At 66.7% G+C, this 448,939-nt stretch carries 422 protein-coding genes, 3 tRNA genes, 2 pseudogenes and 2 riboswitches (2 of these 429 cut by a window edge); of the genes and pseudogenes, 231 read left to right on the top strand and 196 right to left on the bottom strand.

The features are described 5' to 3' along the window. Both AC3DET_RS06165 and AC3DET_RS06160 read left to right on the top strand, forming a co-directional pair. Nucleotides 1-910: the 3' portion of a TonB-dependent receptor plug domain-containing protein gene (locus AC3DET_RS06165; protein WP_488391034.1), read on the top strand. 1,985 nt of this gene lie to the left of the window's left edge; the window shows 910 of its 2,895 coding nt (coding positions 1,986-2,895); its start codon lies off the left edge, out of view; its stop codon occupies nt 908-910. Between the two features lie 149 nt (nt 911-1,059). Beyond that, the gene (locus AC3DET_RS06160) at nt 1,060-2,910 is read left to right on the top strand and encodes a sulfotransferase (RefSeq protein ID WP_488391033.1); all 1,851 of its coding nucleotides are present in this window, start codon (nt 1,060-1,062) and stop codon (nt 2,908-2,910) included. Between the two features lie 61 nt (nt 2,911-2,971). Here the strand turns inward: AC3DET_RS06160 and ppa are convergent, their stop codons facing one another. Then, nucleotides 2,972-3,526, bottom strand: a complete 555-nt coding sequence (ppa, locus tag AC3DET_RS06155) for an inorganic diphosphatase (protein ID WP_488391032.1) — start codon at nt 3,524-3,526, stop codon at nt 2,972-2,974. 153 nt (nt 3,527-3,679) lie between these two features. Here ppa and AC3DET_RS06150 point away from each other — a divergent pair, with 153 nt between their 5' ends. The 3 genes from AC3DET_RS06150 (at nt 3,680) to AC3DET_RS06140 (ending at nt 5,595) form a co-directional block, all read left to right on the top strand. Beyond that, a complete protein-coding gene (locus AC3DET_RS06150) occupies nt 3,680-4,465 on the top strand; it encodes a lytic transglycosylase domain-containing protein (protein WP_337730719.1) in 786 nt (261 codons plus the stop codon). A 125-nt stretch (nt 4,466-4,590) separates the two neighbouring features. Next, on the top strand, nt 4,591-5,094 hold the full coding sequence (locus AC3DET_RS06145; RefSeq protein ID WP_142123285.1) for a hypothetical protein: 504 nt from the start codon (nt 4,591-4,593) through the stop codon (nt 5,092-5,094). A 51-nt stretch (nt 5,095-5,145) separates the two neighbouring features. After that, nucleotides 5,146-5,595 carry a DUF4920 domain-containing protein gene (locus AC3DET_RS06140; RefSeq protein ID WP_488391031.1) on the top strand — a complete coding sequence of 150 codons (450 nt, stop codon included), beginning with the start codon at nt 5,146-5,148 and terminating at the stop codon, nt 5,593-5,595. Nucleotides 5,596-5,605: 10 nt separating this feature from the next. Here the strand turns inward: AC3DET_RS06140 and AC3DET_RS06135 are convergent, their stop codons facing one another. After that, nucleotides 5,606-6,241, bottom strand: coding sequence for a Rossmann-fold NAD(P)-binding domain-containing protein (locus AC3DET_RS06135; RefSeq protein ID WP_488391030.1), 636 nt, complete (start codon nt 6,239-6,241; stop codon nt 5,606-5,608). Nucleotides 6,242-6,409: 168 nt separating this feature from the next. On the opposite strand from AC3DET_RS06135, the gene AC3DET_RS06130 reads away from it, so the two are divergent. From AC3DET_RS06130 to AC3DET_RS06105, 6 genes are all read left to right on the top strand, one after another. Then, entirely contained in the window at nt 6,410-6,769 is a 360-nt protein-coding gene (locus tag AC3DET_RS06130; protein WP_488391029.1) for a hypothetical protein, read from the top strand. A 240-nt stretch (nt 6,770-7,009) separates the two neighbouring features. Beyond that, nucleotides 7,010-7,384 carry an EF-hand domain-containing protein gene (locus tag AC3DET_RS06125; protein ID WP_192200086.1) on the top strand — a complete coding sequence of 125 codons (375 nt, stop codon included), beginning with the start codon at nt 7,010-7,012 and terminating at the stop codon, nt 7,382-7,384. Between the two features lie 131 nt (nt 7,385-7,515). Continuing rightward, nucleotides 7,516-7,830: a hypothetical protein gene (locus AC3DET_RS06120; RefSeq protein ID WP_488391028.1), complete on the top strand. Its 315-nt coding sequence runs from the start codon at nt 7,516-7,518 to the stop codon at nt 7,828-7,830. A 48-nt stretch (nt 7,831-7,878) separates the two neighbouring features. Continuing rightward, a complete protein-coding gene (locus AC3DET_RS06115) occupies nt 7,879-8,169 on the top strand; it encodes a hypothetical protein (RefSeq protein ID WP_488391027.1) in 291 nt (96 codons plus the stop codon). A gap of 107 nt (nt 8,170-8,276) precedes the next feature. Further along, nucleotides 8,277-9,017, top strand: a complete 741-nt coding sequence (locus tag AC3DET_RS06110; protein ID WP_337730712.1) for an HAD family hydrolase — start codon at nt 8,277-8,279, stop codon at nt 9,015-9,017. Continuing rightward, a complete protein-coding gene (locus tag AC3DET_RS06105; protein ID WP_488391026.1) occupies nt 9,018-9,527 on the top strand; it encodes a hypothetical protein in 510 nt (169 codons plus the stop codon). It abuts the gene before it with no gap. A gap of 60 nt (nt 9,528-9,587) precedes the next feature. Here the strand turns inward: AC3DET_RS06105 and AC3DET_RS06100 are convergent, their stop codons facing one another. From AC3DET_RS06100 to AC3DET_RS06055, 10 genes are all read right to left on the bottom strand, one after another. Next, nucleotides 9,588-10,712 (bottom strand): GDSL-type esterase/lipase family protein, encoded by a 1,125-nt coding sequence (locus AC3DET_RS06100; protein WP_488391025.1) that lies wholly within the window; start codon nt 10,710-10,712, stop codon nt 9,588-9,590. 217 nt (nt 10,713-10,929) lie between these two features. Next, a complete protein-coding gene (kduD, locus tag AC3DET_RS06095; RefSeq protein ID WP_192200090.1) occupies nt 10,930-11,688 on the bottom strand; it encodes a 2-dehydro-3-deoxy-D-gluconate 5-dehydrogenase KduD in 759 nt (252 codons plus the stop codon). A gap of 122 nt (nt 11,689-11,810) precedes the next feature. Then, nucleotides 11,811-12,659 (bottom strand): 5-dehydro-4-deoxy-D-glucuronate isomerase, encoded by an 849-nt coding sequence (gene kduI / locus AC3DET_RS06090; RefSeq protein ID WP_488391024.1) that lies wholly within the window; start codon nt 12,657-12,659, stop codon nt 11,811-11,813. Nucleotides 12,660-12,798: 139 nt separating this feature from the next. Then, a complete protein-coding gene (locus tag AC3DET_RS06085) occupies nt 12,799-13,854 on the bottom strand; it encodes a LacI family DNA-binding transcriptional regulator (protein ID WP_488391023.1) in 1,056 nt (351 codons plus the stop codon). A gap of 51 nt (nt 13,855-13,905) precedes the next feature. Beyond that, nucleotides 13,906-15,495 (bottom strand): family 43 glycosylhydrolase, encoded by a 1,590-nt coding sequence (locus tag AC3DET_RS06080; RefSeq protein ID WP_488391022.1) that lies wholly within the window; start codon nt 15,493-15,495, stop codon nt 13,906-13,908. Between the two features lie 10 nt (nt 15,496-15,505). Further along, entirely contained in the window at nt 15,506-16,651 is a 1,146-nt protein-coding gene (gene pelA / locus AC3DET_RS06075; protein WP_488391021.1) for a pectate lyase, read from the bottom strand. Continuing rightward, the gene (locus tag AC3DET_RS06070; protein ID WP_337730705.1) at nt 16,648-17,928 is read right to left on the bottom strand and encodes a TRAP transporter large permease; all 1,281 of its coding nucleotides are present in this window, start codon (nt 17,926-17,928) and stop codon (nt 16,648-16,650) included. Before AC3DET_RS06070 ends, pelA begins: the two co-directional genes overlap by 4 nt. 3 nt (nt 17,929-17,931) lie before the next feature. Continuing rightward, entirely contained in the window at nt 17,932-18,450 is a 519-nt protein-coding gene (locus AC3DET_RS06065) for a TRAP transporter small permease (protein ID WP_337730704.1), read from the bottom strand. A gap of 11 nt (nt 18,451-18,461) precedes the next feature. Further along, nucleotides 18,462-19,457, bottom strand: a complete 996-nt coding sequence (locus AC3DET_RS06060) for a TRAP transporter substrate-binding protein (protein WP_488391020.1) — start codon at nt 19,455-19,457, stop codon at nt 18,462-18,464. After that, nucleotides 19,454-20,311 (bottom strand): 2-keto-4-pentenoate hydratase, encoded by an 858-nt coding sequence (locus tag AC3DET_RS06055; RefSeq protein WP_488391019.1) that lies wholly within the window; start codon nt 20,309-20,311, stop codon nt 19,454-19,456. Before AC3DET_RS06055 ends, AC3DET_RS06060 begins: the two co-directional genes overlap by 4 nt. Before the next feature lie 151 nt (nt 20,312-20,462). On the opposite strand from AC3DET_RS06055, the gene AC3DET_RS06050 reads away from it, so the two are divergent. After that, nucleotides 20,463-21,809 carry a pectate lyase family protein gene (locus AC3DET_RS06050; RefSeq protein WP_488391018.1) on the top strand — a complete coding sequence of 449 codons (1,347 nt, stop codon included), beginning with the start codon at nt 20,463-20,465 and terminating at the stop codon, nt 21,807-21,809. A 268-nt stretch (nt 21,810-22,077) separates the two neighbouring features. On the opposite strand, the gene AC3DET_RS06045 is transcribed toward AC3DET_RS06050, so the two are convergent. Then, nucleotides 22,078-24,993 (bottom strand): TonB-dependent receptor, encoded by a 2,916-nt coding sequence (locus tag AC3DET_RS06045; protein ID WP_488391017.1) that lies wholly within the window; start codon nt 24,991-24,993, stop codon nt 22,078-22,080. A 307-nt stretch (nt 24,994-25,300) separates the two neighbouring features. Next, nucleotides 25,301-28,108 carry a TonB-dependent receptor gene (locus tag AC3DET_RS06040; protein ID WP_488391016.1) on the bottom strand — a complete coding sequence of 936 codons (2,808 nt, stop codon included), beginning with the start codon at nt 28,106-28,108 and terminating at the stop codon, nt 25,301-25,303. Between the two features lie 241 nt (nt 28,109-28,349). Here AC3DET_RS06040 and AC3DET_RS06035 point away from each other — a divergent pair, with 241 nt between their 5' ends. The 14 genes from AC3DET_RS06035 to kdpC all read left to right on the top strand — a co-directional run bounded on the left by AC3DET_RS06035 (nt 28,350) and on the right by kdpC (nt 49,182). Next, the gene (locus tag AC3DET_RS06035; RefSeq protein ID WP_488391015.1) at nt 28,350-29,366 is read left to right on the top strand and encodes a sugar kinase; all 1,017 of its coding nucleotides are present in this window, start codon (nt 28,350-28,352) and stop codon (nt 29,364-29,366) included. 133 nt (nt 29,367-29,499) lie between these two features. Then, nucleotides 29,500-30,351 (top strand): HpcH/HpaI aldolase/citrate lyase family protein, encoded by an 852-nt coding sequence (locus AC3DET_RS06030; protein ID WP_488391014.1) that lies wholly within the window; start codon nt 29,500-29,502, stop codon nt 30,349-30,351. Then, nucleotides 30,348-32,789 carry a sodium:solute symporter family protein gene (locus AC3DET_RS06025; RefSeq protein WP_488391013.1) on the top strand — a complete coding sequence of 814 codons (2,442 nt, stop codon included), beginning with the start codon at nt 30,348-30,350 and terminating at the stop codon, nt 32,787-32,789. The genes AC3DET_RS06030 and AC3DET_RS06025 overlap by 4 nt, the downstream gene beginning before the upstream one ends. Before the next feature lie 73 nt (nt 32,790-32,862). Then, nucleotides 32,863-33,738 (top strand): LysR substrate-binding domain-containing protein, encoded by an 876-nt coding sequence (locus tag AC3DET_RS06020; protein ID WP_192200105.1) that lies wholly within the window; start codon nt 32,863-32,865, stop codon nt 33,736-33,738. A 236-nt stretch (nt 33,739-33,974) separates the two neighbouring features. Further along, the gene (locus AC3DET_RS06015) at nt 33,975-36,218 is read left to right on the top strand and encodes a TonB-dependent receptor (protein ID WP_446537860.1); all 2,244 of its coding nucleotides are present in this window, start codon (nt 33,975-33,977) and stop codon (nt 36,216-36,218) included. Between the two features lie 2 nt (nt 36,219-36,220). Next, on the top strand, nt 36,221-37,528 hold the full coding sequence (locus AC3DET_RS06010; protein ID WP_488391012.1) for a serine hydrolase domain-containing protein: 1,308 nt from the start codon (nt 36,221-36,223) through the stop codon (nt 37,526-37,528). After that, the gene (locus AC3DET_RS06005; protein ID WP_446537858.1) at nt 37,525-38,469 is read left to right on the top strand and encodes a ribokinase; all 945 of its coding nucleotides are present in this window, start codon (nt 37,525-37,527) and stop codon (nt 38,467-38,469) included. The genes AC3DET_RS06010 and AC3DET_RS06005 overlap by 4 nt, the downstream gene beginning before the upstream one ends. A gap of 12 nt (nt 38,470-38,481) precedes the next feature. Next, nucleotides 38,482-40,674 (top strand): formylglycine-generating enzyme family protein, encoded by a 2,193-nt coding sequence (locus AC3DET_RS06000; RefSeq protein ID WP_488391011.1) that lies wholly within the window; start codon nt 38,482-38,484, stop codon nt 40,672-40,674. Beyond that, nucleotides 40,671-42,536 (top strand): glycoside hydrolase family 127 protein, encoded by a 1,866-nt coding sequence (locus tag AC3DET_RS05995; RefSeq protein WP_488391010.1) that lies wholly within the window; start codon nt 40,671-40,673, stop codon nt 42,534-42,536. Before AC3DET_RS06000 ends, AC3DET_RS05995 begins: the two co-directional genes overlap by 4 nt. 121 nt (nt 42,537-42,657) lie before the next feature. Continuing rightward, nucleotides 42,658-43,842 (top strand): CaiB/BaiF CoA transferase family protein, encoded by a 1,185-nt coding sequence (locus AC3DET_RS05990; RefSeq protein ID WP_337730690.1) that lies wholly within the window; start codon nt 42,658-42,660, stop codon nt 43,840-43,842. Nucleotides 43,843-43,966: 124 nt separating this feature from the next. Continuing rightward, nucleotides 43,967-44,686: a TorF family putative porin gene (locus AC3DET_RS05985; RefSeq protein ID WP_446537855.1), complete on the top strand. Its 720-nt coding sequence runs from the start codon at nt 43,967-43,969 to the stop codon at nt 44,684-44,686. A 120-nt stretch (nt 44,687-44,806) separates the two neighbouring features. Next, nucleotides 44,807-46,510 carry a potassium-transporting ATPase subunit KdpA gene (kdpA, locus tag AC3DET_RS05980; protein ID WP_488391009.1) on the top strand — a complete coding sequence of 568 codons (1,704 nt, stop codon included), beginning with the start codon at nt 44,807-44,809 and terminating at the stop codon, nt 46,508-46,510. Between the two features lie 11 nt (nt 46,511-46,521). Beyond that, on the top strand, nt 46,522-48,582 hold the full coding sequence (gene kdpB, locus AC3DET_RS05975) for a potassium-transporting ATPase subunit KdpB (protein WP_488391008.1): 2,061 nt from the start codon (nt 46,522-46,524) through the stop codon (nt 48,580-48,582). Between the two features lie 9 nt (nt 48,583-48,591). Then, nucleotides 48,592-49,182, top strand: a complete 591-nt coding sequence (gene kdpC, locus AC3DET_RS05970) for a potassium-transporting ATPase subunit KdpC (RefSeq protein WP_488391007.1) — start codon at nt 48,592-48,594, stop codon at nt 49,180-49,182. Between the two features lie 755 nt (nt 49,183-49,937). Here the strand turns inward: kdpC and AC3DET_RS05965 are convergent. Beyond that, a complete protein-coding gene (locus AC3DET_RS05965) occupies nt 49,938-50,261 on the bottom strand; it encodes a hypothetical protein (protein ID WP_488391006.1) in 324 nt (107 codons plus the stop codon). 263 nt (nt 50,262-50,524) lie between these two features. Between AC3DET_RS05965 and AC3DET_RS05960 the strand changes: the two genes are divergently transcribed. The 7 genes from AC3DET_RS05960 to AC3DET_RS05930 all read left to right on the top strand — a co-directional run bounded on the left by AC3DET_RS05960 (nt 50,525) and on the right by AC3DET_RS05930 (nt 58,652). Continuing rightward, nucleotides 50,525-53,182: an ATP-binding protein gene (locus AC3DET_RS05960; protein WP_488391005.1), complete on the top strand. Its 2,658-nt coding sequence runs from the start codon at nt 50,525-50,527 to the stop codon at nt 53,180-53,182. 17 nt (nt 53,183-53,199) lie between these two features. Further along, entirely contained in the window at nt 53,200-53,904 is a 705-nt protein-coding gene (locus AC3DET_RS05955) for a response regulator (RefSeq protein ID WP_488391004.1), read from the top strand. 31 nt (nt 53,905-53,935) lie between these two features. Next, nucleotides 53,936-54,934, top strand: a complete 999-nt coding sequence (gene dusA / locus AC3DET_RS05950; RefSeq protein ID WP_488391003.1) for a tRNA dihydrouridine(20/20a) synthase DusA — start codon at nt 53,936-53,938, stop codon at nt 54,932-54,934. A gap of 4 nt (nt 54,935-54,938) precedes the next feature. Then, a complete protein-coding gene (locus AC3DET_RS05945) occupies nt 54,939-55,865 on the top strand; it encodes an arginine deiminase-related protein (RefSeq protein ID WP_488391002.1) in 927 nt (308 codons plus the stop codon). A gap of 147 nt (nt 55,866-56,012) precedes the next feature. Then, nucleotides 56,013-56,408: a PepSY domain-containing protein gene (locus AC3DET_RS05940; protein WP_337730679.1), complete on the top strand. Its 396-nt coding sequence runs from the start codon at nt 56,013-56,015 to the stop codon at nt 56,406-56,408. Between the two features lie 77 nt (nt 56,409-56,485). Continuing rightward, entirely contained in the window at nt 56,486-57,172 is a 687-nt protein-coding gene (locus tag AC3DET_RS05935; protein WP_142123336.1) for a response regulator transcription factor, read from the top strand. A gap of 28 nt (nt 57,173-57,200) precedes the next feature. Then, nucleotides 57,201-58,652 (top strand): ATP-binding protein, encoded by a 1,452-nt coding sequence (locus AC3DET_RS05930; RefSeq protein ID WP_488391001.1) that lies wholly within the window; start codon nt 57,201-57,203, stop codon nt 58,650-58,652. Between the two features lie 3 nt (nt 58,653-58,655). Here the strand turns inward: AC3DET_RS05930 and AC3DET_RS05925 are convergent. Both AC3DET_RS05925 and AC3DET_RS05920 read right to left on the bottom strand, forming a co-directional pair. Beyond that, nucleotides 58,656-59,463: pseudogene (locus tag AC3DET_RS05925) on the bottom strand (M90 family metallopeptidase). Beyond that, a complete protein-coding gene (locus AC3DET_RS05920) occupies nt 59,430-59,750 on the bottom strand; it encodes a hypothetical protein (protein WP_192200123.1) in 321 nt (106 codons plus the stop codon). The pseudogene AC3DET_RS05925 and the gene AC3DET_RS05920 overlap by 34 nt, the downstream one beginning before the upstream one ends. Nucleotides 59,751-59,948: 198 nt before the next feature. Between AC3DET_RS05920 and AC3DET_RS05915 the strand changes: the two genes are divergently transcribed. The 10 genes from AC3DET_RS05915 (at nt 59,949) to AC3DET_RS05870 (ending at nt 67,044) form a co-directional block, all read left to right on the top strand. Then, nucleotides 59,949-61,760, top strand: a complete 1,812-nt coding sequence (locus AC3DET_RS05915) for a DegV family protein (protein ID WP_488391000.1) — start codon at nt 59,949-59,951, stop codon at nt 61,758-61,760. A 30-nt stretch (nt 61,761-61,790) separates the two neighbouring features. Then, complete coding sequence (gene plsY / locus AC3DET_RS05910) at nt 61,791-62,417, top strand: glycerol-3-phosphate 1-O-acyltransferase PlsY (protein WP_488390999.1); 627 nt, start codon at nt 61,791-61,793, stop codon at nt 62,415-62,417. Next, nucleotides 62,414-63,379, top strand: coding sequence for a bifunctional biotin--[acetyl-CoA-carboxylase] ligase/biotin operon repressor BirA (gene birA, locus AC3DET_RS05905; protein ID WP_488390998.1), 966 nt, complete (start codon nt 62,414-62,416; stop codon nt 63,377-63,379). Before plsY ends, birA begins: the two co-directional genes overlap by 4 nt. Then, a complete protein-coding gene (locus tag AC3DET_RS05900; RefSeq protein ID WP_488390997.1) occupies nt 63,376-64,122 on the top strand; it encodes a type III pantothenate kinase in 747 nt (248 codons plus the stop codon). The genes birA and AC3DET_RS05900 overlap by 4 nt, the downstream gene beginning before the upstream one ends. A 19-nt stretch (nt 64,123-64,141) precedes the next feature. Further along, complete coding sequence (locus AC3DET_RS05895; protein WP_488390996.1) at nt 64,142-64,804, top strand: SPOR domain-containing protein; 663 nt, start codon at nt 64,142-64,144, stop codon at nt 64,802-64,804. Nucleotides 64,805-64,817: 13 nt separating this feature from the next. Beyond that, nucleotides 64,818-64,893, top strand: a tRNA-Thr gene (locus tag AC3DET_RS05890). A gap of 98 nt (nt 64,894-64,991) precedes the next feature. Next, complete coding sequence (rocF, locus tag AC3DET_RS05885; RefSeq protein WP_488390995.1) at nt 64,992-65,915, top strand: arginase; 924 nt, start codon at nt 64,992-64,994, stop codon at nt 65,913-65,915. A 148-nt stretch (nt 65,916-66,063) separates the two neighbouring features. Further along, the gene (locus tag AC3DET_RS05880; RefSeq protein WP_192200130.1) at nt 66,064-66,216 is read left to right on the top strand and encodes an entericidin A/B family lipoprotein; all 153 of its coding nucleotides are present in this window, start codon (nt 66,064-66,066) and stop codon (nt 66,214-66,216) included. Nucleotides 66,217-66,416: 200 nt separating this feature from the next. Further along, complete coding sequence (locus AC3DET_RS05875) at nt 66,417-66,551, top strand: entericidin A/B family lipoprotein (RefSeq protein WP_337730671.1); 135 nt, start codon at nt 66,417-66,419, stop codon at nt 66,549-66,551. Between the two features lie 271 nt (nt 66,552-66,822). Further along, nucleotides 66,823-67,044, top strand: a complete 222-nt coding sequence (locus AC3DET_RS05870) for a CsbD family protein (protein WP_337730670.1) — start codon at nt 66,823-66,825, stop codon at nt 67,042-67,044. Between the two features lie 69 nt (nt 67,045-67,113). On the opposite strand, the gene AC3DET_RS05865 is transcribed toward AC3DET_RS05870, so the two are convergent. Further along, the gene (locus AC3DET_RS05865) at nt 67,114-67,914 is read right to left on the bottom strand and encodes a hypothetical protein (RefSeq protein WP_488391174.1); all 801 of its coding nucleotides are present in this window, start codon (nt 67,912-67,914) and stop codon (nt 67,114-67,116) included. 195 nt (nt 67,915-68,109) lie between these two features. On the opposite strand from AC3DET_RS05865, the gene AC3DET_RS05860 reads away from it, so the two are divergent. The 5 genes from AC3DET_RS05860 (at nt 68,110) to AC3DET_RS05840 (ending at nt 73,083) form a co-directional block, all read left to right on the top strand. After that, on the top strand, nt 68,110-69,402 hold the full coding sequence (locus tag AC3DET_RS05860) for a tryptophan--tRNA ligase (RefSeq protein WP_488390994.1): 1,293 nt from the start codon (nt 68,110-68,112) through the stop codon (nt 69,400-69,402). A 3-nt stretch (nt 69,403-69,405) separates the two neighbouring features. Beyond that, nucleotides 69,406-69,705, top strand: a complete 300-nt coding sequence (locus tag AC3DET_RS05855; RefSeq protein ID WP_192200135.1) for a hypothetical protein — start codon at nt 69,406-69,408, stop codon at nt 69,703-69,705. Nucleotides 69,706-69,800: 95 nt separating this feature from the next. Further along, nucleotides 69,801-70,730: an MBL fold metallo-hydrolase gene (locus AC3DET_RS05850; RefSeq protein ID WP_488390993.1), complete on the top strand. Its 930-nt coding sequence runs from the start codon at nt 69,801-69,803 to the stop codon at nt 70,728-70,730. Between the two features lie 197 nt (nt 70,731-70,927). Beyond that, on the top strand, nt 70,928-72,574 hold the full coding sequence (locus tag AC3DET_RS05845; RefSeq protein WP_488390992.1) for a M28 family metallopeptidase: 1,647 nt from the start codon (nt 70,928-70,930) through the stop codon (nt 72,572-72,574). Nucleotides 72,575-72,648: 74 nt separating this feature from the next. Next, nucleotides 72,649-73,083: a BLUF domain-containing protein gene (locus tag AC3DET_RS05840; RefSeq protein ID WP_337730665.1), complete on the top strand. Its 435-nt coding sequence runs from the start codon at nt 72,649-72,651 to the stop codon at nt 73,081-73,083. Between the two features lie 10 nt (nt 73,084-73,093). Here AC3DET_RS05840 and AC3DET_RS05835 read toward each other — a convergent pair whose 3' ends face one another. The 7 genes from AC3DET_RS05835 to AC3DET_RS05805 all read right to left on the bottom strand — a co-directional run bounded on the left by AC3DET_RS05835 (nt 73,094) and on the right by AC3DET_RS05805 (nt 81,294). Further along, nucleotides 73,094-73,480 carry a VOC family protein gene (locus AC3DET_RS05835; protein WP_337730664.1) on the bottom strand — a complete coding sequence of 129 codons (387 nt, stop codon included), beginning with the start codon at nt 73,478-73,480 and terminating at the stop codon, nt 73,094-73,096. Nucleotides 73,481-73,527: 47 nt separating this feature from the next. Continuing rightward, nucleotides 73,528-73,875 (bottom strand): VOC family protein, encoded by a 348-nt coding sequence (locus AC3DET_RS05830; protein ID WP_488390991.1) that lies wholly within the window; start codon nt 73,873-73,875, stop codon nt 73,528-73,530. A 20-nt stretch (nt 73,876-73,895) separates the two neighbouring features. Beyond that, nucleotides 73,896-75,272: a dihydrolipoamide acetyltransferase family protein gene (locus tag AC3DET_RS05825; protein ID WP_337730662.1), complete on the bottom strand. Its 1,377-nt coding sequence runs from the start codon at nt 75,270-75,272 to the stop codon at nt 73,896-73,898. Further along, nucleotides 75,269-75,637 carry an SH3 domain-containing protein gene (locus tag AC3DET_RS05820; protein WP_142123355.1) on the bottom strand — a complete coding sequence of 123 codons (369 nt, stop codon included), beginning with the start codon at nt 75,635-75,637 and terminating at the stop codon, nt 75,269-75,271. Before AC3DET_RS05820 ends, AC3DET_RS05825 begins: the two co-directional genes overlap by 4 nt. Then, nucleotides 75,637-76,680 carry an alpha-ketoacid dehydrogenase subunit beta gene (locus AC3DET_RS05815; RefSeq protein WP_488390990.1) on the bottom strand — a complete coding sequence of 348 codons (1,044 nt, stop codon included), beginning with the start codon at nt 76,678-76,680 and terminating at the stop codon, nt 75,637-75,639. The genes AC3DET_RS05820 and AC3DET_RS05815 overlap by 1 nt, the downstream gene beginning before the upstream one ends. 8 nt (nt 76,681-76,688) lie before the next feature. Then, nucleotides 76,689-77,774, bottom strand: a complete 1,086-nt coding sequence (gene pdhA / locus AC3DET_RS05810) for a pyruvate dehydrogenase (acetyl-transferring) E1 component subunit alpha (RefSeq protein WP_192200142.1) — start codon at nt 77,772-77,774, stop codon at nt 76,689-76,691. Between the two features lie 274 nt (nt 77,775-78,048). Further along, on the bottom strand, nt 78,049-81,294 hold the full coding sequence (locus AC3DET_RS05805) for a lamin tail domain-containing protein (RefSeq protein ID WP_488390989.1): 3,246 nt from the start codon (nt 81,292-81,294) through the stop codon (nt 78,049-78,051). 212 nt (nt 81,295-81,506) lie between these two features. On the opposite strand from AC3DET_RS05805, the gene AC3DET_RS05800 reads away from it, so the two are divergent. Then, nucleotides 81,507-82,367 (top strand): tryptophan 2,3-dioxygenase, encoded by an 861-nt coding sequence (locus AC3DET_RS05800; protein ID WP_488390988.1) that lies wholly within the window; start codon nt 81,507-81,509, stop codon nt 82,365-82,367. Nucleotides 82,368-82,565: 198 nt separating this feature from the next. Next, the gene (locus tag AC3DET_RS05795; RefSeq protein WP_488390987.1) at nt 82,566-84,098 is read left to right on the top strand and encodes a peptide MFS transporter; all 1,533 of its coding nucleotides are present in this window, start codon (nt 82,566-82,568) and stop codon (nt 84,096-84,098) included. Nucleotides 84,099-84,182: 84 nt separating this feature from the next. On the opposite strand, the gene AC3DET_RS05790 is transcribed toward AC3DET_RS05795, so the two are convergent. After that, nucleotides 84,183-84,656 carry a MarR family winged helix-turn-helix transcriptional regulator gene (locus AC3DET_RS05790; protein ID WP_192200146.1) on the bottom strand — a complete coding sequence of 158 codons (474 nt, stop codon included), beginning with the start codon at nt 84,654-84,656 and terminating at the stop codon, nt 84,183-84,185. Nucleotides 84,657-84,698: 42 nt separating this feature from the next. Here AC3DET_RS05790 and hppD point away from each other — a divergent pair, with 42 nt between their 5' ends. The 3 genes from hppD to hmgA all read left to right on the top strand — a co-directional run bounded on the left by hppD (nt 84,699) and on the right by hmgA (nt 87,641). Further along, the gene (hppD, locus tag AC3DET_RS05785; protein ID WP_488390986.1) at nt 84,699-85,832 is read left to right on the top strand and encodes a 4-hydroxyphenylpyruvate dioxygenase; all 1,134 of its coding nucleotides are present in this window, start codon (nt 84,699-84,701) and stop codon (nt 85,830-85,832) included. 109 nt (nt 85,833-85,941) lie between these two features. Beyond that, nucleotides 85,942-86,346 carry an endonuclease domain-containing protein gene (locus AC3DET_RS05780; RefSeq protein WP_488390985.1) on the top strand — a complete coding sequence of 135 codons (405 nt, stop codon included), beginning with the start codon at nt 85,942-85,944 and terminating at the stop codon, nt 86,344-86,346. Beyond that, on the top strand, nt 86,346-87,641 hold the full coding sequence (gene hmgA, locus AC3DET_RS05775; protein WP_488390984.1) for a homogentisate 1,2-dioxygenase: 1,296 nt from the start codon (nt 86,346-86,348) through the stop codon (nt 87,639-87,641). Before AC3DET_RS05780 ends, hmgA begins: the two co-directional genes overlap by 1 nt. A gap of 15 nt (nt 87,642-87,656) precedes the next feature. Here the strand turns inward: hmgA and AC3DET_RS05770 are convergent, their stop codons facing one another. Then, nucleotides 87,657-88,196: a hypothetical protein gene (locus AC3DET_RS05770; RefSeq protein ID WP_488390983.1), complete on the bottom strand. Its 540-nt coding sequence runs from the start codon at nt 88,194-88,196 to the stop codon at nt 87,657-87,659. A 125-nt stretch (nt 88,197-88,321) separates the two neighbouring features. Between AC3DET_RS05770 and AC3DET_RS05765 the strand changes: the two genes are divergently transcribed. From AC3DET_RS05765 to AC3DET_RS05725, 9 genes are all read left to right on the top strand, one after another. After that, the gene (locus tag AC3DET_RS05765) at nt 88,322-88,942 is read left to right on the top strand and encodes a lectin (protein ID WP_337730652.1); all 621 of its coding nucleotides are present in this window, start codon (nt 88,322-88,324) and stop codon (nt 88,940-88,942) included. A 91-nt stretch (nt 88,943-89,033) separates the two neighbouring features. Then, nucleotides 89,034-89,984 carry a calcium/sodium antiporter gene (locus tag AC3DET_RS05760; protein WP_446537821.1) on the top strand — a complete coding sequence of 317 codons (951 nt, stop codon included), beginning with the start codon at nt 89,034-89,036 and terminating at the stop codon, nt 89,982-89,984. A 91-nt stretch (nt 89,985-90,075) separates the two neighbouring features. Continuing rightward, the gene (locus AC3DET_RS05755) at nt 90,076-92,907 is read left to right on the top strand and encodes a monovalent cation/H+ antiporter subunit A (protein ID WP_488390982.1); all 2,832 of its coding nucleotides are present in this window, start codon (nt 90,076-90,078) and stop codon (nt 92,905-92,907) included. Nucleotides 92,908-92,923: 16 nt separating this feature from the next. Next, nucleotides 92,924-93,346: a Na+/H+ antiporter subunit C gene (locus AC3DET_RS05750; protein ID WP_337730649.1), complete on the top strand. Its 423-nt coding sequence runs from the start codon at nt 92,924-92,926 to the stop codon at nt 93,344-93,346. Then, entirely contained in the window at nt 93,343-94,908 is a 1,566-nt protein-coding gene (locus AC3DET_RS05745) for a monovalent cation/H+ antiporter subunit D (RefSeq protein ID WP_488390981.1), read from the top strand. Before AC3DET_RS05750 ends, AC3DET_RS05745 begins: the two co-directional genes overlap by 4 nt. Before the next feature lie 2 nt (nt 94,909-94,910). Beyond that, nucleotides 94,911-95,411: a Na+/H+ antiporter subunit E gene (locus tag AC3DET_RS05740; protein WP_488390980.1), complete on the top strand. Its 501-nt coding sequence runs from the start codon at nt 94,911-94,913 to the stop codon at nt 95,409-95,411. Beyond that, nucleotides 95,408-95,692 (top strand): K+/H+ antiporter subunit F, encoded by a 285-nt coding sequence (locus AC3DET_RS05735; RefSeq protein WP_488390979.1) that lies wholly within the window; start codon nt 95,408-95,410, stop codon nt 95,690-95,692. The genes AC3DET_RS05740 and AC3DET_RS05735 overlap by 4 nt, the downstream gene beginning before the upstream one ends. Beyond that, nucleotides 95,689-96,060 carry a Na+/H+ antiporter subunit G gene (locus AC3DET_RS05730; protein WP_337730645.1) on the top strand — a complete coding sequence of 124 codons (372 nt, stop codon included), beginning with the start codon at nt 95,689-95,691 and terminating at the stop codon, nt 96,058-96,060. Before AC3DET_RS05735 ends, AC3DET_RS05730 begins: the two co-directional genes overlap by 4 nt. Nucleotide 96,061: 1 nt before the next feature. After that, the gene (locus AC3DET_RS05725) at nt 96,062-96,925 is read left to right on the top strand and encodes an NAD-dependent epimerase/dehydratase family protein (RefSeq protein WP_488390978.1); all 864 of its coding nucleotides are present in this window, start codon (nt 96,062-96,064) and stop codon (nt 96,923-96,925) included. Between the two features lie 81 nt (nt 96,926-97,006). Here AC3DET_RS05725 and AC3DET_RS05720 read toward each other — a convergent pair whose 3' ends face one another. From AC3DET_RS05720 to AC3DET_RS05710, 3 genes are all read right to left on the bottom strand, one after another. Next, nucleotides 97,007-97,486 carry an Mpo1 family 2-hydroxy fatty acid dioxygenase gene (locus AC3DET_RS05720; protein ID WP_337730643.1) on the bottom strand — a complete coding sequence of 160 codons (480 nt, stop codon included), beginning with the start codon at nt 97,484-97,486 and terminating at the stop codon, nt 97,007-97,009. A gap of 90 nt (nt 97,487-97,576) precedes the next feature. Beyond that, nucleotides 97,577-97,978: a DMT family transporter gene (locus AC3DET_RS05715; protein ID WP_488390977.1), complete on the bottom strand. Its 402-nt coding sequence runs from the start codon at nt 97,976-97,978 to the stop codon at nt 97,577-97,579. Nucleotides 97,979-98,005: 27 nt separating this feature from the next. Next, on the bottom strand, nt 98,006-98,932 hold the full coding sequence (locus tag AC3DET_RS05710) for a phosphoribosylaminoimidazolesuccinocarboxamide synthase (RefSeq protein ID WP_488390976.1): 927 nt from the start codon (nt 98,930-98,932) through the stop codon (nt 98,006-98,008). A 198-nt stretch (nt 98,933-99,130) separates the two neighbouring features. On the opposite strand from AC3DET_RS05710, the gene AC3DET_RS05705 reads away from it, so the two are divergent. From AC3DET_RS05705 to AC3DET_RS05660, 10 genes are all read left to right on the top strand, one after another. Then, nucleotides 99,131-99,460, top strand: coding sequence for a J domain-containing protein (locus tag AC3DET_RS05705; protein ID WP_142124091.1), 330 nt, complete (start codon nt 99,131-99,133; stop codon nt 99,458-99,460). 8 nt (nt 99,461-99,468) lie between these two features. Continuing rightward, complete coding sequence (gene rpe, locus AC3DET_RS05700) at nt 99,469-100,143, top strand: ribulose-phosphate 3-epimerase (RefSeq protein ID WP_337730640.1); 675 nt, start codon at nt 99,469-99,471, stop codon at nt 100,141-100,143. Between the two features lie 364 nt (nt 100,144-100,507). Continuing rightward, the gene (gene yegS, locus AC3DET_RS05695) at nt 100,508-101,446 is read left to right on the top strand and encodes a lipid kinase YegS (RefSeq protein ID WP_488390975.1); all 939 of its coding nucleotides are present in this window, start codon (nt 100,508-100,510) and stop codon (nt 101,444-101,446) included. A gap of 145 nt (nt 101,447-101,591) precedes the next feature. Further along, the gene (gene trpE, locus AC3DET_RS05690) at nt 101,592-103,079 is read left to right on the top strand and encodes an anthranilate synthase component I (protein ID WP_488390974.1); all 1,488 of its coding nucleotides are present in this window, start codon (nt 101,592-101,594) and stop codon (nt 103,077-103,079) included. Nucleotides 103,080-103,170: 91 nt separating this feature from the next. Beyond that, nucleotides 103,171-103,938, top strand: a complete 768-nt coding sequence (locus AC3DET_RS05685) for an SIMPL domain-containing protein (RefSeq protein WP_337730637.1) — start codon at nt 103,171-103,173, stop codon at nt 103,936-103,938. Nucleotides 103,939-103,941: 3 nt separating this feature from the next. Then, nucleotides 103,942-104,520, top strand: a complete 579-nt coding sequence (locus tag AC3DET_RS05680; RefSeq protein WP_488390973.1) for an anthranilate synthase component II — start codon at nt 103,942-103,944, stop codon at nt 104,518-104,520. Nucleotides 104,521-104,585: 65 nt separating this feature from the next. Further along, entirely contained in the window at nt 104,586-105,632 is a 1,047-nt protein-coding gene (trpD, locus tag AC3DET_RS05675; RefSeq protein ID WP_488390972.1) for an anthranilate phosphoribosyltransferase, read from the top strand. Between the two features lies 1 nt (nt 105,633). After that, nucleotides 105,634-105,984 (top strand): antibiotic biosynthesis monooxygenase family protein, encoded by a 351-nt coding sequence (locus AC3DET_RS05670; RefSeq protein WP_337730634.1) that lies wholly within the window; start codon nt 105,634-105,636, stop codon nt 105,982-105,984. Nucleotides 105,985-106,143: 159 nt separating this feature from the next. Next, a complete protein-coding gene (gene trpC / locus AC3DET_RS05665) occupies nt 106,144-106,938 on the top strand; it encodes an indole-3-glycerol phosphate synthase TrpC (protein WP_488390971.1) in 795 nt (264 codons plus the stop codon). Continuing rightward, complete coding sequence (locus AC3DET_RS05660; protein ID WP_337730632.1) at nt 106,935-107,651, top strand: haloacid dehalogenase-like hydrolase; 717 nt, start codon at nt 106,935-106,937, stop codon at nt 107,649-107,651. The genes trpC and AC3DET_RS05660 overlap by 4 nt, the downstream gene beginning before the upstream one ends. A gap of 15 nt (nt 107,652-107,666) precedes the next feature. On the opposite strand, the gene AC3DET_RS05655 is transcribed toward AC3DET_RS05660, so the two are convergent. The 3 genes from AC3DET_RS05655 to AC3DET_RS05645 form a co-directional block, all read right to left on the bottom strand. Next, complete coding sequence (locus tag AC3DET_RS05655; RefSeq protein WP_192200171.1) at nt 107,667-108,041, bottom strand: zf-TFIIB domain-containing protein; 375 nt, start codon at nt 108,039-108,041, stop codon at nt 107,667-107,669. Nucleotides 108,042-108,112: 71 nt separating this feature from the next. Then, nucleotides 108,113-109,783 carry a type IV secretory system conjugative DNA transfer family protein gene (locus AC3DET_RS05650; RefSeq protein WP_488390970.1) on the bottom strand — a complete coding sequence of 557 codons (1,671 nt, stop codon included), beginning with the start codon at nt 109,781-109,783 and terminating at the stop codon, nt 108,113-108,115. Between the two features lie 62 nt (nt 109,784-109,845). Further along, entirely contained in the window at nt 109,846-110,535 is a 690-nt protein-coding gene (locus AC3DET_RS05645) for a hypothetical protein (RefSeq protein WP_488390969.1), read from the bottom strand. Nucleotides 110,536-111,078: 543 nt separating this feature from the next. Between AC3DET_RS05645 and AC3DET_RS05640 the strand changes: the two genes are divergently transcribed. The 17 genes from AC3DET_RS05640 (at nt 111,079) to AC3DET_RS05560 (ending at nt 127,816) form a co-directional block, all read left to right on the top strand. Further along, on the top strand, nt 111,079-111,528 hold the full coding sequence (locus tag AC3DET_RS05640; protein ID WP_488390968.1) for a hypothetical protein: 450 nt from the start codon (nt 111,079-111,081) through the stop codon (nt 111,526-111,528). 16 nt (nt 111,529-111,544) lie between these two features. Further along, complete coding sequence (locus AC3DET_RS05635; RefSeq protein WP_488390967.1) at nt 111,545-112,471, top strand: VirB8 family type IV secretion system protein; 927 nt, start codon at nt 111,545-111,547, stop codon at nt 112,469-112,471. Next, nucleotides 112,468-113,229, top strand: coding sequence for a TrbG/VirB9 family P-type conjugative transfer protein (locus AC3DET_RS05630; RefSeq protein WP_488390966.1), 762 nt, complete (start codon nt 112,468-112,470; stop codon nt 113,227-113,229). Before AC3DET_RS05635 ends, AC3DET_RS05630 begins: the two co-directional genes overlap by 4 nt. Beyond that, on the top strand, nt 113,226-114,425 hold the full coding sequence (locus AC3DET_RS05625; RefSeq protein ID WP_446537804.1) for a TrbI/VirB10 family protein: 1,200 nt from the start codon (nt 113,226-113,228) through the stop codon (nt 114,423-114,425). The genes AC3DET_RS05630 and AC3DET_RS05625 overlap by 4 nt, the downstream gene beginning before the upstream one ends. Nucleotides 114,426-114,436: 11 nt before the next feature. Beyond that, a complete protein-coding gene (gene virB11, locus AC3DET_RS05620) occupies nt 114,437-115,477 on the top strand; it encodes a P-type DNA transfer ATPase VirB11 (RefSeq protein WP_488390965.1) in 1,041 nt (346 codons plus the stop codon). A gap of 116 nt (nt 115,478-115,593) precedes the next feature. Then, a complete protein-coding gene (locus AC3DET_RS05615) occupies nt 115,594-116,373 on the top strand; it encodes a lytic transglycosylase domain-containing protein (RefSeq protein WP_488391173.1) in 780 nt (259 codons plus the stop codon). A gap of 83 nt (nt 116,374-116,456) precedes the next feature. After that, the gene (locus AC3DET_RS05610; RefSeq protein WP_225590780.1) at nt 116,457-116,822 is read left to right on the top strand and encodes a TrbC/VirB2 family protein; all 366 of its coding nucleotides are present in this window, start codon (nt 116,457-116,459) and stop codon (nt 116,820-116,822) included. Continuing rightward, nucleotides 116,815-117,129: a VirB3 family type IV secretion system protein gene (locus AC3DET_RS05605; protein WP_142123391.1), complete on the top strand. Its 315-nt coding sequence runs from the start codon at nt 116,815-116,817 to the stop codon at nt 117,127-117,129. Before AC3DET_RS05610 ends, AC3DET_RS05605 begins: the two co-directional genes overlap by 8 nt. 3 nt (nt 117,130-117,132) lie before the next feature. Beyond that, a complete protein-coding gene (locus AC3DET_RS05600) occupies nt 117,133-119,646 on the top strand; it encodes a VirB4 family type IV secretion/conjugal transfer ATPase (RefSeq protein ID WP_446537801.1) in 2,514 nt (837 codons plus the stop codon). A gap of 22 nt (nt 119,647-119,668) precedes the next feature. Next, complete coding sequence (locus AC3DET_RS05595) at nt 119,669-120,460, top strand: hypothetical protein (protein WP_488390964.1); 792 nt, start codon at nt 119,669-119,671, stop codon at nt 120,458-120,460. Between the two features lie 57 nt (nt 120,461-120,517). After that, nucleotides 120,518-121,603, top strand: a complete 1,086-nt coding sequence (locus AC3DET_RS05590) for a TrbL/VirB6 family protein (protein WP_488390963.1) — start codon at nt 120,518-120,520, stop codon at nt 121,601-121,603. A 30-nt stretch (nt 121,604-121,633) separates the two neighbouring features. Then, nucleotides 121,634-122,143: a DUF4189 domain-containing protein gene (locus AC3DET_RS05585; protein WP_488391172.1), complete on the top strand. Its 510-nt coding sequence runs from the start codon at nt 121,634-121,636 to the stop codon at nt 122,141-122,143. A gap of 509 nt (nt 122,144-122,652) precedes the next feature. After that, nucleotides 122,653-123,294 (top strand): hypothetical protein, encoded by a 642-nt coding sequence (locus AC3DET_RS05580; protein ID WP_488390962.1) that lies wholly within the window; start codon nt 122,653-122,655, stop codon nt 123,292-123,294. Between the two features lie 2 nt (nt 123,295-123,296). Further along, on the top strand, nt 123,297-124,532 hold the full coding sequence (locus AC3DET_RS05575) for a Tle-like phospholipase domain-containing protein (RefSeq protein WP_488390961.1): 1,236 nt from the start codon (nt 123,297-123,299) through the stop codon (nt 124,530-124,532). A gap of 54 nt (nt 124,533-124,586) precedes the next feature. After that, on the top strand, nt 124,587-124,943 hold the full coding sequence (locus AC3DET_RS05570) for a hypothetical protein (protein ID WP_488390960.1): 357 nt from the start codon (nt 124,587-124,589) through the stop codon (nt 124,941-124,943). A gap of 193 nt (nt 124,944-125,136) precedes the next feature. Then, a complete protein-coding gene (locus AC3DET_RS05565) occupies nt 125,137-125,877 on the top strand; it encodes a hypothetical protein (protein WP_488390959.1) in 741 nt (246 codons plus the stop codon). Nucleotides 125,878-125,974: 97 nt separating this feature from the next. After that, a complete protein-coding gene (locus AC3DET_RS05560) occupies nt 125,975-127,816 on the top strand; it encodes a peptidoglycan-binding protein (RefSeq protein ID WP_488390958.1) in 1,842 nt (613 codons plus the stop codon). A gap of 611 nt (nt 127,817-128,427) precedes the next feature. On the opposite strand, the gene crp is transcribed toward AC3DET_RS05560, so the two are convergent. Next, nucleotides 128,428-129,114 carry a cAMP-activated global transcriptional regulator CRP gene (gene crp / locus AC3DET_RS05555; RefSeq protein WP_225590783.1) on the bottom strand — a complete coding sequence of 229 codons (687 nt, stop codon included), beginning with the start codon at nt 129,112-129,114 and terminating at the stop codon, nt 128,428-128,430. A 186-nt stretch (nt 129,115-129,300) separates the two neighbouring features. Here crp and speD point away from each other — a divergent pair, with 186 nt between their 5' ends. Beyond that, nucleotides 129,301-130,095, top strand: a complete 795-nt coding sequence (speD, locus tag AC3DET_RS05550; protein WP_310161971.1) for an adenosylmethionine decarboxylase — start codon at nt 129,301-129,303, stop codon at nt 130,093-130,095. A 181-nt stretch (nt 130,096-130,276) separates the two neighbouring features. Beyond that, a complete protein-coding gene (sugE, locus tag AC3DET_RS05545) occupies nt 130,277-130,597 on the top strand; it encodes a quaternary ammonium compound efflux SMR transporter SugE (protein ID WP_192200188.1) in 321 nt (106 codons plus the stop codon). 121 nt (nt 130,598-130,718) lie between these two features. Here sugE and coq7 read toward each other — a convergent pair whose 3' ends face one another. Next, the gene (gene coq7, locus AC3DET_RS05540) at nt 130,719-131,360 is read right to left on the bottom strand and encodes a 2-polyprenyl-3-methyl-6-methoxy-1,4-benzoquinone monooxygenase (protein ID WP_488390957.1); all 642 of its coding nucleotides are present in this window, start codon (nt 131,358-131,360) and stop codon (nt 130,719-130,721) included. 191 nt (nt 131,361-131,551) lie between these two features. On the opposite strand from coq7, the gene rplM reads away from it, so the two are divergent. From rplM to maiA, 6 genes are all read left to right on the top strand, one after another. Then, the gene (gene rplM, locus AC3DET_RS05535; RefSeq protein WP_055936916.1) at nt 131,552-131,980 is read left to right on the top strand and encodes a 50S ribosomal protein L13; all 429 of its coding nucleotides are present in this window, start codon (nt 131,552-131,554) and stop codon (nt 131,978-131,980) included. A gap of 2 nt (nt 131,981-131,982) precedes the next feature. After that, nucleotides 131,983-132,375, top strand: coding sequence for a 30S ribosomal protein S9 (rpsI, locus tag AC3DET_RS05530; protein WP_192200190.1), 393 nt, complete (start codon nt 131,983-131,985; stop codon nt 132,373-132,375). 33 nt (nt 132,376-132,408) lie between these two features. Beyond that, nucleotides 132,409-132,483 (top strand) — tRNA-Gln (locus AC3DET_RS05525). Between the two features lie 68 nt (nt 132,484-132,551). Then, nucleotides 132,552-133,301 (top strand): 2OG-Fe dioxygenase family protein, encoded by a 750-nt coding sequence (locus AC3DET_RS05520; RefSeq protein ID WP_488390956.1) that lies wholly within the window; start codon nt 132,552-132,554, stop codon nt 133,299-133,301. Between the two features lie 64 nt (nt 133,302-133,365). Continuing rightward, nucleotides 133,366-134,355 (top strand): fumarylacetoacetate hydrolase family protein, encoded by a 990-nt coding sequence (locus AC3DET_RS05515; RefSeq protein ID WP_192200191.1) that lies wholly within the window; start codon nt 133,366-133,368, stop codon nt 134,353-134,355. Nucleotides 134,356-134,453: 98 nt separating this feature from the next. Beyond that, nucleotides 134,454-135,113, top strand: a complete 660-nt coding sequence (gene maiA / locus AC3DET_RS05510; protein WP_192200192.1) for a maleylacetoacetate isomerase — start codon at nt 134,454-134,456, stop codon at nt 135,111-135,113. Nucleotides 135,114-135,171: 58 nt separating this feature from the next. Here maiA and AC3DET_RS05505 read toward each other — a convergent pair whose 3' ends face one another. Beyond that, nucleotides 135,172-136,308, bottom strand: coding sequence for a PilT/PilU family type 4a pilus ATPase (locus tag AC3DET_RS05505; protein ID WP_192200193.1), 1,137 nt, complete (start codon nt 136,306-136,308; stop codon nt 135,172-135,174). A 94-nt stretch (nt 136,309-136,402) separates the two neighbouring features. On the opposite strand from AC3DET_RS05505, the gene AC3DET_RS05500 reads away from it, so the two are divergent. The 15 genes from AC3DET_RS05500 (at nt 136,403) to AC3DET_RS05430 (ending at nt 154,182) form a co-directional block, all read left to right on the top strand. After that, nucleotides 136,403-136,798: a DUF4398 domain-containing protein gene (locus AC3DET_RS05500; RefSeq protein WP_337730619.1), complete on the top strand. Its 396-nt coding sequence runs from the start codon at nt 136,403-136,405 to the stop codon at nt 136,796-136,798. Then, on the top strand, nt 136,795-137,691 hold the full coding sequence (locus AC3DET_RS05495) for an OmpA family protein (RefSeq protein WP_488390955.1): 897 nt from the start codon (nt 136,795-136,797) through the stop codon (nt 137,689-137,691). Before AC3DET_RS05500 ends, AC3DET_RS05495 begins: the two co-directional genes overlap by 4 nt. 355 nt (nt 137,692-138,046) lie before the next feature. Then, nucleotides 138,047-138,265: an HP1242/YdcH family protein gene (locus AC3DET_RS05490; RefSeq protein ID WP_142123411.1), complete on the top strand. Its 219-nt coding sequence runs from the start codon at nt 138,047-138,049 to the stop codon at nt 138,263-138,265. A 116-nt stretch (nt 138,266-138,381) separates the two neighbouring features. After that, entirely contained in the window at nt 138,382-139,752 is a 1,371-nt protein-coding gene (locus tag AC3DET_RS05485) for a pyridoxal-phosphate dependent enzyme (protein ID WP_488390954.1), read from the top strand. A gap of 99 nt (nt 139,753-139,851) precedes the next feature. After that, on the top strand, nt 139,852-141,033 hold the full coding sequence (locus AC3DET_RS05480; protein ID WP_488390953.1) for a cystathionine gamma-synthase: 1,182 nt from the start codon (nt 139,852-139,854) through the stop codon (nt 141,031-141,033). Between the two features lie 11 nt (nt 141,034-141,044). Next, complete coding sequence (locus AC3DET_RS05475; RefSeq protein WP_488390952.1) at nt 141,045-141,857, top strand: ABC transporter permease; 813 nt, start codon at nt 141,045-141,047, stop codon at nt 141,855-141,857. Then, complete coding sequence (locus tag AC3DET_RS05470) at nt 141,847-143,196, top strand: ABC transporter ATP-binding protein (protein WP_488390951.1); 1,350 nt, start codon at nt 141,847-141,849, stop codon at nt 143,194-143,196. Before AC3DET_RS05475 ends, AC3DET_RS05470 begins: the two co-directional genes overlap by 11 nt. Next, entirely contained in the window at nt 143,196-146,975 is a 3,780-nt protein-coding gene (locus AC3DET_RS05465; protein WP_488390950.1) for a methyltransferase domain-containing protein, read from the top strand. Before AC3DET_RS05470 ends, AC3DET_RS05465 begins: the two co-directional genes overlap by 1 nt. Further along, nucleotides 146,972-148,003 carry a GHMP family kinase ATP-binding protein gene (locus tag AC3DET_RS05460; protein ID WP_488390949.1) on the top strand — a complete coding sequence of 344 codons (1,032 nt, stop codon included), beginning with the start codon at nt 146,972-146,974 and terminating at the stop codon, nt 148,001-148,003. Before AC3DET_RS05465 ends, AC3DET_RS05460 begins: the two co-directional genes overlap by 4 nt. Continuing rightward, entirely contained in the window at nt 147,988-148,587 is a 600-nt protein-coding gene (locus tag AC3DET_RS05455; RefSeq protein WP_488390948.1) for a D-sedoheptulose-7-phosphate isomerase, read from the top strand. Before AC3DET_RS05460 ends, AC3DET_RS05455 begins: the two co-directional genes overlap by 16 nt. Then, nucleotides 148,577-149,272 (top strand): nucleotidyltransferase family protein, encoded by a 696-nt coding sequence (locus tag AC3DET_RS05450; RefSeq protein ID WP_192200203.1) that lies wholly within the window; start codon nt 148,577-148,579, stop codon nt 149,270-149,272. The genes AC3DET_RS05455 and AC3DET_RS05450 overlap by 11 nt, the downstream gene beginning before the upstream one ends. Then, on the top strand, nt 149,269-149,874 hold the full coding sequence (locus AC3DET_RS05445) for a D-glycero-alpha-D-manno-heptose-1,7-bisphosphate 7-phosphatase (protein ID WP_488390947.1): 606 nt from the start codon (nt 149,269-149,271) through the stop codon (nt 149,872-149,874). The genes AC3DET_RS05450 and AC3DET_RS05445 overlap by 4 nt, the downstream gene beginning before the upstream one ends. Nucleotides 149,875-149,965: 91 nt before the next feature. Further along, complete coding sequence (locus AC3DET_RS05440) at nt 149,966-150,769, top strand: methyltransferase domain-containing protein (protein WP_488390946.1); 804 nt, start codon at nt 149,966-149,968, stop codon at nt 150,767-150,769. Nucleotides 150,770-150,813: 44 nt separating this feature from the next. After that, nucleotides 150,814-151,713 carry a class I SAM-dependent methyltransferase gene (locus tag AC3DET_RS05435; RefSeq protein WP_488390945.1) on the top strand — a complete coding sequence of 300 codons (900 nt, stop codon included), beginning with the start codon at nt 150,814-150,816 and terminating at the stop codon, nt 151,711-151,713. A 15-nt stretch (nt 151,714-151,728) separates the two neighbouring features. After that, nucleotides 151,729-154,182: a hypothetical protein gene (locus tag AC3DET_RS05430; protein ID WP_488390944.1), complete on the top strand. Its 2,454-nt coding sequence runs from the start codon at nt 151,729-151,731 to the stop codon at nt 154,180-154,182. Between the two features lie 18 nt (nt 154,183-154,200). Here AC3DET_RS05430 and AC3DET_RS05425 read toward each other — a convergent pair whose 3' ends face one another. The 7 genes from AC3DET_RS05425 to AC3DET_RS05395 form a co-directional block, all read right to left on the bottom strand. Beyond that, on the bottom strand, nt 154,201-154,620 hold the full coding sequence (locus tag AC3DET_RS05425) for a GtrA family protein (protein WP_488390943.1): 420 nt from the start codon (nt 154,618-154,620) through the stop codon (nt 154,201-154,203). After that, a complete protein-coding gene (locus tag AC3DET_RS05420) occupies nt 154,601-155,578 on the bottom strand; it encodes a glycosyltransferase family 2 protein (protein ID WP_488390942.1) in 978 nt (325 codons plus the stop codon). The genes AC3DET_RS05425 and AC3DET_RS05420 overlap by 20 nt, the downstream gene beginning before the upstream one ends. Beyond that, the gene (locus AC3DET_RS05415) at nt 155,565-156,236 is read right to left on the bottom strand and encodes an NAD-dependent epimerase/dehydratase family protein (RefSeq protein WP_488390941.1); all 672 of its coding nucleotides are present in this window, start codon (nt 156,234-156,236) and stop codon (nt 155,565-155,567) included. The genes AC3DET_RS05420 and AC3DET_RS05415 overlap by 14 nt, the downstream gene beginning before the upstream one ends. Nucleotides 156,237-156,501: 265 nt before the next feature. After that, nucleotides 156,502-156,945, bottom strand: coding sequence for a hypothetical protein (locus AC3DET_RS05410; protein WP_488390940.1), 444 nt, complete (start codon nt 156,943-156,945; stop codon nt 156,502-156,504). Between the two features lie 61 nt (nt 156,946-157,006). Further along, nucleotides 157,007-157,948 carry an electron transfer flavoprotein subunit alpha/FixB family protein gene (locus tag AC3DET_RS05405; RefSeq protein WP_488390939.1) on the bottom strand — a complete coding sequence of 314 codons (942 nt, stop codon included), beginning with the start codon at nt 157,946-157,948 and terminating at the stop codon, nt 157,007-157,009. Further along, nucleotides 157,948-158,694 carry an electron transfer flavoprotein subunit beta/FixA family protein gene (locus tag AC3DET_RS05400; RefSeq protein WP_337730609.1) on the bottom strand — a complete coding sequence of 249 codons (747 nt, stop codon included), beginning with the start codon at nt 158,692-158,694 and terminating at the stop codon, nt 157,948-157,950. Before AC3DET_RS05400 ends, AC3DET_RS05405 begins: the two co-directional genes overlap by 1 nt. A 76-nt stretch (nt 158,695-158,770) precedes the next feature. Continuing rightward, complete coding sequence (locus AC3DET_RS05395; RefSeq protein WP_488390938.1) at nt 158,771-159,703, bottom strand: ATP-grasp domain-containing protein; 933 nt, start codon at nt 159,701-159,703, stop codon at nt 158,771-158,773. Between the two features lie 112 nt (nt 159,704-159,815). Between AC3DET_RS05395 and AC3DET_RS05390 the strand changes: the two genes are divergently transcribed. From AC3DET_RS05390 to AC3DET_RS05380, 3 genes are all read left to right on the top strand, one after another. Then, nucleotides 159,816-160,547 carry a CoA transferase subunit A gene (locus tag AC3DET_RS05390; protein WP_337730607.1) on the top strand — a complete coding sequence of 244 codons (732 nt, stop codon included), beginning with the start codon at nt 159,816-159,818 and terminating at the stop codon, nt 160,545-160,547. Continuing rightward, the gene (locus AC3DET_RS05385; protein ID WP_488390937.1) at nt 160,547-161,182 is read left to right on the top strand and encodes a CoA transferase subunit B; all 636 of its coding nucleotides are present in this window, start codon (nt 160,547-160,549) and stop codon (nt 161,180-161,182) included. Before AC3DET_RS05390 ends, AC3DET_RS05385 begins: the two co-directional genes overlap by 1 nt. A gap of 179 nt (nt 161,183-161,361) precedes the next feature. Then, entirely contained in the window at nt 161,362-163,764 is a 2,403-nt protein-coding gene (locus AC3DET_RS05380) for a reprolysin-like metallopeptidase (RefSeq protein WP_488390936.1), read from the top strand. A 58-nt stretch (nt 163,765-163,822) separates the two neighbouring features. Here the strand turns inward: AC3DET_RS05380 and AC3DET_RS05375 are convergent, their stop codons facing one another. Beyond that, entirely contained in the window at nt 163,823-165,433 is a 1,611-nt protein-coding gene (locus tag AC3DET_RS05375) for an electron transfer flavoprotein-ubiquinone oxidoreductase (RefSeq protein WP_488390935.1), read from the bottom strand. An 83-nt stretch (nt 165,434-165,516) separates the two neighbouring features. Between AC3DET_RS05375 and AC3DET_RS05370 the strand changes: the two genes are divergently transcribed. Then, nucleotides 165,517-166,140: an alpha-ketoglutarate-dependent dioxygenase AlkB family protein gene (locus AC3DET_RS05370; protein ID WP_488390934.1), complete on the top strand. Its 624-nt coding sequence runs from the start codon at nt 165,517-165,519 to the stop codon at nt 166,138-166,140. Between the two features lie 24 nt (nt 166,141-166,164). Here AC3DET_RS05370 and AC3DET_RS05365 read toward each other — a convergent pair whose 3' ends face one another. The 5 genes from AC3DET_RS05365 to AC3DET_RS05345 are packed head-to-tail and all read right to left on the bottom strand — an operon-like array spanning nt 166,165 to nt 170,539. After that, the gene (locus tag AC3DET_RS05365; protein WP_488390933.1) at nt 166,165-166,794 is read right to left on the bottom strand and encodes an ABC-type transport auxiliary lipoprotein family protein; all 630 of its coding nucleotides are present in this window, start codon (nt 166,792-166,794) and stop codon (nt 166,165-166,167) included. Beyond that, the gene (locus AC3DET_RS05360; protein ID WP_192200220.1) at nt 166,791-167,717 is read right to left on the bottom strand and encodes an MlaD family protein; all 927 of its coding nucleotides are present in this window, start codon (nt 167,715-167,717) and stop codon (nt 166,791-166,793) included. The genes AC3DET_RS05365 and AC3DET_RS05360 overlap by 4 nt, the downstream gene beginning before the upstream one ends. A 3-nt stretch (nt 167,718-167,720) precedes the next feature. Then, on the bottom strand, nt 167,721-168,530 hold the full coding sequence (locus AC3DET_RS05355; RefSeq protein WP_337730600.1) for an ABC transporter ATP-binding protein: 810 nt from the start codon (nt 168,528-168,530) through the stop codon (nt 167,721-167,723). A gap of 6 nt (nt 168,531-168,536) precedes the next feature. Further along, the gene (locus AC3DET_RS05350; RefSeq protein ID WP_488390932.1) at nt 168,537-169,652 is read right to left on the bottom strand and encodes an MlaE family lipid ABC transporter permease subunit; all 1,116 of its coding nucleotides are present in this window, start codon (nt 169,650-169,652) and stop codon (nt 168,537-168,539) included. Then, on the bottom strand, nt 169,649-170,539 hold the full coding sequence (locus tag AC3DET_RS05345; RefSeq protein WP_488390931.1) for a DMT family transporter: 891 nt from the start codon (nt 170,537-170,539) through the stop codon (nt 169,649-169,651). The genes AC3DET_RS05350 and AC3DET_RS05345 overlap by 4 nt, the downstream gene beginning before the upstream one ends. 84 nt (nt 170,540-170,623) lie before the next feature. On the opposite strand from AC3DET_RS05345, the gene AC3DET_RS05340 reads away from it, so the two are divergent. Then, complete coding sequence (locus AC3DET_RS05340; protein WP_192201227.1) at nt 170,624-171,871, top strand: threonine/serine exporter family protein; 1,248 nt, start codon at nt 170,624-170,626, stop codon at nt 171,869-171,871. Nucleotides 171,872-171,976: 105 nt separating this feature from the next. On the opposite strand, the pseudogene AC3DET_RS05335 reads toward AC3DET_RS05340, so the two are convergent. From AC3DET_RS05335 to AC3DET_RS05320, 4 genes and pseudogenes are all read right to left on the bottom strand, one after another. Next, nucleotides 171,977-172,339: pseudogene (locus tag AC3DET_RS05335) on the bottom strand (H-NS histone family protein); the annotation flags it as partial. Nucleotides 172,340-172,467: 128 nt separating this feature from the next. Next, nucleotides 172,468-174,162 (bottom strand): proline--tRNA ligase, encoded by a 1,695-nt coding sequence (locus tag AC3DET_RS05330; protein WP_337730887.1) that lies wholly within the window; start codon nt 174,160-174,162, stop codon nt 172,468-172,470. 70 nt (nt 174,163-174,232) lie between these two features. Beyond that, entirely contained in the window at nt 174,233-174,520 is a 288-nt protein-coding gene (locus tag AC3DET_RS05325; RefSeq protein ID WP_488390930.1) for a DUF4124 domain-containing protein, read from the bottom strand. Nucleotides 174,521-174,528: 8 nt separating this feature from the next. Then, complete coding sequence (locus AC3DET_RS05320; protein WP_337730596.1) at nt 174,529-174,924, bottom strand: DUF4124 domain-containing protein; 396 nt, start codon at nt 174,922-174,924, stop codon at nt 174,529-174,531. Between the two features lie 92 nt (nt 174,925-175,016). Between AC3DET_RS05320 and pssA the strand changes: the two genes are divergently transcribed. Genes pssA through rimI form a run of 3 tightly spaced genes read left to right on the top strand, consistent with a single transcriptional unit; the run spans nt 175,017 to nt 176,736 of the window. Further along, complete coding sequence (gene pssA / locus AC3DET_RS05315) at nt 175,017-175,796, top strand: CDP-diacylglycerol--serine O-phosphatidyltransferase (protein WP_192200227.1); 780 nt, start codon at nt 175,017-175,019, stop codon at nt 175,794-175,796. Continuing rightward, nucleotides 175,793-176,230 (top strand): alanine acetyltransferase, encoded by a 438-nt coding sequence (locus AC3DET_RS05310; RefSeq protein WP_337730595.1) that lies wholly within the window; start codon nt 175,793-175,795, stop codon nt 176,228-176,230. Before pssA ends, AC3DET_RS05310 begins: the two co-directional genes overlap by 4 nt. Before the next feature lie 50 nt (nt 176,231-176,280). Next, nucleotides 176,281-176,736: a ribosomal protein S18-alanine N-acetyltransferase gene (rimI, locus tag AC3DET_RS05305; RefSeq protein WP_488391171.1), complete on the top strand. Its 456-nt coding sequence runs from the start codon at nt 176,281-176,283 to the stop codon at nt 176,734-176,736. 263 nt (nt 176,737-176,999) lie between these two features. On the opposite strand, the gene AC3DET_RS05300 is transcribed toward rimI, so the two are convergent. The 3 genes from AC3DET_RS05300 to AC3DET_RS05290 form a co-directional block, all read right to left on the bottom strand. After that, nucleotides 177,000-179,954 carry a valine--tRNA ligase gene (locus AC3DET_RS05300; protein ID WP_488390929.1) on the bottom strand — a complete coding sequence of 985 codons (2,955 nt, stop codon included), beginning with the start codon at nt 179,952-179,954 and terminating at the stop codon, nt 177,000-177,002. A 136-nt stretch (nt 179,955-180,090) separates the two neighbouring features. After that, nucleotides 180,091-180,513: a DNA polymerase III subunit chi gene (locus tag AC3DET_RS05295; RefSeq protein WP_488390928.1), complete on the bottom strand. Its 423-nt coding sequence runs from the start codon at nt 180,511-180,513 to the stop codon at nt 180,091-180,093. 22 nt (nt 180,514-180,535) lie between these two features. Beyond that, a complete protein-coding gene (locus AC3DET_RS05290) occupies nt 180,536-182,008 on the bottom strand; it encodes a leucyl aminopeptidase (protein ID WP_488390927.1) in 1,473 nt (490 codons plus the stop codon). A gap of 129 nt (nt 182,009-182,137) precedes the next feature. Here AC3DET_RS05290 and lptF point away from each other — a divergent pair, with 129 nt between their 5' ends. Next, nucleotides 182,138-183,217, top strand: a complete 1,080-nt coding sequence (gene lptF / locus AC3DET_RS05285; RefSeq protein WP_192200232.1) for an LPS export ABC transporter permease LptF — start codon at nt 182,138-182,140, stop codon at nt 183,215-183,217. Continuing rightward, nucleotides 183,214-184,317: an LPS export ABC transporter permease LptG gene (lptG, locus tag AC3DET_RS05280; protein ID WP_446537758.1), complete on the top strand. Its 1,104-nt coding sequence runs from the start codon at nt 183,214-183,216 to the stop codon at nt 184,315-184,317. Before lptF ends, lptG begins: the two co-directional genes overlap by 4 nt. A 7-nt stretch (nt 184,318-184,324) precedes the next feature. Here the strand turns inward: lptG and AC3DET_RS05275 are convergent, their stop codons facing one another. Next, nucleotides 184,325-184,795 carry an RDD family protein gene (locus AC3DET_RS05275; RefSeq protein ID WP_488390926.1) on the bottom strand — a complete coding sequence of 157 codons (471 nt, stop codon included), beginning with the start codon at nt 184,793-184,795 and terminating at the stop codon, nt 184,325-184,327. Between the two features lie 345 nt (nt 184,796-185,140). Between AC3DET_RS05275 and xerD the strand changes: the two genes are divergently transcribed. The 5 genes from xerD to AC3DET_RS05250 all read left to right on the top strand — a co-directional run bounded on the left by xerD (nt 185,141) and on the right by AC3DET_RS05250 (nt 193,269). Then, nucleotides 185,141-186,094 (top strand): site-specific tyrosine recombinase XerD, encoded by a 954-nt coding sequence (gene xerD / locus AC3DET_RS05270; RefSeq protein ID WP_488390925.1) that lies wholly within the window; start codon nt 185,141-185,143, stop codon nt 186,092-186,094. Nucleotides 186,095-186,201: 107 nt separating this feature from the next. Then, nucleotides 186,202-187,044, top strand: a complete 843-nt coding sequence (locus AC3DET_RS05265) for a disulfide isomerase DsbC N-terminal domain-containing protein (protein WP_488390924.1) — start codon at nt 186,202-186,204, stop codon at nt 187,042-187,044. A gap of 80 nt (nt 187,045-187,124) precedes the next feature. Next, on the top strand, nt 187,125-191,021 hold the full coding sequence (purL, locus tag AC3DET_RS05260) for a phosphoribosylformylglycinamidine synthase (RefSeq protein ID WP_488390923.1): 3,897 nt from the start codon (nt 187,125-187,127) through the stop codon (nt 191,019-191,021). Between the two features lie 81 nt (nt 191,022-191,102). Beyond that, nucleotides 191,103-192,815: a type II secretion system ATPase GspE gene (gene gspE, locus AC3DET_RS05255; RefSeq protein WP_488390922.1), complete on the top strand. Its 1,713-nt coding sequence runs from the start codon at nt 191,103-191,105 to the stop codon at nt 192,813-192,815. A gap of 4 nt (nt 192,816-192,819) precedes the next feature. Continuing rightward, entirely contained in the window at nt 192,820-193,269 is a 450-nt protein-coding gene (locus AC3DET_RS05250) for a hypothetical protein (RefSeq protein ID WP_488390921.1), read from the top strand. 67 nt (nt 193,270-193,336) lie between these two features. Here AC3DET_RS05250 and AC3DET_RS05245 read toward each other — a convergent pair whose 3' ends face one another. Next, nucleotides 193,337-199,126: an ESPR-type extended signal peptide-containing protein gene (locus AC3DET_RS05245; RefSeq protein WP_488390920.1), complete on the bottom strand. Its 5,790-nt coding sequence runs from the start codon at nt 199,124-199,126 to the stop codon at nt 193,337-193,339. A gap of 591 nt (nt 199,127-199,717) precedes the next feature. Here AC3DET_RS05245 and AC3DET_RS05240 point away from each other — a divergent pair. The 13 genes from AC3DET_RS05240 (at nt 199,718) to AC3DET_RS05180 (ending at nt 212,263) form a co-directional block, all read left to right on the top strand. Next, on the top strand, nt 199,718-201,517 hold the full coding sequence (locus tag AC3DET_RS05240) for a S8 family peptidase (protein WP_488390919.1): 1,800 nt from the start codon (nt 199,718-199,720) through the stop codon (nt 201,515-201,517). Nucleotides 201,518-201,644: 127 nt separating this feature from the next. Continuing rightward, nucleotides 201,645-202,859 carry a type II secretion system protein XpsF gene (gene xpsF / locus AC3DET_RS05235; protein WP_337730578.1) on the top strand — a complete coding sequence of 405 codons (1,215 nt, stop codon included), beginning with the start codon at nt 201,645-201,647 and terminating at the stop codon, nt 202,857-202,859. 31 nt (nt 202,860-202,890) lie between these two features. After that, the gene (gene gspG, locus AC3DET_RS05230; RefSeq protein WP_225590914.1) at nt 202,891-203,316 is read left to right on the top strand and encodes a type II secretion system major pseudopilin GspG; all 426 of its coding nucleotides are present in this window, start codon (nt 202,891-202,893) and stop codon (nt 203,314-203,316) included. Between the two features lie 81 nt (nt 203,317-203,397). Then, nucleotides 203,398-203,844: a type II secretion system protein XpsH gene (xpsH, locus tag AC3DET_RS05225; RefSeq protein ID WP_488390918.1), complete on the top strand. Its 447-nt coding sequence runs from the start codon at nt 203,398-203,400 to the stop codon at nt 203,842-203,844. Then, nucleotides 203,841-204,272, top strand: a complete 432-nt coding sequence (xpsI, locus tag AC3DET_RS05220; protein ID WP_192200245.1) for a type II secretion system protein XpsI — start codon at nt 203,841-203,843, stop codon at nt 204,270-204,272. Before xpsH ends, xpsI begins: the two co-directional genes overlap by 4 nt. Continuing rightward, nucleotides 204,269-204,937 carry a prepilin-type N-terminal cleavage/methylation domain-containing protein gene (locus tag AC3DET_RS05215; protein ID WP_446537749.1) on the top strand — a complete coding sequence of 223 codons (669 nt, stop codon included), beginning with the start codon at nt 204,269-204,271 and terminating at the stop codon, nt 204,935-204,937. The genes xpsI and AC3DET_RS05215 overlap by 4 nt, the downstream gene beginning before the upstream one ends. Continuing rightward, nucleotides 204,934-205,785, top strand: a complete 852-nt coding sequence (locus AC3DET_RS05210; RefSeq protein WP_488390917.1) for a type II secretion system minor pseudopilin — start codon at nt 204,934-204,936, stop codon at nt 205,783-205,785. Before AC3DET_RS05215 ends, AC3DET_RS05210 begins: the two co-directional genes overlap by 4 nt. Next, nucleotides 205,782-206,924, top strand: a complete 1,143-nt coding sequence (locus tag AC3DET_RS05205) for a PilN domain-containing protein (RefSeq protein ID WP_192200248.1) — start codon at nt 205,782-205,784, stop codon at nt 206,922-206,924. The genes AC3DET_RS05210 and AC3DET_RS05205 overlap by 4 nt, the downstream gene beginning before the upstream one ends. Then, on the top strand, nt 206,905-207,525 hold the full coding sequence (gene gspM / locus AC3DET_RS05200; RefSeq protein ID WP_488390916.1) for a type II secretion system protein GspM: 621 nt from the start codon (nt 206,905-206,907) through the stop codon (nt 207,523-207,525). Before AC3DET_RS05205 ends, gspM begins: the two co-directional genes overlap by 20 nt. After that, complete coding sequence (locus AC3DET_RS05195) at nt 207,515-208,360, top strand: hypothetical protein (RefSeq protein ID WP_337730572.1); 846 nt, start codon at nt 207,515-207,517, stop codon at nt 208,358-208,360. The genes gspM and AC3DET_RS05195 overlap by 11 nt, the downstream gene beginning before the upstream one ends. A 9-nt stretch (nt 208,361-208,369) precedes the next feature. Continuing rightward, nucleotides 208,370-210,577: a type II secretion system secretin GspD gene (gene gspD, locus AC3DET_RS05190; RefSeq protein ID WP_488390915.1), complete on the top strand. Its 2,208-nt coding sequence runs from the start codon at nt 208,370-208,372 to the stop codon at nt 210,575-210,577. Continuing rightward, the gene (locus AC3DET_RS05185) at nt 210,574-211,422 is read left to right on the top strand and encodes a glycosyltransferase family 2 protein (RefSeq protein WP_488390914.1); all 849 of its coding nucleotides are present in this window, start codon (nt 210,574-210,576) and stop codon (nt 211,420-211,422) included. Before gspD ends, AC3DET_RS05185 begins: the two co-directional genes overlap by 4 nt. After that, complete coding sequence (locus AC3DET_RS05180) at nt 211,406-212,263, top strand: glycosyltransferase family 2 protein (RefSeq protein WP_488390913.1); 858 nt, start codon at nt 211,406-211,408, stop codon at nt 212,261-212,263. Before AC3DET_RS05185 ends, AC3DET_RS05180 begins: the two co-directional genes overlap by 17 nt. A gap of 15 nt (nt 212,264-212,278) precedes the next feature. On the opposite strand, the gene AC3DET_RS05175 is transcribed toward AC3DET_RS05180, so the two are convergent. Genes AC3DET_RS05175 through thiS form a run of 5 tightly spaced genes read right to left on the bottom strand, consistent with a single transcriptional unit; the run spans nt 212,279 to nt 216,355 of the window. Next, nucleotides 212,279-212,662 carry an ACT domain-containing protein gene (locus tag AC3DET_RS05175; RefSeq protein ID WP_488390912.1) on the bottom strand — a complete coding sequence of 128 codons (384 nt, stop codon included), beginning with the start codon at nt 212,660-212,662 and terminating at the stop codon, nt 212,279-212,281. Beyond that, on the bottom strand, nt 212,659-214,527 hold the full coding sequence (locus tag AC3DET_RS05170) for an SLC13 family permease (protein WP_446537741.1): 1,869 nt from the start codon (nt 214,525-214,527) through the stop codon (nt 212,659-212,661). The genes AC3DET_RS05175 and AC3DET_RS05170 overlap by 4 nt, the downstream gene beginning before the upstream one ends. A 33-nt stretch (nt 214,528-214,560) precedes the next feature. After that, on the bottom strand, nt 214,561-215,295 hold the full coding sequence (gene trmB / locus AC3DET_RS05165; RefSeq protein WP_337730566.1) for a tRNA (guanosine(46)-N7)-methyltransferase TrmB: 735 nt from the start codon (nt 215,293-215,295) through the stop codon (nt 214,561-214,563). Nucleotides 215,296-215,299: 4 nt separating this feature from the next. Then, the gene (locus tag AC3DET_RS05160; protein ID WP_192200256.1) at nt 215,300-216,094 is read right to left on the bottom strand and encodes a thiazole synthase; all 795 of its coding nucleotides are present in this window, start codon (nt 216,092-216,094) and stop codon (nt 215,300-215,302) included. A 60-nt stretch (nt 216,095-216,154) separates the two neighbouring features. Next, nucleotides 216,155-216,355, bottom strand: coding sequence for a sulfur carrier protein ThiS (gene thiS, locus AC3DET_RS05155; RefSeq protein ID WP_446537739.1), 201 nt, complete (start codon nt 216,353-216,355; stop codon nt 216,155-216,157). A 172-nt stretch (nt 216,356-216,527) separates the two neighbouring features. On the opposite strand from thiS, the gene AC3DET_RS05150 reads away from it, so the two are divergent. From AC3DET_RS05150 to AC3DET_RS05120, 7 genes are all read left to right on the top strand, one after another. Continuing rightward, entirely contained in the window at nt 216,528-218,327 is a 1,800-nt protein-coding gene (locus AC3DET_RS05150) for an autotransporter domain-containing protein (protein WP_488391170.1), read from the top strand. A gap of 79 nt (nt 218,328-218,406) precedes the next feature. Then, a tRNA-Gly gene (locus tag AC3DET_RS05145) sits at nt 218,407-218,480 on the top strand. A gap of 84 nt (nt 218,481-218,564) precedes the next feature. Then, the gene (gene rimK / locus AC3DET_RS05140) at nt 218,565-219,440 is read left to right on the top strand and encodes a 30S ribosomal protein S6--L-glutamate ligase (RefSeq protein ID WP_192200258.1); all 876 of its coding nucleotides are present in this window, start codon (nt 218,565-218,567) and stop codon (nt 219,438-219,440) included. A gap of 316 nt (nt 219,441-219,756) precedes the next feature. After that, nucleotides 219,757-220,206 (top strand): hypothetical protein, encoded by a 450-nt coding sequence (locus AC3DET_RS05135; protein WP_225590789.1) that lies wholly within the window; start codon nt 219,757-219,759, stop codon nt 220,204-220,206. Nucleotides 220,207-220,320: 114 nt separating this feature from the next. Further along, entirely contained in the window at nt 220,321-220,815 is a 495-nt protein-coding gene (locus AC3DET_RS05130) for a hypothetical protein (RefSeq protein ID WP_446537738.1), read from the top strand. A 2-nt stretch (nt 220,816-220,817) separates the two neighbouring features. After that, the gene (locus AC3DET_RS05125; RefSeq protein ID WP_055936695.1) at nt 220,818-221,501 is read left to right on the top strand and encodes a response regulator transcription factor; all 684 of its coding nucleotides are present in this window, start codon (nt 220,818-220,820) and stop codon (nt 221,499-221,501) included. Continuing rightward, nucleotides 221,488-222,861 carry a sensor histidine kinase gene (locus AC3DET_RS05120; RefSeq protein WP_337730563.1) on the top strand — a complete coding sequence of 458 codons (1,374 nt, stop codon included), beginning with the start codon at nt 221,488-221,490 and terminating at the stop codon, nt 222,859-222,861. Before AC3DET_RS05125 ends, AC3DET_RS05120 begins: the two co-directional genes overlap by 14 nt. A gap of 14 nt (nt 222,862-222,875) precedes the next feature. Here the strand turns inward: AC3DET_RS05120 and AC3DET_RS05115 are convergent, their stop codons facing one another. Together AC3DET_RS05115 and metF are read right to left on the bottom strand one after the other, a co-directional pair. After that, nucleotides 222,876-223,469 (bottom strand): hypothetical protein, encoded by a 594-nt coding sequence (locus AC3DET_RS05115; RefSeq protein ID WP_446537736.1) that lies wholly within the window; start codon nt 223,467-223,469, stop codon nt 222,876-222,878. A gap of 98 nt (nt 223,470-223,567) precedes the next feature. Further along, the gene (gene metF / locus AC3DET_RS05110) at nt 223,568-224,401 is read right to left on the bottom strand and encodes a methylenetetrahydrofolate reductase [NAD(P)H] (RefSeq protein ID WP_337730561.1); all 834 of its coding nucleotides are present in this window, start codon (nt 224,399-224,401) and stop codon (nt 223,568-223,570) included. 133 nt (nt 224,402-224,534) lie between these two features. Between metF and AC3DET_RS05105 the strand changes: the two genes are divergently transcribed. Continuing rightward, nucleotides 224,535-225,092: a DUF3228 family protein gene (locus AC3DET_RS05105; protein ID WP_337730560.1), complete on the top strand. Its 558-nt coding sequence runs from the start codon at nt 224,535-224,537 to the stop codon at nt 225,090-225,092. Between the two features lie 56 nt (nt 225,093-225,148). On the opposite strand, the gene AC3DET_RS05100 is transcribed toward AC3DET_RS05105, so the two are convergent. The 4 genes from AC3DET_RS05100 to ahcY form a co-directional block, all read right to left on the bottom strand. Continuing rightward, nucleotides 225,149-225,652 (bottom strand): gluconokinase, encoded by a 504-nt coding sequence (locus tag AC3DET_RS05100; protein WP_488390911.1) that lies wholly within the window; start codon nt 225,650-225,652, stop codon nt 225,149-225,151. Further along, nucleotides 225,649-228,021 (bottom strand): GH36-type glycosyl hydrolase domain-containing protein, encoded by a 2,373-nt coding sequence (locus tag AC3DET_RS05095; RefSeq protein ID WP_488390910.1) that lies wholly within the window; start codon nt 228,019-228,021, stop codon nt 225,649-225,651. The genes AC3DET_RS05100 and AC3DET_RS05095 overlap by 4 nt, the downstream gene beginning before the upstream one ends. After that, the gene (locus AC3DET_RS05090) at nt 228,018-229,418 is read right to left on the bottom strand and encodes an MFS transporter (RefSeq protein ID WP_488390909.1); all 1,401 of its coding nucleotides are present in this window, start codon (nt 229,416-229,418) and stop codon (nt 228,018-228,020) included. Before AC3DET_RS05090 ends, AC3DET_RS05095 begins: the two co-directional genes overlap by 4 nt. A 210-nt stretch (nt 229,419-229,628) precedes the next feature. After that, entirely contained in the window at nt 229,629-231,068 is a 1,440-nt protein-coding gene (gene ahcY / locus AC3DET_RS05085; RefSeq protein ID WP_192200266.1) for an adenosylhomocysteinase, read from the bottom strand. A 35-nt stretch (nt 231,069-231,103) separates the two neighbouring features. Beyond that, a riboswitch (S-adenosyl-L-homocysteine riboswitch) is annotated at nt 231,104-231,183 on the bottom strand. A gap of 152 nt (nt 231,184-231,335) precedes the next feature. On the opposite strand from ahcY, the gene ppc reads away from it, so the two are divergent. Continuing rightward, nucleotides 231,336-234,059: a phosphoenolpyruvate carboxylase gene (gene ppc / locus AC3DET_RS05080; protein WP_488390908.1), complete on the top strand. Its 2,724-nt coding sequence runs from the start codon at nt 231,336-231,338 to the stop codon at nt 234,057-234,059. Between the two features lie 169 nt (nt 234,060-234,228). On the opposite strand, the gene AC3DET_RS05075 is transcribed toward ppc, so the two are convergent. The 3 genes from AC3DET_RS05075 to metK form a co-directional block, all read right to left on the bottom strand. Then, on the bottom strand, nt 234,229-236,088 hold the full coding sequence (locus AC3DET_RS05075) for an ATP-binding cassette domain-containing protein (protein ID WP_488390907.1): 1,860 nt from the start codon (nt 236,086-236,088) through the stop codon (nt 234,229-234,231). Between the two features lie 40 nt (nt 236,089-236,128). After that, a complete protein-coding gene (locus AC3DET_RS05070) occupies nt 236,129-236,626 on the bottom strand; it encodes an acyl-CoA thioesterase (protein WP_337730554.1) in 498 nt (165 codons plus the stop codon). A gap of 126 nt (nt 236,627-236,752) precedes the next feature. Continuing rightward, nucleotides 236,753-237,964, bottom strand: coding sequence for a methionine adenosyltransferase (metK, locus tag AC3DET_RS05065; protein ID WP_192200270.1), 1,212 nt, complete (start codon nt 237,962-237,964; stop codon nt 236,753-236,755). A 212-nt stretch (nt 237,965-238,176) separates the two neighbouring features. Here metK and olsF point away from each other — a divergent pair, with 212 nt between their 5' ends. From olsF to AC3DET_RS05050, 3 genes are read left to right on the top strand one after another with little or no spacing between them, the layout of a single operon-like run. After that, a complete protein-coding gene (olsF, locus tag AC3DET_RS05060; protein WP_488390906.1) occupies nt 238,177-239,904 on the top strand; it encodes a bifunctional ornithine lipid synthase OlsF in 1,728 nt (575 codons plus the stop codon). Further along, nucleotides 239,901-240,719 carry a UDP-2,3-diacylglucosamine diphosphatase gene (locus tag AC3DET_RS05055; protein WP_488390905.1) on the top strand — a complete coding sequence of 273 codons (819 nt, stop codon included), beginning with the start codon at nt 239,901-239,903 and terminating at the stop codon, nt 240,717-240,719. Before olsF ends, AC3DET_RS05055 begins: the two co-directional genes overlap by 4 nt. A gap of 32 nt (nt 240,720-240,751) precedes the next feature. Next, nucleotides 240,752-241,804: a metal-dependent hydrolase gene (locus AC3DET_RS05050; protein WP_488390904.1), complete on the top strand. Its 1,053-nt coding sequence runs from the start codon at nt 240,752-240,754 to the stop codon at nt 241,802-241,804. 46 nt (nt 241,805-241,850) lie between these two features. On the opposite strand, the gene AC3DET_RS05045 is transcribed toward AC3DET_RS05050, so the two are convergent. The 8 genes from AC3DET_RS05045 to AC3DET_RS05010 form a co-directional block, all read right to left on the bottom strand. Continuing rightward, on the bottom strand, nt 241,851-242,201 hold the full coding sequence (locus tag AC3DET_RS05045; RefSeq protein WP_488390903.1) for a hypothetical protein: 351 nt from the start codon (nt 242,199-242,201) through the stop codon (nt 241,851-241,853). A gap of 155 nt (nt 242,202-242,356) precedes the next feature. Beyond that, the gene (locus AC3DET_RS05040; RefSeq protein ID WP_337730549.1) at nt 242,357-243,184 is read right to left on the bottom strand and encodes a class I SAM-dependent methyltransferase; all 828 of its coding nucleotides are present in this window, start codon (nt 243,182-243,184) and stop codon (nt 242,357-242,359) included. A gap of 11 nt (nt 243,185-243,195) precedes the next feature. Then, complete coding sequence (gene dusB / locus AC3DET_RS05035; RefSeq protein ID WP_488390902.1) at nt 243,196-244,194, bottom strand: tRNA dihydrouridine synthase DusB; 999 nt, start codon at nt 244,192-244,194, stop codon at nt 243,196-243,198. 29 nt (nt 244,195-244,223) lie between these two features. Then, nucleotides 244,224-245,273: a PepSY-associated TM helix domain-containing protein gene (locus AC3DET_RS05030; RefSeq protein WP_488390901.1), complete on the bottom strand. Its 1,050-nt coding sequence runs from the start codon at nt 245,271-245,273 to the stop codon at nt 244,224-244,226. A 72-nt stretch (nt 245,274-245,345) separates the two neighbouring features. Continuing rightward, on the bottom strand, nt 245,346-247,499 hold the full coding sequence (locus tag AC3DET_RS05025; RefSeq protein WP_488390900.1) for a TonB-dependent receptor: 2,154 nt from the start codon (nt 247,497-247,499) through the stop codon (nt 245,346-245,348). A 110-nt stretch (nt 247,500-247,609) separates the two neighbouring features. Beyond that, nucleotides 247,610-248,605, bottom strand: coding sequence for a ribokinase (locus AC3DET_RS05020; RefSeq protein ID WP_488390899.1), 996 nt, complete (start codon nt 248,603-248,605; stop codon nt 247,610-247,612). A 97-nt stretch (nt 248,606-248,702) separates the two neighbouring features. Further along, nucleotides 248,703-250,001 carry a NupC/NupG family nucleoside CNT transporter gene (locus AC3DET_RS05015; RefSeq protein WP_337730546.1) on the bottom strand — a complete coding sequence of 433 codons (1,299 nt, stop codon included), beginning with the start codon at nt 249,999-250,001 and terminating at the stop codon, nt 248,703-248,705. A 67-nt stretch (nt 250,002-250,068) separates the two neighbouring features. After that, nucleotides 250,069-250,641, bottom strand: a complete 573-nt coding sequence (locus AC3DET_RS05010) for a TMEM165/GDT1 family protein (protein ID WP_488390898.1) — start codon at nt 250,639-250,641, stop codon at nt 250,069-250,071. Between the two features lie 314 nt (nt 250,642-250,955). Between AC3DET_RS05010 and AC3DET_RS05005 the strand changes: the two genes are divergently transcribed. The 5 genes from AC3DET_RS05005 to AC3DET_RS04985 all read left to right on the top strand — a co-directional run bounded on the left by AC3DET_RS05005 (nt 250,956) and on the right by AC3DET_RS04985 (nt 256,258). After that, nucleotides 250,956-251,927 (top strand): aldo/keto reductase, encoded by a 972-nt coding sequence (locus AC3DET_RS05005; protein WP_488390897.1) that lies wholly within the window; start codon nt 250,956-250,958, stop codon nt 251,925-251,927. Between the two features lie 82 nt (nt 251,928-252,009). Continuing rightward, the gene (gene hemP, locus AC3DET_RS05000) at nt 252,010-252,216 is read left to right on the top strand and encodes a hemin uptake protein HemP (RefSeq protein ID WP_337730543.1); all 207 of its coding nucleotides are present in this window, start codon (nt 252,010-252,012) and stop codon (nt 252,214-252,216) included. Between the two features lie 147 nt (nt 252,217-252,363). Beyond that, the gene (locus tag AC3DET_RS04995) at nt 252,364-254,658 is read left to right on the top strand and encodes a TonB-dependent hemoglobin/transferrin/lactoferrin family receptor (protein ID WP_488390896.1); all 2,295 of its coding nucleotides are present in this window, start codon (nt 252,364-252,366) and stop codon (nt 254,656-254,658) included. Nucleotides 254,659-254,663: 5 nt separating this feature from the next. Then, nucleotides 254,664-255,290, top strand: a complete 627-nt coding sequence (locus AC3DET_RS04990; RefSeq protein WP_488390895.1) for a Hemin transport protein — start codon at nt 254,664-254,666, stop codon at nt 255,288-255,290. 11 nt (nt 255,291-255,301) lie between these two features. Continuing rightward, on the top strand, nt 255,302-256,258 hold the full coding sequence (locus AC3DET_RS04985; protein ID WP_488390894.1) for a DUF6607 family protein: 957 nt from the start codon (nt 255,302-255,304) through the stop codon (nt 256,256-256,258). A gap of 98 nt (nt 256,259-256,356) precedes the next feature. On the opposite strand, the gene AC3DET_RS04980 is transcribed toward AC3DET_RS04985, so the two are convergent. Genes AC3DET_RS04980 through AC3DET_RS04970 form a run of 3 tightly spaced genes read right to left on the bottom strand, consistent with a single transcriptional unit; the run spans nt 256,357 to nt 258,861 of the window. Beyond that, the gene (locus AC3DET_RS04980) at nt 256,357-257,520 is read right to left on the bottom strand and encodes a PDZ domain-containing protein (RefSeq protein ID WP_488390893.1); all 1,164 of its coding nucleotides are present in this window, start codon (nt 257,518-257,520) and stop codon (nt 256,357-256,359) included. Between the two features lie 29 nt (nt 257,521-257,549). Continuing rightward, a complete protein-coding gene (locus AC3DET_RS04975; RefSeq protein WP_488390892.1) occupies nt 257,550-258,305 on the bottom strand; it encodes a hypothetical protein in 756 nt (251 codons plus the stop codon). Next, nucleotides 258,298-258,861 (bottom strand): RNA polymerase sigma factor, encoded by a 564-nt coding sequence (locus AC3DET_RS04970; RefSeq protein ID WP_337730538.1) that lies wholly within the window; start codon nt 258,859-258,861, stop codon nt 258,298-258,300. Before AC3DET_RS04970 ends, AC3DET_RS04975 begins: the two co-directional genes overlap by 8 nt. Before the next feature lie 159 nt (nt 258,862-259,020). Between AC3DET_RS04970 and AC3DET_RS04965 the strand changes: the two genes are divergently transcribed. The 5 genes from AC3DET_RS04965 to gcvH all read left to right on the top strand — a co-directional run bounded on the left by AC3DET_RS04965 (nt 259,021) and on the right by gcvH (nt 262,593). Then, nucleotides 259,021-259,977: an SPFH domain-containing protein gene (locus tag AC3DET_RS04965; RefSeq protein ID WP_192200289.1), complete on the top strand. Its 957-nt coding sequence runs from the start codon at nt 259,021-259,023 to the stop codon at nt 259,975-259,977. A 3-nt stretch (nt 259,978-259,980) separates the two neighbouring features. Further along, the gene (locus AC3DET_RS04960; protein WP_446537712.1) at nt 259,981-260,412 is read left to right on the top strand and encodes an NfeD family protein; all 432 of its coding nucleotides are present in this window, start codon (nt 259,981-259,983) and stop codon (nt 260,410-260,412) included. After that, a complete protein-coding gene (locus AC3DET_RS04955) occupies nt 260,413-260,928 on the top strand; it encodes a hypothetical protein (protein WP_446537711.1) in 516 nt (171 codons plus the stop codon). Between the two features lie 63 nt (nt 260,929-260,991). Then, nucleotides 260,992-262,113: a glycine cleavage system aminomethyltransferase GcvT gene (gene gcvT / locus AC3DET_RS04950; protein WP_337730535.1), complete on the top strand. Its 1,122-nt coding sequence runs from the start codon at nt 260,992-260,994 to the stop codon at nt 262,111-262,113. Nucleotides 262,114-262,197: 84 nt separating this feature from the next. Beyond that, on the top strand, nt 262,198-262,593 hold the full coding sequence (gcvH, locus tag AC3DET_RS04945) for a glycine cleavage system protein GcvH (protein ID WP_277728816.1): 396 nt from the start codon (nt 262,198-262,200) through the stop codon (nt 262,591-262,593). A 421-nt stretch (nt 262,594-263,014) separates the two neighbouring features. Here the strand turns inward: gcvH and AC3DET_RS04940 are convergent, their stop codons facing one another. Then, nucleotides 263,015-263,137, bottom strand: a complete 123-nt coding sequence (locus AC3DET_RS04940; RefSeq protein WP_446537708.1) for a hypothetical protein — start codon at nt 263,135-263,137, stop codon at nt 263,015-263,017. 502 nt (nt 263,138-263,639) lie between these two features. On the opposite strand from AC3DET_RS04940, the gene AC3DET_RS04935 reads away from it, so the two are divergent. Further along, nucleotides 263,640-264,086 carry a histone gene (locus AC3DET_RS04935; RefSeq protein WP_142123522.1) on the top strand — a complete coding sequence of 149 codons (447 nt, stop codon included), beginning with the start codon at nt 263,640-263,642 and terminating at the stop codon, nt 264,084-264,086. A gap of 114 nt (nt 264,087-264,200) precedes the next feature. Next, nucleotides 264,201-264,734 (top strand): SRPBCC family protein, encoded by a 534-nt coding sequence (locus AC3DET_RS04930; RefSeq protein WP_337730533.1) that lies wholly within the window; start codon nt 264,201-264,203, stop codon nt 264,732-264,734. 43 nt (nt 264,735-264,777) lie between these two features. On the opposite strand, the gene AC3DET_RS04925 is transcribed toward AC3DET_RS04930, so the two are convergent. Then, nucleotides 264,778-266,205, bottom strand: coding sequence for a serine hydrolase domain-containing protein (locus AC3DET_RS04925; protein WP_488390891.1), 1,428 nt, complete (start codon nt 266,203-266,205; stop codon nt 264,778-264,780). Between the two features lie 173 nt (nt 266,206-266,378). On the opposite strand from AC3DET_RS04925, the gene AC3DET_RS04920 reads away from it, so the two are divergent. Next, nucleotides 266,379-266,609 (top strand): hypothetical protein, encoded by a 231-nt coding sequence (locus AC3DET_RS04920; RefSeq protein ID WP_488390890.1) that lies wholly within the window; start codon nt 266,379-266,381, stop codon nt 266,607-266,609. 29 nt (nt 266,610-266,638) lie between these two features. On the opposite strand, the gene AC3DET_RS04915 is transcribed toward AC3DET_RS04920, so the two are convergent. Then, nucleotides 266,639-268,285, bottom strand: coding sequence for a GMC family oxidoreductase (locus tag AC3DET_RS04915; protein ID WP_488390889.1), 1,647 nt, complete (start codon nt 268,283-268,285; stop codon nt 266,639-266,641). Between the two features lie 215 nt (nt 268,286-268,500). On the opposite strand from AC3DET_RS04915, the gene AC3DET_RS04910 reads away from it, so the two are divergent. Together AC3DET_RS04910 and AC3DET_RS04905 are read left to right on the top strand one after the other, a co-directional pair. Beyond that, nucleotides 268,501-269,868, top strand: coding sequence for an NTP/NDP exchange transporter (locus AC3DET_RS04910; protein ID WP_488390888.1), 1,368 nt, complete (start codon nt 268,501-268,503; stop codon nt 269,866-269,868). Nucleotides 269,869-269,918: 50 nt separating this feature from the next. Beyond that, nucleotides 269,919-270,269, top strand: coding sequence for a DUF1304 domain-containing protein (locus AC3DET_RS04905; protein ID WP_488390887.1), 351 nt, complete (start codon nt 269,919-269,921; stop codon nt 270,267-270,269). A gap of 117 nt (nt 270,270-270,386) precedes the next feature. Here the strand turns inward: AC3DET_RS04905 and AC3DET_RS04900 are convergent, their stop codons facing one another. The 3 genes from AC3DET_RS04900 to AC3DET_RS04890 form a co-directional block, all read right to left on the bottom strand. Further along, nucleotides 270,387-270,860 (bottom strand): hotdog fold domain-containing protein, encoded by a 474-nt coding sequence (locus AC3DET_RS04900; protein WP_446537703.1) that lies wholly within the window; start codon nt 270,858-270,860, stop codon nt 270,387-270,389. Between the two features lie 194 nt (nt 270,861-271,054). Further along, a complete protein-coding gene (locus tag AC3DET_RS04895; RefSeq protein WP_446537702.1) occupies nt 271,055-273,532 on the bottom strand; it encodes an acyl-CoA dehydrogenase in 2,478 nt (825 codons plus the stop codon). Next, complete coding sequence (locus tag AC3DET_RS04890; RefSeq protein ID WP_488390886.1) at nt 273,529-274,422, bottom strand: alpha/beta fold hydrolase; 894 nt, start codon at nt 274,420-274,422, stop codon at nt 273,529-273,531. The genes AC3DET_RS04895 and AC3DET_RS04890 overlap by 4 nt, the downstream gene beginning before the upstream one ends. Before the next feature lie 211 nt (nt 274,423-274,633). Between AC3DET_RS04890 and AC3DET_RS04885 the strand changes: the two genes are divergently transcribed. Beyond that, nucleotides 274,634-275,233 carry a TetR/AcrR family transcriptional regulator gene (locus tag AC3DET_RS04885; protein ID WP_337730525.1) on the top strand — a complete coding sequence of 200 codons (600 nt, stop codon included), beginning with the start codon at nt 274,634-274,636 and terminating at the stop codon, nt 275,231-275,233. 113 nt (nt 275,234-275,346) lie between these two features. Here AC3DET_RS04885 and AC3DET_RS04880 read toward each other — a convergent pair whose 3' ends face one another. The 3 genes from AC3DET_RS04880 to AC3DET_RS04870 form a co-directional block, all read right to left on the bottom strand. Continuing rightward, nucleotides 275,347-275,793, bottom strand: coding sequence for a hypothetical protein (locus AC3DET_RS04880; RefSeq protein WP_488390885.1), 447 nt, complete (start codon nt 275,791-275,793; stop codon nt 275,347-275,349). A 165-nt stretch (nt 275,794-275,958) separates the two neighbouring features. Further along, nucleotides 275,959-276,774, bottom strand: a complete 816-nt coding sequence (locus tag AC3DET_RS04875) for a DUF2145 domain-containing protein (protein WP_488390884.1) — start codon at nt 276,772-276,774, stop codon at nt 275,959-275,961. 7 nt (nt 276,775-276,781) lie between these two features. Then, entirely contained in the window at nt 276,782-277,228 is a 447-nt protein-coding gene (locus tag AC3DET_RS04870; protein ID WP_488390883.1) for a hypothetical protein, read from the bottom strand. Nucleotides 277,229-277,336: 108 nt separating this feature from the next. Here AC3DET_RS04870 and AC3DET_RS04865 point away from each other — a divergent pair, with 108 nt between their 5' ends. From AC3DET_RS04865 to AC3DET_RS04840, 6 genes are all read left to right on the top strand, one after another. Then, nucleotides 277,337-278,080, top strand: coding sequence for a helix-turn-helix domain-containing protein (locus AC3DET_RS04865; protein ID WP_185741978.1), 744 nt, complete (start codon nt 277,337-277,339; stop codon nt 278,078-278,080). A 558-nt stretch (nt 278,081-278,638) separates the two neighbouring features. After that, nucleotides 278,639-280,429, top strand: coding sequence for a phosphoenolpyruvate carboxykinase (GTP) (locus tag AC3DET_RS04860; protein ID WP_488390882.1), 1,791 nt, complete (start codon nt 278,639-278,641; stop codon nt 280,427-280,429). 219 nt (nt 280,430-280,648) lie between these two features. Further along, a complete protein-coding gene (locus AC3DET_RS04855; protein ID WP_337730519.1) occupies nt 280,649-281,239 on the top strand; it encodes an RNA polymerase sigma factor in 591 nt (196 codons plus the stop codon). Next, a complete protein-coding gene (locus AC3DET_RS04850) occupies nt 281,236-281,715 on the top strand; it encodes a hypothetical protein (protein WP_337730518.1) in 480 nt (159 codons plus the stop codon). The genes AC3DET_RS04855 and AC3DET_RS04850 overlap by 4 nt, the downstream gene beginning before the upstream one ends. A gap of 10 nt (nt 281,716-281,725) precedes the next feature. Continuing rightward, nucleotides 281,726-282,625: a DUF4097 family beta strand repeat-containing protein gene (locus AC3DET_RS04845; protein WP_192200310.1), complete on the top strand. Its 900-nt coding sequence runs from the start codon at nt 281,726-281,728 to the stop codon at nt 282,623-282,625. A gap of 70 nt (nt 282,626-282,695) precedes the next feature. Beyond that, complete coding sequence (locus tag AC3DET_RS04840; RefSeq protein WP_337730516.1) at nt 282,696-283,991, top strand: aspartyl/asparaginyl beta-hydroxylase domain-containing protein; 1,296 nt, start codon at nt 282,696-282,698, stop codon at nt 283,989-283,991. Nucleotides 283,992-283,999: 8 nt separating this feature from the next. On the opposite strand, the gene AC3DET_RS04835 is transcribed toward AC3DET_RS04840, so the two are convergent. The 10 genes from AC3DET_RS04835 to hslO all read right to left on the bottom strand — a co-directional run bounded on the left by AC3DET_RS04835 (nt 284,000) and on the right by hslO (nt 299,606). Next, nucleotides 284,000-284,593 (bottom strand): 2OG-Fe(II) oxygenase, encoded by a 594-nt coding sequence (locus tag AC3DET_RS04835; protein ID WP_446537694.1) that lies wholly within the window; start codon nt 284,591-284,593, stop codon nt 284,000-284,002. A gap of 4 nt (nt 284,594-284,597) precedes the next feature. Then, complete coding sequence (locus AC3DET_RS04830; protein ID WP_446537693.1) at nt 284,598-286,424, bottom strand: tetratricopeptide repeat-containing sulfotransferase family protein; 1,827 nt, start codon at nt 286,422-286,424, stop codon at nt 284,598-284,600. An 81-nt stretch (nt 286,425-286,505) separates the two neighbouring features. Next, entirely contained in the window at nt 286,506-289,376 is a 2,871-nt protein-coding gene (locus AC3DET_RS04825; RefSeq protein ID WP_192200314.1) for a TonB-dependent receptor domain-containing protein, read from the bottom strand. A 213-nt stretch (nt 289,377-289,589) separates the two neighbouring features. Beyond that, the gene (locus AC3DET_RS04820) at nt 289,590-290,978 is read right to left on the bottom strand and encodes a putative 2OG-Fe(II) oxygenase (protein WP_488390881.1); all 1,389 of its coding nucleotides are present in this window, start codon (nt 290,976-290,978) and stop codon (nt 289,590-289,592) included. A 45-nt stretch (nt 290,979-291,023) separates the two neighbouring features. Then, nucleotides 291,024-292,970, bottom strand: coding sequence for an O-linked N-acetylglucosamine transferase, SPINDLY family protein (locus AC3DET_RS04815; RefSeq protein ID WP_488390880.1), 1,947 nt, complete (start codon nt 292,968-292,970; stop codon nt 291,024-291,026). Next, nucleotides 292,967-293,977: a class I SAM-dependent methyltransferase gene (locus AC3DET_RS04810; protein ID WP_488390879.1), complete on the bottom strand. Its 1,011-nt coding sequence runs from the start codon at nt 293,975-293,977 to the stop codon at nt 292,967-292,969. Before AC3DET_RS04810 ends, AC3DET_RS04815 begins: the two co-directional genes overlap by 4 nt. Continuing rightward, a complete protein-coding gene (locus tag AC3DET_RS04805) occupies nt 293,947-294,621 on the bottom strand; it encodes a TIGR02466 family protein (RefSeq protein ID WP_488390878.1) in 675 nt (224 codons plus the stop codon). The genes AC3DET_RS04810 and AC3DET_RS04805 overlap by 31 nt, the downstream gene beginning before the upstream one ends. A gap of 141 nt (nt 294,622-294,762) precedes the next feature. Beyond that, nucleotides 294,763-297,435, bottom strand: coding sequence for a TonB-dependent receptor plug domain-containing protein (locus AC3DET_RS04800; RefSeq protein ID WP_488390877.1), 2,673 nt, complete (start codon nt 297,433-297,435; stop codon nt 294,763-294,765). Nucleotides 297,436-297,728: 293 nt separating this feature from the next. Continuing rightward, a complete protein-coding gene (locus tag AC3DET_RS04795) occupies nt 297,729-298,598 on the bottom strand; it encodes an XOO1806 family protein (protein WP_488390876.1) in 870 nt (289 codons plus the stop codon). Nucleotides 298,599-298,709: 111 nt separating this feature from the next. Then, nucleotides 298,710-299,606: an Hsp33 family molecular chaperone HslO gene (gene hslO, locus AC3DET_RS04790; RefSeq protein WP_488390875.1), complete on the bottom strand. Its 897-nt coding sequence runs from the start codon at nt 299,604-299,606 to the stop codon at nt 298,710-298,712. A gap of 124 nt (nt 299,607-299,730) precedes the next feature. Here hslO and mtgA point away from each other — a divergent pair, with 124 nt between their 5' ends. The 3 genes from mtgA to AC3DET_RS04775 are packed head-to-tail and all read left to right on the top strand — an operon-like array spanning nt 299,731 to nt 301,929. Further along, complete coding sequence (gene mtgA / locus AC3DET_RS04785; RefSeq protein ID WP_488390874.1) at nt 299,731-300,504, top strand: monofunctional biosynthetic peptidoglycan transglycosylase; 774 nt, start codon at nt 299,731-299,733, stop codon at nt 300,502-300,504. A 5-nt stretch (nt 300,505-300,509) separates the two neighbouring features. After that, the gene (locus AC3DET_RS04780; RefSeq protein ID WP_446537685.1) at nt 300,510-301,541 is read left to right on the top strand and encodes a glycosyltransferase family 2 protein; all 1,032 of its coding nucleotides are present in this window, start codon (nt 300,510-300,512) and stop codon (nt 301,539-301,541) included. After that, a complete protein-coding gene (locus AC3DET_RS04775) occupies nt 301,501-301,929 on the top strand; it encodes a CBS domain-containing protein (protein WP_192200322.1) in 429 nt (142 codons plus the stop codon). The genes AC3DET_RS04780 and AC3DET_RS04775 overlap by 41 nt, the downstream gene beginning before the upstream one ends. 11 nt (nt 301,930-301,940) lie before the next feature. Here AC3DET_RS04775 and AC3DET_RS04770 read toward each other — a convergent pair whose 3' ends face one another. The 5 genes from AC3DET_RS04770 to AC3DET_RS04750 all read right to left on the bottom strand — a co-directional run bounded on the left by AC3DET_RS04770 (nt 301,941) and on the right by AC3DET_RS04750 (nt 308,512). Beyond that, nucleotides 301,941-303,890, bottom strand: coding sequence for an AsmA family protein (locus AC3DET_RS04770; protein ID WP_488390873.1), 1,950 nt, complete (start codon nt 303,888-303,890; stop codon nt 301,941-301,943). An 87-nt stretch (nt 303,891-303,977) separates the two neighbouring features. Next, entirely contained in the window at nt 303,978-304,673 is a 696-nt protein-coding gene (trhA, locus tag AC3DET_RS04765) for a PAQR family membrane homeostasis protein TrhA (RefSeq protein WP_337730503.1), read from the bottom strand. 123 nt (nt 304,674-304,796) lie between these two features. Next, entirely contained in the window at nt 304,797-306,413 is a 1,617-nt protein-coding gene (locus tag AC3DET_RS04760; RefSeq protein WP_446537683.1) for a peptide chain release factor 3, read from the bottom strand. An 84-nt stretch (nt 306,414-306,497) separates the two neighbouring features. Then, nucleotides 306,498-307,424, bottom strand: coding sequence for a peptidoglycan DD-metalloendopeptidase family protein (locus tag AC3DET_RS04755; RefSeq protein WP_446537682.1), 927 nt, complete (start codon nt 307,422-307,424; stop codon nt 306,498-306,500). Further along, on the bottom strand, nt 307,421-308,512 hold the full coding sequence (locus AC3DET_RS04750; RefSeq protein ID WP_488390872.1) for a phytase: 1,092 nt from the start codon (nt 308,510-308,512) through the stop codon (nt 307,421-307,423). Before AC3DET_RS04750 ends, AC3DET_RS04755 begins: the two co-directional genes overlap by 4 nt. A gap of 113 nt (nt 308,513-308,625) precedes the next feature. Continuing rightward, nucleotides 308,626-308,742, top strand: a riboswitch (SAM riboswitch). Between the two features lie 91 nt (nt 308,743-308,833). Here AC3DET_RS04750 and metX point away from each other — a divergent pair. From metX to AC3DET_RS04735, 3 genes are read left to right on the top strand one after another with little or no spacing between them, the layout of a single operon-like run. Beyond that, nucleotides 308,834-309,880, top strand: a complete 1,047-nt coding sequence (gene metX, locus AC3DET_RS04745; RefSeq protein ID WP_488390871.1) for a homoserine O-succinyltransferase MetX — start codon at nt 308,834-308,836, stop codon at nt 309,878-309,880. Further along, complete coding sequence (locus AC3DET_RS04740; RefSeq protein WP_488390870.1) at nt 309,877-311,100, top strand: O-succinylhomoserine (thiol)-lyase; 1,224 nt, start codon at nt 309,877-309,879, stop codon at nt 311,098-311,100. The genes metX and AC3DET_RS04740 overlap by 4 nt, the downstream gene beginning before the upstream one ends. Then, nucleotides 311,097-312,173, top strand: a complete 1,077-nt coding sequence (locus tag AC3DET_RS04735) for a homoserine dehydrogenase family protein (RefSeq protein WP_488390869.1) — start codon at nt 311,097-311,099, stop codon at nt 312,171-312,173. The genes AC3DET_RS04740 and AC3DET_RS04735 overlap by 4 nt, the downstream gene beginning before the upstream one ends. A gap of 18 nt (nt 312,174-312,191) precedes the next feature. On the opposite strand, the gene AC3DET_RS04730 is transcribed toward AC3DET_RS04735, so the two are convergent. Together AC3DET_RS04730 and AC3DET_RS04725 are read right to left on the bottom strand one after the other, a co-directional pair. Then, complete coding sequence (locus AC3DET_RS04730; RefSeq protein ID WP_488391169.1) at nt 312,192-313,163, bottom strand: alpha/beta fold hydrolase; 972 nt, start codon at nt 313,161-313,163, stop codon at nt 312,192-312,194. A 91-nt stretch (nt 313,164-313,254) separates the two neighbouring features. Continuing rightward, nucleotides 313,255-316,293 carry a two-component regulator propeller domain-containing protein gene (locus tag AC3DET_RS04725; protein WP_488390868.1) on the bottom strand — a complete coding sequence of 1,013 codons (3,039 nt, stop codon included), beginning with the start codon at nt 316,291-316,293 and terminating at the stop codon, nt 313,255-313,257. A gap of 269 nt (nt 316,294-316,562) precedes the next feature. Between AC3DET_RS04725 and AC3DET_RS04720 the strand changes: the two genes are divergently transcribed. Continuing rightward, nucleotides 316,563-316,979: a helix-turn-helix transcriptional regulator gene (locus AC3DET_RS04720; protein WP_488390867.1), complete on the top strand. Its 417-nt coding sequence runs from the start codon at nt 316,563-316,565 to the stop codon at nt 316,977-316,979. Between the two features lie 281 nt (nt 316,980-317,260). Here AC3DET_RS04720 and AC3DET_RS04715 read toward each other — a convergent pair whose 3' ends face one another. Together AC3DET_RS04715 and AC3DET_RS04710 are read right to left on the bottom strand one after the other, a co-directional pair. Then, nucleotides 317,261-317,602, bottom strand: coding sequence for a nucleoside triphosphate pyrophosphohydrolase family protein (locus tag AC3DET_RS04715; RefSeq protein WP_446537676.1), 342 nt, complete (start codon nt 317,600-317,602; stop codon nt 317,261-317,263). Between the two features lie 10 nt (nt 317,603-317,612). Next, nucleotides 317,613-318,995 carry an L-serine ammonia-lyase gene (locus tag AC3DET_RS04710; protein ID WP_488390866.1) on the bottom strand — a complete coding sequence of 461 codons (1,383 nt, stop codon included), beginning with the start codon at nt 318,993-318,995 and terminating at the stop codon, nt 317,613-317,615. A 72-nt stretch (nt 318,996-319,067) separates the two neighbouring features. Here AC3DET_RS04710 and AC3DET_RS04705 point away from each other — a divergent pair, with 72 nt between their 5' ends. After that, a complete protein-coding gene (locus AC3DET_RS04705) occupies nt 319,068-319,292 on the top strand; it encodes a glutaredoxin family protein (protein WP_298125639.1) in 225 nt (74 codons plus the stop codon). Continuing rightward, entirely contained in the window at nt 319,289-319,762 is a 474-nt protein-coding gene (locus AC3DET_RS04700) for a hypothetical protein (protein WP_488390865.1), read from the top strand. The genes AC3DET_RS04705 and AC3DET_RS04700 overlap by 4 nt, the downstream gene beginning before the upstream one ends. Nucleotides 319,763-319,774: 12 nt before the next feature. On the opposite strand, the gene AC3DET_RS04695 is transcribed toward AC3DET_RS04700, so the two are convergent. Genes AC3DET_RS04695 through AC3DET_RS04685 form a run of 3 tightly spaced genes read right to left on the bottom strand, consistent with a single transcriptional unit; the run spans nt 319,775 to nt 321,613 of the window. Beyond that, entirely contained in the window at nt 319,775-320,335 is a 561-nt protein-coding gene (locus AC3DET_RS04695) for a YceI family protein (protein WP_488390864.1), read from the bottom strand. Continuing rightward, nucleotides 320,322-320,954: a cytochrome b gene (locus AC3DET_RS04690; RefSeq protein WP_488390863.1), complete on the bottom strand. Its 633-nt coding sequence runs from the start codon at nt 320,952-320,954 to the stop codon at nt 320,322-320,324. The genes AC3DET_RS04695 and AC3DET_RS04690 overlap by 14 nt, the downstream gene beginning before the upstream one ends. Beyond that, nucleotides 320,951-321,613, bottom strand: a complete 663-nt coding sequence (locus AC3DET_RS04685) for a YceI family protein (RefSeq protein ID WP_488390862.1) — start codon at nt 321,611-321,613, stop codon at nt 320,951-320,953. Before AC3DET_RS04685 ends, AC3DET_RS04690 begins: the two co-directional genes overlap by 4 nt. Before the next feature lie 111 nt (nt 321,614-321,724). On the opposite strand from AC3DET_RS04685, the gene AC3DET_RS04680 reads away from it, so the two are divergent. Together AC3DET_RS04680 and AC3DET_RS04675 are read left to right on the top strand one after the other, a co-directional pair. Beyond that, nucleotides 321,725-325,291: an ATP-binding protein gene (locus AC3DET_RS04680; RefSeq protein ID WP_488390861.1), complete on the top strand. Its 3,567-nt coding sequence runs from the start codon at nt 321,725-321,727 to the stop codon at nt 325,289-325,291. Continuing rightward, nucleotides 325,288-326,256 carry a hypothetical protein gene (locus tag AC3DET_RS04675; protein WP_488390860.1) on the top strand — a complete coding sequence of 323 codons (969 nt, stop codon included), beginning with the start codon at nt 325,288-325,290 and terminating at the stop codon, nt 326,254-326,256. The genes AC3DET_RS04680 and AC3DET_RS04675 overlap by 4 nt, the downstream gene beginning before the upstream one ends. Nucleotides 326,257-326,266: 10 nt before the next feature. Here the strand turns inward: AC3DET_RS04675 and AC3DET_RS04670 are convergent, their stop codons facing one another. From AC3DET_RS04670 to AC3DET_RS04645, 6 genes are read right to left on the bottom strand one after another with little or no spacing between them, the layout of a single operon-like run. Then, entirely contained in the window at nt 326,267-326,752 is a 486-nt protein-coding gene (locus AC3DET_RS04670; RefSeq protein ID WP_488390859.1) for a hypothetical protein, read from the bottom strand. Between the two features lie 4 nt (nt 326,753-326,756). After that, nucleotides 326,757-327,392 (bottom strand): hypothetical protein, encoded by a 636-nt coding sequence (locus AC3DET_RS04665; RefSeq protein WP_488390858.1) that lies wholly within the window; start codon nt 327,390-327,392, stop codon nt 326,757-326,759. A gap of 29 nt (nt 327,393-327,421) precedes the next feature. Further along, nucleotides 327,422-328,492, bottom strand: coding sequence for a uroporphyrinogen decarboxylase (gene hemE / locus AC3DET_RS04660; RefSeq protein ID WP_488390857.1), 1,071 nt, complete (start codon nt 328,490-328,492; stop codon nt 327,422-327,424). 20 nt (nt 328,493-328,512) lie between these two features. Further along, nucleotides 328,513-328,767 carry a WGR domain-containing protein gene (locus AC3DET_RS04655; RefSeq protein WP_093300856.1) on the bottom strand — a complete coding sequence of 85 codons (255 nt, stop codon included), beginning with the start codon at nt 328,765-328,767 and terminating at the stop codon, nt 328,513-328,515. Between the two features lie 9 nt (nt 328,768-328,776). Then, nucleotides 328,777-329,880 carry a 3-dehydroquinate synthase gene (aroB, locus tag AC3DET_RS04650; protein WP_488390856.1) on the bottom strand — a complete coding sequence of 368 codons (1,104 nt, stop codon included), beginning with the start codon at nt 329,878-329,880 and terminating at the stop codon, nt 328,777-328,779. Then, nucleotides 329,877-330,419: a shikimate kinase gene (locus AC3DET_RS04645; RefSeq protein WP_446537663.1), complete on the bottom strand. Its 543-nt coding sequence runs from the start codon at nt 330,417-330,419 to the stop codon at nt 329,877-329,879. The genes aroB and AC3DET_RS04645 overlap by 4 nt, the downstream gene beginning before the upstream one ends. Before the next feature lie 105 nt (nt 330,420-330,524). Here AC3DET_RS04645 and AC3DET_RS04640 point away from each other — a divergent pair, with 105 nt between their 5' ends. Continuing rightward, a complete protein-coding gene (locus AC3DET_RS04640) occupies nt 330,525-330,728 on the top strand; it encodes a dodecin family protein (RefSeq protein WP_142123577.1) in 204 nt (67 codons plus the stop codon). Between the two features lie 147 nt (nt 330,729-330,875). Here AC3DET_RS04640 and AC3DET_RS04635 read toward each other — a convergent pair whose 3' ends face one another. Continuing rightward, on the bottom strand, nt 330,876-331,706 hold the full coding sequence (locus tag AC3DET_RS04635; RefSeq protein WP_488390855.1) for a kinase: 831 nt from the start codon (nt 331,704-331,706) through the stop codon (nt 330,876-330,878). A gap of 32 nt (nt 331,707-331,738) precedes the next feature. On the opposite strand from AC3DET_RS04635, the gene pdxH reads away from it, so the two are divergent. The 3 genes from pdxH to AC3DET_RS04620 are packed head-to-tail and all read left to right on the top strand — an operon-like array spanning nt 331,739 to nt 333,588. Beyond that, a complete protein-coding gene (pdxH, locus tag AC3DET_RS04630; protein ID WP_446537661.1) occupies nt 331,739-332,341 on the top strand; it encodes a pyridoxamine 5'-phosphate oxidase in 603 nt (200 codons plus the stop codon). After that, nucleotides 332,296-332,790, top strand: coding sequence for an aminoglycoside 6'-N-acetyltransferase (gene aac(6') / locus AC3DET_RS04625; protein ID WP_488390854.1), 495 nt, complete (start codon nt 332,296-332,298; stop codon nt 332,788-332,790). The genes pdxH and aac(6') overlap by 46 nt, the downstream gene beginning before the upstream one ends. A 3-nt stretch (nt 332,791-332,793) precedes the next feature. Beyond that, nucleotides 332,794-333,588 carry a cobalamin-binding protein gene (locus AC3DET_RS04620; protein WP_488390853.1) on the top strand — a complete coding sequence of 265 codons (795 nt, stop codon included), beginning with the start codon at nt 332,794-332,796 and terminating at the stop codon, nt 333,586-333,588. 158 nt (nt 333,589-333,746) lie between these two features. Here the strand turns inward: AC3DET_RS04620 and AC3DET_RS04615 are convergent, their stop codons facing one another. From AC3DET_RS04615 to AC3DET_RS04605, 3 genes are read right to left on the bottom strand one after another with little or no spacing between them, the layout of a single operon-like run. Further along, on the bottom strand, nt 333,747-334,199 hold the full coding sequence (locus AC3DET_RS04615; RefSeq protein WP_488390852.1) for a DUF4426 domain-containing protein: 453 nt from the start codon (nt 334,197-334,199) through the stop codon (nt 333,747-333,749). A 59-nt stretch (nt 334,200-334,258) separates the two neighbouring features. After that, nucleotides 334,259-335,104: a pyrroline-5-carboxylate reductase gene (gene proC / locus AC3DET_RS04610; RefSeq protein WP_488390851.1), complete on the bottom strand. Its 846-nt coding sequence runs from the start codon at nt 335,102-335,104 to the stop codon at nt 334,259-334,261. Between the two features lie 40 nt (nt 335,105-335,144). Beyond that, on the bottom strand, nt 335,145-335,828 hold the full coding sequence (locus AC3DET_RS04605; protein WP_488390850.1) for a YggS family pyridoxal phosphate-dependent enzyme: 684 nt from the start codon (nt 335,826-335,828) through the stop codon (nt 335,145-335,147). A gap of 93 nt (nt 335,829-335,921) precedes the next feature. Here AC3DET_RS04605 and AC3DET_RS04600 point away from each other — a divergent pair, with 93 nt between their 5' ends. From AC3DET_RS04600 to AC3DET_RS04590, 3 genes are all read left to right on the top strand, one after another. After that, entirely contained in the window at nt 335,922-336,959 is a 1,038-nt protein-coding gene (locus AC3DET_RS04600; RefSeq protein ID WP_192200351.1) for a type IV pilus twitching motility protein PilT, read from the top strand. Nucleotides 336,960-337,056: 97 nt separating this feature from the next. After that, a complete protein-coding gene (locus AC3DET_RS04595) occupies nt 337,057-338,187 on the top strand; it encodes a PilT/PilU family type 4a pilus ATPase (protein WP_142123584.1) in 1,131 nt (376 codons plus the stop codon). A 137-nt stretch (nt 338,188-338,324) separates the two neighbouring features. Continuing rightward, the gene (locus AC3DET_RS04590; RefSeq protein ID WP_488390849.1) at nt 338,325-338,879 is read left to right on the top strand and encodes a DUF6622 family protein; all 555 of its coding nucleotides are present in this window, start codon (nt 338,325-338,327) and stop codon (nt 338,877-338,879) included. A gap of 107 nt (nt 338,880-338,986) precedes the next feature. On the opposite strand, the gene scpC is transcribed toward AC3DET_RS04590, so the two are convergent. Together scpC and AC3DET_RS04580 are read right to left on the bottom strand one after the other, a co-directional pair. After that, the gene (gene scpC, locus AC3DET_RS04585) at nt 338,987-340,504 is read right to left on the bottom strand and encodes a succinyl-CoA:acetate CoA-transferase ScpC (RefSeq protein ID WP_488390848.1); all 1,518 of its coding nucleotides are present in this window, start codon (nt 340,502-340,504) and stop codon (nt 338,987-338,989) included. Between the two features lie 94 nt (nt 340,505-340,598). Continuing rightward, complete coding sequence (locus AC3DET_RS04580) at nt 340,599-341,144, bottom strand: DNA-3-methyladenine glycosylase I (RefSeq protein WP_337730473.1); 546 nt, start codon at nt 341,142-341,144, stop codon at nt 340,599-340,601. Between the two features lie 87 nt (nt 341,145-341,231). Between AC3DET_RS04580 and AC3DET_RS04575 the strand changes: the two genes are divergently transcribed. From AC3DET_RS04575 to AC3DET_RS04565, 3 genes are all read left to right on the top strand, one after another. Continuing rightward, a complete protein-coding gene (locus tag AC3DET_RS04575; RefSeq protein ID WP_192200356.1) occupies nt 341,232-341,798 on the top strand; it encodes a YqgE/AlgH family protein in 567 nt (188 codons plus the stop codon). Between the two features lie 82 nt (nt 341,799-341,880). Further along, a complete protein-coding gene (gene ruvX, locus AC3DET_RS04570) occupies nt 341,881-342,330 on the top strand; it encodes a Holliday junction resolvase RuvX (protein WP_142123588.1) in 450 nt (149 codons plus the stop codon). Between the two features lie 20 nt (nt 342,331-342,350). Further along, on the top strand, nt 342,351-343,295 hold the full coding sequence (locus tag AC3DET_RS04565) for an aspartate carbamoyltransferase catalytic subunit (RefSeq protein WP_337730471.1): 945 nt from the start codon (nt 342,351-342,353) through the stop codon (nt 343,293-343,295). Nucleotides 343,296-343,376: 81 nt separating this feature from the next. Here AC3DET_RS04565 and AC3DET_RS04560 read toward each other — a convergent pair whose 3' ends face one another. The 18 genes from AC3DET_RS04560 to AC3DET_RS04475 form a co-directional block, all read right to left on the bottom strand. Next, complete coding sequence (locus tag AC3DET_RS04560; protein WP_488390847.1) at nt 343,377-344,936, bottom strand: GGDEF domain-containing protein; 1,560 nt, start codon at nt 344,934-344,936, stop codon at nt 343,377-343,379. 152 nt (nt 344,937-345,088) lie between these two features. After that, nucleotides 345,089-345,367, bottom strand: a complete 279-nt coding sequence (locus tag AC3DET_RS04555) for a hypothetical protein (protein WP_337730469.1) — start codon at nt 345,365-345,367, stop codon at nt 345,089-345,091. Nucleotides 345,368-345,370: 3 nt separating this feature from the next. Beyond that, complete coding sequence (locus tag AC3DET_RS04550) at nt 345,371-346,174, bottom strand: carboxylesterase family protein (protein WP_337730468.1); 804 nt, start codon at nt 346,172-346,174, stop codon at nt 345,371-345,373. A gap of 76 nt (nt 346,175-346,250) precedes the next feature. Beyond that, nucleotides 346,251-347,102, bottom strand: coding sequence for a DNA ligase (locus AC3DET_RS04545; RefSeq protein ID WP_446537651.1), 852 nt, complete (start codon nt 347,100-347,102; stop codon nt 346,251-346,253). A 168-nt stretch (nt 347,103-347,270) separates the two neighbouring features. Then, entirely contained in the window at nt 347,271-347,885 is a 615-nt protein-coding gene (locus AC3DET_RS04540) for a DUF1294 domain-containing protein (RefSeq protein WP_488390846.1), read from the bottom strand. Between the two features lie 13 nt (nt 347,886-347,898). Beyond that, entirely contained in the window at nt 347,899-349,260 is a 1,362-nt protein-coding gene (gene mgtE, locus AC3DET_RS04535) for a magnesium transporter (protein WP_446537649.1), read from the bottom strand. A 202-nt stretch (nt 349,261-349,462) separates the two neighbouring features. Further along, nucleotides 349,463-351,184: a phosphoenolpyruvate--protein phosphotransferase gene (gene ptsP / locus AC3DET_RS04530; protein ID WP_488390845.1), complete on the bottom strand. Its 1,722-nt coding sequence runs from the start codon at nt 351,182-351,184 to the stop codon at nt 349,463-349,465. Continuing rightward, nucleotides 351,184-351,453, bottom strand: a complete 270-nt coding sequence (locus AC3DET_RS04525; protein WP_337730463.1) for an HPr family phosphocarrier protein — start codon at nt 351,451-351,453, stop codon at nt 351,184-351,186. The genes ptsP and AC3DET_RS04525 overlap by 1 nt, the downstream gene beginning before the upstream one ends. Further along, nucleotides 351,446-351,838 carry a PTS sugar transporter subunit IIA gene (locus tag AC3DET_RS04520; RefSeq protein WP_142123597.1) on the bottom strand — a complete coding sequence of 131 codons (393 nt, stop codon included), beginning with the start codon at nt 351,836-351,838 and terminating at the stop codon, nt 351,446-351,448. The genes AC3DET_RS04525 and AC3DET_RS04520 overlap by 8 nt, the downstream gene beginning before the upstream one ends. A gap of 233 nt (nt 351,839-352,071) precedes the next feature. After that, on the bottom strand, nt 352,072-352,995 hold the full coding sequence (gene rapZ / locus AC3DET_RS04515; protein WP_192200365.1) for an RNase adapter RapZ: 924 nt from the start codon (nt 352,993-352,995) through the stop codon (nt 352,072-352,074). Further along, the gene (gene hprK, locus AC3DET_RS04510; RefSeq protein WP_142123599.1) at nt 352,992-353,942 is read right to left on the bottom strand and encodes an HPr(Ser) kinase/phosphatase; all 951 of its coding nucleotides are present in this window, start codon (nt 353,940-353,942) and stop codon (nt 352,992-352,994) included. Before hprK ends, rapZ begins: the two co-directional genes overlap by 4 nt. A 229-nt stretch (nt 353,943-354,171) precedes the next feature. After that, nucleotides 354,172-354,492 carry a ribosome hibernation-promoting factor, HPF/YfiA family gene (gene hpf / locus AC3DET_RS04505; RefSeq protein ID WP_142123600.1) on the bottom strand — a complete coding sequence of 107 codons (321 nt, stop codon included), beginning with the start codon at nt 354,490-354,492 and terminating at the stop codon, nt 354,172-354,174. A 261-nt stretch (nt 354,493-354,753) separates the two neighbouring features. Then, nucleotides 354,754-356,145: an RNA polymerase factor sigma-54 gene (locus AC3DET_RS04500; protein ID WP_488391168.1), complete on the bottom strand. Its 1,392-nt coding sequence runs from the start codon at nt 356,143-356,145 to the stop codon at nt 354,754-354,756. A gap of 87 nt (nt 356,146-356,232) precedes the next feature. Continuing rightward, on the bottom strand, nt 356,233-356,952 hold the full coding sequence (gene lptB / locus AC3DET_RS04495; RefSeq protein WP_488390844.1) for an LPS export ABC transporter ATP-binding protein: 720 nt from the start codon (nt 356,950-356,952) through the stop codon (nt 356,233-356,235). Then, nucleotides 356,952-357,461 (bottom strand): lipopolysaccharide transport periplasmic protein LptA, encoded by a 510-nt coding sequence (gene lptA, locus AC3DET_RS04490; protein ID WP_337730459.1) that lies wholly within the window; start codon nt 357,459-357,461, stop codon nt 356,952-356,954. Before lptA ends, lptB begins: the two co-directional genes overlap by 1 nt. Then, entirely contained in the window at nt 357,439-358,002 is a 564-nt protein-coding gene (gene lptC / locus AC3DET_RS04485) for an LPS export ABC transporter periplasmic protein LptC (RefSeq protein WP_488390843.1), read from the bottom strand. The genes lptA and lptC overlap by 23 nt, the downstream gene beginning before the upstream one ends. Next, nucleotides 357,999-358,544, bottom strand: a complete 546-nt coding sequence (locus tag AC3DET_RS04480) for a KdsC family phosphatase (protein ID WP_192200369.1) — start codon at nt 358,542-358,544, stop codon at nt 357,999-358,001. The genes lptC and AC3DET_RS04480 overlap by 4 nt, the downstream gene beginning before the upstream one ends. A gap of 62 nt (nt 358,545-358,606) precedes the next feature. Further along, nucleotides 358,607-359,611 carry a KpsF/GutQ family sugar-phosphate isomerase gene (locus tag AC3DET_RS04475; RefSeq protein WP_488390842.1) on the bottom strand — a complete coding sequence of 335 codons (1,005 nt, stop codon included), beginning with the start codon at nt 359,609-359,611 and terminating at the stop codon, nt 358,607-358,609. Nucleotides 359,612-359,664: 53 nt separating this feature from the next. On the opposite strand from AC3DET_RS04475, the gene AC3DET_RS04470 reads away from it, so the two are divergent. The 3 genes from AC3DET_RS04470 (at nt 359,665) to AC3DET_RS04460 (ending at nt 361,575) form a co-directional block, all read left to right on the top strand. Further along, nucleotides 359,665-359,904 carry a BolA family protein gene (locus tag AC3DET_RS04470; RefSeq protein WP_192200371.1) on the top strand — a complete coding sequence of 80 codons (240 nt, stop codon included), beginning with the start codon at nt 359,665-359,667 and terminating at the stop codon, nt 359,902-359,904. A gap of 64 nt (nt 359,905-359,968) precedes the next feature. Further along, on the top strand, nt 359,969-361,240 hold the full coding sequence (gene murA, locus AC3DET_RS04465) for a UDP-N-acetylglucosamine 1-carboxyvinyltransferase (RefSeq protein ID WP_192200372.1): 1,272 nt from the start codon (nt 359,969-359,971) through the stop codon (nt 361,238-361,240). After that, nucleotides 361,237-361,575 (top strand): EF-hand domain-containing protein, encoded by a 339-nt coding sequence (locus AC3DET_RS04460; protein WP_337730454.1) that lies wholly within the window; start codon nt 361,237-361,239, stop codon nt 361,573-361,575. The genes murA and AC3DET_RS04460 overlap by 4 nt, the downstream gene beginning before the upstream one ends. Before the next feature lie 44 nt (nt 361,576-361,619). Here the strand turns inward: AC3DET_RS04460 and AC3DET_RS04455 are convergent, their stop codons facing one another. From AC3DET_RS04455 to purM, 6 genes are read right to left on the bottom strand one after another with little or no spacing between them, the layout of a single operon-like run. After that, nucleotides 361,620-362,291, bottom strand: a complete 672-nt coding sequence (locus tag AC3DET_RS04455) for a DUF3108 domain-containing protein (protein ID WP_488390841.1) — start codon at nt 362,289-362,291, stop codon at nt 361,620-361,622. 30 nt (nt 362,292-362,321) lie between these two features. Beyond that, a complete protein-coding gene (locus tag AC3DET_RS04450; RefSeq protein ID WP_337730881.1) occupies nt 362,322-363,008 on the bottom strand; it encodes a DUF3108 domain-containing protein in 687 nt (228 codons plus the stop codon). Nucleotides 363,009-363,013: 5 nt separating this feature from the next. After that, nucleotides 363,014-363,730 (bottom strand): DUF3108 domain-containing protein, encoded by a 717-nt coding sequence (locus AC3DET_RS04445; protein WP_488390840.1) that lies wholly within the window; start codon nt 363,728-363,730, stop codon nt 363,014-363,016. A 13-nt stretch (nt 363,731-363,743) separates the two neighbouring features. Next, entirely contained in the window at nt 363,744-364,397 is a 654-nt protein-coding gene (gene purN / locus AC3DET_RS04440) for a phosphoribosylglycinamide formyltransferase (RefSeq protein WP_488390839.1), read from the bottom strand. Further along, entirely contained in the window at nt 364,394-365,014 is a 621-nt protein-coding gene (locus tag AC3DET_RS04435) for a DUF2238 domain-containing protein (protein ID WP_488390838.1), read from the bottom strand. The genes purN and AC3DET_RS04435 overlap by 4 nt, the downstream gene beginning before the upstream one ends. Nucleotides 365,015-365,021: 7 nt before the next feature. Next, a complete protein-coding gene (gene purM / locus AC3DET_RS04430) occupies nt 365,022-366,071 on the bottom strand; it encodes a phosphoribosylformylglycinamidine cyclo-ligase (protein WP_488390837.1) in 1,050 nt (349 codons plus the stop codon). A gap of 137 nt (nt 366,072-366,208) precedes the next feature. Between purM and AC3DET_RS04425 the strand changes: the two genes are divergently transcribed. From AC3DET_RS04425 to hda, 3 genes are read left to right on the top strand one after another with little or no spacing between them, the layout of a single operon-like run. Then, nucleotides 366,209-367,294, top strand: a complete 1,086-nt coding sequence (locus AC3DET_RS04425) for a DUF2066 domain-containing protein (RefSeq protein WP_488390836.1) — start codon at nt 366,209-366,211, stop codon at nt 367,292-367,294. Between the two features lie 15 nt (nt 367,295-367,309). Then, a complete protein-coding gene (locus tag AC3DET_RS04420) occupies nt 367,310-368,473 on the top strand; it encodes an AI-2E family transporter (protein ID WP_488390835.1) in 1,164 nt (387 codons plus the stop codon). Nucleotides 368,474-368,481: 8 nt separating this feature from the next. Beyond that, the gene (gene hda, locus AC3DET_RS04415; protein ID WP_488390834.1) at nt 368,482-369,180 is read left to right on the top strand and encodes a DnaA regulatory inactivator Hda; all 699 of its coding nucleotides are present in this window, start codon (nt 368,482-368,484) and stop codon (nt 369,178-369,180) included. Nucleotides 369,181-369,234: 54 nt separating this feature from the next. On the opposite strand, the gene murU is transcribed toward hda, so the two are convergent. After that, the gene (gene murU, locus AC3DET_RS04410) at nt 369,235-369,939 is read right to left on the bottom strand and encodes an N-acetylmuramate alpha-1-phosphate uridylyltransferase MurU (RefSeq protein ID WP_488390833.1); all 705 of its coding nucleotides are present in this window, start codon (nt 369,937-369,939) and stop codon (nt 369,235-369,237) included. Further along, nucleotides 369,936-370,952, bottom strand: coding sequence for an aminoglycoside phosphotransferase family protein (locus AC3DET_RS04405; protein WP_488390832.1), 1,017 nt, complete (start codon nt 370,950-370,952; stop codon nt 369,936-369,938). Before AC3DET_RS04405 ends, murU begins: the two co-directional genes overlap by 4 nt. Before the next feature lie 72 nt (nt 370,953-371,024). Here AC3DET_RS04405 and AC3DET_RS04400 point away from each other — a divergent pair, with 72 nt between their 5' ends. Further along, entirely contained in the window at nt 371,025-372,431 is a 1,407-nt protein-coding gene (locus tag AC3DET_RS04400) for a mannose-1-phosphate guanylyltransferase/mannose-6-phosphate isomerase (RefSeq protein WP_337730444.1), read from the top strand. A 4-nt stretch (nt 372,432-372,435) separates the two neighbouring features. Continuing rightward, on the top strand, nt 372,436-374,025 hold the full coding sequence (locus AC3DET_RS04395; RefSeq protein WP_488390831.1) for a winged helix-turn-helix domain-containing protein: 1,590 nt from the start codon (nt 372,436-372,438) through the stop codon (nt 374,023-374,025). Here AC3DET_RS04395 and AC3DET_RS04390 read toward each other — a convergent pair. The 3 genes from AC3DET_RS04390 to AC3DET_RS04380 all read right to left on the bottom strand — a co-directional run bounded on the left by AC3DET_RS04390 (nt 374,009) and on the right by AC3DET_RS04380 (nt 377,148). Next, nucleotides 374,009-375,151: a serine hydrolase domain-containing protein gene (locus AC3DET_RS04390; RefSeq protein WP_488390830.1), complete on the bottom strand. Its 1,143-nt coding sequence runs from the start codon at nt 375,149-375,151 to the stop codon at nt 374,009-374,011. The genes AC3DET_RS04395 and AC3DET_RS04390 overlap by 17 nt on opposite strands. Before the next feature lie 168 nt (nt 375,152-375,319). Continuing rightward, nucleotides 375,320-375,586, bottom strand: coding sequence for a GlsB/YeaQ/YmgE family stress response membrane protein (locus AC3DET_RS04385; RefSeq protein WP_192200384.1), 267 nt, complete (start codon nt 375,584-375,586; stop codon nt 375,320-375,322). A gap of 71 nt (nt 375,587-375,657) precedes the next feature. Next, nucleotides 375,658-377,148: a M20 family metallopeptidase gene (locus AC3DET_RS04380; protein WP_488390829.1), complete on the bottom strand. Its 1,491-nt coding sequence runs from the start codon at nt 377,146-377,148 to the stop codon at nt 375,658-375,660. Between the two features lie 243 nt (nt 377,149-377,391). Between AC3DET_RS04380 and AC3DET_RS04375 the strand changes: the two genes are divergently transcribed. After that, the gene (locus tag AC3DET_RS04375) at nt 377,392-377,727 is read left to right on the top strand and encodes a ComEA family DNA-binding protein (RefSeq protein WP_337730439.1); all 336 of its coding nucleotides are present in this window, start codon (nt 377,392-377,394) and stop codon (nt 377,725-377,727) included. Nucleotides 377,728-378,014: 287 nt separating this feature from the next. Beyond that, the gene (locus tag AC3DET_RS04370; protein WP_488390828.1) at nt 378,015-378,617 is read left to right on the top strand and encodes a HutD/Ves family protein; all 603 of its coding nucleotides are present in this window, start codon (nt 378,015-378,017) and stop codon (nt 378,615-378,617) included. 10 nt (nt 378,618-378,627) lie between these two features. Here the strand turns inward: AC3DET_RS04370 and AC3DET_RS04365 are convergent, their stop codons facing one another. From AC3DET_RS04365 to AC3DET_RS04285, 17 genes are all read right to left on the bottom strand, one after another. Further along, on the bottom strand, nt 378,628-380,271 hold the full coding sequence (locus AC3DET_RS04365) for a sulfite reductase subunit alpha (RefSeq protein ID WP_488390827.1): 1,644 nt from the start codon (nt 380,269-380,271) through the stop codon (nt 378,628-378,630). Continuing rightward, nucleotides 380,268-381,260 carry an FAD:protein FMN transferase gene (locus tag AC3DET_RS04360; RefSeq protein ID WP_488390826.1) on the bottom strand — a complete coding sequence of 331 codons (993 nt, stop codon included), beginning with the start codon at nt 381,258-381,260 and terminating at the stop codon, nt 380,268-380,270. The genes AC3DET_RS04365 and AC3DET_RS04360 overlap by 4 nt, the downstream gene beginning before the upstream one ends. A 45-nt stretch (nt 381,261-381,305) precedes the next feature. Next, entirely contained in the window at nt 381,306-382,124 is an 819-nt protein-coding gene (locus AC3DET_RS04355) for a DUF4198 domain-containing protein (protein WP_488390825.1), read from the bottom strand. A gap of 32 nt (nt 382,125-382,156) precedes the next feature. Continuing rightward, nucleotides 382,157-382,690: a DUF2271 domain-containing protein gene (locus AC3DET_RS04350; protein ID WP_488390824.1), complete on the bottom strand. Its 534-nt coding sequence runs from the start codon at nt 382,688-382,690 to the stop codon at nt 382,157-382,159. 29 nt (nt 382,691-382,719) lie between these two features. Beyond that, entirely contained in the window at nt 382,720-383,361 is a 642-nt protein-coding gene (locus tag AC3DET_RS04345) for a PepSY-associated TM helix domain-containing protein (protein ID WP_488391167.1), read from the bottom strand. A 105-nt stretch (nt 383,362-383,466) separates the two neighbouring features. Continuing rightward, on the bottom strand, nt 383,467-385,830 hold the full coding sequence (locus AC3DET_RS04340; RefSeq protein ID WP_488390823.1) for a TonB-dependent receptor domain-containing protein: 2,364 nt from the start codon (nt 385,828-385,830) through the stop codon (nt 383,467-383,469). A 103-nt stretch (nt 385,831-385,933) separates the two neighbouring features. Beyond that, entirely contained in the window at nt 385,934-386,311 is a 378-nt protein-coding gene (locus tag AC3DET_RS04335; RefSeq protein WP_488390822.1) for a hypothetical protein, read from the bottom strand. Between the two features lie 188 nt (nt 386,312-386,499). Continuing rightward, nucleotides 386,500-387,186, bottom strand: coding sequence for a Fe2+-dependent dioxygenase (locus tag AC3DET_RS04330; protein WP_488390821.1), 687 nt, complete (start codon nt 387,184-387,186; stop codon nt 386,500-386,502). Nucleotides 387,187-387,261: 75 nt separating this feature from the next. After that, nucleotides 387,262-389,595 carry a TonB-dependent receptor gene (locus AC3DET_RS04325; RefSeq protein ID WP_488390820.1) on the bottom strand — a complete coding sequence of 778 codons (2,334 nt, stop codon included), beginning with the start codon at nt 389,593-389,595 and terminating at the stop codon, nt 387,262-387,264. Nucleotides 389,596-389,742: 147 nt separating this feature from the next. Then, nucleotides 389,743-390,114, bottom strand: a complete 372-nt coding sequence (locus AC3DET_RS04320) for a hypothetical protein (protein WP_488390819.1) — start codon at nt 390,112-390,114, stop codon at nt 389,743-389,745. A 99-nt stretch (nt 390,115-390,213) separates the two neighbouring features. Then, a complete protein-coding gene (locus AC3DET_RS04315) occupies nt 390,214-390,546 on the bottom strand; it encodes a non-heme iron oxygenase ferredoxin subunit (protein WP_488390818.1) in 333 nt (110 codons plus the stop codon). Continuing rightward, nucleotides 390,543-391,082 (bottom strand): GNAT family N-acetyltransferase, encoded by a 540-nt coding sequence (locus AC3DET_RS04310; protein WP_488390817.1) that lies wholly within the window; start codon nt 391,080-391,082, stop codon nt 390,543-390,545. Before AC3DET_RS04310 ends, AC3DET_RS04315 begins: the two co-directional genes overlap by 4 nt. A 134-nt stretch (nt 391,083-391,216) precedes the next feature. Continuing rightward, nucleotides 391,217-392,470 (bottom strand): cysteine desulfurase, encoded by a 1,254-nt coding sequence (locus AC3DET_RS04305; protein WP_488390816.1) that lies wholly within the window; start codon nt 392,468-392,470, stop codon nt 391,217-391,219. After that, on the bottom strand, nt 392,467-393,729 hold the full coding sequence (gene sufD, locus AC3DET_RS04300; protein WP_488390815.1) for a Fe-S cluster assembly protein SufD: 1,263 nt from the start codon (nt 393,727-393,729) through the stop codon (nt 392,467-392,469). Before sufD ends, AC3DET_RS04305 begins: the two co-directional genes overlap by 4 nt. Beyond that, nucleotides 393,729-394,493 (bottom strand): Fe-S cluster assembly ATPase SufC, encoded by a 765-nt coding sequence (gene sufC / locus AC3DET_RS04295; protein ID WP_446537619.1) that lies wholly within the window; start codon nt 394,491-394,493, stop codon nt 393,729-393,731. Before sufC ends, sufD begins: the two co-directional genes overlap by 1 nt. 157 nt (nt 394,494-394,650) lie before the next feature. Further along, entirely contained in the window at nt 394,651-396,090 is a 1,440-nt protein-coding gene (sufB, locus tag AC3DET_RS04290) for a Fe-S cluster assembly protein SufB (RefSeq protein ID WP_488390814.1), read from the bottom strand. 15 nt (nt 396,091-396,105) lie between these two features. Beyond that, nucleotides 396,106-396,567: an SUF system Fe-S cluster assembly regulator gene (locus tag AC3DET_RS04285; RefSeq protein WP_488390813.1), complete on the bottom strand. Its 462-nt coding sequence runs from the start codon at nt 396,565-396,567 to the stop codon at nt 396,106-396,108. 208 nt (nt 396,568-396,775) lie between these two features. Between AC3DET_RS04285 and AC3DET_RS04280 the strand changes: the two genes are divergently transcribed. Then, nucleotides 396,776-396,979 carry a hypothetical protein gene (locus AC3DET_RS04280; RefSeq protein WP_488390812.1) on the top strand — a complete coding sequence of 68 codons (204 nt, stop codon included), beginning with the start codon at nt 396,776-396,778 and terminating at the stop codon, nt 396,977-396,979. Nucleotides 396,980-397,025: 46 nt separating this feature from the next. On the opposite strand, the gene AC3DET_RS04275 is transcribed toward AC3DET_RS04280, so the two are convergent. Beyond that, complete coding sequence (locus AC3DET_RS04275) at nt 397,026-397,568, bottom strand: cytochrome C (protein WP_488390811.1); 543 nt, start codon at nt 397,566-397,568, stop codon at nt 397,026-397,028. Between the two features lie 156 nt (nt 397,569-397,724). Here AC3DET_RS04275 and AC3DET_RS04270 point away from each other — a divergent pair, with 156 nt between their 5' ends. Together AC3DET_RS04270 and AC3DET_RS04265 are read left to right on the top strand one after the other, a co-directional pair. Next, nucleotides 397,725-398,198 (top strand): SET domain-containing protein, encoded by a 474-nt coding sequence (locus AC3DET_RS04270; protein ID WP_192200407.1) that lies wholly within the window; start codon nt 397,725-397,727, stop codon nt 398,196-398,198. Nucleotides 398,199-398,311: 113 nt separating this feature from the next. Next, complete coding sequence (locus AC3DET_RS04265; protein WP_488390810.1) at nt 398,312-400,522, top strand: DUF5916 domain-containing protein; 2,211 nt, start codon at nt 398,312-398,314, stop codon at nt 400,520-400,522. A gap of 81 nt (nt 400,523-400,603) precedes the next feature. Here AC3DET_RS04265 and AC3DET_RS04260 read toward each other — a convergent pair whose 3' ends face one another. From AC3DET_RS04260 to fusA, 8 genes are all read right to left on the bottom strand, one after another. Then, a complete protein-coding gene (locus AC3DET_RS04260; RefSeq protein WP_488390809.1) occupies nt 400,604-401,164 on the bottom strand; it encodes a YceB family lipoprotein in 561 nt (186 codons plus the stop codon). 9 nt (nt 401,165-401,173) lie between these two features. After that, on the bottom strand, nt 401,174-401,743 hold the full coding sequence (locus AC3DET_RS04255) for a DUF1439 domain-containing protein (RefSeq protein WP_488390808.1): 570 nt from the start codon (nt 401,741-401,743) through the stop codon (nt 401,174-401,176). A gap of 53 nt (nt 401,744-401,796) precedes the next feature. Further along, nucleotides 401,797-402,096, bottom strand: coding sequence for a helix-hairpin-helix domain-containing protein (locus AC3DET_RS04250; protein ID WP_488390807.1), 300 nt, complete (start codon nt 402,094-402,096; stop codon nt 401,797-401,799). Between the two features lie 31 nt (nt 402,097-402,127). Beyond that, complete coding sequence (locus AC3DET_RS04245; RefSeq protein WP_192200412.1) at nt 402,128-402,439, bottom strand: DUF3861 domain-containing protein; 312 nt, start codon at nt 402,437-402,439, stop codon at nt 402,128-402,130. Nucleotides 402,440-402,550: 111 nt separating this feature from the next. Continuing rightward, a complete protein-coding gene (locus tag AC3DET_RS04240; protein ID WP_488390806.1) occupies nt 402,551-403,117 on the bottom strand; it encodes a M23 family metallopeptidase in 567 nt (188 codons plus the stop codon). Between the two features lie 8 nt (nt 403,118-403,125). Beyond that, entirely contained in the window at nt 403,126-403,764 is a 639-nt protein-coding gene (locus tag AC3DET_RS04235) for a tellurite resistance TerB family protein (protein WP_446537611.1), read from the bottom strand. A 171-nt stretch (nt 403,765-403,935) separates the two neighbouring features. Then, nucleotides 403,936-404,334 carry an HU family DNA-binding protein gene (locus tag AC3DET_RS04230; RefSeq protein ID WP_142123653.1) on the bottom strand — a complete coding sequence of 133 codons (399 nt, stop codon included), beginning with the start codon at nt 404,332-404,334 and terminating at the stop codon, nt 403,936-403,938. Between the two features lie 262 nt (nt 404,335-404,596). Beyond that, nucleotides 404,597-406,642 (bottom strand): elongation factor G, encoded by a 2,046-nt coding sequence (fusA, locus tag AC3DET_RS04225; RefSeq protein WP_488390805.1) that lies wholly within the window; start codon nt 406,640-406,642, stop codon nt 404,597-404,599. Between the two features lie 205 nt (nt 406,643-406,847). Between fusA and AC3DET_RS04220 the strand changes: the two genes are divergently transcribed. The 4 genes from AC3DET_RS04220 to AC3DET_RS04205 all read left to right on the top strand — a co-directional run bounded on the left by AC3DET_RS04220 (nt 406,848) and on the right by AC3DET_RS04205 (nt 410,544). Further along, a complete protein-coding gene (locus AC3DET_RS04220; RefSeq protein ID WP_185741982.1) occupies nt 406,848-407,282 on the top strand; it encodes an OsmC family protein in 435 nt (144 codons plus the stop codon). Between the two features lie 5 nt (nt 407,283-407,287). Then, the gene (locus AC3DET_RS04215) at nt 407,288-407,974 is read left to right on the top strand and encodes an alpha/beta fold hydrolase (RefSeq protein ID WP_488390804.1); all 687 of its coding nucleotides are present in this window, start codon (nt 407,288-407,290) and stop codon (nt 407,972-407,974) included. Nucleotides 407,975-408,043: 69 nt separating this feature from the next. Continuing rightward, a complete protein-coding gene (locus AC3DET_RS04210; RefSeq protein WP_488390803.1) occupies nt 408,044-408,727 on the top strand; it encodes a glycine zipper 2TM domain-containing protein in 684 nt (227 codons plus the stop codon). 152 nt (nt 408,728-408,879) lie between these two features. Continuing rightward, nucleotides 408,880-410,544, top strand: a complete 1,665-nt coding sequence (locus tag AC3DET_RS04205) for an amidohydrolase (protein WP_488390802.1) — start codon at nt 408,880-408,882, stop codon at nt 410,542-410,544. Between the two features lie 155 nt (nt 410,545-410,699). Here AC3DET_RS04205 and AC3DET_RS04200 read toward each other — a convergent pair whose 3' ends face one another. Continuing rightward, the gene (locus tag AC3DET_RS04200) at nt 410,700-411,578 is read right to left on the bottom strand and encodes a PhzF family phenazine biosynthesis protein (protein ID WP_488390801.1); all 879 of its coding nucleotides are present in this window, start codon (nt 411,576-411,578) and stop codon (nt 410,700-410,702) included. 29 nt (nt 411,579-411,607) lie between these two features. Then, on the bottom strand, nt 411,608-412,483 hold the full coding sequence (locus AC3DET_RS04195; protein ID WP_488390800.1) for a PhzF family phenazine biosynthesis protein: 876 nt from the start codon (nt 412,481-412,483) through the stop codon (nt 411,608-411,610). An 87-nt stretch (nt 412,484-412,570) separates the two neighbouring features. On the opposite strand from AC3DET_RS04195, the gene AC3DET_RS04190 reads away from it, so the two are divergent. From AC3DET_RS04190 to AC3DET_RS04170, 5 genes are all read left to right on the top strand, one after another. Beyond that, entirely contained in the window at nt 412,571-415,201 is a 2,631-nt protein-coding gene (locus tag AC3DET_RS04190) for a bifunctional aspartate kinase/diaminopimelate decarboxylase (RefSeq protein ID WP_488390799.1), read from the top strand. Beyond that, complete coding sequence (locus AC3DET_RS04185) at nt 415,185-415,667, top strand: hypothetical protein (RefSeq protein WP_488390798.1); 483 nt, start codon at nt 415,185-415,187, stop codon at nt 415,665-415,667. Before AC3DET_RS04190 ends, AC3DET_RS04185 begins: the two co-directional genes overlap by 17 nt. Beyond that, complete coding sequence (gene murL / locus AC3DET_RS04180) at nt 415,664-417,019, top strand: UDP-N-acetyl-alpha-D-muramoyl-L-alanyl-L-glutamate epimerase (RefSeq protein ID WP_488390797.1); 1,356 nt, start codon at nt 415,664-415,666, stop codon at nt 417,017-417,019. The genes AC3DET_RS04185 and murL overlap by 4 nt, the downstream gene beginning before the upstream one ends. Beyond that, nucleotides 417,000-418,403 carry a UDP-N-acetylmuramoyl-L-alanine--D-glutamate ligase gene (gene murD, locus AC3DET_RS04175; protein WP_488390796.1) on the top strand — a complete coding sequence of 468 codons (1,404 nt, stop codon included), beginning with the start codon at nt 417,000-417,002 and terminating at the stop codon, nt 418,401-418,403. The genes murL and murD overlap by 20 nt, the downstream gene beginning before the upstream one ends. 79 nt (nt 418,404-418,482) lie before the next feature. After that, nucleotides 418,483-419,265: a dienelactone hydrolase family protein gene (locus AC3DET_RS04170; RefSeq protein WP_488390795.1), complete on the top strand. Its 783-nt coding sequence runs from the start codon at nt 418,483-418,485 to the stop codon at nt 419,263-419,265. Between the two features lie 13 nt (nt 419,266-419,278). On the opposite strand, the gene AC3DET_RS04165 is transcribed toward AC3DET_RS04170, so the two are convergent. After that, entirely contained in the window at nt 419,279-420,277 is a 999-nt protein-coding gene (locus AC3DET_RS04165; protein ID WP_337730402.1) for a polyprenyl synthetase family protein, read from the bottom strand. Between the two features lie 153 nt (nt 420,278-420,430). Between AC3DET_RS04165 and AC3DET_RS04160 the strand changes: the two genes are divergently transcribed. The 6 genes from AC3DET_RS04160 (at nt 420,431) to AC3DET_RS04135 (ending at nt 426,481) form a co-directional block, all read left to right on the top strand. Continuing rightward, a complete protein-coding gene (locus AC3DET_RS04160) occupies nt 420,431-420,919 on the top strand; it encodes a single-stranded DNA-binding protein (RefSeq protein WP_192200427.1) in 489 nt (162 codons plus the stop codon). Between the two features lie 59 nt (nt 420,920-420,978). Further along, nucleotides 420,979-422,034, top strand: coding sequence for a dTDP-glucose 4,6-dehydratase (rfbB, locus tag AC3DET_RS04155; protein ID WP_488390794.1), 1,056 nt, complete (start codon nt 420,979-420,981; stop codon nt 422,032-422,034). A gap of 16 nt (nt 422,035-422,050) precedes the next feature. Then, on the top strand, nt 422,051-422,938 hold the full coding sequence (rfbA, locus tag AC3DET_RS04150; protein WP_488390793.1) for a glucose-1-phosphate thymidylyltransferase RfbA: 888 nt from the start codon (nt 422,051-422,053) through the stop codon (nt 422,936-422,938). Next, nucleotides 422,935-423,492 (top strand): dTDP-4-dehydrorhamnose 3,5-epimerase, encoded by a 558-nt coding sequence (rfbC, locus tag AC3DET_RS04145; protein WP_488390792.1) that lies wholly within the window; start codon nt 422,935-422,937, stop codon nt 423,490-423,492. The genes rfbA and rfbC overlap by 4 nt, the downstream gene beginning before the upstream one ends. Next, nucleotides 423,489-424,376, top strand: coding sequence for a dTDP-4-dehydrorhamnose reductase (rfbD, locus tag AC3DET_RS04140; protein ID WP_488390791.1), 888 nt, complete (start codon nt 423,489-423,491; stop codon nt 424,374-424,376). The genes rfbC and rfbD overlap by 4 nt, the downstream gene beginning before the upstream one ends. Nucleotides 424,377-424,477: 101 nt before the next feature. Further along, nucleotides 424,478-426,481 carry an alpha/beta hydrolase family protein gene (locus AC3DET_RS04135; protein ID WP_488390790.1) on the top strand — a complete coding sequence of 668 codons (2,004 nt, stop codon included), beginning with the start codon at nt 424,478-424,480 and terminating at the stop codon, nt 426,479-426,481. 49 nt (nt 426,482-426,530) lie between these two features. On the opposite strand, the gene AC3DET_RS04130 is transcribed toward AC3DET_RS04135, so the two are convergent. Continuing rightward, nucleotides 426,531-428,339 (bottom strand): peptide MFS transporter, encoded by a 1,809-nt coding sequence (locus AC3DET_RS04130; RefSeq protein ID WP_488390789.1) that lies wholly within the window; start codon nt 428,337-428,339, stop codon nt 426,531-426,533. Between the two features lie 117 nt (nt 428,340-428,456). Between AC3DET_RS04130 and AC3DET_RS04125 the strand changes: the two genes are divergently transcribed. The 3 genes from AC3DET_RS04125 (at nt 428,457) to AC3DET_RS04115 (ending at nt 433,930) form a co-directional block, all read left to right on the top strand. Then, the gene (locus tag AC3DET_RS04125) at nt 428,457-430,445 is read left to right on the top strand and encodes an OPT family oligopeptide transporter (protein ID WP_488390788.1); all 1,989 of its coding nucleotides are present in this window, start codon (nt 428,457-428,459) and stop codon (nt 430,443-430,445) included. 93 nt (nt 430,446-430,538) lie between these two features. Further along, the gene (locus AC3DET_RS04120) at nt 430,539-432,605 is read left to right on the top strand and encodes a S9 family peptidase (protein ID WP_488390787.1); all 2,067 of its coding nucleotides are present in this window, start codon (nt 430,539-430,541) and stop codon (nt 432,603-432,605) included. Between the two features lie 62 nt (nt 432,606-432,667). After that, nucleotides 432,668-433,930: a DUF819 family protein gene (locus tag AC3DET_RS04115; RefSeq protein WP_337730393.1), complete on the top strand. Its 1,263-nt coding sequence runs from the start codon at nt 432,668-432,670 to the stop codon at nt 433,928-433,930. Nucleotides 433,931-434,072: 142 nt separating this feature from the next. Here AC3DET_RS04115 and AC3DET_RS04110 read toward each other — a convergent pair whose 3' ends face one another. The 10 genes from AC3DET_RS04110 to AC3DET_RS04065 all read right to left on the bottom strand — a co-directional run bounded on the left by AC3DET_RS04110 (nt 434,073) and on the right by AC3DET_RS04065 (nt 444,359). Next, on the bottom strand, nt 434,073-434,297 hold the full coding sequence (locus AC3DET_RS04110; RefSeq protein ID WP_488390786.1) for a YbdD/YjiX family protein: 225 nt from the start codon (nt 434,295-434,297) through the stop codon (nt 434,073-434,075). 3 nt (nt 434,298-434,300) lie between these two features. After that, the gene (locus tag AC3DET_RS04105; RefSeq protein WP_488390785.1) at nt 434,301-436,388 is read right to left on the bottom strand and encodes a carbon starvation CstA family protein; all 2,088 of its coding nucleotides are present in this window, start codon (nt 436,386-436,388) and stop codon (nt 434,301-434,303) included. A gap of 112 nt (nt 436,389-436,500) precedes the next feature. Continuing rightward, nucleotides 436,501-437,514, bottom strand: coding sequence for a magnesium and cobalt transport protein CorA (locus AC3DET_RS04100; protein WP_337730391.1), 1,014 nt, complete (start codon nt 437,512-437,514; stop codon nt 436,501-436,503). Nucleotides 437,515-437,734: 220 nt separating this feature from the next. Next, nucleotides 437,735-439,762, bottom strand: coding sequence for a glycoside hydrolase family 97 protein (locus tag AC3DET_RS04095; protein ID WP_488390784.1), 2,028 nt, complete (start codon nt 439,760-439,762; stop codon nt 437,735-437,737). Between the two features lie 45 nt (nt 439,763-439,807). Beyond that, nucleotides 439,808-440,986, bottom strand: coding sequence for a lipoprotein N-acyltransferase Lnb domain-containing protein (locus AC3DET_RS04090; protein ID WP_488390783.1), 1,179 nt, complete (start codon nt 440,984-440,986; stop codon nt 439,808-439,810). After that, nucleotides 440,979-441,854: a CorC family transporter gene (locus AC3DET_RS04085; RefSeq protein WP_337730388.1), complete on the bottom strand. Its 876-nt coding sequence runs from the start codon at nt 441,852-441,854 to the stop codon at nt 440,979-440,981. The genes AC3DET_RS04090 and AC3DET_RS04085 overlap by 8 nt, the downstream gene beginning before the upstream one ends. A 38-nt stretch (nt 441,855-441,892) precedes the next feature. Continuing rightward, nucleotides 441,893-442,483 carry a hypothetical protein gene (locus AC3DET_RS04080; protein ID WP_446537589.1) on the bottom strand — a complete coding sequence of 197 codons (591 nt, stop codon included), beginning with the start codon at nt 442,481-442,483 and terminating at the stop codon, nt 441,893-441,895. A 4-nt stretch (nt 442,484-442,487) separates the two neighbouring features. Beyond that, nucleotides 442,488-442,976 carry an rRNA maturation RNase YbeY gene (gene ybeY / locus AC3DET_RS04075; protein ID WP_192200446.1) on the bottom strand — a complete coding sequence of 163 codons (489 nt, stop codon included), beginning with the start codon at nt 442,974-442,976 and terminating at the stop codon, nt 442,488-442,490. A gap of 24 nt (nt 442,977-443,000) precedes the next feature. Beyond that, complete coding sequence (locus tag AC3DET_RS04070; protein ID WP_488390782.1) at nt 443,001-443,984, bottom strand: PhoH family protein; 984 nt, start codon at nt 443,982-443,984, stop codon at nt 443,001-443,003. A gap of 30 nt (nt 443,985-444,014) precedes the next feature. Beyond that, on the bottom strand, nt 444,015-444,359 hold the full coding sequence (locus AC3DET_RS04065; RefSeq protein WP_446537588.1) for a hypothetical protein: 345 nt from the start codon (nt 444,357-444,359) through the stop codon (nt 444,015-444,017). A 100-nt stretch (nt 444,360-444,459) separates the two neighbouring features. Between AC3DET_RS04065 and AC3DET_RS04060 the strand changes: the two genes are divergently transcribed. From AC3DET_RS04060 to AC3DET_RS04040, 5 genes are all read left to right on the top strand, one after another. Continuing rightward, on the top strand, nt 444,460-445,179 hold the full coding sequence (locus tag AC3DET_RS04060) for a TetR/AcrR family transcriptional regulator (RefSeq protein WP_488390781.1): 720 nt from the start codon (nt 444,460-444,462) through the stop codon (nt 445,177-445,179). Next, the gene (locus tag AC3DET_RS04055; protein ID WP_488390780.1) at nt 445,169-446,128 is read left to right on the top strand and encodes an HlyD family secretion protein; all 960 of its coding nucleotides are present in this window, start codon (nt 445,169-445,171) and stop codon (nt 446,126-446,128) included. The genes AC3DET_RS04060 and AC3DET_RS04055 overlap by 11 nt, the downstream gene beginning before the upstream one ends. A 106-nt stretch (nt 446,129-446,234) precedes the next feature. Then, complete coding sequence (locus tag AC3DET_RS04050) at nt 446,235-447,161, top strand: ABC transporter ATP-binding protein (RefSeq protein WP_488391166.1); 927 nt, start codon at nt 446,235-446,237, stop codon at nt 447,159-447,161. After that, nucleotides 447,158-448,246, top strand: coding sequence for an ABC transporter permease (locus tag AC3DET_RS04045; RefSeq protein ID WP_488390779.1), 1,089 nt, complete (start codon nt 447,158-447,160; stop codon nt 448,244-448,246). The genes AC3DET_RS04050 and AC3DET_RS04045 overlap by 4 nt, the downstream gene beginning before the upstream one ends. A gap of 36 nt (nt 448,247-448,282) precedes the next feature. Beyond that, complete coding sequence (locus AC3DET_RS04040; RefSeq protein WP_488390778.1) at nt 448,283-448,714, top strand: nuclear transport factor 2 family protein; 432 nt, start codon at nt 448,283-448,285, stop codon at nt 448,712-448,714. Between the two features lie 9 nt (nt 448,715-448,723). Here AC3DET_RS04040 and miaB read toward each other — a convergent pair whose 3' ends face one another. Beyond that, nucleotides 448,724-448,939 carry the 3' end of a tRNA (N6-isopentenyl adenosine(37)-C2)-methylthiotransferase MiaB gene (gene miaB, locus AC3DET_RS04035; protein WP_446537584.1) on the bottom strand. It continues 1,221 nt past the right edge of the window, so the window shows 216 of its 1,437 coding nt (coding positions 1,222-1,437); its start codon lies beyond the right edge, outside the window; it ends in the stop codon at nt 448,724-448,726.

Raw genomic sequence — 448,939 nt, 5'->3', positions numbered from 1 at the left:
CAACGGCAACGCGGCCTGCACCGGCGCGGGCGTTCCGCTCGGCTACGTGCAGCTGGGCCAGGGCCTGGTGCCCTGCACGACCTATCCGTGCGCCACCCCGGACCAGTTCATCACCGGCTCCAACCCCACGCTGGTCCCGGAAACGTCCAAGAGCAAGACCATGGGCCTGGTGTGGTCGCCGCGCTGGGTGGAAGGTCTGGACATCTCGCTGGACTGGTATCGCTACGAACTGAAGAACATGATCATCGAGGATAGCGTGGACCGCATCCTGCGTGACTGCTATGTGCTGGGCAACAGTGCCCGCTGCGAAGGTATCGTGCGTGCCAGCGACGGCCACATCACCGATCTGTTCTACGGCCTGGCCAACCTCGGCGCGATGGAGACCGAAGGCTTCGACCTGGGCGTGAAGTACGCGCTCCCGGAGCAGTCGTTCGGCAAGATCGCGTTCGACTGGACCTCGTCCTACACCAGCGTCTACGACGAGGAAGCCGAGAACTCGGCCGGCGAGAAGATCATCGTGGGCAACGTGGGAAATTCCGGCATCTTCCGTGTGCGCTCGAACCTGGGCGTGGACTGGTCGCTGGGTGCGTTCGCAGTCAACTGGACGGCCCGTTACTACTCGGGCATGAAGGAAAGCTGCGTGCCGAACCGTCCCTGCACCGAGCCGGACCACATCGCCAATGGTGAAGAGGATGCGATCCGCCGCGTCGGTTCCAACACGTTCCATGACCTGCAGGTCAGCTACAAGGCGCCGTGGGATGCCACGATCGCGATCGGCGCCAACAACGTGTTCGACCACAAGGGTCCGCTGATGTTCTCGAACTCCGAGTACCGCCACAGCGACTTCGCGTACTACGGTGGCTTCGACTTCGATCGTTACCTGTACGTCAAGTACACCCAGCGCTTCTGATCTCCGGATCGACGCGCATGCTGCACCACGACGGCCCCGCAAGGGGCCGTCGTTCTTTGTGGGCACGGCGGCGTGGCGGCGGTTGGTATCATCCGGCGTACCGATACACCGTCCCGTCCCCGGGGCTTTGCCGAGATCCGCACGACCCCATGAAGCTGCCCGCCCCCTTCATCCAGCTGCCCGTTGCCTTCGACGCCGAGGCATTGGCGCGCGAGGTGCGGACGATCGACGAGGCATGCTGGCGATCCCATCCGGGCGGAATCCCCGGCAACAGCGCGCTCGCGCTGATCACCACGGAAGGCGATCCCGACAGCGACCAGGTCACGGGACGGATGCGGCCTACGCCTTCGCTGGAGCGGCTGCCGTACCTCATGCAGGTGCTGGAATCCCTCGGCGCCACGTGGGGGCGTTCCCGCCTGATGCGTCTCTCGGGACAGTCCGAAGTCACGGGGCATGTCGACATCAATTACTACTGGCGTGACCATATGCGGGTTCACGTGCCGATCATCACCACGCCCTCGGTGCGCTTCCAGTGCGGCGACAGCGAAGTGAACATGGCGGCGGGCGAGTGCTGGATCTTCGACACCTGGCGCCACCACCGGGTCCTGAACGAAGGCAGCGAAACGCGCATCCACCTGGTGGCCGATACGGTGGGCGGCGTCGCGTTCTGGGATCTGCTGGAGCAGGGCAGGACCCCGGAGCGGCGCGAGCCGGGTTGGGCGCCACGACGGATCGCGCCGATGCAGGGCCACCGGGCGACGCTGGACTACGAATCGTTCAATGCGTCCGACGTGATGACGCCGTGGGAGCTGCGCGAATGCATCGCCTTCCTGATCAACGACGCCGAACGGACCCCGCAGCTGCCCGCGATCCATGCGTTGCTGACGCGTTTTGCGCGCCACTGGCACGGCGTGTGGGCCTGCCATGGCAACCAGGCGTCGGGACTGCCGCATTTCAGGACGCTGCTGAAGGACACCCAGGAAAAACTCGCGCAGGCGGGCGTCGCGCAGGTCCGTCTGCAGAACGGACTCGGCCTGCTGGCAGCATTGAAGGCGCACATCTTCAGCATGGCCCTGGCCGCCGACGTGGATGAGTCCGCGCGCCGCGATCCGCATGGCGCCAGGCCAGCCAGCCCCGGGGGGCAGGCGCGCACGGGTGTCGCAGCAAAAGTCCCCGCTTGGAAGCAGCCCGTCTTCATCGTCAGTCCGCCGCGTTCGGGCTCCACGTTGTTGTTCGAGACGCTGTCCGGTGCGCCTGGCGTGCACACGATCGGCGATGAAAGCCATCAGCTGATCGAGGGCGTCGAGGGCCTTGCCCCGGCCCAGCGCGCGTTCCACTCCAACCAGTTGGGGCTTGCCGATGCCACGCCGGCCGTCGTGCAGGCGCTGCGCTCCCGGTTCTTCGATGCGCTGCGTGATCGCGAGGGCAATCCACCCGACGCGGATGCGACGCTCCGCATGCTGGAGAAGACGCCAAAGAACGCGTTGCGCATTCCGTTCCTGAAGGCGGTGTTCCCCGATGCGAAGTTCATCTACCTGCATCGCGATCCCCGTCAGGTCTGGGGCAGCATGATCGACGGGTGGCAGTCCGGCCGGTTCCGCATGTACAACCTGCCCGGCTGGCAGGGACCGACGTGGTCGTTCCTGCTGACGCCGGGTTGGCAGGCGTTGAACGGGAAGGACCTCGGGGAGATCGTGGCGAGCCAGTGGGAAACCGCCACGCGCCTCATGCTGGACGATCTGGATGCGTTGTCGCCTGCCGACCGGGTATCGGTCGACTACGGACGCTTCGTGCAGGACCCTCAAGGGGAGGCACGGCGCCTGAGCGAATGGGCAGGGTGGTCCTGGGACCGCGAACTAGGTGGGCAGCTTCCCCTGTCGCGCTACACCCTGTCGAAGCCCGATCCCGACAAGTGGCGGCGGCATGCGGCCGACATCGAGCCGCGTCTCGTGCAGTGGAAAGCCACGATCGAACGCGCGGCACGCGCCGCGGGTCTCTGATCGCAGGAAGAAAAAAGGCCGCCCTGCGGGCGGCCTTTCCGGTTGATGCGCGGGGGCGCAATCAGAACTTGTGCTTCTCGCTGTCCGGTTGCGCGGCCTGGCGGGCGATGGCGTCCACCAACACGGCCTTGGCTTCGGCGGCATTGCCCCAGCCATCCAGCTTGACCCACTTGCCCTTCTCCAGGTCCTTGTAGTGCTCGAAGAAGTGGCCGATGCGCTCCAGCCAGTGCGGGCTGACCTGGTCGATGTCGTTGATGTGGCTGTAACCGGCGAACACCTTGTCCACCGGCACGGCCAGCAGCTTCTCGTCGCTGCCGGCTTCGTCGCTCATGCGCAGCACGCCGACCGGGCGGCAGCGGATCACCGAGCCGGGGATCAGCGGCAGCGGCAGGACCACCAGCACGTCGGCCGGGTCGCCGTCGCCGCACAGCGTGTGCGGCACGTAGCCGTAGTTGCAGGGGTAGCGCATGGGCGTGGAGAGGATGCGGTCGACGAAGATCGCGCCGCTGGCCTTGTCCACCTCGTACTTCACCGGCTCGGCGTCCTTGGGGATCTCGATGATGACGTTGATTTCGTCCGGCGGGTTCTTGCCGGCGCTGACCAGATCCAGGCCCATTGCGTGCTCCGAGGGGGTGCGGTGAAAGAGGCCGGCATTTTACGCGCTTGGCTGCTGCGGCGCAGCAGGGACCGGGCCAGACTGGCCGGCCGTCGGCGCGGGAAGCGTGATTCAGGTTGCCCTTCAGCTTGCCGGGCCTAGAATCCGCCGCCCATGCACCCTCTCCGACGCGCCGCCGGCTTACTGCTGACAGTGCTGGCCCTGGCCAGCACCGAAGCGGGCGCGCGTACGGTGTACCGGTGCGTGCAGGCCGGCACCGTCAGCCTGGCCACGGCGCCGGAACCCGGATCCAAGTGCGCGGCCAGGGAGATCGACGACAACGCCGTCAGCACGCCGAACCTGTGGGGCTCGATGGGCGTATTCAGCGGCACGCTGTACGAGCGCGAGCAGGACGGGCAGAAGGTGTATTCCACCCGCAACCTGCCGGGTTCCACCCCCTACCTGAAATTCACCGTGCAGACCCCGCCGGGTGAGCCCGCCCATCCGGGTCTGGGCAGGGTGGGTAAACCACGACTGGACCGCTACCCCGCCGAGTTCAAGGCGGCCGCGCGCCAGACCGGCGTCGACGACGCCTGGCTGCGTGCCGTCGCGCATGCCGAGAGCGACTTCGATGCGAAGGCGCTGTCGCCGAAGGGCGCGATGGGCGTGATGCAGCTGATGCCGGACGTGGCGAAGGAGTACGGCGTCGCCGACCCGTATTCCTCCACCGAATCGATCAACGCAGGAGCGCGCCACCTGCGTGGGCTGATGCGCCGTTACAAGGGCGACCTGACGCTGGTCGCGGCCGCCTACAACGCCGGCATCGGCACCGTGTCGCGCTACGGCGGCGTGCCGCCCTACGCGGAAACGCAGGAATACGTATCCAAGGTCACCGCGTTGTACGAGCTTTATCTGCGCGCGCTGGGACGCAAGCAGGCACCGGAGCGTCCCGCGCTCTGAACTTCTCGCGTGCCCACCGTGTGTCGGCGCGTCAGCCACGGTTGGATTTTTTCACTCGCTGCTTCCCCATCGCGGTCTAGCGTGGTCCTTACGGTCGGCCCTCCCGCGTCGGCCTGGAGATCGCCATGAAGACGCGACGCGTGTTCAGCGCCCCCGACATCGACACCGCCGAGGCGGCCCTGCATGTGGCATTGCATCTGGGCATCCGCCCCGATCATGCGTCCCTTGTCGGGCGTCCGGACATCGAGATGACGCAGATGCCCGATGCCGACAAGGAAGGCTCCCCCACCGACTTCATGCCGGCGGCGGCGCGCGGGTTGGTGGGCGGCGGTGTCGTCGGTCTGGTCATCGGCCTGCTCGCCATGGCCATCCCTGCGGTGGGCATCCCGTGGGCGGCGGTGCTGCTTTGCACGGTGGTTGGCGCGACGGTCGGTGGCTGGGCGGCGGCGCTGGCCGGTTCCTCCGTGCCCAGCGAAGTGCGCCGCGACTATCGCACCGAGATCGCCGCAGGCAAGGTGCTGGTGGTGATCGATGAGGAGGACGAACGCCTGCTCGAACGCGCCAGCCAGGCCATCACCGCGACGGGTACACAACGCCTGCAGCTCGTGCACCACGGCCTCCTGCACTGAACTGTGGACCGGGGCACAGGTAAGATGCCGCCATTCCCCGGAGGCAAGGCCATGCAACGTTGGTTGGCGATGATGTGTTCTGTGGTGGTCGCAGCGCCCGTGATGGCGTCCGACACTGCCTGGGACAAGTACGGTGCCGACATCCCCGCCGGTGCGGTGGTGCCGTTGGCACAGGCGCTCGCGCAACCGGCAGCGTATGAAGGCCAGGCACGCGTCTTCAGCGGACGCGTCGTCGATGTCTGCCAGAAGAAGGGCTGCTGGGTGATGCTCGAGGACGACGGACATGGCGCGCGCGTGCTGCTGGGCGATCACGATTTCTACGTGCCCAAGGACGTGAGGGGACATGCGCAGGTGCATGGCGTGCTGTCGCGGGTGACATTGTCGCCGGCGGCGCGCGACCACACTGCGGAGGAAACCAGTGCGGGAACCGCGGTAGCCGAGGCCGAGTACCGCATCGTCGCCGACGGCGTGCAGGTACGCGTGGACGAGCCTGACGCATGACCCGAGGGCATCAGCCCAGCAAATGCTCCGATGGAATGACGTGCCGCCCCGGCACCGCATCCATGGCCGCATCCAGCAACGCCTGCGCCACGCGTTCCGCAGGCACGATCCTGTAGCGCTTCGGCAATACCGGATCCAGCGCACCCAGCACGCGCAGCGCCCAACGTTCGCCACCCCGGTGCTGCATGCGTTCGCCGCCCAGCAGGCCCGGGCGCAGCAAGGTGAGCGATGTGAAGCCGATCGCGGCGAGTGCGTTTTCGACCTCGCCCTTCGTGCGCGAATAGAAGATCCGCGAATCTGCATCGGCGCCCATCGCCGACACCAGCGCGAAGGCCTGCGTGCCGTGTGCATGGGCGTGGCGTGCGATCGCAAGCGGATAGTCGTGGTCCACGCGCCGGAATGCGTCCTGCGAACCTGCATCGCGGATCGTCGTGCCCAGTGCGCAGGCCACGGCATCCACTCGCCACCACTCCGCATCGGGGGGCAGTGCCTCGAAATCCACGACCGGGTTCAGCAGTTTGGGATGGGGGGCGAGGGGTTTGCGCGTGGGCGCGACCACCTGGCGCACCCGTGCGGATGCCAGTGCGCGCCGCAGCGTCGCCTGTCCTACCAGACCGGTCGCGCCGGCCAGCAAAAGACGACTCATGCGATGCTCCCGTTGCGGCAATGGCGCCATCATGCCAGCACCGCACGGGGGCGGGATCGCATCGGTTAACCTGTGGCGTCAGGCGCGGTCCCGCGCCGGGGAATGCCTGTCCATGCACCGCTACACGAATCCACACACCGCAGCGTGCGTCCTGGAAGGGTGCGCGCGATGAACCTGCCCCTGCACTACGGCGTGCTCGGCGCCATCGAAGCGGGCCTGATCGCTTTCGTGCTGGGCGTGCTCTGCTTCCTGTTCTGGAACTGGGTGAGCGCCAGGATGCGCTGGTCGATGGGGCATGCCGTCGGTTGGGCCTGCGTCTCGGCCGTGATCTTCGGTGCCGGGGTGGACACCTGGAACATGTTCTACCTGGGCATTTCGAAACTGGAATCTCCGCTGTATGCGCGGCTGGCATTGCAGGGTATCCACGATCCCGATTCGCTCGGCTCGCGCGTGGTGCTGGAAATCGCCGGCGCGTTGAGCGGCGTCGCCCTTGGTTGGCAATGGTTCAGCAAGAAAACGCCGGATTGAGTGCCGTCGAAAAGCGGGCAGGAAACGAATACCTAACGGCAAACAATGCGCGGCATCACGCATTCCACGCGCGCCTGACGACACGCTCACGACGCCCTAACACGGGGCTAGCCGATGCGAATCCGCTTGTGGTTAAGCGTGCGTGCACGTTCATTTCAGCGCGCCAGTTTCGTTCAGAAGCGACGTTGCAAGGTGGGGCCGTGCGCAATCGGACGCACTCCCACAGAACGGAGCACTGACATGACGAAGAACAACCGCAAGCCGCTGATCGCCCTGGTCGCCCTGAGCGCCGCGCTGGCCATGCCGCTGGCGTTCGCGCAGGAAAAGACCGAAGACGCGGCGACGCAGCAGAGCCAGACCGAGCCGACGGCCGAACAGGCGACCGGCGCGGCGACCCAGGATCCCACCCAGAGCACGCAGTCCGCGACGCAGGCCAAGCAGGGTTGGGCTGACGTGGATACCGATGGCGATGGCGCCATCAGCAAGCAGGAAGCCTCCGCCAACGCCGGCCTCAGCCAGGTCTTCGACCAGGCCGACGCCGACACCGATGGCAAGCTCACCGCCGACGAATACAAGGCCTTCGTGAGCAAGAACTACGGTGACCAGCAGAAGTAATCCGGAGTAATCCGGCCCATCGCACCGGGTCGATCGCGGCGCCATGACGCCAGCGCGTGACCCGCCGGAAAGGGCGGCCTGTCTGCCGCCCTTTCTCTTCCGGAGGGAACTCGATGACTGAGGAGGGATCCATGAACACGAAGACGCTGTCCTGCCTGGGTGCGCTGGCCACTGTCATCGCACTCACCACTGCGCCGCTGGCCCATGCGCAGGAGGTGCCGCAGCGCGGCGAGGAACAACCGTCGCCGCAGACGAGCCCACCCCCCACGACCCCCGTACCGCGCCCGTTCCAGGACCTGGACCAGAATGCAGATGGCGCGATCAGCAAGGACGAAGCGGCTGTCGACCCGCCACTGGCGCAGGTATTCGGCACGCTCGACAAGGATGCCGACGGTCGCCTGACACCGGAGGAGTACGCGGTGCATGCGCGGCAGGACAACCCCTGAAGTCACTGCACATCCATTCCCAATGAACCATGCTGCATGGAGGAACCGATGAAGAATCCCACCCGTACCTTGAAGCTGGGCCTCGGTCTTGCGCTGCTCAGCGCGGGCTTGATGACGGCGTGCGGTCCCAAGCCGGAAGACACTCCGCCGCCGAGTGCACCGGAGCCGGTGGAAACTGCGCCGCCCACCGACAACGTGGTGCCGCCATCACCCACCCCGACGGATCCGGCCGTACCGCCGACCGATCCGAACCTCCCGCCGCCGGCCAATCCCAACGCGCCGGAAACCACGCCGCCGGCCACCGACGGCAGCACACCGCCGCCCAGCAGCGGGGGTTAGCGCATGACGCAGAGGCATCCCGCAATGCCATCACGGCCGCCATGTCGATGGCGGCCGTTTTCATTGACGGCTGGGCTGGCTGCTATCCTTCGCGGCCTTCTTGAAGAATGCAGGGCAGGGATCAGATGGCGCGCATCCGATGGGTCGGCTTCGACGGCGACGACACGCTCTGGAAGAGCGAGGATTACTACCGCCAGGCCGAGGCCGACTTCGAGGCCATCCTCGGCACTTACGTGGACCTCGCCGACGCGCGCACGCACCAGCACCTGCTGGATGTCGAGCGCCGCAACCTGAAAATCTTCGGCTACGGCGTGAAGGGCATGACGCTGTCGATGCTGGAGACCGCCATCCAGCTGACCGACGAGCGCATCAGCGCGCGCGACCTGCATCGGGTGATCGAGATCGGGCGCACCACGCTGCTGCATCCGGTGGATCTGCTGCCGGGCATCCGCGAGGCCGTCGAGCGCATCGCCGCCGACCACGAGATCGTGCTGATCACCAAGGGCGACCTGTTCCACCAGGAGGCCAAGATCGCGCAATCCGGCCTGGCCGATCTCTTCCACCGCATCGAGGTGGTGTCCGAGAAGGACGAGCCCACCTATGCGCGCGTGCTGCGCGAACTCGAGGTCGAGCCGTCACGGTTCGCGATGGTCGGCAACTCGCTGCGGTCGGACATCGAACCCGTCCTGGGTCTCGGCGGCTGGGGCATCCACATGCCATACCACGTGACGTGGGCGCTCGAGGCCGAGCATGGCGTGGCCCACGATGCGCCGCGCCTGCGGGTGGTGGAGAACGCAGGGCAGCTGTCGGATGCGCTTGCGACGATCGAATCCGTACCGGATGCCTGAATGCACCCAGCGAAGGCGATGGCCGTGGGGCACAATGGCGCCGTGAAGCGCGCGCTGCCCACCTTTGCCTTGCTGGCCTGCCTGTCGGCCGCGCTGTGCGCGCCCGTCGCCGCGCAGGACGCCACGGCGGCGTATGCGCCCGCCACCGGCGACGCTTCGGTGGATCGCCACCTGGCGGACATCAACGACTACGCAAGCCGCTACCCCGCGTCCTTCGCCGACGAGATGGCGCGCTACTACACCGTGCCGCGTGCCTACGTGGAAGCGATGCAGCAGCAACCGGACTGGACCGCCGGCGATATCTTCATGGCGTGCGCGCTGGCGCAGATCGTGGGACAGCCGTGCCGCGCCGTCGTGCGCGAGTGGTCGCGTGACCACAAAGGCGGGTGGAAGGCAGTCGCCGGTCGCCTGCAGGCCGAACCCGGCACCGCGCAGTACCGGCGTCTGCGCAGTGCGCTGGAAGCCACCTATCGCCGCTGGGATCGCCCCGCGCCTGCGCTGGAGAAATAAGGGGAGTGGCGTGGGGAGTGAGCCAAGGCGCTCTTCCCCTCACGTGTCAGTCCTTCCGGCTCACTCCTGCTTCTTCCCGTACATGATCAGCAGCACCAGGTCCGCGTCGCCATGCTGGCGGATCGCATGCGTGCTGCCGGGGCGTGTCAGCATCGCGTCGCCGGCGCGGACCTCGCGCGCCACGCCGTCCAGTTCGTAGATGCCGCTTCCACCCAGCACGTAGTAGATCTCGTCCTTGTGGTGCTGGTGCAGGCCGATGCCGGCACCCCGGCGCAACACGCGCTTGCGGAACTCGAAGCCGAGCGCGGGTGCGTCGCGGAAGAACGGATGGGCAACGGTGACGCCAGCGCCACCGTGCGGCCCAGGCTGCTCCACCGCGATGTCGCGCTCGTTCACGATCAGGGACGGATTCGCCTGGGCCTTGCGATCCGCGAGTGCAGTCGCGGGTGCGCCGCAGTCCGTGTCGCGTTTCACGTGGGCCGCAAGCGAGGGGTCGAGCCGTTTCCAGCCCGCCACCACCAGGCAGGCCACCATCACCGCGCCACGCTGCTGGAAATGGGTGTCGTCCCGCTGGTCCTGTTCCGGCACGTGCATGTAATAGGCCTTGCTGGCCTCGTCGCCGGCTGCGCGCAGCCAGTCCATGCTGGCAGCCGACAGGTCGATCAGGCCCACGTTCTCCCGCGACGCAAGATCGCGCACCGCCTGCGCGTACAGTCCGTGCGTGTCGAGCAGTTGCCCATGGTCGAACTTGCGGCGCGCGACCGGCGTCACCAGGATCGGCGTGGCACCCTTCTGTCGCGCCAACGCCAGGTAGCGCCCCAGCCATTCGGGGAATGCCTGCCGGGGTTCGTTGTAGCGTGTGGGGTCTTCGATCTTCTCGTCGTTGTGGCCGAACTGGACCAGCAGCACGTCGCCGGCATGCATGTCCTTCGCCATGCCATCGAACCAGCCTTCGGCGATGAAGCTGCGCGAACTCCGCCCGCTCTGCGCGTGGTTGCGGACCACATAGGTGTCATCCAGGAACCCCTGCAACTGCTGCCCCCATCCTTCGCGCGGTGCGCGTTCCGGCCCGTAGTGACTGGCAGTGGAGTCGCCGGCGATGAAGACCTGGCGGGGGGGCTGCACCTGCGCGCTGGCCTGCGCAGCGCAGGCACAGAGCGCGATCATCAGAAAAGAGCGAAGCATTGCCAGTCTCCGGTATTCGCCAGCACGCGTGCAGAAGCCCCTGTAGGAGCGACGTAAGTCGCGACCGCCAAGCCGGAAGACGTTCCGGCAAGGATCGAAGCCGCTCCAGGCGAAGGCGCCGTCCGCCTTTTTCCGTATCGATCCGCGTCCACTGCCTGCCTGGTTCTGCGGTCGCGACTTACGTCGCTCCTACAGAGAGGCACAGCAAGTGCGCGCGTCAGCGCGCCAGCCAGCCACCGTCGACGGGGATGATGGCGCCGTTGATGTAGTCCGACGCGCGCGAGGACAGGAACACGGCCGCTCCGCCCAGGTCCGACGGCTCACCCCAGCGACCGGCCGGGATGCGGTCCAGGATCGCTTTGTTGCGGTCTTCGTCCGCACGCAGTTGCGCGGTGTTGTCGGTGGCCATGTAGCCGGGCGCGATGGCGTTGATGTTGACGCCCTTGTTGCCCCACTCGTTGGCCAGCAGGCGGGTGATGCCGGCGATGCCGGACTTGCTGGCCGTGTACGACGGCACGCGGATGCCGCCCTGGAACGACAGCATCGACGCGATGTTGATGATCTTGCCGCTGCCCTGTGCGATGAAATGACGTCCAGCCGCCTGCGACATGAAGAACGCCGACTTGATGTTGACGTTCATCACGTCGTCCCAGTCCTTCTCGCTGAAATCCACCGCATCGGCGCGACGGATCAGGCCGGCGTTGTTGACCAGGATGTCCAGCCCGCCGAGACCCTCGACGGTCTCTTTCACCAAGCGCTCGACCGGCTCGATGCTGATCAGGTTCGCGTCCAGGTTGAGGAAGCGGCGGCCCAGGGCGCGCACCTTCTCTCCTGTTTCGGTGGCTTCGACGATGCCGGCGGCGGCGATGTCGGCACCGGCTTCGGCGAGCGCCAGCGCGACGCCCTGGCCCAGGCCGGTGTTGGCGCCGGTCACCAGCGCGACCTTGCCTTCGAGACTGAACGGATTGCTTGCCATCGGGATGCCCCTCGATATGTGCTGCTGCAGGTTGGATGGAGCGGAGCTTGCTCCGCTGCGTTCTTGATCGCGTGCTTCGGTCCGTCGTGCAGCCGAGCAAGCTCGGCTCTACGTGCGAAGGGTCATTTCAGCTGGCAGATGTCCAGCACATGCATGTCGGTGTAGTCCAGGTTTTCGCCGCCCATCGCCCAGATGAAGGCGTAGTTGCTGGTGCCCGAGCCCATGTGGATCGACCACGGCGGCGACACCACGGCTTCGTCGTTCTGCACGACGATGTGGCGCTGCGCTTCCGGTTCGCCCATGAAGTGGTAGACGCGGCCGTTCTCGGCCAGGTCGAAGTAGAAATACACCTCGCTGCGGCGGTCGTGCAGGTGCGGCGGCATGGTGTTCCACACGCTGCCGGTCTTCAGCACGGTCAGGCCCAGCAACAGCTGCGAAGACTGGCAGGTGGCCGGCACGATGAACTGATAGATCGTGCGCTCGTTGCTCGTTTCCAGCGCGCCGCGCTCCAGCGCGACGGCATCCTTGATCGAGAGCTGCTTGGTTTCGAAGCGCGCGTGCGCCGGCGTAGAGGTGAGGTAGAACTTGGCGGGGTTCGACGCGTCATCGGATTCGAATGCCACGTCGGCGCTGCCCATGGCCACGTACAGGCCATCCTTCGGCCCGAGCGCGTACGTCGTGCCGTCGACGGTGACCTTGCCGGCGCCGCCGCCGACATTGATCACGCCCAGTTCGCGACGCTCGAGGAAGGGCTTGCCCGCGGCCGAAGCGGGTTCGGTCTGCCGCGGCAGGTCGACCTTCTTCGACACCGGCGCGGCACCGCCGATCACGAAGCGCTCGTTGTGCGAGTAGTTCAGTTGCACCGTGTCCGCAGCGAACAGGTTGCCGATCAGGTAGCGGTCGCGTAGTTGGTCGTTGCTGGCCCCGTCCATCATGTCCGGATGGGTGGCGTGGTAGGTCTTGCAGAACATGGGCGGGGCTCCGTGGATGCGGACGCCCGTGGAGCGGGGCGTCGGGTTAGGTCGTGGGGCGATTCTACGGGCTTTGGTAACCGGTGTCATTTTGCGATGCGGCACCGGGCGGGCATGCTGCGCCTGGTGTCGACACGTGTTACTCGGGTGGCTGCGAGGAGTCGCGGATGATCAGGTGCGGGCGGATGCTGGCCGCGGCCAGCACAGGCGTGCCTTCCGGCTGGATCAGCATGGCGGCCGCGGTGCGGCCCGTGTCGCGGGTGTTGCGGCGGACCGAGGTCAGCGAGGGCCACAGGCGCGAGGCGAGCGGGCTGTCGTCGAACCCGACCACCGACAGTTGGCGCGGGATGTTGATGCCGGCGCGCATGGCGACCTTGTAGACACCCGCCGCCATTTCGTCGTTGCCGGTGAAGATGGCGGTGGGCCGGTTCTTGCCGGACAGCAGCTTCTCGGCCGCGACCACGCCGGATTCGAAGGTGTAGCCGGCTTCGATGATGCGCGACTTCGGCAGTTCCAGCCCGCGTTTGGCCAACGCCTGCAGGAAACCGTCGGTGCGCTCGATCGACGACCGGTACGCCGCGGGGCCGGTGATCAGCGCGATATCGGTGTGGCCGAGCGAGAGCAGGTACTCGGCGGCTTCGGCAGCGCCGTCGCGGTCGTGCGTGACCACCATCCGCGCGGGCGTGTCCATCGACACCGAGGCGATGCGCGAATAGCGGCAGCCGATCTCGGCCAGCATGTCGGCCAGCGCCTGGTCTTCCGAGGCGCGTGGTACCAGCATCACGCCGTGCAGTTTCTGCTGCTGCACGAAGCGGCGCACGCCGTCGATGTAGCCCGGGCTGCGGCTGTCGCACGGATGCACCACCAGTTCGAAGCCCGAATCGCGCAACGCGTCCAGCGCGCCGTATTGCATGTTCACGATGTACTGCGCGGTCGGGTTGTCGTAGACCATGCCGATCAGGAACGACCGCCGGAACGCCAGGCCGCGCGCCATCGGATCGGGCACGTAACCGACTTCCCGCATCAAGGTCTCCACTTTCTCGCGGGTGTCCTTACGGACCAGGGGAGAGTGGTTGATGATGCGCGAGACGGTCTTCTTCGAGACGCCGGAAAGCCGCGCGATGTCGTTGATGGTCGCGGCCTTGCCGCCGATGGGCAGGGAGGCGGGGCTTTCGGGCTTCTTGCGCGCGGGCATGGAGTGGGTACGGGTCCGTTCGTCTGTCTGAGGGATTCTAGCGGTTGGGGGTCAGTCCAGCGCGCGGTAGCGGAAATTACGGAAGTGCACCTTGCCCTGGCCGGCGGCGTACAGCGAGGGCTTCAGCGCCAGGAAGCCGCCCGCCACGTTGTGGTGGTAGCCCGAGACTTCCATCTGCACCGGATACTTGGTCCAGGTCTTGCCGTCGGTGCTGGTATGGATCGTGACGATGTGGCGGTTGTGCGTGACCCGCAGCCAGAGCTTCCCCCCTTTGGCGCTGGGGGCCAGCCTGCCTGGGCGCTCCAGGCCGTAGCGGTGCATGACGAACTGCTCGCCGTTGCTGCCCACGCCGGCATACAGGCGGTCGTTGTAGAACAGCACCGCACCGCCCTGGGCGCCGGGTTCCACCTCCATTTCGACCTCGAACTGGTAGGCCAGGTCGCCGGCGATGATGCCCAGGGGCGAGCTGTCGCGCGGCGAAGTGCCCTTGCCCTGCAGCGTCATCACCCCGTCGCCGAAACCGAGGCGGGCGAATTCGCCCGGCGCGGGGTCGTAGAACGCCCATTGCGGCCCCAGCTTCCCGCTTCGGAAATCATCCGACAGCGCCATTCCATGCGATGCCAGCGCCGTGCCCGCCGGCTTGCGCAACGGCGTGCTCAGGTCGCCGCCCTTGGCGACGAACCAGCCGTCGTCGGTCCATTCGATCGGGTCCAGCAGCGCCTGCCGCCCCAGCGTCCAGAAGTCGCGCTCGTAACCGTGGTAGATCATCCACCACTGTCCACCGGCATCCTCTACCAGCGTGGCGTGGCCGCGCGACCACCAGTACTGCTCGCGCGAGGTGGTGCGTACCACTGGATTGTTGGGCGCGTTCTGCCACGGTCCATGGATGGAGCGCGCGCGCGCGACGATCACCATGTGCCCGGTCGGCGGGCCGGCGGTGCCACCGACGGCAGTGATCATGTAGTACCAGCCATTGCGGAAAGTGATCTTCGGGCCTTCCTGCGCGTAGCCCTCCACGTCCCACGATTCCGGATAGCGCCAGCCGTCGTAGACGTGCTTCACCTCGCCCACGGTGCTCAGGCCATCGTCGGCGAGCTGGACGTAGTCGCCCGCACTGAGGAACAGGTAGCGCTTGCCGTCTTCGCCCACGGCATGGCCGGGGTCGATGTGGCCCGGCAGCCCGATGTCGATGGGCTCGCTCCAGGGGCCGCGGATGTCGTCGGCCCACACGACGAAGTTGCTGCGTCGCGGCGACTCGGTACCGCCGACGCGCGCGGGGAAATAGATGTAGTAGCGGCCCTTGTGCTTGATCAGGTCCGGTGCCCAGATCGAGCCGACGTTCTTCGTGATCGCATGGCCGACCGGCTGCCAGTTGATCAGATCGCGTGAATGCCACAGTGGCAGACCGGGGTAGGCGGTGAAGGACGACAGGGTGAGGTAGTAGTCCTCGCCATCCTTCAGTACCGACGGGTCGGGGCGGTCGCCCGCGAGCACGGGATTGAGGAACGTGCCGTCGCCCAGGTCCGCCTGGCGCTGGTGTTCGATGCCGCGCTTCCACGCCGGTTCGCGGTGGCCATCACCCGCCAGCGCTGCCAGCGGTGCGAACAGGCACAGGGCGATCATCCACGACTTCATTGCCATCAGGAGTCCTCTACTTCGACGACGTGTGCTGCGATTTCCACTGCGGGTATTCCTTCGACAGCAGCCGCTTCGGCCAGCTGCCGTACCACTCGTAGCCCGTGCGGCGCTCGCGCGGAATGTCTTCGTAGCGTGCGACCCGCTGGCTGTCGCGTGTCGCGAGCACCACGCTGTTGTCCTTCACGTCGTAGAAGCGCGCCCACAGGCCCGTGGCCGACGGATCGGCGACCAGGCGACGGTCCTTGGCGCTGCTGTGGTACTGGAACTGCTCGGCCGGCGCCTCGAAGGTCTCGATGCGCCAACCGGTGATCTCCACCCTGCGCAGCCAGTCCACCGCTCCGTCCACGGCCGCCACGACGGCGGGCGAGGGGTCGGGGATCGACATCAGGTAGCGGACCACGCCGACGGTTTCCTGTCCCGCGATGGACGGCAGTTCGAACTTGCGCCCCTGTGCGGGCAGCAACGTCCGCGCGTCGTACTGGCCTGCCCAGCCGGCCAGCGTACGGCCCTGCCGTACCTGCAACGTCAGCAGGCAGGCATCGCCCTTGTCGATGGCGGACTGCACGCGTGCGCGCAACGCGGCATCGACGAAGGCATAACGGCGCGTGTCCGAGACGACCTTGCGCAACGTGCCCAGCACGCCCGCGGTGACGTCGTCGGCGATGGTGATGTGCGGATGGTAGGTCTGCGTGGCCGGCACCGTGTGCGGCCAGCCGCCGCATCCGGGAATCTGTTGTTCCAGCGTGAATGCGAGGCCCTTCAGGCTGCCGTCGCGGTAGCGCGCATCGCCGGTGATGGCGTAGGCCGTGGCCAGATAGTCCAGCTGGGTGTAGATGTTGCGGTTGTCGAAGCTGCCCCCGGACTTGCGCGCCTCGGCATCGAAGCGCGCCTTCTCTGCGTCATCGAGGATCCGTGCCGGATCCTGGTTCTCGATCCAGCCGCCATCCATGCGTTGATAGCGCAGGATGTTGTCGGCGATCTGCGCGACCTGCTCCGGCGCATGGCGCGGATACGTGTCGCCGTGCACGTTGCGCCAGTGATGGATGGCGTCCTCGAAGCCCGCCAGCGAGGGCGTTTCGGTCCCTTGTTGCGCGCACGCAGGCATGACGGCGCCCAGCAGAAGCCCGTAGAACAACAGCGTGCGGCGCGCCGCCCTCACTTGATCGCCCTGGGCAGCCAAAGGGAGAGTTCGGGGAACAGTGCCACGATCAGCAGCACGGCCAGGCCGGCCAGCCAGAAGGGCCAGATCGTACGCATGCTCTGCGCGATGGTGATCTTGCCGATGGCCGTACCGATGAAAAGCACGGACCCTACGGGGGGCGTCACCAGGCCGATGCCGCCCGTCAACACGAGCACCAGTCCGAAGTGGATCGGGTCGATGCCATAGGCCTTCGCTACCGGCAGGAAGATCGGCGTGCAGATCAGGATCATCGGTGCCAGGTCCATGAAGGTGCCCAGCAACAGCAGCACCAGCACGATCAGCAGCAACACCGTGTACTTGCTGTGCGCGATCGACTGCAGCGCGTCGACCGCAGCGGCAGGCACCTGCAGGTAGGCCAGCAGCCAGCCGAACACCGCCGCCGTGGCGATCACGAACAGGATCACGCCGGTGGTGCGCGCCGCATGCGTCACCGTGGCGAAGAACTCCTTCAGCGACAACTGGCGGTACAGCACACTGGTCACCAGCAGTGCGTACACGACCGCGATGGCGGCGCTCTCCACCGCAGTGAAGATGCCCGCGCGGATGCCGAAGAAGATCAGGCCCACCAGGCCCAGCCCCGGCAGCGCGGCAACCAGCCGCAACAGCACCGCACGCATGCCGGGGAACGGTTCGGTACCGTAGCCTCGCTTGCACGCCACCGCCCATCCCGTGAACATCAGCACCACCGTCATCAGCAGCGCGGGCACGATGCCGGCGGCGAAAAGATCGGCGATGGACAGTCCGCCACCGGCTGCTGCGGAAAACAGGATGAGGTTGTGCGACGGCGGTACCAGCAGCGCCACCAGCGCGGCGGTGATGCTGACGTTGACGGCGAAATCACGGTCGTAGCCACGCTTGACCATCTGCGGGATCATCGTGCCACCGACGGCCGAGACGTCGGCGATGGCCGAGCCCGACACGCCGCCGAAGAACAGCGACGACAGGATGCTGACCTGGCCCAGGCCGCCGCGCAGGCGGCCCACCAGCGAAGCGGCCAGGCTGATCAGGCGCTCGGAGATGCCACCCCGCAGCATGATCTCGCCGGCGAAGATGAAAAGCGGGATCGCGATCAGCGATGCCGAGCCGGTGCCCGAGGAAATCTGCTGCACCAGCACGATGCTGGGCAGATCCAGGTAGAGCAGGGTTGCCAGCGAGGCGGCCGCAAGCGCATAGGCGACCGGCACGCCGATCAGCAGCAGGATCGCGAAGATCGAGAACAGCAGGGTGATCGCCATGGGTCAGCGGGCCTCGTCGGTCAGCGGCGCGCGCAGCACCAGGAGCAGTCGATTCAGGGCGAACACCGCCATCAGCAGGCCGCCCAGCGAGAGCGGCAGGTATCCGATGCTCTGCGGCATCGGTGCGCCGGCGATGCGGATGTCCAGTCCGTCGAACAGCAGCACTGCGCCCCAGTAGGCCATCACCGCGCCGATCGCGGCGATCATCAACGGGGATACGGCGTGCAGCAGCTTCTTCAGTCGAGGACCCACTGCATCGGCCAACAGGAAGAAGCCGAAGTGGCGGTTCGTATGGACGCCTGCCGCGGCCCCCAGGCTCATGGCGGTGGTCAGCAGCAATACGGTGACCGGCTCGGTCCAGCTGGGCGAATCATTGATGACGTAGCGGGCGATCACCTGCCAACCCTGTACGACTACCAGTCCGAGCAGGGCAACGACCGCCACGGCGATGGCAGCGTTCGACAGCAGGTCCATGCCGCGTTGCAGCGGCGTGGCGGGAGACGGTGTGGTTTCTTCGGACATCGCGTTTGTTCTCAGGCCAGGTCACGGATGCGGCGGTACAGGGCGTCCATGGCGGCGTCGCGCCGGTATTCGGACAGCAGCGGTGCCGACGCGCGCGCGAACGCCACCAGGTCGGCATCGTTGTGCTTCACCCCGGCCGCGAACACGGCATCGCGTGCCTTCGCTTCGGATGCGTCCCAGAGCGTGCGCATCACGCCCACGGACTGGCGCGCCGTCTCCACCAGCAACTCGCGGTCGCGGGGCTGCAGTTGATCCAGCGTGCGCTGCGAGACCAGCAGCACGTCCGGTGCGTAGGAATGGTTGGTTTGCGACCAGTACTGCGCCGCCTCGAAGTGACGACTGGAGTGGAAACTGCGGATATTGTTCTCCGCCCCGTCGATCATGTGCGTCTCGAGGCCGGAGAACACTTCGCCCAGCGAAAGCGGGGTGGGATTGGCACCGAACAGCCGCAGCATCCGGATGAAGATGTCCGACACCGGCACACGGATCTTCATGCCATGCAGGTCCCCGGGTTTCTCGATGGCGCGGCGTGCGTTGTAGAAGCAGCGCGCACCGGAGTCGTAGATCGCCAGGCCGACCAGCCCGCGGCGGGAGAAGCCTTCCAGCACTGTCTTGCCCACGCCTTCATCCATCGCGCGGCGCATGTGCGCCACCGAATCGAATACATACGGGAGACACAACGCCTGGGTCAGCGGGAAGGCATTGTTCAGCGCACCGGCATACACGCGGGTCATGTCGATGGCGCCGAAGCGCGCCATGTCGATCGCTTCCGACTCGCGACCGAGTTGGCCGGAGTGGTACTGGCGCAGGGTCACGCGGCCCCCGGTCTCGCGCGCCATCGTCTCGCCGATCCAGCGCACGGCTTCGACCGTGGGGTAGTCCTTGACGTGCACGTCGGTGGCGGTCAGCACGTGCCGGCCGTCGTCGGCCAACGCGCGGGTGCCGGCCAATGGCAGCGCAGCAGCGACGCCGAGGCCCGTGCCCAGGAAACGCCGACGGTTCATCATGCGCGCCAGTCTCCTTCGTCCTTCGGGGTTGCGGCGACCGCGAGGCATTCGATGGTGCCATGGCCGGCGAAGTCGATGCGTGCCCGCTGGCCCGGCAGGATGTCGTGGATGCCGGTGGCGTTACCCGTGGCGATCAGGTCGCCCGCCTTGAGCGGCCGGCCACGCCGGGCCGAGCGTGCGAGCGCGAAGGCGAAAGCCGCGCGCAGGCCGCCAGGCAGCGTTGTCGCGCCCCCCTGACCGACCTGCTGACCCTCGATCCAGGTCGTGCACGTCAGCGACGCATCGCTGCGGTCGGCCCAGCCGGGAATCTCGGCACCCATCACGAGTCCGTTGTTGTTGCCGAAGTCGGATACGACGACACGCGGACCCAACTGGTTGATCGTGGCCAACGGGCTGCTGGCCACTTCCATGCCGATGAACAGCGTGGAGGCGACGGTGGCGGCCTCTTCCGGTGTCCAGTGGGTCTTCTCGGCAGGGGCATCCGCGTCCAGGCGCAATACGTACTCCGCTTCCACCGCGCCGAAGCCGCCGGCGAACACGTCGAAGCTTTCCTGACCACCGGTGGTCAACTTGAGCTGACGGGCGAAGATCGGTCCCAGCAGGCGCTCATCGCCGGACCCGTCGCGTCGCTCGGGCGCGATGAAGCCGACCTTCCACCCGGCGACCCGGTCCGGCCACTGCGCGATCGCAAGATCCTGCACGCGGTATGCCGTGACCAGATCATCCGGGATATCTCCGGGGAAGTCGGGCAATGCGCGTCCCTGACGCCGCGCGCTGACGAAGCTGTCCGCGATGGCGGCCAGTTCTGGGGCTTCCGTGCGACCGTCGGACGGCGCGCTGTGGTCAGTACTCAAGAGGGTTCTCCCCGCTGCGTTTTGTTGCACTGCCGAGTGACAGTGCAGGTTGATGGCCTGTATATGGTAAACCGGTGTCATTGACAATGTGCACTGCCGCAAAACCCATCCCGATGCCACGATGCGTCGATCCACTCCTGGGAGGGAGCCAATGCTTCATATCCGTTTTCCCGCGCGGGCCCGCGGACTGACCTGCGGCCTGGCCGCCCTGCTGATGGCGCTCGCGATGACGCCGGTCCTCGCCGCCGATGCGCCCGTGCTTGCATTCCCCGGCGCGCAGGGCGCGGCCGCGCACACGCCCGGCGGGCGTGGCGGCAAGATCATCCGCGTCACCAGCCTGGCCGCAGACGGTCCCGGCTCGTTCAAGGAAGCGGTGACGGGCAAGGGCCCGCGCATCGTGGTGTTCGAAGTCGGGGGCGTGATCGACCTCGGCATGAAGGAACTGCGCATCACCGAGCCGTTCCTGACCATCGCCGGCCAGACCGCCCCGCACCCTGGCGTGACCATCATCAAGGGCGGCCTGACCATCGCCACCCACGATGTGGTCATCCGCCACATCCGCATCCGGCCCGGCGATGGCGGGTTGCCCAAGCGTTCGGGCGACATCGATGCCATCACCACCGTGCGCGGCGCGCATGACGTCATCGTCGACCACTGCTCGCTTACCTGGGCGACGGATGAAAACCTCAGCGCATCCAGCACGCGCTTCCATGGCGAGAACGAAGCCGAGTGGATGGCCAACGCGTCGCGCCGCATCACCTACAGCAACAACATCGTTGGTGAGGGACTGGCGAATTCGATCCATGCCAAGGGCGAACATTCCAAGGGCTCGCTGATCCACGACCACGTCAACGAGGTCCTGATCGTCGGCAACCTGTATGCGCATAACTACGAGCGCAGCCCGCTGTTCAAGGGCGGCGCGCGCGGCCAGGTGATCAACAACCTGATCTACAACCCCGGCCAGCGCGCCATCCACTACAACCTGATCGCAGAGGAGTGGATGGGCCATCCGTACTCGCGTGGCGAGATGATCGTGCGCGGCAATGTCATGCGTGCGGGCCGGTCCACCGAGCCGCTGGCGTTCATGATGATCGGCGGCTCCGGCGATCTCGACCTGTACGCGCAGGACAACCTCATCGTCGATCGCGTGGGCAACAAGAGCATCCAGGAGACCGGCAGCTACACGACCGCGCCGGTGAAGCTCAACCGCGTCAAGCAGGCGCCCGCGTTGCCCTTCGGCGTCACCCTCCGGGGCTCCGGTGAAGTCCAGGATGCCGTCATAGAGACTGCGGGCGCGACGCCCTGGAACCGCGACCTGGTCGACCGCCGCATCGTCGCCGACGTCATCGAAGGCCGTGGTGAAATCATCGACAGCCAGGAGCAGGTGGGTGGCTACCCGCAGTACAAGGAAGCCCGCAAGCCGTTCATCGAAAGCGAATGGAATCTCGACGTGATGGAGCCCATCAGTGGTTACCCGAAGGGCGAACCGTTGCGCTGAGGCGCCGCGCCGCCGCTGTACCGCGCGCGCAAGGTAACGAAGATGACCCGCCGGAAGGGGGGTCTTCCATGTGCACGGCTCGCCACGCGCGCGCGCCCGCCGGACCATGCGCGCCGGGCTTTCAAACTGTGGATTTCCTGTGCCTTCAAGCATCAACCGAACACCCGTCGGTCACGGGGCATCAGTGCCGCGGGGATCATGCCGGCGCCCGTGACGTTGCAGCAGAAGGGAAGGCGGGCGCCCGTGCTGGCGCGCCCGCCCGCAGCGGTCAGAAGTTGAACCGCGCGCCGACGTAGTACTGGCGTCCCGTATGGTGGTACACGGAGGCGCGATCGCCGACCGAATCCACGTACTGGTCGTTGAACTCGTCTGTCAGGTTGATCCCCTCGAAGGTGAGGGTGAAGTGCTTGTCCCACTTGTACGACATGGAGAAGTCCACGCTGCGTGCACTGCGCTTTCCTTCCACGTCGTTGTTGTTCTGTCCCGGGACGCGCTGCAGATAGTCGTCGCGGAACGACGTGGAGATACGTGCGCTGAACTTGTTGTTGTCGTAGTAGAGCGTGGCGTTGTAGGACTTCGGCGACAGGTTGACCAGCTCATCGGCGATGTAGGTCACGGGGAAGCTGCCCGGCACCGCATAGTCGATATCCGATTTCACGTGCGTGTAGTTGAGCAGCACGCCGAAATGACGGAAACCGCCTGGCAGGAACGAGAACGGCTGCTGGTAGTTCAGCTCGAAACCCTTCAGCGGACCGCCGGGAGTGTTGATGGGCGTGCGGACATCGAACGGCACGTCCCAGAACGTGGAGGGCACCCACTCCAGCGGAAGGCCGGTGTCGCGGTAGGCGATGTTCTCGCGCAGTTCCTGGATGTAGGTCTCGATGTCCTTGTAGAACAGCGCCAGCGACAGCACCGAGTCTTCGGCGAAGTACCATTCCGCACTGAAATCATAGGTCTTGGCACGGAACGGATCGAGATACGGGTTGCCCACGCGGATGTTGGGCGACCCGGTGGTGGTGATGCCGGCACCGGGCGACAGGTTGCCCAGTTGCGGCCTTGCCATGACCTTGGCGGCACCGAAGCGCAGCACCAGGTCGTCGGTGACGTCCCATGCGAGGTTCAACGACGGCAGCCAGTCCTTGTAGTCGTTGCTGACCGTGACCGGGCTGCCGCCACCGACCGACGTATAGCCGCTGGCATCGACATCGGTGGTCGCGTAGCGGACGCCCACATTGCCGCGCATCGGGCGGCCCGCCAGATCCGCGTTGAAATCCAGTTGCAGGTAGCCGCCCCAATCCTCTTCGCTGATGCTGCGGTTGTTGCCGCGCGCATTGCCGTTGGTGATGCTGCTCAAGGTGAAGTCGCCGCCGGGCACGCCGGTGTTGCAATTGCAGTAGATGTTGAAGAGGCTGGCGATCGCATCGAGGTCCGGGATCAGCCATGAGCCGGGCGCCCGCCCGTCCAGGCCGCGGCCGAAGCCGGTGACCAGCGAGGACAGGTCGCCGAGCGTCGTGCCGGTGGGCAGGGCGGGGACCGCCGTTTCGCTGCTGCGGCGGAACTCCCACGTGTCCATGCCGAACTTCTTGTACGACATCCCCCCGCGCAGAGTGAATGTCTCGTTGATGACGAAATCCAGGTCCAGCTTGCCGGTGTCGAAGGTGTTGTCGACGCCCTGCGGGCGGATGCGGATCTCGGAGCCGGTGGTGTTCGCCGCCGGGCTGCTGATCCAGCGCCAGGACGACGGGCTGTTCACATCGAGGCTGCCGTAGGTGATCACCGGCAGGCGGCTGTTGCCGCGATAGTCCCAGCTGTAGCCGTCGAGGTTCTGGATGTCGAACGTCACCGTGGTCTGCACGGGATTCTTGAACTCCGACGTGGACGTGCCGACCATCGCGTTGAGCTTCAGGCGATCGGTGATGTCCTGCTCCAGGCTCAGGCTGTACTGGCTGAACTCCGTGGACAGCTCGTCGAAACGGGATTCCGAACGCACGTCGACATTGTCGAACACGCCGTAGACCAGGTTGCCGCGATCATCCACTTCAGCCTGGAGCACATGCGTCTCGTACTTGCCGCCCTGCGTGTTCGAGCGGCTGAAGGAGATCGTCTCCAGGAAATCCTCCTGGCGGGTCGCATCCAGCTTCGAGTACATCGCATCGAAACTCAGCAGCGTGCGGTCGCTGGGCTTGAACTGCAGCGCGGCGGTCACGCCCAGCCGTTCCTGTTCGTGGGTCAGGCGGCCGTAGCGCGGCAGGCGCGGATGGAAGGTGGTGGTGGCCGATGCCAGGCGGTATGCATCGTTGTTGGCCTGGGTGTTGGCGGGGCGCGGATTGCCAGTGGAGCAGTTCAGCGCGGTGGTGCCGCGCCCGCCGTTGTTGGCGTTGTTCTGCGGTGTGTAGCCGACCGGACTGCAGAAGCCGTTGGAGGAGGGACCGTTGTCCCAGCGCACCGCGCTGTAGCCTTCCTCCAGCAGGTTCCGCTCGCTGTAGGCCGCCGACAGCAACGCCCCGAACTTGCCGTCCGCCCAGGTATTGCTGATCAACGCGGAGAAGCGCGGATCCCATTGCTTCGACAGGTCGTTGTAGCCCATCTGGCTGGTCACCGTGCTGGTGAAACCGTCGTAATCGAAAGGACGCGCCGCGCGCAGATCGACGGTGGCGCCGAGCGAGCCTTCGTCGATCTGGGCCGATTGTGTCTTGCGCACCGTCAGCTTGCTGAAGAGCTCTGCGGCAAACACGTTGAAGTCGAAGCCACGTCCCCGGTTCGCACCGCCCGAGCTGTCCGTGCCGCCCGTCGTGGCCAGCGCTTCCAGTCCGTTGATGCGTACGCGGGTGAAGTCCTGTCCCAGGCCGCGGACGGTGATCGAGCGGCCTTCGCCGGCATCGCGATCGATCGCCACGCCAGGAATGCGCTGGAGCGCTTCGGCAAGATTGAGATCAGGAAACTTGCCGATGTCCTCCGCAACGACGGCGTCGATCTGTTCGGCGCTGTAGCGTTTCTCTTCCAGCGCCTTCTCGAGGCTTGCACGGAACGTGCCGACCACCTCGACACGATCAAGGTCCGTGGCGACGGGCGGCGTTGGTGAAGTCTCCTGCGATTGCGCGAAAGCCGGCGCGTGCAGTGCGACGGCGATCGAGAATGCGAGTGCGGTAACCGGTGTCTTCCGATTCTTCAGATTGCGCTTCATGACATCCCCCTCCCAAGGGCGGCCAACCGTTTTTGTGTGTCAGCGAGCGCCGACGACGACGTGATTTCCCCAATGGATCGTTCGCGATGTAGTCGTGATGACACCGCTGGTCAAAGACGCTATCAGAGTGTGCGGTGCAGCAACAACTGATTGATTCGAAACAGAAAATGTCCCATGGACAGCGAGGCGCGATGTAATCGCTTTCCCGGCCGGGACGCTGGTCGCGGGAGATAAAAAAAGCCCGGCCGGGAGAGTCGGCCGGGCTTCGGGTGCACCTCCACCAAGGAGGTGCGGGACGGTCAACGCATCAGAACTTGTAGCGCAGGCCCAGCAGGTACTGACGGCCGGTCTCGCTGTAGTCCAGCGGCAGGGTGACGCTGGGGTTCGACACCCAGGATTCCTGCGGTTCGTCGGTGAGGTTGATGCCCTCCAGGCTCAGCTCGAGCTTGTCGTTGATCTTCCAGCGCACCGAGGCATCGACCGTCGTGGTGCCGGTCTGGCCATGCACGCCGTCCAGGTTGAACCCTTGTTCCGCACCCGGTGCCTGGATGAGGTAGTCGTCGCGATTGGTGGCCGAGACACGGCCGGAGAAGCGCTCGCCTTCATAGAACAGCGTGGCGTTCCAGGCGGTCTTGGACAGGCCAAGCAGGTCAGTCTTCAGCACATTGGTGCCGCCGCTGTTGACGTACTGGATCTTCGAATCGACATACGTGTAGTTCAACTGCACGCCGAGGTTCGCCCACTTGCCTGGCAGGAAGGTGAACGGCTGGACGTAGTTCGCCTCGAAACCCGTCAGCTCACCACCCGGCGTATTGAGCGGAACGGTGAAGGTGAAGTCATCGGTGACCGAAGCGCCCGTGCCTTCCAGCAGGCTGGCCGGCAGTCCGCTTGACTCGTAGCTGCGGATCTCGCGCGTGGTCTGCACGAAGCTGTCGATGTCCTTGTAGAACAGGCCAACGCCGAGCATCGCGCCTTCGTTGAAGTACCACTCCAGGCCCAGGTCGACGGTCTTGGCGCGGATGGGGTCGAGGTTGGGGTTACCACCCGACACCGTGCGCGCGCCACCGGCGACGGCAACGGTAACACCGGGCGTCAGTGAACCCAGGCCCGGTCGCGACATCACCTTGGCGGCGCCGAGGCGCAGCAGCAGGTCGGGGCTGAGTTCCGCCACAAGGTTCATCGACGGCAGGGTGTCGCTGTACTCGCGCGTTACGGTCGCCGCGACCGGCGTGCCACTGGTGGTGGCAATGCCGGTCGACGTCTGCTTGGTCCGTACATAGCGCACGCCGACGTTGCCCGACAGCGGGATCGGGCCGAGGTCCGTGGAGAACTCGCCCATCAGGTAGACGCCGCGGTCTTCCTCTTCCACGCTGCGCGTGTTGACCGCGCGCTCGGTCACCGCGAAGGTGCCGCTGTTGCTGTAGATGTCGAACAGGTCGGCCACGGCCTGGTAATCGGGGATGACCCAGGTGCCCGGCGACCCGCTCACGCCACTCAGACGGGCCAGTTCGGTCAGGTCGGCCGGCACGATGCGTGTTCCACCCGTGAAGGTCGGTACCGAAAGCTCGTTGCCGCGACGCAGTTCACGCGTATCGAACGAGTAGTCCTTCGCCTGCACGCCGCCCTTCAGGCGGAAGCCCGGGCTTATGTTCCAGTTGAAATCAAGCTGTGCATTGTCGAACTTGTTGGTCACATACTGCGGGCGGATGCGGATCTCGGCCAGCGTCCAGCCATTGGGGTCCGTCGGGTCGATGCCGTAGTTCAGCACCGGCTTGTACCAGTCGCCGCGGTAGTCGTAGCTGTAGTTGTCGACGTTGTACTTGTCCATGATGATCGTCGTCTGGATCGGATTCTCATGCTCCGACTTGGACGTGCCGATCTTGCCGCTGATCTTGAAGTTGTCGGTGAACTCGTGCTCACCCTCGAAGTTCAGCTGGGTGTAGACCGTGTTCCATTCGTCGTGACGGCTCTCCGAGCGGATATCCACATCGTCGAAGAGGCCATAGACAAGGGCGCCGTCCTGGATCACGCCATCGCGCACGATCGTATGCGGCTTGCCCGACAAGGGATTGGTCGTCGGATTCGGATTGGCGACGTTGCGACTGAATGAAATCGCCTCGATGTACTTCTCGTCCCGTGTAGCATCGATCTTCGAATAAAGCGCATCCAGCGCGAACTGGGTGCGGTCGCTGGGCTTGAACTGGAACGACGCGGTCACGCCGGTGCGCTTCTGGTCGTGTTCCATCAGCGTGTAACGCGGGAAGCGCGGATGGTAGACGTCGGCGGCGCGCGCTGCCGCGAACGGCGACGTTGCGCTGAATCCGCCATTGCTGGGGCCGTTCGCCCAACGTCCGCTGCCGCTACCTTCTTCCAGCAACTGGCGCTCGGAATAGGCGACGGACAGAAGGGCGCCGAACGTGCCATCGGCCCAGGTGTTGGCGATCAGCGCGGCCACGCGTGGATCGGTTTCGCTGGCCATGTCGTTGTGGCTGAGCTGGCCGCTGGCGACGAAGGTAAAGCCGTCGTAATCGAACGGGCGTGCCGTGCGCAGGTCGACGGTGGCGCCCAGCGAGCCTTCTTCCACGTCAGCCTGCGCGGTCTTGCGCACGATCAGCTGCGAGAACAGATCCGACGCGAACACGTTGAAGTCGAAGCCACGGCCACGGTTGGAGCCACCTGACTGGTCGGTGGCGCCCACCGTGGTCAGCGCTTCCATGCCGTTGATGCGCACGCGGGTGAAGTCAGGGCCCAGGCCACGCACCGAGATGTTGCGGCCTTCGCCGGCATCACGCGTGATCACCACGCCCGGGATGCGTTGCAGGGATTCGGCCAGGTTGAGGTCCGGGAACTTGCCGATGTCCTCGGCCACGATGGCATCGACCACGCCGGCTTCGCCGCGCTTGATGTCGAGCGCCTTTTCCACGCTGGCGCGGTAGCCGGTGACACTGACGGTATCCAGGGTGGAGACATCAGCCTGCGCCGGCGCGGCCTCACTCGATTCGGTGGATTGCGCTGCTTCCTGGGCGTGTGCGGCTGCACTCATCTGCAGCGCCAGGCCGATCGAGACAGCAAGCAAGGTAACCGGTGTCTTCCGGCTGTTGTGACTGACTGGCATGTTCTCCCCTCCTCAAGGGACCATGGCCGCGTGTAGCGACTGTTTTGATCGAAAATAAAGCGGTTTATTCCCTTACAGATCCTGCCAGCTGGTAAAATGACACCGCTGGTCAAAACGAACGCTAACAGAGTGTGCGCTGCAACAACAACTGGTGACTGACCCGGATTATCTTGTCCCGAGGACAAGCCGGAACAGGCTGTCGATGAGGTGACACGTGTCGTCGCAACGGGAGGAAAGGGTGATGGGGAAGATCGTCTGTTTCGGAGAATTGCTGTTGCGGCTGGGCGCGCCGGGTCGCCAGGTATTGCTGCAATCGCCTGTGCTCGACGTGCATGTCGGTGGCGCGGAGGCGAACGTGGCCGTGTCGCTGGCGAGGTTCGGGCATGACGCGGCGATGGTGGGGCTGGTCGCCGACAATGCGCTCGGCGAAGCCGCATTGGGCGAACTGCGCAGGCACCGCGTCGATACCTCCGCCGTGCAGCGGGCACCGGGCCGGATGGGCCTGTACTTCCTGACCTCCGGCGCCATCCATCGGCCGAGCGAGGTGCTCTATGACAGGGCCGACTCGGCGTTCGCGCGCGCCGGCGGTGGCCGGCACGACTGGACGACACTGCTTGATGGTGCGGACTGGCTGCATGTGTCGGGCGTGACGCCGGCCCTCGGCCAGCAGGCCGCCGATGGCGTCCTCGAGGCAGTGAAGGCAGCACGTGCGGCGGGCGTGAGGGTCTCGTTCGACGGCAACTTCAGGCCGAAGCTGTGGGAAGCGTGGGGCGGTGATGCGCCGACGATCCTGCGTGGACTGATGGCCGAAGCGGACATCCTGTTCGCCAGCCATCGCGACCTGCAGGTCGTGCTGGGCCTGGATTTCCCGCAGGCGACGCCGCAGGAACGCTTCGCGGCCGGCGCCGCTGCCGCGTTCAAGGCGTTCCCTCATCTTGGCCAGATGGCCGCGACGGTCCGCGTCCAGCGCAGTGTCGACCACCACGCGCTGTCGGCCATCACCGCGTTGCGCGATGGCGCGTTGCATACCACGCCGGCCTACGAGGTCTCGCCGATCGTGGATCGCATCGGGACCGGCGATGCATTCGCTGCCGGCGTGCTCCATGGCGGTCTGGCCGGCTTGACCAGCGCCGATGCGTTGCATTTCGGCGTGGCGGCGGCCTGCCTGAAACACTCGTTGCCGGGCGACTTCAATCTTGTGGGCGCCGCCGATGTACAGGCGTTCCTTGGCGAGAACAGTCTCGACGTGAAGCGTTGAGTGTCTGACAGCACCAGGGAATGTTGCGTTGCGACATTCCCGGACGCAGGAAAATCTATCGTTTGAAGATGCTGGCGCGGGCTTTGCCTCTCGCCTGTTTCCCGCAGACTGCGCGCCATGATGAGCGCCGTCCATGCGTAGCAAACTGTTCGTCCCGGGAAGCCGTCCCGCCCTGTTCGCCAAGGCGTTGGCGAGCGATGCCGACATGCTGTCGCTCGACCTCGAAGACGCGGTGGCCGAGGCCGACAAGCAGGCAGCGCGTGCGCAGGTGGCGGCGCTGCTCAGCGGTGCGCCGCATCGCGCGGCGGGAAAGCAGATGGTGGTCCGCGTGAATGCGTGGAGCACGGCGGCGTGGGAAGCCGACCTGCGCGCGATCCTGCCGCTGGACATCGATCTGCTCAATCTTCCGAAAATCGAGTCGGCGGAACAGCTCAGGCAGGCGGTCGCCGAGATCGAAGCGATCGAGGTGCGCCTGCCTTCGCGCAGGGCGATCGGGCTGCTGGTCAATATCGAGACGCCGCGCGCGCTCCGGCATGCGGTCGCCATCGCGAAGGCGCATCCGCGCGTGCGCGGCCTGCAGCTGGGGCTGGGCGATCTGTTCGAGCCCCACGGCATCCGCCGCGATGACCTGCGCAACGTGCACGCCACCCAGTATGCGCTGCGCCTCGCCGCCGCAGAGGCGGGCGTGTTCGCCTACGACGCCGCTTTCCCGGGATTGGACGACGAGGCAGGCTTCCGTACCGAGGCGGAGTCCGCGCGGGCGCTTGGTTATCTGGGCAAGAGTTGCGTGCATCCGCGCCAGGTGGCGTGGGCCAACGCCGTATTCGCCCCGTCCGAAGGCGAAATCGAAGCAGCCCAACGCACGGTCGACGCCGCGGAGCGCTCGGGCGAAGGCGCCTTCGCCGTCGACGGTCGCATGGTCGATGCGCCCTTCCTGGCGCGCGCGCGCGCGGTCCTTGCCCTCGCCGAAAGGGGGCGGGCGTGACGCGCGCCACCGGTGCCTGCGTGGCTGCGCTGCTGCGTCGCATGGGCAGGCTCGTGGTTCTGCTCCCGCTGTTCCTCCTCAGCACCGCGCTGTTGCCAGCGCAGGCGGAAAGCCTGGCCGGCGTGAATCAGTCTTCGGTGCCGGCACCGCCGGTCGAGGTGCGCGCGCTGCATACGGTGGGGCCGCATCTTGTCGCATTCGCGGATGCCGGCGCGTGGCAGTGGGTACCTGCGGAAAAGCAGTGGCGCGCCGTGGCGTTGCCGTCGAATGCCGATGCCGATGGCTGGAAGAACGCGGCCATCGGGCGGCTTTACCACGTACGCCCGTCGCCGGATGAGTCCGGCGCGATCGCGATCGCGGAGGCGACCCTTGTGGACGGTCGGCTGGCATTGCGTGATCTACCGCAGTTCCCGCTTCCGTTGGCAAGGCTGCGCGTGGCGGAAGGCGCCGGTGTGCTGCATGTCGTGGGGCAGGACGAACTGGGCGTCAATCACGTGCTCCGGCGAAGGCTGGACGCTGCAGCGGGCACGGACTGGCAATCCATGCCGGCCTGGGGCGGCGCCGGTGCCGCGGACACACTGGTCGCGCAGCGCGGTGAACTGGTCGTCACCATTGCCGGCGAGAGCGGTGACGCCTTGTGGCGGTGGTCGCCGGACCACGGTTGGCAGGCATTGCCGCCCGTGCCCGGCCGGGTGCTGGCAGCGGATGGCGCGCGCGCGGTTGGGCAGGCGCACGTGCTGTATCTGCTGCAGCCCGATGCAGCCGGTATCCGGACACCGCGCCTTGCCACCTTCCACACGGTCACGCGCGCGTGGGCGGATCTGCCTGCGCTGGCCGACACGATGCCTGCGCCGGTCACCGCGTGGGGCGCAGGCTTCGCCGGTGCGGACGCATCGGCAGGCGCGATCCGGATGGTGGAGGTCACTGCGCGCAGCCACCTGCTGAAGTGGCTGGACTGGCTGGTGATCGTGGTCTATCTGGCGGCGATGGTCGGCATCGGCATGTATTTCTACCTGCAGGAGAAACGTGCCTCCACCGCGGATTTCTTCGTGGGTGGCCGCAGCATTCCGTTCTGGGCGGCGGGGGTGAGCCTGTACGCCACCAACACCAGTTCGATCAGCTTCATCGCCATTCCGGCCAAGGCATTCGAGACGAACTGGCAGTACCTCACCAACAACCTTATCGCCGTGCTGGGCCTGATGTTCGTCGCGGTCTGGATCGTGCCGCTGCTGCGCCGGCTGGATCTGATGTCGGTGTTCTCCTATCTGGAGAAGCGCTTCCACCCCGCCATCCGCATGCTGGCCAGCGCGCTCTGCATCGCCATGCAGATCGGCAGCCGCATGAGCGTGATCCTGTTCCTGCCGGCGCTGGCCATCGCGACCATCACCGGCGTGGACGTGGTGTGGAGCATCCTGATCATGGGGGTGTTCACCATCCTGTACACCACGCTGGGCGGCATGAAGGCGGTCATCTGGACCGACTTCGTGCAGGTCTTCGTGATGTTCGGCGGCGCGATCTTCGCCATCGGCTTTATCATCTACCACCTCAATGGAGGCGTGCCTGAGCTCCTGCACGTCGCCATGGCGGAAGACAAGACGCGCCTGTTCGATTTCAGCTTCGACCTCACCAAGGCCACCGTCTGGGGCTTCATCTTCCTCGTCCTGTTCGACGTGGTGCTGACCTTCCCCAAGGACCAGGTGCTGATGCAGCGCGTACTGTCCACCAAGTCGGACAAGGAAGCGGGGCGTTCCATCTGGACTTTCGCGGCGATCATGGTGCCCGGTGGGTTCTTCTTCTACGCCATCGGCACGGCACTGTACGTCTACTACCAGTCGCACCCGGAGCGGATGAATCCATTGCTCCCCCTCGATGCCACTTTCCCCTTGTTCATCGCCGCCGAGCTCCCGATGGGCGTGACCGGCCTGATCATCGCCGGCATCTTCGCCGCCGCGATGTCCACGTTGTCCAGCATCATCAACAGCGTCTCGACCCTGGCATCGGTCGACTTCTACGAGAAGCTGGCGAAGCATCCCACGCCCAAGAAGAGCGTCCTGTTCGCGGAAGTCATGGGCGTGCTGGTCGGGCTTGCCGGCATCGGCATTGCGCTGGTGCTCTCGCGCTACGACATCCATTCGCTGTTCGACGTGTCCATCGAACTGGCCGGCTTGCTGGGCGGCGGGTTCGCGGGCGCGTACACGCTGGGCATGTTCACCCGCCGGGCGAACGCGCAAGGCGTGGCGATCGGCATCGGCGGCAGCATCGCGCTGACGCTGGTGGTGTGGTCGATGGACCTCGTGCATCCCTACTTCTATCTCGGCATCTCGATCCTGCTCTGTATCGTCATCGGCTATGCCGCCAGCTGGCTGTTCCCCCCGCCGGCGCAGTCGCTGAGCGGACTGACCATCCATCGCCAGGATGCGGTAGGCGCGACGCGCTGATGGCGCATGGGCCATATGTCCCATCGTCGTGCGGTCTGCCCTCGTGTAGCCTGAGGGCGACAAGGGGAGGCGCGTGGACACCCAGTTCCTGAATACGTTCGTGGTGGTGGCCGACCGCGGCTCGATGGCCGCGGCGGCACGCGTGCTCAACATCACGCCGGCGGCCGTGGCGCAGCAGATCCGCACCCTCGAACGCGAACTCGGCGCGCCGCTCATCGCGCGTGCCGGCCGTACCGTCAGCCTGACCGAAGAGGGTTCGCGCATCCTGCAGCGGGCGCGCGACCTGCTGCGTGACGTGGCCGACATGCGCAGCGTCGCCAACGACAGCGAAGTCTCCGGCGAATTGCGCCTGGGCGCGTGCCCCACCGCGCTCGCGGGGATGTTGCCGGACATCCTGGCGCGGATGGTCGACAAGTTCCCGCAGATCAACGTCTACATCCGCCCCGGCTATTCGGCCGAGCTGTACCGCGCGGTGGAAACCGGCGAACTCGATGCGGCGCTGGTGCTGCAGGCGCCGTACAACCTGCCCAAGACCTGTGATTGGCAGCTGTTGCGCGAAGAGCCGCTGGTGATGATCGCGCCTGCGCGCATGGCCGGCCGGGATCCGCACGACCTGCTGCGCGAGGAACCGTTGATCCGCTACGACCGCAACCAGTGGGGTGGGCGGGTTGCCGACGACTACCTGCGCCGCGCAGGCATCGTGCCGCGCGAGCGCTTCGAACTGAACGGCCTGAATGCCATCGCCGTGATGGTGGACCGCGGCCTGGGCGTGTCGCTGGTGCCGGACTGGGCACGTCCGTGGCCGGAGGGCCTGGACCTGCTTCGCATCCCCCTGCCGCTGGCGAGCGAACCCCGACGGATCGGCATGGTGTGGTCGCGTTCCACGGTGCGTATCCGCCTGGTCACCGTGCTGCTGCAGGAGAGCCGCGTCGCCACCGGGCAGGCCTGATCGCCGTGCGATGTTGCAGTGCACGCTACAAAAACTAGCCTGTGAACATATCCGCGGACGATTCTTCCGTGACGGCCGTCCACCTAGGCTTTGAGCATCGTCGGGTTCAAGCGTCTGGGAGGAACGCTGGGCACGCCGGCCGTCCCTTGCGGCCTTTCTTGCACGCACATCCCTGTCACGGAACGGTCGCCTGCTGTGCCGCCGTGCCGTCCACCGAAGCATTCCGAGAACTGACCATGAAACAGGTACCCGCCGCGTTCGGCGTTTTCCTGCTGGCTGCCGCCGTCAGCGCCAGCGTCCAGGCCCAACAGAACACCCCGCTGCCGCAGGACGCGGCAGCCGAAGAAGAACGGGCGAAGGATGCCGTCGACCTGGACCAGGTGATCGTGACGGGTGTGCGTACACCGAAGGCCGTGGACAAGATTCCGGGCGCCATCACCCTGGTATCGCGTGAAGAGATCCAGCACACCCTGCTGGTGACCGAGGATGCCACCGCCGTGCTCGCGCGCACGGTTCCCGGATACGCGGAATCGTCGCAGGCGATGAGCAATACCGGCGAGACGCTGCGTGGCCGCATCGCGCTGCGCCTGTTCGATGGCGTGCCGCAGGGTTCGCCGCTGCGCGAGGGTGGACGCAACGCGACGTTCACCGACATGGGCATGGTCGGCCGCATCGAGGTCATCAACGGGCCGTCGGCGTCCGAAGGCATCGGCGCCGCTGGCGGCATCATCAACTACCTCTCCAAGGTGCCGGAGAAGGAAGGCCACGAGACCACGGTGGTGTCGCGATATTCCAGCCAGTTCGGCGACGACAGCGCAGGCTGGAAGCTGGGCGTCAACCACGCCTACAAGCAGGACAACGTGGATTTCCTGGGCGGCGCATCGGTCATCGACCGCGGCATTTCGTACGACGGCAATGGTCGCCGCATCGGCATGAACACCAGCGGTTCGGTGTCCGATTCCGAGGCAAAGAACCTGTTCCTGAAGGGAGGCATCAACTTCGGCGAAAGCGGCGAGCAGCGCCTGCAGGCGACCCTGAGCCACTTCAAGATCGAGGGCAAGGGCAACTACGTCCAGGTTGAGGGTTGCCGCTATGTTGACGAAGACTGCCCGGTGCCGGTCACCAATACGTCCGAACGCGGACAGATCTTCGGCCAGAAGGCCGAGTTCAACGACTTCAAGCAGTACGCATTGAAGTACACGCACGGCAACTTCCTCGGCGGCACGCTGGGCGTGGATGCCTACTACGCCGACCAGGCGATGCGCTACCTGCCCGAGAACGGCGACGACAAGCAGCTCGTGAAGGTGGACGACGACTTCGACGAAGCCGACCGCATCTTCGACCAGTCCGAGATCGTCACCGAGAAGAAGGGTTTCCGCATCGGCTGGACGCGTCCGGAACTGTTCAACGTATCCGGGCTGGAACTGCGGACCGGCATCGACCTGGTGAAGGACACCGCGGAGCAGCGCCTTGCGCTGACCAACCGCCTGTGGGTGCCGCCGATGGAATACGAAAGCAAGGCGCCGTACGCACAGTTGACCTGGGACATCGGGCCGGTGACGTTGAGTGGCGGCTACCGTCGCGAAGATGGCGACCTGCACGTGGACAGCTACACCACCACCGCCTACCGCAACAGCGTGGACGTGCAGGGCGGCGGCGTGCAGTACAAGGAGAACCTGGTCAACTACGGCGCGATCTGGCGCATCACCGACGAGTGGTCGGTGTTCGGCTCGTATGGCGAGGGGTTTGGCCTGCCGAACATCGGCATTCCGCTGCGCAACATCAGCGTGCCGGGACAGTCGGTTGACCGTATCGCGGACATCGCGGCCATCGTGGTGGAAAACACGGAGTTCGGCGTCAACTGGCGCGGGCAGCACGGCTCGTTCAGCGCGTCGCACTATGACTCGGAGACGCCGTTCGGCACATCGCTCGCCATCGATCCCAACAACAACGATTTCATCCTCACCCGTGCCCCCACCCGCATCAAAGGCATCGAGGTAAGTGGCGACTGGCGTTTCAACGAGCAATGGAAGGTCAGTGCGTTGTACTCGCGGATCCGCGGCAAGACCGCGTTCTGGGCCGCAGCGCCAAACGGCGACTACGGTGCCGGCGGGTTGAACAAGCCGATGGGCGTGCTGGACATCAATCCGGACAAGATCTCGGCGTCGGTGACATGGAATTTCCTGCCCAACGGCAACGTGACGCTGGGCGCGACGCGACTGGCGGACCGTCATCTTTCGGGAAGCGACGTTCGGGATTTCGACGGGCGGGAATTCGAGTATGAAGAGAACACCTACGGCTACACTCTGTTCGACCTGGGTGTGAACTACGAGACCGAACGCTTCGGCAAGTTCTCGCTCGGCATCGAAAACCTGACCGACAAGCAGTACATCCTCAGCTGGTCGCAGCTGGAGGGCTTCCAGAACTACTGGGCGGGCCGTGGCAGGATGGTGTCCATCACCCACACCATCACGTTCTGATCTTGGATCCTTCGCTGTCCCCACGGCAGATGCTGGCCAACCGTGTCGCCTCCGCGCCACCTGCACACGCAGGTGGCCGTCGGCGACCGTCGTGGTGGGGTCTTGTGCTGCTCACGCTGCCGTGGTTCGCCGCGGCGCAGCCGGCGGCATCCCTCGATCGCCTGGACGAATACCTCCAGCGGACGACGGACGAAGCGGGATACCTGGGCGTGGTGGCCGACGTCTGGCAGAAGGATGCGCAGGTCTATCACCGGGCCATGGGCGAGGCCGACCTGCAAGGCACGCCCCTGCGCGAAGATGCGATCTTCCGCATCTATTCCATGACCAAGCCGATCACCTCGGTGGCGGCGTTGATGCTGGTGGAGGAGGGCAGGTTGCGGCTGGATGATCCGGTCGCGCGCTATCTGCCCGGGTTCACGGGGTTGCAGCGCGTGGCTGGCGGCGACGAGGCGGAGCCGCAGCTCATGGCGGTGCATCGTCCCCTGACCGTGCGCCATCTGTTGACCCACACGGCGGGCTTTGCCACTGGCGGCGACGATATCCGGGTGGCGTCGGCATTGTTTCAGCAGCAGGCGCCGGAAGACGCGGAAGATCTGGCGGACTACGCACGCCGTGTCGCACGCGCGCCGTTGGCCGATGAACCCGGTACCCGGTTCCGGTACGACGGCGTCAACAGCGAGGTACTGGCGCGGGTCGTCGAGGTGGCCGGTGGGACGCCGTTCGATGTGTTCCTGCAGTCGCGGATCTTCGCGCCCCTCGGCATGCGCGACACCGGCTTCCAGGTGCCGGCATCGCAGCGCGGGCGGATCATGGCGCTGACCACGCGCAACGCCGAGGGCCATCGCGTGCCGGCGGATACGCCTTCCGCGCGTGAGCCGGGCATTCCGCTGCGTGCCTACCGCAGCGGCGCGGGCGGACTGTACTCGACGGCTGCCGATTACCTGCGTTTTGCGCGCATGCTCGCCAACGGCGGGGAACTGGATGGCATCCGCCTGCTCCAGCCATCGACCGTCGACCAGATGATGCAGGACCAGCTCGTGCGTTTCGATCCGCCGGTCGCCTACCCGGAGGCGGGCGAAGGTTTTGGCCTGGGCGGCTACGTGGTCACCGATACCGCGAAGACCACGCGACCTGGCTCGCAGGGGCAGTTCGGCTGGTCCGGCGCTGCGTCCACGTGGTTCACCATCGACCGTGGCCGCAGGCTGGTGATCGTGCTCATGTCGCAGCACCTGCCGACGGACGGCGCCCCTGCGCTGCCGAAGATCGCGGCGCCGTTCTACCGGCAGGTCTATTCAACGGTGTCGCCATGAAGGCGCCGGTACTGGTGGCCGGTTCGGCCAACCTGGATTTCGTTGTCCGCGCGCCGCATGTGCCCGCGCCGGGCGAAACCGTGCTCGGTCGCGACTTCGCCACCTTCCCCGGCGGCAAGGGCGCCAATCAGGCCGTGGCCTGCGCGCGCGCGGGTGGCGTGGCGACGCGCATGCTGCTGGCACTCGGCGATGATCCCTACGCCACGGTGCTGGAAGCCGCACTGGTAGATGCCGGCGTGGCGACGCACATCGTCCGCGCGCCCGATGTCGCCAGCGGTACCGCCTTCATCTGCCTGTCCGACGACGCGGAAAATGCGATCACCGTGGCGCCGGGCGCAAATGCTGCCCTGCGCCCGCACCACCTGCCTTCCCTATTCGGTGTCACCCACCTGCTGCTCCAACTTGAAACGCCACTGGATGCCGTGGCGAGCTTCGCACACGTGGCACACGCCGCCGGCGTGCACGTGCTGCTGAACGCCGCGCCCGCCACCGCGCTTCCGCCCTTGTTGCTGCAGGACGTCGACCTGCTGGTGGTCAACGAAGGCGAACTTGCCGCGCTCGCCGGTCCCGGCACGCTGGTCGCGCAGATGTCGCGCCTCCCGGTGCCGTGCGTGGTCGCCACACTGGGCGCCCGCGGCTGTGTCGCCAGGCGCGGGGGCGAACTGTTCCTGCAGCCGGCGTTCCGCATCGATGCCGTGGATACCACGGCTGCGGGCGATACGTTCTGCGGTGCGCTCGCCGCCCGGCTGGCGCAGCATGCACCGCTTGCGGACGCGTTACGCTTCGCCAGTGCGGCATCGGCCCTGGCATGCACGCGCCTGGGTGCACAGGCCAGCATCCCGGCGCGCGACGAGGTCGATGCATGGCTGGCCGCGCAGGTCGAAGCGCCCGACCACAAGGCTGCCCTCGCCGCGTACTGCGGTATCACCGGTTCCGATTGAAAGACCCATCCCATGAATTCCCCCACGCCCCCCGATCCTTCCGACACACCGGACGCCACCGACGCGCTGCCATCGCCGGTGAAGACCGAATACAAGTTCTCCCACGTCACCACCCAGCGCTACCTGCCCACGCCGGGCAAGGCGCCGGGCTGGCCGTTCGCCGACATCGGCCAGTGGAAGATCGATGCCAACGCCTCGGCCGACGACTGGGTCGCGGAACTGAAGGACTGGCGTCGCGAGCACCTGACCCGCATCGGCTACGACGACGCCAACTACCGCCGGCCGGAACTGCAATGGGCGCAGCGCAACTTCGTGCATGCGCAGGTGATGGTCGAGGACCGGTACCTCTACGATCCCGTCGCCGGCCGATATACGGTCGATCGCTACCTCGATGACCTGGAAGCGCGCTTCGGCGGCCTCGACAGCGTGCTGCTGTGGTGCGTGTATCCCAACATCGGCGTGGATGATCGCAACCAGTTCGACCTGGCGCGCAGCCTGCCGGGCGGACTGGACGCCCTGCGCGGTGCCGTCGACGACTTCCATCGCCGCGGCGTGCGCGTCTTCCTCACCACGATGCCGTGGGACAACGGCACCCGCGACGAAGGCGAGCCGGACTGGCAGGCCATCGCGAAGATCGTCAAGGCGGTGGGTGCGGACGGCATCAACGGCGACACCTACAACGGCGTGCCGCGTGCGTTCTTCGACGCCTGCGATGCGCTGGGCCATCCGGTGGTGGTGCAGCCGGAATCCACGATCAGCGCCGAGGAGCACCTGATCTGGAACGTGCAGAGCTGGGGCAAGAAGGCGCCGAACGAAGTCGTGCCGCCGGTGGCGAAGTTCAAGTGGCTGGAACCGCGCCACATGATCAACTACGAGAACCGCTGGGGCCGCGACCGCAACCACGACCTGCAGTACATCTTCTTCAATGGCGTGGGCTACAACGCGTGGGAAAATGTCTGGGGCCTGTGGAACCAGCTGACCCCGCGCGATGCCGAATCGCTGCGCCGCATCGCCACCCTCTACCGCCGCTTCGCGCCGCTGCTGGTCAGCCTGGACTGGCGCCCGTACGAGCGCACGCTGCAGGCCGGCATCTTCGCCAGCCGCTTCCCGGGCGAGGGCCGCACGTTGTGGACGCTGGTCAACCGCCACGAATATCCGATTGAAGGTGAACAGCTCGCCGTGCCGCATGCGGACGGCACGCGTTATTTCGACCTGTGGAACGGTACCGCGCTGTCGCCGCGCATCATCGACGGCCAGGCGATCCTGGAGACGACGCTGGAAGGCCGGGGTTTCGGCGCGCTGCTGGCGCTGCGCGATGGCGTGCAGGAAGAAGGCCTCGGCACGTTCCTGGCCCGGATGGCCGAACGCGCCGCTACGCCGCTGGCATCGCTGTCCGCGCACTGGACCGCGTTGCCGCAGGTGCTGCAGCCGACCGCGCCGACCGCACCGCAGGCCGCGGCGCCGGACGGCATGGTGACGATCCCGTCCGGCGAGTTCCTGTTCGCCGTGCAGGGTATCGAGATCGAGGGGCAGGTGTGGGAAGGCGTGGACGTGCAGTTTCCGTGGGAGCCGACCGCGCGCAGGCACCACCGCCGCCGCATGCAGATGAAGGCTTTCCACATCGACCGCCACCCGGTGACCAACGCGCAGTACAAAGCCTTCATGGACGCGACCGGCTACGCGCCGCAGGACGCGCAGCACTTCCTGCGCGACTGGCGCGAGGGTGCGCCGCAGCCCGGGTGGGAGAACAAGCCTGTCACCTGGGTGTCGCTGGAGGATGCGCGCGCCTATGCCGCCTGGGCGGGCAAGCGTCTGCCGCATGGGTGGGAATGGCAGTACGCCGCGCAGGGCACGGATGGTCGGCTGTATCCATGGGGCGATACGTGGCGCGACGACAAGGCGCCGCCGGTGTTCCGCGGCCGCACGTTGCCGCCGCCGGCCGATGTAGGCAGGTACCCCGCCGGGGCCAGCCCGTTCGGTGTGCAGGACCTGGTGGGGCACGTCTGGCAATGGACGGACGAGTTCCACGACGAGCACACCCGCGCGGCCATCGTGCGCGGTGGCAGCGACTACGAGCCGCGCACGTCGCACTGGTACTTCCCGCAGGCCAAGCGGCTGGACCAGCACGGAAAGCTCCTGCTGATGGCACCGGGCAAGGACCGCTCCGGCCGCATCGGCTTCCGTTGCGTGGTGGACGCAGGATGACCGCGACAATGCCCGACGAGGGGCTGCAGCTGCCGTCACCCGCGCAGGTCACGCTGGGCGGCGTGCTTGGCGCGGCGCTGGACGCGAACCGCGCCGGGCGCCTCCACCATTTCATCGTGGATGAGCACAGTCCCGCGATCGCCCTGTTCGCGCCGCAGCATGTCGACCACAACGAAGAGGGCGACTGGTACGGCGAACACGCCGGCAAATGGCTGGTCGCCGCTGCGCGCGCCGCCGCGCGCGACGGTGATGCCGGCCTGCAGGCGAACGTGCGCCGTGTCGCCGATTACCTGGTCTCGCGGCAGCAGCCCGACGGCTATCTGGGCAACTACGCGCCTGCGCGCCGTTTCATGCACCCGCAGCCCCCGAAGCCGCTGACGTGGGATGGCGCGCCCGCGCTGCGCACCTGGGACATCTGGACGCACAGCTACCTGATCCTCGGCCTGCTGGAAGTGCATCGCCACTTCCCGGACGCGGCCTACCTGGAGGCCGCACGCCGGATCGGCGACCTGTGCTGGCAGGTGCTGACGGAAGGCGGCATCGACATCACCACGCTGGGCAACCATCACGGCATGTCGGCGACCGTGTTGATGGATCCGGCGATGGAGCTGTACTTCGCCACGGGCGAAGCGCGCTACCTGCAGCTGGCCGAACACGTGCTGGCGCAGGCCGACGCCCACGCACCGCTGGCGCTGCTGACGCGCGCGCTGGCCGGTGCGGATGCGGCGGAGATCGCCACCGGCAAGGCCTATCAGCTGGCCTGGAACCTGGTCGGACTGGCCAAGCTGGCGCGCGCCACCGGTGAGGCGCGCTATCGCGAGGCCGTGGATCGCGTGTGGCAGAGCATCCGCGAGCGCCATCTCACCCTCGGCGGTGGCCCGTGGGGGGGCGTGGCGCATCGCTCGCGCGAAGTGTTCAATGCGCCCGGCAGCTTCAGCCCCAACGCGTACGTGGAAACCTGTTCGCTGCTGGCCTGGATCCAGCTCAACCGCGAGCTGCTGCGCTTGACCGGCGAAGCGCGCTACGCAGAGGAAATCGAGCGTACGGCCTACAACGATCTGCTCGGTGCCCACGCGCCCAATGGCGAGGACTGGTGCTACTACTCGTTCCCGAATGGCCGTCGCGTGCACACCACGTATTGGCGCTGCTGCAAGTCCAGCGGCGCGATGGCGCTGGAGGAGCTGCCCTCCATCGCGTACACGCAGGCTGGCAACGCCGTGGCCATCAATGTGTACGGACTCGGGGAAGCACGCCTGGTGCATCCCCGCGCGGGCGCATTGCGGTTGCGCCAGCACACCACGTACCCGTTCGACGGTACCGTGTCGCTGCAGGTCGAGCCGGAGCACGACGCCAGCTTCGAAGTACGCCTGCGCGTGCCCTCATGGGCGCACGGTGCCACCGTCAGCGTGAATGGCGAGGCGGTGGACGCGGACGTGGTGCCCGGCACCTTCGCCCGCGTGACGCGACGCTGGAGCGCGGGCGATCTGCTGACCATCGTGTTCCCGCTACGGCCCGTCCTGCACCACCACGCGCTGCGCAATGTGCAGGAGTCGCGCGCGCCCGACGGTGGCGACGTCAGGCAGCAGGTGCTGGACCTGCGCTACGTCGGCCTGACCCGCGGCCCCCTGGTCTACGCCACCGAACTGATCGATGGCTTCAAGACCGAAGAGACCATCCGGCTGCCGGATGGCCCGCAGGACGATTGGCTGCAGGTGCTGCCCGTCAGCGACGGCGAAGAAGGCGCGGGCATCGCCATGCAACTGGGCTATCGCGCGCCCCTGCTGTTCTGGCCGTACTACCGCGCGGGTGGCCGCGTGGATGGCGCCTGGCGCCTCACCTGGCTGTCGTTGCCGCCGGCATGAAGGCATCGGCGCTCGCAAGAATTTGTGGCAGAAGAAAGTACGGCGGCTGGCTGTATCCGGTCCGCCGCGTGGCACAGACTTGCCATCGCCGTCGTGGCGGCGGCTGAAGGAGGCTTCTCCCATGGACAACGCGTCTCCCTTCCGTTCGCGCCTGCGCCAGGGCGCTGCGGGCCCGCTCAGCGGCGTGAAGGTGCTCGACCTGAGCGCCTATATCGCCGGCCCCTACGGCTGCACGCTGCTGGCCGACCAGGGCGCGGACGTCATCAAGGTCGAGCCGCCGGACGGTGACAACCTTCGCCAGTATCCGTCCACGCTGGAAAAGGAGAGCCGCGCGTTTCTCGGGGTGAACCGCAGCAAGCAGGGCGTAGTGCTGGACCTGAAGCAGCCGGCCGACCACGCCGCGCTGCTGCGGCTGGTGCGCGAGGCCGACGTGCTGGTGCACAACTTCCGCCCCAGCGTGCCGAAGCGTCTCGGCATCGACTTCGACAGCCTGTCGGTGATCAATCCGCGCCTGATCTACTGCGCCGTCACCGGCTATGGCGAGCATGGGCCGATGAAGGACAAGGCCGGCTACGACCAGGTGCTGCAGACCATGACCGGCATGTGCACGCTGCAGGGCAAGCGCGGCGGTGCCCCCGAGATCATCTACGGCTCGGTGGTGGACTACTACGCGGCGGCGCTGCTCGCGGCCGGCGTCTCATCGGCGCTGTATGAGCGTGAACGCAGCGGGCTTGGCCAGTTCGTCGGCGTGTCGCTGCTGCGCAGTGCGTTGACCATGCAATCCGCGCGCATGATCTGGGCCGAAGGCGAGGCGCTGGACATCGGTCGCGACATGCGGTCGGGCGGCGTCACCGGCATCCATCCCGCGCGTGAGGGCTACCTGTACCTGTCCGCGAACACGCAGCGCTTCTGGAAGGCGCTGTGCCGGCTGACCGGGCTGGATGCGCTGGCAGACGATCCGCGCTACGACACCGTGCGCAAGCGGGCCCAGCACGCCGCCGACATCGTGCCGCGCCTGCACGAGGCGCTGCGCAACCGCGATGCGCTGGAATGGGAGGCGCACTTCGGCGACGAAGTGCCCTGTGCGGCGGCGCGGCGGGTGGAGGACATGTTCGAGCATCCGCAGGTGCTGGCCGAGGACATGGTGGCGGAGATCGCGCATCCGGTGATCGGCAGCTATCGCGGCGTCACCCGCCCGATCGCGTTCGGCCGCACCGTGGGGCCCGATCCGTTCGCAGCGCCCACCTTCGACCAGGATGCGGATCATGTGCTCGGCCGCAGCGGCAGGACGCGCGCGTCGGGCTGACCGCGGTTGGCCGGAGAGGTTTACGCAGACTTTACGGCGCAGCGAACAGCGTAAATAGCGCCTTTACGCGCGCGGAGAACAGACTTTCCGGGTCGGCGGACCACCCTCCGCCTGGAACCCGGACATGTCACCCGCACTCCCCCGTACCGGCAGGCGAACGCCTGCCTTGCGCGCCGCCGCAGCGCTCTCCCTCGCACTCGTCATCACCGCGCCGGCATACGCCGCCACCGGCGGCGGCTCGGCAGCGCTGACCACCGACTACGTGTGGCGCGGCACCACCCAGACACAAGGCGATCCTGCGGTGCAGGCCGGCTTCAAGGCGTCGGCCGACAACGGCCTCTACGGCGCCGTGTGGGGCTCGAACGTCGAGTTCGCGCCGGAGACCCGGGCCAGCAGTGAACTCGATGTCACCCTCGGCTGGAGCGGCAACGTCGCCGAAGACTGGGCGCTCGATGTCAACCTGACCCACTACCGCTATCCGTCCACCACCGTCGACCTCAACTGGACCGAGGCGATCGGCACGCTGACCTGGAAGCAGAACTACTGGGCGCAGCTGGGCTACTCCACAGAGGCGCTGGCCACCGACGAAGCCGGCATCTATGCACAGGTCGGCGCGAAGTTGCCGTTGAACGAGCAGGTCCGCCTGGAAGCCGCCGCCGGTTACTACTGGCTGGACGACGCCTACGACGACAGTTACGCGCATGCGCAGCTCGGCGCGGTGTGGGCATTCAAAGCGCCGTTCGAACTGCGCGTGACGGCGCACGCCACCGACAGCAGCGCCAGGGACCTGTTTCCGGGTCTGGCCGGCTCGCGCGTCGAAGCGGCGCTGCAAGCCGCGTTCTGACCGCCGCCATGGCCACCGACTTCCTCCACCTGGTGTTGGCGCTCGCGGGCGTGCTCGCCGGCGCCGGCCTCCTGTTCCTGCTGATCACGCGGCGTGCGCGCATGCCGATGGACGATACCCATGACTGAATTCCTCCTTGTCTTCGCGCTTGCGATCGCACTGGGCTGGCCGCTGGGCCGGTACCTGGCCGCGGTGATGCGCGGTGCGCCGATGCGCGGCGATGCGCTGTTCGGCTGGATCGAGCGTCCGCTGTACCGGCTGCTCGGCATTGATCCGGCGCAGGGCATGGACTGGAAGGCCTATGCGAAGGCTTTCCTGCTGAGCAACCTGGTGCTGGGCCTGCTGGCCTGGCTCGTCTTCATGACCCAGGCCTGGCTGCCGCTCAATCCCAACGACGCCCCGAACATGCGCTGGGACCTGGCGCTGCACACGATGGTGTCGTTCCTCACCAACACCAACCAGCAGCACTACTCCGGCCAGGCGCAGCTCTCGCACCTGGCGCAGATGACCGGCATCGTCGGGTTGCAGGTGGTCACGCCGATGATGGGCCTGGCGCTGGTCGTGGCGACGTTGCGCGGTTTCTTCGGTGGACGACGGAAAAATACGACGGAGGCGCAGGGCAACGGTGACGCCGATGTCGGCAATTACTGGGCCGATGTCATCCGCCCGGCCGTGCGCGTGATGCTGCCGCTGTGCCTGCTGTGGTCGGTGCTGCTGACCTGGCAGGGCGTGCCGTCCACGCTGCAGGGCGGTCCGGTGGCGACGCCCGTCGATGCCGCCGCGCAGATGGGCGAGCAGAAAATCGCGGTCGGCCCGGTCGCGCCGATGGTTGCGGCCAAGCAACTGGGCAGCAACGGCGGCGGCTGGTATGGCCCCAACAGCACCGTGCCGCTGGAGAACCCGACCCCGTTCGCCAACTTCCTGGAGACGCTGGCCATCCTGCTGATCCCGGTCGGCGTGGCTTTCATGGTCAGCGCGTTCACAGGACGGCGCAAGTTCACCGCGCTGGTGGTCGGCACAATGATGACGATGTGGATGGCGACATCGGCGCTGGCGATCTGGTCTGAAGGGCATTCGTCCACCACTCAGGACATCGCGCTGATGGAAGGCAAGGAAGTCCGCATCGGTGCCGATGCCTCAGCGTTGTGGGCTGCCACTACCACCGGCGTCAACAACGGCTCCGTCAACATGATGCTCGACTCCGCCGCGCCGCTGACCGGCCTGGTGGCTACGGGCAACATGCTGATCAACGCGGTCTGGGGGGGTGTCGGCTGCGGCCTGCAGCAGTTCCTCGTCTATCTGCTGCTCAGCGTGTTCCTGGCTGGGCTGATGACAGGCCGCACGCCGGAACTGTTCGGCCGCAAGATCGAGGCGCACGAGGTGAGGCTGCTCGCCGTGCTGGTGCTGCTGCAGCCGCTGGCGTTGCTGACGTTCACTGCGATCACCCTGGCGATTCCGTCGATTACCGGCAACTCCAATCCGTCGTTTCACGGCATCAGCCAGGTGTTCTACGAGTACACCTCCGCGTTCGCCAACAATGGTTCTGGTTTCGAGGGCCTGGGCGACGCCACGTACTGGTGGAACCTCAGCGCTTCGCTGATGCTGGCACTGGGCAGATACCCCGCTCTGATCATTCCGCTGGCCATCGCCGCCTCGCTCGCGCGCAAGCGCGCCGCACCCGAAGGCCCCGGCACGCTGCAGATCGAAACCCCCACCTTCGCACTGACGCTGATCGCGGTGGTCGTCATCCTGACCCTGCTGCAGTTCATGCCTGTGCTGGTGCTCGGCCCCGTGGCCGACCACCTCGCGCTGATCGCGTCCTGAGGACTGTTGCCATGACCGACTCCCTGCTTTCTTCCCCCCGCCGTCCCACCGCGCTGCTCGACAGCGCAGGCGTGCGTACCGCCATCGTTGCTTCTTTCATCAAGCTGGCCCCACAGCACGCCTTCAGGAACCCGGTGATGGCCGTGGTCTGGCTGGGTACGCTGCTCACGGCTGTGCTCACGCTGGCCGGCAAGGCGACACCCGGCATCGGCTGGGCGGTGACCGCCCTGTTGCTGGTCACCGTGCTGTTCGCCAACTTCGCCGAAGCCGTCGCCGAAGCGCGCGGTCGCGGCCAGGCTGCCTCGCTGCGGCGTGCCCGCAAGGATCTCGTCGCACGCCGCGTGGACACGCCACTGGGCGGCACCGAGCGGCGCATGCCGGCGGCCAACCTGAAGCCCGGCGACTACGTCATCGTGTCCGCAGGCGAGCAGATCCCCGCCGACGGCGAGATCGTCAAGGGCCTGGCCACCATCAACGAGTCTGCCGTCACCGGCGAATCCGCACCGGTGCTGCGCGAAGCCGGTACCGACCGCAGCGGCGTGATCGGCGGCACCAAGGTGCTGTCCGACGAGATCGTGGTGAAGATCACCGCCGAACCCGGCCACAGCTTCCTCGACCGCATGATCGCCCTGGTCGAGGGCGCCAACCGGCAGAAGACGCCGAACGAGATCGCGCTCGGCCTGCTGTTGGTGACGATGACGCTGACCTTCCTGATCGTCGTGGTCACGCTGCCCTTCATCGCCGGCTTCGTCGGCGCGAAGCTCGACCCGCTGCTGCTCGTCGCGCTGCTGGTCTGCCTCATCCCGACCACCATCGGCGGACTGCTGCCGGCCATCGGCATCGCTGGCATGAACCGCGCGCTGGCCGCCAACGTGCTGGCCAAGTCCGGCAAAGCGGTGGAAGTAGCCGGCGACGTCGATGTGCTGCTGCTCGACAAGACCGGCACCATCACCCACGGCGATCGCCAGGCCACGCTGTTCCACCCGCTGGCCGGCATCGATCACGCGCAGCTGCGCGATGCCGCCATGCTGTCCTCGCTCGCCGACCCCACGCCGGAAGGCAAATCCATCGTGCGCCTGGCGCGCGAGCAGGGCGCCACGCTGGTGGAACCGGCGCAGGCGCAGTTCGTCGCCTTCACCGCGCAGACGCGCATGTCCGGTGTGGACCTGGCCGGTGACGGCCCCGGTCGCGCACGCCGCATCCGCAAGGGCGCCGCCGACGCCATCCTGCAGCACGTGCAGGCGTTGGGTGGCAGTGCGCCGGCCGAACTCGCCGCGCGCGTCGAACAGGTCGCGCGCAATGGCGCCACCCCGCTGGTGGTCAGCGATGGCCAGCACGTGCTCGGCGTGGTGGAACTCTCCGACGTGGTCAAGCACGGCATCAAGGAGAAGTTCGCCCACATGCGGGCGATGGGCATCCGCACGGTGATGATCACCGGCGACAACCCGCTGACCGCCGCCGCCATCGCCGCCGAGGCCGGCGTGGATGACTACATCGCCGAGGCGCGCCCGGAGGACAAGCTGGCGCGCATCCGCCAGGAACAGGCCGGCGGCCGCCTGGTCGCGATGGTCGGCGACGGCACCAACGATGCGCCCGCGCTGGCGCAGGCCGACGTGGGCCTGGCGATGAACTCCGGCACGCAGGCGGCGAAGGAGGCGGGCAACATGGTCGACCTGGACTCCGACCCGGCCAAGCTGCTGGAGGTCGTGGAAGTCGGCAAGCAGCAGCTGATCACCCGCGGCGCGCTGACCACGTTCTCGCTGGCCAACGATGTGTCGAAGTACTTTGCCATCCTGCCGGCGCTGTTCGCGGCCGCCATCCCTTCGATGAGCGCGCTCGACGTGATGCACCTGTCCAGCCCAACGAACGCGGTACTGGCTGCGCTGATCTTCAACGCCATCATCATTCCGCTGCTGATCCCCCTGGCGCTGCGCGGCGTGCGCTTCCGCCCGGCCGGCGCCACCGCGCTGCTGCGCCGGAACATGCTGGTCTACGGCGTCGGCGGCGTGCTGCTGCCGTTCGCCGCCATCAAGCTCATCGACCTGTTGCTGGCCGCCCTCACCGGCGCCTGAGGAATTGCCATGAATGCTGCTTCCACTCCTGCCCCTGCCCGCAGCGCGCTGCGCCCGTCACTCATGCTGGCCGCCGTTTCGCTGCTCGGCTTCGGCCTGTTGTATTCGCTGGCGGGCACCGGCCTGGGTCGCGTGCTGTTCCCGCACCAGGCCACCGGCAGTCTGGTCGAACGTGACGCTCGCGTGATCGGTTCGGCACTGGTCGCGCAGCCGTTCGCCGACGACCGCTATTTCCAGTCGCGTCCTTCTGCGGCCGGGTATGACGTGATGGCGTTGGCCGGCAGCAACCAGGCGCGTACCAACCCGGACCTGCGCACGCGCATCGACGAGGCGCGCGCTGCCGTCGCCGCGCGCGAAGGCGTGGCGCCAGCCGACGTGCCCAGCGACCTCGTCACCCAGTCCGGCGGCGGCATCGACCCGCACCTGTCGCCGGCCGCGGTGCGCATCCAGATCGCCCGCGTTGCACGTGCGCGCGGCATCGAGGCGGCGGAAGTCGAACGCCTCGTCACCGCGCATACCGAGGCCCCGCAGTTCGGCGTCCTCGGCACGCCGCGGATCAACGTGCTGGAGCTGAACCTGGCGCTGGATGAGGAGAAGTAACTCCTCCTCGCCCCGCGCGCAGAGATGGAGGTAGGCAAGCGATGTGGATCGAACGTTCCCTCTCCCCGTAAACGGGGAGAAGGGTATTTCCTGGTGATGTGGAACGGCAGTACCCCTCTCCCCGCCTGCGGGGAGAGGGTGCCGAAGGCGGGTGAGGGGCCGACGGAGCCGCGGTCGCTGGCATTGCAAGGCGGATCGAGTGTTGCGAAACAACGCGCACGCATGTGGAGATGTTTCGTGACCGGACAGTGCCCAGCCTCCGCTCGCCCCTCATCCGCCCGCTGGGCACCTTCTCCCCGTAAACGGAGAGAAGGGTATTTCCTGGTGATGTGGAACGACAGTACCCCTCTCCCCGCCTGCGGGGAGAGGGTGCCGAAGGCGGGTGAGGGGCCGACGGAGCCGCAGTCGCTGGCATTGCAAGGCGGATCGAGTGTCGCGAAACGACACGTGCGCACGGGGGAGATGTTCCGTGGTCGGACAGTGCCCAGCGTCCGCTCGCCCCTCATCCGCCCGCTGGGCACCTTCTCCCCGTAAACGGGGAGAAGGGTATTTCCTGGCGATGTGGAACGGCAGTACCCCTCTCCCCGCCTGCGGGGAGAGGGTGCCGAAGGCGGGTGAGGGGCGACGAAGCCGCTGCGTGTCACGGCTGCACAATGCCTTCGAAGCCGGCGTAGCCCGGATAAGGCCAGCGGCCGCATCCGGGGAACGGGGTGCCGACAGGTCGCGGTGCCCCGGGTGCGCTGCGCTTACCCGGGCTACGCGGCTCCCCACAGGCGGGGAGAAGGCATGGGTGTGCTCGCCATGCGCAAGGGTGATGCGACGAGGAGAATCTCCCTGCTTGCGAGCTTCTCTGGTGAGACGACAAAGGGAGACCCTTCGCATGCGAACCAGAAAAGTGCGGCATCAAGCCAGATAGGTGAGGTGACGAAGCAGATTTCCTCAGCGCCAATGCTCAAAGGTTCGGCGACGAGGAAAATTTCCTCGCTCTCGAACCAGAAAGGCGCGGCATCGAGGCGGACAAGTGAGAAGACGAGGAAAAATTCTTCCCGCGCAACGCTTTCAGGTGAGCTGACAAGCAAAAAAGAATCCCGTACCCGAACCAGAAAGGTGCGACGCCGAGGCAGATGGCCGAGACGACACAGCACGCATGGTCTACATGGAACAGAAAAGCCTTGCTGCCAAGGAAAATTGCCTTGAGGTCGAGGAACATTTCCTTGAAGGCGATTTCCCGGGGCCAAGGCGCGAGGGTCCTGATGTCGCGGGTGGCTCGTACGCCGCGACGGACGTCGCTCCTCCACCTGCGATTCCGTCGTCACGCAACAGTTGAGAGCACACTATGTCCATGACCGACCCCCGCCACCGCCAGGCCGATGCCCTGATCGATCACCTGCAACGCGAGCAGAGTGGGCGGTTGACGATCTTCCTGGGCGCGGCGCCCGGTGTGGGCAAGACGTACACCATGCTGTCCCGCGCCAGCGAACTGCGCCGGCAGGGCAGGGACGTGGTGGTGGGCATCGTGGAGACCCACGGGCGCGCGGAGACCGCCGCGCTGACCGAGGGGCTGGAGATCCTGCCGCGCAGGCGCGTGGCCTACCAGGGCCGGTGGCTGGAAGAAATGGATCTGGATGCGCTGCTGGCACGGCGTCCGCAGATCGCGCTGGTGGACGAACTGGCCCACCGCAATGCGCCCGGCAGTCGCCACGAACGGCGCTGGCAGGACGTGATCGAACTGCTGGACGCCGGCATCGACGTGCACACCACGATCAACATCCAGCACCTGGAAAGCCTCAACGATGTCGTCCACCGGATCACCGGCGTGCGCGTCAGCGAGACGGTGCCGGATGCCGTGTTCGACCGCCTGCGCGATATCGTGCTGGTGGACCTGCCGCCGCGCGAGCTGATCGAACGCCTGCACCAGGGCAAGGTCTACCTGCCGGAACAGGCATCGCAGGCGCTGCAGGCGTTCTTCTCGCCGTCCAACCTGATCGCCCTGCGCGAACTGGCCATGCAGACGGCGGCCGACCGCGTGGACAGCGACCTGCGCGAGGAACAGACCGCGCGCGGCCTGCCCGGCATGCCGGTGCGGCGCCGCGTGCTGGTGGCCATCGACGGCATGGGCCAGTCCGACTACCTGGTGCGGGTGGCGCGACGGTTGGCCGAGCGGCGTGATGCGCCGTGGACCGTGGTGACGGTACAGGCGCGGCAAGCGCTGGATGAAGCCAGGCAATCGGAGATCGATCACGCCTTCGCGCTGGCCCGCAAGCTGGGAGCCGACACCATACTGCTGCATGGCGCGAGCATCGCCGATACGCTGCTGGACCACGCCTCGCAGAGCGGCGTCTCCACCCTGGTACTGGGACGCACGCGCGAGCGGCCGGTGGCGCGCATGTTCAACCGCACCCTGACGCAACAGCTGCTGCAACGTGCGGCCCACTACGAGCTCGTCATCGTCAACACCCCCGAGGCGCGTGCGCGTGCGCGTGCACGGCGCAGCGGCCGGCCGGCGGGCGGACTGCTGGCGCGCCATGACCTGGCGTTCGCCGTCGTGGCCTCGATGCTCGCGGTGGCGGTGGGGTGGCTGGCCGAACGCTGGATCGGCATCGACGACCTGTCGATGGTGTTCATCGTGGCGGTGGTGCTGGTGGCTTCGCGCACGCGCATGGCGGCTGCGGTGGTGGCGGCGCTGCTGGGCTTCCTCGCGTACAACTTCTTCTTCATCGAACCCCGTTTCACCTTCCATATCGGCGCGCGCCAGGGCGTGACCACGGTGTTCCTGTTCCTGATCGCGGCGCTGGTGGCCGGCAGGCTGGCATCGCGGCTGCGCATGCAGGTGCTGGCACTGCGCGCGGCCAATGCACACGCTACCGCCCTGCAGGCACTGGGACGGCACCTGGCGGGCGCTGCCGACCTGGGGCAGGTGCTGGTGGCGGGGCGCAAGGCGCTGGAGGACGCGCTGGGCGTGGCGGCGTGGTTGCGCGTTGACACCACCGTGACCGACGCAGGCGCCGCGCCGGACGCGGAGATAGATCGCAGCGCGGCGGACTGGGCGCAGAAGCATGGGCAGCCCACCGGCCGCTTCACCGACACGCTGGCCGGTGCGCACTGGTGGTTCCTGCCGCTGCGCAACGACCGCGGCACGTTGGGGGTGGTGGGCCTGCGCGTCCCGCAGGACACGCCGCGCTTGAACGTCGAGCAGCGGCGCCTGGCCGAAGCCATGGTGGACGACATCGGCCAGGCGGCGTTGCGCACGCGGCTGGTCGCCGACCTGGAAAGCGCGCGCGTCGGCAGCGAGACCGAGCGGTTGCGCTCCGCGCTGCTTTCCTCGGTGTCGCACGACCTGCGCTCGCCGCTGGCATCGATGATCGGCTCCGCCAGCAGCCTGGCGAGCTACTGGGGTGCGATGGGCGAGGAGGATCGGCGCAGCCTGCTGGATACCATCCAGCATGAAGGCGAGCGCCTGGACCGTTACATCCAGAACCTGCTGGACATGACCCGGCTGGGCCACACCGGGCTGACCCTCAACCGCGACTGGATCGGCGTGGACGAACTGATCGGTTCCGCGGTGGGACGGCTGCAGCGCTATCAACCGGAAGTCCGTGTCGTCACCACGGTGGCGGCCGACGTGCCGCCGATCTGGGTGCATCCGGCGCTGGTGGAACAGGCCCTGTTCAACGTGCTGGAAAACGCGGCGAAGTTCTCGCCATCGCACGAGGCCGTGGAGGTGGATGCGCGCCTGGTTGACGGCGCGCTGCGGATCGATGTGCGCGACCGCGGCCCGGGTATTCCCGAAGACGAGCGGGCGCGCATCTTCGACATGTTCTACAGCGTGGAGCGCGGCGACCGTGGTCGCCAGGGTACCGGACTGGGCCTGGCGATCTGCCAGGGCATGGTCGGCGCGCATGGTGGCAGCGTGGAAGCGCTGCCGGGCCGGGATGGGCGCGGCACCACGCTGCGGATTACCCTGCCCCTGCTGACCCCCGCGCCGCAGGCCGACCCGTGACCTCCACCGAATCCCCCGTGACCGTTTCCGCGCCGCCGGCACGCGTGCTGGTCATCGATGACGAGCCGCAGATCCGCCGGTTCCTCGACATCAGCCTGCGCGCGCAGGGTTACGTGGTGGCGCTGGCCGAGAGCGGGCATGCCGGACTGGCCGCCCTGGCCGCGCATGGCGCGGACCTGGTGGTGCTGGACATCGGCCTGCCGGACCTGGATGGCCACGAGGTATTGCGCGAACTGCGGCAATGGTCGCAGGTGCCGGTGATCATGCTGACCGTGCGCAGCGGGGAGGGCGAAAAGGTCGCCGCGCTGGATGGGGGGGCGAACGACTACGTCACCAAACCGTTCGGCGTGCAGGAACTGATGGCCCGCATCCGCAGCCTGCTGCGGACACGCGTGGTCGCGGCGGAGGCGGCGCTGCCGCGTTTCGACGACGGCCACCTGCACATAGACCTGGTCCGCCGCGAAGTGACGCTGGATGGCCAGCCGGTAGTGCTGACCCGCAAGGAGTTCGCCCTGCTGGCGCTGCTGCTGCAGCATGCCGGCCGCGTGGTGACGCAACCGCAGATCCTGCGCGACCTGTGGGGTCCCACCCACCAGCACGACACCCATTACCTGCGCATCCTGGTGGGCAAGCTGCGCCAGAAGCTGCACGACGACGCTACCGCGCCGCGCTACATCGCTACCGAGCCGGGGGTGGGGTTGCGCTTCGTTCCCGCGCCCTGAGCCATCCGGGACCGCACGTTACAATGGCGGCATGACGTCGCCCCCCATTCCGCATACCGCCCTGCGTCTGTCCGTCGCGCCGATGATGGACTGGACGGATACGCATTGCCGCGTGTTCCATCGCCTGCTTGCGCCCGAGGCGCGCCTGTACACCGAGATGGTGCACGCGCAGGCGGTGATCCATGGCGACCGCGATCGCTTGTTGGGATTCGATGCCGTCGAGCATCCGGTGGCGGTGCAGCTGGGTGGCAGCGAGCCGGCGCACCTGGCGCAGGCTGCGCGCATCGCGCAGGACTGGGGCTATGACGAGGTGAACCTCAACGTCGGCTGCCCGTCCGACCGTGTGCAGGCGGGTCGCTTCGGTGCGTGTCTGATGAAGGAGCCCACCCTGGTCGCCGACTGCGTGGTGGCGATGATCGCGGCGGTGGACATTCCCGTGACGGTGAAATGCCGTCTTGGCGTGGACGAACAGGAGGACTACGACCTGTTCCGCGCCTTCATCGACACGGTGGCGGACACCGGTTGCCGGGTCTTCTTCGTGCATGCGCGCAAGGCGTGGCTGCAGGGGCTTTCGCCGAAGGAAAACCGCGAGATCCCGCCGCTGCGCTACGACTGGGCGTACCGGCTCAAGCGCGAGCGCCCCGAACTGACGGTAGCGCTCAACGGCGGCATCACCACCACGGCGCAGGTGCATGAGCACCTGCAGCACAGCGATGGCGTGATGATCGGCCGCGCGGCGTACCACGAGCCCTACGTGCTGCACGAGATGCAGGCGGCGCTGAACGGCGGCGGGACGATGTCGCGCATCGAGCTGCTGCGCGCATGGCGGCCGTATGTGGAGCAGCAGCTGGCGAAGGGCGTGGCCTTGAAGCACCTGACCCGACACGTGCTGGGGCTGTTCCATGCACAGACCGGTGGAAGGGCGTTCCGCCAGATCCTGAGCGAAGGCGCGCACCGGCCGGGTGCGGACTGGTCGCTGGTGGAGCAGGCGATGGCGGCGACCACGCGCGAGCTGCGCCCGGCGGCGTGAGCACATGATCACGCGCGACATCGCCGCCTTTGCCGCGCACGTGCGAACGCTGGCGCCGGATGTCGGGCCGGCCACGGCGCGCGCGGCGTTCCTGGTGTCGCCGGACGGATTCATGCGTGCGGAACAGTCCGCGCAGGACAACCGCTATATGGCCGGCGCCGAGGCGTTCGATGCCGGCGCCGCACTGCGCGAACACCATGCGCTGCATCGTGCGCTGTCGGAGGACGTGCCGGTGTTCTGCTTCCCCGGCTGCGAGGCGACGCCGGATGCGGTGTTCCCCAACAATGTGTTCGCCACCGCGCGGGTGGGTGGGGAGCCGCGACTGGTCATCGGCCGCATGCGCCATCCGGTGCGGCAGCGTGAAGCGGAACGGCCCGACATCCGGGGTTTCTTCCGCGACACGCTGGGATATGCGGAAGTCGATCTGTCGACCCAGCCGCATCCCTGCGAACTCACGGGGGCACTGGTCATCGACCGCGCCCGCGGCATCGGCTTCTGTGGGCTGTCCGAGCGCTGTGACGAGACCGGCGCGAAGCGCATGCACGAGGCGTTCGGCCTGCGCGCGACGTTGATGTTCGACCTCGCCGCTGGCGAGTACCACACCAACGTGCTGCTGGCGGTACTGGCCGGCCGTGCCGCCGTGGTCTGTCCCGACCGGTTGCTGGCGCCGGGCCTGGTGGATGCGCTGAGGGCGATCTACGGGCCGCACGTGGTGGTGCTGTCCGCTGCCGAACAGGCGGCGTTCGCCGGCAACGCGATCGCACTGACCGGTAACGCCGTCTGGATGAGCCGGCGTGCGAGCGCGTCGCTCAGCGGCGCCAGCCGCAGGCAGCTCGAAACCGGCGCGGGTTTCGCGGTCCGGAGCGTGGGGCTGGATGCCATCGAGGCGGGTGGCGGCTCGCTAAGGTGTTGTGTGGCCGAGGTTTTCTGATCGTTCATCTGTCTGAATGCGGGGCGCGACCCTGTGGATAAATTCAGAACGGATTCACCGCTGCGGGCCAAGACTTCGCTTCCAATCAAAAGAGGCGGTTTCGGGTTCCGTTCAGTTTCGCGACCCCAGTTCCGTTACGATTCCGTTATGCGCTTTCGTACCCCCACTCTGGCTGCCATCACCCTGGCGGTATTCGTCGCCCTAACGGGCACCCACGGGGTGCGCGCGCAGGACGAACGCGGCCGTGACGACCCGCCGCCAGCGCGCGAGCGCGGCGCATTGCGGGCGGAAAACATGGGGCACCGCTCGTCGATGTCCGATTCGGTACGCCGCGTGCGCAACGAAACCGGTGGACAGGTACTGAGCGTGGAGCGCATGCAGTACGAGGGACGCGAGATCAATCGCGTGAAGTATGTCGACGACCGCGGCCGGGTACGCACGATGGATGATGCGGGCACGTCCCGTCGCGGCATGGACGCACCGGTGCGGCCCCGGCGTGAGATGACGCAGCCTCCACGCGGTGATAACCCCCCGCGCCCGTAGTCTTACGTAGAATCACGGCTCATCACGAGCACGCCCGCGCGGTCACTGAAGCCGCGCCGCATTCCCAAGGAGAGTCCATGCGTATCCTGCTGGTCGAAGACGAAGCCCCCCTGCGTGAAACCCTCGCCGCGCGCCTGAAGCGCGAAGGCTTTGCGGTGGACGCGGCCCAGGACGGCGAGGAAGGCCTGTACATGGGTCGCGAGGTGCCGTTCGACGTGGGCATCATCGATCTCGGTCTGCCCAAGATGTCCGGCATGGAACTGATCAAGGCGCTGCGCGACGAAGGCAAGAAATTCCCGGTGCTGATCCTGACCGCGCGTTCCAGCTGGCAGGACAAGGTGGAAGGCCTGAAGCAGGGCGCCGACGACTACCTGGTCAAGCCTTTCCACGTGGAAGAGCTGCTGGCCCGCGTCAATGCGCTGCTGCGCCGCGCGGCCGGCTGGAGCAAGCCCACGCTGGAGTGTGGTCCGGTCGCACTGGACCTGGCCGCGCAGACGGTCAGCGTCAATGGCAGCAACGTCGACCTGACCAGTTACGAGTACAAGGTGCTCGAATACCTGATGATGCACGCGGGCGAACTGGTCTCGAAGGCCGACCTGACCGAGCACATCTACCAGCAGGATTTCGACCGTGACTCCAACGTACTGGAAGTCTTCATCGGTCGCCTGCGCAAGAAGCTGGACCCCGAAGGCGAGCTGAAGCCGATCGAGACCGTGCGCGGCCGCGGCTACCGCTTCGCCATCCCGCGTACCGGCGAAGGCTGATGGACCGCGCCGGCATCGCCAGCGTTTGATGCCTGCGCAACCTTCCGGCGCCGTGCCGCCCGCCCACGTCGGTCGCGACCGGTTCGACGGCTGGCGTCCGCGCTCGTTGCGCGCGCGCCAGCTGCTCGCGGCCAGTCTCGCGCTGCTCGCCTTCCTCGCGCTCGCCGGTTACGCGCTGGACCGCGCGTTCGTCGACACCGCCGAAGACAACCTGCGCCAGCGGCTGAAGAGTTATGCCCTGTACTACACCGACAAGGTCGAGTTCGGTCGCAACGGCACGCTGATCCCGCCTTACAACACACCCGATCCCCGCTTCGACATGCCCGACAGCGGCATGTATGCGCAGGTGGTGTTGCAGAACGTGCCGCCCTGGGGCTCCAACTCGACGCTGGGTCCGGAACTGCCGGTGCCCAGGCGACTGGGCGCGCTGGAAGAGACGTTCGAGGGCCCGCTGCCGATACGCCGCGCCGACGGGAGTGAGGGCGAGGCTTATCGCTACGGCGTTGGCTATGCCTGGCCGGCAACCCACCAGCACGCCGAGATTCCCTACAGCATCTACATCCTGGAGGACGCGCAGGCGCTGAGCACGCAGATCCGCGTGTTCCGGGGCTCGCTGTGGGTCTATCTGGGCGGTGCCGGCGTGATCCTGTTGCTGCTGCAGATGCTGGTGCTGCGCTGGAGCCTGCGTCCGTTGCGGCGGGTGATCTTCGAACTCAGCCGCGTACAGCGCGGTGAGCTGTCGGGCATGACGGAGAGCCATCCGCGCGAACTCGAGCCGCTGACCGACAGCATCAATGCCTTCATCGAAAGCGAGCGCGAGAACCTGGAGCGTCAGCGCAACACGCTGGCCGATCTGGCGCACAGCCTGAAAACGCCCATCGCGGTATTGCGCACGCAGCTCGACGACAACGGCGATCCGCAGTCGCTGCGCGAGGAACTGGACGTGCAGCTCAAGCGCATGAACAACCTCGTGTCCTACCAGCTTGCGCGTGCGGCTTCGAGCGGCCACAAGCTGTTCTCGGCCGCCATCGCCATCGAGCCCAACGCCGAAGAGATCGTGCGGGGACTGGAAAAGGTCTACGCATCGAAGGGCGTCATCTGCGAATTCGAGATCGATCCGCGCGCGCGCTTTCATGGCGAGACGGGCGACCTGCAGGAATTGATGGGCAACCTGCTTGAGAACGCGTTCAAGTGGGCGCGTTCGCGCGTGCTGCTGACGGTGAAGGTGGGAGCGACCGCACCGCAGCGCAGGCCCGGACTGTTCCTGGCCGTGGATGACGATGGCCCGGGCATCGCCGAGGAGGACGTGTCCAAGGTGCTGCAGCGGGGCGTGCGCGGCGATGAGCGCGTGCAGGGGCACGGTATCGGGCTGTCGATCGTGCAGGACCTGATCCGCGACTATCGCGGCGAACTGCAGGTGCTGCGATCGGAGGAACTGGGCGGCGCGCGCTTCGAGGTGCGGTTGCCGCCGGGCCTGTAACCGTTACGTCGTCGCGAACGGCGATGGACCGTAGAATCGCCGCAAGTGCCTGCCCACCTCCGGCATCGCGTCGGCCAGCACGTCCGGCGCGGAGAAGTGGTATTCGGTGACGACGGCGAAAAACTCTTCCGGTGCCTCGGCGGCATACGGGTCGATCACGGTCTCGCGGCCCAGGTCGACCTGCATGCAGAAGTCATCGTACGCGCGCTGGAAGTCGCGCGCCCAGTGGCCATGCCACTCGCCCGGCAGGGGCGGTGTGCCGTCCAGCTCGCCATCCAGCGCATCCAGCTTGTGCGCCATCTCGTGCACGGCGACGCAGAAGCCGGCATCGGGTTCGGCCAGGTCGGCTTGCACGTCGGCCCATGACAGGATCAGCGGACCCTGGTCCCAGGCTTCGCCGGCCAGATCGTCTTCCCACTCGTGCAATATGCCGGCCGCATCGGTATGCGTGCGTTGCACGCGGAACGCGTCCGGATAGACGATCAGCTGCGACCAGCCGCGCAAGCCGCTTTCGCCGAACTCCAGGAGTGGCAGGCAGCACAGCGCCGCCAGTTGCACGCGTTGCGCATCGTCCAGGCTCAGGCCGGCGAGCGGCGTGATGGTCTTCTGGTGCAGGAAGCGAGCCGCCAACCCGCGCAGCCTGTCCGAACGCACGTCATCCAGTGCCGACACCCAAGGAGTGTCAGTGGTTACGGTCCGCCAGAGTTCGTCCTGGATGGACGGGGAGGGGCGCCGCAGGCGGCGCAACAGTCCAATCACCGGGTGATGCCGTCCGCGTCAGCGGAACATGCCCGGCAGGAAACTGTGCCACTTGGAGCCGCGGCTGCGTGGCAACGGGGTGTCGTCGTCGTCGCCGCCACCCCGCGAGGTGGAGGGCGTCAATGCGGCGGGTGCGGCGTACTTGCTGCGCACGGCGGTGGCGCGCGCACGGCGTGCGTCCGGAGTGGTCGGCACGGCATCACCCGGGCGGTCGGCGACGGCGCGGTCCGCGACGTCCTGGCAGGTGGTGGCATTGCCGTTGGCGATGCTGCGCCCGTTCTGGGCGAGTACCGCCGCAGAGGCGCCGAGAAGCAGCAGGGCAAGGCTGGCGCGTAACATCGGAGAGACTCCTGTCGGTCGGGGTACAGCGGCCAGATGACGCCGCCGACTATAGCGGGAATGGCCCGGCCCGGCATGAATGCGGCGGGCCTTGCGACGAAACGCCCCTGCGCGGCGATGGATCGAGGAAAACCGGCTGCGGCCTGTTGCGTCGCAACAGGGGTAGTGAGGGGCTTGCGTCAGACTGCGGCGATGTCCGTGCCCGACGCCCGCCCGCTGACCGCCCCCGCCCTGCGCCTGGCACTGATTGCCGGAGCACGCCGGGTCATCGCCGCGCGGGATGGATTGAACCGCATCAATGTGTTTCCGGTTGCCGACGGCGATACCGGCAACAATCTTGCATCGACGCTCGGCAGCGTGCTGCATGGCGCGCTCAGTCAGCCCAGCCAGCATGTCGGCGATCTGCTGAGCCGCGTAGGCAACGACGCGATCGATGGCGCGCGTGGCAATTCCGGCGCCATCCTCGCGCAGTTCCTGCATGGCGTGGCCGAGCGCGTGCGCAACCTGCCGGAACTGGACGCCCGTTCGCTGGCCGCAGCCGTCCGTCAGGGCGCGCAGAGCGCACGCCAGGCCCTGGCGCAGCCGGTGGAAGGGACGATCCTGAGCGTGATTGCCGCATTCGCCGAGGAACTGGATGCCGCAGCGGGGGAGGGCAACCAGGCCGACGCACGCAGTGGCTTCGTCCGCGCGCTCGTCCGTGCGCGTCGCGCGCTCGCCGACACGCCGCGCCAGATGGCCTTGCTGCAGCGTGCCGGCGTGGTCGATGCCGGCGCGCAGGGGTTTGTCGACCTGCTGGAAGGCATCGCCGAGTTCGTCGAGGGCGGACCACGTGCGGTGCGCGTGCGCGCCGGCGCGCCGGGTGCAGCCAACGATGCCGCCGGTCCGACGGTCCACGACCATGCCATCGATCCGACGCGCCGCTGGTGCACCGAATGCCTGCTGCTGGGCGAGGCGCTGGACCGCGATCGCCTGCGTGCCGCGCTGGAGGCCGGCGGTGCGGATTCCATCGTCATCGCCGGTGGCGCGTCCCGCCTGCGCGTGCACGCGCACACCGGATCGCCGCAGGCGCTTTTCGATGCGTGCGCGGCGCAGGGCCACGTCGAAGGCATGAAGGCGGACGACATGATCCGCCAGCAGGCGGTGGCTGCCGCCACGCAATCGCTGGTGGTGGTCACCGACAGTGCCGCCGACCTGCCGGACGACATTGCCGAGCGCCATGCCATCGGCGTGGTGCCGGCGCGGGTGGACCTGGATGGCCGCGACTACCTGGACAAGGTGGGCCTGTCGACGGGCGAGTTCTACCGGCGCATGGCGGTCTCGCGCCAGTTGCCGCGCACCAGCCAGCCGCCGCCGGGCGACTTCCGCCGGCAGTTCGAGCTGTCGCTGGCCCACCATGCGCGGGTGCTCTATGTCGGCCTGTCGCGGGCGCTGTCGGGCACGCTGCAGTCGGGTGAGCATGCCGCCGCGCGTGATCCCTCCGGACGCGTAAGGGTGTTCGATACGGTCAATGCCGCCTGCGGCCAGGCGCTGCTTGTGTGGCGTGCCTCCGAACTCGCGGCGGAAGGCCGCAGTGAAATGGACGTGGTGGCCGAGCTGGAGCGCCTGCGCCCGCTGACGCGGATGTGGGCCATCGCGCCCGACATCTCCCATGCCGTGCGCGGCGGTCGCATACCGCGCTGGGCCGCGCCCATCGCGCGGCTGAGCGCGTTGACCCCGATGGCGAAGATGAGCGCGGATGGGCGCATGACGGTCGCCGGCATCCTGCTGACGCGCGCGCATGCGCCGGAAGCCTTCGCGCGGCGGGTCGCACGCCAGCTGGAATCCGGGCCGCGCTGGCGGGTGATCGTGGGGCATTGCGATGCGCGTCCGCAGGGCGAGCGATTGCTCGCCGCGCTGCGCGCGCGGCTGACGATCAGCGAGGACCGGCTGGTCGAAACCGGGGCGGCCATCGGCGCGCATGCCGGCCAAGGCGCCCTGATCGTGGCCGTACAGCCGGCACCTGATGCCTGAGCGGGGAGGGGCGTGGCCCATAATGGCGCCATGCTGATCGTCTGCATCTTGTTGCTGCTGGCCTACCTGCTCGGTTCCGTGTCGGGCAGCCTCACGCTGGGCCGGCTGCGGGGCGTGGACATCCGCACGCAGGGCAGTGGAAACGCGGGCGGCACCAACGCCTTCCGCACGCAGGGCGCGAAGTTCGCACTCGGTGTAGTGCTGGTGGACATCGGCAAGGGTGCACTGGCCGCATGGCTGGCACTGCGTTTCGCGCCGATGGAGGGCCCTCTGTCGCCACGCGCGCTAGGTTTTCTGGCGACGCTGGCTGCGGCGTCGGGGCATGTGTGGCCGATCTGGCACGGGTTCCGCGGCGGCAAGGGCGTGGGCACCCTGCTGGGGGGCGTCGCCGTGCTCTGGCCGTTGGCGTTGCTGCCGCTGTTCCTGGTCTGGCTGGGCGTCCTGGTCGCGACCGGTTACGTGGGGCTGGCGTCGATCATCGCCACCGCGTGCCTCGTGCCACTGGCATGGTGGATGCACGCGGATCGTCCCGCGCAGATGTTCGCTGCCGCCGCCGCGGCGCTGGTGTTTTTCACCCATCGCGCCAACATGCAGCGATTGCGTGCCGGCACCGAGTCGCGCTTCGAACGCGTGCGCGTCTGGCGCCGCCGCGCATGACCGGCGAACGCGAACTGCTGCAGCGCCTGATCGAAGGCCCCGTTTCCGGCGACTTGCTCGCCCGCGACGCCAACGTCACCCGCGCCGCCATGTGGAAGCGGATCGAAGCACTGCGTGCGGGCGGCCTGCGGATCGATGCACAGCCGGGCCGCGGGTATTCGCTGGAAGCGCCGGTCGAGTTGCTGGACGCGGACCTGATCCGCGCCCCGTTGCGGGCCGCCGCCGCGCAGCTGGCGTCGCTGGAGGTGGCATGGTCGCTGGATTCGACGAACAGCGAGTTGCTCCGCCGCAAGGCGCCCGAGCATGGGGCTGCGGTGTTGCTGGCGGAACAGCAGACCGGCGGGCGTGGCCGGCGCGGGCGGCAGTGGGCGTCCCCGATTGCAGCGAATCTGTATCTGTCGTTGTCGCGCCAGTTCTCCGGCGGGCTCGCGCGCCTCGGCGGCCTGAGCCTCGTGGTCGGCGTGGCCGCCGCGGAAGCCCTGCAGCAGGCCGGCTATGCCCCGGTCGGCGTGAAGTGGCCCAACGATCTGCTGGCGCACGGGCGGAAGCTGGGCGGCATCCTGGTGGAGGGCGGCGGCGAGCATGGTGGCCCGGTGCGCGCGGTGATCGGGATCGGTGTGAACGTGCACATGCCGGCGACTGCGGCGACGGCGATCAGCCAGGCATGGACGGACCTGGCCACGCTGGGCGGTGGTCAACCTTCGCGGAACAGGGTCGCGTCCCACCTGCTGGATACCTTGTTGCCCGCGCTCGAACAGTTCGATCGCGAAGGCTTGTCGCCGTTCCTTGCGAGATACGCTGCACTGGACGTGCTGATGGGCCGCGAGGTCGTCGTGCATGGTCCGCAGGGTGACGAGCATGGCGTGGCCGAAGGCATCGGCGATGACGGTGCGTTGCGGGTGCGCGTGGGCGAGGTGCAACGACAGGTGCATGCTGGAGACGTCAGCGTGAGGGCGACATGACGCAGTGGGTATTCGATCTGGGCAATTCGCGCGTGAAAGGCGCGCCGTTGAGGGCGGACGGGACACTGGGCGAGGTGCTGGCGACCGGATACGACGGTGAGTTCATCGCCGCGCTGGAGGCTGCCGTTCCGGCGATCGACATGCAGGGATCGTCCGCCGTGCTCGCCAGCGTCGCATCACCTGCACGTACCGCTGCGGTGGTGGACTGGTTGACCACCCGTTTCGGGTGCATCTCGATCGCGCGTACGCAGCCGGCGCTGGCCGGTGTGCGCATTGCCTATGCCGACCCCGGACGGCTTGGCGTGGATCGCTTCCTGGCCTTGCTGGCGGCCCGCGCGCGCGCCGCGCGGCCGTGGCTGCTGGTGGGCATAGGCACGGCGGTGACCGTCGATCTGCTGGATGCGGACGGGCGGCATCGCGGCGGACGCATAGCGCCCTCGCCCCGCCTGATGCGTGAAGCACTCCAGCAAGCGGTGGCGCAGTTGCCATCGCAAGGCGGCGGGTACGTCGAGTTCGCCACCGACACCCTCGATGCGCTGGCATCCGGTTGTGGCGGCGCCGCCCTGGGATTGATCGAGCGCAGCCTGCAACACGCTCATGATCTCCTGGGCGAGCGCCCTGCCTTGCTGCTGCATGGCGGGGGTGCGGCCGAGCTGGCGCCCGCGCTGCGCGATGGCGAACTGGCGCCAGCGCTGGTGCTCGAAGGGCTGGCTGTGTGGGCGCGGCTCGGTACCGCCGCCTGAGCACCGCTAGAATCCCTGCATGCTGATCCGTGCCCTGATCGTCCTGCTGATCGTCCTGAACGTGGGCGCCGCCGCGTGGTGGCTCACCCGTCCCGCCGTCGTGCCGCCGCCACCGCCTCCATTGCCAGCCGGCGTGGCGCGCCTGCAACTCGTCGACGAGTTGCAGGCGGCCACCACAAGTCCGTCGGCCGTGGACGCCCGTGCGACGCCGGAAATTCCGGCGGCCTGTTTCAGCCTTGGGCCCTTCACCAGCCAGGCTGCCGCGACCCTGGCGCAGGATGCCGTCAAGGGCCAGCTCCTGCGGGCGCATCTGCGGGAAGTGCCCGGCCTCAGCGCCAGTGGTTACCAGGTGGTCATGCCGCCCGCGCCGTCGCTGGAAGAGGCGCAGGCGATCGCCGGCCGCATCGGGGCGGCGGGATTCAACGACTTCCTCGTCGTGCGCCAGGGCGAACAAGCCAACGGGATCGCACTGGGCCGGTATCGCAGCCGGGAGGCCGCCGAGCGCCGCCTATCGCAGTTGCAGGCTGCGGGGTTCACCGCACAGATGCAGCCCGTCGGCCGCACGGGCCCAAGCCTGTGGTGGCTGGATGCCGGCGTCGCGGAGGGTGTCGACCCCGTCGTGCTTGCCCGTGCCGCGTCCAGCGGTACGCCGCAATCGCTCGAATGCACGGCGCTGCGCTAGAATTGCCGCCCACGCCGCTTTAGCTCAGCTGGTAGAGCAACCGCCTTGTAAGCGGTAGGTCATCCGTTCGATTCGGATAAGCGGCACCATTTCCTGTCGGCGCATTGCCCACTCGCGTGCTGCGATGCCACAGGCCCGTCATCGCCGACGGCATAGACTGTGCGTCTGTTTTTCGCAGGACGTACCCATGAGTCGAACTTTCCCTCCCGTTTCCCTGATCGGCGTGCCCACCGATGTCGGCGCAGGCCATCGTGGCGCGCGCATGGGGCCTGATGCGCTGCGCATCGCCGGCCTTGCCGAAGCACTCACGGCACGGGGCGTGGAAGTGATCGACACCGGCAACGTGCAGGGTCCTGCCAATCCCTGGACCGGTCCCGTCCAGGGTTACCGGCACCTCGATGAAGTGGTCGCATGGAACCGCGCGGTGATGGACGCCACCGCTGCCGAACTGGCGCAGCAACGGCTGCCCATCATGCTTGGCGGCGACCACTGCCTCGCCATGGGCTCCATCACCGCCGTCGCGCAGCATTGCCGGCGGGTCGGCAAGAAGCTCCGGGTGCTGTGGCTGGACGCGCACTCGGATTTCAACACCAGCGAGGTCACGCCTTCCGGCAACATCCACGGCATGCCGGTGGCCTGCCTGTGCGGCATCGGTCCGGACGCGCTGACCAGGCTCGGGGGCGAGGCGCCCGCGATCACGCCGTCGATGGTCCGGCAGATAGGCATCCGTTCGGTCGATCCCGAAGAGAAGAAACTGATCAAGGACCACAAGGTCGACGTGTACGACATGCGCTACATCGACGAAGTGGGCATGAAGCGCACGATGGAGGCTGCGCTGGAAGGTCTGGATGCCGACACCCACCTGCATGTCAGCTTCGACGTGGATTTCCTGGACCCGAGCATCGCGCCCGGTGTGGGCACCACGGTGCCCGGCGGTCCCAACTATCGCGAAGCGCAGCTGGTGATGGAGATGATCGCTGACACCCGGCTGATGGGTTCGCTGGACATCGTCGAGCTCAATCCCGTGCTGGACCGTCGCAATCGCACGGCAAAGCTCACGGTGGACCTGGTGGAGAGCCTGTTCGGCAAGTCGACATTGATGCGGGACTAGGCTCACGGGGGATGAGGGGAAACTGGGACTGAACGGAGCTGGTGCTGTTTCACGCGCCCTATACGTCGCGACCTCGAAGGTGTCCGCACACGCCGCCGCAACGTGGGACGCACCTGCGGCAGCACCCAATCCACCCAGGAGAAGACACATGAAGCGTGCGATGACCCTGCTGATGATGGCCATGTTCTCGATGGCGGTACTGTCCGGCTGCAACACCATGGCCGGCGCCGGCAAGGACGTGCAGAAGGTCGGCGAGAAGGTCGAGGACAAGGCCCAGGACTGCAAGGACGGCAAGTGCTGATGCGCGCTGTCGGCTGACCGCATCCGCCGGATGCGAACCGAAGGAAGGGCCGGGAAACCGGCCCTTCCGCGTTGCCGGCCAGGGTTTGGTCAGCCGCCAGCCAGCGTGCTTAAATCAGACTGCACGGGTGGGGCGGCATGGCCGGCGTATGCCGGACGATGCGCGCCCCAGGCCGTGAATACCGTCCACAGGAGTCGCTTATGAAGCGTATCGTCGCGTTGTTGCTGTTGTCCCTGTTCTCCGTCGCCGTGCTGTCCGGCTGCAACACCGTCAAGGGGTTCGGCAAGGACGTGCAGAAGGTGGGCGAGAAGGTCGAGGATTCCTCGGGCAAATAAGCCCGTGGATTCTGAAGACTCGGAAGCGGGCCGCGTATCGCGGCCCGTTTTTTTTGCCGGTATCTGCGGTGCGTCAGCCGCGACGATGGGCCACGAAGATCGGGAATGCGTGTCGCTGCACGCATTCATCCGTGCGAACGTGTCCTCATGCGACTGAACTGTTCAGTCAATCCTAATGGCGCGTTGACGCGCAGTTGATCGGATGGGAACACGCGGCCTGCGATGCTGTTTCCGCGGCGCCCCCTGCCGCTCAATCAAGCGAGGAAACACCATGAATCAGGACATCATCGCCGGCAACTGGAAGCAGCTGAAAGGCAAGATCCAGGCGAAATGGGGCGATCTGACCGATGACGATTTCAAGGTCGCGCAGGGTAATGCGGAGTACCTTGAAGGCAGGCTGCAGGAGCGCTATGGCTACGATCGGGATCGGGCCCATACCGAAGTCGAGGACTTCAGCCGCAGCCTGCGCGACGACAAGTCGATGCGGCACTGACCTCCTGAAATCCGCGCCAATGCCGAGCAGGAAACGGGCCGCCTATGCGGCCCGTTTCTCGTGTGAGGTTCAGCGCGGGTAGGGCGGATCCGCGACGAAGCCGTTGGGGAACGCGCGCGGCGACTCGTCTCGCCAGAGCGGACGTGACGGCCGGGGGACGATGCCCAAGGCGACCAGTCGGCGACGCTCGTCGTAACGCAGTTCGCTGACCTGTTCCGGCTGGCGGGTCGCGCGCTCGAAGCCGGTGCGCGAGGTCGGCGCCCATTCACGTCCACCGTGGCCGGTACCGATGCTCTGCCGGTGGGATGCTTCGTCGGCGACGATGGCGCGTGCCGATGCGGTGGGTGCGGATGCTTCTGCTTCCGTGCGCTTTTCCATCGCGCCACGGGCGATCGGCGGCGGCGTGTACTGCGGATAGCGGTAGGCGCGCGCTTCGCGGAAGGCGGCGATGCCGATCACGCCCACGTTGCGCGGCCGGCCGGTACGGGCGGCATAGCTGTCGCCGAGGTCGGTGAACACGAACTGCGCCACGTCGTCCATCGACTTGCGCCAGCCGCTGATCTCGGTGACCTGCCACGGCTCCAGCACGTAACCTGCCTGTGACGGATCCGCGGTCTGGCCGGTGATGGCGTTGACGCCGTCCACCGACAGCACGACCAGTACGCGCTCGCCCGTCGTGTTGGCCAGGCGCACGCTGTAACGGTGGCCGGGGGTGCCGGCGACCCAGAGATCGCCGCGATGCGGGTACCTCGCGAGCGATTCGCCGGTATCGCGGTCGACGAGGCTGACATCGACCAGGGGGCGGGCATGGACGGGAGCGCACGCGGCGAACAGCGCGAGCGTGGTGAGGAACGCGAGGATGCGGTGCAACATGTCCGTTCTCCAGGTGGGGACGATGCTGGGAACGGGTCGCCGGAAGGAGTGGGGTTGTCCGACCAGGCGATGCCGTTGCCGGTTAAGCCGCCAGCGGGTCTGGCCTGCGACGCCGTGTCGCAGGCGGGCCGGCCGCATCACCCGGTCCCAGCCGGTAAACTGGCCGCTTTCCCGCATTCCCCCGCTTCGCACATGACCACCCGCGTCCTTACCGGCATCACCACCTCGGGCACGCCGCACCTGGGCAACTACGTCGGCGCCGTGCGCCCGGCCGTCGCTGCCAGCCGTGCCGCGGACACGGAGAGCTTCTACTTCCTGGCCGACCTGCACAGCCTGATCAAGGCACAGGATCCCGCCCGCACCCAGCGCTCCACGCTGGAGATCGCGGCCACGTGGCTGGCTTGCGGCTTGGAGCCGGACAAGGTGTGGTTCTACCGCCAGAGCGATGTGCCGGAGATCACCGAGCTGACCTGGTTCCTGACCTGCGTGGCGGGCAAGGGCATCCTCAACCGCGCGCACGCCTACAAGGCCGCGGTGGACAAGAACAACGCCGAGGGCGAAGACCCGGATGCAGGCGTCAGCGCGGGCCTCTTCATGTATCCGGTGCTGATGGCCGCCGACATCCTGATCTTCAACGCGCACCAGGTGCCGGTGGGCCGCGACCAGATCCAGCACATCGAGATGGCGCGCGACTTCGGTCAGCGCTTCAACCACGTTTACGGCAAGGAGTACTTCACCCTGCCGGAAGCGCTGATCGACGACAACGTGGCCACGCTGCCCGGGCTCGACGGGCGCAAGATGAGCAAGAGCTACAACAACACCATCCCGCTGTTCGCACCGCGCGAGGAGCTGAAGAAGCTGGTGTTCTCGATCCTGACCGACTCCCGCGGCCCCGGCGAGCCGAAGGACACCGAGGGTTCGGCGCTGTTCCAGCTGTACCAGGCCTTCGGCAGCGCGGAGGAAACGCGCGCGTTCGCGCAGACGTTCGCCGACGGCATCAGCTGGGGCGACGCCAAGCAGCAGCTGTTCGAGCGCATCGATGCGGAAATCGCCCCGCTGCGCGAGAAGTACGAAGCGCTGATGGCGAAGCCGGCCGACATCGAGGCCATCCTGCGCGATGGCGCGCGCCGCCTGCGCGAGCGCTATGCCACGCCGTTGCTGGCGGAGCTTCGCCATGCCGTGGGCCTGCGTGATCTGTCGCAGCAGCCGGTGGCGGAAACCAGGGCCGCCGCGAAGGCCGCGTTGCCGGTGTTCAAGCAGTACCGCGACACCGACAGCCGCTTCTACTTCAAGCTGGTCGATGCCGAAGGCAACGTGCTGGTGCAGAGCAACGGGTTCGATTCGCCGAAGGATGCCGGCAGGCTGATCGGCGTGCTGAAGCGGGCCGAGCAGGCGGACGCGATGGAGACGCCGGAAATCGTGCTGCAGGTGCCGGCGGCGGACGTGCTGGCCGCACTGGCCGCGCTGCGCGATGCGGAGGCCTGAACCATGCCGTATCTGGCGGTGATCCTGTTCCTTCCGTGGTTCCTGCTGCTGGGTTCGCTGTTCTGGCTGTTCCCGCGCCAGCCACGCAATGCGCGCCGCAAAGGCTTCGACCTGGCGGTGCTGGCCGTCGCCTTCGTGCTGAGTTTCATCGGCATGCAGTGGGGCTATGCGCTGGGTGCGGCCGACGTGGGCACGGGGGCGATCTGGAAACAGGTACTGGCTACCCTGGTGGCCTACGGCGCCTTCCTGTTCGTGCTGACCGTGGCGGTGCCCGTGCGTGGCTGGTGGTTGTCGCGCGGGTGATCGCCCGCAGGAGCGGGTTGTTCCACCAAAGGCGGGTCGTGCGCTCACGCGACGGGGACTAGAATCCGGTCATCCGTTCCCACACAGGCCCGCGGATGAGCCTCCACGGCATCCACACCATCGACACCGCGTTCCAGCGCGACCACTTCGACGCCGCCTACCTGATCGTGGAGGCCGGCCGGGGGGCCTTCATCGACTGCGGCACCAACCATTCCGTGCCGCGCCTGCTGGACGCGCTGCAATCCGCCGGACTGGAACCCGACGAAGTGGACTTCCTCATCGTCACCCACGTGCACCTGGATCACGCCGGCGGCGCGGGGCTGCTGATGCAGCAGCTGCCGAATGCCACGCTTGTCGCGCATCCCCGTGCAGCGCCGCATCTGATCGATCCGGCGAAGCTGATCGCGGGTGCGACGGCGGTCTATGGCGAAGAAGAAATGCAGCGCAGCTACGGCACCCTCGTGCCGGTGTCCGAAGCGCGGGTACGCGTGGTGGAGGATGGCGAGACGGTGACGCTGTCGGGACGCCCATTGCAGTCCATCGACACGCCTGGCCATGCCCGCCACCATCATTGCATCTGGGACGCGCGCAGCCGCAGCTGGTTCACCGGCGACACGTTCGGACTGTCGTATCGCGAACTGGACGGCCCGCACGGTGCCTTCATCCTGCCGACGACCACACCGGTCCAGTTCGAACCCGTGGCGTTGAAGGCGAGCATCGCGCGGATGGCCGCGTATGCACCGGATGCGATGTACCTGACCCATTACGGCCGCATCGGCGACGTGCCGCGCCTGGCGCAGGCGCTGTACGAGCAGGTCGACGCGATGGTCGCCATCGCCAACGCCTGCGACGGCCGCGCCGACCGTCATCGTTGCCTCGTGGCCGGTCTCTCGGCGCTGTATCTGGAGCGCGCGCACGCATTGCGGGTGCCGCTGGCCGACGAGGAAGTAGAACGCGTTCTCGCGATGGATATCGAATTGAATGCGCAGGGCCTGGGCGTGTGGCTGGATCGTGGGCGCCCATGACGGGCCGCCGTTTCCTGTAGGAGCGACGTCAGTCGCGACCGCATGCCTGAAGTCCACGTGATCTCCGACGATGGACGGGCGTGTCGCACGTGCTCCGGGGATGCGCGGGTCCGCATGGCTTGCGGTCGCGCTGACGTCACTCCTGCGGCAAACATGGATCGACTAGACTGCCGATGTGTCCATTTCCGGCAGTCCCCATGAAGCACTTCCTCCCCGCGCTGCTGTTGTCGCTTGGCGCGACGCCCGCACTCGCCGCCAATGTTCCCGGCGGCGGCATCAGCGCGGACAACCTCTCGCGTCATGTCCGCGTCCTCGCATCGGACGAGTTCGAAGGTCGCGCACCTGCGACGCAGGGCGAAACGAAGACGATTGCCTACGTCGTGGATGAACTCCGGAAGGCAGGCGTGCAGCCGGGAGGTGAGCGTGGTGGTTGGACCCAGGACGTGCCACTGGTACGCGCACGGGTGGACGGGGCGGTGGACGCGGGGTTGAGGATCGGTGGCGTCACGCAGACCCTCGTCAATGGCGACGATGTCGTCATGCAGAGCCTGAGTCCGGTCGAGCGCGTGCATGTTGTCGACGCGCCCCTGGTGTTCGTCGGCTACGGCGTGAGCGCGCCCGAGCGGAACTGGGATGACTACAAGGGCGCGGACCTGCGCGGGAAGGTCGCGGTGGTGCTGATCAACGATCCGGACTACGAGACGGCGCAGCCCGGTGCGTTCGACGGACCGGCGGTCACCTACTACGGACGCTGGACCTACAAGTACGAAGAGCTCGCGCGGCAGGGTGCCGTGGGCGTATTGATCGTCCATGAGACCGCGCCGGCGGCCTACGGCTGGAGCACGGTCCGTGCTTCGGGTCTTTCGCCGGTGTTCGACATTCCGCGTGCGGACGCGGCGCGGTACCACACGTTGTTCCGTGGCTGGATGCAGCGCGATCTTGCGGTGTCGCTGTTCCAGCGTGCGGGCCTGGATTTCTCCGCGGAGAAGCGGCGCGCGCAGACGGCCGGCTTCACGCCGGTGGCGCTGGGCGGGGCCACGCTGTCGGCCGACTTCAAGGTGGCGCGTGATCAGGTGATCACGCGCAACGTCATCGGCCGGCTGGAAGGCGCCGAGCGCCCCGACGAAACCGTGGTCTATTCGGCGCACTGGGACGCCTACGGCATCGGCGAGCCCGATGCCGACGGTGATGCGATCCGGCATGGTGCCGTCGACAATGCCACGGGGGTGGCGGCCGTGATCGAGCTGGCGCGCGTGTTCGCCGCCGGCCCGCGACCGCAGCGCAGCCTGCTGTTCATGGCGTTGACGGCGGAGGAAAAGGGCCTGCAAGGCGCGATGTTCTATGCGGCCAACCCGGTGGCGTCGCTGGAGAAGACCGCCGCCGTGCTCAATATCGAGATGCTCAGCCCCGACGGTCCGAACCGCGACATCGCCTCCTGGGGCAACGGGCGCGTTTCGCTGGAAGACGATCTGAAACGCGTGGCCGAAGCGCACGGGCGTATCTACTCGCCGGACCCGAACCTCGAAGCGGGCTTCTTCTACCGCGCCGACCACTTCGCGTTCGCCCGCGCGGGCGTGCCGGCGATCACGATCGGCGCCGGACTGGATCACGTGGATGGCGGTGTTTCCCGTGGCAAGGCGCTGCGCGATGCGTATTTCGCGAAGTGCTACCACCAGCCCTGCGATGCATGGACGTCGACCTGGAATGCAGTGGGGCAGGCGCAGGATGTCGAACTGCTGTACGCGATGGGGCGCGGGATCGCCGACAGCGAAGCGTGGCCCCACTGGCGGGAGGGTTCGGAGTTCAAGGCCACGCGCGAACGTTCGGAGACTGAACGCAAATAGCGGCGCCTGCGCACGTCGGGCGGAGCGGGTGGCGCGGTATGCTCCATGTCCTTTCCGCGCCGCCCGAGCATCAGATGGCCTCACTGCATGCGCTGGTCTACCAGAGCCAGGCCACGCGCCCGCTGGAGACCGCCGACCTCGATGCCCTGCTGCTCGATGCACGCGTCAACAACCAGTTGGCCAACGTCACCGGCACCCTGATCTACGGCGGGCAACGCTTCGTGCAGTACCTGGAAGGCGCCCGCGCCGATGTCGAGCATGTCTACGCACGGATCGCCCGCGCGCGGCAGCATCGCGAACTGGAGATCCTCGAGCAGGGCAGCCTTGATGCGCGTCGCCTGCAGCGCTGGCACATGGGGTTCGCGGAAGCGCCGCAGAGCCTGGTCCAGCAGCTCAGTCAGGCGCAATGGCAGCGCGACCTGCCGTGGCTGGAGGACGAGACTGCATCGTCTCCCGGCCTGAAACACCTGCTGTCCTTCTGGAACGACCACGTTGTCGTGATGCGGTGAGCTGCTGCTCTCAGGGCCAGCGGTTCGGCGCGCCACGCGTGCTGTCTTCGTCCATCGGCACCACGCAGAAGCGATGGCCGGTGGGCGCTTCCATCACCCACCAGCGGTTGCGCACGTGCTGCACGCGCTTGGCGCCGAGCGCTTCCAGTCGTGCGACTTCTGCGTCGATATCGTCGGTCTCGATGTCCAGGTGCACGCGGGCTTCGTGCTTTACCTTCTGCACTTCGATGTGCAGGCCACCGGGACCGGGTTCGAACTTGTCGTAGATGCCCAGGTCGCCATCATCGGGATGGGTGACTTCCAGTCCCAGCGCCGAGCTCCAGAATGCGGATGCGGCGGGCAGGTCGTCGACCTGGCTGTCGATGATGAAACCGGCGAGACGGCTGCGGTGTGCCATGGCGGATTTCCGGGTGGATGTGCGCGACATCCTGCCACCGTTCGCGGTCAGGTGTCGTCCGCGACCGGGGTGCCGAACTGCAGCAGGTAGCCGTTGTTGTCGTAGACGGCGAATTCGCGCATGCCGTAGGCGAACGTCTCGGGCGTGTAGCAGATGCGGGCATGGTCGCGCACGGCGTCCCACAGCGTGTCGACGTCGGCGACTTCCAGGTACAGCGAGCCGGTGAATCCCGGGACCGTATCGCCCTCGTGGTCGTTCATGCCGGACAGCATCAACTCGGCACCGTCGCGGCGCAGCGCCAGCCAGCCCTGCTCCAGCGCGCCGGACGCGAGTCCGAAGCCCAGCACGTCGCGGTAGAACGCGAGTGTGCCGGGCAGGTCCGGCGTGCGCAGCATCGGCATGAGCCGACGGAAGGTCACGCCGGCAGGGCCAGGTCGTCGATCAATGCCTTGAGGAAGCGTGCTGCCTCACCGCCGGTGCAGGCGCGGTGGTCGAACGTCACCGACAAGGGGATGACCTTGTGCGATTCGAAGCCACCCATCACCGGCGTGACCTGGTGGCGCGCGCGGCCGGCGGCGACGATGGCGACGCACGGCGGCACCACCACCGGGGTGGCATAGCGGCCGGCGAACATGCCGAAGTTGCTCAGCGAGATCGTGTAGCCAGTCAGTTCCGACGGCGGGATGCTGCGGTCTTCCACCTGCGCGCGCAGGCGGTTGATGCTCTCGCGCACGCCGCCGGCTTCCAGCAGGTCGGCGTTGCGCAGCGCCGGCACGAACAGGCCGTCGTCGGTGTCCACGGCAATGCCGATGTCGACGTGTGGATGCAGCGTGCGGGTGAGTTTCTCGCCGTCGAACCACGCATTCATCGCCGGCACCGTCTTGCAGGCACGCACGATGGCGCGGACGAGGCGGCCGGTCATGTCGTTGCCGGGTACCCACGCATGCACGTCGGCATCGTCGCTCAGCGTGGTCGGCACGACTTTGGCATGGGCATCGGCCATCACGCGTGCCATGTTCCGGCGCACGCCCTTGAGCTGCTCGGGCTGGCCGCTGACCGACACGCCGGGCGGCTGCGTGCGCATGGGCTTGCCGCTGGCCGACAGTGCGGTGCGCTGCACGGTAGGCGCCGCTGTAGGAGGGGCTTCAGCCCCGACCGCACGGTGGGAAAGCGTCGGGGCTGAAGCCCCTCCTACGGCGGCGGTGCCATCGGCGGCCGCCTGCTTCACATCCTGCATGGTGACCGCGCCATCGGCGCCGGTCGGGCGCACGCGCGCCAGGTCCACGCCGAGCTTCTTTGCCATCGCGCGCACGGCCGGCATCGCCTTGACCCCGCCGACGGCGATCGCCTGCTCGGTGTGCACGGCGTTGGACGATTGCATGGCACCGACCACGGTGCCGGCATCCGCTTCGACGGGAGCGGCGTCAGTCGCGACGGGCGATGGGTCGGCCGTGGCGTTCGCGACTGACGTCGCTCCCACGACAGCGGACGTGGGCGGGCCATGGTGGTGGCCGGTATCCTGGCCTTCCGCGCGCTGCGGCAGGCTGGCATCGGGCTCGAACACGGCCAGCATGCTGCCGGTGATGACGACATCGCCCGCCGCGCCGGCCAGCTTCATCACCTTGCCGGACACGGGCGAGGGAACCTCGACCACGGCCTTCGCCGTTTCCATCGACACCAGCGGTTCGTCCAGCCGGATCACGTCGCCTTCCTTGACGAACCATTCGACGATGGTGGCGTCCGGGAGGCCTTCGCCCAGGTCGGGAAGGTGGAAGGTCTTGCTCTCGCTCATGCGGATATCTCGTTGGAAGTCGTTTCGTTGATCGGTTGCAGATCGCGCGCCGGCACCCAGCCGCTGCGGCCGTCCGTGTGCGTGCACCACCACCAGTCGCCCAGTTCGTGCAGCAGGGCGACGGTGTCGCCGGCCCGCACGTCGAGTTCCTGCGCGGAATAGTCGTGCAATGCGACGGCGTGACCGTCGTCGCGCGGCTGCAGCCAGTCCACTGGCGCCCAGCCGGCATTGCCGTCGGCGGTGGTGGTCCAGGCGAAGGCCGGCCACTCGGTGTCGCGTGCGCCGAGCGCGACCACGTCGCCGCGCGCGAACCGGATCGGGTTCGCGTACTGCGTGCGGTAGTCGCGGACGGCGCGGGCGTGCATCAGCCGTTCGCCATCGCCCGCTTTGCCGCGGCGACGATCTTCTCGACGCTGGGCAGGTACTTCATTTCCAGGCGGAACAGCGGGATGTGGGTGTCGTAGCCGGTGACGCGCTCGACCGGGGCCAGCAGGTCGTACATCGACTGCTCGGCCAGGCGCGCGCCGATCTCCGCGCCGAAGCCGGCGGTGCGCGGCGCTTCGTGCACGATCACGCAGCGGCCGGTCTTGGCGACGGATTCGGCGATGGTGTCGAAGTCGAGCGGACGCAGCGTGGCGACGTCGATGACTTCCGCGCTGATGCCTTCGCCGGCGAGCTTGTCGGCGGCTTCCAGCGCTTCCTTCACCTGCGCGCCCCAGGTCACCAGGGTCACGTCGGTCCCGTCGCGCAGCACGAAGCACACGTCCAGCGGCAGCGCTTCACCGTCGTCGGCGACCACTTCCTTGTACTGGCGGTAGATGCGCTTCGGCTCCATGTAGATGACCGGGTCCGGATCGCGGATCGCGGCCAGCAGCAGGCCGTAGGCGCGCTGCGGCGAGGACGGCATCACCACGCGCAGGCCGGGCACGTTGGTGAAGATCGCCTCATTGGCTTCGCTGTGGTGCTCCGGCGCGCGGATGCCGCCGCCCCACGGTACGCGCAGCACCATCGGGCAGTGCAGGCGGCCGCGCGTACGGGTGCGCAGGCGGGCAGCGTGGCAGATCAGATGGTCGACCATCGGGTAGACGAAGCCATCGAACTGCGCTTCGGCGACCGGCTTCATGCCCTGCGCGGCCAGGCCGACGGTGAGGCCTGCGATGGTGGTTTCATCCAGCGGCGTGTCGAGCACGCGTTCGGGGCCGAATTTCTGCTGCAGGCCGGCGGTGGCGCGGAACACGCCGCCATTCACGCCCACGTCCTCGCCCAGCACCAGCACCGATTCGTCGTGCGCGATCTCCCAGGCCAGCGCCTGGGTGATCGCTTCGATGAGCGTGATCGCCGTCGGGGTCGCCGCGGCATCCGATTTCGCGACTGACGTCGCTCCCACAGTCTTGTTTTCAGGTTTCATCACGGTGCTCACGGGCGGTTCTCCGCGGCGATCGCGGCGGCACGTTGCTGCAGCAGTTCCGGCGGCGGATCGGCATACAGGTAGTCGAACATCGCCTCGACCGGCTGCACCGGCGTGTTGAGATAGGCGTTGACCTCTTCGTCCACGCGCACGCCGCATTCCTCCTTCCACGCGGCCTCGTCCGCTTCGCTCCAGACGCCCTGCGCGGTCAGCCACGTGCGCAGGCGGGTGATCGGCTCGCGCTCCCAGCCGGCCTTCACTTCGGCGTCGTCGCGGTAGCGGCGCGCGTCATCGGCGGTGGTGTGGTCGGACAGGCGGTAGGTGACGAACTCGATCACCGTGCCACCTTGTCCCTTGCGGGCGCGCTCGCTGGCGCGGCGCATGCCCTCGAGCACGGCGATCAGGTCGTTGCCGTCCACCTGCAGGCAGTGCAGGCCGCCGGCCAGGCCCTTCTGGGCAAGCGTCTGCGCGCCGGTCTGCGCGCTGCGCGGCACGGAGATCGCCCAGCCGTTGTTGATCACGCCCAGCACCAGCGGCAGTTCGTAAGCACCCGCAGAGTTCAGTGCGGCGTAGAAGTCGGTCTTCGACGAACCACCATCGCCGCAGGTGCTCACCGCGATATGCGGCTGCTTGCGCAGCTTGAACGACAGCGCCGCGCCGGCCGCATGCAGGCACTGGGTGGAGATGGGCACGCAGAAGGGGAAGTCGTTGCGTGCATCGCTGTCGCGATCGTAGTCGCTGCCGCGCTCGTCGCCTCCCCAGTACATCAGCACGTCGCGCGGCTTCACCCCGCGCATGAACATGGCGCCGTATTCGCGATAGCTCGGCGCATAGACGTCGCCGGTGCGCATCGACGCGCCGATGCCGACGTGGGTGGCCTCGTGGCCCAGACAGCTGGCGTACGTGCCCAGCTTGCCGGTGCGCTGCAGGGCGATGGCCTTGGTGTCGAAGGTACGCACGAACAGCATCTGCTTGAACAGCTCGCGCAGGCGGGCGATGTCGCGGCCGGCCTCGGGCAGGTCGTTGCGTACCAGGGTCCCGTCGGGACCCAGGTACTGGAGGTATTCGATTTCGAAGCTTGCGGCGATGGTCATCTGGACGGTGTTCTCGTCGGCCGGCGGAAATGGTTTCAAATGTAATTTTAGGAGCTGTGTGCCGGGCGGCTGTCGTGCAATGCAGCAAGACGGGGTTGAATGGCGCGCGCCTCTTCGAAGAAACCGGTGCGGAAACAGGGGCTTGCCCGACTGTCGTTCGGTGTCAGTCCGCCTGCGGTCGGCGTGGTTCGGACGTGATGCGCGTCGCGTGCTGCGCAAACGACAAGGGGCGCGGTTGCCCGCGCCCCTGTCGACCCCACGATGGCCGGAAAGTTCAGCGGATGCGCTGGACCAGGCGATCGTGATTGTTGCCGGGGTTCGGGTCCGTCGTCGTGCTGCTGACGGTGGCTTCGAACTCCAGTTCGGTGCCGCGCTTCGGCTTGCCGGGGACCACCAGGGCGAAGGCCAGCGTCTGCACGCCGCGCGGCATGGCGCCACGACGGGTGCAGTCGGCGGCAGCACCGTCGGTGGTGTCCGCCACGCGCGTGCAGCTCCAGCCGCTGGGGGCGGCCACGGCGGCGTAGCGGGCCTCCACGTTGCTGGTCAGGCGCACGGTGACCTGCTCGGCCGCATCCGGACCGGCGTTGCGCACCGGCACCAGCAGCGTGGCGATGGTGCCGCGACGCAGCGGCAGGGCGGCACCGAGCAGCTGCACCGACAGGTCGGCGCGGGTCTGCGGCAGTGCGGCCACGGCCACCGAGACGGCGGCGGTGTTGTCGCCGTTGGCGGGGTCAAGCACGGTCGAGTTGGCCGACACGCCCAGGCCCAGCGTGGTGGCTGCGGCGCTGGCCGGGACGATGGCGTCGATCGCGAACGTCGCTTCGCCACCGGCCGCCAGCGATGGCACGGTGCAGGCCACGCGGGTGGTGCCGGCGGTTACCTCGGCGGCTGCGCAGCTCCAGCCGGCCGGCAGCGTGGCCAGCGAAGGCGACAGTTCGGCCGAGAACACGAAGGCGAACGCTGCCGGCGATGCGGCACCCGGGCCGGCGTTGCGGACGGTGGCCGTGTAGCGCACGGTCTCTCCGACGTTGGCGGTGGCACGGTCGGCCGACACCGTGGCCGACAGGTCGGCGCGGGCGAAGGACGGCACGCGGATGCTCAGACGGACCGGATCGTGATCGGAGGAGCGCACCGCCAGTGTGGCATCACCGAAGTTGTCCACGCCGAAGTCGGCGTTGATGCGCGCATGGTCCACGCGCAGCGCGGCGTCCATCACCAGCGACTCGTTGACCAGCACGTGGTCCAGCGTCTGCGCATTGCCCTCGAACACGTACGAGTACCGGTGCGCGGGATCGGCGATCAGCTGCGAACCGTCCACCAGCGGCGTCGTCAGCGGGCTGGGCATCCAGGTCAGCACCTGGTCTTCCGGCGCGGCTTCGCCCTTGATGATGCCGAGCACGTCGACGTAGCCATCGTTGAACTCGCACGCGTTGAAGTCGCCGACCAGCACGATCTTCTCGTCCGGGTTCGCCTGCTGCATCTCCTGCACCAGCTGGGCCAGGTAGACCGCCTGGGCACCGCGCTTCACCCGCACGCGTTCGCCGCCGGTGGTCCAGCCGCCGCTGCCGGGAAGGGTGTCGTTGATGTCGTTGAGCGAACGCAGGTGGTTGACGATCACCGTCAGCGGGTAGCTCGACGTCGCGTCCTGGTGCACGCGGGCGCGCAGGCGCAGCGGCGGACGGTCGTTGAGCAGGCTGGTGGTGCCGTTCGGGTTGGCGATGGTGGTCTCCTTGCCGAACTGCGCCACGTCCAGCACTTCGACGCGGGCCATGCCGTCGGCGGTCACGCGCGAGCTGACCAGGAAGCCGACGTTGATGCCGCCCACGTCGTTGCCCGGCTGCAGGTACGGTACGTAGCCCGGGCGCGCGGCACAGGTTGCGTCGATGCGTTCGGACAGCAGCTGCAGCACGCGCAGGTTCTCCACTTCCACCGCGCCCAGGATGTCCGGGGCCTTCAGGTAGTCGCAGATCGCCAGCGCCGCCTTGGCCAGACGCTTGTCCAGCGCTTCCGGCGTCAGCGTCACCGCGCCGTTGCTGTCATTGACCTCGTCGAACAGGCGCAGCAGGTTGAAGCTGCCGACGGTGACTTCGTCGTAACTCGGATCGTTGACGGCCTCCGGCAGGAGGCCGCCGCTGACCGACGGCGGCGTGGCCACGTCGGGCAGCAGTGCCCAGGTGCCGGCGAAGTAGTCCAGCACGCCGAGCAGGCCGGCCACATCGGCGCCGGTGTCGACCGAGATCGGCTGCGCGCCGACCTGGCCGCGGCTGCGCACCATCAGGCGTTCCTGGTTGGTGTCGAAGCGCGGCGGGTTCTTGCCGGCGGGCAGGGTGATGGCATCCATCACGGCGATGCCGGGTTCACGGAACGGACGCGCCACGCCGGGCAGGGCGACGTGGAACACGCCGTCGCTGAAGGACAGCGCGTCGTTCTCGTCCAGGCTGCCGCCGGACGGGGCGATCACCACCGCCTGTGCCACGCTCACGCGCATGCCTTCCAGTCGCTCCAGCGTGCCGGGGAGGGCGTCGGGGCCCAGCTCGGCGGCGGTCAGTTCGATCGCGGCGGGCAGGGCCACGCCGGTTTCCAGCATTTCGACCGTCGGCGTGACGATCTCGGTGATCGCCAACTGGTGCGGATTGGAGGACGGAGTGAATTCCTCGACCGTGCCGGTTACGCGCACGCGGTTGCCGACCGCAGCGGTGGCCGGCGGCGCGCTGCTGGTGAAGACGAATACGGCATCCGAGGTGGCCGGGTCGCCGTCGTCGTTGGCGGCCTGCAGGAAGAAGCCGTTATTGAACTTGAGCGCGGTGACGATGCCTTCGGTCACCACGCGCTTGCCGTTGTGTGGCGACAGCAGGCCGTTGCCCTGGATCTGCGCGATGGTCAGAGCGACTGGCGGATCGGGCGGCTCGGGCGGCTCCGCACCGCTGTTGCGCGGGTTCGGCGCACCGACGGCGAAGTCGGCGCCATTGTTGTTGGTGTCGATGCTGCCGTCGCCGCCACGCAGCGCGGCAGTGGTGTTGCTGAGTGTGCCGGTGGGGGCGCTGCCTTCGAAGCAGTTGGCCGCGCTGCCGAAGCCGACGAAATCGGCCACGTTGGCATCGGCGGTCGGGCAGGCGCCGGTCAGCGCCGTGGTGCTGCGGCTCAGCGCTACCTTGCCGGCGGTGCCGCTCATCGCGATGGTGCCGACCGCATCCGGGGTGGGCAGGTCCACCGTGCCGCCGGCGCCCTGCGCCTGCTGGACCAGGTAGAAGCCGCCGGCCGGGATGCTGCCGCTGAGAGTGGTACGCCCGCTCCAGGTGGTGCCGGCGGAGGAGGTGTACTGCACGCTCCAGCCGGTCAGGTCGACGGCGGTCGGGCCGTTGTTGCGCAGTTCGATGAAATCGTTCTTCAGCGTCGCGCCGCTGTTGCCGCCGCCGCCATAGACCTGGCTGATGACTACCTGCGCCTGCACCGACGACGCGGCGAAGAGCAAGGCGAAAGACGCGAACACGGCCGCAAGGCGGCCCCGTGGCATTTCCATGTTACGGACTCTCCCTCAGTGGATGGACGCCGCCCCCTGTCGGAGGCGGTCCCGCCCCCGGCCGACGCAATGTAGCCCAAGCCTGTGGTACACGCATTGCATGGGCGTGACATAAGTGCCCGTTTTTGTTCGCCTTGCCGGGGCGCCCGACCACCATCGGTTACGCTGGCGCCCCTGCCGCCGCCCGGGTGGCGCCCCCGGTTGATCGACGGATGGCCTTAGAAAAGAACGAACGCCCGCTGGAAGCAGGCATCCACACCGACCTGTCGGGTCGCATGAGCTATGGCGGCTACCTGCAGCTGGATCGCCTGCTGTCCGCGCAGCACCCGGTGTCGGATCCGCCGCACCACGATGAGATGCTCTTCATCGTGCAGCATCAGGTTTCGGAGCTGTGGATGAAGCTGATGATCCACGAGCTGCGCGCGGCGATCGGGTTCCTCCAGCGCGACCAGGTCTGGCAGGCCCGCAAGGTGATGGCGCGCGCCAAGCAGGTGCTGCGCCAGCTGACCGAGCAGTGGTCGGTGCTGGAGACGCTGACGCCGTCCGAGTACATGGGCTTCCGCGATTTGCTGGGCCCGTCGTCGGGCTTCCAGTCGCTGCAGTACCGCACCATCGAATTCCTGCTGGGCAACAAGAATGCGGCGATGCTGAAGGTGTTCGCGCATGATCCGGAAGGTCATGCCGGGCTGGAGGCCGTGCTGGACGCGCCCAGCCTGTACGACGAATTCCTGATGTACCTCGCGCGCTGGGACCATGCGATCCCCGCGCAGCACCTGCAACGCGACTGGCGCCAGTCGCATGCCGCCGACGCCGCGCTGCTGCCGGTATTCGAAGCGATCTACGAGGACACCGACCGCTACTGGCGCGAGTATTCGCTGTGCGAGGACCTGGTGGACCTGGAAAGCCAGTTCCAGCTATGGCGCTTCCGCCACATGCGTACGGTGATGCGCATCATCGGCTTCAAGCGCGGCACGGGCGGCTCCAGCGGCGTGGGCTTCCTGCGCCAGGCGCTGGAGCTGACGTTCTTCCCGGAACTGTTCGACGTGCGGACCTCGATCGGCCCCGGCCGCTGAGGCCGGGATCGGCGCGATTTCCTCCGAAAACCCTTGGAAATCAGCGAATTGACTCGCTGAATAGGCCAAACGGCCGTTACACCACCGATGTTTCAGCGATTTGACGTGCGCCGGCCACGTCGGTAATCCTCGCCCGTCCCGTGTCCGTTGCACGGGAAACCGAAATCCTGAACCACTTTTTTTCTAGGGGGAGCCCGCATGAGCGGAGCCGTCGACACATCAACGCCGGAACGGATACCGGAATTCAAGCAAGTCCTGGGACATCCGCGTCCGCTGTGGATGCTGTTCATGTCCGAATTCTGGGAGCGCTTCGCGTTCTACGGCATCCGCTGGGCGATGGTGCTGTACATCGTGGCGCAGTTCCATGGTGGCGACGCCTCCGGTGAAAAGCCGGCCAGCGAGTTGTACGGTGCTTACCTGGCACTGGTCTACGCGGGCGCCATCTTCGGCGGCTACGTGGCCGACAAGCTGATCGGCTTCCAGCGCTCCATCCTGCTCGGCGCGGTCTTCATGTCGGCGGGCCTGTTCCTGCTGGCACTGCCGAGCGAGGCGATGTTCAAGCTGGGCCTGGCCACGATCATCGTGGGCAACGGCCTTTTCAAGCCGATCATCTCCACGATGGTGGGCAAGCTGTACGCCCAGGGCGATGCGCGTCGCGACTCCGGCTTCACCATCTTCTACATGGGCATCAACATCGGTGCGCTGCTGGCGCCGATCGTCACCCAGTACCTGGCGAAGAAGGTGTTCGGCATCGAGGACATGCCCGCGTACAAGGTGGTGTTCATCGCCGCCGGCGTCGGCATGCTGTTGAGCCTGGTGTGGTTCTGGTTCGGTCGCAGGCAGCTGGAAGGCATCGGTATGCCGGCGGAGCACCAGACCGGCCTGCGCAACGTCAGCCTCGTCGTCCTGTTTGGCGCGGTGGTCGGCATCCCGATGTTCTACGCGCTGCTGACCATCAATGCCAACCTGCTGCAGGCCATCCTGATGGCGCTGTTCGTGATCCCGGCGGTGATGCTGGTGGTCGAGGGCCTGCGCGAGGGCAAGGTGGCGCGCGACAAGGTTGTCGCGATGCTGGTGATCTTCGTGTTCAACGTGCTGTTCTGGATGTTCTTCGAGCAGGCGGGCAGTTCGTTCAACTTCCTGGCCGACCGCATCGTCGACCGCAACATCGGCATGGAAGGCTTCTTCCAGATGTTCGCGGGCACCAGCGATTTCCCGGTCTCCTGGTTCCAGTCGGTCAATTCGGTGGCGATCATCGCGCTGGCGCCGGTACTGGCCTGGCTGTGGGTGAAGATGGGCAAGAACAACCCCATCATCCCGCGCAAGTTCGGCCTGGGCCTGATCTTCAACGGCCTGGCGTTCCTGCTGCTGATGATGGCGCTGTCGGGGATGGTGGATGCCAACGGCAAGATCCCGTTCTGGACGCTCTTCATGGTCTACGTGATCCAGTCGGTTGGCGAGCTCTGCCTGTCGCCCATCGGTCTGTCGATGACGACCAAGCTGGCACCGTCACGCCTGGCCGGCATGGCGATGGGTTGCTGGTTCCTGTCCATCGCCATCGGCAACAACATGGCGGGCATCTTCGCCGGCAAGGTCAGCGGCGAAGGCGGCATGACCGTGCAGTCCGCGCACGCGGGGTACACGTTCGGTTTCTGGGCGCTGGTGGGTTCTGGCGTGCTGCTGTTCCTGATCGCGCCGCTTATCCAGAAGCTGATGCACGGCGTTAAGTGACTCCCCGGCACCCCGGCGCTCGCCGGGCGCCAACGAAAAACGGCGGCCATTGGCCGCCGTTTTTTCTTCCGGCAAGGAAAGGCCTCAGCCTTCGATGCGTCGGACGCCTTCCCCGGCCAGCTTGTCGATCAGCTGGTCCAGCATTGCGCGCTCTTCGTCGCTCAGCGGCTCCAGCATGCGCTGGTGGTACTCGATGACCATCGGCGCCACTTCGTCGTAGACCCGGAACCCTTCGTCGGTCAGCGCCAGCACCGAGCGGCGGCGGTCGTCGCCGTGGATCTCGCGCTGGATCAGGGCCCGCTCCAGCAGGCGGGCCACCGCCCGGCTGACCGCGACCTTGTCCATCGCGGTGCGCGTGGCCACCTCGCCCGCTGACAGGCCGGGGAAGCGCCCCAGCACCGCCATCACCCGCCATTCGGTGATCGCCAGGCCGAAGCGACGGTGGTATTCCCGGGAAATCGCGCTGCTGATCCGGTTCGACAGCACGCTCAACCGGTAGGAAAACAGGCGGTCGAGGTCGAAATCTGCGTGGACGACGGGGCTGGCTGGCTGGCTCATGTTGCGCTGCTACTTGTGGTTGGTTTCAGCTGAAACTATAAAATGGGGTCTGACCCGGCAAGCCTAGCGAGGCGCCCCATGAACGCACAACCCAACCTGGGTATCCAGCCCACGACGTTCGACAACCCGATGGGCATCGATGGCTTCGAGTTCGTCGAGTTCGCCGCACCGCAGGGCCAGGCCCACCACCTGCATGATTACTTCCGCAAGCTCGGCTTTGTCCAGGTCGCGCGCCACAAGACCCGCGCCATCAGCACCTACCGCCAGGGCGACTGCACCTTCCTGATCAACGAAGACCCGGATTCGTTCGCCGCGCGCTTCGCCGCCGAGCACGGACCCAGCGCCTGCGGCTTCGCGATCCGGGTCAGGAAGCTGGCCGAGTGGGCGCGCGTGCAGGCGCTGAAGAACGGGGCCGAATCGTTCGATGCTGCCGACGAACTCACCAAGGCGGTCGCCGCACCGGTCATCAAGGGCATCGGCGACTGCATGCTCTACATCGTCGACCGCTACGACGACAAGGGCACCATCCACGATCCGGACTACGAATACCTGCCCGGGGTGGACCTGCTGCCCAAGGGTTTCGGCCTGACCTTCATCGACCATCTGACCCACAACCTGTACCACGGCAACATGGCCAAGTGGGCGGACTACTATGAGCGGTTGTTCAACTTCCGCGAGATCCGCTACTTCGACATCAAGGGCGCCAAGACCGGCCTGTTGTCGAAGGCGATGACGGCGCCGGACGGCATGGTGCGCATCCCGTTGAACGAGTCCAGCGACCCGAAGTCGCAGATCAACGAGTACCTGGACGCCTACAAGGGCGAGGGCATCCAGCACATCGCCTGCTTCACCGACGATATCTACACGACCGTGGAAAAGATGCGCGAAGCCGGTGTGGCGTTTCTGGATACGCCCGAGACTTATTTCGAGGTGATCGACCAGCGCATCCCGGACCATGGCGAGGACGTCGCGCGGCTGGCGAAGAACGGCATCCTGATCGACGCCGACGTGGAGACCAAGCAGCGCAAGCTGCTGCAGATCTTCACCCAGAACGCGCTGGGCCCGATCTTCTTCGAGATCATCCAGCGCAAGGGCAACGAAGGCTTCGGCGAAGGCAACTTCCAGGCGCTGTTCGAGAGCATCGAGCGGGACCAGATGAAGCGCGGGGTGCTGTAAGGTTTCTTCGAGCCCCTCTCCCGTCGGGAGAGGGGTTGGGGAGAGGGTGCGGTGAGTCCGTATCCTGCGATAGACGGTATCTCGCCACACGCGGACAGGAGGTCCGGCCATGGTCAATCCCCCACTACCAACGCGGACGTTGGCGAACGCAAGACGGTTGCGCAGGGAGATGACGGATGCAGAGCGCAGGTTGTGGCAGCATCTCCGGACAGGCAGGCTGGAAGGCTACAAGTTCCGTCGGCAGCATTCGGTCCCTCCTTACATCGTCGATTTCTGTTGCGTAGAGATGGGCGTGGTGATCGAGCTGGACGGTTCGCAACATGGCGAGCCCGAGGATGCGGCGAGGACGCGCTATCTCGAAGGCCAGGGCTGGCGGTTAGCCAGGTTCTGGAACAACGACGTACTGAACCAGACTGAAGTCGTGGTCGAGGCGATCTGGAGACTCCTGTCGCGACCGACCCTCTCCCCAACCCCTCTCCCGGAGGGAGAGGGGCTCAAGCAGCGAGACCAGTGATGAGCCAGACGCACGACAACTACCAGCCCGGCTTCGGCAACCATTTCGCCACCGAGGCGATCCCCGGCACGTTGCCAGAGGGCCGCAACTCGCCGCAGCGCGTGGCGCATGGCCTGTATGCGGAGCAGTTGAGCGGCACGGCTTTCACTGCGCCGCGCGCGGAGAACCGGCGCAGCTGGCTGTATCGCATCCGCCCGGCGGCGATGCACGGTCCGTTCGCGCCGTATGCGCAGCACCACCTGCACAGCGATTTCAGTGCGGGGCCGGTGTCGCCGGACCAGATGCGCTGGTCGCCGCTGCCGCTGCCGGAGACGCCCACGGATTTCGTCGATGGCCTGTATACGATGGCCGGCAATGGGTCGCCGGAGGCCATGCATGGCGTGGGCATCCACCTGTACGCGGCCAACCGGTCGATGCAGGGACGCTATTTCTACGATGCGGACGGGGAGCTGCTGATCGTGCCCCAGCAGGGCCGCCTGCGCATCGCGACCGAGTTCGGCGTGATCGAGGTCGAGCCGCAGCAGGTCGCGGTGATCCCGCGCGGCGTGCGTTTCCTGGTCGAGTTGCAGGACGGCGAAGCGCGCGGCTATGTCTGCGAGAACTTCGGTGCGGCCCTGCGCTTGCCCGACCTGGGCCCGATCGGCTCCAACGGGCTGGCCAATCCGCGCGATTTCGAGACGCCGGTGGCGGCGTACGAAGATGTCGAGGGCGAGTTCGAGCTGATCGCCAAGTTTCAGGGCCATCTGTGGCGCGCCGGCATCGGCCACTCGCCGCTGGACGTGGTGGGCTGGCATGGCAACTACGCGCCGTACCGCTACGACCTGCGCCGCTTCAACACGATCGGTTCGATCAGCTACGACCACCCGGATCCGTCGATCTTCCTCGTGCTGACCTCGCCCAGCGACACGCCGGGCGTGGGCAACATGGATTTCGTGATCTTCCCGCCGCGCTGGCTGGTGGCGCAGGACACGTTCCGCCCGCCGTGGTTCCACCGCAATATCGCCAGCGAGTTCATGGGGCTGATCCATGGCGTCTACGACGCCAAGGCCGAAGGCTTCGCGCCGGGCGGCGCGTCGCTGCACAACTGCATGACGGGCCACGGGCCGGATGCGGCCACGTTCGAGAAAGCGTCGAACGCGGACCTGTCGAAGCCGGATGTCATCACCGGCACGATGGCTTTCATGTTCGAGACGCGTGCCGTGATCCGGCCGACGCGGCAGGCGATCGAAGCACCCCATCGGCAGCGCGACTACCAGGCGTGCTGGGCCGGCCTGCGCAGGCATTTCGTCCCGTAGGGAGGGGCCGCGCGCTCAGGACAGCGCGGCTTCGTCCTGGGCAGTGAGCAGTGCCTGCAGGCGGGGCAGGTCTTCGCTGGGCAGTGCTTCGACCAGTCGTTCGCGGATGCGCTGGGACAGCGTGGTGGCCACCCGGCCCTCGAGGAACCCCAGTGCGCTGGCAAGTGCCTCGAGCATGGCATCGTCGTCCAGGCGCGACTGCAGGCGTTCGCGATGACGGCGTGCATCGTCGTCGCGCTGCAGCTCCAGCATGCCGGACAGGTAGACCTTGGCCGCGACCAACGATCGTCGCGGACCGGCCGGCGCGTTGGTGATAGGCACGCGGGTCGTACTGGCCACGCGCAATGGTGTCGTCGGCGTGTCCCCGGCGGTGAGGTAGCCCGCCTGCACGAGGCGCTGTACCAGCAGCGGCGCATCCTGGCCCAGCAGGCGCACGAGTTCGCCCAGGTCGCGCTGTCCATCGCAGAGGATCAGCGTACGTCGCTCGCGCATGCCGAGCGTGCCCGTGTGGGCCTGCAACGTCTGGCGGGCGAGGTCGGTCTTGGACGGGCGCATGGCGAGCGGAGGGGGAACCCGCGCGCAGGCTAGCCGCGTGCGATGAAGTGCCGATGACAGCCGCGTGTTCGCGGTGACTTAACGCGATGACGCTAGTCTGCAGGTGTGCGCACTGGAGAGAGCCGATGAAGTCGATGTTGCCGATCGTGATGGTGGTCACCCTGTTGTCCGCGTGCCAGCGCCAGGAGGCGCCGATGGCAGAGGCGGAACCGACCACGACGGCGACCAGCACGCCGATGGCCGATGCGCCGGCACCTGCTCCCGCCGTGGACGACACGGCGGCACCGGCCGGTCCGGTCAGCCAGGCCAGCTTCCTCGGCTATGGCGACATGAAGCTCGGCAGCACGGTCGATGAAGCACGCACCGCGTGGGGCGGCGAGCTCAACGGCGCACCGATGGAGGGCACGACCTGCCACTACTTGTGGCCGAAGTGGATCACGCGGCCCGCCGACTTCGCCTTCATGATGGAAGAAGGCAAATTCGTGCGATACGACGTTGGCACCGACAAGGAAACTGCGCCCGGTGGTGGCAAGGTCGGCATGGGCGTCGACGAGCTGCAGAAGCTGTACGGTGGTGCGCTGAAGGCGTCACCGCACAAGTACACGCAAGGCGGCCAGTACCTGGCGATGGACGCCGGTGACGTGGCGCCGACCCGGCTGGTGTTCGAGGCGGATGCCGCGGGCAAGGTCACCGCCTGGCGCGTGGGCCTGTCGCCGCAGGTCGATTACGTGGAAGGCTGCTCCTGAGTCAGCGCGTCCACCGGCGGCAGGCCGTCGCTGGCCCTGCCGTCGCGCGCAGGCATAGAATCGCCGGACACCATACGGGAAGGGGACGGCGATGATGGAAGCCTGGGGATACTTCGCGCTGGGCCTGGTGTTGCTGGCGCTCGGCGGCGACTCGATCGTCAAGGGCGCTTCGGGCCTGGCGCAGCGCTTCGGCGCGTCCCCCTTCGTCGCCGGCCTGCTGCTGATAGCGTTCGGCACGTCGCTGCCGGAGCTGGCCGTCAATGCGCGCGCCGTGTGGGCAGGTGCGCAGGAACTCGCGCTCGGCAACGCGGTGGGCAGCAACATCGTCAACCTGGGCCTGACGCTGGGCATGGCGGCGCTGGTCGCGCCGGTCGTGATCCGGATGCGCGTGCTCTCGTCGCTGCTGGTGCTGCTGGGGCTGGCCTCGCTGGCGCTGATCGTGTTCGGCCTGGATGGTGTGGTCAGCCGGGTGGAGGGCCTGGTGTTGCTGCTGGGCTTCGTCGCCGTACTGGCGTTCCTGCTGGCGCGTGCATCGCGCGAGGATGCGCGGGTGCGTATCGATGTGGAGACGTTCTCCGTCACGCACACCGTGCTGTGGATGAATCTGCTGCGTTTCGCGGTGGCCGCCGCGCTGCTGTATTACGGGGCCCGCTTCGTGCTGCAGGGAGCGCCGATGATCGGTGCGCAGTGGGGTCTTTCGCCGTTGCTGACGGGCCTGCTGCCCGTGGCGATCGGCACGGCGCTGCCGGAAATTGCCGCCGCCGTGATGGCCGCCAGGCGCGGGCAGGGCGACATGGTGGCCGGCCACGTCATCGGCTCCAGCCTGTTCAATCTTCTGGTCGTGGTCGGCGGCATGGCGGCGTTCCGTCCGATGGCGCTGCCGGCGTCGTTCGTGCGGCTCGAACTGCCGGCGGCCATCGCGTTCGTGCTGGTGCTGTACCCGATGTTGCGCGGGGACCTGCGCATCAGCCGCGTGGAGGGCGGACTGCTGCTCGCCGCATTCGTGGGCTGGGTCGTGCTGGAGGTTGCGCTGCTCGCCTGATCTGAACGCCGGCTCAGGCAGACGTGAACGGGTTTGTTAAACTCGGGCGATTGCTCGCGAATGACGCATTCCCTGCAACGCAAGGCGGTTGATGATCCCTTTCCTCGAAATCCTGCTGGCGCTGCCCTTCGTGCTGGCGCTGGTGGTGGCGCTGGCGCGCGGCCTTTCGCGCGGCGCGACGGCGTGGTTGGCCGGGCTGGCGCCGCTGCTGGGCCTGGTGCTGCTGGCGTGGATGACGCCGAGCGTGCTGCAGGGTTGGAACGTGCGTGCCGACTACGCGTGGATCCCGCAGATCGGCCTGTCCTTCACCCTGCGGCTGGACGGGCTGGCGTGGATGTTCGCGGGCCTGGTGCTGGCGATCGGTGCGCTGGTGGTGATGTACGCGCACTACTACCTCAGCGCGAAGGACAGCGCGCCGCGCTTCTTCGCGTGCCTGCTGCTGTTCATGGGCTCGATGCTGGGGGTGGTGCTGGCAGGCAATCTGCTGCTGCTGGTGGTGTTCTGGGAGCTGACCAGCATCAGTTCGTTCCTGCTGATCGGGTTCTGGTCGCATCGCCAGGATGCGCGCGAAGGCGCGCGCATGGCGCTGGCGATCACCGGCGCCGGCGGACTCGCGCTGCTCGGCGGCGTGCTGCTGATCGGGCGCATCGTCGGCAGCCACGACCTGGACGTGGTGCTCGCCTCGGGTGACCTGATCCGCGCCAGCGGGCTCTATCCGTGGGCGCTGGCGCTGGTCCTGGCCGGCGTTTTCACCAAGAGCGCGCAGTTCCCCCTGCATTTCTGGCTGCCGCACGCGATGGCGGCGCCCACGCCGGTGTCGGCCTACCTGCATTCGGCGACGATGGTGAAGGCCGGTGTGTTCCTGCTGGCGCGCCTGCATCCGGCGCTCGCCGGCACCGACCTGTTCTTCTACGTGGTGACCACCGTCGGTGCGCTGACGCTGCTGATCGGCGCGTGGTACGCCATCTTCCAGCACGATCTGAAGGGCCTGCTGGCGTACTCCACGATTTCGCACCTCGGCCTGATCACGCTGCTGTTCGGCATCTCCACGCCGATGGCCGTGGTGGCCGGCGTGTTCCACATCCTCAACCACGCCACGTTCAAGGCCTCGCTGTTCATGGCGGCGGGCATCATCGATCACGAAACCGGCACGCGCGACATGCGCCGGCTGGGCAACCTGCGGCGCTACCTGCCGTGGACCAGTGCCTTGGCGATCATCGCCTCGCTGGCCATGGCGGGCATCCCGTTGCTCAACGGATTCCTGTCCAAGGAGATGTTCTTCGCCGAAGCGCTGGACATCGGCGGCCATCGCGCCATGCGCGACATCATCACCGTGGCGGCGCTGCTGTATGGCGTGTTCGGTGTGGCCTACAGCCTGCGCTTCGTCTATGAGACGTTCTTCGGGGAAGGGCCGCGCGCGCTGGATGTCACCCCGCACGAGCCGCCGCGCTGGATGAAGATCCCCGTGGAGGTGCTGGTGGTGCTGTGCGTGGCGGTGGGCGTGGTCCCGGCCTGGACCATCGCGCCCGTGCTGCACGCCGGTGCCGGCGCCATCCTCGGCGACGCGATGCCCGAGTACAGCCTGGCGGTCTGGCACGGCATCAACAAGCCGTTGCTGATGAGCCTGGCCGGCATCGCGGGCGGCGTCGCCCTGTACTTCGGACTGCGCCGCCTGTTCGACCTGCACGCCATCGTGCGGCGGTCACTGGGGCGCAGCGTGTTCCGCTGGAACATGGAAGCCCTGTATGGCCTGGCCGGTCGCTTCACCGACCGGATCGCCAACGGCAGCCTGCAGCGCAGCCTGTTGTTCCTGCTGCTGGCCGCCATCGCGGCGGGCGCGGCGCCGTTCCTGGGTGGCGACGCGGCACCGCTGCAGTGGCGCGGTTCACAGCCCATGCCGCTGCTCGGCTGGCTGTTGTGGCTGGTGCTGGTGGCATGTGCGGTCTGGACGATCCGACTGTACCGGCAGCGCCTGCTGGCGGTCATCGTGCTGGGCGGCGCCGGCCTGATGGTCAGCCTGGCCTTCGTGTTCCTGTCCGCGCCCGATCTCGCCCTGACCCAGTTGATGGTGGAAATGGTCAGCCTGGTCCTGTTGCTGCTGGGGCTGCACTACCTGCCGCCGCGCTCGCCGCCGGAGCGCACGCCGCGCCGACGCCTGCGCGATATCGTGGTCGCTCTGGTGGCGGGCACGGGTACCGGCCTGCTGGCCTATCAGGTGATGACACGGCCCGGCGACACGATCAGTGGCGAACTGCTGGCGCGCTCGCTGCCGGAGGCTTATGGCAGCAACGTGGTGAACGTGATCCTGGTGGACTTCCGCGGCTTCGATACCTTCGGCGAGATCACCGTGTTCGGTATCGCCGCGCTGATCGTGCATGCCCTGCTGCGCCGCGCGCGGATGGCGCCGGAGAAGGTCATGTCGGGTCCGCCGATCAAGTTGCCGGTGCCTGCCGACCTGGCGCAGATCATGTTCCCGTTGACCCTGACCGTGTCCGTGTTCCTGTTCCTGCGCGGGCACAACGCACCGGGTGGCGGCTTCATCGCCGGTCTGGTGCTGGCGGTGCCGCTGCTGGTGCAGTACGTGATCCAGGGTGCGGCATCGGTCGAGTCGCGGTTCGGATTCGATTACGTGCGGTGCATCGGCGTGGGCCTGATCATCGCCGGTCTCAGTGGCGTGGCTTCGATGGGCTTCGGCGTGCCCTTCCTGACCAGCGGGCACCTCGACCTGGAATTGCCGCTGGTCGGCACGGTGCCGTTGGCCAGTGCCATCGGCTTCGATACCGGCGTGTATCTGGTGGTGTTCGGCGGCGCCATGCTGATCCTGTCGATGATGGGCACCATCCGCCCATCGCGCACGCGCGTCTCGCACCTGGGCGTGATGGAACCGGGTGAGCGCTCCACCCGCACCGGGGAGCTGCGCTGATGGGAGGTGCACTCTGATGGAGCTGGCCCTGGCAAGCGCGATCGGCATCCTGACGGCCGCAGGCGTGTACCTGCTGCTGCGTGCGCGCAGCTTCGACGTGATCCTCGGACTCACGCTGCTGTCGTATGCGACCAACCTGCTGATCTTCGCCGGTGGCCGGTTGGTCCCGGGCAAGCCCGCGGTGCTGCGCGACGGCGTGGCCCCGACCCTGGCGAACTACACCGACCCACTGCCGCAGGCGCTGGTACTCACTGCCATCGTGATCGCGTTCGCGATGACGGCGGTCACCGTGGTGTTGGCGATCCGCAGTCGCGGCGACAACGACAGCGACCACGTGGACGGCCCCCGTGCGGAGCGTGATTTCCTGGCCAGCGAACTGCGCCGTCTGGAAGAGGCACGCGACGCCGCGAAAGCGGACGATGCCGGGGGCAAGGCATGAACCATCTGCCCGTGCTGCCGATCCTGATCCCGCTGTTCGCCGCCTCGATCGCGCTGTTCTTCGAGCACCGTCGCTTCGGCATGGTGCCGCAGCGCATCGTGGCATGGATGTCGGTCGCCGCGATGCTGGTCGTGGCGTGTCTGCTGGTGGGTTCGGCGGCGTCCGGCGACGTCTCGGTCTATCTGCTCGGCGACTGGCCGGCGCGGCTGGGCATCGTGTTGATGGTGGACAGGCTGTCGGCACTGATGCTGCTGGTCGGATTGCTGCTGGGCGCCGGCTGCCTGCTGCATGCCTGTGCCGGCTGGGACCGCCGCGCGCCCCACTTCCATGCGTTCTTCCAGTTCCAGTTGATGGGGTTGAATGGTGCGTTCCTGACCGGCGACATCTTCAATCTGTTCGTCTTCTTCGAAGTGCTGTTGATCTCGTCCTATGGCCTGATGCTCAGCGGCGGACGCGGCGAACGGATGCGCGCGGGCCTGCACTACGTCACCTTCAACATCGCGGCCTCGACGCTGTTCCTGATCGCGCTCGGCCTGCTGTACGGCATGCTGGGTTCGTTGAACATGGCCGAGATATCGGTGCGCGTCGCGCAGTTGCCGCCAGGCGACCTGGCGCTGGTGCAGGCCGCGGCGGGACTGCTGTTCGTGGTGTTCTGCGCGAAGGCAGCGCTGTTGCCGATGTACTTCTGGCTGCCCGATACCTACACGCACGCGCCCGCCGCGGTCGCCGGCCTGTTCGCCATCATGACCAAGGTGGGGCTTTATGCAGTGCTGCGGCTGGGCACGCTGAGCTTCGGCGCAGCCGGGCCGCTGGACGGGTTCGCATGGCCCGCGCTGCTGGCGCTGGGGGCGACCACGCTGGTGCTGGCGTCGCTGGGCGTGCTGGCAGCGCAGCGTCTTCGCGCATTGGCGGCGTATCTGGTGCTGGGTTCCGCGGCGACACTGTTCGTCGCCTTCTCGCTGGGCACCACCGGTACGACAGGGGCCGGTCTCTACTACCTGGTGCACAGCAGTTTCGCGGGCGCCGCACTGTTCCTGCTGGCCGACCTGATCCGCCGTCGCCGCGGCCGCGCCAGCGACCGCAAGGACGTGATCGCGGCGCTGCCGGACAAGACCGTGCCGGGCCTGCTGTTCCTGGTGGCGGCGGTGTCGCTGGCGGGCCTTCCGCCGCTGTCCGGCTTCATCGGCAAGCTGCTGCTGCTGGACGCCGTACCGGCGGGGCCGCGGACGTTCTGGATCTGGCTGCTGGTGCTGGGCACCAGCTTCATGATGCTGGTCGGACTGGCACGGGCGGGCACGCGGTTGTTCTGGCGCGTCGAACCCTGGCCCGATGCCGGACACCACACGCTGGAGGCATACACGCCCGAACAGGAGGTGGTGCATGCGCCCTCGCGGCCCCTGGAAACGGCCGCCGTCGTGCTGCTGCTGGCTTACGGCGTGGCCCTGGTGCTGTCAGCCGCACCGGTGCTGGAGTACACGCGTGCCACCGCGGTGCAGTTGCAGGCTCCGGCCGACTATGTCGAGCATGTGCGTGCCGCCACACCTGTCTTGAGGGAGCCCTGAGCATGGTCGCGACGTGGCGCAAGCGCTGGTTGCCGTCGTTGCCGCTGAGCGTGACGGTATTCTGTTTCTGGCTGCTGATGAACGACGAGATCAGCGTGGGACAGGTGGTGATGGCGCTGGTCCTGGCGCTGCTGATCCCGCCGTTCGCGGCCCGGCTTGACCGCGAGTTCGCCCGCATCGGCCGCCTCCGCAGCGTGCCGCGTATGCTCGGGGTGCTGTTGCTGGATATCGTGCAGGCCAACGTCACCGTGGCGCTGCAGGTGCTGGGGCCGGAGCGCAAGATCACCCCGGGTTTCATCTGGGTACCCCTGGATATCGGCAACATCCACGGCATCGCGGCGTTGACGAGCATCATCACGCTGACGCCGGGTACGGTATCGTCGGCGCTGTCGGATGATCGCCGACATCTGCTGGTGCATGTGCTGAATCTCGAAGATGCCGACGAGGTGATCCGGCAGATCAAGACGCGCTACGAGGCGCCGTTGATGGAGATATTCCCATGACGCCGCAGGCACTGGTGATGTACGCGGTGATCGGCTCGATGCATGCCGTCGGTGTCGCCATGCTGCTGGCGCTATACCGGCTGGTGCGCGGCCCGAGCGTGCCGGATCGCATACTCGCGCTCGATACCTTGTATGTCTGCGCGATCGCGCAGCTCATGCTGTTCGGCATGCACCTGGGTACTGCGGTCTATTTCGAGGCCGCGCTGATCATCGCCATGCTCGGCTTCGTCGGCACCGTGGTGCTGAGCAAGTACGTGCTGCGCCGGGATGTCGTCGAATGAGCTGGGTCTTCGCCATCCTGCTGGTGCTGTTGCTGGCCGTCGGAAGCTTCTTCATCCTCGTGGGCTCCTTCAGTCTGGTAAAGCTGTCGGACTTCTTCAAGCGCCTGCATGGACCGACCAAGGCCAGCACGCTGGGCGTCGGCTGCGTGCTGATCGCATCGGTCGGCTACCACGCGCTGGGCGGCACCGATCCGCAGCCGCGCGAACTGCTCATCACCGCGTTCCTGTTCATCACTGCGCCGATCAGCGCGCACCTGATGGCGAAAGCGGCGCTGTCGCTGCACATGGCGGAACGTCCGCCGATGCCGGGTGGCGAACCGCCGTCCACCACCGACGCGGTCAATGAAGACGCCGGCGCGGATGCCTGACATGCCCGTGCGCACCGCCCTGGTCTTCGGCGCCAGCGGGCAGATCGGCGAAGCACTGCTGGCGCGCCTCGATGCCGCGGCGTGGCAGGTGTTCGCGGTATCACGGACGCCGAGGGAGGCTTCATCGAACATCCGCTGGTTGGCGGGTGAATTCGCGGGCGTCGAGGGATTGCCGGCGGCGGTCGACGTGATCTTCAGCACCGGCCCGCTGGACGGATTCGCGCAATGGTATGCACGCGGCCTCGTCGCAGCCCCGCGCGTGGTCGCGTTCGGCTCCACCAGCCTGGATACGAAGCAGGCCTCGGGCGATGCCTACGAGCGGGACATCGTCGCGCGTCTGCAGGCGGCGGAACGGCTCGTCTTCGATACGGCCGAAGCGACCGGCGCGGCGGCGACCATGCTGCGTCCAACCCTGGTCTACGGTGCAGGCCGCGACCAGACGCTGGCACGGATCGCGGCGATGGCGCGGCGCATGCGGTTCTTCGTGCTGCCGCGGGGCGCCACCGGGAAGCGCCAGCCTGTGCATGTCGACGACCTCGCGGCTGCGGCGCTCGCGGTCGTGGATGCTTCTGCCACGCATGGGCGGGCGTATGCCTTGCCGGGGGGCGAGGCGCTGGCGTACCGCGAGATGATGGCGCGCACGCTGGCGGCGCTGAGTCCGCCGGCGAAACTGTGGGAAGTGCCGGTGCCGATGTTCAAGGTTGCGCTGTCGCTGGCGCGCATGGCTGGAATGATGCGAGCACTTACCGACGATGCGGTCTCGCGCATGCGCGATGACCTGGTATTCGATGCCTCGCCGGCACAGCGCGATTTCGGCTACGCGCCGCGTGCCTTCATCGTGGACGCGCGTGCCGTTGGGTCGTAGCGCGGAACGTGCTCCGCCGCCCCTGGAGACGTCGCTGAGGTGCCCGCCTGGGCATCAGCCGGGCAAGCCCGGCGCGACGCTTCAGTATTTCCAGCCCATCTTCCGGTAGAACTTGCTGAGCACCCACACCGGCCCGATCAGCAGGTAGGTGAGGTCGGTGAGGAAGCTGGGCTTCTTGCCTTCGATCTTGTGGCCGACGAACTGCGCGATCCACGCGACCACGAACACGCCCAGCGCGAGGAAGAACAGGTTCTGCAGGCCCAGCAGGCTTTCCAGCCAGCGCGTCAGCCAGGCCATGGCGATGAAGATGGCCAGCATGCCGAAGCCCAGCGGGCGCGAGAGTTTGTAGTAGTACATCCACGCACCGAACATCGCCAACGCGGCCCACGCGCCGGACTTGATCCAGGTGCCGAATACAGGGATGCACCACAGCAGCGCCACCACCGTCCACAGGATGGCGGGCACGGCGAAGACATGGATCAGCTGGTTGGTGTCGTTCTGGTGATCGCCGGAGTAGCTGGCGAACCAGCGGTCCACCGGGCGTTGCGCAGTCGCGTTCATTCATCCCTCCCGAGGATGGCAATGCGGCAGGGTATGGAGCATACCCCAGCCCGGCCGGGGTTGCCGGGCCGATGGTCAGGTCCCGGGCGGTCAGTGCGCGGCGGCCTTCGAAAACAGCTGGATCACCGCCACGCCGGCCACGATCAGGCCCATGCCCAGCACGGCGGGCAGGTCCAGCGGCTGCTTCAGCACCACCCATCCAATCAACGCGATCAGCACGATGCCCGCGCCGGACCAGATGGCGTATGCCACGCCGACCGGTACGGTCTTCAGCGTCAGCGACAGGAAGTAGAACGCGATGCCGTAGCCCGCGGCGACCAGCAGCGAGGGACCGGGCCGGGTAAAGCCTTCGGAGGCTTTCAGTGCACTGGTGGCGATGACCTCGGCGGCGATGGCGAGGGCGAGGTAGACGTAGGCATTCATGTGCGTGCACCCAGGGAAGCGGGTGGCAAGCCTACTGCACGGGGCGCTGAACCCCGGCTTGCCCTGCATCGCCTGGATGCAGGGCGGGGAAGCGGGTCAGTCGACGATGATGCCGGCCAGCTTCTGCAGCGCCTCGGCGTACTTGGCACGCGTGCGCTCGATGACCTCCGCCGGCAGCGACGGGCCGGGCGCGGTCTTGTTCCAGTCCAGTGTTTCCAGATAGTCGCGCACGAACTGCTTGTCGTAGCTGGGCGGGCTGGTGCCGACCGAGTACTGGTCGGCGGGCCAGTACCGCGAGGAGTCCGGCGTCAGCATCTCGTCCATGATGTAGAGGCGGCCGTCTTCATCGGTGCCGAATTCGAACTTGGTATCGGCCAGCAGGATGCCGCGCTCGGCCGCGAAATCGGCCGCGAAGCGGTAGATGCGCAGGGTGGCATCGCGCACGCGCTCGGCCAGCTCCGCGCCCACGGTCTTCACCATGGCGTCGAAGTCGATGTTCTCGTCATGGTCGCCCACGGCGGCCTTGGTCGACGGCGTGAAGATCGGCTCGGCCAGCTTCTCGGCCTGGCGCAGGCCATCGGGCAGTTCGATGCCGCTGACCTTGCCGGTGCGCTGGTAATCCTTCCAGCCGCTGCCGATCAGGTAGCCGCGTGCGATGGCTTCCACCGGCACCGGTTTGAGTTTCTTGGTCACCACCGCGCGTTTGGCGTACAGCGCCGCATCCACGCCGGCCGGCAGCACGTTGGCCACGTCGATGCCGGTCAGGTGGTTCGGCATCAGGTGCGCGGTCTTGGCGAACCAGAAGTTGGAGATCTGGCAGAGCATCTCGCCCTTGCCGGGAATGGGGTCGGGCAGCACCACGTCGAACGCGGAGAGGCGGTCGGTGGCGACCATCAACAGGCAGTCGCCGGCGGGCGCATCGGCAGGCAGGCGGTCGCGGGGCAGATCGAACACGTCGCGGACCTTGCCGCGATGGCGCAGGGTGAGGCCGGGCAGATCGGATTGAAGCAACGTCGTGGGCACAAACACTCCTTGGGGAGTTCCGGAAACCAGCGAGGCGTACAGCGTCGTGGGGGCGTGCGGCAGGCCGTGCGCCCGTGCCCCGGGGTGGCCCTTCACCCGCTGCTGCGGGGCCAGGTACCGGACCGGGCCGCGTAGTGTACGGCGCTTGGGGGCCGTGTGTGCCGTAAAATGGCGCGATTGCCGGAGAAGGCGGGCCGAATGAAGCGCTGGTACGGAAAACTGCTGGGATTCGTGGCGGGTTGGCTGCTGATGCGCCATCCGTTGGGCGGCCTGGTGGGCCTGATCATCGGCCACGCCTTCGACGAGGACTGGTTCAAGCTCAGTCGCGACAATCCCTACCGCGTGCTCGGCCTGACCAGCGACGCGGACGATGCCGAGATCGACCAGGCCTACCGCCGGCTGATCTCCCAGTACCACCCCGACAAGATGGCCGGCGCCGCGGAAGATCTGCGCCGCCAGGCCGAACAGAAGGCCGGCGAGATCAACGCCGCCTACGACCGCATCAAGACCCTGCGCAAGCGCAAGTGAGCCCCTCCATGTCGAACTGCATCATCGCCCCGTCCATCCTGTCCGCGAACTTCGCCCGCCTGGGCGAGGAAGTCGACAACGTACTGAAGGCCGGCGCCGACTGGGTGCACTTCGACGTGATGGACAACCATTACGTGCCCAACCTGACCATCGGCCCGATGGTGTGCAGCGCGCTGCGCAAGCATGGCGTCACCGCGCCGATCGACGTGCACCTGATGGTGGAGCCGGTGGACCGCATCGTGCCCGACTTCGCCGAAGCCGGCGCCAGCATCATCAGCTTCCACCCCGAAGCCTCGAAGCACGTGCACCGCACGATCCAGCTGATCAAGTCGCTGGGCTGCAAGGCGGGCCTGGTGCTCAATCCGGGGACGCCGGTCGAGGTGCTGGACTGGGTGCTGCCGGAACTGGACCTGGTGCTGCTGATGTCGGTGAACCCGGGCTTCGGCGGCCAGGCTTTCATCCCGTCGGCGCTGGACAAGCTGCGTGCGGTGCGCGCCATGATCGACAAGACCGGCAAGGACATCCGCCTGGAGATCGACGGTGGCGTGAAGGCCGACAACATCGGCCAGATCGCGGCGGCGGGTGCGGACGCCTTCGTTGCCGGCTCGGCGATCTTCAATGCACCGGATTATGCCGATGTCATTGCCCGCATGCGCCAGGCCGTGGCCGAAGCACGCGGCTGATCGTGTGCCGTAGAGCCGGGCTTGCCCGGCTCATCCCGCGGCCCTCTGTGGTGTGCCGGGCGGAGCAAGCTCCGCTCTACCCACACGAGAAAGGGCGATGGCCTGCGCCACCGCCCTGGAAGAATTGGAGGCTGATCCTGCCTCCGCCCGTCGTCCCTGCTATGGCCTTCCACGCTACGCATGATCTGTGACGGGCAGATGACGATGGCTGGGCTGTTGTAGGAGCGACGTGAGTCGCGACCGCAGATCATCAGTTCCAGGGCTCTTGGGTCGACAGGTGCGCTGGCCGCAACAGCGTGCGGTCGCGACTCACATCGCTCCTACAGATGAGCGGCTATTCTCGCGCGACCTACAAGGAACCCCCATGCCCCCACCCCGCTGGCGCCTGATCCTCAACGGAAAATCCGCCGGCGACGAAGATCTGCGCGAGGCCGTGCAGGTCCTGCGCGAGGACGGCGTGGCACTGGACGTACGGGTGACCTGGGAGGACGGCGACGCCGAACGCTACGTCGGCGAGGCCATCGCCGATGGCGTGGACACGGTCATCGCTGCGGGCGGCGATGGCACGCTGAGCGAAGTGTCCACCGCGCTGGCCTGCCGCGATGAAACGGCTGGAGTGCTGCCCTCGCTGGGTCTGGTGCCGCTGGGGACGGCCAATGATTTCGCCACCGCCGCTGGCATTCCCGATGCGCCCCTGGAAGCCTTGCGTCTCGTGCAGGGTGCCAGGCCGGTTTCCATGGACCTGCTGCGCATCGAAGCGGAAGACGGCGACCACTGGTGCGCCAATCTCGCCAGCGGTGGTTTCGGCACCGAGGTCACCGTGGAGACCGACGAAGGCCTCAAGAAAATGCTCGGCGGCCTGGCCTACCTGATCACCGGCATCGCCAGGCTGGGTCGCATCGAGCCGGTGCGCGCACGCGTGCACGGTCCGGACTTCGACTGGCGCGGCGACTTCATCGCCCTTGGTGTCGGCAACGGGCGACAGGCAGGCGGCGGGCAAGCGCTCTGCCCCGATGCGCTGATCGATGACGGCGCACTGGACCTGACCATCGTCCCCGAGCTGTCGGGGGAAGTCGCCTCGACCGTCGGCGCCCTGCTGAAGGACGGGAAGCACGCAGCGCTGGACCGCGTGGCGACCCGCGCACGGCTGCCGTGGGTCGAACTGGAGGCCGACCAGCCGCTGACCCTCAATCTCGATGGCGAGCCCGTCCTTTCGCGACGGTTCCGGATCGAATGCGTGCCCGGCCGGGTCCGCATGCACCTGCCGGCGGAGTGTCCGTTGCGCATGCAACCACCCGCATAGTGGCCCGCGGGTCCGCGCGTCGGGTAAAGTAGGGCGGTGTCCCATCCCGCGCTCCCGCTTTCCAAAGATTCCGCACGCCCTGGCTGGCGATGGTGGCCCGTAGCCGTCGCCCATACCGCCACCGCGTCCCGGAAGGAAAGCCCGCTTGATCTCGCACGACCAGTTCCAGCAGTTTGCTGCTGAAGGCCGCACCCCCGGCTCCTACAATCGTGTTCCCGTTGTCCGGGAAGTGCTGTCCGACCTGGACACGCCGCTTTCGGTCTACCTGAAACTCGCTGACGCGCCGCACACCTATCTCTTCGAGTCGGTGGAAGGCGGCGAACGCTTTGGCCGCTATTCCATCATCGGCCTGCCGGTGCGGCGCGTGGCAACGTTCCGTGGCCATACGCTGCAGATCCATGACCACGGCCGCCTGGTCGAAACGCGTGACGTGCAAGATCCTTTTGCCGAAGTCGAAGCGCTGCGAGCGGCCTATTCCGTACCGCGACTGGAAGGCCTGCCGGGCTTCACCGGGGGGCTGGTCGGCTGGTTCGGTTTCGAGTGCATCGGTTACATCGAACCGCGCCTGGCGAACGGCGGGAAGCCCGACGAACTCGACACGCCCGACATCCTGCTGATGCAGTCCGAAGAAGTCGCCGTCTTCGACAACCTCAAGGGCCGCCTGTACCTGATCGTGCATGCAGATCCACGCGCGGAGGGTGCGTGGGACAAGGCGCAGGCGCGCCTCGACGAACTGGTGGCCAAACTGCGCCAGCCGGGTTCGTATCCCACGCCGATCACCCGCGACGTGCTGGATGAAAGCCACTTCGTTTCCGGCTTCACCCATGACGGCTTCATCGCCGCGGTGGGGAAATCCAAGGAATACATCCGTGCCGGCGACATCTTCCAGGTGGTGCTGAGCCAGCGCCTCAGCGTGCCGTTCAACGCACGCCCGGTAGATGTCTACCGCGCCCTGCGCGCGCTGAATCCGTCGCCGTACATGTACTTCCTCGATGTCGGCGACGTGCAGGTGGTGGGTTCCTCGCCGGAAATCCTGGTGCGGCTGGAACAGGGCGAAGTCACCGTGCGCCCCATCGCCGGCACGCGCCCGCGCGGGAAGACGCACGACGAGGACCTCGCGCTGGAAGCCGAACTGCTGGCCGATCCGAAGGAGCGTGCCGAGCACCTGATGCTGATCGACCTGGGCCGCAACGACACCGGTCGTGTGTCGGAAGCCGGAACGGTGCAGGTGGGCGAGCAGTTCGTCATCGAACGCTACAGTCACGTCATGCACATCGTCAGCGAGGTGACCGGCAAGTTGTTGCCGGGCCTCAGCTACGCCGACGTGCTGCGCGCGACGTTCCCGGCCGGCACGGTCAGTGGCGCGCCCAAGATCCGCGCGCTGGAAGTGATCCGCGAACTGGAGCCGATCAAGCGCAACGTCTACGCGGGTAGCATAGGTTACATAGGCTGGCATGGTGATGCCGACACGGCCATCGCCATCCGCACCGCCGTCATCAAGGACGGCCGACTGCACGTGCAGGCCGGCGCCGGCATCGTCTACGACTCCGACCCAGAGAAGGAGTGGGACGAGACGATGAACAAGGGTCGCGCGCTGTTTCGCGCGGTGGCGGAAGCGGCGAAGGGGTTGTGACCGTGACGCCGGAAACCCCATCCGCATCCTCAGCGCGTTGTAGGAAGCGTCGCATCCCGACACCCCTACCACCCATGAAGGCAGGCCATCCATGAAAGCCATCCATCGCGTGCTGCTTGCTGTCGTCGCATTGGCATCGGGCCATGTGCAGGCGCAGGTCAACGCACTCCCGCCGACCCGGCACATCCTGGTCTATGGCGATGCGCAGGCGCGTGCGATTCCGGACCGCTTCAAGATCGCCATCCAGTTCGAAGCAACGGACATCAACCCCGATACGGCCCGGCGCGCGGTGGAGCACCACGTGACCAGCACGCTGGCAAAACTCAAGGACGCCCATGTTCCTTCGGACGAGATCGTGGCGACGTCCTTGCAGATCGGACCCCGGCACCACTACGACCAGAAGCTCCAGGAGCAGGTGTTCGTGGGTACGCAGGTGTCGCGCTCACTGACAGCCCGGTTCTCGCGGCAGGCCGATCTGGAGCGTTTCCTGGCGACCGTGGAAACCTCCCAGAGCCTGCGCATCTCCGACGTCACCACTGAGCTGAGCAGCGAGGCAGAACTGCGCAGGGCGCTTCGGGACAAGACCATTGCGTCGGCGAAAACGAAGGCCGACGACATGGCGCGCGCCTATGGCGCACGCCTCGGTCCGGTATACAGCGTGTCGGACGTGGCGCCGCAGTTCGAGTACGGCATCCGCGAGGGCGAGTGGCCCGTCCGCTATGAATGGAGGAGTGGTGGGCTGGATCGCATCGAGGTCACCGGAAGCAGGCTCGAACGTGCCGGCGTCGACACTTCATTGCAATCCGGTTACGTCACCTATACCGACAAGATCTACACCGTGTTCCTGCTGGCGGACTGACTCATGCTGTTGATGATCGACAACTACGACAGCTTCACCTACAACCTCGTGCAGTACCTGCAATCGCTGGGTGCCGAGGTGAAGGTGGTGCGCAACGATGCGATGACGGTCGACGAGATCGCGAAGCTCGCGCCCGAGCGCATCGTCATTTCGCCCGGCCCCTGCACGCCGAACGAAGCCGGAGTCTCGCTGGAAATCATCGAGCGGCTGGGTGCGGACACACCCATCCTCGGTGTCTGCCTCGGTCACCAGAGCATCGGCCAGGCCTATGGCGGCAACGTCATCCGCGCGGGCCGCATCATGCACGGCAAGACCTCGCGCATCCGCCATGAAGGCAGGGGCGTGTTCGCCGGCTTGCCGGATGCCTACGAGGCCACCCGCTACCACTCGCTGGTGGTGGAACGCTCCAGCCTGCCCGCTGCGCTGGAAGTCACCGCCTGGACCGAGAACGAGGACGGCAGCATCGAGGAGATCATGGGCCTGCGCCATCGCGAGTACCCCGTGGAGGGTGTGCAGTTCCACCCCGAGTCGATCCTGACCGAGCACGGCCACGCCCTGCTGAAGAACTTTCTGGAACGATGACGTAGGGCGGGCCTCGGCCCGCCATCGCCATGCCGGTGGGCCAGGGCCCACCCTACGGAGCCGACATGCCACTGACCCCACAAGAAGCCCTCCAGCGCACCATCGAGCACCGCGAGATCTTCCATGACGAGATGGTCGATTTGATGCGGCAGATCATGCGCGGTGACGTCTCGCCGACCATGACCGCCGCCATCCTGACCGGCCTGCGCGTGAAGAAGGAAACCGTCGGCGAGATCGCCGGTGCGGCCACCGTGATGCGCGAGTTCTCGCGTACCGTGGATGTCGCTGACCGGACGCATCTAGTCGACATCGTCGGTACCGGTGGCGACGGTTCCCACACCTTCAACATCTCCACCTGCTCGATGTTCGTCGCGGCTGCGGCCGGTGCGCGCATCGCCAAGCACGGTAACCGCAGCGTGTCGTCGAAGTCGGGCAGTGCCGACGTGCTGGAAGCGCTGGGCGTGAACATTGAACTGCAGCCGGAGCAGGTGGCGCAGTCCATCGCGCAGGCCGGCATCGGCTTCATGTTCGCGCCGGTCCACCATCCCGCGATGAAAGTCGTTGCGCCGGTGCGCCGCGAAATGGGCGTGCGCACCATCTTCAACATCCTCGGCCCGCTGACCAATCCTGCCGGCGCACCCAGCATCCTGATGGGGGTGTTCCATCCTGACCTGGTCGGCATCCAGGCGCGCGTGCTGCAGGAACTGGGGGCCGAACGCGCGCTGGTGGTATGGGGTCGCGACGGTATGGATGAACTCTCGCTGGGCGCAGGCACGCTGGTTGGCGAGCTGCGTGACGGCGAAGTGCGCGAATACGAACTGCACCCGGAAGACTTCGGCATCGCGATGGCCGCCAGCCGCAACCTGCGCGTGGCCGACGCCGCGGAATCGAAGGCGATGCTGCTGGGCGTGCTGGACAACAAGCCCGGTCCCGCCCGCGAGATCGTGGTGCTGAATGCCGGTGCGGCCCTGTACGTGGCTGGTGTGGCGGCGAGCATCGAGGACGGTATCGCCCGTTCACGCGATGCGATCGCCAGCGGCAAGGCACTGGAGCGCCTGCAGCAGTTCATCGCGACCACACAGGCCCTGGGCCTGCCGTCAAGGGAGGCTTGAGATGGCCGCCAGCGGATTCGCCAGCCTGCCCAAACCGCCGTATTACGCGGTGATCTTTTCTTCGCTGCGCAACGGTCAGGATGATGCCGGCTACGGTGCCATGGCCGGGCGCATGGTCGAGCTGGCGCAGCAGCAGCCAGGCTTCCTCGGCATGGAGTCCACGCGCGGAGCCGATGGTTTCGGCATCACGGTGGCCTACTGGGAAAGCGAAGCCGCCATCCTTGCCTGGCGGCAGCACGCCGAGCATACGGCGGCGCGCGAGCAGGGCCGGCGCGACTGGTACGACCACTTCGAGCTGCGCGTGGCCAAGGTTGAGCGGGCTTACGGGTGGGATCGGAAGAAAGGCGTGTAGGAGGGGCTTTAGCCCCGACCGGACTTCGCAAACGCTCCGCGGGCGTGTGCGACCGTCGTTGGAATCGCGTTCTGTCGGGACTGAAGCCCCCCCTACAGAGGAGCGGATGCGACAATGCGCCGTGCCTTGCACCGGCACGGGAACCGAACCAGGATCTACATGAGCGACATCCTCACCACCATCCTCTCCCGCAAGGCGGACGAGATCGCCGAGCGCAGCGCCCGCGTGCCGCTGGCGGACCTGCGCGCACGCGCGGGCGATGCATCGCCGACGCGCGGCTTTGCCGATGCGCTGAACGCGATGATCGCGCAGGGCGATCCGGCGGTGATCGCCGAGGTGAAGAAGGCCAGCCCGTCCAAGGGCGTGATCCGTCCGGACTTCCGCCCGGCCGACATTGCGGTCAGTTACGAGTTCGGCGGCGCGGCCTGCCTGTCGGTGTTGACGGACGTGGATTTCTTCCAGGGCGCCGACGACTGCCTGAAGCAGGCGCGGGAAGCGTGCACGCTGCCCGTGCTGCGCAAGGACTTCACCGTCGACCCCTACCAGGTGTACGAAGCGCGCGTACTGGGTGCGGACTGCATCCTGCTGATCGTCGCGGCGCTCGACGATGCACAACTGGTCGAGCTGTCCGGGCTGGCGATGCAGCTGGGCATGGACGTGCTGGTGGAAGTGCACGACATCGACGAACTGGAGCGTGCCCTGCAGGTGCCCGTACCGCTGGTCGGCATCAACAACCGCAACCTGCGAACCTTCGACGTGTCGCTGGAGACCACGCTGGCGATGAAGGACGCAGTGCCCAGGGACCGCCTGCTGGTGACCGAGAGCGGCATCCTGGTGCCGGACGATGTGGCGACCATGCGCGCCGCCGGCGTCAACGCGTTCCTGGTCGGCGAGACCTTCATGCGCGCCGAGGAGCCGGGCGAAGCGTTGCGTCAGCTATTCTTCGCCGCATGAGCGACACTTCCTATCCGACGCCACGCCCGGACGCTCCGGTCGTCGTTTTCGATTTCGATCACACGCTGTACGACGGCGACTCCGGCGGACACCTGGTCAGGTGGCTTATCCAGCGCAATCCGCTGCGCGTGCTGGTGGCATTGGTCGCCACGGTGGTGCTGGGCCCGATGGTGGCGTTCCTGCCCACGCGGCGGCGCGGGATTTCCGGCTACATCTGGATCGGCACGTTCGGTCTGCATGGTCGCCGCAGCTTCGACGCACTGATAGACAAATACGTCGCCACCCATCAGCAGGAGGTCCAGCAGCGCCTGTTGCCGATTGCGCTCGAGGTGTTCCGCGAACACCGCGCCAGCGGCGACAGCGTCGTCGTCGCCACCGGTGCGCCGCCCGAACTGGCACGCGCCATCCTGAGCTTCGTCGCACACGAGGACGTGCCCGTCATCGGCACGGCCGTCGGTCCGCGCTTCGGAGCGGTAGTGGCCACGCGCCACTGCCACAATGAAGAGAAGATGCGCATGTTGCGCGAGCGCGGGTATGGCGAAGTTGCCGTCGCGTATTCGGACAGCAGCGCCGACCTGCCCTTGCTGAAGGCGGCGCGCGCACCCGTGGTAGTCAATCCGAAGCCTGCGCGCGTGGAAATGTTCCGCCGCGTGTTGCCGCCGGGGACACCCATCCTCAACTGGGGTTGCAAGGACCGCGGCGGCGCGACCTGACCGGCACTTGCCGGGTCAGATCCGTTCGGGTGCCTTCCAGTCCTTGATCAGGTCGGCGAACTCGATCTCGGCGAAATCCTGGTATTCGCCCGCATCGTAGAAGCGGCCGTAGCAGTTCTTGCAACTCTCGAACCAGATATGCGGTTGCTGCGGATCCACCATCCGGATCAGGTCGCGGTTGCCGATACAGACCGGGCACTTGATGCGGTCGACCTTGTTGCATTCCTCACCCTGCACGGGGTCGCCCGTGTCGATCTCCTCGGCGCGGTGCTTGAGCGTCTCGTGCGCCATCATTTCGAACCAGAGTCCCCTGCAGCGCGTGCAGCGGTGCGCACTGGCTTCGGGTTCGACGATGAGTTCCATCGTGCCTTGGCATTTGGGGCATTGCATGGCGGGGTCTCGTGAGGGCCGGGTCGCCGGATTCTACCGCGGACGCCCGCCGTTGCCAGCGATGGCAAGCCCTAGAGCCGTAGAGGCTCGACATCGACCTTCGGCATCAGCCGCCTGGTGAAATAGCCGTCCTGGTAGTAGCGGACCTTGCGGCACAGGATCGGGTGGGCAAGGCCTTCGTAGAGCACGATCTCCTTCTCCGGTCCCATCGCCTTGAGCTCCTGCGGCAGCATCAGCGCACGTTTCTCCAGCACTTCGTTGTCGGATACGTTGCGCCCCTGGCCATGCGAGCGCGTGCGGGCGCGTCGCCGGATGGTGGTGTAGCCGAGCATCTCCGAGTAGTCGTTTGCGTCCTGCTGTTCGCGCGGTGCATAGATGATCTGCAGCGCGTGATTGGTGATGATGGTGCGTGAGACCTCTTTGCCGTAGACGGCATCCAGCTGCGCCATCGACTGGATGATCGGCAGCAGGCGCAGGTTGTAACCCGCCATGTACGCGACGGCCTTGGCGATGATGTCGACCCGCCCGATCGCCGTGAACTCATCCATCAGCAGCAGGCACTGGTGCTTGAGCGATGCATCGTTCTGTGGCAGGACCTTCGTGTTGACGTTGATCAGCTGGCTGAAGAACAGGTTCACGATGAGCCGGCTCTCCGCCAGCTTGTTGGGCTGGATGCCGACATAGATCGTCATCCGGCGCCTGCGCACGTCGTCGAGACGGAAATCATCGGCGCTGGTGGCGGCATCGAGCACCGGGTTCAGCCACGGATTCAGTGGCTCGCGGAACGAGCCGATGATGGACGCGAAGGTGACGTCGGCTTGCGAGAGCAGGCCTGCAAACGCGGTCTGGGCGTGACTGCTGAGGAAGGGCGCCTGCACCAGTTTCTGCAGGTAGGGCTTGAGTTCGCCGCCGTCCCCCGACGCGACGCGCAGCACCGCGCCCAGCGTCGGCTTCTCCGCGCTGCGATCCTGCTCGTATCGCTCGAACAGGTACAACGAGAAGGCAAGGAATGCGTTGCGCGCCTGGCTGACCCAGAACTTGTCCTTGTCATCGGCATCGGGATAGAGCATCGCCGCGATGCTCTGCAGGTCCGACACCCGGAACGCGGGATCCGGCGAGACGTAGGTCATCGGATTCCAGCGATGCGTGCGCCTGTCCTCCGCGAACGGATTGAACAGATACACCTCATGACCAATCGACTTTCGCCAGCCGGAAGTGAGGTCGAAGTTCTCCTGCTTGATGTCCAGCACCACTGCCGATTCGCGGTAGTCCAGCAGGTTGGGGATCACCACGCCGACACCCTTGCCCGAACGCGTGGGGGCCGCGAGGATCACGAACTGCTGTCCCGGAAGCTTCAGCAGCTTGCCGTTCAACTGGCCGACGACGATGCCATCATCCCGGCTCCCCAGGAATCCTTTTCTCGCCACGTCGACCATGCCGGCGAAGCGTGCGCGGCCATGCAGGTTGCGATGGCTGCGCAGCTTGAACAGCATCACCACCAGCGCTGCCCATGCCAGCAGCATCAATCCACCGGCGATGCCGCCCGCTGCCTTGATCCGCCATGCATAAGGCTGCACGCGCGGGTGTTCGAGATGCTTCAGATAGTCGAAATAGGTGTCGAAGCGGAGCAGGTCACCGTCCATGCCGAGGAACAGCAGCGCCAGGTAGCCGGAAAGATAGATCGCCGCCGTGGTGGCCAGTAACGCCAGGACCAGTGCGGTCAGAACGCGAACGTTGCCCAAACATCCCCCTTTTGAAGCGCGTCAGAACAGTCGGACGCAATCACATGTGTTCGCGGTGAGCCTCAGTGGCCGGCGCCAGTACGGTTACCGTCATCGCGGCGTGCCGCAGTGTCGATCAGTACGTACTGATCGTTCTTCCCCCAGCGTGGCAGCCCTTCCTGAAGCTTCAGGCAGGGCGTGCCGCCGCACGACGTGATGGTCACCTGCTGCAGCGCTTCAAGGACCTCGGCATCCACATGTGCGCGCTTGGTCCGCTCGATGTTGTGCCAGGCCGCATAGCCGGTGCCGGCTACCAGAAGAAGGCAGCCAGTCGACAGGACGCCCAACGATTTCCATCCCAGGAAGCGCGCGCGCTGTGACAATGCCATCTGCTCACGCTGGAGATGGTCGGCGACCTGTTTCAGGCGGGTGGCGGTGTCGCCGATATCCTGTGTGGCGCGTGGAATCTCCTGCGCCAAGGCGTCGCGGACCGCGATGCGCGCCTGCTCCGACATCTCGCGCTTGCCTTCCTCGATGGTCTTCCTCACGACGATGGCGGAGCCCTGCAGCTCCTGCGCGGAGGCTAGCTGCGCGGCGGCAGCCTTTTCGCATTGTTGCGTGAGGTGCGCGGCCAGCAGTGCCGAGTTGGCAACGAACTCTTCCATCTTCGACGGTTCCATATCGCTCCCTGCATCCGCGTCGTGTATCGCGCTGCGCAAGAATGACGCGATACGCACCCGTGTTTCAAGCGGGGTGCTGGTGCTTCCCTTCATTCGGTAGATGTCCACGCAGAGCGCGGTTGTAAATGTGAAAGTCGCATTCGTTCATCGCGGTGAAGAACCATTTCACGTGAGTATGTGACGTGGTTGTTTCTTTAACCTTGATCTTCACATTCATGATTGAAGAAATCTGTCCTGCTTCATTTTCCTGCAATAAACAGCTTGTTTTATGGGGTTTCCGCATTTCGGCAGGCGGCACTTGGAGAATGCTGTAAACAGATTTACTTCCAATGTGGGTTGACGACACAAAATCGCGTGGATATGTTCGGCTCGACTGTCGTGATGCAGTACCGGATCTGATGTGCAACGCGTATTAACGCTTGCATGAAGACCAAAGGAGCGGGAAAGCATGGATGCCATTACAGGGGGTAATGCACGGGCGCATGTTCCGTGCACGGCGGCGACCGCGGAATATCTGCGGCCCCGGGCGCGTTGTGGCGCGCTTTGCCACCCGGAAACAATCATCAGTGCCGTGACGCACTCCCTTGGGAGCGCGCATCGGGTGTGTGTTGCCGACGATTGCAGGATGGTGGATGCGTGAGCCGGAACGTCGTTATTCGCGGTGTGATGTTGTCGTTGATGGTGATGGTGCCGCTGGCGGTGGCCGGATGCGCCGCGCCCAGGGCGGCGGATGTCGGTGGCCGGTGGAGGCCCGTCAATCGGTTCGCAGAGGCGCCGCAAGCCATTCCGCTGCAGCAGGGTTACGTTTACCAGGCGTCGCCTGTCGACGGCACATTGAAGAACATGCTCGGTCGCTGGGCGAAGGATGCACGCCTGTCGCTGGCGTACTTGCATCCGAACGACTACACCCTGCATGCGCCGGTGGCGCAGATCAGCACGGGCAGTCTCGAGGATGCGGCGGCCCAGTTATCGGCAGCCTACGCATCGCAGGGCGTCCAGGTGGTGGTCGAGCGCCCGCGGATCATCGTCAGCCAGGCCTCGCAGGCTGACACCGATTCCGCGCCCGCCGCGGCGATGGGCGAGTAGGGGTATCGGGCCGCGCATGTTCTCAAGAAAGAAAACATCGTCCCCTGACATCGACCGCGCCGTGGCGCAGGGCGTCAGTTTCGAGCTGACCCTCGCGGAGCGTGCACGCAAGAGCGAGCGTCGCGCATGGCTCGTGGCGTGGTCGGCCATCGTGATGTCGCTGATCCTGGCGGGCGGCTACTTCCTGTTCCTGCCGCTCAAGGAAAAGGTGCCGTACCTGGTGATGGCCGACCCGTACACCGGTACCGCGAGCGTGGCGCGGCTGACGGGAAATTTCCAGGATCGTGATGTCACCACCGAGGAAGCGATCAACAAGAGCAACGTGGCGCAGTTCGTCCTCGCCCGCGAATCCTACGATTCCGGCCTGATCGGTCAGCGCAACTGGCGAACGACCCTGGCGATGGCGGGACCTGCCGTCTCGCCTGCCTACATCGCGCTGCATTCGGAGAGCAACCCCGAGCGGCCGTTCCGCCTGTATGGCGCGTCCAGTTCCGTGCGCGCGCGGATCCTCAGTATCGTCCTGATCGGCGGCGCAGGTACTCGGCCCACCGGTGCGACGGTGCGTTTCCAGCGCAGCCTGTACGACAAGGGGCGTGGCCAGGTACAGCCGCTGGACAGCCGGATTGCGACGCTGGAGTTCACCTACAACCCCGACCTCCGCTTGAGCGAAGAGGACCGTCTGCTGAATCCACTGGGATTCCGCGTCACCAACTATCGCGTGGATGACGACTTCGCTGCCGCCAGCGTGCCGGAGCGGGAGTTCCCAGCACCGCCCGCCGTGCCGGTTCCACCTGCGCAGCCAGTGCCAGCACCGCCCGCCGAGCCTGCCGCCGCCGCGCTCGACGGAGCCGTTGCCCCCGCCAACGAGAACGACGTGTCGACGGCGCCGCAGCCCGCGGAGCAGTCGGAAACCCAGACTGGACCCGGAGTGCCCCAACGATGAGGTGGAAGGACGCGCTGCGTTTGGCTGTCATTGGCCTGCTGCTCACGACATGGCCGGCGATGGCGCAGGTGATCGAGGAGTACATCTACACGCCGGACAAGGTGTATCCGGTGCGCACGGGCCTCGGCATCACGACCCAGATCGAGCTTTCTCCGCATGAGGAGATCCTGGACTTCAGCACCGGTTTCAGCGGGGGCTGGGACATCAGCCGGCGCGGCAACGTGTTCTATCTGAAGCCGAAGAATGTCGACGTGGATACCAACCTGCTGGTGCGCACGGCGGCCCACGCCTACATCTTCGAGCTCAAGGTGGTGGCCACCGACTGGCGCGTGCTGGACCAGGCACGGGCGGCGGGCGTGCAGTACCGCATCAAGTTCGCCTATCCCGGCGACACCAGCTTTGCAGGTACGGTCAACAAGCCTCAGGAAGTCGCATCCGAGCTCAACACCGATGTCGAGCCGGGTCGCGCCTATCACTTCAACTACGACTACGCCCAGCGCAAGCGCGGGCCCACATGGCTCGTGCCGACGACGGTCTATGACGATCGCCGTTTCACCTACATCAGGATGGGGGACCGGACGCGTTTCCCCAGCGGCAATTTTCCCGTGGTGTTCGCGCGGGACAGCGAGGAGGGCGAAGAGTTCGTCGTCAACTCCACGGTGCAGGAAGACACCATCGTCGTGCATGGCACGTACCCCTACTTGGTCATCCGCCACGGCGACAACGTGGTGGGCCTGCGCAGGAGCCCGGAACGATGAACCAGACACCGCACGACCATCCGGACACGGGGCCTGAGCGCGCGGCGCCGCAGAGTCCCTATCAGACCGCGCGTCCCGCAGCAGATCCCGACCTGGATGCAAACGCACCCTACCTGCGCTCCGCTGACGTGCAGCGGCTCAACCGCAAGGCGTTGCTGTTCCTGGCCGGCATCATCGTGCTGCTGCTGCTCGTGGTGTTCTGGATTTTCAGTGGCGGGCTGTCCTCGAAGGAGGGTGAACCGCTGCAACCCAAGGGTGAGCAGGTGGTGATTCCCGCCGCGCCGCGTGACCTGCCCGAGTTGCCACCCGAGGCTGCGCCGGTGCCGGTCGAGCCTGACCTGCCACCGCTGCCGGTGGTGGACGATACGACGTCTTCGACGGGGCCGATGATGGCCATGCCGTCCGGAATGCCCGGGAGCCAGGAGCCGTCGTTGCGCGAACGCCGCATGCTCGACATGGCCAGCACGTTCGGAGACGGCGGCAACCCCGACGCTGTCGCGGGTGCCGGCGAGCAGGATGCTGGCATGGCGCAGTACGCGGCGCTGATGGGCCAGGCGCCTGCCGCGCCGCGCGAGCCGCCCGACGGCATGACCAGCGCCAAGCCGCTATACAACCCCAACACCCTGCTGATCCGCGGCACGTACATCCGCTGCGTGCTCGAATCGCGCGTCATCACCGACGTCCCGGGCTACACGTCCTGCGTGGTGACCGAGCCGGTGTACTCCGTCAACGGCAAGCGCCTGCTGCTGCCGCGTGGCTCGAAGGTGATGGGCAGCTACAACTCCGATGCCATCATCGGCGAGCGCGCGGCGATCGTATGGGACCGCATCACCACGCCCACGGGCATGGACGTCAACATGCGCAGCCCGGGTACCGACATGCTGGGCGCGGCCGGAAATCCCGGCCACTATTCCGCGCACTGGGCACAGCGCATCTCTTCCGCGCTGCTGATCAGCATGCTGAGCGATGCCTTCAAGTACGCCGGCGCCAAGCATGGTCCCCAGGAAACCTCGATCGTCAACGGCGCCGTCGTCCAGAACCCCTACGAGAGCAATACCGCCAGGACCATGGAGCGCCTGGCCAACATGGCGCTCGACCGCAACATGGCACGCCCGCCGACGGTGACGATAAACCAGGGCACCATCGTCAATGTCTACGTCGCCCGCGATGTCGACTTCTCTGCGGTGATGCGCTGACAGGCGGCACGATGGACACGCAGAACGAACCTCTCGCCCGCGTTTCGAACGAGTTCCTGGACTACCAGTACCAGGTGCTCGGGATCGGCGAGCACATGCACTCCTCGGATGTCACCGAGATCTGCATCAATCGCCCGGGGGAGCTCTACCTCGAAACGGCGCGTGCGGGCTGGCTGAAGGCCGACGTGCCGACGTTGACGTTCGAGCGGGCGCGGCAGTTCTGTACGTCGGTGGTCAACGAGAGCAACACGGGCCAGCGCATCACCGACATCGATCCGATGGTGTCGCTGACCTTCCCGACCGGCCAGCGCGCCCAGTTCGTGATTCCACCCGCCTGTGATGCCGGCAAGGTGTCGATCACCATCCGCTTGCCGGCGAAGTTCAGCAAGACCCTGGAGCAATACGAGCAGGATGGCTTCTTCGACGAGATCCTCGAGCAGCAACAGGCGCTTGGTGACCACGACCAGGAACTGCTGGAACTGCGCCGCAGCCGGAACTACGCGGAGTTCTTCCGGAAAGCGGTGCACTACCACAAGAACATCGTGGTGGCCGGCGCGACAGGTAGCGGCAAGACGACCTTCATGAAGTCGCTGGTGAACCACATCCCCGACCAGGAACGGCTGGTGACGATCGAGGATGCGCGCGAGCTGTTCATCCGCCAGCCGAACGTGGTGCATCTCCTCTATTCCAAGGGCGGCCAGAGCGCCAGCAATGTCACCGCCAAGAACTGCATGGAAGCCTGCCTGCGCATGAAGCCGGATCGCATCATCCTGGCGGAGTTACGCGGCGACGAGTCGTTCTACTTCATCCGCAATTGCGCTTCGGGCCACCCCGGTTCCATCACCAGCTGCCACGCGGGCAGCACGGCGCAGACGTGGGACCAGCTGGCGCTGATGGTGAAGGCGTCCTCCGAAGGCGCCGGGTTGGAGTTCGACGTGATCAAGCGTCTGCTGAAGATGACGATCGACATCGTCGTGCATATCAAGGCGCACGCCGGGCGCCGCTACATCACCGGCATCGATTTCGATCCCGCCCGCGCGCTGGCGTCCTGAAGGAGGAAGAACATGAACCCCCTGAACGCACTTCAAGGTTGGGCAACGCACGTGGGGCGTGATGGCGCCCCCGTCTCCTCTGTTGGCGAAGGAGGGGAGCGCTGATGCTGCCTGGCATGGAATTGATGGGATGCACGGGGCTGGCGGTTCCGCCCTCCGTGATGCAGCACGTCGTACAGGTTGAATCCTCGTTCAACCCCTATGCCATCGGTGTGGTGGGCGGGCGGCTGGCGCGGCAGCCACGCAATCTCCCGGAAGCGCTGTCGACTGCCCGCATGCTGGAGGACCGGGGCTACAACTTCTCCCTCGGGCTGGCGCAGGTCAACCGCTACAACCTAGCGCGGCAGGGCCTGGACAGCTACGAAAAAGCGTTCGACGTCTGTCCCAACCTGCAGGCGGGCTCGCGCATCCTGGCGGAGTGCTACTCCCGTTCCGGGAAGGACTGGGGCAAGGCGTTCAGCTGCTACTACTCCGGCAACTTCACCACCGGCTATCGGCACGGATACGTACAGAAAGTGTTCGCGTCCTGGCAACGCCAGGCTGGCGACGATGCCGCGCCCGCCATCCCGGTGATCGACCGCAGGACCACGGCGCAGCGCAGCACTGCCCCGCGTGCGCGCGCAGCGAGCGTGCCGTCGTCCCGCGTGGCGCGCCGCATCGAGGAGGCACGATCCGATCGGAGCGCCATGCCCGCTCCCGCCATGTCCGTGGCGAGCGCGTCCATGCCACTGCCCGCAGCCGCGCCCGCACCCACCACCCGCGTTGCGCCCGCGGTCGCGCAGCCGGCGGCCGACGCACCCGTGCTGGTGCAGGCCTATCACCAGAACACAGCCGCGACGCCATCGGCGCCGCAGGTCGTGCAGGCATCCGGGAGGGACGACGCTTTCGTCTTCTAGCAGTACCCGCCAGGGATGGCTTAACGGCACGCGAAAGTGCCACCCACCATTGCAACCACCATTTGGGGTCGACTATGAACAACATGCACGCCACTCAAGCCAAGCAGGCATCCACCGCCTTGATCGTGATGATCGTCGCGGCCATCGCGCTGGCGTATCCCGAACTCGCGCTTGCCCAGGACGTTACGGGCGCGCAGGGGCGCGTCACCAGCTTCTTCACCAACATCAACTCCCTGTTGAACGTGGCGTCCATCGCGATCGTCACCATCGCCGTGATCTTCGCGGGCTATCAGATCGCGTTCAACCACAAGCGCGTCGGTGATGTGGCGCCGGTGCTGATCGGCGGGTTCCTGATCGGTGCAGCTGCGCAGATCGCGAAAATGCTGCTGCCGGACGACGTTACCTCCACGGCGATGGCCGTCGGTCAGATGCTGACGCAGTATGCATAAGAACGTGCTGTTCAGGGGCTGCACACGCCCGCCCATGTTCATGGGGGTTCCCTACGTGCCCTTCACGATCGGGGCGGGCGGCTGCCTGCTGCTCACGTTCTACTTCAACATGTTCTTTCTGGCCCTGCTGCCGGTGGTCATCTTCATCATGCGGCAGATGGCACGCCGCGACGAGATGATCTTCCGGCTGCTGGGGCTGCGGTGGCAGTTCCGGACCAAGGTCCGGAACCTCCGCCATCACGAAGGCATGTGGGTGTTCACGCCCAACGCGTACCGCACGCGTTTCGACGAATCGATTCCGGACTGACTCATGCTCGCGCCCGACCTGTCCATCGCCGAGTTCATCCCACTGTCCGCCCACGTGTCGCCGCACGTGGTCAAGACCACGGGGGGCGATTTCCTGCTGACCTGGCGGCTGGACGGGCTGCCCTTCGTCGGGCGCGAGGAATGGGAACTGGAGCATCGCCACAACACGTTCAACCGAATGCTGCAGACGTTGCGCGCACCGGACTTCGTCAATGTTGCGTTCTGGGTGCACGACCTGCGGCGGCGCGGGCGGATCCGCTCGGGCGCGCGCTTTGGGCAGGCGTTCAACCAGGCGCTGTCCGACGGCTACTTCGACGGGCTGTCCGCACAGAAGATCATGCAGAACGAGCTGTACCTCACGATGATCTACCGGCCCATCGTGATGGGCAAGAAATTCGTCGAGAAGTCCGCGAACATCCCGCGCCTGCAGGCCGAGCAGGAGCAGTCCGTATCGAAGCTGATGGAGCTGGCCGGCAATGTGGAAGCTGTCCTGAAGGATTACGCGCCGATGCGGCTGGGCATGTACGAGTCCGACGCGGGCGGCGTGTTCTCAGAGACGCTGGAATTCTTCGGCTTCTTGCTCAATCGCATCTCGGAGCCGGTGCCGGTGCTGCGGGCGCCCCTCTACGACTACCTCGCCGTCAGCCGGCACATGTTCTCGTCCAAGACCGGCGACTTCGTGGTCAGCACACCGGACGGACAGAACCATTTCGGCGCGATCCTGAACATCAAGGAATACACCGACGGCACCTGGCCCGGCATCCTCAACGGCCTGAAATATCTCGACTTCGAGTACGTCATCACCCATTCGTTCAGCCCCATGGGGCGCCAGGACGCATTGAAGGTCTTGGACCGCACCAAGGGGATGATGATCTCGTCCGGGGACAAGGCGGTCAGCCAGATCGCAGAACTGGATGGCGCGATGGACCAGGTCGCGTCCGGCAACTTCGTGCTGGGCGAATACCACTTCATCATGACCTTGTATGCGGAGGACCAGTCCCGCCTTTCGCAGAACGTCGCGGTGGCCCGGGCGGAGCTGTCCAACGCCGGTTTCGTTTCCACCAAAGAGGACCTGGCGGTGTGCTCGTCCTTCTACTCGCAGCTGCCTGGCAACTGGCGCTACCGGACGCGGTTGGCGAACGTCAGTTCGTTGAACTTCCTGGGCCTGTCGCCGTTGCACAACTTCGCCACTGGCAAGCGGGACAACAATCCCTGGGGCGAATGCGTCACCGTACTGCAGACCACCAACGGCCAGCCCTACTATTTCAACTTCCACGCCACCCATCCCGCCGAGAACTCGCTGGGTGAGAAGGCCATCGCCAACACCATGGTCATCGGCAAGTCGGGTACCGGCAAGACGGCACTGATCAACTTCCTGCTCAGCCAGGTGCAGAAGTTCGACCCGGTGCCGACCATCTTCTTCTTCGATAAGGACCGCGGCGCCGAGATCTTCGTGCGCGCCTGCGGCGGCAACTATCTGGCGCTGGAGAATGGCCAGCCGACCGGCTTCAATCCGTTCCAGTGCGAACGCACGGATGCCAACGTGCAGTTCCTGGCGGGATTGATCAAGGTGCTGGCGGGCAAGACGCACTACACCGCCCGAGAGGACGAGGATGTCTTCCGCGCGGTAGAGGCCATGCTCGACATGCCGTTCCACCTGCGCTCGATGACCAATTTCCAGAAGAGCCTGCCCAATATGGGCGACGACGGTCTCTACGCGCGCCTGCGCAAATGGACGGCCGGGAATGCGCTGGGCTGGGTCTTCGACAATCCCATGGACACCATCGACCTTGGCCGGGCCAGTATCATCGGTTTCGACTACACGGATGTCATCGAGAATGCCGAGATACGCGTACCGGTGATCAACTACCTGCTCCATCGCTTGGAGGAACTGATCGATGGGCGCCCGCTCATCTACGTGATGGATGAGTTCTGGAAGATCCTCGACGGCGGCGGTGCGCTCAAGGATTTCGCCAAGAACAAGCAGAAGACGATCCGCAAGCAGAATGGCCTGGGCATCTTCGCCACCCAGAGCCCGGAGGATGCGCTGGCGAGCGACATTTCAGCCGCGCTGATCGAGCAGACCGCCACGCTGATCCTGTTGCCGAACCCGAATGCCTCCCGCGATGACTACATTGAGGGGTTGAAGCTGACTGATGCCGAGTTCCAGGTGATCAAGAGCCTGGACGAGCGCTCGCGCTGCTTCCTCGTCAAGCAGGGGCACGCATCAACGGTCTGCCAGCTCAACCTGCGCGGAATGGATGACGCGCTGGCAGTGATCTCGGCCAGCACCGACAACATCGAGATCATGCACCGCATCGTCGACGAAGAGGCTCAGCGCCTGGAGATCGACAAGGCCGACTTACTGCCGGAACAGTGGTTGCCGCGGTTCCAGCAGGAGCGGAAAGGCTCGCGAAGCCGCCGGGAAACGCCGGCCACTGCTTCCTCTACCGGCCGAGAAGGCCATCCCGACAGCCCGCGCCCCACGCGGCCCACCCACTCCAGCCTCCAACGCTGAGCGAAAAGCAGAGGGATCCACCATGAACAAGCCGACATCACAATGTTATGCCATCCCTGTCGCCCTGATCCTCTTTGCGATGGGGTTGGGCGCTGCGGAGAACGCGCAGGCGCAATGGCGCGTCATCGACAATGCGGCCAATACCAAGCTGCAGGACATGAACGGCCGCATCGGAACCACCAGTGCAACGGGCAATGGCAACGGCACGGTGAACGGCAACCTGCGCGAGCTTTACCAGCAGCAGGTGTTCGAGTCGTTCAATGGCAACAACGAGGACAGCAAGGCGGCGCCCGAGCCCGAGGAGAAACTCCAGCACGCCCGGCCAACACTGAGCGGTGCAAGCGTGAATGCCGACACCCGATGCCCGCAGCCCAGCGGGGGTGGCGCCGCGCAGCAGCAGTGGCAGTTGTGCCGGGAGATCGTCAACACGGAGCTGGCCAAGTACAACTACTCGCTGAAAATGTACGAGGTGACGACCCAGCGCCAGCGCTACCTGGACGAGCTCAAGCGCCAGCGTTCCGGGATACGTAGCCATGAAGTGGGCAAGCTGCAGGACAACACGAATCGTATTCTCTTGCTGATGTCCCAGATGGAGATCGATCGCCAGCAGCAGCAGACCTACATGGATGCCTATGTCGCACGTATTGCCTATCTTCAGGAAGCCAGCAAGACGATTGCGCAGCAGGCGCTTGAAGGAACGCGTAGTTCGACCGGCGGAATCGGTGGCGGGCTGGGCAGCATCATAGGCGGCGTCGCCGGCGCGGGCGCGCTGAAGCTCGCACTGGATGCTGCCCAGTCGCGCCGGCGTAATTGATTACGTACGGACAGGGCGTGATGAAGGGGGGCGTCATCAGGACGCGAAGGAACGAGCATGGTGGGTACAGATTCACTTGATAACGGTCTGGCGGTCCTGTTGCGCGGCATAGGCGCGCAACTGGAGGCCGTGGAGCGTTGGGCGTTCTTCCGGCTGGTCTTCGACTGGGTCGATGAGGAGATCAACATCTTCCGGGACAACCTGCTTGGCGAGATGGCCGAGTGGGTGGGCGGCATGGCCTTCGTCCTCCTCACGCTCTGGGTACTGCTCCAGGGCTATCGCATCGTCACCGGCCAGTCGCGGCAGTTCATGATGGAACTCGTGGTCAAGTCGTTGAAGTGGGTATTGATCATCACCGTGGCGACCACCTTTGCGATGGGCAGCAGCAACATCCATCGGTTGTTGACCGACGACATGCCGCGGACCATCAACCAGTTGGTGACCGGGGACGACGAGGGTCCGGAGGATTCCATCGATGACAACCTGCAGCAGATGGAACTGGCCATGGTGGCCATCGATGCGCTCTACACGAGCTTCGACGAGACCCTTCAGGAGGCGAAGAGCCGATCGATGTGGTTCACCGGCGTAGGCGTTGCCGGACCGTCCCTGATCGGCGGTGCGATCCTGCTGATGTACAAGATGGCGATGGCGTTGTTCGTGGGTCTCGGCCCATTCTTCATTCTCTGCCTGGGATTCGACCAGACCAAGAACATGTTCCAGAAGTGGCTCTGGTATGGCATCGGAACGATGTTCTCCCTGGCCGTTCTCAGCTTCACCGTCTCGATGATCTCCAAGCTGCTGGGTGCCGTTGCAATATCCTTCGTGGCCCAGTACGTCGCCGCCACAGCCGCGGGCGCCACACCTCAGGGCGTCAGCAGCATGGCGCTGCAACAAGGTGGGTTGGGTGTCCTGATGACGCTGTTCCTCGTGACGGTTCCGCCAATGGCGGCCGCGTTTTTCCAGGGCACCTTGGGCCACTTCAGTGCCTACACGCAGTTCGGCGTGGCGGGTGCCAACAGCGGCGGCAACCGTGCCGCGACAGACGGCAGCGGTCGGCCGGTGGTGGTGCCGCAGGCACCCGATGCGAGCATGGCCACGCAGACGGCGATAGCTGGCCGCGCGACACGGCCGATGGTGTCATGACGCCCAGCTCAGCCAAGTGAGGTGAACGATATGATCCTGCCCAGAGTTTTGCTGATGCTGATGGTCGCAGCCGTCGCCGGAACGGCGATCGCGCAGCCTTGCCCCCAAGGCATTCCGCAGGGCGCGCCGGGCTGCGTGCCGCCCAACCATCCCAATCTTCCTTCGAACGCGAATCAATCGAGCGAGCCGGTGCGCGCTTCCTGGCGCAAGACGTGGGGTGCGCTGGCGGCCGATCCAGATTCGACCTGGATTGGCTCTTCGACAGGGCATATCAGTCGTCGCGCGGCTGCGAAGGAGGCCGTCGACAAGTGCAAGGCGAAAGGAGGTCGATCCTGCGAAGTCATGCTTGCGTACGAGAACCAGTGCGCGGTCATTGCAGTACCTGCCGGCTATGGTGGCCCCATGCAGGTGATTTACCAGAGCGGCCCTACGATCGAGCGCGCGGGTCAGATCGCGTTTCCTCAGTGTGCTGCGCAGAACGGAGGTCGCCAGTGTGAATTGATGTACACGAACTGCACGGCACCTGTACTTGTTAAGTAGTGAGTCCATGGAGAAGTGGTCACGACAGCCCGCAGTAGTGGCTTGGCGATATCGTCAGAAGGATATTGAATGAAAGGCAGAAGGATCTTGTTTGTTGTCTCCTGTTGTCGGCTGGATGCGCATCCAGCTCTGCCAATATGGCGACCAACAGGTGGGTTGGACGGCCGACGAGCTGAACTTTCACGTCTTTTGGCCAACTTCGCGAGGTTCGGCAGCAGGGAGGCGTGCGGGAGGCGAGCGTATGGCGTTTCGAACGGTACGTGGACGAGGTTGTCCCGACCGGGAACGTCCTCGGCGGGGACGCGGGTGGGTGCCCGACGCTGTATGCAACGCCGGGTGTAAGGCGAGTCAAGTTTGCTTGCGATCTGACACTTGCAAGTGAGGATGGCAAGGTGGTGGATGCTCGCCCGAAGCCTATGGCAGGCGTTGGTCCGGCGATGGCGGGTGGTTGCGATGGGCATGGGATTTGAGATTCCCGGCCACCGTATTTATCAGCAGAGGAGTTGGCGATGGATGAGAGACCCATGGGGCGAAGTCGACCAACGAAGGCGGCCGTCATTCTCGTTCTCCTTTCTCAGACAGCCTGTAGTGGTGCCATGAACAATCAAGCCAGTCCCCAGTTCGCTGAAAACCCCTCTCCGCGCCAGGCCTATCGGCTGACGCTGCGCATCGAAGGCGCGCCTGGTCCGCTGGAGGTCGTGTCCAGCGCGGCCCAGTACGACGTGGTCAACCACGAATGCCTACCGCCGCCTAAAGAGAATCCTGGCGGACATTCCTCGCCCGTGCCCACGCATGACATCCCGTTCCGCCTCGAGCGCGTGTCCGACAGCGAGTACGCAGGCGTCTTCTACACCGACGGCATGGTCGATGCCGAGTATCACGGGCGCGGCGTGTGCAGGTGGGAGCTGATCCAGGCCCAGGTGCAGCTCCGGGCACCGGGTGAGGAGGGTGATACCCGCTTCGTAGCGAAGATCGCAGGCGACGAGCTGCCGCATGGCATGCCCAAGGCGTTCCATTACTGGAAAGCGCGCTATCCGAAGGAAACGGGATCGGAAGGCTATCGGGATTTCGGCCAACCGGATTTGCAGAAGGTGCCGGCGGAACAGCGCGATGATTTCTTCGGGATCGTGTTGACTGCGAAGGAGGCCTGACAATGGGACTCACCCCGCAGCAATACGCCCATCTGGCGGACCATAGCTACGACCGTGGCGGCCAGATGCGCGACCTGGTCAATAAGGACGTCGTGATCGGCGGCGATCGTTATCGCGTGATCGACTACGTCGACAATCCGCGGACAGGTTACCAGGGCACGATCTACCAGCACGAGGCCAGTGGTGCCGTCGTGGCTGCCCATCGCGGTACCGAGTTCGGACGGGAAGCGTTCCGCGACGGCGTGATCGCCGACGCCGGCATGGTATTCACCCGCACCAACAGCCAGGCGGCCGACGCGGTCGAGCTGACCCGTCGCGCGGTCGAGTACGCGGAGCGCCAAGGACGAGAGCCCGGCAGGACCGCGCCCGAGGTAACCGTCACGGGACACTCGCTGGGAGGAACTCTCGCGCAGGTGTCGGCACACCACTTCGATCTGCGTGGCGAGACGTTCAACGCTTACGGGGCCGCCAGCCTGGACCGGCGCATCCCGGAAGGAGGGGACCGCGTCACCAACCACGTGATGGCGGTCGACGCCGTCAGTTCCGCCAGCCCCCATTACGGCCAGGTGCGCAGGTACGCCACGCCGCAGGAGATCGAGACGCTGCACCGGACGGGCTACCACGACAATGTCGTACGCGACCTGCTGCAGCGTGACATGCCGTTGACTGCATCCGTCATGTCGGGCGGCTCGCACAGCATGCACAACTTCCTTCCGGTGGATGGCGATGGGAGGCCCGACCGGTCCGCGTTGGAAGATCCGAATGCGCGCCGACTCGCGGATGAACACCGCAGGATCATTGCCGACTACCGTGACGACGTCGGCGACCTGCGTCGCGGGGTCACTGCCGCATCCCGCGGACCCTTTGGCCTGGTGCTGGATGGCATCGATCGCATTCGTGGACCGTTGCCGGCGGGCGAGCCTGCGGCCCGTGAAGAGCGTCCACACACGGATCGTACGTCACAGGCCGACACACCGCTGCGCGTCGAGGGTGTGGGCGAGGCGACACGCCAGGCATGGCGATCGAACCCCGAAGTGGAGCGATTGTTGGCGGCGGCCGGTGGACGGGATCCCGCGGCCCTGCAATTGGCACAGAACGAATTGCAGGCCTCGGCTGCGGGCCAGGTGTGGCGTGAGCGGGTCGAAGCTCACCAGCGGGATTTTGCGGCCCAGGAGCGTACGCCGAACCTCCAGCAAACGGAGCAGCGGACGCCGGCGCAGATGGACGTCGCGCGCTGATCTTGGAACAACCAGGCGAGACACGTGTATCCATGTACTACGAGGAGCGTAGCCATGAAACCAGGCATCAAACTACTCATCCTGCTGGGCTTGCTGGTGTTGTTCGATCTCAGCGCCCAGTCCAGCGGCTACTACCAGCGCCTGTACTACCGCATGGACGATCCTTTCGTGTTCTGCACGCAGGGCCAGGACGTCAGGCGCAACCCGGCACCGTGCTGGAAGCCGATGCCTCCGTTCACGGGCGCCTACATGCTGATGCCCTATTGCCGGCCACCGAATCCCTACGGCAAGAACTGGACGCAGGACGACACGTTGTCCTTCCGGCAATACCTGAGCGTGTGTCCGCAGGCAATCACCTCCGGACGCTGGGAAGGCCCCGGACGGCCCGAGCACACGCCCATCAGCCACTGAGGCCCGGAGGCTCGCCCCGGGCTGCCGGCCCTCCTCTACCGAAGCCGCACACATGAGATTGCAACGCATGAAACAGCTCCCCTCCCTGTTCCTGGTCTTGATGGCAGCGACTGCCGGCGGCTGCGATGCGCAGGCGCCGCGAACCACGGATGCCGCGACCCAGGAAGCAGCCCCCCCGAAGAAGGATCAGGACATGTCAGAGCTGAAGCCGCCCTCCGCGGACAGCGTGTTGTATTTCATCTACCAGCGCGACGGCGACGGTGCGGTCAGTTACAAGATCGATGGCGGCGCCACCGTCAGCTACTGGTACGGCCACGAGTTCGATCTCGATGGCAAGCATTACTTCACCGGCTTCGGTGCCAAGACCCAGGGCGAGGGCCCGGACGGCGACGACGGCATGATGGATCCGGAGCACGTTGCCATTTCACAGGCGACCTTCACGCGCGTCGAGAAGGACGGCAAACAGGCATGGTCGAAGCCGGATACCGATGGCTATGTCGGGGAGTTCGGCAGGATGGGGCGGCCCGAGGAGATCGACGATTCGAGAAAGGCGCTCTCGTATGAAACCCGCGATGGACGCTACCTGCTTGCGGTGCCGACCCGCGATTTCACGGACGGCACCGACGTGCGCATGTTCAGCCTGTTCCTGTTCGACCCCGGCAGCGTCGACAAGCTGGGTTTCAGGCAATGGGGATATGTGGGCGGCATCCCGGTCAGCGAAGACAACAGCGCCGCGTGCGATGGCGGGCAGGTGATGCCCTGTGCTGCCGCCATCGGGACGCTGGCGTTCGAGCAGGCAGGCGATGGTCTGCCAAAGCTGAAGGTGTCGTCCAAGGGAACCACCATCGCGTCTCCCGGCAAGGTTCGCGAGATGACGGAGGCAGACAGCGTGATCTACACCTTCGACGAAACAAGCGGAAGCTACAAGCAGTAAGTCGATTTCCAGTTGACCGACATGCATCAGGCCCATGGAGGGGCCCGGTTGACGTCCTGCGACCCACGGGTCGCGTACATCAGCAAAGGAGCCAACGATGGCCAGTGAACACACGCGTGATCAGATCCTCGACATCATCGAACGACAAGCGCAGGCAAGCGGAATTCCCCGCGAGGATTTCCTGCGGTTCGCCTACATCGAGACCGGTGGACGCTTCAATCCCGATGCCAGCAATCCCAGCGGCGCGAAGGGACTCTTCCAGTTCATGCCAAGGACCGCGGAGCAGTACGGCATCGCGGGGCGCGAGTTCGACCCGGCGGCAAGCACGCGTGCTGCGGCCGAACTCTATGGCGACAATCTGGCGGACATCACCCGCAGGCAGTCGCGCAGCGGGCACGATTTCCTTTCCGGGCGCGAAACCCCCAGCGGGCTGGACCTGTATCTCGCCCACCAGCAGGGTGCCGCGGGCTACGCCTCCATCCAGAGCGCCATCGCGAACGGCGAGTTCACGCGCGACGACACGCGACGCAACATCCTCAACAACATCAGTGCGCGCGATGTGGAGCGTCTGACCGGCCACTCGGCCGCCGAGCTGCGCGGGCTCGACGATCGCGAGCTCGCGACCACGTTCTCGCAATACTGGAACGGCAAGTACGCCGCCATCGATATTCCGGAGCGCGGCATCCACGCCAGCCAGCCGGGTCCCGGTGCCCGCGAGCGGACGTTACCGTTGGCCGATGGCGTCTTGCAGAACGGCGAACGCGGCGACGACGTGCGTGCCTTGCAGACGTCGCTGAACCAGCTCGGGTTCCGCGACGGACAGGGCGCGCAACTGGAAACGGAGTCGGGCATCTACGGCGGCAAGACACAGGAAGCGGTCCGTGCCTTCCAGGCGGCTAACCAGCTTGAAGCCACGGGGACGGCCGACGCGCGAACGCGCGAGGCGATCGCGCAGCAACTTGCGTTGCCAGAACAGACGCGCAACCGCGCCCAGACGGGGGAAACGCAAGAGCGCGAGGGCGGGCTGGCCTGGCCCACGCCCGGCAATCGCGACATCAACGAAGCCGACAAGGCGCGCGAGGGGCGCGGCGAGTTCGGCACGCCACGCAGCGGTGGCCGGCGCCATGGCGGCATCGATATCCAGGGCGATGTCGGTGATCCCGTTGTGGCCGTTGCGAGCGGAACGGTGGTGGTGCGCCCGAACAACGGTGCGGCGGGTAATACCGTGCACGTGCGGCATGACGACGGCACGCTGACCAAGTACTTCCATCTGGATGAGTTCAGCGTGCGCAACGGTCAGCGCGTGGAAGCCGGGCAGCAGATCGGCACCATGGGCAGGACTGGCAATACGCCTGCCCAGGGCGATACACACCTGCACTTCGAGATGTGGCGGGACGGTCGGCAGGTCGATCCGATGCCGCACCTGCGTGGCGCCGAGCGCGACACGGCGGTACCCGCACGTCCGGCCGCGCCCGAGGCGTTGCGCGATGGGGCATCGGGCGCATCGGTGCGCGAATTGCAGCAGCAGCTCAATCAGCTCGGCTATCGGGGTGCCGACGGCAAGCCACTGGAGACCACATCCGGCAAATTCGGTCCCCAGACCGAGCACGCACTGCGCACGTTCCAGGCCGATCATGGATTGAAGGTGGATGGCGTTTACGGCGACCGTTCCCGCGAGGCCATCGCTGCCGCGACGCGTGATGTGGCTCGCAGTCCGGCGGAAGCGGGTGCCTCGCCCCAGGGGGGGCGCAGTGAAGATGCGCAACGCTCGTTCGTCGACCGCATGTTCTCCGCCATGCACGGCGGAGACGACCGCGCCATGCGCCAAGCCCTGGACGACTACCTGAAGACGCCCGCTGGCCAGGGATGGCAGAAGGAACAGGTCGTGACCGACCAGCAGGCGGCGCAGTCACGCGACCAGGCGGGCCCTTCCCGCTGACAGCGAGGCAGGATGGCGGATCGGGTCGCGTGCCCGGTCCGCCCTCTCGTGGAACGCGCCGGCATCGGGGACGGCTCAGGGCATCCGAACGCGGCCCATGTGGCGGCCGGCGCCCGGGTCATCCGCGCTCAGCGCTCCGCTGAAACGCAGCGGGGTGCCAGCCAAGGAAGGTACGGTCGCGCGCGTGGACTTCGGAGCGGTGGAAGGCGATGGTCGGTAGACGCCGCACGCATCCAGCGTGGCGCGCGCGGTGCGTGGCTTAGCGTCGCGGGCGCCAGCCCATCTCGCAGCGTTGGCAGTTCGGGTCCATCACCAGCGCGGTGATCCAGCCGATGGATGCGCCGAGCGGCGAGGGAGGCGAAGAGCAGTCCCGGCAGACCACGGGCACGGTCATGTTCGACGGACCAGCAGCAGGGACCTGGGAAGCATCGGTCGCGTTGGCGTTGACGCGCAGACTGGCTTCGAACGAGGGGCAGGAATAGCCCCGACGGATCGTCCGCCCGGCGACGTCATCGGCGTCGCCAGACTGTGCATTGCGGATATCGAGCAGATCTGGGGTTGCAGTCCCGACGGCGGCAGGCCTCGTCGGGCCGGCCGCACACCTGGCGGGGTCAGCGGGTACCGTACAGCACGACGGTCTTGCCGCGCGCATGCAGGGAGCCATCGGCCTGCAGCTTCTTCAGCACGCGTCCCGCCATCTCGCGCGAGCAGCCCACCAGGCGTGCCAGCTCCTGGCGAGAGACGCGCAGCTGGGTGCCTTGGGGGTGACTCATCGCTTCCGGCTCGCGAGCAAGGTCATGCAGGGTGCGTACGATCCGGTCGGTCACGTCGAGAAACGCGAGGCGGCTGGCCTTGCGGCTGGTGTCCAGCAGGCGCCGCGAGAGCTGCGCGCCGATCGCGTACAGCAGCTTGGGGGCATCGGCCGACAGCGTGCCCATGAACAACTGGTGCAGGCGTTCGTAGCTGATTTCGGCCAGTTCGCACTGGGTACGGGTGCGCAGGATCACCTCCCGACGGTCCGACTCGATGAACAGTCCCATCTCGCCGACGAACTCGCCGGAACCGAAGTAGCCAAGCACCAGCTCCCGGTCGTCGTCTTCCTCGGTGATGATGCTGACCGAGCCGCTGACCACGTAGTACAGCGTTCCTGCCGGGTCGCCGGGGCGGAAGACGTCGGCGCGGGCGGGGTAGCGCCGGCGGTGGCTGTGGGCCAGAAAGCGCTCAAGCGTGGCGTTGTCCGGCGTCAGGGGGCTGGCGGCGGGGCGAGCGGGGGCTGAAAGGGGGATGCCTGGGCTCATGATGGTCGCGGCTTGTAATTCCGGAAGCTTAGTCCGAATACGTAGCCGACGGCAAACGCAGGCCATGCAAGGGCTGGGCCAGTCCCGCGCCGGCCGGCCGACGGGTGGTGGCGGACATTTCGCTGTCACCCCATATGGCGCATAATCCGCCCCCTCATCCGACCCCCCCAGAGAGGGACCACCGCCGTGGTAAAACCCCTGCCTCGCCTGCGGCTGCAAGGCTTCAACAACCTCACCAAGGCGCTGAGCTTCAACATCTACGACGTGTGCTATGCCTCGTCCGAGGACGAGCGCCGCCGGTACATCGAGTACATCGACGAGGAGTACAACGCCGATCGCCTGACCCAGATCCTGACGGATGTGGCGGAGATCATCGGCGCCAACATCCTGAACGTGGCCCGCCAGGACTACGATCCGCAGGGTGCGTCGGTAACGATCCTCATCTCCGAGGAGCCGGTGATCGACAAGAAGGATGCAGGCAAGGAGATCATCTCCGATGCGGTGGTCGCGCACATGGACAAGTCCCACATCACGGTGCACACCTACCCGGAGACCCATCCGGACAACGGCATCGCGACGTTCCGTGCGGACATCGACGTGGCCACGTGCGGCGTGATCTCGCCGCTGAAGGCCCTGAACTACCTGATCGAAAGCCTGGAATCCGACATCGTCATCATGGATTACCGCGTGCGCGGCTTCACCCGCGACGTGAAGGGCAAGAAGCACTACATCGACCACAAGATCAATTCGATCCAGGATTTCCTGGCCAAGAACATCAAGTCGCGCTACGAGATGCTCGACGTGAACGTCTACCAGGAGAACATCTTCCACACGAAGATGCACCTGAAGGAGTTCGACCTCGACAACTACCTGTTCGAGGAGAAGGCCAAGAACCTGTCGTTCAAGGAGCGCATGAAGATCGAAGCGCGCCTGAGGCGGGAGATCGAAGAGCTGTATCACGGCCGCAACCTGCCGGAATGACGGGTTGCGTGCTGCCGCGGGTTACACCCGGTTGGGGTGGACCGCAGTAGCCTTGCCCTGAAAACAAGGCGGGACGACCCGCCCGCGGCGCGAGCCGCGCATCAGGACCGACGGCGGTCCGGAACGCAAGTTCCGGGCCGTTCTGCGTTATGGCCCGGGCATCGACCTGAGGAGGTGGCGTATGGCGTGGTTCTATCTGGTGTTGGCGGGCGTGCTGGAAGTGGTATGGGCCGTGGGACTGAAATACTCGGAGGGTTTCAGCCGGCTGTGGCCCAGCGTGGTGACGGGCGTGGCGATGGCGGCCAGTTTCTGGCTGCTGGCCGCGGCGCTGAAGCACATCCCGTTGGGAACGGGCTATGCGGTCTGGGTGGGCATTGGTGCCGTGGGCACGGCCTTCGTCGGCATGTGGCTGTTCAAGGAGCCGGCAACCGCGGCGCGGCTGGTCTGTGTGGGGCTGATCGTGGCCGGCATCATCGGCCTGAAACTGGCCACGCCGTCGTAGCGGCGCAGGGCGGGCTCAAGCCCGCCTTCCTGGCCTTGCCGACGATACTGCGGCCCGGAGAAGCGACGTCAGTGAGGATCGTCGGACGCGTGGACGTGGCGACGGTGCGCCTGGGCCCACCCTACAGCCGGTAAGCCACTGCCTTCATCAGCTTCGAGGCGCCCGCCATCAGGGTCGGGATGGGGGCTGGCAGGACGGTCGCGCCGGCCTCTTCGGCATGTTCGGCATGGCGGGCCTCGTCCGCCTTCATGACGGTCAGGATCTCGCGGCTGCGCAGGTCGGCAGGGGGGAGGGTTTCCAAGTGTTCGTCCAGGTGGGCTTCCACCTGGCGCTCGGTTTCGACGACGAAGCCCAGGCTCCAGCCGTCACCGCGCAGGCCTGCCAAGGCTCCCAGGGCATAGCTGCCGGCATACCACAGCGGGTTGAACAGGCTGGGGCGGCTGTCCAGCTCCCGCAGCCGGTCGGCGCACCAGGCCAGATGGTCGGTTTCTTCCTGGGCGGCCTCCATCAGGTGGGTGCGCGTCGCGGGGTCGCGGGCGACGGCGGCCTGTCCGAAGTACAGGCCCTGCGCGCACACCTCGCCGACATGGTTGATGCGCATCAGGCCGGCGGCATGACGCTGCTCGGCGGCATCGAGCGCAACCTCGGGGGTGTTGCCGGCCGGGTTGGGGCGATGGGCCGGCGGATTGCCGAAGACCGTGTCCAGGCCGCGCTGGGCTTCCACCAGCCAGTGGTCCAAGAGAGAGAAGGTCCGTGTGTTCATGCCGTCATTGTGCCGGCTCGCCGCACGGGCGTCTGCCGGTCCAGCGCGTGCCGGCAGGGACGCCCCGGCGACTTGCGCGTGGCGGCCTCGCCCCGTACAATCCCGCCTCTTCCGTTTCACCCTTCACAACGCGTGGCAAAGTTCCGCCGGGGTAACCGCGGAATCCGCCCGACCAGACACATGAGATCCACATGAGCACCTTTACCGCCAAGTCCGAGACCGTCCAGCGTGACTGGTACGTCGTCGACGCAGCAGGCAAGACCCTTGGTCGCCTGTCCACCGAGCTGGCCCGCCGCCTTCGCGGCAAGCACAAGCCCGTCTATACCCCTCACGTTGATACCGGCGACTATCTGGTCGTCATCAACGCCGAGAAGATCCATGTCACCGGCAACAAGCTGGCCGACAAGAAGTACCACCGCTTCACCGGCTACATCGGCAACCTGAAGACCGAGACTCTGGCGCAGGCGCTGGAGCGCCATCCGGAGCGCGTCATCGAAACCGCCGTCAAGGGCATGCTGCCGAAGGGCCCGCTGGGCCGCGACATGTATCGCAAGCTCAAGGTCTACGCCGGCCCGAATCATCCGCACGCCGCCCAGCAGCCGCAGGTCCTGGACATCTAATCATGGCTATCACTCAGAACTACGGCACCGGCCGTCGCAAGTCCTCCACCGCCCGCGTGTTCCTGCGCAAGGGCACCGGCAACATCACCGTCAACGACCGTCCGCTGGACGAATTCTTCGGCCGTGAGACCGCGCGCATGATCGTGCGCCAGCCGCTGGAGCTGACCAAGAACACCGAAAGCTTCGACATCAAGGTCACCACGACCGGCGGCGGCACCACCGGCCAGGCCGGCGCCATCCGCCTGGGCATCGCCCGCGCGCTGGTGGAGTACGACGAAACCCTGAAGAACGAGCTGCGCAAGGCGGGCTTCATGACCCGTGATGCGCGCGAAGTCGAGCGCAAGAAGGTCGGCCTGCACAAGGCGCGTCGCGCCACGCAGTTCTCCAAGCGCTAACAGACGCGCTACACTACGCGTCACTGGTTATACAGCCCCGTCGCCAAGCGGTAAGGCACCTGACTCTGACTCAGGCATTCGGTGGTTCGAATCCATCCGGGGCTGCCAACTCGAAGTCCACTGGACATCCGCAAAAGCCCGCCTCTGGCGGGTTTTTGCGTTGAGGGATCCCGCCCATGGTCGCCATGTTCCAACCCCCGTTCTGTCCGCCGGACGAGGCCCTGCGCCGCATGCAGGAGCGCGGCTACGTGGTGCTGGAGCCACGCGCCATGGCGGAGGCGACCGGCACCGGTCTCGATGCCCTCGACGAACTGCTTCCGAGTTGGGGGCGGCTGGAAGTGGACGAGTACCTGAAGGACGGCGGCCGTTACCGGCGCCGCCGGCATTCCTGCTTCATCGTCGACGCGGACGGGGTGCGCCAGGTGCCGCATCGCGCGCACTGGCAGTCGCTGGACTACAACGCCCTCCACGGCGGCATGCAACGCTGGTTCCAGCCGATCGAGCCTGCCGTCAGCGGTGCCATCGCCTGGCGGCAGCTGCTGTCGGGGCTTGCGCGATGGTGCTCCACGCTGAGGGGCGAACGGACCTGGTTCGTCGAGGCACACCAGTTCCGCATCGACACGACCGATGGCATCGGGCGGCCCACGCCGGAGGGCGCGCATCGCGATGGCGTGGACTTCGTCGCAGTGCTGCTGCTGGACCGCGAGGGCATCAAGGGCGGCGAGACCCGCGTGTTCGCCGCCGCCGGACCGGACGGCCAGCGTTTTACCCTGGAAGCGCCGTGGTCATTGCTGTTCCTCGACGACGAGCGAGTGATCCACGAGTCCACGCCGATCCAGCCGCTGGACGCGCAGGAGGGCCATCGCGATACGCTGGTGCTGACGTTCCGCCGGGACGGCTTCCAGGGTGAAGCGGGCGCAGGCTGATCGCGGCGCGTATTTCGTTACAATTGAAACCATGGCGCGTGGGCGCCGGCATCCTGGAGTTCCGATGAAGCTGGGTTCCCTGAAGGAAGGCGGTCGTGACGGCACGCTGGTGGTGGTGTCCCGCGATCTGGCGCGTGCCGTGCGCGCGACGGGCATCGCGTTGACGTTGCAGCAGGCGCTTGAGGACTGGAGCAACATCGCGCCGCGTCTCAATGCAGTCTACGAAGCACTGAATGCCGGCAACGTCGATGGCATGTTCGACGTGGACTTCCACGCGCTGGCGGCCCCGTTGCCGCGGGCCTACGAGTTCGTCGATGGCAGCGCCTATTTGCCGCACGTCGAACGCGTCCGCCGCGCCCGCAATGCCGAGGTACCGGCGAGCTTCTACACGGATCCGCTGATGTACCAGGCCACCAGCGCCGCCTTTCACGGCCCGCGCGATCCGGTGAAAGTGGTCAGCGAAGACTATGGCATCGATCTGGAAGCGGAGATCGTGGTCATCACCGACGACGTGCCGATGGCGGTCACGCCCGCTCAGGCAGCCGGCCACATCCAGTTGATCGGTCTGGTGAACGATGTGTCCTTGCGCAACCTGATCCCGGGCGAACTGGCGAAGGGTTTCGGCTTCCTGCAATCCAAGCCGCGCTCGGCGCTGTCACCGGTATTCGTGACCCCGGACGAACTGGACGATGCCTGGCGCGACAACAAGGTGCACCTGCCGCTGGTGACGCACATCAATGGCAACTGGTTCGGCGCACCCGAGGCCGGCGTGGACATGCAGTTCGATTTCGCCCAGCTGGTCGCGCACGCGGCCAAGACCCGGCCGCTGTCGGCGGGCACGATTGTCGGTTCCGGCACCATCGCCAACGAGGACACGTCCAGGGGCGCCTCGTGCTTTGCCGAGCAGCGCACCGTGGAGACCCTGCGTGACGGCAAGCCCTCGACGCCTTTCATGAAGTTCGGCGATCTGGTCCACATCGAGATGAAGGATCGTGACGGTCATTCCATTTTCGGTGTGATCGAGCAGAGGATCGAGCCGCAGCCCTTGCCTTGAAGGCGCGCGCGGGCCCAGTGTGAATACAGGAAGGCTCGAGGTGGACATGGACGCGTATTACAGGCAATCGAAGGGGCAAACCGCGGGAGGCGGCTTGCATGGCTGAGCAACTGCGGCTTTATTCCTATTGGCGCTCCAGTGCCGCCTACCGCGTGCGCATCGGCCTGAACCTCAAGGGGCTGGCGTACGAAACGGTGCCCGTGCACCTGGTCCGTGAGGGCGGGCAGCAGCACAAGCCGGATTACGTGGCCAAGAACCCCCAGCACATGGTGCCCACCCTGCAGCACGGGGAGCGCGTTATCCGCCAGTCGCTGGCGATCCTCGAGTATCTCGACGAAGCCTGGCCTTCACCGCGGCTGCTGCCCATGACGGCACGCGACCGCGCCCGCGTGCGTGCATTGGCGCAGATGGTCGCCTGCGACATCCACCCGCTCAACAACCTGCGCGTGCTGCAGTATTTCGACGGCACCTGGAACGTGCCGCAGTCCGAACGGGACGAGTGGGTCAAACACTGGATCATCGAAGGATTTGCCGCGGTCGAATCGCTGCTCGCCGAGGACTCCGCGACCGGCGCCTACTGCCATGGGCAGACGCCGGGACTGGCGGATTGCTGCCTGGTGCCGCAGGTGTTCAATGCGCGTCGCTTCGGCGTGGACATGGCCGCGTTCCCGACCATCGTCCGTATCGAACAGGCTTGCCTGGCGTTGCCCGCATTCGACCAGGCGCGTCCCGAAAGCCAGCCTGACGCAAATGCCTGAATGAAAAAGGGCGGAGAACTCCGCCCTTTGGGATGCTTCTTCGCAGGCTATGGTGCCGTCAGCCGAAGCCGTGGGTGATGCGCGGCGAGCTTCCCGACGTGTCGTAGTCGGCGTAGGGGTCATGCTCGCCCTTGCTGCCTTCGGACAGACGGAACTTCAGCGCCAGGCCATCACGCGAGTCGGCGGCACGCAGCGCTTCCTCTTGCTCGATCTGGCCTTCCTTGACCATGCGGAACAGGCACTGGTCGAAGGTTTCCATGCCTTCCTCCAGCGACTCCTCCATGGCCTGCTTGATCTCGTGCACCTGGCCGCGGCGCAGCAGGTCGCGGATCATCGGCGTGTTGATCAGCACTTCGGCGGCCGGCATGCGACGACCGTCGGTACCTTTCACCAGGCGCTGCGACACCACGGCGCGCAGGTTCAGCGCCAGGTTCATCAGCACGTTCTTGTGCGCGCTTTCCGGGAAGAAGTTCAGGATGCGCTCGATGGTCTGGTCGGCGTTGTTGGAGTGCAGCGTGGCCAGGCACAGGTGGCCGGTCTCGGCGAAGGCGATCGCGGCCTCCATCGTGGTGGCGTCGAGGATTTCGCCGATCAGGATGACGTCCGGCGCCTCGCGCATCGCGTTCTTCAGCGCGTTGTGGAAGGCGTGCGTGTCCAGGCCCACTTCGCGCTGGTTGACGATCGACTGCTTGTGCTTGTGCAGGTACTCGATCGGATCCTCGATGGTGAGGATGTGGCCGGTGCTGGTGGTGTTGCGGTAGTCGATCATCGATGCCAGCGACGTCGACTTGCCCGAACCGGTGGAGCCGACGATCAGCACCAGCCCGCGCGGGGTCATGATGATGTCCTTCAGCACCGGAGGCAGGTTCAGCTCTTCGATGGTCGGGATCACGCTGCGGATCGCGCGGATCACCATGCCCACCTCGCCGCGTTGCTTGAACACGTTGACGCGGAAGCGCCCCGCATCCTGCAGGGCGATGGCCATGTTGAGCTCCAGTTCGCGCTCGAACACGGGCACCTGGCCCTCGTCCATCAGCGAATAGGCGATCTTCTTCACCATGCCCGGCGGCAGGCCGGTATTGCCCAAGGGATAGAGCTTGCCCTCGATCTTGATGTACACCGGCGCCCCGGTGGTGAGAAACATGTCCGAGGCGTTCTTCTCGGTCATCAGCTTCAGGAAATAGCCGATGTCCATGTGCAAAGCTCCCAAGATGCGCGGCGCGACGTTGCAACGGCGCCAAAGGCTTCCGACAATGGCCGCGCGCACCCCTCAACGTCACGGCACCCCAATGACAGTTAGCTTCTCACACTTCCGCTGGCCCCTGCATGTGATGGCGGCCGCAGTAGCAACACTGGCCTTGGCCGGCGAACCGGCTCGCGCCCAGAGCGCAGCGCCCCCGGAACTGGAAGCCGCCGTGCAGGCGGTGCAGCGCGCGGACCAGGCGGATGCCGACCAGTACGCCCCGCAACCGCTGGAGGCAGCGCGGCAGGCGTTGGCGCAGGCGCAGGCCGCACACGCTGCGCGGGACAAGAAGGACGCATTGGACCTGGCCCTGCGGGCCACGGTGGATGCCGATCTTGCGCGCGCGCGCAGCCTGGAAGCCGTGGCGACGGCCGAAGTCGCGCAACGGAAGGCGGAGATCGCCGACCTCCAGCGCCAGATCGGCGCGGAGGGTGGGCGATGAAGGCGTCTCGCAAGGCGACCCGTGCCGGCATGCTGGGGCTGATGCTGATGCTGGGCTCCAACACCGCGTCAGCGGCTGACAATCCCGTGGTCGTGCAGCTCAACCAGCGGTTGTCTGCGCTGCATGCCGATCCGGCGCTTGGGGAACTGGCGGCCTACGAGAAGTTGCAGGCACAACACGCCATCACCGCCTTCGACAAGGCGCGTCGCAGTCAGCGCGAGACTGCCCAGTACGTGGCGGAACGCCGGGTGGAGATCGCGGAGATCGCCGCACGCACCCAGGCGGCCCGTCGTGAAGTGGACCGGTTGGACCGGACCCGCAGCGAGTTGCTGGTGGAAGCGAGTCGCCGCGAAGCGGAGCGCGCGCGCCGGGAGGCAGAGCGCCTGCGCGTGCAGGCGCAGATCCAGGCCGAGGAAACTGAACGCCTCCGCATGGCTGCCGAGGCCGAGGCACTGGCGCGCCAGGAAGCGGAGATCACGCTGGATACCGTCGCGGGCCAGCAGGCGAACCGGCTGAGTGCGGCCCGTCAGCGCGAACTGAAACTGGCGCGCGAGGAGGCGGAACTGGTCTCGGGTGCCAAGCTGCCGCCTTCTAAGTTCGAAACCCGTGGTGAGGTCTTCACCCTGGGCGCCGACGTCTTCGCTGCCAATTCGGCGAAGCTGTCCGCCGGGGGCGCGTCGAGTGCTGCCGCGCTCGCCGCCTACCTGCAGGCCAACCCCAAGGCCCGGGCCCGCATCGACGGTTACGGGGACAAGCAGACGCCCGGACAGCGCCGGGCTGATGTGCTGCGAGATGCGCTGATGGCGGCCGGTGTAGCGAAATCACGCCTGCAGAGCGCAGGCAAGGGCACCGGCAGCAAGGCCCGCGCGCTGGAAGTCGTCGTCACGCATTGATAACCCCATGTAAATCATGGGGTTATACGAGGTTGCAAGGCTCCGGAGAGGCTGGGCTGAATCCTGTTCTTACGGGCTGAATCCTGCCGGATCAACCACTTGCAACGGGCCTTGTCGGGCCCGGCAGTGAGGAGTAGGGTCGTATACCCAAGCGATCCCGTCGCTTGGCTCACCGGAGAATCGACCCGATGACGCCCGTACCGATCCCGCAGGAGACCGCCGCCGGCAGCCAGGCCGCAGCGGGTATTCCGGTGGGAAGTGCCCGCGCTGCCGGCCAGATGCTCCGCTCCCAAGCCAACGCCCCGTGCCTGCAGAGGCCGGGGCGTTCGTATTTCCGCTGAAGGAGGTAACGATCATGTTCGAAGGTCAACCGCAGGCCGAAATCGATGCACTCATCAAGGCCGATCCGGAGTTCAAGCAGCTGTACCAGCGCCATCGCGAGCTGGACAAGAAGGTCACCGACGCCGAGCTGGGTGTACTGCCCATCGACGACAACCGCCTCGGGCAGATGAAGCGCGAGAAGCTGCACGCCAAGGAGCGATTGCTCCGGATCTACGACGCCAAGCCGCACTGACGCCTGCCCCGCCACTTTCTTGTCGCGGGCGGCGGCGGCGGCCTCGTCGGCCGTCGCCGTCCGCGTCACCCTAGTGCGATAATCCGGGCCACGTTCCGCACCGGATGCACGGCCGCATGGCGATCCACTCCTCAGTACTCGAGCTGATCGGCGACACGCCGATCGTCCAGGCCAGGCGCCTGGACACCGGGCTCTGCACCCTCTACCTGAAGCTCGAAAGCGCCAACCCCGGCGGGTCCATCAAGGACCGCATCGGCATGTCGATGATCGAGGCCGCCGAAAAGCGTGGCGACCTGAAGCCCGGCGCGACCCTGGTGGAAGGCACGGCCGGCAACACCGGTATCGGCCTGGCCCTGGTAGCCCAGCAGAAGGGTTACAAGTTGATGCTGGTGGTCCCGGACAAGATGAGCCGGGAGAAAATCTTCAACCTGAAGGCCATGGGCGCCGAGGTCATCCTGACCCGCTCCGACGTGGCGAAGGGGCACCCGGAGTACTACCAGGACCTGGCCGAGCGCATTGCGCGCGAGACCCCTGGGGCCTACTTCATCAACCAGTTCGGCAACCCCGACAACCCGGCGGCGCACGAGTTCGGCACCGGCCCGGAAATCCTGCGCCAGATGGAAGGCCAGCTGGACGCCATCGTCTTCGGCTGCGGCAGCTCCGGCACGATGACCGGCCTGTCGCGCTGCTTCGCCGAGCATTCGCCGCAGACGGAGATGGTGCTGGCCGACCCGGTGGGCTCCATCCTCACCCAGTACATCAACGAAGGCACGTTGAGCACCAAGTCAGGCAGCTGGCTGGTGGAAGGCATCGGCGAGGACTTCCTGCCGCAGATCTCGGATTTCAGCCGGGTCAAGAAGGCCTATGCGATCAGCGACGGCGAGAGTTTCCACACCGCCCGCGAGCTGCTGGCGAAGGAAGGCATCCTGGGTGGTTCGTCCACCGGCACCCTGCTAGCGGCCGCGCTGAAGTACTGCCGCGAACAGACCACGCCGAAGAAGGTGCTGGTATTCGTCTGCGATACCGGCAACAAGTACCTGTCCAAGATGTACAACGACTACTGGATGCTGGACAACGGGTTCATCGACCGGCCCCAGTACGGCGACCTGCGCGACCTCATCCTGCGCCCCTACAGTCAGCGCGACACCGTGGTGGTCAGTCCGACCGACCTGCTGACGACGGCCTACCAGCGCATGAAGCTGTACGACGTGTCGCAGCTGCCGGTGATGGAGGGCGACAGGCTGGCCGGCATCGTCGACGAGAGCGACGTGCTGCTGCACGTGTATGGCGACGAAGCCCGTTTCCGCGACCCGGTCTCCACCGCCATGGTCAGCAAGCTGGACCGGCTGGACGTGCATTCCCCGATCGAGGCCCTGCTGCCGGTGTTCGACCGGGGCCAGGTGGCCATCATCACGGATGGCGATGCCTTCCTTGGCCTGATCACCCGCATCGACCTGCTCAACTACCTGCGACGGCGCGCACAGTAAGAGGACGGCCCGCCCGCCAGCCCGCGGGCGGAGTCTTCGCATGGACGGTACGTTAAGACCCGGCTGGTAGAATGCCCGGCTGTTTGAAGGAACATGAACATGGCGCAATCTTCGAGCCCCGCCAGTGGGGCGCCCGGCGACCTTGCCTTGGGTACACTGGCTATCCACGGTGGGCAGTCTCCGGACCCCAGCACCGGCGCGGTGATGCCCCCTATCTATGCTACGTCCACGTATGCACAGAGCAGCCCGGGCGTACATCAGGGCTTCGAGTATTCCCGTACGCACAATCCCACGCGCTTTGCCTACGAACGCTGCGTGGCGGCGCTGGAGGGCGGCAGCCGCGGCTTTGCGTTCGCGTCCGGCATGGCGGCCACCTCGACGATCCTGGAACTGCTGGACAGCGGCAGCCACGTCGTGGCGATGGACGACCTGTACGGCGGCAGCTACCGCCTTTTCGAGCGCGTGCGCCGACGTACCGCGGGGCTGGATTTCAGCTTCGTCGACATGACCGACCTGGCGGCGTTCGAGTCCTCGATACGACCGGAAACGCGAATGGTGTGGGTGGAAACGCCCACCAACCCCATGCTGAAGATCGTCGACATCGCCGCCATCTGCGGGATCGCGCACAAGCATGGCGTACGTGTGGTGGTCGACAACACCTTCGCCTCGCCGATGCTCCAGCGCCCGTTGGCCCTGGGTGCCGACATCGTCATGCACTCCGCCACCAAGTACCTCAATGGCCATTCCGACATGGTGGGCGGCATGGTGGTGGTGGGCGAGGACGCGGAACTGGCCGAACAGATGGCCTTCCTACAGAACTCCATCGGCGGCGTGCAAAGCCCCTTCGACAGCTTCCTCGCCCTGCGCGGCCTGAAGACGCTGCACCTGCGCATGAAGGCGCACTGCGACAACGCCCTCGCGCTGGCGCAGTGGCTGGAAACGCACCCCGCCATCGAGAGGGTCATCTATCCCGGCCTGCCATCCCATCCGCAGCACGCGCTCGCCACCCGGCAGATGCAGGGCTATGGCGGCATCATCTCCGTCGTGATCAAGGGCGGTTTCGACGCGGCACGCAAGTTCTGCGAGAACACGAGGCTGTTCACCCTTGCCGAATCCCTCGGCGGCGTGGAGAGCCTGGTCAACCACCCTGCGGTCATGACGCACGCGTCGGTGCCAGTGGAACGGCGCGAGACGCTCGGGATCAGCGATGGGCTGGTGCGGTTGAGCGTGGGGGTTGAGGCCCTTGAAGACCTTCAGCACGACCTGTCGGGCGCGTTGTGAGAACTGACGGCATGCATGTGTGGCACGACGGGAGGCCGCTCGACGCTCTTTTCCGATACCGCGTGCTGACCAAAGAGCTGGTCAAACGCGAAATCCTCGGTCGTTACCGAGGCGCCACCTTCGGCTTGCTCTGGTCTCTCATAAGCCCATTCCTGATGCTGATGGTGTACACGCTGGCATTCGGGTACATCCTCAAGGGCCGATGGCCGGGCACTTCCGGAAGTACGCTGGATTTCACTCTCATATTGTTCGTCGGGCTTATCGTCCACGGATTCTTCGCCGAATGTCTGACGCGTTCACCTCAGCTCGTTCTTTCCAATACGAACTACGTCAAGCGAGTGCTCTTCCCACTGCAGATCCTTCCCTGGAGCATGGCATTGGCGGCTTTGTTCCACCTGGCGATGAACGTAGTGGTTCTGCTGTTGATGAAATTTTTCTTGCATCAGCAGATGCACGCGACCACGCCCCTGCTTCCGGTCGTACTCCTCCCCTTGTTCGTGCTGACGATCGGCACCAGCTGGATGATCGCCGCACTGGGCGTTTACCTCAGGGACATTGGACAGGTTGTAGGCGTGCTCGCGACTGCGATGCTCTTCCTTTCTTCTGCCATCGTGCCGGTCGAGAGTCTCCCGGAAAACTTCCGGTGGGTGTTCTACGCCAACCCCCTCACGTTCATCATCGACCAAGCACGCAATGTGGTCATCTGGGGCAAAGGGCCCGATTGGACCGTATGGACGATCTACATGGTTTGCGCGTCGGCGTTCTCGTTGCTGTCGTTCACGTTGTTCCAGAAGCTGCGTAAGGGGTTTGCCGATGTCCTCTGAGCTACCGCCGGAGGCGGCCATCACTGTCCGCGGGTTGGGCAAGTGCTACCAGATGTACGAGAAGCCGGTGCATCGTCTGATGCAGGGCCTTCTGAGGACCCGCCGATACGCGCGGGATTTCTGGGCCCTCCGTGGCCTGGACATGGAGATCAAGAGGGGTGAGACCTTCGGCATCATAGGTCGCAACGGCTCGGGCAAATCCACGTTGCTCCAGATGATTGCGGGGACGCTGACGCCAACCGAAGGCGAGGTCGTAGTGAATGGCAAGGTGGCCGCCCTGTTGGAGCTGGGAAGCGGGTTCAATCCTGATTTCACCGGCAGGGAGAATGTCTTTCTGAATGCCGCGATCCTCGGTCTTTCCCGGGAGCAAGTCGAAGAGCGCCTGCAAAGTATTCTCGCGTTCGCCGATATCGGCGAGTTCATCGATCAACCCGTCCGAAGCTACTCGAGCGGGATGGCTGTTCGCCTCGCGTTCTCCGTCATCGCCCATGTGGATGCCGACATCCTTATCGTGGACGAGGCGCTCTCCGTGGGTGATGCGTTCTTCGCGCAGAAGTGCATGCGCTTCCTTCGCGAATTCCAGAAGAGGGGGACGCTGCTTTTCGTCAGTCACGACTCGGCGGCGGTAACCAATTTGTGTAATCGCGCCATCTGGTTGGAGGGCGGCCGTTTGCAAATGGAGGGCGCATCGCGGGAGGTGGTGGAATCGTATCTGGCGCAGCAGCACGCCAGTTCGCGGCACGCGCTGCAGGGCGAAGTCGTGAACATCGAGCGAAAGGCCGCAACGCCGATGCGGGAGCAGGACGTGCGTCATGAGCTGATGCGCGAGCTCGGCTTGAAGACGCGATTCGAGCTGTTCGAGTTCGACCCCGAAGCGACCGGGATGGAGTTCGGTGCGGGTGATGCGCTGATCCGCCATGTGGAGTTGCGCGACGAACTGGGCGCGCCGCTGCACGTTCTGCATGGGGGCGAACTGGTGAGTTTGCGGATCTCGACGGAGCTCATCAGGTCGCTGGACGACCTGATCGTGGGGTTCTACCTGAAGGATCGCTTGGGGCAACGACTGTTCGGCGACAACACCCACCTGACGACCATGAATGCTCCCGTTGGAGGTGCGGCGGGTGAAGCTCTCGACGCCACGTTCCAGTTCCGCATGCCGACCCTGCCGGCCGGGACCTACATGTTCGATGTCGCGGTGGCGTCGGGAACGCAAGAAGACCATACGCAACATCATTGGGTGCACGACGCATTGCAGATCAAGACCACCGACAACACCATGCGAAATGGGCTGGTCGGCATCCCCATGCTGCGGATCGATGTCTCCAAGGCGGGTGCCTGATGGAGTTCACGGGCGAGCGGTATGTTCCCACCGAAGGAGGTGAGATCCGTCATGAGCATTTCCATCGTTACGCCTGGGTCGCGCCCCTGGTCGCGGGCAAGGCCGTCTTGGATGTGGCCAGTGGCGCCGGCTACGGCAGCGCCATGCTTGCGAAGACTGCTGCTTCGGTGGTCGGTGTAGATATTTCGCCCGAGGCAATCGAGCACGCCAGAGCCACCTATCCGCAGTCCAATCTTTCCTTCATGGAAGGCTCGGCATCCGAGTTGCCCTTGGCTGACGCGAGTTTTGATGTCGTGGTGTCGTTCGAGACCATCGAGCACCTGCTCGATCAGGAGCAGATGCTGGCCGAGATCGGTCGTGTCCTTCGGCCGGATGGCATGCTCGTGATCTCTTCGCCCAACAAAGAGGTGTACTCCGAGCTTTCAGGCCTGCACAACGAATTCCATGTGAAGGAACTGCAATGGAATGAGCTGGACGCACTGCTTCGGCGGCAGTTTGCGCACGTCGAGTATTTTGGCCATAGGCTCGCAGTGGGGTCGGCCATCGTTCCGGTGACCCGCGCGGGTGACGGGCTCCTTTATGAAGCTCTGACGGATGAAGAGACCGAAGTTTCGCCGCGGGTGATGAAGATGACCAATCCGGTCTACTTCATCGCGCTGGCGAGCAATGCAGACCTTGCTTCAGCCCAGCGGCCTGCTTCCGTACTCTTTTCCGAGCACGAGGATTTGTACGAACGCCATCGCCAGATCGCAGCATGGGCCGAGGGTCAGGATCAGGAGATCCAGCGACTCGGTGAGATGGTCAGGTTGAAGCTGGAAGAGCACGCGGCAAGCCAGGAATGGGCGCGGTCGCTCGATACGGAAGTGAGCCAGCTTCGGGAGATCGCGACGGAACTGCGGGCCATGGTCGATGAGCGCACCCGCTGGGCGCAGGATCAGGATAAGGAAGTGGTGCGACTTGGGGGTCTCCTGCGCTCGAAGATCGACGATTTCGAGGCATCCCAGAAATGGGCTCAATCGCTCCATCTGGAGATGGAGCGGGCGAGAGGCGTGCTGCACGAGCTCGATGCGACCGTAACCGAACGGACGATATGGGCACAACGCCTCGATGCGGAGCTGACCTCGGCCGGCGAGCATGTCCGCCGCTTGGGCGGTGAGGTCGAGGAACACCAACAACGGATCGCAGCGCTAGTCACCGAGCGGGAACAGCAGGCGTTGGCGCTGGAGAGCGCCGATGCCGAGCTGGCTTCGTTGAACTCTCGTGAAAAAGTGCTTTCCCAGGAGTTGTCCGTTGCCCGGGATGAGCTCGGGATTGAGCGGGCGCAGGTCGGTCAACTCAAGGCCGAGCTGGAAGCGATGCGCGAACGATTGGAAGACCAGGTGAAGGCGTTGCTGGAGCTGCAGGACCAGTGCGATGAGCTGAGGGTGACGTTGAAGACGCAGGAGCAGGACATGGCGGAGCGTGAGGCGGAGCTGAGGCGGGAGGCCGCCCAGCGAATGGAGGCCGCGCTGATCGCGAGCACCCATATGCATGAGGCAAGCGCTCGTGCGCAGCACGACGCCCATATGCGGGAAGTGGTCGAACTGAGGTCGCAGTTGCAGCAGCTCATTGGCTCGAAGTCGTGGCGCATGACCAAGCCATTGCGCATGATGGGGCGAGTTCTTCGCGGAGAGTGGGCGACCATCCTCACGTCCCTGCGAGGAACGCGCCTGTCGCGCTCGCGCTGGCTGTCGTTCCTGCGGGTGCCCGCAAAGCGTTGGTTGATGCGCCAGAAGCCGGACAGCGCTGTCGTTCCCCTGCCTGCCACATTGCAGATCGACGCCATTGCCGGCGAGGGCGTCGACGCACTGGGAGGATTGGCATTCCCCGAGGTCGTGGCGCCCATCGTATCCATCATCATCCCGACATACGGGAATTTTCCGTACACGCTCGCCTGCTTGCGTTCGATCGCCAGCCACATGCCCTCCGTGCCGGTGGAGATCATCGTGGCCGAGGATGCGTCCGGCGACACCGAGATGGAAGAGCTGGAGTCCATTCCTGGACTGGTGTACTACGTCAATCCCGAGAATCTGGGGTTCCTGCGTTCGTGCAACGCGGCGGCCCAACGCGCACGCGGCCAGTTCGTCTACTTCCTCAACAACGATACCGAAGTCACGGGTGGATGGCTGGATGCCCTGCTTGACGTATTCCGCCAGTATCCGGGCGCAGGCATGGCCGGCTCCAAACTCGTGTACCCGGATGGCCGCCTCCAGGAAGCCGGCGGGATAATCTGGCGCGATGGCTCGGCCTGGAACTACGGGCGCCTACAGGATCCTGCGGCGCATGAGTTCAACTACGTGCGTGAGGTCGACTACTGTTCAGGCGCCAGCATTCTGTTGCGTGCTGAAGATTTCTCGGCTCTGGGCGGGTTCGATGAGCACTACGTGCCCGCGTATTGCGAGGATTCTGATCTCGCCTTCCGACTCCGAGCCGCCGGCAAGCCGGTCTACTACACGCCTCTCTCCGTCGTCATCCATCACGAGGGAATTTCGCACGGAACCGACACGGGCAGTGGAGGCAAGGCGTACCAAGTGATCAACCAGGCCAAGTTCTTGGAGCGCTGGTGCGAGACCCTGGAAGCGCACTACCCGAATGCGGAGAACGTATTGCGCGCCCGCGACCGGGCCTGGGCGCGGAAAGTCGTGCTCGTCGTCGACCACTACATCCCGCAGCCGGACAGAGATGCAGGATCGCGCACCATGGTGGCGTTCATGGAAGCGATGGTGGCGCAAGGCTGGGTCGTGAAGTTCTGGCCGGACAACCTGTGGTACGACTCCCAGTACGCGCCGAAGCTACAGGCGCTCGGTGTCGAGGTCATCTACGGTGAGCGCTGGTATGGCGCTTTTGACCGGTATGTTGCCGAGTTCGGCCGCGATATCGATCTCGTCCTCCTGTCGCGACCGCATATCTCGCTTCCGTACATCGCGCCGATCCGCAAGCATTCCCAAGCGCGCCTTGTCTACTACGGGCACGACCTGCACTTCCGTCGCATGATTCGCGAGAACGAGGTCAAGGGCCGCGTGGACGCCGACGACGACGCGCGTCGCATGGAAGAGCAGGAGCGGGCGATCTGGCGGCAAGTCGACCTGGTGCTCTATCCATCCCAGGACGAGGTCGATGACGTGAAGAGCTTGGAGCCTACTGCAAGCGCGCGCACGGTCAGTCCCTATGCGTTCGATTCGTTCAGCAGGGACGCTTTGCCGGAAGCACGTAAGGACATTCTGTTCGTGGCAGGATTCGGCCATCCGCCCAACGTCGATGCTGCTTACTGGCTCGTCAACGAAATCATGCCTTTGGTCTGGAGAACGGATCGTGAGGTCGTCGTGCACCTGGTTGGCGCGAATCCGACCCAAGAGGTCCAAGCGTTGCAAAGTGATAATGTCCGCGTCACGGGTTACGTGGATGATGAGACGCTGCGCAGCTATTACAGGCGATCGCGGGTAGCGGTCGTACCGCTGCGGTACGGCGCCGGCATAAAGAACAAGGTAGTCGAAGCCTTGCAGCAAGGATTGCCGCTGGTGACGACCACGACCGGCACCCAAGGCCTTGATGGCGTGGCCCGCGTCTGCGACGTAGCGGATGATGCCCGCACGATCGCCGGCTTCATCACCGGCCTTCTGGAAGATGATCGAAGGTGGCTCGCCTACTCGCGCTCCGGCGCTGAGTTCGCCGCGAGTTTGTTCTCGCGACACGCTCTACAGGCTCAGGTAGGCCGTTTCATGGAAGGAGAGATCAGTTGATCGTTCGTGCGCGCGCGCCCTTGCGTTTGGGCTTGGCCGGAGGAGGCACCGACGTATCGCCGTTCAGCGACGAGCATGGTGGCTGCGTCATGAATGTGACCATTGACAAGTACGCCTACGCCACGATCGATGCGTCGCCTTCGGGTCGGGTGGAGTTTCATGCCGTCGACGCCGGGCAGTCAGGGCAATGGGATGCTGGGGCCGCCATCGAAGGTAGCGCGGGAGCCACCCAGCTGATGGCAGGTGTCTATAACCGGATCTGTCGCGACTATCTGGGAGACAGATACCCCGGCCTTCGTGTGCGCACGTCCTCGGATGCCCCACCGGGTTCTGGCCTGGGGTCGTCCTCCACGATGGTCGTAGCGCTTGTCAGGGCTTTTGCGGAGTATTTCGGCCTGCCGTTCGGCGAGTACGAGGTGGCACACCTGGCTTTCGTCATCGAGCGGCAGGATCTGGCTCTGACCGGTGGAAAGCAGGATCAGTACGCAGCTGCGTTCGGCGGATTCAACTTCATGGAGTTCTATGCCGCCGATCGCGTGATCGTCAATCCGTTGAGGATCAAGGATTGGGTTTGGACGGAGCTTGAAAGCAGTTTGGTGCTTTACTTCACCGGCGTATCTCGCTCATCGGCGGCCATCATCGACGAGCAAGCCAAGAACGCACGCGAGGGACGGAGCGATTCTCTTCAGGCGATGTTCCAGTTGAAGGATGAGGCGGTTCAGATGAAAGAGGCCGTACTGTTGGGCGATATCAAACGATTCGCCCGCGTCATGCAGGCCGGTTGGGAGGCCAAGAAGCGCATGGCCAACAGCATCTCCAATCCCATGATCGATGAGCTGGAAGCGCTGGCATTTCGCAACGGTGCGCATGCGGCTAAGGTGTCCGGTGCGGGCGGGGGGGGATTCATGATGTTCGTCTGTGATCCGGTCGAACGGGTCAATCTCGTTCGCGCTTTGGCGGACGCAGGCGGGCAGGTTCTCGATGCGCATTTCTCAAGTTCAGGAGCATGTTCGTGGAAGGTCAATTGAACGGATACATCCAAGCGGAGTTCGGCAAGGTCCAGGAGAATTTCCGGCGCATGGCGGAAAGCGCCATCATTGAGCGGCAGATCATCGATGCCGTCGCGCTCTGCGTTGCTTCCCTCCGTAGTGGCGGGAAAATCCTGTTCGCCGGAAATGGCGGAAGCGCCGCGGATGCGCAGCATTGGGCGGGGGAGCTGGTGAGTCGCTTCTACTATGATCGCCCGGGCCTGCCTGCCATCGCCCTGACCACCGATACGAGTGCGTTGACCGCGATCGGCAACGACTATGGTTATGACTACACGTTCGCCCGACAGTTGGAGGCGCTGGGCCGGGATGGCGATGTGTTCTTCGCAATCTCCACTTCGGGGAACTCACCCAACATCCTGAGGGCATGCCAGGCCGCGCGGGAGAAGGGGGTGCGTACCATCGGATTGACCGGCGAGGGGGGCGGCAAGCTTGCAGACCTGAGCGACATCTGCTTCCGCGTTCCTTCGATGGAAACACCGCGCATCCAGGAGGGTCATGAGTTCATCGGCCACATCGTTTGCGCCCTGATTGAACAGGAAATGTTCCCGAAAAATGCGCAGTGACGAGGCCATCGTGCTGGCGGGAGGGTTCGGGACCCGGCTGCGCACACTGGTAAGCGAGGTGCCCAAGCCGATGGCGCCGGTCGCCGGGCGCCCCTTTCTGGAGTGGATCCTGCGCCGCCTCGAGCGTGAAGGGATGCGTCGCGTCGTTCTAGCGACCGGCTACATGGCGGAGAAGATCGAGCAAGTGTTCGGCGGCAGGTTCGGTGATCTCGAGCTGGTGCACTCGGTCGAAACGCAACCCCTGGGTACCGGGGGGGCCATTGCACTGGCCGCGGAGCACGTGGGCGACTTCGGTGTCCACGTGATTAACGGTGATACCTATCTGGACTACACGCTGACTGAGCTGGAAGCACTTGCCCGCGAGCATGGGAGCATCGGCATGGCGCTGGCGCGGGTAGACGACGTGTGCCGGTATGGCGCGGTTGGGCTGGAAGGCGCACATGTGCGCCGCTTCCACGAGAAGGGCGCCATGGGGCCTGGCTGGATCAACGCCGGCTGTTATTACCTGCCGGATGAGACGCTGCGCGCCCTGCCCGCTGGTAGCTTTTCGTTCGAATCGGACGTCCTGGCGCCGCGCGCCGAGGCGGGCCTGGTGGTCGGGATGACCGACACCGACGGTTTCATCGATATCGGCGTTCCTGAGGACTACCTGCGCTCACAGTCGCTGTTCGGGGCGGAGCCATGATCGCCGCCCCGCATCCGGGTGTGTTCGTTGATCCCGAGGAGCCTGTCTTGTTCGAGCAGAGCCCTGCTTTGTTTCTCGACCGAGATGGAGTCATAAACGTGGATCACGGTTACGTCTCCACACCGAGCGACACCGAGTGGGTGGACGGCATATTCGACCTGTGCCGCGGCGCTCAGCAGTTGGGCTATCGACTGCTTGTGGTGACCAACCAAGCGGGTATCGCACGCGGGTACTACTCCGAAGCGCAGTTCCTCGACTACACCTCGTGGGTGCATCAGGCCTTTCGCCAGCACGGAATACGGCTTACCGCAACTATATATTGCCCGCACCATCCCGAGGCTGGCCTGGGTCCTCTCAGGGTCGAGTGTCCCTGCCGAAAGCCGGCGCCGGGCATGTTGATTGAAGCGCAGCGGAGGTTCGCGTCAGACTTGGCGGCATCGGCATTGGTGGGGGATAAAGGAAGCGATATCGCAGCTGGTCGAGCGGCAGGACTTCGACGCCTGTATAAGGTCGTCGGCGCCGCGGAGCCCTCGTTGGCTCCAGTACTACCGGTGTGGCGACTGAGTGATGTATTGGACGATCTCAAGAGTTATTGTCCTTAGAACGATAGTTAGGAGAAGCACGATCATGTTACCAATGGCAACTCGTCGAGCCTGTCCGCTATGCCAGGATGAGGCGAGTGAATTCACCATCGTGGATCACGTCCTCTATTTCGAGTGCAGGGTCTGCGACTTCATCTTCGCCGACCCCTCTCTGCTCGAAAGGGTCGACCGCGGCGAGCCGTTGCGCCGTTACGATGAAGAGTATTGGCAGAACGAACTCGCCTCCGCGCGCGATCGCTCCTACGGGTCATCCCTGGCGCGCTGCGCCGAGGCGATCCTGTACTGTCGGGTGCCAATACAGCGATTCATCGATGTTGGCACTGGCCCGGGGATTCTGCTGGAGGCACTGTCGCTGTACTTGCCGGATCATGCTGACAAGCTATTCGGCGTAGAGAAATTCCCGCCTCGGGAAGAGGAACGGTCAAAGCACCCGAACTACCACTGTGCGGACCTGAAGGATCTCGGGCTCACGTTCGAGTGCGGTGTCTGCATCGAGGTGCTGGAGCACCTTACGCCGCAGATGGCCCGCGGTCTCGCTGCCGCGATGCGGGTAGCGTCTGTTCCAGGTTCGCTGTTCATGTTCAACACCGGGCTGACCGACTACGTGCGATGCGAAGATCCGGGTTACCTGGATCCTTACGGGCGTGGCCATATCACTTGTTGGTCGGTGAAGGCTGCCCAGCGAATTTTCGCTGTCGAGGGCTTCGTAGTGCACCCGGTGCCCGGCAAGTCGTGGGCGTTTGTCATCGAGCGGCCACTTGGCGAGGTGGGTCAGGAGATTGCGATCGGCGACAGGATCTGGTCGGCTCCGTCGGCGAACCTCGCCCTGCTCGCCGACAGTCGCATGGGGACGGTCATGCAGATCCTCGGACGAGAGAGTGCGCGCGCTTACTGAAAGACCATCGAGTTTTCGTTGACCATGTCATAAAGGGGGCGTGCATGTCGGCTTTTCCGGATCTGATGATTTCGCAAGTCGCTGGTGGAGTGCGCGTCCCGGTCTTTACGTCTCAGGCAGACTGGGAGCGCCGACTGGAATGCGAACGATCCGTATACGATGCCCGCTGGAGGATGGAGCAGGAGTTCAGGGCGCTGGTACGCACCCAATGCTGGGTTGGTTGGTGCGGACTCTGCGGCGAAGCGTCGGAGTTCTCGGTGGCCCGGCAAGACGAGCCGGCTTCGATCAGCCTGAGGGAAGACCTGGTGTGCACCCGTTGCGGCATCAACGCACGCGTGCGCGGGGCCTTGGAACTGATAAGAAACCGGATGGACCTACAGACCTCCGGCGTGTATCTCACCGAGCAGGCATCGCGACCGTTCGTTTGGTTGCAGCGCAACGCGCGCTCCGCGATCGGAAGTGAGTACGTAAGGGATCAAGATTCCGAGCGGAAGTTGCAGCAGTACTTTCGCGACCTTGGCGGCGAGGGTGATATCCGGGTGGAAGACGTGACCGGACTGACCTTCGGGAATGAATCGCTGGACTGTGTTGCGAGCTTTGATGTACTTGAACATGTGCCGGATTATCGTGCGGCTCTGGCGGAGTTTGCTCGGGTACTGCGTCCAGGGGGCATGCTGGTTGTTACCGTGCCTTTCGTATTCTCCTATGCCACCACGCTCGTCCGCGCTCGCGTGGACGGTTCTGGTGAGATACATCATTTTGTGACGCCCGAGTATCACGGCGATCCGGTGGATGGGGCTGGCATCCTTTGCTTCTACCATTTCGGCTGGGATTTGCTGGAAGTCGTGAGAGAATGCGGTTTCTTCCATGCCGGCATGACGCTTCCTTGGCATCCGGGCATGGGTATGATGGATCACCTTTGGACGCTCGTAGCGTTCAAGTAATCGACGCACTTCCACATGAAGACATTGATGGTCGGCCGTTTCGCATTGGCAATTGTTTGTGCGGCGGTTTGTGTTTGGCTGCCCATCCGTTCGCTCCTGGTGGATGGTCCCTTCATGTGGCACGTCGCGCAGCCGGCCGCTTGGCAGGGCGGGGCCGAAGTCGTTGTGCTCTCGCTCCTATTCACGCTTGCCCTGGGTTTGCGCCGCGCGCCGCTAGGTTGGTTGTTGGCCGCCCTGGCGGCCGAGTTCTACGCGCGCAGGCATGGCATAGACTTGGCTATTCTGGCCGTCTACTTGTACCTGGAAGGGATATTTGCCCTGGGTCGGCTAGCGCAAGCCGCACTGGAGCGGATGTTCCCTCAGTCGACGGCATCCGATGATCCGGTGGTTGCAGGCGTGCTGGGCGTGGTCTGCTGGGCGCTGATCCTGTGGGCGACCGCTGCGATAGGCATGTCCTCGCTGCCGGGTATCCGCTTGCTTACGGTCGCGGTACTGGGGGTGGCGCTGGCCGTCTATCGGGGCAAACGCTTGGCGACCATTGCCGCGACGGCGCTGCAACCGCGAAACTGGTTGGATCGGGCGGCCGTCGGCCTGCTGGCGGCGTTCTGCCTCGCAATGTTCGCGAAAGCGTCCGTGGCGATCGACTACGATTCCATGTGGTACGGCTTGCAGGCCGATGAGGTACTTGTTGGCGGCGGCAGTCTTTTCCAGTCCCAAGGGCTGGTCGCCGTAGTCCATCACTATCCCAAGCTTTATGAGTCGCTTGGGCTGCCCTTCTCTGGCCTGGGCAGTACTTCGCTGGTGTTCGGGTTGGGAGTTGCGAGCTGGGGTTTACTCGTCCTTACGGTCGTGGAGGTGCTACGAAACCTTGGCGTCGGCCGCACGCTACGGCTGTGGGGCGGCGTCTTGCTCGCGACCTTGCCCGCCCTGGCCAACATCGCCATTACCGCGAAGGGCGACGCGTTTTCGGCATGGATGCTAATGGTCTGCATCCTTGCGATCCTTCGCTACAGAAACGGGCACGGTGGCCTCTGGTTTTGGGTCGGCGTCACCAGCATCGCGTTAGGCGTGTTATCGCGGTTGGCCAACCTGCCTTACGCAGCGCTGCTGACATTGATGCTGACCTGGAGCGTCATTCAACGTCGGGGTGTGGGACTTATGCACGTTCCGGGAATCGTCCTGGCTGCGGGAATGGTTGCGCTCACCTCTGCCGTGTTCGCACGCAATGTGCTGATTTCCGGGTTGATGCTCATCGCGCCGGATCCAGTGGTCAAGCTGCAGTTGATGGCTGGCATGCAGTTGCACGAACCCGCCGGTCTGCTGCCGCCCAGCGAGGGGGGGCGCCTCCCGCTACTGGATGGATTGTGGGGCATCCTGTTCCAGCCTGCGCAGTACCCACATTTGTTGATCACCTGGACAGCCAACTTCTGGTTGTTCGTACCCATCGCTGTCCTGTTGCTGGGAGGACGCCAGCCGTTCCTGCGCGGCCGTAGTGGCGCGATGCTCATGTTGCTTTCACTCGGGCTGAGCTTTTTCGCGATGATGTTCGGCTACAAATTCCTGGTGCCAGCAGGAGACGGTAACTACTTCATTGTTCCTCTGATAGCGCTAGGACTCTGGGGGCTCGCTGTCGCAGAGGGAATGACGGACGGGGCGCGTCGCTGCTTGCTGGTGTTGCTGCTTGCATGGCTTGCCGTCGCGGGTGCGGCGATTTCATTCGTCACGGGTTCTTGGGGGCCTGGTACACGCCCTTTCGATCTGGATATAAAGCGGCTGCCATTCGAGCTGGCGCAGAGGCGCGAGGCGAATGTGGCTGCAGCGGGATTGCGAGGCGTGGACCGATTCTTCGCGGGAATGTCGCCAGGTACCCGCGTGGTCGGTGTGGAGCCGGCAGGGGTCGATACCAGCATGCCCGTAGGCTGGTGGTTGCCGGTGCAGTACGAGCCCATCGAAGGATTCGGATGGCAGAATCCTTCGATTCTGGCCTCATCTCAAAGCTTTGGTGCCTATCTCGACCAAGCCGGCATCCAGTACCTGCTCATGCCGAAGAACGTCGCTCCGGGATACGCGCCTGACTTGGTGCGAGTCGCCATGGAGCAACGCTCCGCCGATGGAAGTGCATCGATCGCGTATGAAGACGATCGTTACGTGGTCTGGAAGCTGGCGCCGACTCAAGGCACGATGACATCGCTCGACGGCGGGGGCACGGTTCGGTTGATACTGGATGCAAAGACGTTCTGTGCGCAGCGTGCAAACGGCGTGGCCACCGTCACCTGGAGCGGCAGCCCAGGGCCTCTGGCGATCGAAGTGAAAGGGCCAGGAGAGCCCGCAAAACTGTGGGCGGAAGCTGGCGGCTCGGGATCGATGACGACAGGTGCCTGGATGCCTGCCGGAGGCGAATTCATCTTCCGCCGCGGCCGCGGGGGCGCGATCCTCGCGAGGCTACGCACGGAACCGTCCTGCGATTGACCTGGACAGGCCGAGATTCTAACTCCGTGCGCGTCGAAAGACCCAAACGTTCATGGCCGTGAAAACCATGGCGGGCACCACCACCATGTTTGCCAGGATTCCCCACCTGTAGTCGGCACCAGCGACGTCGGCGATCAGGTACATGATCAGGAAAGACCCGCCGATGTTGAGGCCATGCACCAGAAGATACTTCGGCAGTTCGTGACGTAGCGACTGGCCGGACCGGAAGGTGAAAGTCCGCTGCAACAGGAAGTTGAGTGGAATAGCCAGCAGGTAGCCGACTACGGTCGCCATCGCAGGTGCCATCTGCCACCGGCTAACCGCCAAGTGCGTGAGGAGCGCATGCGCAAGCGTGCTGACGCCACCGACGAGTGCGAAACGAATCGCCCTCCCCATCAGCCCGTCGTCGGCCAGCAGTCTAGCTAACGACCTGATCATCCGACACGCGTGCGTCCACGTTCACGGAACGGCGGATGAGGTATTGCGGTCGCCGGTTGAGACTGAGCAGGACGCGCCCTGTGTACTCTCCGATCGCACCGAGGCCCAGCAGCTGCAGCCCCCCCATCATCAGGACCGCAATAATCAGCGACGCCCAGCCCACAGCCAAGTCTGGAGTCGACAGCTTCTTGACTATGACCACGATCGCAAGCAGGAATCCGATGAAAGACGCACAGATTCCAGCGATCGAAACGAATCTCAGAGGAGCGACGGAGAAGCTCGTCGCCATCTGCATCCAAAGCGAAACGGACTTCTTCAGGCTGTATCCCGACTGCCCATCGCTGCGCGAATGGTGGCGTGCCGAAATGGTTGCGATACTGGAAGTGCTCTGCAAGAGAAGCCCATCCACATAGACGAATGGTCCTTCGTAGCGCAGGACTTCGTCGCGAACTTCGTCGAGCATGCCACGGAAGGGCGACAGATACAGTCCCTTGGGTTTCTTCAACAGGCGCCTGGCGACGAAATCGTTGAACCAACTGCCCGCGCGCTTCCAAAGCACGTGCTGGCGCCGCTCGAATTGCACGTAGCACAGATCGAAACCTTCCCGAAGCTTGTCGACGATGCGGGAAACATCCGCCGGATCATGTTGCAGGTCGTCGTCCATGGTGACGATGTGCCGTCCGCGCGCGACGCCCAGTCCGGCCATGATCGCGTTGTGCTGTCCGGCGTTCTTGCGCAGATCGATGCCGACGAGCCATGGCCGTTCCTTGGCCAATCCTTCTATGACGTGCCAGCTGTTGTCGGGGCCGCAGTCGTGCACGAGCACCGCTTCGTAGCCGCTGTGACCGAACGCAGGTTCCAGGACTTCCTGGAGGCGCGCCACCAGTTGGGGCAGTATGCTCGCGCTGCCGTAGACCGGAATGACCACTGAAACGTCAATCTGCTTACTCTTGTCCATAGTACTTCCTGATCACCCGCTCGGCGTAGTTTGAGCCCAAGTCGATGCCGAGCTCGCGTCCCACCCTGTTCGCGTAGGCCGATTCGATGGGGAAAGGAGTGCCCTGGTCTTTCAGGTCGAAATTTGCCTTCCGGCCGAGCGCTTCCTCAAATATCGCTACGATCGCGGGCATGGGGACGGACCTCTCTGCGGCGATGTTGACCACCGCCGGGATCTGCTCCTCGCATTCGATCATCGCGGACGCTATCGCTACGACATCGTCAATGTCGATGAGGTTGCGCTCGGCCCGCGACCAGACTTGAAAGGATTCGCCCGATAGGATCCTGTCACGCAGAAAGTTGGTAAGCGTGTTGGGATTGTCGGTGCGTCCTACGACTTGGGGCAGGCGAAGTACCAGGCCGCCGCGGGTCGATTGCACTATCGACTCCATCGCACGCTTGTGATTCATGTACGGCGTGTCGTTGCCGACGCGATCGGCCACCCCGCAGCTCCCGAAGTAGACGCTGCGGCGATAGCCCTTGGCGAGTTCGGCCTCAAGCGCTCTCCGCTCGCGTCCGAACTCGCTCGGATCCGACTCCGCAGAGTTGGACACGCCGGAGGCGAAGATCAGCAAGTGATCCTTGTTGGCATAGCGCTCCGCGAAACTGCGCGCCAGCATTCCCCTTCCTACGATCATGGCGACAGCGGCACGGTTGCGGACATCAAACTATGAACTCCATCGGAGGTGTGCGTGCGTTCCATGGCGGCTGCACAACGCCTTGCGCTCCCTGTTGGGCCGAGGGTGCGCCCGCCGGTGCAGCGACCATGTGGCATCAACGCGCCCGTCGAGGCGCGTCGATGGCTTCTGCAGCCAAGGTACCAAACTCTGTTGGGCGGAAAGAGCCGACGATGCGACCGTTGACGGTGCGCTCGCGGCTCAGCCGTCAATTGGCGGGGCAATCGGGTCCGGCGACCGTCGTGCGCGCCAATTCGGCGCCCGACGCCTTGTCGCGCAGCCTGAAGATCGCGCCAGGCGCCGTCCACTGACCGGTCTGGGCCTCGCCGAAGGCGCCGCCAGCGGCGAAGAGTGTCGCAGTCGCGTCCTCGGGCCCGACCATGATCTCGACGTCGCTCGTTGTCGGATGCTTGGAACGTACATCCCATCGTACGGTTCCGACGACGTTGTTGCAGTCTGCCATGCTGGGCGGATCGATCGAGAAAGTAGGATCGAGAGCGAGCGGCGCAGGTCCAGTCGCACTGGGGTCCGTTGCCGGCGTCGCCGCTGGTGGCACGGCGGACTGCGGGTCCGCAGAAGGGGCTTCCGCCGGCTTGCTGCATGCGGAAACGGCCAGTGTCGCGATCAGAACTAGCGAGAGTTGGAGCTTCATGTCAGTAGGTCCTTGAAAGCCATTGAGGCGAAGGGTAGAGATTCGAGCAGCCCCGGTCCATCTAGCCGAGGGCGCTTTCCAGATCGGGCAGCAACTGGAACAGATCGCCAACGAGTCCAATGTCGGCGATTTCGAAGATCGGCGCTTCGCCGTCCTTGTTGATCGCCACGATGGTGCCTGCGTCCTTGATGCCGGTCAGGTGCTGGATGGCGCCGGAGATGCCGACAGCCACGTACAGCTCGGGGGCGATGATCTTGCCGGTCTGGCCGACCTGCAGTTCGTTCGGCACGTAGCCGGCATCGACCGCGGCACGCGAGGCGCCGACGGCGGCGCCCAGCTTGTCGGCCAGGGCGTAGATCACCTTGAAGTTCTCGGCCGAGCCCACGCCGCGACCACCGGAGACGACGCGCTTGGCGCTCTGCAGGTCGGGGCGGTCGGACTTGCCGGCGGCGAGGCCGACATAACGCGTATGCGTCGGCAGGACCGCATCCGCCCTGGCGGCTTCGACCGTTGCGCTTCCACCCTTGGCGGCTTCCGGCCACGAGGCCGTACGCACGGTGGCGACGACGGTCTGGTCGGCCGGGGTCTCGACGGTGATGATCGCATTGCCAGCGTAGATCGGGCGCTTGAAGGTGTGCGGGCCTTCCACGGCCATCAGGTCGGAGACCTGGTTGACGCCGAGGAGGGCGGCGACGCAGGGCAGCAGGTCCTTGCCGAACGTGGTCGATGGGGCGAACACGTGCGTGTAGCCTGCGGCGAGCTTCGCGATCTGCGGGGCCAGTACCTGTGCGATGGCATTCGCGTTGGCGGCGTTGGCGACGGCCAGCACCTTGGCGACGCCGGCGATCTGCGCGGCTTCGGCGGCGACGGCCGTGGGGTCGGCGGCCAACACGACCACGTCGATGGCATCGGCCTTCACGGCGGCGGCGGCGCTGACGGTCTTGGCGGTGGAGGCGTTGAGCTTGCCGTCCAGGTGTTCGGCGATGACGAGAACCTTGGCCATTACAGCAACCCCTTCTGCTTGAGTGCGGCGACCAGCTCGGCCGCGTCCTTCACCATGACACCCTTGCTGCGCTTGGCCGGCGGGGCGTAGTGCGTGGTCTTGTGGGTGTCGGCGGATTCGACGCCGAGGTCGGCCAGCTGCAGCGTTTCCAGCGGCTTGCTCTTCGCCTTCATGATGTCGGGCAACTTGATGAAGCGCGGCTCGTTGAGGCGCAGGTCAGTGGTGACCACTGCCGGCAGGTCGACGTCCAGCGTCTCCAGGCCTGCGTCGACTTCACGCACCACCGTGGCCTTGCCGTCGGCGATGTCGAGCTTGCCGGCGAAGGTCGCCTGTGGGCGACCCCACAGCGTGGCCAGCATCTGGCCGGTCTGGTTGGCGTCGTCGTCGATGGCCTGCTTGCCGAGGATGACCAGGTCCGGCGATTCCTTCTCGACCAGCTTCAGCAGCGTGCGGGCGGCGGTCAGCGGCTGGATGGCCTGGTCGGTGACCACGTGGACGGCGCGGTTGGCGCCCATGGCCAGACCGTTGCGCAGGTGGGCCTGGGCGTCGGCGGGGGCGATGGTGGCGACCACGACCTCGGTGGCGATGCCCTTGTCGCGCAGGCGCAGGGCCTCTTCCAGCGCGATCTCGTCGAAGGGATTGGGGGACAGCTTGACGCCGTCAGTGACCACGCCGGAGCCGTCCGGCTTGACCTGGATGCGGACGTTGTAGTCCACCACGCGCTTGTAGGCGACGAGAATCTTCATCCTGCGGGAATTCCTGTATGCGACGGTGAGGCCCGGCCGCGGCGGCTGGCCGAGGGCAGACTTGGGATTTTAGCCGTCAGGCGGGGGCCATGCGAGCCCGTACGGTGCCGTCCGCCAGATGTTCCGCCAGAACACCGGCAAAACGTGCCGCGCTGCCGGGCGCCTGGGCGAAGAACAGCGAGGGTTCGGTCAGTTCCAGCTCAAGCAGGCGGGGCTGGCCTTCGGCGTCGATCAGCAGGTCGATGCGTGCATAAGACAGCGGTGTGTCCAGTTGGCGCAGGCGCGCCGTGGCGGCGAGCACCCGTTCGGCCAGCGCTTCCTCGGCCTGGGTGGCCTTGCCCGGCAGGATGTCGCCCAACGCCATCGGCGCCTGGCGCGCGCCTTCGCCGGCTGCCAACTGGGCGCCCTTGCGGGCCGCGTGACTGAAACGCCCGCCGAAGTAGAGCAGCGCGGTTTCACCCTGCTCATCCACCGAGGCGATGTAGGGCTGCAACATCACGCTCCGCTCCTGGTCGAGCAGGCGCGCGACATGGTTGCCGGCCGCGAACTGCTGGTCGCGCGCGTAGCGATGGGTATCCCGGGCGCCAGCACTGACGGCCGGTTTGACGACGAACTCCGGGCAGTCGAATGCCTCCAGGAAGGCTGAGAGCGCTTCCATGGGTTCGGCATCGGGTTCGACGAAGTGGGTGGGGACGGTCGGGATGCCGACGGTCGCCAGGTCCGCGAGGTAATGCTTGTCGGTGTTCCAGCGCACGACATTCAACGGATTCATCAGGTGCGTGACCCGGTCCACGTGCTCGCACCAGGCCAGGAACCCGGGCAGTCGCTCGGTATAGTCCCAGGGCGAACGCAGCAGGACCGCGTCGAAGCGCGCCCAGTTCACGGTAGGGTCGTCCCAGGCCACGGCGCGCGGGTGGAAACCTGCATCGGCGCAGGCTTCGAGCAGCGGGACGAGATCATCGTCGTGGCCGGTCGCGGCGACAGCGGTGACAAGCGCTAGGGTCTTCATGCGGGCAAGTGTACGCGCACGTCCGGTGCCGGATTCCCATTGACCGAAAGTACCTGTGTGGCCCTTGGGGGCGTGGGTAGAATGCAGGCTTCCTCAACGAATGGATCACGCCATGGCGGGTAACCCGGCCTCCGGAGGCAAGCAGAAGCTATATCCCAGTGCCGCGGCCGCACTGCAGGGCGTGGTGGCCGATGGCCAGACGCTGGCGGTTGGCGGCTTCGGCCTGTGCGGCATCCCCGAGGCGCTGATCGGCGCGCTGCGGGACAGCGGCGCGAAGGGGTTGACGGCGATCTCCAACAACGCGGGCGTGGACGGCTTCGGCCTGGGCCTGCTGCTGGAAACCCGGCAGATCAAGAAGATGATTTCGTCCTACGTGGGCGAAAACAAGGAATTCGAGCGCCAATTCCTTTCGGGCGAACTGGAACTGGAATTCAACCCGCAGGGCACGCTGGCCGAGCGCCTGCGCGCAGGCGGCGCAGGGATCCCGGCGTTCTTCACCCGCACCGGCTACGGCACGGTTGTTGCCGAAGGCAAGGAAACCCGTCAGTTCGGCGAGCATTGGTATGTGATGGAAACCGCGCTGGCGGCCGACGTATCGCTGGTCAAGGCATGGAAGGCCGACAAGGCCGGCAACCTGGTCTTCCGCAAGACAGCGCGCAACTTCAACCCGGCTTGCGCCATGGCCGGCAAGGTCTGCATCGCGGAGGTCGAGGAAGTGGTGGAAATCGGCACCATCGATCCCGACCACGTTCACCTGCCCGGCATCTACGTGGACCGCATCGTCCACAACCCGTCCCCCGAGAAGCGCATCGAGCAGCGCACCGTCCGCCAAGGAGACAAGTGATGCCCTGGACCCGCGATGAAATGGCGCAGCGCGCCGCCCGCGAACTGACCGACGGCGCCTACGTGAACCTGGGCATCGGCCTGCCGACCCTGGTCGCGAACCATATTCCGGCCGGCATGGACGTGTGGCTGCAGTCCGAGAACGGCCTGCTGGGCATCGGTCCGTTCCCGACCGAGGACGAGGTCGACGCCGACCTGATCAACGCCGGCAAGCAGACCGTCACGGCCCGCGCCGGTGCCAGCTACTTCGGCAGCCACGATTCCTTCGCCATGATCCGCGGCGGCCACATCGATCTGGCCGTGCTGGGCGCCATGCAGGTCACCGACAAGGGCGACCTGGCCAACTGGATGGTCCCGGGCAAGATGGTCAAGGGCATGGGCGGCGCCATGGACCTGGTGGCCGGCGTCAAGCGCATCGTGGTGCTGATGGAGCACGTTGCCAAGGACGGGAGCCACAAGATCCTGCCCCAGTGCGACCTGCCGCTGACGGGGGTGGGGGTTGTTGACAGGATCATCACGGACCTGGCCGTTTTCGATGTCACCCCCTACGGACTGGCGCTGATGGAGATGGCCGATGGCGTGACCGAAGCGGAGCTCGCCGCGAAAACCGGCGTGCCTTTCCGGTCTGGTCACTGAAGCACGCCATGCCGTGATGCAGGTCCGGTTGCAATGCGCGATGGTGCACGTCTGACTTCCAGCTGTACGCTTTCTGGCCGATAACGCGGAGAGGCGAACCCGTTGGCTATTTGTGGCCCGGCGGCTGGGCTATAGTGTTAGCTCAGGGGCTCTATCCGTTTTTTTTCAGAGGCGTACGTATGAAACTCCGGGTCGGCGCTTGCGCCTTGATGTTGGTTTTGGCCGGGTGCAGTGGGGAAAGCCCTGAATCGGGCGTGGCAGGGATGCGTGGTGTTGCCGCAAGCAAGGCGACCGGCAGCCTGCCGACGTCGCTCCCCCTGGCTCGTGCGATCGGGGCGTCCATCGCCAACGCGCCTGACCGCGGTTCGTTGTTGTCCTACCCCAATAAAGCGGCGCCAACCAAGCAGGAAGGTGCCTACACCTGGTACCCGACGGCCATCAGCGAAGCCCACGCCTTCAAGGGCATCGCCACCGGCGAAATGACCGTTCCCTCGCCGGATGGCAGCCAGGTCAAGCTGCGCTACGAGCGCCACGTTGAAGAGATCGACGGCAACTGGACGTGGATCGGCCGGGTGGTTGGCGGCGATCCGATGCAGGAAGCCATCATCACGTTCGGTGAGAAGGCCGTGTTCGGCTCGATTCCGCAAGCCAGCGGCAAGCCGGCCCTGAGTCTGCTGACCCGCAATGGCAAGGTGTTCGCGGTGCAGACCGATCCGTCCAAGGTTGTGTCCGCAACCCAGGGTCATGTCGACATCATGGTGCCTGAGGCAGCTTCGCTGCGCTCGTCCATGGCGGCGGCCGTCGGCCAGTCGGCGCAGGTCAGCCAGAGCGCCACCGCAGTGGCGCAGGCAGCGCCGCCTACGGCAGCCAATACGATCGACGTCGCGGTCGGCTACACCCCTGAGTTTGCGACGGCCAACGGCGGAGCTTCCGGTGCCGCGACGCGTCTGGTGTTCCTGGTCCAGGTAGGCAACCAAGCCTTCGCCAACAGCGACGTCAATGGCTACCTGCGAATCGTGAACGCCTTGCAGGTCAACTACACCGATACCAACACCAATCAGACAGCGCTGCGGGAATTGACCGGTAGCACGGGCAACTCACCCGTCACCATACCGGCCAGCTTGGCACCCCTGCGGACGGCGCGTGACCAATACGGTGCCGACATCGCGATTCTGGTGCGCAAGTTCAACACGCCGGAAAACGAAGGTTGCGGCATCGCGTGGTTGAACGGTGCAGACCAGAGGGACATCACGTCGGCGGACGCGGCTTGGGGCTATGCCGTGATCAGCGATGGTTACGACACCGGCACCGATGGCAAGACGTACTACTGCGCCGACGAGACGTTGGTGCACGAAGCCGCGCATCTGATGGGTTCGGCACATGATCGTGCCAACTCCACAGCCCCGGGGCCCAATGGCACCACGGTTCTTCAGTATGGCCGTTACCCATATTCTTTTGGCTACAAGACGTCGGCTGCCGCCGGCAATTTCTATACGGTGATGGCTTATGGCGATACCGGGCAGATTGCACATCGCATCTTCTCGACGCCGCTCAAGAGCACCTGTGGTGGTGCGGGCAACCTCGCGTGTGGCGTGGCGAACAGCGAGGACAATGCGCGAAGCTTGAATCAGACGATTCCGGTAGTAGCGCAGTTCAGGGCGACCGTTGTGCCCTTCATCGGCAAGGACATTAGCAATGACTTGACTGGTGACGGCAAGAGCGAGCTGCTGTGGAAGTCCGGTAACGATGTGGTGTATTGGGAAATGAATGGCGCCAATGCCGCTTCCACCAAATATTGGGGGAACACGGGTGACGCTGCGCTCTCTCCCATCGCGACCGGCGATCTGAATGGCGATGGCAAGGCGGATCTGGTGTTTGATGCGCGCAAGCCGTCCGGAAACTACCTGCTTTTCTGGATCAGCAGCGGAACTTCGTACACTACGCATGGCATGCCCTATGGCGGTAGCTGGGTTCCGTTCGGCGCTGCGGACGTGAACGGCGACGGCAAGAGTGAGCTGCTCTGGCGCTCCGGAGCTGATGTCGTGTACTGGATTATGAACGGCGCGACCATGGAGTCGAGCGTGTACGCCGGCAATCTCGGCGAAGCGGACTTTGCCCTTGTCGGAAGCGGTGATCTGAACAGCGATGGTCGCGCGGACCTGATCTTCGACTTGCGCAAGCCGTGGGGAAACTACCTGCGCAAGTGGGTCAGCAATGGCCAAGGAGGCTTCAACGTAAGCACTGAAGCTTACGCCGGCGCTTGGGTGCCCTTCACCATGGCGGACGTTACCGGAGACGGCAAGGCAGAGTTGCTGTGGCGCTCGGGTAGGGATCTGGCGTACTGGACGATGAACGGTCCGACTTTCGTTTCGAGCACCCATATGGGGACTTTGAGCGATGCCGAATTTGTCGCTGCCGCCAAGGGTGATTTTAATGCCGACGGCAGGGTCGACTTCATCTTCGATCTGCGTAAGCCGTGGGGCAACTATCTCAGCAAATGGATCTCGAACGGCACGTCCGGTTATGTCGTGACCGTTGAAGCTTACTCGGGAACCTGGCAGCCATTTGATCCCACGCTCTGACGCTGCTCCATCCGACGAGTCAGATACCGCCGCGAACGTATCGCGGCGGTAGCCGCAATCACAGATTCTGGTAATTCGGCCCCGAGCCGCCTTCCGGCGTCACCCAGTCGATGATCTGGTAGGGGTCCTTGATGTCGCAGGTCTTGCAGTGCACGCAGTTGGCTGCATTGATCTGCAGGCGCTTGCCGGTGCCGTCGTCGACGATCTCGTACACGCCTGCCGGGCAGAAGCGTGTGCAGGGGTTGTCGTATTCGGCGGCGCAGCGGGTGACGCAGACAGAGGTGTCGTGCACGCGCAGGTGCACGGGCTGGTCCTCGTCGTGTTCGGTGGCGGCGTAGTAGACGCCCTGCAGGCGGTCGCGCGGGGCGAGCGTACGGTCCACGTAGTCGCGGCTGGGTTCTTCGTATTCGCCGATCTTGTCGAGCGAGGACCAGTCAGGCGTGACTTTCAGTGTCCACGGCGAACGACCACCGACGGCGGTTTCCCACGCGGCGTTGGCCATGCCGAACCACAGGCCTTTCTTGAAGCCGGGCTTGATGTTGCGGACGGACTTCAATTCGGCCACCGCATCGGATGCGCGCAGTTTCGCGTCGAAACCCTCGGGCGCCAGCTGCGACGACACCAGGTGCTCGGCTGCCAGCATGCCGCTGCGGATCGCCTGGTGCGTGCCCTTGATCTTGGGCACGTTGAGCAGGCCGGCGGTGTCGCCGATCAGCAGGGCGCCGGGCATCTCCACCTTCGGCAGCGACTGCCAGCCGCCAGTGACGATGGCGCGCGCGCCGGCGGAAAGAATGCTGCCGCCTTCAAGGATCGGTTTGATCAGCGGGTGGTTCTTCCACTGCTGGAAGGCCTCCCATGGTTTGTACTCGGGGTCCTTGTAGTCCAGGCCGCTGACGTAACCGAGCGCGATCTGGTTGTTCTCCAAATGGTAGAGGAAGCTGCCCCCGTAGATGTCGTTGCTGGCCGGCCAGCCGAGCGTGTGCACGATCTTGCCCGGGGTGACGCGGCCTTCGGGCACCTGCCACAGCTCCTTGATGCCGATCGAGTACGCCTGCGGGTCGCTGTCCTTGTCCAGTGTGAAGCGCTTCACCAGTCGCTTGGTCAAGTGGCCGCGCGCGCCTTCGGCCAGCACGGTGACCTTGGCGCGGATGTCGATGCCCTGCGTGTAACCGGATTTGTGCGTGCCGTCCTTCGCGATGCCCATGTCGCCGATGCGCACGCCAACGACCTTGCCGTCGTCGTCATGCAATGTTTCGGCGGCAGCGAAGCCCGGATAGATCTCGACGCCCAGCGCTTCGGCCTGCGGCGCCAGCCAGGCGCACATGGCGCCGAGCGATACGATGAAGTTGCCGTGGTTGCGCATCCCGGGCGGCACGATCGGGAACTTGCGGCCACCGTCCTTGCTGAAGTACCAGAACTCATCGTCCGTGGCCGGCACGCAGACCGGCGGCGGATTGTCGCGCCAGCCCGGGAGCAGCGCGTCCAGCGGCGCCGGTTCGATCACGGCGCCCGACAGGATGTGCGCGCCGATGGTGCTGGCCTTCTCGATCACGCAGACCGAGACATCCGGGTTGAGCTGCTTCAGCCGGATGGCGAACGCGAGACCCGCAGGGCCCGCGCCGACCGTCACGACGTCGTACTCCATCACATCGCGTTCGACATCGGACATCGGGTTCAGCTCCAGCGTGGCATTAGGCTGCCGGTATTTTCGGGGTTTGCACCGGGCGGGGCAAATCCGCCAGCATCCTCCCCATGACCATACCGCTGCCGCTGCCTGCGAATGGAATCGATGTGGCCCTGCCTGGCGCGTCGCTGACACTCCTGCCTGACTGGCTAGAGCGCGAGCGGGCTGACCGGCTCTTCGACGAGTTGCGCGACACCTTGCCCTGGAGCGTGCACCGCCTCCGGATGTTCGGACGTACGGTCGACTCCCCACGGCTCAGCGCGTGGATCGGCGACCCGGCCGCGACCTACCGGTACTCGGGGACCGACTTCGCGCCGCATCCCTGGACGGAGGCATTGTCGGCGCTGCGGGAGCGTCTCGAGAGAGAGCTCGATGTGCCCTTCAACAGCGTGCTGGCGAATCTGTACCGCACCGGGCGCGATGCGATGGGGTGGCACAGCGACGACGAGCCGGAGCTTGGACCGCAGCCGGCCATCGCGTCGGTCAGCCTGGGTGGCGTGCGCCGCTTTGCGTTGAAGCATCGCCAGGATGCCACCTTGCACCGCACGTTCGAACTGCCGCACGGGAGCCTGCTGGTGATGGCGGGCGATACACAGCATCTGTACCGGCATGCACTCCCGCGCACGGCGCGCGAGGTGGCGCCGCGCATCAACCTGACGTTCCGCTGGATCGAACCCGCGCGTCGCCGCTGATGCCGGCTCTGCGCGCTGCGTGGATCAGCGGGCAGCCTTGGGATCGCCGTTGCCGGACACGAGCACCCAGCCGACGATGTCGGCGGTCGCCGCTTCCAGCGCCTGCTCGAAGGCTGTCGCCACCTGGGCGACGTCGATACCGCCCGCAGGACGCTGCTGCAGGAAGGTGCGCGACGCGACGACGCGCTGGTCGCGGTTGTTGACCAGCTTGGCGTTCACTTCGACGACGGCCTCCGGCTGCGCGCCACCCGCGTAATCGGCCTCGAAACGGCGCAGGTCCATGACCAGCCGGTAGTCGCCCAGGATGCCGGCGTCGGCACTGGCGACGGCGGGAATCCGGCCCGAATCCTCCAGCGTGCGCTGCACCGCATCCTGCAACATGTCGGTCGCCGGCAGTGCCCATGACACGCCGCGATAGACCTGCAGTTCGCCGGGCATCGGCCGCACGCTGATGCGCGGGCTGTCGATCACGCGTGCAGCCGTGGGCTTGGCGATGACGAGCGACCACGCAACGTTGGGCCAGTCCGCCCGCGCGGGCACGCGGACATCGGGCGCGTAGATGGTCACGGGGTCTCGCTGTTCGCTGCCCAGGATGGAGCAGCCAGCCAGCACGAGTGCAAAGGGCAGGGCGAGGAGAAATCGCTTCGGCTTCATTTCGGGTCGAACTCCTTGGGTGCGTCGCGGCCGAGCAGGTAGCGTGCGGGATTGCCTTCGAGGCGGTCGCTGACGCGGCGCAGGTCGCGCACCAGGCCGCGCAGTTCGGTCAGCGTGGGGCCGAGCTGGCCCAGGCCATCGTTGGCGAAGCTGTTGATCGCGGCGCGGTTCTCTCCCAGGATCGCATCGGCGTTGCCGGCGGCGGAATCCAGTTTCGCGAGCGTTCTTTCCAGCTTGTCGAGGATCCCCGGCAATTCGCGCACCAGGTTCTTGTCCAGGCGCTCGATGGTGCCGTTGGTGGTGGTGAGGGTCTTGTCCAGGTTCTGGGCGGCATCGCGGGCGCTGACGATCAGCGACTCCAGGCCATCTTCGCGGCTGGCCAGCGAATTGCTCATCGACTCCAGGTTCTCCAGCGTGGCCGTGATGCTGGCGACATTCTTGTCGCTGAGCGCCTGGTCGAGGCGTTCGACGATGCGGTTGGCGGTGTCGGTGATGTTCTGCAACGCCGATGGCGCGGTCTGGATCACCGGTGCCTCGCGCGTGTCGACGCTGGTCAGCGAGGGGGCCTGCGGCGTGCCGCCGCTGAGCTGGATGATGGTGGGGCCGGTAAGGCTGGTGATGGCCAGTTTCGCGCGGGTATCGGTCTTGACCGGTGTGTAGGACTCCACCCGGATGCGCGCGATCACCTGGCGCGGGTCGTTGGGCGCCAGCGAGAGCTTGGTGATCGAGCCCACCGCGATGCCGTTGTACTGCACCGGGCTGCCCACGGTCAGGCCGGTCACCGCCTCGCGGAAGACCACCTGGTATTCCTGCCAGGTCCGTTCGGAGGAGTACTTCGCCGCCCACAGGCCGAACAGCAGCAGTGCGCTGGCGATGATGAGGGTGAAGGCCCCGATGAGGACGTAGTTGGCGCGTGTTTCCATGGATCAGACCGCCGTTTGCGTGTTGAGGGCCCCGGGGGCCTGCTGTCCGTCGCGCGCGGCGCGCGCGCGGGGACCGTGGAAGTACTCCTGCACCCAGGGATGATCGAAGCGCTCCACTTCGTGCAGGGGCGCTATCGTGATGACCCGCTGGTCCGCCAGTACCGCGACGCGGTCGCAGATGGCGTACAGCGTGTCGAGGTCGTGGGTGATCAGGAAGACCGTCAAGCCCAGGGCTTCCTGCAGCGTCTTGATCAGGCGGTCGAACGCCGCCGCGCCTATCGGGTCCAGGCCGGCCGTGGGCTCGTCCAGGAACAGCAGCGGCGGGTCCAGCGCCAACGCACGCGCCAGGCCGGCACGCTTGCGCATGCCGCCCGACAGCTGCGATGGCAGCTTGTTGATGGCGTCGGCGGGCAGGCCTGCCAGCTTCACCTTCAGCAAGGCCAGTTCGTAGCGCCAGCTGTCAGGCAGCTCCGGGTGGTGTTCCTTCAGCGGCACCTGCACGTTCTCACCCACCGTCAGCGAGGAGAACAACGCGCCATCCTGGAACAGCACGCCGGTGTTGCGTTCGATGTGCTGGCGTTCGGCCTGGTCGCCCGAACGTGCGTTCACGCCCAACACGGAAATCTCGCCCTCGTTGGGCTCGCGCAGCCCGAGGATGGAACGCATCAGCACCGATTTGCCCGTGCCGGAGCCGCCGACCACGCCGAGGATCTCGCCGCGCCGGACGTCCAGGTCCAAGCCTTCGTGCACGGTCTGCTCGCCGAAGCGGTTGACCAGACCACGCACCTGGATGATGGGGGATTCATCGGCCATGTGTCGTCACCAGCCCATGTGCATGAACCACAACGCGGCCAGCGCGTCGATGATGATCACCAGCGAGATGGTCTGCACCACGCTGGACGTGGTGCGTTCGCCGACGGACTGGGCGGTTCCCTCCACCTGCAGCCCCTCCAGGCAGCCGATCAGGCCGATCACCAGGGCGAATACCGGCGCCTTCGACAGGCCCACCAGGAAATGCTTCACCTCGATGGTGTCGTGCATCCGCGCGATGTACATCTGCGGCGGGATGCCGAGGTCGAATGCACCGACGGTGACACCGCCGGCCAGGCCCGCCATCATCGAAATGAAGGTCAGCAGCGGCAGCATCACCAGCAGCGCGATCAGGCGCGGGATCACCAGCAGGTCGATCGGATCCAGGCCCAGTGTGCGGATCGCATCGATTTCCTCGCGACTCTTCATCGCGCCGATCTGCGCGGTGAAGGCCGAGGCGGTGCGCCCGGCGAGCACGATGGCGGTCATGAGCACGGCGAATTCACGCAGGAACGCGATGCTGACCAGTTCCACCACGTAGATTTCCGCGCCGAAGTCGCGCAGCACGGTGGAGCCGAGAAAGGCGATCACCGCGCCGACCATGTAAGACAACAGGATCACCAGCGGGACGGCATCCAGGCCTACGGCTTCCATGTGCGCCACGGTAGCGGTGGGACGGAAGCGGCGGGGCTCCTTCACCATGCGGACCAGCTTGACCAGGTTCTCGCCCGTGAAGCTCAGCAGCGCGACGATCTCCTGACCATTCTCGTGCACGCGGTAACCCAGGCGCGAGAGTGCGGCCAGCACACCGTAGTCGCGCTTGCGTGGCGGCCGGTCGTCGGCGACATCTTCAATGGTGCTGACCAGCGCGCGATGGTCGGCGCGGAACTCGATGTCCGACAGCTCCATCCCGCGGCGCTTGGCGAACCTCAGCAGTTGCAGCACGCCAGCCGAGTCGATCCGGCCGATGGCGGTGGCATCGAGCCGGTTGACCGCGTCCGGCAGCGTGCCCAGCTGCTCGGCCACCGTCAGCGCGCTGGCAAGCGTCCAGTCGCCCGCCAGCTTTGCGCGCTGGGGGTCGCCGGGATCGGATTCGTACTGCGGGCGGGCAAGGGCGGGGGTCATGGCGTCGCTCGGCCAAGGAGCATACAGGCTATCCCGCTGAACGTGAGCAGCACGCCTACAAACGCACGACGGCCCATGGGTTCGCGCAGCCACAGGGCGGCAAGCACCACCAGGAAGACCGAGGCGGACTCGTTGAGGATGGCCGCCACGGAGGCCGAGGTGAACTTGTAGCCGCCCAGCCACAGCACCATCGACAAGCCCTGGCCCACGAGCGCCGCCAGCACGAGCCGATGCCAGGCGACATCGCGCGGCACGAAGCGCATGCGCTGGCGCATGGAGGGCAGCGATGCAAGGAACAGCAGGCCCGCCATCGCGCCGCACAGGCGCAGCAGTGTCACCCACAGCAAGGGTTGCGTCTCCAGCGTGCGCTTCACCATCACGATGGCGACCGCCATCAATGCGATCGCCAGCAGGCCCAACAGGATGCCGCGCAGCGTGTGCTGCGGACGGGCCGCCTGCCCGCGCGCGGGAATGCTGACCAGCAGCACGCCGCCGGCCACCAGGGCGAAGCCCAGCCATTGCATGCCGCCGAGGCGTTCGTCCAGGAACACGAAGCCCAGCAGCAGCACGAGCGGACTGTAGAGATTGCCGATGACGCCCATGCGCCCGGCACCGAGTTCGTTGAGCGCGCGGAAATACAGCGTGTCCGCCAAGGCGATGCCGATCACGCCACTGGCCAGCACGATGAGCATGTCGCGCACCGGCATCACGGGCCACGCACCGGCGTACAGCAGCAACGCCACCGGCGCCAGCACGCACAGCACCAGTCCGTTCTTGAGCAGGTTGAGGGTGAGCGGAGGCAGGTGCACGCCCAGTTGCCGCGCAAGGATCACGCCCACCGCCCACGCGGCGGCACTGCCGAGCGCCATCGCTTCGCCGATTCCCACTGTGCCCCCTGACCCCATCGCCGATGCGTAGTGTAAGCAGGCATGCATGAAGCCACGGGATGGCACTTGGGCGATACTGTGCCGATGGCCGACGACATGCTGCTTTCCGCCACTTACGCCCAGCGCATCGCCTTCGTGTGCGAGATCGCCGGGCGCCTGCACAGCTACGGCACCACCGCGCAGCGGCTGGAGGGAACGGTAGTAGGCCTGTCCCAACGCCTCGGCCTGGACTGCGAGCCGTGGTCGAATCCGACCGGCCTGATCCTGAGTTTCAGCGATCCCGCGCGCCCGCTGGGGGCGAGCGACAGCACCCGGGTCATCCGTTTGGCGCCCGGCGAGACCGACCTGCACAAGCTGAGCGAGGCGGACCGCATCGCGGATGCGGTGTCGTCCGGGCAGATGAGCATCGCCCAGGGCCACACCGCGCTGCGCGCGCTGGACCGCACGCCCAGTCTGCGCTGGCGGGCCATGCAGATCTTCGCCTCGGGGCTGGCGGCAGCGGCCGTGGCAGGGCTGTGGCGGCTGCCGTGGCTGGACATGGCCACCGCGGGCCTTATCGGCGTGATCATCGGGGTGCTCGGTGAACTGATCGCCCGTCGCCCGCAGATGAAGGAGGCCAGCGATGCGATCTCGGCGCTGGTGGCCGGCTTCGTGGCGATCCTGGTGGCCAACTTCATCGCGCCACTGAACCTCAACACGGTGATCATCGCCTCGCTGATCGTGCTGCTGCCCGGCATGGCGCTGACCAATGCAGTGAACGAACTGACCAGCCAGCACCTTGTATCCGGCGTGGCCCGTTTCGCGGGCGCGATGGCCACGGTGCTGAAGCTGACGGTGGGCAGCATGATCGCGGTGACGCTGGCGCAGCTGCTGGGCCTGTATCCGGAGGTGCGCGCATCGCGGCCACAGCCGGAGTGGGTGGAGTGGGGCGCGATGATCGTGGCGGCGTATGCCTTCGCCGTGCTGTTCAAGGCGCACCGCCGCGATTATTTCTGGGTGATGGCAGCGGCCATCGCCGGCTACAGCATCTCGCGCTACGCCGGCCAGGCATGGGGCAGTCCGGTAGGCATCTTCCTGTCGGCACTGACGCTGACCGCAGCAGGCAATGCGTTCGCGCGCTGGGCCAACCGTCCCGGCGCATTGATCCGCGTGCCCGGCATCCTGATGCTCGTACCCGGCAGCACCAGCCTGCGCGGCCTGCTGACCCTGGTGCAGCAGCAGGATGTGGGCGTGGGACAGTCGGCGCTGCTGGCCGTCACCAACGTGGTGATGGCGCTGGTGGCAGGTCTTCTGTTCGGCAACCTGCTGATTTCGTCGCGCAAGAATCTCTGACGATACCGTTGGAGATGCGCGGGAGTGCACGCCCGACAGGATGGACACCCATGAAAAACGGGAGGCCAAGCCTCCCGTTTCCCTGCCGCATCGTCGCGATTACTTTTTCTTGATCAGGAAGTCGTCGGCCTTCTTGCCCTTCGCGATCAGCGCGGCCATCCAGCGCGGATGCTTGCCGCGACCGGTCCAGGTTTCCTTCGGGTTAGCCGGGTTGCGGTACTTCGGCGCGACCTTGCCGAGCTTCTTGCCGGCCCGCGGACCGGGCTTCGTTGCCGCCTTGGCGGGGCGCGTGCCCGCCATGCCGAACAGTTCCTCCAGCGTATAGCCCTCGGCCTTGGCGAACTTGGTGATCTTGCCGCGGACGGTGGCAATGGGGGTTCGTTTGGCCAGCTTGGTCTGCTGTTCCTTGGCCTTGGCGATCAGGGCGCCAAGTTCCTTGGCGGACAGGTTACGCAGGTCGATCGACATCAGTATCTCCAGTCAGGAAGGGAAAGCCCATCCTTGGCCGAATAATCATCTTAATCGACGAGTTAATCGCGGCACAAACCACGGAGATGCGTGGACGCGCGATGGCGCCCACGCATGCGTACGCGCGATCAGCCGCGCAGGCGCGCGAGCAGTTCGTCCCGGCCGATATTCTCGGCGTCTTCGGCGCGACGTGCGCGATACTCGAACGTGCCTGCCGCCAGTCCGCGCTCGGACACCACCACGCGGTGCGGGATGCCGATCAGTTCGATGTCGGCGAACATCGCGCCGGGGCGCAGTCCACGATCGTCCAGCACGGCCTCGATGCCGGCCGCCTGCAGGTCTGCGAGCAACTGCTCGGCCGCAGCATTCACAGTGGCATCGTTCTTCGGGTTGATCATGCATACGGCAACGGCCCAAGGGGCCATCGGCACGGGCCAGATGATGCCGTTGGCGTCGTGGTTCTGTTCGATCGCCGCCGCCACGATGCGCGATACGCCGATGCCGTAGCAGCCCATCGCCGGTGCGGCAGCCTTGCCGGTTTCGTCGAGCACGGTGAACTTCATCGCTTCGCTGTACTTGCGGCCGAGCTGGAACACATGTCCCACCTCGATGCCGCGGACAATGCGGATCTCGCCGCCGTCGGCGGCCCTGTCGCCTTCCACCACGTTGCGGATGTCCGCCACGGTTTCAGGTTCAGGCAGGTCGCGGCCCCAGTTGACGCCGGCAATGTGGAAGCCGGCCTCGTTGGCGCCCACGACGAAGTCGGCCATCGCCGCCACGTCGCGATCGGCGACCACGCGGATCGCCTGCTTCGCGCCGATCGGGCCGAGGAAGCCCGGCTCGCTGCCCAGGTGGGCGAGGATCTCGGCCTCCGTCGCCAGCCGGTAATCGGCCAGCCCGGCGACCTTGCCCAGCTTGATCTCGTTGACGGTATGGTCGCCGCGCACCAGCGCCAGCACAAAACCAGCGTCGGTCATGACGGCCACCGACTTCACCGTCCGCTGCAACGGGATGCCCAGCAGCGCGGCGACGTCCTCGCAGGTTTTCTGTGTGGGGGTGGCCACCTTGTTCATCGTCTCCGACGCAGTGGCGCGTGGGTCCGGCGCCGCAGCCTGCGCCTTTTCCACGTTGGCGGCGTAGTCCGAACCGGTGGAGAACGCGATGGAGTCCTCGCCGGAATCGGCCAGCACGTGGAATTCCTGCGAGGCATCGCCGCCGATGGCGCCGCTGTCCGCCTGCACCGCGCGGAAGTCCAGCCCCAGGCGGGTGAAGATGCGCGTGTAGGCCGCATGCATGTTGCGGTACTCGCGGACCAGGTCTTCATCGGTGATGTGGAAGGAGTAGGCATCCTTCATCACGAACTCGCGCGCACGCATCACGCCGAAGCGCGGACGGATCTCGTCGCGGAACTTGGTCTGGATCTGGTAGAAGTTGACCGGCAGCTGCTTGTAGCTGGACAGCTCCTGGCGCGCGAAGTCGGTGACGGCTTCTTCCGCCGTGGGGCTGTAGCAGAACGCCTGTTCTTTGCGGTCGGTGATCTTCAGCAGCTGGCCGCCGAACTTCTCCCACCGGCCCGTCTCTTCCCACAGCTCGCGCGGCTGGATGGTCGGCATGATCATCTCGATCGCGCCGGCGTGGTTCATTTCCTCGCGCACCACGGTTTCCACCTTGCGCAGCACGCGCAGGCCCAACGGCGACCATGTGTACAGGCCGGCGGCCAGCTTGCGGATCATGCCCGCGCGCAGCATCAGCTGGTGGCTGACCAGTTCGGCGTCGGCCGGGGTTTCCTTGGTGGTGCGGAGGTGGAACTGCGACAGGCGCATCGGCATGGGGATCCGGGAGGGACGAACCGCCTATTTTGCCAGCGTTGGCCGCACCCGGGGCGGCGGCGGGTCAATCCGCGTCGGTCGCCGCGTCCCCGCTTACGCGGATGCCGGCCGGGACTTCGCGATCGATGCGCTCGAAGCGGCGGTCCTTCGGCGGCTGCTCGGTGATCTGCAGCACGCCGGCATCGTCGCGCCAGCGATACAGCGAGGGGCGGGCGTCGCGGGCCTGGGCAGCGGCCGCCTGGTCCGCGCGGGCCTGCTTGCGTGATCCGGCATCCGGTGATTCGCGGGCCAGCCACCAGGCGACGCCCACGCCCAGCGCCACGCCCGCCACGATGGCCAGCCAGGCGCGCATGGAACGGGTCAGGCTCCGGCGGCAGGCTTGCAGTAAGCCTTCACGGCGGCTTCGGCCAGGCTCTGCTGGTTGGCACGCCCGGTGTCGTCAAGCGTGGTATCCGCCTTGCCGTCGCCATCGGTGTCCTGCTGCACGGGGCCCTTGCTGGTCGCCAGGACCTGCAGGTTCATGCGCGCGGTGGTGCACTGCGGATTCTCGACCGGCTTGCCGGCGGGCTGCGCATCGGCCGCCGGGGCACCGTATTGGTTGATGCGCCGGTTCTGCACGGTCTGGTTCGGCGGCGGGCTGTCCGAGTAGTGGGTCACGCCGTTCTTGTCCTTCCACTGGTAGACCTGCTGGGCCTGCGCGGTGGAGGCGGTCGCCAGGCAGAGCGCCAGCACGGACAGGCAGGGCAGGAGGCGCATGGGAAGCTCCGGGATCACGGGAACCGCGATTGCAGCACCCCGGGGCCGCGCAGGCAAGCCGGGTGGCGGACCGCTGGGCTAAACTGCGACCCATGAACGAAATCAAGCCGCCCCCGCGCTCCCGCGGGATTTACCTGTTGCCCAACCTGTTCACCACTGCGGGCCTGTTTGCCGGCTTCTTCGCGATCATCGCCGCGGCCAACGGTCAGTTCGTGAACGCCGCCATCGCGGTATTCGTGGCGGGCCTGATGGACGGCATCGACGGCCGCGTGGCGCGGTTGACCGGCACCAGCAGCGAATTCGGCGTGCAGTACGACTCGCTGGCCGACCTGGTCAGCTTCGGCCTGGCGCCGTCGCTGGTGATGTACCACTGGTCGTTGGCGGCGCTGAAGTTCGACGGCGGCGTGATGGGGCGCGTGGGCTGGGTGGTCGCGTTCCTCTATGCGGCTTGCGCGGCGCTGCGGCTGGCCCGTTTCAACACGCAGGTCGGCACGGTCGACAAGCGCTGGTTCGTCGGCCTGGCCAGTCCGGCCGCGGCGGGCCTGATGATGTCCTTCGTCTGGGCCTTCGCCGATGGCGAACTGGGCTGGACGGGCGAGGAGCTGCGCTATGTGGCCCTCGGCGTGACCCTGGTGGCGGCGCTGTTGATGGTCAGCCGCATCCGGTTCTGGAGTTTCAAGGGAACGGGCGAAGGCGGGGCGAAGGCCGACCGCATCCCGTTCGTCGTGCTGGCGCTGGTGCCGCTGGCGTTGGCGATCCTGTTCATCGACCTGCCGCGCACATTGTTGGCGGTGGGCGTGGTGTATGCCTTGTCCGGTCCGGGCTACTGGCTGTGGCAGCGCGTGCGCCGGCAGAAGGATGCCGCTGCATGACGCTCGCGGCGGACCGGTTGTGGTCGGCCGAGCAGCAGGGTTGGCTGCGCGCGCTGGGCCATACGGTGTACCTGCCAGCGGATTGGCCGACGGAAGCCGGTGCCGCTGTCGCGCAGGCCGTGGAAACGCCGCCTGCCCGTGTTGCGCCCGATGTTCCTCCGCCCGCTGCCGTGCGTGCGCGTCCGCCTGCGCGTGAGGCCGTCGACGCGCCCCCGCCCGTGCGCCAGGCACCAGCGCCGCGAGCGCCCGGATCGCGGCTGCCGGACCGCCTCCACTTCGCGCTGATCCGCGCCTCGGGCTGCAATCCCAATGCGCCCGGCGCTGCGGAACTGTTCGCCCAATGGCCCAGTTCTGCCGAGCTGCGTGGCAACCCTGCCGCCAAGCGCGCGTTGTGGCCCGCCCTGAGGCGGCTGCGGCGCGGAGCCTCCGCGTGAGCGCGCGGGGCGCCGAAGCGTCACCGGCGTCCGCTTCCAGCCTGCGCCCGATGCGCGAGGGCGACCTTGACGCCGTGATGGCGATCGAACAGCGCGCCTATCCCTTCCCGTGGACGCGCGGCATCTTCCGCGACTGCCTGAAGGCGGGTTATCCCTCGTGGGTGATGACGGAACACGGCATGGTCATCGGCTACGGATTGCTCAGCATCGCCGCCGATGAGGCGCACGTGCTGAACATCTGCATCGCCCCCGAGCGCCAGGGCCGCGGACTGGGCCGCCATCTGCTGCGCGCGCTGGTGAAAATCGCCCGCGACCTGCGCGTGCAGCGCGTGTTCCTGGAAGTGCGTCCATCAAATCCGGGCGCGATCACGCTGTACCACAGCGAAGGCTTCAACGAGATCGGCCGCCGCCCGCGCTACTACCCGGCCCGCGAAGGCCGCGAGGATGCGCTGGTGATGGCGATCGAGCTGGTCGCCGACGACATCACCACGATGCCGCCGCTGTAGGGCAGGTCCCGGCCCGCTGCGGCATATGGCGAAACCATCCAGCCTTCATCCCAGCTTTCGCCGGAAGAACAACCAGTCCGACTCCTGTTCGTCATTCCCGCGAAAGCGGGAATCCATCTTGCTTCCAACGCTTCCGAAGCGCGAACTGCAACGTCAAGGTGGATCCCAGCTTTCGCTGGGATGACGGCTGCAGTCGGATGCGATGACGCGATCCCGCACAGCCAGGCGACGGCTGCCCGACCGTTGCGGGGAGGAGCGAAGCGTCAGAGCTTCGCGCGCTGGCCATGCAGGGCAGCGAGCTGGTTGCTCCAGTCGATCAGGCGCTGGCGCTCCTGCTCGACCACCGCTGGCGGCACCTTGTCGGTGAACTTGGCCAGCTTGGCTTCGCTCTTGTCCTTCTCGCCCGCGACGCGGGCGATTTCCTTGTCCAGGCGGGTACGCTCGGCGTCAAGGTCGACCAGGCCTTCCAGTGGCACCAGCAGTTTCAGTTCACCCACCATCGCGGCAGCGGAGGCGGGGGCATCGGCGCCGACGTCGAGCCAGGCGATATCGTCCAGCTTCAGCAGGAACGACAACGACGAGGCGAAGCGCGCGATGCGCGTGCGGTCGTTGTCGCCACCATCCTGCAAGAGCAGGCGGATGGTCTTCGCGGGCGAGACGTTGAGTTCGCTGCGCACGCGACGCAGGGTGGACACCATCGTCTTCAGCCATTCCACGTCCGCATCGGCCTGCACATAGTCCTGGCCGGCGAAATCGGCGGCGACGGGGTAGGGGCGCAGCGAGACCGTGCCACCGTCGATGCCCAGCTTCGGCGCGACCTGCTGCCACAATTCCTCGGTAACGAACGGGGTCAGCGGGTGCAACAGGCGCAGCAGCGATTCCAGCACGTGCAACAGCGTGTGGCGCGTGCTGTCGGCCGCTTCCTTGTCATTGCCATTGAGGGCTGGCTTGGCCAGTTCGACGAACCAGTCGCAGAACTCGTTCCAGGCGAACTCGTACAGCGCCTGCGCCAGCAGGTCGAAGCGGTAGGCGGCGAACTGGGTTTCGGCTTCGGCGACGACCTTGGCCAGGCGCGAGAGGATCCACTTCTCGGCGTCGGTGACCGGATTCGGCATCGCGCTGCCCCCATCCGCCCTTCGGGCACCTTCCCCCGCAAGCGGAGGAAGGGAGAACGCCGCGGTGTTCATCAGCACGAAGCGGGTGGCGTTCCACAGCTTGTTGCAGAAGTTCTTGTAGCCCTCGGCGCGGCCCATGTCGAACTTGATGTCGCGGCCATGCGTGGCCAGCGCGGCGATGGTGAAGCGCAGCGCGTCGGCGCCGTGCGGCACGATGCCGTCCGGGAACTCCTTGCGCGTGGCCTTCTCGATCTTCTCGGCCATCTTCGGCTGCATCAGGCCACCGGTGCGCTTGGCCACCAGGTCTTCCAGCGAGATGCCGTCGATGATATCGAGCGGGTCCAGCACGTTGCCCTTCGACTTGGACATCTTCTGGCCGTCCTTGTCGCGGATCAGGCCGGTCATGTAGACGTCGCGGAACGGCACCTGGCCGACGAAGCTGTCGGTGGCCATCACCATGCGCGCCACCCAGAAGAAGATGATGTCGAAGCCGGTGACCAGCACCGACGACGGCAGGTAGCGGTTGAAGCCGCGCTCGGCCATCGCCTGCGTGTCCGGCCAGCCCATCGTGCTGAAGGGCCACAGCTGCGAGGAGAACCAGGTCTCCAGCACGTCGCTGTCCTGGGTGAGGGCGACGTCGGCGGACAGGCCGGCCTTCGCGCGCGCTTCGGCTTCATCGCGACCGACGTAGCAGTTGCCGGCGCCATCGAACCACGCCGGGATGCGGTGGCCCCACCAGAGCTGGCGGCTGATGCACCAGTCCTGGATGTTCTCCATCCAGTGGCGGTAGGTGTTGATCCAGTTCGGCGGGACGAACTTCACTTCGCCCGACTCCACGAGTTCGAGACCGCGCTTCGCCAGCCCGTCCATCTTCACGAACCACTGGTCGGTCAGATACGGCTCGATGACCTGGCCGGTGCGGTCGCCGCGCGGCACCTGCAGCTTGTGCGGCTTGGTTTCGACCAGCAGGCCGAGGTCTTCCAGGTCTGCCAGCACGACCTTGCGTGCTTCGTAGCGGTCCAGGCCCTGGTACTTCGCTGGAATCCGCGCATCGGTTGCCGTGTCGATCAATCCGCTACGAATTGCTGTCGCGGAAGCTTGACGCTTCAGTCTTTCTGTCCAAGACGTGTCATCAATGATGCGCGCTGCATCATCCAGGATGTTGTACAGCGGTAAGTCATGGCGCAGGCCAACTTGGTAGTCATTGAAATCGTGCGCAGGCGTGACCTTCACCACGCCCGTGCCGAACTCGCGATCGACGTATTCGTCCGCAATCACGGGCAACTCGCGTTCGACAAGCGGCAACTTAACCTTCTTGCCGACCAGATGCGCGTAACGCGCATCTTCAGGGTGAACCATCACTGCAGCATCGCCGAGTAGCGTCTCGGGGCGCGTGGTCGCCACTACCAGATAATCGCGGGTCTCGCGCAGCGTCTCGTTGCCATCTGCATCGTGCTCGACGTGCTCGTAGGTGGCGCCATCCTCCAGCTTGTAGGCGATCGACCACAGGAAACCGTCTTCCTCGACATTCTCCACTTCCAGGTCGGAGATCGCGGTCTTCAGCACCGGGTCCCAATTGACCAGACGCTGGCCGCGGTAGATCAGGCCCTGCTCGTGCCAGCGCATGAACGCCTCGATGACCGCCTTCGATGCCGCTTCGTCCATGGTGAACGTGCTGCGCGACCAGTCGCCCGACGCGCCCATGCGGCGCATCTGCCGCTCGATGGTGTCGCCGGACTGCGCCTTCCACTCCCACACCTTGGCGATGAAACCGTCGCGGCCCAGCGAGTCGCGGGTCTCGCCCTTGCCTTCCAGTGCCAGGTTGCGGCTGACCACCATCTCCGTCGCGATGCCGGCATGGTCGGTGCCCATCTGCCACAGCGTGTCGTAGCCGCGCATGCGGTGGTAGCGCACCAGCGCGTCCATCAGCGTGTGCTGGAACGCATGGCCCATGTGCAGCGTGCCGGTGACGTTCGGCGGCGGCAGCAGCACCGTGTACGGTTTGCCTTCGCCACTGGGCTTGAAGTAGCCGGCGGCTTCCCACTGCGCGTACAGGCGGGATTCGAAGGATTTCGGGTCGTAGCTGGAGGCGAGGTCGGTCATGGGGTTCCGGGATTTTTGAGTCGTCATCCCGGCGGACGCCGGGATCCATCTTGATCTTGCGTTTGCGTTTGCGTTGCCTTGTCTATGGCCACTGCAACGGCAAAGTGGATTCCAGCGTTCGCTGGAATGACGGGTGTTACATGTCGTGCTTGTTCACGTCAAAGCCGCGCGCCTTGTACTGCTTCCAGCGCTCGCGCAACGGCTCGCGCGCGGACGGGTCGGCCGGTACGACTTCCAGTACGCGTTCGCAGGCGCCGGCGAACGCTTCGTCGCGCAGGTTGATGACCAGCGCGCGCGCCGGCACGTCGATGTCGGGCGTGGCGATCAGCACGGGCGTCAGCTCGTCCTCTTCGTCCCCGGCGATCTGGTGCGGGATGTACGCATCGGGATCGAACTCCCACAACAGCTCGTCCAGCTCCTCCGCCTGCGCGGCGTCGCGCGCGAGGATCAGGGTCCACTGGTTGCTGTCGTAGGCCTTGCGCACCAGCTCGCACACCAGCTTGAGGGGCTCCTCGAGAAAGCGCGGCTTGGCGATCAGGTAGAAGTCGGCACGGGCCATGGCGTAGGGGCAGCGTCGCCGGTCAGGCGACGCGGTCCAGCAGCCACTGGCTCAGCAGGCCGACCGGGCGACCGGTAGCCATGCCGCGCTTGCCTTCGTCGTTGGCCACGCCGGCGATGTCCAGGTGCGCCCAGCGCTGACCTTCGGTGAAGCGGGCCAGGAAGCAGCCGGCGGTGATCGCACCGGCCCAGCGGCCACCGATGTTGTAGACGTCGGCGAAGCTGGATTCCAGCTGGGTCTGGTATTCGTCCCACAGCGGCAGACGCCAGGCGCGGTCGAATACGGTCTCGCCGGCGCCCAGCAGTTCGTTGCTGAGATCGTCGTGCTTGCTCATCAGGCCACTGGCGTAGCGGCCCAGCGCCACGATGCAGGCGCCGGTCAGCGTGGCCACGTCGACCAGGGCTTCGGGCTTGAAGCGTTCGGCGTAGGTCAGCGCGTCGCACAGGATCAGGCGGCCTTCGGCGTCGGTGTTGCCCACTTCGATCGTCTTGCCGGACATGCTGGTGATGACGTCGGAGGGACGGTACGCATTGCCGTCGATGGCGTTCTCCACCGCCGGCACCACCACCACCAGGTTCACCGGCAGCTTCATCTTCACCGTGGCGACGAAGGTGCCCAGCACGCTGCCCGCGCCCAGCATGTCGTACTTCATTTCCTCGATGCCGCCCTGCGTCTTCAGGTTGACGCCGCCGGTGTCGAAGGTGATGCCCTTGCCTACCAGCACGTAAGGCTTGGCGTCGGCGGCCGCGCCATTCCACTTGAGCACGATCAGGCGGGGGCGGTTGACCGAGCCGCGGGCGACGGCCAGCAGCGAGCCCATGCCCAGTGCGTCCATCTGCGCCTCCTCCAGCACTTCGCATTCGGCGCCGTTGTCGGCGGCGAACGTCTGCGACTGCTCGGCCAGATACGCGGGAGTGCAGATGTTCGGCGGCAGGTTGCCCAGCTCGCGGGTGAACTGCACGCCGGCGGCGATCGCCACGCCCTGCGCCAACGCCTGGGCGTCGTCGCCACGGATGGCGAGCTGGGCCAGGCCGGCGTCGTCGGCCTTCTTCTTGCCGAGCGTGGCGGTATAGCGGTAGCAGGCGTGGTCGACGGCGATGACGGCCTGGCGGATCTTCCACGCGGCGTCGCGGTCCTTCACGTCCACGTCGGACAGGGTGAACAGCGCGCTGCGCACCGGCCCGACCTTCAGGGCGCGGGCGGCATCGCCGGCGGCCTTGAGGTACTGCGGTACGCCGAACTTGGCGGCCTCGCCCAAGCCGACGACCAGCACGCGCGGTGCGGTCACGCCGGGCAGGTCGTGCAGCAGCGTGGTCTTGCCGGTCTTGCCGCCGATGTCCCCCCGCTGCACCAGCGCCGACAGCTTGCCGCCGCTGGCCGCGTCCACGGCCTGCGCGGCGGCGGTCAGGCTCTTGTCGGCGTAGGCGCCTACCACGATGCAATCGACGCCGGCCTGGGCGGGGGCTTCGTGGTTCAGGGTGAATTCCAGCGTCATTGATCAGATTCCCGGTTCAGTTACGTACAATCGCAGGCCGGATGAAGGTGGCTGACGCCATCCCGGACCGCAGAGACTGCCGCCATCGATGCGGCGCACAAGCCCGAGATTGTAAATCAAGCCCCCCTGATGCCGAAGCTGGACCGCTACCTCTTCCGGGAATTCACCCAGAGCTTCCTGGCCACCCTGATCATCCTGCTGATGGTCAGCGTGGGCGGCGTGATGGCCGATCTGCTGGGCGATGTGGCGGACGGCAAGGTGCCGGCGCGGTTGCTGCTGTCCCAGCTGGGGCTGCAATTCCTCAACTACATGCCCTACATCATCCCGCTGGCGTTGATGCTGGGCCTGCTGCTGGCGTTCTCGCGCCTGTACCGGGACTCGGAAATGGCGGTCCTGACCGCAGCCGGCATCGGCCCGCGCCGCCTGTTGCGCCCGCTGCTGATGCTGGTGATACCGGTGGTGGCGGTGGTGGGCCTGTGTTCGCTGTGGCTGGGGCCATGGGCACTGCGCACCGCGCAGGACATGCTGGACCACGCCAACCGCAGCCTGGTCGTCTCGGGGCTGGATGCGGGCAAGTTCACTGTCATGTCCAGTGGCGCCGTGGTCTATGTGAGCGCGTTGTCCCCGGATGGCACGGGCCTGAGCAAGGTGTTCATGCACCGCTCGGACGAGGGCCGCATCGACGTGGTGACGGCGAAATCCGGGCAGATGTTCTTCGAAGGCGAGCGCAACCGTTACCTGCGCCTGGACGACGGTTTCCGCGTCGAAGGGCCGGATGGCCCGGGGCTGGATTACCGCCTGATCCGCTACAAGGCGAACGAGGTCGCGCTGCCGGACCGGGCCGACACGATGGACAAGGACGATCCGGAACTCCTGCCGACGCCGCAGCTGCTGTCCGATCCGCGCCCGGATGCGAATGCGCAGGTCCATGCTCGTCTCACCCCGCCGCTGCTGGCGCTGGCGTTCGCCCTGCTGACCCTGCCGCTGTCCAGGAGTTCGCCGCGACAGGCGAGATATGGGCGCGTGATGCTGGGGTTCCTCGCCTACCTCGTGGGCATCAGCCTGATGTTCAATGGCACCCAGTTGCTGGCCGACGGCAAGTTGCCGGGCATGGCCGGCCTGTGGTGGTTGACGCTGCCGCTGCTCGCGGCGGCCATCTGGTTCTACCTGCGTGACGGCCAACTGTCGCGCAAGCGGAGGGTGGCATGAGGCTGATCCCCCGTCTGCATGACACCTACGTGGGCCAGGTCGTGCTGGTTACCGTGCTGCTGACCTGGGCGGTGCTGGTAGGACTGGACGTGGTGATGGCGCTGTCCGGCGAAATCGGCGACCTGGGGACGGGCAACTACACCTTCGGCCATGCCGTGGCCTGGGTGCTGTACACCGTGCCGCGCCGGGCCTACACGATGTTTCCCACGGCGGCCGTGATCGGTTCGCTGATGGGCCTGGGCCAGCTGGCGGCCAGCTCCGAACTGACCGCGCTGCGTGCGCTGGGCCTGTCGCGCCGCCGCCTGAGCATTTCGGTGGCAGCGGCGCTGGCCATCCTGACCGCCCTGATGGTGTTCAGCGGCGAGACGCTGGGCCCGTGGGGCCAGCGCCAGGCCGACGTGCTGAAGATGAGCGCGCGTACCGGCAACGTCGCGATGGACCGCTACTCCGGCCTGTGGGCGCGCGAAGGAAACACCTTCCTGTACGCGCAGAGCGGCGAAGAGAAGGACCAGGGAGGCGGCAAGGTGTCGCTGCAGCTGCGCGATGTGCGCATGTACGAACTGGCCGATGACGGGCGACTCGCCTCCATCGCGCACGCCGCCGTCGCCGAACACCTGGACGGCTACTGGCTGCTGAAGAACGTGCGCCGTACGACCTTCAACGAGCGGTCCGCCACCCAGGTCACCGTGCTGGGCGAACGCTGGGAATCGGAACTGGACGCCTCGGTGCTGTCGTCCAGCCTGGTGCGTGCACGCAACATGCCCAGCCATGAGCTGAGCCAGAACATCGACTACCGCAAGCGCAACGGGCTGGACGCGCGCGATTACGAAGACCAGTACTGGGCGCGCTGGTTCTATCCGCTCAACGTGCTGGCGCTGTGCCTGGCCGCCATCCCGTTCGCCTTCGGCAGCCTGCGCAGCGGCGGCATGGGCAAGCGGCTGTTCCTCGGCATCGTGTTCGCGGTCGGATTCTGGGTGCTGCAGACCATGTTCGTGCGCCTGGCCGGTGCGTTCCGGCTGGATTACCGCATCGCCTACGCGGTTCCACCCTTCGCCCTGCTGGGCATCTCCTGGCTGATGTTCCGGCAGAGAAGCCGCTGACGCGCCGTCAGGCGCGCTTCGGCAATCGCGCCATCCGCGTGCCGCTGTAGCGGTCGTGGAAGGTCAGGCGTTCGCGATCCAGCCACGCCCACCAGAACCCCAATCCCGCCGCCAGCGTTGAGACCGTCGCCAGCGTGTAGCGACGCCACAATGCCGCGCGTGTCGGCGCATCCCCTGCGGCGGTGACCACTTTCAGTCGCCAGGGCCGCATGCCGAGCGTCTGCCCGCCGCGTTGCCAGCTCCACGTGGCGTACACGCCGGTGACGGCCCAGCAGCAGATCCAGAGCAGCCACCACAACGGGCTGAAGGGTGGGATGTTGTGACGGACATTGCCGCTGGCCACCACGTCGATCAGTACGAACGGGACCGCGACGGCGATCCAGAGCGCCAGCACGGGCCAGAAGTCGTAGAGCAGCGCGAGCAGGCGCCAGCCGATCAGGGCGCGGGGTTTTCCGGGGAGGGGGGCGGGATGCGTCATCGCGACAGGATACCGGCTAAGGCCCAGCCGCCCATTGGGGGAGCCATGTCAGTCGCAATGGCGAGGCTCCCTCAGACAACTCCGGACAAATGATCCCGCTCGTGGTGAGCCGGTCGAACCCTGCACTTTGCGCTGCATCGACAGGTCACGACAGCCTGCTCTCCCGTGGAAAGCGCGGTTCGACAGGCTCGCCACGGACGATATCCGGGGCACCTGTTAACGGAGTGATCCAGACCTCCGTGGCTACGCCGGGAAAGGCTGTCCGCGTTCATTCCTGTAATCGCGGGGTCTCTCGCGAATGACGTCGCTCCCACAAGGGGGATATGCATCGCCTAAGCTTGCCGCATGACTGCCCGCACGCCCGCCGAACGCCGCCAGCAGGCGAACGCCCTGCCGCCCGTCCCCGACGCCGACGCCGACGCCATCGCGGCATTCCTCGACATGATCTGGGCCGAGAACGGCTTGGCGAAGCCCTCGCTGGACAGCTACCGGCGCGACCTGGAAGGCTTCGCGCGCTGGCGGAACGGACGTGCAGGCGGACTGGCCGCCGCGGATCGCGCGGCCCTGTTCGATTACCTGGCGTGGCGCACGCGCGAAGGCTATTCGCCACGCAGCAACGCGCGGTTGCTGTCGGCCCTGCGCGCGTTCTACGCGCATCGGTTGCGCCGGGGCGAGCGTGCGGACGACCCCACCGCGCTGCTCGATCCGCCGCGCCTGCCGCGCTCGTTGCCGAAGGCCCTGGCCGAAACCGAGATCGACGCGCTGCTGGCCGCGCCCGACACCGCCACGCCGCTGGGCCTGCGCGACCGCGCGATGCTCGAACTGATGTACGCCGCAGGCCTGCGGGTCAGCGAACTGGTCACGCTGCCCGCGACGGCGGTGAACCTGCGGCAGGGCGTATTGAGGGTCACCGGCAAGGGCAGCAAGGACCGGCTGGTGCCCTTGGGCGAGGAGTCGCAGCACTGGCTGGAAACCTACCTGGCACAGGCGCGCGCCGTCTTGGCCGGCAAGCGCAGCACGCCCTTCCTGTTCGTGGGCGCGGGTGCCGACCCGCCGACCCGGCAGCAGTTCTGGGGGCTGGTGAAGCGTTACGCGGCGCTGGCCGGCATCGACCCGGTCCGGATCAGTCCCCACGGGCTGCGGCACAGCTTCGCCACCCACCTGCTCAACCGGGGCGCCGACCTGCGCGCGCTGCAGATGCTGCTGGGCCACAGTTCGCTGTCGACCACGCAGATCTACACCCTGGTCGCTCGCGAACACCTCAAGCAACTGCACGGCCGGCATCATCCGCGGGCATGACGCGGGTCACGCTGGCGGGCGGTTAAGCCGCCTGCGCGGCGCCGTGTGCCAGAATCCCCGTCTGTTCCTGCCACCCAGCCGCACCGCGGCATACCCGGATGCCCTTGATGCCCCGCCTGATGACCGCCGCCCTTCTGGGTGCCCTGAGCCTGACCGCCTGTGCGCAGGCCCCCCAGCCGCCCGTGCAGGACGGTGCCGCGGCCGCGGCCGCCGCCCCGCAGGCGGCCGTGCGCCAGATCAAGGCAGGCGTGGGCGCCACCCCCGACGCACGTGCCCGTTCCGCGATCGCCCAGCTCAACCCGCAGGCGAAAGTGGAATACGTCGGCGCCGCACCGTTGCCGGGTTTCCGCGAGGTGATCGCGGGCGGCCAGTTGCTCTACATCAGTGACGACGGACGCTACCTGATGCAGGGTACCGTTCTGGACCTGGACCAGCAGCAGGACCTGATGCAGACCAGCCCGGCGCTCGCCGGCTACCGCAGCAAGCTGATCGCGACCATCCCGCACGCCGAACGCATCGTGTTCGCACCGCCGAACGCCAAGTACACGGTCACCGTGTTCACCGACATCGAATGCGGCTATTGCCGCAAGCTGCACGGCGAAGTGGGCGAGCTCAACCGTCTCGGTATCGCGGTGGAATACCTGGCGTTCCCGCGCATGGGCCTGGGCAGCCAGGACCACAAGGACATGATCTCGGTCTGGTGCGCGCCTGATCGCAAGCGCGCGCTCACCGACGCCAAGGCCGGCAAGCCGGTCCCCTCGCGCGACTGCAAGAATCCGGTGACGATGGAATTCGACGTCGGCCAGCGCATCGGCGTCAGCGGCACCCCGGCGATCTATTCGGCCGAAGGCGTCCAACTGGGCGGCTACCTGCCGCCGGCCGCCTTGAAGGCCAGGCTGGACGAACTGGCCGCCAAGGCGGCGCCAGCCTCCGCTGCCGGCGCCCTGTGATATCCCCGAAGCCGGCCTTGCGCCGGCTTCGCTACAATAGCGGGCCCCGTCCTGACGGCTACGCCCCCACGGTTCCGGACATGATCGTCCTCGAAGGCCAACCGGCCTTGTCGCACTTCCGCCGCGCGCGGCTCGAATCCAAGCTCCAGTCGATGGCCTCCGGTGTCCGCATCTGCGGTGCCTGGCATGTCTATTTCATCGAACCAGAGGCCGGCGCTACGCCGGACCTGGCCACGTTGCGCCGCATCCTGCAGGCGGGTGACGAGGCGGCGGCGCTGGCCGATGGTGCGGTATCGCGCTTCGTCACCCCGCGCCTGGGCACACTGTCGCCGTGGGCCAGCAAGGCCACCGAACTGCTGCGCGGCGCCGGCCAGCCGGTGAAGCGCGTCGAGCGCGGCCTGCGCATCGATCTTGAAGGCTGGGACGACGGCCAGCCGGCGCTGGCCAAGGCGCTGCACGACCCGATGACGCAGTCCCTGCTGACCACCCGCGACCAGGCGCAGGTCTTGTTCACCGCGCCCGCGCGCGGCGAACTGGAGCGCATCCCGCTGGCGCAGCTGGAAGCGGCCAACACCCGCTTGGGCCTGGCGCTGGCGGACGACGAGATCGACTACCTGCGCACGCGCTACACCGAACTCGGCCGCGACCCCTCGGACGTCGAACTGATGATGTTCGCGCAGGCGAACTCCGAGCACTGCCGGCACAAGATCTTCAACGCCAGCTGGACCATCGACGGCAAGGAGCAGGACCGCTCGCTGTTCCGGATGATCAAGCACACCCACGCGCAGACGCCGGAACACACGCTCAGCGCCTACAGCGACAACGCGGCGGTGGTCGAAGGCTATCCGGCGGCGCGCTTCCGTCCGGACGGAAGCGGCCAGTACCGCCTCGAGGCGACGCTGGATTCGGCCTTCTGCATCAAGGTGGAAACGCACAACCACCCGACCGCGATCGCGCCGTTCCCCGGTGCCAGCACCGGTGCCGGCGGTGAGATCCGTGACGAAGGCGCGACCGGCCGCGGTGGCAAGCCCAAGGCCGGCCTGACCGGCTTCTCGGTGTCGCACCTGCGCATCCCCACGCTGCCTCAGCCGTGGGAAGCGACGCGCGCGCTGAATCCGCGCATGGCGCCAGCGCTGGACATCATGCTCGACGGCCCGTTGGGCGGCGCCGCGTTCAACAACGAATTCGGCCGTCCGAACCTGCTCGGCTACTTCCGCAGCTTCGAACTGCCGGAAGGCGAAGGCCTGACGCGCGCCTACGACAAGCCGATCATGCTGGCCGGCGGCCTCGGCGCGATCGACCGCATCCAGGTGGAGAAGAAGACGCTGTCGGCCGGTGATGCGGTGATCGTGCTCGGCGGCCCGGCGATGCTGATCGGCCTGGGCGGTGGCGCGGCCAGTTCGGTGGCTTCCGGCGAAAGCGCGGAAGAACTCGATTTCGCCAGCGTGCAGCGCGACAACCCGGAGATGGAGCGCCGCTGTCAGGAAGTCATCGACCGCTGCGTGGCGATGGGCGAGAACAATCCGATCCTGTGGTTCCACGACGTCGGCGCGGGCGGCCTGTCCAACGCGATTCCCGAACTGCTGCACGACTCCGGCGTGGGCGGCGTGATCGACCTGGGCAAGGTGCCCAGTGACGATCCTTCGCTGTCGCCGATGCAGTTGTGGTGCAACGAGTCGCAGGAGCGCTACGTGCTCGGCGTGCCGCAGGCGCGGCTGGCCGAATTCGCGGCGATCTGCGAGCGCGAGCGCTGTCCGTTCGCTGCCGTGGGCGTGGCCACGAAGGAAGAACATCTGGTGGTCGCTTACGGTGCCACGCCAGGCAACATCCCGGCGGACGCCCCGATCGACCTGCCGATGGACGTGCTGTTCGGCAAGGCGCCGAAGATGCATCGCGACACCGGCTATCCGGAAGCCCCCAAGTGGCCGTCGTTGCAGACCGCGTCGCTGGACCTGCGCGAAGCGGGCCTGCGCGTACTCGCGCACCCCACGGTCGCCTCCAAGCAGTTCCTGATCACCATCGGCGATCGCAGCGTCGGCGGTCTGACCGCACGCGACCAGCTGGTCGGCCCGTGGCAGATGCCGGTGGCCGATTGCGCCATCACGCTGAGCGGTTATGAAGGCTTCGTCGGCGAAGCGATGGCCATCGGCGAACGCACGCCGCTGGCCCTGCTCGATGCCGCTGCCGCCGCCCGCATGGCGGTGGGCGAGGCCATCACCAACCTGTGCGCCGCGCCGGTGGAATCGCTGCATCGCGTGAAGCTGTCCGCCAACTGGATGGCCGCCGCCGGCCATCCCGGCGAGGACGCGCTGCTGTTCGATGCGGTGAAGGCCGTGGGCATGGAGCTGTGCCCGGACCTGGACATCAGTATCCCGGTAGGCAAGGACTCGCTGTCGATGCAGGCGCAGTGGCACAGCGATGGCCAGGCGCAGAAATCCGTATCGCCCGTCTCCCTGATCATCAGCGCTTTCGCGCCGGTGACCGACGTGCGCCGGCAACTGACGCCGCTGCTGTCGCGCGAAGACGACAGCGAGCTGTGGCTGATCGGCCTGGGTGCGGGCAAGAAGCGTCTCGGCGGTTCCGTGCTGGCGCAGGTGTATCCGCAGTCGGGCGGGGAGGGCGCGTGGCCGGCGTTCGCCGGCGACGGTCGTGACGAAAGCGTGCCGGATCTCGACGATCCGCAGCGCCTGCGCGACTTCTTCCACCTGATCGCGGATGCGCGCGAAGCCGGCCTGCTGCTGGCCTACCACGACCGCAGCGACGGCGGCGCGTTCGCCGCGTTGTGCGAGATGGCATTCGCCTCGCATCGGGGCCTGGACATCAACCTCGACGGCTGGGGCGACGATGCCTTCCGCACGCTGTTCGCCGAGGAACTGGGTGCGGTGGTGCAGGTGGCCGACGAGGACCGTGCCGCCTTCGCCGACCTGATCGAACACCATGCGCTGACGGAGTGCGCGCAGCGCATCGCGCGCCCGACAACTGCGGCCGTGGTGCGCGTGCAGCAGGAGGGTGACGTGCTGGCCGAGTGGCGCTGGGAAGAGCTGTTCGATGCCTGGTGGTCGGTGACGCACGCGATGCAGAAGCTGCGTGACAACCCGGAGACGGCCGATGAGGAGCGCGAGACCACGCGCCAGTTCGGCCGCGCCGGGCTGAAACCGAAGCTGTCGTTCGATGCGGGCGACGATGTCGCTGCGCCGTTCATCGCCACGGGCAAACGCCCGAAGGTCGCGATCCTGCGCGAGCAGGGTGTCAATGGCCAGATCGAAATGGCATCGGCCTTCACCCGCGCCGGTTTCGATACGTTCGACGTGCACATGAGCGACCTGATCAGCGGTCGCGTGGCGCTGGATGGTTTCAGCGGCATCGCGGCGTGCGGCGGTTTCAGCTACGGCGACGTACTGGGCGCCGGACGCGGCTGGGCGACCTCGATCCTCGAGCGCAGCGCGCTGCGTGATGCGTTCGCGGCGTTCTTCGCGCGCGACAACACGTTCTCGCTGGGCGTCTGCAATGGTTGCCAGATGATGAGCCAGTTGAAGGACATCATCCCCGGTGCGACGCACTGGCCCCGCTTCCTGCGCAACCGCAGCGAACAGTTCGAGGCGCGGGTGTCGTTGCTCGAAGTAGTGGAATCGCCGTCGGTGTTCTTCCGTGGCATGGCCGGCTCGCGCATCCCGGTCGCGGTCGCGCATGGCGAAGGGCGTGCGGACTTCGCCAGTACGGCCGACCAGGGCGCGGTCCGCGTCGCGTTGCGCTTCATCGATGGTGATGGGCTGGTGGCTGGGTCGTATCCGCAGAATCCGAACGGTTCGCCCGACGGCATCACCGGCCTGACCAGCGACGACGGTCGCGCCACCATCCTGATGCCGCACCCGGAACGCACCCCGCGCAGCGCCAACCACAGCTGGCATCCGGCCGACTGGCCGGAAGATTCGCCGTGGCTGCGCATGTTCAGCAATGCGCGGGTGTGGGTGGGATGATCGTGCGCGCCCGCCGGCGACGGCGGGCCACGCCCGGGCAACGCGGCACCTGATAAAGTCCGGGCCTTCAAGGAGGCTTCCGTGAACGCTGCCGCGCTCGACAATCCGCTTTCCGACGACGAGCGCATCGTCGCGGCCCTGCTGGCGCGCGGACGCCTGAAGGAGGCCGACCTGGCGCGTGCCCGCCGGCTGCAGGACGAGACCGGTGGCGATCTGCTGGCGCTGCTGTCGCGGCTGGGACTGGTCTCCGAGCGCGACCATGCCGAGACCGCCGCCGAGGTGCTGGAGCTTCCCCTGGTCGCGGCGAAGGATGCGCCGGACGCGCCGCCGGAATCGGTGGTGCTCTCGCAGCGTTTCCTCAAGCAGTTCCATGTCTGCCCGGTGGGCGAGGACGAGGCCCACGTCGATCTGCTGATGGCCGATCCGCAGGACCGCTACGCGCTGGAAGCGGTGCGCCTGGCGACTGGCCGCGCAGTGCGGCCCCGCGTGGCGCTGCGCTCGGAGATCAGCGACCTGATCGAGCGCTACTACGGGCAGGGCCGCAGCGCGATGGGGGCCATCGTCGAAAATGCGGACGGCGAGGCCACCGCAGACCTGGATGATGTCGAACACCTGCGTGACCTCGCCTCGGAGGCGCCGGTCATCCGCCTGGTCAACTTGGTCATCCAGCGTGCGGTCGAGCTGCGCGCGTCGGACATCCACATCGAACCGTTCGAGAACCGCCTGAAGGTGCGCTACCGCATCGACGGCGTGCTGGAGGAAGGCGAAAGCCCGCCCGCCAACCTGACTGCGGCGGTCGTCAGTCGCGTCAAGATCATGGCCAAGCTCAACATCGCCGAGCGCCGCCTGCCGCAGGACGGGCGCATCATGCTGCGCGTGCAGGGCAAGGAACTGGACCTTCGCGTCAGCACCATGCCCACCGCGCACGGCGAAAGCGTGGTGATGCGCCTGCTGGACCGCGAGACGGTGGTGTTCGACTTCAAGAAGCTGGGCTTCACCGATGCGTTCCTGCCGCAGTTCCAGAAGGTGCTGGAACAACCCCACGGCATCCTGCTGGTCACCGGTCCGACCGGCTCGGGCAAGACCACCACGCTGTACACCGCGCTGAGCAGGCTCAACACGCCGGACGTCAAGATCATCACGGTCGAGGACCCGGTCGAGTACCAGATCGAAGGCATCAACCAGATCCAGGCCAAGCCGCAGATCGGTCTGGATTTCGCGCATGCGCTGCGCAGCATCGTGCGCCAGGACCCGGACATCATCATGATCGGCGAAATGCGCGATCTTGAAACCGCGCGCATCGCCATCCAGTCCGCGCTGACCGGCCACCTGGTGCTCAGCACGCTGCACACCAACAATGCGGCCGGCGGCATCACCCGCATGCTGGACATGGGCGTGGAGGACTATCTGATGACCTCCACGGTCAACGGCATCCTGGCCCAGCGGCTGGTGCGGCGGCTGGAGCCCACGCATGCGGAGCGATACCCCGCATCGCCCGAGGAAATCGAGAAATTCGCCCTGCGCCGCTTCCAGCCGCATGGCGAAATCTACCTGTATCGCCCGCGCGGTTCGGCCATCGCGCCGACCGGTTACCTGGGACGCACCACCATCGTCGAGTTCCTGGTGATGAACGACGAAATCCGCCGCGCCATCATGCGCCACGCCGGGATGGGCGAGCTGGAACAGCTCGCGCGCGACTCGGGCATGCGCACCATGTACGAGGACGGCATCGTCAAGGCGCTTGCCGGCGAGACGACCATCGAGGAAGTGCTGCGCGTGACCGAGGAGGGCTGAGGCGATGAACAGGATGCGTGCGGGCTGCCTGATCGTGGCGATGTGCGCGATACCGGCCGTCGCGTCGGCCGGCAAGGCCGCGCCGAAGACGCTGGCGCGTGGCGAGCTTCCGGCCGGCTTCGCGGTTGGCACGGCATCGCCGTCGCTGGCGCTGCAGGTCGAGATCGTCGACGGCAAGGTCACGGCGTCCGCGCCGGCCGGCGGTGAACCGGGCAACCTGCGCGCCGCGCGCAGTGGCGACGCTGCACAGACCACCCTGATGGTCAGCAGCACGTTGCCGGTGGCGATCAAGTTCGATCTTTACGTCTCGATGGACGGAGAGCAGTTCACCTACGCCAGCAGCTGCGGCGTCACCCCGGGCATTTCTTCCTTCGAGATGTGGGAACAGCCGGTGAAGCATTTCGCGCTGGGCAATCCCCGCGTGCTGCCGGCCGGCCGCATGGCCTGCGACTGAGTCCGGGCTTCCGGCAGGGAACAAGGGCCCGGCAATGCCGGGCCCTTGTCTGTTGCGCAAACGGAGCTTACAGGTCGATACCGAAACCCACGCCGGCCGACTTCTCGTCACCGCTGAATGCGCCGCCGATGCTGAAGGACGCACGCTCGCCGATGGGTTTGGAATAGCCCACCGACAGCGCGTTCTCGCCGTTCTGCCAGCCCGCACCCACGGCCACGCGGCCGCGCGGGCTGCGGCTGCCCGCTGCATTGATCGCCATGTTCAACATCGCCGAGCTCATCGCACCCATCCTGTCGAGCCTGCGATCCTGCTCGGAGAAGCGGCGGTCCACGTCACCACGGAAGGCATTGAAGTCGTCCTCCAGCGCCTTGACCTGGAAGTCGGCATAGGCCTTCGCGCTGGCCAACGTGCTCGCCGAGGATTGATCCGTATAGGACTGTGCGCTGCTGAGCGTGTTGGCGTCGCCCGCATCGGCGTAGGACGCGGCCGCTGCCGGCACGTCCGCTGCCGCGGTGGCGTCGGTCGGTGCCGCGACCGCAGGTTGGCCACTGGTCACGGCGCCGCTGCCGGCGGCATCCGTGGTCGTCGCCGTGCCGCGTGTCGGCGTCGACGCGGTCCCGCCGGTGCTCGGCGCGGACGCCGTTTCGCCGGCGACCTGGCCCTGGCTGGCCTGCGTCGGCGGCGCCGCACGGGTGGATGCCGTGGTGCCGCTACTCGATCCGCTGTACATCCCGTACAACTCGTTGAGCTTGGCGTCGACGGCGGTGAATGCCGCGCCCACGTTGTTGTACGACGTGCCCTGGATCGTGTAGCTCGGCGCGATGAACACGCCGCCGGAGAAGCCGGCGCCGCCGCCCAATGCACTGGCGACGAAACTCAGCTGCGACAGGTTCACGGCATCGGTGGCCTGGGTGCCGGCCGCGACGTTGGTGATCTGCCGCTCGCTGCCGGCGCTGCCGACGGAGACCGTGTCCTCGCGGTCGGCCACCGAATCGCCGCCGATGGCGACGCTGTTGTCGGCTTCCGCCGTTGCCAGGTTGCCCAGCGCGACGGCGTTGAATCCCGGCGTGTACGCACCGCCGCCGACGGCAACGGAGTAATCACCCGAGGCTTCCGTCGCCAGCGCGCCGAAGAACGCGCCACCCACCGCCACGCTGTTGTCGCCGCTGGCGATGGCGCGGGAGCCTACTGCTGTCGCGTCGAAGTTGCTGGCGGTGGCGGCGAAGCCCAGCGCGGTGGCGCTGTCGCTGCCGGCCTCGGCGCCATACCCGAACGCGGATGCACCGAAATCGGACGCGCTGCTGTATCCACCGGCGGCGGTGGCGGCGTCACCCGACGCATCGCTGCGGAAACCGGTCGCGGTGGCCTGCAGGCCCGACGCGGCGCTTTCCGTGCCGGTTGCGGTGGCGTAGGCGCCCGACGCCGTGGCGCCCGCGCCGGTCGCGGTCGCGCCGGTGTCGCCGGCCACCGCGCCTGCTCCCACCGCCGTGGCGTCATCCGCCGTCGCCTCGGTGCTCGCGTAGACAGGATTGCCGTCTTCATCGAGCAGGGGATCGCCGTTGTCGTCGAACAGCTGGCGCTGTCCGCCGATCGCAACCGATCCCGCTCCCGCCGCCTGCGCACCGGTGCCGTTGGCGACGCTGTTCTCGCCGGTGGCGGTGGCATTGAAGCCGCTGGCCGTTGCGCCGTTCGCGAGCGCGAAGGCGCCCGAACCCGTGGCAGTTGCACCGACACCGTCGGCCAGCGCGGCCGAACCGGAGGCCGTTGCGTAGTCGCCGGTGGCGGTGGCGTCATCGCTGCCGTCGCCTGCGCCATTGGCCTTGAAGTAGCGCGTGGCATTTTCCGATGCATCGGCGAGGGCGTTGAGCTGGTCCAGGTTCACCGCATCGGTGCCTTCGGTACCGGCCGCCACGTTGGTGATCTGGCGTTCGCTGCCCACGTCACCCACCGACACCGTGTCGTCGCGGTCGTTCCACGAATTGGCGCCGATCGCCACGCTGTTGGTCGCGCCCGCCACTGAGTTCACGCCCAGCGCCACACTGTCGTCACCATCGGCGTAACTGTTGTGGCCGATCGCGGTGCTGTACTCGCCCGTGGCCCACGCCCCGTTGCCGAAGGCGGAACCGCCGGTGCCGCTCGCGCGCGTGTTGATCAATCCGAAGAAGGTGGTGCCGCCGACGGCCGTGCTTTCCTCGCCGCCGGCACTCGCGCCTTCGCCCACCGCCGTCGCGCCGCTGCCCGCCGCGTCGGCGCCGTAGCCGAATGCCGAGGCGAAATCGCCGCCTGCGCTGCTGTAGCCGCCCATGGTGGTGGAAGCGAGACCGGACGCATCGCTGCGGAAGCCCACCGCAGTGGCCTGCGTGTTGGATGCGCTGGCTTCCGTGCCCGAGGCGGTGGAATAGGCCCCGGATGCGTTTGCACCTGCACCGGTAGCCGTTGCACCGGCTTCGCTGGCGACGGCGCCGGCGCCGAGCGCGGTGGCGTCCTCCGCCGTCGCTTCCGTGCTGGCGTAGACAGGATTGCCCTCTTCATCGAGCAGCGGGTCGCCGTTCTCGTCGAACAGCTGGCGTTGTCCGCCGATCGCAACCGACCCAGCGCCTGCCGCCTGTGCGCCGGCACCGTTGGCAACGCTGTTCGCGCCGGCGGCGGTGGCGTTGAAGCCAGTGGCAGTGGCGCCATCGGCGAGCGCGAACGCACCGGAGCCGGTAGCGGTTGCACCCGCGCCGTCCGCCAGCGCGGCAGAACCGGAGGCGGTCGCGTAGTCGCCGTTGGCGGTGGCATCGTCGGTGCCGTCATTGGCGCCGTTCGCCTCGAAATAGCGCGTGGCCTCTTCGGAGGCCTCGGCGACTGCGGTCAACTGATCGACATTGACAGCGTCGGTGCCTTCGGTACCGGCCGCGACGTTGGTGATCTGGCGTTCGCTGCCCACGTCACCCACCGACACCGTGTTGTCGCGATCCGCCACCGAGTTGGCGCCGAGCGCCACGCTGTTGTCGCCCAGCGCGGTGCTGTAGAAGCCGACCGCCGTGCTGCTGTCGCCGCTGGCCCACGATTCCGCGCCCAGCGCCGTGGCGTAATCGCCGGGCGCGTACGAGAAGAAGCCGGCTGCGGTGCTCTCCAGGCCGGAGGCTTCCGACAGGCTGCCGGCGGCCAGGCTGTAGTCGCCCGCCGCGATCGCACCGGAACCGAACGCCGCTGCGCTGAAGCCGCTCGCCTGCGTATAGACGAGGAAACCGAACCCGGGAATCAGGTCGGCCGGCCCGCCGACGGCCACGCTGTAGTCCCCGGTCGCACCGCTCGCATGGCCGAAGCTGGAGGCGTATGAACCCGTGGCCGTGCTGCCGTAGCCGAACGCGGAACTGGCTTCGCCACTCGCTTCGCTGAGTACGCCGAACGACGAACTGCCGAGGGCGGACGCCAGGCTGCCGGAGCCCACCGCCGTTGCGCCGAGGCCGGACGCCACGGTGTTGACGGTGATCGGGTTGCCGTCGGCATCGAACGCATCCACCTGTCCGCCGATGGCAATGCTGGATTCGCCACTGGCTTCGGCGCTGCTGCCGTTGGCGAGGCTGTTGCTGCCGGTGGCGGTGGCGTTGAAGCCGGTCGCCGTCGCACCGTCGGCCAGGGCGAACGCGCCGGAACCCGTCGCCGTCGCACCGGCACCGTCGGCGAAGGCCGCCGAGCCCGATGCAGTCGCGTAGTCGCCATTGGCGGTCGCATCGTCGCTACCATCGCCTTCGCCATTGGCCTTGAAGTAGCGGGTGGCGTCCTCCGATGCCTCGGCGACGGCGTTCAACTGATCCAGATTGACCGCATCGGTGCCTTCGGTACCGGCGGCGACGTTGGTGATCTGCCGTTCGCTGCCGGCACTGCCGATGGAGACCGTGTCCTCGCGGTCGGCCACGGAGTCGCCACCGATGGCCACGCTGTTGTCGGCTTCGGCGGTGGCCAGGTTGCCCAGCGCGACGGCATTGAAGCCCGGGGTATACGCGCCGCCGCCGACGGCGACGGAGTAGTCGCCCGAGGCTTCGGTCGGAATGAGGCCGAAGAATGCACCACCGACTGCCACGCTGTTGTCGCCACTGGCGATCGAATTCGATCCGAGCGCCGTCGCATCCCAGTTGCTCGCCACGGCACCGAAACCGAGCGCGGTAGCGCTGTTGCCGCTGGCCTCGGCACCGTAGCCGAACGCGGAGGCGCCGAAGTTGGAGGCACTGCTGTAGCTGCCGATGGCAGAGGCGGCATCGTCCGAAGCATCGCTGCGGAAGCCGACGGCCGTCGCCTGGATGCCCGATGCAGTAGCCTCGGTACCGAGCGCGGAGGAATACGCACCGGACGCATTCGCGCCCGCGCCCGTCGCCGTCGCCCCGATGTCGCTGGCGACCGCGCCGGCACCCAGGGCTGTCGCATCGTCCGCCGTCGCCTCCGTGCTGGTGTAGACCGGATTGCCGTCTTCATCGAGCAGCGGCTCGCCGTTCTCGTCGAACAACTGACGCTGTCCGCCGAGCGCGACCGCGCCGGATCCGGATGCCTGCGCGCCCGCACCGCTGGCGACGCTGTTCTCGCCGGTCGCGGTCGCGTTGAAGCCGGTGGCCGTCGCTCCGTTGGCCAGTGCGAACGCGCCTGAGCCCGTCGCGGTCGCACCGACGCCGTCGGCCAGTGCCGCCGAGCCGGACGCTGTCGCATGGTCGCCATTGGCGGTGGCGTCGTCCGTGCCATCGTTGGCGCCGTTCGCCTTGAAGTAGCGCGTGGCGTTTTCCGATGCCTCGGCGACCGCGTTCAATTGATCCAGGTTCACCGCATCGGTGCCCTCGGTACCGGCGGCGACGTTGGTGATCTGCCGTTCGCTGCCAGCGCTTCCGACCGAGACCGTGTCTTCGCGATCGGCAACCGAATCGCCACCCAGCGCCACGCTGTTGTCTGCGGTTGCAGAGGCGAGGTTGCCGATGGCGGTCGCATTGGTGCCCGGCGCCCACGCGCCGCCACCGACCGCAGTGGAGAAATCGCCCGACGCTTCGGTCGGCAGGAAGCCCAGCAGTGAGCCGCCGACTGCGACGCTGTTGTAGCCCGTTGCGATGGAGCCCGAGCCCAGTGCCGTGCTGTCGCCGGCGCTGGCATCGGCGCCGTAACCGACAGCCGTGTCGAAATCGCCCGAGGCACTGGAGAAGCCGCCGAGCGCGACGGTCGCGATGCCGGTGGCGGTGCTGGTGTGGCCGGCCGCCAGGGCCTGCGTGCCCGAGGCGGTGGAGGAACTGCCGAAGGCGCCGGCGTACGCACCGGTGGCCTGGCTTCCCGTGCCCACCGCGCTGGCGCCGGCGCCCGTCGCGTTCGCCTGCGTGCCGACAGCGGTCGCATTCGCACCGGCGGCGTTGCTCTGGCTGCCCAGCGCCGTCGCGCCTTGCGCGGTCGCGCTGCTGTCGTACCCGACGGCGGTGGCATTCACGCCCGTGGCTTCGGCGTAACCGCCTACGGCAGTCGCTCCTGCCTTGCTGGCAATGCTCTTGTAGCCGACCGCAACCGCATGGCGCCCGGACGCATCGACGCCGTCGCCGCACGACACCGCATTCTCGCCGGGGCGTCCGTCCTTGATCGGATTGCCGCGTGCATCCACACAGTAGGCAGGTCCCGTTCCGATCTGCGGCTTGTCGTTCTGCGGCTGGCCCTTCTGCTTGTCATGGGCCGATGCCGCGCCGAGCGGCGCGCCCGCGAGCAGTGCCGAAGCGAGCAGCGTCACGCCAAGGCGCGCACGCACGCGGGCACCGGACGACATGACGCCATGCGCGCGTCGGGCGAACTCCGATGCCACCACCAGCATGCCGAGGGAAGGGTTCCACACCTTGCTGTAAATCCTGTTCATGGATCACGTCCTTCATTCTGTGTTTTCGGGGGAATGCGACAGCACCCGACGCCGCGGCGACGGGCGTTCTACGGTGGACTACGTCAGGGAAACAGACAGCGCGGCGCGCGACAGGGGAGGCGCGACGCCGGATTGCACGAGGTGTTTTGCGGAAGCGGGAGAAGGAGATACGGATGCGGTGGCCGGGCGTGGCCATGCCTCGTTTCGCGTGCGTCGTGCAGCGCGAGTGGCGTGTGGGCCGAGACGTGGTGACGTGAAGATGCGAAGAAGAACATCGCATCGATAAAGGCTTCCCGCATTCCCCATCCCCTGATCCGAGATGATGCAAAACAGCTCCGTGTGTCAGAACACTACATGCGCGTTGTGCAATTTGCGAGAGATTTGCTACGTTCGACGCAACGCGGGGAAACAGCTGAAAACAAGGCGTTAATGCCATGTGTACGCGGCGTGTTCCCTGCGTGAAGAGTGTCGTGGCAGGTAAACAGGGGTACCTGGACGATCCGCTTGAAATGGAAATCGCAAGTCGTTGAGTAGGCACGTCGTAAACGCGTTACCCAGTTCGTTCTTCCTTGCAGACATGGAGCAGGTCAAGTGAATCCACATTCCTCTTTCCGCAATTCGCGTCGTCGCCCCTTGGTGGCGTCGCTCACCGCAATCATCGCGTTCGGAGCGTTCGCCACATCGGCATCGGCGGGCGATGTCAGCACCGCCGGTCTGCGCGACGGCGAAACCTATGATCGGTTCATCGTGAAGTACCGGGACGGCAGCGTCGCGCGTACCAACGCCACCACGCTGCAACGTTCGTTGCTCGGTGCGGTATCCCGGGCGGCCCTGGGATCCGCGAACGGGAAGGCGGTGAGCGCTTCGAAACTCCGTCGCCTGGGGATCGGCGCGGAACTGGTGAAGACGTCGCGCAAGCTGGATCGCGTGGAGGCGGAGAGCCTGCTGCGGCAGCTGGCGATGGATCCGGAGGTGGACTTCGTCGAAGTCGATGCGCGCCGCTACGCACGCCTCGTGCCGAACGATACCTACTACAACCAGTATCAGTGGCACTTCAAGGATCCCGTCGGCGGCATCAACCTGCCGGCTGCATGGGACAACGCGACGGGCGCAGGCGTGGTGGTGGCCGTGCTGGACACGGGCATCACGCCCCACAGCGATCTCGATGCGAACATCCTGCCCGGCTACGATTTCATCAGCGACACCTTCGTGTCCCGCGACGGCGATGCGCGCGATGCGAATCCGCTCGACGAGGGCGACTGGAATCCGGTGGCGGGCGAATGCTATGCCGGGTCGCCGGTGCAGGACAGCAGCTGGCACGGCACCCACGTGGCGGGCACGGTGGCCGAAGTGACCAACAACGCCAAGGGCATGGCGGGCGGTGCATTCAATGCGAAGGTGGTGCCCGCACGCGTGCTGGGTCGCTGCGGCGGTTACACCTCGGACATTTCCGATGCGGTGATCTGGGCCTCCGGCGGCACCGTCGCCGGCGTGCCCGCCAACGCGAATCCCGCGGAAGTGATCAACCTGAGCCTGGGTGGATCCGGTGCCTGCAGCACCGTCGAACAGAATGCCTTCAACCAGGCCATCGCGAACGGCAGCACGGTCGTCGTGGCAGCCGGCAACGATGCCGGCAACGTGAGCGGATATTCGCCCGGCAACTGCGCCGGCGTGATCACCGTGGCCGCGACGCGCATCACCGGCGGCATCGCCTCGTATTCCAACTACGGCACGCGCATCGACATCTCCGCGCCGGGTGGCGGTGGCAGCGTGGACGGCAATCCGGGCGGCTACGTCTGGTCCACGGGCAACGCGGGCACCACGGTGCCCACCACCGAGACGTATTTCGGCATGGGCGGCACGTCGATGTCGGCGCCGCACGTGGCGGCGGTCGTTGCGTTGATGCAGAGCGTCGCCGAAACACCGCTGACGCCTGCGCAGATCCTGGCCACCTTGAAGTCGACGGCGCGTCCTTTCCCGGTCGCACCGCCCGCCAACCGGCCGATCGGTGTGGGCATCGTCAATGCGGCCGCGGCGGTACAGTCCGTCATCGACGGTGGGCAACCCCCGACGGCGACCTTGCTGACCAACAACGTGGCCGTCGGCGGCAATACGGGCGCGAAGGACGCCGTCATCCAGTACGCCCTCGTCGTGCCGGCCGGCGCCACCAGTCTGTCGTTCATCAGCTTTGGCGGCAGCGGCAATGCCGATGTCTACGTGAAGTTCGGCAGTGCGGCCACGGCGACGAACTACGACCTGCGGTCGGCGCGTCCCGGCAACAACGAAGTGGTCAACATCGCCGCGCCGCAGGCGGGCACGTACTACGTGTCGCTGGTGGGCAAGACGAAGTTCGCCAACGTCAGCCTGAGGGGAAGCTTCACCGCGCCGTGAGGCAAGTGCGGGTGCGTTGCGACGGCCCCGGCATGCCGGGGCCGTTTCATGTCGCAGTCGCGTATCCCTGCATGACGTTGCCCGGCGGAATGCGGTAACTTTGCGCATTCCCCGGCCAACGTCCCGCATGCCGCTTTTCCGCTACAAGGCACTTGATGCACACGGCGAGATGCTGGAAGGCCAGATGGAGGCCGCCAGCGACGCCGAAGTGGTGGCGCGCCTGCAGGAGCAGGGCCACCTGCCGGTCGAGGCCGCGCTGGCCGTTGCAGGAGGTGGGCGCAGCTGGGGCCAGTTGTGGCGGCCGAATGCATTCGCGGGTGGCCGGCTGGTGCAGTTCACCCAGCAACTGGCGACGCTGCTGGGCGCAGGCCAGCCGCTGGACCGCGCGCTGGGCATCCTGCTGGACCTGCCCGAGGACGAGAAGGCGCGACGGGTCATCAGCGACATCCGCGATGCCGTGCGTGGCGGTGCGCCGCTCTCCACCGCGCTGGACCGCCAGCACGGTCTCTTCTCCCGCCTGTACATCAACATGGTGCGCGCGGGAGAAGCGGGCGGCAGCCTGCACGACACGCTGCAGCGGCTGGGCGATTACCTGGAGCGCAGCCGCGCGCTGAAGGGGCGCGTGGTCAATGCCCTGGTGTATCCGGCCATCCTGCTGGTGGTGGTCGGCCTGGCGCTGTTGTTCCTGCTGGGCTACGTGGTCCCGCAGTTCGCGGTGATGTACGAAAGCCTGGATGTCGCGCTGCCGTGGTTCACGCGCGGCGTGCTGTGGGTGGGCAGCTTCGTGCGCGATTTCTGGTTCGTGCTGGTCGCGCTGCCGCTGCTGGCGGTGCTCTGGTTCGACCGTCGCCGCCGCGATCCCGTCTTCCGTGGCCGGCTGGATGCGTGGTTGCTGGACAGGCCGCTGGCGGGGCCGCTGCTGGCCCGGCTGGAAACCGCGCGCCTGGCGCGTACGCTGGGCACGCTGCTGAAGAACGGGGTGCCCCTGCTGACCGCGTTGGGCATCGCCCGCAACGTACTGGGCAATCGGGCTTTGGCGGCCGATGTCGATGCCGCCGCCGAGGATGTGAAGAACGGCCACGGCCTGTCCGCGTCGCTGGCCAAGGGCAAGCGCTTTCCGCGGCTGGCCCTGCAGATGATCCAGGTGGGCGAGGAGTCCGGTGCCCTGGACAGCATGCTGCTGAAGACGGCCGAAACCTTCGAGCAGGAAACCGCTCAGGTGCTGGACCGTATGCTGGCCGCCCTGGTGCCTGCCATCACGCTGGTCCTGGCGGGCGTGGTGGGCATCGTCATCGTCGCCGTGCTGGTCCCGCTGTACGATCTGACCGGCGCCATCAATTGAGAACACTGGAGAGTCCGCCACCATGTCCCGCATGCGCCCCATGAACGCGTTCCATTCCCCCAGGTCGCAGCAGGGCTTCAGCCTGCTGGAAATCATCATCGTGCTGGTGCTGATCGGCGGCATCCTGGTGCTGGTGGGCAGCCGCGTGATGGGCGGCGCCGACAGCGGCAAGGTGAAGCTTGCGCAATCGCAGCTGCAGACGCTGTCCGGCAAGGTCGAGACCTATCAGCTGGATACCGGCCATTACCCCACGCAGCTCTCGGACCTGGTGACGCAGCCGGGCAACGCGGCCGGCTGGCTGGGACCGTACGCGAAGGAAAGCGAGCTGCAGGATCCGTGGAAGAATCCCATCGAATACCGCATTCCCGGCGAAGCGCAGCGCTTCGACCTGATCAGCCTCGGCGCCGATGGCAAGGCGGGCGGCGACAGCGTCAATGCGGACATCAAGAACGAATAAGCACCTGCGCCTGCGATCGTGGCATTCCGCAGCGCCACTTCACCGGTGACCGCCTCCAGGCCCGTGGGCTCCAGGACGCGGATGGGTGGCTTCACCCTGCTGGAAACGTTGCTCGTCATGACCTTGATGGCGGCCGCCACCTTGCTGGCGGCGATGATGTTCACCGGAGGCATGGAGGGCATGCGCCTGCGGTCTGAATCCAAGGAGATCGCCGCGCAACTGCGCTACACGCGTGCACGCGCCATCGCCACGGGGCAGCCGCAGCGTTTTCTCGTGGATCCGCGCGCGCATCGATGGGAGGCCGCCGATGATCGCCATGGCGACATCGATACTTCGTTGTCGGTGCGCTTCACGGGCGCACGGCAGGCGCAGGAACGCGCGGGCGAAGGCGCGATCCTCTTCTTTCCCGACGGTGGCTCGACCGGCGGACGCGTGACCCTCGCGGCCGGACAGGCGGCGTGGAGTGCCGACGTGGCATGGCTGACCGGTGAAGTGCGCCTGGTGCGCGATGCGGTCGCTGCGCGATGAGCATTGGCGCGCGACGGCAGCAACGCGGCTTCACCCTGCTCGAAGTCATCGTGGCGTTCGCGCTGCTGGCGCTGGCGTTGACGTTGCTGCTCGGCGCGCTCTCGGGCGCGAGCCGGCAGGTGCGGACATCGGCCGACAGCAGTCGCGCCACGCTGCATGCGCAGTCGCTGCTTGCCCAACTGGGTACCGGCGAAGTCCTGCAGCCCGGTCGGCAGGAAGGCAGCTTCGATGGCGACCGCTACCGCTGGCACCTGGACGTGTCGCCGTTCGCCGACCCATTGGCCGCGCGGGCGCAACGCGACGCAGGCGCACCGCAATTGCTGGATGTGCGCCTGGTGGTGAGCTGGGGCGATGCGCGCGACCAGTCCCTGCAGTGGCGGACGTTGCGGCTGGCGCCGCGCGACATCAACCAGGCGACGCTGCCATGAGATCACCGCAGCGCGGCTTCACCCTGATCGAGGTGCTGGTGGCGCTGGTATTGCTGGCCGCCGGCCTGGCACTGGCATTCGCCACCCTGCGTTCGTCCACTGCGGTCGTCACGCGCGGCGAGGACATGGCGCAGGCCAGCGAACGCATGCGTGCCGTGCATGGTTACCTGCGCGCACGGCTGGCATCGGCGCAACCCATCGTGTTCGCGACCGATCGCGGCACCCTCCGCGAGGCGCGTTTCATCGGCACGCCGCAGCGCATGCGCTTCGTGGCCGATCTGCCGGACTACCTGGGATACGGCGGGCCCTATCTGCACGACGTGGCGTTCGACGGAGAAGGGCGCCTGCAGGTCGCGTTCGCCGTCGCGCAACCGGATGCCTCGCTGGAAGATGTGGACCTGTGGGCGCGTGGACTGCGCGCCGAGCGCCTGGCCGACGGCCTGCGTGCGGTGCGTTTCCGCTACCGCGGGCTGGATGCGGACAACCGGCTTGGCCCGTGGCAGGACCGCTGGGAAACATCGGAGATGCTGCCCCTGCAGGTGAAGATCGAAATGGATGCGGTGCGTGGAGGGCGCTGGCCCGACCTGGTGGTCACGCTGGCGCGCAGCGAAGGTGGTGCGGGTGGCGGACTGCTTCCCGGTGGCGCGAATCCGGTGCTGCCATGAGACGGCAACGTGGAGCGGCCCTGTTGATCGTGCTGTGGCTGGTGGCACTGCTCACCGCGCTGGTCGGGGCGTTCGCGTTGACCGCAAGGATGGAGGCGTTGCAGGGACGGGTGGGGAGCCGCGGCGCGGTGGCGCAGGAGATCGCGCGCTCCGGCATGGAATACGCGCTGGTGCGCGTGGCGGACCGCAATCCGGAAACGCACTGGCAACCCAATGGCCGTGCGTACACCTGGACGTTCGATGGCCATGACGTGCAGGTACGCATCATCGACGAGACCGGCAAGGTGGACCTCAACCAGGCGGATGTGTCCCTGCTGTCGCGCCTGATGCAGGCGCTCGGGCAACCGTCCGACGCGAGCGATCTGATCGCCGCCGCGATCGTGGACTGGCGCGATGCCGACAACCTGAGCCAGCCCGTCGGGGGCGCGGAGGATGGCGACTATGCAGCGGCGGGGCGCGACTACGGTGCCAAGGACGCGCCGTTCGAAACCATCGCGGAAGTCGAACAGGTCCTGGGCATGACGCCGACGCTGTACGCGCAGCTGGCGCCCTTCCTCACTCTGTATTCGGGACGTGGGCAACCCGATGCCACCTATGCGCAGGGGCCGGTACTGGCGGCGATGGGGATGGACGCGACGGCATGGCTGGCGCAGCGCAACGCGACCGGTGTCACGGGCAGCAACGAACTCGTCGGTACCGGCAGCGGCACGTATAGTATCGAGAGCCGTGCGCGGCTGGCCGATGGCCGCGAGGCGTCGTTATGGACAGTGGTGCGCGCGGGAGCCAGCCCGGTACCGGGTTCGGCCTATACCTTGTTGCGCTGGGAGGAGGGAGCGGCACCACAATGAGCGGCGTACGCGACACCCTGCAGCAGTTCCGGGCACGTCTGGGGCCCGGGCCACGCAGTTTCCTAGCGTGGTGGGGACAGGCACTGGCGACCTGGTTGCCGGCGCGCTGGCGCGTGCTGCTTGGCCTGACCCGCGACCGGCTGTTCTTCCGGCAACAGGACGACGAACTCGAGATGGCCTGGGTGGAGGGTACGCAGCGCCACGTGCTGGCGCGCCTGCCTGCCACGACCACGCCCGACGAACTGCGCATGCTGCTCGGCAGCCGCCTTGCGAATCTTCCGCGCTGGTGGTTGGTGCCGGCGGGCATGGTGCTGCGTCGCCGCGTGCTGTTGCCGGCGGCGGCGGCGGATCGCCTGCGCGACGTGCTGCGGTTCGAACTCGACCGGCAGACGCCGTTCACCGCGAACGAGGCCTGTTTCGATGCGCGCGTGCTGAGCGTCCGCGACGACGGTCAACTCGATGTCGAACTGGCGGCGGTGCCGAAATCCGCATTCACCGGCGGCCTGGCCCGGCTGGGGGCGTTGGCGGGCGAGCTGGCGGGCGCCGATGTTGAAGATGCCGACGGCGGGCCGCTGGGCGTGAACCTGTTGCCCGAGGAGGCGCGCGTGGCCCGCCAGGCACCGCAGCGCGGTGTGCACCTGGCGCTGGCGGCAGTCGCGCTGATCGCCCTGGTGTTCGGTGCCTGGGCGGTACTCGACAACCGGCGTGCGGCGGCGGAGGCCTTTGCCGCGCAGGTGGACAGCCGCGCCGACGAGGCGCGCCAGGTGGCATCGCGCCGCCAGCAGCTGGTCGATCTCGTCGCCGGTACGGCCACGTTGAACCAGACCAGCGCACGACGTCCCACCGCGCTGGAAGTGATGGACGACGTGACCCGGCGCCTGCCGGACAACACCTATCTCGAGAAACTGGCCATCGAGGGCGATCGACTGACGCTGATCGGCTTCAGTCCGGAGGCATCGGGGCTGGTCGCACGGCTGCAGGAATCGCCGCTGTGGCGCAATCCCGCCTTGAGCGGGGCGCTGCAGCCCGACCCGCGCACGCGCATGGATCGTTTCACCCTCACCGCCGAGTTGCTGGGCAAGCAGGAACCTGCCACCGCAGGTACGCAGGGAGGCGCCGATGCCGCTGGCCGTGACTGAACGTGATCGCTGGCTGGCCCTGGTATTGCTGCTGGTGGCGCTGCTGCTCGGCTATCTGGTGCTGGTGCATCCGTGGTGGACGGTGCCGATGCAGGAAGTGAACGTGCGCGTGGCGGAACTGCGCGACCGCGAACTGCGCATCCGCACCCAGCTCGAGCAGGCGCCGCAGGTGCAGCGCGAACTGGCTGCCGCGCTCGCGCAGCAGGCGCAGCGTCCGGGGTTCCTGCCCGAGGCGACGGTGGAACTCGCCACCGCCGGCCTGGTGCAGCGACTGGAAACCGTCGTCAGGCAGGCCAGTCCCGGCAACCGCAGTTGCGCCATCGCCAACCAGTCGCCGCTGGCGATCGCCGGCCGCGAGGTCTATCCGCGCGTGGTGGTGCAGGTACGCCTGCGCTGCGGTGCCCCCGAACTGGCGTCGGTGCTGCACCAGATCGAGTCCGGCAGCCCGCGGTTGTTCGTCGAGAATCTCAACATCCTCGCGCAGCGGTATGCATTCCAGGCCAGCGAAAGCGGTGCAGGCGGGCTGGACGTGAACTTCGACCTGTACGGTTATCTCAAGCCCACGCCCGCCGCCGTGCAGGAGCCGCCCCGTGCGCCTTGAGGCCTGGACCGCGCGCACCTGGATCCTCGCCGTCACGGCGGGATGGGCGGTGCTGGTCGCGCTGCTGGCGTTGTTCGGGCTGGGTGGCCGCATCACGCCGTTGCCCGCCGATCCCGCGCTCGTCCAGGCGTTGCCACGCCTGCCTCCCGGTCCGCCGGAACGCCTGGGTGCGTTGACCCGCTACGCGGAGGTCGGCGAACGGCCGCTGTTCTCGGAGGACCGCCGGCCCAAGCCGTTCTTCCTGTCCGGCGAGGAAGCCGCTGCACCGGCCTTCGACCTGGTGCTGAGCAGCGTGCTGATCACGCCATCGCTGGAGTTGGCCATCGTCCAGCCTGCGCAGGGCGGCGAGGGCTTGCGGGTGAAGGTGGGCGAATCCCCTGCAGGCTTCCCGGGCTGGCGATTGAGCGAACTGGCACCGCGCCGGGCCGTGTTCGATGGCCCCGAAGGTCGGCGCGAGCTGGAACTGCGTGTCTTCGACGGCGCCGGCGGCCAGCCGCCCACGCCCTTCGTGGGCGGGGCGCCAGGCGGACCCCCACTGACGGCCGTCCCGCCGGCCGGTGTGCCCATGCCCGCGCCCATGCCGGGCAGCCGCACGACCGGTGGCAACAATGCCCCCGCCGTCATGCCGACCGTGCCGTCGCCGGCTGCGCAGGGGCCGGCGCCAGTGCCTGCACCCTCGCCGCCACGCGCCAACGACGCGACGGCCGCACCGGCCACGACCACCGACCAGCAGATGGAAGCCATCCGCCAGCGCATCGAGCAGCGCCGTGCGCAGCTGCGCCAGCAGCAGGCGCAACCCACCACGCCGCCGGCAACGCCCGGCAAGACACAGTAGAGTGCCGGCATGACGCCACGTGTGATCCTGTTTTCCCTTTGTCTCGGCCTGCTGGCCGGCTGTGCCAGCGCGCCGGTGCCGGATGTGCGCCGCTCTGCGACCACCCCGCCGGGCGAGGCCGTGCCCGGCAGCGCGCAGACCGCACCCTTGGCGGAAGCCGAGGCGCCGGTCGGTGGTCCGCAGGCGCAGATCCGTCGTGGCAGCGGCCAGATGATCAACCGCAGCGCAGCGGCCGCCCCGATGCCGTCGCTGGGCAGCGCAAGCAGCGGATCGGCCACCTTCAATTTCGAAGGCGAATCCGTGCACGCCGTGGTCAAGGCGATCCTCGGCGACATGCTGGGGCAGAACTACGTGATCGCCCCGGGCGTGCAGGGCACGGTCACGCTGGGCACACCCAAGCCGGTGTCGCCCGCCGAGGCGTTGAACCTGCTGGAAATGGTGCTGGGCTGGAACAACGCCCGGCTGGTCTACAGCGGTGGCCGCTACAACATCGTGCCCGCCGACCAGGCTCTGGCTGGCAGTGTGGCGCCCGGTACCGGCAGCCCCGCCAATGCCCGTGGTTTCGAGGTGCGCGTGGTGCCGCTGCGTTTCATCTCCGCCAGCGAAATGAAGAAGGTGCTGGAGCCCTACGCGCGGCCCAACGCCATCGTCAACACCGACGCCACCCGCAACGTCATCACGCTCGCCGGCACCCGCTCGGAACTGGAGAACTATCTCCGCACCGTCGAGATCTTCGACGTGGACTGGCTGTCGGGCATGTCGGTGGGCGTGTTCCCGCTCCAGTCCGGTCGCGCCACGCGCGTGGTCGCCGACCTGGAGAAGGTGTTCGGCAACGACAGCAAGACGCCCAGCGCCGGCATGTTCCGCTTCATGCCGCTGGAAGGCGCGAATGCGGTGCTGGTGATCACCCCGCAGCCGGCCTATCTCGACCAGATCCAGCAGTGGCTGGAGCGCATCGACGGTGCGGGCGAAGGCAGCCGGTTGTTTTCGTACGAGCTGAAGTACGTCAAGGCGCGCGAACTCGCGCAGCGGCTGGCGGAAGTGTTCGGCGCGTCGGGTAGTGGTTCCGGAGGCGATGACCGTTCCACCGGCGGGCCAGGCAATGTGTCGCTGATGCCGGGCACCGATCCCGTGCAGATCAACGACGGCGGCATGGGCGGTACGGGCGGCTCGGTCGATTTCGGTGGCTCGGGCAGCAGCGGTTCCGGCGGTGGCGGACTGGGTGGCGGGTCGCTCTCGCTCAACCAGCGTGACAGCGGCAACGGCGCGGTGACGCTGGATGTCGACGGCAGTCGCGTGGGCGTGGCCGCCGTGGAAGAGACCAACACCCTGCTGGTGCGTGCCAGCGCCAGCGCCTGGCAATCGATCCGCGAGGTGGTCGAGAAGCTCGACGTGATGCCGTTGCAGGTCCACATCGAAGCGCAGATCGCGGAAGTGTCGCTGACCGGCGACCTGAGCTACGGCGTGAACTGGTACCTGGAACGCGCGATGACCGACAACGGCCTCGGTCCCTTCGCTGCGCCCGGTGCGGGTGGGCCCAGCAAGTGGAGCACGCTCGCCGGCAGCATCGGGGGCGTAGGTGGCGCGGGGGCCGTGTGGACGCTGGTCAAGAATGATGCGGCGGCCGTCATCACCGCGCTGGACGAAGTGTCCGACGTGCGCCTGCTGCAGACGCCCTCCATCTTCGTGCGCAACAACGCCGAAGCCACGCTCAATGTGGGCAGCCGCATTCCGATCTCGTCGGTGACCGTCAATCCGGGACTGGGCACCGACAACACCTACAGCCAGGTGCAGTACCTGGATACGGGCGTGATCCTCAAGGTGCGCCCGCGCGTGACCCGGGACGGCATGGTGTTCCTCGATATCGTGCAGGAAGTCAGCTCGCCCGGCAGCGAGCCGGACGCCAACGGCAACGTGCGCATCAACACGCGCCGCTTCAAGACCGAGGGTGCCGTGCAGGCCGGCAACACGGTGATGCTGGCGGGCCTGATCAGCGACACGGCGACCCAGGGATCGTCCGGCATTCCGGGCCTGAGCCGCCTGCCGATCATCGGTGGCCTGTTCGGCAGGAAGACCACCGGCACCGAGCGCAGCGAAGTGATCGTGCTGCTGACGCCGACCATCGTCAGCAACCCCCAGGAAGCGAACGACCTGACCGACGAGTACGGCAAGCGCTTCCGCGCGCTGGAACCCCTGAACACGCCCCGCGACAAGTGACGCCATCCGCCGCATCGTCCCTGCCCATCGTCCTGTTGCCCATCGGCACCGATGACGATGCACTCGACGCCTGCCTGGGTGCACTGGAAGCCGGGACACCGGCCGGGACGCGCCTGTGGCTGGCCGACGACGCGCAGGCCGGTCCTCGCGGCCTGGCCATCATCGAGCGCTGGCTGACGCGTACGCGCCTGCAGGCCGACTACACGCGACGGCCGCGCATGCTGGGCGAAGTCGCGCATGTGGACCAGATGCTCGCGGCCTGTGGCGATGCCGACGTGGTGGTGCTGGCGCCGGATGCGCAGCCCTTGCCGGGTTGGCTGCAGCAACTGGCCGCCTGTTTCGCCCGTGATGCCGCCATCGCCACCGCCACGCCCTGGTGCAATGCGGGCGAAGCCGCTGCCTGGCCACGGCTCGGCGAAGTGAGCCCGCCCCCCAAGGATTTCGAACGCACGGCGCATGCCTGCGCGGCGATGGCGCCGCTGCATCCGGAGCTTCCGGCGGCTGTCGCGCACGCGGTGGCGTTGCGTGGCAGCGCCCGCAAGCGCGTCGGCGGCCTGGATGCCGCGAGCTACGGCTCGTGGTACGCCGCGCTGGTCGACCTGTCGCTGCGCCTGGCCGGGCTGGGGTGGCGCAACGCCCTGTGCGAGACCGCCTTCGTGGCGCGCGGAGGCGAGGGCGGTCCTGCCGATGGCGACATGGACGCATTGAACGCACGCTGGCCCGCCTTCACGCCGCGGCTGGCAACGTTCCTGATGGAGGATCCGCTGCACGAACCGCGCGAGCGGTTGGGTGCGCTGTACGCCGAAGCGGGATCACCGGAGCGCCAGCGTGACCTCTTCGGTTGAGGCCGCCGGCATCGCCGTGGTGGTGGTCACGCATGAGAGCGCCACCAGCATCGACGACTGCCTGATGCGGCTGCGCACGGCGCATGGCGTGGACGAGATCCGCGTGGTGGACAATGCCTCCACCGACGACACGATGGAGATCGTGCAGCGCCACGCGCTGCAGGATGCGCGCTTGCGCTTCATCGCCAATCCCGACAATCCCGGCTTCGCGGTCGGCTGCAATCAGGGTGCACGCGATACGCATGCGCCCTGGTTGGCGTTCGTGAATCCCGATCTGATGGTGGAGGCCGACACGCTGTCGCGGTTGCGCGCGCACGCCCGCCATGCGGCGGGCGAGGTGTTGCTGGGCGTTGACCTGGTGGACGAGGGCGGCGTGCGCGATGCGGCAGCGCGTCGTCGCGATCCTCTGTTCGCCGCGATGCTGCGTTCGCCGGGCGCGGCGTCCAGGCTGGCGGTGCCGGTCGATGACGGGCAAGTGCTGCAGCCTGTGGACATCGTGTCGGGCGCGTTGATGCTGATGCCGCGCGCGCTGTTCGACAGGATCGACGGGTTCGACGAAGGCTATCGCCTGCATGCCGAGGACATGGACCTCTGCCGTCGCGTACGCGCGGCGGGTGCGAGGGTCGCCGTCGCCAATGACATCCGCGTGCTGCATATCCGTGGCGTATCGAGCCGTGCGCGGCCGGTGTTCGTGGAATGGCACAAGCACCGCGGCCTGTGGCGCTACTTCCGCAAGTTCGAAGCCGCACGATGCGGATTGGCTACCCGGGCGGGCGTGTTTGGCGCGATCTGGTTGCACTTCGGCGCGGTGGCCGCGCGCATCCTGCTGCGGCGCCGGTGACGTAGCGGCGGTCTTTCAAGCGTCGATGCGGTGACCAGCGTCGCGCAATGCCGACAGGGCCTCGTCCAGTCGAGGTGCCTGCACCAGCACGTAATCCGTGTCGTAAGTCGACAGTGCGAAGATCCCGATGCCCGCTGCCGCCAGCGGATCCAGCACCGCCTTCAGGATGCCGGTCAGGGCGAAATCGAAGGGCCCCTGCAGCTCGAACATGCGCCAGCCACGCTGGCAGCGCACGTTCCCGGGGACATGCGCTTCTTCGCAGACCAGCGACAGTTCGTCATCGGTCCAGCCGGCGTGTCGCATGCCGGTGCTAGGCCACCACGCCGGTAGCGCGGAATCCGCAGGCAGTTGCGCGACCGCGTAGCGACCGGGAAGCAGGGACAGCGCCAGCGACGTCATCCTGCGCGTCCGTTCCACCAGAACAGGGCGTTGACCGCGAGCACGACGACCATGGTGTAGATCAGCGACAGGGGGCCGCCGACGCGCCACAGCTGGCGCGAGGTGTAGTTGGCCGGACCGACGATCATCGAAATCACCGGATTCGAGGCCGTCATCAGGTTGTTGGACGCCGACAGCGCCACGATCAGCGCGAACGCGGTGGGATTTCCACCCGCCGCCAACGCCAGGTTGATCGCCATCGGCACCATCACGATGGTGGCCCCGACATGGCTGATGACCAGCGAGAAGGCGGTGGTCAGCAGCGCGATGGCGATCTCCAGCGCCCACACGGGGATGCCCTCGGGCAGTCGTTCGACCGTGTGCCCGGCCACCCAGGCGGCAGCGCCGCTGCTGTCCATCGCCCAGCCCAGCGGGATCAGGCCGGCCATCAGGAACACGGTCTTCCAGTTGATCGCGCCGTAGGCTTCGTCCATGCGCAGGACGCCGGTCAGCAGCATGCCGGCCACGCCGGTCATCAGGGTCAGCGCGACCGGCAGCTTGGACGTCAACGCGATGATGATGGTGATGGCGAAGATGGTCATCGCGATCTTGAACTTGTGCGGACGCTGTTCGCCCTTCGGATAGTCCGTCACCACCACGAAGTCGCGGCTCTCGGCGGCCAGTCCCAGGTCCTGCCAGATGCTGTGGAACACCAGCATGTCGCCGGCGCGCAGCTTCTCCTCGCGCACGTTGTCGCGGATGACCTTCTTGTCGCGGTTGATCGCCAGCAGGCTGATGCCGTTCTGCTTGCGCAGGCGCAGCTCGCGCGCGGTCTTGCCGATGAACCTGGATGTCGGCGGCACCACGGCCTCGGAGATGCCGGCGCGGCTCGGGTTGAACAGGTCGCCGAAGTGGCGCAGGCGTGAGGACATGCGCAGGAACTGGTTCTGGGCGAAATCGCCCACCTCCTGCCGCGTGCCCATCACGCCCAGCACGCTGCCCACCCAGATCCGCATGTCGGCCGGCGGTGCGAGCCGCGTATCGTTGCCCGTCTGCAGGGCGAGCATCAACGGCGCATCGTGCAGCGCTTCGGCCTCGCCCAGCGACATGCCCACCAGCGGGCTTTCCGCGGTGACCACCAGTTCGAACACGTCGCCTTCGATGCCGTAGGTATTGGCGAAGTAGCTCTCGGTGCGTGCCGGGGTGACGGCACCGTCAGCGTCAGGGGTTTCCTCCTTCAACTTCCGGTCGCCATGGAAGCGGAAGTACAGCAGCGACGCCGCGACCAGCGCCAGTCCGATCGGCAGCGGCGCGAACATGCGCAGCGGCTCCAGCGTGGCCATGCCGGAGGGCAGGTTGTTGTTGGCGGAGACCAGCAGGTCGTTGAGCAGGATCAGCGGTGAGTTGCCGACCATGGTGAACGCGCCGCCCATGACGATGGCGGCGGCAATGGGCAGCAACAGGCGCTGCAACGACAGTCCGGTGCGCGACGACAGCCGCGAGGCGACCGGCATGAACAGCGCCATCACCGATGGGTTCTGCATGAAGGAGGAGTTGAGGCTGGCGATGGCGGTGGTCATCAGCAGCAGCCGCTGCTCGATGCCATGTCCACGCCGCAGCAGCCAGGAGGCGAGGCGGTTGAGCGCACCCGTGCGGTCCAGTCCCGCACCGAGGATCATGGTGGCGATGATGCTCATCACCGCGTTGCCCGAGAAGCCGCCGAAGATCTCCTCCGGCGCGATCAGCCCGGTGATGCCCAGCACCACCAGCACGACCAGGGCGACCAGATCCGCGCGGATACGTTCGAACAGGAACATCGCCATCGTGAAGCCGACCAGCCCGAGGACGAGCTTCATGTCGTTGGTCAGCGTCAGCGCGTTTTCCATGTCGCGGTCGGTTTCCTGGTGCGTGCTGCGGTATTACTCGCGGTCGTACAGAAGATCCCACACCCCGTGGCCGAGCTTCTGGCCGCGGGTCTCGAAATGCGTCTGCGGCCGCCAGTCGGGGCGCGGCACGCTGCCGCGCGGGCCGGCGCGGTTGGCCAGTCCCGGCGTCGCGTCCAGCACGTCCCACATGTGCTCGGCATAGGCTTCCCAGTCGGTGGCGCAATGCAGGCGGCCGCCCGGGCGCAGCTTGCGCGCGATGAGCGCCGCGAAGTCGGGCTGCACCAGCCGGCGCTTGTTGTGGCGCTTCTTGTGCCACGGGTCGGGGAAGTAGATGCGTACTTCGTCGAGAGAGCCGTCGGCCACCTCGTGCTGCAGCACTTCCACCGCATCGTGGTGGTAGACACGGACGTGGTCGCTGCCGTCTTCGGCCAGTGCATTCAACAGGCGGCCCACGCCGGGCGCATGCACTTCCAGGCCGAGGTAGTCGCGGTCCTTGTCGCGGGCCGCCGCGAAGCGCAATGCTTCGCCGTTGCCGAAGCCGATCTCGAGCACGCGCGGTGCGGTGCGGCCGAACACAGCGTCGTAGTCGCGTGGCGCGCCCGTGTAGTCCAGCCCGAAGCGCGGCCATTGCGTGTCGAATGCGCGCTGCTGGGCGTCGGTGAAGCGGCCCTGCCGCAGCACGAAGCTGCGGATTTCGCGTCGGCCTTCGCTGATCGTGAAGGGCTTGGGCGGGGCCTTGGCGCCGGAACTGGAGAACGGGTCCGTCATCGGTTCAGCCGATCAGGCCGTCGATCGGGCTGGAGGCCGAAGCGTTGCGCTTGCGCGGAATGCGTCCGGCCAGGAAGGCTTCGCGTCCTGCTTCCACGGCCTTCTTCATGGCGCTGGCCATCAGCACCGGGTACTTCGCGCCGGCGATGGCGGTATTCATCAGCACGCCGTCGCAGCCGAGTTCCATCGCGATGGCGGCGTCGGAGGCGGTGCCGACCCCGGCATCGACCAGCACGGGCACCTTGGCGTTCTCGATGATTTCCAGCAGGTTGTACTTGTTCTGCACGCCCAGGCCGGAGCCGATGGGGGCGGCCAGGGGCATCACCGCGACGCAGCCGATCTCCTCCAGGCGACGGGCCAGGATCGGGTCGTCGCTGGTGTAGACCATCACGTCGAAGCCGTCGGCCACCAGCTTTTCAGCCGCGGCCAGGGTCTGCACGACATCCGGGTAGAGGGTCTTCTGGTCGCCCAGCACTTCCAGTTTCACCAGCGTGTGGCCGTCGAGCAGTTCGCGCGCCAGCCGGCAGGTGCGTACGGCATCGTCGGCCGTATAGCAGCCGGCGGTATTGGGCAGGATGGTGTAGCGGTCCGGCGGCAGCACGTCGAGCAGGTTGGGCTCGTTGGGCGACTGGCCCAGGTTGGTGCGGCGGATGGCGACAGTGACGATTTCGGCGCCCGCGGCCTCGGTGGCCAGGCGGGTTTCCTCGAAATCCTTGAACTTGCCGGTGCCGGTGAGCAGGCGGGAACGATAGGTCTTGCCCGCGATCACCAGCGGGTCATGGGGGGCGGTGTTGGACATGTGGCGATTATCGCCCATGTCATGCCGGTGCGTCCCGCCGACCCGGATCGATCCGCAGTTTCAGCCGCCGCCCAGTGCGTGCACGATCTCGACACGGTCATCCGCCTGCAGCACGCACTGTGCGTGCTGTCCGCGCGGGATGATCTCGCCATTGACCTCGATCGCCACCCGGCGCTCGGCCAGGCCTTGCAGGTGGAGGAGGGTGGCGACGGTACTGTGGTCCGGCAGCGCCAGCGGCTGCCCGTTCAAGTGGATGTCCATGCCGCCATTGTCGCCGATGGCCAGGGCGCTTGCCGCATTGCAGCGTGTGCGCCGGCGGGCTTGGTGGAACGATGCGCGCCATGCGCAGCCGTACGGCAGAGCCGGCGCGCAGTCGACCATCCCTTGCCCCGGAGATTCCATGAAGCGTTCCTTTTCGCCCGTCCGCTCGCTGCTGGCCGTTGCGCTGGCGGTGGCGGCCGCCCCTGCCCTGGCAGGCGACAGCCCGTACTCCCAGACCATCTTCTTCGGTGACAGCCTCACTGATTCCGGCCACTTCCGCCCGGCGCTGGTCCAGGTGGTGGGGCCGAACGGCGCCTTGCTGGGCCGCTTCACCACCAATCCGGGCCTGGTGTGGTCCGAGTACCTGGCCGAGTACTACGGCACGGGCGCTGGCAGCGCCAACCAGGGCGGCACCAACTACGCCGTCGGTGGTGCGCGCGTCGGCACCAATACGGCGGGTGCGCTGGGCCCGATCCCGTCGATGACCACGCAGCTGACCAGCTACCTGTCGGCCAATGGCGGCCGCGCCGATCCGAACGCGCTGTACACCGTCTGGGGCGGGGCGAACGACCTGTTCGCCGTGGTTGCCGGCGCCAACCCGACCACCACCATCGGCGGCGCGGTCACGGCGCAGGTCGGCATCATCGGGACGCTGCAGAATGCGGGTGCGCGCTACATCCTGGTGCCGACCGTACCCGACCTGGGCGTCACGCCGTCGTTCCGCGCACAGGGACCTGCGAGCGCGGCCGCCGGCACGCAACTGGCCACGACCTACAACAATGCGCTGTTCGGGGCCATCAACACGGCCGGCCTGCGGGTGATCCCGCTGGATACCTTCACGCTGCTGCGCGAGATCGTCGCCAGTCCGGCGGAATACGGCTTCGGCAATGTCACCGGGACCGCCTGCAATCCGCAGATCACCGCATCCTCGGTCACCTGCAGCCCACTCAACTATGCGTCGCCCAATGCGCCGGACGTGTATGCGTTCGCCGATGGCGTGCATCCGTCGTCGAAGGCGCACGGCATCCTGGCCCAGTACGCACAGGCGATGCTGGAAGGGCCGCGCCAGATCGCGCTGCTGCCGTACACCGCGTCGGTGCACGGCCGAGCCCGTGCCGACCGCGTGGCGTCACACGTGGCCGGCAAGCCGGATGGCGACGGCATGCGCTGGTGGGGTGACGTGCGGGGCGACTTCCTGCGCTACGGTGATGGCGACCTGTACGACGGCGCGGGCCCGATGGGAACCTTCGGCGTCGACTGGTCGAAGGGCTCGTGGGTCTACGGCGCCTTCGCCGGTTACGGTCGCGCGAAGTACGACTTCGGCCTGCGCCGCGGTAGCTTCGACGAATCCGATGCCACGCTGGGCGGTTTTGCCGGCTGGTACGGCGACCACCTGTGGACCAACGCGCAGGTCAGCTACAGCTGGATCTCGTACGACGTGGACCGCGAAGTGCAGCTGGGCGGCGTGACCCGCCGGCACAGCGGCTCGCCGGACGGCACCAACCTGACGGTGGGTGCAAGCGCCGGCTACGAATTCGGCGAGGGTGCGTTCCGCCATGGTCCCGTGGTGAGTGTCGTATCCCAGACCATCGAGATGGACGGCTACAGCGAAAGCAACGTCAATTCGACGGCGCTGGCGTATCCGGACCAGGATTTCGATTCATTGATCGGCAGTGCGGGCTGGCAGGTCAGCTACGCGATCAACGATCACCTGGCGCCCTATGCCCGGCTGACGGTGGACAGGGAATTCGAGGACCCGGCGGAAGAAGTCTTCGCGCAGGCCCTGTCGTTGCCGGGCACCGCGCCCTATGCGGTACCTGGCTTGGACACCGATGACAGCTACGGGACGTTGCTGTTGGGTGCGCGCACGCGGCTGTTCGGCTTCGACGCCAACCTGGGCGTGAACACGACGGTCAACCAGGGCGGCGGGACCAACACCACGGCGTTCATGACCTTGAGCGGCAACTTCTGATGCACGACCCGCGATGCGGCGCCGGATGACGGCGCCGCATTGCCTTGCCGCGTCCTGCGGCATAGACTCGCCGCATCGTGCGGGTGTAGTTCAATGGTAGAACTGCAGCTTCCCAAGCTGCTAGCGTGGGTTCGATTCCCATCACCCGCTCCATCTCCGCATTCCCTTTCCCGCGTCCTGTCATCGCCCGGTATCCCGTGCGTGGCATGCTGTGCCCGGCCCCGTGATTGCCCACCCATGAAGCTCGCCATCCTGTCGCGCAACGGCAAGCTGTATTCCACACGACGTCTCGTCGAGGCCGCGCGCCAGCGTGGCCACACGGCGCGGGTGCTGGACCCGCTGCGCTGCTACATGCGTATCGCGTCCACCGGCTTCCAACTGCACTACAAGGGCAGGTCGCTGGCGGACTACGATGCGGTCATCCCGCGCATCGGCGCCTCCATCACGCGCTACGGCACGGCCGTGCTGCGGCAGTTCGAGCTCATGGGGACGTACAGTCCCAACCCGTCGGATGCCATCCTGCGTGCACGCGACAAGCTGCGCACGCACCAGTTGCTGGCGGCGCAGGGGATCGATCTGCCGGTGACCGTCTTCGGCGACAACCCGGACGATACCCACGACCTGCTTTCGATGCTGGGTCCCCCTCCGCACGTCATCAAGTTGAACGAAGGCGCCCAAGGGGCCGGCGTGATGCTGACGGAGAAGCCATCCGCGTCCCGCAGCGTCGTCGAGGCCCTGCGCGGCCTGTATGCCAGCTTCGTGGTACAGGAATTCATCGCGGAGGCCGAGGGTGCCGACCTGCGCTGCTTCGTGGTCGGTGACGAGGTGGTGGCGTCGATGCGCCGCCAGGCCCCGGAGGGTGACTTCCGGTCCAACCTGCATCGGGGCGGCACGGCCCAGCACGCGGTGGCCACGGAAGAGGAGTGCGCCGTCGCCATACGGGCGGCACGGGTACTGGGTCTGGGCGTGGCGGGCGTGGACCTGATCCGCGCGAAGCGTGGCCCCCTGGTCCTGGAGGTCAACTCGACCCCGGGACTGGAAGGCATCGAGGCAGTGTGTGGTGTGGACGTCGCGGGGCGGATCGTGGAACACCTCGCCGCACGCGCTGAATAGGGTGACGGGGCGCTTTGCAGCCCCCAACATCCTGTTTTCACGTGAAATTAACGCGCTCTTTAACGGTGGTTTAATCGAAACCCGCGTAGCCTTGTCCGGACCGCAGCTCTGCGTTCCTCCCGGTGTTTGCATCTGGAAAGCACAGGTTTACGGTAATCGGGGCATTAGTTTGGCCCAAGCGGGTGGAAGCCCGCTTGGGCCTTTGTTTTTCTCAGCCAGCCCTTCCGATACTTGCTGGCATGGGTCCCGTTGGCTAAATTCGGTAATCCCCATCACGTAAGGAAGCAGCATGCGTCGCCCTCCCTTCATGGCATTGATGCTGCTGCTGTTGGCAGCGACCGCCCACGGCGCTCCCCGCGACAAGTCCACCAAACCGCAAGCGCTGGATCTCGACAAGCCGCTGCCCGAACAGGTCGAGCTGATCCAGAAGCAATTGGACGACGGCGAAACCTATGTCGAGATCGCGACCGCCGACCGTGCCAAGGTCAAGGAATCCCTTGCCCGGTTTGCCGCGATCATCAATGAGAGTGGCGGGTCCTTGAACCCCGAGCAGAAAACCCAGCTGGTCAACGAGCAGAACGAAATCAACCAGATCCTGTCCCAGGCCGCCGCCGACAGCCGTCTTGTCTGCCGCCGCGAGGCGCAGATCGGGTCGCTGCGGACGACGACCCAGTGCAAGACGGTTGCGGAACGTCGTCGCGATGCCCAGGACGCGCAGGAAGTGATGCGCCGCAATCCCTCGGGTACCTACAACAAGGGCAGTTGAGGGAAACGCGTTGCCGCGGCGAGCGCTTGAATGGCCTGGCATTCGAGTCGCCCGGGTCGTGTTTCCCAGACGTGTTTGATCGTGCTCCCAGCCACCCATCAGGAGATTCAAAGCATGCTTAAGGCGATTGTTCTGGGCTTATTGCTGACCACGTCATCCGTAGCGCACGCCAAGATTGATTCCCTGTCTTCACGCGAAGGCGCTGCCAGCAAACTTAATATCCAGTCGCCCTTTGGTGTGCAACAGCAGCAGATCCTCCGCGATCTGGCGGGAGGCGAGAAATATGGCGAAATCAGCGCCCAGGATTCGGCCAAGGTGAAGGAAGCCTTGAGCCGCATGTCCAGCCAGTTGGCGAGCACGGATGGATCGGTTGAAGGCCTTTCCGCAGAGCAGCGGGCGACGTTGCTGAATGATCAGGAATTGATCAACGCCATCCTGACCCATGCGGGTGAAGAGAGTCGCTTGGTGTGTACCAAGGAGAAGGCCGTCGGCACGAGGCGCTCCACGACCCATTGCATTACGGTTGCCGAACGCCGACGTCACCGCGAAGAGGCACAGAATGAAATGGACAAGAATTTCCGCTCGCAGCAATTTGACCCGAATCTCTGAAAATGCGAATCCTGGTTATCGAAGACAACAGCGACATCGCCGCCAACCTTGGTGATTACCTTGAGGAGCGGGGTCATACGGTGGACTTCGCGGCCGACGGTGTGACCGGACTGCACCTGGCGGTCGTGCATGAGTTCGATGCGATCGTGCTCGACCTCAACCTGCCCGGCATGGACGGGCTGGAGGTCTGCCGCAAGCTGCGCAACGAAGCCCGCAAGCAGACGCCGGTGCTGATGCTGACGGCGCGGGACTCGCTGGACAACAAGCTGGCCGGCTTCGATTCCGGTGCCGACGACTACCTGATCAAGCCGTTCGCGCTGCAGGAAGTCGAGGTGCGCCTGAATGCGCTGTCCCGGCGCGGCAAGGGCGTGCAGACGCGGGTGTTGGAGGTCGGCGAGCTGGAGTACAACCTGGATACGCTGGAAGTGCGCCGCCAGGGCAAGCTGCTGCAGTTGAATCCCACTGCGTTGAAGATCCTGCAGGCCTTGATGGAGGCGTCTCCCGCCGTGGTGACGCGCCAGGAGCTTGAAACGCGCGTCTGGGGCGAGGAATTGCCCGACTCCGATTCCCTGCGCGTGCACATCCATGGCTTGCGTGCGGTAGTGGACAAGCCGTTCGACAGCCCGTACATCCAGACCCGTCACGGCATCGGATACCGCATCGCCGCGCCCGATGCCAGCAGCTGAGTCGCCGAAACCCCGTCGCCACCGCCGCTTCCGGCGGCGGCTGCGCACCCGCATCATCCTGTCGTTCGTGCTGTTGGGTTTCTGCCTGACGCTGCTCCTCGCGTTCTCGGCGAACTGGGTGCGGAATCGCGTCGAGGAAGACCTCGTGGTCGATGCGATGAGCCAGAACATCAGCGAGTACCAGCGGCGCTATGTCGAGAGCGGAGGACGCCAGCGCGACCTGCGTGTCCAGACGATGCGCGCTTACGCGTTTGCGCCGGACAAGTTCGATCAGCTCAAGAACGAGCAACCCGACTGGTACGAACTGGCGAACGGCATACATGCGTTGTCCGGCACGGACGAGGACGGGTCGCCGTTTTCCTATTGGCTTGCCGTGCAGAAGACGCCGGACGCGTGGTTTTTCCTTGCTTACGACATGACAGAGTCCGCCAAGGGCAAGGACAAGTTCAATCGTGCATTGATCGGCGTGGTGGTGGTGTTCACTGGCATATCGTTGTTGATCGGCTGGTGGTCCGCTTCGCGCGTGATGAGCCCTGTATCCGAACTCGCCGCACGTCTCCGTTCCTATCGCGGCAGCAGCAACCCTCGCGCGCTGGCATCCCACTTTCCCGAGGATGAGGTCGGTGAACTCGCCAAGGCGCTGGACGACTATTCCGGGCGCCTGACCGAAGTGGTCCAGCGCGACCGCGAGTTCAACGCCGACGTCAGCCACGAGCTGCGCACGCCGCTCGCCATCATCCGCGGCTCGGTCGAGCTGATGCTGTCGCGGCCGGACATGGACGAGAAGACGCGCACCCGCATCCAGCGCATCCAGCGCGCCGAGCAGCAATGCACGGACCTGATCAGCGCGCTGCTGCTGCTGTCGCGCAACGAGCGTGGCCATGGCAACACCGATGTCGCGCGCGTGGTCGACCAGTTGCTCGATGCCCATCGCGCCACGCTGGGAGGAAAGCCGCTGATCCTCCGGGTCGAAGGCGAAGGTGGCATCACCGTGGACTCGCCCGAAGCCGCACTGTCGGTGGCGTTGGGCAACCTGATCGGCAACGCGGTCAAGTACACCAAGGATGGCGAAGTGGTCGTCCGCCTGTTGCCGGATGCCGTCGAAGTCGTCGATTCCGGGCCCGGGCTGAGCAAGGAAGACGCCGCGCGGCTGTTCGAGCGCGGCTATCGCGGCACGCATGCCGGCCATTCGCAAGGCGGCGGCATCGGCCTGTCCATCGTCAGTCGCCTGTGCGCGCTCTATGGCTGGCAGGTCGGCGTCCGTCCGGGGGACTCGAAAGGCGTCGTGGCCACGTTGCGTTTCTCGCCAGCGCGGGACACGTCGCCGGAGTCGCCGGGCGCTGCGCCGCAGGGCGCGTGAGGCCCCGGGGTTTCTTACAGCGTTATCCAGAAACAGTTGTAGGCCCTGCGCAGGCCGAACGTGGTGTCGGCGGGTGTGGCGCTGTTCTTCAGCGTCTGCACCACGCGCAGGCCGATGGGACGCTGCCGCTGCGCGGTGTGCGGGTAATAGCCATCCTGGTTGGCGTCGACCACCTGTCCGGTGGCATCCAGCACTGGTGCAGGTGCTGGCCGGACCGGGACGATGTCGACCAGCGGACGCTGGGTGACCGCATCGAGCCGGTCGAGGATGCGCAGTGCGGTGGCGTCTGATGTGCCGGTCCAGTGGTAAACGCCGGCCAGGCGGTTTACGTCCTTCGCCTGGATCGCGGACGAGACCTGCATCACCAGGTCGCTGAGCGTGCGGGAGCAACCTCCACGGTAGAGGGCGCCCGTCGCGGCGGTGGGCGTGTCGCCCGACGGCAACCGGTCCATCGCGCCGATGTCCTCGCAACGCTTGTCGGTGTAGACGGTCTGGCCGGACATCGTGCTGCAGCGCTGCACGCCCTGCTGCTGCGCACGCGCGTCATGCACCTTCAGGCAGGTCCACGGGGCCAGGCAAAGCAGGGCAAGACAGGGCAGGGAACGCATGTGGCCAGCCTAATCCGCGCCTGCGTCCAGGTCATGGCGCAAGCGCACGGAATGGGAGGTCGTTCACCTGCCGGAAGGACGGACCCGGTGGCCGACGCTCAACGGGCCCAGCCCAATCGCGCCAGCACGGTCTGGGTGGGCTTGGCCAGGTTGAGCGTGTAGAAGTGCAGCGAGGGTGCGCCGCCGGCGACGAGGCGTTCGCACAGGCTGGCGACCACGTCGGCACCGAAGTCGCGGATGGCGTCCGCATCGTCGCCCAGTGCTTGCATGCGCTTGCCGATCCAGCGCGGGATCTCCGCGCCGCATGCTTCGGAGAAGCGACGCAGCTGGGTGAAGTTGGAGATCGGCATGATGCCCGGGATGATCGGGATCTCCACCCCGAGCTTGCGCACCGCATCCACGAAGTGGAAGTACGCATCCGGGTTGTAGAAGTACTGCGTGATCGCGCCGTCGGCACCGGCATCGACCTTGGCCTTGAAGTGGTGCAGGTCCGTCAGCGCGTCTTCTGCCTGCGGGTGCGTCTCGGGATACGCACCGACTTCGATATGGAAGGCATCGCCGTGTTCGGCGCGGATGAATTCGATCAGCTCCGACGCGTAGCGCAGATCACCCGGATGCCCCATGCCGGAAGGCAGGTCGCCGCGCAGGGCGACGATGCGCTTGCAGCCGAGCGCGCGGTACAGGCGCAGCAGTTCGCGGATCTCCTCGCGGCTGCCCCCCACGCACGACAGGTGCGGCGCGGCGTCGAAGCCGTGGTGCTGGTTGAGGTGCCGGACCGTTTCCGATGTGTAGCTGAGCGTGGAGCCGCCGGCGCCGAACGTGCAGGACACGTAGTCGGGCGCATGCGTCTTCAGCTTGTCCGCGGTGCGATCGAGCTGCGTGCGCTGCTCATCGGTCTTGGGGGGATAGAACTCGAAGCTGATGGATGGCATGGAGGGCGCCCGTCGGATCGTGGGGGCATTATATCTCTTCATCCGGATGAATGATGCATCTTTGTGGCGCGGGGCCGTATCCCGCAGTGGGCCCGCGCCGCTACCCTGTCGCCCTCCCACCTTCGCCTGCCGCATGACCATCGTCCTGACCCCTTTCGCCCGTACCCGCCTGTTCCCGGCCGACAGGCGCCGCAATGCCATCCAGGACTGCACCCCGGAGGCATTCGAGCAACGCCTTAACGATGAGAAGCCGTTCGAAGTACTCGCTGGCTATGCACCATTCTGTCGCCTGCATGTGCACCGGAACTGGACGGCGACCCGCTGCCTGACCGTGCCCATCACCGACGACAACCGGCATCTGCTGCGGTCGGCCTACGAAGCGCGCTCGTCGGCGGAACTGCCCGTGCTGGTGCGCTGGTTCGAAGGGGTCGAACCGCCGGTGGCCGACTACCTGATCGTCATCCTGTACAGCGCCGCGCAGCTGGCGAAGGAGAAGGCGCCGATCGACGGCGACTGGGGCGTGGTGGGTTGCCTTTACACCGCCACGCCGCACGAGATCCCCATGGCGCCCATCACGATGATGCGCAATGCGCTGGGCGTGGAGGAGGGTGGGTCGGGCGTGCCGCTGGATGCCGAGGCCTACCGGCAGAGCGTGGCGTTCTGGGACCGCAACGCCAACTGGCGCCCCTGATGCGCGATGCGGGAAGCCGTGCATTCACGCGGTGGCCATCTACTGCACGTAGAACGTCATTGCAGCTCTGCCAACGCCTGGTCCAGCTGCACTGCCGGTGACTGTTCAATGCCGAGCCGGGCTACATCGGTCTCCGCAGTGGGTTCTTCCAGCGCGGCAAACTGGCTGTCCAGCAGCGACGCGGGCATGTAGTGGCCGCTGCGCGCGTGCATCCGTGCGGCGATGAGCCGCTTGTCGCCGTGCAGGAACAGGAAGCGCAACGGCAACCCGGTCGCACGCAGCCTCTCTCGGTGGCGCCGGCGCAGGCCGGAGAACGCCAGCACCACGCGTTCGCCTGCCGCCACGCGGCGCTGCAGCTCCAGGGCGATGCGGCGCACCCAAGGGGCCCGCATGCGGTCGGTCAGGGGAAGCCCGCCGGCCATGCGCGCCTTCGCGGCGATGCTGTGGAAATCATCGGCATCCAGGAACGTCGCGGGCCAGGCGTCGGCCAGTGCGTGCGCCAGTGTGGTCTTGCCACTGCCGGATACACCCATCACCACCGCGACCCGAATGCCGCTCATGCCGGCAGTTCCACCCGCACCTGGTACGTGCGTCCGGCTTCGATACCGCGGATCGCATGGTCGTGCTGCCATTGCCCGTCCAGTGCGACGCGCATCCGCGCGAGACCTGGAACCCGTTCGATGTGCGTTTCGAACACGGCGCTCCGGAAGCGGCGCGTTGCGCGTGCCGATGGCCAATGGGAAGGCAGCTGGGGCGAGATCCGCAGCACATCGCCATCGCCGCGCATACCGAACAGTTCCTCCACCAGGCAGCGATACAGCCAGGCGGCCGTACCGGTATTGAAGAGCTGGCTGGAGCGGCCGGCGGTGCGCGGGTGCAGGCGCCATGCGCCGCGGTAGTAGTTGGGCACGAACACCGGCAACTGGCCACGCTGCAGGCAATCGGCGGCGTCCGGCGTCGGCAGCATCGCGCGCAGTACTTGCCATGCACGGTCGGCGTCGCCGGCCTGGTACAGGCTGTACAGATAGAACGCCGCCGCATGGTTGTAGACCGCGCCATTCTCGGCCGTGCCGGGGAATTTCTGCGTCACCCGTCCGACATCCTCGCGCATGCGGGTGTACGGCGGGTCATACATGGTCACGCCGTAGGGCGACACCAGGTGCGTGTCGACGGCGGCCAGCATGCGCGCGCGCTTGTCGGCGTCGGCCGCGCCACTGAGGATGGCCCAGCTCTGCGGGTTGAGGAAGATGCGGCCTTCGCCATCCCCGGTGACGCCGAACGCGACACCATCGTCGGTGATGCCGCGCCCGTACCAATCGCCGTCCCACAGGTGTGCGTTCATGGCGGCGTTGCACGCCTGCGTGCCCACGCGGAACTCGCCGGCGAGCATGTCATCGCCGCGGCGCGCGCAGATCTCCGCCCACTGCTTCAATGCATAGGCGCTGGCCAGCGTCAGCCAGCCGGACACGCCGCGTCCGCGCCAGCCGACCATGTTCATCGGGTCGCACCAATCGCCCTGCGCGATATAGCTCAGGCCGCGCGCGTCGCGTGCCTGCAGCAGCCAGCGCATGGCGCGCGTGATGCGCTCGGACACACTGACCGTTTCTCCATGGAGGTCGGTCACCAGGGCGTCGAGGATGGCGTCGTCGCCGGTCTCGTCCAGGTACGCGCGCAGGCAGATCGGCAGCCACACGCAGTGGTCGGTGTGCGGGATCTGGTTGATGTACTTCAGCTCGGCACCTTCCACCAGCAGGATGCCGTCCGGCATCGCCCCGGAAGGCTCCTGCTGCGACAGGGCGTGCAGGAACGCCACCCGTGCGGCTTCCGGACGCAGGAAGCCCATCCCCATGTGGTCCTGCAGGTAGTTGCGCGTCTGCGGGTCCGTGGTCAGGCGGTTGACGTCGCCGTGGTAGTAGACCTGGCGCGGCAACCAGTGGTTGGCGAACGCATCCAGCCACGGGTCCGGTGTCTGGATGCGCAGGCATCCCGTGCCCGCGTCGACGTAGGCCGCGCTGCCTGTCGCCGCCCCTGCGAACGCTTCCTTCGACAGATTACGTTCGCGCAGGCGCCGGATCTCGTCGTCATCGCGAGCCGGCGCGAACAGGAAGCGGTACTCCTGCACGTCATCCTCCGCGAGGTCCACCCGGTACTGCAGCACGGCGGTGGGCATTTCATAGGCCGCATCGCCGCCGCCCAGCAGATCCTGGCCGACGATGGCCTGCGGCGCATGCAATCCGCCTTCGCCCTCGAAGTTCGCCTGGTGGGCTTCCCATGCATCCGGCGTCCGCTCGTAGAGCAGGACAGTGCGGTCCTTGAAGTCGCGGTTGCGGAAGTAATCCTCGACTTTCTGGTAAGGCGTGACGCTGGCGCAGACGATGCCGCCCAGATCGGCGCGATGGCTGCCCGACTGGTTCATCCACGACATGTAGCCGACCGGGAAGTAGGGATACAGGCTGAGGCGTCGTCGACGCCCCGACCGGTTGCGCACGCGCAGCGTCCACAACTCCGCCACCTCGTCGACCGGCAACACCACGCCCATCTCGACCTCGATGCCCGCGCATCGCACGCGCCACGCCACATCGGCCAGGCCGACGGAGAACGCGAATGCCTCCGGCATCCGTCGCACCGGTTCGTGCGGCACGGAGAAAAGTCCGCCGTCCTCCTCGTCCTTCACGTAGCAGAAGCGGCCCGGGTGATGCGCGTAGTACGGCTGCTCCGGCTGCATGAAGGTCTTGGCCTCCAGCGTCGGTGCATGCGCGTATTTGGCGGGCTCCGGCTGCATGAACTGCGCCGTGGCGAACCCGCGGCAGTTCAGCTGCAGCAGCATCCTCCGGTTCCACAGGAACGTGGACGCGGCGGGCATCGCCGTGGGGCTGGTCAGGACGAAGCGACGGCCCTGCTCTTCGAAGCCGCAAGGCACGTCCGTCATGCCGATGCCTCCCGGCGGGACTGCAGTTCGGCCTGGACCCGCGACAACGTGGCGCCATCCAGCGGATAGAACCGCATGACCCACGCCGCCAGCAGGGCGACGGCGCCGGGAATCACGGTCAGCAGCAGCACGATGCCCAGCCGCGAGGCATCCGACTGCGCTGCGTTGGCCACGTAGCCCATCCCGGCCAGGATCCAGGCGATGGTCGCCGACGCCAGCGCGCCACCGAGCTTCTGCGAGAACGTCGCCGCGGCGAAGGTCATCGCGGTGGCGCGCCGACCGGTCTTCCATTCGGTGTAGTCGGCGCAGTCGGCGTACATCGAAAAGGCCAGGGGTGACTTGGGCCCCAGCATCAGTCCGACCAGAAGGTTCAGCGTGAACATGAGCCAGACCGCGTCAGGGGGGATGAAGAACATCGCACAGCTCACCACGCCGACGCCCGCCATCAGCCATGCCATCAATCGCCGCTTGTCCACGTAGCGGGTCATCAGGGGCGTCAGTCCGGCGCCCACGGCCAGGGCCAGCGCATAGGTGCCAAGGAAAAGACCGGTCAGCTCCGGCCGCTCGAGGTGGTACTTGAGGTAATACGCCAGCGAGCCGCCACGAATCACGATGGTCACCATGATGATCAGCGCCAGCGCGAACAGCACCATCCACGGCCGGTTGTGCAGCAGGTCCGCGATGTCCTGCCGGATCGCGCTGCGCTGCTGCGGTGGAGGCGCGACGCGCTCGCGCGTGGTCAGGAACACGGTGACGAATGCTGCCGTGGCGATCACGCCGTACAGCGACAGCGTCAACTGCCAGCCCAGCGCCTCGTCGCCGCGCCCCAGCCACCGCACCAGATCCAGCGTGAGCCAGTTCACCGCCATCGTGCCGGCGAAGGCGGCGATGAAGCGGAAACTGATCAACTGCGTGCGCTGCTGGCTGTCGGCGGTGATCACGCCGGAGAGCGCGGAGTAGGGAATGCTCAGCACCGTATAGGCGAGCATCATCAGGGTGAAGGTCGCGTACGCCCACACCAGTCTTCCCCCGTCGCCCAGGTCGGGCACGGTCCAGGTCAGCACGCCCGCGCATGCCATCGGCAATGCGCCATAGAACAGGTAGGGCCGGAAGCGGCCGAACCGGCTGCGCGTGCGATCTGCCAGGGCGCCCATCAGCGGATCGGTGATGGCGTCCACCACCTTGGTGACGAGCATCATCGTGCCGACCGCAGCGGCCGCCAGCCCCATCACGTCGGTATAGAAGATGAGCAGGAACGCCGAGATGTTGGCCCAATACAGATTGAAGCCGAAATCGCCGACGCCGTAGCCGAGTTTTTCGCCCAGGCGGGGTTCCGTTGCTGGTGTTGCCTTGCTTGCGGGGTGCGCGGTGCCGCCGCTCCCCTGGTCGCGTTGCATGTCCACTCCCGGATTGACGTCGTTGCGCGACGGGTCACGAAGGACAGTGCCCGGCGCAAACCGAAACGGCGGCCAAGCTTGCGATGATCGCGCCGGGGAGGCAAGCGCCGGGGTGTGGTGACGGTGACGGTAAAGCGCATTCCGTCACGCAATGCAGAACGGGCACCCTGGGGCGCCCGTTCCGGTAGTGCAGCGAAACCGCCGCCGCGATCAGTAGCGGTAATGGTCCGGCTTGTACGGGCCTTCGACCGCCACGCCGAGGTAGTCGGCCTGGTCCTTGGTGAGCGTGGTCAGCTTCACGCCGATCTTCTCCAGGTGCAGGCGCGCGACTTCCTCGTCGAGCTGCTTCGGCAGGCGGTAGACGGTCTTCTCGTACACGTCCTTGTTCGCCCACAGGTCGATCTGCGCCAGCGTCTGGTTGGCGAAGGAGTTCGACATGACGAAGCTCGGGTGGCCGGTGGCGCAGCCCAGGTTCACCAGGCGGCCTTCGGCCAGCAGGAAGATCGCGTTGCCGTTGGGGAACACGAACTTGTCGACCTGCGGCTTGATGTTGATGCGCTTGGCTTCCGAGGCGTACAGCGCGTCCACCTGGATTTCGTTGTCGAAGTGGCCGATGTTGCAGACGATGGCCTGGTCCTTCATCGCCTTCATGTGCTCGAGGGTGATGATGTCCTTGTTGCCGGTCGTGGTGACATAGATGTCGGCCAGGCCCAGGCTGTCTTCGACCGTGTTGACCTCGAAGCCTTCCATCGCCGCCTGCAGCGCGCAGATCGGATCGATCTCGGTGACGATGACGCGGGCGCCGTATGCGCGCAGCGAGTGCGCCGAGCCCTTGCCCACGTCGCCGTAACCGCAGACCACGGCGAGCTTGCCGGCCAGCATCACGTCCATCGCACGCTTCAGGCCATCGGCCAGCGACTCGCGGCAGCCGTACAGGTTGTCGAACTTGGACTTGGTGACCGAGTCGTTGACGTTGATCGCCGGCACCAGCAGCTTGCCCTGTTCGGCGATCTGGTAGAGACGGTGCACGCCGGTGGTGGTCTCTTCGGACACGCCCTTCCAGTCCTTGACCACGCGGGTCCAGTAGCCCGGGCGCTCCTTGGCGACGCGCTTCAGCAGGTCCTTGATCACCTGCTCCTCGTGGTTGCCCGAGGCGGTGTTGACCCAGTCGCTGCCGTTTTCGAGCTCATAGCCCTTGTGGATCAGCAGGGTGACGTCGCCGCCGTCGTCCACCACCAGTTCCGGACCGGTCTGGGTACCGTCGGGCAGGGTGAAGGTCAGTGCGTCGAGCGTGCAGTCCCAGTATTCCTCCAGCGTCTCGCCCTTCCAGGCGAACACCGGCGTGCCGGTGGCAGCGATCGCGGCGGCGGCGTGGTCCTGCGTCGAGAAGATGTTGCACGAAGCCCAGCGCACGTCGGCGCCGATGTCCTTCAGCGTCTCGATCAGCACCGCGGTCTGGATCGTCATGTGCAGCGAGCCCGTCACGCGAACGCCCTTCAGCGGTTTGGTGGCGGCGTGCTTGCGGCGGATCGACATCAGGCCGGGCATCTCGTGCTCGGCGATGTCGAGTTCCTTGCGGCCCCAGTCGGCCAGGGAAATGTCGGCGACCTTGTAGTCGCCCTCGGTCGAAAACGTGCGTACTGCGTTCATGGCTCTTGCTCCGGTCTGTGCGATCAGGGTCGCAGGTTATCCGGGCGCCGTTGCAGGTTCATTCCACCGAGCCTGGCCGGACTCCATGGTCACGGTCGCAGCGCCCCTCGGCGAAGGGCGGCCATTATATCGCTTGTTCCGGATGAAACGATGGCGCACGGGTTTGCCTGATCGGGTAGGCTTGGATTGTTGTCCTGCAGCAGACCAATTGTCCTGCCGGGCAATACCAATACAAGCCAAACGAACGACGGGATCCACGCGCCGCGCATGAACAGCCCCCGCAGTCTCGAATTCGCTCCACCCGACGTCCCCCTGCGTGAAGACGTGCGCCGGCTGGGCGCCCTGGTCGGCGACATGCTGGCCGAACAGGTGTCACCGGACTTCCTGGCGGGCGTGGAGCGCGTACGCACCACGGCCATCGCGCGCCGGCAGACCGGCGAGCCGCCGCAATCATTGGCCGGGCTGCTGGATGGCCAACCGCCCGAACAGGCGGAATCGTTGATCCGCGCCTTCAGCACGTACTTCCAGGTGGTGAACATCGCCGAGCGCGTCCACCGCATCCGCCGCCGCCGCGACTACCAGCGGGCCGGCAGCGCCCGGCCGCAGCCCGACGGCCTGCACGACACCCTGTCCAAGCTCAAGGCGCAGGGCGTGACGCTGGACGAGCTGGCGCAGTGGCTGCCGCGCATCGATGTGGAGCCGGTGTTCACCGCCCACCCGACCGAAGCCGTGCGCCGGGCGCTGCTGGAGAAGGAGCAACTGATGGTGGCCAGCCTGATCAACGGGCTGGATGGCACGCGCACGCCGGGCGAGCTGGCGACCGACACGGCACGCTTCCGCATGGCGCTGACCTCGGCCTGGCAGACGGCCGACTCGTCACCCGTACGCCCGGGCGTTGAAGACGAGCGCGAGCATGTCGGCTTCTATCTGATCGAAGTGCTCTACCGGGTCATTCCGGTGCTGTATGAAACGCTGGAGAACGCGATCACCGAGGTCTACGGCGCTGCGCCGCAGGTCACCGCGCACCTCCCGCGCGTGCTGCGTTTCGGCACCTGGGTCGGCGGCGACATGGACGGCAATCCCAACGTCGACGCCGGCACCGTCACCGCCACGCTGGATGCGCAACGGCGCGCCATCCTGACGCGCTACCTGAAGGAACTGCGCCAGCTCACCACGCTGCTCAGCCAGTCCAGTTCCATCATCGGGGTGTCGTCCGACGTGACCGCGCGCGTGGAGGCGTATCGCGCGCTGATGCCGGAGGCCGTGAAGAAGTCGCGCCCACGCCATGGCGACATGCCGTACCGCCTGCTCAACGACCTGATGCGTGCGCGCCTGCAGGCCACGCTGGAAGACCGCGCTGAAGGCTATGCCTCGCCGGAGGAACTGGCGCACGACATCGATCTGATCCTGCACAGCCTGGAAGCCAACCGCGGCATCCATGCCGGCTGGTTCGCCGTGCGCCGGCTGGCGTGGCGCGTGCGGACCTTCGGCTTCCATCTCGCGCGGCTGGATGTGCGCCAGGAATCCAGCGTGCACGCGCGCGCTGTGGCGGCCGCACTCGGCGACGGCGGGTGGGAAAACCGTGACGCCGTGGAACGTGCGGCGCTGCTGGGGCCTTACGCGCACGGCGACAAGGCATTGCCCGCATCCGATCAGGAAGGCAACGAACGCCTCGACGCCGTGTTCCGTGCATTGGCCGATGCGCGTACGCGCCATGGCACCGACGCGTTGGGCACCTACATCATCAGCATGGCGCACAGTCGCGCCGACGTGCTGACCGTGCTGGCGCTGGCGCGGCGGGGCGGGCTGGTCGACGATGCAGGGCAGGTGCCGCTCGACATCGCGCCGCTGTTCGAAACCATCGACGACCTCGGGCATGGCACCGACGTGCTGCGCGACCTGCTGGCCGACCCCGTCTACCGCGCCCACCTGGCAGCGCGCGACAACGTGCAGATGGTGATGCTGGGCTACTCCGACAGCGGCAAGGACGGTGGCATCGCCGCCTCGCGCTGGGGCCTGCAGCGGGCACAGGTGGATCTCGTCGATGCCGCGCAGGAACTCGGCATCAAGCTGACGTTCTTCCATGGCCGTGGCGGGTCGATCATCCGCGGGGGCGGCAAGACCTCGCGCGCGCTGGAAGCGGCACCGCGCGGCAGCGTCGACGGCCGCCTTCGCGTGACCGAGCAGGGCGAAGTGATCCATCGCAAGTACGGCATCCGTGCGCTGGCATTGCGCTCGCTTGAACAGTCCGTCGGCGCCGTGTTGCTGTCCAGCCTGCGCCCGCGTCCACCGGAACCGCGCGAAGCACGCTGGCGCGAAGTCATGGCGCTGGTCGCGAGCGAGAGCACGCAGGCCTACCGCGCGTTCGTGCAGTCGCCGCGCTTCATGGACTATTTCCGCAGCGCCACGCCGATCGACGTGATCGAGCGGATGACACTGGGGTCGCGTCCCTCGCGACGCCTGGGGCAGGACGCGGCACTCGGCAACCTGCGCGCGATTCCGTGGGTGTTCGCCTGGAGCCAGGCGCGCGCGGTAATCCCCGGCTGGTACGGCGTGGGCGCCGGCCTGCAGGCAGCCGCGGATACCTACGGCGAAGACGCGCTGCGCGAGATGGCGCGCGATTGGCCGTTCTTCAAGACCTTCCTGGACGACGTATCGATGGTGCTGGCCAAGGGCGACCTGAGCATTGCCGAGATGTATTCGCGCATGGCGGCTGACCTGCACGACGTGTTCTTCCCGCAGGTGCAGCGCGAACATGCTTCGGTACTGCACTGGGTGCTGGCGCTGAACGGCAACGAATGGCTGCTGCAGCACGACCAGCGCCTCGCGCTGTCCATCCGCTTGCGCAACCCCTACATCGATCCCATCAGCGTCATGCAGGCCGACCTGCTGAAGCGCTGGCGCGCGAGCGGGCGCGAGGACGAGGCATTGCTGCACGCACTGGTGGCGAGCATCAACGGTGTGTCACAGGGCGTGCAGAACACCGGGTGAGCGAACCTGCCGTTGTAGGAGCGACGTAAGTCGCGACCGCACGCTATCCGGTTGCGGTGGATCGAAACAGAGAGAAGACGTGATCGATGGACCGGCGGATGCAGCGACGGTCGCCGGCAGTCAACGCCTGCGGTCGCGACTCACGTCGCTCCTACAGTGAAGCCACTGCTCACCCATCCAGCTCCGACCAGCGCTGGTAGGCGTGGTCCAGTTCCGCCTGTTTCGCCGCGAGTTCGTCGTTCGCGCGTTGGAGGTCGGCAGGAGGCTGCTGGTAGTACGCCGGGTCATTCATGGCCTGCGTGCGTTTCGCGACCTCGCCTTCCAGTGCCTCGATGCGCGCAGGCAACTGTTCGAGTTCGCGGGCTTCCTTGAAGCCCAGCTTGCGCTTGGCGGCGACAGGTTCGGGCTGCTGCGAGAGCGTCGGCCTGGTGGGTGATCCGGAGGTCGCGGCCGGCATGCGGCGTTGACGCAGCCAATCCGAATAGCCGCCCACGTAGTCGCCCAGCCTGCCTTCGCCTTCCAGCACCAGGGTGCTGGTGACCACGTTGTCGAGGAAGTCGCGGTCGTGGCTGACCAGCAGCAGCGTGCCCTTGTAGTCCAGCAGCAGTTCTTCCAGCAGCTCCAGCGTTTCCACGTCCAGGTCGTTGGTCGGTTCGTCCATTACCAGCAGGTTGGATGGCTGCGCGAACAGCTTGGCCAACAGCAGGCGGTTGCGTTCGCCGCCGGACAGGCGGGTGATCGGCGCGCGTGCGCGCTCGGGCGAGAACAGGAAGTCCTGCAGGTAGCCGATGATGTGCTTGCGGCTGCCATTGAGTTCGACGAAGTCGCTGCCTTCGGCCACGTTCTCCAGCGCGGTGCGCGATTCATCCAGCTGGCTGCGGTGCTGGTCGAAGTAGGCGATCTGCAGCCCGGTGCCCAGCTTCACTTCGCCGTGCTGCGGGGCGAGTTCGCCCAGCAGGATCTTCAGCAGCGTCGACTTGCCGGCGCCGTTGGGGCCCACAATGCCGACACGGTCGCCACGCATGATGGTGGCCGACACATCGTCCAGCAGCACGCGTCCATCGTAGGCCTGGGTGATGCCTTTCGCCTCGATGACCTTCTTGCCGGAATTCTGCGCACTGGCCACTTCCATCCGGACGTTGCCGGACAGTTCGCGCCGTTGCGCGCGTTCGCGGCGCATCGCCTTCAGCGCGGTCACGCGGCCTTCGTTGCGCGTCCGGCGCGCCTTGATGCCCTGGCGGATCCACACTTCTTCCTGCGCCAGCAGCTTGTCGAAGCGCGCGTTCTCCTGCGCTTCGGCATGCAGGCGTTCCTCGCGCCGGCGCAGGTAGTTGTCGTAGTCGCCGGGCCAGCTGGTCAGCTGGCCGCGATCGATCTCGACGATGCGCGTGGCCAGCGAACGCAGGAAACTGCGGTCGTGGGTGACGAAGACGATGCTGCCGTCGAACTGCTTGAGGAAACCCTCCAGCCAGGCGATCGCTTCGATGTCCAGATGGTTGGTCGGCTCGTCCAGCAGCAGGATGTCGGGCTTGCGGACCAGGGCCTGCGCCAGCAGTACGCGCCGCTTCATGCCGCCGGACAGGGCGGCGAAGTCGGTCTCCTCGGGCAGTTCCAGGCGCGTCAGCACCTGCTGCACGCGCAGATCCAGGTCCCAGCCATGCTGCGCCTCGATCTGTGCCTGCGCCTCGCCCATCGCGTCCATGTCGCCGTCGTGCAGTGCATGATGGTAGCGCGCCAGCAACTGGCCCAGGTCGCCCAGCCCTTCGGCCACCACATCGAACACCGTGCCCTGCGTGTCCTGCGGGACTTCCTGCGCCATGCGCGCGACGACGACACCGTTCTGCACGCGGATTTCGCCGTCGTCGGGCTTCAGTTCGCCGGCCATCAGCCGCATCAGCGTGGATTTGCCCATGCCGTTGCGGCCGACGATGCAGACGCGCTCGCCGGGTTCGATGGAAAGGTCGACGTGTTCGAGGAGAAGCGGCCCGCCGACACTGAAGTCGACCCGCTGGAATTGCATCAAGGACATGTGCGTATTGTAGCCGGCGCGCGCCGGCCGAAACGGCGGTTCAGGCGTTTTCCGCTGCCCGGATGCCCAGTTCGGCGTGCCGCCGTTCCATTTCCTCGCGCAACTGGCGGCGCAGGCGTGCGGCGGCGAAGCGTCGGATCTCGTCCGGTGTGGTCGGCTCCAACGGCGGCACCGGGGTGGTGCGGCCCTCGTCGTCCACGGCCACCATGGTGAAGAAGCAGCTGTTGGCGTGGCGCACGCTCTGCTTGCGGATATCCTCGGCCACCACCTTGATGCCGATCTCCATCGACGAGGTACCGGTGTGATTGACCGAGGCGAGGAAGGTCACCAGCTCGCCCACGTTGATGGCCTGGCGGAACATCACCTGGTCCACCGACAAGGTGACCACGTACTTGCCGGCGTAGCGGCTGCCGCAGGCGTAGGCCACCTGGTCCAGCAGCTTGAGGATCGCGCCGCCGTGGACCTTGCCGGAGAAATTGGCCATGTCGGGCGTCATCAGCACCGTCATCGTGAGCTGGTGGCTCTTCAGCGATTCCATGGCACGCCTTCGCAAGGTGAGGCGCGCAGGCTAACCGATCCCGGCGTGGGGCGTGCGGCCCGTCGCCGGGAAAGAAAACGGGCCGCGTGAGCGGCCCGTTCCGGTCGTCGCGATGTCCGGCGGCGGTTACTTCAGCTTGGCGTCCTTGCGCAGGGCTTCGGCGCGATCGGTCTTCTCCCAGGAGAAGGCGGTCGCGGTCTGCTTCTTGCCGGCGCCGTCCACGTAGCTGATCTCGCGCGGCTTGCGGCCGAAGTGGCCGTAGCTGGCGGTCGGCTGGTAGATCGGGTGCTCCAGATCCAGCATCTTGGTGATGCCGTACGGGCGCAGGTCGAAGTGCTTGCGGATCAGCTTCTCGATGACGTCGTCACCGACCTTGCCGGTGCCGAACGTCGTCACCGAGATGGAGGTCGGCTCGGCCACGCCGATGGCGTAGGAGACCTGCACTTCGCACTTGTCGGCCAGACCGGCGGCCACGATGTTCTTGGCCACGTAGCGCGCGGCGTAGGCGGCCGAACGGTCCACCTTCGACGGATCCTTGCCCGAGAACGCGCCGCCGCCGTGACGGGCCATGCCGCCGTAGCTGTCGACGATGATCTTGCGGCCGGTCAGGCCGCAGTCGCCCACCGGGCCGCCGATGACGAACTTGCCGGTCGGGTTGATGTGCACCTTGTTCTTCGGCAGCGCGTCCAGCCACTTCTTCGGCAGCACGGGGACCAGGATCTCGGCGCGCACGGCCTCGATCAAGTCCTTCTGCTTGATGTCCGGATCATGCTGGGTCGACAGCACCACGGCATCCAGGCCCAGGACGGTATTGCCGTCGTAGCGCAGGGTGACCTGAGACTTGGCGTCGGGGCGCAGCCACTTCAGCTTGCCCTTCTTGCGCACCTTGGCCTGCTGTTCCACCAGACGGTGGCTGTAGTACAGCGGGGCCGGCATGAATTCCGGCGCCTCGTTGCAGGCGTAGCCGAACATCAGGCCCTGGTCGCCCGCGCCCTGTTCTTCCGGCTTCTTGCGATCCACGCCCTGGTTGATGTCCGGCGACTGCTTGCCCAGCATGTTGATGATGGCGCAGGTGTGGCCGTCGAAGCCGACGTCCGAATTGTCGTAGCCGATGTCGTTGATGACCTTGCGGGCCAGCGACTCGATGTCCACCCAGGCGGTGGTGGTGACTTCGCCGGCCACGATGGCGGCGCCCGTCTTCACCAGGGTCTCGCAGGCCACGCGTGCGCGCTTGTCCTGGGCCAGGATGGCGTCCAGCACGGCGTCGGAGATCTGGTCGGCGATCTTGTCCGGATGGCCTTCGGAGACCGATTCGGAGGTGAACAGGTAGCTGGACATCAGGCTTATATCCTTTGATTCGGATGAAAAGATGGGCGCGCATGATACACGCCGGAGGCGGTGCGTGCATTCTGCGCCGTTCAGGGTTGCCGGGGGTTAAGCACGGATCAAGCGGCGCGCTGTCACCTGACTGCCAGAAAACGGAAACCGGGCTGTCGCCGGCCAGGCGCAGGCTGCGCGGCGAAACCCCGCCGCCAGGCTTTGCCACGACCATGCGCCCCCTGGAACAGCAGATCGTCGAACGCTATCCGCACTGGTTCCGCGGCCGTCGCGCCGGGCTGACCCGGCCACTGCTGCGTACCCTGGGCCGCTGGTCCCGCTTGGACCAGGCGTATGCCTTCCTGGCCGATCACGGCCACCTGCACGGACTCGACTTCGTCGATGCCGCCATCGACCACCTCAACCTGCGGCCGACCGTCGACCCCGCTGCGGAGCGGCGCATCCCGGCGCAGGGCCGGTTGCTGATCGTGGCCAACCATCCTTCCGGTGCGCTGGACGCCCTGGCGCTGCTGCAACTGGTCGGTCGTGTGCGGCGTGACGTGAAGATCGTCGCCAACGACTTCCTGACGGGAATCGCACCGCTGGCCAGCCTGTTGCTGCCGGTCCGCATCCTTGGTGGCAAACCGGGCGCGGACAGCGTGCGCGCGGTCGAACAGGCGCTGGAAGCCGAGCAGTGTGTGATCGTGTTCCCCGCCGGCGAGGTGTCCCGGCTTGGCCCGCGGGGCGTGCGCGATACCCGCTGGCGCCGGGGCTTCCTCCGTTTCGCCCGCACGACAGCCGCACCGGTACTGCCCATCCGGGTGGAGGCGCGCAATTCGGCGCTGTTCTACGGTGCATCGGCGCTGTTCAAGCCGGCCGGCACGGCGTTGCTTGCGCGCGAGATGTTCCGTCGCCATCAGCGGCGCCTGCGGTTGCATGTGGGGCAGTGCCTGCGCATGGATGCGCAGGAGGATGCCGCTGCGCAGATCCTGCGCGTGCGCAAGGCGCTGTACGCGTTGGGGGGCGGGGTGGAATTGCCCGCGCCGGCCGCTGGCGAGCCATTGGAGCCCCTGGTCGATGCGCTGGCGCCGGAAGCGCTCGAAGCCTGCATCGCTTCGCTCGACGTGCTGGGCGAGACCAGCGATGGAAAGCGCATCTGCGTGGGGCGCCTGGCCGGAGGCTCGGCGCTGCTGCGCGAGATCGGGCGTCTGCGCGAGCTGACGTTCCGAGCCGTGGGCGAGGGCACCGGCAAGCGGATGGACGTGGATGCCTTCGATGCGTGGTACGAGCACATCGTGCTGTGGGATGCCGCGCAGCGGAAGATCGCCGGCGCCTACCGGATCGCGCGCGGCGCGCCGGTGCTGGCGGCGCAGGGCCTGAAGGGCCTCTACACGGCCTCGCTGTTCGATTATGCCGACGACGCCCTGCCTCGCCTGGCCGCCGGCATGGAACTTGGCCGCAGCTTCGTGGTGCCCGACTACTGGGGCAGCCGCAGCATCGACTACCTGTGGCAGGGCATCGGCGCGTACCTGCGCCGCCATCCGCGCGTGCGCTACCTGTTCGGTGCAGTGTCGATGAGCGCGGCGCTGCCGCTGGATGCGCGCGAGCAGATCGTCGCGTACTACGCCCACTACTACGGCGACCCGAACGGCGAAGCACGCTCGCGCCATCCGTTCCGCTACACCGCCACGCCCCCCCGCTTCGATGCGCTGGATGCCGACACCGCGTTCCGCGTGCTGAAGACCAACCTGGACACGCTGGGGGCGACCGTACCGATGCTCTACAAGCAGTACACCGACCTGTGCGAACCCGGTGGTGCGCGCTTCCTCGCGTTCGGCGTCGATCCTGATTTCAGCGATTCCATCGATGGCCTGATCGAAGTGGACCTGCACCGGATCCGGCCGAGGAAGCGGGAACGCTACCTCGGCGACGCGTGGCGTCCGATGGAGACGGCGGCATGAGCTCGCTGGCCGCGCCACCCCCGATGCGGCGCGCGGTCTTCGTCTCCGACGTGCACCTGGGCTCCAAGCACTGCCACGCGGCTGAGTTCGCGGACTTTCTCGGCGGCCTGCGCTGCAGGCGGCTGTACCTGGTAGGCGACATCGTCGATCTGTGGTGGATGGCGCAGCGGCGCGCATCGTGGGACGCGGCCCACAACCGCGTCATCGAAGCGCTGCACGCGCTGGCGCGCAACGGCACCGAACTCGTCTATGTCCCCGGCAACCACGACCGGCCCATCCGGCGGTTCTGCGGCCTGATGCTGCCCGCCATGCAGGTCAGGCGCCGCGCGATCCACACCACCCTGGACGGACGCAGGCTGCTGGTGACGCATGGCGACGACTACGATGGCATCACCCACTTCGGCGGGCTGCAGGAGAAGTTCGGCGACTGGCTCTACTACCGCATCCTCACCGGCAACCGGCTGACCAACCAGCTGCGTCGCCGGCTCGGCCTGCGCTACTGGTCGCTAGCGGAATACCTGAAGCGGCAGAGCGATGCGGCCGAGCGCTATATCGCCCGCTTCGTGCAGGCGGGCCTGGACGATGCGCGGCGCCGCGGGCTGGACGGCATCGTCTGCGGACACATCCATCGCGCGTCGCTGCTCCAGCGCGATGGTCTGCTGTACGCGAATGACGGCGACTGGGTCGAAAGCCTTACCGCGCTCAGCGAGGAGGCCGACGGCACCCTGTGCCTGCTCTCGCATACCGGCAAGGTGCTGGCCGAGGTTGCGCCGCGCCTGCGCCTCGTCCCGCAGGACGTGTCGCGCGCGGCGTGAGGAATCCCTTCGGCGGCTGCTAGGATCGCCGCATGGATTCCCTCAGCCAGATCGTCCTCGGCGGTGCCATCGCCGCCGCCATCGCCCCCGCCGCGCATCGCCGTGCCGCGCTGCTCGCGGGCGCGGCCCTCGGCACGCTGCCGGACCTCGACAGCCTGCCCATCGCATTGTTCTCGGACAACCCGGTCACGCTGATGACTGTGCATCGCAGTTTCAGCCATTCGCTATTCGTGTTGCCCCTGGTCGGCTGGCTGGTCTGGTGGCTGTTCAAGCGGTTCGGCAATGGGCGGGTTGCCGCATCGCCGACGCGGTGGTTCTGGGCCATCCAGTTGGCCCTGGTCACGCATCCGCTGCTGGACGCCTTTACTGTCTACGGCACGCAGCTGTGGTGGCCACTGACGCCGCCGCCGGTCATGTGGTCCAGCGTCTTCATCATCGATCCGCTGTACACGGTGTGGTTGCTCGTGGCCTGCATCGTGGCGTGGTTCCTGCGCGAACGCGCCGCGGCGCAACGCGCGCTCGCGGTCGGTCTGGTATTGAGCAGCGCATACCTGGGGTGGTCGCTGCTGGCCAAGGCCATGGTCGATCGCGAGGCGGAGCGGACGCTTGCCTCGATGGGGCTGGGCGGTGCGCCTCGCTTCTCCGTGCCGATGCCGTTCAATACGCTGCTGTGGCGCGTGGTGGCGATGACGCCGTCCGGATACGTGGAAGCGGAGCGATCCGTCCTGGCCGATGACGGTCCGCTGCAGTTCCGCGGCTATCCGTCCAACGTGCAGGCACTGGCGGAGGCGCACGCTGTTCCAGCGGTCCAGCGGCTGTCCTGGTTCAACCGCGGCTTCATGCGCGCGCGAGTGCAGCAGGATCGCCTGGTGCTGTCGGATCTGCGAATGGGGTTGGAGCCGGACTACAGCTTCAGCTTCGAAGTGGCCGAGCGACGCGACGGAGCGTGGACTCCGGTGACGCCGGTGCAACAGCCCTGGGCCGCACCCGTGTCGGGCACGGAAGGGCTGCTGCAATTGGTTGCCGCCATGTGGCATCGCATCCGTCATCCATCAACGGAGCCATTGCGGTCCGCCATCGGCTGACGCGTCGTGGAAGCCGGCGCGTCAGCCCCGTGGGACAGGCGAGGCGTCAGGAGCCAGTGAGCCGTTCCTTGCGGACGGGGTCCGCGGGGTGCGCTGCCGGCACCGCGTCCACCGCAACACGTTGCTGCGGGCTGGAATCGGTGCGGCGTTCCAGGACGAACGACTCGCCGTTCAACGCCCGCCGGAAATTGTCTTCACCCACCGCGGCACGGAACTGGGTGGCGGCGCGTTGGTAGGAAGCGCGATATTCCGGGAAAGCGGTGCGCGGACCGATCACCATCTGTACCTTGCGTTCGCTCATGCCGGTGTAATCGGCAAGTTGTTTGATGCTGTCGCCGGCCTGCACGGAGAAGGGCAGGGCGAACAAGGCGACGAAGAGCGGGGTTCTTGCATTCATGACAGCCTCCAGGGGAGGTGATTACCGCTTGTTGGCTGCGGTACTCCGCAGGCCGGCGGGGGAACCGGCACGCCCATCCTCGCGCTGCATGGCTGCACGCCCCAGTGCCGGAAAGCACGGTGACTCAGGTCATGTTTAGCGTGCGTATACCTTCATCAGTAAACCGTTGCGCGCGCCTGCACGAACGCATAGAAGAACACCGCATCCGGGTCGTTCTGCACGTCGCGCATTTCCCGGCGCATGCCGTCCACGACGTCCTGCGTCACGCGGCCGGCTTCGACCAGCGAGTCGGCCGCCGACAGCAGCAGTTCTTCCCAGAACGCGATCATGTCCTTGCGCCGTGCCGGCTCGCGGTTGTCGAAGTGCACCGTCTTGATCTCGGTGGCGACGTCGCGGTAGCCGCCGGCGAGCAGCAGGTTGCCCAGCTTCGCGCCGATGAACGGGTCGCCGCCGCTGTCGTACTGGAAGTCGTTGAATGCCATCCAGTAGCGCCATGTATTCGGCGAATAGGGATGCAGAAGGAACGATGAGTTCATCACTTCGGTGATGTAGATCGGCGAACCGGGTGCCAGCACGCGGCGCACTTCGCTCAGCACGCGTGCCGGGTTCGGCACATGCTCCAGGATCCAGCAGAGGAAGGCAGCGTCGAACTCGCGCGCGCCGTAAGGCAGCCGGCTGGCATCTGCCTGTTGCAGGGTGTAGCGGTCGCGGCACCAGGGCATGGTGGCCAGGTTCTGCCGCGCGGCCTGCAGTTGCACGTCGTTGAAATCGACGCAGGTCACGTGCACGTCGGGGAAGCGGCGCAACAGGATCTCGGTCTGAGCCCCCACGCCGCTGCCCACTTCCAGCAACCGGCGTGCCCCGGTGTAGTCGACATGGTTGAACAGCGTGCTTTCGAGCAGGCGCGCCTGCTTCATCAGGCGCGCCTGTTCGACCGACGAGAATCCATGAAGGTAGGCAGGGCGTTCATCGTTCTCGGACATGGGCTCTCTCCTCAGGCGGCGGCAGGCAGTACCGGCGCGACGCCGGCGATCAGGGCGTCGAAGTAGTCACGTGTCAGCCGCACCTGCTCGTCCGCGCTCTCGGCGCGATTGACCACCGCGCGGAATGCGAGGTTTTCGGGGCGGTCCCTGGCGTACCAGCCCAGGTGCTTGCGCGCGATGCGCACGCCCTGCGGTTCGCCATAGAAGCCATGCAGTGCGTGCAGGTGCCCCAGCAGGATGTCGCGCACCTCGGGTAGCGACGGCGGCGGCAGGTATTCGCCAGTGGCGAGGAAGTGGGCGACTTCGCGGAAGATCCACGGGCGCCCCTGCGCGGCGCGGCCGATCATCACGGCGTCGGCACCGGTCTGCGCCAGTACGCGCGCCGCCTTGTCCGGGGAATCGATGTCGCCGTTGGCCACCACGGGAATACGCAGCGCGGCCTTGATCGCGGCGATGGTTTCGTACTCGGCGCTGCCGGTGTAGTGCTGGTCGCGGGTGCGACCATGCACCGCCAGCGATGCGATGCCGCTTTCCTGCGCGATGCGCGCGATCACCGGGCCGTTGCGGTGGTCGCAATCCCAGCCGGTGCGGATCTTCAGCGTCACCGGCACATCAACGGCCTTCACCACCGCTTCCAGGATGCGGCCCACCAGCGGCTCGTCGCGCATCAACGCGGAACCCGCCCAGGTGTTGCACACCTTCTTCGCCGGGCAGCCCATGTTGATGTCGATGATCTGTGCGCCGTGGTCGGCGTTGTAGCGCGCGGCATTCGCCAACTGCTCCGGTTCGGTGCCGGCGATCTGCACGCTGACCGGGCTTGGTTCGCCCTCGTGGTCCATGCGATGCAGCGACTTGGAGGTGTTCCAGAAACGTGGGTCGCTGATGGTCATTTCCGACACCGCCATGCCCGCGCCCAGCCGCTTGCACAGCAGCCGGAATGGCTTGTCGGTGACGCCGGCCATGGGGGCCAGCATCACCGCCGGTTCGATGCGGTAGGGGCCGATCTGCATGGCGGCATTGTACCGCCGGCCCCCCAGGCTCAGTGCCGGCGGCGTCGCGCGCGCCAGAACAGGAAGCCGGTCGCCAGAAGGAAGGCGGGCAACAGACCTGCGGCGGCGATGGCCCATTGCCATGCACGCCCACCCACGAAGCCGCCATGCAACGGATACATCGCCTCGCTGATGCGGGCACCGGCATCCTGCGCTGTCGCATCGTGCACCTGCACCGCGCTTGCGCGGTATGGATCCATCCAGACAACGCTGCGGCCGTTGGGGTGCCACTCACCGGGAGCGCGGAAACGGATCGACACCATGGCGTCATCGCCCTTGGGCAGGCTGATGCGGCGGAGTTCGCTGCCACGCGGGGCCGCATCCGCTGCGGTGAGCAGCACGGCCCGCCAATCGATGGAGGTGGTCTCCCGTTCGATCGGCAAGGGCGGCACGACCTCGGGCCCGTCGCCGAACGTCCAGCGAAGCGCACTTCGCAACGGCTGGCTGTACACCATCGCCACGCCGGTGAAGGTCACCACCAGCAGCAATGGCAGCAGGAACACCCCCAGGCTGCGGTGCCAGCTGAGCCAGCGCCGGGGCGGCGGGCGCGCATGCCAGCGCAGGCTTGAGGCCAACGACGCCAGGCGCTGCCACCACAGGTAAAGTCCGGACAACAGCATGAACAGCGCCACGATTCCGAATGCGCCCAGCACATCCTCGCCGGCCTCACCGGCCAGCAGGTGCGTGTGCAGGTCGCGCAGCCACATCACCGCGTCGTTGCCGGTGTTGCGCACCAGTAAGGGCTCGCCACTGGCGGCATCGAAGTAATGGCGTTCGCCCTTGCTGGCGAACGCTTGCCAGGCAGGCAGGCGCGGAGAGGGCAGGTCGATGGAACGGATGCCCCAGTCTTCCGCACCTGCCACGACCCGCGCCAGCGCATGGCCCTGCAGCGCGAGCGGCGGCAGCCGTTCGCGTGCCAGTTCGGGATGCGCAGCCAACAGCAGTTCGGATTGGAATGCCAACACCGTGCCGGTCAGCGACACTGCCGCGAACACCAGACCGGCGGACAGTCCCAGCCACAGGTGCAACCACTTCAGCATGGCGCGGACACGCCATGCGGAGGGGGGCGATATGGCCTGGCGAGGGAACATGCGGGGCGTTGTCGGCGTGGATCAGAAGCGGTGCGACCAGCCCACCGTCAGCACTCGCCCACGTCCGGCGGTGTAGGTGTCGTTGCGGGGCGTGCTCTGCGAGTAGTAGGTGACGTACTGCTCGGAGAAGACGTTCTCGACGCCCACGCTCAGTGTCCCGACTGGCAGCTTGACGCGTGCCAGAAGATCCACGGTGGTGTACCCGTCGAAGCCGGCGACTTGGTTGCCGCGCAGGTCGAAGTCGCGGTCCAGTGCCTTGCTCGCTTGCAGGCGCACGTCCACCGATGGCGTGAACGACGCTTCCCAGAACCCGGTGACCCGATCGGGGCTGATATTGATGCCCGGCAGATCGCTGTCGACGCGGCCATCGGCATTGCTGTCGTAGCGCCCTTCGCTGCGCGCGTAGGCCAGGCCCGCGCGCATGCCGTCGCTGAAGCGGAACGACAGGCTGCCATCGAAGCCCTTGATTTCGGTCCGTTCGCGGACCACCGCGTACGTCTGCGTCGCGGTATCGAAGGCCAGGCGCGAGCCCAGGTCGGAGTCGGAGCGATACAGGGCCAAGTGCAGCAGCCAGCGGCCGTCGTCGTAGTCCAGGCCGATCTCCTGATTGTCGGCGATCACCGGCTGCAGGTCGACTAGGCTGTCCACCCGCTGGCCGGCTGCGGTGATGCCGCGCAGCACGCGACCGATATCGGCCACGGTGTAGCCTTCGGCATAGGACGCGTACAGCTTCAGCGCATCGGTGGCTTCCCACACCAGGCCCAGGTTCGGCAGCGTCTCGGTGGTCCGGGTGGTGCCGCCGGTGACCAGGTAGCGCGTTCCCTTCACGCCGGCCGGTACGGTGCGCTGGTCGGGGATGGTGAGGTAGTCGTCCACCTGCAGTTCGCCGCGCTCGTGGCGAAGGCCGCCCGTCAGCAGCCAGGCGTCGGCGAACCGCCATTCCGCCTGCACGAAGGGCGAGACGGATTCGTAGGTCGTTTCCGGCACCCAGTCGATCCCTGCGTAGACCAGTTCCTGGTAGGTGCTGTCGCGGGCAAGGTCGAGCCCGAATGTGGCGCGCAGGTTCAGCCCGAACAGGTCGCCGCGCGACCAGCTGAACTTGCCGCCGAGCTTCTCGGACGCGTTCTGCGACTGGTCGTACCAGTCCGGGTCGCGTCCGTCGCCCCAGAAATCGCCCCAGTAGCTGCCGCCGTAGAGGGCCTTGAAATCCACCCAGTACAGCTGCGTCTGCAGGAAGCCGCCGGCTAGATCGTGATCCGTGTAATCCAGCACCACCGAGGTCGAGCGATTGCGGGCGCCTTCGCCTTCGCTGCCGCCGGGCGCGGACGTGGCCAGCTGGCCGGTGGCGATGTTGCCCAGCACGGTGTGGTAATCGTTGTTGCCCTGCAGTTCGTAGCGGTTGGCGCTGACCTGCAGCCGGCGCTGGTCGTCGAGATTCCAGCCGACCTTGGCGAACAAGTTGTAGCTGCGCGCGTTCATCAGGTCGCCCTGGACATCGTTGACGGCGATCGCCCGGCCATCGCCGTCGTAGTAGAGCCCCTCGCTGGCAAGGGACGCGCCCCCGACGAAGTCGACGTCGCCGCGGCGCGTGCCGAAGACGTAGGACGCCTTGTAGCCCGCGCTGTCGTCTTCCCTGGGGGCCGCGACACTTCCGCTGACGCTGACGTCGTGGAACGTCTCGCCGTCTTTCCGGGGGGCGCGCTTGGTGATGATGTTGATGATGCCGCCGGAGGCGCCCAGCCCCTGCAGCGCATTGGCACCATGGATCACCTCGATGCGCTCGATCATCGCCGGGTCGATGGTGTGGCCGTCTCGCCCGCCTTCGCGCAATGGCGTCGACTGCGGTACGCCGTCGACCAGATACAGCGGCTTGCGGCCGCGCAGGTTCTCACCGGCGTTGGTCAGCTTCTGGCGTGAAGGCGTGAATGCGGGAATCAGGTTGGCGAGGACCTGGGACAGGTCCTGTGTCAGCGCCAGCTGCTGATCCAACTGCTGGCGATCGATGATGGTGATGGTATTCGGCAGTGCCGCGGCCGAATCCGGAATGCGGCTGGTGCTTGCCGAGACCGTCACGCGGTCGAGTTTGACAGCGTCATTCGACTGCGCAACGGCGATGGGGCTCAGGACAGACGAGAGGGCGAGCGAAAGCAGGCTCAGACGAAGCGGAAGGGTCATGGGGGACAGGTCTGGGATATCGGACCCGCCCATTTTAAATGAGAATGGTTATCAGTAGCCAGAGGTGTCGGCGGCGGCCATCCGGCTCAACTCCCGACCGGAACCCTTGTTCAGCCGGACACCGTGTCGAAGCGTGCCTGCATCTCGCTCAACAACGGCATGGCCAGCGCCGCTCCGTTCCTTTCAGTCGAAAGGGCCGCGTAGCGGTTTGCGAAGCGAACGTGGTCAGCGAATACCGGCGAGCCGCCCGCCGCCAGCGAGGCGGCCAGTGCGCCGTTGAAGGCATCACCGGCACCGGTGGTGTCGATGGCATTGACGCTCTCCGCGGCCACCCGGTAGTGCGCGCGCGTATCGCCGCGCAATTGCTCGTCGGGGTGCGATACGTAGACGCCGGTGGCGCCCAGCGTGACAACGACGATGCCGTGCGGCAACAGCAGGCGGCAATGCTGGTGCAGGGTCACGCCGTCCAGCGTGGCGACATCGTCGGCACTGATGCGCTCGCCCAGATGGCGCGCCAGCAGGGCGGCGAATTCGGTTTCGTTGGGCGTAATGATGTCCGCGTGGGACAGCAGATCGGTCGTGGTGGCGGCATTCGCGGGCGCGGGATTCAGTACCGTCATCGCACCATGTTGACGTGCGGCCTGCAGAGCTGACAGCACGGCGTCCGTGGGTGATTCCAGCTGCACGAGCACGACGGCGGAGTTCGCGAACGCTGCGTCCTGTTGCCATACGAACGCGGTATCGAGCGCCGCGTTGGCGCCGGCACCGATGACGATCATGTTGCGGCCGTGCCCATCCACATAGATGCCGGCCGTACCGGTGGGCTCGTCGGTGGCCTGCGCGCGCAGGTCCATACCGTTGTGTGCCGCCAGTTCACGCGCGAGCGTGCCGCCGGCATCGTTGCCCAGGGCACAGACGAAGGTGGTGGAGGTGCCCGCGCGGGCTGCCGCCATGGCCTGATTGAAGCCTTTTCCGCCCGGACCGCTGGCATAGCGTCCGGCGATGGTTGCGCCGGCATTCGGCAGGGTATCGCAGCGCCATACGTGGTCGACATTGAAGGAGCCCACGACGACGACGCGGAAGGCGGAGGATGATGGCGTGTTCATGGTGCGGTACCTGCAGTCCGGACCGCAGCAGCGCCACGGTCACGGGGGGGAAACGTAAACGGAAGGAGCGGGGCGGCCGTCGGCCGCCCGGCCCGGATCAGCCGAAGTTCGAGAGCACGCCGGCGATGGTGGCCGTCATCAGCGTGGCGATGGTGCCGCCCAGCACGGCGCGCAGGCCGAAGCGCGCTAGGTCCGAGCGCCGCTCGGGCGCAAGCCCGCCGATGCCGCCGATCTGGATGGCGATCGAGCTGAAGTTGGCGAAGCCGCATAGCGCATAGGTGGCGATCAGCTTGCCTTCTTCCGACAGCGTCACGCCCGGGACCTTGCCGTTGACGATGTCGGCAAGCTGCAGATACGCGACGAACTCGTTGATGACGACCTTCTGGCCGATCAGCGAGGCGACCGTGGTCGCGTCCTGCCACGGCACGCCGATCACCCACGCGATGGGGGCCAGCAGGTAGCCGAAGATCGTGGCCAGGTCGGTCGGCTTGCCGATCGCCGCCGCCAGGCCGGTGGCTTCACCGAACCATGTCAGCGGCCAGTTGAGCAGGGCGATGAGGGCGATGAAGGCGAGCAGCATCGCGCCGATGTTCAGCGCCAGCCTCAGGCCATCGCCTGCACCGGCCGCGGCGGCATCGATGATGTTGCTGGAGGTCTTCTCCACTTCCATCTTCACCGTGCCGCGCGTCAGCGGCGTACCGGTTTCCGGGATCAGCAACTTGGCGACGACCAGCGTGGCCGGGGCGGCCATGATGCTGGCGGCGAGCAGGTGCTTGGCGTAGAACGCCTGCTGCTCGGCGTCGCCCCCGCCCAGCATGCCCACGTAGGCCGCCAGCACGCCGCCGGCGATGTGCGCCATGCCGCCGATCATCATGGTGATCAGCTCGGACTCGGTCATCTTCGGGATGTACGGGCGCACCGTCAGCGGTGCCTCGGTCTGGCCGATGAAGACGCTGGCGCAGACGCTGGTGGTTTCCGCGCCCGACACCTTCATCACCTTGGTGATGGCCAGCGCCATGATCCGCACGATGAACTGCATCACGCCCAGGTGGTACAGCACGCCCATCAGTGCCGCGAAGAAGATGATGGTGGGCAGCACCTGGAAGGCGAAGATGAAACCGTAGGTTTCGGTGTTCATCAGGCTGCCGAAGATGAAGCTGGAGCCGGCATTGACGAAGCTGAGGATCTTCACGAAGCCGTGGCCCAGCGCGTCGAACACCTCGCGCCCGCCCGGCACCAGCAGCACCAGGGCGGCGAAGGCGATCTGCAGGGTGATGCCGGTGGCGACCAGCTTCCAGTCGATGGCCTTCCGATTGTTGGAAAACAGCCAGACGATGCCGATCAGCACCGCCAGGCCGAACAGGCCAAAGCCAATCCGCCCCAGGACTTCCACCATGCCATCCCCCAGCCATCGTCGTTTTTCTGATCGCGCAGTCTAGCAGCCGGCCCCCGCGCGCGACCGTTCAGCCGACGCCCCGCCAGGCGACCCAGCCGGCCAGCGCCAGGAACACCAGGGCGGCCAGCCTCCGGGCCAGCGTCAACGGCAATTTGTCCGCAAAGCGATGGCCCAGCCAGACCACCGGCAGGTTGGCCAGCAGCATGCCGATCGTGGTGCCGGCAATGACCTGCCACAGCGGTTCGTACCGGGTGGCCAGCAACACCGTCGCTACCTGGGTCTTGTCGCCGATCTCGGCCAGGAAGAAGGCCACCGTCGTTGCCAGGAACGCACCATGCGCGGGCAGGTTGTCGGCCTCGTCCTCCAGGGTGTCCGGCTTCAGCGTCCACAGGGCCACGGCCAGGAAGCTCGCCGCCACGCCCCATCGCAATACTTCGGGCGACAGCCACTCGGTCAGTTCCGCGCCCAGCCAGGCCGAGATCGCATGGTTGACCAAGGTTGCCGCGAGGATGCCCAGCGCGATCGGCCAGGGTTTGCGATAGCGCGCTGCCAGCAGCAGGGCCAGCAGCTGGGTCTTGTCGCCGATTTCGGCCAGGGTGACGGTGCCGGTGGAAACCAGCAGGGCATGCAGGGACAGCATCAGCAACTCCGGGGCCAGGCATTCGCGTCGAACGCGAAGGCAAACGACGCACTGCCCGGCCCGGGTAAGCGCGACGCCTGCCTTCGGTCTTGCCCGGCGAAGCGGATCGCTTCGTCCCGCGCACCATGGTCGGCGACCAAGTGTGTTGACACGCGGACCCCGTCAGGACGGGTGGGCTACTCCCCGGAGGAGGAAAGTGCGCGCATTGTACGGAGGCACCGCCCGCCGCGGCGGAGTCATTCTCATTTGTGCGGGCATCGCGTGGTCGTCCGGTCGAACGGCGCTAGGATGGGTCGTTGTCACCGGAGCACGCCATGCACTACCGACGCCTGGGCAATTCTGGCCTGCAGATCTCCGCACTGTCCTTCGGTGCCTGGTTGACCTTCGGGCAACAGGTCGGGCGCGCAGAGGCGCGCGAACTGATCGCGTTGGCCTGGGACCAAGGGATCAACTTCTTCGACAACGCCGAGGTGTACGGCCATGGCGAAGCCGAGCGCGTCATGGGCGAGGTGTTGCGCGACCTCGACCTGCCACGCGACGGTTACTGCGTGTCGAGCAAGGTCTGCTTCGGTGCCGTGGAGAATCCGCGCCCGACCCAGCGCGGGCTGTCGCGCAAACATGTGGTTGAAGGCTGTCATGCGGCGCTGCAGCGGCTGCAGGTCGACTACCTGGACCTGTACTACTGCCACCGTCCCGACCCGGACACGCCGGTCGAGGAAACGGTATGGGCGATGGATACGCTGGTGCGGCAGGGAAAGGTGTTGTATTGGGGCACATCGGAATGGCCAGCCGCGCGCATCCGCGAGGCCGCCACGATCGCGCGCCGGCATCATCTGCACGGGCCGACCATGGAACAGCCCCAGTACAACCTGCTGCACCGGCAGCGGGTGGAACTGGAATATGCGCCGCTGTACGCGGAACTCGGACTGGGAACCACCACCTGGTCGCCCCTGGCGTCCGGCCTGCTGACGGGCAAGTACGACGCAGGCGTGGCCGCTGACACGCGACTCGGCCAGCCCGGGCACGAGGAACTCCAGCGCATGGTCTTCGGCACGGCAGGCGCGCGTCGCCGGGAGCGCGCCCGGCGGTACGCCCAGGTCGCCGGCGAACTGGGCGAAAAGCCTGCACCGCTGGCGATCGCCTGGTGCTTGCGCAACCCTCACGTCTCCAGCGTCATCCTGGGCGCCAGCCGCCCGGAGCAACTGCGCGAAAACCTCACGGCGCTCGAACTGGCGGCGCGCTACGACGATGCCGTGTGGGCCCGGCTGACCGCGGCGGCCGATTGAACGAATGAAATCCGGCACGGACCCGTTGACTCCGTAATAAGAATCATTATCATCAAGTTCCGTTCCGCCACGGAGCTTCCCGATGATCTCGAACGTCACTGCCTTGCCCACCATCGACACGCCGGCGCTGCGCGAGCGCCTGTCCCTGCCGCAGGCTGCACCTCGCGCCGAGGAAACGCTGGACAGCGATGCACTGCTCAAGGGGCAGCGCGAAGTGCTGATCCGCCATGGCGATCGCGTCTATCGCCTGCGCCACACCAGCAACGACAAGCTGATCCTCACCAAGTAGCCACGCAGTCCGGCATCGCCCTCCAACGCGGTGTCCGTCGCAGGCGGTCGTCCTGCGGTCACTCCCTCTCTCCACCGGGCGCCAGCCAAGGATTTTCCGGCCGCCAGCCTTCCGGGTTCTCCATCACCCACAGGAAAGCTGTACGCCATGATGCGCCCCACGCTGCTTACCGCGGCCGTGTGGCTGGCCTTTGCCGGGCCCGCCTACGCTGCACCCGAAGCCACGATGGCTTCTCCCGCTTCCGCCGACGCCGGCACGCATGAACTGGAGCGCATCCAGGTCACCGCCACGCGCAGCGAACGTGCGGTCGTCGACGTGCCGAACATCGTCAGCGTGATCGACCGCGAGGAACTGGACGATCACCTGGTCCGCGACATCAAGGATCTGGTGCGCTACGAACCCGGCGTGACCGTCACTTCCAGCTTTGGCCGCTTCGGCCTGGGAGGTTTCCGCATCCGCGGGCTGGAAGGCAACCGTGTGCGTATCCAGACCGACGGCATCGCCGTGTCCGATGCGTTTTCCATCGGCAGCTTCTCGAATGCCAATCGCGATTTCGTGGATCTCGATACGCTGAAGCAGGTCGAGATCGTGCGCGGCCCGTCCAGCTCGCTGTACGGTTCGGATGCACTCGGCGGCGTGGTGTCCTTCATCACCAGGGATCCATCCGACTACCTGGATGAAGGCAAGGACGCCTACTTCGGCTTCCGCCTCGGTCATGACAGCAGCTGGAATGGCCTGTTCGGCAATGCCACTGCCGCGTTCGGCGGCGAGCGCTGGAGCGGCCTGGTCAACGTCAGCCATCGCCAGGGCCAGGAGACCGAGAACCAGGTCGATGTCGGCGGCACCGGCGCCACGCGTACGCTGCCGAACCCGCAGGAGCGTGACGGCCGCAGCCTGCTGGCCAAGCTGGTGTTCGCGCCTGGTGAAGGGCAGCGCTTCAGGCTGACGGTGGAAGGCAATGAAGACAGCGTCGATACCGACCTGCTGAACCAGCAGGGCTACCAGTCGCTCACGCGCGCCACCAACGATCGCGTCATCGCCCGCGATCACCAGACCCGCGCGCGGGTGGCGTTTGCGCACGAATGGGACGACCTGTCGGCGGGCTTCGCCGACAGCCTGGACTGGCAGGTGTATCGCCAGGACAGTGAGACCACCCAGTACACGCGCGAGGAGCGCACGCTGGCGGCGCCGACGCTGCGCGACATCCGCGAGCGCGAGTTCAACTTCGACCAGCGGACGTATGGCCTGCAGGCGAACTTCCGCAAGACGTTCGGTCAGGCGGTGCGGCATGACCTTGTCTACGGCGTGGACCTGGCGCGCGGTGATACACGGCAGAAGCGCGACGGTCTGAGGACCTTTCCGCTGACAGGCGCCAGCACGCCGGTGATGTCGCCGGATGTGTTTCCCGTGCGCGACTTCCCGGTCAGCAGGACCACCACGGCGGCGCTGTACGTGCAGGACGAAATCGGCTTCGCCGGGGGCGCGTTCCGCCTGGTGCCGGGCCTGCGCGTTGACCACTACCGCCTGGATCCGCGGCATGACGCGATCTTCGATGCCGACAACCCCGGCGTGGCGCTGGCCGACATCCGCGAGACCAGCGTGTCGCCCAAGCTGGGCATGGTGTGGAAATTCGCGCCGGCCTGGTCGCTGTTCGGCGGGTATGCGCACGGCTTCCGTTCGCCGCCCTACAACGACGTCAACATCGGCTTCACCAACGTGCAGTTCGGCTACACGGCCATCGCCAACCCGGATCTGAAGCCGGAAACCAGCGATGGGCTCGAGCTTGGCGTGCGTTACTCGGGTGATGCGATGTATGCCGAACTGAGCGGGTACTACAACGAGTACGAAGATTTCATCGCCTCCATGCGCAATATCCGATTCGACCCGGCATTGGGGCCGACAGGATTGTCCGTGTACCAGTCGCAGAACATCGCCGAGGCGCGCATCCATGGCGTCGAGATGAAGGCGGGCGTGGATTTCGGCGCCCTGTCCGAGCGCTGGCAGGGATGGTCGCTGCGTGGCGCGATGGCGTGGTCGCGGGGCAAGGGCAGGGGGCCGGAGTCTGTGGATCTTGGCAACGGCAACACCGTCGAACAGGTCGTCACCCGTGACCTGGACAGCGTGGATCCCCTCACGGCGACGCTCGGCCTGGCGTACGACGCCGATGCCTGGGGCCTGGAGCTGGCGGGCCGGTTCGTCGAACGCAAGCAGCGCGTGTCCGATGACCGCTACTACCGACAGCCGGGCTACGGCGTGCTGGACCTGTACGCGCACTGGGACTTCGCGCCCGGGGCCAAGTTCAATGTCGGCGTTTTCAATCTTGCTGATCGCACCTACATCGAGGCGGGCGACATCGCACTGGTCGCAGCCGACAGCACCACGCTGGACCGCTACACCGCGTCCGGGCGCTCGCTGTCGGCCAGCGTGGCGGTGAGTTGGTAGCCGCCATGGCGACACTGCGCGCGGTGCAGGGCTCTGTCACCGGCAGGTCACGGGATGCGTTCCCCACCGCCGCCCAGGTGGCGGCGCTGGGTCCGGTGCTGTGTCTCTACCGCACGCAGCAGGGCAGCGGACTCGCGGGCTGGCAGCAGGCGGTGCGCGTCCAGGCGCATGCCGGACTCGACAGCGATGGCCTGGATGAGCGGCTGCTGTTCTTCGATGCACAAGGACGTTGCTGCTGGCGTCTTTGCCTGCTTCCGGACAGCGATTTCGTCGCGTGGGACCGCCTGGTGGCCTCGTTGCCGAAGGGGTGCGACGAGGGCACGGTCGGACTGGCCGATCGCTTGTGGCAGCGCCTGGCCGGCCGCCTTCTGGGAGGCCAGTGGCGTGCCTGCGCCCTGCAACTGCACGCGGTGCCGCAGCCTGCCTCGCTGCCGGTGCTGGCGGCGAGCCTGTCGCTGATGTCCGCCCTCGGCGTGGCCACCGCACGCCGCATCGCGCATGCCGAAGGCGCCGAGCTTGAAAGCGGACTGCACGATGGCTGCTGGGCGCCATCCGTGCATCCGGTGAGTGCATATCCACGGAATGAAAAGGAGGCGGACGACAACGTCGTTCCGCTGGTCAGATTGAAATGAGAGAAGCCACCATGAAGAAGCCGGTCGCCGTCATCCTGTCGATTGCCGCCCTGTGCCACGCCGCCTCAGCCGCGGCCGATCCCGCCCGTGACCGCCAGTCCATCCTGGCGATGCAGGGCGACTACATCGTTGATTTCGCTTTCGACGAAACCGTGCTGCTGCAACCCGGCTACGAACGCCAGGCGGCCATGCGCAGTGGCGGCGACGAGACGGTGATCGTCGTCGAGGACACGCCGACCAGGATCGTCCTGCAGCACATTCTGGTCGACGCCAGGAGCGGCCATGTCACCAAGCACTGGCGCCAGGATTGGGTCTACCAGGCGCCGACACGCTTCGAGTTCAGTGCCGACCAGACCTGGAGGGTGCGTCCGGTCCCGGCCGAGGCGACCCGCAGTGCCTGGACCCAGTGCGTCTACGAAGTCAGCGATGCACCGCGGTACTGCGGCACCGGCCGCTGGGACTACGCCCACGGCGTGGCCACCTGGACGAGCGATCTCAGCTGGCGGCCGCTGCCGCGACGCGAGTACACCAAGCGCAGCGATTACAACGCGCTGTCGGTCGTCAACCGCCACACGTTGACGCCGAATGGCTGGACGCACGAACAGTTCAACACCAAGGTGCTGCGCAAGCCGGATGGCACGCAGGTGGCGTTGGCACGCGAGTTCGGCTTCAACGACTACGTGAAGACCACCGAGGTCGACTTCAGGCCCGCGCGCGATTACTGGCAGGCCACGGCCGGGTATTGGGCCAAGGTACGGGCGCACTGGAACGGTTTCCTGTCCAGGGCGCCGGGGCTGCACCTGAAAACCAAGGTCGATGGCATGGCCATGATCATCCCGCTGTTCACCCAGGCCGGCGATGTGCAGGCCGGCAAGCCGGTGCCGGACGCGGACATCGCCAAGGTGTTCACCGACTGGGTGGAGCCCGCGCCGCCCGAACACGCCGGCACCGCGGACACAGTCCGCTGACGCTCTCTCCGGCACAGGGACGTGCCGTTCTTCCTGGAAAAAAGACCCCCGCAGATGCGGGGGCAGGGGATTCAACGCGTCTCTTGTTGTAGTGCGGGTCAGAGCAGAGTGCCGGTTTTGCCGGCGGGTGGAACAGGGGATGCGGGCAGCGGCAACGGGGCGGCTTTCTCGTCTTCGAACGTACGCACGTTGCCGTCCTGGTCGATGATCATCACGTGCCGGCTTTCGAGGACTTTCGGCGCCGTGCCGGGCGTCGCGCCAACGCGCGGCCCTGCTTCCATCCGCGACATGGCGGGGAAACGGAACGACGTGGCTTCGGGGACCGTCAGCGTCGTGGTTTGCGTCCGGCGGTCGCGCAGGTAGTCGATCGACACCTTGGCTTCTTCGGGCCTGCCACGCAGTGCCTGCATGACTTCGCGCGGCGTGGTCACCGGCTTGCCTTCGATCCTGCGAATGACATCGCCTGCCTGCAGGCCCTTCAGCTCTTCCCCCACCGAGAGCACCAACACGCCGGTATCGGTTCCGAAGTAGCGCCCCAGCGATGGATCGACGCGGGCGAGATTCAGGTTGCTCCAGCGGAAAGCTTCGGCCAGGACCGGCAGCCTGCATTCCTGCTCCTTGCAATCCCCGAGCCTGCCGAGTTGCCGGAGCTCGCGCTGCACCTCCGGTGCAATGCCCACCGGCAGATCGTCGAGCGTGATGGTGATGTCTTCATCCAGACCACTGAGCGCGTCCGACCCGGCCATCCGGTAGGTGGAGAAGGCGAACTGGGGACGGATGGGAATGGGCGTGGCTTTGGTCTCGTGGTCCCGACCATCACGCTGGTAGGAAACCGAAACGGGCACGTCGATCTTCAAGTCCGCGAGGGCCGCGCGTGCGTTGGCCAGGCGCTCGTCGGCACTGGTGCCGGCAATCGGCTTGCCGCCGATGCCGACCAGCCGATCGCCGGCCTTCAGGCCAGCCTTCGCCGCGCCGCTGTCGGGTGTGATGCCGGTGATACGCACGCCTGTGTCGTCATCGCCGGTCAGCAGGACGCCCAGGCGTGGCTTGCGCTGGAGCGGGCCGTGCATGGGAATGGCGTGTGGAAGTACGGCGGAACCCCGCGACAGTTCGGCCACGCGCCTGGCCGCCCGTTGCAGGTCGGCACGCGCCGCTTCCAGCTCCTTCTGTTGCATGGAGCCTGCGTCCTGGCGGGCGAGGCTGTCGAGGGGTGATGCCGCTGCGATGATCAGCAACGAAGCGGTGAGCAGGGCGGGTTTCATGCGTGCCTCCGGCATGGGTCGGTGTCGGGTCAGTAGATCGCGGTGTCGGGGTGCGGATAGGATTCGCCGCGCGCCACCTGCCAGCGCTGGGTGGTCTCCACGCCGGTCAACTGCCGGAGCGTGTCCACGCGCGCCTGCCACAGTTGCGCCTGCGTGTCGTCGGACAAGGCGGCCTGCGACAGCGCCATGTCGATGCTGGCCACCCGCTCCTGCAGTCCGGCGGACAGCGCTTCCGTGGCGGCGTTGGCCATGCGCGATTCGGGCAGCCGTGCCAGCACGGCTTCCAGTTGTGCCGATTCGGCATACAGCGCATCCAGCGGATCAGTGGCGGGGGGCGCTGCGACCTTTGCAGGCTCGATGTCACCGGTGGGACGTGCCGCGCGTTGCCGGGCGACCGGAAGGGTGCCGCGCTGGAGCGTGGACCGCGCGGCTGCGGCGTCCGTGGCGCGCGCGCCGATCGGGGTGGGCAGACCTTTCGCGGCCTCTGCATATAAAGGTGGCGAATCCGTGTCCGCCGGCGGGGCGGGTTGATGTGTCGAGGTGGTCGGGGGTGCGGGTGAAGGCGTGGTTGGGTCCGTCCATCGCAGGGGCAGCGCCACGGCGAGTGCAAGCGCGGCGGCCATGGCCACGCGCCGCGGCCAGCGATGGGGCTGTACCACCACGGGCGGAGGGAGGCGGGCAACCAGCGTCGCCCAGCTGTCAGCGGGTGCTGCTTCCAGCGGCAGGCCTGCAAAGGCGTCTCCCCAGTCACGCGGCATGGCATCGCGGGTGCGGACATCAGGCATGGACGGGTTCCTCGATCTGCAGCAACGCGCGCAGGCGACGGGTGCCGCGCGAAAGTTGCGATTTGGAGAAGCTGGGCGTGCGCTGCATCAGTGCAGCGATCTCGTCGTGGGTATAGCCCTCGGCGTGGTACAGCCACAGCACGCTGCGGGTGGCGGCCGGCAAGGCATCGAGTGCGCGCTGCAACAGGACGGCATCGGCTGCCGCAGTGGGTGGCAGGCCCTGGTCTTCGGGCAGGTCGTCTTCGTCGACCGCGATCTCGGCCACCAGCCGCTTCTGCCTGCGCAGGCGGAGCAGCGCTTCGTTCACCGCGATCTGGCGCAGCCAACCCCAGAACGGGCAGTCGGCGCGATAGTCGGGCAGGTGGTGGAACAGTTTCAGCATGGTGTCCTGCAATACATCGCCCGCCTGCTCCCGGTCGCCGCAGATGCGCAGCGCCAGCGTGAACACCGGGCGCTCGAACCGTCGATAGATCTGTTCGAACGCCTCCCTGCATCCTGTGCGCGCACGGGCGACCAGGCTGTCGGGGACGTCGATGGCGAACTGGGATCGGCTCAAGCGGGGGAATTCGTCGGGTCGTCCCATACAGGGATGCGGCAGAGGGCAATACCGTCGCAGCGTGCGGAAAGTTCATCGATCACCGGCACGCTGCGGCCCCGGACGGCCGTGCTCGCGGGTCTATACTGGGTCGCATCAGGGACCAAGAGGGAAACATCGATGTTCGAGACCAGTTTCGTGGCCATCATCCTGCTGGTGGCCGGCGTCATCATCCTGTTCAAGACCGTGCGGATGGTGCCGCAGGGTTACGAATGGACGGTGGAGCGCTTCGGCAAGTACACCCACACGCTGGATCCGGGCCTGCACTTCCTGGTGCCCATCATCTATGGCGTGGGTCGCAAGGTGAACGTCATGGAGCAGGTGCTGGACGTGCCCAGCCAGGACGTGATCACCAAGGACAACGCTGTGGTGAAGGTCGACGGGGTGGTGTTCTTCCAGGTGCTGGACGCGGCCAAGGCGGCATACGAAGTGTCCAACCTCGAGGTCGCAACCATCGCCCTGGTGCAGACCAACATCCGTACCGTGATCGGCTCGATGGACCTGGACGAATCGCTGAGCCAGCGCGAAACCATCAACGCGCAGTTGCTCAGCGTGGTCGACCAGGCCACCAATCCGTGGGGCATCAAGGTCAACCGCATCGAGATCCGCGACATCCAGCCGCCGCGCGACCTCATCGACTCGATGGCGCGCCAGATGAAGGCCGAACGCGAGAAGCGCGCGCAGATCCTCGAAGCGGAGGGCTCGCGCCAGTCCGAGATCCTGCGTGCCGAGGGCGAGAAGCAGGCCGCCGTGCTGGAGGCCGAGGGCCGCAAGGAAGCCGCGTTCCGCGACGCCGAGGCGCGCGAGCGCCTGGCCGAAGCGGAAGCCAAGGCCACCCAGATGGTCAGCGACGCCATCGCGAAGGGTGACGTGCAGGCGATCAACTATTTCATCGCGCAGAAGTACGTGGAAGCCTTCAAGGAGCTGGCCACGGCGCCCAACCAGAAGTTCGTTCTGATGCCGATGGAGAGCAGCGGCATCATCGGCTCCATCGCCGGCATCGCCGAACTGGCCAAGGAGGCCCTGGGCAAGCAGCAGGCCGCGCCGCCGCGCGTGCCGCCGCGGGTGGGGGGCTGAGCCATGCGCTGGGACGTTGCGGGTTGGGCGGCGGTGGCACTGCTGCTGTTCGCCGCCGAGACCATGGCACCAGGCGCCTTCATGCTGTGGATGGGCTTTGCCGCCGTAGTGGTGTTCATCGGCGTACTGGTGGTGCCGGGCATCCCGCTGCTGGCCCAGGTGGCGGCCTTCGTCGTGCTGAGTTTCGTGTCCATCCAGATCTACCGCACGTGGTTCCGTGGCAAGGGTCGCCAGAGCGACAAGCCACTGCTCAACCGCCGCGCGGAGCAACTGGTCGGCACGGTGACCGTGCTGGACCAGGCCATCGAGGGCGAACGCGGCCGGGTCAGGATCGACGACGCGTTCTGGGCAGTGGAAGGCCCCGACCTGCCGGTCGGCACGCGCGTGAGGGTGGTCGCGGTGAATGGCATGACGTTGAAGGTGCAGGAGGCCTAGATGGGTGCGACGGGGCTGGCGCGATCGATGTCCGTGCTGGCAACGCTGTCCGTCACGGCAGCGGACCTCGTTGGCCGGGTGATGCCGCCGTATCCCGACGGGCTCGACGAACTGGGCGGGAGTTGCGTTTCCCTGTCCCGGGATCCTGACCGTGTGTGCGAGTACTCGGTCGGCGTGCTGGCCTCGCCCGCCGCCGCCGAGAGCGATGAGCCGGTGCCGCGCTTCGTGGTGGCCGGCCAGTTGGCGGGACGCGATGGGCCTCGCGCGCTATGGCGCATCACCGATGCCGTGCCATACGCGGGCGACCGGCCCGGCTACTACCTGCAGTTCGGTACCTGTCGCGTGAAGGGGCAGGACGATGCCCGCGTCGCGGCCATCGTGCGCCAGCACGACACGGCGACGGAATGGTTGAAGGATGTCGCCTGGGCGGGCCGCCTGCGCCTGCCCGATGCCCGTTTCGAGGTGCTGGATGCGCGCACCGTCGACTGCATCAACGAGGCGTACTACGGGTTGTAGTGACGGCGCACCCTGCTGGTGCGTTCTGGGATAATGCGCTTCTTTGCCCGCCCGGACGCCGCCATGACCCAGAAGACCATCCTCAATGACACCCATCGCGCGCTTGGCGCCAAGATGGTCGACTTCGGCGGCTGGGACATGCCGATCCACTATGGTTCCCAGATCGAAGAGCACCACCAGGTGCGCCGCGACGCCGGCATGTTCGACGTCAGCCACATGACCGTGGTCGACCTGCGCGGCGCGCGCACGCGGGAGTTCCTGCGCCAGCTGGTTGCCAACTCGGTGGACAAGCTGCAGAAGCCGGGCAAGGCGCTGTACACCGCCATGCTCAACGAACAGGGCGGGGTGATCGACGACCTGATCATCTATTTCCTGGACGAGGCGTTCTTCCGCCTGGTGGTCAATGCCGCCACCCGCGAGAAGGATCTGGCGTGGATCACCGCGCAGGCGGTCGCGTTCGATGTGCAGGTCACCGAGCGCCCCGACTTCGCGATGGTCGCCGTGCAGGGGCCGACGGCGCGCGAGCGCGTGCACGGCCTGCTGCGCGAGGAGGACCGTGCGAAGGTCGGCAAGCTGACCCGGTTCGCCGCCACCGACACCACCAGCACCGACGGCGTGCCGTTGTTCGTCGCCCGTACCGGCTACACCGGCGAAGACGGTTACGAGATCGTGCTGCCGCAGGCGCAGGCCGTGGCGTTCTGGAACGCGCTGATCGAGGCGGGCGTCAAGCCCGCCGGCCTCGGTGCGCGCGACACGTTGCGGCTGGAGGCGGGCATGAATCTGTACGGGCAGGACATGGACGACACCGTCTCGCCGTACGAAGCCGCGCTGGCCTGGACGGTCGCGCTGGACGAAGGTCGCGCCTTCACCGGCCGCGCCACGCTGGAAGCACAGAAGGCCGGCGGCGCGCCGCGGCAGATGATCGGCCTGGTCATGGATGAGAAGGGTGTGCTGCGCCACGGCCAGAAAGTGCTCACCGCGCATGGCGACGGCGAGATCCTGTCCGGCACGTTCTCGCCGACGCTGGGCAAGGCCATCGCCTTCGCGCGCGTGCCGGCCGGCGACATCCCGCTCGGTGCCGAGGGCGGCGTGCGCGTGGACATCCGTGGCAAGGAAGTGCCAGTGCGTGTGGTGAAGTTCCCGTTCGTGCGCGACGGCCAAGCCCAGCCCGGCGTGCTGGCGTGATCGCACCCCGGCATTCTTCACCCGCGCATTCCTCCGCTAAACTATCTTCCCCTACCCGACCCCAGCAGCAATCCGGAGCCCCCAATGAGTGAAATTCCTGGCGATCTGAAATTCCTCAAGTCCCATGAATGGGCCCGCCTCGAAGGTGACGGCCGCATCACCGTCGGCATCTCCGACCACGCGCAAGGCCTGCTCGGCGACCTGGTCTACGTCGAGCTGCCCAACGTCGGCGACCGCATCGAAGCGGGCAACGCCAGCGCGGTGGTCGAATCGGTGAAGGCCGCGTCCGATGTCTACAGCCCGGTCACCGGCAAGATCGTGGAGGTCAATGCGGCGCTGGCCGACAAGCCCGAGACCATCAACGAGGACGCCTATGGCGAAGGCTGGATCTTCGTGATCGAGGCCGAGGAGCCGGACCAGCTCAACGACCTGCTGTCGCCCGACGACTATGCCGAACTGATCGAAGACGACGACAACTGAGGCATCCGCACAGGCTGTCCCCCGACGGGGAACCGGCAACGATGGAACCTGGTGTTCCCCGTTGCCGGTTCCCCGTTTCGTTTCTTGCTCCCGTGTGGCGCCACGGATTTCCCGCCACCACCCAGGACGGATCACCGGCTGCCAGGCGCGTCACGTCCGCCGTGCGTAGCGCGGAGGGCGACACGCGCGAAGGGGCGTAGCCGACGAACGGCGAAGCGGAATGCCAGGTACGCCTGCCTGATGCGAGCGCGTGCAGTGGCGTGCCGAGTCCGCGATGCGATGCCCGTCGTGTCGACTTTCCGGCGCCGGCGATGGCGACGAAGTCGCCGGTGGAAGGAAAAATGTTTGCGCAAATCGGCGCAATCCGACTTGTGCGACGCGAAATCGGACACCCTCGGCAAAAGTTTTTTTTAGCCGCTGTTCAACCCGTCAGGGCGGCAGCGCGCAGCCGTCGAGGACGCATCGCATCGTCGCTCCAACCGGCGGCGTGCAGGACCTCGGAGAAAAAAAAGCGCGTTTTACCGATGTTTTTTTTCAGGCGCATGTCCGTCGGTCGAATCGGGTTCGCCCGTCGGCGGCATGGCGTCGCCGCCATCCACGCTTGCCGGCACCGTCCGGCCATGACGACCAGAGAAAAAAAGTTGAGCGAAGGTGTTGACACCTTGAAAAACCGTGATTAGGTTTCGCCCCAAGCAGAGTGTCCTGCGGAAGCGAGTGAGTCGAATCAACACGACAGCGCGAAAGACAACACAGCCCATCGTCCGCACCGGGATCACGGTGGACGCAGGACTCGCTTCCCCCGGAAAAACGCAAAGCACCTCCTTCATCGCACCCGTGTCGCCTGGCGACACGGGTGTTTTCGTATTTGTAGGGAGCCGGGTTTCGCACGCCTGGCCCCCTGGGGAATCCGCATCGCCGCGCGTGTCGCGACGACGGCTGCCGACGGGTCCGACTCCCGCGGCGTTTCTTGCAGCTGGGCCTGCCTCCGGGCAGATGTGCTGTAACCAGACGTAAAAATCCATAGTTCATTGACGAGGAGCCATCACATGGCAACGAAGAAAGCTGCGAAAAAGAAACCGGCCGCCAAGAAGGCTGCCAAGAAGGCCACCAAGAAGGCGGCTGCTAAGAAGACCGTGAAGAAGGCAGTGAAGAAGGCTGCCAAGAAGGTCGCCAAGAAGGTCGCCAAGGCCAAGAAGGCAGTGAAGAAGGTCGCCAAGAAGGCTGCGAAGAAGGTAGCCAAGAAGCCGGCGAAGAAGGCTGCCAAGAAGACCGCGAAGAAGGCCACCAAGAAGTCGGCCAAGAAAGTAGCCAAGAAGCCCGCCAAGAAGACGGCGAAGAAGGCTGCCAAGAAGACCGCGAAGAAGGCTGCCAAGAAAGTAGCCAAGAAGCCGGCCAAGAAGGCCGCGAAGAAGGCCGCCAAGAAGCCTGCCAAGAAGTCCAAGAAGAAAGCGGCCCCCGTCGCGCTGCCGGCAACCCCGGCTCCGCTGATCTAAGCCAACCCGATTAGCCGTAACACCATGGACTCTCTCCCTGTGCCCAGCGGGGGGAGAGTTTTTTTATGGGCGAACGGCTAGGCTGCCTCCTCTGGAGATGCGAGGAGGGTAGGCATGAGGTTCTTCAAGTGGGTACTGGCGGCCATCGCGGCCATCGGGTTGCTGTTGGGGCTGGGCGGCCTGCTGCTGCCGGCAACGACGCACGTGGAGCGCAGCGTGGTGATCGAGCGCAGCCCGGAGCAGGTCTTCGCAACGCTCAACTCGTTCGAGCGCTTCAGCGCCTGGTCGCCATGGGCAGAGTACGACCCGCAGGCGAAGTACACGTTCGAGGGTCCGGCCAGCGGCGTCGGTGCGCGCATGCGATGGTCCGGCAATCGTTCCGTAGGCAGCGGTAGCCAGGAGATCACCGCCAGCGAGCCGCACCGGCGCGTCGTGGTGGCGCTCGACTTCGACGGCAGTCAGGCGCAGGCAGCCTACCTGCTGGAGCCGGAAGGAAATGGCACCCGCCTGACGTGGGCGTTCGATACCCAGCACGGCATGAATCCGTTCAAGCGTTGGCTGGGCCTGTTGTTCGACCGGATGATCGGTGCCGACTACGAGAAGGGACTGGGCAAGCTCAAGTCGCTGCTGGAAGGCACGCAGGCCTGACCCGATGGGTGCACGGCGGGCAGCGCCGCCGTGCACGTGCCTCTCAACGCGGAGACGCGGTGCTGCGGTGCGAAGACGTGCCGCTGTCCTTCTTTCCGTCCGCAGGCGTCGCCTCGGGCGACTCGGCGAGCAGCAGGTCGTAGTCTGCCGGTGTCTCGACCCAGGGTTCACCGGGCAGGCCCATTGCGCGATCGAGGATGGTCGGCAACAGCCCCGACGGAAGCGAACTGTCGCTGTTCCACACCATCGCCACGCCCAGATCCTGTCCGGGAACCAGTGCGACCAGGCCGCGATATCCCTGGACGGCTCCCGCGTGGAAGACGACCTGCTGGCCTGCGTAGTCGAACACGCGCCAGCCAAGCGCATAGCTGGCCGAATGGATGCGTTCGCGTCGCCAGCCACCGCGCATTTCGCCGGGCGTGGTGACCACGGGCGCATGCAGCGTCGCCAGCAGCGGCGCCGGCAGCACGTCGGGGCGATGGCCGGTCTGGGCAATCAGCCATTGCGCCAGATCGCTGGCGCTGGCATTGACGCCGGCGGCCGGCGGCAACCGGTAGTAGGTGGGCTTCGGCGTCAGGGACACCCAGCCGTTGCGGCTGCGCACATGCGGTCGCGCCCAGCGCGTACTGCCCTGGATGCCGGCCAGGCCCATGCTCGCATCGTTCATGCCCAGCGGCTTGAAGATGCGACGGTCCACCGCCTGGTCGTAGAACGTGCCGGTGGCGGCGAACACCACGTCGCCGATCAGGCTGAAGGCGACGTTCTGGTAGGCATAGCATTCGCCGGGTGCGCACTTCAGCGGCGCGTACGCCAGCTTGCGGGCCACGTCGTAGTACTCCGCATTGGCTTCGATGTCGCGGTCGAAGGCGTTGTGAGCCTGCAGGCCGACGCTGTGGCTCAGCACGTCCGCGACGGTCACGTGGGAGGTCGCGTTCGCATCGCTCAACTGGAAGCCCGGCACGTACTGGTTGACCTTGCTGTCCCAGCGCAGCGAACCGTCCTGCACCATCAGGCCGGTCAGCGTGCTGGCGAAGGCCTTGGACAAGGACGCCAGCCGGAACACCGTATGCGCGTCAACCTGCTGCGGATTGACCACGTCGGTGATGCCGTAGCCGCGCGCACTCATCACGCGGCCGTTGTGGACGATGGCCATGGCGAGGCCGGGAACCCGCTGGCCCACCGTCAGGTGTTCGGCCATGGTCTCGAAGGCGCGCACATCGAACCCCGCCGCGAGCGGCTGGATGTTCTGTCCCGTCAGCGCCGTGCGGTACGGGCGCGGCTGCGTTGGCGAGACGTAGGCACCCGCGCTCGCGGTCGCGTTGGTGGAGACCGGGGCGGTTTCAGCGCCGTGACTGGCGGACGTCCAGCGCAACGGTGTCTGTGCCGTGGACGACAGCGTCAGCGGAAGCAGCAGCCCGACCAGGCCGATCCGGAAGACGTGCAGCGAGCGCCGGCTTGTCTTGTGTTTCATCGTGCGTGACGCCTGCGTAAGACCCTTGCCTGCCCGGATCATAACGCCGCTTTTTTCGATTGCACAAACAGGGAGAGATTCCATGTCCATGTTGTTCATCCTGCTGCTGATTACAGGTGTGGCGGTCGTCCCAGTTCAGTAAGGTGCGGACCTTCCAACAGGCGGCTGAACGCATGCGATACGTTCAGGAATGCCTGCTATCCATCGCATGCAATTTCCGCGCCGTTTCGGCCCGATTCGCCGCAGCGCTGCAAGTGCGGAGCGTCGTGGGCGATCGAATGCCGGTAATTGAGGAACATCGCGGCACCGCATTCAGCATGCGCGATGCGCTGCGGCGGGCGTCGGACAGGCTGAATGCGGGGCCGGGCCGCAACCGGGGCGAGTCGCCGCCCGGAGATGCGTGACGCGCGAGTGGCGCGCTGCCCGTCCCGTCCTAGTCGGCGGCGGCAAAGGCGGCAGGTGCCGTGGCCGCCGCACGCGCAGGGTGGCCCGACAGCACCGGCAGTCCGCGGATCAGGTCCGAGGCGCGCTCGGCGATCATGATGGTCGGTGCGTTGGTGTTGCCGCCGATCAGCGTGGGCATCACCGAGGCATCGATCACGCGGAGTCCCGCGATGCCATGCACGCGCAACCCGGAATCGACCACGGCGTCTTCGTCTTCGCCCATGCGGCAGGTGCCGACGGGGTGGTAGACGGTTTCGGCCTTGGCGCGGATGAAGGCGATCAGCTCGGCATCCGACAGGTCGTTGCGCGCCGGGTGGATGGGGGCGCCACGGTAGGCGTCGAAGGCGGGCTGCGCGAACAACTCGCGCGAGATCCTGGCGCATTCGACCATCATCCTGAGGTCGAACCCTTCCGGGTCGCTCAGGTAGTTCGCCTCGATGCGCGCATCCACGCGTGGGTCGGCGCTGGCCAGCAGGATCTGGCCGCGGCTGCGTGGGCGCAGGAAGCACGCATGGGCGGTGTAGCCATCCCCGGGCAGGCGGTTGCGTCCGTGGTCGTCCAGCATGGCCGGGACGAAATGGAACTGGATGTCGGGGCGCTCGTCGGGTGCGAGCGCTGAACGCACGAAGGCGCCGGCCTCGGCGATATTGCTGCTGCCCGGGCCGCGATGGCCGCGCAGGAAGTAGTCGAAGGCGGTCCTGAGTTCGCTGGTGCGGTCGTAGGTGACGCGTTGGGTGCAGTGCTGCAGCGTGCAGATGTCCAGATGGTCCTGCAGGTTGCGGCCGACGCCCGGCAGCGCATGGCGGACGGTGATGCCCTGTTCCTGCAGATGCTCCGCCGGTCCGATGCCGGACAGCATCAGCAATTGCGGCGAGTTGATCGCGCCGCCGCTCAGCAGCACTTCGCGGTCGCAGCGGACAACGATCTCCTGCCCGCCACGTGCGTACGCCACGCCGATCGCGCGGCCCTTCTCCAGCAGCACGCGACGGACCAGGGCGCCGGTGACGATGTCGAGGTTCTGGCGGTCGCGTGCGGGATCCAGGTACGCCACCGCCGACGAGCAGCGCGCGCCCTCCTTCTGGGTCACCTGGTACAGACCGAAACCGGCCTGGGCCGGCCCGTTGAAGTCCCCGTTGCGCGCGAAGCCGGCCTGGGTGCCGGCCTCGATGAAGACAGCGGACAGTGGATTGGTGTGGCGCAGGTCCGATACGTACAGCGGACCTTCGTCGCCATGCAGCGCATCCGCACCGCGCGCATTGCGTTCGGAACGGCGGAAGTAGGGCAGTACGCCGGCCCAGTCCCAACCCTCCGCGCCCGCTTCGGCCCACGCGTCGTAGTCCTCCGGCACGCCGCGCGTGTAGCACATGGCGTTGATCGAACTGGAACCGCCGAGCACCTTGCCGCGCGGCCACCACAGGCGGCGCCCGTCGAGCTGCGGCTCCGGCGCGGTGTCGTAGTTCCAGTTCACGCCCTTCTGTCCGACCAGCTTGGCCAGGCCGGCCGGCATGTGGATGAAGGGATGCCAGTCGCGCGGGCCGGCTTCCAGCAGCAGCACGCGACAGGCGGGGTCTTCGCTCAGGCGGTGGGCCAGGACACAGCCGGCCGAACCGGCGCCCACGATGATGTAGTCGTACACATGCTGCCCTGTTGCGAAGTACGGCCGAACCTAGCGGCGAGGGGTAGAGCAAATGCTCGGGCTGGCGCGGGGGGAACGCATCGGCGCCCGCATCGCCGGTGTTCCGGCGCGGTACGCGGCGCAAGAGGCTGGCGATGTTGCAGTGCATCGGATACCTTGCGCGCCACAGGCGGGCCTCGTCCGCTCCCGATGATGCGATTGGCAGGCCGCACACCATGGACCCGTCTTCCCCAGCGACCACCCGGTTCGGCCGGTTCCGCGCCGCGATGGCCGAATCGCCTCCGCTGCTGTGGGCCTTCGTCTACTTCTTCTGCCTGCTGAGCGGCTATTACGTGCTGCGCCCGGTGCGCGAGGCGATGGGGGCGTCCAACGACGTACAGGCCGTGTTCCCGCCCGCCATGATCGAGTTCTTCGCCGCGCGCGGCATGGCGCTGAAGGACTTCACGTTGCAGGTCCTGTTCACCTGCACCTTCATCATCATGCTGCTGCTGCAGCCGGTGTATGGCTGGCTGGTAAGCCGGTATCCGCGGCGTGTCTTCCTGCCCGCGGTCTACGGCTTCTTCATCGGCACGCTGCTGCTGTTCTACCTGCTGTTCGACAGCGGCATGCCCGGGCGCGGAATGGCCTTCTTCCTGTGGATCGCGGTGTTCAACCTGTTCGCGGTCGCGGTGTTCTGGAGTTTCATGGCCGACGTGTTCAGCAATGCCGAAGCACGCAAGTTCTACGGCTACATCGGGGCAGCCGGCACCGTCGGCGCGATCCTGGGGCCCGTACTGACACGCACTTTCGTGGAGCGCATCGGCATCGCCAACCTGATGCTGGTGTCGGCGGCGTTCCTGTCCGTCTGCGTGGTATGCCAACTTCGCCTGCGCCTGTGGGCAGTGGCGCGCGAGCAGGAGCGCAAGGCGGTCAGTGGCGAACAGCCGATGGGTGGCGAGATCCTGGCCGGCCTGAAGCTCATCGCGCGCGAGCCGCTGCTGCGCTGGCTGGCGTCGCTGGTGGTGATGGGCGTGGGCGTCGGCACGCTGCTCTACAACGAACAGGCCGCGATCGTGCGCCAGTACTACACCGATCCCGCCGCCAGCACGGCGTACTACGCCGGCATCGACATGGCGGTCAACGTGCTGACGCTGCTCATCCAGTTGCTGGTCACGCGCTGGCTGCTGCGCAGCTTCGGCATCGGGCCGGCGCTGCTGATCCCCGGCTGCGCCATCATCCTCGGTTACTCCTTCCTGACCGCCTCGCCGCTGCCGATGATGGTCGCCATCGTGCAGGTGGTGACGCGCGCCAGCGAGTTCTCGCTGGCCAAGCCGGCGCGCGAGACCATCTACACCCGCGTCGGCCGCGAATGGCGCTACAAGGCGGGCGCGGCCATCGATACCGTGATCTATCGCGGCGGCGACCTCAGTTTCGTCTGGCTGCACAAGTTCCTGTCCGCATTCGGCTCGAACGTGGTGTTCGGCGCCGGCCTGCTGGTCGCCAGCGCGATGACCTTCAGCGCGTGGCGCCTATTGCGCGAGGAGTCGAAGCTGCCATCCGAGCGCGCCCTCCCCGGGAAGACATCGACCAGGGCGAGCGCCTGACGCCCGTGTGTGTTGACGCTATGCTGCCTGCCACATGACGGGAGGTGCGAATGGACGTGATCGCGACGGGACTGGTGGTGCTGGTGGCACTGCTGCATGGGTACTTCCTGGTCCTGGAGATGTTCCTCTGGACCAAGCCACTGGGCCTCAAAACCTTCCGCAACACGCCCGAGAAGGCCGAGACCACGCGCGTGCTGGCCACCAACCAGGGGCTCTACAACGGGTTCCTGGCCGCCGGCCTGCTATGGGGCCTGCTGACCTCGCAGTGGAACGTGGTCGTCTTCTTCCTGCTGTGCGTCATCGTGGCGGCGCTCTACGGCGCCTGGAGCGTCAACAAGCGCATCTTCTTCGTGCAGGGATTGCCGGCGATCGCGGCGCTGGGCGCGGTCTGGCTGTCGTAGACGGGTTGTAGGAGCGATGTGAGTCGCGACCGCACGTTTCGAATCGCCATCGCCGCTTGTTCGCGCGAACGGATGCCGGGCGGTCGCGACTGACGTCGCTCCTACAACGTCAGCACCTCATCGCGCGGGCCTCGGCGACACCCACATGCTGATGCGGGCGCGGAACACCGGTTCGCCCTGCGGGTTGCTGACCACGACTTCCATCGGCAGCTCGTAACCGTCGGTGGATTCGCGTGGCTCGAACGCCGGCGTGGCGACAGCGTGCATCGTGCCGACCGCCTTCTTCAGGTATTCCACCGTCATGCCCTTGGGAATCCAGCGCATCGAGCGCGGGATGCTGACGTCGGTGGTCAGCCCGCCGACGAATTCCGCCAGGTTGCAGAGCGCGATCGCATGCACCGTGCCCAGATGGTTGGTGACCGAGCGCCGGTGGCGGATCGTCGCCTCGCCGCGCCCGGGTTCGAGCCGCACCATGCGCGGGCCGATGCTGCCGAAGTAGGGCGCCTTGAAGCAGATCAGGCGCGAGAACAGCCAGGCGCCGAACGGCTTGCGCTCCAGGCGGCGGTAGATCCCGAGGACATTCGCGCTCATTCAAGGCTTCCTTGTCTGCTCCTTCCCCGCTTGCGAGGGAAGGTTGGGATGGGGGGCAAGCGGCGACAGTGATGCCGGTTCACTGCGCACCGCGACCGTCTTCGGATGGCATCACGACCCGCACGGGGAGGGGGCTTCGGTCGCCCCACACCCCAGCCCTCCCCCGCTGGCGGGAGATGGATCAGATCGCGTCCTCAGGCCGCTTCGCGCGGCTGGCGCTTGTTCTGTGGCAGGTCGTAGTAGCTGGCCGCACGCAACTCGTGGGTCTCGAATTCGTCCACGGTGATCGTGTCCAGGGTGATCGCGCGGAGCTCTTCCAGCAGCTTGCGTTCCTCGACCGTGATCCAGCCCTCGCGCACGCCTTCGTCCAATTGCGCGCTGTAGTCCAGCGCCTCGATGTCCTTGGTCTTCAACGCCTTCAGGAACTTGCGTTCGACCGGCTCGGCGGCGACGGCGGTCGCCAGGTAACTGTCGATGCGGCCACCCGGGTTGTTCTCGCACGGGGTCAGGAACACGCCCTGGCCCAGGCGGTCGCGTGCTTCGTTCGGCGCCATCAGCAGCATCGCCACGCGATGGCTCAGGCGGTCGCCCGGCGCCACGGCACGGCGGCCGAACGGGAACACCACCGGCCACAGCAGCCAGCCGAGCGGCTTGATCGGGAAGTTGCGCAGCGCCTGCGACAGCGCCAGTTCGATCTCGTACGCGCTGTTGTGGAAGGCCCAGGCCAGCAGCGGCTTGTCGGCTTCCGGCGTGCCTTCGTCATGATGGCGCTTCAGCACGGCACTCATCATGTAGAGGTGGCTCAGCACGTCGCCCAGGCGGCCGGAGAGCGATTCCTTGAACTTCAGCTTGCCGCCCAGCGCGCCGAGCGAGATGTCGGTGAGCAGCGCCAGGTTGGCCGCGTAGCGGTCGAGCTTGCGGAAGAACTTCTTCGTATATGCATCGCCCGGTGCGGCGCCGATCTTCGAGCCGGTGATGCCGAACCAGAACGAACGCACCGCGTTGGAGATCGCGCCACCGATGTGCGGATACAGCACGGCATCCAGCATGTTCACGCCGGCCCGGGTGTCCGGATCCTGCGCGGCGCGCATTTCCTTGATGATGTAGGGATGGCACAGGATCGACCCCTGGCCGAAGATCAGCAGGCTGCGGGTCATGATGTTCGCGCCTTCCACCGTGATCGCGATGGGCGAGGCCTGCCACGCGCGGCCGGCGAAGTTGCGCGGGCCCAGGATGATGCCCTTGCCGCCGACGATGTCCATCACGTCCTTGGCGACGTCGCGGCCCATGTTCGTGCAGTGGTACTTGGCGATGGCCGACGGCACCGAGGGCACGTCGCCGCGGTCCACGGCGGCGGCGGTGGCCTGCGACAGCGCACTGATCGCATAGGCCTTGCCGCCGATGCGGGCCAGCGCCTCTTCCACGCCTTCGAAGCGGCCGACCGACAGGCCGAACTGCTTGCGGATGCGCGCATACGCACCGGTCACGCGCGCGCCGGCCTTGGCACCGCCGCTGGCGGTGGAGGGCAGGGTGATCGAGCGACCCACGGCGAGGCACTCGTTGAGCATGTTCCAGCCCTTGCCGGCCATCTCCACGCCGCCGATCAGCTGGCTGAGCGGGATGAACACGTCCTTGCCGCGCACCGGGCCGTTCTGGAACGGGGAGTTGAGCGGGAAGTGGCGCGGACCGACTTCGACACCGTCGGTGTCGCGCGGCAGCAGCGCCAGCGTGATGCCGATGTCGCGCGTGTCGCCGATCAGGCCGTCCGGGTCGTACATGCGGAAAGCCAGGCCGATGATCGTCGCCACCGGCGCCAGCGTGATGTAGCGCTTGTCGAACGTCAGGCGGATGCCCAGCACGTTGGCGCCGTTCCACTCGCCCTTGCAGACGATGCCGTAGTCGGGGATCGAGGTCGCATCGGAGCCGGCGAACGGTCCGGTCAGGCCGAAGCAGGGCACTTCCTGGCCGATCGCCAGACGGGGCAGGTAGTAGTCCTTCTGTTCCTGCGTGCCGTAGTGGTTGAGCAGTTCACCCGGGCCGAGCGAGTTCGGCACGCCGACGGTGGAGCTGACCACGCTGCTGACCGAGGCGATCTTCTGGATCACCTTGTGGTGCGCCAGCGCCGAGAAGCCCAGGCCGCCGTACTGCTTGGGGATGATCATGCCGAAGAACTTGTTCTTCTTGATGTAGTCCCACAGCTCCGGCGGCAGGTCGGCGTGGACGTGGGTGATTTCCCAGTCGTTGGTCATCCGGCACAGCTCTTCCACCGGGCCGTCGAGGAAGGCCTGCTCTTCGGCGGTGAGCTGCGGCTTGGGATAGGCCAGCAGCTTGTTCCAGTCGGGGTCGCCGGTGAACAGGTCGCCTTCGAAGCCGACCGAGCCGGTTTCCAGCGCGATGCGTTCGGTCTGCGACAGCGGCGGCAGTGCGCGGCGCAGGAAGCCCAGCGCCGGCGCGGTGATCAGCGGCTTGCGGATGGCCGGGATCAGCAGCGGCACCGCGATCGCCACCACGACAACCGCCGCGACAAGGGTGGCGGTGGGATTGGCGCCCAGAAGCCAGCACGCGACCAGCAGGCTGGCGGTGATGGCGGCCCAGTACGCGAGCCGGATCCGGTGATAGGCGGCGAACGCACCCGCCAGCAGGAAGGCGATGAAGGGAATGACGATGCTCATGGGGTTGCTCCGGACACGGATTCGGTTACATCGGATTCGGCATTACCCGGCGCGGCCGACAGGCTCGCCAGGTATTCCAGCACGGTGCTGGTAAATGCGTCGTTGTCGTCGCCGGCCACCATGTGCGTGGCCTGCGGCAGGTGGGCGTGGCGCGCATGCGGCACCAGGGCCTTGAACTCGTCGACGGTCTTCTCCGAGACCAGGTCGCTGCGGCCACCGCTGATCAGCAGCACGGGGCACTGTACCTGGCGCGCAGCCTCGGCGATGGCGTCCTGGTGCTGGGCGCTGTCGCGCGCCAGTTCGTCGACCAGGCGAGGATCCCAGTGCCAGCGCCAGCGACCATCGTCGCCTTCGCGCAGCAGCTCGCGCAGGTCGTCTGCCGATTTGCGCGTACGGCGCTGCGGCTGGTAGGCGGCGATGATGTCGGCCGCGTGCTCGAGCGATGCGAAACCGTCGGGGAACGCCGTCATGAAGGCGAGGATGCGCTGCAGGCCGGCGCGCTCCCAGCGCGGGGTGATGTCGACCAGCACCATCGCGCGGAACAGGCCGGGCCAGCGCGACTCGGCGATCAGCCCGAACAGCCCGCCCATCGAAGCGCCCACCAGCACCGGCGGCTCGGATTGTTCCCCGGCCACCACGATCAGATCGTCGGCGAACTGGTCACCGGTGTAGGGCATGTCGGCCGCGTTGCGCGACGATTCGCCGTGGCCGCGCGCGTCGTAGGCGAGGCCCGCGTAACCGTGTGCCGCCATGGCTTCGCCGGTGCGGTTCCACGCACCGCGCGTCTGCCCGAAACCGTGTGCATAGATCAATGCAGGATGGCCCTGGAGCGCGCGTGGCGATGCAAAGCGACGGATCGCCAGGGCGACATTCCCCTGTCCCGGCAGCATGCGATCCGATGCGGCAGCAGTGTCACCGTCGAAGCGGAAAGAGACAGGGGAGGGGGTTGTGACCATACGGGCTAGTATGGGCTCTCGCATTTAGAGCAGTCAATCGATCCCGCGCAAGCGTTTCAAATGCAACCGATTGATTTGCCTTTATTTATGACGCGCCGCAGCAAACGTACCGCTACACACCCCGGCGTATGGTTAAATGCGGAACATGAGCACACCCAGTCCGGAAAGCCCCTCTTCTCCCCCCGCCCGCACCGCGCGCCTCAGCGCCGATGACTGGGCGCAGGCCGCCCTCGACCTGATCGCGGAGCAGGGTGTCTCGGCGGTCGCGGTGGAGCCTTTGGCGCGGCGTCTTGGCGTGACGAAGGGCAGCTTCTACTGGCACTTTCCCTCACGTGACGCGCTGCTGCAGGCGGCGCTGGAACGTTGGGAGGCGGGCGAGCAGGAGAACATCTTCGGCAGCCTGGAAAAGGTCGCCGATCCGCGCGAGCGCCTGCGGACGCTGTTCCAGCTCGTCGGCCACGAAGTGAAGCCGCACATCATCTACAGCGAGTTGCTGAAGGCGCTGGACCACCCGTCCGTGCAGCCCGTGATCGACCGCATCTCCCAGCGTCGCCTGGACTATCTGGTCGCCATGTTCCGCCAGGCCGGCCTGCAGCGGACCGACGCGACCCACCGCGCGCGCCTGACGTACGCGGCCTATGTGGGCTTCCTGCAGTTGTCGCTGCAACTGCAGCAGCCGCGGATGACCTCGGAAGAATTCGAGACCTACCTCGAGCACGTCATCTCGACGTTGATCCCGACCTGATCGTAGGGTGGGCCTTGGCCCACCGCGCGTGAGCGCGTCGTCGATGGTGGGCCAAGGCCCACCCTACGGAGCAGACTCAAGACGCGCCGCGAAGCAGCGGCGGCGTCATTGAATCATTTGCCAGCATCCGGGATCACGCTCTCGGTCACGCCCCAGTGTTCGTCCTTCCAGTAGGTAAGCGAGAGGCCGTTCCTGACGCACAACACGATAGTGCCGCCTACCCGATCCCATTCTTCGCAGCCGTCGAACGCGTTGCGTCGCGCGGGTTCTCCATAGAGCGCGTGGTAGGCGCTGGACACGGACGCCGCTTCCTGGTCCGTGAGTTCCGGAACAAACCGAAACGCCAACTGGTTGATCGCTCCGTGACCAATACCTACCCAGAGGTTGCCCGTACGTCCGAGCACCTGTGCGGTTGGGTCAGCGCAGGAAACTTCGCATTGCATCTCCGGGCGCTGCTGCCGAAGCTCCATGTAGCCAAGGCCGATGCGAGCCCCGGCCAACTCGAACGCTTTGTCATTTCCGGCGGCGACGGACAGCGCGAGCAGTGCTTCAATGATCATGAATCTTCCTGTGGCGCCCAACGATGATGCAGGTGGCGATGTAAGGGCCGTGGTTTGGGTGGATGTGGACGCGGCATGCCTGCGAGCGTCAAAAAACAGCCGGTATTGCTACCCATCAGATCGTCTCGAATCGATCATGGTGGATGTCTAGCGGAGTTCGAGACTTCACGCCGGCCCCATCGCCGCCTGCCGCACACCACCCCGCCATTCCCGCTGCTCGCGCACATACCCGCTGCGCTCCAGCCACTGGAAGATCGAACGCACGGTGACGACCGGGTAGTCGCCCGACAGACGCGTGCCGACGGGGTGGTCGGTGAAGTCGGTATTGGCGGAGAACAGCCCGCCCAGCACGCGCTTGGAGTACGCGACGTGCACCGTATCCGGCACGAAGCCGTCGCCCCGCGCGAACGCGTACGCGCTGCGGCGGTCGTAGATGCCACGGTCGGCCAGCGCCGCGGCCATCACCTCCACGATCCACGCGGTGGAGTTCTGGTAGTCCTCGCTGCCGGGACGTGCGATCAGGTTGTAGCGCGGATGGTGCAGGCTGTGGCGCGGCATCTGCTGCAGGCGCTGCGCGAGACGGTCGGCGACGTCGGGTGCGAACCAGACGATGCGCAGGTCCTGGTTCACCAGGTCGTCGGCGAAGAAGTTCACCAGCCCCTGTGCGTACAGGCCCGAGCGGTCGCTGCCGCATTCGTTGAGCAGGTGCACCACTGTCCAGCGCCCGTGCGCGTGGTCGCGCACGGCGAAGCCCGCGTGGCTGTAGACCAGGCCCTGCTTCGACAGGTCGGTGCCGACGCGCGCGATCAGTGCGACGGGTGCGTCCACCTCGTCCAACTGCTGCGCCGCCAGCAGCGCGGTGCGGGCTGCTTCCGCCACCTTGTACGGCGGCATCTCCAGTTGCCTGCAGGCATCGCCCGCGCGCGCCGTCCCTGGCAGCGCGAGGACGAAGACGAAACCCAGAATCGCGAGCGCGCGCATCACGCGATCACCCGCCGTAGCGATGGCTGTGGATATGCGGACGCGCGGCGTCGTTGGCGATGAAGCACAGCGCTTCACCCGCGCCGCTCAGGATCCATCCCGTCGCCACCACGGTGACGCTGATCGCCGTGCCGACCGCGATGCCCAGGCGCCGGATCGCCTCCGCGCTCAGGTAGACCACGAACGACGCGCCGGCCACCACGCCCGCCGCCGCGACGGAGACCGTCACCGCCACGCTGCCGGCGACCACGGCCACGCCGGTGACCGCCGCGGAGGCGCCGTGGCCCAGTGCATGGATCACCGCCACCGGCACTTCGATGGACGCCTCCAGGCTGGCCTGCGACATCCGGCTGGCGCCATCGGATTGCGGCGCGGCGTGGGTGGGCAGGGCGACGCCGCCGGAGAGCGCGGTGGCCAGGGCCAGGGTCAGTGAGCGGGCGATCAGGCGGCGCATGCGGGTTCCTCCAGGGACGCCGGAGGGTGGGCGCAGGCTTCGCAGGGATTCAAGGATCATCGACAAGGTAAGCTCTGGCGGAACGACAGGTATAGGAATCCGCTACCCATGGCCGTCTCGGTGGACCTGGTTGATGCACTGAAGCGTTGCCTGCGCGCGCAGGACATGACCTACCGCGACCTGGCCGCGCGCATCCGCATGAGCGAGGCGGCGGTGAAGCGCATGTTCTCCCGCCGCGCGATGAGCCTGCAGCGGCTGGAGCAGGTCTGCGACGTGCTGGACGTGGGCCTGGCCGAGCTCAGCGCCGAAGCCTCGCGCGGGCGCAAGGCGATGGCGCAGTTGAGCGAAGCGCAGGAACAGGCGCTGGTGGACGATCCGCCGCTGCTGATGGCGCTGTTCCTCACGCTCAACCGCTGGCGCGAGGACGACGTGATGGGGCACTTCGGCTTTACGCCCGCGCAGTGGACCGGCCTGCTGGTGAAGCTGGACCGGCTGGGCATCATCGAACTCATGCCCGGCAACCGTGGCCGCGCGCTGACGGCACGCAATTTCCGCTGGCGCGCCGATGGGCCCATGGAGCGCTACTTCCGGCTGACCCTGCTGACCGACTACTTCGCCGATCCGTTCGATGGCGAACAGGACGCACTGCTGCTGCTCAGCGGCAGCCTGAGCATCGACGGGGTGAAGCAGGTGCGCCAGCGACTGGAGGAAGTCGCGCGCGAGTTCGATGCGCTGCTGGCCCGCGATGCCACGCTGCCGGCGGAGGACCGCGTCGGCGTCAGCCTGGTGCTGGCGCAGAAGCCCTGGCTGCTGCAGCTGTTCAACCCGTACCGGCGCTCGCGCGACGGGTAAGCGCTGTGGCGGAGATCGGGCCCGGAGTGCTATCGATGAGGCTCGGAATCCCATCGATGGGCTTCAGAGCTCCATCGATCGCCCCTCGAGCTGCATCGATGACCCGGTGAGCTCCATCGACATGGCCCTCGGAGCTCCGTCGATGGGTCTATGAGCTCCATCGCGGGCTGTCCGAGCCTGATCGATGAGGCTCGGTGCCCGATCGATGGCTCTGCGAGTGCCATCGATGGCTTTCTGAAAGCCATCGATGGGAGTGCATAAGCCCCATCGACGGCATGGCGGGCGCGACCGATGGCTCCCGGAGCCTCATCGATCGGCTTCCGAGCCCCATCAACGGCCTTCCAACCTCTATCCCCGGCCCTCGGAGCCCCATCGACACGGCTCCGAGCCTCGCACTCCGCGATTTCTCGCACGGCCGTGAGACGCAACCTCGTGCCTGCGACAGGGTTCGCCCGGCATCCCCCCTTGGGCTGACCGCCCGCCGACCCTGGCCGCGTTCTCCTCGTCACGGGGACAGGACATTGGTATCATTTTGGTCTCACTTTTCGAGGGCGTGGCATGAACGCAGCGGTCGATGTTTTCAAACGCAACGATTTTCCGGGCAGTTCGCTTGCCGCGTTGAACGCCTGGGTTGCCGAGGTTGCCGCGCTTACCCAACCTGACCACATCCACTGGTGCGACGGCAGCGATGCCGAGAACACGCTGCTGACGAAGCAGATGCTGGCCGACGGCACCCTGCTGCCGCTGAACCCCGAAACCCACCCGCACAGCTGGCTGCACCGCTCCAGCCCGAGCGACGTGGCGCGCGTGGAGCACCTGACCTTCGTCTGCACGCCGCAGCAGGAAGACGCCGGCCCCAACAACCACTGGATGGCCCCGGCCGAGGCCCACGCGAAGATGGATGCGCTGTTCGCCGGCTGCATGCGCGGGCGCACGCTGTACGTGATCCCCTACTGCATGGGCCCGATCGATTCGCCGCTGTCGCGCTGCGGCGTGGAGATCACCGATTCGCCATACGTGGTGGCCAACATGCGCATCATGACCCGCATGGGCGCGCCGGCGCTGGCGCGTATCGAGCGGGAAGGGACGTTCGTGAAGGGCCTGCACTCGACCGGCGAGCTGGACCCGGACCGCCGCTTCATCATGCATTTCCCGGACGAGCTGACCATCAAGAGCTTCGGCTCCGGCTACGGCGGCAACGCGCTGCTGGGCAAGAAGTGCCACGCGCTGCGCATCGCTTCGCACCAGGCGCGCAGCGAAGGCTGGCTGGCCGAGCACATGCTGATCGTCGGCATCGAAAACCCGCAGGGCGAGACGCACTACATCGCGGCGGCGTTCCCGTCGGCGTGCGGCAAGACCAACCTGGCCATGCTGATTCCGCCGGAAGGCTACCGCCAGGCCGGGTGGAAGGTGTGGACGGTCGGCGACGACATCTGCTGGATGCGCCCCGGCGCCGACGGCCGCCTGTACGCGATCAATCCGGAAGCCGGCTTCTTCGGCGTGGCGCCGGGCACCTCGGACAGTTCCAACCCCAATGCGCTGGCCACCATCAGCCACCACACCATCTTCACCAACGTCGCCGTCACCGACGAGCAGGAGCCGTGGTGGGAAGGACTGGATTCGCGCACGCCGGCATTGGACTGGCAGGGGCGCAAGTACGACCCGGCCAACGGTCCGGCCGCGCACCCCAACTCGCGTTTCACCGTCTCCGCACGCCAGTGCCCGAGCTATTCGGCCAAGGCGGAGGATCCGCAGGGCGTGCCGATCAGCGCCATCGTCTTCGGTGGTCGCCGCGCCTCGCTGGTGCCGCTGGTGTTCGAAGCGCGCGACTGGACGCATGGCGTGCTGGTCGGCGCGGCGATGGGTTCTGAGACCACCGCTGCCGCGACCGGCGCGGTGGGCGTGATGCGCCGCGACCCGATGGCGATGAAGCCGTTCTGCGGCTACAACTTCGCCGACTACTTCGCCCACTGGCTGTCGTTCGGCGATGCCGATGCGAAGCTTCCCAAGATCTTCCACGTGAACTGGTTCCGCAAGGGCGGCGACGGCAAATTCCTGTGGCCTGGCTTCGGCGAGAACCTGCGCGTGCTGGAGTGGATGATCCAGCGCGTCGAGGGCAAGGCGGACGCGGTGGAAACGCCGATCGGCCACCTGCCGCGCGCCGAAGACCTCAATCTGGACGGCGTGGCACTGAGCGATGAAGCGCACGAGCTGCTGTTCGGCTTCGACCGCGCCGGCTGGCAGGCCGAGTTCGCCAGCATCGGCGAGTACCTGCAGGAATTCGGCGACCGCACCCCGCAGGCACTGAAGGACGAACAGCAACGCATCGCGGCCCGCCTGGCGCACTGATTCCCCGCCTCGCGCATCCTGTTTCCTGCGCACGCCCCGTGTGCGTCCACCCCGGACGCCGCGGGGCTTTTTCTTGCGTCCGGCTTTCCTTCCCGTCGTTCCACGGGGAGAGGGGATCCGCGCACAGGGAGAGGGCCATGAGTTCCCGGCTGAACAATCGCCGGCGAAAAATGCCGCGCAGCTCTAAACCCCTGCGTTCCCGGCTGCATCCCAGTCAGTATGCTGAATGCCGTGATCGAACCTTTCGCTGACAGCCTCGCCCCGGAGGCCTCCGCCGCCCAGGACACCGCACTGGCCCGTTCGGCTGCGGGTGGCGACATGCGGGCGTTCGAGGCGCTCTACCGCCGCCATGCGGGCCGTGTGCATGGCGTCATCCAGCGGCTGGTGGGCGGGCAGGGCGTGCGGGCGGAAGACCTGACGCAGGAAGCGTTCGTGCGGGCGTGGCAGGCGTTGCCGGCGTTCCGCTTCGAGAGTGCTTTCTCCACCTGGCTGCATCGCCTGGCGGTGACCACCGCGCTGATGGAACTGCGCAGCCGCCGCAGCGGTCCCCGCTTCGATGATGACGAGGACGCGCTGGACGACCTGGGCATGGCGGACAGCGCGGGCCATGGCACGGCGTTGTCGCTGGACCTGGAGCGCGCCGTCGCCACCCTGCCGCCACGGGCGCGGGCCGTGCTGGTGCTGTACGACGTGGAAGGCTGGAAGCACGAGGAGATCGCCACCGAGCTGGGCATGGCGGTCGGAAGTTCAAAAGCACAGTTGCACCGGGCGCGGCACCTGCTGCGCGAGCGTTTAGGAGGACACGCATGACCCCCCACGATCCCACCCCGCTTTCAGACGACGCGCTGCGCTGGCAGCTGCGCGCATTGCGGCAGGACACGCCGCCCTCGCGCGATCTGTGGCCGGACCTGGCCGCGCGCCTGGCCGCCACGCCGCAGCAGGCCGTGGCACCGCCACGCCGCCGCATGGCGCCCTTTGCCCTGGCCGCGTCGGTGCTGCTGGCGGTCACGGTGACCTGGCAACTGCAGAAAGCGCCGGAAGGCGATGCGCTGATCCAGCGCGAAGCCGCCGCGCTGACCCGCGATTACACCGGTGCGCTGGCGCAACTGGACACGCAGGTGCAGACCGTACCCGAGATCGCCCCCGCGCTGCATGCGCTGGACGAGAGCGCCGCGCAGATCCGCCACGCCATCGCCACCGAACCCAACGCGCACTTCCTGCTGAACCAGTTGCGCCGCACCTATGCACGACGCCTCGCGCTGACCCAGCGCGCGGCCATGACCTGAGGAGTTACCCATGCGTACCACCATCGCTTTCTCGCTGCTGCTGGGCAGCGCACTGCTGGCGCCCGCGGCGCTGGCGCAGACCGCCATCAACGAAACCCGGCCGCTGGACGCCCGTGGCCGGGTGGACATCAGCAACCTCAAGGGCCGCATCGAAGTGCGCGGCTGGGAGCGCGACGAGGTGAAGATCACCGGCACCCTGGGCAAGGGCGTGGAGCGCCTGGAGGTGGACGGCGGCGGCCCGCACCTGAGCGTGGAAGTGCGTTACCCGAAGAGCAGCGGCTGGGGTGGCAACCAGACCGGACCGACCGACCTGGTGCTGATGGTGCCGTTGCGCGCCGACCTGGACATCGAGTCGGTCGCGGCCGACGTGCACGTGACCGGCGTTGCCTCGGGCGAACTTTCCATCAGCAGTGTCAGTGGCAGCGTGGCCGCCGCCGCCGCACCGCAGAAAGCGGACATCGAAACCGTCAGCGGCAGCGCCCATCTGACCCTCAACAGCGCGGACGTGGACGTGCAGACCGTCAGTGGCAACATCGTGCTGCGCGGACGGCTGAATGGCGACATCAGCACCGAGACGGTGTCCGGCCGCATCGAAGTCGCCGTCACCGGCGAAGAGATCCGCGATCTCAGCGCGAGCACCGTCAGCGGCACGGCGCATGTCAGTACGGCGCTGGCGCCCGGTGGCGAGATCAGCATGGAATCGGTCAGCGGCGACCTGCTGCTGCGCCTGCCGAAGGATGTGTCCGCGCAGGTCAGTGGCGAGAGCTTCAGCGGCAGCCTGAAGGCCACGGGCGTGGACATCGAGAAGCGCCGCGGCCCGGGCGCCAGTTTCTCCACCCGCTACGGCAGCGGCAGTGCCCGCGTCACGGTGGAGACGTTCTCGGGCAGCGCGGAAGTGCGCGTGGAGTAAGTCGGCCGCACGGACGCGCGCCGCATCTCCCGTATCATCGGGACGGGTTTCCGGTGATACAGAGGCAGGCATGACGAGTGCGGCATTCCACGTCCAGCAGGCGCGACGCCACCTGGCAACCGGCAATGCCGCACACGCGCTGTCCGCGGCCGGGCAGGGGCTGGAAGTACATCCGCATGACCCGGACCTGCAATGGGTGGCCGCGCTCAGCCTGGTGGCACTGCAGCAACCTGCCGCCGCAGCCCGCCAACTTGAAGCGCTGGTGCACGCCCAGCCCGACCATGGCGATGCCTGGCTGAAGCTGGGAGCCTGCCTGAAACGGCTGGACGATCCGGTGGCCGCCACTGCAGCGCTGCGGCGGGGCCTGGCGCTCATGCCGGAGGCGGCGCCGGCGCGGCTGCAACTGGCCGAATGCCTGCAGCAGGGAGATCCGGATGCGGCGCTGGTGGAGTACTTCCGGGCCGTGACCACGGCGCAGGCGCAGGGGCGATGGCTCAATGATGCGACCACCGCGCCCGAGCTGCGGGAGCGGGTGAAGACCGCCATGCGGCTGATCGATGAAGGCCGGCATCGCCTGTTCTTCTCGGCCATCGCGCCACTGCAGCAACAGCACGGCGCACAGGCGCTGTCGCGGGTCACGCGCGCGCTGGAAGCCTATCTGGGCATCGCGCCGGGCGGCAGCCCGGACCCGCGCCAACGCCCCACGTTCCTGTACATCCCCGACCTGCAGCCCGAGCCCTATTTCGAGCGTGCATTGTTCCCGTGGTACGAAGCGCTGGAGCAGGCAACGGATGCGATCCGTGCCGAACTGCAGCAGGTGCTGCAGGCGCGCGACGGATTGCAGCCCTTCCTCGATTTCAGTGGCACTGCACGCAAGGATGATTTCCTGGCGAGCCGGCAGGACATCGACGCGGCCGCGTGGGATGCGTATTTCTTCCATCGCCATGGGCAGGCCTATCCCGAACACCTGGCTGCGTGTCCCGCCACCGCCCGGGCGCTGGCGCAGGTGCCGCTGACGCGCATCGACGCGCACGCGCCGGAGGTGCTGTTCTCGCTGTTGTCACCGGGGACCCTGATCAAGCCGCACCATGGGGTGACCAACAGCCGCGTGGTCACCCACCTGCCGCTGATCGTGCCCGCGGACTGCGCGCTGGAGGTGGGCGGGGTGCAGCACGACTGGCAGGAAGGACGCTGCGTGACCTTCGACGACTCCTACCTGCACCAGGCCTGGAACCACAGCAGCCAATTGCGCGTGGTGATGATCCTGGACACCTGGCATCCGCGCCTCAGGCCCGAGGAAACCCAGGCGCTGAAACAGCTGGTGGAGGTCATCGGCGGATTCAACAGGCAGGCGGGCCTGGGCTGATCGCTGCCTTACTCGTGCGTGTGCTCGGGGCTGCCCGGCTTGTCGAACAGCAGGTAGGTCGAAAGGATGTACTTGTCGTTCGAAACCGGCGCGTTGCCCACGTGCTGGAACATCCAGTACGGCGGAAACACCAGCAGCCGTCCCGCGCGTGGCTGCACGTCGACCCCCAGGTCCATGAAGCGGGTGCTGCCGCCTTCCTGCACGTCGTTGAGGTACCACAGGAACACCATGTAGCGCCCCGCGACCTCGTCGACGGAATCGAAATGCGGCTGGAAGCCTTCGCCTGCATTGGCGCGGTACTTCTTCATCGTCAGCCGGTCGATGCGCGGGCGCAGCGGTACGGGCAGGGTCAGCGACAGGTCTGCGTTGTAGCGTGCCAGGGCTTCCTCGATGCGGGTCATGAAGAACCCGACGAAGGCGGGATCGGCCAGGCGGGTGAGATTCAACTCGGTCCAGCGGCTGTCGTCCAGCGCCGGCCGGTAGCCACGCCCGTTGGGCGCCTGGAATTGCGTGGAAGACTCGAAGCCGTCGATCAGCTGCTGGCAGAACGCCGCCGGCAGTGCGTCGTCGTAGATGCGGATGTAGTCGGCCAGCGCTTTCATGGGGTCATCGTACGGTGAGGTCGTAGCCCCAGTGGTCGGCCACGGGTTGCAGGATGGGCAGCGCGGGCACCAGCCAGCGCGAATAGGGTTGCCAGCGGCCGACGGCGCGCGCATTGACCGGCTCCACCACCTGCGAATAGCTGGGCGTGCTGATGTAACCCTTGCGCGCGGCGTGCTGGCTGAACTGCGCGAGGAAGTCGCGGTCCTGGATGCCCAGGAAGCTGCCGATGCGTTCCACCTGCGCGGGGAAATCGCCGACGGTGTCCTCGTAGCGCAGCACCAGCGTGTCGGGCGCCAGCAATGCCTGGTGATGGATCCAGAACTTCATCGCATTGACGTAGCTTTTCGCCAGCCGCTCCAGGCTGGAGCACAGCACCATGAAGGCGGGTGAGCGGAAATTCTGCATGTAGCAGCTGAGCAGCACGTCGCAGGGGTGGCGCAGTGCCAGGATGATCTTTGCGTTGGGGAACAGGCGCAGGATCATCGGCAGGCGCAGCATGTTGAGCGGGTTCTTGTCGACCAGCTGCTGCCCGGGCTGCAGGGTGATGACCTTGGCGACTTCGGACCAGTACACGGCGCGCAGCTCGTCGGCCGCCGCACCATCGAGCATGTCCAGTCCATGCGGATACTCGACGCCACGCGCTTCCATCCGCTCGATGCAGCGCTGCAGCGTGGCGCGTTCGTCCATCGAGGCGTAATGCGGGTGGGCGTCCAGCATCTGTTCCAGCATGGTGGTGCCGGAGCGCGGAAAGCCGACGATGAAGACGGGGGAGTCACCCGCTGACGGCGCGCGGGGGTCGTGGCGGAACGCGCCTTCGTCCGCAGTCAGCCATTTGCTGGACACCTTGAGCGGCTCGGCACCGGAATGCGCGATCTCCGGCACGACGTCAGCCGCAAGCCGGAACTGGATGGCGTGGACCTTCTCGAGGCAGGACATCGCATCGGCTGGTCGCCCCTGCTTGTCCGCAATGCTGGCGAGCGTGAACAAGGCAGTGGTCTCGGCCTGCAAGTGCGGCGTGCGGTCCAGGATTGCCTTCGATGCAGCCAGTGCCTGCGCGTAGTTCTTGTCGCGCATGGCGATGGCCGCCTGCAGTTGCAGCAGGTCGATGCGTTCGTGCAGGTTCAGCGATTCAACACGATGTTCGAGTTGCGAGACCAATTCCCTGGCGCGACCGATGCGGTTGGTGCGTTCGAGCAACTGGGCGAGCCGCACGATCGTGCCGACGCTGTCGGGTTCGGCGGACAACAGCAGCCGTTCGGCATCGTCGGTCCGTCCGACCTGCATCAGGACCGTGGCAAGTTCGTGTTTGAGATCCGGCGGCAGGGCGAGCCATTCGCTTTCGCATGGGATCAACGTCGCTGCACGTTGCGCGTCGCCGCATTCGAAACAGGCAAGTGCGGCGTTGATGCGGGCTTCCGCCGACCCGGGCGCCAAGTCCACCGCGTCGAGGAAACGATGCCTTGCCTCCCCCAGTCGCCCCATTTCCAACAGCAACAGGCCGTGATCGATGAGCAAGGATACGCGGCCCGGGTCGATCGCCACTGCACGCTGGTACGCGTGATCCGCCTTCTGGTAGTCACCCGCCATGCGTGCGGCAGCGCCGAGGTTGGCCCAATGCGCGAGCACCCCCGGATGCCTGGCCGCCATGCGTTCGTATGCCGCAACCGCGCCGGGGAACTGCCCCTGAGCCTGCAGGACCATGCCCATGAGCGTCCACAGCGACGGATCCTCCGGCTGGTCCTCCAGGGCGGCCCGGCACAACGTCAGTGCGACCGCGTAGCGCCCGGACTCGTAGGCGTCAACGATGCTGGCGATGGAGCTGCGATTCATCCCGGAAGTATCGCAAACCGGGAAAGAAAAAGCCGCGCGGGGACACCGCGCGGCTCAAGTACACGAAAGTGCAATCTAGACTCAGAAGTTCATCGTATAGCGGGCCCACAGGTAGCGGCCGACCGTATCGAACGTGTTGACGTCGGTGTTCGCATTGAGCACGTTGTTCTGGTACATCATCTGCGGCTGCTTGTCGAACACGTTGTCGAGGCCGACCTCGACCTTGGAGTTCCACCACGGCAGGTTGTAGCTGGCGCTGATGGCGTGGGTCAGGTAGTCGTCGAAGTCCACCGAGTAGCAGTACTCGGGGCTGTCGGCGCTGCAACCGCCGTCCGCACTGGCGATCTCGAAGCCGCTGACGTAACGCGTGCGCCAGGAAACGCCGAAGTCACCCTTCTGCCAGTTGACGAAGGTACGGGCGCGGACGCGCGAGTAGTTGCCGTACGACTTGTTGTACGTACCGGCGAGGCTCACGACCGTATCGGTGTCATCCAGCGGGTTCACGTCATTGTCGTACTGCGCGATGTACGTCGCGTCCATGCCGAGCACCCAGCTGCCCCACGCGGTGTCGGGCAGGCGGTAGCGCAGCGCCAGGTCCCAGCCCTTCGTGTCCAGGCGGCCAAGGTTCACGATCGGCTCACGGATGAAGTCGACCTGGCCATTGGAACGGCGATTGATGAAGTCGCAGAACGGGTGGCTGTCGTTGCTGAAGCAGGTGTTCACCACGGTCTGCGCGTCAGCGCGGGTGATGGTCTCGTTGAGGTAGAGGCGCCAGTAGTCCAGGCTGACCGAGAAGCCCGGCAGGAACTCCGGATCGTAGACCGCGCCCCAGGAGAACGACTTGCCTTCTTCCGGCTGCAGGTCGAAGCCGGCGGCCACGGAGCCGGACCACACGCCGTTGGTCTGGGACGTCGGGGCAGCACCGATACCGGTGGTGGGGATGTTGGTCGCGCCGGCACCCGCACCACACGCGTTCTCGTGGTTGCGCGGTGCGCCGGTGGCGCCGTAGCCCTGGCAGGGGTCGTCCAGCTGCGGAGAGTCGCCCTGCGGACCGGCGTACAGATCCTGGATGCGCGGCGCACGGAAGACTTCGGCCACCGTGCCGCGGAACAGCAGGTTCTCGATCGGACGCCATTCCACCTGCAGCTTGCTGTTGGTGGTGTCGCCGAAGGTGCTGTAGTCGGAGTAGCGGCTACCGATGCTGACCGACAGCAGGTGCGCGAACGGCATCTCCGAAAGGATCGGGACGTACAGTTCGCCGTACACTTCGGAAACATCGAACTTGCCGGACAGTGCCGAGCTACAGGCTTCCTGCGAGATGAAGCAGCGACCTTCCTCGTTGGCGATGGCGATGTAGTCGACTTCGCTGCGCTGGTATTCCTCGCGCCACGAAGCACCGAAGGCCAGCTGCACGGCGCCGGCCGGCAGGTTGAACAACTCGCCACTCGCGTTGGCTTCGAAGCTGCGGTTCTGGCGCATGGTCGAGTAGTACGGACGTGCTTCGTACTGGCTCAGCGTCGCGATGGTCTGCGGGTCATCGATGTTGAAGATGTTCAGCGGCGTGCAGCCGGCGATGATGGCGCCCGGGGCGCCGCACTTGACCACGCCGTCGGTGTCAAGGAACGACGGACCCAGTGCATCGGCCAGGCCCGCGTAGTACACGTAGCCGTAGCTGGTGTTCTCGCTCAGGTAGTGGCCATAGTTGAACGCGGCGTCCCACTTCCAGGTTTCGCCGACGAAGCCTTCCAGGCCTGCGACGACCTGCGAAGTGGTGGTGTCGTAGTAGGAGCGACGCTGGCCCAGCGAAGTGAAGCGCGTCAGGAACAGGTTGTCATCGGTGGCGCTGACCGGCCCGAAGTTCACACCGAACGGGTTGTAGTAGTTGTCGGCGGAGATGACGACGCCGTCGGACGAGGTGTCGAACGGCAGCGCGGCGATCGCGAAGTTCGACGACGTCTTGTTGTGGTAGACCTCGGCAAATGCGTTCAGGTTGTCCGTGATCTGGTAGTTCGCCAGGAAGAACGCGTTGGTGCGCTCCTGCGGCGTCATGATCAGGTTGGTGGCCTGGTAGTTGTACGAGTCGGTCGAGCCCGTGTAGCAGCGGTAATCGTCGGTGGTGTCGCCGGCAGCACCGGGGATGCGGGTGACGTTGTCGCAGCCGTACTGTGCGATCAGCGGGCTGCCTTCCGGGAAGAAGATGCGACCACGCGGAGCGCGGCTCGAACCGGCGACGGAGACCGCACCGCTGTACAGGTAGGTCGCATCCTTCGAGAAATCACGGTCAGCCGAAGAGATGCCATCGAACTTGTTGTAGTTCAGGCCGGCGATGATGTTGCCCTTCTCGCCCACCTGGCCGAAGGTCACCGAACCGCCGCTGCGCTGGCCGTCCTGGTGGCTGGGGGTCATGCCGAAGTCGACCGATGCGGTCAGGCCTTCGAAATCGCGGCGCAGGATGAAGTTGACCACGCCTGCGACGGCATCGGAGCCGTACACGGCCGAGGCGCCGCTCATCAGCACTTCGATGCGCTCGACGGCCGAGGACGGAATGGAGTTGAGGTCGTTGTTGACGATGCGGCGGCCGTTGACCAGCAGCAGGGTGCGCTCGGAACCCAGACCGCGCAGTTCCACGGTGGACGAGCCGTCGCCACCGCCATTGTTGACCTGCGGGTTGGTGGCGGCGCCGGAAACGGCGGGCAGTTCCTGGATCAGATCGCCCAGCGTCAGCTTGCCGGTCTGTTCGATGGCGGCGCGGTCGATGATCACGACCGGGCTGGCGGTCTCGGTTTCAACGCGGGCAACGCGCGAACCGGTGACCTGGATGGCGTCCAGGGTCTTGGCGCCTTCGGTGGTGGATTCCTGTGCGAACGCGAGGCCGGTGCCGGCAGCGCTGGTCGCACCCACTGCGAGGACGAAGCCGATGGCTTCGCGCAGCTTGGTGGTCTTGAAGTTCATTCTCTCTCCAGATGAGGTCTGTTACGCCCTAGGGATACCCGGCTGGCAAGCCAAATACGGCTACCAAAATGCTGGGGTGACCCGATCATAGACGCGCGGCCGGGAGAATTAAAGAGTCGTTAAGGCGCTTTGGCAGGCCCGGGCGGGAGAAATTTCCATTTCCCTCTATTCATGCGCGTGATGAACGGGTGAAAGCCCCAGATTCGGCGGGGATCAGGTGGGGATGACGTCGAACGCCAGGCTGATGCGCGCGGTGGGGCCGCTGTAGGGGACGGTGTGGTGGAAGAAGTACGAAGGGAAAAGCAGCACTTCACCCGTGCGGGGAACGTGCTGGAGGCTGCGGGGAGGCACGCTCCGGGCAAACTCGGGCTGCGGATGCCCGAACACGATGGCACCACTGTCCGTCGCCGTGGGCTGGCCCGCATCCAGATAGAAGACGCCACTCATCCAGCCAGCCGGATGGATATGGGGCGTCTGGTGGCCTCCTTCGTGCAGAACGGTGGCCCACATCTGCAAGCGCCAGCGCCGGGGCATGGCAAGCCGCCAGGGATGCGTTGCCAGCCCGGGATTGGCGGCCAGTGCCGCCATCTGGCGGGTAACCCCTTCGGACACCGCCTCGCCAAGCGCATGGAAGGGAGACCCTTCCGTCAGGTCGAGCATGATGCTCTGCTGGCCGCGCACCGTTGAACGGCTGGCCGGCTCCCAGTTGAGCTCGGGATGGGATTCGACGGCCACGCGCAATCCGTCCCGTGCGGTCTTGGGAAGGGTGTCGAGAGTCGTCACGCCGAGCAATGCGGCGAAGTCCATCAGCGCATCCACCTCGTCGTGGCGGTCAAGCTCGTTGGCTGCGATGTACAGGCCTGCCAGGGCGGTCTGGTCTCCCGGTGCCAGCGCGAGTGCGCGCTCGAATCGCCGGTAGGCCGCGTCGGGCTGGCGTCCCCGCAGAAGACACAGGGCGTGGTTGGTCAGGAACTCGGGATTGGACGACGTTGCGGGTTCGAGCCGCGAATAGAGCTGCAGCGCAGACGGGACATCTCCCGCGCCATCGTAGGCGCTGGCCAGCGCGTGCAGGATCGCCGGTTGTCCGGGCGAACGCAGTTCCGCGGCGCGCAGTGCGTGGATGGCGTCGGCCGCATCGCCCTTCCGCAGCAGCAGGATGCCCATGTTGACCCAGGCATCCACCATGTCGGGTTGTAGCTGCGTGGCGTGCCGGAAATCGTCCAGGGCCTCGCCGAGCCGGTGCAGGCCGAGGTGGGCCAGCGCACGCTGGAAGTAGGCCGGCGCGAAGCCGGGCGACGCCGAAATGAAGTGGTCGAAATCCGCGCAGGCCTGTGCCGGCTCGCTCAATCCCATGAGGACCAGACCGCGCTGGAAGTACCAGTCATCGTGTCCCGGTGCCTGCGCGATGGCGCGATCCAGCACCTCCCGCGCGGCGGCAAGGTTGCCCACCTGGTAGTGCACGCCGGCCAGTTCGCTGGCAACGGGAGCCCCCGCTTCCAGGCACAGGCGGTAAAGCCGGATCGCTTCACCGGTCTGGCCCTGTTGCAACGCCGCGCGTGCCCGGGAAATCAGTTCTTCGATGGAGGAATGTTCGTTCGTCATCTCGTGGTTACCGGTTGGACCCTGCCGAACGGAGGGAATGGTCCGTCAGGCGAGGATGCCTTTCTCCCGCAGCATCCGCTCGCAGGTCGCTTCTATTCCCGCTGCCGAGCGCCTTGCGTCGAACAGGACGCCTTCCCGCACGGCCGTCGCGACGCGATGGCGCAGCGCTTCCAGTTCGTCGGGATGGTTCGCGAGCCAGGCGGCCCGCTCCACATACTCGGTGGTATCCGCCACCACGAGTTCTTCCAGCCCGAGGGCCCGGTTGACACTGACACCAAGGCGTGAGGGTGGGGTCTGCCCGGCGCGGCAGAGTACGGGCAGTCCGCTGGCGACCGCATCGAGTGTGGTGGCGCCACCTTGATAGCGGAAGGCGTCGAGCATCAGGTCGCAGCTCGCCGCCCGGTCGGCCTGCTCTTCCGGTGCAAGGGCGTCGACCACCATGAGCCTGGATGGATCACCTCCGATGGCGCTCCATTGCCTGAGAAAGCCCGGCCGGGCCGCAGGAGGCAGATACACCATCAGCGTGGCCCGCGGCGCCAGCCTCATGATCTCGAGCCATGCCGCCACCAGCGCTGCGTCCAGCTTGTAGCTGTTGTTGAAGCTGGCAAGAACCGGGCTTCCCTCCGCCGGCAGGCCGAAACGTTCGCGCTGTCTGCGACCGCCAACCCGCGGGGGAGGAGGGAAGACGCTTACCGGAAGGCGGACGACACGGTCGTCGAAGGGCCAGGCCTGCGTTGACGGTTGTACATGTTCATCGAGCAGGATGGCGTCCAGCCAGGGCGCCTGCTGGGCATGAAGGAAGCCAAGCCAGCCGAGTTGCAGGGCTGCGGGACGGGATGCCAGGATTTCCAGGCGTGCGCCCGTGGTAGGTCCGTTCAGATCGATCAGGACGTGGATGCCGTCCTGCCGGATACGCTCGACGACGCCAGCGACGCCCAGATCCCCGCACTCCACGTACACGTCGCTGCTCTCGCGGATCCGCGATGTCACCACATCATCGTGCCGGCGGAGGGAATAGACGAAGACCTCGAATCGTTCCCGATCATGGAGGCGGAACACATCGTCCACCAGTTGCCCCACGGCGTGCATGCCCAGGTCTGCGGAGAGATAGCCGATCCGGATCCTGCCGCCGGCTGGAATGGGTTCCGGGGCTGCAGGCGCGAGTCGGACAAGGGCAGCCGTGCGCGCGGAAACAGCCTCCATGTAGTGGTTCAGGGCGGCCTGGACCAACGCGCTCTCCAGCGGGAGATACGTGAGCGGGAACGCCTCGAGAACGGGCTCGCGTGGAATGCCATCGGCGACCAGGCGCCGGAACCGCTCAAGCGTTTCATGTTCGCTCGAGAACTCGCAGAGTCGCGCTTCGGTCTGCGCCAGGCGAAGGAGGATGTCCGGACGGTCGGGATAGAGGCGGCACGCCTGCTGGTATCCACTGCGTGCGAACTCCAGGTTCCCCGACTGCTCGGCGCACATCGCGATGTTGTAGATCTCTCCCGGCTGTTCGGCCGAGGCTCTCGTGTAGGCGTGGATAGCCTCTTCCCAGCGTTGCTGCTGATGACGGCTTTCCCCCAGGTAATGCCAGGCTTCGCCGAATCCCGGCGCAAGCGAAAGGGCGCGCCGCAACGACATCTCCGCGCGCGGATACTCGCCCGCCCGGACGTCGATGCTTCCCTTCAGCATCCAGGCCATCGCGTCATGCGGCAAACGCCGCGTGGCTTCGTCCGCCGCCTGCATCGCGTCTTCGACGGTGCCGCCCTCGCGCAGGCACGCGGCCAGCGCGAGCAGCACCTGGGCGTCGCCGGGGGCGAGGCGCCTGACATCCGTCAGTATCTTCGCCGCATCCTGGGTTCGCCCCGTCTGCATGAGCAGGAGCGCGTAGTCGAACAGGAGTGCGGCATTCGCAGGATCCGCCACGAGGGCCCGTTCGTAATGGATGCCTGCGGTGACGGCATCACCGGCCGCGTGTGAACGGCGCGCTTGCTCGGCGTCCGTCATGGCGAGACGACGAGGGTCCAGCCCATGCGGCTGCCAGCGGCCTGGTCGAGGGGGCGCAGGATGGATGATGCGTAACCTGCCTCAATGCACTGTTGATGCAGGCCCTCGAGTTCCCGCAGGTCCATGATGGCGCCGGCCAGGTGTTGCAGTCGCGTGCGTTCGTTTTCCAGGTCATCGCGTGCATTTGCAAGATATTGCAGCGCGTGCCATGGCGAACCTTGCGCCTGTTCCAGCGTGGCGTGCAGGTAGTGGAATGCCTTGCGCAGGATCGCCGCCTCGGGAAGCGCCGAGGCGGCGGCGACAAGCCGGGTGGACGCCGACTGGAAGGTCTGCTGGATCTGCGCGGTGCCTTGGCTCGAAGCCGGCGGCCCCGCCAGGCTCGAGACCCACTGGTGCGCCAGGTCGAGGATCCGGGTTTCGTCGAACAAGAGGGCGCACGCTTCATGTTGCTGGTGCAGCGTCATGGAAATCAGCGAGTCCGAGCTATGCAGCAGGAACGCCGCGGTGCCCGCGTGCCCGATGATCCGGAAAATCTCCTGCAGCGCAGGTTCTCGCGTGCGTGAATATTCAAAGGCGTATTGGGACGTGACGAGCGCGACACTGCCCGCTTCGAAGGGCAGATCCTCCATGCGCGTGCGGGCATGGAAGGTGATCCCGTCGAATGACGTCGCACCGGATGCCCAGCGCGGAGGGTCGATATCCGCCGCATCCACACCATGGATATCGAAGTCGATGCCACGCTGCGCGGCATGCCGCTTTGCAAGCAGGGGCAATGCGCCGTTGCCGGTGCCGATGTCCACCACCCGCTGCCGTGCTTGGAGACCGTTGAAGCGGGCATTCCAGAATGCCGCGATCTCGCCGTCGTAGTTCCCTTCGATGGCGGTGGAACAGGAGTGCAGCACGCCGGCGCGCCAGAGCCTGCTCCAGGCATCGCTTTCGAGGGCCGCGGGTCCCGTCGGCATGGTGTGTTCGTGGCTCACGGCGCAGGCGCGTTCTTCCAGCGGCACCAGGAATTCAGTGCAACGACGATCCGGGGACGCTCACCGGTGTAGGGGAACACTTCGTGCAGCAGGTAGGAAGGGAAGGCGATCATCTGGCCGGGCTTGTGGTTCAGCTGCCACGGGCCAATCCGGTAAGGGGGCTGCATGCGTTCGATGGATGGGTCGCGGTACATGTCGCAACCGGTCCGGGGATCGTGGAATCGCACGGCACCGCTTTCCGGTGCACTCGCATCGCCAGGATCGACGCAGTAGATGGCGGACCAGCTGGCGTTGGGATGGTTGTGCAGGCTCTGGAACCCGCCCTTCCTCGTGACATGGAACCAGGAATGCATGTCCAGGTTGATGTTGGCCATGTCTTCGTCGGATAGCTGGTTGATGCCCTGGATGAAGGTCTGCAACGACGCTCGCAGGAAACCGAAAAGTTCCTGGATGGCTTTCTCCGGGCGCTGGTGCAGGAAAAAGTGGCTCTCGAAGATGCCGTACTGGGTGTCCCGGCGTATGGGGTCGCGATGCTTGTCGCCCTGGCTTTCCAGGCGAAGGAACAACGACGAGAGTTCAGCGTTGAGCCGCGAAGCGTCGGCGATCTGGCATTGCAGCATCGGCACCGCGTAGAGCGGAAAAACCTGTGCCTGGATGATGTTGTCCGTCATGCCGTCGCCCTCGGATATCTGGATTTCATGATGCCATGCCGGTGTTCCGGTGCATCGGGTGGACCGGAAAGCACGATGCCCCCGTTAGGGGGCATCGCGTGGACCCGATGGATTGGGTCCGGTTCACAGTCTCTGATCAGATCAGAAGTTCTGCTCGTACTTCATGTACATCATGCGGCCGTACATGTTGTACAGGGTGTTGCTGTAGAACGGGAAGCCGAACAGCGCGTTGTTGATGGGCGCGTCCTTGTTGGTGACGTTGCGCGCGCCGACCGAGATCTTCGCCTTCCACGGCAGGCTCACGCCGGCCTGCACATCGAACGTGGTCCACGACGGCAGCGTTGTTGCTGCGGTGCCGTTGGAGCTCGATCCGATGTAGTTGGTGATCACGCCGAAGTTGTAGATGCCGCCGGTCCAGTTGAGGGCCAGTTGTCCACGATCTTCCGGGAACGTTGCCGTGCCGGCGCGTTCGATGGTGCCTGCCGCGATCGGGGTGAAGTCGTACTCGAGCTGATGCGACCAGGCCAACTTGGTGTTGAACGTACCGAAGCTGTCGGTCTGGAAGCGCCAGCTGCCCTCGAAGTCCAGGCCCCGGGCCGTCTGCAGCGCGCCGTTGTCGGTCGGCAGCAGGATCAGGTTCGGAGCGCCCGGCAATACGGCGCCATTGGGTGCAATGATCGAAGCGCCACGGGTGACGCCGTAGCCCGGCACACCGGCATCGCCGTTGCGGAAGGCCAGTGCGCGCGGCACGGTGCCGATCACGTTCTCCAGTTCAACGTCGTAGTAGTCCAGCGCGAACGACAGGTCGGCGGTCGGACTCCACACCACGCCGAGGCCCCAGTTGGTGGATTCTTCGGGGGTCAGGTTCGGGTTGGACGAAACCAGCCAGGTGTACTGACCCGACGAGGTGCAGGGATTCACCGGATAGGGCTGGTAAGCAGCATTGCCGGGGGTGGCGCGGACCGCTGTCAGTGCGGCGCACGCCAGTTCGTCACCGCCGGCATGCGGCGGGCTGAGCGTGTTGACAGGCGGGCTGTTCAGGTTGGTGCTGGAGCTGTCGCCGTACATGTCAACCAGCGTGGGCGCGCGGAAACCCTTGCCCCAGCTGCCACGGAACAGCAGTTCGTCCAGCGGACGGAATTCCAGCGACACGCGCGGGGAGAACTTGCTGCCCAGGTCGTTGTAGCTGTCGTAACGGCCTGCCAGGGTCACGTCCAGGGAATCGAAGATCGGGAACAGCGCTTCAAAATACGCTGCATAGTAGGCCCGCTCACCTTCGCCGCCCGCACCCGCAGAGCCGAACACGTTGCGTGCCGCACTCTGGGCATCGTAGGTCTGGGTGAAGCGGTCATCGCGGTACTCGAAGCCCGTCACGAAGCCCACCGCGCCAGCCGGCATCTCGAACAGGTCGAAGCTGATATGGCCATCGCCCGTGACCGAACGCATCTGCGATTCCACGAACACGGTGTGGCCGATACGGCCGGCGTTGGCGGCCACGCTTGCATGGGTCGGATCGAAGGGGTTGAACGAACCCGAGTCGATCAACTGCTGCAGCGTGCTGCCGATGCCGTAGTTGTAGTTGATGCTGTTCTGCGAGTTGAGGCCGTGGCCCAGGCTGACTTCCCAGTCGGCGCCGCCGAACCACTCATTGCTGCCATTCAGGCCGACCATGTACTCGCGCTGCTTGTCCTGGCGGATCGAGTCGCGCGTGCCCAGCGGAGTGAAACGATAGTAGATCGTGCCCGATTGGCCGAAGGGGTTGAACGGGTTGGTGGCCGAAATGGTCGGCAGCAGACCCGGACCACGACCGCCATTGTCCACTGGCGCCGAAGCGTAGACGCCCAAGCTGCGCGTCTCCGAATTCAGTGCACGGAAGAAGAACTGCGTGGACTCGGTCAGGTTGTAGTTGCCGTTGACGAACAGGGCATTGCGACGCAGCGACGATTCGTTGGCCGAGGTGGCACCGTGATCGAAAGCACAGCGGGTCGGACTGATGCGGATGCTGTTCTCGAACTGGTCGCAGTTGGCAACGCTCTGCAGGCCGGCGCTACCCAGGAAGGTGGCCGAGGAGTTGTACGGGCTAAGGCCCGCGGTCCACAGCGCGGCGGGAATCTTGTCGCGGATGTCACGGTTGAACATCATGTCGCGCTGCTGGTGGTCCAGCACGAAGGTGACGTTGCCGCGGTCGGACGAGATGCCACCCGAGACGCTGAGGGTGTTGCCATCAGGGCCGGCTTCGGACGAAGTCTCGTAGCTGGCGGTGACGTTCATGCCCTCATAATCCTTGCGCAGGATGATGTTGACCACGCCGCCGATCGCGTCGGAACCGTACACGGCGCCGGCGCCTTCGCGCAGGATCTCGATGCGCTCGACCGCCGAGGTCGGGATCATGTTGATGTTGGCCGCGCCGCCGGACAGGGCGCCGGAGTTGGTCATGCGACGGCCATCGATCAGGACCAGCGTGTAGGCCGAGCCCAGGCCGCGCAGGTTGATGGTGGCCTGCGAACCCGTGGCCGAGCCCGAAGATTCGCGCGTGGAGCCGAACGAGTTGTAGACGTTGTTGCGCAGGAAGTCGGAGACCGACAGTTCGCCCGCCGCTTCGATGTCCGCACGGGTGATCGTGGTGATCGGCGCTGCTGTTTCGATATCGGTGCGCTTGATGCGCGAACCCGTCACCTCGATGCGATTGAGGGTCGTGGTTTGATCGCTGCTGGCTTCCTGAGCGAAGGCAGCGCCCACGCCCGTGGCCGACACAGCACCGACCGCGAGCGCGAACGAAATCGCGTCACGAAGCTTCGTGGTTTTGCAGTTCATTTCTCTCTCTCTCCCGTAAGGGGTATCCCAAGGTGTCCCTCGAGGCGGTCAAAAGGGTGACCACGAAACGAGGGGGTGACCGGATACTAGTCGGCTTTTAACGGGAATTAAACCCGCGTGAAGATTGAGAGGGGAGAGACGTAAGTTTTGTTACGTTTTTGTGAGATGGCGCACACAATTCAGCCGCCACGCGTGCCCGTATGCTGCTGGAGAGGGGCGAATCGGGGTTGTGCATACGCAAGCACAGGGCCATACGCCCCCGAATGAGGCGAGCCGCAGAAGGTAGTGGCGGACTAGAGGTCCTGCTCGTACCGGACGTAAGGCACGGTGCCTTCGTCGGCGTTGTCGTTGGTCAACGAGAACGGATTCTTGCCGCGGGTGATGACGTTCTCGGCACCCACGGTGAGCTGTCCGCTCCACGGGGTACGCCAGGTCAGGCCCAGGCCCAGGCCCTCGAACTTGCCAGGCTGGCCAGGCACGTCGATGACGCGGCCGATGATGTTTGCGCTGAAGGGGCCGTAGCCGCCGCCGACGGTGAGGCTGCGGCTGTTCCACCGCTCCGCGAACGCCGGCAGGTCGGAAGCCGGTACCAAGGTGGCCTTGGCGACTGCGCCACCGATGGAGACGAAGCCCTCGCGACCGATGTTCTTCTGCCCGAACACGGCCAGATCGTTCTGTTCGACCCGACCCGTGCCACGGCCGGACGACAGCCATGCCGGCAGCGTGTCGCGGCCGGTGCCGGCCGAAAGACCGAGCTTGCCGCCCGGGCGGCTGAGGACGGCAGACGCGCTGATGCGCTGGCTGGACGTTGCCTCGTCCTCGTCGTCCAGGGTCGCCAGCATGCAGTGGCTCGCCAGGTTGCCGATGTTGCCAACCACCCCGGCCTTGCGATTGCAGACCAGCCCAAGCGCATCGCCGCTTTCCAGCCCGAATGCCGTGGTGAGTGAATTGCGGCCCATGCGCCAGCGGGCACCGGCCTCTGCCTGGCCCGTAGGCTCCAGCAACAGGACGGCCTCGACCTTGCCATCGTTGTTCCAGATGGGCAGGGCAGTGGCTTGGGCATCGGCGGCCGGCTTGCGCGTGTTCTTCTGCGCATGTGCGTCCACTACCACGCCGGAGGCGAGCAGCAGGGCAAGCGACAGTGACAGGCTACGCAGATTCATGGCTCGCTTCAGACTCCTAGGACGACCTGGAGTTCCCCTCCCGAAGGGGAACCGATGCTATGCCGTTTATGTTTCTTTAACAAGTCCCCGGGGCGTCCGGCTGTGACCGGACTACTGCAGGCGGTGCGGCGCATCGACTTCGACCGGGTGCGGACTGAAAAGTTCCGCGATCTCCGAGGGCGTGAATCGATACTGTTGCCCACAGAACTCGCAACGGACTTCAGCCACCCCGTCGGCCAGTGCGGCCGTCGCCTCCTCCTCCCCCAACGACTGCAGCATGCTCTCAACCCGTTCGCGTGAACAAGAGCATCCGAACCGAACTGGGCGTTCGGTCAGTATTTGCGGGGCTTCCTCGTGGAACAGGCGGTGCAGCAGGTCCCGGGTGGGGACCGCCAGCAGCTCGGCTTCACCGAGGGTATCGAAGAGGGCGCCCGCCCGGTTCCAGCCGTCGACGTCGCCCTCGTCACCCGGCAGCTTCTGAAGCATCAGGCCGCAGGCGCGCTCGCCGTCAGCGGACAGCAGCAGTCGGGTAGGCAGTTGTTCGGACTGGCGGAAGTAGTCCTCGAAGGCTTCTGCCAGGCGGCTGGCCTGAAGCCCGACCAGGCTCTGGTAGCGCTGGGGTTCGCGGGGATCCAGGCCGGGGTTCTCGATGGTGATGGCGAGCAGCGCGTCGTCGCCCAGGTCGCGCAGATCGCGCGGGGCATCCTGTTCTTCCGGCATCTGGACGATGCCGCGTACGGTGCCAGCCGCCGTGCACTCCGCGAACAGGGTACGCAGGGCGCCGCTGCTGCGGAGTTGGATGGACAACCGCCCATCCACCTTTGTGTGGCCGGTGAACAGCACTGCCGCAGCGCTGGCTTCACCCAGCAGTTCGCGGGCGGCCGGCGGATATGCATCCTGTCCGGCCACGGCCTGCCATGCATCGTCCAGGCGCACGGCCACGCCACGGACGCCGGCAGCGGGAAGCAGAAATCGGGTCAGGGTATCGGCGGTGGTGTCGGCGGTCACGGGAGATCCATACAGGGGAAGTGCGGTCGGGCGGAGCGTCTCGGCATAATGCGCCGTACGAATCCGCCAAGGGAAACGCCACGATGGGGGCAACCATGACCATCCTCAAGCTCGGGATGGCCCGATGAATGTGCCGACGGCCGCCAAGGCGCGGCGTCCGCGTCGTTGGTTCCGCTGGCTGCTCGCGCTGCCGTTCCTGTTTGCGGCTGCCAGCATTCTGCAGGTCGCGGTGCTGAGGTTCGTCGATCCGCCGTTCACCGCGTTCATGGCGGCCCGGATGTTCGAAGCCTGGGGACAGGGGGAATGGGGCTTCCGCATTGCCTACGACTGGCGTGACATGGAGCGCATCGCCCCCAGCCTGCCGGTGTCGATGGTGGCGGCGGAAGACCAGAACTTCGCCATCCATCGGGGGTTCGACCTGGCCGCCATCGAGAAGGCCCGCGCGCACAACCGCAAGATGGTCGAGCGTGCCGAAAAGCGCGGCCGGCCGGTGACGCGACTGCGTGGCGCCAGCACCATCAGCCAGCAGGTCGCCAAGAACCTGTTCCTCTGGCAAGGCCGTCATGCCGCCACCCGTTGGGCGCGGAAGGGGCTGGAGGCCTGGTACACGGTGTTGATCGAAATCCTGTGGCCGAAGCATCGCATCCTCGAGGTCTACGCGAACGTCGCGGAATTCGGTGATGGCGTGTACGGCGGCCAGGCTGCGGCACGAAGCTACTGGGGCAAGGATGCGGCGCGCCTGACATCCGCCGAAAGCGCCCGCCTAGCCGCAGTGCTCCCGGCACCGCGCCGCTACAGCGCGCAGAAACCCGGCCCCTACGTGCAGCGCCAGGCACGACGCATCCAGCGGCAGGTCGGCCAGATTGGCGGGACGGCCTATCTGGAGACGTTGCGGTGAGCGGCGTGGCCACGTGGCAGGTCACCGTGGTGGTGGCTGCCTATAACGAAGCGTTGTCGCTGCCGCTGCTGCATCCGCGCATCGTGGCGGCCCTGGATGCGATGCCGGAGGTGCGGGGGCGCGTGCTGTACGTGGACGACGGCAGCCGGGATGCCACATGGCCGGTGCTGCGCGCTCTGGCCGCAGCGGATTCCCGGGTCTCGGTGCTGCGGCTTTCACGCAACTTCGGCAAGGAAGCGGCGCTGACGGCGGGATTGGATCGCGTGGAAACCGGTGCGGCGCTGATCCTGGATGCCGATGGCCAGGACCCTCCGGAGCTGATTGGCGAATTCGTGCGCCAGTGGCAGGCCGGTTACGACAACGTGCACGGCACGCGGATCGCGCGCGACGGCGAGGGTTGGCTGAAGCGCGCCACGGCGCATGCGTTCTACCGCGTGATCGGCCGCTTGTCGAAGACACCCATCCCCGCCGACACCGGCGACTTCCGCCTGCTCTCGCCGCGTGCGCTTGCCGCATTGCGCGAACTGCGGGAACGGCACCGTTTCATGAAGGGGCTGTTCGGCTGGGTCGGATTCAACCAGGTGGCAGTGCCCTACCATCGCGAAGCACGGGTGGCCGGCAGCAGCAGCTTCGGTTTCTGGAAGCTGTGGAACTTCGCGCTGGAGGGCATCACCAGTTTCACCACCGCGCCGTTGAGGGTTGCGACGTACATCGGCGTGCTCACGGCACTGCTGGCGTTCGCGTTCGCCATCTACATCGTGACCAAGGCGTTCCTGTTCGGGGATCCGGTCGCGGGCTGGCCGACCATGATGGTGGTCATCCTGTTCCTCGGCGGCACGCAGCTGGTGGCGCTGGGACTGATCGGCGAATACCTGGGCCGTCTGTACGAGGAATCCAAGCAGCGTCCGCTGTACCTGGTCGACGCGTGGCAACCGGCGGCGGCAGGAGTATCCTTGCCCGTGCCAGATCGACCCGCTCCCCATTCCGGAGATCGCCATGCGCACGGTTCGTCAGTTGCTGGGGTCCAAGACCCCTGAAGTCTTTTCGGTTTCTCCCGATGCCTCCGTCCTCGATGCCATCAAGCTGATGGCGGAGAAGGGCGTGGGCGCGGTGCTCGCCATGCAGGGCGCGCGACTCTGCGGCATCGTGTCCGAGCGCGACTATGCGCGCAAGGTGGTGTTGCAGGGACGGTCTTCATCCAACACGCCGGTGCGCGACATCATGACGGCCAGGGTAGTGACGGTGCGTCCCGACGACAGTGTCGACCACTGCATGCAGATCGTCACCGAGCATCGCATCCGTCATCTGCCGGTGGTGGAAGGCGAGGCGATCGTCGGCGTGATTTCCATCGGCGACCTGGTCAAGGCCGTGATCGAGGACCAGCAGGTCGAACTGGACCAGTTGCAGCGCTACATCGCCAGCTGAGGCCGACGCCACTACTTCGCGTACTGCCCGCCGCAGCCACTGTCTTCACCGGGACCCACTTCGATCGTCGCCAGCAGGGCGGCCGGCGGTGCGATGCTGCCCAATGCGAGCGCGGTGGCGCCGCGCAGGCCGAGTCGCTTGAAGTCGGGACGGAACGACGGGTCCTTGAACGTGCCACCCACCACCAGCGGCGAGCGCAGCGCCAGGATGCTGCGGTCCTTCGGCCTTGGACGCAGTTCCAGGTCCAGCGTCTCGTCCTTCAGGCTGATCTGGCCCTTGCCGACGATGAGCGTGTCGGTGGTGTCGAACGCGAGCGCGCGTGCCTGCATCACGCCGCCCTTGACGGTGAAGTCGCCGAATGCGCAGCGGACGGGCACGGTGCGGTCTTTCGTCACCAGGAACTTCAACGCCTCGGCGATATCGAGGCCGGCCAGTTCCATCAGCAGATTGCTGATCTGGCCACGTCCCATGCCGATGGCCACGTCGCCGCTGGAGCTGCCGAGGATGGCGGCGATCGAATTGCCGGTGCCTGTCAGCGAGATATCGCCGCCGATGCGCCCGATGGCGGACTTCGTCAGTTCGGCCTGCGGGAACAGTTCTCCCAGGTCGAGTCCGCGCGCCGCGATGCGGGCCTGGGTGCGGATCGGGCTGCTGCGCGCATCCATGCGGATCTGCGAACGGATGTCGCCCTGCGCGACACCGAAGTTCAGCGGCTCCAGGCGCAACAGGCCACCTTCGAGCAGCAGGTGGGCATCCATGTCATCGAGGGGCAGGCCGGGGGCATTGATGCGGTGGGCCTTCCATCGCACGTCGGCATCCATCGCGCGCAGCTTCGCCAGGTTGTACGGCGTGTCGGGCAGCATCCGGGCGTCGGCGGCCAGTGCGGCGGCCTCGGCACGTTGTTGGGCGTTGGCGGCTTCGCTGCCACCGGTCTGTGGCGGGGCACCCACGAAACCCGCGAGATCGTCGAAGTCGAGCCGTTTCGATGCGAGGTTTGCCTTCAGGAGAGGGCGGTCGCGGCCGACCGTCACGCTGGCGGAGCCACCCAGGTCGCTGTCGCCGACGACGCCGGTGAATCCATCGTAGTTCCAGGTGTTGCCGTCGCGGGTGAAGCGGCCATCGAGGCGATAGGGCGGTGTGGGTGGCGTCGCCACGCCGATCAGCGGGAACAGGTCTTCCAGGTTCTGCCCCGCGAGCATGAGCTTGAGGTCGAAGTCGCGCAGGCGGAACGGATCCACCAGTGTCCCGCGTGCGTGCGCCCGGGTAGCGCCTGCAGTGGCGCGGAGATCGATACGGTAAGGCTTGTCGGTCTCCCGCAGTGCCAGAGGCGAGGCCACCTGGCCGGAGAGAGTGAACCGGTTTCCGGACCACCGGCCCTTGCCTTCGATGTCGACCGGGGGCGAATCCGCAGGCGTCGCGCCCGGCGTGCTTGCCAGCCGCACGTCCACGTCCGTCCTGCGTGCCGGGTCGAGAAACAGCAGGCGTCCGTCGTCGATCCAGAGCGCCCCGTAGACGATGCGGCTTTCGCCATCGCGGTCGCCGAACACCCAGTTGCCCTTGCGGTCGGGCCCGGTTTCAAGCCGGAGGTGCGGCTTCGTCAGCCGGATGTCCGTGATGCGTGTTTCCCGTTTGAACAGGAGCGGCCAGATTTCCACGCTGAGTTCGGCGCGGTCTGCGGCGGCCATCACAGGGACCTTCGACCAGGGCGCATTGCCGAAGCTCAGGGTGTTCGCGCGGAGCGTCGTCACGCGCCCGAGGTCCACGTCCAGATCGCCCGCGATCTCGAAGCTGCGCCCGGTCTGCCACGTGACGATGCGTTCGATGGGGCCGCGAAGCCAGTTCCACTGGAAGAGCAGCGCCAGCACCACCAGGCACGCGGCCAGCGCGCCCAGCACCAGCGCGCGGGTGCGCGTCAACGCGCGTAGAGCGAAACGGCTGCGTGGGGAGGGCGCTTCGTCCATGGCCCCATCGTCCTGTGCCGCGTGTTCATGCATTGCGAAGTGCGTGCCCGCCGGTTCATGTGCGGGACACGAACGTCGAGGGCCGGTTCAGGGTGCCAGGCGCGGCGTCAGCACCTGCTGGGTGACCGCCACGAAGTGGCAGACGCTGCCCGCGATGACGAAAAGATGCCAGATGGCATGCGAATAGCGGATCGATTCGCGGTGATAGAAGAAGGTGCCCAAGGTATAGAACAGGCCGCCAGCCAGCATCCATCCCAGCGTCCACGGGTCGACGGAGGTCAGCAGCGGCTTGACCGCCACGACCACCAGCCATCCCATCGCGATGTAGATGATCGTGGAGAGCAGCTTGAAGCGGCCGGTGTAGAAGAGCTTGAAGATCACCCCGGCGAGGGCGAGCGTCCAGATGGCCGTGAACAGTCCCCAGCCCCATGGTCCGCGCAACCCGATCAGGGTGAACGGGGTGTAGGTGCCCGCGATGAGCAGGTAGATCGCGCAGTGGTCGAAGACCTTCAGCCGTCCCTTCGCCACCGGGTGCTGGATGGCGTGATACAGCGTGGAGGCCGTGTAGAGCAGGAGCAGCGTCACGCCGAACACGATGGAGGCGCCCAGCTGCCAGCCGTCGCCGTGGATGGCCGCCAGCGTGATCAGCACTGCCCCACCCGCAAGTGCGGCGACGGCACCCAGTCCGTGCGTCAGGGCGCTCGCGATCTCGTCGCGGATATCGATCAGGTGATCCGCCCGCTTGCGGGCGCGCAGGGTCTCGAGAGGGGAGGAATCCGACATGCGCCAACGTTACCGCAATGCAGCACCTGATGCATGGACATGGCGCTCATGGTCGGTGGATGAAGGGGCTCCAGCTTGGCCTGGAGCCCTCAACGGCATGCCGCACCGGCTTCCCGCCACTGGTCAGCCCAGGTCCACGCTGTGGGCGTGCTCGCGCGTCGCCAGGAACGCCACGTCGGGCGCGCGTTCCTGCGCCAGTTGCAGGTTGACCCGCGTCGGCGCCAGGTAGACCAGCTGGCCCGCCGCGTCCAGGGCCAGGTTCATGGCGTTCTTGTCGCGGAACTCTTCGAGCTTCTTCGCGTTGTCGCAGCGGATCCAGCGCGCCGTGGCCACGCTGACGTTCTCGAACGACGCATCCACGCCGTATTCGTCCTTCAGGCGGTACGCGACCACATCGAACTGCAGCACGCCCACCGCGCCCAGGATCAGGTCGTTGCTCATCAGTGGGCGGAAGAACTGGGTGGCGCCTTCTTCGCTCAGCTGCGCCAGGCCCTTCTGCAACTGCTTGAGCTTGAGCGGGTCGCGCAGGCGCGCGCGGCGGAACAGTTCCGGTGCGAAGTTGGGGATGCCGGTGAAGCTGATCGCTTCGCCTTCGCTGAATGTGTCGCCGATGGAGATGGTGCCGTGGTTGTGGATGCCGATCACGTCGCCGGGGTATGCCTCGGCGGCGATCTCGCGGTCGCTGGCCATGAAGGTCAATGCATTGGCCAGCTTCATTTCCTTGCCGGTACGCACGTGGAAGGTCTTCATGCCCGCCTCGAAGCGGCCGGAGCACACACGCATGAACGCCACGCGGTCGCGGTGCTGCGGGTCCATGTTGGCCTGGATCTTGAAGACGAAGCCGGTGAGCTTGTTCTCCTCCGGCTGCACCTCGCGGCCGGTGGTCTCGCGCGGCTGCGGCGATGGCGCGTGTTCGATGAAGAAGTCCAGCAGCGGCTGCACGCCGAAGTTGTTGACGCCCGAGCCGAAGAAAACCGGCGTCTGCTTGCCGTCCAGGTAGGCCTGCTTGTCGAAGGGATGGCTGGCGCCCTGCACCAGTTCCAGTTCGTCGCGCAGTTGCGCCAGCATTTCTTCGCCGATCTTCTCCGCCAGACCGGGCGCATCCAGCGAGGGGAAAATTGTCGAATCCTGGCGGGTGAAGTTGCGGCCGGGCTCGTACAGGTGCACTTCGCCGGTGATCAGGTGCACCACGCCCTTCAGGCGCTGTCCCATGCCGATCGGCCAGGTGACGGGCGCGCACTGGATACCGAGCACGCTTTCCACCTCGTCCAGCAGGTCGATGGGGTCCTTGCCTTCGCGGTCCAGCTTGTTGATGAAGGTCATGATGGGCGTGTCGCGCAGGCGGCAGACTTCCATCAGCTTGATCGTGCGCTCCTCCACGCCCTTGGCCACGTCGATCACCATCAACGCGCTGTCGACCGCGGTGAGCACGCGGTAGGTGTCCTCGCCGAAGTCGGCGTGGCCCGGCGTATCCAGCAGGTTGACGATCTTGCCCTCGTACGGGAACTGCATCACCGATGAGGTGACCGAGATGCCGCGCTCTTTTTCCAGCGCCATCCAGTCCGAGGTCGCGTGGCGCGCGGCCTTGCGGCCCTTGACCGAGCCGGCCATCTGGATCGCGCCGCCGAACAGCAGCAGCTTTTCGGTCAGCGTGGTCTTGCCGGCGTCGGGGTGGGAAATGATGGCGAAGGTACGGCGGCGCGCCGCTTCGGAGGCCACTGCGCTTTTCGGATCGGACATGGGGCGGGCGCCCGGACGGGCGCAGAGGAAGCGGGGAGGGGCGCGATTATAGCGGGGCGCGGGGGATGGATCGTCGGCGCCGGCTCAACGGCTGGCCGGGAACTGCAGTCGTCCCAGGGGGCCGAACATGCGGAACGGCACCGATTCCAGCCGCATGCCACGGTTGGCCTGCACCACGAAATGCAGGTGCGGTGCGGTGGAGAACCCCGTATTGCCCGACAGTCCGATGTACTGGCCCTTGCGCACGTACTGGCCCACGCGCACCTGTGCGCCTTCCGCCTTGAGGTGTGCGTACAGCGCCATGCTGCCGTCGGAATGCAGGATACGGATGAAATTGGCGCGCCCGCCGTACTTCTCGCGGTTCAGCCCTGCCTTGTCGAAATCCGATTCCACCTGCATCACCAGCCCTTCGCGGGCCGCCACGATCCGGGTGCCCTCGGGAACGGCAAAATCGACCGCGTGCAGGTTCTGCGCGTCGCTGTGGCTGAACCGGCCACCGGGCCCCTGGTCCACGCGCACGCGTCCGTAGTCGAACGGCAGACGGTACTCGTAGTCCTGCGGGCGGCTGTCCGGATCGCCGGGCATGCCGTCCAGGGTCAGTTCGAAGTCGCCGCCCCGCAGCGGGTCCGTCACCCCGATGTCGGCCACCAGCACGCTGCTGCGCGCCGGGACCACGGCGCGGGCGGGCAAGGCCGGCACGCTGCGTACGTCGCGCTGGCGACGGAAGCCGAGCTGCACTTCCACCGGCCCATGCATCAGGTTGTCGGCCCAGGCCTGGTAGCGCAGGCCCTGTTTCTCCAGCCGCAGGCGCACCAGCGCACTGGGCGGATTGCGGAACCGCATGACGTCCAGGCTGCTGTCCGCCAACTGGTCGGGCGGCGGGGGCTGGTCGCCGTACTGCGTATAGCCCTGCTTGTCCTTCCAGCGGTACAGGCGGGCCGCGTGGACGGCGCCGATGCTGGCAACCAGCACGGCGACGCCGCAGGCCAGGGCCAGTACGCGTGCGCTCACCGTGGGCAGTCGCCCTGCAGGTCGAGTGCGCGGGCGATGTCGCGCAGGTCGAAGGCGGCCAGTGATACGTCGTTGTGCAGCGCGAACAGCGCGCCGGCCGGGAAACGCCTGGTCGGCATCGCGTAGACCGTCTCGCCGTCGGTATTGGCCGTCACCTGCCCGGAAAACACGCCGCGGGGCGCCAGCGTGGTGCGGTCGAACACGCGGAAGCGGGTCGGGGTCAGCTGGTCCACCGCCACCCAGTACCCGTCCTCGGCGCTGCATGCCCACAGCGCGATGCCTTCGGCATCGGCGTCGAACACCGGCAGGCTGTGGCCGTTGTAGCGCCCGGACAGGGTGTAGTCGCGCAGCGTGGAGCCCACGCGGCGGTCCTCTTCGGCCACCAGCAGGCGCTGGTGCACCGGATCGCCGGCGATCGACTCCACCATGCGCAGCGCACCCGCCGCACCCGTGTCGCCGAACTCGCCCACCAGGCTGGCCTCCAGCTTGCCACCGTCTTCCACGCGTACCTGGAACCGCTTCACGCGCCCGGACAATTCTTCCATCGGGGGCAGCTTCATGGTGCGGAAATCGGCCATGAAGCTGTCGGTGACGAACAACTCCAGTTGGCCCGGCGCGGTTTCGTGCACCCACAGACCGTACGGCGCGCGCAGCGCGTCAGCCCCGAACGCGCCCAGCGGCGCGAACTCCGGCAGCCGGAACGCCTGCACCCGGTGATTGTCGCGTTCGGCCACGAACAGCAGGTCGCCGAACACCGCGATGCCGTTGGGGCGGTTGAACTGGCCCACTGCACTCCCGGACGTACCGACCGTGCGCAGGCGCTGGCCGGTGTCCGCGTCGTAGATGGCGAGGTGGTGGGTGGCCTTGGCCGTGGCGATCAGCCAGACCTGGCCGTCCTCCGCGGGCCATGCCACCAGCGAATCGAGTTCGTCGCCGGCGACCGGGTCGGAGACCCAGGCTTCCGCAATGGTGGCGTCGGCTGCGGTCCTGGGCGGAGGCGCGGGCGGGGTGGAGGTGTGCAGGGGGGCGGTGGAGCAGGCGGCCAGCAGCGCCGCGCAGAGACCGCCCAGGAGGCAATTCCGGGTCATGTTGTGAATTATGCGTTATCGCTGTGGCGGCCGGCAGGGAGACCGGCGTCAAATTTCATCGCTTCATCCGAATAAAGCGATTGACATAGGCGGAAACCGGCGGCAGAGTAGCCTCACCATCGAGACCGGCAGAGGGACAGGCCCGAAGAAGCCGGGGCAGCCAGCGACGCGCAAGCGCCGTGTAGGTGCCAAATCCTGCGGGGACCTCAGCGTCTGCCGGAAGATGGTTCGTACCGTGTCCTCAGCACGGCGAACGCGAGCTCCGCGAAGCTCGGTGGTGCAGTCCCGTCCCGCAAGGGATCACGCCCACCGGATGCCGCCATGAGTTTCGTCAGTCCTTCGCTCCATCGCCTTGCCGAGCCTTCGTCGCTCGAGGGCCTCCCGCTGTCTTCCACGCAGGACGACGCGCCCCGCGCCCTGCGCGGCGAAGTGGTGGTGGAACTGGCCATGCGCCATGCCGGCACGCGCGCGGTGACGCTGCGCTACGAGCTGCAGGGGCCGGTGGGTGCACCCGTGGTCTTCGTGGCCGGCGGTATTTCCGCGCACCGCCACCTGACCGCCAGCCATGTGTTCCCCGAAAACGGCTGGTTGAACGACCTCGTTGGCGCCGGCCGCGCGCTGGATCCGGCGCAGCGGCAACTGCTTGCGTTCGATTTCATCGGCGCCGACGGCCGCCTGGATGCGCCGATCGATTCCGCTGACCAGGCCGATGCAATCGCCAAGCTGCTGGGCGCACTGGGCATCGCGCGTCTGGAGGCCTTCGTCGGTTACTCGTACGGTGCGCTGGTCGGCCTGCAGTTCGCTGCCCGCCATCCCGAACGCGTGAAGAAGCTGATCGCCGTCAGTGGTGCCCATCGCGCGCATCCGTATGCGGCCGCCTGGCGCGCCCTGCAGCGGCGTGCGGTGACGCTGGGCCAGTTGCAATGCGCCGACGCGCAGGGCCTGTCGCTGGCGCGCCAGTTCGCCATGCTCAGCTACCGCACGCCGGAGGAATTCGGCGAGCGCTTCGACACCGCACCGGAAATCGTCAACGGCCGCGTGCGCGTCGCCGCGGAGGACTACCTGGATGCCGCCGGTGCGCAGTACGTCGCGCGTACGCCGGTGACCGCCTATGTGCGCCTGTCCGAGTCCATCGACCTGCACCGCGTCGACCCCGCCGACATCCGCGTGCCCACCCTTGTGGTCGCGGTGGAAGGCGACCGCCTGGTGCCGCTGTCCGACTCCGTGGCGCTGGTGGAAGGCCTCGGCACGCTGGGCCAGTTGCGCGTGTTGCGCTCCCCCTACGGCCACGACGCCTTCCTGAAAGAAACCGACCGCATCGATTCCATCCTCACCTCGGCCCTGCGCGCCGCCGGAGACCTCGCATGAGCAGCTTCATCCCCACCGACGCCGACACCGCCTGTCGTCCCGCCACCGCCGCCGTGCGCGCCGGCATCGACCGCGATACCGCCTACGGCGCCGTCACGCCGCCCATCGTGCTGTCGTCGAACTTCAGCTTCGCCGGCTTCGCGCAGAAGCGCGAGTACGACTACACCCGCAGCGGCAATCCCACGCGCGACCTGCTGGCCGAGGCGCTGGCCGAACTGGAAGGCGGTGCCGGCGCCGTCGTCACCGCCACCGGCATGGGCGCGATCACGCTGGTGCTGAACGCGCTGCTGGAGCCGGGCGATCGGCTGGTGGTGCCGCACGACGCCTACGGCGGCAGCTGGCGCCTGTTCAACGCGCTGGCGAAGAAGGGTCACTTCGAACTGATCACCGCCGACCTGACCGATCCACGCTCGCTGGCCGATGCGCTGGCGCAGTCGCCCAAGCTGGTGCTGATCGAAACCCCGTCCAATCCGTTGCTGCGCATCACCGACCTGCGCTTCGTCATCGAGGCCGCGCACAAGGCCGGCGCGCGTACGGTGGTGGACAACACCTTCCTGTCGCCCGCGCTGCAGACGCCGATCGAATTCGGCGCCGACGTCGTGCTGCATTCCACCACCAAGTACATCAACGGCCACAGCGACGTGGTCGGTGGCGCGGTGGTAGCGCGCGATGCGGAAACCCACCAGCAGCTGGTCTGGTGGGCGAATGCACTGGGCCTGACCGGCTCGCCGTTCGACAGCTTCCTGACCCTGCGCGGCCTGCGCACGCTGGATGCCCGCCTGCGCGTGCACCAGGAGAATGCCGATGCCATCGCTGCGCTGCTGGATGGGCATCCGGTGGTATCCAAGGTCTACTTCCCCGGGCTTGTGTCGCATCCCGGTCATGCGGTGGCGGCGCGCCAGCAGAAGGGTTTCGGCGCCATGCTGAGCGTCGAACTCGACGGCGGCGAAGAAGCCGTGCGCGCCTTCGTCGAGGGCCTGCGCTACTTCACCCTGGCCGAATCGCTGGGCGGTGTGGAAAGCCTGGTCGCGCACCCGGCGACGATGACGCATGCGGCGATGACGTCGGAAGCGCGCGCCAAGGCGGGCATCTCCGACGGCCTGCTGCGCCTGTCGGTGGGCATCGAGGCCACCGACGACCTGCTGGCCGACATCGCTGCCGCCCTGGCGCGCGCCGAAGCCGTGGTGGCCGAGTCCAAACGCAGGCTCGCCGACGCATGAGCACCGTCGTACGGCTGGCCACCGCGCCGCGTGCCGCGCCGAAACTGGCGCTGCTGGGGACGGGCGTGGTGGGCAGTGCCTTCGTCGCACGTTACCAGCGCCTGCAGGAGCGCGCGTTGCATGTGCCGACGCTGGCATGGCTGGCCAATTCACGCGCCTTGCAGCCTTGCGACGTGTCCGTGCGACAGGCACTGGATGATGCCAACCAGGCCGTCGCCCGCGCTGACGACCTGCCACCGTGGGCGGAGGGCGAAGCTCTGCGTGCCGGCGATATCGTGGTGGATGCCACGGCAAGCGAGACCGTGGCGGACTGGCATGCGGAATGGCTGTCGCGGGGCGTGCATGTGGTGACGGCCAACAAGCTGGGAAGTGGCAGCTCGCTGCCGCGCGCACAGGCCATCGCGCGTGCACGAGCGGATTCCGGCGCGCAGTACGGCGATGCCGCCACCGTCGGCGCGGGACTGCCGCTGCTGCGCAGCCTGCGCGCGCTGGTGGCTGGCGGCGACCGCATCCATCGCGTCGAAGGCGTGCTGTCCGGTTCGCTGGCGTGGTTGTTCAACCAGTACGACGGCATGCGCGCGTTCTCCGGCTTCGTCCGCCAGGCGCGACAGGCCGGTTTCACCGAGCCCGACCCGCGCCTGGACCTGTCCGGCGAGGACGTGCGCCGCAAGCTGCTGATCCTGGCGCGTGCGGCGGGCTTCCCGTTGCAGACCGAAGACGTGCGGGTGGATTCGCTGGTGCCGGCGGAGCTCGCCGCGCTGCCGCTGGCGGAACTGGACGCGGCGCTCGTCCAACTGGATGCACCGCTGGCAACGCGTTTCAAGGACGCCTACCGGAATGGCGCGCGCCTGCGTTTCCTTGGCCGCTTCGATGCCGAACGCGCCAGCGTCGGCCTGCAGGCACTGCCGGTCGATCATCCGCTGTGCGGCGGTGGCGGCACCGACAATCGCGTGGCGATCTACAGCGACCGCTACGCCGAACAGCCGCTGGTGGTGCAGGGCCCGGGCGCCGGCGCGGACGTCACCGCGGCGGCGCTGCTGGACGACGTACTGGCGATCTCGCAGGCGGCGTAGCAGTCCCTTCCGGGCGCGTCATGGCGTCAGGGCGTCCAGCAACGCCGTGTTGAAGCGCGCCGGGGCTTCCACCTGCGGCGAGTGCCCCAGGTCGTCGAACTCGACCAGCGTCGCGCCGGGGATCGCAGCGGCTGCCCGCTTGCCCAGCGCAGGATAGTCGCCCAGCCGTTTCGCCAGTTCGGGGGATGCCAGATCCTTGCCGATGGCGGTGCGGTCCTTCTGGCCGATGAAGAGGGTCGTCGGTACGGTGATCCGCGGAAATTCGTGGACGACAGGCTGATTGAACACCATGTCCGATGTCAGCGCCTGGCTCCATGCCACCGCGTCGCGGCCGTCGCCTGCGTACATGCCACCCAGCATCCGCACCCAGCGTTCGTACTCCGGCTTCCACTCGCCGCCGTAGTACACCGTGCGCTGGTAGTCGCGGATGGTGTCGAACGAGGTTTTCAGCTCGCGCGCGTACCAGGCATCGATGCTCCGCCACGGCACGCCGACGGCCTTCCAGTCCTCCAGCCCGATCGGATTGACCAGCACCAGCTGCTGCGTGGCCTGCGGATACTGCAGCGCATAGCGCGTGGCCAGCATGCCGCCCATCGAATGACCCACGACCACCGCGCGCCGAATGCCGAGATCCGCCAGCAGGGCATGCGTGTTGGCAGCCAACTGGTCGAAGGAATACTGGTAGCGCTGCGGCTTGGCCGACTTGCAGAAGCCGATCTGGTCCGGTGCTATCACGCGGTAGCCGGCTTCCGTCAATGCGGTGATCGCCGACTCCCACGTGGCGGCGCAGAAGTTCTTGCCGTGCAGCAGCACGACGGTACGGCCGTTCGGCGCTGCAGGCGCGACATCGAGATAGGCCATCTCCAGCGATTGGGCCTGTGATGCGATTGCGAAGGTCCGCACCGGGTGCGGGTAGTCGAACCCCTCGAGCCGTGCGCCGTGGCGGGGCAGTGCCTCGGCATGCGCGGGCGGGAGGGTGGCGAGGGTCATCGCCAACGTGGCCAGCTTCCAGCGAACAGTCTTCATGCAACGGTTCCGCAACGTGGCATGCCAGCGTATCGCGGATGCCCTTCGGATGACGTCAATCCTGCGGCAGAGATGCTGGCGGTGTGGCGAGCGGATGATGTGGGCCGCGCAACGCGAGGTTGCCGCGACGGACCAGCTCGCCGGGGTCGCGGCGCAGCAGGTCGGGATCGAGCGGAGGCAATGGCGACGTCGTGGCTTCGTAGAGCGCCCAGCCATTGCGGCCGTTCGCCTTCACCTCGTACAGCGCGCGATCCGCCAGCGAAACCAGCTGTTCCCAGCCCAGCAGGTCGGGCGCGGTCGCGAAAGGGGGATAGCCGATCAGGCCCAGGGAGGCGGTCACCTGCAGGTGACCGCCGGCCACTTCGATCGGTTGTGCGGCGATGGCGGTGCAGATGCGCCGGCCCAGCGCGTGCAGCTCGTGCCGCGGCATCGGCCTGAACACCATCAGGAATTCTTCCCCACCCCAACGGATCACGTAGTCGCCGTCGCGCGACAGCGTGCGCAGACGATGCGCGACGGTCTGCAGCACGTGGTCACCCGCCTGGTGGCCATGGCCATCGTTGATCGACTTGAAGTGGTCGATGTCCAGCAGCGCGAAGGCCAGTACGTCGACCCCGGCCGCGAAGCCGGGCATGCGCTGGTAGTACGCGATATCGGCAGGGAGCTGCCGGGTCAGGTAGCGACGGTTGTGCAGGCCGGTCAGCGGGTCGGTGAGGCTGATGGCTTCCAGTTGCCGGTTGGCCTGCTGCAGGTCCCGCGTGCGCTGCTGCACGAGCCGTTCCAGTGCGATGCGCCGGTTGTGGTGGCGTCGCAGCACCCAGCGGTTGGAAAGCACCACCAGGATCGCCAGGCTGACCGCCACCAGCAGGTAGAACCATGCGCTCTCGTAGAAATACGGAGCGATGGAGAACGACTGCGTGGCGGCGGCACGGCCGGATACGCCACTGTTGTTGGTGCCGATGATCTCGAACACGTAACGCCCTGCGGGCAGGTTGGTATAGGTCGCGCTGCGCTGGTGGGGGTCTTCCAGCAACCGCCAGTCTTCGTCGTAACCCTTCAGGCGATAGCGGATGTCGATGTGGTCCGAGGCCTGGAAACTGAGGGTGGTGAACTCGAAGCGCAGGTCGCGCGCCGCGCTGGGCAGCGACCAGTCGGCGGCGGGATCCGCCGGGCGCCACTTGCCCTGGACCTGCACGCGTTCGACCACCGATTCGGGCACGTAGGCGTTGGCCAGGTCCTGGTCCGTCGCCATCACCACCACGCCGTCGCGCGTGGGCAGCCATAGAGCGTTGTCGACCAGGAACCCGCGGCTGTTGCCCGCGCCATTGCAGCAGTCCCCCTTCTGGCCGCCGTGGCGGTCGCCGCGTTCGTTGAGCAGCGTCCTGGCGTTGACGCGCACACCGGGATCTTCGGTGGCGGCCAGCAGGTCCGCGACGGCGACCCGATAGATCCCGCGCAGGCCACCGACCCAGAGGAATCCGCTGGCGTCCTCGCCAAAGAAGAACGCGGCGTTTGCGGGAATGCCGCGCTGCTTGTCCAGGCGCGTCCAGCGCTGGCCGTCGAACAGGAGCAGCATTTCCTCCGACAGCGTGCCTGCCACCCATTGCCCGCCGGCGAGTTCGTGCAATGCGACGATGTGCGGCGCGTCCAGGCCGGTGCCGCCAAACGGGATTGCGAGCAACTGCTCGTCGACGAACTCGTACAGGCCGCTCTGCGTGCCGACCAGCAGGCGGCCGTCACGGGTTTCCAGCAGTACGCGCACGCGGATGTCGCGCAGGCCCGCCTGTTCGGCGTAGCGGTGCAGCCGGTCTCCGCCATCCCAGCGGTACAGCCCGGTGCTGGTGGCGAACCAGAGCCGTCCGCTCCGGTCACGCACGATGCCGTTGACCTGCGCGGTGTCCATCGCCGCCAGCATGCGCGGACGCTGCACGCGTCCATCGCGGTAGAGCGCCGCGCCGTTGCGCGTTCCGATCCACGTCTGCCCGTTCTCGGGCAACAGGCTGTAGGCGGCGGGATGCGGCAGTGCGCGTCCCGGTATCAGCGTGCGGAAACGCCCGCTTTCCAGCACGCTCACGCCGTCGTCGCTGCCCACCCATGTACGGCCATCGGGGGCCCGCGCGGCCGACCACAGCAGAGGCTGGGCCAGCCCTTCCGCTCGACTGTAACGGCGCGTCCAGCCGTTCCAGGTGCGGCTGACGCCTTCGTTGTTGCTGCCCAGCCAGAGGTTGGATTCACGGTCTTCGTAGAGCGCGCGGATCTCCGCCAGCGGACCTGAGGCGCGGATCCGTTCCAGCAGTCGGCCCTGGCGAAAGCGGTAGAGCGTGTCGCGCGTGCTCGCCCACAGGATGCCGTCGTGGTCCTCGTGCAGTGCCTGCACGCCGCCACTCACCGGCGCGACTTCGCCGTGCCGCTGCCAGCGGCGGCCATCGAACACGAACAGGCCGGTACCGCACCCGGCCCAGAGCCGTCCATCGTGGCGTGCCAGCGAGGTGATCGCGTCCGCGGAGACGTTGCCGGGCAGTGTCAGCGTGCGTTCGCCTGCGCCATCGAAGACGTGCACCCGTCCGCGGCTACCGGCCCATAGCGTCCCGTCGGCGTCGACATGAAGGGCCAGCGCGCCGCCGTCCTCGATCCGGTGGAGGGTCTGCAGGCGGTGACCAACGACCACCATCACGCCCCGGTTCGAGGCCACCAGCAGCCTTCCGCGGGCATCGCGCGCCAGCGCGTTCACGTCCACCACGCCCGGTGCTTCGCCGTCGGCCAGGGCCAGCGGCGTGACCTGGTTGCCTTCGCGCACCGCCAGCCCCTGTGGCGTGCCAATCCACAGGCGTCCTTCGTCATCGGTGTGCAACGCCTCGATCCACGTGCTGGGCAGGCCGGGCGTGTTGTCCAGGTCGAAATTGGTGAAGCGCACCCCGTCGAAGCGGCTGAGCCCGGCCTGGGTGCCGAACCAGAGGTAGCCCGGCCGGTCCTGGGCGATGGCCAGGACGCTCAGCTGGGGCAGGCCCTGTTCCAGCGCCCAGTGATTGCGCACGTAGTGGTGGAACGACTTGGAGGGGTCGAGCGCCTGTGCGGACGGACAAAACGCCGCCATCCCGCCCAGCAGGGGCAGGCACCAGGCCGCCAGTCGGTGCCGCCAGGACGGGCGGGCACGGCGGGTCGTGTCCGTGTGGTCGGACAGGGCGCGTCTCCGGTAAGTAGGTTTACCAAAAAGGGTATCGGCGCGGACCCGCGTGCCTAAAGGGAAAGCGCGGCATCGCCGCGGGCGGTGTCGCCCTGGTGTCGGGTTCTTGTCGTGGTACCGGGACGGTCCTCCTCCGACGCTTACGGCTCACCTACACTGGCATGGACCCTGAAACCATCATGGACATGAAACTGAACGCGGAACGGATCCGAACTCTGAGGGAACAGCGCGCATGGTCGCAGGAGCATCTGGCGACGGTCGCCGGGCTGAGCACGCGGACGCTGCAGCGGATCGAGGCAGGCTCGGCAGCATCCCAAGAAACGTGCATGGCATTGGCTGCGGCTCTGGACGTACCAGTGCGTCTGATCGCCGGGACTCAGCTGCCAATCGACATCTCTACGGGGCCTTCGCTGCCCAAGCCGGCGAGCGTCGCGTCTTCATGGCTCATGCCCGCCGTGCTGCTTGTGTGCTTGGTTGTCTGGTTTGGGTATTCCATCGGCAAAGGCATGGCCGAGCGCGACAACCGGGCGACAGCTGACTGTGATCGGGACAGCGCGGCGTGTGAGCCGTCCCGCCGCGATGCTGGCGCTCGATGACGCTGTCTCGAGGAGCGGAGTGATCGGACCGGTCCTTGTTACGGTAGCCGCGTAGCTCGGTAGTGCCCCAGGGCTGGGCTCACGGAGCGCTGGTTTGGCTGCGCTCTGCCTGGGCTACCCTGACCACACCCGTTCGTGGTTCGACAGGTTCACCGGGAACGGGATATCTGGGGGCGGGTCAACAGGCTGTCGTTGCCGCGTGGCCTGCATGAGGCCGGAGGCCGTATCCGGGGGACAGCATCAAGCCTGCCGAAAAAGAAGATCAGGTTTGGGCGAACCTGTCAGGTGGCACCTGCATCTGCACCCAGTTCGCGGGAGACACGCTCGGTCAGTTCGGTGACATTTCCGACGAACTCGCCCTGCAAGTCGATGCCGCACTTGTGCGCCAGAACAATGATTGACCACAGGCAGTCAGACAGTTCATGGCCAAGCTTGGCTTTGCAGTCATCGATATGCCTGACGCCGGCATTGGCCTGGATCAGCTTTGCCAGGTCACCAACGTCTCCGACGAACCCGAGTGCCAGTTCCTCAGTGGTCCAGACGCGGCCATAACGTTTGATCTCAAGCTGCTCGTAAAGCTCGTTCAGACGCAATGCCAGCTTTTCAAGGTCGTGAAGATTCACGTCATGCCGCCTAACACTCGATCACATTCACCGCCAACCCACCGCGGCTGGTTTCCTTGTACTTGTCCTGCATGTCGCGGCCGGTGTCGCGCATGGTCTTGATGACCTTGTCCAGCGATACCTTGTGCTTGCCGTCGCCGCGCATGGCCATGCGGCTGGCGTTGATCGCCTTCACCGCGCCCATCGCGTTGCGTTCGATGCACGGAATCTGCACCAGCCCGCCGATCGGATCGCAGGTCAGGCCCAGGTTGTGCTCCATGCCGATCTCGGCCGCATTCTCGATCTGGCTCGGCGTGCCGCCGAGTGCGGCGACCAGCCCGCCCGCGGCCATCGAGCACGCCACGCCCACCTCGCCCTGGCAGCCCACTTCGGCGCCGCTGATGCTGGCGTTTTCCTTGTAGAGGATGCCGATGGCCGCGGCAGTGAGCATGAAATCGAACACGCGCTGCTCGCTGTTGCCGGGACAGAAACGGTCGTAGTAGTGCAGTACCGCCGGGATGATGCCGGCCGCGCCGTTGGTGGGCGCGGTGACCACGCGGCCACCGGCGGCGTTCTCCTCGTTCACCGCCAGCGCATACAGGTTCACCCAGTCCAGCACGGTCAGTGGATCGCGCATGGCGGCTTCGGGCTTGCTGGACAGTTCGCGGTGCAGCGCGGGTGCGCGCCGCGAGACGTGCAGGCCGCCGGGCAGGGTGCCTTCCTCGCGGATGCCGCGCGCCATGCACGACTGCATGGCGTTCCAGATCGCGCGGAGTCCGTCGCGAATCTCGTCCTCGCTGCGCCAGGCCTTCTCGTTCTCGAACATCAGCTGGGCGATGCTCAGTCCGCTGCGCTGGCACTGGGCCAACAGCTCGTCGCCGCTCTTGAACGGATACGGCAGCGGGGTCTCGTCAGCGACGATGCGATCCACTGCGGCGTCATCCTGATTGACGACGAACCCGCCACCGACGGAGTAGTAGTCGCGCGTGGCGATCACCTCGTCCTGCGCGTCGTAGGCGGTGAAGCGCATGCCGTTGGTGTGGTAGGGCAGCTTCTGCCGCTTGTTCATCAGCAGGTCGCGTTTCTCGTCGAAGGCGACCGCGTGGGTGCCGCCCAGCAGCAGGCGCTTGTCCTTGCGGATGCGCTCCAGCGCCGGCGGGATGATGTCCGGGTCGATCTCGTTCGGGTAATGGCCTTCCAGCCCCATCAGCACGGCCTTGTCGGTGCCGTGGCCGCGGCCGGTCAGGGCCAGTGAACCGAACACTTCCGCACGTATCCGCGCCACGTCGTGCAGGCGGCCGGGTTCTTCCAGCCAGCGGGCGACAAAACGCGCGGCGGCCCGCATGGGGCCGACCGTGTGGGACGAACTGGGACCGATGCCGATCTTGAAGAGGTCGAACGTGCTGACTGCCATGCCGCGTATTCTATGCCGCCGGCGCGGACAACCCTTCCCGCGTCGCAGCAGATTGCCGGAACGAGGACCTCGATGCCCCTGATCCTTTACCAGCGTGACGATTGCCACCTGTGCGATCTGGCGCTGGACGTGCTGGCCGCTTCACGGGTACCGGCGTTCGAAAGCGTCTTCATCGACCATGACGACGTGCTGGAGGCGCGTTACGGCGCGCGGGTGCCGGTGCTGCGCGACGACGCGACGGGGGCGGAGCTGGATTGGCCGTTCAGTGCGGACCGTGTGAAGGCGTGGCTGCCATGAACATGCGCGCCTGGTCGCATTGGCTTGCCTTGCTGGGCATCGCATCCGGCAGTGCCTCGGCGACGGACGTGGACCTGGTGAAGACGGGCCCGGGCCGTGCCGAGGCTTTCGCGTGGCAAGGCCGGACGCTCTCGCAGGTGCTGCCGGTGGATGCCATCGAACGCATCGTGCTGCTGAAAGCGGTGACCAGCGCGCCCGCCGATCTCGATCTGCGCAACCTGCGCCGCATGCTGCGCGATGCCGCCGACGCTCCCTTGCGGACGGCGGACCACGATGGGCAGGGGTTTCCGCAACTGGGCAGCAACGACACGATCTGGGAAACCGTCCTGCTGACGCAGGCAGGCGACGTGTTCGGTCTCGTCATCCGTCCCGACGTTGCGGCGGCGGGGGAGGGTGCACATCGCGCCTGCCTCACGGACGAAGCGGGCAGGCGCGGGTGTTTCGGCATTCCTGCGGTGCCGGCCGGCTGAAGATGCCGGGTCTCAGGGCCTGGGTTTCAGTACCACCTTCGTGCTGATGGCCACGTCATTCGGGATGGTCGAGGTATCGGCCCAGTCACCGCCGCCGATGCCGAAGTCCAGGCGCTTCACGGTGGCCTTGCCCGTCAGCACCGGCTGCGCACCGGGCGTCCAGGTGAAGGTCAGCGTCACGGGCTTGCTGGCGCCCCGCAGCGTGAGCGTGCCGTCGGCGGCGTACTGGTTGCCGCCGAGCGCGCGGAACTTGCTCGCCGTGTAGCGGGCCTGCGCGAACTTGCCCACGTTGAAGAAGTCGGCCGAGACCAGCGTGTCGTCGCGGTCCTTGTTGCCGGTCTGCGTGCCGGCGAGCTGGATGGCGACGTCCAGCTTGCTGGTGGCCAGCTGCTTGGGATCGAAGCTCATCGTGGTGGTGAAGCTGCCGAACTTGCCGGTGAAGGTTTCGCCCTGGTAGTTGCTGGCAAAGACCAGCGTGGAGCCGGGGGCCTGCACGTAGTCGGCGGCCATGGCCGGCGCGGTGACCAGCAACAGGGAGGCGAGCGCGAGGCGCGCGCGGTCAGGGGTTTTCATCGGGGGAATCCTGCGGGGTGGGGGAAAGGGTCACCGGCGCGGCGACCGCCGCGGGGGCGGGCGACGCGGCCTTGGCGCGGCCCGGCAGCATGCGGGTCAGCGTGGCGTCGCCTTGGAAGAGGTGGTGGTACAGCGCGGCAGCGGCATGGGCGACCACCAGCATGACGAGTACCCAGAACAGCAGTTCGTGCGCGCCTTCGGCCGCTTCGTGCACGCCGTCGTTGCGCCCGGTGATGGCTGGCAGGTTGAACAGCTTGAACCACTGCAGCGGATAGCCCGCCGACGAGTTCAGCACCCAGCCCGACAGCGGAATGGCGAACAGCAGCGCGTACAGCAGCACGTGCGTCACCGACGCGATGCGCTGCTGCCAGGTGGGCGTGCCCGGCACCGGCGCCGGTGCGCCGGCATACACACGCCACAGCACGCGCAGTACGACCAGCGCCAGGATGGTCAGGCCGATCGACTTGTGCAGCGCGTAGATGTCGATCTTGCGCGGCCCGTTGGGCAGGTCGCCCATGGTCAGGCCGAGGTAGGCCATCACCAGGATCAGCACCACGATGAGCCAGTGGAACAGTTGGCTGATCGCACCCCAGCGCTGGTCGGTGTTCTTGAGGGTCATGGCGTCGGCTCCGGCGGTGGCGGGGAAGGCAGGATGTCGGTGTTGCGGTCGTCGGCCTTGCCGTCGTGCGTGGCTTCGGCTTCGATGCGCAGTTCCACCTGGTCGCCGATCACCGACTTCCATGCCGTGATGCCGAAATCGGCGCGGCTGATCGTCGTGGTGGCGGAAAATCCCACCGTACGGCGGAACGGTGGCATCGGATGACGCTTGACGGCATTCAGCACGACATCGAGGACGATGTCGCGCGTGACGCCGCGCAAGGTCAGTTCCCCGTGCGCTCGTGCATGTGCCGCGTCGATGGGCTCCACGCGCGTGGACACGAAATGCGCTTCGGGGTGGTCTTCGGCATCCAGCAGGGATTTCGCCAGCGTGGCCTTGTTCCAGTCCGCGTCGCCCAGGTCCACGCGCGCCAGCGGTACGCGCACATCGACGCGCGCGCGCGTCCAGTCGCCGGGATCGAAAGCGAGGGTGCCGGTGCTGCCGGAGACAGTGCCGATGGCTTGCGAGAAGCCGGCGTGGCTGATGGCGAACATCACCCGTGTATGCACTGGGTCCAGCCGGTACTCGGCCAGTGCGTCTCGCGCGGACGCGGCCGCCGGCAGCAAGGCCGCGAGGCAGAGGGCGCGCAACAACAGGCGGCGGGAGGACGATCCGGGCATGGGGACGGATTCTAGGGGCCGGCCCATGAAGATACCCCGCTTGCGCGTGCAACGGTCCGTTGCGACGATGCCCGAGGGGCAACCAGGGAATGAAGGCGGGCAGGAATGGTGATGCGTGCGTGGTGGCTGTTGCTGCTGTGTCTGCTGTGCGCGTCCGCGCCGGCGACCGTGCCCGAGATTCCGCGCTTCCGCCTGCTCGGCGCGGGTGACGGGCTGCCTTCCACCACCATTCCCGCGCTTGCGCGCGATCGCGCCGGTTACCTGTGGGTGGCCACCTGGGATGGCCTGGCCCGTTACGACGGTGTCGGGTTCAAGGTGTGGCGACACGATCCTGCCGATCCGGCATCGCTGCCCGGCAACGTGGTGCAGGCGCTGCATATCGATGCCGCAGACCGGGTCTGGGTGGCGACCGAGAACGGCGGCCTGAGCATGATGGGGAACGACCGGAAGGGTTTCCGGCACTACCGCCAGGCCACCCATCCGCAGATGGGCAGCGACGATGTGTTCGCGATCACCAGTCGCGGCAATGACCTCTGGTTCGGCACGTTCGGCGGCGGATTGCACCGGTTGTCGGCCGATGGCGGCATCACGCGGTTCGCGGCGGACGCAGGGGATGCCGGAGGCCTGCCGTCGGACAGCGTGCTGTCGCTGGCGTTCGACGCCAAGGGCGTGCTGTGGATCGGCACCATGAGCGGCCTGGCGCGCTATGACGGCCAGCGTGTGCAGCGGCTGGCGTTGCCCGGCGGCGATGCGCTGATCATCTACTCGGTGACCGCCGACGGAGGCTCGGTATGGGTGGGTGCGTCCGATGGCGTGCACCGCTGGTCGCCCGAGGGCCGCTGGGTGTCGCCGCCCTGGTCGCCGATGTTCGCGCGCCCCAATGCGTTGATCGCGATGGCCAGCGACGGCCAGGGCGAGTACTGGCTGGCCAGCCAGGGAGGATTGTGGCGGACCGAGGATGACCGCGCGCCTGCACCGGTGAACTACGACGCGCAGAGCGTGGGCATCGGTCGCGTGCTGCAGGCGGTGATCGCGCTGCCGGACGGTGGCCTGTGGGTGCCCGTGCCGACGCGCGGCCTGGCCTATCTCCATTCGGATTGGCGGCGCATCGCCGCGTTCTCGCCGGCCCAAGGGCTCGGTGGCGGGCTGTATCGCGGCCTGTCGCAGGCGGGTGCCGACGGCGTCTGGATCGCCAGCAGTACCGGCAAGGTGGAACGCCTGGATACGCGCCGCGGCCACGTCACGCCGCTGCCGCACCATGCCGCCCTGCTGTCGGAACTGCGCCTCACCTCCGTGCTGGAGGACCGTCGTGGACAGGTGTGGATCGGCCACCGCAATGGCTTGATTCGCACGGATCCGCGAACCGGCGCGATGCTGCAGTGGGCGCATGAAGGGGATGATGCTGCGCCCGACAACACGTCCATCGACTGGCTGGTCGAGGCCAGGGACGACACGCTGTGGCTGGTCACGCAGATGGGCAGCGTGCAGCAGCGCGACGCCGTCAGCGGGCGCGTACTCAGGACGATCCGCAAGGAAGAGGGCGGAAGCGGCAGTCTTCCCGACATCGAGGGCATCGCGGTTTCGCCCAGTGGCCGCGTGTGGCTGGGAGGCGCGGAGGGCATGCTGCACTGGGACCCCGATGCCGGCCGTTTCGTCGCCGTGCCCGCGCTGGGCAGTGAGCGCGTGTATGCCTTCGCTTTCGAACATGGCGACCGTCTCTGGCTGCACCGCATGTCGGGAGTGGAGGCATGGCGCCGCGAGGCGGATGGCTGGGTGCGCGAGCGCCGGATCGGCGCGGCGGAAGGGCTGCCGGCCGTCGAGTCCACGGGCCTGGCCGTGGACCCGCAGCGGCGCGTGTGGCTGGGGACGCGTCGCGGCCTGTTCCGCATCGATCCCAACCTGCGTGGCTCGCGCGCATTGCTGCGCAACTTCGGTGTGCGCGAAGGCCTGCTGAGCCAGGAGCTGAATGATCGCGGCATACTGATGACCGCCGACGGGCTGCTCGCCACGACGGCCGCGGACGGTTCGGTGGCGCTGCTCGACACGCACCTGCCCGATCCCCGACCGATCACGCCCAACCTGGTGCTGGACAGCCTGCAGGTGAGTCGAGGCGACACGGTGCTGCACCTGCCACCGATGGCGGCGCTGGAACTGCGTCCGGAGGATCACGAACTGCTGGTGGGCACCCGCCTGCTGAGCTACGAGAATCCGCTGGGCAATCGTTATCGCTCCCTGCTGGAGGGGTTCGACAGCGGCTGGATGGACCAGGGTTCGAGCGGCGAGCGCGTGTTCTCCACGCTGACGCCGGGCCGTTACCGCCTTCGGGTGCAGGCCTTCGATGCCGCCGGCAACGCATCGAAGGAACTGATACTGCAGGTCCATGTGCTGCCGCCATGGTGGCGCAGCACCTGGGGCCTGGCGCTGTTCGCCGTCCTTGGCCTGCTGATGCTGCTGGCGGCCGGCGCGGCGTATCGCAGGCGGGTGCGTCGCCGGAGCGCATGGCAGCTGGCCGAGCACAAGCGCGAGGTGGCGGAGCAGGCTTCGCTGGCGAAGACGCGCTTCCTGGCCACGCTGGGTCACGAGATCCGCACGCCCATGACCGGCGTGCTGGGCATGACCGAACTGCTGCAGGCCACGCCGCTGGACGAGCGCCAGCAGGGCTACACGAATGCGATCCAGCGTGCGGGCACGCACCTCCTGCGGCTGGTCAACGATGCGCTGGACCTGGCGAAGATCGAGGCAGGCAAGCTGGAACTGCAGCAGATCGAGTTCGACCTGCATGCGCTGATCGGCGACGTGGTCGCGCTGATGGGCCCGGTGGCGGGCAAGCGCGGGCTCGCTTTCCATGACGGTATCGCGGCGGGCGTGCCGCGCGTGGTGCGCGGTGACCCGCTGCGATTGCGGCAGATCCTGCTCAACCTGCTGGGCAACGCCATCAAGTTCACCGAGGCGGGTCATGTCTCGCTGCATGCACTGCCGCTGGCGCCACAGGGCTTGCGCCTGACGGTGGGCGATACCGGACCGGGCATCAACGCCGAGCAGCAGATGCGGCTCTTCCGTCGTTTCGAGCAGGCCGAGGGTGCGCAGACCACTTCGCGCTATGGCGGCAGCGGGCTGGGCCTGGCGATCTGCCAGGAACTGGCGGTGGCGATGGGAGGGCGCATCGAGGTGGAGAGCGCACCGGGCAAGGGCACGCGCTTCTCCGTCGACCTGCCGGCCTTGCACGCGAGTGCTGGCGAACCGGTGCAGGCGCCGGCGCCACCCGTGGGTACGCTGACGCAGGTGAGGCCGCTGGACATCCTGCTGGTCGAGGACGATGCGACGGTGGCGGACGTGGTGGCGGGGCTGCTGCGCGCGCGCGGCCATCGCGTGCTGCACGCTCCCCACGGACTGGCGGCGTTGACCGAGGTCGCGGGCACTGCCTTCGACCTGGCGTTCCTCGACCTGGACCTGCCCGGGCTGGATGGCATGGCGCTGGCGCAGCAGTTGCGGTTGCGGGGCGTGACCATGCCGTTGATCGCGCTGACCGCGCGCACCGATGCGGAGGCAGAGCCGCTCGCGCGGCAGGCCGGCTTCGACGACTTCATCCGCAAGCCGGTGACCGGCGACATGCTGGCCATGGCAATCGCATTGCTCCTCGAACGCAGCGACGGGCCGGAGAAGGGAGAAGCATCTTGAAGGTCGCGAAACCCGGGCTCGGCGTGCTCCTGGTGCTGATACTGGCGCTGACCGGCACTGCGGCTGCCGAAACGCAGCAGCCTCCGTTGCTGGGCGACTACATCACCGACAGTCGCGCGCTGTACCCGCTGCGCGTGGGCGACTGGGAGGCCGTCGGCGAAAAACGCTACGAACAGCAGGAACTGGGCGTGTCGGTGCGTTACCAGGACACCCGCAAGCCGGATCGCTGGATGGACCTGTACCTGTACCCGGCCGGCGTGATGTTCGATCCGGCATTCGAGCGCGTGTTCGACCAGAGCGTCGACGAAATCGTACAGATCGCGCGCGAACGCGGCGCCGGCGACGTGCGCCTGGGCGACGCGCGGACGCTCCCCTCGCAGCCGGTGGCGGGCGAAGGGATGCTGGGCGACCTGGCCGTCAAGGCACGTTCGTTCGCGATGGAGATCCCGATGCGCGAGAAGCGGTACCGGTCCGTGCTCGCGATGACCGTGCGCGACCTGTACTTCATCAAGATCCGCTACAGCGTGGAGGCCGATACTGCTTCCGACGAGGATGTGCAGGGGCAGGCCGAGGCCTTGCTCGCCGGCTTCGCCAAGGAGGTGCGCGTGCTGAACACAGGACGCTGCCGGCAGATCCTGCAGGTCAGTCCGCTGCCTGTGGGCGGCGTGAGGCCGGAGGCGGTGATGGCCAGTACGAACGACGGGCGCGAGGACGAAATGTGGATCGCCGACGATACGGTCTATCTTCGCCCGGCGGTGATCGCACGCGAGCAGGACATGGCGCGGCTGCGCAGCGAGGCCCAATCGATCCGCGACGTGCTGCGGGGCCGGTGCGTGTCGCCCGAGATGATGGAGATCGCCGTGCCGGACGGCATGCGCGAGATCCGCTTCGAATACCGCCTGCCGCCGGAGCGCTCGGACGGCACCACGCCACGGCTGCGCGGACGCCGCACGGGCGTGGGGTGATCCTGCGTCCTCAGCGCAACGCGCGGACTTCGATCACGCCGAACACAGGGTCGTAATAGAACCAGTCGCTGGTGTTGTCCGCCAGCCACGCGATCCGTGCGCGTGACGGCTGCGGCACGTGGCAGAGCAGGGCATGGCCGTAGTCTTCGCCGGGGGCGGAAGGCACGGGCGGAACATCCGACAGCAGGTCTTCGAGCGATCCGGGCTTTTCGCCCCAGCTGAGGCAGTCCGCTTCGGCGCCGGTGCCCTCGGGCCAATCCATGCGGGCCCAGAATGCGTCGCGGCCACGCCGCTGCAATCGATGCGCGTCGGACGCCGCGCCATCGGCCACCTGCACGACGCGCCAGTGGTCGCCTGCCTGCTGCACGATCCACACCACGTCATCGGGGAGTGCGGTCGCGCCGTGGCCATACGTGCCGACGAAGGCCGGTTGTCCGCCTGCTTCAGCGAATGAAGGCGCTATGCAGGCCAGGAGGAACAGGGCAAGGCCGCGCATGGCCTCAGTCCGCCCAGGCTTCGACGTACAGCGTACGGGTGGCGTCGTCCGGATCGGCGTGGATCCAGATCCCGCCGGTATCGCCGGCCGGGAGGTAAAGGCCATCGTCGGCTTTCAGCATCGTGCAGGCCATGTCCACTGCTTCCTGCGCGATGGCCTGTTCGCGGCATGTGTCTTCGACGAACCGCCGCAGCGCGGGCGCGGCCCTGACGTAAGGCGTCGCCAGCACGTATTGATGATCGCCCCAGCGCTGGGAATCCATCAGGCGCACTTCCGTCACCGGCTGGCCCGCCAACCGCACGCGCTCAGGATGCAGCAGCGCACGGGCATTCACGGCCGTGAGCGCTTCGCTTTCGTCATCGGCCATGGCGTCATCGCAATCCAGTTCCACGCGGACCACGTGTTGCCGCCATCCGGGCGCGAGTTCATCCAGGCGGCGTGCGCGGATGCGTTCGCAGCCCGGCGCGACGTCCAGTGCGTGCGATGCGTGGTCACCCGACACCACCATCACCAGCGCCGGGAAGTCACCTCCGGCAACATGCAGGACGTGTGGCGCGCGGTTGTCTTCGGCGCGGGCATGTGCCCCTGCCATCAGCAACAGGCTGGCGGCAGCGGGGGCGAGCAGGGGGCGGCATTCCATTGCGTCACTCCGGCGGGAAAGGGCGTGGATCAGCGCGCGCTGTAGGCGTGCACTTCGTCCACCAGCACCGCGACGTGGTCCGGGTTCATGTCCGGCGACATGCCGTGGCCAAGGTTGAAGACGTGGCCCTCGCGCGAACCGCCGTTGCCGTCGCGATAGCTGTCCAGCGCGCGGCGCGCCTCGCGGCGGATGGCGTCGGGCGAGCCGTACAGCGTGGCCGGATCCAGGTTGCCCTGCAGCGCGACCTTGCCCTGCGTGCGACGTGCGGCTTCGGACAACTCCACCAGCCAGTCCACGCCGACGCCATCGGCGCCGGTGTCGGCCAGGTCTTCGAGATAGGCGGCGGTGCCTTTGCCGAACAGGATCAAGGGCGTGCGTTCGCTACCCTCGCCACGCTGCAGCTCCTTCGCGATGCGCTGCAGGTAGGGCAGGGAGAACTCGCGGTACATCGCCGGGCTCAGCACGCCGCCCCAGGTGTCGAACACCTGCAGTGCCTGCGCGCCAGCGGAGCGCTGCGCGGCGAGGTAGGCAATCACCGCCTCGGTGTTGACCGAGAGCAGCCGATGCAGCGTGTCCGGCTCGTTCAGCGCCATCGCCTTGATGCGCGCGAAGTCCTTGCTGCCGCCGCCTTCCACCATGTAGCAGGCCAGCGTCCACGGGCTGCCGGAGAACCCGATCAGCGGGACCTTGCCGTCCAGTTCGCGCCGGATCACGCGCACCGCATCCATCACGTAGCGCAGTTCGGTTTCCATGTCCGGCACGCCGAGCTTGGCCGCGTCGGCGGCGCTGCGCACGGTGCGCTCGAACTTCGGGCCTTCGCCTTCGACGAAGTACAGGCCCAGTCCCATCGCATCGGGGATGGTCAGGATGTCGGAGAACAGGATCGCCGCGTCCAGGTCGAAGCGACGCAGCGGCTGCAGGGTGACTTCGCAGGCGATGTCGGGGTTCTTCGCCATGCCGAGGAAGCTGCCGGCCTCCTTGCGGGTGGCACGGTACTCCGGCAGGTAGCGGCCGGCCTGGCGCATCAGCCAGACGGGCGTGCGGTCCACGGGTTCGCGGCGCAGGGCGCGCAGGAAACGATCGTTCTTGAGGGCAGTCATCGGGAATCCGGGGGAAAGGGTTACTTGGGCGCGTCGGCGCCGCGGGCGAACATCAGCTGGAAGCCACGCTTGAGGTGGCTGTCGCGGGCCTTCTCGAAGGCCGCGTTGGCCTCGTCCTGCAGCAGGTACTGTTCGCGCTTGAGCGTGGCGCGACCGCCGATCTGGCCGGTTTCGCGCAACAGCTCCCAGCCGCCGAACAGATCGGGCTGCAGGGTCAGCTGGACGTAGCGGGGCGCTTCGCCCGCGTCGGGGCGTTGCTGGAGGAAGACGCGCATGCCGGCATTTTAGCCGGACAGCAGCGCCAGCACGCGGCTTTCGTCCACGTCCGGCACCACATCGGCCTGGCCCAGGCCCCGCCACAGCACCAGCCGCAGGCGCCCGGCCAGGTTCTTCTTGTCCAGGCGCATGCGGGCAAGCAGGGCCTCCGGCGCCAGTCCGGCCGGAATATGCGTCGGCAGCCCGTAGCCCGCCAGCAGGGTTTCCAGGCGGTCGGTGTCGGTCGCCGGGGCCATGCCGAGTCCGGCGGAAAGCCGCGCGGCCAGCACCATGCCCACCGCCACGGCTTCGCCATGGTTGAGGTTGTCGTTGCCCAGGCCGCCGTAGCCCTGCTCGGTCTCGATGGCGTGGCCGAAGGTGTGGCCGAAGTTCAGCAGCGCTCGCTCGCCCTTTTCCAGCGGGTCGCGCGCCACGATCTCGGCCTTGTGCTCGCAGCTGGCGGCGATGGCCAGTGCCAGCGCCTCGCCGTCCATCGCCAGCAGCGCTTCGCGTTCCTGTTCCAGCCACTGGAAGAAGCGCGCATCGCGGATGGCGCCGTACTTGATCACTTCGGCCAGACCGGCGCGCAATTCGCGCGGTGGCAGTGTCGCCAATACCTCCGTGTCGGCGAACACCGCCCGTGGCGGATGGAACGCGCCCACCAGGTTCTTGCCCTGCGGGATGTCGACGGCGGTCTTGCCGCCCACCGACGAATCCACCATCGACAGCAGCGTGGTGGGCACCTGCACGCAGTCCACGCCGCGCATCCAGCAGGCCGCCGCGAAGCCGGCCAGGTCGCCGACCACGCCGCCGCCCAGCGCGATCACGCAGGCGTCGCGGGTGGCGCCCAGCGTGGCCAGTGCCTCGATGGCATGGCCGAAATGCGCCAGCGTCTTCGACTCTTCGCCCGCAGGCAGGATGAAGGTGCCGATGGCCAGGTCGGGGCGCGCGGCATGCAGGGCTTCGCGCACCCTGCCCGCGTACATCGGCGCGACGATGGAGTCGCTGACCAGCAGCACGTGCCGGCCGCGCACGTGTCCGGCGAGCGCGGTGCCATCGGACAGCAGTCCCGGGCCGATGGCGATGGTGTAGGGCGTCTCGCCGCCGACGTCGACGGTGCGTGCGTTGCTCATGCGTTCTCTTCGATGGGCTGCCAGCGATGCGCCAGCAGCTGGGTCAGGCGGGCGGTCGCCTCGGGCGGCGTCAGGCCGTCGGTGTCCAGGGTCAGGTCCGCCACGTCACGATAAAACGGCTCGCGCAGGGTGGCCATGTCCTGCAATACCTGTTCGCGGTCCGGGCGTTGCAGCAACGGGCGGTTGGTGCAGCGGCCGAGCCGGCGCAACTGCGCCTCCACGCTGACCTGCAGGTAGACCACATAGCCGCGCTGCCTCATCAGGACGCGGTTGTCCGCATCCAGGACCGCGCCGCCGCCCGTGGAGACCAGTTGGCCATGGCCGGCCAGCAGTTCGCCCAGGGTCGCCTTCTCGCGCTCGCGGAAGCCGGCTTCGCCGACGTGCTCGAACAGGCTGGTGATGCTGGCGCCGGTGCGATCGACGATGGCCTGGTCCGCGTCCACGAACACCAGCCCGAAGCGCTCGGCCACGCGCTTGCCGATGGATGTCTTGCCGGCCCCGGTGGGGCCGACCAGGATCAGGTTGGGGGCCGGATTCATGATGCTCCAGATGCTAGCACTGCCCACGCGTGGCGTGGCCTTAACACCGGCGGGTCTACGGTGGCCGTCCGGCGTCTTGCCGGGGCAACCGAGGAGGGAAGCACCATGTCCGTCGCCAAGATCATCGAGGTCAATGCGTCATCCAAGACCAGCATGGAAGACGCCGTGAAGGTGGGCCTGAAAAAGACGTCCGAGACCGTGAAGAACATCAAGGGGGCCTGGGTCAACGAGATCAAGGTCGTCACCGACGATGGCGGCAACGTCACCGAGTGGCGCGTGAACCTGCGGATCAGTTTCGTAGTGGCGTGACGCCATCAGCGTACCCCTGTAGGAGCGACGTGAGTCGCGACCGCGGATCGGACACGAACGGAAACTGCCTGGGCGGGATGACAATGCCGAGCCTCATGCGCCGCTGAACCTGCGGGCGTGCGGTCGCGACTCACGTCGCTCCTACACCTACAGACGCGGGGTGCGCGCCTCATCCAGCGCTATCGTCCTGTCCGCCATTCCCGGCAGCGTCGCCAGCAGGTGCCGGCTGGTCCGCTCGTAGTGCTGGATGAAGCGGTCCAGCTGCGCGCGATCCATGCCGGTGCGTGCAGGGTCCTGCGCCACCATCGCCTGTTCCTGCTGCCAGCGCCAGGTCCGCACGATGTCGAAGCCCGGCGGCTGCAGGAACCACAGCGCGTCGATGCGCGACCACAGCGCGGGATAGTCGCGGCGCAGGGCGTCGTTGCAGTACCGGCGCCACACGCCGCCAGGGTCTTCGTCGCGTTCCAGCGCATTGAGTGGCACGTGCAGGGCCGTGTCGTCCTCGGGCACGGCGTTCAGGCACCAGCCTTCGAACAGCACCAGGTCCACCCGTTCCGCGATGCGTGGCCATCCGGTCTCTGGCAGACGGTCATCGGCCAGCTTGTCGAACCGGGGCAGTGCGATGTCCTCGCCGGCACGCAACGCATCCAGTACGCGGCAGCCGAGCGCCACGTCATGGGTCCCCGGCGGCCCGCGCGTGGCGAGCAAGGGGTGCACATCTCCGGCAAGACGCACACGATCGGCACGGGTCAGGTACAGGTCGTCCAGCGACAGCACGGCGACGCGCAGGTGGGCCGCTTCTGCCTGCGTGGCGATCTGGCGGGCCAGCGTCGATTTGCCACTTCCCTGCAGGCCGGTGATGGCGAAGACCGGCGTGCGCGCAGGCAATGCGAGCGCGGCGGCCAGCGCGTCGCGGACGAGAACGTCGGGAAAGCCCTCGGGATGCGCAGCCTGCCTCATCGCGCGACAATAGCGCATGCCCGGCACGCGGGCGCTGCCCTGACCACGCCATGACCGATCTGTACGCCGAAGCCCTGTCCACGTTCGCCACACTCTACGGCGAGGCCAAGTCATCGGGCACCGAAGTCGAACCCAATGCGATGACGCTGGCCACCGCCACGCCGGACGGCCGTCCCTCCGCACGCACCGTGTTGCTGAAGGCGTTCGACGAACTGGGCTTCGTCTTCTACACCCACACCCACAGCCAGAAGGGGCGCGAGCTGCACGACAACCCGTGGGCCGCGCTGCTGTTCCTGTGGCGCAGCCTGCGCGAGGCCGGCATCCAGGTGCGCGTGGAGGGCACGGTGACGGCGGTCAGCGATGCCGAAGCCGATGCCTACTTCGCCTCCCGCCCACGCCAGAGCCAGCTGGGCGCGTGGGCTTCGATCCAGTCCGAGACGCTGGATTCGCGCGAAGCCTTTGAGACGCGCATGGCGGAGGTGGAGGCACGCTTCGCCGGTGCCGACGTGCCGCGCCCGGACGGATGGAGCGGTTACCGCGTGGCACCGGAGGCGATCGAGTTCTGGTACGGCGCGCAGTTCCGGCTGCACGAGCGCTGGCGCTACGAATGCGATGCTGCTGGAGCGTGGAGCAAGCGGATGCTGTTTCCTTGAGCGAGGTACGTATCGCGGAGGCCGCGCCGTCGGACGTCACGGCCTGGGTCGCATTGCGCGCTGGACTGTGGCCGGATGCCGATGCTGCGGAACTGCGTGAGGAGGCCAGGGTCTGGGACGCCACGCGCGGCGTCGCATGGCTGGCCTTCGACGGGGAGGGCCATGCCATCGGCCTGGCCGAAGCCAGTCTTCGGCACGACTACGTCAACGGTACCGACGGCTCGCCGGTCGGTTTCCTGGAGGGCTGGTATGTCGCCCCCGCCTGGCGCGGACGTGGCGTGGGGCGTGCGCTGATCGCGCAGGTGGAAGCCTGGACGCGTGCACGCGGCTGCGTCGAGTTGGCGTCGGATGCGTTGCTCGACAACACCGCCAGCCATGCGGCGCATGCGGCCTGCGGCTTCGAGGAGACCGAGCGCGTGGTGTATTTCCGCAAGCGGCTGGTCGACTGAACCATGGGCCCGCAACGCATCGTCTGCCTCACCGAGGAGCCCACCGAAACACTGTATGCGCTGGGCGAGCAGGACCGCATCGTCGGCATCAGCGGGTTCACCGTGCGGCCGCCGCAGGCCCGCAAGGAGAAGCCGAAGGTCAGCGCGTTCACCAGCGCGAAGATCGGCGAGATCCTGAAGCTGCAGCCGGATCTCGCGATCGGTTTCTCCGACATCCAGGCCGATATCGCCGCCGAACTCGTGCGGCATGGCGTGGAGGTCTGGATCAGCAACCACCGCAGCGTGGACGGCATCGTCGACTACGTCCGGCGGCTCGGCGCACTGGTCGGCGCCGCCGCGCGCGCCAACGAGTATGCCGATGCGCTGCAGCGCGGGCTGGATGACGTGCGTGCGCAGGCCGCGCGCCTGCCGCGCCGACCGGCGGTCTACTTCGAGGAGTGGGACGAACCGCAGATCACCGGCATCCGCTGGGTGTCGGAACTGATCGGCATCGCGGGTGGCGATGACGTGTTTCCCGAGATGGCGCGCGAGCCGCTGGCGAAGCAGCGCATCCTCGCCGACGGCAGCGAGGTCGTGCGGCGCGCGCCGGACATCATCCTCGGCTCGTGGTGCGGCAAGAAGTTCCGCCCCGACAAGGTCGCGCAACGGCCGGGTTGGGATGCCATTCCCGCCGTGCGCAACGGCGAACTCCACGAGATCAAGTCGCCGTTGATCCTGCAGCCGGGTCCGGCGGCGCTGACGGATGGCGTGCGGGCGATCGCGGCGATCGTGCAGGGGTGGGCGGCGCGGCGCGCGTGAGGCGGGTGTCCGTTGTAGGAGCGACGTAGGTCGCGACCGCGGACTGGACGTCGCGAGACGGAACGGGACGTTCGCGATCCTCACGTTTGCCATGGGTCGATGTCACGGATGGCGTGCGGTCGCGACTTGCGTCGCTCCTGCATGGGACGAGCTGGCCGTCAGAAATTCCGCTGGAACTTCACCGTCTCGGTTCGACCGCCGGCCGTCACCTCGATTTCGAAACGGTAGGAATTGCGCGGCGAGATGCGCGCCGTGCCTATATGGTCCGCGTAGCCGCCGGCGTCGACCTTGCGCAGCGTGATGGCCTGCCGCGCGCCGGACAGGTCGTGCGCGGTGACGCTGACGTTGCCATCCGCATCGAACTCTTCGCCACCGTCCACGGTGCGCAGCGCGACCAGCACCAGCGCCGTGCCGGCGTCGCGTGGCACGCCGTACTGCCTGGCGACCGCCTCGCTCAACGCCAGCGTTGGCAGCGCGTTGTAGCGCACGCGCAGGGTACCGAAGTCGGCCTCGGCCGGCGTGGCTTGCACGAACTCCGCGGTGCGCGGGGCCTCGCCGCCGGAGCAGGCGGACAGCAGGACCAGGACGAACGGGGCGGCGAATCGTTTCATGGGCATGGGGGATGTGGGCCTGGGTAGCGTACGACGTCGGGAAGGAGGCGGATGCAGGTTCAGTCGTTCGCCGCCGACAACTCGCCACCACGCACGGTGGCGGCATGCACGGCCTGCGCCACCAGCGTTTCGAAGCCGCCCGCCTGGAAGGTCTCGATGGCCGCCTGCGTGGTGCCATTGGGCGAGGTGACGCGGCGGCGCAGCTCGGCCGGGGTTTCACCGCTCTCGGTCAGCATGCGCGCCGCGCCCAGCACGGTCTGCAGTACCAGCGTACGTGCCGCCTCGTCGGACAGGCCTTCCGCCTTCGCCGCCGTTTCCATCGCTTCGGCAAGCAGGAAGACATAGGCCGGCCCGCTTCCCGATACGCCGGTGACCGCATCCATCGTGGCCTCCGCCTCGATCCACACCGTCGGTCCTGCTGCGGACAGCAGCAACTCGGCGCGCTGCCGGCCCGCCGCATCGACTTCGCTGCTGGCGTGCAGCCCGGTGACGCCGGCACCCAGCAGGGCGGGCGTGTTGGGCATGCTGCGGACCACCGGCACGCCGCCACGCAGCCAGCGCTGCATCTGCGTGGTCGTGATGCCGGCCGCGATGGACACAGCCAATGGCCGCTGCGACTGCGCAAGCGGCGCGAGGCCTTCGCACACCGCGCGCATCACCTGCGGCTTCACCGCGAACAACCAGGTATCGGCACCGTAAGCGGCTTCGCCTGCTTCGCCGAAGACCTGCACGCCGAAATCCGCCGCCAGCGCGGCACGCAGGGGTTCCGCGGGTTCCGCCACGCGGATGCGCGAGGGATCCGCGCCGCGCTTGACCAGGCCACCGATCAGGCTGCGCGCCATGTTGCCGCCGCCGATGAAGGCAAGCGGATGCGTCAACAGAGGGGAAGTGTTCGAGCGGGTCATGAGGTGGAGCCTCGTGGAAGCGGCGGGGTGGGAGGCAGAATCAAGCGGTTCGCACCGGCCGCGCGCCGAACAGTGCGGTGCCGATACGGACCATCGTGGCGCCATGCGCGATGGCCTGTGCGAAATCGTCGCTCATGCCCATCGACAGAGTGTCGATGCCAGGGTGCCGCGACGCCAGCGCATCCTGCAGCGACTTCATGCGACTGAATGCCGCCGCGCGTGCGGCCGGGTCCGGATGCGGGGCGGGAATCGCCATCAGTCCGCGCAGTCGCAGCCCCGGTGCCGCGGCGATGGCATCGGCCAGGGTCATCACCTCGTCGGGATGGCAGCCGTGCTTGCTGGCCTCATCGTCGATGTTCACCTGGATGAGCACATTCAGGGGCGGGCGATCCGCAGGCCGATAGCGTGACAGGGCGCCGATCAATGTGTGACGGTCTACCGTTTGCACCCAGTCGAAGATGCGTGCGGCGATCTCGGCCTTGTTCGATTGCAGGTGGCCGATGAGATGCCATTCCAGCCCCATGGCGGCCAGTTCGCCGATCTTCGCCTGCGCCTCCTGCACGTAGTTCTCGCCGAAGGCGCGCTGCCCGGCACGGGCCAGTGCGGCCACGGCGGCGGCGGGGTGCAGCTTGGACACGGCCAGCAGATCGGGTGCTGGCCGATGGGCGGCATCCGCTGCGTTTTCAAGACGTTGCAGGGTCTCGCTGAGAGCGTCGGCGAGCATGTTCATCCAACCATTGGCGGAAACGGCAAGGGCGCTATACTGCCCTTCGGGGAAGTAACGTTCCAGTTCGCAGCAACTTGGGGAAGCAGCGTCATGGATATCGCCGAACTCTTGGCGTTCTCGGTAAAGAACAAGGCATCGGACCTCCACCTGTCAGCCGGCCTGCCGCCGATGATCCGCGTGGACGGCGACGTGCGGCGCATCAACATCCCGGCACTCGACCACAAGCAGGTGCACGCGCTGGTCTACGACATCATGTCGGACAAGCAGCGGCGCGACTTCGAGGAATTCCTGGAAGTCGACTTCTCGTTCGAGATCCCGTCGCTGGCGCGCTTCCGCGTCAATGCGTTCAACCAGAACCGCGGTGCGGGTGCGGTATTCCGTACCATTCCCTCGGAAGTGCTGACCCTGGAAGACCTGGGTTGCCCGCCGCTGTTCCGCGAGCTGATCCAGCAGCCGCAGGGCCTGATCCTGGTCACCGGCCCGACCGGCTCGGGCAAGTCGACCACGCTGGCGGCGATGATCGACCACATCAACAAGAACGAGTACGGCCACATCCTCAGCGTCGAGGATCCGATCGAGTTCGTGCACACCTCGCAGAAGTGCCTGATCAACCAGCGCGAAGTGCATCGCGATACGCACGGCTTCAACGAGGCGCTGCGCTCGGCCCTCCGCGAGGATCCCGACTACATCCTGGTCGGCGAGTTGCGCGATCTGGAAACCATCCGCCTGGCGCTGACCGCTGCGGAAACGGGCCATCTGGTGTTCGCCACCCTGCATACCAGTTCGGCGGCCAAGACCATCGACCGCATCATCGACGTGTTCCCCGCCGGCGAGAAGCCGATGGTGCGCTCGATGCTGTCCGAATCGTTGCGTGCGGTCATTTCGCAGGCGCTGCTGAAGAAGATCGGCGGTGGCCGTACCGCAGCCTGGGAAATCATGGTGGGCACGCCGGCCATCCGCAACCTGATCCGCGAGGACAAGGTGGCGCAGATGTACTCGTCCATCCAGACCGGCCAGAACTACGGAATGATGACCCTGGACCAGCATCTGCAGGATCTGGTGAAGCGCAGCCTCATCACCCGGCAGCAGGCCAAGGAATACGCGAAGGACAAGCGTCTGTTTGAGTAGCCGAGATTAGGGATTCGGGATTGGGGATTCGCAAAAAGCTCGCGGTCCTTGCTCTGACGAATCCCCAATCCCGATCCCCGAATCCCGGAGTTCCGCCATGAGCACCATCGATTTCACCTCGTTCCTCAAGCTGATGGCGCACCAGAAGGCGTCGGACCTGTTCATCACGTCCGGCATGCCGCCATCCATCAAGGTGAACGGCAAGATCTCGCCGATCACGCAGACGCCGCTGACATCGCAGCAGTCGCGCGACCTGGTGCTGAACGTGATGACGCCGTCGCAGCGCGAGGAGTTCGAAAAGACCCACGAGTGCAACTTCGCCATCGGCGTGGCCGGCGTGGGCCGCTTCCGTGTCAGCTGCTTCTACCAGCGCAACCAGGTGGGCATGGTGCTGCGCCGCATCGAGACGCGCATCCCGACCATCGAAGAGCTGAACCTGCCGCCGGTCATCAAGACGCTGGCCATGACCAAGCGCGGCATCATCATCTTCGTCGGCGCCACCGGTACCGGCAAGTCCACCTCGCTGGCGGCGATGATCGGCTACCGCAACCAGAATTCCACCGGCCACATCATCACCATCGAAGACCCCATCGAGTTCGTGCACAAGCATGAGGGCTGCATCATCACGCAGCGCGAAGTGGGCATCGACACCGACAGCTGGGACGCGGCGCTGAAGAACACCCTGCGCCAGGCGCCCGACGTCATCATGATCGGCGAAGTGCGCACGCGCGAAGGCATGGACCACGCCATCGCGTTCGCCGAAACCGGCCACCTGGTGCTGTGCACGCTGCACGCCAACAACGCCAACCAGGCGATGGACCGCATCATCAACTTCTTCCCGGAAGACCGCCGCACCCAGCTGCTGATGGACCTGTCGCTGAACCTCAAGGGCGTGGTGGCGCAGCAGCTGATTCCCACCCCCGACGGCAAGGCGCGCCGCGTGGCGATGGAGATCCTGCTCGGCACGCCGCTGGTGCAGGACTACATCCGCGAAGGCGAGGTGCACAAGCTGAAGGAAGTGATGAAGGAATCCACCAACCTCGGCATGAAGACCTTCGACCAGGCCCTGTTCGAGTTGTACCAGGCCGGCGAGATCAGCTACGAGGACGCGCTGCGCTTCGCCGATTCGCAGAACGAAGTGCGCCTGCGCATCAAGCTGGCCCAGGGCGGCGATGCCCGCACGCTGGCGCAAGGGCTGGACGGCGTGGAGATTGCGGAAGTCCGCTGATTCCGCGCAGTACACGTCAAACGGAAGGGGCGGGTGACCGCCCCTTTTTCGTGGGCAGTCGCCTGCCTTCAAGGACCTCCGGCACCCGAAAATGTTGACTTCCGGCACCTCATTGCACGACAGCTGGATCCGATGATGTGCGGGAACCGACGCGATGTCGGCCTCTCCAGGACCCTTGCCCCATGACGCAGATCCTCTCGCACACCCCCCTTTGGGTTTTCGGCCTGTTCTTCGGCCTGGTCTACCTGGGTTACCTCCAGAGCAGGACGCGTCGGGTTTCTCGCGGCCGCCTCATCGTGCTGCCGCTCGCCATGTTGGCCTGGTCGCTGTACTCGGTCTGGTCGACCTTCGATGCCCACGTCACGGCGCTGGCGGCATGGGCTTGCGCGTGGGTCGCCGTGGTGGCCATCGCCCTGGTGCGGGTGCCTTCGCACCGCGCGTCCTACGATGCCGAGACCCGGCGGTTCACCGTCGCCGGCAGCTGGGTGCCCCTGGCGTTGATGATGGGCATCTTCTTCTTCAAGTACGCGGTGGCGGTGGTCCATGCCATGAAGCCGGGCGTGCTCGGGACGACAACTGCGGTCGTTGTGGTCGCCGGTACGTACGGACTTTTCAGCGGGATGTTCATGGCGCGTGCGCTGCGGGTGCTGGCGGTGATGAAGCGGCAGCGGCTGGTGGAGCGTAGTGCCTGACGAGACAGGTAGGATGGGTTGAGCCGAAGGCGATACCCGTCATCAAGGCGCTGATGATCCAGCGATGATGGGTATCGCCTTCGGCTCAACCCATCCTACAGAGGGCTTCAGCCCTTCATGCTGCCCGTATCCAACCACCGCTGGTGCCACGACAGCGCTTCCGGCAGCAGGTGCGGGGTGTGCTTGCCATAGCTGTGATGCAGGGCGCGGTCGAAGTAGTCCTGCAGCGCGTCGCGGTAGTCGGGGTGTGCGCAGTTGGCGACCAGCAGGCGGGCGCGTTGCTTGGGCGTGAGGCCGCGCAGGTCGGCGAGGCCCTGTTCGGTGACGATCACCGAAACGTCGTGCTCGGTGTGGTCCACGTGGCTGACCATGGGCACCAGCGCGGAGATGCTGCCGCCCTTGGCGGTGCTCGGGCTGAGGAACACCGACATGAAACCGTTGCGTGCGAAGTCGCCCGAGCCGCCGATGCCGTTCTGGATGCGGCTGCCCATCACGTGGGTGGAATTGACGTTGCCGTACAGGTCGGCTTCGATCATGCCGTTCATGCCGATGCAACCCAGGCGTCGCACGAGTTCGGGATGGTTGGACATCTCCTGCGTGCGCATGATGATGCGCTCGCGGTAGAACGCGATGTCGCGCTTGAACGCTTCGTTGGCTTCCGGGCTCAGCGCGAAACCGGTGCATGACGCGACGTCCAGCACGCCTTCGCGCAGCAGGTCGAGCATGCCGTCCTGGATCACCTCGGTGAACGCGGTCAGGCCGCGGAAGCCGCTCTTCGCCAGCCCCGCCAGCACGGCATTGGGAATGTTGCCCACGCCGGACTGCAGCGGCAGCAGGTTCGGCGGCAGGCGGCCGAGCGCGACCTCGTGCTTGAGGAAGTCGATCAGGTGTCCGGCGATGCGCTCGCTGGTGGCGTCGATGGGCGTGAACGGACTGTTGCGGTCGGGTCCGTGCGTACGCACGACGGCGACGATCCTGTCCGGGTCGCAGCGCAGGGCGGTCTCACCGATGCGGTCCTGCACGTGTTCCAGCGGGATCGGCTTGCGGTGCGGCGGCAGGGCCGTGCCGTAGTAGACGTCGTGCATGCCGTCGACGTCGGCAGGCTGCCAGTCGTTGACCTCGATGATCACTTTCTTCGCCAGGTCCAGCCAGGTCTTGTTGTTGCCGACCGAGGTCGACGGCACCAGCGTGCCGTCCTCGCGGATCGCCGAGACCTCGATCACCGCCGTGTCGATGGGACCGTAGAAGCCGAACCACACATGCTGGGCGACATGGCTCAGGTGGATGTCGATGTAGTCCAGCGTGCCGTCGTTGATCCGCTTGCGTGCGTCCGGGTCGCTCTGGAACGGCATGCGCAGGGCGATGGCGTCGGCCTTGGCGAGGGCCCCGTCGAGTTCGGGCGCAGTCGAGGCGCCGGTCATCAGCTTGATCTGGAACGGCAGTCCGTCCGCATGGGCCTGCTCGATCTGCGCGGCCAGCGCCAGCGGCACCGCCTTGGGGTAGCCGGAGCCCGTGAAGCCGCTCATGGCGACCGTCTCGCCGGGCTTTATCAGGGCGGCCGCCTGTTCGGCGCTGACCACGCGGTCGCGCAGGCCGGCGTGGCGGATACGGTCTTCCTGTGGCATCGGGCTGGGCATCCAGTGAGCGAAACGCGGATTATCGCGGTGGGGTGTTGCGCCGCAGGATACGACCTTGGTGGCACGCACGTGTTGCGTGGGATCAATGCCCGGTGGCCGTCATCCACGGCGGCCGGTGTTTGGCAGCACGGCGGAACGCGGGGCAATCCTCGCGGTGCGCGCCGGGCAGGTAGCCCAGGCTCATCAGGAATTCGCCTGTGATCTCGCCGCCGGTGAAGCGGAAAGTCTTCTTGAAGAGCCTGATCCAGTCCGCCTTCGGCAGGGGATGGTGGGCATCCAGCCATGCCGCGAAGCCGCCATGGCTGGCACGCAGCCGCTGGACGACCTGCGCGTTGTGGATCGCGGCGTCGATCTTCAAGCGGTTGCGGATGATGCCGGCGTCCGCCATCAGCCGCGCACGGTCCTTCTCGCCATAGAGGGCCACCGTGTCCACGTCGAAGCCGCCATAGGCGGCGCGGAAACCCTCGCGCTTCCTCAGCATCGTCTCCCAGCTCAGGCCGGCCTGGTTGATTTCCAGCAGCAGGCGCTCGAACAGGACCGCTTCCTCGCGTTGCGGGAACCCGTACTCGCGGTCGTGGTAGGGCCCGTGCAGCGGGTGGCCGGGGGCAATATCGCAATAACCGGACATGGAAGATCGGCCAGGAAGGGGATTCCCGATTCTAGGCCGTGTTGCGGACAGGAACCGCCCGCGCGGGTCCGGGCTAGAATGACGCCCATGCACGATGCCGCCACGCCCCTGGCCAACCAGCTGCTGATCGCCTTGCCGGCGCTGGCCGATCCCAATTTCGCGCGCAGCGTCACGCTGATCTGCCAGCACGACGACGAAGGCGCCATGGGTGTGGTCGTCAATCGCCCGTCGGAGTACACGCTGGGCGAAGTGCTGCGGCAGATGAACCTCGCTTCCCACAACCCGCGCCTGGACGACCAGGTGGTGCTGGCGGGCGGGCCGGTGCATCCGGAGCGCGGCTTCGTGCTGCATGACGACGCGCGCGCGTGGGAGTCCACGCTGGAAGTCGCGGACGGCCTGTACCTGACCACCTCGCGCGACATCCTGGAAGCGATGGCGGTAGGCGAGGGTCCGGCAAACGCCGTCATGGCGCTGGGCTGTGCGGGCTGGGGAGCAGGCCAGCTGGAATACGAACTGGGCGAGAACAGCTGGCTGACGGCGCCCGCCGATGCCGAACTGCTGTTCGCGCTGCCGCTGGAGCGGCGTTGGCAGGCGGCAGGCCAGCGGATCGGCGTGGACATGACGCGCCTGACGGACTACAGCGGCCACGCATGAGCCTCTGCCTGCGCCCGCAGACGTTGTCTCCACAGCGACCGGTGCAGGATGGCGCACGCGTGATCGAACGGAGGCAGGTGGCATGAAGCTGGATGGCACCGTACTGGGATTCGACGTGGGCGCCCGCCGCATCGGCGTGGCGGTCGGCAGCGCGTTCGGCACCGGCGCGCGTGCGCTGGCGGTGATCGACGTGCATGGCCACGGGCCGGACTGGCCGGCGATCGACAAGCTGCATGCGGAGTGGAAGCCCGACGGCCTGGTGGTCGGCGACCCGATGACGCTGGACGGCGGCGACCAGCCCATCCGCAAGCGCGCGCACGCCTTCGCCCGCGAACTGCGCGCGCGCTACAACCTGCCGGTGGTGCTGGTGGACGAGCGCACCAGCTCCGTCGAAGCCTCGCAACGCTTCGCACTGGACCGTGCCGAGGGCCGCAAGCGCCGCCGCGACGCGGTGGCGCTGGACGCCGTCGCGGCGGCCGTGATCATCGAACGCTGGCTGGCCGCTCCCCAGGACGCGACCCAGTTGACCTGATTCTTCCCTGACGAAACTCCATGACTTCCCAACTTGATCCGGATGGACGCCTGCGTCACCTGCTGACCCTCGAGGGCCTGCCCCGCGAGACCCTCTGCCGCCTGATCGACCGTGCCGGCCAGATCCGCGATGCCGCGCTCGGTCGCACGCCGCGGCGAAAGGTCCTGGACGGCACCACGGTCTGCACGCTGTTCTTCGAACCGTCCACGCGCACGCGCAGCTCATTCCACATCGCCGCGCAGCGGCTGGGTGCGGACGTGCTGAACTTCGATGCCTCCACCTCGTCCACGCGCAAGGGCGAAACCGCGCGCGATACCCTGCGCAATCTCGAGGCGATGGGCGTGCGCGGATTCATCGTCCGTCATGCCGACGACGGCGCGGTCGCGGCGCTGGCCGCCGAGGCGGGCGAGGGCACTGCGTTGATCAACGCGGGCGACGGCCGCAGCGCGCACCCCACCCAGGGGTTGCTGGACGTGCTGACGATCCGCCAGGCCAAGGGTGCCGATTTCTCGCGCCTGAAGGTGCTGATGGTCGGCGACGTGAAGCATTCGCGCGTGGCGCGTTCCGACCTGCATGCACTGCATACGCTCGGCGCGGGCGAGATCCGCGTCTGCGGACCGCAATCGCTGCTGCCCGACGATGGCACCCTGGCGGGTTGCCGGACGGGACAGGATTTCGACGCCATGCTCGAAGGCGTGGACGTGGTGATGATGCTGCGCCTGCAACGCGAGCGCATGGAAGAAGGCCTTGTCGCATCGCTGGAGGATTACCATCGCGAGTACGGGCTGACCACCGCGCGCCTGGCGCGTGCCGCCAAGGATGCCGTGGTGCTGCATCCGGGCCCGATCAACCGTGGCGTGGAGATCACCGACGAGGTCGCCGACGGCCCGCAGTCGCTGGTGCTGCGCCAGGTCAGCAACGGTGTCGCCATCCGCATGGCGGTGCTGGAGATGTTGCTGGGGTGAGGGCGGCACCCTCGCCCGTAGGAGGCCCTTCAGGGCCGACGGGTTCCGGTCGGCCCTGAAGGGCCTCTTGCGCGGGGTGGCTTACTCCGGTGCCGCGACCACCTGGTTCTTGCCCGCCTGCTTGGCCTGGTACATGGCGCGGTCCGCGCGGGCGAGCAGTTCGTCCTGCGATTCGCCCGGTACCCAGCGCGCCACGCCGGCACTGAACGTCGGCATGATGCCGCGGCCCTCGTAGATCAGCGGCTTGTGCGCGAGGCGGGCACGCAGGCGCTCCAGCGTGCCCATCGCTTCCAGGAAGCTGGTGTCGGGCAGCAGCAGCACGAACTCTTCGCCACCGAAACGTGCGACGGCATCGCTGGCACGCAGGGTGGCGCGCGCCAGGGTTACCACGTGGCACAAGGCGGCATCGCCACCCAGGTGGCCGTGCGCGGCATTGATGTGGCGGAAATCGTCCAGGTCCAGCAGTGCCAGGCTCAGCGTCTGCCCGCTGCGCAGCGCGCGCACGGATTCGCGTTTGAACAGTTCGTCGAAGCCGCGCCGGTTCAGTGCTTCGGTCAGCTGGTCCACGCGCACCAGCGCCGAGACCGATTGCAGTTCCTGTTCGAGATCCGCCGCGCGGCGCTCGGCCTCCTCCACCTCGCGCCGCGCCTCCAGCAGGCTGTCGCGCGCGCGCAGCGCCTGCGCCTGCACCTGTGCCGTGTCCGCCAGGATGTCCTCCATCCGCTTGCCCAGTTCGGCGATGCTGCGGCTGTCGCGGATGGCCTGCGCATGGAAGCTGATGCGGTCGTGGTATTCGCCGGTGCTGCACGCCATGCCGTCCAGCCGCTCGACGAAGGTCACCATCATCTCCTTCATCGACGCCTTGGACTCGGCCAGTCCCTGCTTCAGCAGGCCCTGCTTGTAGATCACTTCGCGCAGCCCGGCGCGGGTCTGTTCCAGCGCGGTGCGGTCCAGCGGGCCGGACAGCAGCTGGCGCACCGCGCCGATCTGGTCCTGCAGCCAGCTGCCGTCCTCGATCAGTTCGCCGACGTTCTCCAGCAGCAGGTCGAACAGGCTGCGCATCAGTTCCTGTGCGTCGTTGACCTCGTGCGTGCGCAGGCCGACCTGCTGGCAAAGTTCCCGCAGGTCACTGCCCAGCCCATCCAACGGCTGGGCAGGTTGCCACTGGCGGACGCGGTCGGCCAGCGCGTGCGCTTGCGGCAGCAGCAACGCGTCGTCGCGCAGCAGGTGCTCCATGCCGGCAACGAGCAGGTGCTGCAGCAGGTCGCGCAGTTGCTCGGCTTCCCCGGCCAGCGGCTCGTCCTGGATCGTGCGGATGTACTTGTCGACCAGTTGCCGCAGTGCGCGGCCGTAGCGGGGCCAGTCGGCATCGGCGTGCGCGGACTGCAGGCGCTCGCCCATGCCATGCAGTTCCCCCGGCAGGCCGGCGACGCCGTCGGCGAAGGCGGACAACAGGGCGACCGGCTCTTCGGCATGTGCGAACAGGGCCTGCAATTGTTGCGCGCTGATACTGGTGCGGGGCCCGGCGCTGGCCGCCGGGGCCAGTTCCCGCGACGACGACGGCGCGGCGTCCCGCCGCCGCGACCAGAGCCGGCGCAGGCCGCCAGGAAAACCGGAGTTGTCGTCGGCCATGTCAGTCATTGCAGGTCACTCGCACGGCCACGGGCAGGCACCCGTCAGGCGTCAGGAGATGCCGGGTTATCGGCCGCGGAGAACATTGATTGAGGGCGGGGCGACCAGGGCGGGCACGTGGAGGCGGGAATCGTGACCCTGCGCGCGCGCAGGCGCGCCGATCAGCCCGCGTCCGGGGGGAAGCGGGTGAGGGCTTCTTCGATGATGGCCAGCTGGGCGACGGCCTCGGCATGGCCGGCCTCGGCGGCGCGGCGGACCTGCTCCAGGCTGGGATGCGAGACGATCAGCAGCAGGTTGCCGCATTGCGCGCAGGCGTAGTCGGTGACCGCATCGTGCAACTCCATGGCCATCGCACGGCTGTCGCCTTGCCAGCCGCACGGACACGGCAGTTCACGCTCACGCCAGCCCGCGGTGAAGTAGTCGGGAACGAGCTCGGCCACGGCTCAACGTCCGCGGCGTTGTTCGAACAGCCATTCCCACATCGGGGTGTACGCGTAGGTGGCGTCCCAGCTGTTGTGGTTGGCGTCCGGGAATTCGGTGTAGCGCGCGTCGCGTGCGTCGGCGGCCTTCAGTGCGGCGTCCATGCGGCGCGATTGCGACGGGGGCACCACGTCGTCCTTGCCGCCGTGGAAAATCCACACAGGGATGTCTTTCAGGCGCTGTGCGGCGGCGGCAAACGGGTCTGCGGCGTTGGCAACGCTGTGCGCACGCAGGCCCGGCCGCGCATCGGTCCAGTCGACGGTGATTCCTCCGCAGATCGGGACCAGGGCGGCGAACCGGGCCGGCTGTTGCAATGCCAGTTCCCACGTACCGTAGCCCCCCATCGACATGCCCGTCAGGTACACGCGATCGGAATCGCCATTGAACTCGCGCACGGCCGCGTCCAGCGTCGCGAACGCAAGGGGGCCGGCTGCCTCGGTCCACTCCGTGTCATCCGGCGCCTGCGGGAAGACCACCAGGCCCGGGAACGTGTCGGCATGCTGGCGCAGGTACGGTCCCAGCCCCGCCATCGTCTGCTTCACGCCATCGCTGCCGCGCTCGCCGGAGCCGTTGAGGAACAGCACCACGGGCGGCTTGCCGCGGCGGAAGCGCGCCGCAGGTACGAACACCTGGTAGCGGTAGGTCTTTCCTTCGAGTGCGACCTCGCGCGAGACGAATTCGCCGGTCGGGTTCATGGGGGGTGTCGTGGTACAGGACGTCATGAGGATCAGCAGCAAGCCCAGGCAGGCGGTGGCAAGAGAGCGCATGGCAGTCGCAATCGAAGGGGACCGGGCGGCAGCATAACCCGATGGGGAAACGAGGCGCCCGATCGACCGGACTGCGTCACCGTTTCGGATCGGCTGGCGGCATGTCGTCCCGCATCCGCATGAAGCGGGCGAAGCGCGGCAGTCCGGTAGACGTCAGGCCGTTGTAGCGATAGGTCAGCCACGCGCCCACCGGCGGAGGCCTGGCCCGCTGGGCATCGGTGAAGCCGGTGCCGATGCGGAAGTGGCGCCCGTCGGGCGTGCGCACCTGCAGCGCGCCCATCATCCCGGCGTATTTGCCTTTGCCCGGCAGATGCGCGACGACTTGTGCCTCGGCGTCCTCATGGGGTTTGTACTTGAGCAGGTCTTCACTGCGTCCGGCGCGATAGCGCGCGTCGCGCCGATGCAGCATCAGACCCTCGCCGCCGCCGGCGACCACGCGGGCCAGTTCTGCGTCCAGTTCGGCCCGGGTGTCGAGGCGTTGCTGCGGGATCATTGCCAGATGCGCGCTGCGTGCCGTCGACACCAGGCTGCGCATGCGAACGACGCGTTCCGCGAACGGCCCAGGGTGGGTGGGCAGGTCGAAGACCATGAAGCGCACATCACGCCATGCCTGCGCATCGGTTCCCACGCGGCGGACGAGGGCGCTGATGTCGTCAAAGCGGCCGCGTGCGATCCACAGCTCGCCGTCCATGGGTTCGGCAGACCAGCCGCGAGTGAACGTGGCCGGTGCCACGATCCGCGCGCCGCCACGCGTCCACAGTGCCCGTCCATCCCAGCGCGCACGCACGCCGTCCAGCTTCTCGCTGACCAGGAAGGCGCCGACCGGCACGCCATCGCGGTATGGCGTCGCCAGCATCGGATCGGTTGGTGGTGCCGACAGGACGGGCCAGATCAGCAGACACAGCAAGGCGGTGAGGATCAGGCGCATGGTGCGGCCAACGGGATGGGGGAGCGACAGCGTCGCCAGCCCGCACGAAGGTGGGCATCGGTGCACATCGCGGCGACGTGTAGGAAAGCCCCCCGTGCGGTGATCGCCGGGGACAGCAGGCTCAGATTGGCCAGGCGGCGTAGACCGAAGCGGCACATCGCTTCGCCATCACGACCTCATCCAGCACCATGCGACCAGCGCGCCGCCGTGCAGGGCCACCATCGTCCAGAAGGCGACGCGATAGCCCGGCTTGCGCGACTTGTGCCGCAGCATTTGCTGCGCGATCCACGCGCCCGGCCAGCCACCGGCGAGTTCCAGCAGATGCAGGGTCGATTCGGGTGTGCGCCAGCGGCCGGTCTGCGCGGCGTGCTTGTCGAGGGCGTATGCGACGAAAGTGACGGCGGACATCGCCAGCGATATGAACACCGCCTCGAGCGGAAGGCGGTCGTTGCCGATGGCCCAGGCCACCAGCAAGGCATAGGCTGCGGTGGCGACTGCGCCGGTTAGCCACGACTCGGGTCGCGGCGAAGCCGTCCGTGCGGGTGCCGGGGGTGTTGCAGATCGCGCGGCGGATACCGTCCGACGGACCGCTTGGGCGCGCCACTTGCCGTCGGGCTGGCGCTGCGCAGTGAACTTCACGAGTTCGCCGGTCTCGGGACGGCGGCCGTCGAGGCGGTAATCGCGCACGTGGAAGAACACGCGGCCCGGTTCGCCATCGAGCGGCGCGATGAAGCCGAAGCCGCGGTCGTCATTCCATTCGCTGACCTTGCCGAGCCGTTCCATCGGGAGTGCGTCCTCAGTGCAGCAGGATGAGTGTCGCCAGGCCGAGGAAGCAGAAGAAGCCCATCACGTCGGTCACCGCGGTGACCACCACCGTGCCGGCGACGGCCGGGTCGATGTTCATGCGCTTGAGTAGCAGAGGCAGCAGTACGCCGGCGGTGGCGGCGGCACAGAAATTGATGATCAGTGCCAATGCGATGACCAGCGACAGCAGTGGACTGCGGAACCACGCGAAGGCGATCACGCCGACGATGCCGCCGATCAGCAGCCCGTTGATGAGGGCGACGCGGATTTCCTTCCACAACAGGATCCGCGCATTGCTGGAACCCACCTGGCCCAGTGCCAGGCCGCGCACCATCAGCGTCAGCACCTGTACGGCGGCGTTGCCACCGATGCCCGCGACGATCGGCATCAGAACGGCCAGCGCGACGATCTTCTCCAGCGTGGCGTCGAATTGCTTGATCACCGTCGCTGCCATGAACGCAGTGAACAGGTTGATGCCCAGCCACACCACGCGGCCGCGCACGGCGCGCTTGACCGGCGAGAACAGGTCCTCGTCCTCGTCCAGGCCGGCGGCGCCCAGCGCCTGGTGCTCGGCCTGCTCGCGGATGATGTCGACCACGTCGTCGATGGTGATGCGGCCGAGCAGGATGTTGTTGTCGTCCACGACGGGCGCGGACACCCAGTCATGGTCGGAGAACTGGCGCGCCACTTCCTGCGCGCTCTCGCCCACGTCGATCGCCGGCTGCTCGTCGTCGATCAGGCGGTTGATCGGCGTGGTGTCCTCGTGCGTGACCAATGCGGCCAGCGGCACACGGCCGAGGTACTGGTGGCGGCGGCTGACGACGTAAAGATGATCGGTGTGGTCGGGCAGTTCGCCGCGCAGGCGCAGATAGCGCAGCACCACGTCGACGTTGACGTCGGCGCGCACGGTGACCACGTCCGGGTTCATCAGGCGGCCGGCGGTGTCCTCGGCATACGACAGCACCTGTTCCAGGCGCTCGCGGTTCTCGCGGTCCATCGACTTGAGGACTTCGTCGATGACGGTATCGGGCAGGTCTTCGACCAGGTCCGCGAGATCGTCGATGTCGAGGTCCTCGACCGCGGCGACGATTTCGTCGGTGTCCATGTCCGCCAGCAGGCTCTCGCGCACCTCGTCGCCGACGTGCACCAGCACTTCGCCGTCGTCCTCGGGATCGACCAGGCCCCACACCACTTCGCGCTTGCCGGGCGGCAGCGATTCCAGCAGGTTGCCGATCTCCGCGGGCGACAAGGTGTTGACCAGCCGGCGCACGGGCCCCAGCCGACCGCTGTCGAGCGCGTCGGAGAGCAGGCGCAACTGGCGTGCGGTCTTGTCGTGGCGGATGGTCTCGACCATTCGGTACTCCGGAATGGGGCCGATCCGTCAGGCGGATGCGACCGGGGCATCAGGCGTTCATTGCACCATTATCGCCCGGGCTGTGATTTATGGACACCCTGGAGACGGAGGAGAAGTGGGGCCAGATGTGGGAGCGACGCAAGTCGCGATGAGGCGTTTCCGATGGTCCATCGCGACTTGCGTCGCTCCCACAACAGGTATCTCAGGCCGTCGTCGCCGTCTTGAGCCAGCGCTCGATGCCGGCGCGGTCGCGTGCCTGCAGCAGTTTGGCCGCTCGCGTCTGCAGTGCACCCAGGTCGACATCGCGGATGGCCTTGCGCAGTTCCAGCAGCGTGGCCGGATGCAGGCTGAACTCCCGCAGGCCGAGTGCCAGCAGCATGGGCGCTAGCGTGGCGTCGCCAGCGATCTCGCCGCACATCGCCACGGGAACCTTGTGCTCCGTGCCCACGCTGATCACGTGGCGGAGCAGGCGCACTACGCCCGGGTGAAGCGGCGAATAGAGTTCGCCCAATGCTTCGTTGTTGCGGTCGGCGGCCAGCAGGTACTGCACAAGGTCGTTGGTGCCGATGGAGACGAAGTCGACCACGTCGACGAACGCGTGCAACGCGATCGCCGCGGCCGGCACTTCGATCATCGCGCCCACGCCGACCTGTTCGGCGATCTCGAGCCCTTGCTTGCGCAGCTGCAGCGCCGCGCGCCGCAGGCGACGGCGTACCTCGAGGATTTCCTCGCGGCTGCTGACCATGGGCACCAGGATGCGGACCGGGCCGTAGGCGGAGGCGCGCAGGATGGCACGGAGCTGGGTGTCGAAGACGCCGGTGTGCGCCAGCGAGAGACGCACGCCGCGCAGACCGAGCGCGGGATTGTCCTCGTCGCTGACGACGAGCCCGGTGCGGTCGGCCTTGTCCGCGCCCAGGTCGAGCGTGCGGATGGTCACCGGGCGTCCGCTCATGCCGAGCACGAGATCGCGGTAGACCTGGAACTGCTCGTTTTCGCCCGGCAGCTCGCGCCGCTGCAGGAACAGGAATTCGGTGCGGTACAGGCCCACGCCGGACGCACCCAGGGCATGGGCATTCGCCACGTCCTCCAGCGATTCGGCATTGGCCCACAGCGCGATGTCGACCCCGTCGCGGGTGCGGCTGGGCTTGGAGCGCAGCCGGCCGAGTTCGCGCGCTTCACGTGCCGCATCACGCAGGCGTTCACGATAGCGGCGCAGGTCTTCGGGGTCGGGATTGACCACGACCTCGCCCGTGCTGCCGTCCACCAGCAGTACGTCGCCGTCGTTGATCTTCTGCAGGGCCAGCGCATTGCCGACGACCAGCGGCAGGTGCAGGCTGCGTGCCAGGATCGCACTGTGCGACAGCGTGCTGCCGGCGGCGGTGACCACCCCCACCACCCCTTGTGTCTGCAGTTCCGCCAGTTCCGAAGGGGCCACGTTGTTGCTGACCAGGATCTCGCCTGCCGCGCCCGGTGTGTCATCGGCGCGTTGGTGCAGGTGCGCGTGGATGCGACCGATCACATGGTCGAGGTCGTCCATGCGGCTCTTGAGGTAGGCATCGTCCATGCCATCGAACACGGCAGCCAGCCGGTCGCGTTGCAGGCGCAGCGCGTAGTCGGCCGAATAGCGGCCGGTGCGGATCAGTTCGTCCAGGCCATGCAGCAGCTCGGGGTCGTCCAGGAGCAGGGCATGCAGGTCGAGGAACTCGCCGACCTCCTTCGCCAGCGCGCCGTGCAGGCGTGCGCGCAGGCTGTGCATCTCGCGGCGGGTGGCGTCGACGGCGTCGTGCAGGCGGACCAGTTCGTCGTCGAGCTGGTCCTGGCGGATGTGCTGCTCGGCCACATCCAGCACATGCGGCAGCCGGACCCGGGCGCGTCCCAGCGCGCTGCCGCGCGACGCCCCATGGCCCGGCAGCAGCGCCCGCATCAGGCGTCCTCGTCGAATCGTCGTTCGAACAGCGACACGACTTCCTGCATGGCGGCGGCCTCGTCCTCGCCCTCGATGCGGACGGTGACCGGCGTGCCCTGGCCGGCAGCCAGCAGCATGACGCCCATGATGCTCTTGGCATTCACCTCGCGTCCCTTGGCGGCCAACGTGGCGTTGCAGCGGAAGCCGGCCAGCGTCTGCACCAGCTTGGCAGTGGCGCGCGCGTGCAGCCCGAGGCGGTTGGATATTGTGAGTTCGCGTTCAAGCATCGTCGTGAATGACTCCATTGCGTGCGCCGGCCGCAGCGGTGGCCGGCAGTTCGTCCAGTCCCTGTTCCGAATAATTCATCACCCGCAACAACATGGGCAGGCTGAGCGCCGAGACGCGGCGCACGGGCGTGCCCAGGCGCGCGAGCTTGCCGGCCAGGTTGCTGGGGCTGGCACCGTACAGATCGGTCAGCACCAGCACGCCATCGCCGCTGTCCACGCGCCGCAGCGCCGCGGATGCCTGCGGAAGCAGCGCGTCCAGGTCGGCATCGAACGCCACCTCGAAGGCCTCCGCCTTCAGGGGAAGTTGCCGCAGCAGCGCGGTGGCGACCGCCAGGATCGCCGCGCCCACGCCAGGATGAGTTACAAGAAGAATGCCACAGGCCATGCAGGAACGTTAACAGACGGGCATGACGGGCTGGAAGCTGCGTCGGTGGAATGGTGCGGGACCGGGTTGCAGGGCATCGTCTTCGCCGAGCGGTGCACACGTTCGTGCCTGGCACTCCGGCCCGTGGTTCCGGAGTGCTGTGATGCAGGAAGGGCTGTGGCCCCGACGGTTTTTCGCCTCCAAACAGGGTGTCCGGGTACCGGGTCGGGGCGAAAGCCCGTCCTGTGGTGGGGTCAGTCCAGCTCGCGGTGGAAGGTGGCGACTTCTTCCCAGCCCTGCTCGCGCGCATGCCGCGCCATGGTTTCGGCCAGGTAGACCGAACGGTGCTTGCCGCCGGTGCAACCGAAGGCGATGGTCACGTAGCTGCGGGTCTCGCCGCGCAGGCGGGGCAGCCAGGTATCCAGGAAACCGCTGACCTGGCCGACGTACTCGGCGACCTCCGGTTGGGCGTCGAGGAATGCCCGCACCTTGGGATCCCGGCCGGCGTACGGTCGCAGTTCGGGGTTCCAGTGCGGATTGGGCAGTACCCGTGCGTCGAACACGAAGTCGGCATCGGCGGGCACGCCCCGCTTGTAGGCGAAGGACTCGAACAGCAGCGAGAGCTGCGTGCCCTTGTTGAAGGCGAACTCGGCGATGATTCGGCGGCGCAGCTGGTGGACGTTGAGCTGGCTGGTGTCGATGACGACATCGGCCTCGTCCCGCAGGGGCTGGATGATCGCCCGTTCCTGGTGGATGGCTTCCTGCAGGGACAGTCCACCGTGGCCCAGCGGGTGGCGGCGGCGGGTGTCCGAGTAACGGCGAAGGAGCACCTCGTCATCGGCATCGAAGAAGATCAGCCTGCCTTCCAGCCCCAACTGCGCCAGTGCGGCGCGCCACTGGGCGAGTTTGGACAGGTCGCTCTGGCGGCTGCGCACATCGATGCCGATGGCGATCCTGGGCGGCAGTTCGTCCTCGCGCATCAGGCTGCGGACGAAGGATGGCAACAGGTCCACCGGTAGGTTGTCGATGCAGTAGTAGTCGAGGTCCTCGAAGGTCTTCAGCGCCACCGACTTGCCCGAGCCGGACAGGCCGCTGACGATCACCACGGTCGGTGGAAGTGGAGGCGTGGTGCCGTTCTCTTCGTGTGCGTCCACGGGGTTGTCACCGGCCTGCGTCATGGCGTGCTGCGCTCCAGCAGGTTGCTGTGGCGCGCGATGAACATCGCGGCAGGGTCGATGCCCTTGGTGCGCAGGATGTGCAGGCGGGTAGCGGCCTCGGTCAACACGGCCAGGTTGCGGCCGGGCATGACGGGCAGGGTGATCAGCGGCACGTCCAGGTCCAGCACGTGGCGGGTGCCGGAATCGCCGGTCAGGCGCTCGTAGCCGTGGGGATTGGGCTCGGTCATCGGCCGGGTCAGGTGCACGATCAGGCGCAGGTACTTGTTCTTCTTCACCGCCGTGTCGCCGAACATCTCGCGGACATTGAGCACGCCCAGGCCGCGCACTTCCAGCAGGTCCTGCAACAGCTCGGGACAGGTGCCGTCCAGCACGTCCGGCGCGATCTGGGTGAACTCGGGAGCGTCGTCGGCGACCAGCCGGTGGCCGCGGCTCAGCAGTTCCAGGGCCAGTTCGCTCTTGCCGGACCCGGCTTCGCCGGTGATCAGCACGCCAATGGAATAGATTTCCATGAACACGCCATGCAGCGTGACCCGCGGCGCGAGCGTGCGTGCCAGGTGGTAGGACAGATGATTGAGCAGCTCATGCCCGCGCTTGGGGGAGAGCCACAGCGGCGTGTCGTTCTCGTTCGCCGCCTCGCGCAGGTCCTCGGGGCAGGACTGGTTCTTGCTGATCACCAGCGCCAGCGGCTTGGCCTGCACGATCTTCTCGATCGTCTCCCAGCGTTGGCGGGAATCCAGTGAATCCAGCCAGGTCAGTTCCTCGGTGCCCAGGATCTGCACCTTGTTGGGATACACCGCGTTGAGGTAACCGGCGAGCGAGGGGCGCCGCGACACGGTGTCGCCGGATTCGAGTATCCGCTTCTCGCCCTTCTGGCCCGCCAGCCAGCGCAGGGCCAGCTTGTCCTTCTGCTGGTCGAACAGTTCACGGGCGGTGATGCTGGTATTCATCATGCGGAGGCGGCCGGCAGGAAGGGGTGCCGGGCCCGGGGCAGCAAGGCGCGCATCGTCGTCGCGTTCGCATGCCGGGAGCGGCGTCTGCCAGTGTAATGGCCCATCCGCGGGTTCGCGACCGCGCGGGCGCTTGGCGGCGCGCTGCGTGCATGCGGTGCGCGCCGGGATCAGTGAAGGCCGCTCCGCGGGGCGGAGCGACCTTGCGTGGCGTCACGTGCGGCCGGCGTCAGCCGATCAGCTCTCCGCGCGCAGCGGTGCGATGGACATCGTTGCGCTTTTCCTTGTGCTTGACCAGCAGGCGGTCGAGCTTGTCGGCCAGGATGTCGATGGCGGCGTACATGGTCTGCGCGCCGGCATCGGCGTGCAGGGTGCGACCCGCCACGATGATCGTGGCCTCGGCCAGGTAATCGGGCTTGCGGGTTCCCAGCTGCGTACGGACCTCGAAGGGTTGCTCGAAGTGGCGTTCGAGCCGCTTCAGTTTGGTTTCGACGTATTCGCGCAGGGCGGGAGTGACTTCGATTTCATGGCCGTAAGTCTCGATACGCATGTTGCCTCCTTCGGGTCGGTAGAACCGCGCGCAGGGCGCGGATGGCGTGTCATGGAATGACAACGCGGACAGGGTCTGGGTTCCGGCAATCCTCCTCTGTCAGTTGCGATGGGAAGCGGTGCTTCCAGGTTCAAAGATGGACCCGTCGGCGGCAACTATCAACCTCTGGCGCGTTCTTTTTCGCGCAGTGTGAGCTGGTGTGAAAAATGCGTTGCGCCGCCCCGGAACGCGATCACGGAACCGGTGCGCGCCAAGCAGGATTCAGGCGATGCGCACGCGTTCGTGCGAAGAGAGGATGTTCAATGCTTCGCGGTACTTGGCCACGGTGCGTCGCGCCACCGGAATGCCGGACGCCTTGAGCAGGTCAGCGAGCTTCGCATCGGACAGCGGCTTGCGGGGGTTCTCGGCATCGACCAGCCGGCGGATCATCGCCTGGATGGCGGTGCTGGATGCTTCACCGCCGCCCTCGGTGTCGATGCCGGAGGCAAAGAAGGCGCGCATGGGAAGGGTGCCGCGCGGCGTACGGACATACTTGCGGGCGATGGCGCGCGACACGGTGGATTCGTGCAGGCCCACTTCTTCGGCCACGTCGCGCAGCGTCAGCGGGCGCAGCGCCTGCTCGCCGAATTCCAGGAAGCCGGCTTGCTGGTGCAGCAGGCAGCGCATGACCTTGAGCAGGGTCTCGCCGCGCGCTTCGACGCTTTTCAGCAGCCAGCGGGCCTCCTGCAGTTGCGCCTTGAGGTAACCGGCATCGCTGTCGCCGCATTGCCGGATCATCTGTTCGTAGCCGCGATGGATCGCGATCCGCGGCAGCGTGCTGCCTGCGAGCGCGGCGCGCCATACGCCACGCTGGCGCCAGACCACGCAGTCGGGCGCCACATAGGTGTCGTGCGAGAGGTCGCCGATCTGCGCCCCGGGCTTGGGATCGAGCGTGCGCAGCAGGTGCACGGCCTCGTCCACCTCGGCGACGGGCCGTTTCAACTCCTGGGCGATGCCGGCCACGCCGCTGCGCGGCAGGCGCTCCAGGGCGGTGTCGGCGATCTGCAGGGCCAGCGCCTTGCCCGGCGTGTCGTCGCTGAGTACCGCCAACTGCAGGTGCAGGCATTCCCCGAGCGTCCGCGCCGCCACGCCCACCGGGTCGAAACGTTGCACCTGGTGCAGGACGACGAGGACGTCCTCTTCGTCCGCCTCGATATCCGGACGCAGCGCCTGCACGATGCCGGACAGTGGCTCGCGCAGGTAACCGTCTTCTTCCAGCGCATCGATCAGCGTGGCGCCGATGCGGCGGTCGCGCGGGGAGAGGTGGGACAGGTGGAGTTGCCACAGCAGGTGCCCGTGCAGCGTATCGGCTTCGGCCACGCGCTCGGCCGGGCTGCCGCCGTCTTCGTCGTCGAACGAGCCGCCGCTCGAGGAGGTCCATGGCCCTTCATCCGGCGACCAGTCGTCGCGATCGTCGGGCGCGTCGCGTTCGGCCTCCCTGGGGCTTTCTTCGGGCGGACGGTCATCTTCCGCACCGTGCGTGGGCACGGGCTCTTCGTCGGCCTCGGTCCAGTCGAGCAGGGGATTGGTCTCCACCGCCTCGGTCAACTCGATCTCGAGTTCGGCCGTGGACATCTGCAACAGCCGGATGGCCTGACGCAGCTGTGGCGTCATGACCAGATGTTGTCCCAGCGATGTCTGCAGGCGTGGCTTCATGTCCGACCCTGGAACCCGAAAGGCGGCCAAGAGCCGCCGACGGGATCACAGGCGGAAGGTTTCGCCCAGATAGACCCGGCGTACGTCCGGATTGGCCAGCAGTGCGTCCGGGGCCCCCTGCGCCAGAACGCTACCGGCATTGAGGATATACGCCCGGTCGCAGATTCCCAAGGTTTCGCGCACGTTGTGGTCGGTGATGAGGACGCCGATGCCGCGATCCTTGAGGTGCTTCACGATGCGCTGGATCTCGCCGACGGAGATGGGGTCCACGCCGGCGAACGGTTCGTCCAGGAGCATCAGGCGCGGTCGCGCAGCCAGCGCGCGGGCGATTTCCACGCGCCGGCGCTCACCGCCGGACAGGCTGGCGCCCAGCTGGTCGGAAACATGGGTGATCTGCAGTTCGTCCAGCAGCGAGGCCAGTTCGCGTTCGATGCCCGCGCTGTCCAGATCCTCGCGCAGTTCCAGTACCAGGCGGATGTTGTCGGCCACGCTGAGCTTGCGGAAGACCGAAGGTTCCTGCGGCAGGTAGCCCACGCCCAGCTTGGCGCGCTGGTACATCGGCTGCGCGGTGATGTCCTTGCCGTCCAGTTCGATGGTACCTGCGTCCGCAGCCACCAGGCCGACGATCATGTAGAAGCAGGTGGTCTTGCCGGCGCCGTTCGGACCCAGCAGCCCCACCACTTCGCCCGCTTGCAGGGTCAGCCCGAAATCGGCGACGACCTCGCGCTGCTTGTAGCGCTTGCGCAGTCCCTTCGCGGTGAGCATCAGTTCTTGCCCTGCGCGGGTGCCGCCGCCTTGGGCTGGATCACGGTGCGCACGCGGGTGCCGTCGCCGCCGCTTTCCATGTTGCCCGATTTGGTGTTGTAGACCATGCGCTGCCCGCTGTTGGAGCCGCGGTCGGATTTCACGGTGTAGTTGCCGATGAAGGTGATGGTCTCCGACTTCATGTCGTATTCGACGCGGTCGGCCTGGGCATCCATCCAGCTGCCGTCGTCCATCTGCTGCTTCATCTTCACCTGCTTGCCGGTGAAGATGGAGCGCGAGATCTCGCCGTCGGCCATGTGGATCTCGGCGGCGTTGGAGCGGATTTCCAGCGACCCCTGGGTGACGACCACGCCACCGCCCAGCAAGGTCTTGCCATTGCCTTCCATGTTGCCGGACTGGCTGCCGGAATCGATGGTCATGGCCTGGTTGCGGTCCGTGGACTTGGCCATGGCACCTGCGACGGGCAGCAGGAGCAACAGTGCGGCACTAGCGAGCAGAGCGCGGTTCATAGATGGATCTCACCTCGGATTTGAATGTGTAGTCCTTGGTCTTGAGATTGGTCTCAAAACCGCGCCCGCTCAGTCTAGAGCCGGGCTGGGTAACCGTCACCACGTCATCGGTCTGCGCCACGTCCCGGTCAGGGAACACGTTCAACGTGTCCGTGCGGAATTCCGCCTGGCGGGTGCCGCCCTTTGGTGACGTGCCATGCACATCGCCCTTCAGGCGCAATTCCTCGCCCTTCGCGCTGAGCCAGCCGGTCTTGGAGCGCAGTTCCCACGACCGGCCATCTTCTTCCGGCAGCAGGAACAGCGGGGTGGTGATGGTGAAGGTCTGGTCGTGCGGATTGCGCGCCATCTCGGGGGCACGCACCGCTACGGCCTCTTGCCCCTCTCCGTTGAGTGCGATCATTTCGAAGTCGCGCATCACGTAGTCCGATCGGTCGACCACCACACGGTTGGCTGCGGGAATGTCGCGGTTCTTCCAGGCCGACCAGCCACTCACGATGGCCGCCAGCAGCAGGACCAGGCCCAGCGTAGTGCGCCAGCTCATGCGGTGCCCCCTTCGAAGGTGGGTGCATGGCCCTGCACGCCCAGCAGCAGGTCGCAGGCCTCGCGCGCCGCACCCTGGCCTCCCGCCCGGCGGGTGCGCCAGTGCGCGTGCCGGGCCGTCCATGGGTGCGCGTCCGCAGGCGCGATGGCGAGGCCTACGGCGGAGAACGGCGGCACGTCGGGAAGGTCATCCCCCATGAAGGCGACCTGCTCCAGGCCGATCCCTGCCGAATGGCACAACTCGCGCACCTTGGCCAGTTTGTCCTTGATGCCGGTGAAGACCTGCACGCCCAGTTCGCGACCGCGGGCGACGGCGACCGTGCCACCGCGGGCCGTGATGAAGGCCACTTCAATGCCGGCACGCTTCAGCAGCACAAGCCCTTGACCATCCTGCACATGGAAAGCCTTCTGTTCGCGACCTTCGCCGTCCAGGTACAGGCGGCCATCGGTCAATGTCCCGTCCACGTCGAAGCACGCCAGGCGAATGCGCGCGGCGCGGGCCAGCACGTCATCGGTCAGGTCATGGAGATGGCGAAGGGGCATGGGGACAGGATCGGGTGGGGATGGGGGCAACGCAAGGGTTGAGGCAAGGACGACCCTGCGGTTTACACCACGCGGGCACGCAACAGGTCGTGAATGTTCAGGGCGCCAAGCGGACGCTGTTCATCGTCCACCACGATCAGGCCGCTGATCTTGTGGGTTTCCATCAGGCGCGCGGCTTCGACCGCGAGTTGGTCCGCACCGATGGTCGTCGGGTGGCGTGTCATCACGTCGGCGATCCGGGCGGTACGTACATCCATTGCCGGATCGTCGAGCGTGCGGCGCAGGTCGCCGTCGGTGAACAGCCCGGCCAGTCGGCCGTCGGCATCGACCACCGCCGTCATGCCGAGGCGCTTGCGGCTCATTTCCATCAGCGCCTCGCTGAGGGTGGCATCCGCGCCTACGCGCGGCACGTCATCGCCTGCATGCATCACGTCGGTGATGTGCAGCAGCAGACGGCGGCCGAGGCTCCCGGCCGGGTGCGAACGGGCAAAGTCGTCGGCGGTGAAGCCGCGTGCATCCAGCAGGGCCACGGCAAGCGCATCGCCCATCGCCAGCGAGGCGGTGGTGCTGCTGGTCGGAGCGAGGTCCAGCGGGCAGGCTTCTGCGGGAACGCTGACGTCCAGGTGGAGGTCGCTCTCGCGCGCCAGCGTGGACTGCGGCCGGCCGGTCATGCCGATGACGAGGTTGCCCTGGCGCTTCAGGACCGGCAGCAACATCAGCACCTCGTCCGACTCGCCCGAGTACGACAGCGCCAGCACGATGTCGGCGTCGGTGATCATGCCCAGGTCGCCATGCCCGGCTTCGCCCGGGTGTACGTAAAACGCCGGCGTGCCGGTGGAGGCCAGCGTCGCCGCGATCTTGCGCGCCACGTGCCCGGACTTGCCCATGCCGGTGCACACCACGCGGCCCTGGCCGGCGAGGATCGCCTGGCAGGCCGCCGAGAACGTGCCGTCGATACGGGCGGCCAGGGCATCCAGTGCACGCGCCTCGATCTCGATGACCCGACGGCCGCTGGCCGCCAGGCTAGCAGGCGAGACGGGGGGTGTCAGGGGGGACGGCTGGGACATGCGGACGGGGCGCCGGCGGGTAGAATGGCCGGGTATTTTATTAGGAAAGCCCGTTGGACGCCGAAACCATCCGTAAACTGATCGAAACCGGCCTGCCGGGCGCACGCGCCGATGTCCAGGGCGACGATGGCGTCCATTTCGAGGCGACCGTCGTGTCCGATGCGTTCCGCGGCAAGCTGCCCCTGGCCCGCCACCGCATGGTCTACGCCACGCTGGGCGACCTGATGGGCGGCGCGATCCATGCGTTGCAGCTCAAGACCGTGACTCCCGACGAGGCTGGCGCCGCCCGCTGAAGTATGGCGGCCAGCGATCCGCGTCGATTCCGTCCTCCACCCGAATTCTCCCTTCCGGATTTCCATGCAGAAGATCATCGTCACCGGTGGCAACACGCTCAACGGCGAAGTCACCATCTCGGGCGCCAAGAACGCCGTGCTCCCCATCCTGTGTGCGACGCTGCTGGCGGATGCGCCGGTGGAGATCACCAACGTGCCGCATCTGCACGACGTGGTGACCACCGTGAAACTGCTGGGCGAGCTGGGCGCGGGCATCACCATCGACGAGGGCACGCTGGCCAAGGGCCGCGGCATCACCGTCGATCCCACCACCGTCAGCCGCTTCGTCGCGCCCTATGAACTGGTGAAAACCATGCGCGCGTCGATCCTCGTGCTCGGCCCGCTGGTCGCGCGCCATGGTGCCGCGGTGGTATCGCTGCCGGGTGGCTGTGCAATCGGTTCGCGTCCGGTCGACCAGCACATCAAGGGCCTGCAGGCGCTGGGCGCGGAGATCACCGTCGAGAACGGCTACATCAAGGCGCGTGCCGCACGATTGAAAGGCGCACGCTTCGTGTTCGACATGGTCACCGTGACCGGCACCGAGAACGTGATGGCGGCGGCGACGCTGGCCGAAGGCACCACGGTGCTGGAAAACGCGGCGATGGAGCCGGAAGTCACCGACCTGGCCGAATGCCTCAATGCGCTGGGCGCGAAGATCGAAGGCGCCGGCACGTCGCGCATCGTCATCCATGGCGTCGAGCGCCTGGGCGGCGGCCGCCACTCGGTGGTGCCGGACCGCATTGAAACGGGCACCTTCCTCGTCGCGGCGGCGATGACCGGCGGCAGGGTCACCGCGCGCAATGCACGGCCCGACACGCTGGAAGCCGTACTGGACAAGCTCACCGAAGCCGGTGCGAAGATCGAGACCACGGCCGACAGCATCACGCTGGACATGCAGGGCAAGCGCCCGAAAGCCGTCAGCCTGACCACTGCACCGTACCCGGCGTTCCCGACCGACATGCAGGCGCAGTTCATGGCGTTGAACTGCGTGGCCGACGGCGTGGGCGTGATCAACGAGACGATCTTCGAAAACCGCTTCATGCACGTCAACGAATTGCTGCGCCTGGGCGCGGACATCCGCGTCGAAGGACATACGGCCATCGTGCGCGGCGTCGAAAGGCTGGGTGGGGCCCCCGTGATGGCGACCGACCTGCGCGCTTCCGCTTCGCTGATCCTGGCGGGCCTGGTGGCCGAGGGCGAAACCACCATCGATCGCATCTACCACCTTGATCGTGGTTACGAGAACATCGAAGAGAAGCTTGGCGGCCTTGGTGCGCAGATCAGGCGCGTATCGTGAGCCGGCGCGACCCCACGCTGTCCGGGAACCGCTCGCGGTTCCCCCTCCGTCGCAAGATCCTGTTGGGCATCGTGGTGGGGCTGCTCGCGTTGGTGGCGTGGCTGCATTACACCGGTTCGGCCGCCACGCATGGCATCACCACCCGGGACATGGACTGGAATGGCGACGGCACCGTGACCCAGGGCGAGATCGCGCAGGCGGTGTTCTCGGTGGTGGTCGAGCAGACGCAGGACGGAAACCGGCAGTGCAACGCTTACGCGTGGCGCAACGGCAGCGGGACGATCCGCATGGACTGCAAGACGGTATTCCAGGCCGCGGACGCAGCGGCCAAATGAAATAGCCCGGCCTGGCCGGGCTTTTTCATGGGTGTCTGGAGGATTCAGCGCCAGGATGTAAGTTGCAGGCGGAACACGTCGCTGCCGTCTTCCCGCTGCACGATGCGGACCGGCGCGGGAACGCCGGCGGCGATCCACGCGGTGGTCTGCTTGCCGCCCGCGCTCTGCACCACCTTGGTCGTGTCCAGCGCGCGACCACCCACGGTGATCTTCTCGCGGCCGGCCACGCGGTAGGTCATCGGCTTGGCCTTGCCGTTCTCCAGCAGGCGATAGCTCATGACCGTACGACCGAAGCCGACGTCGCGCACCAGCGCGAGGTTGACCAGCAATGCGTCCATGTCGCCCGGCTGCATGGCCACCGGGCCCGCGCGTTGCGGTTTCACGTCGCCGGTCCAGCGCGCCTGCATGCCTTTCCAGTTGTAGACGGTGATGACCGAGCGGGTCTTCATCAGGTACGTGGCACGATCGCTGCCACCCAGGGGCCGGTAGCGGCCGGCCGCGTCCTCGAACACCGTAGCCTGGCTCAGGTTCGCCATCGTGTTGCGGATGCCCATCGCGTAGGTCCAGCGGTTGCCCTGCTGGCTGAGCGACATCGCGCCGCCAGCCGAGATGCCTTTGAAGGACGCCTCGTATTGCGCCGTAAACGGCTTGAGCGCATGGGCGGGGAGGGCCGCCGTGGCCAGCGCGGCCGTGAGGAGGACGGACATCCGTGTCATGGGGGTCTCGGAAATGCGGGAGCGCGTGGCTCAGCGCCAGGACTTGAGCGTCAGGTCGATGGTGTCCTGTCCGTTTTCACGCTGCAGGATGCGCGCCGGCACCGGCGCGTCGGCCACCACCCAGACGATGGTCTGCTTGTCGCCGTCGGTGCGTACCACCTTGGTGGCGTCCTGCGGCTTGCCGCCAATCGTGATGCGCTCCTTGCCGGCAACCTGGTAGGTCATCGGCTTCGCGCGGCCGTTTTCCACCATGCGGTAGGTCAATGGCTTGCCCGCCGCCACGTCACGCACGATGGCCAGGTTGACCAGCAGGGCGTCCATGTCGCCGGCGGCCAGCTTCACCGGGCCGGCGCGGTCGGGCTTCACATCGCCGCTCCAGGTGGCCTGCGCCTTGGACCAGTCATACACCGTGTTGACGTTCTTCTTCTTGATCAACAGGCGAGAGCTGTCGCTGCTGCTCAGCGGCCGCATGCGGCCATCCTGCACGTCGAACACGGTCTTCTGGCTCAGGTCCACGGCCTGGTTGCGCACGGTCAGCGTGTACTGCCAGCGGTTGCCGGGCTGCGGCGCGACCGCCATCTGGCCTTCGCCGACCATGCCCAGGGCGCTGGCGTTGTACTGCGCGGTGAAGGCCTCGACGGCGAACGCGGGTGCGCTGGCGCTGGCGAGGATCGCGGCAGCCAGCAGCGTGCGCGGAGAGTGGAGCGTGGTCTTCATCATGTTCAAGGTACTCCCTGGTATTCGACCAGGCGCAGATCGACGCCGTCCTGACCGTTCTCCCGCTGCAGGATGCGCACGGGGGTGGGCACGCCGTCGGCGACCCAGAAAATGGTTTCGTCGTTGCCGCCGTTCGCCCGGCTGACACGCAGGGCACTGTAGCTCAGGTCCTCAACACTCACGATCTCGGGCTCCGACGACACGACGTACTGATAGTCGCGGATGCGGCCGTTGTCCACCACGCGGTAGTTGAGCTCGCGCCCCGGTGCGGCGTCGCGGATCACGGCCAGGTTCATCAGCAGGGCGCTCATGTCGCCTGTCTGCAGCGACAACGGTGCACGGCGGTCTTTCTTGATGTCGCCCCGCCATTGGGCGGTGCGGTTGGTCCAGTCATAGGTGCCGACCATGCTCTTGCCCATCAGCAGGGCGCGGCGGGCCGTGGCCTGGCTCAGCGGACGAAACTGGTTGTCGCTGGCATCGAATACGGTGCTCTGCTCGATGTTCAACCCGGCCAATCGCGCAAAACCACGCGTACCTTTCACATCCAGATCGATCTGCCACTGGCTGCCGGCCCTGGGCGCGACCTTCATGCTTGCGCTGCCGGCCAGCTTGCCCTCGTTGTAGGCCTGGTAGCTGGCCACGAACGGCTCCAGCGCCAGCGCGGGCGCGGTGGCGCCGGCCAGGGACAGGCCGAGCAGCAGGGAGCGGAGTGGGCAAAGCATCGGGGCAAGCAGGTCAGGGGAGCAGACGGTCGGCTGAATCTAGGGACAGCGCATTTAATAGCGGCTGACCGTGACAGAGCGTGATGTCGCCCTGTTCAGCCAGGCTGCCGCTGGCGGCCAGGCGCAGCACGGCCAGCAACAGGGCGTGCTCGCGCGGGAGCAGGCGTGCGGCCAGTGCTTCCGGCGTGTCGCCGGGCAGGACCGGTACCCTCACCTGGGCGATCACCGTCCCGGCATCCAGTTCAGGAATGACGAAGTGGACACTCGCGCCATGCTCGGTGTCGCCGGCCTCAAGCGCGCGGGCGTGCGTGTGCAAGCCGCGGTATTTGGGCAGCAGCGACGGATGGATGTTCAGCAGCCGGCCGCGGAAGCGGGAGATGAAGGCATCGCCCAGGATGCGCATGTAGCCTGCGCAGACCACCCAGTCCGGACCGGTGGCGGCGACAGCGTCCGCCAGGGCGGCCTCGTATGCGGCACGATCCGGGAATGCTGCGGGTCGCGCGCTCCAGCGCCGCGCTGCCGGGACCAGACGCAGGGCAGGGGCGGTCGGCTTGTCGGAGAACACGCCCACCACGTCGGCATCGAGGGTGCCGTCGGCAATGGCCTGCAGGATGGCCTGCAGGTTGCTGCCGCGGCCGGAGGCCAGTACCGCGATGCGCGCGGTCATGCCTTCACGCCGTGACGCTCGGCGCGCGCCAGTGGCCAGGCCAGCAACGCACCGACCGTGGCCAGCAGCATGTCGGCATGCGCGTCCCACCCATCACCCTGCTGGCCGTTGTAGGACTCGGCCGCCTCGGGCGACATGGTCAGCGCGATGCCCCACTCCAGCCATTCGTACAGCAGGCTCGTGCACATGATCAGCATCACCGCCAGCGTGAACGCCTGGCCCACCGATAGCCGTGACCAGCGCTGGCGCAGCCAATGCCAGACGGCGGGCGTGAAGCAGACTCCGTACATCAGGTGGATGAAGCGGTCGAAGTGGTTGCGCTGCCAGCCGAACGCTTCCGCCGGCGACCAGCCCGTCGCGGCCTGCAGCCACGCATCATATGGCACGTAGGAATACAGCCAGCGCGCGCCGATGCAGTGCGCCACGATGAAGGCGCAGATCAGGGCGAAATGCACCGGCCGCAGCGGCCAGCGGCGGTCATGCCACCACAGCCAGGCCAGTCCGAGCACGGTCAGGCTGCTGTGCATGGCCTGTTCGACCGGCCACCGCGGCGCGATCCAGCTGGAGGCGAACACCGCCAGCGTCAGTCCGAAGACGATCCCCTTGCTGCGCGGCATGCCGCGCTCAGCCGATGCGGACGCGTTCGCCGCCGTGGGCGGTGACGACTTCACCGATCTGCCAGTGCGCCAGTTGCAGGCGGACGAGATCCGCCTGCACGGCGGCAAGCTGGTCCGGCGCAACCACCAGCACGAAGCCGATGCCGCAGTTGAAGGTGCGCCACATCTCGGCGTTCTCCACCGCGCCTTCCCGTTGCAGCCAGTCGAACACGGGCGGCAGCGTCCACGCACTGGCGTCGATGTCCAGGCCCAGGCCGTCCGGGATCACGCGGATGATGTTCTCGGTCAGGCCGCCGCCGGTGATGTGCGCCATCGCATGCAGGTCGTGCGCCTGCAGCAGCTCCAGTACGGGCTTCACGTAGAGCGTGGTCGGTGCCATCAGGGCATCGGCCAGCTTCACGCCGCCCACATCGATGTCGGCGGGACGGCCGGCGCGGTCGTAGATGCGCCGCACCAGCGAGTAACCGTTGGAATGCGGGCCGCTGGAGGCGACGCCGATCAACACGTCGCCCGCGCGTACCTTGGCGCCGTCGAGCAGTTTCGACTTCTCCACCGCCGCCACGCAGAAACCGGCGAGGTCGTATTCGCCGGGGCCGTACATGTCGGGCATCTCGGCGGTCTCGCCGCCGATCAGTGCACAGCCGGAAAGCTCGCATCCCCGGGCGATGCCACCGACCACCGACACCGCGGTGTCCACGTCCAGCTTGCCGGTCGCGAAGTAATCCAGGAAGAACAGCGGCTCGGCGCCCTGCACCAGCACGTCGTTCACGCACATGGCGACCAGGTCGATGCCGATGGTGTCGTGGCGGCCCAGTTGCTGCGCCAGCTTCAGCTTCGTGCCCACGCCGTCGGTGCCGGAGACCAGCACCGGTTCACGGTATTTGCCGGACAGGTCGAACAGCGCGCCGAAGCCGCCCAGTCCGCCCATCACTTCCGGCCGGAAGCTGCGCTTGACCAGCGGCTTGATGCGTTCGACCAGCTCGTTGCCGGCGTCGATGTCGACACCCGCGTCGCGATAGGTCATCGGGGTGGGGGCGGAAGGCGTCGGCTGGGTCACGGGCGGTCGTCGATGGGGCAAGAGGCGTGATTTTAATGGAATCGGCAGGCCTCGCGGCCGTCCTGAACGGGTGCCGTTGGCGATGGCGGGCCATTCGGGCAACAATTCACAGGGTCTGCAGAGCCCAAGGACGCTCGATGCGCTGGATCCCAGGTTTCGCCCTCGCCACCGCCGTGCTGTTGGCGGCCATGACCACGACGCCCGTCGCACACGCCCAATCGGGCTTGCGCACCGAAGGCGACGCGGTCTCCGCGCGCGGGCTGTATCAGGCCGAGGTACCGGTCAACGGGCAGGGCGAGGAAGAGCGGCAGGGCGGCTTCGCACGCGCGCTGGGAACGGTGCTGGGCAAACTGTCGGGTGACCGGTCGGCGATGTCGCGCCCTGGCGTCGGCGCCGAGTTGCGCAACGCCAAGGACTACGTGGATGGCTACGACTACCGGCAGGATCAGGGTACGTCGCCCACCGGCGCGCCCACCTTCCGAACCACGCTGGTGGTGCGGTTCGATGAAGACCAGGTCAATGGACTGGCGGGCGCGCTCGGCTTGCCGGTGTGGCCGCAGCCACGCCCGAAGCCGGTGGTCTGGCTGGCGATCAACGACGGCAGCGGTCCGCGCCTGGTCGGCTTGCCGCAGTCCAATGCCGCGCGCCCGTTGCTCAACCGCGCCATCGAGCGTGGCTACGGCCTCGGTCTGCCGGCCGGCGGTGCGGCGGAACAGGCGCTGGTCGGCGCCATCTGGCGCCAGGACACTGCCGCCGTCGCGCGCGCGTCGGCCCGCTACAGCCCGCCGATGCAGCTGATCGGCAAGCTCTACCGCAGTGCCAAGGGTGGCTGGACCGCCGACTGGGTGTTCGTCGATGCCGGCAAGGTGCTGGCGAAGTGGTCGGTGACCGACGCCGATGCGCGCCGCGCGATGGCCTCCGGTGCCGACGGCACCGCCGATGCGCTGGTGAAGCGCTACGGCAAGCGTGGCAGTGCGGGCCCCGCGGGTACCTATCGCGTGCTCTTCACAGGCATCCGCAGCACGGACGATTACCTGCGCCTGACCGGGCATCTGCAGAAGATGGCAGTGGTCCGTCGCATCACCCCGGTGCGTGCCAACGGCGATGTCGTCGAGTTCGACCTGGAGCTCGTGTCGGGCCTGGCCGGGTTCCGTCGCACGATGGGCGACGAAGCCCCCTTCACCGGTGGCGAAGGCGAGCCGCCGGCCTACCAGATGCGCTGACCCACAAGGATGCCCATGGATCTCTCTCCCACGCCGGTCGGAACGCTGGCCCGCCGCTGGCAATGGCTGCTGGTCGCGGTGATCATCGGCTGGCTGGTCTGGCTGCTGGCACCGGTGCTGACGCCGTTTGTCTGCGCGGCACTGCTGGGCTGGCTTGGCGACCCATGGGTCGACCGGCTGGAACGCTCGGGGCGCTCGCGCACCGTGGCGGTGGTGCTGGTGTTCACGCTGATGCTGCTGCTGCTGGTGCTGGCGCTTGTGATCCTGGTGCCGATGATCGAACGTCAGGTGGTCACGGTGATCGAATCGCTGCCGGCTTACCGGGACTGGTTCGTGCAGACCGCGCTGCCGTGGGTGGAGCGCCGCACCGGGCTGGAACTGGTCGCGTGGCTGGACCCGGACCGGCTGACCGAATGGGTGCGTGGCCACTGGCAACAGGCCGGTGGCGTGGCGGCCACGATGTTCGGCTATTTCTCGCGCTCCGGTTTCGCGGTGATGGCGTGGGTCGCCAACCTGGTGCTGCTGCCCATCCTGACGTTCTACTTCCTGCGCGACTGGGACATCCTGGTCGAACGCGTCGCGGCGCTGGTGCCGCGCGACCATATCGCCACGGTCACGCGGCTGGCGCTGGAATCGAACGAAGTGCTCGGCGCCTTCCTGCGCGGCCAGTTCCTGGTGATGCTGGCATTGGGCGCGATCTATGCGGCCGGCCTGTCGGTGGTGGGGCTGAAGGTCGGCCTGCTGATCGGCATCATCGCCGGCCTGATCAGCTTCGTGCCTTATCTCGGTACCGCCACCGGCATCGTGCTGGGCGTGATCGCCGCGCTGGTGCAGTCCGGCGGCGACTGGTCGCTGGTGGCGATGGTGCTGGGCGTGTTCGTGGTCGGCCAGATGCTGGAAGGCTACGTGCTGACGCCCCGCATCGTGGGCGATCGCATCGGCCTGCACCCGGTCGCTGTGATCTTCGCCATCATGGCCGGCGGCCAGTTGTTCGGCTTCCTTGGCATGCTGCTGGCGTTGCCGGTGGCGGCGATCGCCAACGTACTGCTGCGCTTCGCCCACGAACGCTACACGCAGAGCCGGCTGTACGCCGGTGACCGCCCCTCCATCGTGCTGGACTCGTACATCGACAAGGGCAGCGTGGAGCAGGCGCCGGCGCGCGACACCGATACGCCGTGAGCAGGGGCATGCAGGGTACCGACCTCGGTCCGCAATTGCCGTTGGCGCTGCGCTATCCGCCGGATCAACGCTTCGAGAGCTTCATCGGTCCGCCGCAGGGCGCGTTGGCGGCGCTGGGTGCCCTGGCAGTCAGGCCGGGCGCGGACTGGGTCTATCTGGCCGGCCCGTCAAGGACGGGCAAGACCCATCTCGCGCTAGCGCTGTGCGCCGCCACCGAACAGCAGCATCGTCGCGCGGCCTACCTGCCGATGGCCGCTGCCGCCGGCCGGCTGCGCGATGCACTCGACGCACTGGAGGGCAATGATGTGGTCGCGCTGGACGGCATCGAAGTGATCGCCGGTACGCGCGAGGATGAAGTCGCGCTATTCGATTTCCACAACCGCGCGCGTGCCTCCGGATTGAACGTGCTGTACACCGCACGCGGTATCCCCGACGACATCGGCCTTGATCTCCCCGACCTGCGTTCACGCTTGCAGCAGTGCTTGCGCGTGATGCTCGATCCGCTCGACGAGGCGGGGCGGCGTGATGTGCTGCGCGAACGTGCGCAGCGGCGCGGACTGGTGCTGGAAGACGCTGCGCTGGAGTGGCTCCTCACGCGGACCGATCGTGATCTGGGCGCGCTGGTGGCGCTGCTGGACCGCCTCGATCGCGCATCGCTCGCAGCGCAGCGACGTATCACGGTGCCGTTCCTGCGCAGCGTGCTTTAGGAGCGGGCCTTGCCCGCGATGCTTCCCGCGTAGCGCAGGGAAGAACGCTTTTGGCTACACGCTCAGCGTGGCTTCCAGTTCTGCCAACCGTTGCGGCGTACCTACGTCCGTCCAGCAGCCGGGGTGGTGTTCGCCGTGGATTCCGTCGGCGTCCATGTGCGCGCGCAAGATCGGCGCCAAGCGGAAGCGGGGCTTACCGTTCGCAGTCACGCCTACATGGTCGTCTACGTGCCTCGGCCAGTTGTCCAGCAGCGCTGCGCGGTAGACGCCGATGCCGGCGTACGTGAGGCGCCGTCCGCCGTCGCGCCGCACGTGTCCGGAAGGATCCAACGCGAAATCGCCGTGGGTGGCGTAGCCGGGTGGATCGATCATCACCAGGTGTGCCAAGCCCTGCGGCTCACGCGGCAGCCGTGCGAAATCGAAATCGGTCCAGATGTCGCCATTGACCAGCAGGAACGGCGCTTCGCCGAGCAAGGGCCGTGCGTTGAGCATGCCGCCACCGGTTTCAAGCGGCGTGTCGCCTTCATGCAGGTAGTGCAACCGCAGGCCCCAGCGCGCGCCATCGCCGAGCACCGCCGGGAAGCGGTCGGCCAGCCAGCTGGTGTTGACCACCACCTCGTCCACGCCCATTGCCGCCAGTTTCTCCAGGTGCCAGACGATCAGCGGCTTGCCTCCGGCTTCTATCAGCGGCTTGGGTGTGTGGTCGGTCAGCGGGCGCATGCGCTCGCCGAGTCCCGCCGCGAAGACCAATGCCTTCATGCGATCTCACCGCGCGCATGCAGTACGGGCTTGATGCGCGCATCAAGCAAGGTGTGCAGGCCCGCCAGTTCCGGATAGCGTGGCAACACCTCGTCCAGATAGCGGACGAAGCGTGGCACGTCGGGCAGGTAGCGGGTCTTGCCATCGCGGTAATGCAGGCGGGAGAAGATGCCGAGGATCTTCAGGTGCCGCTGGATGCCCATCCAGTCCGCATCGCGCAGGAACACCTTCAGCTCCGGCACCGGCAGCCCGGCACGGGTGGCGCGGGCGTGGTAGCGCGCCAGCCAGCCGTCCACGCGCTCCACCGGCCAACTCAGGAAGGCATCCTTGAACAGGCTCATCGCATCGTACGCGATGGGGCCGCGGACGCAGTCCTGGAAATCGATCACCGCCGGCCCCGGCGTCACCGGCATCAGATTGCGCGGCATGAAGTCGCGATGGGTCAGCACGCGCGCCTGCTTCAGCGCATTGTCCATCAGGCGCCGCTGTGCCAGTTCCAGCCCCTCGGCTTCGCCGCAGTCCAGCGTCAGGCCCAGGTGGCGCCGCAGGAACCACTCGTCGAACAGTCCCGCATCGCGTTGCAGCAGGGCTTCGCCGAATTCGCCCATGCCCTCCGGCGGCGTGATCGCCTGCAGGCGCAGCAACTGTTCGATGGCGGCATCGAACCAGGTGTCCGCATTGTCGTCGCTGATGACGTGCGCGAGGGTCGGGCCACCCAGGTCTTCCAGCAGCAGGAAGCCGTGCTCGGTGTCGATGGCCAGCACGTCGGGCACGCGCACGTCGCCGCCCGCCAGCAGCTCGCGCATGGCCAGCCATGGACGCACGTCCTCCAGGCCGGGAGGCGAATCCATCACGATGCGCCCAGGCCCGTCGCCCAGGCTGCGCCAGTAGCTGCGGAACCCGGCATCCATCGATGCGCGTTCCAACTGCGCGAACGGGTCGCCGAGCGCGCCACGCGCCCACTCCAGGCGCTGGGCTTCCCGCCCCGAGGGGTCCTGAATCGTTGGGTTCATGCGGTCGCGACCGGGCACAGGCGATAAAGGCCTACAGGGTAAACTGGCGCCCTACCGACTTGCGAGGCTTGCATGGCCAAACTCCAACCTGTGCTGCTTTCCGGCGGCTCCGGCACGCGCCTGTGGCCGCTCTCGCGCGAGGCGTATCCCAAACAGTTCCTGCCACTGGCGGGCGACGACACGATGGTGCAGGCGACCTGGCGTCGTGTCGAAGCCATCGCGGATCTGGGGCCCATCGTGGTGGCGAACGAGGAACACCGGTTCCTGGTCGCGGAACAGCTCCGGCAGATCGGCGCGCCAACACCGGCGATCCTGCTTGAGCCGGTTGGTCGCAACACGGCTCCCGCGATCGCGGCGGCCGCACTGCAGGCGATGGCCGGCGGCGCCGATCCGCTGCTGCTGGTGCTGCCATCGGATCATGTGGTGCGCGACGAGGCCGCCTTCCAGCGCGCCGTGCGCGAAGCGTTGCCTGCAGCCGACGCCGGCGCGTTGGTGACGTTCGGGATCGTGCCGGATGCGCCGGAAACCGGATTCGGCTACATCCAGGCCGAAGCCGGCGACGGCCTGCGGAAGGTGTCGCGCTTCGTCGAGAAGCCCGATGCCGCCACGGCCCGGTCTTACCTCGATGCGGGCGGCTACTACTGGAACAGCGGCATGTTCCTGTTCCGCGCCAGCCGCTATCTGGAAGAACTCGCGCGTTTCCGCCCCGACATCGTCGAAGCCGTGCGCGCGGCGCATGCAGCCGCGCGCCACGACGGCGACTTTGTCCGCCTCGACAAGGAGGCCTTCACTGCGTGTCCGTCGGACTCGATCGACTACGCGGTCTTCGAGAAGACGGATCACGCGATGGTGCTTCCGGTGGACATTGGCTGGAATGACGTCGGCAGCTGGTCCGCGCTGTGGGATGTCGCGGAGCGCGATGCCGATGGCAACGCCCACCACGGCGACGTGATCGCCGTCGACAGTCGCAACAGCTACGCCTACGCGCAACGACTGGTGGCCCTGGTGGGCGTGGACGACATCGTCGTGGTCGAGACCGACGACGCCGTGTTGGTGGCCCGCAAGGACCGCGTGCAGGACGTGAAGCTGGTGGTGGCGCGGCTGAAGGAAGAGCAGCGCAGCCAGGCCGTGCTGCACCGCGAAGTGCACCGCCCGTGGGGCAGCTACGATTCGGTCGACAATGGCGGACGCCACCAGGTGAAGCGCATCAAGGTCAAGCCGGGTGCGGCATTGAGCCTGCAGATGCACCACCACCGCGCCGAGCACTGGATCGTGGTCAGCGGTACCGCGAAGGTCACGCGCGGCGACGAGACGCTGTTGCTGTCCGAGAACGAGAGCACCTACATCCCGCTGGGTGTGAAGCATCGCCTGGAGAATCCCGGCAAGGTGCCGCTGGAGCTGATCGAAGTGCAGTCCGGCAGTTATCTGGGTGAAGACGACATCGTCCGCTTCGAGGATGTCTACGGTCGCAGTGAGTAATGGCGTGAGCTCCGTGCGCTACCGCCTGGACGATCTGGTGATCGATCTGGAGCGGCAGCGCGTCGAACGCAATGGCGAACTCCTCAACGTGGCGGGTCTCAGCTTCCAGCTGTTGCGCCACCTGCTGGAACAGGGCGACCGTGTCGTCGGTTTCGATGAGCTCATCCAGCGCGTGTGGGCGCCGGCGATCGTCAATGAGGAGACCGTCACCCAGCGGGTGAAGCTGCTGCGCCAGGCCCTGGGGGATGACGGACGCAGTCCGCGCTACCTGCGGTCGGTGCGTGGGCAGGGCTACCAGTTGTGCGCGCGCCCGGAACCGATGCTTGCCATCGAGCCCGCAAACATGCCGGAACCCGGATCGCATCGATCACGCCGGGTGGTCATGGCCACGGCAGGCGTCGTGGTGTTCGCAGCGTGCGCGGGATTGTGGGCGTGGAAGCAGCATGTCGATGGCAAGGCCGCCCGTACGCTGGCCACGGCGACCGCCCCGCCCTCGTTGCTGCAGCGTGCCGCCTACTACGCCAGCATCGGTCAGCGCGACGACAACGAACGCGCGGTCGAACTCTTCGGCCAGGCCCTTGAAGAAAAGCCCGGCAACGTGGATGCACTGGTCGGATTGAGCCGCGCCTACAGTGCCCGTGTCTGCCTGTTCAATTTTCCGCCGGAATGGGCGGAACGCGCGCAGATGCTGGCCGAGCAGGCCATCCGCGCCGAGCCCGGGCGCGCGACTGCCCACGCCGCGCTGGGCTATTCGCATGACTGCCGCGGCCGTATCGACGATGCGCTTGCCGGATACGAACGTGCCGTCGCACTGGACCCCACCGCCGACAACAGCCGCGCGTCCGCGGCCTACCTCTATGACCGCAAGGGGCGGCTCGCCCAGGCGCTGCTCGCGAACACATCATTGCGCGGCGATCCCGCGCGCGTGCGCTACCTGCAGGTGCAGATCGCCGGCATCCTGGATCTGCTGGGCTATCCGCAGGCGGCGGAAGCGCGTTATCGCCAGAGCTTCGCGCTGTATCCCGACAACGTGTTCTCCAACATCGCGTGGCCGCGTTTCCTGTTCCGCCACGGCCGCACGACGGAAGCGCAGGCCGCGCTGGACCAGGCCATGCGGCGCGGCACGGACCATGCCGACTTGTTCCAGCTGGCGGCCGAACTGGCGCAACTGCAGGGTGATCCCGCGGCTGCCCTGGCGGCCTACCGGCAGGCGGAAGCCTTGCGTCCCGGTGCCAGCCTGCCGACGACGCTGGCCCGCCTCCATGCCGGCGCCGTCGACCCGGCGTGGGCCACTGTGCGTGCCGACGGCCTTGCCCGCGAGTTGGAGGGCGGTGCGGGCTACCCCTCCGACTGGCTTGAAGTCGTCGTGCTGCGCGAGGCCGCCGGCGATCGTGCGGGGGCGCTCGCATCGCTGCAACGCGCAGTGGATGCGGGTTACAGCGATGCGGCGTACCTGCGGGTGTCGCCGTTGTTCAGGACGATGGCGGCCGAGCCCGCCTTCGCCCGCAGCGTGGATGCGCTCAACCGGCGCGTCGCGCTCGAGCACCGCAAGGTGCCCGTCGCGTTGCTGGAACGCCTTACGGCATCGCCTTGAGCACGTAGTCGCCAAACATCTGTTGCGACTGCGGGTGGACGTTGCGCTGGTTGAACGAAGTCCGCGTGATCACTGCCACCAGCTGCCGTTCGGGCACGATGAAGACGTAGTTGCCGCCGTTGCCCGACATCGCCCATGCCGCCTGCTCTCCTTGCTTGCCCGGAAACCGGAACCGCCAGAACTGGTAGCCGTAGTCCGCATCCTCGCGCGCCTGCGCGTGCACCGTCAGTGCCGCGTTGATCCAGGGCGTGGAGATGATCTGCCGGCCCTGCCAGCGGCCGCCATCGGCCACCAGTTGCCCCAGTTTGGCCAGGTCGCGGCTGCGGTAACGCGTTCCACCGCCACCCATGCCCACACCCTCCGACGACCTGTTCCACTGCACCTGTCGGATGCCGAGTGGGTGTTCCAGTGCTTCGGCAGCGAAGGTCGCCAACGGCTTGCCTGTTGCCCGTTCAATCACCGCGCCCAGCAGGAAGCTGCCCGCCGTGCAGTACGAAAAGGCCCGGCCATGCGGGCTGTCCTCGGGTCGCGTCATCCACGGCGCGAAGCCGCGCATCGGCAGGTCCAGCGCGAACCGGGTCCAGTCCTCACTCAGATACATGCGCTCCTCGTTGCCGGCGGAGAACTGGTTTTCGTCGTCGCACTCCCAGGCCGAGCTCATCGTGAGCAGGTCTTCCAGCGTCATCTGCTGCTTGCGCGGACTGGGGTTCCGCCACGGTTGCCTGTCGGCGAAGTAGGCATACACGGACGCCTGCGCACCGGGAATGTGCCCGCGATCAATCGCCGCTCCCAGCAGCAGGGCGGTGACGCTCTTGGTGGCCGAACGCGTGTCGTTGAGCACATCCGGGCCGCCGCCGTTGAAGTAGCGCTCGTACACCAGCTTGCCCTGGTGGGCGATGACGACACTGGTGACGCCTGGGAAATCCCCCTTCGCGATGGCCGCTTCAAGCGCCTGCAGGCGATCGACCTGCCAGCCGTCGTGACGGGCGTCGGCGGTCTGCCAGCCATCCTGCATCGGCACGGGCGGGCGATAGGCTTCCGGCACGACTGGGACGCTGGCAGATGGCTCCGCCGCGTGTGCAACGGGGGACATGACGAGGAAGAGCAACAGCAGGGAACGATGCATGGCATGACTCCTTGGAAGGGAGCGTCATTCCATCGCGGGCCTCGATGAAGCGCCTGACAGCCGAATGAAGAATTATGAAAGCGGTCGTGCGCGCCGCACGGGGACAAGAAAAAGCCCCGCGTGGCGGGGCTTTTCGTGGCACTCGGCCGTCCGGTTGTCCCCGGCGGCTCAGGCCTTCTTCTTCACCATGGCGTAGATGAAGAGCAGCACGATGGCGCCGACCACCGAAGCGATGAAGCCCGCCGGTTCGCCGGGTGAGTACCAGCCCAGCGCACCCCCGATGAAGCGCGCCAGCAGGGCGCCCAGGATGCCCAGAACGATGGTCATGAAGAAGCCGAGCTTGTCGTTGCCGGGCTTGAGGGCCCGTGCCAGCAAGCCGGCGAGGAAGCCGATCAACAACGTCCAGAGGATGCCGCCGCCAAAGATCTGTTCCATCGAGTCGCTCCAGTTGGGAATGCGGGGGTGTCCGGAGCGTAACCCAGGACTCCCCCCGCGAACCATCCGGCTCAGCAGCAACCGTGGTCGCCGTGCTGCTCGCCGCCGGCCACCACGCCCACGCCCGTGGTTTCGCCACGCACGCTGGCCGCATGGTGCTCCGCGATCACGCGCGCCACGCAGGCGGTGACCTTCTTGCCCATCGGGATGTGCAGGAATTCGTTCGGACCGTGCGCATTGGAATGCGGGCCCAACACACCCGTGATCATGAACTGCGCACCGGGGAACTTCTCGCCCAGCATGCCCATGAAGGGAATGGTGCCGCCTTCGCCCATGTACATCGCCGGGGCGCCGAAGAACTCGCGGCTGGAGGCGTCGATGGCCTTCTCCAGCCACGGTGACATGGCGGGCGCGTTCCATCCGGTGCTGGCCTTCTCCAGGTCCAGGCTGACCTGCGCACCGTTGGGCGCATCCTTTTCCAGTAGGTCCTTCAGCAACTGGCCAGCCTGCTTGCCATCCAGCGTGGGCGGCAGGCGCAGCGACAGCTTCACCGAGGTATGTGGTCGCAGCACGTTGCCGGCTGACGACAGCGGCGGCATGCCGTCCACGCCGGTCACCGACAGCGCCGGGCGCCAGGTGCGGTTGAGCACAAGCTGCGCCAGGTCGTTCGCCATCGGGGTCATGCCGGGCAGGAACGGGAACTTGTCGAACACGGCCGTATCCAGCACGCGCGCGGCTTCCTGCGCCTGCGCAAGGCGGTCCGCGGGGATCTCGACCTGCAAGCCCTCCGGCAGGATGCGGCCGGTCTGCTCGTCCTCGAGCCGCGACAGCAGCTGGCGCAGCAGGCGGAAGCTGGACGGCACCACGCCGGATGCGTCGCCCGAGTGCACGCCTTCCTCCAGCACCTTGACGGTGAAGTTGCCGCCGGCCAGGCCGCGCAACGACGTGGTGCACCAGAGCTGGTCGTAATTGCCGCAGCCCGAATCCAGGCACACGACCAGCGACGGTTTGCCGATGCGGCCTGCCAGGTGATCGACGTAGGCCGGCAGATCGTAGCTGCCGGACTCCTCGCAGGCTTCGATCAGGATGACGCAGCGCGCGTGCGGCACGCCCTGTTGCTGCAGCGCCTGGATGGCGGCCAGCGAGCCGAAGATCGCGTAGCCATCATCGGCACCGCCACGGCCGTACAGCTTGTCGCCCTTGATCACCGGCACCCACGGGCCCAGGTCGTCGTCCCAGCCGGTCATTTCCGGCTGCTTGTCCAGGTGGCCGTACAGCAGCACCGTATCTGCTGCTGTCTCGGGCCCGGTCGCAGGAATCTCGATGAAGATCAGCGGGGTGCGGCCTTCCAGGCGCACCACTTCGACTTGCATGCCCGGAACCGACTGCGCCTTCGCCCAGCGCTCCATCAGCTGGACCGCCTGTTCCATGTACCCGTTGGCTACCCAGTCCTTGTCGAACATCGGTGACTTGTTGGGGATGCGGATGTACTCGACCAGCTGCGGGACGATGTCGTCATCCCACTTTTCGGCTACGTAGCGGTCGACTTTGGCGGTATCCATGGCAACTCCGGAGTACTTGAGACGTAGTGCGCCATTCTACGCTCTTGCCTGGGGTAGGACTTTTCCTACGCATGGCCGGGGTGTTTACGGGCAGATTCGCACGCGCAGTGGCGATACCTTGGCACCCATGGGCGCTGGACACTCTCCCTACCGTCGCGGCCCCGAGGCGACCGACGGACACATGACGGATGCGTCGACGCACCCGCCATCCATGGAGAGTCCAACGTCACAAGGAGAGTTGTCATGAAGTCGTTCATCCATATCGTATTCGCCGCTGCACTTTCGCTGTTGATCGCCGTGCAGGCCATGGCGGCGGAGAAGGTCAACATCAACACGGCGGATGCGGCCGCACTGGACCGTGTGCTGACTGGCGTGGGTCCGGCGAAGGCCGCCGCCATCGTCGAGTACCGCAAGGCCAACGGACCATTCAAGAGCGCCGAGGAACTGGCGATGGTGAAGGGCATCGGCCTGAGCACCGTGGAGCAGAACCGCGACCGCATCGAACTGCGGGCCGGTGCCGCACCGGTACGCAAGCCGGCCGCTGCCGCGACGCCTGCCAAGCCGGTAGCACGGCGCTGATCGATTCCCGTGCCCGGCGGTTCCACAGGATGTGGAGCGCCGGACACAGGGGCTGGATGCCAGGGGGAAACAGGCAGGAGGCCGACAAGGACGTACCTACAACGCGCAGGACGCGCATGGGTCAGGAACAGGCATTGGCCTGCCACTGGCAGGATGCCGACACGGAGGTGGACATCGCCCGGACGCGCAGGAAGCGCATCCGGGCGATGTCGTTTTGGGGTTGTCGCGTAGCTGCCTCAATAACGGGGAGGGGCTAGAATCGCGCCGCATCCAGACAGGGGACCACCATGCCGGACGTGTCGCGCATCATTCCCGCCAATGAGTACCGACGGGAGCGTTGGAGGAATGGTCTGGGCTGGACGCGCGAGATCGCGCGGGTGCCTGATGCCGGGATATGGAACTGGCGCCTCTCGATCGCCGAGATCGAACAAGATGCCGCTTTCTCCGAATTCCCCGGCATTGATCGCGAACTGGTCCTGCTGCGCGGTAACGGCCTGCGCCTCCGTTTCAACGGAGGGCGCGTGGTGGAGCTTGCCCCGCCGCACGGTCGCCATCGTTTCGCGGGCGAAGACGCGGTGACCGGCGAACTGGTCGATGGCCCCACGCATGATTTCAATCTGATGTGGCGACGCGGTGTCGTCCGCACCGAACTGCTGCATCGCCCCTTGGTTGGACCGATGCTGTTCTTCGCCGAGCCTGGTGTGCATTGGGTGGTTCACCTGCTCGCAGGGCAGGCGGCGTTCGATGCCAATTGCGGACTCGGGAATCTCTGGAGCGGTGACACTGCCATCCTGGCCGCCGGGCCGGCGCGTACCCGCTACGCGCTTCAGGGTGGTGGCGAACTGTTGGCCATCCGCGTCGAGGATGAGGGCGCTGGCAAGAACGCCTGAGCGGATGGCGTCAGTAGACGTCGCGGCGGTAGCGCCCGTCGCCACGCAGTCGCTCGACCCTGTCATCTCCGAGTATCTGGCGCAGCGTGGCGTCCACGTCCGGCGCCATGCCCGCCAGGCTGCCGCAGACGTACAGGGCGGCCCCTTCGTCGACCCACTGGCGAAGACGCTCGTCCTGCGCCAGCAAGGCGTGCTGGACATACCGGTGCTCGTCGTCATCGCGGGAGAACGCCAGGTCAAGGTGTTCGAGTGCACCCTGTGAGTGCCATGCCATCAATTCGTCGGCATGGAAGAAGTCGCGGGAACGCTGGCGTTCGCCGAACAGCAGCCAGTTCCGTGTCACTCCGGCATGCATTCGGGCCTTCACGTGGGCCCGCAATCCCGCCAACCCGGTGCCATTGCCAATCAGCACCATCGGTACGTGGGCAGCAGGGGGGTGGAAGTTCGGATTTCTCCGGATGCGCAGGGCAATCGTTTCTCCAGGCCGGGCGTGACGGCACAACCATCCGCTACCGAGCCCGGGCGCACCGTCCGCGCGCTGCATCAAGCGGACCAGCAGGTGCAGCGCGCCATCTTCCGGTATCGACGCAACGGAATACTCGCGATGGGGCAGCGGCGCGCAGGCGTCAACGAGTGCCTGCGGAGTCGGAAACAGGGACGCGCCGGCAGAGGAAGGCCACTGGCTGCGTGCGAGCACGTCAGTCAATGTCACCCGTTCGCCCTGCCAGTCCACCACAGCATCGCCCTGCAGGCCGCTGGCACGCAGAAAGGCTTCGACATCGGCAATGGCGTGTCGTGGGCCGATCTCCGCGATGTCGCCCGCCGTCCATGCCGGCAGTATTCCCGCGGTGGGTTCCAGCACCAGGTGAAACGCGGGTCCGCCGAGACTGCCGGGATTCAGTTCGATGCGCTCGCGCAATCGCCAGGATTCGTAGCGTGGCGCCGACCAGTCGGGCATGTCCGTGCCATTGCCGAGTTGGCCGATGTGGTGCTGCCAGTGGCGCAGCGCGCTGTCGTCGGCGTTGTCGACCTCGACCAGGTCGAACAGCGGTTGCGCGCCGTGGCGACGCAGCCAGTCGTCCAGTTGATGGCCGAAAGCGCAGAAGTGCGCGTACTCGCGGTCGCCCAGCGCAAGCACCGCGTACTGCAAGCCTGCCAGCGAAAGCGATTGCGGCATCACCTGACGCACGAAGCCCAGGGCGGGATCGGGTGGATCACCCTCGCCGGTCGTACTGACCACGAAGACCGCGCGGGTCATGCCCTTGAGCCGGACCGCATCCAGATGCTCCAGCCCCGCGCGCTGCACGACCACGCCGCTGTGGCGGAGCGAGGCGGCTGTCAGGTCGGCCAGTTCCAGCGCGAAGCCTGTCTGGCTGGCATGCACGACCCACACTGCATCCTGCGCGGCATGCGCACTGGGCTGGGCGGCGCGTTCGCGCACGCGTGCACGGTGCAGAAACCAACCCGTCAAGCCTGCGTACGCGAGCACCGCTGCCGCAGCGGCGTAGCCGCGTATCGCCGAGGGCGCGGCCATCCACCAGGCGCCTTCGTGCAGGCGAGCGAACAGCCACGCGCATGCGAGCAGCAGCAGGATCACCAGCGTGTTGCCCAGCAGCGGGGCGATTCCGCGCGAGGGCGTCGGGGACGTGCTCATGCCGCGAGGTGTCGCTCGAAGGCGGGCGTCATGGTTTCCTGCAGGCCCTGTGCGGAGCGTTGGAGGAAGCGCGCGGCCAATCCGTGGCGCGCTGCGAATGCCTGGCCATCGGCTGTTCCCATCACGGTCAACGCAGTCGCCCACGCATCGGCCTGCATGGCATCGGCCGCGACCACGGTGACGGCCGCTGCGGCATCGGTCACCGGCTCACCGCTGCGCGGATCGATCGTGTGCGAATAGCGCCGGCCCTCGTGTGCATAGGCATGCCAACGGTCGCCGGAGGTCGCGACCGCCACGCCATCGAGCGTCAGCACGCGCGGCTCCAGCCCATCGTCATCCACTTCCTCGTCCGGCGACGATTCGACAAGCACGCGCCAAGGCTGGCCGTCGGGCTTGCGGCCGTAGCCGTACAGTTCGCCCCCTACTTCCACCAGCGCACTGTCGATGCCGCGACGGCGCAGCAGCGCCGCGACGACATCCACGCCGTAGCCCTTGGCGATAGCCGAGAGATCGAGCATGAGGCCGCCCGGTTGCCTGACGCGGCGTTGGTTGGCATCGAAGCGCAGGTGCTGCCAGCCCACGCGCGCGCGCGCGTCGACGAGATCGGCTGGCGTCGGACGTCCACGGGCGCCGGCATGTGCGCCGAAACCCCATGCGGCCACCAGGGGCGACACGGTCGGGTCGAAGGTTCCTTCGCTGGCGGCCGCGATCTCGAGCGCTGCTGTCAGCACGTGCAGGAAGTCGTCCTGCAGCGTGAACCATTCTCCCGCCCTGCCACGGTTGAAGCGCATGATGTCCGTGTCCACATGCCACGTGCTCATCTGTGCCACGACCTGGTCCAGGCGCACCTGCACCGCGTCATGCAGTGTGTGGAGATCGAGGCGCGTCGCGCTCGCGCATTGCACCGACCAGGTGGTGCCCATGGTCTGCCCGTGCACGGCCTGTACGGGCGATGGAGGAGCGGAGAGCGGGGAGAGGGAGACGTTCATTCGATCACGCGCCGCCGGATGCCTGTCCGGCGGCGCCATGCGGGATTACTGCGGCAGCACTTCGAGCGTCGCCACGTAGCTCAGGCGACGCTGCTTGGCCTGCGGTACCGACGTCTTGTCATCCTGCGTACCGGTTTCAAGCCAGTACATGCCGGCTTCCGGCCAGGTCACGCTGAACTCGCCGCTCGCGTCGGTGGTGACCTTGATCTCTTCCTGCGCGTTGCGATAGCGCGTGCCGCCGCGCGTGATCTCGAATTCCAGGCCGGCAGCGGGCTTGCCGTCGACCAGCATCCGGAACTTCGCGGCTTCACCTGCGAACAGGTCATTCGGGTGCGTCACCGGCACCAGTTCCAGGCCTTCGCCCGAGCTCTTCAACGCCGTGTCGTTCGGCGAGCCGTTGGTCACGAACGTCTCGATGCGGCCGATGGACTGCGATACCTGCAGGTTCTTCGCATCCTTCGGCACCTTGGTGGCGAGGTCTTCCGGCTTGGCGCCACGCAGTCCGCCCGGCTTGCCGTCGGCACCTTCCCAGCGGACCATCAACCCCTTGTTGACGGTCGCGATGCGGTACGTGCCCTGCTGCTTCAGTTCGACATCGAACACGGTGCGGTACTTGCCGGTTGCTAGGTTGTGCGCTTCCACCGTGCTGCCGTCCGGCGCGGTGATGGCCAGGCCCTCGGTGCGCAGCGGCACGTGGTTGAAGTAGAACAGGTCGTTCGACACGGCGGCGTCGACCGTGATCCACGGATTGGTGCCGGCAATGACCGTCTGCGACGGCATCATCCAGGCCTTGTGCGCCAGGGCGGTGGCGGGAATGGTGGCGGCCAGGGCGATGGCGACGGCGACGGCAAGGGAACGCTTCATGGAAGTCTCCAGCAAGGAAAAGGGAAGGGCGATCAGGGCTTCACGGCCAGGGTCACGGCGCCGAGTTCGGTGCTGCCCTGCGCCTTGCCGGCCTGCGCAGGCTTCTTCGCCGGCCAGCTGAAGGGGATCTTCAGCAGTTCGCGGCCACCGACCTCGCGCGCGGCCTCGACCACCAGCGTGTATTCGCCCGGCGCCAGCTTGGCCAGTTGTGGCTGCTTGTCGGTGAAACTCAGCGCATGCTTGCCCACCGGCTTGGTCGGGCCGGTCACGCCGTCCACGGGCACCTTCAGGCTGCGTCCGGACTTGCGCCACCACTGGCGCATGTCGGGCAACCATTTGGTGCCATGGCCTTCGGCATTGCTCGTCTGCTGGTACCAGACCGAGAGATTGGCGGCGACCTTCTGGTCCGCGCCTTCGATCCAGATGGCCACGTAGGGGCGGTGGTACTCGGCCACGTTGAGCTTGGGGATCTCGACGTTGATGTCCAGCGTGGCGGCATACGCCGGCGTGGCCAGCAGGCCGCTGAGCGCGATGGTCAGCGTGGTGTGGACGGCGATCTTCGACATGCGGTCACTCGTGGGTTCGTGGAAGGGAATCAGTGGATGAAGAGCAGCGCGATCAACAGCGGCACCAGCAGGCCCAGGCCGACCATCGGCCAGGTCATGCGGCGCTGCCGACCGTGCAGGTAGAGCAGGAACAGGCCGGTGATGCAGAACACCAGGCAGGCCACGGCGAAGATGTCGAGGAACCAGCCCCATGCCGGCCCGGCGTTGCGACCCTTGTGCAGGTCATTGAAGTAGGAGATCCAGCCACGGTGCGTGCGTTCGTATTCCACCGCACCGGTTTCCCGGTCGATGCTCAGCCATGCATCCGTACCGGGGCCAGGCATCGAGAGGTAAAGCTCCATGTCGGACCATTCCGCTGGCCGCTGACCGACGGATACCGACAGTTCCTTGTCGAGCCAATCGGCAATGTTGGCAGGCAGCGGTGCATTGCCGTCCTGCCGGTCACCGAGCGCGGCGAGCAAGGGGGCGGGAAGCGTGGCGGTGAGGTTGGTGACCTCGGGCGAGGCCTCGATCCTGGATGCGTGGTTCAGCGTGATCCCCGTGATGGAGAACAGCAGCATGCCGATCAGGCAGACCGCCGAACTGATCCAGTGCCACTGGTGCAACGTGCGCAGCCAGAAGCCGCGGCGTTGTTGCTGGAGGGCGGGGGACGCGGAAGAGGGCAACGGCAGTCTCGACGCAGGGTGGAGCGGGACGCCATTACATCACAGATGAGAATGGCTCTCAATTAAGGGGCGCGCTCCCCTCCCGCGTGGAGAGGGGAGCGCGCGTTCGCGTCAGAAGTTGACGTTGAGGCTCAGCCACAGGTTCCGCGACTTGTCCTTGTTGTTGTAGTCGTCCAGGTACGCCACCTCGTTGGAGGTGTAGGTGCCATCGTTGTTGAGGTCGGTGAAGACCGTCTGGAAGGTGGTGAAGTCTTCGTCCAGCAGGTTGTTGATGCGTCCCGACACCGAGACGTGCTCGTTGAAGCGGTACTGCGCGCCCAGGTGCAGCACGGTGTAGTCCTGGTAGTCGCGCCGAACGCCGTTGAGGGTGTCGCGGTAGCGCTTGGAGCGGGCTTCGGCCAGCAACTGCAGGCTGAAGTTCTCCGTGGCCTGCCAGTTCAGGCTGGTATTGACCATGTTCCTGGCGGTGTTGGTGAGCGGCACGCCCCTCTGTGCGCCACTGAGCTGCTCGCTGTCGGTGAAGGTGTAGTTGGCGCGCAACGACAAGGCGTCGGTGATGCCCCAGCGGCCGGCAATCTCCACGCCCTGGATACGTACTTCGTCGATGTTGATGTTCTGCGCGTAAGTGCTGTAGCCCAGCAGCGCGTAGTCGCCCAGGTTGGCGCAGGGGCGCACGCCGCCGGTCTGCTCGCAGCTCAGGCTGGTCTCGCCGCGCGCGATCTTGTCGTCGAAGTCGTTGCGGAACACTGTAAGGTTGAAGTTGTGCGCGTCGTCCGGTGACGTCCAGTAGAGCGCGATCTCGCTGTTGACGCTGGTCTCGGGCTGCAGGTCGGGATTGCCGACGAAGGGCGTGGTGCCCTGGCCTCCGAAACCGGTGATGCCGTCGTACAGGTCGGTGGTCTTGGGTGTCTTGAAGCCCGTGCTGACGCCGCCCTTCAGCGTCCAGGCTTCACTGACGTCCCATACCGCGTAAGCACGCGGGCTGAGATGGCTGCCGAACACATTGTGGTCGTCATGGCGCAGGCCCAGCGTGATGGTGAGGGCTTCGATCGGGTTCCAGTTGTCCTCGGCGAACAGCGACCACATCTTGTGGTCCTGCACGGTGCCGCCGCCATCGCCGCCGCCTTCCATGCCGAACACGCCGTCTTCCAGTTCGCCATCGATGAGCTGCCCGCCGACCACGACGTGGTGGGCCTGGCCGATCGCGAAGTCGAGCTTCGCATCCAGTGTGTACTGGCGGCTGTCCATGGTGCGCTTCGGACGCGGCAGGAAGGTGGAGACTGCGATGGCCTGGCGCTCGGCGACGCTCAGTCCGGCGTATGCTCCCGTGCCCTGGAAGATCTGCCGGTGCAACAGGCGCTCGGCGACGGTGAACGGCAAGGTGCGGCCGTGGTTGCCGGTATCGATGTGGGCCAGCGAGATGAAACTGTTGCCGAAAGTCCACTGGCCGTTGTGCGTGACCGACCACTGGTCACGGGTGAATTCCTGGTCGGCGGCGTATCCCACCTGCGGCGCCGCGCGCCAGATGCCGGCCAGCCCGTCCACCGTGCCCAGCGGATAGGTTTCGGAGCCGAGATTGTTGATGTACGGCGTGTTGTCGTACACCTGCTCCGACGTGTCGTAGTCGAAGACGACGCTCTGGTTGTCCGTCGGTGTCCAGCTCAGCGTGACGCCTGCGCTCTTGTTGGTGTTGTCCACCGTCTTGCCGCCGCCTCCGAAGCCCAGTGCCCGCTCGAACACGCTGCCGTCAGGTGCCGTGATGGCTTCATATTCCGGCGTGGATGCATTGCGCTCGTACCAGGAGCCGCGCACGCCCAGGCCCAGGCGGTCCTCCACCAGCGGCCCCATCAACATGAAGTCGAAGGTGCTGTCGCTGCCGAAGTCGCTGTTCTCCTGGATACCGTGACCCAGCGTGGCCGAGCCCTGCCAGCGGTCCGAGACCTTGCGGGTGATGATGTTGATGACGCCGCCCAACGCATCCGCACCGTACAGCGTGGAGGCCGGGCCGCGGATCACCTCGATGCGCTGGATCATGTCCAGCGGCGGAATGTGGTTGAACTGGTTGCCGCCGAACGCGTTCGGATAGATGTCGCCGTGGTTGTTCTGGCGCTTGCCGTCGATGAGGATCAATGTGTAGTCCGGCCCCATGCCCCGGATGCTGATGGTCTTCTGGCCGGTCTTGTCCGACGTCTCGCCGACGTCCACGCCTTCCAGGTCGCGCACGGCGTCGATCAGCGTGATGTAGGGGCGCTGGCGCAGTTCTTCCGCCGTGATCACGCTGATGCTGGCCGGCGCATCGGTGATCTTCTGCTCGAAGCCGGCGGCGGTGACCACGACGGTGTCGAGATCGGTGGCGTCGGTGGCGCCATCGGGCATCGGCTGGGCGAGTGCGGGCGCGGACACGACGGCGATAAGCGCGATGGCAAGACGGGTGCGGCGCAGCGGCGCCTGCAGGGAGCTGCAAGAGTTCTTCATGAGGTTCATCGAAGTGAGGACAGGGTAGGGAGGCACGCGCCTGCCCGCGGATGCGGGGCGGCGTACGGTCATGCAGGCCCGCGTGGTGCGGGCGAAAAAGCCGTCAGGCCGTGTGCGGCGGCGCTTGGCCGGGATGCAGGCGGAGGGACGGACAGGCACGGCCAGGGGGCGCCGCGTCGTGGGACGCACGGCGATGCGAGTGCAGGTCGCAACTTCCGGGGGCGTCGGAATCGCGGGAAGCAAACACGGCCGGCGTCGTGACCGGCGACGCGAGAGTGAGGACCTGCAGTGCGCTGAGGCGCGGTTTCTTCAGGTAATGCGCACGGTGTCGAACCTCGTCCGGCGGGTCGCCATCCTGGACATGGGCCGACACATGCCCGGTGTAGGAGACGGCATGGGCGCTGGAGGCATCGGGGTGCAGCAGACCGGCCGCGGCGAGGCCCAACAGGGCCAGCGCGCCCCACAACACGGCGGCCACCATGCCCGCATGCCAGGACGACGCGCGTCGACCGGACACGGGGACTGGGCTGGCAGCGGTGGGACGGATGCGGATCAAGCGGTTCCCCGGCGACGTGCCAAGAGCGGCACGTCGAACGGGGGGCATTTTAAATGAGAATACTTATCAAGTGCAAACAAGAATGGATCTTGGTCGTGTCGCGGGCGGCGGAATCAGGTCTCGGCCCACTGCCTGAGCAGGTTGTGATACACGCCGGTCAACTGGACCAGTGCGGGGTGGTCGGGGACGTCGGCGGTCAGACGGCGGATCGAGACGTCCAGTTCGAACATCAGTCGCCGGTGGCCGTCGTCGCGCACCATGCTCTGCATCCAGAAGAACGACGCCACGCGCGCGCCCCGCGTCACCGGGGTGACCTTGTGCAGGCTGGTGCCGGGATACAGCACCATGTGCCCGGCCGGCAGCTTCACGCTCTGCGTGCCGAAGGTGTCTTCGATGATCAGTTCGCCGCCGTCGTATTCGTCCGGCGCACTGAGGAAGAGCGTGGCCGATACGTCGGTCCGGACGGGATCCACGCCGCCGCGGCTGCGGTCGTAGCGGATCGCGTTGTCGACGTGGTAGCCGAACGACTGGCCGCCGGCATAGCGATTGAACAGGGGTGGATAAATGCGCTTCGGCAGCGCTGCGGAAAAGAAGGTGCTGTTGCGGGAAAGGGCGTCAAGGATCAGCGCGCCGACCTCGCGTGCGGCCGGCGAATCCTCCGGCAGCTGCGCGTTGTCCTTGGCCTTGGCCGACTGGTAGCCGGCGGTGATGCGGCCGTCAGCCCAGTCGGCGGCGTCGAGCGTTGCACGCGCGTCAGCCACCTGGGCCGGGGTCAAGACATCGGGAATGGCGAGCAGCATGATCGGGAACCTCGAAACAGGAAGCCCCGCCCATTGTGCATGGGCGGGGCGGATCGCGGACCTACAAGCGGAGCCTCAGAACTTGAACGTGGCGGTCAGCACTGCGGAACGACCCTCGCCCGGGTTGGCCCAGCCATTGCCCGCAGTGACGACGCCATTGGTGATCGTCAGATTGTTGCGAATGCCGGTGTAGTACTCCTCGTCGAACAGATTGTTGACGTTGAGCTGCAAACCGATACGCGAAGTGAGCTGGTAGCTGACCATGGCGCGATGCACCCAGTAGGCGTCTGTCTTGAGATAGGCCGCGGCCGTTGCGTTGTTGGGGTAGAACTCACCCTGATAGGTCGCGCCGTAGCCGAACGTCCAGTCGCCCAGCGCGTAGGTGGTCCACAGGCTGGCCGAGTGACGCGGTGTCTGTGTCAGCTCACGCCCTTTGACGGGATCGGCGGTTGCTTCATCGGCGACGCTCTGCAGGACTTCGCTGTCCAGGAATGTGTAGTTGGCGAACACCGACCATTCGCGGGTGATGTTGCCCGCCACGCCCAGCGCGACGCCGTCGACGCGGGCCTTGCCGTCCAGCACCTGCTCAGGCTGCAGTGGATCGGCGCTGGCGACCTTGTAGTTCTGGCGTTCGTTGCGGAACAGGGCGGCAGTGAGCGCCAGGCGCTGATCGATCAGGTCCCATTTGGTGCCGAGTTCGATGTTGACGGCGGTCTCTGGATCCACGTTGCAGTTGTTCGCGGAGGGCGGGAGATTCGGGTTCGCGTTGGGAATGGCGGGTGAGCATGAGCCATTCACCGAAGCCTTGGACGGCGTCTTGCTGTTGGCGTACGACAGGTACACGCTGGCGTTGTCCACCGGCTTGTAAACCAGACCGGCGCGGTAGGAGAACAGATCATCCTCGTTTCGTGCCGGGTAGCCGGGTGCAATCCCGGTGACCGCGCCTGCGGCGTTCACGGTGTAGTTCACCGTGTCGCCTTCGTTGTGCTCGTAGCGTGCACCTAGGTTCAGCAGCCACTGCTGGCCGAACTTCAACGTGTCGAACACGTATGCCGCCTGATTGTTCAGGCTGCCCTCGGTGCGGCCCGTGCGGAAGTAATTCTGTGGACCCGTCCAGATGTTGTAGGGGTTGTCGAAGTTCTGGATGGGATAAGTGATGCCCGTGGTCGAACCATCCGGATTGCGGAACGTCGTTCCGGAGTCGAGGTCGAAGTCTTCTTTGCTGAAAGACACGCCGACCACCACGTCATGACGGACCGTGCCGGTGTCGAAAGTGGCGGTCAGGTCGGTCTGACTGTGCGCTATGAAATTCTCCGTGTCGCGGACGAGGCCACGAGGTCCACCATTTGGATTCCATGTGCCGGCAGGCTGACCGGCGCAGGCTTGGCCGGTGTAGGGGTTCGTACTGTTCGGCAGGCACCAGCTACCTTGCAGTGCCGTGGCATTGGTGTATTGCTCGACCCGTTGCAGGCGTCCCAGGGTGCGCAGCTTCACGCGATCGCCAAAGTCCATCTCGAATACGCCGGTCAGCATGTCGACCGTGCTTTCCTGGCGGGACGTGTTGCGATAGCCGAAGTACGTCTCGCGATCGACGCCTGGCAGCGGCCCATTGTTGAATGGGCTGAGCGCGAAAGGAACGCCGTACTGCGGCATGTTGTTGTCTTCCTGGTGCAGGTAGCTCAGGGTGAGGCGCGTGTCCGACCCCAGCCCGAACGCAATCGACGGCGCGAAGCCCCAGCGATGCTTGAATTCCTCATCGCGGCCCGGAACGTCCTGGGTATGTCCCATGGCGTTCAGTCGCACGGCGATGCCGTTGTCGAAATCGAAGTTGCTGTCAGCAGTGACCCGGCCGTACTTGTCGCTCCCAGCGCCCACGGTGAACAAGCTGAAGTCGCCTTCGCGCGCGACCTTGCTCACCAGGTTGATGTTGCCGCCGACGGAGCCGGCACCTGACATAGCCGAGTTGGCGCCATTGATCAGTTCGATCGCTTCCAGGTTGAAAGTATCGCTACGGGTGTACTGCGCACTGTCGCGTACACCGTCGGTGGTGATGTCGCTGCTGGCGGTGAAGCCGCGCAGGTTGATACTGTCGCCGTAGCCGCCGCCGCCTTCACCGGCGCCGAAGGTGATGCCGGGCAGCGTGCTGAGCACGTCCCTCAGTCCGAGCAGGTTCTGCTGCGCCATCACTTCGCTGGTCACCACGGTGATGGTCTGCGGCGTGTCGACCAGGGCTTCCGTGTACTTCGGTGAGCTCGCTTTCTGTACACGTTCGCCGTGCACTTCGACGGCGTCGAGTTCCTTGGCCTGGCCTGTGGCATCGGCGGCCACGTCCCCGGTCGGTGCGGCGAGCGCGGGGGCAGTGATGGCGAGCAACAGGGCGGCGGCAAGCGGGGATGGACGCAGGTTCATGAGGATCCTCAGGTGCGGAGAAGAAACACCCGGTGGCGGAAGGCTGGCGGGAGTGGAGTGAAGACTTGGGCGGCGGATCTGCGCCTTTGCTGGGGCTGGATCCTGCAAGCAGCGGTGTCACCGGCAGGCGCGGTGCACGCGGGCGGCTCAGGCGGTCGGCGGCCCGCGACCGGGATGGCGGATATGGCGCGAGGGGGCGCTGTTGGAATGGCCGGCGGCCGCATCATGCGCCCGCGACCCTGCCCGCGCGGACTGGGCGCGGGCGCCCACGTCATCGCCTTCGGATTCGGCCGGCATGGACAGACCTTCAGTCGCCTGCTCCGCCAGCGACGCCGAGCCGTAGCGGAGCTCGTCCCGGGAGTGGATCCCGGCATCGCGATGCAACAAAGTGTCCGAAGATGAACCCGCTGGCGGGAAGATCCCCGTAGAAGCCAGCGCAGCGCTGCCCATGATCACGAGCAGGCATGCCAGCACCAGGCGGGCGAACGCGGTCATGATTGAGCTGGCATCACGCAGCACCGGGGCCTCGGGCGGGTCAGGCTGCGGCAATCCGCCGCAGGGGTGCGACAGGATAATGAGAATGATTTGCGATTACAACAGAATATTCACATTCCCGGCTCAGTCCCGGTCGTCGCGTGTCCAGACGCCACCGTGCTCTGTCTTCGTCGGGAATTTCACCACGGGCGAGTAGGCAGGCGCGCACAGGGCGCGGCCATCGCGGATGTCGAAACGTGCGCCGTGCAGCACGCATTCGATGCTGGCTTCCCCGGCATCGAAACTGCCGGAGGACAGTTCGAAGTCCTCGTGGCTGCATTTGTCTTCCAGCGCATACAGGTCGCCATCATGGTTGAAGATGACGATGGGCGTGCCCGTGACCTCGTCGAAGATCATCTTCATCTCGCCCGGCAGCAACTCGCCGGTGGCACAGACGAAGGTCCATGTCCTGCTCATGCCGTGTCTCCCGGCAGCGGTTTCTCCAGGACTTCGAAACGCAGGTCGTCACGCTTGGGGATGCCGTAGCGCGCATCGCCATAGGGGAACGGCTTCTTGATCCCGGTACGCGCATAGCCGCGCCGCTCATAGAAAGCGATCAGTTCATCGCGCAGGTCGATCACGGTCATCCGCATCGCAGGCAGTCGCCACTCGACGCATGCAATGCGCTCCGCCTCGGCCAGCATGGCCTTCCCCACGCCTGCGCCCTGCAGGTCGGGACGCACCGAGAACATGCCGAAGTAACCGGCACCGTCGTCGTCCGCCACGTGTGCGCAGGCGAGCGGGTCCCCGGCTCGTTCGGCGATGATGATCCGGCTGCGCGGCCGTTCGATGTCGCGGCGGAGCGCGTCGGCGTCTATGCGCTGGCCGTCCAGAAGGTCGGCTTCGGTGGTCCAGCCCTGCCTGCTGACGTCGCCCCGGTAGGCGGACGTCACCAGGGCGACGAGTTCGGGGATGTCGGCCTCGGTGGCCGTGCGGAATGTCAGGGTATCCATGGCCGGATTTTACGGAAATCCGGCAACCTGTAGGAGCGACGTCAGTCGCGACCGCGATCCCGCCATGCCCCGACAGGTTCTGCAGTAGAAGAATGCGCGGTCGCGACCGGCATCGCCCCTGCAGAACGCAGTCGTTACGCCAGCAGGCTACGCGCCTTCTTCAGGGCGGCAATGAAACGCTCCACTTCCTCGTGCGTGTTGTAGAACGCGAACGATGCCCGCAGCGTGGCCGCCACCCCGTAGAACTGCAGCAGCGGATGGGCGCAGTGCTGGCCGGAACGGACCGCGACGCCCTCCAGGTCCAGCAGCGTGGCCAGGTCGTGTGCGTGCGCGCCTTCGATCAGGAACGAGATCACTGCCGCCTTGTCCGGCGCGCGGCCGAAGATGCGCAGGCCGTCGATCCTGTCCAGCTCCTCGGTGGCGTGCGCCAGCAAGTCCGCTTCGCGTGTTTCGACATGCGCCATGCCCAATGCATCGAGGTAGTCCACGGCCGCACCCAGGCCGATGAAGCCGGCGATGTTGGGCGTACCGGCTTCGAACTTGTGCGGCGCGTCGTTGAAGACGGTGCCGTCGAAGCTGACTTCCTTGATCATCTCGCCGCCACCGATAAAGGGCGGCATGGCCTGCAGGTGTTCCTTGCGTGCCCACAGCGCCCCGGTGCCGGTGGGGCCGCACATCTTGTGACCAGTCAATGCATAGAAGTCGCAACCGATAGCCGCGACGTCCACCGCTCGATGCGGAACCGCCTGCGAGCCGTCCACGACGGTGACGATGCCGCGCTTGCGGGCTTCGCGGCAGATCTCGCGAACGGGATTCACCGTGCCCAGCACGTTGGAAGTGTGGGCGATGGCCAGCAGCTTCACGTCGCCGGTCATGGCGGCGTGCAGGGCATCCAGGTCCAGCGTGCCGTCTTCGCGGATCTCCGCGACCTTCACTGTCGCCCCGGTGCGCTGGGCAACCAGCTGCCAGGGCACGATGTTGGCGTGGTGCTCCATGCGCGAGACCAGGATCGTGTCGCCGGCCTTCAGGCGCGGCAACGCCCACGAGTACGCGACCAGATTGATCGCGAACGTGGTGCCGCTGCACAGCACCAGTTCGTCCGGGCGCACGTTGAGGAAGCGCGCAAGTTTCTTGCGCGCGCCTTCATAGGCCTCGGTCGCCTCGGTGCCGAGCGTGTGCACGGCGCGGCTGACGTTGGCGTTGTGCTGGCGGTAGAACGCGTCGACGGTCTCGATGACCAAGGCGGGCTTCTGGCCGGTGTTGGCGCTGTCCAGGTAGACCAGCGGCTTGCCGTTGACCTGGCGCGTCAGCAAGGGGAAATCGGCGCGGACCTGATCCCAGTCGACGCCGGTTTCCGCCGCAGGCGCCTGGACGGTCTCGCGGTTCATGCCGCGCCCAAGGTCGCCAGCGCCGCATCGACGCGCGCCACCAGCAGTTCGCGCAGGCCCGCGTCCTGGATGACGGACAGCGGTTCGCGGCAGAACGCGGCCGTCAGCAGTTGCTGCGCTTCCGGCGCAGACAGGCCGCGGGAGCGCAGGTAGAAGAGTGCATTGGCTTCCAGTTGGCCGACGGTGGCGCCGTGCGCCGCCTTGACTTCGTCGGCATGGATCTCGAGCACCGGCTGGGTGTCGATCTCCGCGTTGTCGGAGAGCAGCAGGTTCTTGTTCGACAGCGCCGCGTCGGTGCCGTCCGCACCCTCGCGGATCAGGATGCCGCCGTGGAAAACCACGCGGCCGCGGCCCGCACCCAGGCCGCGCCACGTCAGCTCGCAGGCGGTATCGCGGGCGATGTGGTCGATGCCCAGGCGCGTGTCCACATGGCGGCGACCATGCGCCAGCAGCACACCGTTGGCGATCAGGCGTGCGCTGTCGCCTTCGAGGCGGACGTTCAGTTCATGGCGCGACAGGCCGCCATCGAGTTCCAGGTCCACGCGACGGTATTCGGTGTCACGGGCCAGCACCGCGTCGGTGCGCAGCAGCGTGGTAGCGCGCGCGCTCTCGGCTTCGACGCGCGCATGGGTGAGGCGTGCTCCCTGCGCCAGGTGCACATGACTCAGGGCGTTGATGAGGTGCGCGTGCGTGCCGATGGCGACATGGTGCTCGACCACGGTCAGGGCAGCGCCGGCACGCAGCTCGATCAGGTTGCGCAGATGCCAGGCGCGCTCAGCGCCATCCTCGGCACCGATGAAGACCAGGTGCAAGGGCTGATCGCTGCTGGCATCCGCTTCGGCACGCAGGAGAACGCCTTCGGTGGCCAGCGCGGCGTTGAGGCGGGCGAACACTTCGTCGCCGCGCTCGAAGCGGCGCTGCAGGAAACGCGCGGCGTCACCGCCTTCGGCGAGGGCTTCGGACAGCAGCTGCAGGCTGACACCGTCGGGCAGGTCGGCGGTCAGCGACAGCGCGACGGAATAGCGGCCGTTGACGAACACCGCACGCGGTGCGGGGATGTCGGCCAGCAGCATCGGGTCCACGGTGGGTGCGGCGTCCACGCTGGCGAAGCTGCGGCGCTCCAGCTGGCGCAACGACGTGTACTTCCACGCTTCCGCGCGCGGCCCGGGCAGGCCATCGCGCAGGGCTTCGTCCAGTACGGCGCGGCGCGCCGCGTCGCCGTTGAAGCCGGCCGACAGGGAATCCAGCAGCGCGCTCATCAGGCGACCTTCTCCGGTGCCACGCGGTCCTTGATCCACGCGTAACCGTGCTCTTCGAGTTCCAGTGCCAGTTCCGGGCCGCCGGATTCGACGATGCGCCCATTGGCGAGCACATGCACGACGTCGGGCTTGATGTAGTCGAGCAGGCGCTGGTAGTGAGTGATGACCAGGAAGGCGCGGTCGGGCGAACGTAACGCATTGACGCCCTCGGCGACGTTCTTCAGCGCGTCGATGTCCAGGCCGCTGTCGGTCTCGTCGAGGATCGCGAGCTTGGGTTCGAGTACGGCCAGCTGGAAGATCTCGTTGCGCTTCTTCTCGCCACCGCTGAAGCCTTCGTTGACACCCCGGTGCAGCAGTTCGTCCTTCAGGTGCAGCACGGCCAGTTTCTCGCGCACCAGCTTGAGGAACTGCATGGAATCCAGTTCGGCCTCTCCACGCGCCTTGCGCTGGGCATTGAGCGCGGCGCGCAGGAAATAGGTGTTGTTGACGCCGGGGATTTCCACCGGGTACTGGAAGGCGAGGAACACGCCGGCGGCGGCGCGCTCTTCCGGTTCCAGTTCCAGCAGCGGCTTGCCTTCGAATTCCACCGTGCCGGCGGTGACCTCATACCCTTCGCGGCCGGCAAGAATGTTGCCCAGCGTGGACTTGCCCGCGCCATTGGGGCCCATGATGGCGTGCACCTGGCCCGGCTTCACGTCGAGCGAGAGGCCTTTCAGGATTTCCTTGCCGGCGACGCTGGCGTGGAGGTTGTCGATCTTCAACATGGTGCGTTTCCAGTTTGATTTCTTGAGCCCCTCTCCCACCGGGAGAGGGGTTGGGGTGAGGGTCTGGCGGAATCGTTGGCGGTGAACCTTCCCGATTCCGCCGCACCCTCATCCGGCGCTTCGCGCCACCTTCTCCCGGCGGGAGAAGGGAGAAGCCTTATCCCACGCTGCCTTCCAGCGACACTTCCAGCAGCTTCTTCGCCTCCACCGCGAACTCCATCGGCAGTTCCCGGAAGACCTGCTTGCAGAAGCCGTCGACGATCATCGACACCGCGTCCTCCTGGCTGATGCCACGCGCGCGGCAGTAGAACATCTGGTCGTCGCTGATCTTGGAGGTAGTGGCCTCGTGTTCCAGCGTCGCCGTCGGGTTCTTCACCTCGATGTAGGGGAAGGTGTGGGCGCCACACTTCTTGCCGATCAGCAGGCTGTCGCACTGGGTGTGGTTGCGCGCGCCGTCGGCGTTGCGGTCCACCTTCACCAGGCCACGGTAGGTGTTCTGGCCGCGGCCGGCACTGATGCCCTTGCTGACGATCTTGCTCTTGGTGCGCTTGCCCACGTGGATCATCTTGGTGCCGGTGTCGGCCTGCTGGCGATGGTGGGTGAGCGCCACCGAGTGGAATTCGCCGGTCGAGTCGTCGCCCAGCAGCACGCAGGACGGGTACTTCCAGGTGATTGCCGAACCGGTTTCCACCTGTGTCCAGGTCACTTTGCTGCGGTCGCCCCGGCATTCGGCGCGCTTGGTGACGAAGTTGTAGATGCCGCCGCGGCCTTCCTCGTCGCCCGGGTACCAGTTCTGCACGGTGCTGTACTTGATTTCGGCATCTTCCAGCGCGACCAGCTCGACCACCGCGGCGTGCAGCTGGTTCTCGTCGCGCATCGGCGCGGTGCAGCCTTCCAGGTACGAGACGTAGGCCTTGTCCTCGCAGATGATCAGCGTGCGCTCGAACTGGCCGGTATGGCCGGCATTGATGCGGAAGTAGGTGCTCAGTTCCATCGGGCAGCGGACGCCCTTGGGGATGAACACGAAGCTGCCATCGGAGAACACCGCCGAATTCAATGCGGCGAAGTAGTTGTCGCCTACCGGCACCACGCTGCCCAGGTACTGTTTGACCAGCGCCGGGTGTTCCTTGATGGCTTCGCTCATCGAGCAGAAGATCACGCCCTTCTCGGCCAGTTCCTTGCGGAAGGTGGTGCCGACGGACACGGAGTCGAACACCGCGTCCACCGCCACGCCGGCCAGCTTGGCGCGCTCGTGCAGCGGCACGCCGAGTTTGTCGTAGGTGTCCAGCAGTTCCTGCGGCACCTCATCCAGCGAGACGTACTTGGCCTTCGGTGCGGAGTAGTAGCTGATCGCCTGGAAGTCGATCGGCGCGATCTTCAGCTTGGCCCAGTGCGGCACCGGCATGGTCAGCCAGTGGCGGTAGGCCGCCAGCCGCCACTCGGTCATCCACTCGGGTTCTTCCTTCTTCGCGGAGAGGGCGCGCACCACGTCCTCGCCGAGGCCGGGCGGCAGCGAATCGGATTCGATGTCGGTGATGAAGCCGGCGTCGTAGCGACGTCCCAGCTGTTCCAGGATTTCAGCGTTCTCGGTGGCCATCGGGCTGCCTACGGTTCAACGGGTCGCGACCCGCACGGCGATGGGGCGCCTGCGCGTGTCGTCGGAAGAGGAGGGGGGAGGGGTGATCATCTGGGCCAGGGTGAAGCCGCGCAGCGCGTCGGCCACCACATCGTTGATCAGGCGCCAGTTGGCGCGCGCGCCGCACTGGTGGGCGATGCCGCACTGGCTTTCGCTCTGGCTGCATTCGGTCATGGCCAACGGACCTTCCATGGCCTCGACGATTTCCACCAGGCTGATGTCGGCCGCGTCGCGGCTCAGGCGGTAGCCGCCGTGGACGCCACGCAGGCCTTCCACCAGCCCGGCTTGGGCGAGCGGCTTCAATACCTTGCTGACCGTGGGCGACTCCAGGCCCGAATGCTCGGCCAGGTCGGACGCACTGAGCACATCGCCCGGTCGTGCGGCGAGCACGGTCAGGACCACGGTGGCGTAGTCGGTGAGCTTGGTGACGCGGAGCATGGGGAGGGGGATCCTTAAAACGTACCGAAATTGTACGCTTTTGTCCCTCGCGGCTCAAACCTGGAGGAATTCCCCCGTTCAGGCGTGCCGGCGCGGGCTGACGAATGTCACCCGCAATGGCTGACGGCTGCGACTGATGCCGGGGGCGTCCGGTCAGGAAGATGGGCGGTGTCCACTCCTGGACGGCCTCTCTTCAAGGACAGTCGCCATGAACACGATCCACGGTCACCCCGAATCCGCTTCCTCCCGTCACGGCCTGGACCAGGGCTTCCTGTGGCGCGTGCTGCTGGCCATCGGCGGCGCCTATCTGGCGGTGAAGCTGTTCCGCGGGCTGGGCCAGCTGTTCTGGACGCTGTTCGGATTGGCCTTCGGTCTGTTCTGGATGGTCAGTGGCCGCGTGCTTCCCTGGTGAATGTGTCCATGGTGGAGGTTTTCATAGTGGAGCCCGCCAGCACCGCTCACTGGGCGGCGGCGGGCGGCGAGGGCGGCGCCGGCAGCACCATGCCGAAGTAGGGCGGCGGCGGCGTCCTGCCCGGCGGCAACGCCTCCGGCGCCGGCTGTCCTGCAGCGCCGAGGGCGTGCACGAAACGGTAGATCGCGCGGCGGTCCTCTTCACTCATGTCGCGCACGGCGAAGTCCGGCATGATCGGGCGGGTGCGCAGGTTGGCGCTGTATTCCAGCCATTGCGCCTCGGTCAGCTGCTGCATGCGCAGGCGCAGGTTGCTGGCGTAGGTTGTGCCCCAGGGGCCGTGGAAACCCATCGGCGAACCCACCAGCCATCCCGCCTTGTCGACCTTGCCGCCCGATTCGGCATAGCCCGGGGTGTGGCAATCGTTGCAGCCGGCGATGCGGACCAGGTATTCGCCGCGCGCGAGCAGATCGCCTCCCGTCGCTGAGGCGGACGCCGGCGGCAGGCTCGCGACAGCGCGTGGCCCGGCAGGTTGGCACGCGGCCAGGAACAACAGCGAGACGGGCATCAGCAGGGCACGGACAGGGCGCATGGCGAGGACAAATCGAAGGGAACCGGGCAAGGAACGCACCGCCCCGTGGGGACCGGCCATGTGTCGCGATGCCGTTCAGCGGCATGGAAGGTGGGAAACGCGGCGGCATTGGGCGAGAATCCCCCCTCCGCACTCCACTGCCTCCCTGGACACCGCATGCCCCGCAAGATCGAAGCCCGCCAATCCGACATCCATGGCAACGGCGTGTTCGCCATCGCCCCGATCGAGAAGGGCGAGCGCGTGGTGGAATACAAGGGCAAGCGCCGCACGCATGACGAAGTGGACGCCGACGACACCGGCGACGCGGATTCGGGCCATACGTTCCTGTTCACGCTCAACGATGATTACGTCATCGACGCGAACCACAAGGGCAACAAGGCGCGCTGGATCAACCACAGCTGCGACCCCAACTGCGAAGCCGTGATCGAAGAGCACGACGGCAAGAACCGCAAGAAGGACAAGGTCTTCATCGAGGCGATCCGCGCGATCAAGCCCGGCGAGGAGCTGACCTACAACTACGGCATCACCCTGTCCGAACCGCACACCGCGCGCCTGAAGAAGATCTGGGCCTGCCGCTGCGGCAGCAAGAAGTGCACGGGCACGATGCTGCAACCCAAGAAGGGTCGCTGATCCCCATCAGGCACGGATGCCGCGGAAGGCCGAACGGTTGAAATGACCGAAGGCAGGTGTCGCGCGCGCGTCCCGCCGCTAACGTGCGCGCACCGGACCACCACCCAGCCTCCATGACCCTGCCACGACTGATCGGCCTGCTTGCCCTGGCCCTGCCCTGCGCCGCCGTCCATGCCGTCGAGATCGACGGCCGCGTCGATCCTGCCGAATGGCAGGGTGCCCGCCACGTCACCGACTTCCGCAAGACCCAGCCGCTGACCGGCGAGCCGGGTTCGTTGCCCACTGAGGCCTGGATACTGGCCACGCCGGACGGCCTGGCCATCGCGTTCCGCAACACGCACCCTGCCGGCGTGCCACGCACGCGGCAGAGGGTGCAGCGCGATTTCGACGAACAGGTCGACCGCGTCAACGCGTTCATCGATTTCGACGGGGATGGGCGCACCGGCTATGCATTCACCGTCAGCTCCACCGGGGGCATTGCCGACGAGGTCATCACCAACGAAAACCAGTTCAACAGCGACTGGGACGGCCAGTGGCGGCATGCCGTGGGCGAAGACGAACAGGGCTGGAGCGTCGAACTGCTGATCCCGTGGCATACCGCGCCGATGCGCGATGGCACCGACGGACAGCGCACGCTGAAAGTGTTCCTGGCGCGCGTGATCGGCGTGACCGGCGAGCGCATGGCCTGGCCGAGCGCCAGCTTCGAGCGCCCGCGCTTCATGTCCGATTTCGCGTCCGTCACCGTGCCGCGTTACGACCAGTCGCTGCTGGCGTTGACGCCGTATGTGTCGGGCCTGTACGACAACGTAGGCCGGCGCAGCGACTTCAACGGTGGTGCGGACGTGTTCTGGAAGCCCAACGGCCGCTTCCAGCTCACCGCCACGGTGAACCCGGACTTCGGTCAGGTGGAGGCGGACGACCTGGTGGTGAATTTCAGCGCCACCGAGACCTTCATCAGCGACAAGCGGCCGTTCTTCACCGAGAACCAGGGCATTTTCGAGCTGACCACGCCGTCGGACGACAGCCAGCAGCTGTATACGCGTCGCGTGGGCAGCACGGGCGACATCACGGCGGCGCTGAAGTTGAACGGCAGCCTGGGCAAGGCGAACTACGGCCTGTTCTCGGCCGACGAGGATGGCCAGTACGGAAGGAGCTTCCACGCGCTGCGCGTGGTGCGCGATTTCGAAAAGCAGAATCTCGGCGCGATGCTGACCCGCGTGGAGCAGGACGCCACCGACCGTGAGGCCACGGTGCTGGGCGTGGACCACAACTGGCGGCCGACGGCGCGCTGGAACATCCGCAGTCGCCTGCTGGGCAGCCGCATCGACCAGGCCGGGGATCGTGTGCAGGACCTCGGTGCGACGGTGTGGGCCGACTACGAAATGGACGACGGCTGGCGCCAGCAGTGGATCGCCATGCACTTCGGCAACGACCTGCAGATCAACGACTTCGGCTATCTCTCGCGCAACAGCACCAACTACCTGCACTGGGAAGTCCGCAAGCGGTTCACCGGGTTGCCCGATGCCTCGCGCTATGCCTCCAAGGACTGGCGCTGGCGGGTGAGCAGCAGCCACAACAACCACGGCGACAAGCTCAACGACCAGTTCCGGATGAGCCGCGAGGGCCAGCTGCGCAACGGCAGTTACGAATACGCCCAGATCAACGTCAACAGCGCGGGCCTGAGTGACCTGCTGCTGCGTGGCAACGGGGTGGTGCGGCTGCCGGCGAACTTCAATACGTACTTCGAGTTCGAGCGGCCGCGAAAGGGCGACTGGGCGCACGAGACGGAGCTGGAAACCTTCACCGGCGGCCTGGCGGGCAACCGCAAGCTGGGTGCGGGTGCCGGGTACACCGCCACCTACTTCATCAGTGATGCCTTCAGCATCTACGCCGGCGGCTATGCGCTGTACACCCCCGATTGGCTGGTGTGGCAACGCGAGGATCTGGTGGGCGGCTTCAAGCGACGGCAGTTCGACCTCAGTGCCGGCCTGGACTGGGTGGTCGATGACCGCCACGAACTGCGGGTGAAAATGCAGGCTATCGCGCTGGACGCGCGCGTGCAGGATGCCTGGCGTTTCGATCCGCAGGGCTACGCGCTGGCGGCGACCGACACGGTGGAGGATTTCAGCGTGCGCAACCTGGGGTTCCAGGTGCGCTACCGCTACGAGCTGGCGCCGCTGTCGTACCTGTACGTGGTCTATGCCCGCGGTGGCTACGAGCAGCGCACCGGCACCGAAGGGGTGGAGGACCTGCTGCAGGACAGCTTCCGCCTGCGTGACGACGAGCAGCTGGTGGTGAAGCTGAGTTACCGCTTCGAGATCTGAAGGCGTCGTCTTCGGTTGGCGCGCTCCAAGGCTTGCAGTCGTGTCTCCGGCTCCTGCCCACGGACCTCCGTCAGGCCGGGCTCACGGCGTCGCGGACGGTGCCAGCCGCAACTCCACGTGGCCGTCGTTGATCCGCAGCGGGTCCGCGCCCAACGGACCGGGGGCCTGCGCCAGATCCTCTTCGGTGAGCGTGTAGAGCGGCCGGGTGCGGGCGTACTCGCCGATCAGCTCCTGCAGGACCTCGCGCGATCCGCCGGGCAGGCCGCGACCGGCGGCGCCGGTGCCCAGGTGTTCGATCCGCGGATCCACAAGGTGCAGGCCGCGGGTGCCGGGGTCGTAGCGCAGTCCGCTGCTGACCACCACGTTGCCATTCTCCAGGCGCTCGCCCGTGGCCAGCGCGATGTCGTAGTCCATCTGCAGCGTCAAGCGCTCACCGGGCGAGGGAATGCTGACATCGGGATCGCTGAGGGTGAGCGATGCGAAGCCCTCCAGCAACGACTGTTCCATCGGGAAACCGGCGCGCGCCGCCGTTTGCAGCTGGGCGGCGTTGAAGCGCAGCACGTTGCCGGTATCGGCCATGGCGATGGCGGACAGGGGCAGCAGCAGGGCGAGCAGTGCGACGCGCGAGAGCAGGTTCTTCATCGGAATCCCTTATTGCAGGTGAATGACCACGCGGCCGTCTTCGATCAACGTGCTGCCGATCCGCTTGCTGGCCGGCAGGCGCCGCAAGGTGTCGCTGTCGATCCGGTAGACCGGTTCGGAGCGGGCGTATTCGGCCAGCACGGTGTTGACCAGCTGGCGCGTGCCGCCGGACATCAGTGAGCCGGAACCGGGCACGTCGACGGACAGGATCTCGGGGTTGTCCAGATGCAGGCCCCGGGTGGCGGGGTCGTAGCGCAGGCGACTGGCCAGTGCGAAATGGCCGCGGCTGACATCGCGTGCGCCCAGTGCGCTCACCCCGATGTCGAAATCCAGGCGCAGGCGATCGTCGCCCGACGGAATGCTGAGGCGCGGATTGGTGAGCGTGGCCGATACCAGCCCGCCCAGCTTGTCGAATTCGCGCGGGAAGCTGTGGTTGAGGTAGCGCTGCAGCTGCGGCTGGGTGAAGTTGATCTGGTTGCCCAGCAGGCCGGTGACCGTGTTGAGGGTCTCGCAGCCGGCAAGGGCGAGCGTGGCGGTCGCGGCGAGGGTCGCGACCAGAAAGCGTCGGCGTGTACGCATGGAAAGCTCCGTGACGTGTCGGCGCACCTTAGCCGGGGCCGCCTGTCCGACGCCTAACCGGCCAGCGCCGGGTCCCGCATGAACTGGCGCTTGCGTTCCGGGGTGTAGCGCCACCACGGCAGCGGCGCGCTTCCCTGCATGAAGTGCACGGCAGCGATGAAGCAGTCGCACAGGCACGGATCGTGGCGCTGCCCGGTGGTTTCGTTCACACGCCGGTAGAGCACGTAAGGGTCCTGGTGGGCAAGGTCCTGCGGCAGGGTGATACCGATGCCGCGCAGGTCCCCGGCAATGGAGGGCCCGATGTTGGGGATATCCTCGAGTACCAGGGCGTCATCGGCGTGGCGTGCTTTCATTGCGGCAGGCTAGCGCGGGATGGGCGGCATGTCAGCCCGCATCCCGGCCGCGCTCCTTGAGCGATGCGATGAACTCGCCCATGTGCGGGCGCAGTGGCGCGAACAGGTCGTCCGTGTCCTTGCGGTGGTCCAGCATCAGGCCGCTCAGCAGCTTGGTGCCGACCACCAGCGCGGCGCGCTCGTCGCCGCTGAGGCCGCGCTGGCGCTGGAGTTTCTCGAGGATGCGCATCCAGTCGTCATGACAGGCATGTTCGAACTCGATGGTGCAACGGCCGTTGCATTGCAGGCCATCGTCTTCGATGGGCGTGACGGTGATGCGGTAGCGGTGGGTGTTGTTGGGCATGGCGGCAGGCGCGGGACGCGCGATGGGGACCAGACCCAAGATAGGCCCGTGGCCGCGGTGGAACGAGGGGCGCCGTCGCGATGGACTGTTCTGCCGGACGGCGTCGTTCAGTCAACGCGGGCGCGTGTCCGCAGCAGCCTTGAACAGCGGCAGCGGATCGTAGGCGCCCTGCCCGCCATAGATGCCGTAGTGCAGGTGCGGCGGTGTGCCCTGCGCGTTGCCGGTCGTACCGACGTAACCCAGCACATCGCCGGGCTGGATCACTTGGCCGGTGGACAGGTCGTCGGCCCAGGCGTCCAGGTGGGCGTAGTAGTGGCGTTCGCGGCCGGGGCCGAGCACCCAGACCTGCTTTCCGCCGAGTCCGCCGTCGCGCACCGACACCACAAGGCCACGCGTGGCGCTGATGATGGGCGTACCACGCGCTGCGAAGATGTCCACGCCCTGATGGGTGCGATCACTGCCGCGCGGGGCGCCGAACGTGTCCGCGATCTGCCGTGCACGCACGCCCTGCACGGGAACCGGGAGTTCGCTCGGCGATGTTGCACGCGAGATGTCCCACAGCATGCGCGCCGATGCCATGAACGGCCGGCCCCACGCCCAGGCGAGCAACGCGGCGAGCGCCACCACCCACAACAGCGACCATGCGATGCGTCGCAAACGGCGCGCGGCGGGTCGCATGGCACCGGTCAGGGCAGCGGGGGCGGCTGCGGCTGCGAGAGCTGGCGTTCGAGCTGGGCCTTCAGTGGAGGGTCGAGCTTCAGTTGTTTCGCCAGCTCATCCAGGTAGGCGCGTTCCATGAAACTCTGCTCGTCGGCGACCATCAGGCTGGCGAGATACATTTCGGAGGCGATTTCCGGTGTGCTGGCCGAACGCGCCACCTCGGCCGGGTCCAGTGGCTTCTCCAGTTCCGCATGCAGCCACTGCTGCAGTTCGCCATCGCTGTTGATGCGGGCGAACTCGCCCTCGATCACCTGGCGTTCGCGCGCATCGATGTGGCCATCCGCCTTTGCTGCAGCCACCAGCGCCTTCAGGATGGCCTGGCTGTGCAGTTCGGCCTGCGGCGGCGGCAGGCGATCCACGGTCTGCGGACCGGCACCGGCGGCGAATCCACCCTGTTGTTGCTTGTAGTCGCCGTAGGCGCGATACGCCATCACGCCGATCGCCGTCAGGCCGCCATAGGTGGCCAGCTTGCGCGTGGTCTTGTTCTTGCCCAGCAACAGGCCCAGCGCGCCGCCGGTGACCGCACCCTTGCCGAAGTCGGCGTTGAGCAGACTGCCGCCGTGGGAGGATTTCAGCAGATGGTCGAGGAAGCCCTGGATCTTCATGCGTTGCGTACCCGGTTGGAGGAAGGACAGCAACTGAGTTGCGGGCGGCGCCGGACGATCACAAGGGTGACCCATGGCACGCCGCGCCGTGGTCGCGCGCTGGATGATGTGCCGCAAAAGAAAACGGGACGGCATGGCCGTCCCGTTCGGGTGACGCGAGGTGCGCAGCGATCAGGCTGCGGCGTCCTTCAGCTTCTTCAGCGGACGGACCTTGACCTTCACCGAGGCGGGCTTGGCAGCAAACCACTGCTCTTCCTTGGTGAACGGGTTGATGCCCTTGCGCTTCGGCTTGGCCGGCACGTTGACGGCGCTGATCTTCAGCAGGCCCGGCAGGGTGAAGGAGCCGGCGCCCTTCTTGTTGACGGAAGCGTGCACGGCGCTTTCCAGCGAGGCCAGCACGGCGCGGACGTCCTTGGCGGCGATGGCGGTCGCTTCGGCGATGTGGGCGACGAGGCCCGACTTGCTCAGCGCTTCCTTGATCGGCTTCGGCGCGGCCGGCTTGGCGGCGGCCTTCGGTGCAGCTTTCTTGGCGGCCTTCTTCGGCGCGGCCTTCTTGGTGCTCTTTGCCATGTGTCCTGTCTCTACTGTCGAGTGGTTGGGTAATCGGGCCGATCGCATCGGCAAGCGAAATGTAGGGCAAAGAATTCGCGCCGCCAAGGGCAGGAAGGCCCCAAAACGCCTTTTTCTTCGGTTTTTTTCTGTTTTCTTTGGTCTGGCGCTCGCCGCGCGTCGGAAATGGCCGGATATGACGAGCAAACCGGACCGCCTGTGCGCACCGGAAGCGGCATCCATCGCGCCCCGCCGCGACCGGATGCCGCACCACAATGCACACTCACTCTTCCTCGTGCCTCGGCCGGTACGCCTCCACCAGCTTCTGCTGCACGTTGGGCGGCACGGGCTCGTAGTGGCTGAAATCCAGGCTGTATCGGCCCTGGCCTGCGGTCATCGACTTGAGTTCGGCCGCGTACCCCTCCAGTTCCGCCAACGGCACCTGCGCCTTCACCACGATCTCGCCGCGCAGCGCATCCGTTCCATTGATGCGTGCCCGCTTGCCCGCCAGGCCGCCGGTGATGTCGCCCACCTGTGCTTCCGGCACGGCGACCTCCAGATCGACGACCGGTTCGAGGACCTGTGGCCGCGCCTTGGCGATGGCGTCGAGGAAGGCTTTCTTGCCGGCAGCCACGAAGGCGACTTCCTTGCTGTCCACCGCGTGGTGCTTGCCGTCGTGGACGATCACCCGGATGTCCTGCAGCGGATAGCCGGCCAGCGCGCCACTGCCGAGCACCTGGCGCACGCCTTTCTCCACGGCCGGCAGGAACTGTCCGGGAATGGTGCCGCCCTTGACCTCGTCGACGAACTCGAAGCCGCCGCCGCGCGGCAAGGGTTCGATGCGCAGGAAGACTTCGCCGAACTGCCCGGCGCCGCCGGTCTGCTTCTTGTGGCGATGGTGGCCTTCCGCTTTCGCGCTGACCGTCTCGCGGTAGGCGATGCGGGGGGGTCGCGTCTTCACTTCCACGCCGTGGCGTTCCTTCAGGCGCTCCAGCATCACCCGCAGGTGCAGGTCGGACAGGCCGCGGATGACGGTCTCGTTCAACTCAGGCTGGTGTTCGACCACGAATGCAGGATCTTCCTCGGCCAGTTTCTGCAGCGCCACCGACAGCTTCTGCTCCTGGCCCTTGCTGGCGGCCTCGATGGCCAGGCCGAACATCGGCTTGGGGAAATCGATCGGCGCCAGGTGGATGTGGTCTTCGTCGTGGCTGTCGTGCAGGACGGCGTCGAAGTGCAGATCGTCCACTTTCGCCACTGCGGCGATGTCGCCGGGAATGGCCTGGTCGACTTCCACGTGGTCCTTGCCCTTCAGCTTGAACAGGTGCCCGACCTTGAACGGCTTCTTGCCGTCGTCGACGAACAACTGGGTGTCCTTCTTCAGCGTGCCCTGGTAGACACGGAAGACTCCCAGCTTGCCGACGAAGGGGTCGTTGACGATCTTGAAGACATCGGCGATGACATGCGCGCGCGCATCGGGCACGGCCTCGATGGGGTGCGGGCCGCTGCCGTTGAGCTTCACGAACGGGGGCGGGTTGGCTTCGGCGGGATTCGGAAACAGGCGCTCGGCCACGTCCAGCAGTTCCTTCACGCCCACGCCGGTGCGCGCGGAGGCGAAGCACACCGGCACCAGATGCCCTTCGCGCAGGCACTGCTCGAAGGCATCGTGCAGCTCCTCGCCGGACAGTCCGCCTTCGCCCAGATCCAGGTAGTGCTCCATCACCGTCTCGTTGATCTCCACGACCTGGTCGATGATCTTCTGGTGCCAGTCGACGACGGGACCGAGATCGGAGTCGCCCTGGGCCTGGCCGTAGCAGTCGATCACCGCCTTGCCGCCATCCGCCGGCAGGTTGAGCGGCAGCAGTTCGGGGCCGAATTCCTCGCGCAACGCTGCAAGCACGCCGGCACAGTCGGCGCCTTCGTGGTCGATCTTGTTGATGACGATGGCGCGGCAGAGGTTGCGTTCGCGTGCGCGCTCCATCAACCGGCGCGTGCCGTGCGCGATGCCGGTATCGGCATCCACCACGACCAGCACGGTTTCCACGGCGGAGAATGCCGACAGGGCGGGCCCGCGGAATTCCGGGTAGCCGGGTGTGTCGATCAGGTTGACGTGCATGCCGCCGTGATCGGTGCTGGCGATGGCGGTGTCGATGGAATGCCCGCGCGCCTTTTCGATCGGGTCATGGTCGGACACGGTGGTGCCGCGCTCGATGGTGCCTGCCACCTGGAGGGCGCCGCCGGCATGCAGCAGGGCTTCGAACAAGGTTGTTTTGCCGGCGCCGGGGTGGCCCGCCAGGGCCACGTTGCGGATCTGTTGTGTGCTGTACGACATGAGGCCGTTCCTCCCGAGGGTTGGGGTCGAAGGGCCGTCATGGCTGTCCGGGCTGAGCGCATCCCGTGAGCGGTGTCGCTCGGCGGGCGGTCATGGCGGGCGGTCAGCATCGGTGCGGCTGCCGGAGGGGTCAAGTCGCACTGCGGAACGCGGCGTGAACATCAGCGGGTGTACGCTGCGCGTCCCTTACCCGAGGAGCACGACCATGGCTTTGAAGCGTTATGCGGATGCGGTGTGGAACGGTGACCTGCAGTCCGGCAAAGGCAGCCTGAGCACGCCGCAGAGCGGCTTGTTCGAGGCGCAGAACTACTCCTTCAAGACGCGCTTCGGCGACGAGAAGGGCACCAACCCGGAGGAGCTGCTGGCGGTGGCGCATGCGGGCTGCTTCAGCATGGCGCTGTCGGCGGTGCTGGGGAAGGCGGGCTTCACGCCGGACAAGATCCAGACCCGTGCCGAGGCGACGATGGAGCCTGGCATGGATCCGGGCCCGACCGTCACCGGCATCAAGCTGACCGTATCGGCCAGCGTGCCGGGGATCAGCGCGGCGCAGTTCGAGGAGATCGCCCAGCAGGCGAAGGCGGGCTGCGTGATCTCGCGCGCACTGTCGGTGCCGGTGTCGCTGGAGGCCACGCTGCTTTGACGGCCGTGAGGGCTGCGCTGCTGGTGCATGGCGCCGGTGGCGGTGGCTGGGAATGGAACGTATGGCGTGGCGTGTTCGAGGCGGCGCGCCTCCGCGTGGAGGCGCCCGACCTTGAGCCAGTGCGCGGCGGACTGGCCGCGACGCGCCTGGAGGACTACCAGGCCCAGGTCTGCGCCGCGCTCGCAGGCCTGCCTCGGCCACGCGCGCTGGTCGGGGCGAGCCTCGGCTGCCTGCTGGCCCTGGGCGCTGCAGCGGACGCGGATGCCGTGGTGCTGGTCAATCCGTTGCCGCCTGCGCCGTGGCACGCCGGATTGCCCGCGCGCGACTGGCCCCATGTGGTGCCGTGGCGGCGCGATGCCCGGCTTGCCGGCACGCGCAGGGCGTTGCCCGGGACGGATGAGGCCACCGCGCTGTTCGCTTTCCGGCATTGGCGCGACGAATCCGGCGCGGTCCTGCGCGCGGCGCAGGGCGGTGTCGCACGGGCGCGTCCCGCGTGCCCGACGTTGTGCGTGGTGTCGCGACACGACGAAGACGTACCGCCGGAGACGGCCCGCGCCATGGCCGACGCCTGGGGCGCGGAAACATTGCAAACGCTTTCGGATTCGCACGTCGGGCCGCTGCTCGGGCGTGAGGCTGCCGGCATCGCCGCGCAAGCTGTCGAATGGCTAAACCGTGCATCGCCCGCCGCCTGAGTTCAGCCATGTTTCACCCGTCGCGCCCGAGCATGCCGGCACGCCACCCCGGCGTGGGGAGTACCCGACATGAAGCGTCTATCCGCCGCCGTGCTGGCCATCGGCCTGCTGACCACGGGCATGGCGTCCGCGCAATCCTCGCGCTACTACGGCACCGAAGACCGTGACGGCGAGCAGCCCTATTACGACTATGCCCGCGTAATCCGGGTGGATCCCGTCATCGACAGTGGGTACCGAAGCACCGGCGGTGGTGAACGATGCTATTACCGCGACGCCGACGACGTGTATGCGCGCGATGTCCGTCGCGACGATGTATACGACAACGGTGACTACCGTGACGTCTATGGACAGGACCGCTATGGCGACGACCGTCGCGACCCTGCCGGCGGCAACGGCTCGGGCCGCACCGTGGCCACGGTGATCGGCGGCATTGCCGGCGCGGTGCTCGGCAGCAAGGTGGGGGACGGCAGTGGCCGCTACGTCGGTACCGCCGTCGGTTCGATGGTCGGTGGCATGGCGGGCCGTTCCATCTACGACAGCGCCCAGCGCGATCGCCAGGTGCAGCGCGGCCGGGTACGGGTCTGCGATCCGGTACCGGTGAGCGACGGGCGCTACGGTGACGATTACTACGGCGACGGACGCGTCAACGGTTACGACGTGACCTACGAGTACGCCAACCGCACCTACCGGACGCGCACGGACCATCATCCCGGCGACCGCATCCGCATCCGCGTGGATGTCCGCCCCGAATGAGCGTGCAGGCGTGTCCGCTCAGCGGATGCATCGCCCGGCAACGCAAATCAGTCGAAAACCGGAGGGGCCGCAAGGCCCCTCTTCCGTATCCGGGTTGCCGCAGTGCGCGCGAGACCGCATAGTCCGGCCGGTCACCAAACGGGGAGCGGGGCATGCGGCGTCTGGCATTGGGAATCGGATGTGTCCTGGCGCTGGCAGGTGCCGCGCAGGCGCAGGTGCAGGTATTGACGGCGACGCGCGTGCATACCTCCGATCCGGACCGCCCTGTTGTTGAGGCGCTGGCATGGGACGCCACGGGCCGCGTCCTGGCGGTGGGCGATGCCAAGGCGTTGCTCGCGCGGTATCCCGATGCGAAGCGCGTCGATGCGACCGGCAAGACCGTCATCCCCGGCCTGATCGACGCGCACGGCCATGTGATGGGGCTGGGCTATGCGCTGATGCGTGTCGATCTGGTCGATGCACGCGACAAGGCCGAGGTGATCGCGCGCCTGCGCGCGTACGAGAAACAGCTTCCACCCAACGCATGGCTGCTTGGCAGCGGCTGGGACCAGAACGACTGGCCGGAGAAGGCATTCCCGACAGCCGCCGACCTGGATGCGGCCTTCCCCGAGCGTCCCGTCTGGCTCGAGCGCGTGGATGGCCATGCCGGCTGGGCGAACAGCGCGGCGCTGCGCGCGGCGGCGGCCAAAACGGTGCGTCCGCTGGAAGGCGACTGGCAGCCGGACGGTGGGCGCATCGAGCGCATCGAGGGCAAGCCGAGCGGGGTGTTCGTGGATGCCGCGATGTCGCTGGTCCACGCCGTCGTTCCCGCGCCCGATACCGCGTACCGCCAACAGGCATTGGAGCAGGCGTTGCAGGCCGCAGTGCGCAATGGCCTGACCGGTGTGCACGACATGGGCGTGTCGCGCGAGGACCTGGCGCTGATGGTGCAGTTCGCCGATGAACAACGCCTGCCGCTGCGCATCGACGCGTATGCGGATGGGGATGGCGCCGCGCTTGCAGATCTTTGCGCGCGCGGCCCGTACGGCCATGCGGGTGGCCGACTGCAGATGCGCGGCGTGAAACTGTATGCCGATGGCGCGCTGGGCAGCCGCGGCGCTGCGTTGCTGGAGGACTACAGCGACGATCCCGGCAATCGCGGCCTGCTGGTGACCGAACCCGGCGCGCTGGAAGCCGCGATGCGCAAGGCGCATGGCTGTGGCGTGCAGGTGGCCACGCATGCGATCGGTGACCGTGGCAATCGCCTGGTGCTGGATGCCTACCAGCGCGTACTGGGTGGCACGGCGAAGACGGACCATCGCTGGCGAATCGAGCATGCGCAGGTCGTTGCGCCGGAGGAGTTCCCGCGCTTCGCCGAGCTTGGCGTGATCGCTTCGATGCAGCCCACGCACGCCACCTCCGACATGCCATGGGCGCAGGACCGGCTGGGTCCGGTACGCATCGGGGGCGCCTATGCGTGGCAGCGCATGCAGGCCAACGGCGTGAAGCTGGCGCTGGGTTCGGATTTTCCGGTGGAATCGGTCGACCCGCGGCGGGGTCTGCACGCGGCGGTGACACGGCAGGATGCGCACGGTCATCCTGCGGGCGGCTGGAGGGCGGCCGAACGCCTGAGTGCTGCGGAGGCGTTGCGGGGTTTCACCGCCGATGCCGCCTGGGCCGCGCATGACGAGCGCGACGTCGGGCGGCTCGCGCCGGGGTTCCGCGCGGACTTTGTTGTGCTGGACGAAGATCCGCTCGCGGTGCCGGGTGAGCAGCTGGATGACCTGCATGTGCGTTCGACGTGGGTCGATGGCAAACCGGTCTACGAAGTGAAGTAGACCGGCTTTCCTGTAGGAGCGACGTCAGTCGCGACCGCATGGCCTGAGTGGTTACAGATGCGCGGGTCGGGCGCGTTACTCCATTTCCGGGATTTCCTGCATGCCTCAGGCCATGCGGTCGCGACTGACGTCGCTCCTACGGAAGGCCGTGATCGCTACCAGTCGATGCGACCCGTCACGATGGTGCGCACGTGGCCGCCGGACCAGACGTCACCGGCCTCGTCCACGCGCAATTGCAGGCGGGCGTCGTAGCCGACTTCGCGGCCCTGGCTGACGATGTATTGTCCGTTGCGACCCGGCAATGCGTCGCGTGATGTCAGCCAGGCGGCCAGGGTCGCGTTGGCGGCGCCCGATGCCGCATCCTCGAACGCGGCTGGCGCCCCCACGAAGGCGCGCACGGCGAGGTCATAGCCCTGGCCTTGCGCGCGCGCGTAGGCGCACACGCCCATGCTGTCGGTGGCGGTTGCCAGCGCGCTGATCGCGGTCCAGTCCGGCGCAGCGGCACGCAGCGCCGCCTCGTCACGGACTTCGGCCAGCCACCAGCGGCGTCCACCATCCATCAGGGCGGGAGGCAATCGGCCCGCAGGCAGGTTCGCGATGGCCGCTCGCAGTACCTCGTCGCTGTGCGTGTCCCCTGTTTTCACCACGTGGGCACGGGGCGTGCGTACCGCGATGGTGCGGCCGGCAGCATCGTCTTCGACACGCAGCGGCAGCAGGCCGGCCACGCCCTCCTGCACCAGCAGGCCATCGATGGGCGTCGCCAGTCCGGCATCGAGCACGACATGCGCCGTGCCCACGCTCGGGTGGCCGGCGAATGGCACCTCGCGGCGCGGGCTGAACATGCGTACGGCGTAGCTCGCCCCCGGTTGCGTGGGCGCGAACACGAAGGTTGTTTCCGGCAAGCGTGTCCAGCGGGCAATGGCCTGCATGGCTGCATCGTCCAGTCCGGCGGCATCGAGCACGACGGCCAGGGGATTGCCGGCGCCAGGGCGGTCGGCGAACACGTCCAGCTGGACGTAACGGCGAGAAGTCATGTCGGGGTTTCGCGTGGGGGCCGCGCAGCTTACCAAGTCACCTGGCCATCGATGACCAACTGCACCTGACCGCCGATCCAGACATGGCTCTCGTCGTCCACCTGCACCCGGACGCGGCCGTCTCGCCCCAGTTCGCGGCCCTGGCTGGCCAGATAGCATCCCGAGTCGCCGGGCAACGCGCCTGCGGCGTGCAGCGCGGCGGCGATGCAGGCGTTGACACTGCCGGTCACCGGGTCTTCCGGAATGTTGTCGGCAGGGCAGAACGCGCGCACGGCGAGGTGGTGGTCGCTGCCGGGTGGCGTCCGGCCGAACACGGACAGGCCCACCGCGCCCGTGGCCGTGGTCAATGCAGCGATCGCGGCAAGATCGGGCACCAGGTGTCGCACGGCTGCGGCGTCCTCCAGCTCCACGAGCCACCAGGAAGGTCCGTTGTTCCACAGCCCGGGGCGGAGGCCCGCAATCGGGAGTGATGAAAGGACGGCATCCAGGGCAGGGAGCGGCGGCGTCTCGACCAGATGCGCTTGCGGCGTCCTCAGTTGAATCATGGGTTGAGGGCCGCTGTCGTCGATCCGGACGGGCAACAACCCCGCGGCGCATTCCTGTACCAGGCGGTCGGATGCGGTGACCAGGCCAGCCTGCAGCGCGACCCATGCCGCACCCACACTGGGGTGACCGGCGAACGGGAGTTCCTGCCGGAGGGTGAAGATGCGGATGCGGTAACTGGCGTCGGGCGTCGTCGGCGGCAGGAAGAAGATGGTCTCGGACAAGTTCGTCCAGGCCGCGAACGCCTGCATGCGGGAGGTGGCCCAGTCGGCCGCATCCAGCACCACACCCAGCGGGTTGCCGCCGCCAGGACGGTCGGCGAACACGTCGACCTGCAGGTAGCGGTGGGAGGTTCGTTGCATGCGGTACGGTCCGGTCCTGCGCGGAGGCTTCGGCTAGAATCGACGGTTCACGCCCGAAGGGTTCGGGCATCCCTCGCCATTCTATCCATGCCCTCTGCCTCCCCCGCGTCTGATCGTTGGATTGTTCTCAAGTTTGGCGGCACCTCGGTGTCGCGTCGCCACCGCTGGAACACGATCGGCGCGCTGGCGAAAAAACGCGCGGAAGAAAATGATGCCCGCATCCTGGTGGTGGTGTCGGCCCTGTCCGGCGTCACCAACGAACTGACCGCGATTGCCGATGGTGCGACGGACAGCGCGGAGCGCGTGGCGAAGCTGGAACAGCGCCACCGCGAGTTCCTCGCCGAACTTGAGCTCGATGCGGAGGCCGTGCTGGGCGATCGCCTCGCCGCGCTGCGCAACCTGCTGGCCGATTCGCGTGCCGCCGGCCGTGCGCTGGACTGGCAGGCCGAGGTGCTGGGGCAGGGCGAACTGCTGTCCTCCACGCTGGGCGCGGCCTACCTGCGCGCGCAGGGGCTGGACTTCGGCTGGGTCGATGCGCGCCACTGGCTGCAGGCCAACTTCCTGCCCAACCAGAGCCCGTGGGCGCAGCGGCTGTCGGTGTCGTGCAACACCGCGCCCGACCAGGACTGGCGCCGCGCGTTCGCGGGGCAGTCCAGCCGCATGCTGCTGACGCAGGGCTTCATCTCGCGGCATGCCGATGGCGGCACCGCCATCCTCGGTCGTGGAGGCTCGGACACGTCGGCGGCGTACTTCGGTGCGTTGCTCGGTGCCCAGCGCGTGGAGATATGGACCGACGTGCCCGGCATGTTCAGCGCCAATCCGCGCGAAGTGCCCGATGCGCGCCTGCTGACGCGGCTGGACTACTACGAGGCCCAGGAAATCGCGACCACCGGTGCCAAGGTGCTGCATCCGCGCTCGATCAAGCCGTGCCGCGATGCTGGCGTGGCGATGGCGATCCTGGATACGGAGCGCCCCGATCTTCCCGGCACCACCATCGATGGCAGCGCTATCACGGTGCCCGGCGTGAAGGCGGTCAGCCGCCGCAACGGCATCGTGCTGGTGTCGATGGAAGGCATCGGCATGTGGCAGCAGGTGGGCTTCCTGGCCGACGTGTTCGCCCGCTTCAAGAAGCATGGTCTGTCGGTGGACCTGATCGGTTCGTCGGAGACCAACGTCACCGTGTCGCTGGACCCCAGCGAGAACCTGGTCAATACCGACGTGCTGGCCGCGCTTTCCGCCGACCTGGCCGAGATCTGCCGGGTGAAGGTGATCGCGCCGTGCACGGCGATCACCCTGGTCGGCCGTGGCATGCGCTCGCTGCTGCACAAGCTGTCGGATGTGTGGGCGATGTTCGGCCGTGAACGCGTGCACCTGATCTCGCAGTCGTCGAACGACCTGAACCTGACGTTCGTGATCGATGAAGCGGACGCGGAGGGCCTGTTGCCCGTGCTGCACGAGGCGCTGATCGACAGTGGCGCGATGCCGACCGACGAAGCCAGCGTGTTCGGCCCCAGCTGGCGCGAGATCAACGGCGCCGTGCGTCATCGTGGCGTGCGCTGGTGGAGTGCCGCCGCAGCGCGTGCACGACTGCTTTCGCTCGCGCAGGCGGGCACGCCGCGCTATGCGTACAACCTGGACGTCGTGCGTGCCCGTGCGCGCGCACTGGCCGGCATCGGCGCGGTGGATCGGCGCTTCTTCGCGATCAAGGCCAACTCGCATCCGGCCATCCTGCGCGCGCTGGTGGAGGAAGGGTTCGGGCTGGAGTGCGTGTCGCGCGGCGAACTGGAGCATGTGTTCGAGGTGGCGCCGACGCTCGCCATGCAGGATGTGCTGTTCACGCCGAGCTTCGCGCCACGCGAGGAGTACGCGTTTGCGCTCGACAAAGGCATCAACGTCACCCTCGACAATGTCGAGGCGCTGCAGCAGTGGCCGGAGGTCTTCCGGGGGCATCGCGTGTGGTTGCGCGTGGACCTGGGGCGCGGCGACGGCCACCACGACAAGGTGAAGACGGGCGGCAAGAGTTCCAAGTTCGGCCTGCCGCTGGTCAAACTGGAAGAATTCCTCACAGCGGCACGTGCGCTGGATGTCCGCATCACCGGCCTGCACGCGCACCTGGGCAGTGGCGTGGAGAGCGCGCAGCACTGGAACCAGATCGCCGACGAGCTTGGCGGACTGGCCGATCAGATCGGCACCATCGAGACCATCGACATCGGTGGCGGACTGCCCATCCCGTATGCCGAGACGGACGAACCCTTCGATCTCGCGGCATGGGGTGAAGGCCTTGCCGCGATCAAGGCGGCGTACCCGGCATATCAGTTGGTGATCGAGCCGGGCCGCTACCTGGTGGCGGAATCCGGCGTACTGCTGGCGCATGTGACGCAGGTGGTGGAGAAGCTGGGCATCCGGCGCGTGGGCAGTGATGCCGGCATGCACACCCTGATCCGGCCAGCGCTGTACGACGCCTGGCACGATGTGGGCAACCTGTCGCGGCTGGACGACGAAGCGCAGGAACCCTTCGATGTGGTGGGCCCGATCTGCGAGTCGAGCGACGTGTTCGGCAAGCGTCGCCGGCTGCCCTCGGCGACGGCGGAAGGCGACGTACTCCTGTTCTCGGATGCAGGAGCGTACGGCTACGTGATGGCGAGCCATTACAACCTGCGTGGGTTGCCGGCTGAAGACGTGATCGAAGGAATGGCAGGCGATGACGCCGCGCACTGAGTTCACCCTGCTCAGCATGCTGATGGCGGCGGCGGTGCTGGTCGGCGTGCTGCTGCTCATGGATGCCGATCGGCGCGCCCCCGGCGTGCGCGACGTGCTGTCCGCGCTGAGGTTCGCGCCCGCCGCTTTGCTGGCGACAGGTGCGGGGACATGGTTCGTCACCCGCTGGCACGCGCGCGCCAGGTCGGTGGGACGCGACTGGAAGCCCGGTGGCATGACGCTGCGCACGTTGCTGGTGGTGTTCCTGCTGTTCCCGGTCTCGCTGGCGGCCTGGGCCATGGTCGCCCTGGGCGTCGACCAGATCATGGCCGATGCGCCTGGCGCCATGGGCTGGTTGCCGGTCATCGTGTTTTACGGTTCGCTGGCCGCGCTGCTGTTCGGTGCCGTGCCCGCTTTCATCCTTGAATATTTTGCCTGTCGCCGCTTCCTGCGCCGGCAGGCGGTGCTTTCCACGGGTCACGCATGACGACTTTCGACAAATCCAGCATCCGCGTCTTCCGCTTTGTCCGCTGTTCCTTCGATGCGGAGACGGGCGTCGCGCGCCTGGTCTATGCCTTCGACGAAGGTCCTGAGCTGACCGAGACCGTTACCGTTCCCGGCGCACCCTTCACCCTGGACGCGACCCGCTCGCGCGCCGTCGAGCAGGCTGTCCGCCTGCTGCACCTGATCACCGGCGTCAGCTACTACAAGGCGGCGGTGCCCAATGAAATCCGGATCGACGGCTATGCCATCGACGCAGCCACGGCGGTGCTGCTGGAGCAGGTGTACGTACACGGGCTGGGCGAATTCGCGTACCGCAACGGGCTGAGCCTGCACGGCCGCGTGCGCTTTCCCGTCGGCGCACAGACGCCGGCTCCCGCTGCCGCCACGGGCCTGCGCGAGCATGCGCTGGTCGCCATCGGCGGCGGCAAGGATTCGCTGGTCAGCATCGAGGCGCTGCGGGGTGCCGGCATCGGCCAGACGGTGACCTGGATCGGTGGCTCGCAGCTGATCGCAGCCTGCGCGGCGCGTACCGGCCTGCCGACGCTCAACATCGGCCGCGCGCTGGCGCCGGAGTTGTTCGACTACAACCGACAGGGGGCGTGGAATGGGCATATCCCGGTCACCGCGATCAACTCGGCCATCATGGTGCTGGCCGCGCTGCTGCAGGGCGTGGACCAGGTGGTGTTCTCCAACGAGCGCTCGGCCAGCTACGGCAGCATGATCCCCGGCACGGGCGAAGTGAATCACCAATGGTCGAAGGGGTGGGCGTTCGAGCGCGCGTTCGGCGACTTCGTGCAATCGCATGTCGCCGCCGACCTGCATTACTACTCGTTGTTGCGCCCGCTGTCGGAGCTGGCGGTGGCGCGGCAGTTCGCGCGTACCGATCACTACGATGCCCATTTTTCCAGCTGCAACCGCAACTTCCACCTGCTCGGCGAGCGCCCGACCAATCGCTGGTGCGGTGTCTGTCCGAAATGCCATTTCGTGTTCCTCGCGCTGGCGCCCTTCATGCCCAAGCCGCGACTGGTCGGCATATTCGGACGCAACCTGCTCGATGACGCGAACCAGACGGGTGGCTTCGATGCCTTGCTGGAGTACCAGGACCACAAGCCGTTCGAATGCGTCGGCGAAGGCCAGGAATCGCGCGCGGCGATGGCCGTGCTGGGCGATCGGCCGGAATGGCGCGAGGACGTGATCGTGGCGCGCTTCAATCATGAGATCCGCCCGCAGCTGGATGCCGCAGCGCTGGCGGTGGCCCCGTTGCTGGAGATCGGCGGCGAGCACCGCATTCCGGCCGCGCTGTGGGAGCGCCTGCGTGCGAATTTCGCAGCTTGAGGGTCGACGTGTCGCTCTGTGGGGATGGGGGCGCGAGGGTCGCGCCGCCCATCACGCCGTGCGATCACGGTTGCCGTCGCTGCCGTTGACGCTGTTCTGCAACGAAGCGGAGGCGGCGGAAGCGACCGCGCTGGGCGACCACCAGCTATCCGTGGAAACGCACGCGACGGGCGAGCGGCTTTCTGCGTTCGACATCGTCATCAAGTCGCCGGGCATCAGCCCGTATGCACCCATCGCGCTTTCGGCAACGGAAGCGGGAACGCGCTTTGTGGGCGGCACCAGCCTCTGGTTCGCCGAGCATGCGCAGGCCGACGGTATCGTCGCGCACTCGATATGTGTCACCGGCACCAAGGGCAAGAGCACCACGACGTCGCTGCTCGCGCACCTGTTGCGTGCAGCCGGGCATCGCACCGCGCTCGCGGGCAATATCGGCCTGCCGTTGCTGGAAGTCCTGGAACCACAGCCCGCGCCGGACTACTGGGCGATCGAGCTGTCCAGTTACCAGACGGGTGATGTCGTCGCCAGCGATGCCCGCCCCGACATCGCCATCGTGCTGAACCTGTTCCCGGAGCACCTGGATTGGCATGGCAGCGAGGCGCGCTACATCGAAGACAAGCTGAAGCTGGTCACCGGCGCGCACCCCCGTGTCGCGGTGCTGAACGCCGCCGATCCCCGCCTGGCGGCCCTGTCGCTGCCGCGAAGCGACGTGCACTGGTTCAACCATGCCGACGGCTGGCACCTGCGCGAAGATGCGCTGTACCGGGGCGACGCCTTCGTGATGGACACCCGGCCGTTGCCGTTGCCCGGGCGACACAACCGCAGCAACCTCTGCGCGGTGCTGACAGCGCTGGAGGCGGCGGGCATCGAGGCGCTGCCGCTCGCGGCGCATGCAAGTTCATTCCGCCCTCTACCCAATCGTCTGCAGACGTTGGGCACCCGCGCAGGCATCACCTGGGTCAACGATTCCATCAGCACCACGCCGCATGCCACGCTGGCGGCGCTGGAGTGCTTCGCCGGCCGGCGCATCGCGTTGCTGGTCGGTGGTCACGACCGTGGCGTGGACTGGTCGGATTTCGCGGCGCACATGCGTGTGCAGGCACCGCACGCGATCATCACGATGGGCGCGAATGGCCCGCGTATCCATGCGCTGCTGGCGACGGTCGCAGCTGAGGGTGGTTTCAGCCTGGCAGGCGTGGAGACCTTGCCGGACGCCGTCGCCGCCGCACGCGCGGCGCTGGACGGCGACGGCGTCGTCCTGCTGTCGCCCGGCGCACCGAGCTTCGGCCAGTATCGGGATTACGTGGCACGCGGACGCCATTTCGCGGAGCTGGCGGGCTTCGATCCCGACGACATCACGGCCATTCCCGGTCTCGGCATTGCCTGAGCGCGACCGCGCACGCGCCGTCAAGCCCGGCGCGCAGGGGCGGCGTACACTGCGTCTGAACCCCGACGAGGAGTCGACGATGCGCCGCATCCCGCTGTTGCCGTGCCTGCTGTTTCTCCTGTGGTCCCCCTCGCTGCTGGCTGCCCCTGTCGCCACGCCGGTCGACTGGACCCTCGGTGGCGATACTTTTTCAGGCTACCTCGTCTACGACGACAGCGTGAAGCAGCCACGCCCGGGTCTGGTGATGGTGCCGAACTGGAAAGGCGTCAACGCGTCTGCGATCGAGAAGGCACACGTGTTCGCCGGCGACGACTATGTGGTGCTGGTTGCCGATGTCTACGGCAAGGGCATCCGCCCGGATACAGATGCCGAGGCTGGTCCCGTCGCCAGCGCGATGCGCGCCGATCGTCCGAAACTTCGCGCCCGGATACAGAAGGCGGTCGAGGTGCTGCGGCAGCAGCCGGCCACGCTGGTGGACCGCGCCCGCATCGGTGCGTTCGGCTACTGCTTCGGTGGCAGCACGGTGCTGGAGCTGGTACGTGCCGGCGATGCACTGGCAGGTGTCGTCAGCTTGCATGGCGGGCTGGCGACCGACCTGCCGGCGGCCGGGCCGGTGAAGTCGCCGGTGCTGGTGCTCAACGGAGGCGACGATACCTACGTGTCGGCCGCGGAGATTTCCGCTTTCCAGGACGAGATGCGCAAGGCCGGTGCCGATTGGCAGTTCGTGAACTTCAGCGGCGCGGTGCATTGCTTCGCCGAAGCCGATGCCCGGAATCCGCCGGGCTGTGTCTACCACGAGCGCTCGGCCAGGCGGGCCTACCGGATGATGGCGGACTTCTTCGCCGAGGTATTCGCGAAGTGACGCGCCGCGCGGGTCAGTGTCCGCGCTCCACGGCGTAACGCGCCAGGCCGCGCAGGGCCGCCAGGGCATCGGATTCGGGCAGGCCATGGAGCGCCTGTTCGGCCGCCGCCGCATACTGGTTCGCCCGCTCGCGGCTGTATTCCAGTCCACCCGTGGCGCCGATGGCGGCCAGGACGTCGGGCATCGCATCGGCATCACCGGACTGCACGACGGCGCGCAGGCGTTCCGAGGTCGCGGGGTCGGAGTGGCGTATCGCATGGATCAACGGCAGCGTCGCCTTGCCTTCCGCCAGGTCGTCGCCGAGATTCTTGCCGAGGGCTTCGGCATCGGCGGTGTAATCCAGGACGTCGTCGGCGATCTGGAAGGCGTAGCCCAGCGCCATGCCGTAGTCGTACAGGCGGCGTTGCGTGGCCACATCCGCGCCCGACGCCATCGCGCCCAGTTGCGTGCCCGCCGCGAACAGCACGGCGGTCTTGCGCTCGATCACGCGCAGGTAGGCCGCTTCGTCCGTATCCGGGTTGTGGACGTGCAGCAGTTGCAGTACTTCGCCCTCGGCGATCCGGTTGGTGGTGTCGGCCAGCAGGCGCATCACGTCCATACGGTCCAGTTCCACCATCAACTGGAAGCTGCGCGAGTACAGGAAATCGCCCACCAGCACGCTGGGCGCATTGCCCCACAGGGCATTGGCCGTGCTGCGGCCACGGCGCAGGTCGGATTCGTCCACCACATCGTCGTGCAGCAGGGTGGAGGTGTGGATGAACTCGATGATCGCCGCCAGCTGGTGGTGGTTTGGCGTGGTCGGGCCGCAGGCCTGGCCGGCCAAGACCACCAGCATGGGGCGCAGGCGCTTGCCACCCGCAGAAATGATGTGGTCGGCGATCTGGTTGATCAGCGCTACGTCCGAGGCCAGGCGCGCCCGGATCAGGGCGTCCACGGACGCCATGTCGGCGTGGGCGAGCGACTGGATGCCGGGCAGGGCCAGCGCGATGCGGGGGGATTCGACGACGGACATGGGACGAGGGGCCGGGAAGTCACTGAATTATAGGGGCTTGGCTGCGGCAATGCCCTACATGTGAGCTGGCGGAAAGCCGATGGCCGGGGTCCGGCAGGTATACTCCACTGGTCTTTGCCCGCGCTTGGCGGGCATCCCTGAACGGATATCGATATGGCCCGCGGCATCAACAAAGTCATCCTGGTCGGCAACCTCGGCAACGACCCCGAAACCCGATACACGCAGGGCGGCATGGCGATCACACGGATCAGCCTCGCCACGACCAGCGTGCGCAAGGACAAGGACGGCAACCAGCAGGAGCGCACCGAATGGCACCGCGTGGTGTTCTTCGGCAAGCTCGGCGAGATCGCCGGCGAGTACCTGCGCAAGGGCAGCTCGGTGTACGTCGAAGGCTCGCTGCGTTACGACAAGTACACCGGCCAGGATGGCCAGGAGAAATATTCGACCGACATCATTGCCGACGAGATGCAGATGCTCGGTGGTCGCGAAGGTGGCGGTGGAGCGGGCGGCGGAGATCGTCCGGCCCGCGCACCGCGGCAGGACTACGGCAACCAGGGCGGCGGACAGCGGCGTCCTGCGCCGGCTCCGGCATCCCAGCCGGCGCCGATGGACGACTTTGCGGATGATGATATTCCGTTCTGAGGCGTGACACTTACAGAACGATAGTGACGCACCGATACTGGATATATAAGGAGCAATACGTGCCGACATGGCTTGTCACCGGCGGCGCCGGTTTCATCGGGGGAAATTTCGTCCTGCGCGCGGTCGCGCAGGGAGTGAAGGTGGTCAATCTGGACGCGCTGACGTACGCGGGCAACCTCGATACGCTGGCGTCGATCAAGGACAATCCCCTGCATGTGTTTGCGCACGGCGATATCGGTGATCGTTCGCTGGTGGCGCGATTGCTTGCCGAGCACACGCCGGATGCGGTGGTGAACTTCGCCGCTGAAAGCCATGTGGATCGCTCCATCGACGGCCCCGGAGCATTCATCCAGACCAACGTGGTGGGCACGCTGGGTCTGCTCGAATCCGTCAGGGATTACTGGAAGTCGCTTGACGTCGAGCGTCGCGAGTCCTTCCGGTTCCTCCACGTCTCCACCGACGAGGTATATGGATCGCTGGGGGATACCGGCCAGTTCACGGAGACGACGCCCTACGCACCGAACTCGCCTTACTCGGCATCGAAGGCCGCATCCGACCATCTCGTGCGTGCGTTCCACCATACATACGGACTGCCGGTACTGACCACCAATTGTTCGAACAACTATGGTCCGTACCATTTTCCCGAGAAACTGATTCCCCTGATCATCGCTCGCGCCCTCGCTGGCGAGCCGTTGCCGGTGTATGGGGATGGCAAGAACGTCCGCGACTGGCTGTTCGTGGGCGACCACTGCAATGCCATTCGCACGGTGCTCCAGAAGGGGCGGGTAGGCGAGACCTACAACGTCGGCGGCAATGCGGAGAAGCAGAACATCGACGTCGTGCACACGATCTGCGCATTGCTGGATGCCCGCGTGCCCCGGGGCGACGGTCAGCCACGCAGCAGCCAGATCACCTTCGTCACCGACCGGCCAGGCCATGATCGACGCTATGCGATCGACGCGTCCAAGCTGCGCGACGAGCTGGGATGGGAGCCGGAATACACCTTCGAGCAGGGCATAGGCGAAACCGTCGACTGGTACCTGTCCAACCAGGATTGGGTGCGGCGCGTGCTGGATGGCAGCTACCGCCTCGAGCGCATCGGCGCCGCCGCCTGAACCGGGAGTGCTGAACATGACGACGCGCAAAGGCATCATCCTGGCGGGGGGCTCCGGCACCCGCCTTTATCCTCTGACCCAGGCCATCAGCAAGCAGCTGCTCCCGGTCTACGACAAGCCCATGATCTATTACCCGCTCAGCGTGCTGATGCTGGCGGGCATCCGCGATGTTCTGGTGATCAACACGCCGCACGAGCAGGCACTGTTCAAGGCGCTGCTCGGCAATGGATCCCAGTGGGGCATGAACATCGAATACGCGGTCCAGCCAAGCCCGGATGGCCTGGCACAGGCTTACCTCATCGGTCGCGACTTCGTCGACGGAAAGCCGAGCTGCCTGGTTCTGGGTGACAACATTTTCTACGGGCACGGGTTTACAGAACAACTGCGCCGCGCGGATGCCCGCGAAAGCGGCGCTACCGTGTTCGGGTACTGGGTCAACGACCCCGAACGCTATGGTGTCGCTGAGTTCGACAACGACGGACGCGTGATCGGTATCGAAGAAAAACCATCTGTGCCGCGATCCAACTATGCCGTCACCGGTCTTTACTTTTACGATGGCCAGGCGAGCGACTACGCAGCATCACTGAAACCATCACCGCGTGGTGAACTGGAGATCACGGACCTCAATCGCTGTTATCTCGATGCCGGCAACCTGCACCTGGAGCAGCTTGGTCGTGGACACGCCTGGCTCGATACCGGCACGCACCAGTCGCTTCTCGAAGCATCGACTTTCATCGAAACCATCGAGGCGCGCCAGGGGTTGCGCGTGTGCTGCCCCGAAGAGATCGCCTATGGCAATGGCTGGATAGATGCGGCTCAGCTGGAGAAGTTGGCGGCGCCACTGGCCAAGAATGGATACGGGCAATACCTGCTTTCGCTTGCATCACGTGGAGTGGTCAGGTGAAGGTCGTTGAAACCAGCCTTCCCGGCTGCGTCGTGGTCGAACCAGCGGTGTTTGGCGACGACCGCGGCTTCTTCTTCGAGACATGGAACGCGGATCGCTACGGCCAGCAGGGACTGCCGACGAAATTCGTGCAGAGTAATGTGTCCTCCTCCTCGCGTGGAGTGCTGCGTGGACTGCACTACCAATGGCCGAATCCCCAAGGGAAACTGGTCAGTGTGCTGGAGGGCGAAGTCTACGATGTCGCTGTCGACATCCGTCGCGGGTCGCCCACTTTCGGCCAATGGGCTGCGGTGATCCTGAGCGCTGAGAACAAGCGCCAGTTCTGGATCCCGGAGGGCTTCGCGCACGGCTTCGCGGTGCTATCCGAACGGGCGATATTCAGCTATCTGTGCACAGCCCAGTACGACAAGGCGGCAGATGCTGGCGTACGGTGGAACGACCCTGCCATCGGCATCGACTGGCCGGTGTCCGCGCCGTTGCTGTCCGCCAAGGATGAAGCCGCACCTTTGCTGGCGGACATCGCGCCGGAGCGGCTGCCGGTATACGTGCCGTGACGTTCCTGTTGCTGGGCGCCAATGGGCAGGTTGGCAATGAGTTGCGGCGAAGCCTGGCGGCGATGGGCGAGGTCGTGCCTACGACGCGGTCCGGTCAGCTGCCCGATGGTGGCCGCTGTGAGATTGCCGACTTCGACCGGCCGGACACCCTGGTTGAGCTGGTCGAGCGCATCCAGCCCACGGTTGTCATCAATGCAGCCGCCTACACGGCGGTGGACAAGGCGGAAGACGACATCAAGGCCGCGTTTCGCGCGAACGCGGAGGCGCCGGGTGTGCTGGCACGGGCATGCGCGGACCGCGGCATTCCTTTCGTGCACTACTCGACGGACTATGTCTTCGACGGGCAGGGCACACGTCCCTACCGCGAAGATGACGCGACCTCGCCGCTCGGCGTATACGGCGCCAGCAAACTGGCCGGTGAAGAGGCGGTACGCGAGGCCGGTGGCCGGCACGTGATCCTGCGAACCGCGTGGGTCTATGGCCAGTACGGCCACAATTTCCTGAGAACCATGCTGAGAGTGGGGACCGACCGGGACGAACTGCGCGTGGTGGCCGATCAGAGCGGCACGCCTACCCCCGCGAGTCTGATCGCGGACGTGACGGTCGAATTGTTGCGCCAGCAGACCGAGGTTTCCGGCACCTTCCATCTGACGCCGCGCGGCGAGACGAGTTGGCACGGTTTCGCGGAAGCCATCTTCGATGAAGCGGTTGCGCGGGGGTTGCTGACGCGCGCGCCCCGCGTTCTGGCCATCACGACGGCGGATTACCCCACGCGGGCAAAGCGCCCCTCCTATTCGCGGCTTGACGTGGGAAAGCTCGAGCAGCAACTGGGGCGTCCGCTGCCGGACTGGCGGACTGGCTTGCAACAGGTGCTCGGCGGCTGACGGCCGGCACACGGCCACGCTCCGCCACCCGTGTTCCGCGACCGTTGAACCCGACTCGTGGGTGTGGAACGATGGCCTCCTGCATCGCCTGGGGAGGCAGTATGACGAAGTGGATCCATCTGGCCGTCAAGGCCATCTTGTTGTGCGCGTGCTTTGCCGCTGTGTCTGCGGAGGCGGCGAACGACGTAGACGTGGGCGCGTTCGTCCGCAAGGACAAGTTCGACGACATCAAGCTCTCGCCGGGCGGTGAGTACTATGCCGCCACCGTCAGGCTCGAGGACAGGACCGCACTCGCGATCATGTTGAGGAGCGGCAACAAGCTGACCGCGCACTTCGTGCTGGGGAAGAACACGCACGTGTCCGGCTTCTGGTGGGTAAACCCGGAGCGCGTGCTGATTTCCATCTCCGAGAAGTACGGCGCGCTGGACGAGCCTCAGCCGACCGGTGAGCTGTACGGGATCAATGCCGATGGCACCAAGCTGGAGATGCTCGTCGGCTACCGGGTGCAAAGTCGTGGCGCAGGGACCCGCATCCAGCCGAAGAAGGTCGAGGATGTCGCGGCGTTTCTGGTCGATACCCTTCCGGGTGACGACAAGAACGTCGTCATTTCCGTATGGCCCTTCAGCGAAGATCCTTACACACGTGCGGAGCGCATGGACGTGTACTCCGGTCGACGGACACAGGTGGCGCGTGCGCCGATCCGGCGAGCCAGCTTCGTGACCGACAACGCCGGTATCGTGCGGTTCGCCAGTGGCGCCGGTTCCGACAATATCCGAAAGCTCTACTACCGGTCGGGTGAAGGCGCCGAATGGTCGCTGATCAACGACGAGTCCGCGACTGGCGTCGGCGAGTATGCGATTGGATTTTCCGCAGATGACCGAATCGCCTATCTGCTGAGCGAGCAGCGCAAGGGTGCCGACATCATCGTTGCCTACGACGTGAATTCGGGTCAGCGCAAGACCGTGCTGCAGGATGCCACGGTCGATCCTTATGCCATCCTCTACAGCGATGGTGTCGTGGGTCTGGACGCCGACGCAACCGGCGGCCGCGTGCCGGTGGGTGCGCTGTACATGGATGGGCATCCCCGCACGGCTTTCTTCGACAAGGCAGCCAAGGAGGCGATCCTGCAGCGGGAACTCGAGCAGGCCTTCGCCGGACACACCGTCGGCATCACCTCCATCACGGCCGATGGCCGCACTGCGCTGGTCGAGATGTCCAGTGACCGCAACCCGGGCGATTTCTACCTGTTCCGCATCAATGAAAGGAAGGCGGACTATCTGCTCAGCCGTCGGGACTGGTTCGATCCCGAGGCGATGGCCGAGTCCAAGCCGGTGCAGTTGGTCGCGCGTGATGGCTCGCCACTGCATGGCTACCTGACCTTGCCCAGGGGCGTGGAGCCACGCAACCTCCCCTTGGTCGTGCTTCCGCACGGCGGACCTTTCGGCGTGCGCGATATATGGCACTTCGATGACGAAGCGCAGATGCTTGCCGGTGCTGGGTACGCCGTCCTCCAGCCGAACTTCCGGGGATCCGGTGGCTACGGCCGCACGTTCCGGGAAGCGGGTGCCCGTCAGTGGGGCCTGGCCATGCAGGACGATGTCACCGATGCGACGAAATGGGCCATCCAGCAGGGCATCGCCGATCCTCGCCGCATCTGCATTTATGGCGCGAGCTATGGCGCATATGCGGCTGTCACGGGTGCAGCCAAGGAACCCGGGCTCTATCGCTGTGCCGCCGGATACGTGGGTGTCTACGACCTTCCGATGATGCATACGCGTGGCGACGTGCAGCGACGGGGCTCGGGCGATACCTATCTGAATCAGTGGATCGGGCCGCGCAATGAACTGGCTGCGGTTTCGCCGGTCAACATGGCCGACAGGATCAAGGTGCCGGTGTTCCTTGCCGCCGGTGGCGAGGACGAACGCGCCCCGGTTCAGCACACTGAAATCATGGAGCGTCGCCTGAAGGCCGCAGGCGTGCCGGTCGAGTCGCTGTACTACAAGACGGAAGGGCATGGCTTCTACATGGAAGCCAACCAACGCGAGTACTACACGAAGCTGCTGGACTTCTTCCACCGCCACCTCGGTGGTGCGAAGGCCAAGTAGGCAGCCTGTTCGATCCAGCCACAACGGCGCCTGCGGGCGCCGTTGTCGTTCATGCCTTGCGCATCATCCGTTTCAATGCGGGTGCCGCCACCAGTGCCAGGGCCGCGCACCCCAGGCCGATCCACATCATCAGCCAGAACAGGTCCGCGTACCCTGCGGCTGCCTGCGCGATGTCCCATGTCTGGCCTTCCGGGATATCCACGGCCGCCAGCTTGCCGAACTGCGCCGCCAGGGTTTCGGAGAAGGCGGTGGCGAGCAGCCACATGCCCATCATCAGCCCCACCACGCGCGGTACGGACAACTCGGTGACGGCCGCGAGGCTGACGGGCGCCAGGCACATCTCGCCGATTTCCAGCAGCAGGTAGGCGAGCACCAGCCACCACACGCTGGCCATCGCGCCGGTGTCGCCCACCTGCTGCGCTGCGAGCGCGAGCGGTATGAAGGAGAGGCCGCCGAACACCAGACCCAGCGCACCCTTCAACGGCTTTGACGGATCGCGGCCGCGCCGCCCCAACGCCGCCCACAGCCACGCGAAGATCGGTGCCAGCACCACCAGGAACAGCGCGCCGAGATAGGTCAGCGATCCCGCTGTCTGTGGGAGCACAACGGAATCGCGAAGTACCAGCAGCACCATCACGCCGGCAGTTCCGAGGAAAACGGCGCGCGGAAATCCCGTCATCGGGTTGCGCTCTGAGGCGCGAACGGCGACGACGAAGGCAAGGGGCATCGCCAGCAGCCCCCACGTGGACCAGGGTGCGGTGGAAAGGAACATGCGGGTGTTCGCCGCCAGGCTGTCCGACCACACCACCACGCCTTGGGCCTGCACCAGTGACGGGAACAGATCCTTGGTCAGCAGGCGGTCGGTGAACATCACCCACGAGCCATAGGTCTGCTCGTAGAGCGTGAAGAACACCAGGCACATGAAGATCATCGCCATCAGCGCGATCATCTGCCGTCGCTGCGGCGGCGTGCATTGCGTGGTGACGAACCAGGTGAACCAGGCGAGCACCAGCATCAGCACCACGAGCATCAACACCAGCGCCAGCGAGAGTTCGCCACCCAGCGCGAAAGCGCCGTTCGCCGCCGCCCACATCAGCCAGGCCAACGGCAATACACCGAGCGACGCGGCCAGGTAGATCGCCCACTCGCGTCTCAGGCCCAGCACCGATGTGCTCAGTGCCGGCGGCGACGGCGGCTCCGCATGGCCTTGCAGATAGCGCTGACCCCACAGGAACATCGCCAGGCCCAGCAGCATGCCGATGCCGGCGGCGCCGAAGCCGTACTTCCATCCCAGCGTCTCGCCCAGGTAACCGCAGACCAGCGAGGCCAGCAGCGCGCCCAGGTTGATGCCGGCGTAGAAGAGGCTGAAGCCTCCGTCGCGGCGCGGATCGCCCACCGGATAAAGGCGGCCGACGATGCCGGTGATGTTCGGCTTGAGGAAGCCCACGCCCATCACGATCAACGCCAGCGACAGATACATCGTGCGCAGTGCGCCTTCGTCGCGCGTCACCACGCCGCCATCCGAGACCGCCGCCGCACCCTCCAATGCCATGCCGGCGTGGCCGGCGACCAGCAGCAGTCCGCCGAACACCACGGCCTTGCGCATGCCCAGCCAGCGGTCCGCAAGCAGTCCCCCGATCACGGGGATGCAGTAGACCAGGCCGCCATACGCACCGATCAGGTCATAGCCGGCGCCGTCGGCGAAGAGGTGGTACTTGGTCAGGTAGAGCAGCAGCAACGCTTTCATGCCGTAGAAGGAGAAGCGCTCCCACATTTCGGTGAAGAAGCAGACGTAGACGCCCTTGGGATGGCCGAGGAAGTCGTCGCGGCCGGCAATCGCGGGGGCAGGGTGGCTCAAGGACCGCTCCAGCATCGGGGAAACCGGCCGAGTATAGGCGGCACGCCGGAGCATGCGGCTGGACTTGCCGGGCAGCGGACGCTAGCGTGTCCGCTTTCCGCCATTCGGGAACGCATCATGAGCTCGCCGGGGACCCCGCAACTTACTTTCCGTGCCGTCGTGCTGGCCATCGTGCTGGCCGTCGTGCTGTCGGCCGCCAATGCCTACCTGGGCCTGTTCGCCGGCCTGACCGTGGCTACCGCCATCCCGGCGGCCGTCGTCTCGATGGGCGTGCTGCGCCTGCTGGGCGGCGGCACGATCCTGGAAAACAACATCGTGCAGACCGGTGCCTCGGCCGGCTCATCGATCGCGGCGGGCGTCATCTTCACCATCCCGGCGCTGATCATCCTGGGCTACTGGCAGGACTTCCAGTATTCCTGGGTGCTGGCCATCGCCGGCCTGGGCGGCCTGCTGGGCGTGCTGTTCTCGGTGCCGCTGCGCCGCTCGATGATCGTCGAAGAGCCGCTGCCCTTCCCCGAGGGCAAGGCCGCGGCGGAAGTGCTGAAGGCGGGCGAGAATCCCGGCCCGGGCCTGAAGATCCTGGCGTTCTCCGCCGCCATCGGTGCCGTGCTGAAAGTCGCCGCGCACAGCGGCATGCGCCTGATCCCGGACACGGCGGCCGGTGCGGGCTTCTTCGGCAAGTACCTCGGCTACCTGGGCACCAATCTCTCGCCGGCGCTGCTGGGCGTGGGCTACATCGTGGGCCTGAACATCGGCATCGTGGTGCTGTCGGGCAGCATCCTGTCGTGGCATATCGCCATTCCGCTGTACCACATGTTCTTCATGGGTACCGATCCGGCGCTGGCGCAGAGCATCGCCGGCGCGGGTGCCGAAGACGTGGCCGGCGCCATCTGGTCGGCCAAGATCCGCTACCTGGGTGTCGGCGCCATGCTGATCGGCGGCGTGTGGACGCTGTTCTCGCTTCGCAAGTCGTTGCTGTCGGGCGTGAAGAGCGGCATCGCCGCCGCGCGCGCCGGATCGGGCGGTGCCGAAGTCGCGGAGACCGAGCGCGACCTGCCGATGAAGTGGATGCTGGTGGCCCTGGTGGTGTTCGTGCTGCCGCTGCTGCTGCTGTACCAGGCCATCGTCGGCATGTGGCACGTCAGCATCCCGATGGCGATCATCATGATCGTGGCCGGCTTCCTGTTCGTGTCGGTGTCCGCTTATCTCGCGGGCCTGGTCGGTTCTTCCAACAATCCGGTGTCGGGCATCACCATCGCGACCATCCTGTTTGCGTCGGTCGTGCTGTTGCTGCTGCTCGGCGAAAGCGGACGCATGGCGGTCGGTGCCGGCGGCGCGCCGCTGGGCGCGGTCGCCGCGATCATGATCGGCGCGGTGGTGTGCTGCGCGGCGGCGGTGGGCGGCGACAACCTGCAGGATCTCAAGGCCGGCTACATCGTCGGCGCCACGCCGTGGAAGCAGCAGCTGATGCTGGGCATCGGTGCGTTCTCCTGCGCGCTGATCATGGCGCCGGTGCTGAACATCCTGTCCGAGGCCTACGGCATCGGCGCGCCGACGGCCGAACATCCGAACCCGCTGTCCGCACCGCAGGCCACGCTGATGGCCTCGGTCGCCAAGGGCCTGTTCGGCGGCGAACTGCCGTGGGGCATCATCGCCATCGGCGCCGTCATCGGCGCGGTCATCATCGCCATCGACGAGATGCTGAAGGCCCGGAAAAGCAGCTTCCGCGTGCCGGTGCTGGCGGCGGCCATCGGCATCTACCTGCCGCTGGAACTGATGGTGCCGATCTTCCTCGGCGGCCTGCTGGCGTACCTGGTCGAGAAGCGCCACGGCATGGTCGGCACGAAGGACGAGGAGGCGCGCGACCGCCTGCATCGTCCCGGTACCCTGTTCGCGGCGGGCCTGATCACCGGTGAGGCGCTGATGGGCATCGCGGTCGGCGTGGCGATCTACGCCACCAAGGATCGCGACGTGCTGGTGCTGCCCGAGGCGTTCCAGCAGGGAGAGATCGTCGGCCTGGTGATCCTGGCCATCGTCGGCTGGCTGCTGTACCGCACCGGCGCCAAGTCGAAGGCGCTGGGCGACGTGGAGCCCGGTCCCCGCTGACCGGACACATGGCGCAAAGGCGTGACCTCACGCCTTTGCGCCGCGGCGCGCTTAGCGCCTACCATCGGGGTTTCCCTGTTGCCGGAGCCCCGGATGAAGCTGAAATCCGCCCTGTTGCCCCTCTGCCTGCTGGCGGCGCTGCCGTCACTGGCTGCAGCCCGCGGCCTGGACGTGCGCGACCTGCAGAAGCTGGACCGCGTGTCCTCGCCCGTGCTGTCGCCGGACGGCGGCACCGTCGTATTTGCCAAACGCACCGTTGATGCCGAGGCGGTCAAGGCCAGCAGCAGCCTGTGGGTCCGCAACCTGCTGACCCGCGACATGGCGCCGCCCAAGCGGCTGACACCGGAAGGCTGGAGCGTCAACTCGCCGTCGTTCTCCCCGGATGGGAGGACTGTCTACTTCCTGAGCGCGAAGTCCGGCACACAGCAGTTGTACGCGATGCCGGCCGGCGGCGGCACGCCGAAGCAGCTGACAGCCTTCGCTCTCGACGTAGCTGGTTACAAACTCTCGCCCGATGGGACGCGCGTGCTCTTCAGCACCGATACCTTTGCCGAGTGCAAGGCCGATTTCGCCTGTACGAAGAAGAAGCTCGACGACACCGCCGCCAAGAAGAGCACCGGCGTGGTCTACGACGGCCTGTTCGTCCGCCACTGGGACACTTGGGCCGACGGCCGCCGCAGCCGCCTGTTCGTGGCCGCATTGCCGGAAGGCAAGGCCAAGCCGGCCGGCACCGCCACCTCGCTCACGGACACGATCGATGGCGATGCGCCGTCCAAGCCGTTTGGCGGCGCCGACGAGTACACCTGGTCACCCGACGGCAGCGCCGTCGTCGCTGCGATCCGCGTCGCAGGCAAGGGCGAAGCCTGGTCCACCAACTTCGATCTGTACCAGTTCGCCGCCGATGGCGGCACGGCACCGGTCAACCTGACCGCCGCGAATCCGGCGTGGGACACCGGTCCGGTGTTCAGCGCCGACGGCAAGACCCTCTACTACCGCGCGATGAAGCGGCCCGGCTTCGAAGCAGACCGCTTCGGGCTGATGGCGATGGACCTCGCCACGAAGCAGGTGCGCGAGATCGCGCCGACGTGGGACCGTTCCGCCGACGGCATCGTGCTGTCGAAGGATGGCGCGACGATCTACACCACCGCGCAGGACGTGGGCCAGCATCCGTTGTTTTCCGTCGATGTGGCGAGCGGTTCGGTGAAGTCGGTCGTCGGCGAAGGCAGCATCTCCGCCTTCGACATCGCGGGCGACACCTTGGCGCTCACCCGCAACACGCTGAAGAGCGGCGACCAGCTGTTCACCACGACGCTCTCGGGCGCACCGCTGCGCGCGATCACGCCGAGCGCGCAGGAAGCCTTGGGCGACGTCAGCTTCGGCGACTTCGAACAGTTCAACTTCAAGGGCTGGAACAACGAGACCGTGCACGGCTACGTGGTCAAGCCGCACGATTACGTCGAAGGGAAGAAGTACCCGGTGGCGTTCCTGATCCATGGCGGCCCACAGGGCAGCTTCGGCAACGGCTGGAGCTATCGCTGGAATCCGCAGACCTATGCCGGCCAGGGCTACGCCGTGGTGATGATCGATTTCCACGGTTCGACCGGCTACGGCCAGGCCTTCACCGACGCGATCAGCCAGCATTGGGGCGATCGGCCGTTGGAAGACCTGCAGAAGGGCTGGGCGGCAGCGCAGGAGCAGTACGCCTTCCTTGATGGCAAGAATGCGTGCGCGCTCGGGGCCAGCTATGGCGGCTACATGATCAACTGGATCGCCGGCAACTGGAACGAGCCGTGGAAGTGCCTGGTCAACCACGACGGCGTGTTCGACATCCGTTCGATGGGCTACGTGACAGAGGAATTGTGGTTCACCGAGTGGGAGAACGGCGGCACGCCGTATGACGTCCCGAAGAACGTCGAGAAGTTCAATCCGGTCAACCACGTGGCCAAGTGGCGCGTGCCGATGCTGGTGGTGCAGGGCGAGAAGGACTACCGCGTGCCGGTGGACCAGGGCCTGTCCACGTTCACCGCCCTGCAGCGCAAGGGCATCGACTCCAAGCTGCTGTACTTCCCGGACGAGAACCACTGGGTGCTCAAGCCGCAGAACAGCATCCTGTGGCACGACACCGTCAACGCCTGGCTGAAGCAGCACATCGGCCGCTGAGCGCCTTGCGAAAGGGCCGGTCACGCCGGCCCTTTTTCTTTACCTGAAGGAGAACGACGCCGATGGCGATCGCAGCCACCGAACCCTCCACCGCGCTGATCCAGAACGACATCGTCCTGTTCGGCCTGATCGCCGCCACGCTGGGCATCATCTTCTGGACGTCCTCGCGGGACACCGGCGTCTTCAAGAAGTTCTATACCTACGTCCCGGCGCTGCTGCTGTGCTATTTCATTCCCGGCATCTACAACAGCATCGACCTGATCGACGGCAACGCGAGCAAGCTCTACAACCCCGTGGCCAGTCGCGTGCTGCTGCCTGCCGCTCTGGTGCTGCTGACGCTGACCATCGACCTGAAGGGCGTGCTGAAGCTCGGTCCGAAACTGCTGGCGATGTATGCCGGTGCGTCGATCAGCGTGATGCTGGGCGCGTGGGTCGCGTTCTGGCTGATGGGTGTGATCCATCCCGAAACCGTCGCTGGCGATACCTGGGGCGGCATGGCGGCACTGGCGGGCAGCTGGATCGGCGGCGGCGCCAACATGCTCGCGATGAAGGAGGTCTTCGCCGTGGACGAGACCACGTTCGGCCAGTTCGTCGTGGTGGATGTCAGCGTGGGTTACGTGTGGATGGCGGTGCTGATCTTCCTGGCCAACCGCGCGCAGGCGATCGATGCACGCACCGGCGCGGACACGCGCGCGATCGAAGACCTCAAGCAGCGGCTGGCCCACTACCAGAAGCAGCACGAGCGGGTGACCACGCTGCCGGACCTGATGGTCATCCTGGGTATCGCCTTCGGCACCGTGGGCCTGTCGCATGCCATCGCCGGGCCGGCCTCGTCGTGGTTCGCGCAGAACGTGTCGTGGGCGAAGCAGGTCAGCCTGCACGAGCCTTTCGTATGGGTCGTGGTGCTGTCGACGTTCGTCGGCCTCGGCCTGAGCCTGACCCGTGCGCGCACGCTGGATGGCGCGGGCGCATCGAAGATCGGCGCGCTGTTCCTGTACATCCTTATCGCGTGCATCGGCATGCAGATGGACATCGGCTCGCTGGCCGACAAGCCCTGGCTGCTGGCGTTGGGCCTGATCTGGATCCTCGTCCACATCGTTCTGTTGCTGCTGCTGGCCAAGCTGCTGCGCGTGCCGTTCTTCTATTTCGCGATGGGGTCGCAGAGCAACATCGGTGGGCCAGCCTCGGCGCCCGTGGTGGCCACGGTGTTCCATCCGTCACTGGCGCCGGTGGGTGCACTGCTGGGTGCGCTGGGTTATGCGACCGGTACCGTGGCGGCTTACGTCGTCGGCGTGGTGTTGCGCGGTATGGCGGGGCAGGGCTGACCACGGAAACCCTGTAGGAGCGACGTAAGTCGCGACGCTGATCTTTCCGGTCGCGACTTACGTCGCCCCTACAGGAAGGCCAGAATGAAAAAGGGCGGAGCCATCGGCTTCGCCCTTTTTGTTTCTTTCAGGTCACGCTGCCTCAGCAGCAGTGGAACCCGCTCTTTCCTCCGAACCTGGCCTCCTGCCGTTCGCGGAAGAAGGTCTTGTAGTCCATAGGTTCGCGGTCGGGGTGCTTCTCAAGGATGTGCCTGACGTAGTTGTCGTAGTCGGGCACGCCGCAGCACAGCCGTGCCGTCTGCACCAGCCTCCGCCACACACGCTTGTGCGTGGCGAAGTGCGAGAGCGGGACGAGTTCCGTGCCCATGGTCTACAGCCAGGCCTTCTGCTGCTCTTCGCTCAGCGCGACGAACGGCGTCTCGCGATCGCTTCGCTCGCTGCTCGCGCGCGCCTTCAGGATGCCCTTGATCGCATAGACCAGCACGCTGAACACCACGAACAGGAACAGGATGGTCAGGCCGGTGTTGACGTAGCTGTTCACCACGACCTGGTGCATCTGGCTCATGCTCTTCGCCGCGCCGAGCAACTGGCCGTCGGCGATGGCGGCCTGGTACTTCTTCGCCTGCGCCACGAAGCCGACCGCCGGATTGCTGTCGAAGATCTTGATCAGGCCCGCATAGGTCGTGCAGATCAGCAGCCAGATCGCCGGAACGACGGTGACCCAGGCGTAGCGGTCGCGCTTCATCTTGAACAGCACCACCGTGCACAGCATCAGCGCGATGCCGGCGAGCATCTGGTTGGCGATGCCGAACAGCGGCCACAGCGTGTTGATGCCGCCCAGCGGATCGACCACGCCCTGGTACAGGAAGTAGCCCCACAATGCGACGCAGCCTGCCGTGCCGATGACGTTCGCCCCCCAGGAATCCGTCCTGCGCAGCGGCGGGATGAAGTTGCCCAGCAGGTCCTGCAGCATGAAGCGGCCCGCGCGGGTGCCGGCATCCACCGCCGTCAGGATGAACAAGGCTTCGAACAGGATGGCGAAGTGGTACCAGAACGCCATCATCGCGTCGCCGCCGGGCAGCGCGTCGTGCAGGATCACCGCGATGCCGACCGCCAGCGTCGGTGCGCCGCCGGCACGCGAAATGATGGTGCTTTCGCCGATGTTGTGTGCCGTCTGTTCCAGCATCTCGGGCGTCACCAGGAAGCCCCAGCTGCTGACCTTCGCGGCCACGTCCACCGCCGTGGTGCCGATGGCGGCGGCCGGGCTGTTCATGGCGAAGTACACGCCGGGCTCGATGATGGAGGCCGCGACCAGCGCCATGATGGCGACGAACGATTCCATCAGCATGCCGCCGTAGCCGATGTAGCGCGCGTGGGTTTCATTGGCGAGCAGCTTGGGCGTGGTGCCCGAGGCGATCAGCGCGTGGAAGCCCGACACTGCGCCGCAGGCGATGGTGATGAACAGGAACGGGAACAGGCCGCCCTTCCACACCGGGCCGTCGCCGGTGCTGGCGAACTGCGTCAGCGCCGGCATCTTCAGCGAGGTCACTTCCGGGCTGGCGATGACGATGCCGATCGCCAGCGCCACGATCACGCCGATCTTGAGGAAGGTCGACAGGTAATCGCGCGGTGCCAGCAGCAGCCACACGGGCAGCACGGCGGCGACGAAGCCATAACCGATCAGCATCCAGGTGATCTGGGTGCCGGTGAAGGTGAAGGCGGGACCCCAGGTGGGATGCGCACCGACCTTGCCACCGAACCAGATGGCCAGCAGCAGCAGGATGATGCCCACCACCGAGATCTCGCCGATCTTGCCGGGACGGATGTAGCGCATGTAGATGCCCATGAGGATCGCGATGGGCATCGTCGCGATCACCGTGAACATGCCCCACGGGCTTTCGGCCAGCGCCTTCACCACGATCATCGCCAGCACCGCGAGGATGATGATCATGATCAGGAACGCACCGAACAGCGCGATCGTGCCGGCCACCTGGCCCATTTCCTCACGGACCAGGTCACCGAGCGAGCGGCCGTTGCGGCGGCTGGAGATGAACAGGACCATGAAGTCCTGTACCGCGCCCGCCAGTACCACGCCCGCGATCAGCCACAGCATGCCGGGCAGGTAGCCCATCTGCGCGGCGAGCACCGGGCCCACCAGCGGGCCAGCGCCCGCGATGGCGGCGAAGTGGTGGCCGAACAACACGTGCTTGTTGGTGGGCACGTAGTCCAGGCCGTCATTGTTCAAGTGCGCGGGGGTTGCCCGGCGCGGATCCAGCCCCATCACGTTCTTGGCGATGTACAGGCTGTAGTAGCGATAGGCGACCAGGTAGATGGACACCGCCGCCACGACGATCCACAGCGCGCTTATCTGCTCGCCCTGGCGCAACGCCACCACACCCAGACACACCGCGCCAAGCAGCGCGAGCGCCGCCCAGCCGATCTTGGAAAAACCGTTCATTCGGCAACCCTCCGACAAGTCCCGCCAAGGGTCCCCCCATGCGGGAAGCCGGTCAATCCGTAATCCCGGATTCAGGCTTCGACTTTGGTCGCAGTGCGACGGCGTACTGCGGTCAGAGCCAGCGCGAGCGCTTGAACAGGCGGTACAGGCCGAAGCAGGCCAGCGCGACTCCCGCGATCAGGATCGGATAGGCGAAGCGTCCGCCCAGTTCGGGCATGTGCTCGAAGTTCATTCCGTACCAGCTGGTGATCAGCGTAGGGGCCGCGAGCAGGGCCGCCCACGCACCGAGGCGCTTGACCGTCTCGCCCTGCGCCAGCGTCACCAGCGACAGGTTGACGCTCAGCGCGGTGGTCAGCATCTCGCGCAGCGTGTCGGTGTACTCGTTCACGCGCAGCACGTGGTCCTGCACGTCGCGGAAGTAGAGACGCACTTCTTCAGGGATCAGCGGACTCTGCGAGCGGGTCAGCTGCGCCAGTACATCCTGCAGCGGTGCCACCGCCAGCCGCATCTGGGTCAGTTCGCGCTTCAGGTCGTACAGTTTCACCACCGTGCCGCGCCGGTAGGTGTCGGCGAAGATGTCCTTCTCCAGCGTGTCCAGGGTCTGCTTGAACTGATCGATGATGGGGCGATAGTTGTCGACGATGTAGTCCAGCACCGCATACAGGCCATACGACGGACCCAGCGCCAGCAGGTCGGCTTCGCGCTGCACGCGCTCGCGCACCGGTGCGTACGACAGCGAGGCGCCATGGCGCACGGTCACCAGGTAGCGGGGGCCGAGGAAGGCATGCGTCTCGCCGAAGCGGATGCGGTCGTCGACGACCTGCGCGGTGTGCACGGCCACGAACAGCGAGTTCCCATAGGCTTCCAGCTTGGGGCGCTGGTGCGCGTTCTGCGCATCCTCGACGGCCAGGTCGTGCAGGCAGAATTCCTCCTGGAGTTTCTCCAGGATCGTATCGGCTGGCTCGTACAGGCCCACCCAGATGAAGCTGCCATCATCGACCGCGAGTACATCGCTGATCTCGTCCAGGCCGATGTCGCGCCGCTTGCCGCCCTGGTCGTAGACCACGCAGTTGATGACGCACTGGGGCAGGGCGGGTTTCGTATCGATGGCGGCGAGATCGTTCATGGCGTGGATCGTGCGCCACGCACGCCGTTGCGGCAAGCCCGGCTTCCTGTAGGAGCGACGTGAGTCGCGACCCTCGCAACGACGCTCCATGGACGGGGGCGGACACGGATCCTGCGGCTGTGAGTTGGAGCCTCGTCCGCAGGATCCGTTCTTCGTGAGGAGCTTGGCGGCTTTGTTCTCGCGGTCGCGACTCGCGTCGCTCCTACAGAAGCGTCAGGGGTCAGCGCGCCACGAACCGGATCGCCTGCCCGCCGCCCGGCGCCAGCTTGAGCGTCAGCGTGTCGCCACGCGTCACGCTGCGCTCCTCGATCACGATGTCCTGGGGGGCGGTCTTCCAGTTCGCCTTGTCGCCATCGCGGTAGATCTGCGCCGTGTAGCGGCGGCCTTCGTCGAGGAACGACAGGGGCACGTCCAGCGTACGGCCGTCTTCGTCAGTGAGTGCACCCAGGTACCAGTTGTCGCCGCCGCGTTCCTTGCGCGCGATGGTCACGTAGTCGCCGACTTCACCGTTCAGCACACGCGTGTCCTCCCAGTCCACCGGCACGTCCTTGATGAACTGGAACGGCGCCGGGTTCTTCTCGTAGTTCTCCAGCAGGTCGGCCGCCATCTGCAACGGGCTGTAGATCACCACGTACAGCGACAGCTGCTTGGCCCAGGTGGTGGCGATGCCGTCGGTGGAGCGCGTCTTCATGCCGAAGATGCCCGGGGTGTAATCCATCGGTCCGGCCAGCAGGCGGGTGAACACCAGGTTGGCCTCGTGCTCCGGCGGATTGCCGGGCTGGCCCCACGCGCTGAACTCCATGCCGCGCGCGCCCTCGCGGGTGATCCAGTTGGGATAGGTGCGACGCAGGCCGCTGTCCTTGATCGGCTCGTGCGGGTTGACCGCGATGTGGTGCTTCGCCGCTTCGGTCACCACCTTCAAATGGTGGCGCGCCATGTCCTGGCCCTCGTGCCACGCGTAGTGGCGCTTGCCATCGGCGCCGGTGACCTTGGCCTGGCTGGCATCGGCCACGTAGCCGGTCTTCACCGCCGGCACGCCGACGCGCTCGTACAGATCGAACGCATCAGCCAGCTGCGTTTCGTAGTGCGCGGCGTTGCCCGACGTCTCATGGTGGCCGATCAGCACCACGCCCTTCGATTTCGCGTACGCCGACAGCGCGGGCAGATCGAAATCCGGATACGACCTGGTGAAGCTGAAGTCCTCGCCGTTGCCGAACCAGTCCCCGTCCCAGCCCACGTTCCAGCCTTCCACCAGCACGCCGCCGAGGCCGTGCTTCGCGGCGAAGTCGATGTGCTTGCGGACGTTCTCGTTGGTGGCACCGTGCTTCGGCCCGGAAGCCCAGCTCTTCAGCTCCAGGTGCATCTCCCACCACACGCCGACGTACTTCATCGGCCTCACCCACGACACGTCGCCCAGCGCGTTCGGCTCGTTGAGGTTGAGGGTGAGGCTGGACATGGCCAGGCCGGCGGCGTCATCGCTCAGCAGCAGGGTGCGCCATGGGGTATCGAACGGTGCCGCGCGCACCACCTTGCCTTCGCCGATGCCGGGCGTGAGGTCGGCCTTCAGCTTGCGATCCTCGACGCGGGTCAGGTTCATGCCGCTGTAGTCGACAAGCGCGGCTTCGTGGATCGACAGATGGGTGCCGTCCTCGAACTTAAAGGTGATCGGTGTCTGCGCATCGCCGACCTGCTGCAGGGGCGTGCGGTGATACAGATACTCTTCGCGGTTCCATTCGCCGGCGGGAATCCACCATGCCGTGGCATCGCGTGCGAGGGCGAACTCGGTCAGCTCCTCGCTGATCTTCACCTGCTCAAGCCCCGCCTGCTTCGGGAAGCGGTAGCGGAAGCCCACGCCATCGTCGAATACGCGGAATACCACGTCGAAGCTGCGGAAGGGCTTGGCCTTCTCCTTCAGCGTGACGGTCAGCTCGTTGTAGTGGTTGCGGATGAAGCGGCGTTCGCCCCACGGCTGCTCCCAGGTCTCGTCGAACGTGCGCGTGCGCGGCTGCACGATCTCGATGTTGCGCTCGAACTTCGGCGCATCCAGCAGTAGGAAGCCGAGCCGCGACGACGAAATGACCGGCTGTCCCTTGCGCGACACGCCGTAGGCGGGGCGGCCGTCGTTGTCGGTGGACAGTTCCACCACGATGGAGCCATCAGGCGATGCGACGCGAGGCCCCGGGGCTGCATGCGCGACGTCCGCGCCGACGGTGAGCAGGACGACGAGCGGAAAGAGATAACGGAGCATGCGACCCTCGCGATGTGCAGAGGGCCGCATCGTGCGTGGCGGGGCTCAGCGCGACAAGCGTCGCGGCATGAATACGTATGCAAGCGCGAGATGCACCGGCAGCAGCAGCGCGATCCATGGCTGGTTGTACTGCAGGCGCAACGGCAGCCAGTGCAGGAACCAGGCGACCAGCGCACCGCCCGCGATGGCACAGATCAGCCAGCCGAACCAGGCAGGTGGCGTGCGGCGGCGCAGCACGGAAACTGCGCCGGGAATCAGCAGCACGCAGAGGGGGTTCAGCAGCAACAGGTTGCGGTTCGCCCATGCGGCCCAGTGGTCGGTGAAGCCCCACAGGTAGACCAGAACACCGCCGGCCATGAAACACAGCAGCCAGAACGGCAACGCAGCGACGGCGACGGCACGCGGCCAGCGACGGCCGGCGAAGCCGATCAGCAACGCCGCCACGACACCCGCACCGAGCCAGGGCAGCCATCGCCGTGGCGTTTCCGCCGGCTCCGGGGCGATACGGTGCGGCAGCAACTGCATTTCCGACTGCACCAGGGGTCGGCCTGCACTGTTCTTCGCTTCGCGCAGGCTGTCGGCCAGCCGCATGGGGACATAGGCCTCTTCCCAGCGCGACATCGGTTTGTCGGCCGAGGGGCCCAGGCCCACGTCGAAGCCCAGCCACATCCATGTTGCCGGCGACGCCAGCCGCACCGCTTCACTGCGAAGCGTATTGCCGCGCGAACGGCCGGCGAGCTGCGACTTCAGCGTGCCGCCGAGCGCAGCATCGAGGGCGTCCCGCACCTGCGTGGAGCAGTTGGAGGTGAAGTAGTCGTAGCGGTAGCGCGCATTCTCCGGCCTGGCCCGTTCGACCAGCGCGTCGGCCAGTGCCTGCGCCTGCGCCGGCGCCAGGTCCAGCCATTGCAGCGAGACGCCGCGGCCGCTGTCGCGGTACTGCAGGAGATCCTGCTCGAACGGCAGCGCCATGAGGTAGTACATCATGTGGCCGCGGGCGAAATTGCCGACGAAGTCTGACTCGCCCGGATCGAAGAAGCCGAAGTTGTACGAGATCGCGTCGCCGCTGGCGGGATCGACCACCACGATGGCGTTGTGACCGAAGCGCTCGAAGAACACCTCGCCCGGCTGCATCGTCGCCACGCCGATCCGCGGGGCGGACCACGCCGTCACGGCCAGCAGCCACAGCACGCCCAGCAGCGCCAGGCGTGCAGCCACGCTACGCATCGGCGAGCACCCCGACATGGAAGGCGTGTACGCGGCGCGCATCGGCCCGGGCGACCCGGAACATGAAGCGCCCGAGCGTGAGCTCCTCGCCGGTCTCCGGCAGGTGGCCTATCGCGGCGGTGATGAGGCCGCCGACGGTGTCGTATTCGTCGTCGGGGAAATCCGCGCCGAAACGCTCGTTGAAGTCGGCGATGGGCGTGAGCGCATCCACCACGAACTGGCCATCGGCCTGCGCGGCGATCAGCGCGGCGCCATCCTCGGCTTCATCGTGTTCGTCGTCGATCTCGCCGACGATCTGTTCCAGCACGTCCTCGATGGTGACCAGGCCGGCCACGCCGCCGTACTCGTCGACGACGATCGCCATGTGGTTGCGCGACAGGCGGAATTCCTTCAGCAGCAGGTTGAGCTTCTTCGATTCGGGGATCAGCACGGCGGGGCGCAGCAGTTCGCGCACGCTGCCGGGCCCGTTGTCGGCCACCACGCCGCGCAGCAGGTCCTTGGCCAGCAGGATGCCTAGGATCTCGTCCTTGTCGTCGCCGTGTACCGGGAAGCGCGAGTGGCCGGATTCGACCACTTCTTTCATCAGGTCGAGGAAGCGCGCCTCCACGGGCAACGAAACCATCTGCGCGCGCGGCACCATGACATCGCCCACGGTGAGGTCGGCGACGGCGATGGCGCCTTCCATCATCTTCAGGGTATCGCCGCCGATCAGGCCGTCGGACTGCGCATCGCGCAGGATGGCCACCAGGTCGTCGCGTGTGCTGGGTTCGCCGGAGAACGCCGAACTGAGGCGGTCCAGCCAGGAGCGCCGTTTCTCCGACGGTTTGTCGGAGCCGTCCGGCGCGAAGGTACTGTCGTCTTCTGACATCTCGGGGGAGTGGTCGCCCACGGGGCGTTGAGGCCAGTCTAACCCGGTTGGGCGCCGGACGCAGGCGGCGCGGCCCCGGCGGGCGGTGCTGCTTCGTCCGCGGGCGCTTCCTCCGGAAGGTCCAGGCTGTAACTGCAGCCCACCAGTGTCTTGCCGGGGTGCGAGGCGACGTTGCTGACGTTCAATACGGCCGATTCGATCAGCAGCTCGCCGGTCGCGGCGTCGCGGGTTTCCTCGCTGCGCAGCTCCTTGCCGAACATCGCCTTGGCCGGCGTGTCGATGGCGGTTTCGAGCGCCAGTTGCTTCGCCAGCGGTCGGGGATCGGGCAGGTCGAGCAGCGCGATCACGCCGCCGCCGGAGAACGCGATGTGGTCTGTGTCGTGCCCGAAGACGCGGATCGGCCTGGCCAGCCGGTATTCGGTCATGAACATGTTCGCCTGCGGCAGCGGCTGCCACCCCAGCGCGACCGCCTTCAGCGGGTCCTCCAGCGCGGGTGCAAGCGCGGTCAACCGGGTGATGTCGCTCCGGCACTCGATCAGTGCGGGCAGGTCTGGCGGGGCGTCCTGCGCGGCGGCAGGGGAGGAGAGGACCAGTGCCAACGTCGGCACGAACAGCAGGGTGCGCAGCATGCGGTCAGTCTTCCGCGTAAGGATCGGCGATGCCGAGTTCGGCGAGGATCTCGCGCTCCAGCTGTTCCATGCACTCGGCTTCCTTGTCGTCCTCGTGGTCCCAGCCCAGCAGGTGCAATGCGCCGTGCACGGTCATGTGCGCGTAATGCGCTGCCAGCGGCTTCTTCTGCTCCTTCGCTTCGCGCGCCACGACCGGTGCGCAGATCACCAGGTCGCCCAGCAAGGGCATCTTGACGCCCTTGGGCAACTTGACGCCTTCGGCCATCTCGGCCGGGAAGCTCAGCACGTTGGTCGCGTAGTCGCGACCGCGATAGTGCCGGTTCAGCGCGCGGCCTTCCTTGCTGTCGACGATGCGGATGGCCAGATCCGCTTCGCGGATGCGGCCTTTCAACGCCGCTGCCACCCACTTGCGGAAACTGACTGCCGAAGGGATGCCGGTGCGCGGCAGGGCGTAATTCACGGAGACTTCGAGGCGGACGGGGCCTTGGGTCATGGCGATCGCGGTCGACGGAGGGGATCAGGCAGGGCCGGTCTCGGCATCCTTGCCATCGCGTGCATCGTAAGCCCGCACGATCTTCGCCACCAGCGGATGACGCACCACGTCGCGGCTGGTGAAGAAGTTGAACGAGATGCCGTCCACGCCGCGCAGGACGTCCAGCGCATCTTTCAGGCCGGACTTCTGGTGCTTGGGCAGGTCGATCTGGGTCAGGTCACCGGTGACGACGGCGGTGCTGCCGTACCCGATGCGGGTCAGGAACATCTTCATCTGTTCGATGGTGGTGTTCTGTGCTTCGTCGAGGATGACGAAGGCATCGTTGAGCGTGCGGCCACGCATGTAGGCCAGCGGTGCGATCTCGATGACGTTCTTCTCCAGCAGCTTGACCACCTTCTCCACGCCCAGCATCTCGTACAGCGCGTCGTACAGCGGGCGCAGGTAGGGGTCGACCTTCTGGGTCAGGTCGCCAGGCAGGAAGCCGAGCTTCTCGCCGGCCTCCACCGCCGGGCGCACCAGGATCAGGCGTTGCACGCGCGATTCGTTGAGCGCTTCCACCGCGCTGGCGACGGCCAGGAACGTCTTGCCGGTACCGGCCGGGCCGATGCCGAAATTGATGTCGTGGGTGGCGATGGCGTGCAGGTATTTCGCCTGGTTGGCGCCACGGCCACGCACGGTGCCCCGCTTGACCTTGATGGCCACGTCCTGGGGCAGGTAGTCCTCTTCCGCCACGCGATCCACGTTGGCGGCGTTGAGCCGCAGGTGGATGGCCTCGCTGTCGAACGTCTCGCTGGCCGCTTCCTCATACAGCGCATGCAGCAGCTTCTCCGTGGCGGCGACGGACTTCTCCGGCCCGGTGACACGGAAGATGGCGCCGCGGCTGGCGATCTCCACGCCCAGGCGCAGTTCGATCTGGCGCAGGTGCGCGTCGAACGGGCCGGCCAGGTTTGCGAGGCGTTCGACGTTCTCGGGTTGCAGGGTGAATTCGTGCTTGCTGGGGGCAGTCATGGGGCGGGGGAATACTCGTGGCAATAGCGGTTAGTGGCGCGTCTGGTCGCCCGCGTCGTCCACCGGCCATTGGTGGAAGACGTAGACCTCGTCATCGACGAGTGCCTGGTCGAAGTGTTCGGCTTCCGGAGCGTCGTGGCGTTCGATCTGCAGGGGCTCGTCTTCCACCGCGATGACCTCCCAGCCCTGCTCGCGGACGAACTCGACGGCGCGGCGCATGGGATCTGGCGTAAAGGCCGGGCGCAGGTAGCAGGTCACGAACGCCCCGCCGGCCTCGACGAAATCAGGGCTGTCGGGCAGGGGACGGGCTTCCAGGGTGAACACCCACAGGCGCGGGCTGTCAGGGGAAATGGCGGCGATTCCTGGCGGACTCAAGGCGGGCAGGCAGGGTAACCCGGCGTCAGGGCAGCGGCCACCGCATGCCGCTCGTCGGAGGGGGCTTGAAATTTAATTAATTCGAAAATTAAATAGGCGCATGACATCTCTCAAGCATCCCGAACAAAATGCCGACGGCACGGCGAAGGCGCCGTCGAAGAAGGCCGCCTCGCCCCGCAAGCGCAGCCCTGGCCGCCGTCCCACGGCCGAGGTGGCCGATCTGCGCGCCACGCTGCTCGACGCCGCGTTGACGTGCTTCGTCAGGAAGGGCATCGCCGCGAGTTCGCTGCGTGACATTGCGACGGAAGCCAGCGTCACCCCCGCGCTGGTGCACTACTACTTCGGCGACAAGGCGCAGCTGCAGCAGGCCGTGGTGGCCGAACGTCTGCTGCCGGTCGTGGCGCAGATGCGCGCGCCCGTAGTGGACGCGGGCGAGGGGGACGTGGCCGGACTGGTCGCCGGCTTCGTGCACGGCATCGGCGGCGTGGTTGCGCAGCACCCCTGGCTGCCGACGTTGTGGGTACGCGAGATCCTCTGCGAGGGCGGCGCACTGCGCGACATGATGATCAGTCAGGTTGGCCCGATGCTGCCGAAGATGATGGCCGGCCGGTTCGCCGCCGCGCAGCAGGCCGGGCAACTCAACCCGGACCTGGATCCGCGCCTGCTGATGGTCTCGCTGATCGGGCTGACCATGTTCCCGCTGGCCAGCGCGCCGATCTGGCGGCAGCTGTTCGGCGCCGACGACATCGATTTCAACGACCTGCGCCGGCACACGCTGGTGCTGCTGGACCGTGGACTGGAGCTGGACCATGCGAAATGAACTGCCACGTGCCGCGCTCGCGGCCGCGATCCTCATGCTGGCGGGATGCGCCGCCGACACGCCCGAGGCCCTGGGTACGCTGGAATGGGACCGGGTGACGCTGCCGTCGCCGGTGGCGGAAAGGATCGTGCGCGTCGACGTGCGCGAAGGACAGCAGGTGGCCGCCGGTGCGCCCCTGCTGCAACTGGAATTGACCCGCACCCAGTCGCAACTGGCGGCCGCGCAGGCGCAGGCCGCGCAGAGCCGCGGGGCGCTGGCGGAACTGCGCGCCGGTCCGCGCAGCGAAGCCATCGCACAGGCGCGCGCCAGCCTGGCCGCTGCGCAGGCGCAGGCCCGCGATGCGGATGCCTATTACGCGCGCTTGCAGCCGCTGGGCCGCCAGCGTCTGGTCGCCGCCTCCGAGGTGGACCGTGCACGCGCCGCGTCGCAGAGCGCGCAGGCCCAGGTCCGGCTGGCACAGGCCGCGTTGCTGGAGCTGGAGCGCGGCACGCGCACCGAGCAAGTGGCGCAGGGCGAGGCCGCCGTCGCGTCGGCCGAAGCGCAGGCCAGTGTGCAGGCGGTGACGCTGGAGAAGCTCAATATCGTGGCGCCGCGCGCGGGCCGCATCGACAGCCTGCCGTACAAGCTCGGCGACCAGGCGCCGGTCGGCGCACCGCTGGCGGTGATGCTGGTAGGCGAGGCGCCCTATGCACGCGTCTACCTGCCGCAGGCCCTGCGCAACCGGTTGAAGGTTGGCGATACCGTGCAGGTGCGGCTGGACGGACAGGAGAAGACGTATGCCGGCCGCATGCGCATGATCCGCAGCGAACCCAGCTTCACCCCGTACTTTGCGTTGACCGGCCAGGACGCCGAGCGGTTGAGCTATCTGGCGGAAATCAGCCTGGGCAAGGATGCCGCCGATCTGCCAGTGGGTGCGCCGCTGCAGGTGGTGTCCGATGAAGCGAACTGACCCGGCACCCGCAATCGCCGCAGGAGGGGCTTCCGCACCGACGCTCGATGCTGACGGCGTGCGGTCGGGGCTGAAGCCGCTGCCACGGGAGCGGGACGATCTCGCGATCCGCGTCCGCGGGCTGACCAAACGCTTCGGCGCCCTGGTCGCGGTGAACGATGTCGATCTCGATGTGCCGCGACGCAACGTCTACGGGTTCCTTGGCCCGAACGGTTCCGGCAAGTCCACCACCATCCGCATGTTGTGCGGCCTGCTGACGCCCAGTGCAGGCGAGATCGACGTGCTGGCCCTGCGCATCCCGGAGCAGGCCGAGCAACTGCGCACGCGCATCGGCTACATGACCCAGAAGTTCTCGCTGTTCGAGGACCTGACAGTGCGCGAGAACCTGGAATTCCTGGCTGCCGTGCAGGACATCCCGCGAGCACGGGCGCGGAAGCGGATCGACGACCTGGTCGAGCAGTACCACTTCCATGACCGGCAGAAACAACTTGCGGGCACGATGAGCGGGGGGCAGAAGCAGCGGCTTGCATTGGCGGGAGCGGTGATCCACGAGCCGGAGCTGCTGTTCCTCGACGAGCCGACCAGCGCGGTGGACCCGGAATCGCGCCGCGATTTCTGGGAGAAGCTGTTCGAGCTCGCCGATGCAGGCACCACGCTGCTGGTGTCCACGCACTACATGGACGAAGCCGAACGCTGCCATCGAATCGCCATCCTCGACCGGGGCGTGCTGGTCGCCGATGGCACGCCCGATACACTGACGGGCGAACTCGCGGGCCGTACCCTGGTGGTGGATGCTGCGCAGCCGCGGAAGGCGAAGGCGGTGCTGCTGGGGATTGCGGGCGTGGTCAGCGTGGCGCAGATCGGCAACGTGCTGCGTGTGTTGCTGGCGGACAACGGCGACGCTGCGGCGCGCGTCGATGCCGCATTGCGTGCGGCGGGCATCGAAGCGGGCGTGTCGGCATCGCAGGCCAACCTGGAGGACGTCTTCGTGTCCGCCACGCGCGCGCAGCCGGCTCGCGAGGAGGCCGCATGAAACTCCGTCGCCTGATGGCGGTGATGGTCAAGGAACTGCGACAGATGCGCCGCGACCGCATCACGCTGGCGATGATCGTCGGTATTCCGGTCATGCAGTTGCTGCTGTTCGGCTACGCCATCAATACCAACCTGCGCGACCTGTCCGCCGGCTTCGCCGACCAGGCGCGGACGTCCGCCTCGCGTGCGCTGGTGATGGATATCGTCGCCACCGGCGTGGTCAGCCCGGCCCTGGAAGTCGCCACGCCGCAGGAACTGGTCGATGCCATGCGCCGGGGCGAGATCAGCATCGGCGTGGTCATCCCGCCCGACTACGAACGCCGCCGCGCCGAGGGGCGCGAGGCGGTCCAGATCCTCGTCGATGGCAGCGACAACGCAGTGCAGAGCGCGGCCGCGCAGCTGGCGCAGATGCCTCTCGATGGCGTCAGCAGCGGGCCGCTCGCGACGCGGACGGTCAGCGTGACGGGCTTCTACAACCCGCAGCGTCGATCGGCGGTCAACATCGTGCCCGGCCTGATCGGGGTGATCCTGACCATGACCATGGTGCTGTTCACGGCCGTGGCCATCGTGCGCGAACGCGAGCGCGGCAACATGGAGCTGCTGATCGCCACGCCGGTCAGCAGTGCCGAGCTGATGATCGGCAAGGTGCTGCCGTATGTGGCCATCGGCCTGGTGCAGACCACGGTGGTGCTGGCGCTCGGCATGTGGCTGTTCGACGTGCCGTTGGGTGGAAGCCTGCTGCATGCGTACCTTGCAGCGTGCCTGTTGATCGTGGCGAACCTGGCGCTGGGCCTGCTGATCTCCACGGGCGCGCAGTCGCAGTTCCAGGCCATGCAGATGACGTTCTTCATCTTCCTGCCGTCGATCCTGCTGTCCGGCTTCATGTTCCCCTTTGCCGGGATGCCGAAGGTCGTGCAGTGGATTGCCGAAGCCTTGCCGCTGACGCACTTCCTGCGCCTGATCCGCGGCGTGATGCTGCGCGGCGCGGGGCTGTCCGAGCTGTGGCCCGACGTGCTGGCGCTGCTGGGGTTCACCTCGGTGATGATGACGGCGGCGATCCTGCGGTTCCGCAAGCGGCTGGACTGATAGGCTGGCGCTTCTTCCGGGACGGCGGGGCAGACGATGGACGAAGCAGCGATCGGCGCGGCGGTGGACGCCATGTACGCGATGATCTCGGGCCCGGCGGGTCCGCGCGACTGGTCGACACAGGATGCGGTCTTCCATCCCGACTGCCGGCAGATCCGTACCGGCGTGGATGCGCAGGGAAAGCCCTGGCGCCTGTCGTTCTCGCTGGCGGAGTACCGGGCCAACGCCGATGAGCTGCTGGCGAAGGTGGATTTCTTCGAGGTCGAGACCGCGCGGGAGATCCGCGTGTTCGGCAACATCGCCCATGTCTGGAGCGCCTACGAGGCACGCCACGCCCCGGGCGACGCCGTGCCCGAGCGGCGCGGGATCAACAGCATTCAGCTCTACAAGGGCGAGCAGGGCTGGAAGATCATCCACATGATCTGGGACAACGAGCGCGAAGGCATGCCGTTGCCCGCTGTCGGCTGATCCGGCGCCTCAGTCGGTGCCCGCGACGCGTCCGCGCAGCGAGTTGGCCAGCGCCTCGGTGATCGTCACGTCCACGAACTGCCCGATCAGCCGCGGGTGGCCGGGGAAGTTCACCGAGCGCATGTTCTCGGTCTTGCCGGTCAGCTCGTTCGGATTCTTCTTCGACGGGCCTTCCACCAGTACCGGTTGCACCGTGCCCACCATGCGCTGCGAGATCCCCGCGGC

The organism is Pseudoxanthomonas sp. 97-1-1, from assembly GCF_057773125.1.
This window is presented reverse-complemented; position numbering and strand designations above follow the sequence as displayed.

What these genes read in the sequence shown, in the direction of transcription:
- AC3DET_RS05445 (WP_488390947.1), top strand. Translation starts at nt 149,269, where the DNA reads ATGATCGCCGCCCCGCATCCGGGTGTGTTCGTTGATCCCGAGGAGCCT.
- AC3DET_RS05450 (WP_192200203.1), top strand. Translation starts at nt 148,577, where the DNA reads ATGCGCAGTGACGAGGCCATCGTGCTGGCGGGAGGGTTCGGGACCCGG.
- AC3DET_RS05765 (WP_337730652.1), top strand. Translation starts at nt 88,322, where the DNA reads ATGAAGTCGATGTTGCCGATCGTGATGGTGGTCACCCTGTTGTCCGCG.
- AC3DET_RS04305 (WP_488390816.1), bottom strand. Translation starts at nt 392,470, where the DNA reads ATGAACCGCGAGACCGTCCAGGCGCCTGCGGCGGAAACCGGCGTCGAC.
- AC3DET_RS05265 (WP_488390924.1), top strand. Translation starts at nt 186,202, where the DNA reads ATGCCCCGCCTGATGACCGCCGCCCTTCTGGGTGCCCTGAGCCTGACC.
- metX (WP_488390871.1), top strand. Translation starts at nt 308,834, where the DNA reads ATGAGTTTCGTCAGTCCTTCGCTCCATCGCCTTGCCGAGCCTTCGTCG.
- AC3DET_RS06125 (WP_192200086.1), top strand. Translation starts at nt 7,010, where the DNA reads ATGACGAAGAACAACCGCAAGCCGCTGATCGCCCTGGTCGCCCTGAGC.
- AC3DET_RS04390 (WP_488390830.1), bottom strand. Translation starts at nt 375,151, where the DNA reads ATGCATCGTTCCCTGCTGTTGCTCTTCCTCGTCATGTCCCCCGTTGCA.
- AC3DET_RS05480 (WP_488390953.1), top strand. Translation starts at nt 139,852, where the DNA reads ATGGCGCAATCTTCGAGCCCCGCCAGTGGGGCGCCCGGCGACCTTGCC.
- kdpB (WP_488391008.1), top strand. Translation starts at nt 46,522, where the DNA reads ATGACCGACTCCCTGCTTTCTTCCCCCCGCCGTCCCACCGCGCTGCTC.
- hmgA (WP_488390984.1), top strand. Translation starts at nt 86,346, where the DNA reads ATGAGCCAGACGCACGACAACTACCAGCCCGGCTTCGGCAACCATTTC.
- lptA (WP_337730459.1), bottom strand. Translation starts at nt 357,461, where the DNA reads ATGAACCGCGCTCTGCTCGCTAGTGCCGCACTGTTGCTCCTGCTGCCC.
- ybeY (WP_192200446.1), bottom strand. Translation starts at nt 442,976, where the DNA reads ATGACCCAAGGCCCCGTCCGCCTCGAAGTCTCCGTGAATTACGCCCTG.
- AC3DET_RS04200 (WP_488390801.1), bottom strand. Translation starts at nt 411,578, where the DNA reads ATGACTTCTCGCCGTTACGTCCAGCTGGACGTGTTCGCCGACCGCCCT.
- AC3DET_RS05360 (WP_192200220.1), bottom strand. Translation starts at nt 167,717, where the DNA reads ATGGAAACACGCGCCAACTACGTCCTCATCGGGGCCTTCACCCTCATC.
- AC3DET_RS05845 (WP_488390992.1), top strand. Translation starts at nt 70,928, where the DNA reads ATGAAGCACTTCCTCCCCGCGCTGCTGTTGTCGCTTGGCGCGACGCCC.
- AC3DET_RS04335 (WP_488390822.1), bottom strand. Translation starts at nt 386,311, where the DNA reads ATGGTGGCCGCCGTGTTGTGGGGCGCGCTGGCCCTGTTGGGCCTCGCC.
- AC3DET_RS04840 (WP_337730516.1), top strand. Translation starts at nt 282,696, where the DNA reads ATGACGAGTGCGGCATTCCACGTCCAGCAGGCGCGACGCCACCTGGCA.
- AC3DET_RS05500 (WP_337730619.1), top strand. Translation starts at nt 136,403, where the DNA reads ATGACAGTTAGCTTCTCACACTTCCGCTGGCCCCTGCATGTGATGGCG.
- AC3DET_RS04315 (WP_488390818.1), bottom strand. Translation starts at nt 390,546, where the DNA reads ATGAGCAGGACATGGACCTTCGTCTGTGCCACCGGCGAGTTGCTGCCG.
- AC3DET_RS05895 (WP_488390996.1), top strand. Translation starts at nt 64,142, where the DNA reads ATGCTGATCCGTGCCCTGATCGTCCTGCTGATCGTCCTGAACGTGGGC.
- AC3DET_RS04665 (WP_488390858.1), bottom strand. Translation starts at nt 327,392, where the DNA reads ATGGAATGCCGCCCCCTGCTCGCCCCCGCTGCCGCCAGCCTGTTGCTG.
- murA (WP_192200372.1), top strand. Translation starts at nt 359,969, where the DNA reads ATGCAGAAGATCATCGTCACCGGTGGCAACACGCTCAACGGCGAAGTC.
- AC3DET_RS04805 (WP_488390878.1), bottom strand. Translation starts at nt 294,621, where the DNA reads ATGACGGACAACATCATCCAGGCACAGGTTTTTCCGCTCTACGCGGTG.
- AC3DET_RS04105 (WP_488390785.1), bottom strand. Translation starts at nt 436,388, where the DNA reads ATGAACGGTTTTTCCAAGATCGGCTGGGCGGCGCTCGCGCTGCTTGGC.
- AC3DET_RS04060 (WP_488390781.1), top strand. Translation starts at nt 444,460, where the DNA reads ATGACATCTCTCAAGCATCCCGAACAAAATGCCGACGGCACGGCGAAG.
- AC3DET_RS05415 (WP_488390941.1), bottom strand. Translation starts at nt 156,236, where the DNA reads ATGCTGGCGCGCAGTTTCGCGGAGCGCTATGCCAACAAGGATCACTTG.
- AC3DET_RS05385 (WP_488390937.1), top strand. Translation starts at nt 160,547, where the DNA reads ATGCCCTGGACCCGCGATGAAATGGCGCAGCGCGCCGCCCGCGAACTG.
- AC3DET_RS05475 (WP_488390952.1), top strand. Translation starts at nt 141,045, where the DNA reads ATGCATGTGTGGCACGACGGGAGGCCGCTCGACGCTCTTTTCCGATAC.
- AC3DET_RS04085 (WP_337730388.1), bottom strand. Translation starts at nt 441,854, where the DNA reads ATGTCAGAAGACGACAGTACCTTCGCGCCGGACGGCTCCGACAAACCG.
- AC3DET_RS04605 (WP_488390850.1), bottom strand. Translation starts at nt 335,828, where the DNA reads ATGCTCGCCGACGCTCTCAGCGAGACCCTGCAACGTCTTGAAAACGCA.
- AC3DET_RS05005 (WP_488390897.1), top strand. Translation starts at nt 250,956, where the DNA reads ATGCACTACCGACGCCTGGGCAATTCTGGCCTGCAGATCTCCGCACTG.
- AC3DET_RS05615 (WP_488391173.1), top strand. Translation starts at nt 115,594, where the DNA reads ATGGAATTGATGGGATGCACGGGGCTGGCGGTTCCGCCCTCCGTGATG.
- AC3DET_RS04455 (WP_488390841.1), bottom strand. Translation starts at nt 362,291, where the DNA reads ATGACACGGATGTCCGTCCTCCTCACGGCCGCGCTGGCCACGGCGGCC.
- AC3DET_RS05215 (WP_446537749.1), top strand. Translation starts at nt 204,269, where the DNA reads ATGAGATCACCGCAGCGCGGCTTCACCCTGATCGAGGTGCTGGTGGCG.
- AC3DET_RS04895 (WP_446537702.1), bottom strand. Translation starts at nt 273,532, where the DNA reads ATGAGCATCGTCATTCCCTTCATCGCCTTCCTGCTGGCGGGTGCGTTC.
- AC3DET_RS04480 (WP_192200369.1), bottom strand. Translation starts at nt 358,544, where the DNA reads ATGCCCCTTCGCCATCTCCATGACCTGACCGATGACGTGCTGGCCCGC.
- AC3DET_RS04720 (WP_488390867.1), top strand. Translation starts at nt 316,563, where the DNA reads ATGGACATGAAACTGAACGCGGAACGGATCCGAACTCTGAGGGAACAG.
- AC3DET_RS05880 (WP_192200130.1), top strand. Translation starts at nt 66,064, where the DNA reads ATGAAGCGTGCGATGACCCTGCTGATGATGGCCATGTTCTCGATGGCG.
- metF (WP_337730561.1), bottom strand. Translation starts at nt 224,401, where the DNA reads ATGCCATCCATCAGCTTCGAGTTCTATCCCCCCAAGACCGATGAGCAG.
- AC3DET_RS04990 (WP_488390895.1), top strand. Translation starts at nt 254,664, where the DNA reads ATGGCGACACTGCGCGCGGTGCAGGGCTCTGTCACCGGCAGGTCACGG.
- AC3DET_RS05825 (WP_337730662.1), bottom strand. Translation starts at nt 75,272, where the DNA reads ATGAGCGAGAGCAAGACCTTCCACCTTCCCGACCTGGGCGAAGGCCTC.
- AC3DET_RS04210 (WP_488390803.1), top strand. Translation starts at nt 408,044, where the DNA reads ATGAAGCGTCTATCCGCCGCCGTGCTGGCCATCGGCCTGCTGACCACG.
- trmB (WP_337730566.1), bottom strand. Translation starts at nt 215,295, where the DNA reads ATGACGGACCCGTTCTCCAGTTCCGGCGCCAAGGCCCCGCCCAAGCCC.
- AC3DET_RS05045 (WP_488390903.1), bottom strand. Translation starts at nt 242,201, where the DNA reads ATGAATGCAAGAACCCCGCTCTTCGTCGCCTTGTTCGCCCTGCCCTTC.
- AC3DET_RS05400 (WP_337730609.1), bottom strand. Translation starts at nt 158,694, where the DNA reads ATGAAGATTCTCGTCGCCTACAAGCGCGTGGTGGACTACAACGTCCGC.
- AC3DET_RS04975 (WP_488390892.1), bottom strand. Translation starts at nt 258,305, where the DNA reads ATGCCTGATGTCCGCACCCGCGATGCCATGCCGCGTGACTGGGGAGAC.
- AC3DET_RS04575 (WP_192200356.1), top strand. Translation starts at nt 341,232, where the DNA reads ATGCACGATGCCGCCACGCCCCTGGCCAACCAGCTGCTGATCGCCTTG.
- purL (WP_488390923.1), top strand. Translation starts at nt 187,125, where the DNA reads ATGATCGTCCTCGAAGGCCAACCGGCCTTGTCGCACTTCCGCCGCGCG.
- aroB (WP_488390856.1), bottom strand. Translation starts at nt 329,880, where the DNA reads ATGAGCAACGCACGCACCGTCGACGTCGGCGGCGAGACGCCCTACACC.
- AC3DET_RS04425 (WP_488390836.1), top strand. Translation starts at nt 366,209, where the DNA reads ATGCGCTGGATCCCAGGTTTCGCCCTCGCCACCGCCGTGCTGTTGGCG.
- AC3DET_RS05350 (WP_488390932.1), bottom strand. Translation starts at nt 169,652, where the DNA reads ATGACCCCCGCCCTTGCCCGCCCGCAGTACGAATCCGATCCCGGCGAC.
- AC3DET_RS06060 (WP_488391020.1), bottom strand. Translation starts at nt 19,457, where the DNA reads ATGATGAACCGTCGGCGTTTCCTGGGCACGGGCCTCGGCGTCGCTGCT.
- AC3DET_RS05485 (WP_488390954.1), top strand. Translation starts at nt 138,382, where the DNA reads ATGGCGATCCACTCCTCAGTACTCGAGCTGATCGGCGACACGCCGATC.
- crp (WP_225590783.1), bottom strand. Translation starts at nt 129,114, where the DNA reads ATGAGCCCAGGCATCCCCCTTTCAGCCCCCGCTCGCCCCGCCGCCAGC.
- AC3DET_RS04600 (WP_192200351.1), top strand. Translation starts at nt 335,922, where the DNA reads ATGGATATCGCCGAACTCTTGGCGTTCTCGGTAAAGAACAAGGCATCG.
- AC3DET_RS05055 (WP_488390905.1), top strand. Translation starts at nt 239,901, where the DNA reads ATGAGCTCGCTGGCCGCGCCACCCCCGATGCGGCGCGCGGTCTTCGTC.
- AC3DET_RS05725 (WP_488390978.1), top strand. Translation starts at nt 96,062, where the DNA reads ATGCCCGTGCGCACCGCCCTGGTCTTCGGCGCCAGCGGGCAGATCGGC.
- AC3DET_RS05985 (WP_446537855.1), top strand. Translation starts at nt 43,967, where the DNA reads ATGTCACCCGCACTCCCCCGTACCGGCAGGCGAACGCCTGCCTTGCGC.
- AC3DET_RS04475 (WP_488390842.1), bottom strand. Translation starts at nt 359,611, where the DNA reads ATGTCCCAGCCGTCCCCCCTGACACCCCCCGTCTCGCCTGCTAGCCTG.
- AC3DET_RS04750 (WP_488390872.1), bottom strand. Translation starts at nt 308,512, where the DNA reads ATGACCCGGAATTGCCTCCTGGGCGGTCTCTGCGCGGCGCTGCTGGCC.
- hpf (WP_142123600.1), bottom strand. Translation starts at nt 354,492, where the DNA reads ATGCGTATCGAGACTTACGGCCATGAAATCGAAGTCACTCCCGCCCTG.
- AC3DET_RS06160 (WP_488391033.1), top strand. Translation starts at nt 1,060, where the DNA reads ATGAAGCTGCCCGCCCCCTTCATCCAGCTGCCCGTTGCCTTCGACGCC.
- AC3DET_RS04450 (WP_337730881.1), bottom strand. Translation starts at nt 363,008, where the DNA reads ATGAAGACCACGCTCCACTCTCCGCGCACGCTGCTGGCTGCCGCGATC.
- AC3DET_RS04955 (WP_446537711.1), top strand. Translation starts at nt 260,413, where the DNA reads ATGGGTGCGACGGGGCTGGCGCGATCGATGTCCGTGCTGGCAACGCTG.
- AC3DET_RS05495 (WP_488390955.1), top strand. Translation starts at nt 136,795, where the DNA reads ATGAAGGCGTCTCGCAAGGCGACCCGTGCCGGCATGCTGGGGCTGATG.
- hemE (WP_488390857.1), bottom strand. Translation starts at nt 328,492, where the DNA reads ATGACTGCCCTCAAGAACGATCGTTTCCTGCGCGCCCTGCGCCGCGAA.
- AC3DET_RS05600 (WP_446537801.1), top strand. Translation starts at nt 117,133, where the DNA reads ATGCTCGCGCCCGACCTGTCCATCGCCGAGTTCATCCCACTGTCCGCC.
- AC3DET_RS05125 (WP_055936695.1), top strand. Translation starts at nt 220,818, where the DNA reads ATGCGAATCCTGGTTATCGAAGACAACAGCGACATCGCCGCCAACCTT.
- lptC (WP_488390843.1), bottom strand. Translation starts at nt 358,002, where the DNA reads ATGAGCTGGCGCACTACGCTGGGCCTGGTCCTGCTGCTGGCGGCCATC.
- AC3DET_RS05275 (WP_488390926.1), bottom strand. Translation starts at nt 184,795, where the DNA reads ATGACGCATCCCGCCCCCCTCCCCGGAAAACCCCGCGCCCTGATCGGC.
- AC3DET_RS05025 (WP_488390900.1), bottom strand. Translation starts at nt 247,499, where the DNA reads ATGACCCTTCCGCTTCGTCTGAGCCTGCTTTCGCTCGCCCTCTCGTCT.
- AC3DET_RS04370 (WP_488390828.1), top strand. Translation starts at nt 378,015, where the DNA reads ATGCCGGACGTGTCGCGCATCATTCCCGCCAATGAGTACCGACGGGAG.
- AC3DET_RS04325 (WP_488390820.1), bottom strand. Translation starts at nt 389,595, where the DNA reads ATGAACCTGCGTCCATCCCCGCTTGCCGCCGCCCTGTTGCTCGCCATC.
- AC3DET_RS04435 (WP_488390838.1), bottom strand. Translation starts at nt 365,014, where the DNA reads ATGCCGCGCAGCAAGGGGATCGTCTTCGGACTGACGCTGGCGGTGTTC.
- rpe (WP_337730640.1), top strand. Translation starts at nt 99,469, where the DNA reads ATGTCGAACTGCATCATCGCCCCGTCCATCCTGTCCGCGAACTTCGCC.
- AC3DET_RS05610 (WP_225590780.1), top strand. Translation starts at nt 116,457, where the DNA reads ATGCACGCCACTCAAGCCAAGCAGGCATCCACCGCCTTGATCGTGATG.
- AC3DET_RS04850 (WP_337730518.1), top strand. Translation starts at nt 281,236, where the DNA reads ATGACCCCCCACGATCCCACCCCGCTTTCAGACGACGCGCTGCGCTGG.
- AC3DET_RS04595 (WP_142123584.1), top strand. Translation starts at nt 337,057, where the DNA reads ATGAGCACCATCGATTTCACCTCGTTCCTCAAGCTGATGGCGCACCAG.
- AC3DET_RS04230 (WP_142123653.1), bottom strand. Translation starts at nt 404,334, where the DNA reads ATGGCAAAGAGCACCAAGAAGGCCGCGCCGAAGAAGGCCGCCAAGAAA.
- AC3DET_RS04190 (WP_488390799.1), top strand. Translation starts at nt 412,571, where the DNA reads ATGCCCTCTGCCTCCCCCGCGTCTGATCGTTGGATTGTTCTCAAGTTT.
- AC3DET_RS04095 (WP_488390784.1), bottom strand. Translation starts at nt 439,762, where the DNA reads ATGCTCCGTTATCTCTTTCCGCTCGTCGTCCTGCTCACCGTCGGCGCG.
- metK (WP_192200270.1), bottom strand. Translation starts at nt 237,964, where the DNA reads ATGTCCAGCTACCTGTTCACCTCCGAATCGGTCTCCGAAGGCCATCCG.
- AC3DET_RS06120 (WP_488391028.1), top strand. Translation starts at nt 7,516, where the DNA reads ATGAACACGAAGACGCTGTCCTGCCTGGGTGCGCTGGCCACTGTCATC.
- AC3DET_RS05340 (WP_192201227.1), top strand. Translation starts at nt 170,624, where the DNA reads ATGGCCGACGACATGCTGCTTTCCGCCACTTACGCCCAGCGCATCGCC.
- AC3DET_RS04875 (WP_488390884.1), bottom strand. Translation starts at nt 276,774, where the DNA reads ATGCGCGCGCTCGCGATTCTGGGTTTCGTCTTCGTCCTCGCGCTGCCA.
- AC3DET_RS04800 (WP_488390877.1), bottom strand. Translation starts at nt 297,435, where the DNA reads ATGAACTGCAAAACCACGAAGCTTCGTGACGCGATTTCGTTCGCGCTC.
- AC3DET_RS05130 (WP_446537738.1), top strand. Translation starts at nt 220,321, where the DNA reads ATGCTTAAGGCGATTGTTCTGGGCTTATTGCTGACCACGTCATCCGTA.
- AC3DET_RS04635 (WP_488390855.1), bottom strand. Translation starts at nt 331,706, where the DNA reads ATGCGCTATTGTCGCGCGATGAGGCAGGCTGCGCATCCCGAGGGCTTT.
- AC3DET_RS06000 (WP_488391011.1), top strand. Translation starts at nt 38,482, where the DNA reads ATGAATTCCCCCACGCCCCCCGATCCTTCCGACACACCGGACGCCACC.
- AC3DET_RS05355 (WP_337730600.1), bottom strand. Translation starts at nt 168,530, where the DNA reads ATGGCCGATGAATCCCCCATCATCCAGGTGCGTGGTCTGGTCAACCGC.
- AC3DET_RS05770 (WP_488390983.1), bottom strand. Translation starts at nt 88,196, where the DNA reads ATGCGCCCGTCCAAGACCGACCTCGCCCGCCAGACGTTGCAGGCCCAC.
- AC3DET_RS06085 (WP_488391023.1), bottom strand. Translation starts at nt 13,854, where the DNA reads ATGCCCGCGCGCAAGAAGCCCGAAAGCCCCGCCTCCCTGCCCATCGGC.
- AC3DET_RS05820 (WP_142123355.1), bottom strand. Translation starts at nt 75,637, where the DNA reads ATGCACGCCCGCGCCGTCCGCGACTACCGCACGCAGTACGCGAACCCG.
- AC3DET_RS05740 (WP_488390980.1), top strand. Translation starts at nt 94,911, where the DNA reads ATGGTCGCGACGTGGCGCAAGCGCTGGTTGCCGTCGTTGCCGCTGAGC.
- ppa (WP_488391032.1), bottom strand. Translation starts at nt 3,526, where the DNA reads ATGGGCCTGGATCTGGTCAGCGCCGGCAAGAACCCGCCGGACGAAATC.
- AC3DET_RS05135 (WP_225590789.1), top strand. Translation starts at nt 219,757, where the DNA reads ATGCTGCTGCTGTTGGCAGCGACCGCCCACGGCGCTCCCCGCGACAAG.
- AC3DET_RS05735 (WP_488390979.1), top strand. Translation starts at nt 95,408, where the DNA reads ATGACGCCGCAGGCACTGGTGATGTACGCGGTGATCGGCTCGATGCAT.
- AC3DET_RS05115 (WP_446537736.1), bottom strand. Translation starts at nt 223,469, where the DNA reads ATGCGTTCCCTGCCCTGTCTTGCCCTGCTTTGCCTGGCCCCGTGGACC.
- AC3DET_RS04250 (WP_488390807.1), bottom strand. Translation starts at nt 402,096, where the DNA reads ATGAAAGCACGCCACGCCGATGACGCCCTGGTACTCGAGGATATCCCC.
- AC3DET_RS05405 (WP_488390939.1), bottom strand. Translation starts at nt 157,948, where the DNA reads ATGGCCAAGGTTCTCGTCATCGCCGAACACCTGGACGGCAAGCTCAAC.
- AC3DET_RS05030 (WP_488390901.1), bottom strand. Translation starts at nt 245,273, where the DNA reads ATGCTGAAGTGGTTGCACCTGTGGCTGGGACTGTCCGCCGGTCTGGTG.
- AC3DET_RS04655 (WP_093300856.1), bottom strand. Translation starts at nt 328,767, where the DNA reads ATGCGCGTCTTCCTCCAGCAACGCCCCGACGCGGGCGAAGCGCCCCGC.
- AC3DET_RS05420 (WP_488390942.1), bottom strand. Translation starts at nt 155,578, where the DNA reads ATGGACAAGAGTAAGCAGATTGACGTTTCAGTGGTCATTCCGGTCTAC.
- AC3DET_RS04920 (WP_488390890.1), top strand. Translation starts at nt 266,379, where the DNA reads ATGCGATACGTTCAGGAATGCCTGCTATCCATCGCATGCAATTTCCGC.
- lptG (WP_446537758.1), top strand. Translation starts at nt 183,214, where the DNA reads ATGAGGCTGATCCCCCGTCTGCATGACACCTACGTGGGCCAGGTCGTG.
- xerD (WP_488390925.1), top strand. Translation starts at nt 185,141, where the DNA reads ATGACTGCCCGCACGCCCGCCGAACGCCGCCAGCAGGCGAACGCCCTG.
- AC3DET_RS06045 (WP_488391017.1), bottom strand. Translation starts at nt 24,993, where the DNA reads ATGAAGCGCAATCTGAAGAATCGGAAGACACCGGTTACCGCACTCGCA.
- maiA (WP_192200192.1), top strand. Translation starts at nt 134,454, where the DNA reads ATGGCTGAGCAACTGCGGCTTTATTCCTATTGGCGCTCCAGTGCCGCC.
- AC3DET_RS05435 (WP_488390945.1), top strand. Translation starts at nt 150,814, where the DNA reads ATGTCGGCTTTTCCGGATCTGATGATTTCGCAAGTCGCTGGTGGAGTG.
- AC3DET_RS06080 (WP_488391022.1), bottom strand. Translation starts at nt 15,495, where the DNA reads ATGGCAATGAAGTCGTGGATGATCGCCCTGTGCCTGTTCGCACCGCTG.
- trpD (WP_488390972.1), top strand. Translation starts at nt 104,586, where the DNA reads ATGCCACTGACCCCACAAGAAGCCCTCCAGCGCACCATCGAGCACCGC.
- AC3DET_RS04170 (WP_488390795.1), top strand. Translation starts at nt 418,483, where the DNA reads ATGCGCCGCATCCCGCTGTTGCCGTGCCTGCTGTTTCTCCTGTGGTCC.
- AC3DET_RS05320 (WP_337730596.1), bottom strand. Translation starts at nt 174,924, where the DNA reads ATGCGCCTCCTGCCCTGCCTGTCCGTGCTGGCGCTCTGCCTGGCGACC.
- AC3DET_RS05465 (WP_488390950.1), top strand. Translation starts at nt 143,196, where the DNA reads ATGGAGTTCACGGGCGAGCGGTATGTTCCCACCGAAGGAGGTGAGATC.
- AC3DET_RS06030 (WP_488391014.1), top strand. Translation starts at nt 29,500, where the DNA reads ATGCGTAGCAAACTGTTCGTCCCGGGAAGCCGTCCCGCCCTGTTCGCC.
- AC3DET_RS04925 (WP_488390891.1), bottom strand. Translation starts at nt 266,205, where the DNA reads ATGAAACACAAGACAAGCCGGCGCTCGCTGCACGTCTTCCGGATCGGC.
- AC3DET_RS04645 (WP_446537663.1), bottom strand. Translation starts at nt 330,419, where the DNA reads ATGAATCCGGCCCCCAACCTGATCCTGGTCGGCCCCACCGGGGCCGGC.
- AC3DET_RS04270 (WP_192200407.1), top strand. Translation starts at nt 397,725, where the DNA reads ATGCCCCGCAAGATCGAAGCCCGCCAATCCGACATCCATGGCAACGGC.
- AC3DET_RS05505 (WP_192200193.1), bottom strand. Translation starts at nt 136,308, where the DNA reads ATGGACATCGGCTATTTCCTGAAGCTGATGACCGAGAAGAACGCCTCG.
- mtgA (WP_488390874.1), top strand. Translation starts at nt 299,731, where the DNA reads ATGAATGTGCCGACGGCCGCCAAGGCGCGGCGTCCGCGTCGTTGGTTC.
- AC3DET_RS04730 (WP_488391169.1), bottom strand. Translation starts at nt 313,163, where the DNA reads ATGACCCTCGCCACCCTCCCGCCCGCGCATGCCGAGGCACTGCCCCGC.
- AC3DET_RS05920 (WP_192200123.1), bottom strand. Translation starts at nt 59,750, where the DNA reads ATGTTACGCGCCAGCCTTGCCCTGCTGCTTCTCGGCGCCTCTGCGGCG.
- AC3DET_RS05050 (WP_488390904.1), top strand. Translation starts at nt 240,752, where the DNA reads ATGGATTCCCTCAGCCAGATCGTCCTCGGCGGTGCCATCGCCGCCGCC.
- AC3DET_RS06050 (WP_488391018.1), top strand. Translation starts at nt 20,463, where the DNA reads ATGCTTCATATCCGTTTTCCCGCGCGGGCCCGCGGACTGACCTGCGGC.
- AC3DET_RS04375 (WP_337730439.1), top strand. Translation starts at nt 377,392, where the DNA reads ATGAAGTCGTTCATCCATATCGTATTCGCCGCTGCACTTTCGCTGTTG.
- AC3DET_RS05960 (WP_488391005.1), top strand. Translation starts at nt 50,525, where the DNA reads ATGACCGACCCCCGCCACCGCCAGGCCGATGCCCTGATCGATCACCTG.
- AC3DET_RS05120 (WP_337730563.1), top strand. Translation starts at nt 221,488, where the DNA reads ATGCCAGCAGCTGAGTCGCCGAAACCCCGTCGCCACCGCCGCTTCCGG.
- AC3DET_RS04775 (WP_192200322.1), top strand. Translation starts at nt 301,501, where the DNA reads ATGCGCACGGTTCGTCAGTTGCTGGGGTCCAAGACCCCTGAAGTCTTT.
- olsF (WP_488390906.1), top strand. Translation starts at nt 238,177, where the DNA reads ATGCGCCCCCTGGAACAGCAGATCGTCGAACGCTATCCGCACTGGTTC.
- pdhA (WP_192200142.1), bottom strand. Translation starts at nt 77,774, where the DNA reads ATGACCATCGCCGCAAGCTTCGAAATCGAATACCTCCAGTACCTGGGT.
- rimK (WP_192200258.1), top strand. Translation starts at nt 218,565, where the DNA reads ATGAAGCTCGCCATCCTGTCGCGCAACGGCAAGCTGTATTCCACACGA.
- AC3DET_RS06145 (WP_142123285.1), top strand. Translation starts at nt 4,591, where the DNA reads ATGAAGACGCGACGCGTGTTCAGCGCCCCCGACATCGACACCGCCGAG.
- plsY (WP_488390999.1), top strand. Translation starts at nt 61,791, where the DNA reads ATGCTGATCGTCTGCATCTTGTTGCTGCTGGCCTACCTGCTCGGTTCC.
- AC3DET_RS04070 (WP_488390782.1), bottom strand. Translation starts at nt 443,984, where the DNA reads ATGACTGCCCCCAGCAAGCACGAATTCACCCTGCAACCCGAGAACGTC.
- AC3DET_RS04385 (WP_192200384.1), bottom strand. Translation starts at nt 375,586, where the DNA reads ATGGAACAGATCTTTGGCGGCGGCATCCTCTGGACGTTGTTGATCGGC.
- AC3DET_RS05745 (WP_488390981.1), top strand. Translation starts at nt 93,343, where the DNA reads ATGAACCATCTGCCCGTGCTGCCGATCCTGATCCCGCTGTTCGCCGCC.
- sufD (WP_488390815.1), bottom strand. Translation starts at nt 393,729, where the DNA reads ATGAGCGCGCTGCTGGATTCCCTGTCGGCCGGCTTCAACGGCGACGCG.
- AC3DET_RS04550 (WP_337730468.1), bottom strand. Translation starts at nt 346,174, where the DNA reads ATGCGCTCTCTTGCCACCGCCTGCCTGGGCTTGCTGCTGATCCTCATG.
- AC3DET_RS05570 (WP_488390960.1), top strand. Translation starts at nt 124,587, where the DNA reads ATGAAACCAGGCATCAAACTACTCATCCTGCTGGGCTTGCTGGTGTTG.
- AC3DET_RS05515 (WP_192200191.1), top strand. Translation starts at nt 133,366, where the DNA reads ATGAAGCTGGGTTCCCTGAAGGAAGGCGGTCGTGACGGCACGCTGGTG.
- AC3DET_RS05575 (WP_488390961.1), top strand. Translation starts at nt 123,297, where the DNA reads ATGGGACTCACCCCGCAGCAATACGCCCATCTGGCGGACCATAGCTAC.
- gspD (WP_488390915.1), top strand. Translation starts at nt 208,370, where the DNA reads ATGACGCCACGTGTGATCCTGTTTTCCCTTTGTCTCGGCCTGCTGGCC.
- AC3DET_RS04940 (WP_446537708.1), bottom strand. Translation starts at nt 263,137, where the DNA reads ATGCGCCTGAAAAAAAACATCGGTAAAACGCGCTTTTTTTTCTCCGAG.
- AC3DET_RS05935 (WP_142123336.1), top strand. Translation starts at nt 56,486, where the DNA reads ATGCGTATCCTGCTGGTCGAAGACGAAGCCCCCCTGCGTGAAACCCTC.
- AC3DET_RS04100 (WP_337730391.1), bottom strand. Translation starts at nt 437,514, where the DNA reads ATGAACGATCTCGCCGCCATCGATACGAAACCCGCCCTGCCCCAGTGC.
- AC3DET_RS04670 (WP_488390859.1), bottom strand. Translation starts at nt 326,752, where the DNA reads ATGCGCGGCCTTGCCCTGTTCCTCCTGGCCTGCATAGCGCCTTCATTC.
- AC3DET_RS05755 (WP_488390982.1), top strand. Translation starts at nt 90,076, where the DNA reads ATGATCCCTTTCCTCGAAATCCTGCTGGCGCTGCCCTTCGTGCTGGCG.
- AC3DET_RS04405 (WP_488390832.1), bottom strand. Translation starts at nt 370,952, where the DNA reads ATGAACCCAACGATTCAGGACCCCTCGGGGCGGGAAGCCCAGCGCCTG.
- AC3DET_RS05175 (WP_488390912.1), bottom strand. Translation starts at nt 212,662, where the DNA reads ATGACGTCGCTGGCGCTGTCCCTGCTTCCCGGTCGCTACGCGGTCGCG.
- ruvX (WP_142123588.1), top strand. Translation starts at nt 341,881, where the DNA reads ATGAAGCTGGATGGCACCGTACTGGGATTCGACGTGGGCGCCCGCCGC.
- AC3DET_RS04420 (WP_488390835.1), top strand. Translation starts at nt 367,310, where the DNA reads ATGGATCTCTCTCCCACGCCGGTCGGAACGCTGGCCCGCCGCTGGCAA.
- AC3DET_RS04900 (WP_446537703.1), bottom strand. Translation starts at nt 270,860, where the DNA reads ATGAGCGCGAATGTCCTCGGGATCTACCGCCGCCTGGAGCGCAAGCCG.
- AC3DET_RS05370 (WP_488390934.1), top strand. Translation starts at nt 165,517, where the DNA reads ATGACCATACCGCTGCCGCTGCCTGCGAATGGAATCGATGTGGCCCTG.
- yegS (WP_488390975.1), top strand. Translation starts at nt 100,508, where the DNA reads ATGCCCCCACCCCGCTGGCGCCTGATCCTCAACGGAAAATCCGCCGGC.
- AC3DET_RS05840 (WP_337730665.1), top strand. Translation starts at nt 72,649, where the DNA reads ATGGCCTCACTGCATGCGCTGGTCTACCAGAGCCAGGCCACGCGCCCG.
- AC3DET_RS05160 (WP_192200256.1), bottom strand. Translation starts at nt 216,094, where the DNA reads ATGTCCAACACCGCCCCCCATGACCCGCTGGTGATCGCGGGCAAGACC.
- rfbA (WP_488390793.1), top strand. Translation starts at nt 422,051, where the DNA reads ATGACGACGCGCAAAGGCATCATCCTGGCGGGGGGCTCCGGCACCCGC.
- ptsP (WP_488390845.1), bottom strand. Translation starts at nt 351,184, where the DNA reads ATGCGGGCGCTGCTGCCGGGCCATGGGGCGTCGCGCGGCAGCGCGCTG.
- AC3DET_RS05860 (WP_488390994.1), top strand. Translation starts at nt 68,110, where the DNA reads ATGACCACCCGCGTCCTTACCGGCATCACCACCTCGGGCACGCCGCAC.
- AC3DET_RS05990 (WP_337730690.1), top strand. Translation starts at nt 42,658, where the DNA reads ATGGACAACGCGTCTCCCTTCCGTTCGCGCCTGCGCCAGGGCGCTGCG.
- AC3DET_RS05855 (WP_192200135.1), top strand. Translation starts at nt 69,406, where the DNA reads ATGCCGTATCTGGCGGTGATCCTGTTCCTTCCGTGGTTCCTGCTGCTG.
- AC3DET_RS05490 (WP_142123411.1), top strand. Translation starts at nt 138,047, where the DNA reads ATGTTCGAAGGTCAACCGCAGGCCGAAATCGATGCACTCATCAAGGCC.
- AC3DET_RS05900 (WP_488390997.1), top strand. Translation starts at nt 63,376, where the DNA reads ATGACGCAGTGGGTATTCGATCTGGGCAATTCGCGCGTGAAAGGCGCG.
- AC3DET_RS05245 (WP_488390920.1), bottom strand. Translation starts at nt 199,126, where the DNA reads ATGAACAGGATTTACAGCAAGGTGTGGAACCCTTCCCTCGGCATGCTG.
- AC3DET_RS04685 (WP_488390862.1), bottom strand. Translation starts at nt 321,613, where the DNA reads ATGCCCGGATCGTCCTCCCGCCGCCTGTTGTTGCGCGCCCTCTGCCTC.
- AC3DET_RS05645 (WP_488390969.1), bottom strand. Translation starts at nt 110,535, where the DNA reads ATGAAGGGAAGCACCAGCACCCCGCTTGAAACACGGGTGCGTATCGCG.
- AC3DET_RS04640 (WP_142123577.1), top strand. Translation starts at nt 330,525, where the DNA reads ATGTCCGTCGCCAAGATCATCGAGGTCAATGCGTCATCCAAGACCAGC.
- AC3DET_RS06040 (WP_488391016.1), bottom strand. Translation starts at nt 28,108, where the DNA reads ATGCCAGTCAGTCACAACAGCCGGAAGACACCGGTTACCTTGCTTGCT.
- AC3DET_RS04260 (WP_488390809.1), bottom strand. Translation starts at nt 401,164, where the DNA reads ATGAAGAACCTGCTCTCGCGCGTCGCACTGCTCGCCCTGCTGCTGCCC.
- gcvT (WP_337730535.1), top strand. Translation starts at nt 260,992, where the DNA reads ATGACCCAGAAGACCATCCTCAATGACACCCATCGCGCGCTTGGCGCC.
- AC3DET_RS04355 (WP_488390825.1), bottom strand. Translation starts at nt 382,124, where the DNA reads ATGAAGCGTTCCCTTGCCGTCGCCGTCGCCATCGCCCTGGCCGCCACC.
- scpC (WP_488390848.1), bottom strand. Translation starts at nt 340,504, where the DNA reads ATGCCACAGGAAGACCGTATCCGCCACGCCGGCCTGCGCGACCGCGTG.
- AC3DET_RS04620 (WP_488390853.1), top strand. Translation starts at nt 332,794, where the DNA reads ATGGGCCCGCAACGCATCGTCTGCCTCACCGAGGAGCCCACCGAAACA.
- AC3DET_RS05635 (WP_488390967.1), top strand. Translation starts at nt 111,545, where the DNA reads ATGTTCTCAAGAAAGAAAACATCGTCCCCTGACATCGACCGCGCCGTG.
- AC3DET_RS05040 (WP_337730549.1), bottom strand. Translation starts at nt 243,184, where the DNA reads ATGTCCGAGAACGATGAACGCCCTGCCTACCTTCATGGATTCTCGTCG.
- AC3DET_RS04960 (WP_446537712.1), top strand. Translation starts at nt 259,981, where the DNA reads ATGCGCTGGGACGTTGCGGGTTGGGCGGCGGTGGCACTGCTGCTGTTC.
- AC3DET_RS05850 (WP_488390993.1), top strand. Translation starts at nt 69,801, where the DNA reads ATGAGCCTCCACGGCATCCACACCATCGACACCGCGTTCCAGCGCGAC.
- hda (WP_488390834.1), top strand. Translation starts at nt 368,482, where the DNA reads ATGCAGGGTACCGACCTCGGTCCGCAATTGCCGTTGGCGCTGCGCTAT.
- pdxH (WP_446537661.1), top strand. Translation starts at nt 331,739, where the DNA reads ATGACCGATCTGTACGCCGAAGCCCTGTCCACGTTCGCCACACTCTAC.
- AC3DET_RS04695 (WP_488390864.1), bottom strand. Translation starts at nt 320,335, where the DNA reads ATGAAAACCCCTGACCGCGCGCGCCTCGCGCTCGCCTCCCTGTTGCTG.
- AC3DET_RS04930 (WP_337730533.1), top strand. Translation starts at nt 264,201, where the DNA reads ATGAGGTTCTTCAAGTGGGTACTGGCGGCCATCGCGGCCATCGGGTTG.
- AC3DET_RS04220 (WP_185741982.1), top strand. Translation starts at nt 406,848, where the DNA reads ATGGCTTTGAAGCGTTATGCGGATGCGGTGTGGAACGGTGACCTGCAG.
- AC3DET_RS04855 (WP_337730519.1), top strand. Translation starts at nt 280,649, where the DNA reads ATGCTGAATGCCGTGATCGAACCTTTCGCTGACAGCCTCGCCCCGGAG.
- AC3DET_RS05520 (WP_488390956.1), top strand. Translation starts at nt 132,552, where the DNA reads ATGGTCGCCATGTTCCAACCCCCGTTCTGTCCGCCGGACGAGGCCCTG.
- kduD (WP_192200090.1), bottom strand. Translation starts at nt 11,688, where the DNA reads ATGGCAAGCAATCCGTTCAGTCTCGAAGGCAAGGTCGCGCTGGTGACC.
- virB11 (WP_488390965.1), top strand. Translation starts at nt 114,437, where the DNA reads ATGGACACGCAGAACGAACCTCTCGCCCGCGTTTCGAACGAGTTCCTG.
- AC3DET_RS05730 (WP_337730645.1), top strand. Translation starts at nt 95,689, where the DNA reads ATGAGCTGGGTCTTCGCCATCCTGCTGGTGCTGTTGCTGGCCGTCGGA.
- AC3DET_RS05625 (WP_446537804.1), top strand. Translation starts at nt 113,226, where the DNA reads ATGAACCAGACACCGCACGACCATCCGGACACGGGGCCTGAGCGCGCG.
- AC3DET_RS04365 (WP_488390827.1), bottom strand. Translation starts at nt 380,271, where the DNA reads ATGAGCACGTCCCCGACGCCCTCGCGCGGAATCGCCCCGCTGCTGGGC.
- AC3DET_RS06115 (WP_488391027.1), top strand. Translation starts at nt 7,879, where the DNA reads ATGAAGAATCCCACCCGTACCTTGAAGCTGGGCCTCGGTCTTGCGCTG.
- AC3DET_RS05425 (WP_488390943.1), bottom strand. Translation starts at nt 154,620, where the DNA reads ATGATCAGGTCGTTAGCTAGACTGCTGGCCGACGACGGGCTGATGGGG.
- AC3DET_RS04380 (WP_488390829.1), bottom strand. Translation starts at nt 377,148, where the DNA reads ATGGATACCGCCAAAGTCGACCGCTACGTAGCCGAAAAGTGGGATGAC.
- AC3DET_RS05375 (WP_488390935.1), bottom strand. Translation starts at nt 165,433, where the DNA reads ATGTCCGATGTCGAACGCGATGTGATGGAGTACGACGTCGTGACGGTC.
- murU (WP_488390833.1), bottom strand. Translation starts at nt 369,939, where the DNA reads ATGAAGGCATTGGTCTTCGCGGCGGGACTCGGCGAGCGCATGCGCCCG.
- AC3DET_RS05290 (WP_488390927.1), bottom strand. Translation starts at nt 182,008, where the DNA reads ATGACGCTGGAATTCACCCTGAACCACGAAGCCCCCGCCCAGGCCGGC.
- AC3DET_RS04055 (WP_488390780.1), top strand. Translation starts at nt 445,169, where the DNA reads ATGCGAAATGAACTGCCACGTGCCGCGCTCGCGGCCGCGATCCTCATG.
- AC3DET_RS05310 (WP_337730595.1), top strand. Translation starts at nt 175,793, where the DNA reads ATGACGCTCGCGGCGGACCGGTTGTGGTCGGCCGAGCAGCAGGGTTGG.
- AC3DET_RS05790 (WP_192200146.1), bottom strand. Translation starts at nt 84,656, where the DNA reads ATGAGCCAGCCAGCCAGCCCCGTCGTCCACGCAGATTTCGACCTCGAC.
- thiS (WP_446537739.1), bottom strand. Translation starts at nt 216,355, where the DNA reads ATGGACATCCACTTGAACGGGCAGCCGCTGGCGCTGCCGGACCACAGT.
- AC3DET_RS05875 (WP_337730671.1), top strand. Translation starts at nt 66,417, where the DNA reads ATGAAGCGTATCGTCGCGTTGTTGCTGTTGTCCCTGTTCTCCGTCGCC.
- trpC (WP_488390971.1), top strand. Translation starts at nt 106,144, where the DNA reads ATGAGCGACATCCTCACCACCATCCTCTCCCGCAAGGCGGACGAGATC.
- AC3DET_RS04880 (WP_488390885.1), bottom strand. Translation starts at nt 275,793, where the DNA reads ATGATCATTGAAGCACTGCTCGCGCTGTCCGTCGCCGCCGGAAATGAC.
- AC3DET_RS04500 (WP_488391168.1), bottom strand. Translation starts at nt 356,145, where the DNA reads ATGACGCCACAGCTGCGTCAGGCCATCCGGCTGTTGCAGATGTCCACG.
- AC3DET_RS05995 (WP_488391010.1), top strand. Translation starts at nt 40,671, where the DNA reads ATGACCGCGACAATGCCCGACGAGGGGCTGCAGCTGCCGTCACCCGCG.
- AC3DET_RS04275 (WP_488390811.1), bottom strand. Translation starts at nt 397,568, where the DNA reads ATGCGCCCTGTCCGTGCCCTGCTGATGCCCGTCTCGCTGTTGTTCCTG.
- proC (WP_488390851.1), bottom strand. Translation starts at nt 335,104, where the DNA reads ATGACCCGCTCGAACACTTCCCCTCTGTTGACGCATCCGCTTGCCTTC.
- AC3DET_RS05390 (WP_337730607.1), top strand. Translation starts at nt 159,816, where the DNA reads ATGGCGGGTAACCCGGCCTCCGGAGGCAAGCAGAAGCTATATCCCAGT.
- AC3DET_RS04240 (WP_488390806.1), bottom strand. Translation starts at nt 403,117, where the DNA reads ATGCGACCCGCCGCGCGCCGTTTGCGACGCATCGCATGGTCGCTGTTG.
- AC3DET_RS04520 (WP_142123597.1), bottom strand. Translation starts at nt 351,838, where the DNA reads ATGGCCTGTGGCATTCTTCTTGTAACTCATCCTGGCGTGGGCGCGGCG.
- AC3DET_RS04285 (WP_488390813.1), bottom strand. Translation starts at nt 396,567, where the DNA reads ATGCTCCGCGTCACCAAGCTCACCGACTACGCCACCGTGGTCCTGACC.
- AC3DET_RS04350 (WP_488390824.1), bottom strand. Translation starts at nt 382,690, where the DNA reads ATGTCGAAGATCGCCGTCCACACCACGCTGACCATCGCGCTCAGCGGC.
- AC3DET_RS04560 (WP_488390847.1), bottom strand. Translation starts at nt 344,936, where the DNA reads ATGACTGACATGGCCGACGACAACTCCGGTTTTCCTGGCGGCCTGCGC.
- AC3DET_RS04885 (WP_337730525.1), top strand. Translation starts at nt 274,634, where the DNA reads ATGAGCACACCCAGTCCGGAAAGCCCCTCTTCTCCCCCCGCCCGCACC.
- AC3DET_RS04340 (WP_488390823.1), bottom strand. Translation starts at nt 385,830, where the DNA reads ATGAAGAACTCTTGCAGCTCCCTGCAGGCGCCGCTGCGCCGCACCCGT.
- AC3DET_RS05805 (WP_488390989.1), bottom strand. Translation starts at nt 81,294, where the DNA reads ATGGAAATGCCACGGGGCCGCCTTGCGGCCGTGTTCGCGTCTTTCGCC.
- AC3DET_RS04245 (WP_192200412.1), bottom strand. Translation starts at nt 402,439, where the DNA reads ATGCCCAACAACACCCACCGCTACCGCATCACCGTCACGCCCATCGAA.
- AC3DET_RS04935 (WP_142123522.1), top strand. Translation starts at nt 263,640, where the DNA reads ATGGCAACGAAGAAAGCTGCGAAAAAGAAACCGGCCGCCAAGAAGGCT.
- AC3DET_RS05590 (WP_488390963.1), top strand. Translation starts at nt 120,518, where the DNA reads ATGGTGGGTACAGATTCACTTGATAACGGTCTGGCGGTCCTGTTGCGC.
- AC3DET_RS05330 (WP_337730887.1), bottom strand. Translation starts at nt 174,162, where the DNA reads ATGCGCCTGTCGCAGTTCCACCTCCGCACCACCAAGGAAACCCCGGCC.
- AC3DET_RS04545 (WP_446537651.1), bottom strand. Translation starts at nt 347,102, where the DNA reads ATGCGCCTGATCCTCACCGCCTTGCTGTGTCTGCTGATCTGGCCCGTC.
- gcvH (WP_277728816.1), top strand. Translation starts at nt 262,198, where the DNA reads ATGAGTGAAATTCCTGGCGATCTGAAATTCCTCAAGTCCCATGAATGG.
- AC3DET_RS06105 (WP_488391026.1), top strand. Translation starts at nt 9,018, where the DNA reads ATGCACCCAGCGAAGGCGATGGCCGTGGGGCACAATGGCGCCGTGAAG.
- AC3DET_RS04445 (WP_488390840.1), bottom strand. Translation starts at nt 363,730, where the DNA reads ATGCTTTGCCCACTCCGCTCCCTGCTGCTCGGCCTGTCCCTGGCCGGC.
- AC3DET_RS04125 (WP_488390788.1), top strand. Translation starts at nt 428,457, where the DNA reads ATGAGCTCGCCGGGGACCCCGCAACTTACTTTCCGTGCCGTCGTGCTG.
- ahcY (WP_192200266.1), bottom strand. Translation starts at nt 231,068, where the DNA reads ATGAACGCAGTACGCACGTTTTCGACCGAGGGCGACTACAAGGTCGCC.
- hppD (WP_488390986.1), top strand. Translation starts at nt 84,699, where the DNA reads ATGGGGTCTGACCCGGCAAGCCTAGCGAGGCGCCCCATGAACGCACAA.
- AC3DET_RS05100 (WP_488390911.1), bottom strand. Translation starts at nt 225,652, where the DNA reads ATGAGCGGCATTCGGGTCGCGGTGGTGATGGGTGTATCCGGCAGTGGC.
- lptB (WP_488390844.1), bottom strand. Translation starts at nt 356,952, where the DNA reads ATGCTCACCGCGAAGGGACTGCGCAAGCGCTACAAGCAGCGCGAGGTC.
- AC3DET_RS05655 (WP_192200171.1), bottom strand. Translation starts at nt 108,041, where the DNA reads ATGCAATGCCCCAAATGCCAAGGCACGATGGAACTCATCGTCGAACCC.
- AC3DET_RS04870 (WP_488390883.1), bottom strand. Translation starts at nt 277,228, where the DNA reads ATGCGCCGCCTGATCGCCCGCTCACTGACCCTGGCCCTGGCCACCGCG.
- AC3DET_RS05680 (WP_488390973.1), top strand. Translation starts at nt 103,942, where the DNA reads ATGCTGTTGATGATCGACAACTACGACAGCTTCACCTACAACCTCGTG.
- AC3DET_RS04830 (WP_446537693.1), bottom strand. Translation starts at nt 286,424, where the DNA reads ATGAATCGCAGCTCCATCGCCAGCATCGTTGACGCCTACGAGTCCGGG.
- AC3DET_RS04195 (WP_488390800.1), bottom strand. Translation starts at nt 412,483, where the DNA reads ATGCAACGAACCTCCCACCGCTACCTGCAGGTCGACGTGTTCGCCGAC.
- AC3DET_RS04310 (WP_488390817.1), bottom strand. Translation starts at nt 391,082, where the DNA reads ATGGATACCCTGACATTCCGCACGGCCACCGAGGCCGACATCCCCGAA.
- sugE (WP_192200188.1), top strand. Translation starts at nt 130,277, where the DNA reads ATGGCGTGGTTCTATCTGGTGTTGGCGGGCGTGCTGGAAGTGGTATGG.
- AC3DET_RS06140 (WP_488391031.1), top strand. Translation starts at nt 5,146, where the DNA reads ATGCAACGTTGGTTGGCGATGATGTGTTCTGTGGTGGTCGCAGCGCCC.
- rocF (WP_488390995.1), top strand. Translation starts at nt 64,992, where the DNA reads ATGAGTCGAACTTTCCCTCCCGTTTCCCTGATCGGCGTGCCCACCGAT.
- AC3DET_RS04400 (WP_337730444.1), top strand. Translation starts at nt 371,025, where the DNA reads ATGGCCAAACTCCAACCTGTGCTGCTTTCCGGCGGCTCCGGCACGCGC.
- purN (WP_488390839.1), bottom strand. Translation starts at nt 364,397, where the DNA reads ATGACCGCGCGCATCGCGGTACTGGCCTCCGGCCGCGGCAGCAACCTG.
- sufC (WP_446537619.1), bottom strand. Translation starts at nt 394,493, where the DNA reads ATGTTGAAGATCGACAACCTCCACGCCAGCGTCGCCGGCAAGGAAATC.
- AC3DET_RS04540 (WP_488390846.1), bottom strand. Translation starts at nt 347,885, where the DNA reads ATGGAACGGCTCGGCAAGGTCAGCGAATGGAATGACGACCGCGGCTTC.
- AC3DET_RS04760 (WP_446537683.1), bottom strand. Translation starts at nt 306,413, where the DNA reads ATGTCCGATCCGAAAAGCGCAGTGGCCTCCGAAGCGGCGCGCCGCCGT.
- murL (WP_488390797.1), top strand. Translation starts at nt 415,664, where the DNA reads ATGACGACTTTCGACAAATCCAGCATCCGCGTCTTCCGCTTTGTCCGC.
- AC3DET_RS04090 (WP_488390783.1), bottom strand. Translation starts at nt 440,986, where the DNA reads ATGCGTAGCGTGGCTGCACGCCTGGCGCTGCTGGGCGTGCTGTGGCTG.
- rapZ (WP_192200365.1), bottom strand. Translation starts at nt 352,995, where the DNA reads ATGACGCAGGCCGGTGACAACCCCGTGGACGCACACGAAGAGAACGGC.
- AC3DET_RS05395 (WP_488390938.1), bottom strand. Translation starts at nt 159,703, where the DNA reads ATGAAGACCCTAGCGCTTGTCACCGCTGTCGCCGCGACCGGCCACGAC.
- AC3DET_RS05630 (WP_488390966.1), top strand. Translation starts at nt 112,468, where the DNA reads ATGAGGTGGAAGGACGCGCTGCGTTTGGCTGTCATTGGCCTGCTGCTC.
- AC3DET_RS04725 (WP_488390868.1), bottom strand. Translation starts at nt 316,293, where the DNA reads ATGGCGGCGTTTTGTCCGTCCGCACAGGCGCTCGACCCCTCCAAGTCG.
- ppc (WP_488390908.1), top strand. Translation starts at nt 231,336, where the DNA reads ATGAACAGCCCCCGCAGTCTCGAATTCGCTCCACCCGACGTCCCCCTG.
- AC3DET_RS04680 (WP_488390861.1), top strand. Translation starts at nt 321,725, where the DNA reads ATGCGTGCGTGGTGGCTGTTGCTGCTGTGTCTGCTGTGCGCGTCCGCG.
- AC3DET_RS04135 (WP_488390790.1), top strand. Translation starts at nt 424,478, where the DNA reads ATGACGAAGTGGATCCATCTGGCCGTCAAGGCCATCTTGTTGTGCGCG.
- AC3DET_RS05715 (WP_488390977.1), bottom strand. Translation starts at nt 97,978, where the DNA reads ATGCAGGGCAAGCCGGGGTTCAGCGCCCCGTGCAGTAGGCTTGCCACC.
- AC3DET_RS05070 (WP_337730554.1), bottom strand. Translation starts at nt 236,626, where the DNA reads ATGGAATCGCTGAAGAGCCACCAGCTCACGATGACGGTGCTGATGACG.
- AC3DET_RS04185 (WP_488390798.1), top strand. Translation starts at nt 415,185, where the DNA reads ATGACGCCGCGCACTGAGTTCACCCTGCTCAGCATGCTGATGGCGGCG.
- AC3DET_RS04835 (WP_446537694.1), bottom strand. Translation starts at nt 284,593, where the DNA reads ATGAAAGCGCTGGCCGACTACATCCGCATCTACGACGACGCACTGCCG.
- AC3DET_RS04165 (WP_337730402.1), bottom strand. Translation starts at nt 420,277, where the DNA reads ATGTCCGTCGTCGAATCCCCCCGCATCGCGCTGGCCCTGCCCGGCATC.
- pssA (WP_192200227.1), top strand. Translation starts at nt 175,017, where the DNA reads ATGAACGAAATCAAGCCGCCCCCGCGCTCCCGCGGGATTTACCTGTTG.
- AC3DET_RS05015 (WP_337730546.1), bottom strand. Translation starts at nt 250,001, where the DNA reads ATGGTGGAAGTCCTGGGGCGGATTGGCTTTGGCCTGTTCGGCCTGGCG.
- AC3DET_RS04330 (WP_488390821.1), bottom strand. Translation starts at nt 387,186, where the DNA reads ATGCTGCTCGCCATTCCCGATGTCTTGACCCCGGCCCAGGTGGCTGAC.
- AC3DET_RS05670 (WP_337730634.1), top strand. Translation starts at nt 105,634, where the DNA reads ATGGCCGCCAGCGGATTCGCCAGCCTGCCCAAACCGCCGTATTACGCG.
- AC3DET_RS05010 (WP_488390898.1), bottom strand. Translation starts at nt 250,641, where the DNA reads ATGCTGTCCCTGCATGCCCTGCTGGTTTCCACCGGCACCGTCACCCTG.
- AC3DET_RS05565 (WP_488390959.1), top strand. Translation starts at nt 125,137, where the DNA reads ATGTCAGAGCTGAAGCCGCCCTCCGCGGACAGCGTGTTGTATTTCATC.
- AC3DET_RS04825 (WP_192200314.1), bottom strand. Translation starts at nt 289,376, where the DNA reads ATGAACTTCAAGACCACCAAGCTGCGCGAAGCCATCGGCTTCGTCCTC.
- AC3DET_RS04045 (WP_488390779.1), top strand. Translation starts at nt 447,158, where the DNA reads ATGAAACTCCGTCGCCTGATGGCGGTGATGGTCAAGGAACTGCGACAG.
- AC3DET_RS05250 (WP_488390921.1), top strand. Translation starts at nt 192,820, where the DNA reads ATGAACAGGATGCGTGCGGGCTGCCTGATCGTGGCGATGTGCGCGATA.
- kdpA (WP_488391009.1), top strand. Translation starts at nt 44,807, where the DNA reads ATGACTGAATTCCTCCTTGTCTTCGCGCTTGCGATCGCACTGGGCTGG.
- AC3DET_RS05870 (WP_337730670.1), top strand. Translation starts at nt 66,823, where the DNA reads ATGAATCAGGACATCATCGCCGGCAACTGGAAGCAGCTGAAAGGCAAG.
- AC3DET_RS04615 (WP_488390852.1), bottom strand. Translation starts at nt 334,199, where the DNA reads ATGAAACGATTCGCCGCCCCGTTCGTCCTGGTCCTGCTGTCCGCCTGC.
- AC3DET_RS05930 (WP_488391001.1), top strand. Translation starts at nt 57,201, where the DNA reads ATGCCTGCGCAACCTTCCGGCGCCGTGCCGCCCGCCCACGTCGGTCGC.
- lptF (WP_192200232.1), top strand. Translation starts at nt 182,138, where the DNA reads ATGCCGAAGCTGGACCGCTACCTCTTCCGGGAATTCACCCAGAGCTTC.
- AC3DET_RS04865 (WP_185741978.1), top strand. Translation starts at nt 277,337, where the DNA reads ATGGCCGTCTCGGTGGACCTGGTTGATGCACTGAAGCGTTGCCTGCGC.
- AC3DET_RS04735 (WP_488390869.1), top strand. Translation starts at nt 311,097, where the DNA reads ATGAGCACCGTCGTACGGCTGGCCACCGCGCCGCGTGCCGCGCCGAAA.
- AC3DET_RS04965 (WP_192200289.1), top strand. Translation starts at nt 259,021, where the DNA reads ATGTTCGAGACCAGTTTCGTGGCCATCATCCTGCTGGTGGCCGGCGTC.
- xpsI (WP_192200245.1), top strand. Translation starts at nt 203,841, where the DNA reads ATGAGCATTGGCGCGCGACGGCAGCAACGCGGCTTCACCCTGCTCGAA.
- sufB (WP_488390814.1), bottom strand. Translation starts at nt 396,090, where the DNA reads ATGGCCACCGAGAACGCTGAAATCCTGGAACAGCTGGGACGTCGCTAC.
- birA (WP_488390998.1), top strand. Translation starts at nt 62,414, where the DNA reads ATGACCGGCGAACGCGAACTGCTGCAGCGCCTGATCGAAGGCCCCGTT.
- AC3DET_RS06135 (WP_488391030.1), bottom strand. Translation starts at nt 6,241, where the DNA reads ATGAGTCGTCTTTTGCTGGCCGGCGCGACCGGTCTGGTAGGACAGGCG.
- AC3DET_RS06015 (WP_446537860.1), top strand. Translation starts at nt 33,975, where the DNA reads ATGAAACAGGTACCCGCCGCGTTCGGCGTTTTCCTGCTGGCTGCCGCC.
- AC3DET_RS05095 (WP_488390910.1), bottom strand. Translation starts at nt 228,021, where the DNA reads ATGACGGACGTGCCTTGCGGCTTCGAAGAGCAGGGCCGTCGCTTCGTC.
- AC3DET_RS05470 (WP_488390951.1), top strand. Translation starts at nt 141,847, where the DNA reads ATGTCCTCTGAGCTACCGCCGGAGGCGGCCATCACTGTCCGCGGGTTG.
- AC3DET_RS04205 (WP_488390802.1), top strand. Translation starts at nt 408,880, where the DNA reads ATGCGGCGTCTGGCATTGGGAATCGGATGTGTCCTGGCGCTGGCAGGT.
- AC3DET_RS04120 (WP_488390787.1), top strand. Translation starts at nt 430,539, where the DNA reads ATGAAGCTGAAATCCGCCCTGTTGCCCCTCTGCCTGCTGGCGGCGCTG.
- AC3DET_RS04525 (WP_337730463.1), bottom strand. Translation starts at nt 351,453, where the DNA reads ATGCTTGAACGCGAACTCACAATATCCAACCGCCTCGGGCTGCACGCG.
- AC3DET_RS04820 (WP_488390881.1), bottom strand. Translation starts at nt 290,978, where the DNA reads ATGACGAACGAACATTCCTCCATCGAAGAACTGATTTCCCGGGCACGC.
- AC3DET_RS04265 (WP_488390810.1), top strand. Translation starts at nt 398,312, where the DNA reads ATGACCCTGCCACGACTGATCGGCCTGCTTGCCCTGGCCCTGCCCTGC.
- AC3DET_RS05020 (WP_488390899.1), bottom strand. Translation starts at nt 248,605, where the DNA reads ATGAACACGCCATCATCCTCCGCCTTCCGCGTCGTCGTCGTGGGCTCC.
- AC3DET_RS04905 (WP_488390887.1), top strand. Translation starts at nt 269,919, where the DNA reads ATGGACGTGATCGCGACGGGACTGGTGGTGCTGGTGGCACTGCTGCAT.
- AC3DET_RS04795 (WP_488390876.1), bottom strand. Translation starts at nt 298,598, where the DNA reads ATGAATCTGCGTAGCCTGTCACTGTCGCTTGCCCTGCTGCTCGCCTCC.
- AC3DET_RS04280 (WP_488390812.1), top strand. Translation starts at nt 396,776, where the DNA reads ATGAACACGATCCACGGTCACCCCGAATCCGCTTCCTCCCGTCACGGC.
- AC3DET_RS04235 (WP_446537611.1), bottom strand. Translation starts at nt 403,764, where the DNA reads ATGAAGATCCAGGGCTTCCTCGACCATCTGCTGAAATCCTCCCACGGC.
- AC3DET_RS05945 (WP_488391002.1), top strand. Translation starts at nt 54,939, where the DNA reads ATGATCACGCGCGACATCGCCGCCTTTGCCGCGCACGTGCGAACGCTG.
- AC3DET_RS04710 (WP_488390866.1), bottom strand. Translation starts at nt 318,995, where the DNA reads ATGGCAGTCAGCACGTTCGACCTCTTCAAGATCGGCATCGGTCCCAGT.
- AC3DET_RS05300 (WP_488390929.1), bottom strand. Translation starts at nt 179,954, where the DNA reads ATGACCGACCTCGCCTCCAGCTACGACCCGAAATCCTTCGAATCCCGC.
- dusB (WP_488390902.1), bottom strand. Translation starts at nt 244,194, where the DNA reads ATGCAGATCGGCCCCTACCGCATCGAACCGGCGGTGATGCTGGCCCCC.
- AC3DET_RS04690 (WP_488390863.1), bottom strand. Translation starts at nt 320,954, where the DNA reads ATGACCCTCAAGAACACCGACCAGCGCTGGGGTGCGATCAGCCAACTG.
- AC3DET_RS04770 (WP_488390873.1), bottom strand. Translation starts at nt 303,890, where the DNA reads ATGGACGAAGCGCCCTCCCCACGCAGCCGTTTCGCTCTACGCGCGTTG.
- rimI (WP_488391171.1), top strand. Translation starts at nt 176,281, where the DNA reads ATGCGCGAGGGCGACCTTGACGCCGTGATGGCGATCGAACAGCGCGCC.
- AC3DET_RS05205 (WP_192200248.1), top strand. Translation starts at nt 205,782, where the DNA reads ATGAGCGGCGTACGCGACACCCTGCAGCAGTTCCGGGCACGTCTGGGG.
- AC3DET_RS05365 (WP_488390933.1), bottom strand. Translation starts at nt 166,794, where the DNA reads ATGAAGCCGAAGCGATTTCTCCTCGCCCTGCCCTTTGCACTCGTGCTG.
- AC3DET_RS05595 (WP_488390964.1), top strand. Translation starts at nt 119,669, where the DNA reads ATGAACAAGCCGACATCACAATGTTATGCCATCCCTGTCGCCCTGATC.
- rpsI (WP_192200190.1), top strand. Translation starts at nt 131,983, where the DNA reads ATGGCTATCACTCAGAACTACGGCACCGGCCGTCGCAAGTCCTCCACC.
- AC3DET_RS05170 (WP_446537741.1), bottom strand. Translation starts at nt 214,527, where the DNA reads ATGGAAAACGCGCTGACGCTGACCAACGACATGAAGCTCGTCCTCGGG.
- AC3DET_RS05295 (WP_488390928.1), bottom strand. Translation starts at nt 180,513, where the DNA reads ATGGCCCGTGCCGACTTCTACCTGATCGCCAAGCCGCGCTTTCTCGAG.
- coq7 (WP_488390957.1), bottom strand. Translation starts at nt 131,360, where the DNA reads ATGAACACACGGACCTTCTCTCTCTTGGACCACTGGCTGGTGGAAGCC.
- AC3DET_RS04845 (WP_192200310.1), top strand. Translation starts at nt 281,726, where the DNA reads ATGCGTACCACCATCGCTTTCTCGCTGCTGCTGGGCAGCGCACTGCTG.
- AC3DET_RS04985 (WP_488390894.1), top strand. Translation starts at nt 255,302, where the DNA reads ATGAAGAAGCCGGTCGCCGTCATCCTGTCGATTGCCGCCCTGTGCCAC.
- AC3DET_RS04700 (WP_488390865.1), top strand. Translation starts at nt 319,289, where the DNA reads ATGAACATGCGCGCCTGGTCGCATTGGCTTGCCTTGCTGGGCATCGCA.
- AC3DET_RS05815 (WP_488390990.1), bottom strand. Translation starts at nt 76,680, where the DNA reads ATGAAACCTGAAAACAAGACTGTGGGAGCGACGTCAGTCGCGAAATCG.
- AC3DET_RS05605 (WP_142123391.1), top strand. Translation starts at nt 116,815, where the DNA reads ATGCATAAGAACGTGCTGTTCAGGGGCTGCACACGCCCGCCCATGTTC.
- gspG (WP_225590914.1), top strand. Translation starts at nt 202,891, where the DNA reads ATGCGCCCCATGAACGCGTTCCATTCCCCCAGGTCGCAGCAGGGCTTC.
- AC3DET_RS05685 (WP_337730637.1), top strand. Translation starts at nt 103,171, where the DNA reads ATGAAAGCCATCCATCGCGTGCTGCTTGCTGTCGTCGCATTGGCATCG.
- AC3DET_RS06110 (WP_337730712.1), top strand. Translation starts at nt 8,277, where the DNA reads ATGCAGGGCAGGGATCAGATGGCGCGCATCCGATGGGTCGGCTTCGAC.
- AC3DET_RS04160 (WP_192200427.1), top strand. Translation starts at nt 420,431, where the DNA reads ATGGCCCGCGGCATCAACAAAGTCATCCTGGTCGGCAACCTCGGCAAC.
- AC3DET_RS04740 (WP_488390870.1), top strand. Translation starts at nt 309,877, where the DNA reads ATGAGCAGCTTCATCCCCACCGACGCCGACACCGCCTGTCGTCCCGCC.
- AC3DET_RS05940 (WP_337730679.1), top strand. Translation starts at nt 56,013, where the DNA reads ATGCGCTTTCGTACCCCCACTCTGGCTGCCATCACCCTGGCGGTATTC.
- AC3DET_RS04705 (WP_298125639.1), top strand. Translation starts at nt 319,068, where the DNA reads ATGCCCCTGATCCTTTACCAGCGTGACGATTGCCACCTGTGCGATCTG.
- AC3DET_RS06065 (WP_337730704.1), bottom strand. Translation starts at nt 18,450, where the DNA reads ATGTCCGAAGAAACCACACCGTCTCCCGCCACGCCGCTGCAACGCGGC.
- AC3DET_RS06130 (WP_488391029.1), top strand. Translation starts at nt 6,410, where the DNA reads ATGAACCTGCCCCTGCACTACGGCGTGCTCGGCGCCATCGAAGCGGGC.
- kdpC (WP_488391007.1), top strand. Translation starts at nt 48,592, where the DNA reads ATGAATGCTGCTTCCACTCCTGCCCCTGCCCGCAGCGCGCTGCGCCCG.
- AC3DET_RS06070 (WP_337730705.1), bottom strand. Translation starts at nt 17,928, where the DNA reads ATGGCGATCACCCTGCTGTTCTCGATCTTCGCGATCCTGCTGCTGATC.
- fusA (WP_488390805.1), bottom strand. Translation starts at nt 406,642, where the DNA reads ATGTCGTACAGCACACAACAGATCCGCAACGTGGCCCTGGCGGGCCAC.
- AC3DET_RS04860 (WP_488390882.1), top strand. Translation starts at nt 278,639, where the DNA reads ATGAACGCAGCGGTCGATGTTTTCAAACGCAACGATTTTCCGGGCAGT.
- AC3DET_RS05760 (WP_446537821.1), top strand. Translation starts at nt 89,034, where the DNA reads ATGATGGAAGCCTGGGGATACTTCGCGCTGGGCCTGGTGTTGCTGGCG.
- AC3DET_RS05835 (WP_337730664.1), bottom strand. Translation starts at nt 73,480, where the DNA reads ATGGCACACCGCAGCCGTCTCGCCGGTTTCATCATCGACAGCCAGGTC.
- rplM (WP_055936916.1), top strand. Translation starts at nt 131,552, where the DNA reads ATGAGCACCTTTACCGCCAAGTCCGAGACCGTCCAGCGTGACTGGTAC.
- xpsF (WP_337730578.1), top strand. Translation starts at nt 201,645, where the DNA reads ATGCCGCTTTTCCGCTACAAGGCACTTGATGCACACGGCGAGATGCTG.
- AC3DET_RS04115 (WP_337730393.1), top strand. Translation starts at nt 432,668, where the DNA reads ATGGCGATCGCAGCCACCGAACCCTCCACCGCGCTGATCCAGAACGAC.
- AC3DET_RS05210 (WP_488390917.1), top strand. Translation starts at nt 204,934, where the DNA reads ATGAGACGGCAACGTGGAGCGGCCCTGTTGATCGTGCTGTGGCTGGTG.
- AC3DET_RS05705 (WP_142124091.1), top strand. Translation starts at nt 99,131, where the DNA reads ATGAAGCGCTGGTACGGAAAACTGCTGGGATTCGTGGCGGGTTGGCTG.
- AC3DET_RS05380 (WP_488390936.1), top strand. Translation starts at nt 161,362, where the DNA reads ATGAAACTCCGGGTCGGCGCTTGCGCCTTGATGTTGGTTTTGGCCGGG.
- AC3DET_RS04580 (WP_337730473.1), bottom strand. Translation starts at nt 341,144, where the DNA reads ATGTCCGGTTATTGCGATATTGCCCCCGGCCACCCGCTGCACGGGCCC.
- AC3DET_RS05720 (WP_337730643.1), bottom strand. Translation starts at nt 97,486, where the DNA reads ATGAACGCGACTGCGCAACGCCCGGTGGACCGCTGGTTCGCCAGCTAC.
- AC3DET_RS04040 (WP_488390778.1), top strand. Translation starts at nt 448,283, where the DNA reads ATGGACGAAGCAGCGATCGGCGCGGCGGTGGACGCCATGTACGCGATG.
- kduI (WP_488391024.1), bottom strand. Translation starts at nt 12,659, where the DNA reads ATGTTCTGCAAGACCTACCACGCCACCCATCCGGACATGATGGACGGG.
- AC3DET_RS06150 (WP_337730719.1), top strand. Translation starts at nt 3,680, where the DNA reads ATGCACCCTCTCCGACGCGCCGCCGGCTTACTGCTGACAGTGCTGGCC.
- AC3DET_RS05090 (WP_488390909.1), bottom strand. Translation starts at nt 229,418, where the DNA reads ATGCAACGCGACCAGGGGAGCGGCGGCACCGCGCACCCCGCAAGCAAG.
- AC3DET_RS04565 (WP_337730471.1), top strand. Translation starts at nt 342,351, where the DNA reads ATGACTTCCCAACTTGATCCGGATGGACGCCTGCGTCACCTGCTGACC.
- AC3DET_RS05585 (WP_488391172.1), top strand. Translation starts at nt 121,634, where the DNA reads ATGATCCTGCCCAGAGTTTTGCTGATGCTGATGGTCGCAGCCGTCGCC.
- AC3DET_RS04890 (WP_488390886.1), bottom strand. Translation starts at nt 274,422, where the DNA reads ATGCTGCCGGGACAGGGGAATGTCGCCCTGGCGATCCGTCGCTTTGCA.
- AC3DET_RS05795 (WP_488390987.1), top strand. Translation starts at nt 82,566, where the DNA reads ATGAGCGGAGCCGTCGACACATCAACGCCGGAACGGATACCGGAATTC.
- xpsH (WP_488390918.1), top strand. Translation starts at nt 203,398, where the DNA reads ATGGGTGGCTTCACCCTGCTGGAAACGTTGCTCGTCATGACCTTGATG.
- AC3DET_RS05780 (WP_488390985.1), top strand. Translation starts at nt 85,942, where the DNA reads ATGGTCAATCCCCCACTACCAACGCGGACGTTGGCGAACGCAAGACGG.
- AC3DET_RS05075 (WP_488390907.1), bottom strand. Translation starts at nt 236,088, where the DNA reads ATGTCCTTGATGCAATTCCAGCGGGTCGACTTCAGTGTCGGCGGGCCG.
- AC3DET_RS04255 (WP_488390808.1), bottom strand. Translation starts at nt 401,743, where the DNA reads ATGCGTACACGCCGACGCTTTCTGGTCGCGACCCTCGCCGCGACCGCC.
- AC3DET_RS05750 (WP_337730649.1), top strand. Translation starts at nt 92,924, where the DNA reads ATGGAGCTGGCCCTGGCAAGCGCGATCGGCATCCTGACGGCCGCAGGC.
- mgtE (WP_446537649.1), bottom strand. Translation starts at nt 349,260, where the DNA reads ATGGTCGAGACCATCCGCCACGACAAGACCGCACGCCAGTTGCGCCTG.
- AC3DET_RS04110 (WP_488390786.1), bottom strand. Translation starts at nt 434,297, where the DNA reads ATGGGCACGGAACTCGTCCCGCTCTCGCACTTCGCCACGCACAAGCGT.
- AC3DET_RS05580 (WP_488390962.1), top strand. Translation starts at nt 122,653, where the DNA reads ATGGATGAGAGACCCATGGGGCGAAGTCGACCAACGAAGGCGGCCGTC.
- AC3DET_RS04080 (WP_446537589.1), bottom strand. Translation starts at nt 442,483, where the DNA reads ATGCTGCGCACCCTGCTGTTCGTGCCGACGTTGGCACTGGTCCTCTCC.
- AC3DET_RS04980 (WP_488390893.1), bottom strand. Translation starts at nt 257,520, where the DNA reads ATGAAACCCGCCCTGCTCACCGCTTCGTTGCTGATCATCGCAGCGGCA.
- hemP (WP_337730543.1), top strand. Translation starts at nt 252,010, where the DNA reads ATGATCTCGAACGTCACTGCCTTGCCCACCATCGACACGCCGGCGCTG.
- AC3DET_RS05560 (WP_488390958.1), top strand. Translation starts at nt 125,975, where the DNA reads ATGGCCAGTGAACACACGCGTGATCAGATCCTCGACATCATCGAACGA.
- AC3DET_RS05830 (WP_488390991.1), bottom strand. Translation starts at nt 73,875, where the DNA reads ATGCTGCGCACGCCGGACCTGCCCGGCACACTCGCGTTCTACCGCGAC.
- AC3DET_RS05410 (WP_488390940.1), bottom strand. Translation starts at nt 156,945, where the DNA reads ATGAAGCTCCAACTCTCGCTAGTTCTGATCGCGACACTGGCCGTTTCC.
- AC3DET_RS05800 (WP_488390988.1), top strand. Translation starts at nt 81,507, where the DNA reads ATGGCCTTAGAAAAGAACGAACGCCCGCTGGAAGCAGGCATCCACACC.
- dusA (WP_488391003.1), top strand. Translation starts at nt 53,936, where the DNA reads ATGACGTCGCCCCCCATTCCGCATACCGCCCTGCGTCTGTCCGTCGCG.
- gspM (WP_488390916.1), top strand. Translation starts at nt 206,905, where the DNA reads ATGCCGCTGGCCGTGACTGAACGTGATCGCTGGCTGGCCCTGGTATTG.
- hprK (WP_142123599.1), bottom strand. Translation starts at nt 353,942, where the DNA reads ATGAATACCAGCATCACCGCCCGTGAACTGTTCGACCAGCAGAAGGAC.
- AC3DET_RS05105 (WP_337730560.1), top strand. Translation starts at nt 224,535, where the DNA reads ATGACCATCGTCCTGACCCCTTTCGCCCGTACCCGCCTGTTCCCGGCC.
- AC3DET_RS04910 (WP_488390888.1), top strand. Translation starts at nt 268,501, where the DNA reads ATGGACCCGTCTTCCCCAGCGACCACCCGGTTCGGCCGGTTCCGCGCC.
- AC3DET_RS04360 (WP_488390826.1), bottom strand. Translation starts at nt 381,260, where the DNA reads ATGAACGTCTCCCTCTCCCCGCTCTCCGCTCCTCCATCGCCCGTACAG.
- AC3DET_RS06005 (WP_446537858.1), top strand. Translation starts at nt 37,525, where the DNA reads ATGAAGGCGCCGGTACTGGTGGCCGGTTCGGCCAACCTGGATTTCGTT.
- AC3DET_RS04995 (WP_488390896.1), top strand. Translation starts at nt 252,364, where the DNA reads ATGATGCGCCCCACGCTGCTTACCGCGGCCGTGTGGCTGGCCTTTGCC.
- AC3DET_RS05660 (WP_337730632.1), top strand. Translation starts at nt 106,935, where the DNA reads ATGAGCGACACTTCCTATCCGACGCCACGCCCGGACGCTCCGGTCGTC.
- trhA (WP_337730503.1), bottom strand. Translation starts at nt 304,673, where the DNA reads ATGTCGGATTCCTCCCCTCTCGAGACCCTGCGCGCCCGCAAGCGGGCG.
- AC3DET_RS04815 (WP_488390880.1), bottom strand. Translation starts at nt 292,970, where the DNA reads ATGACGGACGCCGAGCAAGCGCGCCGTTCACACGCGGCCGGTGATGCC.
- AC3DET_RS05325 (WP_488390930.1), bottom strand. Translation starts at nt 174,520, where the DNA reads ATGCGCGCCTGGCTGGCCATCGTGGCGGGCGTGGCGCTGGGCGTGGGC.
- AC3DET_RS05430 (WP_488390944.1), top strand. Translation starts at nt 151,729, where the DNA reads ATGAAGACATTGATGGTCGGCCGTTTCGCATTGGCAATTGTTTGTGCG.
- AC3DET_RS06035 (WP_488391015.1), top strand. Translation starts at nt 28,350, where the DNA reads ATGGGGAAGATCGTCTGTTTCGGAGAATTGCTGTTGCGGCTGGGCGCG.
- AC3DET_RS06100 (WP_488391025.1), bottom strand. Translation starts at nt 10,712, where the DNA reads ATGCTTCGCTCTTTTCTGATGATCGCGCTCTGTGCCTGCGCTGCGCAG.